At 36.6% G+C, this 372,559-nt stretch carries 342 protein-coding genes, 2 tRNA genes and 1 riboswitch; of the genes, 153 read left to right on the plus strand and 191 right to left on the minus strand.

Features of this window, described 5'->3' with window-relative positions:
• Positions 1 to 263: 263 nt before the first annotated feature.
• The 3 genes from ESU54_RS06415 to ESU54_RS06420 all read right to left on the minus strand — a co-directional run bounded on the left by ESU54_RS06415 (position 264) and on the right by ESU54_RS06420 (position 3,008).
• Positions 264 to 1,367, minus strand: coding sequence for a tyrosine-type recombinase/integrase (locus tag ESU54_RS06415; protein ID WP_249041324.1), 1,104 nt, complete (start codon positions 1,365 to 1,367; stop codon positions 264 to 266).
• Between the two features lie 1,069 nt (positions 1,368 to 2,436).
• Positions 2,437 to 2,583 (minus strand): hypothetical protein, encoded by a 147-nt coding sequence (locus ESU54_RS17800; RefSeq protein WP_160113312.1) that lies wholly within the window; start codon positions 2,581 to 2,583, stop codon positions 2,437 to 2,439.
• A gap of 351 nt (positions 2,584 to 2,934) precedes the next feature.
• Positions 2,935 to 3,008: transfer RNA gene (locus ESU54_RS06420), tRNA-Met, on the minus strand.
• Between the two features lie 205 nt (positions 3,009 to 3,213).
• Between ESU54_RS06420 and ESU54_RS06425 the strand changes: the two genes are divergently transcribed.
• Together ESU54_RS06425 and ESU54_RS06430 are read left to right on the plus strand one after the other, a co-directional pair.
• The gene (locus tag ESU54_RS06425) at positions 3,214 to 3,600 is read left to right on the plus strand and encodes an START-like domain-containing protein (RefSeq protein ID WP_111845848.1); all 387 of its coding nucleotides are present in this window, start codon (positions 3,214 to 3,216) and stop codon (positions 3,598 to 3,600) included.
• 56 nt (positions 3,601 to 3,656) lie between these two features.
• Entirely contained in the window at positions 3,657 to 4,502 is an 846-nt protein-coding gene (locus tag ESU54_RS06430) for an aminotransferase class IV (RefSeq protein WP_111845849.1), read from the plus strand.
• On the opposite strand, the gene ESU54_RS06435 is transcribed toward ESU54_RS06430, so the two are convergent.
• From ESU54_RS06435 to ESU54_RS06455, 5 genes are all read right to left on the minus strand, one after another.
• Positions 4,499 to 5,059, minus strand: a complete 561-nt coding sequence (locus ESU54_RS06435) for a YqgE/AlgH family protein (RefSeq protein WP_111845850.1) — start codon at positions 5,057 to 5,059, stop codon at positions 4,499 to 4,501. The two genes, ESU54_RS06430 and ESU54_RS06435, sit on opposite strands and share 4 nt — an antisense overlap.
• Positions 5,060 to 5,263: 204 nt before the next feature.
• Complete coding sequence (locus ESU54_RS06440) at positions 5,264 to 5,536, minus strand: HU family DNA-binding protein (protein ID WP_111845851.1); 273 nt, start codon at positions 5,534 to 5,536, stop codon at positions 5,264 to 5,266.
• Between the two features lie 181 nt (positions 5,537 to 5,717).
• Complete coding sequence (fmt, locus tag ESU54_RS06445; RefSeq protein WP_111845852.1) at positions 5,718 to 6,668, minus strand: methionyl-tRNA formyltransferase; 951 nt, start codon at positions 6,666 to 6,668, stop codon at positions 5,718 to 5,720.
• A 4-nt stretch (positions 6,669 to 6,672) separates the two neighbouring features.
• Positions 6,673 to 8,571, minus strand: coding sequence for a RecQ family ATP-dependent DNA helicase (locus ESU54_RS06450; protein ID WP_111845853.1), 1,899 nt, complete (start codon positions 8,569 to 8,571; stop codon positions 6,673 to 6,675).
• Entirely contained in the window at positions 8,568 to 9,116 is a 549-nt protein-coding gene (locus ESU54_RS06455; RefSeq protein ID WP_111845874.1) for an AAA family ATPase, read from the minus strand. Before ESU54_RS06455 ends, ESU54_RS06450 begins: the two co-directional genes overlap by 4 nt.
• Before the next feature lie 84 nt (positions 9,117 to 9,200).
• On the opposite strand from ESU54_RS06455, the gene ESU54_RS06460 reads away from it, so the two are divergent.
• From ESU54_RS06460 to murA, 3 genes are all read left to right on the plus strand, one after another.
• Entirely contained in the window at positions 9,201 to 9,491 is a 291-nt protein-coding gene (locus ESU54_RS06460; RefSeq protein WP_111845854.1) for a DUF493 family protein, read from the plus strand.
• Positions 9,492 to 9,565: 74 nt separating this feature from the next.
• Positions 9,566 to 10,240 (plus strand): DUF4290 domain-containing protein, encoded by a 675-nt coding sequence (locus ESU54_RS06465; protein WP_111845855.1) that lies wholly within the window; start codon positions 9,566 to 9,568, stop codon positions 10,238 to 10,240.
• Between the two features lie 17 nt (positions 10,241 to 10,257).
• Positions 10,258 to 11,571 carry a UDP-N-acetylglucosamine 1-carboxyvinyltransferase gene (gene murA / locus ESU54_RS06470; protein ID WP_111845856.1) on the plus strand — a complete coding sequence of 438 codons (1,314 nt, stop codon included), beginning with the start codon at positions 10,258 to 10,260 and terminating at the stop codon, positions 11,569 to 11,571.
• 6 nt (positions 11,572 to 11,577) lie between these two features.
• Here the strand turns inward: murA and ESU54_RS06475 are convergent, their stop codons facing one another.
• The 5 genes from ESU54_RS06475 to ESU54_RS06495 form a co-directional block, all read right to left on the minus strand.
• Positions 11,578 to 12,165 (minus strand): tRNA (guanine-N1)-methyltransferase, encoded by a 588-nt coding sequence (locus ESU54_RS06475; protein ID WP_111845857.1) that lies wholly within the window; start codon positions 12,163 to 12,165, stop codon positions 11,578 to 11,580.
• 77 nt (positions 12,166 to 12,242) lie between these two features.
• A complete protein-coding gene (locus ESU54_RS06480; RefSeq protein WP_111845858.1) occupies positions 12,243 to 12,491 on the minus strand; it encodes a (4Fe-4S)-binding protein in 249 nt (82 codons plus the stop codon).
• A 110-nt stretch (positions 12,492 to 12,601) separates the two neighbouring features.
• Entirely contained in the window at positions 12,602 to 13,906 is a 1,305-nt protein-coding gene (locus ESU54_RS06485) for a cryptochrome/photolyase family protein (protein WP_111845859.1), read from the minus strand.
• Between the two features lie 3 nt (positions 13,907 to 13,909).
• Positions 13,910 to 14,605 (minus strand): SDR family NAD(P)-dependent oxidoreductase, encoded by a 696-nt coding sequence (locus tag ESU54_RS06490; RefSeq protein ID WP_111845860.1) that lies wholly within the window; start codon positions 14,603 to 14,605, stop codon positions 13,910 to 13,912.
• A 14-nt stretch (positions 14,606 to 14,619) separates the two neighbouring features.
• Positions 14,620 to 15,081, minus strand: coding sequence for an SRPBCC family protein (locus ESU54_RS06495; RefSeq protein WP_111845861.1), 462 nt, complete (start codon positions 15,079 to 15,081; stop codon positions 14,620 to 14,622).
• Between the two features lie 324 nt (positions 15,082 to 15,405).
• On the opposite strand from ESU54_RS06495, the gene ESU54_RS06500 reads away from it, so the two are divergent.
• Positions 15,406 to 16,251 (plus strand): DUF2911 domain-containing protein, encoded by an 846-nt coding sequence (locus ESU54_RS06500; RefSeq protein ID WP_111845862.1) that lies wholly within the window; start codon positions 15,406 to 15,408, stop codon positions 16,249 to 16,251.
• A 48-nt stretch (positions 16,252 to 16,299) separates the two neighbouring features.
• Here ESU54_RS06500 and ESU54_RS06505 read toward each other — a convergent pair whose 3' ends face one another.
• The 7 genes from ESU54_RS06505 to ESU54_RS06535 form a co-directional block, all read right to left on the minus strand.
• Positions 16,300 to 16,752 carry a sensor of ECF-type sigma factor gene (locus ESU54_RS06505; RefSeq protein ID WP_111845863.1) on the minus strand — a complete coding sequence of 151 codons (453 nt, stop codon included), beginning with the start codon at positions 16,750 to 16,752 and terminating at the stop codon, positions 16,300 to 16,302.
• Positions 16,749 to 17,249, minus strand: a complete 501-nt coding sequence (locus ESU54_RS06510; RefSeq protein WP_111845864.1) for a hypothetical protein — start codon at positions 17,247 to 17,249, stop codon at positions 16,749 to 16,751. Before ESU54_RS06510 ends, ESU54_RS06505 begins: the two co-directional genes overlap by 4 nt.
• Positions 17,250 to 17,273: 24 nt before the next feature.
• Positions 17,274 to 17,828: an RNA polymerase sigma factor gene (locus ESU54_RS06515; protein ID WP_111845865.1), complete on the minus strand. Its 555-nt coding sequence runs from the start codon at positions 17,826 to 17,828 to the stop codon at positions 17,274 to 17,276.
• 65 nt (positions 17,829 to 17,893) lie between these two features.
• Complete coding sequence (locus ESU54_RS06520) at positions 17,894 to 19,720, minus strand: ABC transporter ATP-binding protein (protein ID WP_111845866.1); 1,827 nt, start codon at positions 19,718 to 19,720, stop codon at positions 17,894 to 17,896.
• Entirely contained in the window at positions 19,720 to 21,435 is a 1,716-nt protein-coding gene (locus ESU54_RS06525; RefSeq protein ID WP_111845867.1) for a phospho-sugar mutase, read from the minus strand. Before ESU54_RS06525 ends, ESU54_RS06520 begins: the two co-directional genes overlap by 1 nt.
• Positions 21,436 to 21,576: 141 nt before the next feature.
• Positions 21,577 to 22,518, minus strand: coding sequence for a glycosyltransferase family 2 protein (locus tag ESU54_RS06530; RefSeq protein WP_111845868.1), 942 nt, complete (start codon positions 22,516 to 22,518; stop codon positions 21,577 to 21,579).
• 8 nt (positions 22,519 to 22,526) lie between these two features.
• Positions 22,527 to 23,057 (minus strand): DUF4199 domain-containing protein, encoded by a 531-nt coding sequence (locus ESU54_RS06535; RefSeq protein ID WP_111845869.1) that lies wholly within the window; start codon positions 23,055 to 23,057, stop codon positions 22,527 to 22,529.
• Positions 23,058 to 23,225: 168 nt separating this feature from the next.
• Here ESU54_RS06535 and ESU54_RS06540 point away from each other — a divergent pair, with 168 nt between their 5' ends.
• From ESU54_RS06540 to ESU54_RS06550, 3 genes are all read left to right on the plus strand, one after another.
• Complete coding sequence (locus tag ESU54_RS06540) at positions 23,226 to 23,507, plus strand: type B 50S ribosomal protein L31 (RefSeq protein ID WP_111845870.1); 282 nt, start codon at positions 23,226 to 23,228, stop codon at positions 23,505 to 23,507.
• A 183-nt stretch (positions 23,508 to 23,690) separates the two neighbouring features.
• A complete protein-coding gene (locus tag ESU54_RS06545; protein ID WP_111845875.1) occupies positions 23,691 to 24,866 on the plus strand; it encodes a GlmU family protein in 1,176 nt (391 codons plus the stop codon).
• Between the two features lie 61 nt (positions 24,867 to 24,927).
• Positions 24,928 to 26,652, plus strand: a complete 1,725-nt coding sequence (locus ESU54_RS06550; RefSeq protein WP_170253264.1) for a T9SS type A sorting domain-containing protein — start codon at positions 24,928 to 24,930, stop codon at positions 26,650 to 26,652.
• Positions 26,653 to 26,710: 58 nt separating this feature from the next.
• Here ESU54_RS06550 and ESU54_RS06555 read toward each other — a convergent pair whose 3' ends face one another.
• Positions 26,711 to 26,992, minus strand: coding sequence for a hypothetical protein (locus ESU54_RS06555; protein ID WP_111845934.1), 282 nt, complete (start codon positions 26,990 to 26,992; stop codon positions 26,711 to 26,713).
• 31 nt (positions 26,993 to 27,023) lie between these two features.
• Entirely contained in the window at positions 27,024 to 28,643 is a 1,620-nt protein-coding gene (locus ESU54_RS06560) for an ABC transporter substrate-binding protein (RefSeq protein WP_111845933.1), read from the minus strand.
• Between the two features lie 152 nt (positions 28,644 to 28,795).
• Here ESU54_RS06560 and mtaB point away from each other — a divergent pair, with 152 nt between their 5' ends.
• A complete protein-coding gene (gene mtaB / locus ESU54_RS06565; RefSeq protein WP_111845936.1) occupies positions 28,796 to 30,142 on the plus strand; it encodes a tRNA (N(6)-L-threonylcarbamoyladenosine(37)-C(2))-methylthiotransferase MtaB in 1,347 nt (448 codons plus the stop codon).
• Here the strand turns inward: mtaB and ESU54_RS06570 are convergent.
• Positions 30,139 to 30,438, minus strand: a complete 300-nt coding sequence (locus ESU54_RS06570; protein WP_111845932.1) for a GNAT family N-acetyltransferase — start codon at positions 30,436 to 30,438, stop codon at positions 30,139 to 30,141. The two genes, mtaB and ESU54_RS06570, sit on opposite strands and share 4 nt — an antisense overlap.
• A gap of 257 nt (positions 30,439 to 30,695) precedes the next feature.
• On the opposite strand from ESU54_RS06570, the gene ESU54_RS06575 reads away from it, so the two are divergent.
• The gene (locus ESU54_RS06575) at positions 30,696 to 31,355 is read left to right on the plus strand and encodes an alpha/beta fold hydrolase (protein ID WP_111845931.1); all 660 of its coding nucleotides are present in this window, start codon (positions 30,696 to 30,698) and stop codon (positions 31,353 to 31,355) included.
• Positions 31,356 to 31,499: 144 nt separating this feature from the next.
• On the plus strand, positions 31,500 to 32,420 hold the full coding sequence (locus tag ESU54_RS06580) for a lytic transglycosylase domain-containing protein (RefSeq protein WP_111845930.1): 921 nt from the start codon (positions 31,500 to 31,502) through the stop codon (positions 32,418 to 32,420).
• A gap of 42 nt (positions 32,421 to 32,462) precedes the next feature.
• Here ESU54_RS06580 and ESU54_RS06585 read toward each other — a convergent pair whose 3' ends face one another.
• Together ESU54_RS06585 and ESU54_RS06590 are read right to left on the minus strand one after the other, a co-directional pair.
• Complete coding sequence (locus ESU54_RS06585) at positions 32,463 to 33,164, minus strand: TlpA family protein disulfide reductase (RefSeq protein WP_111845929.1); 702 nt, start codon at positions 33,162 to 33,164, stop codon at positions 32,463 to 32,465.
• Between the two features lie 121 nt (positions 33,165 to 33,285).
• Positions 33,286 to 33,852, minus strand: a complete 567-nt coding sequence (locus ESU54_RS06590) for a tetratricopeptide repeat protein (RefSeq protein ID WP_111845928.1) — start codon at positions 33,850 to 33,852, stop codon at positions 33,286 to 33,288.
• A 302-nt stretch (positions 33,853 to 34,154) separates the two neighbouring features.
• Here ESU54_RS06590 and rpmH point away from each other — a divergent pair, with 302 nt between their 5' ends.
• The 3 genes from rpmH (at position 34,155) to ESU54_RS06605 (ending at position 37,925) form a co-directional block, all read left to right on the plus strand.
• Positions 34,155 to 34,316 (plus strand): 50S ribosomal protein L34, encoded by a 162-nt coding sequence (gene rpmH / locus ESU54_RS06595; RefSeq protein WP_100803641.1) that lies wholly within the window; start codon positions 34,155 to 34,157, stop codon positions 34,314 to 34,316.
• Between the two features lie 100 nt (positions 34,317 to 34,416).
• Positions 34,417 to 37,269, plus strand: coding sequence for a carbamoyl-phosphate synthase large subunit (gene carB, locus ESU54_RS06600; RefSeq protein WP_111845927.1), 2,853 nt, complete (start codon positions 34,417 to 34,419; stop codon positions 37,267 to 37,269).
• 80 nt (positions 37,270 to 37,349) lie between these two features.
• Positions 37,350 to 37,925, plus strand: a complete 576-nt coding sequence (locus ESU54_RS06605) for a T9SS type A sorting domain-containing protein (protein WP_111845926.1) — start codon at positions 37,350 to 37,352, stop codon at positions 37,923 to 37,925.
• A 19-nt stretch (positions 37,926 to 37,944) separates the two neighbouring features.
• Here ESU54_RS06605 and ESU54_RS06610 read toward each other — a convergent pair whose 3' ends face one another.
• From ESU54_RS06610 to ESU54_RS06640, 7 genes are all read right to left on the minus strand, one after another.
• On the minus strand, positions 37,945 to 38,496 hold the full coding sequence (locus ESU54_RS06610; RefSeq protein ID WP_111845925.1) for an acyl-CoA thioesterase: 552 nt from the start codon (positions 38,494 to 38,496) through the stop codon (positions 37,945 to 37,947).
• On the minus strand, positions 38,497 to 38,865 hold the full coding sequence (locus ESU54_RS06615) for a 6-phosphogluconate dehydrogenase (RefSeq protein WP_111845924.1): 369 nt from the start codon (positions 38,863 to 38,865) through the stop codon (positions 38,497 to 38,499).
• Between the two features lie 34 nt (positions 38,866 to 38,899).
• Positions 38,900 to 40,114: a porin family protein gene (locus ESU54_RS06620; protein ID WP_111845923.1), complete on the minus strand. Its 1,215-nt coding sequence runs from the start codon at positions 40,112 to 40,114 to the stop codon at positions 38,900 to 38,902.
• A gap of 59 nt (positions 40,115 to 40,173) precedes the next feature.
• Positions 40,174 to 41,502 carry a DNA recombination protein RmuC gene (gene rmuC / locus ESU54_RS06625; protein WP_111845922.1) on the minus strand — a complete coding sequence of 443 codons (1,329 nt, stop codon included), beginning with the start codon at positions 41,500 to 41,502 and terminating at the stop codon, positions 40,174 to 40,176.
• A 120-nt stretch (positions 41,503 to 41,622) separates the two neighbouring features.
• A complete protein-coding gene (locus ESU54_RS06630; RefSeq protein ID WP_111845921.1) occupies positions 41,623 to 42,417 on the minus strand; it encodes an ABC transporter ATP-binding protein in 795 nt (264 codons plus the stop codon).
• Entirely contained in the window at positions 42,417 to 43,448 is a 1,032-nt protein-coding gene (locus ESU54_RS06635; RefSeq protein ID WP_111845920.1) for a FecCD family ABC transporter permease, read from the minus strand. Before ESU54_RS06635 ends, ESU54_RS06630 begins: the two co-directional genes overlap by 1 nt.
• Entirely contained in the window at positions 43,448 to 44,593 is a 1,146-nt protein-coding gene (locus tag ESU54_RS06640; RefSeq protein ID WP_111845919.1) for an ABC transporter substrate-binding protein, read from the minus strand. The genes ESU54_RS06635 and ESU54_RS06640 overlap by 1 nt, the downstream gene beginning before the upstream one ends.
• Before the next feature lie 46 nt (positions 44,594 to 44,639).
• Positions 44,640 to 44,852: riboswitch (cobalamin riboswitch) on the plus strand.
• A 30-nt stretch (positions 44,853 to 44,882) separates the two neighbouring features.
• Between ESU54_RS06640 and ESU54_RS06645 the strand changes: the two genes are divergently transcribed.
• Both ESU54_RS06645 and ESU54_RS06650 read left to right on the plus strand, forming a co-directional pair.
• Positions 44,883 to 46,715: a TonB-dependent receptor gene (locus ESU54_RS06645; RefSeq protein ID WP_111845918.1), complete on the plus strand. Its 1,833-nt coding sequence runs from the start codon at positions 44,883 to 44,885 to the stop codon at positions 46,713 to 46,715.
• A gap of 14 nt (positions 46,716 to 46,729) precedes the next feature.
• The gene (locus ESU54_RS06650; RefSeq protein ID WP_146744051.1) at positions 46,730 to 47,779 is read left to right on the plus strand and encodes a DUF5074 domain-containing protein; all 1,050 of its coding nucleotides are present in this window, start codon (positions 46,730 to 46,732) and stop codon (positions 47,777 to 47,779) included.
• A 91-nt stretch (positions 47,780 to 47,870) separates the two neighbouring features.
• On the opposite strand, the gene ESU54_RS06655 is transcribed toward ESU54_RS06650, so the two are convergent.
• The gene (locus tag ESU54_RS06655) at positions 47,871 to 49,265 is read right to left on the minus strand and encodes a S41 family peptidase (protein WP_111845916.1); all 1,395 of its coding nucleotides are present in this window, start codon (positions 49,263 to 49,265) and stop codon (positions 47,871 to 47,873) included.
• Between the two features lie 295 nt (positions 49,266 to 49,560).
• Here ESU54_RS06655 and ESU54_RS06660 point away from each other — a divergent pair, with 295 nt between their 5' ends.
• The 4 genes from ESU54_RS06660 to ESU54_RS06675 are packed head-to-tail and all read left to right on the plus strand — an operon-like array spanning position 49,561 to position 51,621.
• Complete coding sequence (locus ESU54_RS06660; protein WP_111845915.1) at positions 49,561 to 50,067, plus strand: RNA polymerase sigma factor; 507 nt, start codon at positions 49,561 to 49,563, stop codon at positions 50,065 to 50,067.
• On the plus strand, positions 50,054 to 50,491 hold the full coding sequence (locus ESU54_RS06665) for a hypothetical protein (RefSeq protein WP_111845914.1): 438 nt from the start codon (positions 50,054 to 50,056) through the stop codon (positions 50,489 to 50,491). Before ESU54_RS06660 ends, ESU54_RS06665 begins: the two co-directional genes overlap by 14 nt.
• Positions 50,492 to 50,539: 48 nt before the next feature.
• Entirely contained in the window at positions 50,540 to 51,079 is a 540-nt protein-coding gene (locus ESU54_RS06670) for a DUF4252 domain-containing protein (protein WP_111845913.1), read from the plus strand.
• Positions 51,080 to 51,081: 2 nt separating this feature from the next.
• Complete coding sequence (locus ESU54_RS06675; RefSeq protein WP_111845912.1) at positions 51,082 to 51,621, plus strand: DUF4252 domain-containing protein; 540 nt, start codon at positions 51,082 to 51,084, stop codon at positions 51,619 to 51,621.
• Between the two features lie 66 nt (positions 51,622 to 51,687).
• On the opposite strand, the gene purB is transcribed toward ESU54_RS06675, so the two are convergent.
• Positions 51,688 to 53,031 carry an adenylosuccinate lyase gene (gene purB / locus ESU54_RS06680; protein ID WP_111845911.1) on the minus strand — a complete coding sequence of 448 codons (1,344 nt, stop codon included), beginning with the start codon at positions 53,029 to 53,031 and terminating at the stop codon, positions 51,688 to 51,690.
• 591 nt (positions 53,032 to 53,622) lie between these two features.
• Here purB and ESU54_RS06685 point away from each other — a divergent pair.
• Complete coding sequence (locus ESU54_RS06685) at positions 53,623 to 53,937, plus strand: hypothetical protein (RefSeq protein ID WP_111845910.1); 315 nt, start codon at positions 53,623 to 53,625, stop codon at positions 53,935 to 53,937.
• 218 nt (positions 53,938 to 54,155) lie between these two features.
• On the opposite strand, the gene ESU54_RS06690 is transcribed toward ESU54_RS06685, so the two are convergent.
• The 6 genes from ESU54_RS06690 to ESU54_RS06715 form a co-directional block, all read right to left on the minus strand.
• On the minus strand, positions 54,156 to 55,175 hold the full coding sequence (locus ESU54_RS06690; protein WP_111845909.1) for a helix-turn-helix domain-containing protein: 1,020 nt from the start codon (positions 55,173 to 55,175) through the stop codon (positions 54,156 to 54,158).
• Positions 55,176 to 55,365: 190 nt separating this feature from the next.
• Entirely contained in the window at positions 55,366 to 55,542 is a 177-nt protein-coding gene (locus ESU54_RS06695) for a DUF1328 domain-containing protein (RefSeq protein ID WP_200830121.1), read from the minus strand.
• 138 nt (positions 55,543 to 55,680) lie between these two features.
• Positions 55,681 to 56,226, minus strand: coding sequence for a hypothetical protein (locus ESU54_RS06700; protein ID WP_146848089.1), 546 nt, complete (start codon positions 56,224 to 56,226; stop codon positions 55,681 to 55,683).
• 418 nt (positions 56,227 to 56,644) lie between these two features.
• Complete coding sequence (locus ESU54_RS06705) at positions 56,645 to 57,643, minus strand: SAM-dependent methyltransferase (RefSeq protein ID WP_111845352.1); 999 nt, start codon at positions 57,641 to 57,643, stop codon at positions 56,645 to 56,647.
• Between the two features lie 141 nt (positions 57,644 to 57,784).
• Positions 57,785 to 59,746, minus strand: coding sequence for an acetate--CoA ligase (gene acs / locus ESU54_RS06710; RefSeq protein ID WP_262510810.1), 1,962 nt, complete (start codon positions 59,744 to 59,746; stop codon positions 57,785 to 57,787).
• A gap of 84 nt (positions 59,747 to 59,830) precedes the next feature.
• Positions 59,831 to 60,598 (minus strand): patatin-like phospholipase family protein, encoded by a 768-nt coding sequence (locus ESU54_RS06715; protein WP_111845348.1) that lies wholly within the window; start codon positions 60,596 to 60,598, stop codon positions 59,831 to 59,833.
• Between the two features lie 231 nt (positions 60,599 to 60,829).
• On the opposite strand from ESU54_RS06715, the gene ESU54_RS06720 reads away from it, so the two are divergent.
• Positions 60,830 to 61,216, plus strand: coding sequence for a hypothetical protein (locus ESU54_RS06720; RefSeq protein WP_111845347.1), 387 nt, complete (start codon positions 60,830 to 60,832; stop codon positions 61,214 to 61,216).
• A 243-nt stretch (positions 61,217 to 61,459) separates the two neighbouring features.
• On the opposite strand, the gene ESU54_RS06725 is transcribed toward ESU54_RS06720, so the two are convergent.
• The gene (locus tag ESU54_RS06725) at positions 61,460 to 61,894 is read right to left on the minus strand and encodes an Hsp20/alpha crystallin family protein (RefSeq protein ID WP_111845346.1); all 435 of its coding nucleotides are present in this window, start codon (positions 61,892 to 61,894) and stop codon (positions 61,460 to 61,462) included.
• A gap of 101 nt (positions 61,895 to 61,995) precedes the next feature.
• Positions 61,996 to 62,601, minus strand: coding sequence for a WG repeat-containing protein (locus tag ESU54_RS06730; protein ID WP_111845345.1), 606 nt, complete (start codon positions 62,599 to 62,601; stop codon positions 61,996 to 61,998).
• 336 nt (positions 62,602 to 62,937) lie between these two features.
• Between ESU54_RS06730 and ESU54_RS06735 the strand changes: the two genes are divergently transcribed.
• From ESU54_RS06735 to ESU54_RS06755, 5 genes are all read left to right on the plus strand, one after another.
• Complete coding sequence (locus ESU54_RS06735; RefSeq protein ID WP_111845344.1) at positions 62,938 to 63,792, plus strand: universal stress protein; 855 nt, start codon at positions 62,938 to 62,940, stop codon at positions 63,790 to 63,792.
• A 247-nt stretch (positions 63,793 to 64,039) separates the two neighbouring features.
• Positions 64,040 to 64,573 (plus strand): hypothetical protein, encoded by a 534-nt coding sequence (locus ESU54_RS06740; RefSeq protein WP_111845343.1) that lies wholly within the window; start codon positions 64,040 to 64,042, stop codon positions 64,571 to 64,573.
• A gap of 282 nt (positions 64,574 to 64,855) precedes the next feature.
• Positions 64,856 to 65,242, plus strand: a complete 387-nt coding sequence (locus ESU54_RS06745; RefSeq protein ID WP_111845342.1) for a hypothetical protein — start codon at positions 64,856 to 64,858, stop codon at positions 65,240 to 65,242.
• 64 nt (positions 65,243 to 65,306) lie between these two features.
• On the plus strand, positions 65,307 to 65,918 hold the full coding sequence (locus ESU54_RS06750; protein WP_111845341.1) for a CDP-alcohol phosphatidyltransferase family protein: 612 nt from the start codon (positions 65,307 to 65,309) through the stop codon (positions 65,916 to 65,918).
• Complete coding sequence (locus tag ESU54_RS06755) at positions 65,918 to 67,138, plus strand: metallophosphoesterase (protein ID WP_111845340.1); 1,221 nt, start codon at positions 65,918 to 65,920, stop codon at positions 67,136 to 67,138. The genes ESU54_RS06750 and ESU54_RS06755 overlap by 1 nt, the downstream gene beginning before the upstream one ends.
• A 112-nt stretch (positions 67,139 to 67,250) precedes the next feature.
• On the opposite strand, the gene ESU54_RS06760 is transcribed toward ESU54_RS06755, so the two are convergent.
• The 4 genes from ESU54_RS06760 to ESU54_RS06775 form a co-directional block, all read right to left on the minus strand.
• Positions 67,251 to 68,168 (minus strand): DUF6600 domain-containing protein, encoded by a 918-nt coding sequence (locus ESU54_RS06760; RefSeq protein WP_111845339.1) that lies wholly within the window; start codon positions 68,166 to 68,168, stop codon positions 67,251 to 67,253.
• 415 nt (positions 68,169 to 68,583) lie between these two features.
• Entirely contained in the window at positions 68,584 to 68,868 is a 285-nt protein-coding gene (locus ESU54_RS06765) for a TIGR03643 family protein (RefSeq protein WP_111845338.1), read from the minus strand.
• The gene (locus ESU54_RS06770; protein ID WP_111845337.1) at positions 68,865 to 69,275 is read right to left on the minus strand and encodes a DUF2452 domain-containing protein; all 411 of its coding nucleotides are present in this window, start codon (positions 69,273 to 69,275) and stop codon (positions 68,865 to 68,867) included. The genes ESU54_RS06765 and ESU54_RS06770 overlap by 4 nt, the downstream gene beginning before the upstream one ends.
• Positions 69,276 to 69,290: 15 nt before the next feature.
• Entirely contained in the window at positions 69,291 to 69,455 is a 165-nt protein-coding gene (locus ESU54_RS06775; protein ID WP_111845336.1) for a Lacal_2735 family protein, read from the minus strand.
• 241 nt (positions 69,456 to 69,696) lie between these two features.
• Here ESU54_RS06775 and ESU54_RS06780 point away from each other — a divergent pair, with 241 nt between their 5' ends.
• A complete protein-coding gene (locus ESU54_RS06780; protein WP_111845335.1) occupies positions 69,697 to 70,149 on the plus strand; it encodes a phage tail protein in 453 nt (150 codons plus the stop codon).
• Between the two features lie 574 nt (positions 70,150 to 70,723).
• Here the strand turns inward: ESU54_RS06780 and ESU54_RS06785 are convergent.
• The 38 genes from ESU54_RS06785 to ESU54_RS06965 all read right to left on the minus strand — a co-directional run bounded on the left by ESU54_RS06785 (position 70,724) and on the right by ESU54_RS06965 (position 96,900).
• Complete coding sequence (locus tag ESU54_RS06785; RefSeq protein WP_111845333.1) at positions 70,724 to 71,980, minus strand: MFS transporter; 1,257 nt, start codon at positions 71,978 to 71,980, stop codon at positions 70,724 to 70,726.
• A complete protein-coding gene (locus ESU54_RS06790; protein WP_111845332.1) occupies positions 71,981 to 74,074 on the minus strand; it encodes a copper-translocating P-type ATPase in 2,094 nt (697 codons plus the stop codon).
• An 18-nt stretch (positions 74,075 to 74,092) separates the two neighbouring features.
• Positions 74,093 to 74,386 (minus strand): phosphoribosylpyrophosphate synthetase, encoded by a 294-nt coding sequence (locus ESU54_RS06795; RefSeq protein WP_111845331.1) that lies wholly within the window; start codon positions 74,384 to 74,386, stop codon positions 74,093 to 74,095.
• Positions 74,387 to 74,393: 7 nt separating this feature from the next.
• The gene (locus tag ESU54_RS06800) at positions 74,394 to 75,038 is read right to left on the minus strand and encodes a hypothetical protein (RefSeq protein WP_111845330.1); all 645 of its coding nucleotides are present in this window, start codon (positions 75,036 to 75,038) and stop codon (positions 74,394 to 74,396) included.
• Positions 75,035 to 75,928, minus strand: coding sequence for a ribose-phosphate pyrophosphokinase (locus tag ESU54_RS06805; protein ID WP_111845329.1), 894 nt, complete (start codon positions 75,926 to 75,928; stop codon positions 75,035 to 75,037). The genes ESU54_RS06800 and ESU54_RS06805 overlap by 4 nt, the downstream gene beginning before the upstream one ends.
• Before the next feature lie 10 nt (positions 75,929 to 75,938).
• Positions 75,939 to 77,441 (minus strand): thymidine phosphorylase family protein, encoded by a 1,503-nt coding sequence (locus ESU54_RS06810; protein ID WP_111845328.1) that lies wholly within the window; start codon positions 77,439 to 77,441, stop codon positions 75,939 to 75,941.
• A gap of 26 nt (positions 77,442 to 77,467) precedes the next feature.
• Positions 77,468 to 78,844, minus strand: a complete 1,377-nt coding sequence (locus ESU54_RS06815) for an MBL fold metallo-hydrolase RNA specificity domain-containing protein (RefSeq protein ID WP_111845327.1) — start codon at positions 78,842 to 78,844, stop codon at positions 77,468 to 77,470.
• A 15-nt stretch (positions 78,845 to 78,859) separates the two neighbouring features.
• Positions 78,860 to 79,114 carry a hypothetical protein gene (locus ESU54_RS06820; RefSeq protein ID WP_111845326.1) on the minus strand — a complete coding sequence of 85 codons (255 nt, stop codon included), beginning with the start codon at positions 79,112 to 79,114 and terminating at the stop codon, positions 78,860 to 78,862.
• Between the two features lie 43 nt (positions 79,115 to 79,157).
• Positions 79,158 to 80,000 carry a restriction endonuclease gene (locus ESU54_RS06825; RefSeq protein WP_111845325.1) on the minus strand — a complete coding sequence of 281 codons (843 nt, stop codon included), beginning with the start codon at positions 79,998 to 80,000 and terminating at the stop codon, positions 79,158 to 79,160.
• A 2-nt stretch (positions 80,001 to 80,002) separates the two neighbouring features.
• Positions 80,003 to 80,833 (minus strand): universal stress protein, encoded by an 831-nt coding sequence (locus ESU54_RS06830; RefSeq protein ID WP_111845324.1) that lies wholly within the window; start codon positions 80,831 to 80,833, stop codon positions 80,003 to 80,005.
• Positions 80,834 to 80,884: 51 nt separating this feature from the next.
• Positions 80,885 to 81,946: a class I fructose-bisphosphate aldolase gene (locus ESU54_RS06835; RefSeq protein WP_146848090.1), complete on the minus strand. Its 1,062-nt coding sequence runs from the start codon at positions 81,944 to 81,946 to the stop codon at positions 80,885 to 80,887.
• Between the two features lie 11 nt (positions 81,947 to 81,957).
• Positions 81,958 to 82,971 (minus strand): type II glyceraldehyde-3-phosphate dehydrogenase, encoded by a 1,014-nt coding sequence (locus ESU54_RS06840; RefSeq protein WP_111845322.1) that lies wholly within the window; start codon positions 82,969 to 82,971, stop codon positions 81,958 to 81,960.
• Between the two features lie 17 nt (positions 82,972 to 82,988).
• On the minus strand, positions 82,989 to 84,338 hold the full coding sequence (locus ESU54_RS06845; protein ID WP_111845321.1) for an APC family permease: 1,350 nt from the start codon (positions 84,336 to 84,338) through the stop codon (positions 82,989 to 82,991).
• A gap of 2 nt (positions 84,339 to 84,340) precedes the next feature.
• Positions 84,341 to 84,490: a hypothetical protein gene (locus ESU54_RS17805; RefSeq protein WP_170253263.1), complete on the minus strand. Its 150-nt coding sequence runs from the start codon at positions 84,488 to 84,490 to the stop codon at positions 84,341 to 84,343.
• A complete protein-coding gene (locus ESU54_RS06850; RefSeq protein ID WP_235004613.1) occupies positions 84,490 to 84,645 on the minus strand; it encodes a hypothetical protein in 156 nt (51 codons plus the stop codon). The genes ESU54_RS17805 and ESU54_RS06850 overlap by 1 nt, the downstream gene beginning before the upstream one ends.
• A gap of 335 nt (positions 84,646 to 84,980) precedes the next feature.
• Complete coding sequence (locus ESU54_RS06860) at positions 84,981 to 85,181, minus strand: hypothetical protein (RefSeq protein WP_111845320.1); 201 nt, start codon at positions 85,179 to 85,181, stop codon at positions 84,981 to 84,983.
• 179 nt (positions 85,182 to 85,360) lie between these two features.
• Positions 85,361 to 86,896 carry a vitamin K epoxide reductase family protein gene (locus ESU54_RS06865; RefSeq protein WP_111845319.1) on the minus strand — a complete coding sequence of 512 codons (1,536 nt, stop codon included), beginning with the start codon at positions 86,894 to 86,896 and terminating at the stop codon, positions 85,361 to 85,363.
• Between the two features lie 12 nt (positions 86,897 to 86,908).
• The gene (locus tag ESU54_RS06870) at positions 86,909 to 88,003 is read right to left on the minus strand and encodes an NAD-dependent epimerase/dehydratase family protein (RefSeq protein WP_111845318.1); all 1,095 of its coding nucleotides are present in this window, start codon (positions 88,001 to 88,003) and stop codon (positions 86,909 to 86,911) included.
• 71 nt (positions 88,004 to 88,074) lie between these two features.
• Entirely contained in the window at positions 88,075 to 89,562 is a 1,488-nt protein-coding gene (locus ESU54_RS06875) for an NAD-dependent succinate-semialdehyde dehydrogenase (RefSeq protein ID WP_111845317.1), read from the minus strand.
• A gap of 125 nt (positions 89,563 to 89,687) precedes the next feature.
• Positions 89,688 to 89,918, minus strand: a complete 231-nt coding sequence (locus tag ESU54_RS06880; protein WP_317046628.1) for an SHOCT domain-containing protein — start codon at positions 89,916 to 89,918, stop codon at positions 89,688 to 89,690.
• A 95-nt stretch (positions 89,919 to 90,013) separates the two neighbouring features.
• Positions 90,014 to 90,241: a heavy-metal-associated domain-containing protein gene (locus tag ESU54_RS06885; RefSeq protein ID WP_235004612.1), complete on the minus strand. Its 228-nt coding sequence runs from the start codon at positions 90,239 to 90,241 to the stop codon at positions 90,014 to 90,016.
• 100 nt (positions 90,242 to 90,341) lie between these two features.
• Positions 90,342 to 90,467 carry a hypothetical protein gene (locus tag ESU54_RS18160; RefSeq protein ID WP_262712195.1) on the minus strand — a complete coding sequence of 42 codons (126 nt, stop codon included), beginning with the start codon at positions 90,465 to 90,467 and terminating at the stop codon, positions 90,342 to 90,344.
• Between the two features lie 162 nt (positions 90,468 to 90,629).
• A complete protein-coding gene (locus ESU54_RS06890; protein WP_111845315.1) occupies positions 90,630 to 90,905 on the minus strand; it encodes a DUF5676 family membrane protein in 276 nt (91 codons plus the stop codon).
• A 17-nt stretch (positions 90,906 to 90,922) separates the two neighbouring features.
• On the minus strand, positions 90,923 to 91,129 hold the full coding sequence (locus ESU54_RS06895; RefSeq protein WP_111845314.1) for an SHOCT domain-containing protein: 207 nt from the start codon (positions 91,127 to 91,129) through the stop codon (positions 90,923 to 90,925).
• 11 nt (positions 91,130 to 91,140) lie between these two features.
• Positions 91,141 to 91,377: an SHOCT domain-containing protein gene (locus tag ESU54_RS06900; RefSeq protein ID WP_111845313.1), complete on the minus strand. Its 237-nt coding sequence runs from the start codon at positions 91,375 to 91,377 to the stop codon at positions 91,141 to 91,143.
• Positions 91,378 to 91,395: 18 nt separating this feature from the next.
• Positions 91,396 to 91,614, minus strand: coding sequence for a heavy-metal-associated domain-containing protein (locus tag ESU54_RS06905; protein ID WP_111845312.1), 219 nt, complete (start codon positions 91,612 to 91,614; stop codon positions 91,396 to 91,398).
• Positions 91,615 to 91,634: 20 nt separating this feature from the next.
• Positions 91,635 to 91,874, minus strand: coding sequence for a hypothetical protein (locus tag ESU54_RS06910; RefSeq protein WP_111845311.1), 240 nt, complete (start codon positions 91,872 to 91,874; stop codon positions 91,635 to 91,637).
• A gap of 26 nt (positions 91,875 to 91,900) precedes the next feature.
• A complete protein-coding gene (locus ESU54_RS06915) occupies positions 91,901 to 92,380 on the minus strand; it encodes a hypothetical protein (protein WP_146848091.1) in 480 nt (159 codons plus the stop codon).
• A 171-nt stretch (positions 92,381 to 92,551) separates the two neighbouring features.
• A complete protein-coding gene (locus tag ESU54_RS06920) occupies positions 92,552 to 92,791 on the minus strand; it encodes a hypothetical protein (protein ID WP_111845309.1) in 240 nt (79 codons plus the stop codon).
• A 36-nt stretch (positions 92,792 to 92,827) separates the two neighbouring features.
• Complete coding sequence (locus tag ESU54_RS06925) at positions 92,828 to 93,301, minus strand: DUF302 domain-containing protein (protein WP_111845308.1); 474 nt, start codon at positions 93,299 to 93,301, stop codon at positions 92,828 to 92,830.
• Positions 93,302 to 93,312: 11 nt separating this feature from the next.
• Positions 93,313 to 93,699, minus strand: coding sequence for a DUF302 domain-containing protein (locus tag ESU54_RS06930; RefSeq protein ID WP_111845307.1), 387 nt, complete (start codon positions 93,697 to 93,699; stop codon positions 93,313 to 93,315).
• Between the two features lie 4 nt (positions 93,700 to 93,703).
• On the minus strand, positions 93,704 to 93,895 hold the full coding sequence (locus tag ESU54_RS06935) for an SHOCT domain-containing protein (protein ID WP_111845306.1): 192 nt from the start codon (positions 93,893 to 93,895) through the stop codon (positions 93,704 to 93,706).
• Positions 93,896 to 93,966: 71 nt separating this feature from the next.
• Positions 93,967 to 94,524 carry a hypothetical protein gene (locus ESU54_RS06940; protein WP_146848092.1) on the minus strand — a complete coding sequence of 186 codons (558 nt, stop codon included), beginning with the start codon at positions 94,522 to 94,524 and terminating at the stop codon, positions 93,967 to 93,969.
• Positions 94,525 to 94,573: 49 nt separating this feature from the next.
• Positions 94,574 to 94,765: an SHOCT domain-containing protein gene (locus ESU54_RS06945; protein WP_111845304.1), complete on the minus strand. Its 192-nt coding sequence runs from the start codon at positions 94,763 to 94,765 to the stop codon at positions 94,574 to 94,576.
• 69 nt (positions 94,766 to 94,834) lie between these two features.
• Positions 94,835 to 95,515, minus strand: coding sequence for a rhodanese-like domain-containing protein (locus ESU54_RS06950; protein ID WP_111845303.1), 681 nt, complete (start codon positions 95,513 to 95,515; stop codon positions 94,835 to 94,837).
• Positions 95,516 to 95,758: 243 nt separating this feature from the next.
• Positions 95,759 to 95,962 carry a hypothetical protein gene (locus tag ESU54_RS06955; protein ID WP_111845302.1) on the minus strand — a complete coding sequence of 68 codons (204 nt, stop codon included), beginning with the start codon at positions 95,960 to 95,962 and terminating at the stop codon, positions 95,759 to 95,761.
• 199 nt (positions 95,963 to 96,161) lie between these two features.
• Entirely contained in the window at positions 96,162 to 96,419 is a 258-nt protein-coding gene (locus ESU54_RS06960) for a hypothetical protein (RefSeq protein WP_235004611.1), read from the minus strand.
• Between the two features lie 58 nt (positions 96,420 to 96,477).
• Entirely contained in the window at positions 96,478 to 96,900 is a 423-nt protein-coding gene (locus ESU54_RS06965) for an HYC_CC_PP family protein (protein WP_111845301.1), read from the minus strand.
• A gap of 270 nt (positions 96,901 to 97,170) precedes the next feature.
• On the opposite strand from ESU54_RS06965, the gene ESU54_RS06970 reads away from it, so the two are divergent.
• The 36 genes from ESU54_RS06970 (at position 97,171) to ESU54_RS07140 (ending at position 137,364) form a co-directional block, all read left to right on the plus strand.
• Positions 97,171 to 97,587: an HYC_CC_PP family protein gene (locus ESU54_RS06970; protein ID WP_111845300.1), complete on the plus strand. Its 417-nt coding sequence runs from the start codon at positions 97,171 to 97,173 to the stop codon at positions 97,585 to 97,587.
• 135 nt (positions 97,588 to 97,722) lie between these two features.
• Positions 97,723 to 101,463: an efflux RND transporter permease subunit gene (locus ESU54_RS06975; protein WP_111845299.1), complete on the plus strand. Its 3,741-nt coding sequence runs from the start codon at positions 97,723 to 97,725 to the stop codon at positions 101,461 to 101,463.
• On the plus strand, positions 101,460 to 102,677 hold the full coding sequence (locus ESU54_RS06980; RefSeq protein ID WP_111845298.1) for a TolC family protein: 1,218 nt from the start codon (positions 101,460 to 101,462) through the stop codon (positions 102,675 to 102,677). The genes ESU54_RS06975 and ESU54_RS06980 overlap by 4 nt, the downstream gene beginning before the upstream one ends.
• 49 nt (positions 102,678 to 102,726) lie before the next feature.
• Complete coding sequence (locus ESU54_RS06985) at positions 102,727 to 105,093, plus strand: multicopper oxidase domain-containing protein (protein WP_111845297.1); 2,367 nt, start codon at positions 102,727 to 102,729, stop codon at positions 105,091 to 105,093.
• A 17-nt stretch (positions 105,094 to 105,110) separates the two neighbouring features.
• The gene (locus ESU54_RS06990; protein ID WP_111845296.1) at positions 105,111 to 105,305 is read left to right on the plus strand and encodes an SHOCT domain-containing protein; all 195 of its coding nucleotides are present in this window, start codon (positions 105,111 to 105,113) and stop codon (positions 105,303 to 105,305) included.
• A gap of 135 nt (positions 105,306 to 105,440) precedes the next feature.
• On the plus strand, positions 105,441 to 106,073 hold the full coding sequence (locus ESU54_RS06995; protein ID WP_111845350.1) for a DUF3347 domain-containing protein: 633 nt from the start codon (positions 105,441 to 105,443) through the stop codon (positions 106,071 to 106,073).
• Positions 106,074 to 106,526 carry a heme-binding domain-containing protein gene (locus ESU54_RS07000; protein ID WP_111845295.1) on the plus strand — a complete coding sequence of 151 codons (453 nt, stop codon included), beginning with the start codon at positions 106,074 to 106,076 and terminating at the stop codon, positions 106,524 to 106,526.
• Positions 106,527 to 106,549: 23 nt separating this feature from the next.
• Positions 106,550 to 107,110, plus strand: a complete 561-nt coding sequence (locus ESU54_RS07005) for a DUF3347 domain-containing protein (RefSeq protein ID WP_111845294.1) — start codon at positions 106,550 to 106,552, stop codon at positions 107,108 to 107,110.
• Positions 107,111 to 107,659: 549 nt separating this feature from the next.
• Positions 107,660 to 108,217: a potassium channel family protein gene (locus ESU54_RS07010; protein ID WP_111845293.1), complete on the plus strand. Its 558-nt coding sequence runs from the start codon at positions 107,660 to 107,662 to the stop codon at positions 108,215 to 108,217.
• Positions 108,218 to 108,260: 43 nt separating this feature from the next.
• Positions 108,261 to 108,740, plus strand: coding sequence for a DUF305 domain-containing protein (locus ESU54_RS07015; RefSeq protein ID WP_111845292.1), 480 nt, complete (start codon positions 108,261 to 108,263; stop codon positions 108,738 to 108,740).
• Between the two features lie 11 nt (positions 108,741 to 108,751).
• The gene (locus tag ESU54_RS07020) at positions 108,752 to 110,542 is read left to right on the plus strand and encodes an efflux RND transporter periplasmic adaptor subunit (RefSeq protein WP_111845291.1); all 1,791 of its coding nucleotides are present in this window, start codon (positions 108,752 to 108,754) and stop codon (positions 110,540 to 110,542) included.
• Positions 110,543 to 110,616: 74 nt separating this feature from the next.
• Positions 110,617 to 110,781, plus strand: coding sequence for a hypothetical protein (locus tag ESU54_RS17810; protein ID WP_170253265.1), 165 nt, complete (start codon positions 110,617 to 110,619; stop codon positions 110,779 to 110,781).
• Between the two features lie 12 nt (positions 110,782 to 110,793).
• Complete coding sequence (locus ESU54_RS18235) at positions 110,794 to 111,084, plus strand: hypothetical protein (protein ID WP_394348864.1); 291 nt, start codon at positions 110,794 to 110,796, stop codon at positions 111,082 to 111,084.
• A 12-nt stretch (positions 111,085 to 111,096) separates the two neighbouring features.
• Positions 111,097 to 111,267, plus strand: a complete 171-nt coding sequence (locus ESU54_RS18240) for a helix-turn-helix domain-containing protein (RefSeq protein ID WP_394348866.1) — start codon at positions 111,097 to 111,099, stop codon at positions 111,265 to 111,267.
• Between the two features lie 158 nt (positions 111,268 to 111,425).
• On the plus strand, positions 111,426 to 111,794 hold the full coding sequence (locus ESU54_RS07030; RefSeq protein ID WP_146744022.1) for a hypothetical protein: 369 nt from the start codon (positions 111,426 to 111,428) through the stop codon (positions 111,792 to 111,794).
• Between the two features lie 97 nt (positions 111,795 to 111,891).
• Positions 111,892 to 112,776, plus strand: coding sequence for a DUF3347 domain-containing protein (locus ESU54_RS07035; RefSeq protein ID WP_111845290.1), 885 nt, complete (start codon positions 111,892 to 111,894; stop codon positions 112,774 to 112,776).
• Between the two features lie 32 nt (positions 112,777 to 112,808).
• A complete protein-coding gene (locus ESU54_RS07040) occupies positions 112,809 to 115,100 on the plus strand; it encodes a multicopper oxidase domain-containing protein (RefSeq protein WP_111845289.1) in 2,292 nt (763 codons plus the stop codon).
• A 277-nt stretch (positions 115,101 to 115,377) separates the two neighbouring features.
• The gene (locus ESU54_RS07045) at positions 115,378 to 115,815 is read left to right on the plus strand and encodes a hypothetical protein (protein ID WP_111845288.1); all 438 of its coding nucleotides are present in this window, start codon (positions 115,378 to 115,380) and stop codon (positions 115,813 to 115,815) included.
• 73 nt (positions 115,816 to 115,888) lie between these two features.
• Positions 115,889 to 117,073: a TolC family protein gene (locus ESU54_RS07050; RefSeq protein WP_111845287.1), complete on the plus strand. Its 1,185-nt coding sequence runs from the start codon at positions 115,889 to 115,891 to the stop codon at positions 117,071 to 117,073.
• An 18-nt stretch (positions 117,074 to 117,091) separates the two neighbouring features.
• The gene (locus ESU54_RS07055) at positions 117,092 to 117,373 is read left to right on the plus strand and encodes a hypothetical protein (protein ID WP_111845286.1); all 282 of its coding nucleotides are present in this window, start codon (positions 117,092 to 117,094) and stop codon (positions 117,371 to 117,373) included.
• Positions 117,374 to 117,393: 20 nt separating this feature from the next.
• Positions 117,394 to 118,896, plus strand: coding sequence for an efflux RND transporter periplasmic adaptor subunit (locus tag ESU54_RS07060; protein ID WP_111845285.1), 1,503 nt, complete (start codon positions 117,394 to 117,396; stop codon positions 118,894 to 118,896).
• 12 nt (positions 118,897 to 118,908) lie between these two features.
• Positions 118,909 to 122,019: an efflux RND transporter permease subunit gene (locus ESU54_RS07065; protein WP_111845284.1), complete on the plus strand. Its 3,111-nt coding sequence runs from the start codon at positions 118,909 to 118,911 to the stop codon at positions 122,017 to 122,019.
• Between the two features lie 410 nt (positions 122,020 to 122,429).
• The gene (locus tag ESU54_RS07075; RefSeq protein ID WP_111845283.1) at positions 122,430 to 122,678 is read left to right on the plus strand and encodes a (2Fe-2S) ferredoxin domain-containing protein; all 249 of its coding nucleotides are present in this window, start codon (positions 122,430 to 122,432) and stop codon (positions 122,676 to 122,678) included.
• A gap of 965 nt (positions 122,679 to 123,643) precedes the next feature.
• Entirely contained in the window at positions 123,644 to 126,226 is a 2,583-nt protein-coding gene (locus tag ESU54_RS07080) for a T9SS type A sorting domain-containing protein (RefSeq protein ID WP_111845282.1), read from the plus strand.
• Between the two features lie 1,108 nt (positions 126,227 to 127,334).
• Positions 127,335 to 127,493, plus strand: a complete 159-nt coding sequence (locus ESU54_RS07085; RefSeq protein ID WP_249041325.1) for a hypothetical protein — start codon at positions 127,335 to 127,337, stop codon at positions 127,491 to 127,493.
• 4 nt (positions 127,494 to 127,497) lie between these two features.
• On the plus strand, positions 127,498 to 127,851 hold the full coding sequence (locus ESU54_RS07090) for a single-stranded DNA-binding protein (protein WP_146848094.1): 354 nt from the start codon (positions 127,498 to 127,500) through the stop codon (positions 127,849 to 127,851).
• A 78-nt stretch (positions 127,852 to 127,929) separates the two neighbouring features.
• A complete protein-coding gene (locus ESU54_RS07095) occupies positions 127,930 to 128,310 on the plus strand; it encodes a DUF6876 family protein (protein ID WP_146848095.1) in 381 nt (126 codons plus the stop codon).
• Between the two features lie 20 nt (positions 128,311 to 128,330).
• Positions 128,331 to 128,528 carry a hypothetical protein gene (locus tag ESU54_RS07100; RefSeq protein WP_146848096.1) on the plus strand — a complete coding sequence of 66 codons (198 nt, stop codon included), beginning with the start codon at positions 128,331 to 128,333 and terminating at the stop codon, positions 128,526 to 128,528.
• Positions 128,529 to 128,921: 393 nt separating this feature from the next.
• On the plus strand, positions 128,922 to 129,308 hold the full coding sequence (locus ESU54_RS07105; RefSeq protein ID WP_111845905.1) for a BfmA/BtgA family mobilization protein: 387 nt from the start codon (positions 128,922 to 128,924) through the stop codon (positions 129,306 to 129,308).
• 11 nt (positions 129,309 to 129,319) lie between these two features.
• Positions 129,320 to 130,348 carry a MobB family relaxase gene (gene mobB, locus ESU54_RS07110; RefSeq protein WP_111845904.1) on the plus strand — a complete coding sequence of 343 codons (1,029 nt, stop codon included), beginning with the start codon at positions 129,320 to 129,322 and terminating at the stop codon, positions 130,346 to 130,348.
• Positions 130,349 to 130,358: 10 nt separating this feature from the next.
• Positions 130,359 to 131,939 carry a type IV secretory system conjugative DNA transfer family protein gene (locus ESU54_RS07115; protein ID WP_111845903.1) on the plus strand — a complete coding sequence of 527 codons (1,581 nt, stop codon included), beginning with the start codon at positions 130,359 to 130,361 and terminating at the stop codon, positions 131,937 to 131,939.
• A gap of 450 nt (positions 131,940 to 132,389) precedes the next feature.
• Entirely contained in the window at positions 132,390 to 132,947 is a 558-nt protein-coding gene (locus ESU54_RS07120; protein ID WP_111845901.1) for a hypothetical protein, read from the plus strand.
• A gap of 6 nt (positions 132,948 to 132,953) precedes the next feature.
• Positions 132,954 to 134,459, plus strand: a complete 1,506-nt coding sequence (locus ESU54_RS07125; protein WP_111845900.1) for a hypothetical protein — start codon at positions 132,954 to 132,956, stop codon at positions 134,457 to 134,459.
• A 348-nt stretch (positions 134,460 to 134,807) separates the two neighbouring features.
• Positions 134,808 to 135,095 (plus strand): helix-turn-helix domain-containing protein, encoded by a 288-nt coding sequence (locus ESU54_RS07130; RefSeq protein ID WP_111845899.1) that lies wholly within the window; start codon positions 134,808 to 134,810, stop codon positions 135,093 to 135,095.
• Positions 135,096 to 135,100: 5 nt separating this feature from the next.
• Positions 135,101 to 136,351, plus strand: coding sequence for a type II toxin-antitoxin system HipA family toxin (locus tag ESU54_RS07135; RefSeq protein ID WP_111845898.1), 1,251 nt, complete (start codon positions 135,101 to 135,103; stop codon positions 136,349 to 136,351).
• A 224-nt stretch (positions 136,352 to 136,575) separates the two neighbouring features.
• Entirely contained in the window at positions 136,576 to 137,364 is a 789-nt protein-coding gene (locus tag ESU54_RS07140) for a hypothetical protein (protein WP_111845897.1), read from the plus strand.
• A gap of 250 nt (positions 137,365 to 137,614) precedes the next feature.
• Here ESU54_RS07140 and ESU54_RS07145 read toward each other — a convergent pair whose 3' ends face one another.
• Positions 137,615 to 139,060 carry an ApeA N-terminal domain 1-containing protein gene (locus ESU54_RS07145; RefSeq protein WP_111845896.1) on the minus strand — a complete coding sequence of 482 codons (1,446 nt, stop codon included), beginning with the start codon at positions 139,058 to 139,060 and terminating at the stop codon, positions 137,615 to 137,617.
• A gap of 511 nt (positions 139,061 to 139,571) precedes the next feature.
• On the opposite strand from ESU54_RS07145, the gene hsdR reads away from it, so the two are divergent.
• The 8 genes from hsdR (at position 139,572) to ESU54_RS07185 (ending at position 150,143) form a co-directional block, all read left to right on the plus strand.
• Positions 139,572 to 141,950, plus strand: coding sequence for an EcoAI/FtnUII family type I restriction enzme subunit R (hsdR, locus tag ESU54_RS07150; protein ID WP_111845895.1), 2,379 nt, complete (start codon positions 139,572 to 139,574; stop codon positions 141,948 to 141,950).
• Complete coding sequence (locus tag ESU54_RS07155) at positions 141,951 to 143,393, plus strand: class I SAM-dependent DNA methyltransferase (protein ID WP_111845894.1); 1,443 nt, start codon at positions 141,951 to 141,953, stop codon at positions 143,391 to 143,393.
• Positions 143,393 to 145,102: a restriction endonuclease subunit S gene (locus tag ESU54_RS07160; protein ID WP_111845893.1), complete on the plus strand. Its 1,710-nt coding sequence runs from the start codon at positions 143,393 to 143,395 to the stop codon at positions 145,100 to 145,102. The genes ESU54_RS07155 and ESU54_RS07160 overlap by 1 nt, the downstream gene beginning before the upstream one ends.
• Positions 145,103 to 146,010: 908 nt before the next feature.
• On the plus strand, positions 146,011 to 146,301 hold the full coding sequence (locus tag ESU54_RS07165; protein ID WP_111845891.1) for a helix-turn-helix domain-containing protein: 291 nt from the start codon (positions 146,011 to 146,013) through the stop codon (positions 146,299 to 146,301).
• Positions 146,282 to 147,145, plus strand: coding sequence for a reverse transcriptase family protein (locus tag ESU54_RS07170; RefSeq protein ID WP_111845890.1), 864 nt, complete (start codon positions 146,282 to 146,284; stop codon positions 147,143 to 147,145). The genes ESU54_RS07165 and ESU54_RS07170 overlap by 20 nt, the downstream gene beginning before the upstream one ends.
• Before the next feature lie 214 nt (positions 147,146 to 147,359).
• Complete coding sequence (locus tag ESU54_RS07175) at positions 147,360 to 148,073, plus strand: hypothetical protein (protein ID WP_111845889.1); 714 nt, start codon at positions 147,360 to 147,362, stop codon at positions 148,071 to 148,073.
• 360 nt (positions 148,074 to 148,433) lie between these two features.
• Positions 148,434 to 149,318, plus strand: coding sequence for a DUF488 domain-containing protein (locus tag ESU54_RS07180; protein WP_111845888.1), 885 nt, complete (start codon positions 148,434 to 148,436; stop codon positions 149,316 to 149,318).
• Between the two features lie 3 nt (positions 149,319 to 149,321).
• The gene (locus tag ESU54_RS07185; RefSeq protein WP_111845887.1) at positions 149,322 to 150,143 is read left to right on the plus strand and encodes a hypothetical protein; all 822 of its coding nucleotides are present in this window, start codon (positions 149,322 to 149,324) and stop codon (positions 150,141 to 150,143) included.
• A 158-nt stretch (positions 150,144 to 150,301) separates the two neighbouring features.
• Here ESU54_RS07185 and ESU54_RS07190 read toward each other — a convergent pair whose 3' ends face one another.
• The 11 genes from ESU54_RS07190 to ESU54_RS07240 all read right to left on the minus strand — a co-directional run bounded on the left by ESU54_RS07190 (position 150,302) and on the right by ESU54_RS07240 (position 159,419).
• On the minus strand, positions 150,302 to 151,153 hold the full coding sequence (locus ESU54_RS07190) for a nucleotidyl transferase AbiEii/AbiGii toxin family protein (RefSeq protein WP_111845886.1): 852 nt from the start codon (positions 151,151 to 151,153) through the stop codon (positions 150,302 to 150,304).
• Positions 151,134 to 152,135: a type IV toxin-antitoxin system AbiEi family antitoxin gene (locus ESU54_RS07195; RefSeq protein WP_111845885.1), complete on the minus strand. Its 1,002-nt coding sequence runs from the start codon at positions 152,133 to 152,135 to the stop codon at positions 151,134 to 151,136. Before ESU54_RS07195 ends, ESU54_RS07190 begins: the two co-directional genes overlap by 20 nt.
• Positions 152,136 to 152,297: 162 nt before the next feature.
• Positions 152,298 to 152,660 (minus strand): nuclear transport factor 2 family protein, encoded by a 363-nt coding sequence (locus ESU54_RS07200; protein ID WP_146848097.1) that lies wholly within the window; start codon positions 152,658 to 152,660, stop codon positions 152,298 to 152,300.
• Positions 152,661 to 152,667: 7 nt separating this feature from the next.
• Positions 152,668 to 153,501 (minus strand): DUF4138 domain-containing protein, encoded by an 834-nt coding sequence (locus ESU54_RS07205; RefSeq protein ID WP_111845883.1) that lies wholly within the window; start codon positions 153,499 to 153,501, stop codon positions 152,668 to 152,670.
• On the minus strand, positions 153,498 to 154,421 hold the full coding sequence (gene traM / locus ESU54_RS07210; protein WP_111845882.1) for a conjugative transposon protein TraM: 924 nt from the start codon (positions 154,419 to 154,421) through the stop codon (positions 153,498 to 153,500). The genes ESU54_RS07205 and traM overlap by 4 nt, the downstream gene beginning before the upstream one ends.
• Positions 154,411 to 155,025 carry a conjugal transfer protein TraK gene (locus ESU54_RS07215; RefSeq protein ID WP_111845881.1) on the minus strand — a complete coding sequence of 205 codons (615 nt, stop codon included), beginning with the start codon at positions 155,023 to 155,025 and terminating at the stop codon, positions 154,411 to 154,413. The genes traM and ESU54_RS07215 overlap by 11 nt, the downstream gene beginning before the upstream one ends.
• A 15-nt stretch (positions 155,026 to 155,040) precedes the next feature.
• Positions 155,041 to 155,883 (minus strand): hypothetical protein, encoded by an 843-nt coding sequence (locus tag ESU54_RS07220; protein ID WP_111845880.1) that lies wholly within the window; start codon positions 155,881 to 155,883, stop codon positions 155,041 to 155,043.
• A 1-nt stretch (position 155,884) separates the two neighbouring features.
• A complete protein-coding gene (locus ESU54_RS07225; protein WP_111845907.1) occupies positions 155,885 to 156,454 on the minus strand; it encodes a conjugal transfer protein in 570 nt (189 codons plus the stop codon).
• A 10-nt stretch (positions 156,455 to 156,464) separates the two neighbouring features.
• A complete protein-coding gene (locus ESU54_RS07230; protein ID WP_111845879.1) occupies positions 156,465 to 158,861 on the minus strand; it encodes a TraG family conjugative transposon ATPase in 2,397 nt (798 codons plus the stop codon).
• Positions 158,791 to 159,132: a hypothetical protein gene (locus ESU54_RS07235; protein ID WP_111845878.1), complete on the minus strand. Its 342-nt coding sequence runs from the start codon at positions 159,130 to 159,132 to the stop codon at positions 158,791 to 158,793. Before ESU54_RS07235 ends, ESU54_RS07230 begins: the two co-directional genes overlap by 71 nt.
• On the minus strand, positions 159,132 to 159,419 hold the full coding sequence (locus ESU54_RS07240; protein WP_111845877.1) for a hypothetical protein: 288 nt from the start codon (positions 159,417 to 159,419) through the stop codon (positions 159,132 to 159,134). Before ESU54_RS07240 ends, ESU54_RS07235 begins: the two co-directional genes overlap by 1 nt.
• Positions 159,420 to 159,597: 178 nt before the next feature.
• Between ESU54_RS07240 and ESU54_RS07245 the strand changes: the two genes are divergently transcribed.
• Positions 159,598 to 160,239, plus strand: coding sequence for an N-acetylmuramoyl-L-alanine amidase family protein (locus tag ESU54_RS07245; RefSeq protein WP_111845906.1), 642 nt, complete (start codon positions 159,598 to 159,600; stop codon positions 160,237 to 160,239).
• A 95-nt stretch (positions 160,240 to 160,334) separates the two neighbouring features.
• On the opposite strand, the gene ESU54_RS07250 is transcribed toward ESU54_RS07245, so the two are convergent.
• Positions 160,335 to 161,432 carry a helix-turn-helix domain-containing protein gene (locus ESU54_RS07250; protein WP_111845876.1) on the minus strand — a complete coding sequence of 366 codons (1,098 nt, stop codon included), beginning with the start codon at positions 161,430 to 161,432 and terminating at the stop codon, positions 160,335 to 160,337.
• 555 nt (positions 161,433 to 161,987) lie between these two features.
• On the opposite strand from ESU54_RS07250, the gene ESU54_RS07255 reads away from it, so the two are divergent.
• From ESU54_RS07255 to ESU54_RS07265, 3 genes are read left to right on the plus strand one after another with little or no spacing between them, the layout of a single operon-like run.
• Complete coding sequence (locus ESU54_RS07255) at positions 161,988 to 162,653, plus strand: multiubiquitin domain-containing protein (protein WP_111846032.1); 666 nt, start codon at positions 161,988 to 161,990, stop codon at positions 162,651 to 162,653.
• Positions 162,628 to 163,785, plus strand: a complete 1,158-nt coding sequence (locus ESU54_RS07260) for a ThiF family adenylyltransferase (protein ID WP_111846033.1) — start codon at positions 162,628 to 162,630, stop codon at positions 163,783 to 163,785. Before ESU54_RS07255 ends, ESU54_RS07260 begins: the two co-directional genes overlap by 26 nt.
• Positions 163,775 to 164,212 (plus strand): DUF6527 family protein, encoded by a 438-nt coding sequence (locus tag ESU54_RS07265; RefSeq protein ID WP_146848098.1) that lies wholly within the window; start codon positions 163,775 to 163,777, stop codon positions 164,210 to 164,212. Before ESU54_RS07260 ends, ESU54_RS07265 begins: the two co-directional genes overlap by 11 nt.
• A 202-nt stretch (positions 164,213 to 164,414) precedes the next feature.
• Here ESU54_RS07265 and ESU54_RS07270 read toward each other — a convergent pair whose 3' ends face one another.
• From ESU54_RS07270 to ESU54_RS07295, 6 genes are all read right to left on the minus strand, one after another.
• On the minus strand, positions 164,415 to 165,527 hold the full coding sequence (locus tag ESU54_RS07270; RefSeq protein WP_146744056.1) for an exonuclease/endonuclease/phosphatase family protein: 1,113 nt from the start codon (positions 165,525 to 165,527) through the stop codon (positions 164,415 to 164,417).
• Positions 165,528 to 165,538: 11 nt separating this feature from the next.
• Positions 165,539 to 166,195 carry a P-loop NTPase family protein gene (locus ESU54_RS07275; protein ID WP_111846036.1) on the minus strand — a complete coding sequence of 219 codons (657 nt, stop codon included), beginning with the start codon at positions 166,193 to 166,195 and terminating at the stop codon, positions 165,539 to 165,541.
• Positions 166,179 to 166,841 carry a hypothetical protein gene (locus tag ESU54_RS07280; protein WP_111846037.1) on the minus strand — a complete coding sequence of 221 codons (663 nt, stop codon included), beginning with the start codon at positions 166,839 to 166,841 and terminating at the stop codon, positions 166,179 to 166,181. The genes ESU54_RS07275 and ESU54_RS07280 overlap by 17 nt, the downstream gene beginning before the upstream one ends.
• Positions 166,842 to 166,847: 6 nt before the next feature.
• Complete coding sequence (locus ESU54_RS07285; RefSeq protein WP_111846038.1) at positions 166,848 to 167,129, minus strand: helix-turn-helix domain-containing protein; 282 nt, start codon at positions 167,127 to 167,129, stop codon at positions 166,848 to 166,850.
• 272 nt (positions 167,130 to 167,401) lie between these two features.
• Positions 167,402 to 168,241 carry an RteC domain-containing protein gene (locus tag ESU54_RS07290; RefSeq protein WP_111846039.1) on the minus strand — a complete coding sequence of 280 codons (840 nt, stop codon included), beginning with the start codon at positions 168,239 to 168,241 and terminating at the stop codon, positions 167,402 to 167,404.
• Positions 168,242 to 168,266: 25 nt separating this feature from the next.
• Positions 168,267 to 170,681, minus strand: a complete 2,415-nt coding sequence (locus tag ESU54_RS07295; protein ID WP_111846040.1) for an aminotransferase class I/II-fold pyridoxal phosphate-dependent enzyme — start codon at positions 170,679 to 170,681, stop codon at positions 168,267 to 168,269.
• Positions 170,682 to 170,877: 196 nt separating this feature from the next.
• Between ESU54_RS07295 and ESU54_RS07300 the strand changes: the two genes are divergently transcribed.
• From ESU54_RS07300 to ESU54_RS07315, 4 genes are all read left to right on the plus strand, one after another.
• A complete protein-coding gene (locus ESU54_RS07300) occupies positions 170,878 to 171,252 on the plus strand; it encodes a DUF7793 family protein (protein ID WP_111846041.1) in 375 nt (124 codons plus the stop codon).
• A 71-nt stretch (positions 171,253 to 171,323) separates the two neighbouring features.
• Positions 171,324 to 172,307, plus strand: coding sequence for an AraC family transcriptional regulator (locus ESU54_RS07305; protein ID WP_146744057.1), 984 nt, complete (start codon positions 171,324 to 171,326; stop codon positions 172,305 to 172,307).
• A 99-nt stretch (positions 172,308 to 172,406) separates the two neighbouring features.
• Positions 172,407 to 173,927: a MauE/DoxX family redox-associated membrane protein gene (locus ESU54_RS17970; RefSeq protein ID WP_211362137.1), complete on the plus strand. Its 1,521-nt coding sequence runs from the start codon at positions 172,407 to 172,409 to the stop codon at positions 173,925 to 173,927.
• A 55-nt stretch (positions 173,928 to 173,982) separates the two neighbouring features.
• Entirely contained in the window at positions 173,983 to 174,240 is a 258-nt protein-coding gene (locus ESU54_RS07315; RefSeq protein ID WP_111844614.1) for a DUF6520 family protein, read from the plus strand.
• Positions 174,241 to 174,289: 49 nt separating this feature from the next.
• Here the strand turns inward: ESU54_RS07315 and ESU54_RS07320 are convergent, their stop codons facing one another.
• The 3 genes from ESU54_RS07320 to ESU54_RS07330 are packed head-to-tail and all read right to left on the minus strand — an operon-like array spanning position 174,290 to position 181,284.
• Complete coding sequence (locus ESU54_RS07320) at positions 174,290 to 176,881, minus strand: alpha/beta hydrolase family protein (RefSeq protein WP_111844615.1); 2,592 nt, start codon at positions 176,879 to 176,881, stop codon at positions 174,290 to 174,292.
• A gap of 11 nt (positions 176,882 to 176,892) precedes the next feature.
• The gene (locus ESU54_RS07325) at positions 176,893 to 178,284 is read right to left on the minus strand and encodes a RagB/SusD family nutrient uptake outer membrane protein (RefSeq protein ID WP_111844616.1); all 1,392 of its coding nucleotides are present in this window, start codon (positions 178,282 to 178,284) and stop codon (positions 176,893 to 176,895) included.
• A gap of 15 nt (positions 178,285 to 178,299) precedes the next feature.
• Positions 178,300 to 181,284, minus strand: coding sequence for a SusC/RagA family TonB-linked outer membrane protein (locus ESU54_RS07330; protein ID WP_111844617.1), 2,985 nt, complete (start codon positions 181,282 to 181,284; stop codon positions 178,300 to 178,302).
• 565 nt (positions 181,285 to 181,849) lie between these two features.
• Here ESU54_RS07330 and ESU54_RS07335 point away from each other — a divergent pair.
• From ESU54_RS07335 to ESU54_RS07355, 5 genes are all read left to right on the plus strand, one after another.
• Positions 181,850 to 182,110, plus strand: coding sequence for a helix-turn-helix domain-containing protein (locus ESU54_RS07335; RefSeq protein WP_111844717.1), 261 nt, complete (start codon positions 181,850 to 181,852; stop codon positions 182,108 to 182,110).
• A gap of 78 nt (positions 182,111 to 182,188) precedes the next feature.
• Complete coding sequence (locus ESU54_RS07340) at positions 182,189 to 182,839, plus strand: EndoU domain-containing protein (RefSeq protein ID WP_111844618.1); 651 nt, start codon at positions 182,189 to 182,191, stop codon at positions 182,837 to 182,839.
• A 228-nt stretch (positions 182,840 to 183,067) separates the two neighbouring features.
• The gene (locus ESU54_RS07345; RefSeq protein WP_111844619.1) at positions 183,068 to 184,756 is read left to right on the plus strand and encodes a DUF262 domain-containing protein; all 1,689 of its coding nucleotides are present in this window, start codon (positions 183,068 to 183,070) and stop codon (positions 184,754 to 184,756) included.
• A gap of 342 nt (positions 184,757 to 185,098) precedes the next feature.
• Entirely contained in the window at positions 185,099 to 185,713 is a 615-nt protein-coding gene (locus ESU54_RS07350; protein WP_111844620.1) for a hypothetical protein, read from the plus strand.
• Between the two features lie 301 nt (positions 185,714 to 186,014).
• Entirely contained in the window at positions 186,015 to 186,677 is a 663-nt protein-coding gene (locus tag ESU54_RS07355) for a hypothetical protein (protein ID WP_111844621.1), read from the plus strand.
• Between the two features lie 168 nt (positions 186,678 to 186,845).
• Here ESU54_RS07355 and ESU54_RS07360 read toward each other — a convergent pair whose 3' ends face one another.
• The 4 genes from ESU54_RS07360 to ESU54_RS07375 form a co-directional block, all read right to left on the minus strand.
• Positions 186,846 to 188,519 (minus strand): RNA-binding domain-containing protein, encoded by a 1,674-nt coding sequence (locus ESU54_RS07360; protein ID WP_111844622.1) that lies wholly within the window; start codon positions 188,517 to 188,519, stop codon positions 186,846 to 186,848.
• Between the two features lie 261 nt (positions 188,520 to 188,780).
• The gene (locus tag ESU54_RS07365; protein WP_111844623.1) at positions 188,781 to 189,482 is read right to left on the minus strand and encodes a hypothetical protein; all 702 of its coding nucleotides are present in this window, start codon (positions 189,480 to 189,482) and stop codon (positions 188,781 to 188,783) included.
• A 338-nt stretch (positions 189,483 to 189,820) separates the two neighbouring features.
• Positions 189,821 to 191,044, minus strand: coding sequence for a site-specific integrase (locus ESU54_RS07370; RefSeq protein WP_111844624.1), 1,224 nt, complete (start codon positions 191,042 to 191,044; stop codon positions 189,821 to 189,823).
• 240 nt (positions 191,045 to 191,284) lie between these two features.
• Positions 191,285 to 191,369 (minus strand) — tRNA-Ser (locus tag ESU54_RS07375).
• A 257-nt stretch (positions 191,370 to 191,626) separates the two neighbouring features.
• Here ESU54_RS07375 and ESU54_RS07380 point away from each other — a divergent pair.
• From ESU54_RS07380 to ESU54_RS07400, 6 genes are all read left to right on the plus strand, one after another.
• Entirely contained in the window at positions 191,627 to 195,514 is a 3,888-nt protein-coding gene (locus tag ESU54_RS07380; protein WP_111844625.1) for a hybrid sensor histidine kinase/response regulator transcription factor, read from the plus strand.
• 117 nt (positions 195,515 to 195,631) lie between these two features.
• Positions 195,632 to 195,769: a hypothetical protein gene (locus ESU54_RS17815; RefSeq protein WP_170253266.1), complete on the plus strand. Its 138-nt coding sequence runs from the start codon at positions 195,632 to 195,634 to the stop codon at positions 195,767 to 195,769.
• Positions 195,766 to 196,128: a DUF4870 domain-containing protein gene (locus ESU54_RS07385; protein ID WP_111844626.1), complete on the plus strand. Its 363-nt coding sequence runs from the start codon at positions 195,766 to 195,768 to the stop codon at positions 196,126 to 196,128. The genes ESU54_RS17815 and ESU54_RS07385 overlap by 4 nt, the downstream gene beginning before the upstream one ends.
• 109 nt (positions 196,129 to 196,237) lie before the next feature.
• On the plus strand, positions 196,238 to 196,876 hold the full coding sequence (locus ESU54_RS07390) for an NAD(P)H-dependent oxidoreductase (protein WP_111844627.1): 639 nt from the start codon (positions 196,238 to 196,240) through the stop codon (positions 196,874 to 196,876).
• Positions 196,877 to 196,957: 81 nt separating this feature from the next.
• Complete coding sequence (locus ESU54_RS07395) at positions 196,958 to 198,148, plus strand: DegT/DnrJ/EryC1/StrS family aminotransferase (protein WP_111844628.1); 1,191 nt, start codon at positions 196,958 to 196,960, stop codon at positions 198,146 to 198,148.
• 144 nt (positions 198,149 to 198,292) lie between these two features.
• The gene (locus ESU54_RS07400) at positions 198,293 to 199,660 is read left to right on the plus strand and encodes a tail fiber domain-containing protein (RefSeq protein ID WP_111844629.1); all 1,368 of its coding nucleotides are present in this window, start codon (positions 198,293 to 198,295) and stop codon (positions 199,658 to 199,660) included.
• Position 199,661: 1 nt separating this feature from the next.
• On the opposite strand, the gene ribB is transcribed toward ESU54_RS07400, so the two are convergent.
• From ribB to ESU54_RS07455, 11 genes are all read right to left on the minus strand, one after another.
• Positions 199,662 to 200,810 carry a 3,4-dihydroxy-2-butanone-4-phosphate synthase gene (gene ribB, locus ESU54_RS07405; protein ID WP_111844630.1) on the minus strand — a complete coding sequence of 383 codons (1,149 nt, stop codon included), beginning with the start codon at positions 200,808 to 200,810 and terminating at the stop codon, positions 199,662 to 199,664.
• A 78-nt stretch (positions 200,811 to 200,888) separates the two neighbouring features.
• Positions 200,889 to 202,334 (minus strand): LptF/LptG family permease, encoded by a 1,446-nt coding sequence (locus tag ESU54_RS07410; RefSeq protein ID WP_111844631.1) that lies wholly within the window; start codon positions 202,332 to 202,334, stop codon positions 200,889 to 200,891.
• Positions 202,335 to 202,344: 10 nt separating this feature from the next.
• Positions 202,345 to 202,983: a LolA family protein gene (locus ESU54_RS07415; RefSeq protein WP_111844632.1), complete on the minus strand. Its 639-nt coding sequence runs from the start codon at positions 202,981 to 202,983 to the stop codon at positions 202,345 to 202,347.
• 1 nt (position 202,984) lies between these two features.
• Positions 202,985 to 205,333 (minus strand): FtsK/SpoIIIE family DNA translocase, encoded by a 2,349-nt coding sequence (locus ESU54_RS07420; RefSeq protein WP_111844633.1) that lies wholly within the window; start codon positions 205,331 to 205,333, stop codon positions 202,985 to 202,987.
• A 94-nt stretch (positions 205,334 to 205,427) separates the two neighbouring features.
• Positions 205,428 to 205,787 carry a diacylglycerol kinase gene (locus tag ESU54_RS07425; protein WP_111844634.1) on the minus strand — a complete coding sequence of 120 codons (360 nt, stop codon included), beginning with the start codon at positions 205,785 to 205,787 and terminating at the stop codon, positions 205,428 to 205,430.
• Positions 205,787 to 206,287, minus strand: coding sequence for a thiol peroxidase (gene tpx, locus ESU54_RS07430; protein WP_111844635.1), 501 nt, complete (start codon positions 206,285 to 206,287; stop codon positions 205,787 to 205,789). Before tpx ends, ESU54_RS07425 begins: the two co-directional genes overlap by 1 nt.
• Positions 206,288 to 206,428: 141 nt before the next feature.
• A complete protein-coding gene (locus ESU54_RS07435; RefSeq protein ID WP_111844636.1) occupies positions 206,429 to 206,677 on the minus strand; it encodes a DUF6952 family protein in 249 nt (82 codons plus the stop codon).
• Positions 206,658 to 206,972, minus strand: coding sequence for a thioredoxin family protein (locus tag ESU54_RS07440; RefSeq protein ID WP_111844637.1), 315 nt, complete (start codon positions 206,970 to 206,972; stop codon positions 206,658 to 206,660). Before ESU54_RS07440 ends, ESU54_RS07435 begins: the two co-directional genes overlap by 20 nt.
• A gap of 3 nt (positions 206,973 to 206,975) precedes the next feature.
• Positions 206,976 to 207,611, minus strand: a complete 636-nt coding sequence (locus tag ESU54_RS07445) for a peroxiredoxin (protein WP_111844638.1) — start codon at positions 207,609 to 207,611, stop codon at positions 206,976 to 206,978.
• A 153-nt stretch (positions 207,612 to 207,764) separates the two neighbouring features.
• Positions 207,765 to 209,255 carry a Na+/H+ antiporter NhaC gene (gene nhaC / locus ESU54_RS07450; RefSeq protein WP_111844639.1) on the minus strand — a complete coding sequence of 497 codons (1,491 nt, stop codon included), beginning with the start codon at positions 209,253 to 209,255 and terminating at the stop codon, positions 207,765 to 207,767.
• Between the two features lie 112 nt (positions 209,256 to 209,367).
• On the minus strand, positions 209,368 to 210,567 hold the full coding sequence (locus tag ESU54_RS07455; protein ID WP_111844640.1) for an aminotransferase class I/II-fold pyridoxal phosphate-dependent enzyme: 1,200 nt from the start codon (positions 210,565 to 210,567) through the stop codon (positions 209,368 to 209,370).
• A 176-nt stretch (positions 210,568 to 210,743) separates the two neighbouring features.
• Here ESU54_RS07455 and lpdA point away from each other — a divergent pair, with 176 nt between their 5' ends.
• Positions 210,744 to 212,147: a dihydrolipoyl dehydrogenase gene (gene lpdA, locus ESU54_RS07460; protein ID WP_111844641.1), complete on the plus strand. Its 1,404-nt coding sequence runs from the start codon at positions 210,744 to 210,746 to the stop codon at positions 212,145 to 212,147.
• A 71-nt stretch (positions 212,148 to 212,218) separates the two neighbouring features.
• Here lpdA and ESU54_RS07465 read toward each other — a convergent pair whose 3' ends face one another.
• The 3 genes from ESU54_RS07465 to ESU54_RS07475 all read right to left on the minus strand — a co-directional run bounded on the left by ESU54_RS07465 (position 212,219) and on the right by ESU54_RS07475 (position 215,074).
• Entirely contained in the window at positions 212,219 to 212,809 is a 591-nt protein-coding gene (locus ESU54_RS07465; RefSeq protein WP_111844642.1) for a superoxide dismutase family protein, read from the minus strand.
• Positions 212,810 to 212,948: 139 nt separating this feature from the next.
• Positions 212,949 to 214,163, minus strand: coding sequence for a bifunctional alpha/beta hydrolase/OsmC family protein (locus tag ESU54_RS07470; protein WP_111844643.1), 1,215 nt, complete (start codon positions 214,161 to 214,163; stop codon positions 212,949 to 212,951).
• A 5-nt stretch (positions 214,164 to 214,168) separates the two neighbouring features.
• A complete protein-coding gene (locus ESU54_RS07475; protein ID WP_111844644.1) occupies positions 214,169 to 215,074 on the minus strand; it encodes a diacylglycerol/lipid kinase family protein in 906 nt (301 codons plus the stop codon).
• 65 nt (positions 215,075 to 215,139) lie between these two features.
• Between ESU54_RS07475 and ESU54_RS07480 the strand changes: the two genes are divergently transcribed.
• Positions 215,140 to 216,105: an App1 family protein gene (locus ESU54_RS07480; protein WP_111844645.1), complete on the plus strand. Its 966-nt coding sequence runs from the start codon at positions 215,140 to 215,142 to the stop codon at positions 216,103 to 216,105.
• Between the two features lie 8 nt (positions 216,106 to 216,113).
• On the opposite strand, the gene ESU54_RS07485 is transcribed toward ESU54_RS07480, so the two are convergent.
• On the minus strand, positions 216,114 to 218,054 hold the full coding sequence (locus tag ESU54_RS07485) for a S9 family peptidase (RefSeq protein ID WP_111844646.1): 1,941 nt from the start codon (positions 218,052 to 218,054) through the stop codon (positions 216,114 to 216,116).
• A 140-nt stretch (positions 218,055 to 218,194) separates the two neighbouring features.
• Between ESU54_RS07485 and ESU54_RS07490 the strand changes: the two genes are divergently transcribed.
• Both ESU54_RS07490 and ESU54_RS07495 read left to right on the plus strand, forming a co-directional pair.
• Positions 218,195 to 219,316, plus strand: coding sequence for a vWA domain-containing protein (locus ESU54_RS07490; protein WP_111844647.1), 1,122 nt, complete (start codon positions 218,195 to 218,197; stop codon positions 219,314 to 219,316).
• A gap of 3 nt (positions 219,317 to 219,319) precedes the next feature.
• Positions 219,320 to 220,783, plus strand: a complete 1,464-nt coding sequence (locus ESU54_RS07495) for a magnesium chelatase (RefSeq protein WP_111844718.1) — start codon at positions 219,320 to 219,322, stop codon at positions 220,781 to 220,783.
• Between the two features lie 68 nt (positions 220,784 to 220,851).
• Here ESU54_RS07495 and ESU54_RS07500 read toward each other — a convergent pair whose 3' ends face one another.
• The gene (locus tag ESU54_RS07500; protein WP_111844648.1) at positions 220,852 to 221,229 is read right to left on the minus strand and encodes a LysM peptidoglycan-binding domain-containing protein; all 378 of its coding nucleotides are present in this window, start codon (positions 221,227 to 221,229) and stop codon (positions 220,852 to 220,854) included.
• A 209-nt stretch (positions 221,230 to 221,438) separates the two neighbouring features.
• Between ESU54_RS07500 and ESU54_RS07505 the strand changes: the two genes are divergently transcribed.
• Positions 221,439 to 222,071, plus strand: coding sequence for a fasciclin domain-containing protein (locus ESU54_RS07505; protein WP_235004582.1), 633 nt, complete (start codon positions 221,439 to 221,441; stop codon positions 222,069 to 222,071).
• Positions 222,072 to 222,122: 51 nt separating this feature from the next.
• Here the strand turns inward: ESU54_RS07505 and ESU54_RS07510 are convergent, their stop codons facing one another.
• From ESU54_RS07510 to ESU54_RS07605, 20 genes are all read right to left on the minus strand, one after another.
• A complete protein-coding gene (locus ESU54_RS07510; protein ID WP_111844649.1) occupies positions 222,123 to 222,794 on the minus strand; it encodes an ATP-binding cassette domain-containing protein in 672 nt (223 codons plus the stop codon).
• Positions 222,795 to 223,096: 302 nt separating this feature from the next.
• Complete coding sequence (locus tag ESU54_RS07515) at positions 223,097 to 226,390, minus strand: amidohydrolase family protein (RefSeq protein WP_111844651.1); 3,294 nt, start codon at positions 226,388 to 226,390, stop codon at positions 223,097 to 223,099.
• Positions 226,391 to 226,408: 18 nt separating this feature from the next.
• Complete coding sequence (locus ESU54_RS07520; RefSeq protein ID WP_111844652.1) at positions 226,409 to 226,981, minus strand: YdeI/OmpD-associated family protein; 573 nt, start codon at positions 226,979 to 226,981, stop codon at positions 226,409 to 226,411.
• On the minus strand, positions 226,981 to 228,612 hold the full coding sequence (locus tag ESU54_RS07525) for a M1 family metallopeptidase (protein ID WP_111844653.1): 1,632 nt from the start codon (positions 228,610 to 228,612) through the stop codon (positions 226,981 to 226,983). The genes ESU54_RS07520 and ESU54_RS07525 overlap by 1 nt, the downstream gene beginning before the upstream one ends.
• A gap of 62 nt (positions 228,613 to 228,674) precedes the next feature.
• Positions 228,675 to 229,031, minus strand: a complete 357-nt coding sequence (locus ESU54_RS07530; RefSeq protein ID WP_111844654.1) for a four helix bundle protein — start codon at positions 229,029 to 229,031, stop codon at positions 228,675 to 228,677.
• A 59-nt stretch (positions 229,032 to 229,090) separates the two neighbouring features.
• The gene (locus ESU54_RS07535; protein WP_111844655.1) at positions 229,091 to 230,422 is read right to left on the minus strand and encodes a M28 family metallopeptidase; all 1,332 of its coding nucleotides are present in this window, start codon (positions 230,420 to 230,422) and stop codon (positions 229,091 to 229,093) included.
• Positions 230,423 to 230,559: 137 nt separating this feature from the next.
• Entirely contained in the window at positions 230,560 to 231,423 is an 864-nt protein-coding gene (locus ESU54_RS07540) for a TolB family protein (protein ID WP_111844656.1), read from the minus strand.
• Positions 231,424 to 231,527: 104 nt separating this feature from the next.
• On the minus strand, positions 231,528 to 233,339 hold the full coding sequence (locus ESU54_RS07545; RefSeq protein ID WP_111844657.1) for an acyl-CoA dehydrogenase family protein: 1,812 nt from the start codon (positions 233,337 to 233,339) through the stop codon (positions 231,528 to 231,530).
• A gap of 75 nt (positions 233,340 to 233,414) precedes the next feature.
• Positions 233,415 to 234,605, minus strand: a complete 1,191-nt coding sequence (locus ESU54_RS07550; protein ID WP_111844658.1) for an acetyl-CoA C-acyltransferase — start codon at positions 234,603 to 234,605, stop codon at positions 233,415 to 233,417.
• A 43-nt stretch (positions 234,606 to 234,648) separates the two neighbouring features.
• Positions 234,649 to 235,002 (minus strand): four helix bundle protein, encoded by a 354-nt coding sequence (locus tag ESU54_RS07555; RefSeq protein ID WP_111844659.1) that lies wholly within the window; start codon positions 235,000 to 235,002, stop codon positions 234,649 to 234,651.
• Between the two features lie 31 nt (positions 235,003 to 235,033).
• Entirely contained in the window at positions 235,034 to 237,442 is a 2,409-nt protein-coding gene (locus tag ESU54_RS07560) for a 3-hydroxyacyl-CoA dehydrogenase/enoyl-CoA hydratase family protein (protein ID WP_111844660.1), read from the minus strand.
• A 6-nt stretch (positions 237,443 to 237,448) separates the two neighbouring features.
• Positions 237,449 to 237,904, minus strand: coding sequence for a MarR family winged helix-turn-helix transcriptional regulator (locus tag ESU54_RS07565; protein ID WP_111844661.1), 456 nt, complete (start codon positions 237,902 to 237,904; stop codon positions 237,449 to 237,451).
• Between the two features lie 73 nt (positions 237,905 to 237,977).
• Positions 237,978 to 238,505: a DUF488 domain-containing protein gene (locus ESU54_RS07570; protein ID WP_111844662.1), complete on the minus strand. Its 528-nt coding sequence runs from the start codon at positions 238,503 to 238,505 to the stop codon at positions 237,978 to 237,980.
• 77 nt (positions 238,506 to 238,582) lie between these two features.
• On the minus strand, positions 238,583 to 238,909 hold the full coding sequence (locus tag ESU54_RS07575; RefSeq protein WP_111844663.1) for a DMT family transporter: 327 nt from the start codon (positions 238,907 to 238,909) through the stop codon (positions 238,583 to 238,585).
• 11 nt (positions 238,910 to 238,920) lie between these two features.
• On the minus strand, positions 238,921 to 240,702 hold the full coding sequence (locus tag ESU54_RS07580) for an AMP-dependent synthetase/ligase (RefSeq protein ID WP_111844664.1): 1,782 nt from the start codon (positions 240,700 to 240,702) through the stop codon (positions 238,921 to 238,923).
• Between the two features lie 153 nt (positions 240,703 to 240,855).
• Entirely contained in the window at positions 240,856 to 241,380 is a 525-nt protein-coding gene (locus ESU54_RS07585; RefSeq protein WP_111844665.1) for a hypothetical protein, read from the minus strand.
• 121 nt (positions 241,381 to 241,501) lie between these two features.
• Complete coding sequence (locus ESU54_RS07590) at positions 241,502 to 242,866, minus strand: hypothetical protein (protein ID WP_146848099.1); 1,365 nt, start codon at positions 242,864 to 242,866, stop codon at positions 241,502 to 241,504.
• An 83-nt stretch (positions 242,867 to 242,949) separates the two neighbouring features.
• On the minus strand, positions 242,950 to 243,972 hold the full coding sequence (locus tag ESU54_RS07595; protein WP_111844667.1) for a toxin-antitoxin system YwqK family antitoxin: 1,023 nt from the start codon (positions 243,970 to 243,972) through the stop codon (positions 242,950 to 242,952).
• Between the two features lie 3 nt (positions 243,973 to 243,975).
• Positions 243,976 to 244,479, minus strand: coding sequence for a hypothetical protein (locus ESU54_RS07600; RefSeq protein WP_111844668.1), 504 nt, complete (start codon positions 244,477 to 244,479; stop codon positions 243,976 to 243,978).
• Between the two features lie 113 nt (positions 244,480 to 244,592).
• Positions 244,593 to 245,354 (minus strand): LuxR C-terminal-related transcriptional regulator, encoded by a 762-nt coding sequence (locus tag ESU54_RS07605; RefSeq protein WP_111844669.1) that lies wholly within the window; start codon positions 245,352 to 245,354, stop codon positions 244,593 to 244,595.
• 218 nt (positions 245,355 to 245,572) lie between these two features.
• Between ESU54_RS07605 and ESU54_RS07610 the strand changes: the two genes are divergently transcribed.
• Entirely contained in the window at positions 245,573 to 246,487 is a 915-nt protein-coding gene (locus ESU54_RS07610) for a T9SS type A sorting domain-containing protein (protein ID WP_111844670.1), read from the plus strand.
• Positions 246,488 to 246,849: 362 nt separating this feature from the next.
• Here ESU54_RS07610 and purL read toward each other — a convergent pair whose 3' ends face one another.
• The gene (purL, locus tag ESU54_RS07615) at positions 246,850 to 250,527 is read right to left on the minus strand and encodes a phosphoribosylformylglycinamidine synthase (protein ID WP_111844671.1); all 3,678 of its coding nucleotides are present in this window, start codon (positions 250,525 to 250,527) and stop codon (positions 246,850 to 246,852) included.
• A gap of 218 nt (positions 250,528 to 250,745) precedes the next feature.
• Between purL and ESU54_RS07620 the strand changes: the two genes are divergently transcribed.
• Together ESU54_RS07620 and ESU54_RS07625 are read left to right on the plus strand one after the other, a co-directional pair.
• Complete coding sequence (locus ESU54_RS07620; RefSeq protein ID WP_111844672.1) at positions 250,746 to 253,667, plus strand: GEVED domain-containing protein; 2,922 nt, start codon at positions 250,746 to 250,748, stop codon at positions 253,665 to 253,667.
• A 177-nt stretch (positions 253,668 to 253,844) separates the two neighbouring features.
• Positions 253,845 to 256,763: a GEVED domain-containing protein gene (locus tag ESU54_RS07625; RefSeq protein WP_111844673.1), complete on the plus strand. Its 2,919-nt coding sequence runs from the start codon at positions 253,845 to 253,847 to the stop codon at positions 256,761 to 256,763.
• 82 nt (positions 256,764 to 256,845) lie between these two features.
• Here the strand turns inward: ESU54_RS07625 and ESU54_RS07630 are convergent, their stop codons facing one another.
• Complete coding sequence (locus ESU54_RS07630; RefSeq protein WP_111844674.1) at positions 256,846 to 258,054, minus strand: RsmB/NOP family class I SAM-dependent RNA methyltransferase; 1,209 nt, start codon at positions 258,052 to 258,054, stop codon at positions 256,846 to 256,848.
• Between the two features lie 76 nt (positions 258,055 to 258,130).
• Between ESU54_RS07630 and ESU54_RS07635 the strand changes: the two genes are divergently transcribed.
• Positions 258,131 to 259,174, plus strand: a complete 1,044-nt coding sequence (locus ESU54_RS07635; RefSeq protein WP_111844675.1) for a WD40/YVTN/BNR-like repeat-containing protein — start codon at positions 258,131 to 258,133, stop codon at positions 259,172 to 259,174.
• Here ESU54_RS07635 and ESU54_RS07640 read toward each other — a convergent pair whose 3' ends face one another.
• From ESU54_RS07640 to ESU54_RS07680, 9 genes are all read right to left on the minus strand, one after another.
• Positions 259,175 to 260,878, minus strand: coding sequence for a sodium:solute symporter (locus tag ESU54_RS07640; RefSeq protein WP_111844676.1), 1,704 nt, complete (start codon positions 260,876 to 260,878; stop codon positions 259,175 to 259,177). It lies immediately after the preceding gene.
• 121 nt (positions 260,879 to 260,999) lie between these two features.
• Positions 261,000 to 263,492: a PIG-L family deacetylase gene (locus ESU54_RS07645; RefSeq protein WP_111844677.1), complete on the minus strand. Its 2,493-nt coding sequence runs from the start codon at positions 263,490 to 263,492 to the stop codon at positions 261,000 to 261,002.
• 54 nt (positions 263,493 to 263,546) lie between these two features.
• Positions 263,547 to 264,107 carry a mechanosensitive ion channel domain-containing protein gene (locus tag ESU54_RS07650; RefSeq protein WP_111844678.1) on the minus strand — a complete coding sequence of 187 codons (561 nt, stop codon included), beginning with the start codon at positions 264,105 to 264,107 and terminating at the stop codon, positions 263,547 to 263,549.
• A 5-nt stretch (positions 264,108 to 264,112) separates the two neighbouring features.
• Positions 264,113 to 265,048, minus strand: a complete 936-nt coding sequence (locus ESU54_RS07655; RefSeq protein ID WP_111844679.1) for a septum formation inhibitor Maf — start codon at positions 265,046 to 265,048, stop codon at positions 264,113 to 264,115.
• 34 nt (positions 265,049 to 265,082) lie between these two features.
• Positions 265,083 to 265,670, minus strand: a complete 588-nt coding sequence (locus ESU54_RS07660; RefSeq protein WP_111844680.1) for a Maf family nucleotide pyrophosphatase — start codon at positions 265,668 to 265,670, stop codon at positions 265,083 to 265,085.
• Between the two features lie 3 nt (positions 265,671 to 265,673).
• Positions 265,674 to 266,585: a geranylgeranylglycerol-phosphate geranylgeranyltransferase gene (locus ESU54_RS07665; RefSeq protein ID WP_111844681.1), complete on the minus strand. Its 912-nt coding sequence runs from the start codon at positions 266,583 to 266,585 to the stop codon at positions 265,674 to 265,676.
• A 23-nt stretch (positions 266,586 to 266,608) separates the two neighbouring features.
• Positions 266,609 to 267,142 (minus strand): KdsC family phosphatase, encoded by a 534-nt coding sequence (locus tag ESU54_RS07670; RefSeq protein WP_111844682.1) that lies wholly within the window; start codon positions 267,140 to 267,142, stop codon positions 266,609 to 266,611.
• On the minus strand, positions 267,126 to 267,890 hold the full coding sequence (locus tag ESU54_RS07675) for a Rossmann-like and DUF2520 domain-containing protein (RefSeq protein ID WP_111844683.1): 765 nt from the start codon (positions 267,888 to 267,890) through the stop codon (positions 267,126 to 267,128). The genes ESU54_RS07670 and ESU54_RS07675 overlap by 17 nt, the downstream gene beginning before the upstream one ends.
• A 28-nt stretch (positions 267,891 to 267,918) precedes the next feature.
• On the minus strand, positions 267,919 to 268,506 hold the full coding sequence (locus tag ESU54_RS07680) for a Crp/Fnr family transcriptional regulator (RefSeq protein WP_111844684.1): 588 nt from the start codon (positions 268,504 to 268,506) through the stop codon (positions 267,919 to 267,921).
• Between the two features lie 80 nt (positions 268,507 to 268,586).
• Between ESU54_RS07680 and ESU54_RS07685 the strand changes: the two genes are divergently transcribed.
• From ESU54_RS07685 to ccsA, 3 genes are all read left to right on the plus strand, one after another.
• Complete coding sequence (locus tag ESU54_RS07685) at positions 268,587 to 268,874, plus strand: hypothetical protein (protein WP_235004583.1); 288 nt, start codon at positions 268,587 to 268,589, stop codon at positions 268,872 to 268,874.
• A 3-nt stretch (positions 268,875 to 268,877) separates the two neighbouring features.
• Positions 268,878 to 269,279: a group III truncated hemoglobin gene (locus tag ESU54_RS07690; protein ID WP_111844685.1), complete on the plus strand. Its 402-nt coding sequence runs from the start codon at positions 268,878 to 268,880 to the stop codon at positions 269,277 to 269,279.
• A 68-nt stretch (positions 269,280 to 269,347) separates the two neighbouring features.
• Complete coding sequence (gene ccsA, locus ESU54_RS07695; RefSeq protein ID WP_111844686.1) at positions 269,348 to 272,533, plus strand: cytochrome c biogenesis protein CcsA; 3,186 nt, start codon at positions 269,348 to 269,350, stop codon at positions 272,531 to 272,533.
• Positions 272,534 to 272,614: 81 nt separating this feature from the next.
• On the opposite strand, the gene fumC is transcribed toward ccsA, so the two are convergent.
• Entirely contained in the window at positions 272,615 to 274,000 is a 1,386-nt protein-coding gene (gene fumC / locus ESU54_RS07700) for a class II fumarate hydratase (protein WP_111844687.1), read from the minus strand.
• Positions 274,001 to 274,226: 226 nt separating this feature from the next.
• Between fumC and ESU54_RS17820 the strand changes: the two genes are divergently transcribed.
• A complete protein-coding gene (locus tag ESU54_RS17820; protein ID WP_170253267.1) occupies positions 274,227 to 274,397 on the plus strand; it encodes a hypothetical protein in 171 nt (56 codons plus the stop codon).
• 71 nt (positions 274,398 to 274,468) lie between these two features.
• On the opposite strand, the gene ESU54_RS07705 is transcribed toward ESU54_RS17820, so the two are convergent.
• The 3 genes from ESU54_RS07705 to ESU54_RS07715 all read right to left on the minus strand — a co-directional run bounded on the left by ESU54_RS07705 (position 274,469) and on the right by ESU54_RS07715 (position 277,967).
• Positions 274,469 to 276,985 (minus strand): outer membrane beta-barrel family protein, encoded by a 2,517-nt coding sequence (locus ESU54_RS07705; RefSeq protein WP_111844688.1) that lies wholly within the window; start codon positions 276,983 to 276,985, stop codon positions 274,469 to 274,471.
• A gap of 118 nt (positions 276,986 to 277,103) precedes the next feature.
• Entirely contained in the window at positions 277,104 to 277,445 is a 342-nt protein-coding gene (gene arsC, locus ESU54_RS07710) for an arsenate reductase (glutaredoxin) (RefSeq protein WP_111844689.1), read from the minus strand.
• 42 nt (positions 277,446 to 277,487) lie between these two features.
• On the minus strand, positions 277,488 to 277,967 hold the full coding sequence (locus tag ESU54_RS07715) for a hypothetical protein (protein ID WP_111844690.1): 480 nt from the start codon (positions 277,965 to 277,967) through the stop codon (positions 277,488 to 277,490).
• 142 nt (positions 277,968 to 278,109) lie between these two features.
• On the opposite strand from ESU54_RS07715, the gene ESU54_RS07720 reads away from it, so the two are divergent.
• From ESU54_RS07720 to ESU54_RS07740, 5 genes are all read left to right on the plus strand, one after another.
• On the plus strand, positions 278,110 to 278,844 hold the full coding sequence (locus tag ESU54_RS07720; RefSeq protein ID WP_146743995.1) for a hypothetical protein: 735 nt from the start codon (positions 278,110 to 278,112) through the stop codon (positions 278,842 to 278,844).
• Positions 278,845 to 278,861: 17 nt separating this feature from the next.
• Positions 278,862 to 281,624: a carboxypeptidase-like regulatory domain-containing protein gene (locus tag ESU54_RS07725; protein WP_111844692.1), complete on the plus strand. Its 2,763-nt coding sequence runs from the start codon at positions 278,862 to 278,864 to the stop codon at positions 281,622 to 281,624.
• 2 nt (positions 281,625 to 281,626) lie between these two features.
• Complete coding sequence (locus ESU54_RS07730; RefSeq protein ID WP_235004584.1) at positions 281,627 to 282,838, plus strand: DUF4249 domain-containing protein; 1,212 nt, start codon at positions 281,627 to 281,629, stop codon at positions 282,836 to 282,838.
• A gap of 2 nt (positions 282,839 to 282,840) precedes the next feature.
• Positions 282,841 to 284,571 (plus strand): hypothetical protein, encoded by a 1,731-nt coding sequence (locus ESU54_RS07735; protein ID WP_111844693.1) that lies wholly within the window; start codon positions 282,841 to 282,843, stop codon positions 284,569 to 284,571.
• 99 nt (positions 284,572 to 284,670) lie between these two features.
• Positions 284,671 to 284,841 carry a DUF1328 family protein gene (locus ESU54_RS07740; RefSeq protein ID WP_111844694.1) on the plus strand — a complete coding sequence of 57 codons (171 nt, stop codon included), beginning with the start codon at positions 284,671 to 284,673 and terminating at the stop codon, positions 284,839 to 284,841.
• A 230-nt stretch (positions 284,842 to 285,071) separates the two neighbouring features.
• Here ESU54_RS07740 and prfB read toward each other — a convergent pair.
• Positions 285,072 to 286,179 (minus strand): peptide chain release factor 2 gene (gene prfB / locus ESU54_RS07745; protein WP_111844695.1). Its coding sequence is split into 2 segments (ribosomal slippage): positions 285,072 to 286,115 and positions 286,117 to 286,179, totalling 1,107 coding nucleotides; the frame shifts between segments, so codons are not numbered across the junction.
• A gap of 221 nt (positions 286,180 to 286,400) precedes the next feature.
• On the opposite strand from prfB, the gene ESU54_RS07750 reads away from it, so the two are divergent.
• The 4 genes from ESU54_RS07750 to pncA are packed head-to-tail and all read left to right on the plus strand — an operon-like array spanning position 286,401 to position 290,080.
• Complete coding sequence (locus ESU54_RS07750) at positions 286,401 to 287,030, plus strand: hypothetical protein (RefSeq protein WP_111844696.1); 630 nt, start codon at positions 286,401 to 286,403, stop codon at positions 287,028 to 287,030.
• 4 nt (positions 287,031 to 287,034) lie between these two features.
• The gene (locus ESU54_RS07755; protein WP_111844722.1) at positions 287,035 to 288,060 is read left to right on the plus strand and encodes a threonine aldolase family protein; all 1,026 of its coding nucleotides are present in this window, start codon (positions 287,035 to 287,037) and stop codon (positions 288,058 to 288,060) included.
• Between the two features lie 9 nt (positions 288,061 to 288,069).
• Complete coding sequence (locus tag ESU54_RS07760) at positions 288,070 to 289,470, plus strand: nicotinate phosphoribosyltransferase (RefSeq protein WP_111844697.1); 1,401 nt, start codon at positions 288,070 to 288,072, stop codon at positions 289,468 to 289,470.
• Positions 289,471 to 289,474: 4 nt separating this feature from the next.
• A complete protein-coding gene (pncA, locus tag ESU54_RS07765; RefSeq protein WP_111844698.1) occupies positions 289,475 to 290,080 on the plus strand; it encodes a bifunctional nicotinamidase/pyrazinamidase in 606 nt (201 codons plus the stop codon).
• A gap of 75 nt (positions 290,081 to 290,155) precedes the next feature.
• Here the strand turns inward: pncA and ESU54_RS07770 are convergent, their stop codons facing one another.
• From ESU54_RS07770 to ESU54_RS07795, 6 genes are all read right to left on the minus strand, one after another.
• Positions 290,156 to 292,915 carry a metalloprotease gene (locus ESU54_RS07770; RefSeq protein ID WP_235004585.1) on the minus strand — a complete coding sequence of 920 codons (2,760 nt, stop codon included), beginning with the start codon at positions 292,913 to 292,915 and terminating at the stop codon, positions 290,156 to 290,158.
• A 69-nt stretch (positions 292,916 to 292,984) separates the two neighbouring features.
• The gene (locus tag ESU54_RS07775) at positions 292,985 to 293,674 is read right to left on the minus strand and encodes an LOG family protein (RefSeq protein WP_111844700.1); all 690 of its coding nucleotides are present in this window, start codon (positions 293,672 to 293,674) and stop codon (positions 292,985 to 292,987) included.
• A 76-nt stretch (positions 293,675 to 293,750) separates the two neighbouring features.
• Positions 293,751 to 296,582: an excinuclease ABC subunit UvrA gene (gene uvrA / locus ESU54_RS07780; RefSeq protein WP_111844701.1), complete on the minus strand. Its 2,832-nt coding sequence runs from the start codon at positions 296,580 to 296,582 to the stop codon at positions 293,751 to 293,753.
• A gap of 90 nt (positions 296,583 to 296,672) precedes the next feature.
• Complete coding sequence (locus tag ESU54_RS07785; RefSeq protein WP_111844702.1) at positions 296,673 to 297,686, minus strand: hypothetical protein; 1,014 nt, start codon at positions 297,684 to 297,686, stop codon at positions 296,673 to 296,675.
• Between the two features lie 286 nt (positions 297,687 to 297,972).
• Entirely contained in the window at positions 297,973 to 299,685 is a 1,713-nt protein-coding gene (gene ggt / locus ESU54_RS07790; RefSeq protein WP_111844703.1) for a gamma-glutamyltransferase, read from the minus strand.
• Positions 299,682 to 300,266 carry an acyl carrier protein phosphodiesterase gene (locus ESU54_RS07795; RefSeq protein WP_111844704.1) on the minus strand — a complete coding sequence of 195 codons (585 nt, stop codon included), beginning with the start codon at positions 300,264 to 300,266 and terminating at the stop codon, positions 299,682 to 299,684. Before ESU54_RS07795 ends, ggt begins: the two co-directional genes overlap by 4 nt.
• 40 nt (positions 300,267 to 300,306) lie before the next feature.
• On the opposite strand from ESU54_RS07795, the gene ESU54_RS07800 reads away from it, so the two are divergent.
• The gene (locus ESU54_RS07800) at positions 300,307 to 301,377 is read left to right on the plus strand and encodes an acyltransferase family protein (protein ID WP_111844705.1); all 1,071 of its coding nucleotides are present in this window, start codon (positions 300,307 to 300,309) and stop codon (positions 301,375 to 301,377) included.
• A gap of 68 nt (positions 301,378 to 301,445) precedes the next feature.
• Positions 301,446 to 302,867 (plus strand): phosphoglucosamine mutase, encoded by a 1,422-nt coding sequence (gene glmM / locus ESU54_RS07805; protein ID WP_111844706.1) that lies wholly within the window; start codon positions 301,446 to 301,448, stop codon positions 302,865 to 302,867.
• Here glmM and ESU54_RS07810 read toward each other — a convergent pair whose 3' ends face one another.
• Positions 302,868 to 303,743, minus strand: coding sequence for a lysophospholipid acyltransferase family protein (locus tag ESU54_RS07810; protein WP_111844707.1), 876 nt, complete (start codon positions 303,741 to 303,743; stop codon positions 302,868 to 302,870).
• A gap of 93 nt (positions 303,744 to 303,836) precedes the next feature.
• On the opposite strand from ESU54_RS07810, the gene ESU54_RS07815 reads away from it, so the two are divergent.
• Positions 303,837 to 304,487, plus strand: coding sequence for a rhomboid family intramembrane serine protease (locus ESU54_RS07815; protein ID WP_111844708.1), 651 nt, complete (start codon positions 303,837 to 303,839; stop codon positions 304,485 to 304,487).
• Between the two features lie 57 nt (positions 304,488 to 304,544).
• Positions 304,545 to 305,231: an SIMPL domain-containing protein gene (locus ESU54_RS07820; RefSeq protein ID WP_111844709.1), complete on the plus strand. Its 687-nt coding sequence runs from the start codon at positions 304,545 to 304,547 to the stop codon at positions 305,229 to 305,231.
• Positions 305,232 to 305,305: 74 nt separating this feature from the next.
• Here the strand turns inward: ESU54_RS07820 and pruA are convergent, their stop codons facing one another.
• Positions 305,306 to 306,931: an L-glutamate gamma-semialdehyde dehydrogenase gene (pruA, locus tag ESU54_RS07825; RefSeq protein WP_111844710.1), complete on the minus strand. Its 1,626-nt coding sequence runs from the start codon at positions 306,929 to 306,931 to the stop codon at positions 305,306 to 305,308.
• Positions 306,932 to 307,116: 185 nt separating this feature from the next.
• On the opposite strand from pruA, the gene ESU54_RS07830 reads away from it, so the two are divergent.
• Positions 307,117 to 307,839, plus strand: coding sequence for an NRDE family protein (locus ESU54_RS07830; RefSeq protein WP_111844711.1), 723 nt, complete (start codon positions 307,117 to 307,119; stop codon positions 307,837 to 307,839).
• An 11-nt stretch (positions 307,840 to 307,850) separates the two neighbouring features.
• Here ESU54_RS07830 and apaG read toward each other — a convergent pair whose 3' ends face one another.
• The 5 genes from apaG to ESU54_RS07855 all read right to left on the minus strand — a co-directional run bounded on the left by apaG (position 307,851) and on the right by ESU54_RS07855 (position 312,603).
• Complete coding sequence (gene apaG, locus ESU54_RS07835; protein WP_111844712.1) at positions 307,851 to 308,237, minus strand: Co2+/Mg2+ efflux protein ApaG; 387 nt, start codon at positions 308,235 to 308,237, stop codon at positions 307,851 to 307,853.
• Positions 308,238 to 308,243: 6 nt separating this feature from the next.
• Positions 308,244 to 309,338 (minus strand): DUF3667 domain-containing protein, encoded by a 1,095-nt coding sequence (locus ESU54_RS07840; RefSeq protein ID WP_111844713.1) that lies wholly within the window; start codon positions 309,336 to 309,338, stop codon positions 308,244 to 308,246.
• A gap of 48 nt (positions 309,339 to 309,386) precedes the next feature.
• Positions 309,387 to 310,640: a type IX secretion system plug protein gene (locus ESU54_RS07845; protein ID WP_111844714.1), complete on the minus strand. Its 1,254-nt coding sequence runs from the start codon at positions 310,638 to 310,640 to the stop codon at positions 309,387 to 309,389.
• A gap of 85 nt (positions 310,641 to 310,725) precedes the next feature.
• Positions 310,726 to 310,983 carry a hypothetical protein gene (locus tag ESU54_RS07850; RefSeq protein WP_111844715.1) on the minus strand — a complete coding sequence of 86 codons (258 nt, stop codon included), beginning with the start codon at positions 310,981 to 310,983 and terminating at the stop codon, positions 310,726 to 310,728.
• Between the two features lie 42 nt (positions 310,984 to 311,025).
• Positions 311,026 to 312,603, minus strand: coding sequence for a T9SS type A sorting domain-containing protein (locus ESU54_RS07855; protein ID WP_111844716.1), 1,578 nt, complete (start codon positions 312,601 to 312,603; stop codon positions 311,026 to 311,028).
• Between the two features lie 504 nt (positions 312,604 to 313,107).
• Here ESU54_RS07855 and ESU54_RS07860 point away from each other — a divergent pair.
• From ESU54_RS07860 to ESU54_RS07890, 7 genes are all read left to right on the plus strand, one after another.
• Complete coding sequence (locus ESU54_RS07860; RefSeq protein ID WP_111845473.1) at positions 313,108 to 314,460, plus strand: Na(+)-translocating NADH-quinone reductase subunit A; 1,353 nt, start codon at positions 313,108 to 313,110, stop codon at positions 314,458 to 314,460.
• Between the two features lie 5 nt (positions 314,461 to 314,465).
• A complete protein-coding gene (locus tag ESU54_RS07865) occupies positions 314,466 to 315,665 on the plus strand; it encodes an NADH:ubiquinone reductase (Na(+)-transporting) subunit B (protein WP_111845428.1) in 1,200 nt (399 codons plus the stop codon).
• 2 nt (positions 315,666 to 315,667) lie between these two features.
• The gene (locus ESU54_RS07870) at positions 315,668 to 316,471 is read left to right on the plus strand and encodes a Na(+)-translocating NADH-quinone reductase subunit C (RefSeq protein ID WP_111845429.1); all 804 of its coding nucleotides are present in this window, start codon (positions 315,668 to 315,670) and stop codon (positions 316,469 to 316,471) included.
• Positions 316,472 to 316,513: 42 nt separating this feature from the next.
• Positions 316,514 to 317,158 (plus strand): NADH:ubiquinone reductase (Na(+)-transporting) subunit D, encoded by a 645-nt coding sequence (locus tag ESU54_RS07875; RefSeq protein ID WP_111845430.1) that lies wholly within the window; start codon positions 316,514 to 316,516, stop codon positions 317,156 to 317,158.
• A gap of 72 nt (positions 317,159 to 317,230) precedes the next feature.
• The gene (gene nqrE / locus ESU54_RS07880; protein ID WP_111845431.1) at positions 317,231 to 317,977 is read left to right on the plus strand and encodes an NADH:ubiquinone reductase (Na(+)-transporting) subunit E; all 747 of its coding nucleotides are present in this window, start codon (positions 317,231 to 317,233) and stop codon (positions 317,975 to 317,977) included.
• A 1-nt stretch (position 317,978) separates the two neighbouring features.
• Positions 317,979 to 319,289: an NADH:ubiquinone reductase (Na(+)-transporting) subunit F gene (gene nqrF, locus ESU54_RS07885; protein WP_111845432.1), complete on the plus strand. Its 1,311-nt coding sequence runs from the start codon at positions 317,979 to 317,981 to the stop codon at positions 319,287 to 319,289.
• Positions 319,290 to 319,433: 144 nt separating this feature from the next.
• Positions 319,434 to 324,311 carry a M4 family metallopeptidase gene (locus ESU54_RS07890; RefSeq protein WP_111845433.1) on the plus strand — a complete coding sequence of 1,626 codons (4,878 nt, stop codon included), beginning with the start codon at positions 319,434 to 319,436 and terminating at the stop codon, positions 324,309 to 324,311.
• 323 nt (positions 324,312 to 324,634) lie between these two features.
• On the opposite strand, the gene ESU54_RS07895 is transcribed toward ESU54_RS07890, so the two are convergent.
• On the minus strand, positions 324,635 to 325,750 hold the full coding sequence (locus tag ESU54_RS07895) for a TlpA disulfide reductase family protein (protein WP_111845434.1): 1,116 nt from the start codon (positions 325,748 to 325,750) through the stop codon (positions 324,635 to 324,637).
• A gap of 183 nt (positions 325,751 to 325,933) precedes the next feature.
• Positions 325,934 to 326,425: a Dps family protein gene (locus ESU54_RS07900; protein WP_111845435.1), complete on the minus strand. Its 492-nt coding sequence runs from the start codon at positions 326,423 to 326,425 to the stop codon at positions 325,934 to 325,936.
• A gap of 394 nt (positions 326,426 to 326,819) precedes the next feature.
• Here ESU54_RS07900 and cysQ point away from each other — a divergent pair, with 394 nt between their 5' ends.
• The 21 genes from cysQ (at position 326,820) to azu (ending at position 349,021) form a co-directional block, all read left to right on the plus strand.
• On the plus strand, positions 326,820 to 327,629 hold the full coding sequence (cysQ, locus tag ESU54_RS07905) for a 3'(2'),5'-bisphosphate nucleotidase CysQ (protein ID WP_111845436.1): 810 nt from the start codon (positions 326,820 to 326,822) through the stop codon (positions 327,627 to 327,629).
• On the plus strand, positions 327,629 to 328,051 hold the full coding sequence (locus ESU54_RS07910) for a DUF2061 domain-containing protein (RefSeq protein WP_111845437.1): 423 nt from the start codon (positions 327,629 to 327,631) through the stop codon (positions 328,049 to 328,051). Before cysQ ends, ESU54_RS07910 begins: the two co-directional genes overlap by 1 nt.
• Positions 328,052 to 328,057: 6 nt before the next feature.
• Positions 328,058 to 328,657: an adenylyl-sulfate kinase gene (gene cysC / locus ESU54_RS07915; RefSeq protein WP_111845438.1), complete on the plus strand. Its 600-nt coding sequence runs from the start codon at positions 328,058 to 328,060 to the stop codon at positions 328,655 to 328,657.
• Positions 328,658 to 328,707: 50 nt separating this feature from the next.
• The gene (gene cysD / locus ESU54_RS07920; RefSeq protein WP_111845439.1) at positions 328,708 to 329,613 is read left to right on the plus strand and encodes a sulfate adenylyltransferase subunit CysD; all 906 of its coding nucleotides are present in this window, start codon (positions 328,708 to 328,710) and stop codon (positions 329,611 to 329,613) included.
• Positions 329,614 to 329,670: 57 nt separating this feature from the next.
• A complete protein-coding gene (locus tag ESU54_RS07925) occupies positions 329,671 to 330,927 on the plus strand; it encodes a sulfate adenylyltransferase subunit 1 (RefSeq protein WP_111845440.1) in 1,257 nt (418 codons plus the stop codon).
• Positions 330,928 to 331,050: 123 nt separating this feature from the next.
• Positions 331,051 to 332,319: an oligosaccharide flippase family protein gene (locus ESU54_RS07930; protein ID WP_111845441.1), complete on the plus strand. Its 1,269-nt coding sequence runs from the start codon at positions 331,051 to 331,053 to the stop codon at positions 332,317 to 332,319.
• Positions 332,316 to 333,335, plus strand: coding sequence for an ATP-grasp domain-containing protein (locus tag ESU54_RS07935; protein ID WP_111845442.1), 1,020 nt, complete (start codon positions 332,316 to 332,318; stop codon positions 333,333 to 333,335). Before ESU54_RS07930 ends, ESU54_RS07935 begins: the two co-directional genes overlap by 4 nt.
• 56 nt (positions 333,336 to 333,391) lie before the next feature.
• The gene (locus ESU54_RS07940) at positions 333,392 to 334,480 is read left to right on the plus strand and encodes a hypothetical protein (protein ID WP_146744027.1); all 1,089 of its coding nucleotides are present in this window, start codon (positions 333,392 to 333,394) and stop codon (positions 334,478 to 334,480) included.
• 32 nt (positions 334,481 to 334,512) lie between these two features.
• The gene (locus ESU54_RS07945) at positions 334,513 to 335,544 is read left to right on the plus strand and encodes a glycosyltransferase family 4 protein (protein WP_160113299.1); all 1,032 of its coding nucleotides are present in this window, start codon (positions 334,513 to 334,515) and stop codon (positions 335,542 to 335,544) included.
• On the plus strand, positions 335,541 to 336,710 hold the full coding sequence (locus ESU54_RS07950; protein ID WP_200830116.1) for a glycosyltransferase family 4 protein: 1,170 nt from the start codon (positions 335,541 to 335,543) through the stop codon (positions 336,708 to 336,710). Before ESU54_RS07945 ends, ESU54_RS07950 begins: the two co-directional genes overlap by 4 nt.
• A gap of 50 nt (positions 336,711 to 336,760) precedes the next feature.
• Positions 336,761 to 337,402: a sugar transferase gene (locus tag ESU54_RS07955; RefSeq protein ID WP_111845445.1), complete on the plus strand. Its 642-nt coding sequence runs from the start codon at positions 336,761 to 336,763 to the stop codon at positions 337,400 to 337,402.
• A 1-nt stretch (position 337,403) separates the two neighbouring features.
• On the plus strand, positions 337,404 to 337,964 hold the full coding sequence (locus ESU54_RS07960; protein WP_111845446.1) for a GNAT family N-acetyltransferase: 561 nt from the start codon (positions 337,404 to 337,406) through the stop codon (positions 337,962 to 337,964).
• On the plus strand, positions 337,957 to 339,003 hold the full coding sequence (locus ESU54_RS07965; RefSeq protein ID WP_111845447.1) for a hypothetical protein: 1,047 nt from the start codon (positions 337,957 to 337,959) through the stop codon (positions 339,001 to 339,003). The genes ESU54_RS07960 and ESU54_RS07965 overlap by 8 nt, the downstream gene beginning before the upstream one ends.
• Positions 338,996 to 340,021, plus strand: coding sequence for a GNAT family N-acetyltransferase (locus ESU54_RS07970; RefSeq protein WP_111845448.1), 1,026 nt, complete (start codon positions 338,996 to 338,998; stop codon positions 340,019 to 340,021). The genes ESU54_RS07965 and ESU54_RS07970 overlap by 8 nt, the downstream gene beginning before the upstream one ends.
• 30 nt (positions 340,022 to 340,051) lie before the next feature.
• The gene (locus tag ESU54_RS07975; RefSeq protein WP_111845449.1) at positions 340,052 to 340,609 is read left to right on the plus strand and encodes a sugar transferase; all 558 of its coding nucleotides are present in this window, start codon (positions 340,052 to 340,054) and stop codon (positions 340,607 to 340,609) included.
• 11 nt (positions 340,610 to 340,620) lie between these two features.
• Positions 340,621 to 341,760 carry a DegT/DnrJ/EryC1/StrS family aminotransferase gene (locus ESU54_RS07980; RefSeq protein WP_111845450.1) on the plus strand — a complete coding sequence of 380 codons (1,140 nt, stop codon included), beginning with the start codon at positions 340,621 to 340,623 and terminating at the stop codon, positions 341,758 to 341,760.
• Positions 341,761 to 341,843: 83 nt separating this feature from the next.
• Positions 341,844 to 343,784, plus strand: coding sequence for a polysaccharide biosynthesis protein (locus tag ESU54_RS07985; protein ID WP_235004618.1), 1,941 nt, complete (start codon positions 341,844 to 341,846; stop codon positions 343,782 to 343,784).
• A gap of 55 nt (positions 343,785 to 343,839) precedes the next feature.
• Positions 343,840 to 344,595 (plus strand): polysaccharide biosynthesis/export family protein, encoded by a 756-nt coding sequence (locus ESU54_RS07990; protein ID WP_160113300.1) that lies wholly within the window; start codon positions 343,840 to 343,842, stop codon positions 344,593 to 344,595.
• Positions 344,596 to 344,602: 7 nt separating this feature from the next.
• Positions 344,603 to 346,987 (plus strand): GumC family protein, encoded by a 2,385-nt coding sequence (locus ESU54_RS07995; protein ID WP_111845452.1) that lies wholly within the window; start codon positions 344,603 to 344,605, stop codon positions 346,985 to 346,987.
• 46 nt (positions 346,988 to 347,033) lie between these two features.
• On the plus strand, positions 347,034 to 348,371 hold the full coding sequence (locus tag ESU54_RS08000; protein ID WP_111845453.1) for a capsule assembly Wzi family protein: 1,338 nt from the start codon (positions 347,034 to 347,036) through the stop codon (positions 348,369 to 348,371).
• 149 nt (positions 348,372 to 348,520) lie between these two features.
• Positions 348,521 to 349,021, plus strand: coding sequence for an azurin (gene azu, locus ESU54_RS08005; RefSeq protein WP_394348865.1), 501 nt, complete (start codon positions 348,521 to 348,523; stop codon positions 349,019 to 349,021).
• A 219-nt stretch (positions 349,022 to 349,240) separates the two neighbouring features.
• Here azu and ESU54_RS08010 read toward each other — a convergent pair whose 3' ends face one another.
• Both ESU54_RS08010 and ESU54_RS08015 read right to left on the minus strand, forming a co-directional pair.
• On the minus strand, positions 349,241 to 350,245 hold the full coding sequence (locus ESU54_RS08010) for a lipoate--protein ligase (protein WP_111845455.1): 1,005 nt from the start codon (positions 350,243 to 350,245) through the stop codon (positions 349,241 to 349,243).
• Positions 350,246 to 350,401: 156 nt separating this feature from the next.
• Complete coding sequence (locus ESU54_RS08015) at positions 350,402 to 352,714, minus strand: TonB-dependent receptor family protein (RefSeq protein WP_111845456.1); 2,313 nt, start codon at positions 352,712 to 352,714, stop codon at positions 350,402 to 350,404.
• Between the two features lie 127 nt (positions 352,715 to 352,841).
• Between ESU54_RS08015 and ESU54_RS08020 the strand changes: the two genes are divergently transcribed.
• Positions 352,842 to 354,392 carry an NAD(P)/FAD-dependent oxidoreductase gene (locus tag ESU54_RS08020; protein ID WP_111845457.1) on the plus strand — a complete coding sequence of 517 codons (1,551 nt, stop codon included), beginning with the start codon at positions 352,842 to 352,844 and terminating at the stop codon, positions 354,390 to 354,392.
• A gap of 194 nt (positions 354,393 to 354,586) precedes the next feature.
• On the opposite strand, the gene ESU54_RS08025 is transcribed toward ESU54_RS08020, so the two are convergent.
• The 3 genes from ESU54_RS08025 to ESU54_RS08035 form a co-directional block, all read right to left on the minus strand.
• Positions 354,587 to 355,015 (minus strand): FKBP-type peptidyl-prolyl cis-trans isomerase, encoded by a 429-nt coding sequence (locus tag ESU54_RS08025; protein WP_111845458.1) that lies wholly within the window; start codon positions 355,013 to 355,015, stop codon positions 354,587 to 354,589.
• A gap of 146 nt (positions 355,016 to 355,161) precedes the next feature.
• Complete coding sequence (mnmE, locus tag ESU54_RS08030; protein ID WP_111845476.1) at positions 355,162 to 356,550, minus strand: tRNA uridine-5-carboxymethylaminomethyl(34) synthesis GTPase MnmE; 1,389 nt, start codon at positions 356,548 to 356,550, stop codon at positions 355,162 to 355,164.
• Positions 356,551 to 356,671: 121 nt separating this feature from the next.
• Entirely contained in the window at positions 356,672 to 357,184 is a 513-nt protein-coding gene (locus tag ESU54_RS08035; RefSeq protein WP_111845459.1) for a hypothetical protein, read from the minus strand.
• A gap of 351 nt (positions 357,185 to 357,535) precedes the next feature.
• Between ESU54_RS08035 and ESU54_RS08040 the strand changes: the two genes are divergently transcribed.
• On the plus strand, positions 357,536 to 357,979 hold the full coding sequence (locus tag ESU54_RS08040) for a DUF1573 domain-containing protein (RefSeq protein WP_111845460.1): 444 nt from the start codon (positions 357,536 to 357,538) through the stop codon (positions 357,977 to 357,979).
• Between the two features lie 74 nt (positions 357,980 to 358,053).
• Here ESU54_RS08040 and dnaN read toward each other — a convergent pair whose 3' ends face one another.
• From dnaN to ESU54_RS08065, 5 genes are all read right to left on the minus strand, one after another.
• Entirely contained in the window at positions 358,054 to 359,172 is a 1,119-nt protein-coding gene (gene dnaN / locus ESU54_RS08045) for a DNA polymerase III subunit beta (RefSeq protein ID WP_111845461.1), read from the minus strand.
• Positions 359,173 to 359,311: 139 nt separating this feature from the next.
• Complete coding sequence (gene gldG, locus ESU54_RS08050; protein ID WP_170253268.1) at positions 359,312 to 361,006, minus strand: gliding motility-associated ABC transporter substrate-binding protein GldG; 1,695 nt, start codon at positions 361,004 to 361,006, stop codon at positions 359,312 to 359,314.
• Entirely contained in the window at positions 361,006 to 361,713 is a 708-nt protein-coding gene (gene gldF / locus ESU54_RS08055) for a gliding motility-associated ABC transporter permease subunit GldF (RefSeq protein ID WP_111845463.1), read from the minus strand. Before gldF ends, gldG begins: the two co-directional genes overlap by 1 nt.
• Before the next feature lie 6 nt (positions 361,714 to 361,719).
• Positions 361,720 to 362,016 carry a putative quinol monooxygenase gene (locus tag ESU54_RS08060; RefSeq protein WP_111845464.1) on the minus strand — a complete coding sequence of 99 codons (297 nt, stop codon included), beginning with the start codon at positions 362,014 to 362,016 and terminating at the stop codon, positions 361,720 to 361,722.
• Positions 362,017 to 362,085: 69 nt separating this feature from the next.
• The gene (locus tag ESU54_RS08065; RefSeq protein WP_111845465.1) at positions 362,086 to 362,919 is read right to left on the minus strand and encodes an SAM hydrolase/SAM-dependent halogenase family protein; all 834 of its coding nucleotides are present in this window, start codon (positions 362,917 to 362,919) and stop codon (positions 362,086 to 362,088) included.
• Between the two features lie 107 nt (positions 362,920 to 363,026).
• On the opposite strand from ESU54_RS08065, the gene ESU54_RS08070 reads away from it, so the two are divergent.
• Both ESU54_RS08070 and ESU54_RS08075 read left to right on the plus strand, forming a co-directional pair.
• Entirely contained in the window at positions 363,027 to 363,980 is a 954-nt protein-coding gene (locus tag ESU54_RS08070) for a PhoH family protein (protein WP_111845477.1), read from the plus strand.
• A 3-nt stretch (positions 363,981 to 363,983) separates the two neighbouring features.
• Positions 363,984 to 364,937: a phosphoribosylaminoimidazolesuccinocarboxamide synthase gene (locus ESU54_RS08075; protein WP_111845466.1), complete on the plus strand. Its 954-nt coding sequence runs from the start codon at positions 363,984 to 363,986 to the stop codon at positions 364,935 to 364,937.
• On the opposite strand, the gene ESU54_RS08080 is transcribed toward ESU54_RS08075, so the two are convergent.
• Positions 364,934 to 366,202, minus strand: a complete 1,269-nt coding sequence (locus tag ESU54_RS08080; RefSeq protein WP_111845467.1) for an acyloxyacyl hydrolase — start codon at positions 366,200 to 366,202, stop codon at positions 364,934 to 364,936. The genes ESU54_RS08075 and ESU54_RS08080 overlap by 4 nt on opposite strands.
• 80 nt (positions 366,203 to 366,282) lie before the next feature.
• Here ESU54_RS08080 and ESU54_RS08085 point away from each other — a divergent pair, with 80 nt between their 5' ends.
• On the plus strand, positions 366,283 to 367,659 hold the full coding sequence (locus tag ESU54_RS08085) for an alanine/glycine:cation symporter family protein (RefSeq protein ID WP_111845468.1): 1,377 nt from the start codon (positions 366,283 to 366,285) through the stop codon (positions 367,657 to 367,659).
• On the opposite strand, the gene ESU54_RS08090 is transcribed toward ESU54_RS08085, so the two are convergent.
• The 3 genes from ESU54_RS08090 to ESU54_RS08100 all read right to left on the minus strand — a co-directional run bounded on the left by ESU54_RS08090 (position 367,656) and on the right by ESU54_RS08100 (position 371,229).
• Entirely contained in the window at positions 367,656 to 368,636 is a 981-nt protein-coding gene (locus ESU54_RS08090; protein WP_111845469.1) for a hypothetical protein, read from the minus strand. The genes ESU54_RS08085 and ESU54_RS08090 overlap by 4 nt on opposite strands.
• Entirely contained in the window at positions 368,596 to 370,026 is a 1,431-nt protein-coding gene (locus ESU54_RS08095) for an MBOAT family O-acyltransferase (protein ID WP_146744028.1), read from the minus strand. Before ESU54_RS08095 ends, ESU54_RS08090 begins: the two co-directional genes overlap by 41 nt.
• 117 nt (positions 370,027 to 370,143) lie before the next feature.
• Positions 370,144 to 371,229, minus strand: a complete 1,086-nt coding sequence (locus tag ESU54_RS08100; RefSeq protein WP_111845471.1) for a M42 family metallopeptidase — start codon at positions 371,227 to 371,229, stop codon at positions 370,144 to 370,146.
• A 127-nt stretch (positions 371,230 to 371,356) separates the two neighbouring features.
• Between ESU54_RS08100 and ESU54_RS08105 the strand changes: the two genes are divergently transcribed.
• Positions 371,357 to 372,058, plus strand: coding sequence for a DUF4294 domain-containing protein (locus tag ESU54_RS08105; RefSeq protein ID WP_111845472.1), 702 nt, complete (start codon positions 371,357 to 371,359; stop codon positions 372,056 to 372,058).
• Positions 372,059 to 372,559 lie beyond the last annotated feature (501 nt).

The raw sequence follows: 372,559 nt of genomic DNA on the forward strand, positions 1-372,559 counted from the left end.
TAGCATTTTTCTTTCCACGACCTCCTCCATAATCCTCTACTAATTCTCTTAATTCTTTTTTATAGAACATGATTGTCTTTTTTTATAAAACAACTCTCTATACGTGGTCAGTTAAATTTTTGCCAACTTGTTTATACTCCCAACTTTATTGGGTTTATCCCTTCAATTTGTTTGGCTAAACCCAAGTTTTAACAATTTTGTTGTGTTTAGTAAAAACAGCATAATGTAGCTTTTTAAAGAGGTTTACCAAACCTACTTATTTTTTATAAGTCATCAAAGGGGTTCTTTATGTTTTTTAGGCTTTTTTCGCTCACGTGGGTATATATCATCGTGGTATTGGGGCTGTTGTGACCCAAAAGAGATTGTATGTACCGAATGTCCGTTCCGCCTTCAAGCAAATGTGTTGCAAAACTGTGCCTTAGACTGTGCAAGGTAATGCCCTGTTTTAAAATGCTCGCTTTCCGCATTGCCTTTTTTAGTACTTGTTGTGCACTGCTAGCGGAGTATGGGCCGCCATCTTGCCCTTCAAAAAGATATATTTTGGGTTTATACGTTCTGTAATATGTTTCCAGCAATTGCAGGATGTTTGCGGAGAGTAGGGTGTAGCGGTCTTTTTTTCCCTTTGCCATTTTTATATGTATCAACATGCGGTGGCGGTCTATGTCTTGAGGTCTCAGCGCAAGCGCTTCACCAATGCGAAGTCCTGCGGAATAGATAAGCGATAACAAAGCACGGTGCTTTAAGTTATGGATGGCTTCAAAAATTTTTTTTATTTCTTCTTTGCTGAGCACCACGGGCAGGCGTTTCTCTTTCCGGGGACGTTCTATATTCATGCTTTCCACCTCCAAATTTTTGAAGGCGAAGTATTTTTTTATCCCATTGATGCACTGGTTTTGGTAGGAAATACTGTGCCCGCCCTTAAGTATATAGTCGTGGTTAAAACGTTGTAACCATAATACATCAGGATTTGCAGCTTGTTTAAGCTGCAAATATTGGAGGAAGAGCGCGGTAACGGCATGATAGGTGTTTACGGTACTTGCGGCAAGCCGTTTTTCCTGCATCCATCGTGCAAAGCGGGCGAGTTCCTTTTGTGTTGTTTCTGAAAGTTGTGGTAGGCTTAAGGGATTGCTAGTTTTAGCGACCATCGAAGGGCGGACAGGGTTTTTTTGTATTTGGCTATAATCTACATAAAGGTTCAGATCTCGCAGCTGTTTGTAAAGTGCCTTGAATATTATTTCATCATTAAAGGCATAAAAGCATTTTTTGGTAGCGCTCCAGTTCACGTAGGGCAGGGAGTTTATAAGTTCCTTTACAATATTATCATTGTCAAAGTTCAACTGGTAGGCTTGCCTGCCTTCGTGTTTCATTGGTATTATGGCAATAGTTCGCATAGTTACTATTAAAGATTCAAAAGTTACTTTTCAGCACTATCGAAATAAGCTCCTTTCGCTTAGTACCTATCCGTTATTCTACTCTAGACAGCAATCAGCTACTGTAGCCGTAGGTTATAATGGATGAGCGGACTGCTCTCGCTATCAAAAGTGCAGCTAATTATATAAATATAGTTAAAAACAATAATGCGCAATTACGGAAAACCGTAAGAGTGGGCTTATACACTGGGAAGAATACCAAATATAGTTTATAAATGGCAAAAAAGCAAAGTGAATCAAAAACAAAAACCCCAGCCATTAGGCCAGGGTTTATAAATTAAGTAGGAAGGGAGTTATTTCTTCCCTAAAAGCTTTTCCAAATAACTAATTTTTTAGCATCGCCACAATTTTGGATTTGGCGGTTACACTTTTGCCTGATGCACAATTGTTCAGTTATGATGCTTTGGAAGAGCTTTTATTGGAGGAGTAAGAAATTAATTTTCAATCTTATTAAAATGCTTATTACTAAAAAATTCCGTGAAAAATTTGCCTATTAATAGGTTGTTCGAAGGTTTTTCACGGAAAATTACTAAAAAACAAATTTGTAAAGATTGATAAATTGCTAAAAACAAGTGGTTTATAAAACAAAACATCGCGCAGCGTGTTATCCTCTTGCTTTACAAATTTTTTCCGCTCCGCTCCAAAAAAAGTAAACTTTCACTTAGTTAAAACAGGTTTAAATTTATAGCTACCCATTCCAATTTTTTAATATCAATTGCTTATTATCCTTAAAGAATAATCAGAAGAAAGAAGATTATTTATAGTTAAAGCAAAACGATTTACTTATTATATCTTGAGCGTTTTCCTTTCCTTTTTTGATTTATAGCAGAATCTCAAATACAGTAGAATTCGCCGCTTCAAAACCAGACATTATCCTCATCTTATTCTCAATTTACTTCCCATAGCGCCATCGCGTTACCTTTCCGATACTGTTCTATTTTAAAATTTAAAATTAGAAAAGGACTTATAAAAGGGAGCTTGCGACCGGTTATGCAGTGCTCTAATTTTAAATTTTAGATCTTTCTATCTGAAAGGTAACGGGGTGGTTGGATTTATAAATTTGATTTGGAATGTCTTGAAATGTTACTTTGGAAGCCTGAACACTAAACCCAGCAGGATCGGGCGGACTTAATTTCAAAATTTTATATTCCATTAATTTATTATTTAGAAGAATATTTAAATAAAATTTTGGGATTGTGTCCAAGACATTATAGAGAAGCGCATTTCCCGAAATGCAATGTAGCGGGAATGGGCTGGAACGACATTATACTTTAATATTAATTTTTAATTCAGTTGACTAATTTTTTCGGTGTTTGATGATGAGAAAATAATTGATATGATTTTTTTTTCGAATACATTTATCTCAATTATGATTCTATCTAGTCATTTAATATCGTTTAAAATTAAATAAAATGAGAAATCAAAAATGGCCAGATTCTGTACCTATTCTGTACCCACTGAAATAAAAAAGACTTCACATTTCTGTAAAGTCCTTATCTAACTGTAGCGAGAGGGGGGCACGATCCCCCGACCTCCGGGTTATGAATCCGACGCTCTAACCAACTGAGCTACCTCGCCATTTTTTTTCAAACCTATTCTAGCCGAAGCTTTTTGCATAGGCGGGTGCAAAGATAGAAACAAAATTATCTGTCGCAAATATTAGGTTCTGTTTTTATTTAAATTATTTCGCCTTTCTATATGTTTTTTTAAAAGAAAAATTCTCAATCTTTCATTTGAGGTTAAGATTAATATCTATATATTGGGCATCAACTAACAGAAAGCTATGGAAGACAAAATAAAATATGAAATGGAATTCCCCATTCAGGTTTCCCCTTCACTTTTATATCAATATATATCAACGCCTTCGGGACTTTCCGAATGGTATGCAGACAATGTAAATTCAAGAGGTGAATTTTACACTTTTATCTGGTCCCAAAGTGAAGAACGGGCAAAGCTCCTGAGCAAAAAAAGCCCAGAACGCATTAAATTTAGATGGGTTGAAGACGAAGACGAAGAGTTTTATTTTGAACTTCGTATTCAGGTTGATGAAATAACTAAAGACGTTTCCTTAATGGTAACCGATTTTGCTGAAGAAGATGAAGTGGAAGAAGGAAAAATGCTTTGGGAAAACATGGTTTCTAACCTAAAGTCAATTTTAGGTTCCGCCTAAAATCCCTTTAAAATATAATACCTTTGCACCGTCCATTAAAAAAGGACGGTTTTTTTATGGTGAATTTAAACGGAACACTGATAGCGAATGAAAAAGCAACTATTACAATAGATAATAGAGGTCTAAATTATGGCGATGCTGTTTTTGAAACATTGCGATTTTCAGGAGGAAAAATATACTTTTGGGAAGACCATTATTTTCGTCTTATGGCTTCTATGCGAATTCTTCGGATGGAAATTCCAATGAACTTTACAATGGAGTTTTTGGAGGAAGAAATATTGCGAACCATTACTTCACCAGAAAAAGAAGGGGTTTCACTTCGCGTAAAGCTACTTGTTTGGCGGAAAACTGGCGGGAAATACACACCAATTACTAATGATATTGAATATGTAATTTCCTTTGAAAAACTCGACGCGCCATTTTATACTTTAAATGAAGCGGATTATGAAGTTGAACTTTTTAAGGATCATTACATCACTTCGGGATTGCTTTCAACCCTAAAAACCAATAACAGGCTTATAAATATATTGGGTAGCATTTTCGCAAAAGAAAATGATTATCAAAACTGCTTGTTGTTGAATGAAAATAAGCAAGTGGTAGAAGCGCTGAACGGCAATCTGTTTTTGGTGTCTGGAAACACTATAAAAACGCCACCTTTAAAAGATGGTTGCCTCAACGGAATTCTTAGAAAACAACTTATCTCAATTCTTAAATTGATGCAGGACTTTACACTTGAAGAAGCATCAATTTCTCCTTTCGAACTTCAAAAGGCAGATGAAATCTTTATTACCAATATCATTCAAGGCATAGTGCCTATAACAAAATATCGCAAAAAGGAATTTAGGAATGAAGTGGCTAAACAGTTGTTGCCAAAACTGAATTTAAAGGCAAGAATAGGTTAATTGAAACTTGGGTTCTCGGGGGCATTGGACCACAAAACGTAATCGCCTCCAAACTCAATCATCTTTTCCTTCCAAAAGTTGGTATTGGTTTTCCCAATGATGGTATTGTTATAGTTATTTGGAACCACGACCCAGCTATTCACTTCTAGTTCCTGTTCCAACTGTTCGCTTTCCCAACCAGAATAGCCTAAGAAAAAACGAATTTGGTCTTTTTTCAGTTTGTCTTCCTTTAGCAAATCGATAATAGCGCTAAAATCTCCACCCCAATAGATTCCGTTGGAAATTTCAATACTGTCTGGAATAATTTCTGGAATGCAGTGTATAAAATAAAGATTGTCCTGTTCCACAGGTCCGCCATTATATACTGGAAGCTTTGAATTTACTTCTGGAACAAAGTCTCGCAGTTTGTGCTCTAGGGGTTTGTTAAGAATAAAACCAACCGAGCCGTTTTCATTATACTCTGCTAAAAGCACTACGGAACGGTTAAAAGAAACGTCCCCTATAATGGATGGCTCAGCAACCAATAATAATCCCTTGGCTGGTTTTAAGGTGGTCATATTGTTTTTTTTGGTTAAATAAATCTAAGTATTAAATTTAAGATTACCAAAAAAATACTAAATCGATGTTTAAATTATATTTTATTGATTAAAAGCTATAAAACATTACAGTATTCTAAATAACTAACTATCAATAAAATAAAAAAACCTTCTTTCCCAAGTTGTTGGTTAGAAGGTTTTTAAAATTTGTAAAATATTTTACAATTAGTTTACGCTGTTTTGTAAATCTGAACCAGCTTTGAACTTTACTACTTTTTTAGCAGCAATTTTAATGGTTTTACCAGTTTGAGGGTTTCTTCCTTCTCTGGCTGCTCTTTTTGATACTGACCAAGATCCGAAACCTACTAGAGATACTCTGTTACCTTTTTTAAGTGAGCCTTGAACGTTGCCCAAGAAAGACTCTAAAGATTTCTTAGCAGCAGCTTTTGTAATTCCGGCATCAGCTGCCATTGCATCGATTAAATCTGATTTGTTCATAATTTTTTTAAATTAAATTGTTGGTTAAACTTCGATTAATTGCTCTACAAATTTAGCAGGAATATTCGTTCAGGCAAGTAACGACGCAGTAAATCCCTGTTTTTGTTGATAACTTGGACTGTTTGTTAATAAACCCAGCGCTTTTTTTGGGTTTTTTAATGAAATCAGTACTGACAAGGGTTTACGATAGTTTGGAATCTTCATTAAAAGAATACCCATTCAAGAGAGAAAAAACATCCATTTTCCGTTTTCCGGGGAGTTGTATTTCCTTTATTACAATGTATCCGTCCAAACAAACAACTTTTAGTTCCTTTTTCGAAGTTTTAATAGTTCCCGGTTCAAAATTGTGAATGTCTTTTTCAAAATTGCCTGCATAGATTTTTGTTTTTAATTCTTCGTTATTATTATGAAGTATTGACCAAGCCACAGGATAGGGAGAAAGCCCACGTATAAAAGCATCAATATCTTCCCCAGGTTTTGTCCAGTCTATACGTGTGTTTTCTGGAGTAAGTTTTGGCGCGTCTTTTAAAGTGTTGTTTTGGGGTTGCGGTCTTGGGTCTGCATTCCCTTTTTCTATTAGGTTGAGTGTTTCCAAAACTAGCTCGCTTCCTTTCTGCATCAGCTTATCGTGAAGTGTTTCCGCATTTTCACGCTTATCTATAATAACTTCTTTATTTGCTATTATGGAACCAGTATCAATCTTTTCGTCAATAAAAAAAGTGGTGACACCTGTCTTTTCTTCCTTATTAATAAGAGCCCAATTAATAGGTGCAGCACCTCTATATTGCGGTAGGAGTGAAGCGTGTAGGTTGAAAGTCCCCAATTTGGGCATTTTCCAAACCGCTTTTGGAAGCATCCGAAAAGCCACTACAACTTGAAGGTTGGCGTTTAAATCTTTTAATTCTTTCAAAAAAGATTCGTCTTTCAAGTTTGTGGGTTGAAGAATTTTCAAATTTTGAGAAACCGCATACTCCTTTACCGCCGAACCCATTAATTTTCTTCCGCGTCCAGCGGGTTTGTCGGGAGCGGTGATTACCCCTACAATACTTTTACCAGCTTCAATCAGTTCTTTTAGAATTCCCACTGCAAAATCTGGGGTTCCCATAAACACTATTCTCAATTCGTTGTGCATTTCTTCAATTTAAATAATATTGGTTTTTAGGGTTAACTTTTATTTTCTCGGCATCCATTAACAAACGGAGCACCTTCAAAATATCGGTCTCTGCAAAAGTAAGTTTTTCTGAAATCTCCCGCGAACTTAAATCACCGCCTTCAACCAACGCAAGTATCTGTGTTGCGATCTGTTGCATTTCTCTGTTTGATAACTTGGAATTCTGTGTTCTGCAAACTGAGCAAATTCCGCATTTGCTGGCAGTTGTTTCGCCAAAGTATGAAACCAGTTGTACGCTTCGGCAAGTTTTGGTATTCGCAATATAGTTTAGAACAGAATTTACTTGGGCTATTTTTTTTCTATTCAGCGCTTCCACTTCACGCGAAATTACATTTATGGTTTTGTCGTCTTCCCTCGGTACGAGAAAGGTGAGCGTAGCATCGGTTATTTGCAGCATTATTTCTACAACTTGGTCGCGCTCCAATTTTTTTAAAATGGCAATAACAGTTTCAATAGATTGTCCCGTTTTGGAGACAATCAAATCTAAGTTGACTGACGTGGGCATTTCAAATATTCCGCCGTAAATCCTGAGGATGGTTTTCCCGATAACGGAAGCGGTTACGTCTTTTTCAAAATAATGCAGCACTTCTTCCGAAGAAATTAAAAACTGAACAATTGATTTTCGCCCGAATTCCTGTGAAAGCTGAATAATGCCCAAACGATCCAAATTGTTCAACGCATTATATGCTAGCAAGGTGTTGAGATTGTATGTTTTACAGAAATCAGAAAAACCGAAGTTGTGTTGGGTAAATTCCCCTTCTCCGTAAGGAATTTGGAAATAATTGTTCAGCGTGCGATATATTTTTTTTAATTCTGAAGTAGTCGGCAGCGATTCAACAAATTGCTGTTTTACATACATTTTATCGTACTCATTATAAAGGAGTATTGCTGTAGCGTAATCTCCATCGCGTCCAGCCCGTCCAGCTTCTTGAAAATAACTCTCCAGACTTTCGGGAATTTGAAGGTGAATTACGAAACGTACATTTGGATGGTCAATCCCCATTCCAAAAGCATTTGTAGCGACCATTGTTGAAAACGTCCCGTTTCGCCAAGACTGGAGTTTTTGTGCTTTTTCCTTTGTTGATATTCCGCCGTGATAAAAAGTGGCAGAAATTCCCAAACTGTTAAGCTGTTCGCTTATTTCAATGGTGCTTTTTCTGTTTCTTACATAAACAATGGCTGACCCTTTGTTGGTTTTAAGAAGCTGCTCTGCTTTATAGAGTTTATCTTCCTGCTTAAAAACTTGATACGAAAGATTTTCGCGAACAAATGAATTTTTGAAAACCGCGGGAAGCTCCATTTTTAATTCAAAAATGGTATCTTCCAAGACTTCGGGCGTTGCCGTTGCGGTAAGTGCAATTACGGGAATCAAAGGATGTATTTCCCGAAGCAATGTAATGTTTTTGTAAGCTGGCCGAAAATCATTTCCCCATTGAGATATGCAGTGGGCCTCATCAACAGCAATCAAATTTACATTCATTTGTTTGATGTAATTTTGAACTATTTCCTGCTGAAGCCGTTCGGGCGAGAGGTATAGGAATTTGTAGTTTCCGTAAAGCGCATTGTCCAGTAAGGTGTTCAACTCATCAAAAGATATTCCGCCAGTCAGTTTCAAAGCTTTTATGCCGTGTTCTTTCAAAGCATTTACTTGATCGCCCATCAGTGCCACCAAGGGCGAAACTACAATGCAGATGCCCTCCATTGCCATAGCTGGAACTTGAAAACACAATGATTTTCCACCGCCGGTAGGCAAAAGCGCCACAGTATCCTTTCCGTTCAATACCGAATTGATTATTTCTTCCTGCATTGGTTTGAAGGAAGTATAGCCCCAGTATTTGGTCAGGATGTCGCGGACATTTGTCAATTTGTTATTAAGTTAATGGTGGTTATTATAAACTGAACTCGTTCTTTAATAGTACCCACGGGTACTTCATGAATTTTGTAACCGTAATTTTGGTAACCATTTTTTAGGAAATGAAAAATTTTTTCAGCTTGCTCAAAAGATTCATAACGCTCATTGTCCTGTTCATAAATATCTTCCCAAGGTGGGAGCACGAAGATTTCATCGTATTTATATTTTAAGCAGGTATCTGAAAATTTTTCGGGATAATGTGTGTCTACAAAATCCATGTAAGCAGTAACATCAGGCATTCCGCGATCATAGAAAAGTATTTGGCTTGCATTATTTTTTCCTTCGTGAAATTGCTTCAATCGACCTTCCAGTAGTTTTTCACTAAAAAGAATTGGGTTCTCTAGAAATAGTTGTTCAATGCCTTCTTTTTGTGCTTCTAAGATAACATCCCTCGAAATTTCGTGTATAACGGCATGACCTTCTTTTTCCAAATAAGTAATAAGTGCTGTTTTTCCTGAACCAGGTCCGCCAGTGATTACAATTCTTTTCGTTTTCAAAAGTTTCAATTTTATACAAAGTAAGTAAATAAATATTTGTGGTGAAAGTGTATCTTTGTTGCTTACACAGTTACTATTATTTTAATGGATCAAGACAAGAATACCGCAGAATTTTACGAGCGTTTAAAAAAACAACTTGCAGAAGATGCCACTTGGCCATCGCCCTATCTTTTTAAATTTATAGTGCCTGCGAATCTTGAAAAGATTGCTGAAATAAGAGCTATTTACGACGGTACGGATGCCGAAATAACAACCCGCGATTCATCAAAAGGGACCTATTCTAGTGTTTCTATAAAAGTTACGATGGATTCTCCAGATGATGTGGTTAAAAAATATCTTGAAGTTTCCAAGGTTGAAGGTGTTATTTCACTATAATTTTTAGTATTTTGCGTGAGAAATGATTTTCAATCTTTCCGAATACACTAAATTCTTTCCTTAATAAAAACATTTTGATACAAGAAGTAGCACAAATAGAATATAATACAGAGCGCCCAAAATTGATTATTCCAGAATATGGACGTCATATTCAAAAAATGGTAGATCAAGCAATCGCCACAGAAGATAAAGACGAGCGAAATAAAATTGCCAAAAGCATAATTGCGGTAATGGGAAACCTAAACCCGCACCTTCGCGATGTTCCAGATTTTCAGCCAATGCTTTGGGATCAACTTTTTATTATCTCGGACTTTAAACTTGATGTAGATTCTCCTTTTCCAATTCCTTCTCGGGAAGAATTAATGGAGCGTCCCGAACCATTAAGCTATCCGCAAAATTTTCCTAAATATCGTTTTTATGGCAATAACATCAAAAGGATGATTGATGTAGCTAGTAGTTGGGAAGAAGGCGATAAAAAAGAAGGACTTGTACTTACCATTGCGAACCACATGAAAAAATGTTTCCTAAACTGGAACAAAGATACTGTGGAAGATGATGTTATTTTTGCCCATCTTTTTGAACTTTCTGAAGGGAAAATCAATCTTAAAAACAGCGATGAGGATTTAAGTGATGCTTCCAACTTGTTAAAAAACAAAAAACGTTTCAACACGAATACTTCTTCAGGTAAGAAAAATTACAAACCAAGCAATAGCAATAACAATAGCAACCGCAACCGCAAACGTTATTAAAATTTCAACCGTTATTTATGGGAACTTTCCAAATAGAGGGCGGGCATAAACTGAAAGGCGAAATTACGCCGCAGGGTGCCAAAAACGAAGCCTTACAAATTCTTTGTGCAGTATTATTGACTCCGGAAAAAGTTATTATCGAAAACATTCCAGATATTCTTGACGTCAATAAACTGATAAAAATATTAGAAAATCTTGGCGTAAAAATCCAAAAACTTGGAAAAGGCAAATACGCTTTTACGGCTGACGATATCAATTTAAACTACCTGGAATCCGAACTTTTTAAGCAAGAAGGAAGCTCGCTTCGTGGTTCCATTATGATTGTCGGCCCTTTATTGGCAAGATTCGGGAAAGGCTACATTCCAAGACCAGGTGGCGATAAAATTGGAAGAAGAAGACTGGATACACATTTTGAAGGTTTTATAAAACTTGGTGCCAAATTCAGATACAACAAAGAGGAGCGCTTTTATGGTGTTGAAGCTCCCAAAGGTTTAAAAGGAGCGTATATGCTTTTGGACCAAGCTTCTGTTACAGGAACTGCAAACATTATCATGGCAGCGGTTTTGGCTAAGGGCAAAACTACAATTTATAATGCCGCTTGCGAACCATATATCCAGCAACTATGCAAAATGCTGAACGCTATGGGAGCTAAAATAAGCGGTATTAGCTCTAACTTATTAGTAATTGAAGGTGTTGAAAGTCTAGGAGGCTGTAAACACAGGGTTTTGCCAGATATGATTGAAATAGGCAGTTGGATTGGTTTGGCTGCAATGACTCATAGCGAAATCACAATTAAAAATGTAAGCTGGGAAAATTTGGGATTAATTCCTGAAACCTTCAGAAAACTGGGTATTAAACTAAATAAGAAGGGGGATGATATTCATATTCCTTCACAAAAGGAATACGAAATTCAAGGCTATATTGATGGTTCTATTCTTACAGTAGCTGATGCGCCGTGGCCTGGTTTTACACCAGATTTATTGAGTATTGTTCTTGTGGTCTGTACCCAAGCAAAAGGAAGCGTGCTCATTCACCAAAAAATGTTTGAAAGTCGTTTGTTTTTCGTGGATAAGTTAATAGATATGGGTGCGAAAATCATTCTTTGTGATCCGCACAGGGCCACAGTTATTGGCCATAATTTTCAATCAAACCTTAAAGCTACAACAATGGTTTCTCCAGATATTAGAGCTGGTATTTCATTGTTGATTGCAGCACTTTCTGCGGAAGGTATAAGTACAATCCACAATATTGAACAGATAGACAGAGGTTATGAAAATATTGACGAAAGACTTCGGGCAATCGGCGCAAAAATAACGCGCACAGAGCCTTAAAAGGAGTTAACCCTTTCTATTCTTATTAATTTCATCTTGTAGTTTTCTGCGAAGTTTTTGTTCGCGCTCCAAACTGTTTCGACGGTAATCTTCCAGTTCAATTTCCATCTCAGCCATATTTAGTTGTGCGGCGTTGGTGATTTTGTGACTGTTCAAAAATCTGTAGAATAAAAAACCACTTATAAATAGTAAAATCACGATAATACCCCACATTATAGAGTTGTAAGCGGCTTTGGAAGTTAGAATTCCAAAAACAGCTATTCCATCCTCTTTTTCTTTTGAGTTAGCCAGGTTTTGCTGAGTGTTCTTTAAATTTTGGCGAAGCGAATCAACTTCATTTTTTTGTTGTGTCAACTCGATTTGCTGGGTCTTTATTTTTTCCTCCAAAGAAGAAACTGAATCTAAAATATTTCGCTTTAAAGTAGCTAGCTGCGTTTTTTTCACAACCTTATACTCTTGATAACTGTTGCTTTTGTCAAAAGCATCGGTCATTTGTTCGTTTAGGGTGTTTTTTTTTACTTGAATTGAATCCTGTGCAGTAATTGTCAGCGTAAAAAGGAATAGGGGAAATGTCAGTAAGATAATCTTCTTCATGGTTTCAGGTTTGTGTGCAATGCTTTATTTAACAGTGCAAGAGTAGAAAAATTGTGCACAACCACCCAAATTTTACTTCAAATTACAAAATCTTTAACAAACTGTTTAGTTTTTATATTAGAACATGCGAGTGCTCCAGAGGGACATTTTTTTACCTGTGAGATGATTTTCTTTGTACTAGCACCTTCTAAATCAATCCATGGAATCACAGAAGTTTTAAATACTTCCGAAAGCCCTTTTGCACAAGCTTCGGCATGGATGCAACGACTTGGTTCATAGGTGACAATAACTTCACCATTGCTATATACGTTTTTGTAGGTTTCCATAGATTTACAATTTGGGTCTGTATATACAGTTTTAATTTTAATCGATAAAACTACACCTTTTATCGATATAATACATGTAATTAAGAATAATCGTACAGATATTAACAAATTTACGAAACCGCATCTTTGTAAACTTGTAAACATCTTTCACGTGCTTTTTTGTGGTCAACCAATTTTTCGGAATAATTTTCGGTTTCAAATTCTGGAACATATTTTTTTATGTATTTGTAATCTTTGTCAAACTTTTCAATTTGTGTAGTTGGGTTAAAAATTCTAAAATACGGGGCGGCATCAACGCCACTTCCAGCTGCCCATTGCCAATTACCAACGTTGCTAGCCATTTCATAATCTAGTAACTTTACAGCAAAATAAGCTTCGCCCCAACGCCAGTCTATTAAAAGATGTTTGCATAGAAAGCTGGCCACGACCATTCGCACGCGATTGTGCATATATCCTGTTTCATTAAGTTGGCGCATTCCAGCGTCTACTAACGGATAACCAGTTTGTCCGTCTTGCCATTTTTTGAATTCAGTTTCATTGTTGCGCCACTCAATACGGTCATATTTCTTTTTAAAAGCATTTGCTACCGTTTCGGGGAAGTGCCACAGTATTTGCATAAAGAATTCACGCCAAATTAGCTCCTGCCAAAAGACCTCGTTCTTTTCAGCAGTTGCTTTTTTTATCATTTTTCGAATACTTACTGTGCCAAAACGCAAATGTGGGCCTAAATGCGTAGTTGCATCTTCCGAGGGAAAGTTTCTTCGTTGCTCGTATTCTTGAATAGTAGTAGGGGTAACGTCGTAGTCGGGAACTTCAATTTTTGATTTTTTGAAGCCAATATCGCTAAGTGTAAGATTGGGCAATTGAGCGTTTTGATATAGTTTTTTTAGAAATTCACTCGTGTAATAAATCTTTTCATCATTTTCTTCTTTAAATTTCTCCTTCCACTTTTTCATATAAGGAGTGTAAACGATATATGGTTCGCCGTCACTTTTTACAACTTCGTCTTTTTCAAAAATCACTTGGTCTTTAAAAGTATAGAAACCGATGTTTTCTTTGGAAAGTAGTTTTTCTATTTGCTCATCACGTTTTTTCGCGTAAGGCTCATAATCGCGATTTGTTATTACGTGTTGGACGTCAAATTCTGAAATTATTTTCTTGAAAACTTCTTCGGGTTTGCCGTGATACATTGCGAGGCTACTGCCGTGTTCTTGCAGTTCATTCCGCATTTTTTGAAGCGTTTCAAAAATAAAAGTAACACGGGCATCGTCTTTTGGGAGCTCGTTCAATATTTCTGAATCAAATATAAATATTGGAATTACTGGAAACTTTCCGTGTAGTGCTTTGTAAAAACCTAAGTTGTCATCTAATCGCAGATCTCTTCGGAACCAAAATATGTTTACTTTTTCTTTCAAATCTTAATTAATATTTAGAGTAGAAAGCCCACCATCCACACCAAAAATTTGGCCCGTAATCCACTGTGATTCATCATTCAATAGAAATGCTGCCATAGCCGCAATATCTTCCGTAGAGCCAACCTTTTTTAAAGGATGTCGCTTCGCCATTATTTCCTTTTTAGAATCACTATTCAAAAGCCTTGAAGCTAATGGAGTATCCGTTAATGAAGGTGCGATAACATTTACCCTAAACTTTGGTGCATATTCAGCGGCAAGTGCTTTTGCAAAACCCTCAATGGCTCCTTTTGAAGCGGCAACGCTTGTGTGAAAAGGCATGCCTACTTTTACAGCAACCGTGCTAAAAAAAACGAGACTCGCTTGTTCCGAATTTTTTAATTTTGGAAGTAAACCGTGAACAACGCGAATCAGCGAATTAAAATTGAGCTCCATGTCTTCATTAAAATTATCGGGTCTCATCATTTTAAATGGTTTTAGATTGATGCTTCCTGGGCAGTATACCAATCCGTCTATTTTTTTAGGTAAATCCAGGCTTGTTATATCATCTTTTAAAACATCAAAAGTTAGGTGAATAATGTCCTTTGGTATGTTATCATTGCTTCGTGAAGCGATAATTATCTGATGACTATCCTTTAATTTTTCTGCAATAGAAGCTCCAATTCCATAGGAACCACCTATTAGTAATATCGTTTTTTGCATTGTTTTTTTTAAAGTTACATGGTTCCGAAGAGTTCAATCAGTTTGTTTTGTCGGTATTCAAATATTTCGTCAAGCTTCGGTTTTACCAAAAAAGGATGTGCCAATTGGCCCAAAAACCCAAAAGGAAGTTTGTAGTGCAGTAAATCTTCCATTTCCACTCCACCGTCAATCTCCTTTATAAAGTGTTTATGATGCCAAAGGGCATAGGGACCAAAGCGCTGCTCGTCAACAAAATATTTTCTTTCGACACTATGGGTGATTTCGGTTACCCATTTGGTCTTGATTCCTAATATTGGGGTAACGATATATTCTATGATCTGTCCGGCAAACATAGGTCTGTCAGCACCAGATTGAATATGGAAACCCATATAATTTGGCGTAATTACTTTTAGGTTTTTAGGATTTGATAAAAAATTCCAAGCCTCGTCCAAAGAAATAGGGAGGTGCTGTTTAGTGTGTAGCGTATAGATTTTCATTCAATCTTTATTTCGATTGTAATTTCCTGTTCATTCGCAATAATCGATAGGTATTTGTTCTAACCTCACCCTTGCGAATACTCGACCTAAATATTCTCGTTAAAAACTTCAACATTTTTTCAAATTTTCCTTAAATATACTTTGTTTCAGCATATTTAAAAAAGATTAAACAAATAATTAACAATTCCTCCGTACTTAAACAATAGCTTGAATTTTGAAGATTTATTTATTAGTAATTTTTAACTTTTTTAGGCTTTTCTTAACTATTTAAAAATTTCCAAATTGTAACTTCGTAAAAAATATAAACACCTAAAAACCATTACAATGAAAAAGATTATTTTCCTTTTTTCTGCTTTGATACTTACTGCTGGTATTCAGGCACAAATTCAAACACCACAGCCAAGTCCGTTTCAAAAAATTGAACAAAAAGTAGGGCTTACAGATGTAACCCTAGAATATTCAAGACCTTCTATGAAAGGTAGAACCATTATGGGAAATCTGGTTCCTTATGACGCTATGTGGCGCACAGGAGCTAACGCAAACACAAAAATCACTTTTAGCGAAGATGTGGAAGTAGGTGGTAAAACTTTAAAAGCCGGTAGTTATGCAGTTTATACTAAACCAGGTACTTCAAACTGGGATGTATATTTCTATAGCGACACTTCAAATTGGGGAACTCCAGAAAAGTGGGACGACAGTAAGGTAGCTGCTCAGGTTTCTGTTCAAGCCTATCCAATGCCTATGAACATTGAAACATTCACAATGAGTTTTGACGATTTGAAAAATGACTCAGCAATGTTGGGGATGCTTTGGGAAAAAACATACGTGGGCGTGCCTATTAAATTCAATACTGATAAAACAGTTACTGCAAGTATAGAAAGAGCAATGAGTGGTCCAACGGCTAACGATTATTATTCGTCTGCGGTTTACTATCTTGATGCAGGAAAAGATATTAACCAAGCGAAAGTTTGGATTGATAAGGCTATTAATATGAACAAAGAGCCTGCTTTTTGGCAACTTCGTCAAAAATCTTTAATCTATGCAAAAGCCGGTGATAAAAAAGGAGCTATTGAAGCTGCTAAAAAGTCAAAAGAGCTTGCAAAAGCTGCTGGGAATAATGACTATGTGGCTTTAAATGAAAAATCTTTAAAAGAATGGGGCGCAATGTAATAGCTTCTATTCATTATACAAAAAAGCCCCGAACTTTCGGGGCTTTTTTTATTTTGGACCCTTGGGACCTTTTTCACCTTTGCCATGTCGGTATCGGTCTAAAAGCTCTCTTTTAAAATCGTCTTCCGCTTTTTTAAGGATGATTATTTTTTTAGGTGAAATCACAGCTCGAAGTTCAGTAATCATCTGCTTGCGCAGCGCCAACTCCTCACTTTCCAAAGATAAACTTGTGTCAATTAAAGCATTGGCATCAGATTCGCTCATACTATCCAATCCATCGCGCAGTTTTTGGTATATCTCACTTTTTTCTTTCTTTCGAAGGTCATGGAACTTTTCATCATATTTATTATAGACGGGCCAAAATTTCTCCGCCTCAGATGGCGTAAGCGATAATTGTTGAGTAATATAAGCTGTCTTTAACGCTTTAATTTTTTCATGCTTTCCGTCCTGCGCGTGCATTGTTATTGTTGCAAGCAGGAATATAAAAATCAATTTTTTCATTGTTCGTTTATTAAAGTTTCTTCATCCACATTTTCCAAAATATAATTTTCCAGTGTGGTTTCTGAAAATTGATGGTCTTCAAGCTTTAAATCGGTAATGTCTTCATCGTTAATAAAGGTAGTAAGATCATAAATATCTAAATTCAAATTACCATCTTCAATATAGGTGTCAATAGCTGCCAATTGCAGAGAGTCCAAACTTGAATTATCTGAATTAGTGTTGAAAACAGTGAAACCAATAATCACGCTAGCTGCGATTGCTGCTGCGTAACCAAAATATTTCTTCGGAAATAGCTGAATAACTTTCGCAGGTTTTTCTGAAGCAATAACCGTTTTCAAAATCTGTTCTCCCAAATTATCAAAATAACCATCTGGAGCTTTGAATCCAGCTGATTTCGGGAAGTTTTCTTCTGAAAGTTTGCTGTACAAGCGCTCCTCGAAACTCTCGAAATAATTTTCAGGGGTTTTAAAACCAGATATGTTTTTGTTTTCTTTCATCGTTTAATTAGGACTTGAAAAACCTTAAAGAGTTTCATCCTGTGTCTTTATGAATTCGGTAATTTTCTTCACAGCAATGTGATAGCTGCTTTTCAACCCTCCCACAGAGGTTTCCAGTATTTCCGAAAGTTCCTCGAAAGTATGGTCTTCAAAATATTTCATTGTGAAAATCAATTTTTGCCTTTCTGGGAGTGTTGCAATCGCTTTTTGAAATTGTAGCTGAATGTTGTCACCATCAAAATAAACATCGCTTTCTAGGTTGCGCAAGGCATTGTCTTTCACATTTTCAATGGAAACATTATTTCGTTTAGCTTTTTTGTTGAGAAATGTTATAGACTCATTGGCTGCAATTCTATACATCCAAGTGTGTAACTTACTGTCTCCTTTAAAAGAATTGATATTCCTGAAAATCTTAATGAATGTGTTTTGAAGTACGTCATCAGCATCATCGTGGTCCAATACCATATTCCGTATTTGCCAGTAGAGCCGTTCCTTGTACTGCTTAACAAGTTCCCGAAATGCGGCTTCTTTGTCCGTTTCGGTCTGTAATGCCATTACAAGTTCTTGTTCTTCAACCATTTTTAAGTGCGCAACTTATTTATAGGACTAAGTTACAGAACAATGGTTTAATTGAGAGCGTAAAATTACGCAAGCGATTGCATTTCCACCAAGCTGTAGTAAACTCCTTTTTTCTCCAAAAGTTCTTGGTGTTTGCCCTGTTCCACAATTTTTCCTTTAGAAAGAACAACAATATTATCTGCATTTTGAATAGTAGAAAGGCGGTGTGCAATAACGATGGAGGTTCTGTTCTTCATCATTTTCTCCAAGGCATCTTGCACCAAACGTTCGCTTTCGGTATCCAAAGCGGAAGTTGCTTCGTCTAAAATCATAATAGGAGGATTTTTCAGAACGGCTCGTGCAATGCTCAAGCGTTGTTTCTGTCCACCGCTTAGTTTGTTTCCACTATCACCAATGTTGGTTTCAAAACCTTCGGGAAGATCTTTTATGAATTCGTAAGAATTGCTAATTTCAGCGGCTTCCATCAACTCTGCTTCGGTAGCTAAAGGTTTGCCAAGTTTTAGATTGTTGCCCACAGAATCATTAAAAAGAATGGAATCCTGAGAAACAATCCCCATTAAACCGCGTAATGATCTTTTTGAAATATTTTTTATATCTACGCCATCTATTTCGATGCTACCTTTATTTACGTCATAAAAACGTGTCAATAAGTTTGCAATCGTACTTTTTCCACTACCTGATTGGCCAACGAGTGCAACGGTTTTTCCTTTTGGGATTTCCAAAGAAAAGTCTTTCAAAACGTATTGGTCTTCATATTTAAAAGAAATGTTTTTTATTGAAATAACACCATCAAAACCCTCCTTTTGAACAGGATTTTCAATATCGGTAATGGTGTTTTCGGCTTCCAGTAATTCCAATATACGATGTGCAGAACCGTCGGCGCGCTTTATGGAATAGCTTGCTTTTGCAATAGCTTTGGCGGGTGTAAGGATATTATAGGCCAACATAATGTAACCAATGAAGAAACTTGCTTCCAGTGTTCTATCAACAAAAACCAAATAGCCTCCGTACACCAAAAGTACCCCAATAGTAATAATCCCTAAAAGTTCGCTTACTGGAGAAGCAAGGTTTTGCCTATTCATTACTTTATTAGAATGCTTATAAAATCGTTCGTTACTGTCCTCAAATTTATTTTGAAACAATTTTTCAGCGTGAAAAGCTTTAATAATGCGCAATCCGCCCATTGTTTCTTCTAATATTGAAAGGAAAACCCCCTGTTCTTCCTGTACTTTTAGGGAGCCTTTTTTCAATGATTTTCCAATTTTTGAAATCAGAAACCCGGAAATCGGTAAAAATAAAAACACAAAAAGTGTCAATTTAGGACTTATAAAAAGCATCGTTGCCAATGAAAAAATGATGGTCAAGGGTTCGCGTACAATCATTTCCAAAACGGAAAGCACCGAATTTTTCACTTCGTCCACATCGCCGCTCAATCGGGAGATTGTATCACCCTTTCTTTTTTCGGAATAAAAGGCCAACGGAAAACTAATTACCTTACTGTAAAGGTCGTTTCGAAGATCCTTCAATACCCCATTTCGAAGAAAAGTGGAATAAAACATGGCCAAATAATTACTCAAATTTTTCAATAAAAAGAGCGAAATTATAATGCCCACCATATACATGAGCACCTTAAACTCGCCTTGATTATTGATGTTTTCAACGATAAAATAATTAAGGTATTCCTGCGAAAAATCTTTTATATTCGAAATTCCACTATAAACCGGTTTTGGGCCAAGTGTACGTTGATCGCTAAATATTATTTCTAAAACAGGTATCAGTGCCACAAAAGAAAGGGTACTGAACAGTGCATATAATATGTTGAAAAAGATATTAAGAAAAGCATATCTTTTATAGGGGTAGGCGTAGCGCAGTATTTTTCTGAAATAATTCATTAATTCACGTTTAGTTGCGCGGCGATAGCGTCAATTTTTTTCTGAAGAATCTCTTCAAAATTTTTGGTTTCCAAAGTATTCACGCTAATGTAGAACTTTATTTTCGGTTCTGTGCCGCTGGGCCGTGCTGCAATTTTACTGCCGTCTTCGGTATAATAAATCAAAACGTTGGATTTTGGCAGATTAAGTGACAAAGTTTCCTGTTTTAAGAAATTTATGGACTCATTTTTTAAAATATCATCCATCCGTACCACTTTACTTCCGGCGATTTCTTTAAAAGGATTTTCGCGAAGCGCTTTCATCATTGCTGAGATCTCCTCGGCGCCTTGCTTTCCCTTCTTGGTGATTGAAATTAAATGCTCCCGATAGTTGCCGAATTGATTGTAAACGTCATTCAAATACTGAAACATACTGCTTCCGGCATTCTTTTTTTGCGCTGCAATTTCACAAGCGAGTAGAGTAGCAGTAACGGCGTCTTTATCCCTTACAAAATCGCCAACCAAATAGCCGAAACTTTCTTCACCACCACCAATAAAATCAAGCTCGGGAAAGTCTTTGATCATTTTGGCAATCCACTTAAAACCTGTGAGTCCTTCAATATACTTTACGTTGAAATGTTTAGCAATTTTTTCAACCATTGGAGTTGAAACTATTGTGGAAGCAACAAACTGGTTTCCGTTGAGATTTCCAGCTTTTTTCCATTGCTCCAAAAGGAAATGCGTCATCAAAACCATTGTCTGGTTTCCGTTGAGCAAAACCATTTCATTTTTATCATTTCTAACCGCAACACCCAAGCGGTCACAATCTGGATCGGTACCAATTACGATGTCTGCGTTTTCTTTTCCGGCAAGTTCTAAAGCCATTTTTAAAGCGGCTGGCTCTTCCGGATTTGGCGATTTTACAGTGGGAAAATCACCATTTGGCTCTGCTTGCTCTTCAACAATCAACACATTGTTGAAGCCAGCGTGCTCCAAAACCTTTGGAATCATTGTTATTGAAGTGCCGTGAAGCGAAGTGAAGACAATTTTTAAGTTGTCTTTAGCTTCTTTTGAAGTATTAAAAGTTCCGTTTTCAACTGAAGCTTTTGTGAAAGCGTCATCAACTTCGACATCTATATATTGAATCAAACTTTCGTTTGCTTCAAATTTTATGTCTTCGTATTTAAGTGAATTTATTTCAGCGATAATTTCGCCATCCTGCGGTGGAACCAGCTGTCCGCCATCTTCCCAATACACTTTGTAACCGTTGTATTCCGGCGGATTGTGAGAAGCCGTTAAAACAATTCCGGCCTGACAATCTAAATATTTTACAGCAAAGGAAAGCTCTGGTGTGGGGCGTAATTCTGAAAAAAGAAAAACTTTTATTTCGTTTGCAGAAAACACATCCGACACCACTTTTGCAAATTCTTTGCTATTGTGACGGCAATCGTAGGCAATGGCTACCTTAATTTCCTGACTCGGGAATTGCTTTTTTAGATAATTTGAAAGCCCTTGTGTGTTTTTCCCCAAGGTGTATTTGTTGATTCGGTTATCACCAAGCCCCATTATGCCTCGCATTCCCCCGGTACCGAACTCCAGATTTTTATAAAAACTGTCCTCCAATCCATCAGGATCGTAGGCAATCATTTCTTTAATATCGTGCTGGGTTTTTTCGTCGAAAAAAGGGGTGAGCCATTGGTTAACTCGGGCTAAAATTTTCGGATCTACGTAAATCATTCGCTTAAATTAAGGTGCAAAAGTAAGTATTAATAAGGTGCTTTTGAGAATTCCGATTTTATATAAATAAAAAACGCTTTGCTCTCGGTGTTTTTTGTGGAAATAAAGTGTTAGCATAAAAAAACTCCGAGGACACAATGTTTAAACTTGTTCTTTGATTATGTAATTTCGTGAGTCTTTCTTGCTTCTAAGAATCAATTCGCCTAAAAATCCAGCGAGGAAAAGTTGGGTTCCCAGAATCATTGCGGTTAGGGCGATAAAAAACTCAGGCCGTTCTGCAATGAGCCTTCCGGCTGGGTTTAAAAAAAGTTTATCGATACCAAGAAAAAAAGCAAAACAAAACCCTATAAAAAGCATACCCGCTCCCCAAGCGCCAAAAAGATGCATCGGCCGTTTCCCAAATCTTGATAAAAACCAAATAGTTATCAAATCCAAAAAGCCACGAATAAAGCGTTCTGCACCAAATTTTGTGGTCCCATACTTTCGGGCTTGATGTAAAACAGGTTTTTCTGAAATCTTGCTGAAGCCTGCATTTTTCGCTAACACAGGAATATAACGATGCATTTCGCCAGTTACTTCGATGGATTTTACAACATCTTTTTTATAAGCTTTCAGACCGCAATTGAAGTCGTGCAATTTTACACCTGAAGTTTTCCGAGCTGCATAATTGAACAATTTGGAAGGCATGTTTTTACTGATAACTGAATCATACCGTTTCTTTTTCCAGCCTGAAACAAGATCAAAACCTTCCTCAATAATCATTTTGTATAGTTCCGGAATCTCTTCAGGATTGTCCTGCAAATCGGCATCCATCGTAATTATCACATCCCCTTTTGCCATTGCAAAACCTGCATGTAATGCTTGCGATTTTCCGTAGTTTTTCTGAAAGCGTATTCCTTTTACATTTGAATTTTCTTCAGAAAGTTTTTCAATTATTTCCCAAGAATTATCTGTGCTACCATCGTCTATAAAAATTAGCTCGTATAAAAAACCATTGGATTGCATTACGGATGCAATCCAACGGTATAATTCATTAAGCGATTCTTCTTCGTTAAGAAGTGGGATGACAATGGAAATATTCATTCAGATAATTAAATTTGTTGTGGTGGGTTTTTCTTCATTATTAAACCTGCAATTAATGAAATGATAAATCCAAAAAACAAAGTTGCTATTATTGCAAAGGCAGACATTATCCAAGGTGTCATAAATTTGGCAGAAATTTCTAGACTATTTTCTATTTGTTCCTGAGACATGTTTGGATAATTTTCAATCATTTGTTCTCTAGAAAAATCTAAAGTTTTTTGAATAAAATCAGGATCAATAAAATTCATAAAGATATAATTGAAAATAACTGCTATAATCCCTGCAACTAGGCTTATTGCCAAACCTACTTTTAAAGACTGACTCAGGGTAAGAAAGCCTGCATTAATAGTTTTGAATGCTTTAATACCATAAACAATAGCGGTTACTGAAATAAGCAACTGTAAGACGGTTAGCCACCAAGGACGATCTATATGAACATCCAATACATAAGAGATAACTTGTAAGGCAATTGAAAGTAATGCTAATAGAACTCCATAGTTGAGTGCTATTTTTTTTAAAGAAGCTGTTTGAGTTTCCATTTTTTAATCGTTTTTTGGTTCGAGTTGTTAGTAAACAAAGATAGCAAAACGTTACATTTGCGATGGATTTTGAAGAAAATTAAAAAAGTGCACTATTTTGTTGCTAATTTCTAATTAATACTTAAATTTGCAAACTCAAAATCGAGCGCATTTTAAAAATATATAGAGATGAAAAAAGGTATCCACCCAGAAAATTATAGACTAGTTGCTTTTAAGGACATGAGTAATGAAGATGTTTTCCTTACAAAATCAACTGCAGATACTAGAGAGACTATCGAGGTAGATGGTGTTGAGTATCCTTTGGTAAAGATGGAGATTTCACGTTCTTCACACCCTTTTTATACTGGAAAAGCAAAACTTATTGATACTGCAGGACGTATTGACAAATTCAAAAACAAATACGACAAGTTTAAAAAACCTGCTGCTACAGAAGCTAAAACTGAAGAGTAGTCTTCAATTTTGATAAAACATACAAAAGCCTTCGAGAAATCGAGGGCTTTTATATTTTAGATTGCCGATTAACGATTGTCGATTGCTGAATTTTTTAGTAATATTGAATAACTAATAAAGATAAGCTTGTTGATTTTTTTTAATCGAAAATCAGCAATCAAAAATCTGCAATCGTTAATCCCAATGAATTATATCCTCTTCGACGGCAACGTCCGCAACCAGCTTTTACCCTTCACATTTACGCGTCCTGTGGCAGATATTCGTGTGGGGATTTTGACCATTCGCGAAAAGTGGGAACACCTTTTAGGCTTCACCACAACTACAGTAACCGAAGATTACCTTTCGGAAAAATATCCTTTTTTGGAATTGGAGAAGAATATTTTAATCAATGCGTCTTTTCTTCCTTCGGAAAATTTGGTGAACATAATCAAAGGTTTAGAAGAAAACCAAGCTGTATTTTTTGATGAAGAACCTATTGCTTTTTTTACAACAGAAGGGCAGGAAGTAGATTTTGAAACCTTCGATATAATTCAATATGCACACGATGATGTTTTGAGAATTGAACACTCTTGGGATATTTTTTCAAAAAATGGCGAAGCGATAAAGCGCGATTTTGAAATGCTTACTAAAGATCGCAAATCGCAACCTATTCCAAAAGCGGTTTGGACTAAAAATCCTGAGAATATATTCATTGAAGAAGGAGCAATCATTGCGTTCTGCACATTAAATGCTTCCGAAGGTCCCATATATATAGGTAAAGATGCTGAAATAATGGAAGGTGCGTTAGTGCGCGGCCCATTTGCGTTGTGTGAGTATTCTACATTGAAAATGGGAGCCAAGATTTACACAAACACTACAATTGGACCACATAGTAAAGTTGGGGGAGAAGTGAATAATTCTGTGATTTTCGGGTATACTAACAAAGGTCACGATGGGTTTTTGGGAAATTCAGTGTTGGGAGAATGGTGCAATTTGGGAGCGGACACCAACAATTCAAACTTAAAGAATAACTACGCTGAAGTACGTCTCTGGGATTACGAAACCGAAGGTTTTGCCCACACCGGACTTCAATTCTGCGGCTTAATGATGGGCGACCACAGTAAGTGTGGCATCAATACTATGTTTAATACTGGAACTGTGGTGGGCGTGAGTGCCAATATCTTTGGAAGTGGTTTTCCACGAAATTTTGTCCCGAGTTTTAGTTGGGGCGGAAGCGGTGGTTTTACAACTTATAAAACCGACAAAGCCTTTGAGGTTGCAAAGGTTGTTATGAGTCGGAGAAGTATAGAGTTTTCAGAAATGGATGCTAAGATTTTGGAGCACGTTTTTGAAGAGACTTCGAAGTGGCGAAAAGGTTAGAATAAACCGAATGGAATTAAAGTGTCAAAAATTATTCAAGCGTAATTATAAAAATGATTTTATGAAATTATCTCTACTTGCTTTAATTGGTTTATTTTCAATTACAAGTTATTCTCAAATAATATTTGTGAATAAAGATGCCGTGGGTCTTGATGATGGTACAAATTGGGAAAATGCTTACAAAAGTTTGGATTTTGCTACTAAGAATACTATTACTGGAGAAATTTGGGTTGCCCTGGGAACATATTATCCTGAAACTGACAGAATGGGAGAAATACCTTCAAATTCTAGAAGAAAAAGTTTTGTATTGAAACCCAATGTTTCTTTATATGGTGGATTTAATGGCACAGAGACAAGCAGAGAACAGCGAAATTATAATCAGAATATAACAATACTTAGTGGTGAATTAGGTAATCCCAACAGTTTACTTGACAATTCATTTCATGTTATAGAACAAGGAACTTCTCAAACAAATGCAGAAACAATTATAGATGGCTTTACAATTCGTGACGGTTATACCGCAATTAATGGATATGGCGGTGGTGGTCTGGATATTTATGACTTCTTCATTATGCGAAATTGTATCCTTGAAAATAATTATTCTTTAAGTGATGGCGGTGCAATTCGATCCTCTTATTCTAATGCTATAATTGAGGATAACATTTTTAGAAATAATCATGCTTTTCAAGGAGGTGCCATTGCACTAATAGGTTCTGATGCACTTATAAAAAATAATGTTTTTTATAACAATGTATGTGATGATATAAACGGTAATAGTTCTACTAGTAATGCAGGAGGGGCTTTGCATGTAACAGCATATTCCAGCCCAATTATTACTGATAATATTTTTCAAGGAAATTACGCTAAGGTTCAGGGTGGGGCTGTTGATCTTGAAAGTAATTACTCTGTTGTTTTTCAGAATAATATATTATTTGAAAACAGTTCTGAAGATGGAGGAGCTTTATATATTGATGGAGGAGGAAAATATTTGTTTAATAATGTTTTTGCTAAAAACACGGCTAGCCACGATGGTGGAGCAATCTATTTGGATTATGTCAATACTCTTGAATGTATAAATAATACTATTGTCGATAATACTGCTGATCATTATGGAGGAGGTATTATGACGTCTGGTGCAGGAATTAATATGGTTAACACAATTTTGTACGGCAACACTAGTTTTGATAATTACCAAATAGTTTTTTATTTTCAAATAGGAGGCTTTTATAGCAAAATTAGATTTTCGGATATCGAAAATGGTATTGATGGCATTGGCCGCAATGGACCCGAGGACAGATTATTATATGAAGATAATTTTGATATAGAACCAGAATTTGTTGATTCTAATGACAACAATTATAGACTTGAACCAAATTCTCTATTAATAAATAATGGGACGTTTTCAAATGAAATCATACAAACTCCGTGGCAAGGAACACAAGGAGAAGAAATTAATTTTCCTCTTATTGATGTAGATGGAAATCCAAGGATTATTAATACAATAGATTTAGGGGCTTATGAGTATGGTGTTCTAGATATTTCAAATTTCGAAAATGAAAGATTAATTGTTTATCCAAATCCTACAAATGGTCTTTTTTCTATTAAGAATATCGGAAATTTTAATAACGTTACAGTTCATGATGTTTTAGGCAAAAAAATTATAGACTTAAATTTAAAAACTGGTATTAATAAGTTGGATTTATCAATATTTGCTTCAGGGATATATCATCTAAAATTTATTTCGCCGATGGGGAATTTAAACAAAAAAATAATTCTTCTTCATTAAAAATCTTTAATTAGATTTGGGAGCACGTTTTTGAAGAATCCGCGAAGTGGCGCAAAGGTTAATGATAAAACAGAAAGTAGATTAATACACCCAAAATAACAACCATTACGCCGCCAAAAACAATTGTTAACCGTTTTTGTCGGCTTACTTCGTTTTGTTTCAACTTCTGTTTAAAAGCCACAAACTGGGCTGGCGACATTTTTTTGTAATCAACAATCTTTGTTGAAGTTCCATATTTTGAAGCAACATCTTTTTCAAAATAATTATTTCGTTTGGCAAGTTGCTTCGCATTATAGCGAATTGATTGTATCATTGCCGCAGCCGAACCGCCAAATCCCATTTTGTTATATATTTATTGTTTTGGGCATACTTTATTTTTCTTTTTTAACCCTTTTCAATATCAAAAAATTCTGTGGATTAATGCCCAATCCTGAAACTTTTTTGTTTACAAACCGAACAGCCATGTCATAAAACAAAGGCACTACGGGAGCTTCATCCACAACTATGGAATCCATTTTTGTATACAGTAATTTCCGTTCTTCAATATTTGAAATTGATAGCGATTTCACATAAAGACTATCAAAAGTTTCGTTTTTGAAGTGCATATAATTAGGACCGTTCGGCGCAAAATTGGGACTGTAAAAAAGGGAAAGATAATTTTCTGCATCAGGGTAGTCTGCAATCCAGCTGGCTCGGAAAATATCGAGTTCGCCGCTACTTTTCATTTGACGAAGCGTTGAAGGGGGCATCACATCTATGGTTACTGCTATTCCAAGCTTTTCGAGTTCTCGTTGCACATATTCACACAAATCCAAATATTGACTGTTTGTGCCAATAATTATTTCAGGTTGTGTGTCGCCAGTCTCAGTTTTGTATTGTTCAATTAATTGCTTCGCCTTTTCGGGTTGGTAGGTGTAGCCGTCTATTTCGTCATAACCAGGCAATCCTTTTGGAATAAAGCCGTGAGTGGCAGGAATACCCATCCCATTACGAAGATAGGTCACCATCTTTAAACGGTCGAAACCATAATTTATAGCTTGTCGAAAGGTTTTGCTTTGTATTTCGGGCGTATTTGTTCCAAGAAAAAGACCGAGATATTCCGTGTTTAAATAAGGCCCCGTAATCATATATGCCAAGTCCTCATAATTTGACTGGAGTTTTCCGTGAGTGGTCAACAATTCATCTTTATAACTCCCGTCTAAACCTGAAATGAAATCCAATTTTCCCTGTGCGAATTGTAAAAATTCACTCTGTTTGTCTGGTAAAAAAGTTATTGAAACTGCTTCCAGATAAGGAAGCCTGTTTCCGCTTTCATCCTTTTCAAAATAAAGCGGATTTTTTCTAAAAACTAGTTTCACGTTTTCTTCCCACATTTTAAACTGAAAAGGACCAGTTCCCACAGGATTTCTTCGGAATTCATTGCCGTAATAATCCACAGCTTCCTTTGGAACTACAGAACAATAGCGCATAGAAAGCAAGCCTAGAAAAGCTGGAAAGGGTTGTTTCAGCTGAATGACCAATGTGGTGTCGTTTTCAGCTTTATAGCTTTCCACATAATTCATCACCCAACTGCCAGAAGATGCTACTTTTTCATCGGTCAATCGGTCGAAACTGTATACGAAATCCTGGGCTACCACCTTTCGCGTATAACGGGTTGGATTGTAAAGCCCTTTTTGTGCAAACGCTTTGTTTTGATGAAAAAAAACATCGTTTCTCAGAAAGAAGGTGTAGGTGTTTGTGGAATCATTTATAATCCATTTTTTCGCAATGTCGGGTTCAATATTTAAGGAATCGTCCAGTTGTACTAAGCCATTGTATAGTTGATTGTCTGGCCAAATGGCCTGTGGATTTCTAGCAAATGCGGGGTCGAGTGTTGGGATGTTTCCGTGCTCGTTATAGCGGAAAACGAGATGGTCCAAGTCAGTTTCTACGGTGTTTCCGCAAGAAAAGAGGATTAATGTTGTTATGAAAATTAAGAAGAATCTAAACATTTGAATGGTTGACAAACCCGAAATTTCGGGAAACGAATATATGGTTTATTGGTGCTATTTTATCCAAAATATCGAAATTTCAAAACAAAAAACTCGTGTATTCGTGGGTAATAGTTTGTATTTTTGCGGTCTTAATTGCCAAAAATACAACAATGCATCCTTCAAAAAAAGTCGCTTTCTACACGCTTGGTTGCAAGCTCAACTTTAGTGAAACTTCTACCATTGCGCGAAGTTTTGAAGGAGAAGGTTTTGAGCGTGTGGATTTTTCTGAAAAAGCAGACATTTATGTTATAAATACTTGCAGTGTAACCGAAAATGCAGACAAGCGCTTTAAAACAATTGTAAAGCAAGCACAGAAGGGTAATCCTAATGCTTTTGTAGCTGCAGTGGGCTGTTACGCACAGCTAAAACCACACGAACTGGCAGATGTTGACGGGGTGGATTTAGTTTTGGGTGCTACCGAGAAATTTAAACTTACAGGCTATATAAATGACCTTTTGTCGCGCCCCGAGCGCAGTCGAGGGGTTGGAGAAGTGCATTCATGCGAAATAGAGGAAGCTGATTTTTATGTGGGTTCTTATTCCATAGGAGATAGAACACGGGCTTTCTTAAAAGTACAGGACGGTTGTGATTATAAATGTACTTATTGCACTATTCCTTTGGCGCGTGGCATATCGCGTAGCGATACTTTGGAGAATGTTTTGCAGAACGCTGCCGATATTTCGGCACAGGGAATTAAAGAGATTGTGTTAACAGGTGTAAACATTGGCGATTACGGAAAAGGGGAGTTCGGAAACAAAAAGCACGAGCACACTTTTCTAGAACTTGTAAAAGCTTTGGATAAAGTTGAAGGTATTGATAGGCTTCGTATTTCTTCAATTGAACCAAATCTATTAAAAAACGAAACAATTGATTTTGTGTCGAAATCGAGAACTTTTGTGCCGCATTTTCATATTCCTCTACAAAGTGGAAGCAACGCTATTTTGAAAATGATGCGTCGTCGCTATATGAGTGAATTGTATATTGAGCGCGTTGCAAAGATTCGTGAAGTAATGCCAAACGCTTGTATTGGTGTGGATGTAATTGTTGGTTTTCCAGGAGAAACTGACGAACATTTTTTGGAAACCTATCATTTTTTGAATGAGCTAGACATTTCATATTTACACGTTTTTACCTATTCCGAAAGGGACAATACACCAGCAGCTGAAATGGAAGGCGTGGTACCAATGAAGATTCGAAACAAACGCAGCAAAATGCTGCGCGGTCTTTCAGTAAAAAAGAGAAGGGCTTTTTATGAAAGCCAGTTAGGGACTGAAAGAACCGTTCTCTTTGAGGGTGAAAACAAAGAAGGCTACATTCACGGTTTTACTGAAAATTACGTAAAAGTAAAAGCTCCGTGGAACCCAGAATTGGTAAATACCTTAGAAAAAATTACGCTTACTAAAATTGATGAAGATGGGTTGGTGCGTTTTAAAGTTTCTGAAACTGTATTGGATTAAATATTAATGCCCACTGGCAATAAATCTTTATATTTTCTACGGTTTTTTCGCATAAAACCTGCTATTTCTGGGCTCGTGGGAACCAAGCTTATGCCTCGGTTTTTTACTTCTTCAAAAACGGCTTTAATAAAAATGTCACGGAAACCTTGTTCTTCCAGATCTTCTGGCATTTCGTATTTTGTTAGGAAGATTTTACGATCTTGTAGTGCATATTCAATGCGAGCCATATTGTCGCCAATTTCGAGTTCAAACTGTCTTAAAAATTCATTGTCGGTAATTTCTACATCTTCAATCATTGGGAAGTATTTTTTAAATTGAAAAATTATTTAAAATGCAGTGATGGTGATATTGAATCGGTATTTTTAAGATACAGGTTTTGGCACCTTAAAATGATGTTGTTATATATGCTATTACTTTTGGATGTCTGTTTTGTTTTCAAAGCAAATTATTGCGAGAAATTTCAGTTTAGAGGAAACAGTTATATAATTATATCTTTGTATTCGTAAATTTACGAATAATCTTTGGGCTATGCCATTTTCTTCACAAAAGACTTATGAATTCTAAAAAAACACATGTTTATTTCGTTCCTGGATTGGCTGCGGGAACCGAAATTTTTAGGAATATCAAGTTTCCCGAAAAGTATGAAATACATATTTTGGAGTGGTTGATTCCAGACAAGAACGAAAGTTTACAGGCCTATGCAAAGCGTATGGCGCTTTTTGTAAAAGAAAAGGATGCAATACTTATTGGAGTTTCTTTTGGAGGCGTAGTGGTTCAGGAAATGCATGATTTTTTAAAATTGAAAAAACTTATAATCATTTCCAGTGTAAAAACTCAGAGTGAGCTTCCAAGACGAATGAAACTTGCCAGTTTTACAAAAGCTTACAAACTAATTCCAACCAGTTTGGTTTTGAGTGTGGAAGATTTAACCAAATTCTCAATAGGCCCAAAAACAAAAAAAAGATTATCACTTTATCAGCAATACCTTCACGTTCGCGATAAAAAGTACTTGGATTGGGCACTTGAAAAAATGGTGACTTGGAACCAAAAGGAAAAAATTGAGGGGGTTATTCATATTCACGGTGAAAAAGATATGGTTTTCCCCATAAAATATATAGAAGATTGCACAGTTATTAAAGGTGGAACACATATTATGATACTCAATAAAGGCAGGGAAATCTCTGATAAATTACTTGAAATTTTTGAAGAATAGTTTTTCCTTTTCTGTTTAAAAATAGCTTTATTAAGTATCTTTATTGAAAATATGATTCATGAAATGCCCAATAAAAAAACACAAATTGAGTGAAGATGTATATTGGGGCATTCCATCTTCCTGTTTTAAAAATATTATATACAGATGAAAACGATTGGTAAAATAGGTTTGGGATTAGTGGTATTGGCTATCAGTGCCATCAGCATTCATGCAGTCCAGGATGCCCCGACAGATGAAAATTTTGAAAAGAAACTGGTTAATGACTATAATGTGTACGCATTGCCATTACCAGAAAAAATGGATTTTGCAGGTGAGCCCGTACCACTTAAAAATCCAGATATTCGTGAGCGAATGGACAGGGAGTTATTGGTAAATACATACTGGCAATCCAACGGGCTTTTGCTTTTTAAACGTGCAAATAAATATTTCCCGCTCTTAGAACCTTTGTTGAAAAAATATGGCTTGCCAGACGATTTTAAATATCTGGCTGTTGCAGAAAGTGGTTTGGAATATACAAGTTCGCCAGTTGGGGCCTCTGGTATTTGGCACTTTATGAAAGGAACGGGATTAGAATATGGATTGGAAATCAACGATTATGTGGACGAGCGCTACAATCTTGATAAGGCAACAATGGTAGCTGCAGAATATTTAAAAAAATCAAAAGAAAAATTTGGGAGTTGGACTATGGCTGCAGCTTCGTACAATGCTGGAGTAGGAGGAATGAACAAACAGATAAATCGGCAGAAAGAAACCAGCTATTATGACTTGTTACTGAATGATGAAACAAGCCGTTATGTATTCAGAATACTAGCTTTAAAAGAAATAATGACCCACCCGCAGCAATACGGCTTCAATTACAGGGAAAAAGATTTATATACCAACATTCCTACTTTTACGGTAAAAGTTAATACTCCAGTAGAAGATTGGGCAGAGTGGATAAAACCTTATGGTATTAACTATAAAATCCTAAAACTTCACAATCCGTGGCTCAGAGATACGTATTTAAAAAATACAACAGGAAAGGAATATTTCATTGAAATACCTGAAAAAGGATATTATCAATAAAAAATTTAGATTATATAATAAACCCGTAAAAATGCTATTTTTTTACGGGTTTTGTTTTGAAGCGATGTGATCTTTATCTTCGTCGCCTAAGTTTTTAAGGAGTGAAATTCCATTTAAAAAAGAGTTGTAATTCAACTCAAAAGAAATTTCATATTTTTCATTATATGGGTGAAGTACGCCGCGCCTTACATCAACAATTCGTTTGTTTTCATCAATAAAAAAAGAAGTTGGAAAACCAAGGCTGTGCTTCATTATTTCCACTATATGATCGTTTTTATTTTCCTTTTCATCAACGTAAATAATGTTTATTCTTCTGGAATAATCACGAGTTGATTTACGGACACTTTCTTTTGAATCCCAGAAAAGAACAACAAAATCGATGTCTTTATAATATTTTTCCGCAACTTCGTTTAGGGCTGGAACTTCACCAACACCAGGCGTACACCAAGATGCGTAAGTCATTAAAAACATTGGTCTTTCAAACTTGTAGAGTTCAATCTTTCTTCCAGATAGCTTTCTTACTTTAAAGTTATCAAGATAGCTTCCGTTAACTACATTGTTAATCAAAGAATCAAACAGGAATTCTGCACGCTCAAAATCCTGATCTGCGTATGCCTCTTGTGAATTTTTCGTGTATTTCTTAATGTTTTTTCCAATTGCTTCAGAAAACAGAGAACCTTGCTCAATCTGGGATTGTGCTGAAAAAGTTACCAATAAGAAAAGATAAAGTAGTTTTCTACCCATAAGCAAAAGCTTTGAGCAAAGATACGTTACTTGGTTGATTTACAACACGGTATTCGACATAAAGCTAATTTAAATCGACAAACTGCACTAAAAGTAGAAAGACACTATTTAAGAAAACAGTTTAAAATCTTTTCCCGCCACGACCACTGCGACCGAATTGTTGACGGGGTTGGCCCATTTTCTTCATTTGCTGTTTCATCATCTTTATTTGATCGTCCAGCATATTGTGTTTATCAAGGCTTTTAGCTTCGATCATAAGCTGCTCCGCCTCGCGTTTGCGGTTTTTAGTCATTGCTATCCCCGCAAGGTTCAATTTGGTCATAGCCATATCGGCAGACATATTCAAACCTAGTTTTTCAGCTTTTTTAAAATATTTTTCAGCTTCAACCATATTGGTCTGCGAAATCATCAACCCGTTCAAGTAATTGTAGTAGCCCTCTTGTTTTGGCACCAATGAAGCTTTAGGATTGCCTATTTTGTCAAGCCATTTCTTTGCTCCAGGAAAATCCTGTTTTCTAAGGCGTAGAAAAGCAAGCAAAATGATTTCGTTCTTAAAATATAGGAAGACGAATACCAAAGAAAGTAAAATGAGCATAATCCCGTTGCCGATATTTGTTTCGGTGAATTGCCAAACAGCAGTGCCAATAACCAAGGCAGTTAGAACTAATTTTATATTTTTATTGAACATGTTTCATTTTTTAAAATGGCCTGCAAAGGTATAAAAACTAAATGCGTTATGGAAGATTTTCCATTTCGGAAGTAGAAATTATTTCATATAAAAGAAGGCGTAGGTAATAATATTATAGGTTGTATTTTTGCGACAATCGTTATGTCTAAAAAAATTATGGATATTTTTCAAAAAAGGTTTGTCTAAGTGAAAACTTGTTGTATTTTTGCACCCGCCTACGCAAATAAATGCTTTGGCAGACGAGCCCAACTTTGAAGAAGGGGGATTGAACAAAGATATAACGGTAGTTAAAGAATACTATAATGAGCAAAAGAACATTTCAGCCATCAAAAAGAAAAAGAAGAAACAAACACGGTTTTAGAGAGCGTATGGCTTCTGTAAACGGAAGAAAAGTATTGGCTGCCCGTAGAGCGAAAGGCAGAAAGAAAATTTCTGTATCTTCTGAATCACGTCATAAAAAATAATGTTGATAAATTATATATAAAAGGTGTTGTTTAACTAAGCAACACCTTTTTTTTATACCCTAAAGCGTCGTAATTTTGCGGCACCGAAAAAGTTAAAAAAATGCCTAAAAATCCTTCAATTAAATCAGTTCTAATTATTGGCTCAGGTCCCATTGTTATTGGTCAGGCTTGTGAATTCGACTATTCAGGTTCACAATCTTTGCGCTCTTTACGGGAAGATGGTATCGAGACCGTTTTGATAAACAGCAATCCTGCAACCATTATGACCGATCCTTCTATGGCCGATCATATTTACCTTTTGCCACTTACAACAAAATCACTCGTAAAAATTTTGAAAGAACATCCGCAAATTGACGCTGTATTGCCTACAATGGGTGGGCAAACTGCGCTTAACTTGTGTATTGAAGCTGATGAAAAGGGGATTTGGAAAGATTTTGGCGTAAAGCTAATAGGTGTAGATATTGACGCCATAAACATTACAGAAGACCGCGAAAAGTTTAGATTATTGATGGAGAAAATTGGTGTGAAAATGGCGCCTCAAGCCACTGCCAATTCTTATCTGCAAGGAAAGGAAATTGCACAGGAATTTGGTTTTCCACTAGTAATTCGGGCATCATATACTTTGGGAGGTGCTGGTGCATCTATTGTTTATAAAGAAGAAGATTTTGACGAACTTTTGTCATATGGTTTAGAAATTTCGCCCATTCACGAGGTAATGATAGACAAAGCAATGATGGGCTGGAAGGAGTACGAACTTGAATTGCTTCGCGATAATAATGACAACGTTGTAATTATATGTACCATTGAAAATATGGATCCAATGGGAATCCATACGGGAGACTCCATTACTGTGGCTCCAGCAATGACGCTAAATGACCGCACCTTTCAAAAAATGCGCGATATGGCTATTCTTATGATGCGCAGTATTGGTGATTTTGCAGGTGGTTGTAACGTTCAGTTTGCTGTAAGTCCAGATGAGGAAGAAGAAATCATCGCCATTGAAATTAATCCGCGTGTGTCTCGTTCTTCGGCTTTGGCATCAAAAGCAACGGGTTATCCCATTGCAAAAATAGCAACTAAACTAGCTATTGGTTATAGACTTGATGAGTTGAAAAACCAAATTACAAAGTCAACTTCAGCATTGTTTGAACCAACTTTGGATTATGTTATTGTAAAAATTCCACGATGGAATTTTGATAAATTTGAAGGTTCAGATCGAACCTTAGGGCTTCAAATGAAATCTGTTGGAGAAGTGATGGGTATTGGCCGTTCTTTTCAAGAAGCGCTTCACAAAGCCACGCAATCGCTGGAAATAAAACGAAATGGAATTGGTGCCGACGGAAAAAGCTATACCAACTACGAACAGATTCTCGACAAACTGAAAAACGCAAGTTGGGATCGTGTTTTTGTAATTTATGATGCAATCCAGATTGGGATTCCACTAAGTAGAATTCACGAAATCACAAAAATTGATATGTGGTTCCTTCGCCAATACGAAGAACTATATCTTTTGGAAAAGGAAATTTCAAAATATACTTTGGAAACGCTGCCGAGGGAATTGTTGCTGGAGGCTAAACAAAAAGGCTACGGTGACCGTCAGATTGCACATATGCTGAAATGTTTGGAGAGCCAAGTTTACAAAAAACGTGAAGATATGAACATTCAACGCGTTTATAAATTGGTGGATACCTGTGCTGCTGAATTTAAAGCGGAAACACCTTATTACTATTCTACTTTTGAAAACGAAATGCAGCTTGAGGGCCAAAAACCCTTTTCCGAAAACGATAGCATAGTAACAGAAAAGAAAAAAATTATAGTGCTTGGTTCCGGTCCAAACAGAATAGGGCAGGGCATCGAGTTTGATTACTGCTGCGTTCACGGAGTTTTAGCAGCTGCTGAATGTGGGTATGAAACCATAATGATAAATTGCAATCCAGAAACTGTTTCTACAGATTTTGATGTTGCGGATAAACTTTACTTCGAACCTGTTTTTTGGGAACATATCTATGATATAATCCGCCACGAAAAGCCCGAAGGTGTAATTGTACAATTGGGTGGACAAACTGCTTTAAAGCTTGCCGAAAAGCTAGATAGATACGGTATTAAGATTATTGGGACAACTTATAAGTCTTTAGATTTAGCTGAAGACCGAGGAAGCTTTTCAAATATTCTAAAAGAGAACAATATCCCTTACCCAGAGTTTGGTGTGGCAGAAACAACAGAGGAGGCACTAGCGCTTGCCGATGAGCTTGACTTTCCCCTTTTAATTCGTCCTTCATACGTTTTGGGTGGCCAAGGAATGAAGATTGTTATCAATAAAAAGGAATTGGAAGAACACGTGGTAGATTTGCTGCGTAAAATTCCTAATAATAAATTATTGCTGGATCATTATCTTGATGGAGCCATTGAAGCTGAAGCAGACGCAATCTGCGATGGTGAGAATGTATATATCATCGGAATAATGGAACATATTGAACCTTGCGGAATCCATTCGGGAGATTCAAATGCCACCTTACCACCATTCAATATTGGTGAATTTGTGATGCAACAGATAAAAGATCATACTATAAAAATAGCGAAAGCACTAAATACTGTTGGGCTCATAAATGTGCAGTTCGCCATAAAAGATGATATAGTATATATTATTGAAGCCAATCCACGCGCCTCGCGAACAGTACCTTTTATAGCAAAAGCCTATGGCGAGCCTTATGTAAACTATGCAACCAAGGTAATGCTGGGTCATAATAAAGTAACCGATTTCAACTTTAATCCGAAGTTGGAGGGGTATGCAATTAAACAACCGGTTTTTAGTTTCAACAAATTCCCGAACGTAAACAAACAATTGGGACCAGAAATGAAAAGTACAGGAGAAAGTATTTTGTTTATAGATAGTTTGAAGGATGATGCTTTTTACGATTTATACGCAAGAAGAAAAATGTATTTGAGTAAATAAGCTGATGTTTTCCTTTTCAACTGGATTTTTTATTATTATTTTTTGTAAATTAGTGTGTCAACCTACTTAACCTTTCATTTATGAAAAAAATTACTTTGTTCTTATTTTTTATTGCAATAAACATTCTCAGTGCGCAGAATGTTGTTGAAATTGCTTGGGGACAAGGGATTAATGAATCTGTTGCCAGTCCTACAATAGAAGTGGGAGATACTGTTCTGTGGACTTGGGCAGATACTTCACAAAAAAGTGTAACGAGCCTTCAAAATGGTACCGAAGTTTTCGACAGTGGTTCGCTTAAGGGTATAAACAATGATTTTTCATATACTTTCTCTAAAATAGGTATTACCGAATATCAAAATGATCTTGCCCCTTCAATGCATGGCAAAGTTACAGTGGTTGGAAGGCTTTCAACAGAAGAAAAATTTGTAAAAAACTTGAATTTCTACCCTAATCCGGTAAAAAATGACCTGACCATTTCTTCAATTTTTAAAATTGATAGTTATCAAATTTATAACGTTTTGGGAACCCTAGTTTCCGAAGGAAAGGGATCCGGAAATATTGCCCAGGTTGATATGAGCAGATTGAACAGTGGTTTGTATTTTGTGAAAGTTACTTCAAAAAATATGCAGACCACTTTAAAAATTGCTAAAAAATAAACTTTTCGGGTATTATTTTTTATTTATAACCTTTGTAATCTACAATTACGTTATGGTTCTTTAATTCGCTAATATATTTTTCGACTTCAAAGTTGGTTTCTTGGAATTTTGAGTGCTTTTTTGAAGCCAAGCGTGAAGCGCTTTTCAAAAAACGCCTTATTTCAATCTTTGAATCCAATATTAATCCGGGCACTTCCATGCCATTGCCATTATCATCTTTTGCGACCATAGTAAAGTAGGATGAATTGCAATGTTTCTTTACTCCAGTATGTATGTTTTCGGCCTCAACCCGAATCCCGACAATCATCGAGGTTTTTCCCACATAATTTATTGAAGCTTTTAGTGTCACCAATTCTCCCACTTCAATTGGGTTTAAGAAGTTTACAGTATCTACTGAGGCTGTAACACAGTAGTATTTGCTATGCTTTGATGAACAAGCAAATGCAATTTGATCCATGAGAGACAGAATATAGCCACCGTGTATTTTTCCGCCAAAATTTGCGTGGGAGGGTAGCATCAATTCAGAGAGAGTCACTTGCGACTCTTCAATATGTTTATGAATGTCACTCATTTAATTTCTGTTGAAGTGTGGGGAGTTTTCTTTTTCAACCTCCGTAATAAAATACTTGGTATCTCCCCAAATTGCGAAGGAAGCAAATCGTTCAACGTAAGTAACTTTTACGTAGTTACCTTGAAATTCTTTCAGTTTCTCAATTACTTCAGCATCTTGATCTAAGACGGAAAAAGAGAAAATTTGTGCTCCGCTTATACCTTGGCTTATTTCTCCTTCCCAAGTCTTAATAACCACACCGCGATGGCTGAATTTTATAAGCTCACCTGCACGGGTTCCTTCGCTATAGGGAACATAATATACAAAAGCAAAATAGAGTAGGTACAACGCCAACAGACTTCCGAGGATAATGAAGAGGACTTTTTTCATCTTTTAAATTTAGACAAAATATATCATATTGCTCTTATAGAAAATTATAACCCGCAATTAAAGCGAAAGAATTATAGTCAGTGCTAATATCTAGATAATTAGTAATCTTACGGGAAGTGTGGTATCGAGCTTCAAGACTATACCTTTTCTTGTATTTGAAACCCAAACCGAAACCTATAGCAACATCTGTCTTAACATCCATATCATAACTATTTTCATTGCTTGATTCAATTTTTGAATCAAGAATTGAAGCGTCTATTACGAATGCTGCATCAAGAAAGAATGCCGAATCTTGATTCAAAAACATATAATGGCGAGCTCCAATTGGTAGCTCAATTGAATTATATTCAGCTGTTACTAATGTTGTTTTCTGGAACGTTAGGAAATCTACATAGATTACTTCTTTTTCAGCTTTATAATTGCGATAGGCGGGTTCTATAAATATTGACCATTTTCCGTTATTAAAGGGAAAAACATATTCTGCCTCCAAACCAATTCTAATTCCTGTTTGGTTATCAAATTTCAATTTTTCATCACCAGCTTTAAGAATGGATAATGATCCAAAAGTTACTCCCGGACGAATGCTTAAGTTAAATCCTGATTTGACATCTTTTTTGGCATAAACTATGTTTTCACCATTTTGGCAAGTATTATACTTTTTAAAAAGGGTAGTCAAACTGGACTTTTTATACTCAATATTTTCAAGAGCCTTGGCGTCTATACTAGAACATTGAATATCTGTGATAAGTTGCTGTTTATATCTATTATTCTTTGCAATATCCTGGTTTAAAGTAGTGTATCGCTTATAAATGAGTTGTTCAATTTTGCTGTCATTCACTTTGTAGAAAAAACGATTTTCGCCATTTTTTGTTGTGTAATAAAGCGAAGCATTGCCTTCAACCAAAACTTTTAAAAAGAGGGTTTCGTCCTTGAAAATTGGATTCCTGTCTTCGGTTAAGTCGCCAACTTTATCACTGGACTGTTCAACTGGTAAAGTCACTGTCAAATATTTGAAATTTTCAGAGGATCCAAATTCCTTTACAGTTGAAACATTGCCTAGTTTAACCTCGTCATTTTCTCCAATTTTATATTCAAATGTGGCTGGACTTCCTTTCCAATCTTCATTTTTAATCAAACAATTGGTTTTTGTTCCATTGGTTAGAACGATATATCCCGCTTCAAATTTCGTTTGCGAGAAAAGGTTCGGTACTGATAATAAAATGGTTAGAAGGAGTAATTTTGATTTCATGAATATTGGTTTTCTTAAAAGTTAAAGAGTGCAAAATAGAAAATAAATAATGGAAACCCTCATTTTTCTATAGGGCTATTTTCATCACTGCTGTTCAACAGTTTCTGATCGATATTTTTACTGGTAATAGCGCCCAGCTTTCTTAACTTTTCAACCCTTTTTACTAGATTTCCCTTGCCTTCCAGTTTAATTAAAGCATTGTCAAAAGAACCTTGAACCGTTCCTAATTGTTTTTTTATTTTGTTCAGTTCATCTAATAATCCAACAAAGGAATCGTACAATCTGCCAGCTTCTGTGGCAATCTCGAGCGTGTTTTTCTTTTGATTGTCGTTTTCCCATAGATTTTCTACCAATCGCAATGCTGCCAATAGTGTGGATGGGGTTACAATCATCACTTTTCTTTTAAACGCTTCTTGATACAGGTTTTTTTGGTTAGCTACCGCTATTGCAAAAGCAGGCTCTATTGGAACAAACATGAAAATGGTATCTGGACTTTCGTTTACGGCGTGATAATATTTTTTTTCACTTAGGGTAAGTATGTGTTTTTTTATGGAATCTATATGTTTTTTTAGATAAAGGCTTTTCAGATTTTCATCATCTTCAGAAACATACCTTTCAAAGTCGGTAAGTGAAACCTTACTGTCAATTATCATCTTTTTACCGTCTGGCAGATGAATGATGACATCCGTTTGCAGCCTACCGCCATCGGGATTGTCGTGGCTGTCCTGTATGGTATATTCGCGTCCTTTTTCCAGGCCAGATTCTTCCAAAACTCGGGACAGAATCATTTCCCCCCAATTTCCTTGGATTTTGGAATCCCCTTTTAACGCTTTGGTAAGGTTATCAGCCTCTTGGCTTATTTTAATGTTTTGCTCGTTCAAATACTGAAGTTGTTTACCCAATTCGGCGTGGGTACGCACAAAATCTATATTGTTTCTCCCAACTTTTTCTTCAAAATCCTTTATCTTTTCATTCAAAGGTTTTAAAATGTTTTCTATATTTTTTTTATTTGAATCTGTAAATTCCTCAGTTTTGTCTATCAATATTTTATTTGCGAGATTTTCAAATTTATCTTTAAAATCCTTTTCAAAATTTTGGAAACGCTCCTTTTCCTTTTCAAGTTCAGAATACAACGAATTATATTCGGCACTTTGCTTTGAAAGTTGATTGCTTATTTGTTCTTTTTCTGCCCTTACCTGCTCTTTTTCATTTGATAAAATATTGTAACGCTCGTCTAGTTTTTCTATCTGAAACTGTGCGTTTTCAAGCCGTTCTTCCAGTTTACTGGTTTCGGTTTTGTTTTTTAATCTAGCAAAAAGATTACCTATAAATGCCCCGATGAGAAGACAGATAGCAGCTAATAAAAGAAATAAAAAAGTTTCGTTCAATTTTAAGTTATTAGGTTATAAAATTATTGGGTAATAGCGTTAATTGGAAAGGATATTCCAAGGTTTTGATAAAGATAATAAGTTATACGGAATCCATTAAGCCAGTAACGAAATAACTAATTAATTTTTTATCACAAACCGTCCGATTTTTCCATCAAAATCGATGGTTTCTTTCGGGAAAAGCGTATCGAACCTTCCTGCTTCTATCAGTTTGCAGGGTTCACCAAAATAAGTTTCGTCCTTTGCCATCACCAGCAATTTGTCTGTAAGTTGGATTGCCAAATCTATTTCATGTGTTGAAAAGAAAATGGTTTTTTGTGTTTCTGAAGCCAGTTTTTTAAGCAGTTTCAACACATAAGCACGATGATATATATCTAAATGGGTTGTAGGTTCGTCCAATATTATAATCGGCGTGTCCTGTGCCAAAGCGCGTGCAATTGCAACCCGCTGCATCTGACCATCGCTGAGTTCAAAGCATTTTCGTTGGGCGAGGGCAGTGGTTTCGGTAGCCTCCAATGCGAGATTTACAGCTTTTTTATCTTCTTCAGTAAGGGAACCAATCCAATTGGTGTACGGTTGTCTTCCCAAGGAAATCATTTCCAAAACAGACAGGTTTTTAGAAGAGGGCGCTTCGGTTAAAACCACGCTCAACTGTGTTGCGAGTTGAAAGGAAGAATATTCTTTTAAATTTTTCCCATTCAAAAATACTTCACCATTTAAGGCAGTTTGCATTCCCGTCAAAGTTCGTAAAAGTGTGGATTTCCCAATTCCGTTTGCGCCAACGAGTCCCACCAATTCACCTTTTTCAATAGAAAAATTGATTTCTTGCGCAACTACTGAATTGCCCTTTTTATTCGCATAACCAACTGCAAGGTTCTGCGTTTGTAAAATGATATTTTTTTCTTCAGGAGCCATTAAAAGAAGAGTTTTCGTTTTCTAACCAACAACCAAATTACAACAGGAGCACCAATCAATGAAGTAATTGCATTAATAGGCAAAGTAAATTCGCTGAAAGGCAATTGCGCCACAGTATCACAAATTAGCATCAGCAAACTGCCGCAAAGCAGCACGGCGGGCAATAAAACCAAATGGTTTGAGGTTTTGTAAAATTGGCGAACCAAATGTGGCACAGCCAAGCCTACAAAGGCAATTGGCCCCACAAAAGCTGTAATGCTTCCTGCAAGAATACTGGTTGCCAGAATAATTATAAAAGTGGCTCTTTTTATGTGAAGCCCCATACTTTTTGCATAGTTTTCCCCCAAAAGTAATGCGTTTAACGACTTACTGCTGAAAACACTCAAAACTAAACCTATAACAAAGCAGATGCCCAAGATCAAAACGCCTTGCCACGACTGGTTCCCAAGACTACCGAAGGACCAGAAAATGTATTGTTGCAGTTGTTCCGCATTGCTGAAATAAGACAAGACCGAAACCACGGCGGTGGTTACACTACCGAACATCAATCCAATTATCAAGATTGCCATCGTGTCCTTTATTTTAAAAGTTACCGCTAAAACTGCCAGTAAGACTAAAAAACTTCCCAATGCCGAAGCGATTACCAAACTCCATTGGCTCAAAAGTATAGTTCCAAAAAACCCTCCAAAAGCGCTTGCGCCCAAAATTAAGATGGCCACGCCCAAACTGGCGCCACTGCTCAACCCAAGAACGAAAGGGCCGGCCAGAGGATTTCTAAACAGAGTTTGCATCAGCAAGCCTGAAATTGCCAACCCACCGCCGGCTAGCATTGCGGTAATTGCTTTTGGCAGGCGATAATCCATCAAAATGTATTGCCACGTTTCTTTGGATGCGCCTTTTCCTATAAAAGCTGAAAAAATTTCATTTAGGGGAATGGAAACCGAACCAACGCTCAAATTCACCAAAAATACGGCAACCAGCACCAAAAAAAGTACTGTAAAATGAAGACGATATGTTTGTGCAGTTTGCATTATTGCAATTTATCAAAAAAGTAAAGTTCGTGTTTTGGAAACAATTCTGGGTGAAGTATTTTTATGAGGTCTTTTAAAACCAAGTCTGGCCTGTTTGGTGCCAGTTCAAAATAAATTACGCCTCCAGTTTCGCCTTTCTTCAAACTATATGTATAAATATTTCCAGTTTTAAATGCTTTAAATTGAGTGTAAGCTTGGTTTGTGTTTTTCATTTCTTCCAAACTCGTAAATTGTCCAGGCCCAATCCAAACTTCGGCATCGTGCCCTTTTTCCATGACCGATTCCAAATTTAGCGATAGACCTCCTGTGCCTCTTGAATCTTTCCACAAATAATCACCGTTGGCATCGGCTATAAACTGTGCGCCCCAACTTTCGCCCTGGGGCATGAACCAAACGTCTTTATACATTGCACCGCTAATAACGGTAGGTATTCCTGGAGCTGTGGAAGCAAGTTTTTTTGCTGAAAGATATTCTGTTTCAATAGTTTTGAAAATGCTATCGGCTTCTTTTTCTTTATCGAAAAGAACACCGAAAAATTTTATCCATTCGGCTTTCCCCAAGGGTGAGGTTTCCGTCCAGTCTGAATTGTAAAGCACAGGAATCCCTGTTTTTTCAATAGTTGCGAAGGTTGAATTATTTCCGTCAACAGCAAAACCAATCACCGCATCAGGTTTTAAATCGATTAATATTTCAGTGTTTATGTCTTCGTTTCTGCCCAGTTCAGTTATTTTTCCTTCTGAAATTATTTTGCGCATTTTTTCGGAAGAAATATAATTTAGGTTTGGAAAACCTACTAACGTTTTGTTTTCATCCAACATTTCCAAAGAAGGAATATGTGTAGTTGAAGTAACAACCATTCGTTTTACAGGAACCTCAACAACGGCATCATAAATTTCAGGATTTGGAAGCGAACCATTTTTTTCAACCAAAGCATATTTAAATGTTTTGCTGGTTCCAGGCCATGGGTTTTTCAGAGTGATGGTTTTATATCCTTCAAAAGTGTTGATTTCAAATCCTTTTGCATATTTAATTTCCGAAGATTGCTTTTCAATATTGGCGATTTCTTCGGTTTTAGTATTAGGATTATCGTTTTTACAGGAGGCAAAAACACAGAGAAAAATGATTAGTAAAACAATTTTTTGCATCCTCAAAAATAATGGTTTTGTTTGGGCGAACTAGTATTTATACCCTATTTTTGCAATGAATTTTGGTGAGCAAATTTCCATAATGGAAATTGCTCTTAAAAGGGAATTCGGTTAAAAACCGAAGCTGTTCCCGCAACTGTAAGTCGTCCCGAAATATTTTCGGGCGTGCATTCTTCAAAACCACTGTCCTGATGGCTATCGGGATGGGAAGGTGGCACAAAAGACAAGCCAGGAGACCTGCCAAAATTGTAACATAAAATCATCAAACTTTCGGGATAAAGGTTGAATTATGAAACAAAATTGGCTCCATATTGTTTTTATTTTTTTTCTGTGCACGGCTTCTGCGTATGCGCAATTGGACAGCATTCAGCACTTGCCAGAAGTGATGCTGACAGATTCCAAACTCGTCCATTTTTCAAAAGGTTTTAAACTTGAAAAACTGAGCGATTCATTGGTTAAAAGAAACGCTACTTCGTTGACCGAAACGCTTCGTTATAATACTTCAATATATTTTAAGGAAAACGGTTTCGGAATGGTTTCATCGCCATCTTTCCGTGGCACAAATGCCGCGCAAACAGCTGTGGTTTGGAACGGAATAAACATCAATTCGGTGTTTACGGGACAAACGGACTTCAATACAATTTCACCGTTAAACTATAACGAAATTTCCATCAGAAGTGGAGGAGGAGGCGTACAATACGGAAGCGGAGCCGTGGGCGGAAGTATCCACTTGAACAATACATATTCCTTCAAAAAAATTGATACTACTGAGGTTGGATTGCGTTACGGAAGTTTTTCGACCGTAGGCGGAAATGCCAGCACAACCCAAACTTGGGGCGATCATTATTTGAATATAGGTGTGGATTTTATAAGTTCTGAAAATGATTATGACTATGTTGGAAAAGAACAAAGGAATAATCATGGACAATTTGTACGCTTTGCGGCAAAAGTGAACGAAGCCCGAAAACTGAAACGTGGCGTTGCTACTTGGAATTCGGAGTACACCTATAACGACCGTAATTTTTCTGGCAGTTTAAACACTAAAGGGAAAGACGCTTATAAAGATATTACCACCCGAAACCTTTGGCAATTACAGCAGAAAGTCGGCGTTTTCAATACTAAAGGGAGTGTTGCCCACCTTTTTGAACAATACAATTATTTTCCGGAAAGTGAAAACCCATTTAATACTGGTGGGAAAGCAAATACTTTTATTGGGGCGTTTCAGTCCGAGGTTTTACTCCAAAAAAAAATACGGATAAATGGAAAACTTGAATATACCTATGTTAAAGCCGAAGGTGATAATGTTGGAGATAATTCCAGGAAAACATTGGCAGCCGTGTTATTAATGAACTACAAGCTTTCTGAAAAATTTAATTATGGAATTAATTTTCGGCAGGAATTTTTAAATGATTTTGACAATCCGTTCCTTTTTTCTGCGGATGCGAAATATAGCGTTTCAAAAAACTATGCACTCCGTATAAATGGATCAAAAAATTATCGGGTACCAACATTCAACGATTTGTATTGGTACGCTGGTGGAAATATTGATTTGAAACCGGAAACTTCATATCAAGTAGAACTTGGGCAGGAAGTTTCAGTTGGAAAACTGAAAGTTGATGTTGCTGCCTATTATATTTCTTCTGAAGATTTAATAAAGTGGATTCCCGGAAACGGTGGACTTTGGCAACCCGTAAATATCAGCAAAACCAGAAATTATGGCATTGAGGCTGTACTTGGATATTTTTTAAAGCTCAACAATAAACAATCATTGGATTTTAACGCAAACTATTCATATACCAAAGCGGAAGATTTGGAAAAGGAGAAGCAACTTATTTATGTCCCTTTTCATAAAACTTCTAGTACAATTGAGTATAATTTCAAACACTTTTCGTTTTATATTCAAGGATTATTCAATGGTGAAGCATACACAGCCACGGACAATAGTGAAAGTGTAGCTAGTTACACCATCTTCAATCTTGGAGCGCAATACACATTGCCATTTAACCCAAATATAACTTTTGGTGGGCGGCTTAAAAATGTTTTTAATGTGTATTATGAAAACGTTGCATACAGACCAATGCCATCCCGAAGCATTCAAATATTCTTAAATTTTAATATATAACTAAAATGAAAACTATGAAGAAAATAATTTTTATGGCCTTTACGGCTTTGCTATTTGCGGCTTGTAATAGTGATGATGATAACGTTCAATCAGAATATATTCCTGCAGCTTTTGCGAAAGGTATTTTTATTACCAACGAAGGCCCATTTAATAATGGAAGTGGTAACATCACATACATTTCTGAAGATTATAGTACGGTGGCGCAAAACATATACAGAAATGTGAATGGAACGGAACTGGGTAATATAGTACAGTCCATGGGCTTTAACGATGACAACGCATACATTGTGGTAAGCAATTCACAAAAAATTGTAATTGCCAACCGTTATACTTTTCAAAGTGTAGATTCCATAAAAACTGACTTAAACAATCCGCGTTATTTTGTATCTATTGGAGGCAACAAAGGGTATGTGAGCAATTGGGGTGATCCGAATGACAATGCAGATGATTATTTAGCTGTTGTGGACTTACGGACCAATACGGTTTCATCAACTATTCCTGTAGCTTTTGGACCCGAGAGAATGGTTACCTATAACAATAAAATCTATGTAGCCCATCAAGGAGCTTACGGGCAGAACAATTTGATATCCGTGATTTCGGGAACCTCTGTTGAAAATACAATAACTGTGGGCGATGTTCCCAACTCCATGGTAGTTTCTGGAAGCACACTGTATGTGCTTTGCGGTGGAAATCCAAGCTATACTGGTACTGAAACAGCTGGGTCTTTAGTGAAAATTGATCTTTCAATTGGGCAGGTTACACAGACATATTCTTTAGGAACCACACAACACCCATCTAGTTTGACAATGGATGGAACGAATCTATTTTATAACCTTGACGGAAAAGTTTATAAAGTGAATACAGCTTCCATTTCATTACCTGGAACTGATATTATTTCTGGTAATTTTTATACCCTTCAAGCAAAAGATGGAAAATTGTATGCTGCCGATGCAAAAGATTTTGCGAGTAAAGGTTCTTTGGTAATCTATGATTTATCTACCAACCAGCAAATTCAGGATTATCAAACTGGTATCGTTCCAGGCGGAATTTATTTTAATGAATAAACTTCAGAATATTAAAAAATCCATTAAGCTAGAAAGCTTAATGGATTTTTTATTTCTAACTACTAACTACTAACTACTCAGAACTAAATCACTAATTCCCAATCATTTTTCCATCAATTGGAGAATTTGCCTTACTATCTGAAAGCTCTTTCAATACTTTGAAATCCTTTTTTCCGTTGAAAGGTCTTCCAGCAATTTCAAAAAGGGCCGCGGCAAGAAGAGGTTCGTTTTCATTACCCAATTGGCCTAAATCGAAATAATTTTCCTTCAAAGCAATCTGCGGAAATAAACCATCGCCATAATCTGTGTTTCCTGCAACGTTGGAAGTTTTGAACACCAAGGGCAACATTGCGTAGTAATGAGATGCGCTTGCTTCCTGTCTGCTAAATAATGGAGCTGGCGCATCATAAAGTAAAAATGAAGCTTGAAATTTTCCAGTAGTTGTATCACCAACTTGTACAGTATTTATATAAGGGTTGAGCCCGTTTATAACCAACTCGCTGGCAGAAGCTGTTCTTTGTGTAGTTAAAATATAAACATTGCTCAGATTGAGACTGTTTATAGCCGAACCATTGCTAATAGAACTGTCAAAAAGCCCGTCCGATGCGTTTCCTGCTTGGCGATCAGCGTTCCAAAATTCTTTGTAAAAAACCTGCCCGTTAAACTGGCCTGTTATCATACTAGCCAAATCGGTTGCTGTTTCCACTGCTCCGCCACCGTTATAACGAAGATCCAAAACAAGATTGGTAACCCCTTCAGCTTTAAATTGTGCAAATGCATTATTAAGCTGTGTGTCATAATCCTTAATAAACCCGTTGTACATTAAGTAGCCTATTTTTTCGCCATTCACATCTAAGGTTTCTACTTTATATACAGGGTTTTCGTTATATTGGGTTTTGTTCAGCAATGCTGTTTGTCCAGTGGAGGTAAAGTTTGTTCCATCATAGGTAGCGAGGCCAATGGTATAACTGTTTGGAGTCTGTAAGTCTATATAGTTTTGGCTAGTTATTTGTTGCCCATCAATAGTGGTAAACAAATCACCGCGTTTTAAACCTCGTGCTTCGGCATCTGTGTTTGGCAATACGTAACGCACATAGCCAAAAACATTGCCGCTGTTATCGGGATAATACACTAGGCCAAACTCCATGCCGTTGCTTAGGCTGATTCCGCTCAAGGCGTCTTCAATTATTCTAAAATCACTAAAAAGACTGCTGAAACGATCCTGTGGTGATAATAAATAATCGAACAAAGTTTCGGGAGTGTCGTAATTATTCAAAAAACTATCGAGTTCGCCTTGGCTAGCAAAAGCATCATTCGCTAGTTCTGGTGTATCAGCTTTGTATAGATAATAATAGTTTAATCCTCGGTATATAAAATTTTGAATATCAAGTGTTGAAGCTGGTTGAATGTTGTCGTCCATATCTTCAAAACAAGAAACAAAAAGCATAGAAAGAGCCAATAGGGGAATGAAAAATTTTCTTTTCATAGTAAGGTTTGTTAATGTTTGGAATTAAAACAGGTAAATTAGGGATTATATTGCAATGGTAAAAATATGTTTTTTAGTCGAAATTATTTTAGACGATTTAAAATGAATTATTTTGGAATAGAAACAAAACTAAAAGTAATTAAGAAACAGTCCTTAAGAGAAACAGGATTGATTCACAAATTAATAATAAAACCCTCCAGTACCTTGGTTCTTAATTTCTTTTAAAAAGTATTGTAACAAAAATTGACCCCGTTCGTCATTTAAATAGAAGCCGGAAAAACAACAACCACCAAAGATGGACAAAACCGAATTTATTGCTTTAGTAATGCCCTTTAAGGATAGGTTGTACCGTTTGTCCAAAAGAATTTTGGTATCCAAAGATGAAGCTGAAGATGCCGTGCAAGAAGTGTTTTTGAAATTGTGGAGCGGAAAGGAAAACATTGAAAACTATAAAAATCCAGAAGCATTTGCTATCACAATGACCAAAAATTATTGTTTGGACCGGTTGAAATCGAAACAGGCTTCTAATTTGAAGATTGTTCATAGCAACTATCAAACTTCAGAAAATATTGAAAAAAAGATTGAAGCTAACGATGGTGTGGAAATTGTTTTCAAAATAATGGAAACTTTGCCAGAGCAACAGAAAATAGTGCTTCAATTGCGAGATGTGGAACAATTTGAGTTTTCAGAAATCGCAAAAATGCTGGATAGTAATGAAACAGCAATACGAGTGACACTTTCCCGTGCACGAAAAACAGTTAGAGACGCAATGATTAAAAAATACAATTATGGAATCGGTTAACGTAAAAAAAATACTGGATGCCTATTTTGAAGGCACAACAAGCCTTGAAGAAGAAAAAAGGTTGCAGGACTATTTCAACAGCGAAAAGGTTGCGGACGATTTGGTTCAATACCAACCAATTTTCGCAGGATTGAAAGTCGCAAAAGAGGAACGCTCAAGCAAAGCATTCACGCTGCCGGAAAGCAAACCTAAAACTATCAAAACTTGGTGGTATTCAGCAGCGGCAATTTTGGTAGTGGCATTTGGGGTGGGAAGCTTTTACTTTTCACAACCGCACTATTCACAAGAGGAAAAGGAAGCGCTAGCAGCTTTTGAAAAGAGCAAAAACGCAATGATGCTACTTTCAGAAAATTTAAACAGAGGCGCTGAACAGCTCACGTTTGTAGAACAATTTACGATAACGAAGGAAAAAATATTTGAATAAGGATTAAATAATAAAACAATTAAAACAACAAACATTAAATTATAAACGATGAAAAAAATAGCAATAATACTAGCAATGGCAATAGCGCCGATGGTTTCTTGGGCACAGAATGCTTTTGATTCCTTTGAAAATGAAAAAGATGTAACCTCTGTAGTGGTTACCAAAAACATGTTCAAACTTTTGAGCAAAATGGATTTAAATTCTACCGATCCCGAAGCCCAAGCATATCTTAAAATGGTTAATGATCTAGACAACATCAAAATTTTTACAACAGACAATCCTGGTGTGGCAAAAAAAATGGACGATGCTGTTGCAAATTATATTTCTACCTCGAAGAATTTGGGTGAATTGATGCGCGTTAAAGAAGATGGTAAAAACATTAAATTTTACAGTAAAGAAGGTAAAAACGAAAATTTCGTTAGTGAGCTGTTGATGCACCTTGACGGAATGGTGGACGGAAAACCGACCACTATAATTATGAGCATTACGGGAAATATAGATTTGAAACAGATTTCAAAACTGACAGAAGATTTAAAAGTTCCGGGCAGCGAGCAATTGAAAAATATTGACAAAAAGAAAAAGCAATAACTATGGTACTCCTAAAATATTTTATGGCCTTTATATTAGGCGCAATGGCTTTGGTTTCCTGCAGCGATAAATCTTTGCAGAAGTATTTAGTGGAAAAGCAGGATGATGATAAGTTTGTGAAAATGGACGTTGCCGCTAGCTTACTTCAAGGAAGAAACAGCAACTTTACGCAGGAAGAGAAGGATATCCTGAACACCATAAAAAAAGTAAATGTAGTAGCCTATCCTATCGTTGATGGTGATACGACTGATTATGAAAAGGAAAGACAAGAATTGAAATCTATCTTGGATCAAGAGCAATACAAAGAATTGACCCGGATAAAAAGTAATGATTGGGACGCCACTTTAAAATATACAGGTGAAGAGGATGCCATTGATGAGGTAATTGTTTTTGCAAGCGATGACAAACGCGGCTTTGCGGTTTTTAGGCTATTGGGCGAAAATATGCGCCCAGATCAAATGCTAAAATTGATGAAATCTGCCGAACGCGGCGATTTGGATGTCTCTAAACTGGAGGGATTCGGAGAAATATTTAAGGATTAAATTTAGTAGATTAATAGTTTGAAAAGGCTTCTCCCTAATTAGGGTTGAAGCCTTTTTTTATGGAGTTTAAATTCCAGTATAATTTCCAGGTGTAATGTTTCGCATTTCCTGCTTTACACTTTCGGGAATTTCCAAAGTTTCTATAAAATTTGCGATGGAAGTTTGGTTTATGTGTTCGTTGGTACGTGTGAGCCCTTTCAATGCTTCATAAGGGTTTGGGTATCCTTCACGGCGCAGAATGGTTTGAATGGCTTCGGCTACCACTGCCCAATTATTTTCAAGATCTTCCGCAAATTTCGCTTTGTTCAATAACAATTTGTTCAAACCTTTTAAAGTGGAATAGAAAGCAATGAGTGTATGCCCGATGGGAACACCAATGTTTCGTAAAACGGTACTGTCCGTAAGGTCTCGTTGCAACCTGCTGATAGGAAGTTTTCCTGAAAAATGCTCAAAAAGTGCATTCGCAATACCTAAGTTTCCTTCACTATTTTCAAAATCAATAGGGTTTACTTTATGCGGCATGGCGCTGGAGCCAATTTCGCCAGCTTTAATTTTTTGTTTGAAATAATCCATGGATACATACGTCCAAATATCTCTATCCAAATCAATAAAAATATTATTGATCCTTTTCAGGCAATCGAAAAGCGCAGCCATGTGGTCGTAATGCTCAATCTGTGTAGTAGGGAAGGAGTGGTGCAATCCTAAAGTTTCCTGCACAAAGTTTTTCCCGAAAGCGCGCCAATCGATGTTTGGATAGGCTACTTTATGGGCATTAAAGTTCCCGGTTGCGCCACCAAATTTTGCAGCGCTTTTTATGTCGTTCATCAAATCGAATTGTTCTTCAATTCTGACTACAAATACTTCAATTTCTTTTCCCAAACGGGTTGGAGAAGCTGGCTGACCGTGAGTTCGGGCAAGCATGGAAATCTCTGCCCACTCTTCTGAAAGTGCTTTCAGTTTATTTTTTACTTCCAATAAAAGTGGAACATAAACTTGATTGATGGCATCTTTCAATGAAAGTGGAATAGCCGTGTTGTTTATATCTTGGGAAGTCAATCCAAAATGAATAAATTCTTTAAATTTTTGCAGGTTTAAACCGTCAAATTTTTCTTTGATGAAATATTCAACCGCTTTTACATCGTGGTTGGTAACCTTTTCGGTCTCTTTTACTTTTATGGCGTCCTGTACCGAAAAGTCTAAGTAAAGGTCACGCAATTTTTGGAAAAGGTTTCTGTCAAAATCCTTTAATTGTGGCAGGTCCAGTTCTACCAAGGCAATAAAATATTCAATTTCCACCTGCACGCGGTAACGGATGAGCGCTTCTTCAGAAAAAAACGGGATCAAACTTGCGGTTTTTGTGGCGTATCTGCCATCAATGGGTGAAATGGCTTGTAAAGAGTTGGTATACATGGTTCAAAATTTAAAAGCGCAAAGATACGAAACGCGGCCGAGTTATAAAGGAAGGGTTTGGTTATTAAATTTGTTGTGTTTATATGGTTTATATTAATGGAATGCCAATATAATCCGATTTTAAGATAACGGATAGTTAAAAATAAAGTGGTCCAATAAACTTTAAGATTTTGTTATCAATATAAGTTAGGAGCGAGTTGTAATTTTAATTGTGAAAAGAGAAATGAATTATTAATTTAATTAAAAATTGTTATGAACACACAAAATCAAAATCAACAAAGGAGCACTCAAAATCAACAACAAAAACAACAACAGAAGACTCCTCAAAACAAACCCCAAAACCAACGTCATCCTGAAGAGGAAGAAGAATAGTGGTAAGTTTAAAGAATGAGTGCCTAGTTTTTAGGCACAACGAAACCCCTTAATCAACACAATGAGAAAGGGGTTTCTTATTGTGGGGATATAATAAAAAAAGCGGATTGCCAAATATATTGAAAATTATGGGTTTTGAGGGGAGATTTTAATATTATGTGTTAATCCAGCAGGATAATTAATGATAATTTGTAATAATATAAAACAATTTGTTTTAATATGGAAAATAAAAAGGATACAGCGAAACACAGTGTAGGTAAAGGTGCACAAAAAGAAAAATATAATTCCGGTAATGAAGCGAGCTATGTTAAAGATTCTAAAGAGAATGCTGATAACCCTAAAAATCAAGAAAATTATTTAGAGATGAAATGGAAAAAAATATCCTCAGATTTTCGTAAAAAATATAATATGGACGTGAGCGAATCTGAATATAAAGGCAATTCCTTTTCAGAAATTCTAACAAAATTGGAAAAAAAGACTGGAAAACCCAAGGCTACATTGGAACAGGAAATAAAAGACTGGCAAAACAGTTAAATATCTAATGATTTTCAACTTTAAAACCCTTCTGTAGCTCGCTACACGGGAGGGTTTTTATTTTTCTAAATCCTGGTAATATCTTTAAAAAAGTATATTTTGGGTTAAAGATTTGTTTTTTTGAGTTAAGATAAGCCCACAGCTTTTGATATCTTAGCCAAGCAAGAATTGCTATGAAGAAGAAAAAACCTCAGTTAAAATTTATTTTACTGGGGTTTTTATTTGTCTCGCTGTTTCTTCCGAAATTCAGAAGGAGAGATTGCATGTTTTTCCTTAAAAATTTTGGAGAAATAACTTTTACTGGAAAGGCCAATGGCACTCACAATTTCCGAAATACTGAGATCTGTTTTGGTCAATAGGTTATAAGCAGCATCCAGTCTTGCTTTTTGCACGTAATTATTTACTGTTGTACCGTATAATTTTTTAAAACCTTCTTGCAGCTTGTTTACGTTCAGTCCAGCTTCTCTTGCCAAATTTTCCACTGTGGGCACATCTGAAATATTGCTTTCAATAAGGTCGGAAATATGGTTTATCTGTTTCAGTTCCGAAGAACGCAAGAGTGTACGGCTGCCTTCGTCTTTCTTATCATCTTGATATTGCAGAATCTGATGTGTTAAAATCTGGTAAGCCATGCCTTCCAAAAATAGTTTCCGCGTAAAATTTTCCGCGGTAAACTCAAGCATTCCGTTTAATATATCTGAGATTCCTAGGCTGTAGTTTCCACTGTAATAAAAAGTACCACGGGCCTTAATATCTTTAAAAAGTTGTTCCAATTCATTGTCAAGACTTTTAATGTCGCACTCCATTTTAGCTTGAAACCTTTCTCTTTCAATTTCCAGACTGTTCACTTTTATTCTTTGTTTCGCTTTAAATAGCAATACATGGCCGTTGTGCTTGCTACTGGCCACGATGGCGTTTTGGTATTGTTCAATGGTGTGAAGGTCATCCTCATCTTCAAAACGATGGCGTAAAATTCCTTCTACTGTATAAAGAAATTTCAAGGGGTGTATGTTGTTCACCACAAAATGTATTTCCATATCTTCATTGAAAAGACAATCATACTGAACGAGTCCCAGACCGCCTTCAAAGTTGATACCCCGAATGGTTCCTTCACCAACTGAGGGAGGTAGTTTTAGTAAATACTCGCCACAATTCTCTGAAAAAGGGATATCAAAAACCTTAGAAATATCCCTGATTACGTCCTTAAGTGGGAGCGAGTTGACCTGTATTGAATTCATGAAGAGGTTGTTTTGTCGCGCCAAAGTACTATTATGAAACCAAATGCTTTAACACATATGGTGCTATTGTTTAACTCATATACGTTGGCTCCTCTAAGATATTGCTTAATAATTGGTTATACTAATTGTTTTAAAAAAAAACCGCCCAATTAAAATTTGAGCGGTTCCGTTGCGAGTTTCAAGGTAAATTTTACTCATAATATCTTTTGCGTTTTTTGCGTCCTTCCATAAAAAAGGAGATCACTAAAAAAACGCCCAAAACATAAAAAGCAGTTTTGGCAGGTTCAATCGGGCCAAATCCTAAACCTAAAAAGCCAAGGACGGCGACTACCACTGTAAGAAATAGAAGGAGGATTGTCCAAACCATAATGAGGAAATTTAGAGGTTCGTAAATAACTAACTTTCAGTTATCTAAAGGTATTAAATGATTAAAATTTTAATTAATGTAAATCGAATAATTTTTAACGCATTTCGAAGAAGGAAGATTTACGAAGGTATGGATGGATTAGTGCTTTTCATAGGAGCCGTTGTTGGCAGCTGGCATTAGTATATTTCTAATTAACTTCTCGTTTAATTTATTTTCTCCATTTGAAATTCTAATTGCTATATCTGAATCAAAATCATTGACGCTTTTAAAATAAATTAATGGATTATCGATTTTTATATAAATTCTTTCGCAATAATTTTTTTTCAAAATATCATTTCTTTCAAATTTATCGTAACGATTTGTTTTTAAAATATAATAGTTAGAATTGATTTCGTTTATTCCCCATTCATTTTCCTCGGCAGTCTTAAGTAATCTATTTTTAAATTCATCTTTTTCTATCTTAAATTGAGATTTTAAATAATAAAGATTTCTATGAAGGTAAATTAAGTTCAACATTCCAATAGTTATAAATGTAACACCAATCTTTCCTAAAGTACCGATTTCACTTATTTCAAAATTAAAATTTTCGATTTCTGAAGTCAGACACCAAACTCCAATAAATATAAATATCAAAGTGACTTTGTAATATTTTAATTTTTCTTTGAAGTCTAAATTTATTTTCAATTTCTGTGTTTTTTTTGCTTGCTGCCAAAATGGGAATAAACACTATATAGTGTTTATTCCCATTATATATTTTTTCGTTTAACTTCAAATATAACATAAACCGCACTATTTCCATATCACATCCATTATCATTACCAGCGTAGCATTCAGTGATTTATTTTCTTCCTAAACCATAGAAAAGCATTCCCGCAGGGCCGGACACACTGTTGGAAAAACGCTCCTGGTTGTTGTGTAGGTAAGACTCTAGAAAAATTGTGTTTCAGCCTAGAGGAGAGATGCTATAATATAATGAATCTCTACAATGGTTTTTCTAAAACTTCTGGATGCTCAGAATTTTCAGCTTAAATTTCTGGAAAGAGAAGCTTTGGTGATTGGGTGACTTCTTATCTAGTTGGTATTTTATATTCAACTAATTTTTTTACTGAAATTTACATTTCAATTCTATTTCAGGCTCTAGGCAATAAGTGAAAATAATGCTTTTATAAAGAAAAGGCTGTTCCAATATAATTTCGAGAGGAACCGTTAATTGAGATTCATTTCTATCTAGCCATATATCATTATAGATATGAACCTTGGTGTCCAGTAAAATCTTTTCATAACTACTCAGGTTTAGCGCATTCAGGTCAATTTCTTTATCTGGTAAATGTGAAGGGGCAAGCCGAACACCAGCAAAAGTTGTCAAAGATTCACGTACGTTTAAAATAGCTCCAACTTCATATTCCTTATAATCTTGATTTTCTTTAGAGCAAGATATCAACGATAGATTTATCAATACATTTTCAGGAATTAATATGATGTTTTTATTGAATTGTGTAAGCAAATTGAATAAAATAGGAACATAGCACTCTCGATACAATAAAGCATCCAATGTTTCACTAATGAGGATATGGAATACCTCAGGTTTTGGAACTTTAAAAGTCACCGCATCTGCCAAATAATACTCTTGAATATAGTTGCTAAGGCCTAGTGAATTGATTAATTTTTTAGCAGAATCAAGTGATTTTTTATTAATTTCTAATAATGAAAATTGCACCTCTCCCTCTTTAAAGTGGGGGGCCACTAAAGTTATAAATGGAGCATAAGGACCACATCCTGCATAAAACACATTTATTACTACTCCAGGCTTTGCCTTTTGCTCTGCTCTGATCGCTGCAACAATAGCTTTTAAAAATTTTACAGTTCTTTTATAGTCTATTAAGCACTGTGCCGCATGATTCAACCCCAGTGCTTTGCCTTTTGCAGTAGGAATAGCAGCTAGATGCTCAATTTCAAAGTCAAACCCAGTAATCTTAGTGATTTGTTGAAAGTGTGTATGAATTTCATTTAGTCTTTTTTCAGCCTCACCTTGATTTAATGAATTCGCCAGTATTGAAGAAGTAAATTTTTTGATGATACTAACTACTTTCTTTTCAATCATTTGTTGCAATTAGAAATTTTAACGATAAGATTTTTTTTAAAAAAATTACTGCCAACACGTTTATATGCGCTATTTTATTACTATTTATATACCCGTTAGAACTGCTAAAGACTGTTCTTTCAAAAAAATATTTGTTTCAGTTTATAAAGCCTCATCCATAATCTCCTGAACACATTCCGGGTTTAGCAACGTAGAAATATCCCCTAGATTATTGGTGTCTTTCTCCGCAATCTTTCTAAGAATACGGCGCATAATTTTTCCACTTCGGGTTTTGGGAAGGCCCGTTACAAACTGAATTTTATCTAATTTGGCTATTGGGCCTATATGCTCCGTGATTATCTGGTTAATCTCCTTACGCAGGTTGTCGTGTACGCGGCCTTCGCCAGTTTCTTTCAGGATTACAAAACCGTAGAGCGCATTCCCTTTCACATCGTGCGGGAAGCCCACTATGGCGCTTTCCGCCACAGCTGGATGTTCGTTGATGGCATCTTCAATAGGTGCGGTACCCAAATTGTGGCCAGAAACTATAATCACATCATCCACACGACCCGTAATGCGGTAATATCCCGTGCTATCGCGAAGAGCGCCATCACCTGAGAAATAGTAATTTTTAAAAGTTGAAAAATAGGTTTCGCGGTAACGTTCGTGGTTACCCCATATAGTCCGCGCCATTCCTGGCCAGGGGAATTTAATGCATAAACGGCCACTAACTAAGTTTCCTTTCAGCTCATCGCCATTTTCATCCATTAGCGCAGGTTGTATTCCCGGCAGCGGCAAGGTGGCATAAGTAGGAATGGTAGGTGTGGAATAGGGTATAGGCGAAATCATAATGCCACCCGTTTCGGTCTGCCACCACGTATCTACAATGGGACAGTTTTTCTTGCCAATATTGTCATTGTACCAGTGCCAAGCCTCCTCATTTATGGGTTCGCCGACGCTGCCCAAAATTTTAAGTGAGGAAAGGTCATATTTTTCTGAAAAATCTAAACGCTCTTTTGCCAAGGCACGAATAGCAGTTGGTGCGGTATAAAACTGGTTTACTTTGTGTTTTTCAATTACTTGCCAAAAACGTCCAAAATCTGGGTAGGAGGGAACCCCCTCAAACATAACAGTTGTTGCGCCATTTGCCAACGGACCGTAAACTATGTAGCTATGGCCTGTAATCCAGCCAATATCTGCCGTACACCAAAATACATCGTTTTCGCGGTATTGGAACACGTTCTTAAAAGAATATGCCGTATAAACCATATAACCCGCTGTGGTGTGAACCATCCCCTTGGGTTTTCCAGTGGAGCCAGAAGTGTAAAGAATAAATAATGGATCTTCGGCATCCATAATTTCAGGAACACATTTATTGTTTGCGGCATCAAGCAAAGGTTGCAACCACTTATCGCGGTTTGCTTTCATTGGTATTTCACTGTTGATGCGTTTGGCCACCAAAACGGTTTTCACACCTGGGCAGGATTCCAAGGCTTCGTCCACAATACCTTTTAAATCTATCGTTTTCCCACCTCGATAAGAACCATCACTTGTAATTACCATTTTACAATCAGAATCATTAATCCGCGTATGAAGCGCTGTGGAAGAAAATCCAGCAAACACGACAGAATGTATGGCGCCAATACGTGCGCACGCCAACAAGGAAACCGCCAAATCGGGAATCATTGGTAGATAAATACAAACCCGATCGCCCTTTTTCACTCCGTGATCCAGTAAAACGTTTGCAAACCTACAAACGCGGTCGTGGAGCTGTCTATAGGTTATATGCTCCGCAGCTTCAGAAGGATCGTTGGGTTCAAAAATGATGGCGGTTTTGTCGCCACGGGTGTATAAATGACGATCAATACAGTTTTCGGTGATGTTTAGTTTTGCGCCTTTATACCAAGAGACTTCGGGTTTTGAAAGGTCATAATCCAGCACTTTGTCCCAGCGTTTGCGCCACATAAAATTTTCTTCTGCAATTTCTTCCCAAAAACTTTCGGGGTCGCGAACAGATTTTCTATAAACTTGAAAATATTCTTCTAAATTTTTAATGTGGTAATTACTCATTTTTAAATGATTTTGGGAGTATTTCTGAAATGTTTTTTTGAGACAGTAATATATTTAAATATGACGACTCTTAAAACTAAAACATGAGTTTTTATGAGATGCTTTTAAATCAAGAAGGATTCTAAATAAAAGTGCTGATTATTTAAAATCTACTAATCTACGATCTTCCAATAGTTTTTTTGTAGTTGAATATCCTAACTGATAAATAGCATCTATATTATTCATATCAAAGGTTCCATATTTAATAAGTTCTTCAGGATAAATAACTAGATCGCAAGCAGAAAACTTGTTTAATGACTCTGCAGCTACTTTAATTTTATAAGCTCTTTCTACAACGGTATAAGAATGCTTTAAATCCTTGGCGGTTATTTTTTTCAATGGATTTACATAAACACCGATTACTTTATCACAGTTAGCTACTAATGGTTCAACGGGAAAATTGTTAAGCGTTCCTCCATCAACGTAATAGGAACCATTAATTTGCGTAGGAGTAAAAACGCCAGGAAAAGAAGCAGATGCAATTATAGGTTTGATTAATTGCCCCTTATTGAAAATTTTTAAAGTTCCTTTTATTATGTCTGTAGCGGTAATATATAGCGGTTTTTTTAAAGCTGCGAAATCATCATCAGGAAAGTATTTTTTAAGGTCCCCATAAAAATTTTCACTATTGATAAATCCCGGTTTATTGTATGCGTATCTATTGGTGCGAAAAATAGGAATGGTTTTAAAAAAATTCAATATTTCCATCCATGGTACATCATTAGCATACAATGCCCCCACAATAGCTCCTGAACTTGTGCCAGAAATATGGGTAACAATGATGCCGTGTTCTTCTATTGCTCTAATAGCACCAATATGCGCAGCTCCTCTGGCTCCTCCACCCGAAAGTACCAATCCTATTTTCATATATTATTTGCTATTTAGACAGTAAATATATTAAAGGGTATAATTTGAAGTTATGACGTAGATCATTTTAGCTTCAATATTCTACAATTGCAAGTTTTGTTATTATTTTCTCTAATATATAGTTGGCTTTTAACTGATTGGAAATTAACGTATAAATAATAATAGGTATGACCTACGTCATTTTAAAAGAGTAATATTTATAATAGTTTTGATTTATAATAACTTAAGATCATGGCAAAACAACTTATTTTCAACGCAGATTTACATTTTGAACACAATCAATGGAGAAGTGAACTTGCCTTTTGGGAAGATGAATTAAAATCTTTTACTAAGCGCTTAGAAGAATTAGTCGACCGCTGGACTGATAAGGATATGTTGGCACAATTAGAGCATTTTCAAAATTCATTTATTCGCCAAGGAGAGGTTATAGACACATTGCAACACGATATCAATGTCCACGAAACTAATATGAGTGAGCTTGATGCCGAAGGCGAAAATGCACTTAATCAGGCGCTAGTTAAAAACCATAGTGAGTTTAGAAATCGCATGGAAACCCAAAGACATATCTATGCAAGCCTTAAGAAAGATTTCTTTAAATTTCTTTCTAAATATATGTAGCTTAAACAACCCTAATTGTTGAGAAAAGAAAGACTATTTTGAATGCTTTTTGTGCTTAACCTTAGGACTTAAAAAAGTGTCTGAATTTAATTAGAAATTTTGATCAAATGTATAGAGCTTTTATTGATGTGCAAAAATTCAGATTCCAATGAGGGAATATGAAACTATTTGTCAATAATAAGTGAACCTTTAAACAAAAAAGGAAGAAGATTCAATCTCCTTCCTTTTTTTGATTTCTTCTCCTTAAGAAATCGCCACCTTTCTTGGTTTCTTTTGCTTAGCCTCTGCTTTTTTGATAAGGTTAAAACTTAAAACACCATCCTTATAATGGGCTTTTATATCTTCATCCTTAACTGAACCTGGAAGTTGTAATTTTTTATTGAAAGAATTGTAGCTAAACTCCTTACGAGTATAGTTGTCGTCTTTATCTTCCTTAGACTTTGAGCTTTCTGCAGAAATATTTAGGCAGCCATTGTCGATGGTTACATCAAAATCTTTCTTGGTAAACCCAGGTGCCGCCAATTCAACTTCAAAGGTATCATTGGTTTCCTTAATGTTCAATGCTGGTTCATACTGTTTTTTGTTCCATAAACGCTTGTCAAAGAAATTGTCATCATCAAAAAAATCTGATGTAACTAAATTTCCCCACGGTTTTCTGTTAAATTTTACTAGTGACATAATTTTATGATTTTAAGTTAAACAATATTTTATAAATCTAAATCACAAATAGTTAGTTAATTAGAAAATAACATTAATCAAATAACTATATATCTTTCGCTTTATTTGCTTAATTTATAAACCGTATAAGTATTGTCCTTTTCACGCACAGCAATAAGATTATCATTGATAAAGGTGGAGCGAATGATTGGTGGATTTTGCTTTAATTTTAGCTCGTCGAACAGTAAATTGTTAGGTCCCCTTAGGAGTTGTATTGTTGCATTCTTCGTGTCTATTACCAATTCATTGTAGCTATAGTTTACAATATGCTTTCCCAGTACATTGGTGGTGCCTGTATCTTCTTTATAGTATTTAATAACTCTGGCATAACCGTTTTCAAAAGGGGTAGCAGCAAGATAATCTGCAGGAATCACTTTTTCCCCCTTAGTGTTAATATAACCATAGAAGGTAATGCCGTCTCTCACTTCTTGAACTAAACAGTATCCCTCACTAAAAACAGGGGCTCCATTAGGTGAAACAACTATATCTTTTCTGTAAGCTATAGTAAGTGTTCCAGTATCATTAACAAATCCCCAAGAATTACCTTTTTTAACTCCTGCTAGCCCTTCTTGAAAAGGGGCTATTTCATCAACCTCTGTAAGTACCTGTGCGGTTGAAAGAAAGGATAAACTTGTTAGCAGCAGCGTAATTAATATTGCAAGTTTCATAATAAATCTATTTAACTTCCTTATTACCAATGATATTCATAAAATTAACTGTTGTTTTAGCATTTTAAAATGATATTTATCAGTTTAGCTAAAAATTATTAAATGACAAATGTCATTGTATTGATAAAGTTTGAAGTTTAACTTAGTTACTTAAAATGATAGTAGTGGTAAAAGCCGTATTATAAAAATGTGAAATGAACAATTTGTATGTGTTCCAAGCTATAGGGGTTCTACTTTGAAAATATTATGCCTTGCACCACTATAGAAAAATAGGGCAAAAGATGTAGCCTTTATTAGATCTTTTAAAAGAATGGTATTAATTAAAATTCTTCAAAAATGAAAAATATTTTACTTCCCACAGATTTTTCCTTAAACGCTTTAAATGCCATAGAATACGCAATACAGCTTTTTAAAGATGAAGATTGTACATTCCATTTGCTCAATACATTTACACCGATGGCATATAATGTTGCAACATTGGCAGATAGCTATTCAACCATGATGATTGAGGAAATTAACAGACAAAATTCCGAAACCGGACTATTGGAAATTGAAAAACAGCTAAAAAAGAAATTTAATAACCCCAAACACGCTTTTCAAACATTAGCCTCTTTTAACTTGCTGGTCAGCGAAATTAAAGCGGTGGTCAAAGAACGCAATATTGATTTAATAGTAATGGGCACTAAAGGAGCAACAGGGGCACAAGAAGTTTTCCTGGGCACAAATACCATGTATACAATTAAAAAGGTGAAATGTGCTGTAATCGCAGTTCCTGCGAATATGAAATATGAAAAACCAAAGGAGATTTTATTCCCAACAGACTTTAAGTTTTCTATGGAAAATAAATATCTGAAACTTCTTAAATCTATTTGTACAAAACATATATCCCGACTAAATATCTTAAATATATACTTCGGCGTACCTCTAGACTCCTCCCAAGAAAAAGTAAAAGACCAATTTGAAGTTTTTTTTAAAGATAACGCCCACCTTTTTCATACAGCTGAATATGAGGATATAACCGAGGCCGTGGCGCAATTTCAGATAAAATACAAAGCCAATTTCTTAGTGATGATTAATAATAAACATTCCTTTTTTGAAAACCTATTTTTTAAACAAGTCATTAAAGAAATGGTATATCATACCAATGTGCCTTTTATGGTAATCCCTTCCACAAAATTAATGAAATCTTAAACTCTCTAAGTGACCTTTGTTTTTTTTTTGATTTTTTAGACAACTTGTTTTTAAATCATTGACATAAATATTTACAATCAATTTTGAAAATGTGCATGGGGTGTATATAGAATTCAATTGCATAATTTGCCTGTAAGGCAATATTGTAAACCAAATTGTGGAGGAAAATTTTAGGGATAACATTATTCCTATCAACAACATTTTTGTTTACCCGGTTTATACATTTAAATAACCAAAATAGAGCATTATGAAAAAACTTAAAAGAATATCTCTTGCCATAATTTCCCTAATGCTGGTATTGTTTGCTCTTGGCTTTTGGTACAAAGCGACTTATTCAATGGAAGATACGGCTCCAAAGCAAGTAAATTTGGCAGATCTCGACACCAAGATTTTGATTGCTACCCAAGGAAGTGATTTTAAAAGGGCTATTGTAACCAACATTGTTAACCACTTTAAATTGGATTCTACCTTCCTTAATATCATTGATGTTAAAGAACTCAACACTAAAAATATCAATGATTACAAAGCCATTGTGATACTACATACCTGGGAATACGGAAATCCACCTCCATCGGTCATGGTTTTTATTGCCAAAAATCTAAAATATAAAAGTAAATTAATTGTCATGGCAACTTCAGGGAAAGGTACCAATAAAATTGGCGGAATCGATGCGCTCTCTGGAGAATCACTTATTGAAGATGCCAGTGATTATTCCGATGAGATAATTGAGCGGATCAATAGAATATTAAAGACTAACACCATTTTAAATCAACCGGAATGATAAAGTTTTATATCCAATCCCCTTTTAAGTTGTTCCAGTATACATGTTGTGGATATTGTATTGAAACCTTTGTCATTAAAATTAATGAACAATTGGTAGCGATAGTTTTTCAACCTTTAAAAACAAGCGACCGAACTTAAAAAATAAAGAGCTGAAAAATCAAAAAAGAGTATGTCAATATTTTTTTAGTTTCACTTAAAATAGCCCTTTCAGTAATGATATAAATCATATTTAATTTAAGGGGTATAATGTAAATTTGAATTATCCAATATTCTAGAAACTATGGAAACATCTATTGTCTTAGCTAAGTTTTGGGGCTGGTACCTTCTTATTTTCTTTTTTATTTTAAGCTATAATCCAACCCGTATAAAGCAGATTTTTGATGATCTTAAAGATCGAAAATTTTCAGTTTTGGTAGCATTTATATCAATTATAATAGGGTTGCTAAATGTCATATTCCATAATATATGGGATTCAAACTGGACAATTATCATTACCCTAATCGGCTGGATAGCTCTAGTTATGGGCTTGCTGTTATTTATTCTACCAAATCAAACAGCTAAATGGATTGAATATATAAATGTTAAACTGATACAAGTTATATACGTATTGCTTTTCTTGGTCGGATTTTATTTGCTAAATGCAGGTTATCAATTGCTAGATTATTGAATCGCTACTATCAATGTTTTTGATTTAACCCTATTTTAAAGATTTTCAATTGTTTAAATAAATTATGCTGACCTTCAAGAATTTTAATATTGCCGACTGGTTTTCGTTTTATCGGGTGGCAGTCGCGCCTTTTCTTTTCTTATTGATATTTCTCGATTTTCGCATACTTTTTACTTGGTTTCTTCTAGTCAGCTATTTAACCGATGCAATTGATGGCTATTTAGCGAGAAAATTAAAAATAACCAGCGCTAGGGGTTCTCAATTGGATTCATTTGGTGACCAAGTTACACTCATAATTGGAATCATTGGATTGTTTTTCTTTGAGCCTGATTTTATTCAACAAAATCTAACGTTACTGCTAATTGTATTTGTTCCTTATGGAATACAAATGTTCATTGCTTATAAGAAATATGGAAAAGCGACGGCTTTTCATACATACTTGGCAAAGCTATCAGCAATAACACAGGCTGTCTTTATATTGTGGCTTTTATTTTTTGGCCCTGTTTACTGGTTGTTCTATTTTATGGTAGTGCTTGGTTTAATAGAAACCGCCGAAGAAATAACACTTATTTTCCTATACGATAAATGGGTGGCAGGAGTAAAAGGTTTGTATTGGGCATTAAGAGATAAACGGAGGCTTGAAAAAAGTGATAACACCAGTAATAAAAAGCAATAATGCGATCCTATTCACTTTTTGCGGTTTTTTTACTCTGTATCGCTATTGTTTTGGTTGACGTACTTGCCTTTTATTGGTTGCAATCAATCACACAACTTTTTGTTTCTTCAGCAGTAAAAACAATCATTGATATCTTGTTTTGGTCTTTTACTATTGGCCTGGTATCCGTTATTTTAATCCTGAAAATCCGAATGGAAACTGTACCAATAACCCAAAGGCAGTCCTTGATATCCTCTTTGTATGGATTGACGATTTCTTCTATTATACCTAAATTAATATTTACCGTCGTTATCAGTATATTGTATTTTACAAATTATGTTTTTTCTGAAACAGATTCCTTCTTTATTGTTCCTATAGTGGGTTTAATCGCTGGTTTTCTTCCCTTTTTTATTATTCTATATGCAATTTCTAAGGCAGTCTATAACTTTAAGATCCATCGTGTTATCATTAAACACGAAAATTTACCCGATTCTTTTGAAGATTTAAAGATTGTACATATATCCGACCTTCACCTCGGAAGCTTCGGTTATCGATATCGTATTTTGGAAAGAGCGGTTGCCAAAATTAATAAACTTGATGCCGACCTTATTTTATTTACAGGCGATCTAGTAAATAACTTTGCATGGGAATTGAATGGATGGGATGCTGTATTAAAAAATTTATCAGCCAAAAAGGGGAAATATGCAGTTCTGGGAAATCATGATTATGGCGATTATAGCAAATGGGATTCCCCAGTAGCCAAAAGAGAAAATTTTGAAAAAATAAAAAACTTTTACCAACAGATTGGTTTCACATTACTTCTTAATGAAGCAGAACTGCTTATAGAAAACAACCAAAGCATTGCAATTGTAGGCGTTGAAAACTGGGGGCTTCCACCTTTTAGACAAGATGGCGATCTATTTAAAGCATTGAAAGAAGTAAAGGATATTCCATTTAAAATCTTACTATCCCACGATCCTTCCCATTGGGATGCAGAAGTTGCAAATCATACTAATATCGCTCTTACACTTTCGGGTCATACCCACGGAATGCAAGCAGGTATAAACTTTATGGGAAAAAAATGGAGTCCCATTAAATATAAATACAAACGTTGGGCCGGATTGTATAACTGTAAAAAACAATTCTTATACGTTACTAGGGGACTGGGCTGGCTGGGATTTCCTGGAAGGCTGGGTATGCGACCAGAAATCACTTTTATAACTTTAAAAAAGCCAGCCTAAACAAAATTTCATCTTTCCATTTCATTAATGGATAAAATCGGAATGATACTTAAATCTAAAACAAACCGCCCAATCAATATCTAATTAAATATTGCTTGAGCGGTATAAACTTTTAGTTGCCCCTCTTACTGCTAGTGGTTTTGTCTCTTGCAGGCGATTGTCTTACTGGTAATCGCTGAACATTTTGTTTCTGTTGAACTCTATTCGTATTAAATTTATCAGAATTTACACGCACAGGATTTGGACTAACCTTATCAATACTTCTATAAGTGCTCGGTTCTGGATTGTTTATCCTAGGACGGTAAACCTGTAGCTCATCTTGATTTCGAGCTACCGAGGGTATTTTTTTCACCTCCCTAAGAGGAACTGACTCAATTTTCCTATCGGTATATTTTTCTACCTCATTAACATCAGGCCCTTTCGCATAATATTGGTTGTGATACCGAGTTGTACCATAGTTGTTATTTATTCTAATCCGACTTGTAAAACGATCATCCAGATTGCTTCGGCCTCTATTGCTAAGGTCTCTGTCGTAAATATAAATATGATCTACCACGTTCCAGTAAATTATTGGCGGTCTCCAGGTACCATACCAAACAACCACATTCACTGAAGGCATTAAAGGAGCCCAGGCGTAATAATCATCTATATCTCCCCAAAGTACCCATGCGGGCGACCACTCATATCCAGGAATCCATAACCATCCGTATAAATCATCATATAACCAACGCCCGTAGTGAAAAGGAGCCCAACCCCAACTGTAATTCGAAATCCAAATCCATCCATCAACAGAATAATTCCAATGCCCATTTGTCAAATAAGGCCTAAAATCACCCTCAACAGAAGGCTGCCAAACATGTCCATATCCAGGATAATCAATCCATATGCCATAAGGAGAGAGCCCGTCATAGAAACTTTGATAAGTTATTGTAGTTACAACTCTTTGAGCCGCCACCTTATCTATTGTTATACTGCCAATGAATAAAAATAAACAAGTCAACAGCACTTTATAATTGTGATTCTTTTTCATTTTTTATATCATTTAAGTTAGTAATCAAGTTATTTCAACACTGAAACATCCAAGGATTTAACTATCTAGGATATTGCAGCTGTCTATTTGCTTTTAGTAGTTAGGAAAATAGTAGATAGTAATGAAAGATAAAAAAGGATGAAAATAAATACTATGATATATATCAGTTAGTTGGGAGTTTGAGAAAGTAGAATTATGGCTGAAAGCTTTGTCGAATTTTGATAAAACATGAAATAGACAAATTGGTTTATGAGTTGTATGGGTTAACGGAGGAGGAGATTGCTATTGTGGGAGCATCTTAAGCTTTTATTTTTGATGATATTATTTTAGAATTGAAGAAAATAAAAAACCCGAAAAACATAATATTTATCGGGTTTTGGTGAAATTTGATAATCTCTAAGAGGAAAAAGTGGGACTATCTTTTACTTATTTTATTTCCTGAAATTGCTTTTTGTCGTGAGCATTTAAAACGGCTAATTTCAGAACTTCTCATTTTGAGGTGTTTCTTGCTTACGCCACTATTTACGCGTTTTCGCCAAAGTTTGAAACTACTTTCCTTTAGGTTACCCCGCATTATTTTAATTACTTCCTTCTCCGGAAACCCAAATTGAAATTCAATTGCTTCAAACGGGGTACGATCTTCCCAGGCCATTTCTATTATTCGGTCTAATTGTCTTTCTGTTAAATCGCTTCCAATCATATTTCATTTACTTTTTCCCAGGTTTGGTCTACATTTAGATAGAAGCTGCCAATATGCTTAAAATTGCATTGCTCTGGAGCGATTAGGGATAGAAAACTGTTGCCCTCTTTTCTTTTGTACAGATGATAGACTTCGCCAATTACAGGTTCAAAACTAAATTCGGAGCTAAAAATGAGTCTGTTGTACTCAAACTCACTTATCATTTTTTCATATTCGGCTTTCAGCTCTAAATATTTGGCATTTATTTTATGATTGGTTTTATTGATGCTCCTATTTTTCCAAGCCGTAGTGTCAGTTATTGAAATTACTGGAGCTCCCACAGAAGTTGCATACGGTTTTAGAGAAGCATCGTAACGTTTAGTTTTAGTATTGAAAACTACATTGTCTGGTTTTTTTTCTTCGGTCATTATGATTTATTCGGGTCAGTTCAACTTTTCGAGTTGTTTCATAATTTCTTCAGCTTCAAAAGCTTTTTGATCGCTTAGTTTTCTGTTGGTGGTAGAGAGGTTAAATGATTCTTTCTGTAGTTTCTGATATTTTTCCTGCAATTTTTCTTTTTGTGTTTTCTTTTTGAAGATTCCAAACATGGTATTTTTTTATAGGGTTATGTAGCAATTTTTTTTTGGAAAGATACAAAATGTTTAATAAATATATAAATAAGTTAAACAAAATGTTTTAATTAGATATATACTTCGCATTAGCTTCTAATCTTAAATTAAAGGACTTAAACTATGTAAAACTATAAAGATATGTTGTCTATAGTTTGTTTCTGAATTTATAATTACTTTTAAACATGGCTTAACTATTACAAACAGTTAAATAATCTCTATGTCAGTTGTCTCCCAAGAAAACTATATCCCGCCCACAGCGTTTTACTTTCGTGTCCAGTTTAATGGAAGCCCAGAAATGGACAGCAGTTTTCAAGAAGTGTCTGGTCTTAAGCTCAAACCTAGCAACATACAAAGATCAGAAGGCGGAGAGAACAGCTTTGTTCATGAATTACCTGCACCGCACACATATTCAAATCTGATTTTAAAACGGTGTTTAATACTGAATTCCAATTTCGACAAGTGGTGTAAAAATGCAATAGAAAATTTTGAATTTGATCCAAAGAATATTAGGCTATCATTATTAGGAGCAAATGGAAGTGTTCTTGCATCCTGGAATATTGAAAAAGCATATCCGGTATCTTGGGAGCTTTCTTCAATAAATAGTACGTCAAATAAGTTGGCGATTGAAACCCTTGAACTTAAGTACCGCCTTTTTAGAAAAGAACAATAAACTTTCCCTTATAAAATTACCCTGGGCAGAAACCATTACAAATGGAGTGGTTGTAAAAAATGTAACCTTCATATGCCTTAGAATTTTAGTAGATAAAGATTATAATATTAGTAGAATTGCCAATGATTCTGACACCCCAAAAAAACAAAGCCCCGTCATCATTACGATAACGGGGCTTTTTGCGGAGAAAGAGGAACTATCCATTTTTCGTGAAATATAGGGTTTATAGTACTTGCCAATAGAGCAATATTTTATACGCACCGAATTACGCACCTCAATAAGAATTTTAACATATTGCATCTAGTCAATGTTGGGTTTTCTTCAATCCTCCTTGTACCTCTTTAAAGAATAAAGACTCAATGCGTATGGAAAAATTGGTAATCACATTTCCGTAAGTTATCCTCGTCACTCTAATATAGGAATTTTAAATATTATTCTAGTGTTTGACCAAACAGCGCTTTTATGCTTATTTAACATCGGTTGTTTCTAACCATACAGTATCGGGTCGGCCTCCTTCAACTTTCATCACTCATTGTAATTATCTTATACGGAATATTTCAGCTTTAAATCTGGGTTAGTTATCAATAAGTGCAACACTTGATCGGTCTTTTTTATGTTTGTAGGGGTACTTAATAAAGAACACAAGGCCAATAGCAACCAAGGTTATGCTTCCAGAAATTATGAATGGATAGTAAAAACCACCAGCAAGAAGCCAAGTTCCTAAAACGGGACCTAAAATCTGACCAATACTATTGGTCGAGCTTTGTATGGATATATTTCGACCCGTATTTTTTTTAGAAGTTAATGAAACTGCTGATAATAAATTAGGTATTACCATAGCAATACCAGCAGCAAAAATAACGATTAGTCCATATACGAAAAATTCATTCTTAAAAAATGGAAAGATGATCAAGGAAATTCCAGATATGAATAATCCTAGAGTGATTTGTTTCTTTGTGGATAAAACTTTCTCTCCATAAGTAGCAAAAACGGGCTGTAAAACAGCCATTATAGCGCCGCATAACATAAAGCCAATACCCACTTGATTACTGTTAAAACCTAAGTCATCTTTTCCGTAAATTGAAAAAACCGTTTCAAATAGGGTCAATATAAATTGGATTACAAAGGATAGTATCAGTAATACGATAAAGTATTTGGAAAATATGAATCGCAACCCCACTTTACGTGCCGTGAACTTATTTACACGAGCGGTGTTTTTAAGCCATTTCAACACAATGGATAGAACAATAAATCCGAGTAGGGCAGCGAATAAAAATGGTATTGAAAATCGGTCTAAATGTAGCAGACCTATAGAATATTGTAAATGAAAATCCGTTTGGGAAAGAAAGCTTCCAATAACAGGGCCGAAAATAACTCCTGAACTAATGGCTACACCAGACCAAGCCATCATTTTTGTTCTTCGTTTTTCTGAAGTAATGTCGCTTAAATATGCGTTGCTGACAGGAATAACCGAAGAAGTGAAAATACCGCCAAAAATTCGAGCTACATATAGCATTGTCAGAGATGTGGCTAGACCCGTAAGTAATTGCATAACTACAAAACCAATGAGTCCACAGATGATAATAGGTTTTCGACCATATTTGTCTGAAAGCTTTCCCCAAACTACTACAAAGAGAAGTTGAAAAAAAGGATAAATACTAGTGAGCAATCCTATATGAAAATTGATACGGTCCGGATCGAGATTATCTGCTAATGCTAATCTTTCGGTATAGTAGGGCAGGGTTGGCAACAATATGCCATAGCCCAACATCACTACAAATAAACTCAACAGGATTAAAAATATTCTGTTGAGTTTTTCTTTTCTATTCATTTATTTTTTACCGATTTTTCGCTTTAATAATTGGGCATTAATAGCAACAATTATGGTGCTCAAACTCATTAACACAGCTCCTACCGCTGGGCCTAAAACAAAGCCTGAAGAATATAGTACACCAGCAGCTAGTGGAATGGCTACAACATTATATCCTGTTGCCCATATCAAGTTTTGAATCATTTTATTGTAGGTTGCTTTACCAAATAATATTAGGTTGGCAATATCCTGTGGATTGCTATTTACCAAAATAATATCGGCAGTTTCAGCAGCTACATCTGTACCAGAGCCAACTGCAATACCAACGTTTGCTTGTGCCAAGGCAGGCGCATCGTTTACACCATCTCCCGTCATAGCCACAAACTCGCCTTTTCCTTGTAATTCTTTAACTAGCTCAACTTTCTGATGAGGTAAAACTTCGGCATAATAACCGTCCAAGCCAAGTTTATCACTAACAGCTTTTGCCGTAATTTCATTATCTCCAGTTGCCATCAAAACTTTGATATTGTTCTTTTTGAATATTTTTATAGCTTCAGCAGATTCTGGTCTTATTTCATCAGCAAGAGCTATATATCCAACTAGTTGCCCATCAATTAATACAAATACAACCGTTTCAGCAGCATTACTAAAAGCATCTTTTGGAATTTCTATTTTTTCGTCTCTTAAGAAGCCTGGACTAACCACTTTTACTTGCTTCCCTTCTACATCTGCCTCAACACCTTTACCAGTAATCGCATTAAAGTTTTCAAGTTTTGGGATGTCAATTTTGTCTTCTCTAACTTTTTTAATAATTCCTACGGCAATGGGATGTTCTGAACTTTGTTCCAAGGCACTGGACAGTCGCAAAATTTCTTCGGTTGAATAGGATTCATTTACAGATTCAATTCTGGTAACGCCAAAATCTCCTTTGGTCAATGTTCCTGTTTTGTCAAATAACAAAACGGATATTTTACGTGATTCCTCAAAAGCCGTTCTATTACGAATCAATAATCCATTTTGTGCGGATACTGAGGTAGAAATAGCAACTACTAAAGGAATTGCAAGACCAAGTGCGTGTGGACAAGCAATGACCATAACAGTAACCATTCGTTCCAATGCATATACAAATGGGAAGCCTAAAAGCAACCAAACTGCCAATGTTCCAAAACCGATACCCAAAGCAATATATGTCAACCATTTTGCAGCCCTATCGGAAAGGTTTTGCATTTTGGACTTGGTTTTTTGAGCTTCCTCAACCATTGTGATTACTTTGTTGAGATAGCTGTCTTTACCTGTATGCTCTACTTTTACCTTTATGCTGCCATTACCGTTAACTGACCCTCCAATTACTTTATCTTTTTCCTCTTTTTTTACTGGTTTCGATTCTCCAGTAAGCATAGATTCGTTTAAATAGCTTGAGCCTTCTACAATAATCCCATCTGCAGGAACTTTCTCTCCGGGCTTAACCAAAATGATATCGTCTATTAATAAATCTTCCAATGAAATATCTTCAATAGTATCGCCTTTTACGCGATGTGCTTCGGCTGGCATCATACTTACGAGAAGCTGTAGGGCTTTTGAAGCACCCAAAACACTCTTCATTTCTATCCAATGCCCAATGAGCATAATTGCGATTAGGGTAGCAAGTTCCCAGAAAAAGTCGACACCTTCTAAACCAAATACCGTGGCGGAACTATATACATAAGCTACGGTAATTGCCATAGATATAAGCGTCATCATTCCTGGTGCACCACTCTTTATTTCTGAAACAATACCTTTAAGAAAAGGCCATCCACCATAGAAATACACAATAGTAGAAAGAGCAAAAAGTATATATGGATTACCCGGAAGTAAAAATTCATATCCGAAAAATCCTTGGATCATTGGCGAGAATATCAATATGGGAATTGTAAGTACAAGCGTTACCCAAAAGCGTTTCTTGAAGTCGGCAATCATCATTTTATGATGGTCGTGTCCAGCCATTCCCATGGGCGCATTACCGTCATGATTGGAATGATCCATTTTTGAATGGTTCTCCTTTTTGTTTTTCATCTTTGAATGGTCCATCTTTGAGTGATCCATTTTTTTGTTTTTGTGATGTTCGTGATTTTCCATTATAGTGTTGTTTAAGTGTTATCGTAATTTTTTTCGCATTGCTTCTGAAATGTTTTCTGCATACACTCCGTAGGCATCTACCAAAAGTCCTTTAACTCCGTCTTTGGAAGATATAACATAAAGAATGCTATTGTCATCTGTGCTGCTCATGCCTTCAAAGCGATAGGTTTTATCTACTTTAAAATCTTCAGGATGAATCTCAATTTTCAGCGAAGCACATTTCAAACATTCAGGCGTTAAATTGAAGTCATAGGGATATTCGTTTGCCTGTAAATCGTTAATAGCTTCTGAAAGTGTATCGTAGTTTTTCATTTTGTATTTATTTATAGTTCATAGTAAAATAACTACCATCGGCTTCGGTAAATTTCTGAGAGGTCAATAAACCTTTTTCATTTAATTTCTCGTTAACGATATAGTTGAGTTGCTTAATGCGAATACCCAAAGTATAGGCTTTTATATTGATTTTTGATTTGATATTATCTTTGTTATAGTTCAATTTTCTCTCGTAAATTTTGATACTGCTTTTTGAACCAAAAAAATTTAATAAGCCTGAATCAAAACTCATTTCTAGTTCTATATCCTCTAGATTATCTAAATCGTACAATACTTTAAAATTTGTGGAAGTGGTGTTAATTTCAGTCTCTAGTGATTTTGGATCTGAAAACGGAAATGCCATTACCATTATACTGGCTTCATCTGGTTTACAGCGATAGGTTGTTGTGTATTTGTCGGTAGATTTTTTGTTTTTGTCAAACAGCTCTGTGATTACTTCAATTTCATAATATCCATTTATAGCGATAACTTTTCCAGATTCAAAAGTTTGTTTGTTGAGAAAAGCACCTTTTTCATCAAAATTCTCGCGAACCACAAACCTCCCTGAAATCTGCCCAATGAGCATTTCGGTCTGGCTAGTCATTGTGATACTGAATAAGATAATTATTAGTATGAAGCCTTGTTTTCTCATATATGATGCATCAATTTCTTTACTTCTTTTGCCATTATATCACTCAAATCAATAGCATTTGAAGGATGGGGAATGGTGTTGCAGGTTACTATTTTTTCTACAACGGAATCCAACAAATCCTGATAGGCATTGCCCGAAAAAACTGCGTGAATACCAACACAAATTGGTGGTTTCATCCCTGCTTTTTTTAGGTGTTTCACAGTTTCAATCATTGTTCGTGCAGTCGAGATAATATCATCTACCAAAATAGGTGTGGCATCTTTGTATTTATCTACATCTGGAACCGAGACTTCCACATCACGGTCGCCGTGACGCACTTTCTGTAATACCGTAAATGGTACTCCAGCATTTTTGGCAACTTCCGATACCCATTGCTCACTTTCAGAATCGGGACCGATAAGAACAGGATTTTCAACATTTTCCTTTATCCATTCTGAAATAGCATTGGCTGCGTGAATGACTTTGTTTGGAATTTGATAGACTTCGCCCAAAGAGCTTATTCTATGCAAGTGCGGGTCAACCGTGGTAATGCTATCGGCAAAACCAGAAATCAATTTCCCGAAGAAGCCTGAAGTAACGCCTTCGCCTTCATTAAATACTTTGTCCTGACGCATATAGGCGAGATATGGTGCTACCAGACAGGTACACATCGCTCCGAGCGATTTTGCAGTATGGCTTAAAAAATAGAGCGGTAACAGTTTTTCGTCTGGTTCGTGCAGGGTGCAGACCAGTACTACACATTTATCTTTAACATCAGATAGAATACGTGTGTAAGATTCTCCATCAGGGAAGTTGCGCAAAGTAGCTTTGCCCACTTCAGCATCCATTTTCGCTGCCAAAAGTTCTGTGAGTTCTTCATTTCCGGGAAGGCTGAATAATATCGTTTGCATAGTATATTTTTTAAATTATGGTTATAATATCGTTGTGGTTATTTTTATAGTCCATAGCATAATTAAGTTCGCCTATGGATTCTGCATAAAGCGTGTACAGTAATTGGTTTTTTTCAATTTTGTCGTTTAAATGGACATTCAATGAAATCCCTGCTGATTTAGATTGAGGTGCACCTGAAAGTTTGGCGAGTTTTGCAATTTTTCTGTTATCGATTCTTTCTAAAATTCCTGAATTTTCTGCTCTAATCTCAATTTTATAGGGTGCTAAAACAGGTTTTGAAAAGCGACCTTGGGCTTTACAAATGGCGATAAATTTTTTATAAGCTTTTCCAGATTGGAGTACTTTTTGTGCAGTCTTATATCCTTTCCCTTTTTCAACTTTCCCAGAAAGTTCCAATAGTTCCCCTGCCAAAAACAACGCTCTTTCCAATAGGTCTTTGGGTGCATCAGCTTCATTTTTTAAGACCTTTAATATATCGATCGCTTCTAATGTAGGACCAATACCTCTCCCAACGGGCTGCGTACCATCTGTAATAACAACTTTCACTTTTAGACCAACAGCTTTGCCCACGGTTTCCAAATGTTCTTTTAATTGCTGTGCCATTTCCGTACTGCGTACCTTGGCGGTTTCTCCTACAGGAATATCAATAATAACGTGTGTGGATCCTGCCGCAGCTTTTTTTGAAAGTACAGAAGCAATCAATTGTCCTTCGCTATCAATATCCAAAGCTTTTTCAATTTTAATGAGCACATCATCCGCAGGACTTAATTGCGCCGTTCCTCCCCACACGATGCAACCACCTTCATTTTCCACCACATTTTTTATTTCTTCGGAAGAAAGTGTAACATTGGTCAATACTTCCATTGTATCTGCTGTACCTGCTGGCGAAGTGATGGCACGGGAAGACGTTTTGGGCATTGTAAGCCCATAAGCGGCAACGATGGCAACTATCAATGGCGTTGTTCTATTGCCAGGTAATCCACCAATACAATGCTTATCGACCACGATTTCTTTGTTCCAATTCAATTGCTTACCGGAAGCAATCATAGCTTTCGTGAGGTCGGATATTTCGTTAATATCCATCCTGCCACCTGCACAGGCTGTAATGAATGCCGAGAGGTGGATGTTGGAATAATCTCCCTGAACAATATCTGTGATGATTTCTTTATAAGCGTTATAATCCAATTTTTGATTATAGATTTTTGCCCTTACGTGGCTTAAGGATTCAATAGGTTCCAAATGTGAAACATATAAGGTTTCATTTGGGGAAACATTCAGTTTTTCGGCAGCTGAATCTGAAAGTCCAATTTCATCGGGCAACAGCATATCTGAATTTATCACATTGAGGCTTGCCACAATGGAAATGTTGAGATTTGAAACCCGAATTCGGGTAAGTGCCTCAAAACCTTCTGAAACACACACATGGCAATCTTCGTGCATATACACCACATTCTCGTTTTGGGTATAGATGCCAAGATGCTTGTATTTAAGGATATTTGATTGCTGTGCCATAGTGTTTATATTAAAAATTTCGAAGCTTATTCTATTTCTTCAATGTTGTAGAGTTGTGGGATTTCAGAATCCCATCCATAGGTTTCTTTGATGCCTTTTTGAAGTGCTTCCGCACTTTCTTTTTCTCCGTGTACAATGAAAATCCGTTCGGGCCTATTTTTTATCTTACTCATCCAATCCATAAGTTCTGCGTGGTCAGCGTGTGCCGAGAGACCTTCAACTTCAGCTACCTGCATTTTAAAAGGCACCCATTTTCCGTACACTTTTAGTTCCTTTTCGCCTTCCAACAATTTTCTTCCACGAGTTCCTTCAGCTTGATAACCCACAAAAAGCAACGTATTATTTGGGTTTTGCGCCTGTGTTTCAAGATAGTTGAGAATTCTCCCACCTGTTAGCATTCCACTCCCTGCAATCACGATTTTTGGTTTGTTGTCGGTTCGCAATTCCATTGTTTCACGATAACTGCTTACGACCGTGAAGTGGGAACACATTTCATCACATTCATTGTCTTCTAATCTGTGCCAATCCCTTGTGCGGTGGAACAGTTCCAATACACTAGCGCCCATTGGGCTGTCCATTATCATTTGTACTTTGGGTATTTTGTTCTCCTTGAGTAATTTCCAAAAAATCAACATCATAAGTTGGGCACGTTCTACCGAAAAGCTTGGAACAAATAGGCTACCGCCTCTATCAAAAGTGTCTTTGACTAATTTTTCAATCTGCGGAATAGCTTCCACTTCATCAGGATGAAACCTTCCGCCATAAGTAGATTCTATGAATAGTACATCTGCCTTTTTTGGTTTTAGAGGTGGATACAATAGTAAGTCGTTCGTTCTTCCTATATCGCCTGAAAAAACAAAGCGTTTGCCGTTTAAATCCAATTCAATATAAGTAGCGCCGAGAATATGTCCGTTGTATTGAAATCGAGCTCTTATGCCATCAAATAATGGAATCCATTGTGCCTGCGGAACGCCCTTAAAATGTGGAATGGTTTTTTCTACATCTTTTAAATCGTAGAGTGGTTCTGCTGGGCTATGCTTGGAATAACCTTCCTTGTTGGCACGTTCGGCTTCCTGTTCCTGTATTTTACCACTATCATTAAGTATGATTTCTGCGATGTCCAACGTTGGATTGGTGCCATATATAGGTCCCTTAAATCCTTGTTTTACCAACCTTGGCAGATATCCAGTATGGTCCAAATGGCCGTGTGTTAGCAAAACCATATCAATTTCTGAAACTTCCACAGGTGGATGTTCCCAGTTTTTAAGGCGTAATTCCTTTAGCCCTTGAAAAAGCCCGCAGTCTATGAGTATCTTTCTCTCTCCTGTGTCCACTAAATATTTTGAGCCGGTTACTGTACCTGCTGCGCCCAAAAAGTGGATGTTTATTTTATTGTTTTTCATTTTTATAGAATTTATTTAGTGTCCACTACAACAAGATGACGTGTTTCCTTTGTCTTGGCTAGATTCGTTCATTTCCGCTATTTCATTGTATAGCTCGCGGGAATCCTCTTTGATAAGAAGCGCCAACTTCTTTACTGATTTGGGTTCAAAATTTACCATCCCCAATAATATTTCAAGGGCCTCTTCAAGTAATTTTGGGTCATCTTCCAAGGCTTGATAAAATGGTTCGAAATTTATGCTGTTCTGTTGTTTCAATTCTTCAGTTTTCATAAGATTTGTTTTTAAGTATTGTTAAACCTTTTATTATTAGAGGTTAAGTGCTTTTGCATAACGCCTTAGAATCTTCTAAAATCTTTTTGTGTCTTTTTTTACTAATTCCTATTTGGTTTAATAGCACTGGGTTTTCGTGAAGCTCTTTGCAGAGCACAATGTTTTTATCTAATAACTTTGTTTTCTCGGCTTTGGTGAGAGTTGTTAAGGCGGTTAGTGGGTGAAAGCCAGATTTATCTATTCGTTCTTTTAAACCGTTTCCTATTGGGTAATCCCAACTTGTCAATAATAAACCTACACATTTACCATATTGAATCGCGTCAGTTGTGAATCGCGTATTGGTGTACACACCTCCTTTATGAAGTTTAGTTTCGTGGCCTTTTTGATGTTCCCATTGTTTCTCAACATCCAAAAATCTTGAGTGGATATATAATGGAGTTTTCACACTGCAAAACCGTCCTTGGTGACTATGATATTTACATTCAATCATATAATGTTTATTATCTTTTTGCGCTATTACATCTATTTCATGCTGCACACAACTACCTTGTACAATCACACCAACTTTTGTTGTATACCCTTCGTGCGCAAATAGTTTGCCCACTAGATTTTCAAAAGGAAAACCCGTTGGGCCCAGTTCCATCAAGGCTTTTTTGAGTTTGTATTTTGAAGCACTTACTCTCGATTTGCTCTTTAGCATCTTGAATGCCAATTGATAGATTTTTTTAGTAGTCATTCCTTCTTCGAGTTGCTCTTGTACCTTACGGGCTATATCCTGAACAATGTCTTCCTCTGCTTTTGAACGGCGTAAGGAGTTGATGAGTTTGTTAACATCAAAGGCCTGAAGCTCACCGGAATATTTTGTTATTAAGACTGATTTATTCATCGTTATACTTTAATGGTCATCACGGGCAATTCGGAATGATTGGTTACACCTTCAGCTATACTCTTGGAGAACAGGCTTAAAAAACCTGTGCGTCCGTTGGTACACATAGCGATCAAATCGGCATTTTTATACTTTAAAAAGTTGTTTATACCGGTTTCTACGTCCGGCTCATTATATACATTCATTGAATACTTATTTAAATCGGGAAATTTTTTCAGGAATTCCTTGATGGGGTTTAAACCTTGTTCAATACTATTAAAGTCTGTGTCAGTATTGATTCTCAATAAATGGACATTTGCTCCTGATTTTTCGGCAATTGAAATAACCTTCTTAAATGCTTCGTTCACATCTTGAAGGAAATCTGAAACAAATACGATATCCTTGAAAGGAAAGGATACTTCTTGGTCCTTAACAACAATTACTGGGACATCGACTTTTCTTACAATTTTCTCTACGTTGCTTCCAAGTAACTCACGTACTCCGCCTCTGGCACCACTACTTCCGGTAACAATAAAATCGTGATGGAAGTGACCAGAATGTTTAAGGATATTTTCCTGTCCGACATCAAATGTCAAAAAAGTTCTGCATTCAAGTCCTTCACGTTCCGCTGCTTTTTCCAGTTCGCGTAAAGCTGCTTTAGCGCTCCCAATTTGCTTCACTGTTTCGGGATACTGCATTTCTTTTTGTTTATCCAACTTTACCCAGTCAACAGGGGTTTTCATCAAATGAAAAAAATGGATTTCGGAATTATAAAGCTTAGCTAATTTAATTCCGAGTTCTGCAGCTTTATTGCAGTTTTCTGAAAAGTCTGTAGGTACGAGTATGTTTTTCATAGTTTATTGATTTTTAGGTGTAATGCGATACTTAATTTTTTTAGATTATTATTAGGCTACTGTGATGCTATTTTCCAGGTATACCTGTTGCACCGTTTGCAATAATTCAATTCCTTTGCTAAAAGGTTTTTGAAATGCTTTTCTTCCCATAATTAACCCAGAACCACCAGCTCTTTTATTGATGACAGCCGTTGTCACCGCTTCGGTGAAATCTGATTCACCTTTAGAACCTCCACCCGAATTTATTAATCCTATTTTACCCATATAACAATTGGCTACTTGCAATCTGCATAGGTCAATGGGATGATCTGTTGTGAGCGTTTTGTACATTTCATCATCATATTTTCCAAACCCAATTTCCTTAAATCCGAAATTATTGGTTGGTAATTTTTGTTTGATGATATCTGCCTGAATGGTAACGCCCAAATGGTTGGCCTGCCCTGTAATATCCGCAGCCGCGTGATAATCTTCTTTTTCAGTTTTAAAAGCTTCGTTTCGGGTATAGCACCATAAGATGGTGGCCATTCCTAAATTATGTGCTTCTTCGAAGGCTTCAGCTATTTCTTTAAGCTGTCTGTTACTTTCCTCCGAACCGAAATAAATGGTAGCTCCAACTGCAATCGCTCCCATATCCCACGCTGCCTTTACCTTGCCAAATAATGTTTGGTTATATTTATTGGGATAGGTAAGTAGTTCATTATGATTAATCTTGACGATGAAGGGAATTTTATGGGCGTATTTTCTGGCGTTCAATCCCAAAACACCAAATGTGGAAGCCACACCATTGCAACCAGCTTCAATTGCGAGTTTTATAATGTTTTCTGGGTCGAAATAGTCCGGATTTTTATAGAATGAATAAGCTGCGCTATGCTCAATGCCTTGGTCTACAGGTAGGATACTTAAATATCCAGTACCTCCCAGATTTCCGTGCTTGTATAATTGGGCAAGACTTCGCAGTACCTGTGGATTTCTGTTACTATTGCCAAATACCGTTTCAAGACTATTCTTGCTTGGAGTTTGCAATTCATCCTTTGTTATTTTTTCACAAACGTGATCCAAATAGAAGGATGCTTTTTTTCCTAAAAGTTCTGTGATATTCTTTTCTGTTTTCATTTCAATAAAGATTAATTTATTCCTAGACTTTCATTGGTTTTGGAAATTGACTTTGCTCCATCCGTTTCAATTCCAGTAAGTGCGCGAATGGCATCGATAGTTTCAGGTATAACAATAGCTTGGTTATCGACTACATAGGCATAGAATAGTTCATCGCCAACTACTTTCAGCATATCTTCCCAAAGGGCAACTTCATACATATCGCCCCAAGGCCTTCCCATATCCAAGAACATTTCCTTAATCGTATTGTTGGAAACCAAACCTTGGTCATATTGAATTAGTTTAATACGGCTGGACGTTTTAAAAGCATTAAGCACTTCATCCTTCGTGGCATGCTTTTTCAATTTTACATTCCAGTAATGCATATGGCTTAGGGTTTCTGGAACTTTTACTGCGGCAGTGATGACATCCAAATCGGGATCGACACTTTGAGCATCAGGACCTTGATGGCTTGGAATATCTCTTTCGGGAACCATTGTGTTCATAATACCGCCTAAATGGCTTTCCCAGGGATCTGTAGCTCTTCTTAAAAGTGTACCTCTGGCATAATCCAATAAACCGGCGCTTTTTAATGCAGTCAGCGTTCTTAAAATAGAGGTGGTGTTACAGGAAACTACTCTAGTAGAATTTAGATTTATAGCTGATTTGTAATTGTTTTCGGCACTAAAAGAATGGCCGGTAGTTTCATGCTTTTCGCCTCCCTGCACAATGAACTTTATTCCCTTTTGCTTGTAGTATTCAACATTTTTTGTCGATATTTTTTTAGGGGTGCAATCCACTACAATGTCCGCTTTAGCCAATAGATCTTGCACATTTCCCTTTACCGAAATGCCCACAGCCTTCATTTCATTTCCGGCCTCGGGTGTGGCTGCATAGATGCTGTACCCTTTTCTTACCGCGTTTTGAATGCGCCAATCGCTGACAACATCACAAACCCCCGCAAGGTTCATATCATCTTGTACTTTAACTGCGTCGGCCACTCTTTTGCCAATGACTCCGTATCCTATAACCGCTATATTTTTCATATAAATTTCTTTTTTAATTAATTATTTTCATTACTTGTAGTTTCCATTCCCATTGGCATTTTACCTTCATCGTCTGTATGGGAAATCATAAATAGTCGTTCCGCAACAATTATTAAAATAATTCCAATAGCTGCAACGATAAGCACCAAAGGGTCATTTAAGTATTTTAAATAAAGAAAGGCAGTGAGCACCGCGATATCCATTACAATGGCTATTAAGGGAATGAGAGGTTGAAATTTCACTTCTTTTTTTAGGTGGCGGAAAAGCCCCCAGTGAATTGCAATGTCCATAATGAGATAGAATATAGCTCCTATGGACGCAATCCTTGTTAAATCAAGTAGCGCAGTGAGTAAAATGGCAAGTGAAACCGTGAATATGAGGGCGGGATTTTTAAAGTTCCCCATTCTTTTTAGAGATGGAATCTGCTTCATATTACTCAACATAGCCAGTAAGCGTGATGCCGAAAATACACTTGCGATAACGCCTGAAACTGTTGCTACAATGGCTATAGCTATGGTAATCCAAGAACCCCATTCCCCAAAAACAGGTTGTGCAGCAGCCGCCAATGCATAATCTTTTGCTTCGATTATTTCAGGAATGCTTAAACCTCCTGCAACAGCCAATGCCAAAGCGACATATATGACCGTACAGATAAGAATGGAAAACACAATGGATTTCCCGAGGTTCTTGTGTGGATTTTTAATATCTCCACCCTGATTTGTAATAGTAGTGAACCCTTTATAAGCAAGAATCGCCAATGCCAATGCAGCAACAAACCCGAATCCTTGTGGCAATGCTTCGGTATTTTTTGGGATATAGTTTCCAGTAATATCTGCAAATCCAGAAACTATTAGACCAGCAATGGCAAGTATTGCTATACCCGCAACTTTAATAATTGCCGTAAAGGTGGCGGTTGTGCCAATTACTTTATTACCTAGAATATTCACGATATAAGCTGTTACCAAAAGTAGAATACCAAGAACGGATGCGTAACCAGCAAAACTATCTGGGAACAAGCGAAGTGTATAGGCGCCGAAAGTGCCTGCTACCAAACTTTCTGAAACTACCATTGAGACATACATCAATAAAGAAAAGACACCTGTTGTAGTTCCTGGGCCATAGGATTTATTTAAAAATTTAACGACACCTCCAGAAGAAGGAAAAGCGTTTGAGAACTTTACATAGGAATAAGAACTGAAACCCACCACAATGGCACCTGCAATAAAGGCAATCGGGAATAAATCGCCTACCAACTCTGCTATTTGCCCCATAAGCACGAATATGCCAGCGCCAATCATTACGCCTGTACCAAGAGATATGGAACCTATTAGGGATAGCTTATTATTTTCGCCTTTGCTTTTTTTCATAGTTAAATTATTTCGAATGAAAAGATTAAGCTCTCAACATCAAAACCTATTTTATCTGCCAAACTGAATTGCAACATTGGCAACCGATATTCTGGCACAAACAACGATTCTGTTAAACCAAAGAGCATCGTAATAAGGCTCATTTTGAGCATTATCTGCACTTTTTAAGAATATCCAGTGGGCTTTCTTTCTTTGATTTTTGATATGGGATATCTGCTGGGATAAAGAATATCCAAGCGATTAATATGACCCAGATAATCCACCATATTAGGTGCATTCCTCCAAAACTTCCATTGTAATAGTGCATAATTTTTAGTTCTAAATTGTTATTAATTTATTTTCCTTAATTGTATAGCCCAAGCCCATTGAGTTGTTTTTGTAACTCGTCAACTGAAATAGGTTTTTTATAGTAATAAATGCCGCGCCTTTTGGATTAAAAAAAAACTTCTGTTTTTTCTATGGAAGAATGGGCTTTCAAATTTTTTTTAACCCTGAAAACAAGACCTCCACAACCCATAGAGTCTATTTGAAATTTTCTTTTCACAACTCTTTTACTATAAACCTATATAGCATCAGCCTTAAAACCAGCATTTTTCCCTTCTATCTTTTCATTTTCAATAATTACTTGTCTTCACTATTTCTTTAGATGATGTAACGGTCAAAAGTTCCATAGCTTTCGCTGATTTTACCTTTACTAAAACTTAAACCTATCAGCAGAATACCGGAAGCTATTGCTATCCATAGCTCATTGCCGGATGGGTCTTTTAATATAATGCTTGCTGCAATGAGCCAAATTGCAAATGCTATATTTAAAAACCATAGGGAGCGACCTACCTCAGCCATGGCAATTACTGTAAATGTTACAATCAGTGGAGTTGTTGAGGCTTGTAATCATTCTGATGCATCCTTTTTAAGACCTTGTTTTCGTGTAAGCATTGATTAATTTTTAATAATACCAGAAACGCTTTTAAACTTTATTGGTCCTTGCAAATGCGCTACCGTATTAACAATACAAATCTTTTTTAAAACACATATTTATCCCAAAGGCCATATTTTTCCTTGATTTTCCCTTTTGAAAAGGAAAGGGCTACTACGAAAAGCCCGGCCAGGCTACTGCTAATAGTTAGCGACATATTGCTATCTTTTATTATCCAGGGCATCACAGCCAGTGCCAGACCTAACAATACGTTGAAATAACGAAAACTTCTCAGTACTTCAGCCATGGCCACTACGGCAAAAACGATCACGAGTGCTCCTCCCAAATGGTTCAAATTGGCTGCGGATGTTTCTATTCCCATCCGGAAAACGAACGGAGAAATCATCAACCAAAAGCCAATAATTACAGAAACTGTTAATTGCCAAGGGGCAGTCATTCCCCATATTGATGATTTGAAAACCTTCCATGGGTTTTCAACAAATGTTACCAATTCAGGGGAACGTTGATCGTTTTCAGTGGAAATTGCATCTCCACCTTTCCAAAACACTTTCCATAACGAATCCCCTTTTTGTTTTCGTTGCACCATGTGTTGCCACATGGCAATAACTTCATCAATTTGCAAGGGAATCATAGGAAGCATAATAATGGCAGAAAACAGGCAAAGGGCACACCAAGCGCCAACAGTAAGTGGCTGGGAAATCACTAAGAATATACTCACCAAACCTAGTGGAATGACCAAAATACCAAAAAAAGTAACCATCCAGGGCATAGTACGCCATCGGGAAGTGCCTCCCATAAATCCCATCAGAAATTCCAGAGTATAGGCGAGCGTGCCAAGTGCAGCATCTGAAATGGGCCAGCTATGCGACATTTTGGAGTTCAAAACGTTTAAGGTTCCTTCCCCAAAAAATGGATCCCACGCAATATCTTTATAGCCCAATTGAAATGCTCCCAAATAGCGGGAAGCCAGCCACCCTATAAATGCCAGACCAATCATAATAGAGCGCTGTGGCCAGCTAGAGGGGTTGTAACTCCAACCAGTAGGCACATTTCCTCCCATTTTCATAAACAGGATCATATTTGGCATGCCGGGTATGAGGATGGATAAAGCAATAATTAAGACCCCAACCATGGTGCCGTTATAATAGGCTACAGCAGTTGGTGCCCAAAATATGAGCGGGGCCATGCTAATCCATATCCCGATAAAACAAGTGATCCAAACACTATAAGGACGGTTAGGCTTAAGGGATCGCCAACCAAAAATAATCAGTAACAATCCACTGATGATATCACTCCAATACATGGCGGCGATACGATCACTAAGCGACAACCAGACAGGTCTTCCTCCGGCAGGTGCTACTACATTCTTTCCATAATCAAAAGTGAGTGGTGAAGCGATCATCCAAAAACCTAACAATACAATCACCCAGTAGACCCAGAGTGTTTGATTGTGGTGATCCTTCAGCATTTTCATGCGATCATCTGCACTCATTTTCATGGCACCCATGTCCATATCCATGTGCTCATGCCCTTTTTTGTGTTCGTGGCTTTCCATGTCCATCATTGGACGGGTGACGCCTCGTGATCCCATGCCTTCCATTTTGTGTGGTTTATCTGTCATAATTTTCAGGGTTTAGCCTAGTTTATTGTCTTTGTAAAATTTCTCTGGATTGGCCTTTAAGTTGTCAATCATTTTTGGCAAGGTATCTCGCAAACCGTGTTTAGGTTGCCAGCCCAACAACTTTTTAGCCTTGGAACTATCCATTTCAAAATGGTCATCGGCCAGATCTATCATCCAGGGTTTTATAAAGGCTTTGCCAAACAGGTTCTGCATAAATGCCCCAGCTTTGGCAAACCACTTTGGTATGGCGATGATGGGCATTTTTTTGCCATGAATTTCTGTGCTGATAATGTCTTGGAGTTCCTGATAGGTAAGCGTCTCATCATCACCAATATTAATAACCACTTCTGCTTGTAGGTCTTTCCGTTTGTCTATGGTCAATGCTATCGCATTGATGAGATCATCCCGGTGTACATAGGTGCTGCCATGGGCGGTGTTGGCAGGATAGAGTCGTGCTGAAAGTTGTTTTTCATAGATGCGCTGAACCTGATTGGTGATGGGGATTGAACTGCCTACTTCACTGTACACGCCCGCTATACGCATCATCACTACGGGAATTTTGCCCCGTTTTTCATGCATTACTTTTTCGGTCGTGACTTTAGATTTAGGATAATCCCATTTGGGTTCCAAAGGTGATTCTTCCGTAATCAGCACCCCAGGTGAAGAAGGTTTGTACACCAGCATACTGCTTGAAAAAATGAATTGCTCCACTTCAAAATCCTGCAAGTATTTCAGCATCCGCTCTGTGCCTTTCACTGTGACTTTATCATACAGATCAGAGGGTTCCCCCAGAAAATCATAATAAGCCGCCAGGTGCACTACCGAAGCTATTTTGTTGCCGTAGGCGTAGCGGATTCTTTTAAAGGCAAAGTCCATTCGTGCGTCACTGGTGAGGTCTACACATACACATTCTGCCTCTACCGGTGGAAAAGGATAGCCATCTTGGTCAAATCCAACCACATGGTATTTTTCAGAAAGCTTATGAATTAAGGCTGAGCCTATCATTCCGCTGCTTCCCGTAATAATTATTACTTCCTTATTGGGTTTTTGGGCTCCAATATCCGTTTGTGAATTCTGATTCTGTATATTTTTGTTGCTTGTTTCCATTGCTTTATTTTTTTAATTTAAAATATGACAATAGCCGACACTTTGTAATCGGCTACTGTCATATCATTCTTTTAAAATGGATCTGATATTCCACTTACACGGATGAGTTTTTTATTTACAAATTCCTGTATCCCTAATTCAGAAAGTTCACGACCGATGCCTGAACGCTTTGTTCCACCAAAAGGAAGATCGGCTTGTGTCCAGGTAGGATGATTGATAAAGACCATTCCGGTAACTATCTGATCGGCAACTTTTTTTCCACGTTCAATATCATTGGTGAATACGGAACCACCTAATCCAAATGGGGAATCGTTTGCAAGTTCAATCGCTGCCGCTTCATCTTTTACGCGATAAAAAGAGGCAACTGGTCCAAACAATTCTTCATAGTAAGCTGGCACATCTGGTGTTATGTCTGTAAGAATGGTGGCTTCCATATAAGCGCCTTTGCGGTCGATCCGTTTTCCTCCCAATAAAATTTTTGCCCCCGCTGCAACAGAACGTTTCACCTGGTCATCTAAATGAACTGCCGCTTCCTCGCTTGATACAGGTCCGAGCTGCGTATCTTTGTCCATTGGGTCGCCAGCTTTTAATGCGCTTAGTTTTTCTTTGAATTTTTCCAGAAATTCATCGGCCACAGTTTCCACTACAATAAAGCGTTTGGCAGCCACACAACTTTGACCAGTATTGTTCATCCTGCCAATCACGGCCCATTCAACTGTTTTATCCATATCGGCATCTTCCAAAACAATAAACGCATCACTGCCCCCTAATTCTAGAACAACTTTTTTAAGATTTTTTCCTGCAGCTTCGGCAAGGCTTGCACCTGCTTTTTCACTTCCTGTTAAGGAAACACCTTTTATTCTTTTGTCAGAAGCTAATGCTGATGCATGTTTGCCTGTGATGAATAAATTGGTATATAGTCCTTCAGGAGCTTCAGCCTCTTTGAACAGTTTTTCAATAGCAGCAGCACATTGTGGTACATTAGAGGCATGTTTAAGCAATATAGTATTGCCCACCATAATGTTGGGAGCTGCAAAACGAGCTACCTGATAAAAGGGGAAATTCCAGGGCATCACACCAAACAATACACCAATGGGACTATTTCGTATTATAGCCTCTCCATATTCAGGTTCAAGGACTTTATCGGCAAGAAAAGTTTCTCCGTGATCGGCATAGTAATCTAAGATATCGGCACTCAAGTCAATTTCACCTTCGCTTTGTTTGAGCAGTTTGCCCATCTCCAAAGTAATTAGTTTGGCCAGAGAGTCTTTTTTCTTACGCATCAACGAGGCGACTTTATGTAAAAGATTTGCCCGCTCCTTATAAGAAGTTTTTTTCCAATCCTTATAGGCATTGTCTGCACCAGATATTGCTGATTCAATTTCATGTTCTGTCATTTCTTCAAACGACTTCACCACTTCGTTAGTGGCGGGATTTACTGTTTTGATAGAAGCTTTTTTTTGTTTGTCGCTTCCGTTTTCTTTTTTATCAGCACTGTTTTTTCCCTGTTCTGATTTATTTTCTAAACCTGTTGGTTCATTTTCGATTGTTGTTGACATTTTATTTGAATTTTAATTATTAGTGAGATTTTTTAAATCTTAAATTATAAATAGCCGCCACACAAGCACCGATTTACAACCCAGAATTAATGTTTGTTCATTCGTTTAATTTATCTGTTTATTTATTAATCATTCTCTTTTGACAAATCTTTTTCAAGAAGTGCTTTATGTTCCTGATAATTTTCTTTTGTTATTTGTCCGGCAGCAAAACGCTTTTGCAAAATATCAAGAGGAGAATCTTTCTTTTTTCTTTGTCCGGGAATGTCGAAGGGTGTTGCGAAAATCCAGAATATAAAAATCATCCAAATAAACCACCATATAAGGTGCATCCCTCCGATGTGATAACCGTCATACATATACATAATTTTTGCAATTTAAATTGGCCCTTCAGTTCCGCTGTTACCCGATTTTTTACTAACCAAAATTTTTAAACGGGACATAATAAGTTTAATTAAGCTGTCCTAAATTCCGTAATGGTGTAATGCGTATTCTTTAATGCATCTTGAAGTGTATCGGCTTTAATTACTGCGGAAGAAGTAATTTCTGCTTCCTTCTTTGCCAAGTCAACTTGCACGGATGTTACACCAGGAGTAGCAGACAATTTATTTTTAACTGTTGTAACGCACCCGCCACAACTCATACCACCAATGTGGTAAGTATGCTTGATTGAATTCTCCATGATTTTTAATTTGTTTATTTATTCAGATACACTGTTTCCCGTTCTTCAGTCTCGCTGTTGCCCGGTATAATTAATTTTTCTTTACTAAAGTCATTCCACACTAATGGTATTTGCCCAGCTTATCTGAGATTGCTTTGGGATGCATTGGGCAGGTAAATGTTCCTGCACTCATGTTTTCTTGTGAGCCTTGATTTGAGCTATGAAGCAATAAATCATTTCGACTCATTTTTAGTTTTGAGGCTTTTCATTTTTAAAGGCTTATGAACTTTCAGTATAGCGATTTTCTCAATCCAAAAGTTTTATTTCCAAACCGTTTGTTACATGCCCCCACAGAGAGATATAGATTAAAATGAATTGGATAAAATCAATATTCTGGGGAAATTATAGCTTATCGTCTTTTGATTTGAGCATTGTAAAATGCTCCAATACAAGCACCAATCAACCAGCCCAGAATGAAGGTTTGAACGATACCAAAAAATGCTTCCAATAAGGGCACGTCCATTCTAATGAGACTAGTAGTGTCCAAGCCGTGCAATAGACTGTTGAAAAAGATGATTGAACCTTCCTGTCCTGCTGTTGCCATTACTATCATACAGCCTAAATAAATTATAGCACCTGTTAGCCCGAAGGCAAAACCGAGCTTTTTTATGTTTAATCGATACATAGTTTTATATTTTTGAGTTAGTTTTCTGATTTTAAAATCGTTTTTGATTCTTCAAATTCTTCCTTGGATATTTTGCCTTGCACAAATCTTTTTTTTAAAATATCCAATGGGCTTTCCTTCTTTGTTTTTTGATAAGGTATGTCTGTGGGAATAAAAAATATCCAGGCCAAGAAAATGAACCAGACAATCCACCATATAAAATGCATACCGCCGTAGTGATCCATAATATTAGTTTTTAAGAATTAATGTTTTTAGTACTGTCTGAAGTCAAAATCTTTTTTGACACTTCAAAATCTTCCTTGGATATTTCGCCCTTGGCAAAACGCATTTTCAAAATATCCAGTGGGCTGTCTTTCTTTGATTTTTGATAAGGGATGTCTGCTGGAATAAAGAATATCCAAGCGATTAATATGACCCATATAATCCACCATATTAGGTGCATTCCCCAAAAACTTCCGTCGTAATAGTGCATAATTTTAGTTTTAAATTGTTAAAGATTTATTTCAGTTATTGTATATCCCTCCAATGCATTGAGCTGCTTTTGTAGCTCGTCCACTGAAAGGGTTTCCTTCATTGTGATAAGTGTAGCTCCTTTAGGTGCTAGGAAAATTTCTGCTTTTTCAATATCAGGATGCGCTTCCAAGGTCTTTTTGACCATTGCCACACAACCGCTACAACTGATTCCGTCTATTTGATATTTTTGTTTCATCTGTATATAATATTTGTTTTTTAATGGTGATGACCTTTGTGTTCTGAGTCACCTTCCTTTCTTTTTCTGTTCAAATTTTCATCAGACAGCCCGTGGGTATGGCCGCCGTGCTTCATAGGCATCAGTAAGTGAAAGGCAAACATTACTATAAAAAAAGTAAATAGTGCCGTACCCCCTCCAATACCCAAGGATGGTGCAAAGAATATAAATAGGAGTGGTAACCCACAACCAAGAACCATCCATAACCAATGATTTTTCATAATTTTAATTTTTAAGTTGTTATGAATTAGTGATGTTCTTTATAGTCATCTTTAGTTGGAGTATCCATATTGCCCAACTTATTCATTCCCTGCATATCCATTCCTTTATCGCCCATCATCTTTGAGCAGGATTCCATACAGTCCTCACTCATCATCCCTTTTTGGTGCATCATTTTCATCATTGTTCCCATCATTTTTCCGTCATTCATCATTCCGTTCATCATTGAGCGCATCATTGTACTGTCTTTCATCATCATTTGCATGTTTTCTCCCTTTATCATGGAGCCCATCATCTTGTTGTTGCCCTGCATCATTTCCATGGCATTTTCGTCGTTTTGCAAATTTGCCATAAACTCTGTCATATAACCCTCATTCTGGGCAATGGCATTATAAACCTCTGTGCGGGATTCATGAGTTTCCATTAATGCTTGAGGATTTGTTTCTTGCATGCAACTGTTCAGGCTTAAAAGCCCAATTGTAGATAAAATAATTACTAGTGTTTTCATAATATTTAATTTTTAGATTACTATTTATTTAATTTAAGTTTGTGATTATTTTTAGTTGTATGTTCATACTATTGTTTCGTTTAAGTTCTCGATACAAAGAGCATGAATTGAAGTTTTCAGGATCACGACGAAAACCTCAGTTCTTTATAGCTCTTTTAGACCGAAAAACTATTAAACCCGTACTAACTCAAGTTTTAAAGGGAAGCCTAGTTCAATTAAGAGAAGTTTAAAAGAATCTAAATTGAAAAGTATTGGGTTAAATTCAACATATAGTTCCTTAGCTTCAAGGCATAGTGCCATAATTCCGGATAATTCTAATAAAGGTTTAAATTTTTGACGAAAAGTTTCTTGTTCTTCTGCTGTGAGATTTTTATTTATTTTCAATATCTCAAGGTTAAATGAATTTTTCATGACTATCTATTTTTAAGATTTATTAAATATTTTCAATTATAGTTTTACGTTAAGTTGCTCGATATTATCAAGTACTTTTTTTAATGTTTCCTTCGTGTTTTTTGCCACCTCCATTACATCTTTTTTCATGGAGGACGACCAAGTAGTTTCGGTATCCTCTATGGACACTTCTATAATGGAATTATCTCCCACATCTTTGATGGTTAAATTGCACGGAAAAAGAATGCTCATTTGAATGTCGCTAGAGATCAGTTTTGATGCCATTTCTGTTTCACACACCATTAGAATGAGGTGCCGTGGCATCTTGTTAAACCTAGAGTTCAGATACTGTTTTACGTCAAATTCACCAACAAGGTCAATGCCGAATTTCGCAAGGCTATTTTTTACGTTTTGCACTGTTTCTTCAAAAGTCATGCTACCAAACCTCCTCGTAATACAGTAAGGGGTGTTTTGACTTTCTGAATAATTTTGTTGCGAAACCTGTTTGTTTTTTTCATTGTCATTTTCCATCGTTTCCTTTTCTAAAGTTTCTCGATTACATGTTCCAATTTGTCCGAAATATCACTTGCGATTTCTGCCAGAATATTATTTTCGACCGCCTGCATGGATGCCATTGGATTTACCGCTGCAACTTCTATGACCCCTTTTGATACTTCCTGGACAATAACGTTACAGGGCAACATGGTGCCTATCTTATCTTCGGCTTCCAATGCCTTATGGGCATAGGGTGGGTTACAAGCTCCAAGTATCCTATACTTTTTAAAGTCTACATCCAGTTTTTGCTTTAGGGTTTCAGTTACATCAATCTCTGTGAGTATCCCAAAGCCTTCTTCTTTCAATCCTATTGTGACCTTATCGATAACCTCTTCAAAAGTGCCTTTGATTGTTTTATTAAAATAATACTTCATTGTTTTAATTTTTAGTGTTCAACGTTTGTTTTTGTTCTTCATATTCTTCTTTGGATATTTCGCCCTTGGCGAATCGGTTGTCCAGAATATTCTCAGGATTTTCTCTCTTCTCGTTATTTTGTCTATTTCTTCCATTGTACAGAAATACGCCCAATACAAGTACAACCGGTATCAATATCCACCACCACATCATCATAATTTTATAGATTTAATAGTTAACTAATTGTTTTATTTGTAGTTATCCCAATCTTAAGAGCAGGAATTTTATTATTCTTCATTTTTCATTTTCCCTTTCATCTTCTTCATCATTTCAGGATTTTTTTCTATCATTTTCTGCATCATTTCTTCCATCATTTCAGGGTTGTCATTCATCATTTCCATCATCTTTGGTTTCATCTCCTTTTTCATCATTTCGTTATTATGGATTTCATCCATAAGCATTTTACGACCCTTTTCACTCTCCATCATTTTATCGAGCATTTTGGATTGCATCTTTTGCATCATTTCCGGATTTTTTTCCATCATCATCTGCATATGGGATTGCATTTTTTCTTTCATTTCAGGGTTTTTTTCCATCATCATTTTCATATTTCCAGTTTCCATCATTTGCATATGGTTCTGCATTATTATCTTTCTTGCTCCTGCATCTTGTTGTGCTAGGTCGATAAATTCGCTAAGTTGGCTTGGGTTCGCAATTATTTCCTGGTACACAGCATTTCGATTAGCTTGAGCTCCCATTGTTTCAGTAGCGTTAAATGCTGATTTACAGCTAAATAATGTACCCACTGCACCGATAATCATTAAGGTTTTTACTATTGTTTTCATTTTGATTTGAATTTAGATTAATACTCGTTTATATAAAATTGTTGTTTATTCATTTTTTTGAATCAATGTCCCGTTTTATTTCTTCGTATTCTTTTTTGGATATTTCGCCCTTGGCGAATCGGTTGTCCAGAATATTCACAGGATTTTCTCTCTTCTCTGTATTTTGTTTATTTCTTCCATTGTACAGAAATACGCCCAATACAAGTACAACCGGTATCAATATCCACCACCACATCATCATAATCGTATAGTTTTAATAGTTAATAATCCCTAAAATTCATTACCCAACTGGGAATAGTCATTACTACTTTCATAATTTTTGTACCGGAAGACCTAATGTAATCCAGTCATGCATTCCTCCCCTGTAATATAAAATTCTATCAGCAGGATAACCTGCACCCAAGAGATTCTTTATAGCTGTTGATGACTGTGGGCATTGTGGGCCATTGCAAAAAAATATGCTGGGGTTGCTCTCGTCCAATTCCTCCATTCTTCCTACCAACTCGTCATAAGGAATATTTTTTGAGCCTGGAATAGTTACTCCATCAGAGGTATCGGGTTTTCGCGCATCGATAATGGGCAAACCCTTCATGTGGTGCTGATATACTTCTACCTCACCAACCGTATGCACGGATTGTGCTGCCTTTATTGATTGAATACTGCCCCATGTTACATCAACTTCCACTAAGCCAAGTTCTGTTCCTATATTTTTGGGAATCATATGGTTCTTATCTCTTTTAGGGATTCTAATCTCTGATATATCCGTATTTCTTGCCTTTAGATCATTTATTATATCTATTTCGGGCATACCAACAGATGCTACTTTTTCATCTACAATCAATAACGGTGAGTGTTTCAATTGATATTTTTCAAATATTTCGGGATGTTCTTCAAAATAATTTACTTTGTAGGGCAACCAAGCTTTTTGAAGCACTTTCTCTAGCGAAGGCCTATGTTGACAACTTTTGGTTGCCGCTATTATAATTTCCATAAGAATTTTCTTTAATTATTTTTAGTGTTAAAAACTGTTTTAAATTTTATATCTCTAGTATTTCGATGAATAGTGTATTTTGGCTTTCAAGAATTATACATTTATAAGAATTGATACCGCCTATTTTCTTTAATTGGTGTTTGTATGATAATTCCTTTCGTAACGTCATTATTTCAAATTTTCAGCCATCATATGATTTTTGAGGCCATTCTATCCATGGAATGTCTTTTTCAATATCAAAAGCTATTTGTTGTTTTTTCTGGAATTAAAAAATATTACCATCAATATTATTAAAATTAGAGGTATGGCAATCCACCAGCCCGTATGCATTCCCCAATAATAGTAATCTCCGTTATTGTGCATCATTGTGTTTACACCTGAATCTTGTTTGCAACTGTTTAAGCTTAAAAGCCCGATTGCGGATAAAATAATTAGTAGTGTTTTCATAATTTTCTATTTTTATTGATTTAAACATTTATTTATATTTTATAAATCCATTCCCAACAATCCATAAACCGTAGTTGAGGGAATGGCTTATTAGCTATTAACTATCAGATTTAAAAAGGTTTTCAATCTTTTTTAATTTCTTATTTGTTGAGTACGTTTTCATTATCATTCAATTTTTTTAATACGCCATTTCTTGTTATTACCTTCTAACTCCTGCCAAATTCTCCGAAATCAATTTGGATGTTATGGTAGGTGGATTTTTGCTGTCGTTTGCTGAAGGAGGGATATGAATGGCCAATTGTGTTAATTGGTCCATGGTATTTCCATCCTGATCTACTACTACCTCAAAATAGTGATAGTTCACTACGTCCTTGTTAAAGATATCGTTATGACCAATCGTTTCTTTTTCAACTTTTAGTACCAATGCCTTAACAGATTCAAAGTTGGTGGCATTCAAGAATTGAGGCGTAATGACGAAGTTGTGCAGATTAATTTTAACCTGCGATGTAGAAATTTTAAATTAAGAAGGTCTCGTTGAGAATAATTATATCTGTAGATAGGAGAGGAGGCCTATAGGTTTGAAAAGAAATTACATTTTCCTCTAGTCCCTCAAAAAGATTAATATAGGTATAAAAGAAAGTATTGATGAAAACAAGATTCTCATTTTCTAATATGATATTGGATTTTTTGAAGGTATCATCTCCTTCTTTGACAATGGTTTGGTTGCTACAGCAATCTTTCTCTTGTAGGGTAGTGCATTGTTTGGAAGTATTATCTTTTTTATGAACTATGTCCTTACAAGATTCTGTTTTACCAAAAAAAGCTATATCCACCAATTCATTACAACAAAAGTGCATATCTACCGAAAAAGAAGAGGTAGAAAACAGTATGAAAACTGCTAAAAAGAAGGATAATATTCTAGTAAATAAAGGTTTCACGTTTTAAAGGTATGGAATTATATTAAACATTCAGTGTTTTTAAGTTTCCGAGTAATTTTCCAATTAATTAATTGTCAATAGTTTATGGTTTTTTTATAATTTAAGTGCTTGCTAAGATAATTTTAAAGTTTCTTCAAGAATATGACTTTTGTCATATTAATTTTATTTATCAAAAGTATAGAAGTGCTCCGAGAGAATTCTTATATTTCAAATCCAAAAAAATATTAAACGTTCACTGTGTTGTTTTTTTTATATATATTTGTGGCATTAATGAAAAAGGTTCTCCATAAAATATTATCTTTTTGTATGGCACTTATAGTGCTATTATCAACTGTGTCTTTTACTGTTGCTAGCCATTATTGTGGCGATATTTTAGTGGATTCTTCCTTATTTGGACACGTTGAGACCTGCGGCATGGAGAAACAACAATCCAAGAATGATTGTAAAAGTGAAGTTCAGGATGATTCTTGCTGTTCAGATAAGCAAGTAGTTGTTGAAGGTCAGGATGACTTAAAAATATCTTTTAACACCTTAATTTTTGAGCAACAAGTCTTTGTTGCAAGTTTTTTCCATTCTTATATTAATCTCTTTGACACTCTAGATACGAACATCGTTTCTTTTAGAGATTATGCAGCTCCCTTTCTCATACGGGATATACAAAAGCTACACGAGACGTATTTAATTTGATTTTAAACAGTTTCCGATAAATATCGGGAAGATTTGCCCTATGGATACAACCATTTTGGGCTCATTTTGTTGTGTTTAATTTTCTGAGTTGATCAGAATGTTGCACCAAGTATAACTGTTTAAAAATCAATACCAATGCTAAATAAAAGCATAAAATTTCTCATAGAGAATAAACTTGTAGCTGTTTTACTACTTGTTTTATTTGTGGGTTGGGGTGTTATAAATGCCCCGTTTGAATGGAATACTGGCTCGTTTCCACGTAACCCTGTAGCTGTTGATGCCATCCCTGATATAGGCGAAAATCAACAAATTGTATTTACAAAATGGGATGGTCGTTCCCCACAAGATATTGAGGACCAAATTACCTATCCGTTGACTACATCGCTTCTAGGTATTCCGGGAGTTAAGACTATACGTAGTTCTTCTATGTTTGGCTTTTCTAGTATCTACATCATTTTTGAAGAAGATATTGAATTTTACTGGAGCCGAAGCCGTATTCTCGAAAAATTGAATTCATTGCCATCCGGTTTACTTCCTGAAGGTGTTAACCCAGCTCTGGGACCAGATGCGACTGGTTTGGGACAAATTTATTGGTACACCCTTGAAGGTCGTGATAAAGACGGAAATGTAACTGGTGGATGGGATTTACAGGAATTGCGAAGTATCCAAGATTTCTATGTGAAATACGCATTGTCTTCAGCAAGCGGTGTTTCTGAAGTAGCTTCTATTGGTGGCTATGTTTTGGAATACCAAGTAGATGTCAACCCAGAGTTGATGAAACAGTATAAGATTGGTTTAAACGAAGTAGTTAAAGCAGTTAAACAAAGTAATAAAGATGTAGGGGCGCAAACCCTAGAAATCAATCAAGCGGAATATCTTATACGGGGCTTGGGATATATTAAATCCATAGCTGATCTTGAAAACGCTGTGGTTTCATCAGAAAATTTTACCTCAATACGGTTAAAGGACATTGCCAAAGTTTCTCATGGGCCTGCAACTAGAAGAGGGATTTTAGATAAAGAAGGAGCAGAAGTGGTTGGTGGTGTTGTGGTAGCACGCTATGGTGCAAACCCGATGGAGGTTATTAATAACGTCAAGGAGAAAATAAATGAATTAAGTTCTGGTTTACCTTCTAAAACATTGAGTGATGGTAGAACGTCGCAGCTTACAGTTGTCCCCTTTTATGACAGAACAGAACTTATTCAAGAAACATTGGGAACGCTGGACGAGGCGCTATCATTAGAGATCTTAATTACCATTTTCGTAATTGTCATAATGGTATTTAATTTAAGAGCTTCGGTTTTAATATCTGGTCTCTTGCCAGTAGCGGTATTAATGGTTTTTATTTCGATGAAGCTATTTAATGTAGATGCCAATATAGTTGCCTTATCTGGTATTGCAATTGCTATTGGTACCATGGTAGATGTTGGTGTTATTCTCACTGAAAATATACTGCGGCATATCGATGAAAATGATGAGGACGTGCCAATGAACACCGTCGTTTATAATGCGACTTCCGAGGTCTCTGGGGCTATATTGACGGCGGTAATGACTACAATTATAAGTTTCATTCCTGTATTCACAATGATTGGTGCTGAAGGTAAATTGTTTAGGCCATTGGCATTTACCAAAACTTCAGCCTTAACAGCATCCTTAATTGTGGCTTTATTTTTAATTCCACCGTTTGCAGCTTATTTGTTTAAAAAGCGCAACATAAAAACTTCCTTTAGTTATATGTTAAATGGGGCATTGGTCATTCTAGGTATTTTGGCAGTTGTTTTTGGATACCCCCTGGGATTAATATTAGTGGCATTTGGTGTAGTAGGTATCCTCTCGCTAAAAGAAAAGATTACCCCTAAACGTGCTAATATCATTAACATATTTGTGTCTGCCTTTGCTATTATATTTTTATTGGCAGAATATTGGAGGCCATTGGGAGTAGACCGAAGCATCTTTATAAATTTTATTTTTGTCGGTCTTATTTGTTTTGGTCTTCTTGGAGTGTTTACACTTTTTAGAAATTATTATGTGCGAATTTTAAATTGGGCATTACGCAATAAACTGTTATTTCTTTCCGTACCTACTGTCATTATAATTTTAGGGGTGTTGATTATGCGCGATACTGGTGAGGAATTTATGCCATCTCTTAATGAAGGTTCCTTTCTGTTGATGCCCACGTCTATGCCTCACGCTGGTGTTGAAGAGAATAAACGGGTATTGCAACAATTGGATATGGCGGTAGCTAGCCTCCCAGAGATTGAAACAGTCGTTGGTAAAGCCGGTCGTACAGAATCGGCATTAGATCCAGCACCTTTATCAATGTATGAAAACATAATTCAATACAAATCAGAATACAAACTAAACGACAAAAGGAAAAGACAGCGCTTTAAAGTAAATGAAGATGGATTATTTGTTCTCAAGGATGGAAGTTTGGTTACAAATCCAAATAACGAAATAGAGGATAACAATTCTAATTACGAAGCATCCAAAATTAAAAACCCGTTCTCTGTGACTAATTCACAACTTATTCCAGATGATGATGGGGAATACTTTAGAAACTGGAGGCCAGAAATTAAATCCCCAGATGATATTTGGAAGGAAATTGTTAGGGTTACAAAGCTTCCCGGAGTTACTTCAGCACCTAAGTTACAACCTATTGAAACACGATTAGTGATGTTGCAAACAGGAATGCGAGCACCAATGGGAATTAAGGTAAAAGGGCAGGATCTAAAAGAGATTGAAGCCTTTGGATTGCAATTGGAAGGCTTGTTGAAACAATCAGAAGGGGTTAAGAATGAAGCCGTATTTGCTGATCGTATTGTAGGTAAACCCTATCTATTATTGGATATAGATAGAGACCGACTTGCCCGATATGGAATTACCGTAGAACAGGTGCAGCAAGTTATACAGGTGTCCGTGGGAGGGATGGTACTAACACAAACCGTGGAAGGAAGAGAGCGCTATGGTATCCGAGTGCGCTATCCAAGGGAGTTACGTGCCAATCCAAATGATCTGAATGACATTTATGTTCCTGTGGAAAATGGAAGTCCGGTTCCACTAAGTGAGCTTGTTACTATTAGATATGAGAAAGGGCCGCAAGTAATAAAGAGTGAGGACACTTTCCTAGTTGGGTACGTTCTTTTTGATAAAATTGATGGTTTTGCTGAAGTGGATGTAGTGGAAAATGCACAAGCTCTTATCCAAGGAAAAATCGATTCTGGAGAATTGATTGTGCCTAAAGGTATCAATTATAAGTTCACGGGGACGTATGAAAACCAGTTACGAGCAGAGAAAACCTTATCAGTTGTTGTGCCTTTAGCGTTGGCGATTATCTTCTTGATTTTGTATTTCCAATTCCGTTCGGTAGCTACATCCTTGATGGTTTTTACTGGAATTGCTGTTGCCTTTGCAGGTGGATTTTTAATGATTTGGTTTTATGGTCAGGATTGGTTCTTAAATTTTAACTTCTTTGGAGAAAATTTACGAGACCTGTTTCAAATGCACACCATCAATTTAAGTGTTGCTGTTTGGGTTGGGTTTATTGCTCTGTTTGGTATTGCTACCGATGATGGTGTGGTAATGGCAACATACCTCACACAAACCTTTGATAGAAATACACCAGAAACAAAACAGGAAATTAGAGCTTCTGTAGTGGAAGCAGGAGAAAAACGTATTCGCCCGTGTTTAATGACAACTGCAACTACAATTCTTGCTTTACTGCCTGTACTAACATCAACTGGTCGTGGTAGTGATATAATGATTCCAATGGCAATCCCTTCATTTGGTGGGATGTTAATTGCACTTGTAACCCTATTTGTTGTACCAGTCTTATTTAGCTGGAAACAAGAATTTCAATTAAAAAGAGCTACAAAATGAGATATATAATTTTAATAGCACTTGGTTTTTTCGCTTTCGCGGAAGTAAATGCACAAGATTTAGCATCCTATATTCAGGAAGCTGAAAAGAACAATCCCGAAATTCAGGCTTTTGAACTTCGCTACAATATAGCGGAAGAAAAGGTAAATGAAGCTGATTGGATACCGAATACAGAAATTGGCGCAGGCTACTTTGTAAGTGAACCTGAAACCCGAACAGGAGCGCAACGTGCACGTTTTTCGGTAAAACAAATGTTGCCGTGGTTTGGAACCATATCAGCAAGGGAAAATTATGCCTCGTCAATGGCCGAAGCCCAATTTGTGGAAGTGACCATCGCAAAACGAAAGCTCGCGCTTTCTGTTTCCCAATTCTATTACCAGCTCTATGAAATTAGGGCAAAGCAGGAAGTACTTGATGAAAATATAGCACTCTTGCAAACCTATGAACGCCTTGCACTCACTTCCTTGGAAGTAGGAAAGGCATCAGCTGTAGACGTGTTGCGTTTACAGATTAGGCAGAACGAATTACAACAGGAGAAAGACGTTTTGATTCAGCAAGACAAGGGCATACAAGCAGCCATAAACGGTTTGCTGAACAGGGAATACGATAAAGATGCGTTAGTGGTTTCTTCTTTGGAAATTCCAGAAGAGGACAATTTTTATAGTTACGAAGCCTTGTCTGTAAACCCAGAATTGCTCAAATATGATAAGCTTTACGAATCAGTCGTTCAATCGGAACTTTTGAATCAACGGGAGGCCTTGCCAATGCTCGGTTTTGGATTGGATTATATACCCGTTTCTGAAAGAACGGATATGAGTCTAATTGACAATGGGAAAGACATCGTGATGCCAATGGTTTCAATTACTATTCCCATTTTCAATAATCGGTATAAGTCAATTTCAAAACAAAATGAACTGCGTAAACAGGAAATAGAATTCCAAAAAGATGAGAGGTTGAATGTGCTAGTGGCTGAATTATCAAAGGCAATTTCTCAACGCAATCAGTCGCGAATTAAATTTAACACACAAGAGAAAAACCTAAAACAAGCTGAAAATGCCGAAGAAATTCTCATTAAGAATTATGAAACAGGAACTATTAATTTCAACGACGTCCTAGACATTCAGGAATTGCAATTGAAGTTTCAAATGGGACAGATTGAGACAACAAAGCTTTATTATGTTCAAACCGCTCTTATTAATTATTTAACTAATTAATTATGAGTATAGTATAATAAATGAAACATAAATAAATAAAATTTTTAAAATGAAAAATATACAGCTTATTATAATTCTTATCGTAACCAGTAGTCAGACACTTTTCGCACAGTCTGTGGAAGGCAACGTTGATAATTTACCGGTAAAGGAATATACCATTACTCTTCGTGAAGAAATGGTTAATAAAGCTGGTAAGGAAGTAAAGGGTATGACTGTAAATGGAACAATTCCTGGCCCAATACTCGAATTTACTGAAGGCGAGTATGCGGTCATTTATGTGAAAAACGAAATGAGCGTTGAAACTTCGGTGCATTGGCACGGAATTCTTTTACCGAATTTTAACGATGGCGTTCCTTATTTAACTACGCCACCCATAAAGGCAGGAACTACTTTTAAATATGAGTTTGCAATCAATCAAAATGGAACATATTGGTATCACTCGCACACAATGCTACAGGAACAAAGCGGTGTTTTTGGCTCAATTGTCATCCATCCAAAAGAAGAAAACTTGGATTACGATAAAGAATTGGTGTTGATGCTGTCTGACTGGACAAATGAAAAACCAATGAATGTGCTACGAAACCTTAAGCGAGGCAATGAGTGGTACCAAATGAAGAAAGGCACATCTACACCTTTAAATCAAGTAATAGCAAGAGGTGCTTTTGGCGCACAATTAGATTTCTGGCGCCAACGTATGGAAGGTGCGGATATAGCAGATATTTATTATCCTGCGTTTTTAGTGAATGGAAAAGAAGTAGCGGAATATCCTGAATTTCAACCGGGCGAAAAAATACGGTTACGGATTATCAACGGTGCTGCCTCTTCACAGTTTTGGATGACTTTTGGTGGGCAATCACCAACAATGGTTTCGGCTGACGGAAAGGACATTGTTCCTGTAAAACGAAGCAAAACCTTTATAGCCATTGCAGAAACCTACGATTTTATTATTACAGTTCCCGAAAATGGCAAAATTGAGTTTCGATCAATGGCACAAGACGGTTCTGGTACTGCGTTGGCATACATTGGTAATGGTAAAATTCTTCCTGCGGAAATTGTACCGAAACCTGACAAAATCCAAATGATGCAGAAAATGGCGAAAATGAAAATGAAAATGGGTGCGCACGCTCTTAAATTTCAACCAGGTAAAGACGAACGTTTTGAAATGAAAGAGGAATATGGAATGCAGATGGATGATATGAAAAGGATGGAAATGGATGGTACTATGAAAATGGATCATTCCAATATGAAAAAAGATAAGATGTCTGACGGTATGAAGATGGATTCTACAATGACACATATGGATCATAATAAAATGGAAAATAGTGATATGAAAATGGAAGAACCTGCAAAGTCTAAAACAATGGATATGAATGGTAAGGACTCAAACACTATGCAGGGAATGGATATGTTTTCAGAATATAATTATGATTATTTGAAGTCCCCTGAAAAAACAACCTATGCGCCAGATATACCTGTAAATGAAATTTTATTGAACCTCACAGGGAATATGAGCCGATATATATGGAGTATGAATGGGGTCCCGCTAGCCGAAACTGATAAGATAAAGATAAAAGGAAATCAAGTTACCCGAATCAAATTGAATAACCTAACAATGATGCACCATCCAATGCATTTACACGGTCATTTTTTTAGAGTCATTAATAAAAATGGGGAATACTCGCCTTTGAAACATACCGTGAATGTTCCGCCAATGCAAGAAGTAACTATTGAGTTTTATGGAGATGAATACGGAGACTGGTTTTTCCATTGTCATATTTTATATCATTTGGTGGGTGGTATGGCTAGGGTAATGAGCTACGATACGCCTAGAGATACTAGAATGGAAGCATATCCTGTTTCAAAATTAATTCACGAAACAAATCAATGGTATTCGTGGGGAATGGTTGATGCTGCTTCTCATATGACCGGTGCGACTTTAATGACGTCCAATATTAGAAACCAGTTTACGCTATCGGCGGAATACGGATGGAATGAAAACATTGAGGCGGAATTTACATACGAACGCTATCTGCACGATTATTTCCGTGTTTTTGGTGGTGTGAATGTCGAAAATGAAGGAGAAAATAGTCTTGATGAGATTAGTACAACTGCAATAGCGGGAATACGATACTTAACACCCTACCTGTTTAATCTGGATGTTCGTATGGATAGTAAGTTACGTCCACAAATTAGTTTGAGTCGTGCGATAACTATTTTTCCGAGAACTGTTGTTTTTGGAGTGTACGAGTATCAAGCAGACTTTGGATGGGTGGACGACTTACCACAAGATATTAATTTTAAAAAAGAAGTAGTCTGGAGTGCTGGAATTGAGTATTTCCTGTCGATTAATTTATCAATTATGGGTAGCTATGACAACCGTTTTGGTGCAGGTGGAGGACTATCGGCAAGATTTTAATAACTAAAAATAGAACTATGGACTACAAATGGGATTTTATAATCGTTTTCGGTGTAATAATATTAGGCATTTTCATCTATGCAGGAAGAAAGAAAATAAAGAGTGCCAAGAGTTCAAAGGCTATGGATGTATTGAATAAAAGGTACGCACAAGGAGAAATAACCAAAGAGGAATATGATGAAATCAAGCAAAATATAAACTCAAATAAATAAGAATAAGAGACAATGCAGTAGTTTGAAAGACATATAACTAGAGTATAAGTAGATAATTAAGCGGTATAAACAGTTATTTCAATAGAGTAAACAATGAATTTAAATCAAATATCAACAATTAAAATCAAAAACAAAATGAGCAAATTAAAATCAACATTAGGTATAGTTGCAATTGCATTTATAACCTTAACCGCAGTGTCTTGTAAAGACAACAAAAAGGAACAAAATAATACTGAAGGAAACCATTCTGAAATGAATGCAGATGAAGATCATTCAAAAATGGATCACGACAATAGTGATGGTCATCACGATAGTGATAAAAAAGAAATGGCAATGAGTGGAGACGGCGATTCAGAATTGATATTGAAAGATTACTTCAATCTTAAAGATGCCTTGGTTGCAGATAATAACGCTAAAGCCAAAGACCTGGGGGCAAATCTTGTGACGAGTTTAGGAAATCTTGATATTTCATCAAATTTTTCGGATACCCAAAAAATCGAATTAAAGGATATCATAGAAGACGCTGTAGAGCACGCAGAACATATTTCTGAAAGTGACATAGACCATCAGCGAGAGCATTTCAAAATATTGAGCAAGGACGTAACCGATATGGTTGCCATTACGGGAACTGAAAACACTCTGTACCAGCTGTTTTGCCCAATGTACGATGGGGGTAGTGCTTGGTTGAGTATGAGCAAGGAAATTAAGAATCCTTATTACGGAAGTAAAATGCTGGATTGTGGCGAGGTACAAAAGGAGATTAAATAAATGAGGATTGTTAAGATCATAGTATTAGTATTACTGGTAGCATTTGTGGGAATTCAATTTATTCCGGCTGAACGCAATCAAAGTGACACTGAACCGTCAACTGATTTTATGCTGGTCAATAATGTACCAGAAAAAATTCAAAAAAAGTTACAGGTATCCTGCTATGATTGCCACAGTAATAATACTCAATACCCTTGGTATAATAAGATTCAACCAGCTGCTTGGTTTTTGGAGGATCATATCAAAGAAGGGAAGGCTGAACTTAATTTCAATGAATGGGATTCATTATCAAGCCGAAGAAAAGCAAGTAAATTAAGGTCTATTATCAAGCAGATTGAAAGTGGCGAAATGCCTTTGGATTCTTACACTTTGATTCATACAGATGCAACCTTTTCAGAAGCTGAAGCAGCAGAAATGATCAATTTTATCACACAATTAAAAGACAGTTTATAAATAATAATTAAATATAATAAAAAATGAAAAATCTAAAAATGAGTATAGCAGCAGTGCTATTGTTAGCAGTTTCTTTTACCAACGCACAGGAAAAGGAAAAAATGAACCACGATCACGGAGATATGAAAATGGACCATAGTAAAATGACAAATATGAAAAGTGATGCAAAAGCAGAAGCAATTTTAAGCGATTACTTCAATTTGAAAGATGCTTTAGTAGGAGATGACACCAAAAAAGCAGCCCAAGAAGGGTCAAAATTGGTAGCTTCTCTTAAAGCTTTTGATGCCAGTAGTTATTCAAAAGAAAATCAAGAAGAATTGGCAGATATTATAGAAGATGCGACCGAGCACGCCGAGCATATTTCTGAAAGTGCAATAGACCATCAACGCGAACATTTTAAAACCTTAAGTAAGGATATAACAGATTTGGTTGCCATTACGGGAACAAAAAGCACGCTTTACGAACAGTTTTGCCCAATGTATGATAAAGGTAGTGCGTGGTTGAGTACAAGTAAAGAAGTGAAAAATCCATATTACGGCAGTAGAATGCTTAAATGCGGAAAAGTTCAAAAAACTATTCAATAGACAATCCCTTGTAAAAAAATCTTTTCGATGTTTTGGTTATGAGTTAACAGAAAGATGGAAGATGATAAGGATCTCTGAATAGTTATTAAGTCCTGTCCTGGGAAGGAAAACAAGTTTAATAGTTAGTGAAATCCTTCCCGTGTCAGGCACAATGAAATTTGAAAAAGAAAAGTTGATTTGATTAATAGCAGTCTGAACAAGGGGGATAGATTAAATCCCTAAAATATTAACGTATCTCTTCCTATGTTAGGCAATAACAAACTTATGATGAAGAGAAGTTTAGTGAAGAGTACTTGATTTTGAGGGGTGAATATTTTAGTTAAACGGTTAGTTTACCTCTCATTTTCAAGTGTTATTGATAGAGTTTTGCACATAAAAAAAGAAATATGAATTTAGACCAATGAAAGAATGTTGCAAAAACGGTTACCAAAACACAACAGAAAAATCAGTTGTTAAAAAATGGCTCAATTATGTAGTATATACAATCCTCATCTTAATAGTTGGCGGTGCATTGGCGCTTCAATTATTTAGTTAAGAGAATAAATTAAAATGGATAAAGAAAACAAAAAAGAAAAATCTAAAAGCACAGGCTTTTACAAGCGACTGTTTAAAAAGGTATTGCTTACTGCGAGTGTAGTGATTGCGCTATCCTTAAGCTATATACTATGGGCAGATGTAGATTCAGATGACCTATTTCTATCTCTTTTAATTGTTGGTTTAGCCTTGGTCAAAACCGTTTTTATCGTCAGGCTCACTTTTATACAGTTGAGTAAAATAATAGGGGAAAGTCATCAGCTTACACACGTTCTCACTTTATTTAGTGTATTAATTATTCTAATTATCCTTTCGTTTTCAGCAGATTATCAGGCATTATATATTTTAAGTTCAGAAAATTTTAAATCCACAGCATTACTCAATAGTTCATTTTCATTGCAGTTTTTTGAGTTTCTATATTTCAGCTTAATCACTTTTTCATCAGTTGGCTTTGGAGATGTAGTACCATTAACTGTCGCAGGTAAACTTTTGGTAATGATGGAAGTTTTCTTGAGCTTTTTAGTATTGGTATTTGGTATTGCCAATATTAATAGAATTCACGTTAATAATTGAAATGGTTAAAACAAAAAATAAGTAACTCTAAAAACAACATAAAATGGAAAAATCAAGTCAACACAAGAAAAATAGTTATACAAAATTCGTAGGAATGCTAGCGGCATCCTTCGTGGCAATGTACATTACAATGTACCTAAACACCTATGAAATAGATCACGTCTATTTTAGCCTTACACGATTTTATATGACCTGCTTGGGTATCGCTGCGATGGCCATTATAATGTTTGTGGTTATGCGCAATATGTACCAAAACAAAAAGAAGAATATAGCAATTGTTTTGGGCAGTATTATTCTTTTTGCTGGTGCGCTAGGTCTTGTGAGAGCCCAAGCACCAATTATTGGCGATGTACTGTGGATGAAGGCTATGATTCCGCATCATTCTATCGCCATTTTGACCAGTAAGCGCGCTGATATAGAGGATCCAGAAGTTAAGAAATTAGCAGAAGATATAATTAAAGCGCAAGAAAAGGAAATTGCAGAAATGAAAACAATGATAAAACGATTAGAAAATAATAAATAAAAATATACACGATGAAAAAGAATATCATTTACATAGGTATTGCCTTAATTATTGGTCTGTTAGGAGGTTTTCTGCTATTCAGTAGTGTGACTACAAATAATGCCAAAGACAACCACGATCATTCAGAAGAAATTGCATCTAACCAAATATGGACTTGTTCAATGCATCCACAAATTATGCAACCAGAACCAGGGGATTGTCCTATTTGTGGAATGGACTTGATTCCAGCCGAAACTGGTGCCGATGGTCTCAATGCTAACGAAATAAAAATGACAGATAATGCAATGGCTCTGGCCAATATCCAAACTTCGGTCGTAGGACAAGGACAAATGGGAAATAATACCTTAAAATTGTCTGGTAAGATAAAAGCTAATGAAGAGTCAAATGCTGTACAGGTCACGTATTTTGGTGGAAGAATAGAAAAACTATATGTTAATTCTACAGGAGAGCGCGTAGGCGCAGGTCAACGATTGGCAACTATTTATTCGCCAGAATTGGTTGCGGCACAGCAAGAACTACTTACCGCTTCATCCTTAAAAGAATCGCAACCTGAATTATACAAGGCAGTAAGAAATAAGCTAAAACTTTGGAAGCTTTCAGAAAAGCAGATTAACGCTATAGAATCTGCTGGAAAGATCCAAGAAAACTTTCCAGTATACGCAACAGTATCGGGAACTGTAACAGAGAAAATGGTAGAGGAGGGGGACTATTTAAAGCAAGGACAACCCTTGTACAAAATTGCCAATCTCAATACTGTATGGGCAGAATTTGATGCCTACGAAAATCAAATCGCTTCCTTAAAAAAAGGACAGACCATCAAAGTGACGACCAATGCTTATCGCAATAAAGTTTTTGATGCAAAAGTTTCATTTGTTGACCCCATATTAAATTCAGCAACTCGAACTATCATTGTTCGGGCGGTTCTGGATAATAAGAATGACCTCTTTAAACCGGGAATGTTTGTAGAAGGTATTATCGAAGGCACCCAAACGAGAACCGAGAATACAGTTTCTGTACCGGCAACGGCTGTTATGTGGACTGGTGAACGCTCTGTAGTATATGTAAAAACAAATCCTAACGAGGCTATTTTTGAAATGAGGGAAGTTCTATTGGGCAACGCTAATGGAGACTCCTATGTTATACTAGGAGGTCTGGAAAATGGTGACGTAGTAGTAACTAACGGAACCTTTACAGTAGATGCCGCAGCACAGTTGCAGGGCAAAAAATCAATGATGAACAAAGAAGGAGGAAAATCAACGACAGGTCACGAAGGTCATTTGGGAATGCAGGAAGATAGCGCGGGAGAAAATGCTGGTAAAACAGATCATTCAGAAATGAAAGAAAGGATAGATGTTTCCAACAAATTTAAAAACCAGTTAAAGCAGGTTTTTGATGGCTATATCCTTTTAAAAAATGCTTTGGTAAATGATGATGCCAAAACTGCACAACAAGCAGGAAAGCAAATAAGCGAATCGTTGAAAAAAGTAGATATGAAGTTGTTGTCTGACGAAGAAGCCCATAATCATTGGATGACTATACAGAAGGAATTAAAGAACTCTGCTAATGCCATTGGGAACAGAGCGGATATTGCAACGCAAAGGGGACATTTCAAGCATCTTTCTGCCCACTTAATTAGTAGTGTTCAGCTTTTTGGGATTAACCAAAAGGTGTACATCGCGTTTTGCCCTATGGCTGATGGTAACAAAGGTGCTTACTGGCTAAGTTTAGAAACTGAAATTCGCAACCCCTATTATGGAGAAGCAATGCTAACCTGTGGGGAAGTAAAGGCAACCTTGCAATAAAATGCATTATGGATTAATCGAGTAAGCTTATTTAAGCCATAAAGTACTCTTGGTTTTATAAAGTAGGAACGAGCATGAGTGAAAGCAGAAGAAAGAGAAGGAAAAAGCATCAATCTAAAAATGATATTTCAAAAAAAGATAAAATTATAGCTGTGATTGTGATGATACTAATTTTTATAGTTACGGCTTTAGCTGCTATTTATTACTCACTATATAAAGCAGGGCTAAAATTGTTTTAAAGAAAAAAAAATATGACTAGAACCATCTACATAAAAAATATGGTCTGTCCGAGATGTATATCAGCAGTAACTCAGATTTTGGCAGAATTAAACGTTGCGTACAAAGCCGTCAAGTTAGGAGAAGTAGATATGGTTTCAATACTCAATGAATCGGATAAAGAGAAAATATCCAATAAGCTACAAGATGCAGGTTTTAGTTTGATCGATGACCGTAAAAGTCAGTTTATTGAACAAATAAAAACATTAGTTGTAGATAAAATCCATCACTCATCCGAAGAATTGCATATTAAATGGGCAGATTAAATAGGCGACAATATTCATCTTGATTATAAATATTTAAGTTCTCTATTCTCGTCAGTAGAAAGTATTACGTTTGAGCAATACATAATCAACCAAAAAATTGAACACGCAAAAGAACTTATGGTTTATGACGAATTTTCCTTGAGTGAAATAGCCTTTAAGATGAATTATAGGAGTGTGGCATAGTTGAGCAATCAGTTCAAAAAGATAACTGGGATGGCACCGACACAGTTTAAAAATAGTATGGTTAAAAACAGAAAGTCTTTACATGATATTTAAGCTACTTTCTTGTGTAATTGTAAAAACAAATCTGAAATAATATTAGTATCTTTAAATTGGAAAAGATGAAAATCAAAATCTATCTAATTGCCCTATTTAGCCTGTTATTGGTATTTTCTACCAGTACAGTTCTGGCATTTGGAAATTCATCTAAAACATATTATACAGTAAGTCACTTTTGTTCAAACCAAGGTACACATCCTGAAAAAGAATCGTGCTGTGACAATGACCGAAATAACGATAATGGTTGTAGTGGTTTGTGTAATAACAACTATTGCTATTTCTCAAGTTGGATAGTTATTCCTTCCTATATAAAAGATACTGACCAGGTAAATACTACGTATGTGTATGTTTTGAAAGTTAATCATAACTACGTTCAGAACACACTAAAAAAAGTATATCTCTCCATCTGGCAACCGCCTGAATTCTACTAAACTGTTTTTTTTCAACAGTGTTTATACAGTCGTTTTTTGAATACAAGTTATTGGTCTTGTATTCGCTCCTTTCATTAATAATCTAAAATTTGTAAAAATGAAATCATTAAAAAATATAGTGATTGCACTTATGGTGCTATCATCAACCGCCTTTACCGCTCAAATAAAAAACGCACAAACAGAAACCGTAAAAATTTTCGGTAATTGCGATATGTGCAAAACTGCCATTGAAAACGCAGGAAATATTAAAAACACGGCCAGCGTTCATTGGAACAAAGACACCAGAATGGCTGAAATAACCTTCGATTCCAAAAAAACAAATCGAGACGAAATATTAAAGCGAATTGCCCTGGCAGGTTATGACAATGACCAATATTTGGCTCCGGACAATGCGTATGCAAAGCTTGCGGAATGTTGCAAATATGAAAGGCAGAAAAAAGAGCCTGCAATGGCAATGGTAGAATCCAAATCGGAAATGGTTATGCCCGAATCAAAAAAAGATATGCCATCTTCTGAAAACCATACAGATGTGGTTATGCCTGAAACGATGGAATCAAACCCATTGGATGCAGTTTTCGATAATTATTTTGCGATCAATGATGCCTTGGTAAAAACCAATGCCACAACGGTAAAGGCCAAAGCCGTAGAATTGTTGAATGTCCTAAAAGCTCTGAAAATAGAAATACTTAACGCGGAAGAGCAAACCGCTGTAACCAAAGTTTTGCCCTCTATAATGGATGCCGCAAAAAGCATTTCAGAAACCAAGGATATCGTTAAGCAACGGGAAAAACACAAAGTTTTGTCAAAAAATATGCACGAAATTATAACTTTTTACAGTTCCACCGATACCCTTTATTATCAATACTGTCCAATGCAGGATGCCAATTGGTTGAGCAAGGACAAGGCCATTAAAAATCCCTATTACGGTTCACAGATGTTAAGCTGTGGCTCAGCTGTGGAAACCATTGACAATAAAAACTGAAGTACTTCTAAAATCTAATTTTCGATAACGAAATGAAAAAAATAATCTTGGTGCTTTTATTTCTTGGGACACTTTCCCTACAGGCACAAAACATAGTGCGTTACGACCTATTTGTACGCGATACCATTGTCAATTTTACCGGTAAAGAAAAACGCGCCATTGCCGTAAACGGACAAATACCAATGCCAACGCTCACTTTTACGGAAGGCGACATCGCCGAAATTTATGTTCACAATGAATTGGATGAAGAAACTTCCCTGCACTGGCACGGCCTGTTTTTGCCCAATAAGGAAGATGGCGTTCCCTACCTCACCCAAATGCCCATACCGCCGCACACCGTCCATAAATACACTTTCCCCATCATACAACACGGAACCCATTGGTACCACAGCCATTTTGGGCTTCAGGAACAGATAGGGATGTATGGTTCTATGATTTTGAATAAAAGACTGGATGATAAAACATTCAGGAAAGGCATAGACGACTTGCCCACCATTCCGATAGTTTTGAGTGAATGGACAGATTACAAACCCGAAAATGTACACAGAATGCTTCACAATGCCTCGGATTGGTTTGCCATAAAAAAAGGGACTACACAAAGTTATGCAGAAGCCATAAAATCAGGACATCTCAAAACAAAACTTCACAATGAATGGAAACGAATGCTTGCAATGGATGTAAGTGATGTTTATTATGACAAATTTTTCATCAATGGCAAAAGTGAAAATGAAGATACATCTCTGAAAGGCTTGAAAGCCGGAGATAAAGTACGGCTTCGAATTTCAAACGGAGGTGCCTCAAGCTATTTTTGGCTTACATACGCCGGCGGAAAAATAACCGTGGTCGCCAATGATGGTAATGATGTGGAACCCGTGGAGGTAGATAGAATGCTTATTGCCGTGTCAGAAACCTACGATGTAGTGGTCACCATACCTGCTGATAATATGGCCTTTGAATTTTTGGCAACCCCGGAAGACCGCACAAAGTCGGCTTCCATCTATTTGGGCGATGGAATTAAACAGCTCACGTCGCCACTACCAAAATTGAAATACTTTGAAGGAATGGAAATGATGAACGGAATGATGAAAATGAACGGCGACCTGGACCAAATGGGTATGAATATGAGTATGCAGCAAATGGATATGAACGTGGTAATGTATCCTGAAATTACAGGTCCCGCAGATAACGGAAAGGATAAGAAAATGGAAATAGATACTGAAAAACCATCAGGCGATAAAATGAAGGAAATGGATGGGATGGAAGGAATGAATATGAGTGTAAATATGTACAAAAGCAATGAGCTTTCAGAAATCACAACGCTCAACTACGCTATGCTGAAGTCACCTACCGTAACTACACTTCCTGATGATGCACCTGTCAAGGAACTGCATTTTACGCTTACGGGCAATATGAACCGATATGTTTGGAGTTTGGACAATAAGGTTATTTCCGAAAGCGATAAAATCTTGATTAAAAAGGGCGAAAAAGTGAGGATTACTATGTACAACAATTCGATGATGCGCCACCCAATGCACTTGCACGGTCACGATTTTAGGTTGCTAAACGGCCAAGGCGAATACGCTCCTTTAAAAAACGTGGTGGATATTATGCCCATGGAAACCGATGTCATCGAGTTTGAGGCGAATGTTGAAGGTGATTGGTTTTTTCACTGCCACATTCTGTACCATATGATGAGCGGTATGGGTAGGGTGTTCAGTTATGAAAACCAAGAACCTAATCCTTTGATTCCGAACCCGGCACTTGCATTGAGAAAACTAAAAGGTGATGATAGGGAATTCCACTTAATGGCAGAAAACGATTTTGCGACCAATGGAAATGATGGACAACTGATGATTCAAAGTACGCGATGGAGTTTTGGCACCGAATGGCGGTTGGGGTATAATGATATGCACGGTTATGAAACAGAAACCCACATAGGCCGATATATTGGAAAAATGCAATGGTTGATGCCATTTGTAGGTTTTGATTGGCGGTATCGAAAATTGGGTCACAATGAGGTCGAGGAAAACCTTTTCGGTCAAAAAAACACCAAGGATGAGCGCTCATTATTCAGTGTAGGAGTCAATTATACCTTGCCAATGCTAGTAATGGCTCAGGCCGAAATATACACGAATGGTAATGTCAGGTTACAATTTGAGCGTAATGACATTCCAATCACACAAAGGATACGTATGAATATTATGTGGAATACGGACAAGGAGTATATGGGAGGATTACGATATATAGTAACACGCAATGTTGGAATTACCACACATTACGACAGCGATATGGGTTTTGGTATTGGTGCAATGCTAAACTATTGATTGATGACAAGACAAGCTAAATAGGTAATATGAGATGAATTAAAATTAATATTAATTCTATAAAATGATAACAGTTTAGAAATTTCATTCTGTTAAATAGAGTATTTATAAAATGCTGTCGGCATATTCGCATTTTTAATCATATTGCTGATGTAGTCAAAAAAGTAGATGTGCAGCCCTAATTCTAGAGACGTGATGGAAGCAATAGTATTATTTACTGATGAATTTCAATAAAAAGCTTCTTATTAGTCTAAATATTATTTAAATTCGTCGGATAATGCAAAAGCACAATCACATAAAAGCACTTTTCTTTTTAGGCGTATTTAGCCTATTGCTATTGCATAACATAATTCCTCATACACATCATCAGCACAAAGCTGAACACTCACACAAAGCTGTTGCACATAGCGATAGTAATGGTCATCATCACGGTATTTCAGAAAACGAAAATGCTCAAGAAGGCTTTTTAGGATTGCTTTTGGAGGTGCACGAACACTCTGTATCGTCTAATGAAACAGTAGTAGCTCACGAAAGTAGTGTCAAACAAATCAATGTTAAAAAGGATGTAAAAACATCTATTTTTCTTAATCGTTATAGTATTTCTATAAATTATGATGATGAAGACGAAAAGATTACGGGGTATCATCCACCCAATAATTATTTTAATTCTTATCTCTCTTCCCTCGACTCAAGAGGTCCACCATCTTTAGGTTAATCGTCTAGGAATACTTTACCTCTGCGTGAAAATTCCATCTTAAAAATTTAGATTAAACCTAAAATTTCAAACAATGAATAAACACATCGTGTTCGCAATTTGCGGATGCCTGTTCTTTGTTAATGCTTTCTCCCAAACTAAAAATGTGGCGGAACTGCTAAACGAAATAGAACAGAATAATACAGAGTTAAAAGGCTATCAAGCGTTTATTGAAAGCCAGCAACTCGAAAACAAGAGCACTAATAATTTGCCAGATCCACAGCTATCTGGGTATTATATGCCTTTTGGCGATAATTTAACCGGAGATTATACTGAATATGAAATTTCACAATCCTTCGAATTTCCTACGGTATATGCATCGCGTAACAAATGGAACGAATCTAAATCGCAACAGTTAGCATCAGCCTATTCAGCAAAGAGACAAGACGTCTTATTGCGAGCAAAGGGAATTTTTATAGAACTCGCTTCTTTACAAAAACAAAAGGAGATTATTACCGAAAGAAGAACCCAGAGTAAGCAGGTTTTCGACCAGATTCAAGAACTTTTTGATAAAGAACAAGTAGGGATTTTAGATTTGAATAAGGCGAAAATTGCGTGGATTCAAGAGCAATTTGTTGTTCAACAAATTGATAGCGATATCCAAGTTCAACTAATAAAACTTAAAACATTGAACGGTGGAATTCCTATTGACGGTGTTTCAAGTCAATTAATTTTGCCTATTGAAATTGGGACTGTCGAAAATCTCTGGCAGAAAAAATTAACAAGCGACCCTGCATTGCAAGAGCTAAAAGCGAATGAGGCTGCATCTTTTCAAAAAATAAAATTGGAGAAAAATAAGGTGTTGCCCAATTTGGCACTTGGCTATAATTATCAAGGAGTAAGCGGAAGTAACTATTCAGGATTTTACGGTGGTGTTTCAATTCCGTTATGGAGTAGCAAAAACAAAGTGAAAGCTGCCGAGGCAAATTATGAGTATCAGCAAAGCAATACCCAAGTAATCACTACCTCGGTTTACGCACAGTTTCAAGAAACCTATTATCAATATGAATTGATGCTCGAAAAATTCAATGAATATCAAACCACAATGGGCAATTTAGATAGTGAGCAATTACTGTTTAAGGCATATCAATTGGGCGAATATTCGTTTATGGTGTATTATCTGGAACTTCAGTTTTATCGAAATGCTTCAGATAAAATGCTGCAAATGGAAAAGGAATTACAACTGCTTCAAGCACAATTATTAAAACATCAATTATAAAATTTAAAACATACAATTATGAAATCGAAGATTCACGAATTCCAAAACAAATATTTAGCAATGAGTAAAATTTCTAAAATAATATTCGCAATAGCAATCGCATCAACCGTTTTCTTAACCTCTTGTAGAGATACAAAAACCGAAGCAACTGATGACCACGGCCACGAACACGGTGCAGATGGAAGCCATATGAACGAGGATACTGTTGAACAAGAAGAATTTGAAGTAACAACAGATTCTATGCAAATGAAGGAGGATTCACACTCGCATGATAATGGTTCAGAACATCACGACCACTAGATAACAATAAATATAAATACATGAAATATATAATCATAGTGCTTGCATTTTTGGCAATGTCTTGTAACAACAAGGCAGAAGACGCACACGCACACAACGAAGATGGAACTCACGCTGGAGAAGAAATTCCTCGCTTGAGCCACACCATTTGGACAGATAAAACCGAATTATTTGTAGAATTTCCTGCATTAATTGTTGGTAATTCAAGCAGGTTTGCTGCCCACTTTACGGTATTGAATAAACACCAACCCGTGCGTGAAGGTTCTGTTACAGTGAGTTTAATTAAAGGCGACAAGGGATTGCGCAATACGGTTGATGCACCTTCATCACCAGGCATATTTGCGCCAACCATACAACCAAAAGAAGCGGGAACATACCAACTTGTTTTTGAATTGAAAACCCCTGAATATTCAGATAAGATTACGATTGATAACGTTACCGTTTACGCAAGTACTGATGAAGCAATAAAAGCATTAGGAACTGCCGAAGAAGATGGAAGCATATCGTTTTTGAAAGAACAGGCTTGGAAACTCGACTTTCAAACTGCAGCTGTAGTTTCGGGTAAAATCTACGATGTCATCAATACTTCTGGGGTTTGGATGCCATCATCAGGATCCGTAAAGTCTTTGGCAGCAAAATCTAATGGCGTGGTCGATTTTAAAGTGAACAATCTCACCGAAGGTACAGCGGTAAAAAAAGGTCAGCTATTGATGAGTTTAAACAGTCAAGGATTGGCGTCTAACAATTTGAGTACTGAAATAGCCAATGCACGTTCCAATTTCGAACAAGCAAAATCTGAATACGAACGCAAAAAGGAATTATACAATTCTAAAATTATTCCGAAGTCAGAATTTGAAAAAGTAGAAAGCAATTTTTCAATAGCGAAGTCTAATTATCAATCCTTAACATCAGGAGTTTCAGGCGGTAGCAAACAAATTGTTGCACCTTTTGATGGGTTCGTACAATCTATTGCGGTATCAAATGGCGACTATGTAGAACAAGGTGTGGCATTGGTTTCCATCGGCACACAACAATCCAAAGTACTAAAAACCCAATTAGCACCAAGTTATGGTCTAACAATGGAAAATGTACAAGGTATTTGGTATCAAACTAAAGACGGAGAGTGGAAAAACGTAAGTGATGCCGAAGGTTCGATTCTTTCTATCGGAAAAGTTGTGGAATTTGAAAAACCATTGATTTCAGTTTTTGCACAGGTAAATGCAGATGTAGATATGCCTGAAGGAAGCTTAACACCAGTTCAAATTGCGATGGGAACTGCCACTCAAAACACAATGATTCCTGTAAATGCTTTATTGGAAGACTACGGAAGTTATTCGGTTATCGTACAACTTTCAGGTGAAAGCTTTGAAAGACGACCTGTGAAAATTGGAAAACGCAATGGCGAAAATGTAGAAATTCTTCAAGGTTTAGAAGTAGGCGAAGTGGTTGTTACTACAGGTGCTTACCAAGTTAAAATGGCTTCAATGTCGGGTTCAACACCTGCTCACGGTCACGAACATTAAAAACGAAGCGGAATGTTAAACAAAATATTATCAATTTCACTTCACAATAGACTTCTAATTTTATTGGGAGCGGTTGCATTGAGTGTGTTGGGCATTTATTATGCGCGCACAATGAATGTAGATGTATTCCCCGACCTTACAGCGCCAACGGTAACAATACTTACCGAAGCGCACGGAATGGAATCTGAAGAAGTAGAAAAATTAGTAACCTATCAACTGGAAACAGCCTTAAATGGTTCGCCGAATGTAAGACGTATTCGTTCTTCATCGGCAGCGGGTGTTTCTATTGTTTGGATAGAATTTGAATGGGGAACAGATATTTATCTGGCACGTCAAATTGTTAGTGAACGCATCCCGATGGTTCGTGAAAACTTACCTGAAGGTATCGGAGCACCAACAATGGCGCCTATTTCATCTATTATGGGCGAAATAATGCTCTTGGGCGTAACGTCTGATAGTTTATCGCCAATGGAGTTAAGAACCCTTTCGGATTGGACAATCAGACCACGTATAAAAGCGATTGGCGGTATTGCAAATGTGGTGGTAATTGGCGGCGATTTCAAACAATACCAAGTGTTTGCCAACCCTGAAAAGATGAAGCATTACAACGTAAGTCTTTTAGAATTGGTAGAAAAGGTTAAAGAATCGAACGTTAATGCGCCGGGAGGCGTTATCAATCAATATGGTAATCAATATATCATAAAGGGAAGTGGTAGAGCTTATGCGTTGGAAGATTTGCAAGAAGCAGTTTTAAAACAAGTCAACGGGCAAACCATTAAGATAAAAGATGTAGCAACCGTGCAAATTGGTGCTGCAGATAAAATTGGTGAAGGTTCTTTAAATGCGAAACCAGCAGTTATTTTGACTATTTCAAAACAACCCGATGTCAACACATTGGAACTGACAGACCGATTGGACGAAGCCATTGCTGATTTAGAAAAAACTTTGCCAAAAGGGGTTCAGATCAAAAATCACATCTTTAGGCAAGCTGATTTCATTAATGCTTCCATCAGTAATTTGAATCAGACCTTATTGGAAGGTGCATTTTTTGTAATGATTATCCTGTTCATCTTTTTAATGAATTGGAGAACGACCTTAATATCCTTATTGGCAATTCCTATTTCATTGTTAGTATCCATCATCATTTTAAAATGGTTGGGCTATACTATTAATACAATGAGTTTGGGAGGTATGGCAATCGCAATTGGCGCTTTGGTAGATGATGCCATTATTGATGTGGAAAATGTTTATAAACGCTTACGTGAAAACATAAGAAAACCAAAAGAGGAACGTGCTTCCACATTAACTGTTGTTCGTGATGCTTCAGTGGAAATACGAAGCTCAATCATTATTGCTACGTTGATTATTATTGTTTCATTTATCCCTTTATTCTTTTTAAGTGGAATGGAAGGGCGTCTGCTACAACCGTTAGGTATTGCTTTTGTAACTTCTGTTTTAACGTCTTTGGTTGTTGCCGTAACTGTAACACCTATTCTGTGCTCCTATTTATTGAACAACGAAAAGTTGTTGAACAAACAGGCAGATGGTACAAAAGTGGAACGATGGTTACAAAAACATTATGGCAACCTCTTGGAGCGTGCTACTAGAATTCCAAAAACCATTATCGGCACAACTATTATCGCCTTTATCATAAGTCTTTTGGTTTTAACACAATTGGGAAGAAGTTTTCTCCCAGAATTTAATGAAGGCTCTTTGGTAATTAGCGTAGTTGGCCCACCATCAATGTCTTTGGAAGAAAGCAACAAAACAGGAAAATTAATAGAGACCATCTTATTGGATTTACCAGAAGTAGAAGTTGTAACACGAAGACAAGGTCGTGCCGAATTAGACGAACACGCACAAGGTGTAAATGCTTCGGAAATTGATGTGCCTTTTATTTTAAAAGACAAAACCAAAGAAGAATTTTTTGAGGAAGTCCGAAATAAATTGAGTATCGCACCGGGTGTCAATATTACTTTAGGCCAGCCTATTGCGCACCGTATTGACCATATGCTTTCTGGTACACGAGCGAATATTGCTATCAAAATATTTGGTTCAGATTTGCAACGTTTGTTTGAAGTTGGTAAAAGCGTGGAGCAGAATATAAAGGAAATAGACGGATTGGCAGATGTTGCGGTTGACCAACAAATTGAAGTGCCACAGATTCGGATTCAACCAAAACGCCAAATTCTTTCAGCGTATGGAATGACGGTTGGAAACCTAATGGAGCAGGTAGATATCGCTTTTGCAGGTGAAGAAGCTGGCGAAATTTACGAAGGACAGCAGTATTTTGATTTGGTGGTTCGGTATGAAAAGCCTTTTAGGGATAATATTGAAAACATCGGCAATACCTTGATCAGTTTACCAAATGGTGCACAAACCACTTTGGGCGAATTGGCAACGGTAGCTTCTGTGAGCAGTCCGAACACCATTAATCGCGAAGATGTTCAACGTAAAATTGTAGTGGCTGCCAATGTACAAGGCAGAGATTTACGAAGTGCGGTAAACGAAATAAAAGAAGTTGTTGCGAACAATGTGAATATACCTGAAGGCTACCGTGTAGAATATGGTGGCCAGTTTGAGAGTGAATCGAAAGCATCACAATTGCTTTTGGCAACAGCAATCATAGCCATAGCCATCATATTTCTATTGCTTTATTACGAATTTAAAGATGTGAAGCTGGCGTTTGTCGTGTTAATTAATTTGCCTTTGGCTTTAATTGGTGGAATCTTGATTGTTTATTTTACATCGGGTATTATCAGTATTGCAGCAACAATCGGTTTTATTAGTTTGTTTGGTATCGCCACCCGTAACGGAATTTTATTGGTGTCACGATATGAAGATTTGAGAAAAGAAGGAGTGCAAGGATTTCAGTTGATTAAAACGGGCGCATTGGATAGATTGAATCCAATCCTTATGACAGCCTTTACAACAGGATTGGCGCTTATTCCTTTAGCATTAAAAGGTGGAGAACCAGGAAGTGAAATTCAAAGTCCGATGGCTGTAGTTATTTTGGGAGGTTTGCTTTCGGCTACAATTTTAAATTTGGTAGTTATTCCTTGCGTGTATCAATTGGTGATTCGTAAGAAACGCGATTCAAATGAAGAAAACCTTATTTCTTAAAAGAAGATGAACCTGTCAAAACTATTAGAGCCGTTCAAGCCCTTCGCAATATATTATTTGTGAAACTATATTTGGCACAGACCACAAGTTTATTGGGAGAAGCCTTTACGTGGGTCGGTTTGGCTTTATTAGCATATCAGTTTTAAAGATAGGGCTGCGGTTATATTGGCCACAGCCCTTACTTTACGAGTTACGGCTTTTATTATTTTTTCACCTTTTGCTGGCGTATTGGCAGATAGAGGAGTATCCCGAAAGATTCCCAAATCAAAGTTTTTTGTACGGAGGTATTATTTCAATAGGACTACTGTTTGTGGTTTTTTTTTAAAAGACCTAAAAATAAACAACTAACACCTTATTTCAAAAATTAAACCTTGAACTCATAAAAATGATTAACGGTAAACAATAACATTATGGAAGATTCTAAAAATAATAAACCTGTCATTTATCAGTGTAACGGTGCAAACTGCCGAAAGAAAAAAGGAAAGCTTTTAGATTATTATATAAAAAAATATAAACTGAAAAACAAAATTGACGTTGAACAAATGGATTGTAATAATAAATGCGAACAAGCGCCAGTTCTTCATCTTCATCCAGAGGACATCTGGTTCTCGGAAAAAGATTTAGGTACAATAGTTAAGAAGCATATTTTAAATAAATAGGTATTCAATTCTTGTAGATTTCATAATTACACTTCAGAATTTCATTACAATACTACCATAATTGTAAAAGAAAAACAGGATTAGCCAAATCAACAATATCCAAATTATAATCGAATTAAAGTATGTTTTATCTCGTATCGATTCTCGTATTGAATGGGAGAATATCATCTTGACATTTGAGGAAAAGCCGTTCTGTTAGTGTTGAGTGCAGACGGTTCTGCCACAATATGGTAAGCGATTTTTGCTGATGTTGGAGTGGCTTTGTTAGCAATTGGCTCTAGTTTCAGATGGCTACCACTTCGGTAACATATCGCTTTTACCCTGACCCTTCCCCGTGCCGCCGAAGTTTTATCGGAGGAGCAAAGGGAATACTCGGATTTTCTAGGTTCAGACCAATTTTAAACCGTTGTAATTTTGAATTGAACTAAAATATCAACGCTAGATAAAACTAGAGCCTAGCGATTTTAAATGCTATGAGGTTACATAAAATGGATTGGAAGAAATAGATATAGAAATAAAACTATAATGTATGTCAGAAAATCGACGAAATAGACGGAGAAATATTAAAATACGACCCAAAGAGCATAGTACTTTTATAAATAAAATAATAATTTAGATTATTTTTATAATAGTTTTTATTCTAATAATTTCCTTTGTTCTGTTTTTAAAATTCCTAATCTACTTTGTTTCTGTTGAATGATAGATAATATATTATTATTAAGTGCCATTTGCTTTTTGTTTTAGATTTCTGAAGATTAATGGTAAATAAACAACTTCTTAAGGTTCAGTGTGTCTCAAAATAATATATCTTTGTTTAGAACTGTTCTAAATAATAAATGATTTAGCAATGCAGATGTTGTTACAATCATATGAATTAAGAGTAATTGTTGTCCGATAGAAAAGAAGCCAAGCTTCTTAAAAAATCGTGATTTGATTAAAACAGTATATATCCTAAAATATTCGTTATGAAAAGATACACACTTCCCTTTTTCTTGATGGTGCTTTTGCTTGTGCTTTCTACGTTTTTTATTTCAAGTTATAAAAATAATTCAGAAGCAGGGTCTGCTGTGGGACAGGATAAAATTTTCGAAGAAGAAAATGGAAAAATGGAATATCCTGCAGAATGGATGTACAATCAGCGTGCCTACCCTAAAAATTATATCAATAAGGAAGCCTATAAAAAAGCCATCATTCAAACAAAACAAATTCTTGCCAACAGATCGCCTGAAGTTGCCGGCGAGTGGGATTTCGTAGGGCCATTAAACACTGGCGGAAGAATTACAGATGTTGCAATAGCTCCTGACAACGATGACCATCTTTACGTTGCCACCGCCACAGGTGGAATTTTTAGAAGTTATGACCGCGGCGCAAACTGGACTCCTATTTTTGACGATGAAGCAAAGCTGTCCATTGGAGATATTGCCATCGCATCTTCTAACTCGCAACGGATCTATGCAGGAACGGGTGAAGCAAATGGAAGTGCGACCGACGGTGCTTTTTTTGGCGATGGAATTTACAGAAGTGACAACGCAGGCGATACGTGGACAAACATAGGTTTACCTGAAAGCAACCATATTGGTCGAATTGTAGTGGATCCCATAAACCCAGACCGTGTTTTTGTGGCAGCCACAGGTCAATTATACGGTAAAAATAGCAATCGAGGAATTTATAGAACTCTAAACGGAGGTGGAAGTTGGGAACAGGTTTTGTTCGTAACTGATTCTACATCCGCAATAGATGTTGCTATGAACGTGGCAAATACAAACATTATTTATGCTGCAATGTGGGAACGCACCCGTAAACCTTGGGAACGTGATTACGGCGGGTTAAGCTCCGCGATCCATCGTTCAATGGATGGAGGATCTACTTGGACACAGTTGGGCGCGGTGAATGGACTGCCTGCCCCAAATGTGGATACAGGAAGAATAGGAATTGCTGTTTCGGAATCCGATCCTTCCACAGTTTATGCGCGTTACACTACCAATAAAGTTACAAACGAATTCAATGGCTTGTACAAAAGCACCGACAATGGGAATAATTGGACACTGGTAACGCTAGCAGCTTCTTTAAGTGGCATTGATGCCAATTTTGGTTGGTATTTTGGAAATATTCGTGTAAACCCAACCAACTCATCAGAAGTATATATTGTAGGTTTTGAGATTGCAAAGTCTGTTGATAGCGGTGACTCTTGGCAGATGTTGCAAGGCATGCACGTAGATCATCACGCGCTGGAATTTTCAAAGACGAACAGTGATTTTATGCTCTCTGGTAACGATGGCGGTGCTTATATTTCAAATAATGGAGGTAGCAATTGGACTAAGTTCTTAAATCTTCCCCTAACGCAGTTTTACAATATTGAAGTTGACAAAACCCAACCGGAAAGACTTTATGGCGGAACACAGGACAACAATACTATAAGGACAATTACTGGTGGAGCAAGTGACTGGAGCTCAATATGGGGTGGTGATGGTTTTCATGTAAACGTTGACCCTTTAGACAATAGCTACATTTACGTGGAATCCCAATATGGAAACTTGGGCCGCAGTACAAATGGTGGAAACAGTTTTAATTACGCTACCAACGGAATTAGTGCAAGCGACAGGAATAACTGGAACACACCGGTAATCATTTCTCCTTTTGACCACGAAATTCTTTATTATGGAACGAATAGATTATATACTTCCAACAAGGCTTCAAACTGGTCTGTGATTAGTCCTGACTTGACGGATGGCGTTCATCCCAGCGGTTCTCTGGCATTCGGAACACTTACTGCAATAGCTTCTTCCTATAACAATATTGACGTAATTTATACAGGAAGCGATGATGGAAACGTAAACGTAACGTTTGATGGCGGTGCCACTTGGGCAAACGTAAGCACTGGCCTGCCAGATCAATATGTCACTTCCATTGCGATGAGTCCAGATGATGATATGATTGCTTATGTAACGGTTTCAGGTTTTAAAAATTTAGAGTATACTCCGCACGTTTTCAAAACCACGGATGGAGGAGAAAATTGGACGGACATTTCCTCGAATTTACCAAGTATTCCTGTTAACGATATTATTACATATTCAGAAGAAAATATACTTTTTGTAGCGACAGATTTGAACGTATGGTTTTCCATTAATGAGGGTGCAAGTTGGGATATTCTTGGCAATGGCCTACCTCTAACCGTTATTATGGACTTAAAATTGCACGAACCAACGCAAACACTCTACGCGGGAACTTTTGGACGGGGGATGTTTAGTATTGACAATGTGGTTAACATTTGTCTGGGCGTTGACGACAACGAACTTTCGGCTAGTTCAATCAAACTGTATCCTAATCCGGCAACCTCGGAATTTACAATTTCGCAAACTTTATCCTCGGAAGGAAGTATTCAGCTTTTTAATATTTCGGGAAAAATGATAAAGGATTTGTTTCATGGAGATTTTGGAATACACAAAAGCATTAAAATAAAAACTGACGGAATTGCCGCAGGAACCTATTTTATAATGGTAAGGAGCGGGAAGCAATCTGTTGCGAAGAAGCTTTTGATAAATAATTAACTGATGTGAGCAGAGTTAATGTGCTGTTTTTCAATTTCCACAGGATAATAAGTGTTTTCATGTCCTGCAGCCCATTCCCCTATATTCCCCAGAAAAAGCTTTATTACGGGAAATGCGCCTCATTACAAAAGTCTTGGACATAACTCCAAAGCTTCCAATTTCCATTCCACCTTTCCGCTCATTCCTGGGAAAAAACAGGAAGCGATCAAACTCCATTTCAATCTACATCTTAGAAATTAAGCAGGCTTTAAATCCTGCTAAGAATCAGGTACAGTACTGATAACTCGTTCAGCTCTTTTCTCTGCCTTCCACGAAAAGAGCTTCATTAAATAAATCTTGGACACAACTCCAAAGCTTCCGATTTCCATTCCACTTGCTCGCTTATTCCCGAAAAAGTCGGGAACCGGCCAAACTCCATTCCATCTACGTCTTTAAAGTTACGTCCGCCTTAAATCCCGCTATGAATCAAGTTCGGTTCTTATAACCTATTCAGCACTTTACCCTGCTTTACGCGAAAAGCTTCATTCCGAGAAAAGAGCTTCTCTACAGAGATCTTGGACACCATCCCCAATTTCTGCTTTCCATTAAACTAACCCGATCCGCTGGGCTGGACCGGGACGCTACATTCCAAACTGAAATTGTGAACGGAGTCCGCTTTAAATCCTGCTGAGAATCAAGTTCAGCACATTCCCCTGCATTCCGCGAAATGCTACATTCCGGGCAATGAGCTTCTCTACAAACCTCTTGGACACCATCCGCAATTTCTACTTTCCATTCCACTAACCCGATCCGCTTCGCTGGAACGGTACACTTCATTCCAATCCGAAATCGTGAACGAAGTCCGCCTATTCGAAATTAACAATTCTGCATTTGTTCCACTTCCCTTGATTTAGTATTTCACATAAGTTTTTAGACATACTCCCGCACCGGCGCTGTCCCTACCATTTTTTTGTAGGCAAAATACCAACATTCGGAAGTTAAACGGACTGCATAACCGGTCGTAAACTCCCTTTTATAAGTCCTTATTAATTCCAAATATTGAAATGTATCAGCAACAAAAAAAGGTAACAGCGAAGGCACTATGGGAAGTAAATCTAAAACGAAAATTATGAAATCTTACGAAATCAATAAAAGGGAAGTGGAAACAAAGTTAAAAAAACAAAAAAAGGAAAACGCTTTGGATATAATAAGTAAATCACTTCAAAAAAATATAAACGTAAACTATCTGAATGGTTCAGATAGCATTTTAATTAATCTTAAATCTTAACATCATGAGTACATTAAAAAACAAAGTACAGTTAATCGGGAACGTAGGAAATGAACCCGAAATCAAGACCCTTGAAAGTGGTAAAAAAGTTGCCAATTTTTCATTAGCTACCAATGAATTTTATAAAAATTCAAATGGCGAGAAAGTGCAGAATACCCAATGGCATAATATAGTAGCCTGGGGTAAAACTGCTGAAATTGTTGAGAATTATGTAGGCAAAGGAAAAGAGATTGCTATTGAGGGCAAATTGACCTCCCGTTCCTATGAAACCGAAGCAGGAGAGAAACGATATGTTACCGAAGTGGTGGCAGATGAAATTCTTTTGTTAGGAACGAAAACAGATGATAAAACTGAATAGTTTCAGTAAAAATTAAGAGGGCGTTTCAGTCGAAAGTAGCGCCCTCTTATCATTTAATAACTTCAAAATAGAAATAAAATGAAAGCACAAGTTAATGAAATAAAAGAAGGATTACAACATTTTCACGGAACGGAAATGTTCTATCAAATCCCATTATTAAGAACACGATTTACAGACGGACTAAAATATCTAGCCAATGTGGCGGATTGCTTTTGGCTAATTACAGATACTTCAGTAATTGCTAAAAGTCTGATGAACCGAAGTGAATTTATAACTATAGACTTTAAAAGATTGTCCGAGGAAAAACAGGATTATACAGGTTATGAAGCCGAAATTACGTATACAGATGGAAACGATAACATTTTGGAAAAGCACGGCTATCGCGCAACCGATTTTCCATTGGATGAACTGCGATTATTTTTTGTAAATGACACGCTGATGTTACCAAGCGAATATTAAGAAATCTAAATCCAAATGTTATGATTTATCTTAATTATTCAAACTTGAACGAGGAAACCCAAACACAACTTTTGAAAAATTCCAAAGAGGAAATACAAGAACGGTTTGGAGATGATATCCGAAACTATGCAGACGAACATCATATTGATTTTAATACGATGCTCGAAGAGGAAGCACAGCGAAATCTTTACAGTTATGATTTTGTATTTGTTATTTGAATCTTAGAACAGTAACCAAAAGACCTTTGAAAATCTCAAGGGTCTTTTCTTTTTGTGAATAATTCATTGAACAATCCGCAACCGAATGAATGCTTTGTTGAAGAAAATTTTGATTGTTAAAATTGAATTTCATAAAAATTGATAATCAATTCTAAATTTCAAATAGGACACTTAATTTTCTATAAAAGGTTCTAAAATTTTGTCCGTGCGCGGACAAATTGGAGAAGCAAGAGGGTAACACGCTGCGCGGTGTTAATGTTCCAATTAATTTTACAAATCGCTGATTTATAGAACTTTGTATTTTTAAAATAGTTTGAAAGAGTGAAGTTTAAGAATGTTTTTCACGAAAAAACTTTTCCGAAGTAGCAAAATCAACAAATATTTCACGAAAAAATGGATAAAGGATATGAAAAGGAACGATTTGAAAGCTTAAGCATAAAGCGATCTGTAGCCAAAAAATTCAGAAGCTATTGTAAGTCGATTTCCAAATCGCAGTCAATAACGCTATTGTTGATGTTAGAGTTTTTTCGTGACCACGGCATTTCTCCTATGGATTCGTTAGGCCCACATCTGATGGCATCGGAAGTACGGATTCTAAAAAGGATCAATGCTGTGATAGCTATAATGAGAGATATGGAAAAAACACAAACAAAACCAACGGCAGCTATGATACTTTCTCTGTTTGAGGAGTCAGCCCCGAATGAAAAGCCACTCATTTTGGAAAAGAAATTGACGGAAGAAAAACCATTGAAATACAGGGAAGGACAGGATGAAAATTAAAATTAGTAGTAATGTATATAACAATCACGCCCCAAAAGTTGGGAGATAACTATTCACAAAGTGCGGCTGATTTTGTGGAATATCTTGAAAAGGAAAATCTAATTCTGGAAGGTGAAAATGAGGAATTCTTTTTCAATCAATATGAGGATAAAATATCGGCAAAGGAAGTGGTGCGGGATATTGATGGCAATACGGGCAAACTTAAAAAGATAGAACCTAAATTTTACTCAATTACCGTTAGCCCGTCGAAATATGAACTGAAGCGTCTGCAAAATAGTAGCGAAGATTTAAAAAGATATACCAGGGAATTGATGAAGGATTATGTGGCCTGTTTCAACCGTGAAATAAACGGCAAGCCCATAAGTATTGATGATATAAAATATTATGCAAAAATTGAACACCAACGTACTTTTAAAGGGTCGGATATTCAGATTCGGGAGAATCAACCTTTTGCTACTAAAATAATGGAACTTCAAAAAGAAATAAGGACTATTCAATCTGGAGAAAAGGAGGGAGGTATCAAAGATTTAGAAAAACAAATAGTGAAATTGGAACGGGAAGCTCCTCATCAGCAAAATGGAAAGCGGATTGTCAGAGGAATGCAAAAAGAAGGTAATCAAAGCCACATCCATATTATAGTGAGCCGGAAGGATGCATCAAATTCTTTAAGTCTTTCTCCAGGGAGCAAATACAAATCGTCTGAGGTAATGATGAAAGGTAAGTTAGTAAAACGAGGATTTGACCGGGACCAGTTTTTTACGAAATCAGAGAAAACTTTTGATGGGACATTTGGCTATAAACGAAATTATGTGGAAATATACCGAGCTAGAAAGGAATTTATAAAAAATCCCAATTTCTATTTTTCGGCTTTATTGCAATTACCGACCAATGAAAAAGCTATAGCGTTTAAATTGATGCGGGAATCTGGAATGCCAATCCAAAGCATTCCAACAAGCTCGGCACAATTGGCACTAAAAGTATTCAATAGACTGAGGCGGGGAGTGGAAGTCGCTATCAAATCCAGTTCAATAGGAATCTAATTTTAAAAATATGGACTTTAATAATCCGATAATAATTATTTCTGTCATCGCTACCGCCAGCTTCATTTTTTATCTCTTATTCCGGTTGATAAGATTGGCATTTTGGATAAACCTGATTTTGATTGTTTGGATGCTGTATTATATTTCGGATTCGTTTGGTTTGTCAAATTCATTACTTTATTTTGGATGTCCCATTTTGTTAATAAACACTATTCTGTATGTCTTCTTTCAAAAAGAGGATAATACGAATGAAGCTGGTTCCAAATACGAAGTCCATTTTAAATTAAATCGAGGTGATTTCAAAATTCAAAATATCAGGAGAGGTGCGTCAATAATTGGAGCAGCAGGTAGCGGAAAGACTGAAAGCGTAGTTTATGGGTTTCTGAAACATTTCAAAAAGCATTCTTTTTGTGGAGTGATCCACGACTATAAGGATTTCGAGATTACTGAAATGGCTTATCCACTTTTTAAAGATTCGGAAATTCCTTTTTATATAATTTCATTCGATAAAATAATACATCGGGTAAATCCCATTGCTCCGAGGTATCTTGAAAATGAAGAAAGCGTAAATGAAGTTTCCCGAGTTCTTATTGAAAATCTTCTGGAACAACGGGAATCGGGCGCCACAGGAAGCAATAAATTCTTCAATGATGCTGCTGAGGGGTTGATCGGTGGGCTTATTTGGAAACTTCGAACCTCCTATCCACAATTCTGTACACTGCCGCATCTTATTGCAATTTATCAATATCTCGATACAGAAAGCTTGGTTACTTTTTTAAGCTCAAACACTACTTCCCGCGCAATGGCTGATGCCTTTATTAGTGGAAAGGATTCCGAGAGACAAACGGCAGCGGTAAAGAGTACCTTGGCCAATGCCTTAAAGCGCCTCAGCACCCAACGGATATTTATGGCACTCTCAGCGGATGAGGTCCCTCTGAATATAAACAACAGAAATAACCCGGCGGTGATCTCTGTGGTGAACAACCCGAAATTTGAAACCGCATATTCTCCCGTAATTGCTACAATAATTCATACCATTACCAAACAGATGAGCGTTCGTAATTCATTGCCTTCATTTTTGATGATGGAGGAAGCCCCAACAATACGGTTATTAAATATGCATCGCATTCCAGCCACCTTGCGGAGTTATGATATTGCGACTATTTATGTAATGCAGGATAAGATACAGAACGATATGATGTATGGAGATAAGGCGAGCAAGGCTATTTTGAGCAATCTATCCTATCAATTCTTTGGAAAAGTGAATGACCCCGACACGGCTAAATACTACGAACGGTTTTTTGAAATAGTAAAAGATCCCACCAAGAGTATAAGCCGTGGCCACAACCTAGATTTTGATACCCGAATTACAACAGGGGAGAAGGAGATTCCAAAAATTCGGGCAGATGTATTTTTTCGTTTAAAGCAAGGGGAGTTTATTACCTATGCTGATGGGAAGGATAAGAAGGTGCAATTTAAACTTTCGAAAATTGAAAGATATTTTTCCAATAAAATCCGCAATTATACAGAAGCTGATTTGGAAGAAAATTTTGAGAGGATATATCGAGAGGTCAGGTCTATCTTTAAATAGATTAATTTTTTTTAATGATTGGGCGCAATTTAAAATAATTGATTAAAATAAATCATTTGGATCTGGTTCCTATGACTTCTCCTTTTTTATGCTTTTATTTAACTGCTGGGACAAAGCCGGAAAACCCGAATTCAGAAACTTTTTGTTATCCCGACATTTATAGTTACAGTTATTCAGGAATGCTCGTTGGCGAAAACCAGTTGACAAAAGCAAGGATTATAAATATTGGAAAGAGTTTTGGAACGAAAATAAAAACTCGCTAACTTGGGATAATAAAAAAGGACATTTCGTAGCTGACTGAAAAAAGTAGCGTTTTCCAACAACGCATCCTATGAAAAGTACTAATCCCGTTTCTAAAATAATATTCTTATTTTATTTATCTTATTCAAATGAATCTGCTGCTACTATTATTATAATTTCGGTAATTTTGCGCTTCAAAATTACTGAATTATGAAATATACAATTTTAGTTATCTTTTTAACAATAAGCGCCTTTGCACAAGGACAGGACTACAAAATTTCCCAATATTATGAAGGTTATATCATCAAAAAGGACGGCACCAAGGAACGAGGCTACATTTTATATGACGATGAATCTGTTAGGTATGAAAGCGTAACCTTTAAGAAAGAACAAAAAGGCAAAAAAGAGCGATTTAAACCAAAGGATATCGCTGGTTATAAAGTTTCCGACAAGGTGTATCACACAGTGCAATTTCAGGATATTCCTTTTAAAAATACTAAATTTTTGATGTTGGAAAAAGAGGGTTGCTTAAATATGTATTCTTACAGAACGCTTTCTGAGGGAGCATGGTCTACTGTAATGATTTTGAAAAATGACGAAAAGGCCATAAATACACAGAACTTTATTATGGGTTATGCAGATAAAATGGCAGACCTCGTAAAAGACGATCAGGAATTAGCCGCTAAAATTAAGAATAAGGAAAAAGGCTATTCGTTGTTAAATATAGAGGCAATTGTAGATGAATATAACAGCAATTGTAAAAAATAGAACCAGATGAAAGTATTTACTTTTTTTACTTTAGTTTTTATTTCACTCAATGCCACTGCACAAAGTTTTTCTTGGGGTTTTCCCTTTGGGAGAGCCGATGAAACAGAAAAAGACATAACTCATGTAGTGACCGAGGACAAGATTTATAGGATTTCTTCAAAATATGATTTAGGCACTTTTAACCAAAAAATAACGGTGGATCAGTTTTCATTGAATGATTTGGAAAAAAGCGGAAGCATTGATTTATCTGTAGAGCAGCCTATGATGGGCGTGGCAAGTTTGACCTTTAACAGTATGTTTCAAAAAGAAGGTTCAGCATTTATCTTTTTCTACACAGATTATGACCGAAAAACCAAAAAGAACAACTTGCTTTTTCGGGAAGTGGACATCAATTCTGGAAAGTTGGGCGAGCTACAGACAGTAATGGAAATGGATACGAACGATGGTAGGTTCGTGATCTCCCAAAGTGATAATAAACAATATTTTGCCGTTTTAAAAGAGCTTCCGTATGCCAAAAAATCCAATGAAAAAGTGGAGTTATTTCTATTGGATGACAAAGCAGGAATTCTAAAGGAAACAACCCAGGAATTTGAATTTGAGGACAAACGCGACAAACAGCACTCACTCTATGTTTCCAATGAAGGGCAGGTAATTTTGGTGAAAAAAGTTGATGAGAAAAAGGAAAAGCCTTACCTCAATTTATATACTTGGAACACAGCCGAAAACACGGTTTCCTCTATTTCCCTAAAACAGCAGGACGATTATCAAATCCCACAATTTGAAGGGAAATTTCACGAAAGCAATTTTTACTTTTTAGCAATTTTGACATATGAAAAATCAAGCAACTTCGGTCTGAAGATAGATATGAATGGTAGAAACTCCGGCGTTGGTGCTAATGGTATCTTGGCCTTAAAAATAGATAGTATGGGAAAGGTGGTCTTTAATCAAAGAAATGATTTTGAGAAAATAATTGCCAACTTAAATCTAAAGGATTTTCTTTTTGATAGTACTGGAATATGGGCTATTTATGATCGTATGTATGTTGAAAAAAAATCAAAATCCAGCAATTTGACCGATGGTGATTTCAGTTATGATTACAGTTATTTGAATAATGGATTTGTAATAAACAAACTTGATATAAATACTGGGAAATTGGAGTGGTCAAAAACTATTGATACTGCAGAGCCCAATACAACAAATGACAATGGCGATTTTCTCTCCACGCTATTTTATCTTGATGGCTCCAATTTGGTTTTGCTTTACAACGAAACAATGGATTTGAACAAGGCAAAAGTTCATGTTATTTTCAATCGTCGCTTTCCCATTAAAGAAGTCATTTCCGCTTCAGGCGAAACAGTGTCCCGCGAGGCATTGCTTTCAGCAGGTATTGGTGTTACTAAAGAGGAAGAATTTGAACTTAACACACAATTCCTCATTCCAGTTTCAAAAAACACTTTTATTCTTCGCGCCAGTAATAGAGCGGAATATAAATATGGAAAGATGAAGTTTTAAGGAAGATGAGATTCTTCTCGTTTATTGCTTTAATTATCAGGTATTATGACGAGGACTACATAATTTAAAGATATAGCCAAAGCTTGCCAAAGCTCGTTCAGGAGCTATCAAGTCCTCTAAGAAATGAATATTTTGACGAATTAGAAAACTGGATATTATCTATTGAATCTATGGTGATTTTTAAAACAAGACCTGAGGTTAGAATCTTGAGGTAATGATTTTTTTTCGTTTGCAATTCTGTGGACGAAACAAAAATAATTTTCACCTATGTTTTCGATTGAGTAGCAAGACTATAGATGTTGCTTATTAAATACAAAATAACTATATTTGTTGTAAATAAGCATCATTATGAGTTCTAAAAAAGCAATAGTCCTTCCAAAGTATCGAAAAATATTCGCACAAATAGGAGAAAATATAAAGCTTGCACGTAAAAGAAGGAAACTCACCGCCGAACAGGTTTCGGAACGAGCAGGGATTCACAGGACTACTTTATACCGAATCGAGAAAGGCGATCCAGCAGTTGCCCTTGGATTATATTTTAATGTTTTTAGAGTACTTAACCTACAGGATGATTTTCTTAAATTGGCGGTAGATGATACGTTTGGTAGAAAATTGCAAGATCTTGATCTATTATAAATATTATGGCGAAAGGAAAATTTGACATATACGTGTTTGCAGATTGGGCGGCACTTGAGAATCCAACTTTGGTCGGAATCCTTTCCGCTCATTTTGCCAAGGGCAAAAAAGCTTTTAGTTTTGAGTATGATAAAGATTGGTTGAAAACTGATGCGCAACGATTACTAGATCCAGATATTGAATTCTATCCAGGGCCCCAATACCCAACCAACAAAGAGAATTTCGGAATCTTTTTGGACAGTATGCCCGATACTTGGGGGAAAACTTTAATGAAACGTCGAGCGGCACAAGACGCTAGGACTAGGGGAGAGAAGGCAAAGAAGCTGTATGAAATAGATTACCTTCTTGGGGTCTATGATGAGAGTAGGATGGGGGCTTTACGCTTTAAAACAACACTGAACGGTCCCTTTTTGGACAATGACGATCAAAGTCCGACACCGCCTTGGTCCTCGCTAGGGGAGCTTCAGGAAGCGGTTAATCAATTGGAAGGTGATGATCAAAGTGATGCTATTAGAAAATGGCTGGCTGTCTTGATTGCGCCTGGTTCCTCTTTAGGTGGGGCCCGACCCAAAGCAAATATTCTGGACGCCAATAAAAATCTATGGATTGCGAAGTTTCCATCAAAAGCGGATACGATAGACAAAGCTGCTTGGGAATTTCTGGCTTATAAACTTGCCATAGCCGCAGGGATTGAAATGGCGGAATCTTGTATAGAGCAGGTGAGTGGCCAATACCACACTTTTATGACCAAACGTTTTGATAGGGACAACGGAAAACGCGTTCATTTTGCCTCGGCAATGACAATGACAGGGAAGACTGAAGATTCTATCAAGGATAGCGCGCCCAGTTATTTGGAAATTGTTGAGTTTATAGAGAATTACGGAGTTGATGTAAAAGCCAATCTACATCAACTATGGCGCCGTATAGTATTTAATATTGCTATTTCTAATACGGATGATCATTTAGGGAATCACGGGTTTATCCTTAAAGAAAAGGGTTGGGTATTATCACCTGCTTATGATTTAAATCCGTCTGTAGAGAAGGATGGCTTATCCCTGAATATTGATATGGAAGATAATGCCTTAGATTTTGAACTGGCGAAAAGTGTGGGGGCGTATTTTCGATTGAATGAAGCTGAAATGGAAAATATTTTGAATGAGATGAGGACTGTGGTTAAGGATTGGGAACAAGTTGCTATTGGAATTGGTATTAAAAGACGGGAGATTGAGATAATGGAGGGGGCTTTTAGGGGGTGAGAGCTCAAAGTCGGGAGACTTTATTCAGCAGGGTCTTTGACGGTCCAAGCATGACAGTTTCGGTTTCAAAGGATCGCCGCCAAAGGAGAGTGAAATAATAAAACGCTCTTTCTAAATAGTCTTTTACGGATGAATTGAGAAAAACATTAAGATTTTCTAGAGGGGTTTTATCTTTAAAGATAAAATGTAAAGCCAACTCAACATTAAGAAATACTATAATAAAAATGGATAAAAAAAATGAAATACCGAATTGGGAATTAGAACCATATCAAGAATTTGGTACGGATATACGTAACCTTTATAATTACTTTAATCAGTTTAAGAATTGTATCACTTTTAATTCAAATTTACCACAGCTTTTTGATGTTTTAAATGAAGCCGCGAGTTTAATCGATACAGAAGTTGATAGTTTAGATAGGGATTCAGCACAAACTACCGCAGACTTTGCCCAAATTGAATTAGAGAATGACTTTTCATTTATTCATGGGCAGTGGTCCATTTTATTATACACGAATTTAGAGGCTTTAGTAAAGAAATTGGTAATAAATAATATCATTCACACAGATTTTGAGGAATTAGATGTTTTTAAGAAAATTAAATTAGGAAAATTTTCAGACCTCAGTTTGCCAATGAGATATGATTCAATTTATCGTCATTACGAATTTAAAGTTTCAAGTGGCAAAGGTTATGGAATAAAAAGGTTCGAAGCCATATTAAGACCGTTTGGGTATGATTGGGAATCAAGAGATATAACTTGTGAAAAAATTAATGAGTTGGCACAAGTTAGAAATCTTTTATTACATCGAAATGGAGTTGTCGATAGTTCTTTCATCGAGAAATGTCCCTGGCTTAAATTTTCACAAAGAGAAAAGATCAATGTTAGCTATGAAATGTATTTATCTTATTTTAGGGCAATAACAGATTTTGCAGTTTGTTTACGTCATAGGATAAGAGAGCGAAATGGTGAGAACATAGAACTTATCAAGAATGAATACGAAAAAAACTTTATCTAAAATCTTTTGAAAATCATTTGAGATTAAAGAACTCTGTAGCACAAGAAATTTACAAAATAGACAATTTCAATTATTACAGGTTTTCTATGGAAAACATCTTTTAAAAAGATTGAAACTAAAATTTGCCTGTTGCGTATTGTTATAGGAGGCTTATATGTAGTGCTTACTTTCTTACTAATATTGTTTGCATTGTATGCAGCTGATAATATTCAGTGGATTGATTTATCATCTTGGATAACTTGGATATATTTTATCTAGGAATTTGTCTATTAATATCTGGATTAGAGTCGATTCTGTCTGCGATTTGGGTATGTTCCATACCAATAGAATCCAAGATGCATATACAAAGTAGCGCCTGCGAAAATCCATATAATGAGTTCAAGTCTTCTCCTTGAAAGGTCTTGTTTATTTTACCGTGAGAAAGTTTATGTCTGTACTCTTTTGCCTTATAAGGGTATGATTTAATTAAAGCCTTGTTTGCTCTAAGACTTATTAAAATATCTAAATATTTATCACATAGAAATTTAAGTTTATATGACAAATTTGCCTGTTTCGGGAATCTTAAGTGATTGCCTACCCATTGTTTTAATTCCTTTGATTCTATGGCATTATAAACCTTTTGTCTTTCTGCTATGAAAGTCTCGTTTATATATTTGTATTCTGGATTCAAGTAATCATAATAGGCCTCTAAACCTTGTATCAAGTTCAAATAACGGTTATTAAAATTAACATTAGAAATAGCACCATCCTTGCCCCAGTCTATTGTATCAAGATAAAAATCATATATAGGTTGTAAATTTTGGTTTTGAAACCAATTTTTCATAAAATTATTTAAAGAATCTTCAGACTCTGTCCAACCACTAAAAAGTAACCAGTTTTGATTTAATTTACGTCGATTTTCAAATGGCTTTTGATTTAAGGTAAGACGACTGTAAATATAAGTGTGCCCCATATTTTTCTCTACGTCATCTGATTTTTGAAGTATTAAATTTGTGTGTTGATGATGATTCTTGATGTTCTCAAAATCAATTTTCGCACTTTTAATGATGAAGGCTAATTTCCTACGTGAAGAAAACTCCATCATTTTTTGAAGTGTGACACAATCTTGATATATCCTATCAATATCAACAGTTTTATTATAGTTGAACTTAAGGTGGTTGCTGTGCTTGACTTCATAATTTTTGCTCATTGAAAATGTATGTCTTTTTGAGTCAACAATATCAATGCTCAGTTCATCATCAATTCTAAACGTATTTGAAATTTTCACATATTCATTTCTTGGATTCTCCTCTTCATAATTCCTACTATTCCATCCGTTGTAGAAATTATCAGAATTTGGATATAAAACTTCAATATGATTAAACTTCAAATGAGTTCTTTGTAAGATATGAACATAATTAAAAACAAATTGAACACTGTAATGCAACTGGTATAAATCCCCACCTATGGGTGCTAATTTTGAAAATGAGCAAGCAAAAAGAGTTATGTCGCCTAAGGGACTATTACTTGTATCGCCCAAGATAAGCTCAACATTATTATCTTCTCGTTTTGTATTTGCAAACTCAAATTTGTTACCACTCAAATAGGAAGTAGTAAATAATTGTAGGGTTATCGTACTTTTATTGTCCTCCAGAAATAATTTACCGGGTATCTTATTTTCTGAATTTGGTAAATACCAGAGACCCGATTCTTTCATATTTGTAACTTTTATAGCTGAAGCATTATTCAGAGATTAGTATTATTCAAATATGCCGAAATAAAATTTAACGTTATTGAGGAATCCCTCAAAAGAATGACTTTTTCTTTTTGTAATATTAGACTTTGTTAAGTTTTTTGGATTGACCCATTCCGTCAGCCAGCGGTGTTTTTATGCCGATTAAGATTTCTTTCTGCGACCATTTTCCTCTTAATTATTAATTGGCGGTTTGATTTAAAATTGTTGCTAGGGGAAAGGGCTCTTGATTCTTTAAAATATCCTTATTATTATATAGTTAATTATGTTTTCATTTATTTCCCGTTAATCTCTTAATGTTGCATAATACAGACAAGTTTTCATTTCTCTTAATTCCAGATTTAGGAAAACTGTTAAAATCCCCTTAAAATAAACTGTATATTTGAGGGAATTTACAAGGCTTTCACCCGTTTACGGAATCCCTCAAAGAAGTGAAGTGGCATTAATATATATTTGAAGGTTAATCAAATTGTCTATGAAGAAAAAAGACTTATCAGAATCCGACATAAAAGCAAAGTTTATCACTCCTGCCATCTTGAAGGCTGGATGGGATGAGCATACGCAGCTAGGTCGCGAGATTTTCTTCACTGACGGTCGGATCTATGTGAAAGGTAAACTGACCGCAAGAGGAAAGCGAAAGTTTGCAGATTACATTCTGTTTTATAAACCCAATGTTCCTATTGCGGTAATTGAGGCAAAAGACAATAAACACTCTGTTAGAGGTGGCATTCAACAAGCACTTGGATATGGAAATACTTTAGATATTCCCTTTGTCTTCAGTAGTAATGGAGATGGGTTTTATTTTCACGACAAAACAGCCACCGATGGCGAAATAGAAAGAGAGATTACTTTAGATGAATTTCCGAGTCCCGAAGAATTATGGACCAAGTACAAAAGATATAAGGGAATAGAAGCTGAGGAAGTTCAAGAAATAATTTCCCAAGATTATTTTCAAGATGGTTCTGGCTGTTCGCCACGATACTATCAACAAAATGCAGTAAACAGAACTATTGAGGCAGTTGCGAAGAAACAGCAACGAATCATTCTAGTGATGGCAACTGGAACAGGAAAAACATATACTGCGTTTCAGATCATTTATAGATTGTGGAAAAGTGGCGCAAAAAAGCGCATTTTGTTTTTAGCAGATCGTACGGCATTAATCGACCAAACCGCAAGAGGAGATTTTAGGCACTTTAAGGATGCTATGACCATCATCAAACACAAGCAGATTGATACTGCCTACAATGTTTATTTAGCACTCTATCAAGGTCTGTCGGACAGTTATGGTACTGATGCTTATAAACAATTTAGTCGTGAGTTTTTCGACTTGGTGATTATTGACGAATGCCACAGAGGAAGTGCGAAAGAAGATAGCAAATGGAGAGAAATATTAGAATACTTTAATACTGCAACACATATTGGTTTAACCGCCACTCCAAAGGAAACAACAGAAGTTTCTAGTACAGAATACTTTGGAGAACCGATTTACACCTATTCCTTAAAACAGGGAATTGACGACGGGTTTTTAGCGCCTTACAAAGTGGTTAAAGTAACATTGGACATAGATGCCGAAGGATGGCGACCACCGAAAGGATTTTTAGATAAGGAAGGCAATCCTGTGGAAGATAGGATTTACAATAGAACAGATTTTGATAAAAATATTGTTGTAGAAGAAAGACGAAAAGTAGTCGCTGCGAAAATCACCGAATTTCTAAAAGGCTATGATCGTTTTGCAAAAAGTATTGTTTTCTGTATTGACATAGAGCACGCGGAAGGAATGCGAACCGCTCTGGTGAATGCAAACGCTGATTTATTTGCGGAAAACAACAAATACATAATGCAAATCACTGGCGACAATCAAGAAGGAAAACGAGAGCTGGACAACTTTATCAATCCAAGTGAAACGTATCCTGTTATCGCCACAACCTCGAAATTAATGACCACTGGTATTGATGCCCAAACCTGTAAATTAATTGTTTTGGATAGCAATATTGGTTCAATGACCGAATTCAAACAGATTATTGGCCGAGGTACTAGAATCAATGAAGAATATGGCAAGACCTATTTTACAATAATAGATTTTAGAAATGTCACCAATCTTTTTGCCGACCCTGATTTTGATGGAGATCCAGTAATGATAAAAGTTGTAAGTGAAGATGAAGATCTATCAGGAACAGAAGATGAAACAGATGACAATCCAATTATTGACATAGATGGAGAAGAGGTTGAATTTCCTGAAACACCTGATTATCCTGAAATTCAAGGTGGCGGTGATATTGCAGAAGAGCCAAGAGCTAAAATACGTGTTGATGGTGTACTAGTGAAGATTGTAAATGAAAGAGTTCAGTATTTAGGCTCGGATGGAAAAATCATTACAGAATCATTAAAAGATTACACCAAAAAGAGCATTACCAAACAATACAAAACCTTAGAGTCTTTCTTAAACACGTGGAACAATGCGGATAAGAAGAAAGTCATTGTAAGAGAATTGGAAGAACAAGGCATCTTCTTTGAAGCGTTACAAGAAGAGGTAGGGAAAGAGTTTGATCCGTTCGATTTGATATGTCATGTAGCTTTTGAATCAAAACCCTTGACAAGAAAGGAAAGGGCTGAAAATGTGAAAAAACGCAACTATTTTACCAAATATGGCGATCAAGCCCAATTGGTGTTAAACAGCCTATTGGATAAATATGCCCAAGATGGTTTAATTACGATAGGTAGCACAGAGGTATTAAAACTCGATCCATTAAATAAATTAGGCACTGCAATGGAGTTAGTAAAAGCCTTCGGTGGTAAAACACAGTATATGGAAGCATTAAAAGAATTAGAACAAGAACTATACAAATTAGCATAAATGGCAAACGTAGGCGCTGTAATAAGCAGCATCAGAAATATAATGAGGCAAGACAGAGGAATCTCTGGCGATGCCCAACGATTGGAGCAACTGGGATGGATGTTGTTTCTGAAAATTATTGACGATAAAGATCAAGAATTAGAAATACTAAAAGACAATTATGTTTCTGTAATTCCGGAGAGATTTCAATGGAGATCCTGGGCTACAGATATCGAAGGGATTACAGGCGATGAACTCTTAGAGTTTATAGATAGCAACGCACACGACAACAAAGGCTTGTTTGCTACACTTCGTGATTTGACAAGTATAACCAACCCAAAAAGGGCTGCTATTGTAAAAGAGGTTTTTGAAGGTTCAAACAACTATATGAAGTCAGGTTATGAAATGCGGAAAGTTATTAATAAACTAAATGAAGTTGACTTTAATAATTCCGAAGACAAACATGTTTTTGGAGATATCTACGAAAGTATTTTGGTGGAACTGCGTGATGCAGGAAACAAAGGCGAATACTATACGCCAAGAGCTGTTACGCAGTTAATGACCCAAGTGATTGACCCAAAACTAGGTGAAAAGGTTTTAGACCCAGCAGCAGGTACGGGAGGGTTTTTAACCGCAGCAATTGATCACGTAAGAGAAAACTATGTTCATACAGTAGCTGACGAACGTATATTACAGCAAAGCATTACCGGTTGGGAATTTAAACCTGTGGCTTATGTATTGGGATTGACAAATTTGATATTGCACGAAATGGATGTTCCCGACTATCATTATACGGATAGTTTAAAAAAGGAATACAACAGCATTGGCGCAAAAGACCGCGTAGATGTTATTTTGGCAAATCCACCTTTTGGCGCAAGCATTGCCGATGGCGTAGAAACCAACTTTCCAGCCACCTACCGATGCAAGGAATCTGCCGATTTGTTTGTTATATTGATGTTGCAACTATTAAAACCAAGAGGACGTTGGGCTATTGTTTTGCCCGATGGGTCCATTACAGGCGATGGCGTAAAAGCAAGAATAAGAGAAAAACTATTGACCGATGCTAATTTACATACCATTATACGTTTACCACAAAGCACCTTCTTTCCTGCTACGGTAAGTACCAACTTATTGTTTTTTGAAAAAGGAAGTAAAACCAAGGATATATGGTATTACGAACACAAACTACCCGAAGGACAAAAATCGTATTCTAAAACTAAGCCTATTCAGTTTAATGAGTTTAAACCTATTATTGAATGGTGGAATGATAGAAAGGAAAGTGATGTTGCTTGGAAGGTGAATGTAAAGGATTTAAAAGATTGGGATTTGGATATTAAGAATCCTATCGTTGAGGTTGAAGAAGAGATGAAATCTTCTGAAGAAATTATACAGCTAATGAATAAGTCTTTGATAGATGAAGAAAAGATAATTAGAGGAATTGAAAAAATACTAAAATCATTTTAATGAGAGCTTCGAAAAAACAAAACACTGAAGCTAATTTGAAAAAAGGTCAATATTTTCAATTTATAGTTTCTAAGCTTTCAAAAAACAAACCATTGTCAGATGAAAGTGCACAGATCAATTTTGATAATTTAAATAACGTTCGTTCTGAAAAATATAAGGGATCAAAAAAATTAAAACCCATAACAACATTACCGAAAAATCAAATACCATTTGACATTCCTAAAAATTGGATTTGGTTGACTATTAAAGATGTAACCAAGTTAACAGACAATCTAAATATTCAAAAAGAGTTAAGACCAAATGACTTAGTTAACTATGTGGATATTTCCTGTATTGATAACAACAACCTAAAAATAAAGGAAGTTAAAACTAGTCAGGTAGATGAATTATCTTCAAGAGCGAGAAGAATTTTAAAAAAGGATTTTTTTCTTTATTCGCTTGTTAGACCATATCTAAATAATATGGCTATTGTTGAAAAGGAAAAAGAATTGATGATTGGTTCAACTGGTTTTGCTGTTTTCGAAAGTTTCTATTTGCAGAATGAATTTTTAAAATCTTGGCTTCTTTCTCCATTTATCAAAGATTATTTTCTTGAAATGATTTCTGGATTTAATTCTCCAAGTATTTCAATGAATCAGTTTTTGGATACTCCAATTCCTGTTGCACCGATTGAAGAACAAAAAGCAATAGTTTCTTTTTTTAACTCGTTAGAATCAAATAATAACGAAGAATTTAATACTCTGCCAAATGACCTTATTGATGGAATAGTTAAATTAGATAAACTGGAAGAATTTTCAAGTGTTTTATTTGAAAATATAGAAAATCGTAAATTATTAATACCACAACTCAAACAATCCATACTTCAAGAAGCGATTCAAGGAAGGTTAACGGCAGATTGGCGAGCATCCCGAAAGCTTTCGGGACCAGATACAGAAGCTGCAATCGAATTGCTAAAAAGAATAAAGGCAGAGAAAGAACAATTAGTTAAAGACAAGAAAATTAAAAAGGAAAAAACTCTTCCACCTATTGGCGAAGAAGAAATTCCTTTTGAATTACCTGATGGTTGGGTTTGGTGTAGGTTGGGGGATTTATGTTCAAAAACGGGAGCAGGAAGTACTCCAAAAGGAGGTAGAGCTGCTTATCCTAATTATGGCATTAAGTTTTTAAGGTCACAAAATATTTATGATGAAGGTATAAGGTATGATGGAATAGTTTTCATTTCTAAAACAACTCATGAAAAAATGAAAGGTACAAAAGTCCAAGCAGAAGATTTATTACTAAATATTACTGGCGGTTCAATTGGAAGATGTTGTATCGTTCCGAAGGATTTTGACACTGCAAATATTAATCAGCACGTAACAATAATTAGATCTGTTATTTTAGAAACTGGCTATTATCTGCATAAAATAATTGGCTCTCCATATTTTCAAAATATGATTCTTGAAGTCCAAACTGGGGCAGGGAGAGAAGGACTTGCTAAAAATAAAATGGATAATATTTTAATAGCCTTTCCTCCTCTCGAAGAACAAAAAGCAATCGTAGAAAAAGTGGAAAGCTTAATCCAAAAATGCCAAGTTTTAGGGCAAGAAATAGAACGCAGTGAGGCCAATGCTCAAATGCTTATGCAGGCTGTTTTGAAGGAGGCTTTCCTGCCAGCCGAAGCGTCAGCGCAGGCAGGTGAGGGTGAGGTGGAAGTTGTTGAAGTTTGAAAACACGCTAAAATTATTAATAAGGTTTCCTAGTTGTAGCTCTCCAAGAACAATGGAATAAACACTTTATATAAGTTGTGTATACTCAATAACGGTAAAGTGAAAAGCTGAATTATTTTATAAATTTAGCGTCCATGCCATATCAAACTTCAGTGCTTGTAGCTCTCACCAAACTGGGCATACAGGAAGTAGTTATCAGTAACTTAAACACAACTTCATCAAAAAACATAACTGATTTTCAGAGTTTTTAAATAATTCCCTATATTCAAAAAAATATAATCTGTTTTTTTATTAACTGTCTGCTATATTTTATGTATATTTGTATCAATAAATAGTTCTTTGAAAAGATGTTTCGAAGTCGAATTGCTAAATGGAGTTCACTTGACAGCCTGAAAAGGCAACCCAATTGGGTATTTTAACGGCACACATACCTCGCCCTAGATATCAACAGATACGTTAGGAGAGATTTTAACTGCGGTTAACTATTGCTACTTTATTTTAAGGAGCAGGGAATTTTAAGTGAGTGTAAGAGAACATTGTTTACACATTTAGTAACAGGCAAGATTTAGGCGAAGGAGCAGGGCCAACAATAATGTTGACCTGTAACTAAATTTTTTTATATGTCTAGATTAAAACAATATCGAAACATTGATAGTTTGATACAAAGTATTAAGACTATTAGAAAGAGCCAGTGTTCTCTTTCGGAGGAAGACTTAAATGTCTTGAATGAAGCATTAGAAATTCTATCTGTGCTTAAAAGGAAAAAGGGTAGAACGAATGAGCAAGTCCTAACGGAAATTGTGAAAGTCGTCGAATTATTATCTAAATTTTTCCTTTAAAACAGATGCTATGAACGTACAATGTAAATTAACAATCCGAACACTCCTTAATTTTTCACACTAAACAAAATGGATTTAGGTATAACTATAAAAAATATCAGAAAGCAAAAAAAGCAAACTCAAACCGAGTTTGCTTTAGCTTGTGGTATTACTCAAACTTATCTTTCCCAAATAGAAAGTAATCAAAGAGAACCTAATCTTTCAACTTTGAAATTAATAAGTATTGAACTGAATGTTCCATTGCCTATTTTATTTTTTTTATCACTCGACAAAGAAGATGTGGAAGAGAATAAGAGAGAGGCTTTTGAAATTATTGATCCTTCAATAAAATCTCTTGTGAATGAATTCTTTGCAGTTTAAAAAAAATGAATTCAAAAAACTATGTGCTACAATAGGATTTAAGCCTACAATAGTCTCAGATGTAATTTCTAATGTTGATAAATTCTATTACGAAAAGGTTGAAATCAAAAAAGACAAAAAAACTGGAGAAGTCAAAAAGTATAAGGATGGAACGGTCAAGAAAAGAACGCTTCATCCTTCTACAAAGGAATTAAAGGCAATACAAAAATCTCTAAAAAAGAATATTCTCGCTCCAATCTCATTACCAATTGAAGTACACGGGGGAGTGAAAAAGAGAAGCAATATTACCAACGCTAAACCTCACAAAGGCAATAAATTCATTTTCACTACAGACTTACAAGACTTTTATCCGAATATTAGCAATAGCCATGTCAATGAAACATTTTTGAGTTTAGGCTTTTCAAATCACTTTTCAAATTCTTTAACAAAGTTAACTACTTGGAAATATGCTCTTCCCCAAGGAACACCAACTAGTACACATATATCAAATTTGGTTTTCCTCAAAACAGATTTTGAATTAATCCAATTGTGTAACGCTAATAATATAACATACACAAGATATGTAGATGACTTAACTTTTTCATCTCCTATTGACTTTAGACATCTTCTAAATATAATTCTTGAAATAATTAAAAAAAACAACTTCAAAATAAGTTATCGAAAAACGAAGTACAAAGGAAATCAAACAGTAACAGGAATTAATATTTTCCTAAACAAAATAGAAGCACCAGAACATATTAAGGAAAAATCCAAAATAGAAATAGAGAATAATACTGAAATGAAACCATACTCTATCTATTTGGAAAATATACAAAAGGAAAACAAACGAAAGGGTAGCCGCTAAAGTGCTACATGAAATATATCTAGTAAAGAAAACATAGCTATTAAAGATTTACCGAGAAGTTTGTGTTTATTTGGGAAGACTTTCAACTTTGATTTTTGATATATTTATAAAATGAAAATACATAGAAATTAAAAATTCGTTTCTGTTTTACTTTATAAATGTAGTGTCTTTTTATACGCTACGTTCCTTATAACAACTAGCTAAAATTACAACAATGACTAAATATAAAAGGAGACTACCTTCAGAAGTACTTAACTCTCGACCTGAGATTAGAGAAACTGAAACGGCCATTTTAAAAGGTTTGATAGGAAGTATTCCAGCGGTAGGAACCTTGATAAATGAAATTTTATTTGAAAGTGCGAACAGAGTATATCAATCAAGAGTAAATGAAACAGTAGAAATCTTGAAGGAGAAAATTTCAAATATTGAAACAACACAAGTAAATAGAGAATATTTGAATAGTCCAGATTTTTTTGATTATACTAATGAGCTTTTCAAAAATATACTAAAAGCTAGATCAAGAGAAAAGAAGGAAGCTCTATCAAAAATGTATATTGAATCATTTGTGAAAGAATCTCAATTTGAAACAGATACTATTCGTTTATTTATGAATTTTGTAACAGAATTAAATTTAGTTCAAATCAATATTTTAAAATTTGTAAAAGAAAATCAGGACGAATTAATGGGTGTTGCTTCCTTTTTAAATTTTCACGGAAAATATTCATCCTTTCAAGGCGCATATAAATTAAGCAGATTTGAATTTAAATATTATTCCTCTGATTTAGAAAGCAAATCTCTTTTAAGCTTTGGGGCTGGATTGTCTGACTATTTCGATACTTCAAAAACTCTGGCTTTAGAGGATCACCACGATCCTTCTGCAATTCTAACTGAATTAGGAAGAGAATTTATAACTTATTTAACCAACTAACTTTGAGTAACCCAAAACTGAGATAAAAAAGTACTCTTTTCTTCATCAATACCCTCTTCCAATATCAACCACTTCTATCAGTTCCTCGCCATCCTTCATCGCTTAATAATTCCGCAAGATTTTTTGCACAGGCGATTCTGGATGAACGTTTCCAGCAGTATGTGGCGTAATCATAATCTCCTCGCCTTACCAAAAAGAATGATCCTTGGTCAGAGGTTCATAGCGGATTGTGAGCACACGTTTCAGATATGCGAGGGCAATAGTTTTATATCTACTAATAATCAGAATGGTTATAACAGATAGTGATGGATAGTCCAATAAAAATTATTAGATGGCACTTTTAATTGATAATTTTGTAAAATGTTTTATAGAAGAAAATTGGTGTTTGCTTTATTAGAGAATTTTGAAAACGGTCTTGAAAAGACTCGTCTTCAAAAATTAATTTTTTTATTAACTAAAAAGCAAAAAAATCCTAATTACGATTTTGTTCCTTACCGCTTTGGGTGTTACTCTTACTCTTTAAAAGCAGATTTACAAGCAATGGTAAAAAGAGATTGGATTACAATTTCTGAAAGAGGTTATGAATTAAAAACTGAAAAGAAGTATTACAATGAGTTACGTACAGACGATAAAAAAATTGTTGATGATACTATCTCACTTTATGGGAAAATGAATACTGAACAAATAACTAAGCATACTTATTTAAATTTCCCTTATCACGCCATTAATAGTACAATTGCAAAAAATATTCTGCCTGAAAAATATTATCTGCGCGTTGAAGAAGCTAAACCTAAAACTGATGAAACTATATTGTTTACTATTGGGTATGAAGGTATATCCTTAGAAGAGTATCTTAATAGGCTAATAAAAAATGATGTGAAGCTCTTGGTAGATGTTAGAAGAAATCCACTAAGTCAAAAGTTTGGTTTTAGTAAAAAACTATTAAGCGGTTTCTGTGATAATTTAGGAATTGATTATTTACATATTCCAGAAGTTGGCATTGACTCGAGTAAAAGAAGAGAATTGAATACTCAAAAAGATTACGATATCTTATTCGATGAGTACAATAATACAGTACTTGAAGAAACAATAGAGAGTCAAGATCATATACTCCTACTGTTGAAAAAACATAAAAGAATAGCACTCACTTGTTTTGAAGCGGAAACTTGTCAGTGTCATAGAACGCATTTAGCTGAGAAAATAGAAAAATCGCCTACATTTAAATATAAATTACAACACATTTAATGAATGGCGATTACAAAAGTTCTTATAACCGTAAAGACCTATCCTTCTCTTTCGGCTAGATATGGAGAGCTAGTCTGTACTGCTGGATTTCTTGAAGATGGATCTTGGATAAGACTCTACCCAATTCCTTTTAGAAAACTCAAGTACGATGAAAAGTATAAGAAGTATCAATGGATTGAACTAGATATAGTTAAAAACAATAAAGATTTTAGACCGGAAAGTTTTAGACCTGCTACCATCGATACACCTATAACTTTATTAGATACTATTGACACCAAAGGAAACTGGTATAAGCGGAAGCAAGTTGCCCTCAATAATATTTATACAGATATAAAATCACTTATTGCCGAAGCACATAATAAAGAAATCTGCACCTCGCTCGCAGTTTTTAAGCCAACAAAAGTTTTGGACTTCAAAATTGAAAAAGTTTCCTCTGAATGGGATAAAAAAAAGATTGATCAACAAAAAGCTCTTAATGACCAGGGCAATCTTTTTGAAATGGAAGAATTGCCGTTTGAAGTTGTAGAAAAACTACCTTATAAGTTTTCTTATGTGATTGAAGATGAAAATGGTGTTTCTAGTACTATGATGATTGAAGATTGGGAGATTGGACAATTATATAGAAACACATTGGCAGCTGCAGAAGGTAATGAAGCTATTGCTGTTCAAAAAGTAAAAGAAAAATACTTTGATTCTTTTGCTCTTAAAAAAGATTTACATCTGTATTTAGGAACTACAAAAGCTTTTCATTATCGATCTAAAAACCCTTTTATGATTATAGGCACATTTACGCCAAATATAGAAATTCAGATCTCTCTCTTTTAATTATGCTTTGTATTTTTCTGTAAGCAAGACTATAGTGATTCATTATCTGAATTGAAATTAAATTGTGTTTGTTGATGAAATACTCCAGACCGAAGGTCAGTTTGGGATTGAAGTAGTTAGGAAAGAGAATTGAAATTAAAGGAGTGAATAGGAACCTGCTATTTTTCATTTAACCCGTTAACTATGTTTTGAATACTCTGCAGCACCTCTTCATAGTAGATGGTTTTATGTGTTTCAATAATTTGATTGATGAGTATGCTTTCTGCTTTTTTGTTTAGTTCTTCATTTAAAATCTCTAAAATTGATACTATGGTTTCGGGGTGATTTTTTAGGAGTTCTTTGATATCTATTCCTAGTAGAACTGCTGCTGCAGTAGTATTCTTAAACGGTTCGATTCCATATACCTGGTCGTAATAATTGGTGGCAGCTCTTTCTTCGTGAATGGATAAATAATTTCCAAGAATAAACCCTATATCATCTGCATCCTTATTGTTAGTCTGGTTTCGGTCTTTCCAAGCAATTATTTTTAATATGAAAATACCGGTGAGAGAGGCGATTTTTATTTCGGTTTCATTGTCGATTTTCACTTTTAGCGCGGATTCATCGGCAGCGGAAAATCCTAGAACAGACATTGCTAGTTCTTCATTTGGTGGCCAAAATATCTTGTAATTACTTTTCATTATATCACCAAATGGCACAATATCTAATGGGAAGTTTCCACGATAGAGAAAGCGTTGTTTTTGATTTGGATCTTTGTTGAAGTTTTCAAGATTGATGATGTCGTCTTCCACTTTTTTCCATTGTTCCCAATCATTTACTGTGATGGCGATATCGAGATCGTAGGTTAATCGACCAGAAGTCTCATTATGCAATTCCATTATAATGTCTCTGGCTGTTGCACCTATTACAAAAAAGGAAATGCCTGCTTCTTTGAAGTAGGCGGTAAGCTCCAAAAGAATTGGCTTTAATAACGGATGTGAAAAATTTGCACTAGATATGTTGTAACTCATTCTCTAGTATTTTTTTAGCGGTTTCGATATTTCTTCCATACCCACTATTCATTAAATCGGCATATATTAAAAGTGGTGGTGCTGTTTGGCTACCATTTGTATCATTTCTCCAGAATTTTTGGAGGATTTCAATGTTCCCATCTTCACTAGGAATCAGGTGTAATTTGCTGGCAACTTCTGATAGTTCTAGATTAGTAAAGACAGTAAACTCTTCAGGTCTTAGACTTTCCGTGAGAATTGCTGCTCCGGGTTCGCCTCCCCAAAGAATAAAGCCATTTTGGGAATGAATATCTATGTTACGCCAATTTTTTAATTGTTCTGGATCTATGAAACGCATTCGTTTTCTTAAGATTCGAGGCCTGAGCACCGCATTAAAATCTACCACCCAACGTTCTAAGAGATCTGAGGTATTCTTAAGAATTCGTTCATTATTTATTTTTAGTAGATAGTGCAGTTCTTCTAGTTCTGCCATAACATTACTTACTGAACCAATAGATACGTTGGCCTGTTCTGCTATTACTCTGTAAGAATCTTGAAGATGCTCGGGATTATTCAATAAGTGAAATAGAATTTTTAATCCGGTTTCTTGAAAAGCGCGAGATTGATTGGTTTTATCCTTTTTTGTGGTTTTTTGACCTTCGACGAAAATTGCTAAATCTTTATATTTTATATACGCATTGCCCGCAACATCTATATAATTAATTCCTCGTTCTTTAAGTTCTTGAGTTGCTTTTTTAGAAATATATTCCGCTATTAAAACAATAGGCCTATTGCTATCGTTTTTGATTTCCTCCAATTGAGCTAAAACAAAACCTTGGTTAGATGTTCTAACAGTAGATTTGGTCTCTACAATAAATTGTAAATCATTTATAGTTAAGAGTGCATCATAATTGTTCCGATTGCTATCTACTTGTATAGGGATATCGATAAGTTGTTCTAACTTTGAAGTAGCTTCGTAAATAAAGTCATTGTTACGATACATAACTTTTTATGTTCATTATTTTACACTGTTCAGTGACAATGAACATTCAAATATAATGAACATATTGAAATTGACAAGACTTAAATCAAAAAAATCGATGAAAAGAGTAATCTTTTAAATATTTGGGTCTATGAAGATCAAAAAGGGATTATAGCTTCTTTATCAAAAAGGTGATTTCTCTCTCAGTCCCTTTAAAGCAACCTTCCATTGCCCATTTTCCTTTATAAGCTTAAAAGTCTCTGGCTTCTCATCATAGGAAGTAGTAAATTTTACCCAGGCAACATCTCCATCCACTTTTTCCTGTAAAACCTTAAAGTTGGATTTACCATAATTCTTCGTGGCTATCATATTTTGAATTAATAAATAAGATTCATAATTCTCAGGAGTCGTGTATTCTTTTAATTTTTCATTGTCTTTACTATAAAAGCTTTCTACAACAACTTTGGCAGTTTCCGTAGAAGATAGGTTTTGTTGTGAGCAAGCAGCACCAACAAGAAGTAGGAGTATTAATGCTAAATTTTTCATATCAGTTTCAATTTGGGTTATTGATATATTTATTTGATACTTTCAATTTTAAGTTTCGCTCTCCATTTTTTTCATTCAGTTCCAAGACGACCATTTTGTCATTGCTTAATGAAAACTTGGGAAGAACATAAACCATTCTTTTAATCTCTTTCTCGGCAACTTTTCTTGGAACATCATATTTAAAATTTGGAAGCTGTGAAATGCGCTGTATTGACTTCTTTTTTCCTTGTTTTCTTGTCTGTGTCGAAATATCCAAGAAATTTAGATCGTAATCTAATGAAGACTTGTTTTCAATTTTGATTACGAAATAAAGTTCCTCCTTATCAAAAACTATGTTTTCCAAACTCAGAACAATACCATTCTTACGTTTTTGGATGCTCCCGATTTTTTGTTTCCTTGTTAACAGATATGAGCAAAACCTTTCGTAGTAAAAAGTTTTATCTGTGAAAAGATTGGCAACATTAGTAGAATCGGAACTCTCTGTGAATTTTGGTTGTTCAAAGCCAATGCTTTCCGATTGGGGAACAAAATAATTCAGCTTTTCCAGTTGCTCTTTATAACTTACAATATACGAAAAAATTGAGCCATTTGCATTGATTATGAGTAAATTACTTGGCTTTCCTGGCTTTGCCTGTAGCAGTCCAAAGTATTGTTCTTTTTCCCGATTATAGGTAAAAACAAAATTCTGAGAACCTACTATCCCTTGACGAATTGGACTGGGAAAAAACAACGACACGTTCTTTTGATCGTTTGCAAAAATAGTATCCAGCGAGGAGCTGGTTTGAGCTTCTAAGATAAAGCTGGCAAGAATTAAACTGGCAAATAGAATTGAAGTTTTCATAACGTTGGTTTTAGAATAAGTTTGTAATTATTGGTAACGGTTACTTTGACCGTTCTATAGTTTTTTCGAAATATTTTTTGGACTCCGCTCACTTGCGGTACTCCCGCAATATTGATGTCCCCAACAATATCATCCACTACCTCTCGGGTTGCATCCGCTCGAAAACTGTTCTCCACATAGATTCCTTCACTTCCGTCCTGAAGATCGAATGCCTTTAATTTGACGGGACGGTGATTAATATTTTCGATTTCAATCAAGGCCCGATTTGGCTTGAAGCTTATAAATCCAAAGACGGGTGTGTTTTTGGGGACTTTTACTCCATTTATTACAGCTTCCTTGAGTAAGCGCATTCGCAGGCGATAATTGATTTTTACCAATTGGTTTCCATCAACTTCCACATAAATTTCAGCATCTGTATTTGCAATGCCCAACTTGGGGTTAGCAACTGGATCGGATGCAAAAAACAACTGCTGTTCCAGACCCAGTTCCTTGAGTTCGATAGTTTCTTCTTTTTTCGTTGGAAGGGAATCCTCTTCAACCTTTTGTTTTCTTCGATAACGTTCGGGAACGACGTACTTGCTTTCCGTGTAATTGATCTTATTGTGCTTGTAGATACTATCTACAATTCTTACTTTCTCTTTGTCCATAAAATCAGGATCATAAAAACCGAGGGAATCGATGTTCTTTTCATCATAAATACTTGGCGCATTGGTTTCCCTTACTTCTTTTAGGGCATCGATCGCTTCCAGTTTGCTTTTGTACTCTTTCTGGTTTTCGTCCAGTTCTGGCACGGCAGTCTGTGTCAGGTTTTCGCTATCGGTTTCGTCGTTGGACATAACCATAATTGAGTATGTGATTATAAAAATCAGCACTACTAAAAGGACAGAACCGAATACTATTTTGTTCTTTTCAATTTTCATTTGTCAGTTTTTTAAGGGATTTTTCAAAATAATTGGTAATCAAGAGACCGTGTGTGTTCTTGGGAAAGTTTCGGTCCACAACAATCAAGTTTCCCGTGGAGATCATTTCATATCTGTCCACTACGGTTCCACGATTGATTTCAAATATTGTCCTGGATTGGAATGTATATGGATTGCTTTGAAGATCCAGTTGTGATTCAATGTTTATTACTTTCTGGACAAGGGAATACTGGAGCAATCTGTTATATACTCCATCCGCTTTCTTTTGTCGGTAAAGATTATCGACAGAGCTATTTCCCAACCACAAAGCCTTCTCCAAATTCTTCTCATAATTGCTAGCGTCTATATTGTAGAAATAAGAGTGAAATAAGTCAAGGTGCGCCAATGCCTCTACTTTTAGGTTTTCCTTTTGCGCCACCCACTTTAAGGGAATAACAGACCCATCAGTATTAACAGCGAAGGCATTGTTCAATGCTTTGTTATTAATGCTAAAAACTGACCATACAGCAATACCACTCGAAAGAAAGGAAAAAGCCAACACCGCAATTACAATGAAGCGATTCGTCTTAAGGACGGCGTATATATTTTTATAAGGTGTTTTCATAATTTAAAATCCGCATTAAGCGGTAAAAAGTCTTAGAGTAAATGAAGTTGCACGTTTGTATAATCTGAATTTTAGAAAGACGATAAATCCTATAGAACCTAATTCCACAACCGGTGCAAAGAATCGACTTCCAACATCAGTCCCGAAAAGGTTTACCCAGAAGTTGGTGTTGATTTCCGTATAGATAGCATTGATAAAAACATTGACCAGAAAGAAGGCAGGTACCAACATATAAACAGCGGCATAGAGCTTAAAAAAGGTATAGGCGAGCGTGCGGAATTTTTCAAAAACAGCCAGACTGATTACAAGTGGAAAGAATGCCCGCATAATTCCCAAAAGGAAAAACCGTTCAGCCAAGAAAAGGGGATAGATGAACAAATCCAAAATCCATAAAATTAGGCTTCCTATAAATGCAAATATTTTAAAGCCGTACAGAGGTGTAACTAATGCGTCATATAACAATGCCATTGCTTTTTTGGCGGCTTCCAATGCGCCCACATCCTCTTCCAATGGAATATCTTGCATTTGTAGCGGGAGGAGCGCAGGAGCCGTATTACGATATTGAGATTCAATGGCAACCAATATGCTATCAAAAACACCCAATACCTGTGTTGAGAAAATGACTAAGATTACTACAACAAAGTTTTTAATTAGCTCTCCAGGACTGAGTCCCCAAGTATAGCCGTCTTTATCCACCGCGCCCTCATTGTACTTTTTTAGAATATTGATCAAAAAGAACAGTACGGCAAGCGTTTTCATTCCACCAATAGTGTATTGTGAAAAGTCGCTGTTCTGTATGGTCTGGTAGATGGTGTCAATATATTCCAGACCAATTCCCAATGAGATTGCGGCGGTCATTTTAATATCCTGTTTCTCGATTATTTACTTTATCCTGCATTTTTCTGAAGGAAATAATATCCCGATAGCGCTCGGTCTTTTTTGTTATTTCGGCCACCATTTCCTTAGTTTGAAGTTCTTTGTCCTTTAAAATCGAAGCTCTTTCTGCGTCAGACATTTTCATATAATCGCTGGATAGAATCTGATCTATAAAATCAAGATTGTCCAAAGAGGTATCGATGATAGAATTGAAGGAATCGGAAATGCGAGTGATCTCATCTGGTTTGATAAATGGGGAATTCAGAATATCCCTTAAATCCTCATTTACAATGTCAATCAACCGTTGATTGTTTCGATTGATTTCCTGTACCGCTTTTAACTGTTTGATTACATCGTTTACCTTTTCCAGATTTTCTTTCTGTGTTTTTAAAAACTTGACCGTTTTCATAAGATTGGAGGTCTGTTTTCCGGCTTCCAAAAGTTGCTTAATCAAACTGATAAAGTTTGTGTTGTCATAAACTGGCATTCCTTGAGCTCTAATATTGAGGCTAAACAATAATGCCATTGCTAGAATTAAAATTTTTGTTTTCATAATTTTTGTTTTAAGATGTATATTCAGTGATTGCTTTTTCCATATTTTGATGCTTTTCATAAAGCTTCATTATTTCTTCATTTTCCGCTCCGTCAGTTAGATATGCGGCATAAACTTTCTTGGGGACTTCAAGTCGGAAGATGTTGCTTTCCTTTCCTATTTTGATAAACATTTCGGTGTACTTTCTTGGTCCGGATAGATTGTTTTTGATTGATTTCAGTTGGTTTAGATCGTGGCTGGAGAGGTTCAGTCGTTTCTGAAGCTCATCATATCCTTTTTCATTATGAAGGCTGTAAATGACCTGTGTGTTCTCCAAAATACTTGCAGAAGTTGAATTATTTGGAAGCTGATTGATGGACTGAAGAATGATTCCAATAGCGCCATTCTGTTTTCTAATAGCTTGGTAGTAAAATTCAACACTTTCCAGAACGTTTTCGAATTTCAGCTGTTTTGCAAACTCATCAAATAAAATGATTCCTTTTTCAGCTCGGTTCTTCCAAATGGTTCGTTGGATGGCTGATTTTATGAGCTTCAACATTACGGAAAGGATTTCTTTATTATCCTTCACTTCATCCAGTTCAAAAACAATCAGCCTTTTATCCTCAATTTTATAGGTCTGATCTTCGCAAACCTCAAAAAGGAAACTGTACAGGCCATCTCCAACATATTCCGACATAATGTGTAGGAAGTTAGTAATGTTGAAATAATCAGAATGGATTTTTAGTTTCTTTAGAAGTGAATCCTGATTGGTTTCTATGAAGTCATAGAAACTGCTAAGCGAATGATCGGTCTTGATTTGCCTATAATAGTATCGCAATATTTTCTTGACCGAAACCGATTGCGCTTTTGTCACTTTTAAATCGGAAGCGAACAGTTCAAAAAGGAATACAGAAAGATCTTCTAAGCGTTCAGGAGTCAAATCTTTAAGATCACTTATATAAAAAGGATTAATACCAAGGTTCTTTCCACTTTCATAGCGGAGCACTGTATATTGCTCTGGATAAAGTTTTGCGAATTTGGTATAGGAGCCTCCCAAATCAATAATGACAAGACGAACACCGCTTTCAAAATATTGACGAAGGATATTATTGGCCAAAAAGGATTTTCCCTCCCCAGTAGGAGCGAATATGGCGAAGTTTCTTGCCTTGATACGTTTCTTTTTATCGTCCCATACGTCTTTAAGAACAGGAATGTTATGTTCCCTGTCATTAAAAATTACCCCCGTAGCATCCGATTTATAATTGGTATTGTTGACCAATAGGCACAAAGCGTGTTTTAAATCCGTTACGTACAGATCATCATTTGAAAAATTGGAAGAAAAGCAGCAATAGCTATTGAGTATATAATTCTTGCGTTCCTCGCCACGTGGATAGTATGGGATGATATCCAGATCCTTGAATTCAGTCTTTATTTTGGAGCTGATTTTCTCAAGATTTTTCACTTCTTTGTCCCAATAAATAATATTGAGATGTCCTCGAATTACACGGGCATTGTCATCGGAATTTATCTGGTCTTGGATATATTGAATTTTCTTTAGGACTACTTTATTTTGTGACCCAAAATTGGAGCTTTTGTTCAACTCTTCAATTTTCTTGTCGAGGATCTTGCGCCACTTCTGTTTGTCATCCAAATAGATTATTTGATTGACAATGTGGTTCTCATTTAGAGTAAGTCCCAGTCCATCAATAAAACCTTGGTGGAACACAAAGTCGTCTGAAGTGAAGTGTTCATTGGTTTTACTGCTCTGTACGTTTTCGCCAAAACACAACTCGCTATTGATTGATAGTACATCAAAATAGTTTTCTCCAATATTTAATTCCTTTTTTTCGAGAATTATATCCGTGTCAAACCCTTCATTAAAGCCATTGAAATAACCGTTTGTTAAACTTTGTATTTCCTTTGAATCCAAAGCAGTGAATTCCATTTTTCTACTGTTGTTTATAAATGAAACCGAATCGCTAACTGCCCCTATAAAACTGTGGATAGTATCATCTATTTCTGGTATAATTGTTTTGGTTACCTTTTTGAATGGATTGATATATTTTGCGTTGTTGAGTGCTTTGTTTTTTGTTAGAATAAAAAAGAGATAGCAGGTGTGCTCCATATATTCCCGTCCCTTGAAATGCGTGTGAGTAGCTTTTTCAAGAAAAGTTTTGTTCGGTAGATTTTCAGAAGTAAAACTTCTTTTTAGATAAACATCCTGTTTGTGGACTACACATCCAGTCGGTAAAGATTTAATAGCCTGAAACCAAGCTCCGTGAATATCCTCGAAATCTTTTTCTGATAGGGAATATATCTCGGGAAGATTGCCGGAATAGCAAATAACCACGTTGCCATTATTGGCAAAGACGACATTCTCTTGAATATCCACGATTGGGTGATATGCGGCCACGTTTATCTTTTTCATAATTGAAAAGGGTTGGTTTTTTATTACTGATTATCTGTGGAAAGGGTTTTGAGAAATGAAACAATTGCGGATTGTTTGTAATTCTGATAAGTACTATAAACAAGCTCACATTCAAACTAATAACCCCTATGATAATTCCAAAGCTGAAAGAGAAAATGATTACCAAGAGTGATGCGATTATTGAAATCATCATTACAGCAAACAGGGAGATGGGCAGTCCAAATATGACTGCCCGTTTCCTGATGTTTTTATAGGTTTCGTACTGTTTCATTACACCACGATTCCAATTAAATAAGTAAAGATTCCGACCACGGCTCCCGCAATCAATACGAAAATCAAAACTCTTGTAATTCCTTTTTTTAGATCTGCATTCTCGCCGAAGAAATGCCCAGCGTTGAAAAGGAACCCAACTAGAAAGATTACCCCAAGAATTATGGGGAAGACGGTTCGAATGGTATCGGAAACATCCTGTACGGAATCCTCAATACCGCCAATCTGTGCGAAGCTTTGTGAGACTGAAAACAAAAGAGTTGTTAAAATGAAAATTGATCTTTTCATAACTGTGCGTTTTTATAAACCTGAAATAGGTTAGTTATTGAAATTTTACGAAATCTATTATGAAAAGAAGGGAGGGGAAGAAATTTCTTAAACTTTAACGTGAACCAATGTTAAACTTTGGAGGATTGTTAGAAATGGAAATGAATCTTTGAATTTTGTTCAAAAGCAAGAAATTATTATGGTTCAGTTCAAGATTTTATTTACCATCATTTTGGCCTTAAAAATAGCTGGCTTTCAAAATTCTTTGTTGGCACAAACAGACCAGAATACAAAACTGATAATTATAATCGATCCAGGACATGGCGGAAAGGATTCTGGGGCGGTGGGTATAAATGGTATTCAGGAAAAGGATGTAGTTCTGAAAATCGCGAAGCAAATCGTAGAATTAAATGGCATCGTCTTTAAGAATCAGTACGAAATATTTCTCACTCGGTATAAGGACACGCTTATTTCATTAAGTGATAGAACTAAGATAGCCCAGGCGTTGCAAGCAGATATTTTTCTTTCGTTGCATTGTAATCATTCAGACAACCCAAATGCGCGGGGTGTAGAAGTTTATGTTTCTAAGAAACAAGGTAAATACTCCCGAGAATCAATATTGCTCGCTTACGAACTTCAAAAGGAGTTAAAGAATAATTTAGGATTTGAGAGTAGGGGAGTGAAGTTTGCTAATTTTCAGGTGTTAAGGGAAAACATTGAATTATTCCCTTCAATACTTATTGAAATAGGCTTTGTTAGCAATACCAATGAAGCTCGTTATTTTGTAGCACCTAAAAATATAAGAGCAATGGCTTTTGCTATTTTTAATGGAATTATGTAACTATTTAAATGGATGATTATGAAAGAATTATATGTAAAAACATTTAAAATTCTAAAAAAAATTCTAACATTGATTATAGCAAATAGAATTGTTGATTAACTAGCTTCAAGTTTATTCATATCTGTTATGGTTGATCTTTTTCTATAGTATTCATTATATTCAAAACATACACGACCTCTAACAATACCTGGATGTATTTTATGTTTTCTTGAAAATTCTAAAATTATATCGTCTGTGAAATCTTCATTTAATGTTATGAAATCACTCCATATACTTTGTTCAATTAAATTGTTTCTTGCATAATTATCAGCTTGAAACTCTACAATCTCCGTATTTGAACTATTTATAAAAAACTCCTCATTTCTATATTCTGGTCTATCAGGATGGGTAAGGTGCTCAAAAACATGACCTAATTCATGGAATAGTGTAAAAGCAAAATTATCGAGTCTTTTATATTTCAAAGAAAGAACAATAGTTGGATTATTTTCAGACATAAAAGATTTTCCATCCGCAGGGGTTTGAGGTGGACGATTTAATGTAAAAAATTTGATGCCATACTTATTCAATATATTCTTTGTTTTGTTAATTACATTTTCATTTATATAAAAACATTTCTTTAATTCTTTTAATAAAAAAGCCTCGTTTGAGCGTTTGAAAATAGTTACGTTTTCTTGGTTCGCTTGATATTTAGCCATTAAGGACCAAGCGACTACATTATTTTTATTTTCGGAGAATTTAGATGACTTCCTAAAATATGTTGGATTAAATTCGTTTACCCTGTTTTTTAGGCTATTGTAATCTTTTACGTCATAAATGTCGTAAATTCTATCAATATCGTCTGATGTGTTAATTCCGATATTTTGTTTCTTAAAAAAGGACAAAGGAACTATTCCTTCTTCCTCGATGTCATTCCATTCCTTTATTGACTTTGTCTTTTTAATAACATCTTTATCATTATGGGCTTGATATAAATTAAACTTCATTTGTTCCATTAACCAATAATTAGCATCCTTAAATCCTGCTGATTCAAGCGCTATAGCTATATGAACATTAATATTTCTGTTACCTTTTAATATATTGTTGAGTAAAGAATGAGCTACGTCAATTCTTGAGGCTAGATCTCGTTGGCTTAAACTTCTTTCATTCAACATATTATCAAGTATAACACCTGGGTGAATGATTTTGTTTTGCATAAAAGAGTTTGATTTTTAAAAGTGTACAAATATAGTTATTAACTCCTTATAATAAATAAAATGTTAATAACTTTCCTGAAATTAGCTATAAAAGGATAATAATTTTTGATAATCAGATACTTCGTTTATATAAAATATATATAATCTTGTTTAAGAATTTTCAATATCATTAAATTGTTAATAATGTTTAACAAATTTGTTATCAATTAAAAATAGACCAACAATAATTTATAGTATCTTTGTAATGTGTAATTTTAAATAAGTGCCGACATGAAATAAAAAAAATCCAATTTGTTGTTAGAGCAACAAATTGGATTAAGAATTTTTAGGAATATTTTTTAGTATGGTAAACTAATCTTCAAAAGGCTTGTCACCTAATTTGAAGGACTTCCTATTATTGTTTTGTTACTACAAATGTATAGATATATAAATTCTTAAGCAAGAGTATTAGCATAATGTTTTACCTGAATAGTGCTTGACCCAAACTGTTTTAAAGAGAAGCGTGTCAAGGTAAATCCTAACCTACAATAGGGTGTTAATATTAAATAAATAAAGATGAATTATACATTCAAAATAAATAACAAGAGATTTGAGTCCAGCGAATCGAAAATAACTGGACGTGAATTATTAACTATAGCAGGATTATCTCCTGTTGAGGATTTTGAGTTGCTGTACAAAATCAATGAGAAGGGCTTTACCCCAATACAACTTGAAGAGATAGTGGACCTTAGAACAGCAGGTATCGAAGGCTTTAAGGCTAAACCTTATAAAAGGCTAATAATAAAAGTTGATCGTAAACAATACGAAGTTGGAGAGTGCTTTATGACACCTATAGAGATTATGACTTTGGTTGGCATTAACATTGACCGATACTACTTGAAAGAGATTCGGAAAGGTAATATTGAAGTTACTTATAAAGATGATGTAGAGCACAAAATCGCGATTACTAAAAATTCTTGCTTTGTTTCTTGTGAAATTGAGGAAGTTATTGAATTTGTAATTGTTAACAGTAAACCAAAAGATTGGACGAAAGTTACAATATCTTTTGAAGAGGTTGTAATACTTGCCTATGGAAAGATTTCGACTGATCCTAATGTGATTTATACCGTAAATTACATTAATGGTGTACCGAGTAAGCCTGAAGGTAGTATGCTTAAAGGTGATGTTATTTCAGTAAAAAATAAAATGATATTCAATGTTACTGAAACAAACAAATCATAGTCTTGGTATTAATGAACTTTGTAATGATAATTATGAAGTTGAGATAGTTGGAAACTTTCTCTTAATACACAGCATTCCATATTTAAATGCTAAAAAGGAATTGGTTTATGGCACGTTGGTTTCCAACGTGTCAACTCCAAGACCTAATACTCATGTTGTTTATTTTATTGGAGAAACACCATGTGGTATTGACGGTAACCCAATGAGTCAATTAATTAACAATAGTAAAAGACAAGATTTGGGAAATGGAATTATAATAGACCATTTATTTTCCCATAAACCAAACCCAATGTATCCTACATATTATGAGAAGATGACAACGTATGTGAATATTGTCTGTGGACAAGCTCAACATTATTTTCCAGAGGCAACGGCGAGAACTGGAAGAGTGGTTGAGTCAAATCCAGAAGATTCTGTATTGCGTTATAGTGATACCAACTCTTCCAGAGCCGAAATTGACGCTGTCAATGAAAAGCTATCAGGTCTAAAAATAGGAATTATTGGTTTGGGAGGTACAGGTTCTTACATTCTAGATAAAGTGGCAAAAACTTTAGTTGGAGAAATTCATCTTTTTGACGGGGATAAGTTTAAGCAACATAATGCTTTTAGGGCACCTGGGGCAACAACCAAGGAAAGAATCGACTTAAATGTTTTTAAGGTTGAGTATTTTACGGAAGTTTACTTACAGATGCATAAGAACATTATTTCTCATTCGATTTACATAAATGAGACTAATTTAGGTTTATTAAATAAGTTGGATTTTGTTTTTATTGCTATTGACGTTGGGGAAGTTAAAAAGAAGATATTTAAAAAACTAGAAAACTTAAACATTCCATTTATTGATTGTGGACTCGGTATTGAAAGAGAAGGTAATGAGTTGATGGGAATAGTGAGAACAACATTGAGCACTCCTGATAAAAGAGAGCACGTATACAATGGATTGGTAAGCTTCTCTAATGGTGAAGGTGATGATTATAAAACGAATATTCAGATAGCTGATTTGAATGATTTAAATGCCATTTTTGCTGTGATTAAGTGGAAGAAGTACTACGGTTTTTTCAATGATCAGAGATTGGAATATGATAGTAATTATTCAGTCAATGTAAATACTATTTTCAATAATGAAATTTAAACATCAATTTGTTGAGTTCATGCCGGATGATATTCAAGAGGGGATAATTTATATTTCTCTAGAATATAAGTCGGTCATCCATAAATGTGCATGTGGGTGTGGAAAAGAGGTCAATACACCACTGCATTCCACAGGATGGAAAATGATTTATAATGGAGAAACTATCAGTTTAAAACCATCTGTAGGTAATTGGAGTTTTGATTGTAAATCACATTATTGGATTATTAATAATGATGTTCAATGGTCATCAAAGTGGTCTGACGAGAAGATTCGTAAGGTCAGGAAGATGGAAAACTCCGAAAGGCAAGAGTATTATAAAAATAAAAACTTTGAAAATATAGATAATGATTCTAGTGATTTAATAGATATACCAGTTTCAAAACCTATAAAGAAGAGTTGGTTTCAAAAACTAGTCTTTTGGAAGTAGATTTAAACCCTAGTTGAAAGACTGGGGTTATTTTTTCATAGAGCTATGAATTATTCAGTCATCCAAATCTGAACATCGTTTACATAATATTCTTCCAGTTATTCAGCATCAGAGTTGTGGTAGCGGTGATATAAATAATATCTAATAACTGTTATGTTTATGCTAGGAGATAGCATAATTTAAATTAATCAAAGACACTTCGTTAAAAATTCAATTTGAACCAAACCCCAGGATGCCCACTAGCCGCCTGATTCTTATTTTGAATAGTCGAATATATACCCCAATTAGGCCGCTTCTCCGGCCAAACGCCTTTCCGATTTAGTCCACTACTCTTTACATTAGAAAAAAGCTCAGGAGATAATAACAAATAATCTTGTTGTTTAATATTCACCCCCATTCTATAAGCGCCCAAACGAAAATAAGTGGCATCTATCCCCTCATCAAAATCGACATTAAAAGTTTGGTTTTTGCTGATGTCTTTTAGGTCTGTTTCCTGTAATAATGGAAATAAGGAATTGCAGTAGGAGGGAGCGTTCAAAGTTCCAACAACTATAATATTTGTTTTGCCTTGCATCTGTAACATTTTATAAATTATCGAAACTTGATAAGCCTGGTTCTTTCTTATCTCAAAAGCTATGTCTTTATCGATAATATTTCCATAAAAATAGGCAGAGAGTAAATGAATATTTTTTCCTTTTGGAGTTTGAATTTCGTATTCCAATAATTCTTGAGTTGCATTTTCAGAATCATCGATTTTATGAACTTTAATGGATTCCAGTTGATATCCATTCTTCAATAACAATGCTTGATTACGGCCTTTCCCTTCAGAGTTTGGGATCAAAAAACTGTCCGAAAAAGACTCGCAATGAAATTTTGGCAAGATGAAATTATTAAACTCATCTAAGGACATTCTATCCTCAACCTCTTGCAGTACCAAGATATCAGGGTCAATCTCTGAAATCACCATAGCTTTATGGTTTGTGGCTTCTGGATCAATGGGTACCGTTTGAACTTTAATCCAACCATTCCAATCAGTCAGCTCTCCAGATTTGAGCTCTTTGGAACAGTTCATTCCCTTCAAGTAAAGTTCTCCCGCTTTTTTTCGCATTGCAACGTATGGGTTTTGATAAGTTTTATCAAAATCCAACAAAAATGACAATTCCTTTAACCGCTCGGTATTGGAGGCACATTTATCTTTTTTGAGCAGGGTGTCAAATTCAACGATCCAATCGGAGACACATTTGCCGCGGGTTTGTTGAATCAAACTTCTATCCCTGTGAAATAGGTTTTGAACATTAAAGGTTGCTATTTTCATAATTCCAGTTTTTATTTTCGTTTGTCCTTGGCATTTGTATCAAAAGCAATGAGGTTGAACATCTCACGCATTCTGCTCCGAACCCTGTTTCCATATCTTTCTTCCAATTCCTCTGCATTAAGATTTGTTGTTGCGTGTGTTTTCAACTTGCTTTTCAGAGAAAGCTCATAACGGGAAAGTAGAATCTCACCCATCACATTACAGTCCTGTCCGTAGTGTCTTCCAATAGGCTCCACACCCAGATCATCAAAACAGAAGAAACTCCCATTTCCATAATCCTCAATGACTTTAAATCCAAGATGGTTGAACCCAAAAACAATGTTCCGGCAGGGAATTACGGAATATGGGCGCTGAAGGGGAACAATGAATTGCAATAATTTCATCAATGAAGTTTTTCCGCATCCCACTGGGCCAGTTATTAAGAGCCCCTTATCAGGATCTATTTCTGCTTTTTCACACTTTTCAGTATCCTTTATAAAATAGTTGCTTAGTTTATAGATGATATCCCTGTCATCATCATAGATTTTGAACTGTTTGCCAAACATCAATTTACCTTTGGCATCCAGATAAGTCAATATTTTTGGAAAATCATAGAACATTTCAATTCCATTGAATCTGCCAATTGAATACTCAATGCCACCTTCGGTTATTTTAGAGGGGTTGACCATAATTTTTGATTTTACTGGTTTTAAGGTTGTCCCGTTTTTGGGATACTGCTTTTGATGTTTCAATTTCTTTGGATTTTAACATCCAGTTTTCGGCTGTGGAATGCCAATCCGTAATTTCTATTTTTCCACCAATCTTCCAACCGATGCCATTGTAATGGTTAAAGAATTTTTCTCCTTCCAGAGAAGACCATTTTTGTTTTTCAAAAAAAATTAAAACTTCATTTTTATCTTTTGGTAGCTTAGCTTTATTAATGTTTGTTATATGTTTATTAATGTTTGTATTAGATACCAATGCTTGTTCCTGTAGTTGTTCAAAGGTTGTCTTGGTAGTTGTCCCGTCACTTGTTTCAGTACTTGTATCTAATTTGGGTAACCTAATTTTGCTTCCTTTGTACGGATTGTGGGAAGGGAGATAACAGATATATTTCCAACCGTGCAGGTTCTTTAAGCAACGATGATAGGTTGCCTTTGAACCTATTTTAGACATCTTCATAATATCTTCGCGGTTAATATAAAATTCATCTGGAAACCTATTAATGTTCCAGTATTGAAACAAAGCCATATACAGACTTATATGCGTAGGATTCAATCGGGAATCCATCGAAAATTTCTGGAACACAGCATTGAGATGTTTTATATAGTTCATACATAATTATTCTTCAATATGGTGAACACGATTGTTACGCATTACTTTTTGAATATCATCAGAATCGTAATAAATGATCCCGCCCATCTTGCTATACGGCAAGGTTCCATTTATACGTAAATTTTGAAGGGTACCAGGACTTATCTGAAGCACTTCCATTACCTCTGAGGATTTCAGATATTTTTTTAGAGTGCCAGAAGATTGTTTGGAAAGAATTTTTTTAATGTCATCGAGTAATTCCATTTTGAATTCCCGAAGATCGTCGGTGGTAATAATACTTGTTGGCATAATAGAACGGTTTTAAAGAAAGGGACTATCATACACTTATCATCTAATTTGATAGTCTCTAACTAGATTTGACTTTCGTTCTACAAATTTGGTAGTCTTTGTTGAGATATATTCAATAGTCAATCCATAGGTGGGAAAGATTTTTAGAAATAAATTTTGGTGGATTTTGAGATAAAACGAAATTTATAAAGTCAAGAATTGTTGTCAATTCGACCTAAATTTAATGGGAAATTTTGAGAAAGTCGATTTCCCAACTTGGGGATAGGTTGGGATTATACATCAGATTCCTCAAACCGTCTTGTTAGAGCTTCCTCTAATTTGTCTATAAACTTTGTTCTACTACCTTTTCTTGCTCTAATCTCTATAAAAGTGTGGTAATAATTGCCGAGATCTATATTGAAAATTTGTTCAAATAAAGATGCCATTTCTTTAATATCGGCTGTTCCACTATTAATAGCTCCACTGCTCTGTAGCGCATAAATTAATTCTATCAGTTCCGTTTTGTTGCCTGTCCAAAAAAGTTTTGATGATTCCTTCATTAAGTTTGTGTTTTGGTTGTCGGTGTTGTTTTCAAGTTTTTCAATTTCCTGTTGCAAATAGACAATCAACATATCATAAGCCATAATTGTGGCTACGGTACCGTCCTGGCATGTCGAAAAGTTTTCATCAACGTAAAAGTGAAAAAAATCGGTAGAGGAGCGAAGGTCAGATTTTCCCCGAACAAAATATTGTTCGTCAAGAGTTGTTGCTCCTCTGCGGTAATAATGGTAGAACTCCAAATTATCATTGAAGAAGATCTGTAATTTGTTAATTTGACTATTTAGATATTTGATCTGAAATTTGGAGCTGCTTCTTGGTCTTTTGCTCTCAATGTTAAAAAGTTTTACATAATAGATTAGCTTACTGAAAAGTTGTGGCTTGATATGTTTGAAAAAGAATATCTCTTCCTGTATGGAATTAAAACCGTTTTCATCTACTTCATTTCTAAGAATTTTGATCCATCTTTCACTATAGCCTATACCAGTTTCTGCCCTGTATAAAATATCTTCCGTACAAGATTCGAGAGACTCCAATTTGGCCTCAAATTCTGATATCAAGTTCTGATATGTCATACATCTGTAAACCTTTACTTTGTGGTTAACTGGATTCCATTACACCCATTAGCTCTAAAGTATAATTATCTGCTGTTTGAATGTAGGCATATTTTTCATGGACACTTGCACCCAATTTTCGTTTTTCAAATGCGGCGGTTAGACCCATTGCAATGTGCAACGAGTTAATTTCAATTGCTCGTTTAATTGTTTGATATAATAATTGTCTATAAATATGAAATTCGTTGAGGTAACTATAATCTATACCCACGTAGGCTGGAACGTAGGTTCTATGGATATTTTTAAAGCACAGCATGACACCAATCATTTTATCGGGGTCTGTAAGTGGATAAATAGTAATAAACTCCCAATTGGGATGTAATGACATATTTTCAAACAATTTTACTGGAAAAGAAAAAGTGTTCAGGCCTAGATTATTTTGATGGACGTTGGAATAAAGCTCGTGAATCTGTATCAATTGGTCTTTGGAGCAACTATTTAGAATAGCTATTTTGAGCAATGGCTCCGTCCCTAAAATTTCTTTTCGTAAATGTCTCCTGTTTCTTGAAGAAAGCTGAGATATATATGCTTCGATGTCTCCTGTTTCCTTTAGATCAATTCCGCAGGATTCTGGCATTTTGATTCTAACAAAACCTTGTCCCTGAAAATAAGAATGCAAATCAATTTCTTCTGAAAAATCGCGCAGGACGATCATTTTTGCTTTTAATGTTTGCTCCCAGTTTTCTAAGGTTTGCAGCATAATACCCAAGGCCTCTTTTTTTGAGGGGTGCTCAATATCAAGATATAAATGGTCTCCTTCGGTAAAAAGAGAACCAATACTCAAAACTTTGGACGTTAAATAATAGGGATCAGATTGTCGATCCGCTTCGATAGTTTGAGATGCACCAACATTTGCTAACATATCGTCCTTCCACAGTGAATTGGTCAAGAAAGTTGCCAGGATAGGAGTTTTCTGCTTGTCAAATATGATAAGATATTTAAACTTCCAATTGTGTTCCTTTAAAGGATTATCGCTAAACGTCTGTTCCAAAAACTTTAGCCCATCCCAATCAAATACACCATTTCTGCCCAATAGGCCATTCCAAAGCCCTTTTTCAATGTTTAAAATGGAATCTTCAGTTCGAATGATTAAATCAGAATTTACAATTTCCTTTTTAAGCGGTCTTGTGGTTAATTTAGAATCTAACTTAAACGCCTGAAAGACCCGGCTTGGATTTGTGTGTGTATCTTCAAGCGCCTTGGGGAAATGATATTCCATGGCCTCTACTAATCCTTTAATTTCCTCTTTTTGGTTGTGCCTAGAAATAGTAATTCGAACTCCGGTATTCTTAACAGGAACGGCGGGAAAGATTCCTAGATTCACGTAAAAACCCTCTTTCATAAGTCGGTTCACAAAATTATAGCCAGTTTTTGGCATTCCCGTTCCTATATAGAAAACTGGGGAGATGTTGTGGTCTATCAAGGGGAGCTCTGTTTGTTGTAGCAACTCATTGAAATATTCAATACGTTCCCTCAGTTCCTGTTGCAGGGTATATATTTCTGGTGAAAGATGTATTTTGGCTGAGGCAGTTGCGGCGGCCACAGAAGCGGGCTCCAATTGTGCCGAGAAGGTCAATGGCCCTCCAAAGGTCTTTAGCTCGTGGTACATTTTTTTATTGGAACACACCAACACGGCTCCACTTGCTCCGAATGTTTTGCTCAATGTACCGAACAACAATATGTTTTCTGAGAGTTCCTTGAGTACGCTTAGCACATAACCTGTCCCGTTTTTACCGATCCAGCTCATTCCGTGCACGTCATCATAATAAAAGTTCAATTGGGGATATTTTTGGCTCAAGGTCTTGAGGTCGGCAACAGGTGCAAGATCTCCATACATGGAATAAATACCATCGGCCATATACCATATCTTTTTTCGTTTGTCGGAATAGGATTTTATTTTATCCTCCAACATATTCAGGTCATTGTGTCGGATCATATCAATAGGTACACTTCTATTTTTTAATACTTTGGCGGCACTTTGCACGCTCCAATGTACTTGGTGATCTAATATTATAGCATCCTGATCCTTTACCGCGCTGGGAATTACCCCCATATGCCCCAAAGTACTGTTCTTGGTGATGATAACTGGGTTTCCATACATCTCGGTAACCTTTTCCTCCAACTCTCTATATAAAGGATTGGATATATAGGATTTGGATAGCGGAAATTGAGTGCCGTATTTCCTTATTGCATCGATCGCTGCTTCCTTCAACCTGTTGTCTTGTTCAAGTCCCAAATATCCAGTAGTTCCAAAATGAAACAGCTTTCGGTTTTTAATTCCAATGGTCCTTCCGGAAAAATCTTCGCCTTCCGCATATAAATGTAAAACGCCTTCATTTTTGGCATCGGTGAAAACCTCATTTACTGTGTCCAAAAAATTGTTGTGCTTTATTTTTGCCATGATCTTAAGTTTTAGAACATAAAATTTAGTGGCAATTGGTGGAATATAAAAATACAAAGATGTTATAATACCTTACGGATAAGGATTATTACCTGATAGGCAAGAAAAACTACGAGGTTTTGGATTCCCTAATGTTAATAAATGAATAGTCCTTGATTATTTCGTAAATTTAAATAGAATTACCAGTTTTCTAATTATGTTAAACTATATCGAAAATAGTTACGCGTCTTATAAATTTATGGATGACATTGTTTATATCCGATATCATATCGGAATAACAATAGACCGTAAAGCAGCAGTGAAAATTGTGGAGGATCGACTTATTCTTCAAGAAGGGCAAACTTTTCCTGTATTATGTGATATTCGTGGTGTAAAAGACATCAATAAATCTGCAAGGGATTATTTAGCCATAGAAGGTTCAATGCTTATAAAGGCTGTCGCATTTATTGTAGAACCACCCCTTTCGGAAATAATGTCCAAATTTTATCTCAAGGCAAGTAAACCTCCTATTCCCTCTAGGGCTTTTCAGACCATGGAGGAAGCAAAAGAGTTTTTAAACGAATATATTTAAGCAGTATAAAATCCTACTGTTTTATATATTTTTTGCAATATCAGAATCAAATTATATTAAGCAAGCAAATTATGTCCCAATCAAAAAAGAAGCGGCTTAAGCAAATAAGGAATATGCTATTGGAAATAGGCTCCGGAAATTTTTTTTATCGGGTTGAACGTTCTGTGAAAAATGATAATATGGAAGCATTGGTGATGGCCATTAATATGATGTCTGAGGAAATCGAGGCAGCTATGGTTCATCAAGGGTATGCCAATGCAAACGAAACTATAAAGCATATAGTCATAATGAGTTTTATTCTTGATTTTAAGGGTTACGTGGAAATGGTAAATCAACAAACCTGTATTATTTTATCATATCTATGTGAAGATATTATTGGACAACCATTAGAAAGCTTTTTGGATGAAATTTCGTCTAAAAAATGGCGAAAATCCTTAAAAACGCTTCAGAGGAAAGAGTTTTACGATACTTCCGAGGAACTTACGTTTAAAACAAAAGAAGGACTTTTAGTTCCAAGTGCATGTTATATAACGACCTACATGGAGCATAAAGGAGCAAAAGGAAAGACTCTCTTGACAGTAGTAAAACATTCCAAAAATAATGTTGAAGCAGAATCAGATCCAAAACAAAGTTTTGTTCAATTTAAGAATTCATCTGAGGAAAGTCTGTATCAGTCTTCCCAGCATCCTACAAAACAAAAAGTTCGACTGAGTTATGAAGATATAAGTAAAATAAGGGAAGCCCGCGATATTTTGATTAACAATCTCGAAAAGGATTTTCCATCTATTAAGGATTTCGCGCTTCAAATTGGAACCAATACTTTTAAATTAAAGTATGGCTTCAAGGAACTTTATGGAATAAGTGTTTATCGCTTTTTAAAAAATGAACGACTAAGGAAAGCGAAAATGCTTGTTCAGTATGGTGATAGATCTTTCAAATCTATCGCCCATATGACGGGTTTTAAAAGCGTACCCCATTTTACTAGAACTTTTAAAAAACAGTTTGGATATACTCCTACCGAACTTAGAAAAAGGTCCTCTAAAGATGATAAATAGTATTTTTTTTTGAATCTTTAAAGTAATACCTCTGGGGCAAGAACTACTCCCGAATGCACAAATTTTAATGTCGAATTTTATCATATCAAACTAAATGGTATGATTCAAAATATTAAATATACCCATCTAACAATCAAATCTATAAGTTTGCTATATGTGCTATTATTTGTGTATGCAGCAGTCAGTAAGCTTTTGGATTTTGAAACATTCACACTACAATTGGCGCAATCCCCATTACTGAGTACTTATGCAGGATTTATATCTTGGGGAGTGCCAGCTACGGAAATTGTGATTGCCATTTTCTTAATAATTCCACAGTTTAGGATATTCGCATTATATGCTTCTTTTCTATTGATGATTATGTTTACGGCCTATATTTATATCATTCTTAATTTCTCTGATTTTATTCCTTGTTCCTGCGGTGGGGTACTCGAAAAACTTAACTGGACACAGCACTTAATTTTTAATATCGTTTTCATTGTATTGGCGGGAACTGCAATCCTTTTATCAGGAAATTGGACTAATAAAATGAAACTTCTGCTCCTTGCAATACTAACAATCATTGGAGTTGGCCTTCTCACCATGGTTTTTGCCTTTTCGGAGAAAAAAATATTTCGGAATGAAGCTTTTCAGAGAAAGTACATTCCCAATGCCTTGGAATACATTGGTAACTATGAGTTGGGTTCAAAAAATTTCTATATAGCGGGCTTTAAAAAGAATATAATATACTTCGGTAATTACCAAAATCCTCTTTATTTAAAAACACTTACCACACAACTTGGCGCTCAGGAAGATTTTCCGGTTTCAATAAGTGATATGGAACTTCCTTACAGGCGTGTGCGAATACTGGTGGAGCCACCATATTTTTTTGTTGGCGATGGTACTGTACCTGTAATTTTTAGAGGTAACCTTAAAGATTGGGATGCTTCAGTATTTAGCTACGATAAAGCACATTTTAAGCAATTTGAAATATCAGATTCCAACAGAGTCGGACTTACAACTATTTCGAGTACTACCTCAAGCACTACCTTAGGGCTATTAACCAAATCATCCTTAGAAGACAGTTTAATTTATAATGATGGCATTCTAATAAAACAACTGGATGGAATTTTTGATACTGATGGTTTACTGCTTTGGAATGGAGAACATAGACTGTTTCTCTATATCTATTTTTATCGCAATAGCTACGAGGTAACAGATGAAAACCTTAATTATTGGTTCTCAGGAAAAACAATTGACACCATAAGCAAGGCCGTTTTGGATATCGCCCATTACAGCAGGCTTGATAAATTTAAAAAGGGAGGGAATTCTATTTTAGTCAATAGGTATTCCGCAACCTTTGGCGACTATTTATATATAAACAGCGATCGATTGGGTCGCTACGAAGATAAGACGGCACTCGATTCCGCCGCAATTATCGATGTTTACAATATTATTGATAACACCTATAAATTCAGTTTTTATCTTGGTCATCAGCCCCATAAAAAATTAGATGGCATGCGTATTGACAAGAATTATTTCGTCGCTCTTGTTGATGGAAGAATATGGATTTACAAGTTAAAGCCAGAGTATTTTAACTCTGGCTCTAACACAACACATACTGGCCAGTATCAGGAATAAGACCGAACACCTGTAGAAAAAAGTAGGTCGCTAATTAAATTTAAATTTTATTAAAATGAAAACAAAAATTTTAAAATTCGGTATGCCCTTGATGGCATTTTTACTGGCAATAGTGTTTGCTTTTGCTACTGAAAAAAGTGGCCCAATAGAGGAGGACACTTTAATTACAGGCTATATTCAAGGCACTTGCCAACCTGTATCCGTAAACTGTGACATCACTGGTAGTGTTGTTTGCCAATATGGCACCAAAAACGTGACCCGGTTTAAAAACGGTAGTAATTGCCATACATTTTTGTATGAGTTGATGCCCTGACAGACAGGGGAGGTTTCCCGGTTTTTAATCGGGAAACCTTTTTGTTTTTTCATTCTTTTAAATATGTTTCCATCCACTGATAGATTGTACTGGTTAAATGTATTTGGTTTTCCTTTTTTAATAGTGTATGAGCCTCGTCCTCATATAACAGTAACTCTGCTTCCTTTCCCAATCTCTTTAAAGCTAAAAACATGTTCACACTTTGGTTCCAATTAATATTTGTATCCATCTTCCCGGTCCAAAGCAATAGGGGTGTGGTTATTCGCTCTACATTGGTAAGAGGGGAATTCGCATAATAATTCTCTTTCATCCTATAAAAGGAATCTCCCATTCGAAATTGTTGGTTTTCAATTCGCCACATTTGCGTAAGGCTCCATTCCCAATTAACATCATGATAATAGTTGACAAAATCTGTAACAGGAGCTCCTGTTACGGCAGCCGCAAACAAATCGGTCTGGGTTACAATGAATGCTGTTTCATATCCACCAAAAGAGTGCCCTATCAGTCCAATCCTCCTTTTATCAATCTTTTCCTTTTTAAGAACCTCCGTAACGGCGGCGGTAACAGAATTGAATGCTGAAATTCCCGGATTTCCAATAGCGTACGAAATATCGGGTAATAGCACAAAGTAATCATTCAAAATAAAATTCATTAAATTAAAGCCAACATCCATAAAATCCGATGGGGGCTCGAACTTGTTTATATTACGGGACTCCCTTTCATATATTTTGACAATCAATGGATATTTTTTCTGGGGATTGTAGTTGGCGGGGTATATTAAACAACCACGCAATCCGGTTCCATCGCTTAGTGTGTAATCTATAAATTCTGAATTGCCCAAATCATATTGCAGTAATTCTTTGTTTGTTTGATATATGAGGTGTGATTTCTTTTTCTTTAAATCAAAACTATTTATGGTAATTGGCTGATCAAAGCGTTGTTGTCTATAAAATATTTTTCCTGCGGAGGCGTCGATAAATGTTTGGTCCATTTTTCCTTCAACCCAAAAAAGGGGCTTAACTTCCTGATTATCCTTCCATATTGCAATGCCGCTTTTATAGGTTTCATTATCAAAAACGGTTAATGCTATTCCATTAGTCAAACTGTAAACTTGAGTTGGAAATATAGGATTTATCTCGAGGGAATTTTTAAAATCCTGTGCCTGATTTTTTAGTATTCTGTATGTCTTATTTGTTTCCCGACCTTTGGTTATTCTTTTTTTACTTTTTCCGTCCGAACTCATTAACCAAATGTCAAATTCGTCGTAAAAAATCATTCTTTCGCTATTTTTCAACCATCCAGGATTCCCCCATGGAGAATTGTTTTCCGTATTTTCAAAGTGTTCCTCTAAGTCACTGGTGAGGTTGAGAGTGCGCCCATTGAAGCTGGTATAAAGCCACCAATCATTATTTTTAAAATAAGATATATATTGTCCATTTGGGGAGATAACCACGAAATTATTATTCATATATTGGTCTTTGGAGACCAAAGTCGTATCGCCTGTTTGAATATTTTTCCAGAACAAATCCACATTCGAATAAAACTTATATAAGGGTTCATACTTCAATTGATCGTAAACCAGAGCAAACTCATGGTCTTTATCCAAAGCAGATGAGGGAAGTTTTTCTGTTTCAATAGGCGAGACTTTTCCGTTAACGGGAAACCATGCGCTCAATAAATAATTTGCCTCATTTTCACGATACATTTGCATTCTGGGTTCGATCCATGGATCAGTCGACTTCCATTTTTGGACGTTCGCATCCAATTCTTTGTATGGCGGGTCGGTTTTTTTTATATAAAAAAGAACTTTACTATCATTATCTGTAATGTAGCATTTTCTTGTACTGAGGGTATAACCAGGATAATTTTCTAAAATGGTTTTTTCACTTAATACTTTCAAGTTATCTTCAACCAAGTTGTAGTGATATAAATTAATAATACCTTCCTGGGTACTTTGAAATATTAGGGAATTTCCGGAAGCGCTTATATCTAAATTTTCAATAGATCCAGAACTTTCAATAAGTAACTTCTCATTGTGGAGGTTAATAGCATCGTGTTGAATCAATTGAGTGTTTTCTGGTTTTTTTATCACCATAAAAAGTTGATTTTTTATGGGATGCCATCTAAAGGTTTCAAGATTGGAAAAATGCTCTATTCCTTCGTTGCTTAGGTTTAATAACAGTAATTCCTTGTCCTGTGCTCCAGTTTGTTGGATCATTGCCAAATAAGTTCCGTCACTGGAAAAATTATAGGATAGTATATTGGAATATCTTTTTTCCTGAATTTTTTTTAAATTGATAAGTAGTAATTTATTCCTCTTGGTTATACCGGCAAACCACTCATTATTCAAGGAAAAATTTAAATAATCACTATCTGGAAGCTTAAACTTTTTGGATCCATTAGAAGCCATTACCCATAAACATTGTTCGTTTTCAGAAAAGAATTCTGAAAAGGCGACCCATTCCCCATTATTGGATATACTTTGAATACTGGTCCCCTTGCTCCACTGTGAATTAAGTTCAGGCGAATATTGAAGTCTTTGGGATACCTGTGCTCCTACAGCTTCAATAAACATTATTGAAAGGAACGTTGGTATTAAAAGGACCATTTCAATTTTATAGCCTAGTCTGTTTAAATTCATAATTATTGATTTTAATACCCGGGGTTTTGTACAAGATTTGGGTTCATTAACAGCTCATTCTCTGGAATCGGCAATAATAAATCCGTTGGCTTCCAACCCGGTTTTATGGGCGAGAGGACTTCATTGGTAAGGTCAAATCTTTTAAGATCAAACCATCTGTGACCGAACTCAGAAAAGAGTTCATGGTAACGTTCTAAAATAATGGAATCCATAATTCCATTTTCGGTGGTCCCTTCAAAATCCATTAAACCGGCCCTGTTGCGAACGTGGTTGAGGTCTTCCAATGCGCCGGAAAAGTTACCAAGTTTCAACCGTGCCTCGGCGCGTATTAAATATTGTTCCGCTAGTCGTAAAACCACAGAATATTCAATGCTTGTGCCTGTATTGGCTTCAATCTTATACTTGTTTGGGTAATACCATGTCTGGTTTCCGTCTGTAACAATACCAATCCAATTTTCCTTTCTTAGATCATTAGGTTCCATGCTCTCATATATTTTTGGGTTTAACGATACCAAAGGAGGAGGGCCGGACTCAAAAAGGAATATGGAAGCTTCCTGGCTATTTTCCCCTTCCGATTTTGGCTTAAACTGAAGTATGGCAGAGGTGCTTTCCCTTAAAAATACATTCGCAACTTCTATATCCAAATCGAATAATGTGGTATTGCTGATTAATGATGTTGCTTCCAAAGCTGCCAATTCCCATTGTTCTCTATATAAATGAATTCTTGCGAGTAGGGCGGCCACAACAAATTCGTTGGCACGGACACGTTCGCCTGAAATATAATTTGTAGGTAATATCGCTTTGGCCTCTATTAAATCGTTGACTATGCTGTCATAAACTTTTGAAGCGGACATTCGGGAAAGAATACTGTTTGTCTTATAGTCCGTGGTCGTGGCATACGGTATATCGCCAAAAAGCTGTACCAGATAAAAATAGGTCAATCCCCTGATAAAAAGTGTCTCCCCGCGTAGTTGCTCCTTGGTTTCAAGGCTAAGCTTATCAGATTTATCCAGACTTTCCAGAATGGCATTTCCCGAATGAATCAGCGAATATGAACCATTCCATATTCCTTCAATTATTGGATCATCAGAAAAGACATAATGCTGATATAAACTGTTCATTGGCTCCACTCCCAATCCATAGAAGTCCAATTCGTCTGAATAAACACCCATTAGGGCGCCGAGACCTTGGGTATTGCCTGTTAGTAATACTTCATCCCTCAATTTTGCATAAAGGGAGGTAACAGCGGCAGTAGCCGTAATTTCATCCTCAAAAACTTCGGGAGTGTTTATTTGGCCGAAGGGTTCATTTACTTCTAAAAAATCCTCACATCCCAGTAAAAAGAGCGGGAAAATAAGCAGGTAAATAAATTTCTTGTTAACTTGTTTGAATATAGTTTTCATTGGTCTCTTTTTTAATTATAAATAAAATTGTGCCCCAAAAGTGATTCTCCGAAGGGGCGGAATAAAACTCTTAAGCTGTTCGGGATCCCCACCTTCAAAATTGGTAAAGGTTAGCAGATTGAGACCCTGCAGGAAAATGCGACAGGCAGCTCCGCTGTTCTTATTGACCGTCAATTTATAGGCAAGTTCCAAGGAGCGTAGCCTAAGGAAGGAAGCATCAGATATCACTCCGTTACTTTGTATAAACTGTGAATATGCCAAATATGCCTCAGGGTTTTCTCCCGTGGTAAATCGCTGCATGGCCGCTTGGTCTCCTGGCTTTTGCCACCGATCCAAAACGCTTACGCTTTGATTTGATAAGGTGCCTGGAGGGGAAGTGAAACGGTATTGGTTGTACCCTTTTTTCTTGGCGAACTGGAAGAGAAAATTCAATGACCATTCTTTATATTGCAAGGTATTCGAAAGCCCGCCATAGAATTTTGGGGTCAGATCTACAGCGTACTGTTTGTCCTTATCACTACTTATAACCCCATCGCCATCAAAATCTGTAAATTCGAAAATTCCAGTTTCTGGGTCAACTCCTTGTAATTCATAGAGCTTCACCATATTTAATGGTTCTCCGATAACATACCTATTAACGTAGGTTGAGTTTTCTAGGCCCGGAAATTTGAGTAGTTTGTTGCGTGGCAATGAAAAATTGATGGAACTGGACCATGAAAAATTGTCCCTATGCCCAATTATTGCATTCAGTTCAAATTCAAATCCTGAGTTTTCAACCACGGCATCCAGGTTGGATTGAATACTAGTGAAACCTGTGGTGCCCGGTAAGGAATAATTTACCAATTGATTGGACGAACGGTTATTGTAATAGGCTGCAGAAAAATTGATTTTGCCTTCCCACAAGCCCATCTCTATGGCTACCTCGCGTTTTAGAATCTTTTCCCATTTAAAGTTTGGATTGTAAAGGCGTGCAGGTAACAACCCTATATTGCCATCATACGGATAATCTTGAAGGCTGTAGGTCTGGAGATATTGATAATCACCTATTTGGTCGTTTCCCGCAATACCGTAACTGCCCCTCAGTTTTCCAAAGTTTATCCATTGTATTTCCTTTCCTTCAGTAAAAATCCACGCGGCGCCAAAAGCACCAAAATTGCCATATTTATTATTGGGGCCGAATCGGCTGGAACCATCACGTCTGCCTGTGGCATTTAGATACAGTCTTTTATTATAATTGTAATTGATTCTCCCAAAAATGGAATGGTACTTATAATTGGTTTTATTTTCATCCAACACTATCAAAGTACCGGCGGCGCTCATATTATTTATGAATTGATTGGTCGGAAAACCTATTCCAATAATGCTGCCCTGCTCAGTGTTGCTTTCCTGAAAAGTCGTCCCAATTAAAATATCCCATTCACTCATAATACCAGATTTATTCCACCTCAGTTGGGGTTCGCTTATCCAGTAAGTTCGTGTCCCGTCACTCGTGGTTAGCATGGATGCACCACTGTCCAGTCCATAGGCGGGATCAAAAGTAGTATGGGGGGTTGTGGTTACTCCGTTTAAATGGGATAATCCATAGCCCACATTCACTTTAAATTCTAAATTTTTTAAGAATGCATAGGAGGCGACCGTATTTGATATGAGATTATTGGAACTCTCAGTGTATATACTTTCTGCACTTGCCAATGGATTGGTCCATGTGCTGCTCTCCCAATTAAGATTTCCTTCGTCGTCATAAAGGGTAGGAGCATTGGGGGAAAGACTCAGGGCATCAGAAGAAAAGTCCCTGTTCGGTAAAAAATTCTTTTCCAAGGCATATGCGGCCGTGAACACTATATTAAACCGCTCATTTTTGCTTTGATGGTTTAAATTAGTGTTTACTGTAATTCGATCATAATTATAATCTGCGGGAAATATGGTGGTCTCTTCCTGGTATTGACCACTGAGTAGGAACTGGGTATTGGAAGATCCTCCGGAAACCTGTGCCATTAGTTTACGGGTATTGGCTGTGCCGCCTATAAGTTCCTCTTGCCAGTCGGTATAGCGATCCATATCCCATGTGCCGTTTACATCGTAAGCCGTAGCGGGATATTCCGTGATTTCGTCATTGGCAAAAGCTTCCCGCCGCATTTCTAAATATTGCTCGGTATTCAGAAGTTTTGCTTTTCTATTGATATGGGCTATACCCGTGCTGCTGCTCACTATCATTTTGGTTTTTCCCTCCTTACCTTTTTTGGTAGTGATAAGTACAACACCATTTGCTCCACGGGAGCCATAAATAGCGGTAGCATCTGCATCCTTGAGAATTTCAATGGACTCAATGCTCTCTGGATTAATGGCATTTAAGGGACTCACATCAGCACCAGGGATAACTCCTCCCGAGGTATTGCGAGAACCCAGACTTTGGGTATCATAAGGCACCCCATCAATAATATAGAGCGGTTCATTCCCGGCCATCAAACTGTTTTGGCCACGAATGCGCACTTTAAATCCTCCTCCCGGCACCCCGGAATTTTGGACTATATCTACTCCTGTAACCCTTCCCTGTAAGGCCTCAAGAGGATTATTGATAGGCTGTTTGTCGATTTCAGCAGCGGTTACACGCCCTATACTTCCTGTGCGTTCTTTGTCTGTCGTGGCATAATACCCGGCATTAATAACCACCGCGTCCAAAGCAGTTGCATCAGGTAGCATAGTAACATTCAAAATACTGCCACTGCCCACGGCAACTTCCTGTACCTTATACCCCAAATAGCTGAAAACAAGCGTATCTGTACTCTTGGCGGTTAAGGCATACTGCCCATCCATATCGCTTTGGGTGCCGTGGGAGGTGTTTTTTACCATAATATTTACCCCGGCCAAAGGCCCGTTGGCATCTGTAACAATGCCTGAGATAGGAGGGGAGCCGTTTTGTGAGGTTAGTGTAGTGCTTAATGCCCAAAGAAGGGCAAAAGATAAGGGTAGGACATAGTAGCCCCTGTACTTATTTTTCATAATTTTGCATCAGTTAAGTTTGAATTTATTTTAACTTCTGGCCTGCTCCAACGGTCTGCAAAAACTAGGAGCGGGTCATTTTTTTTGTACTGAGACGAATGTCAGGTCGAACACTGTTCCAGTGTCCGGTCGAGTGCAGTCGAGACCTCCTTAGAAGTTCAAACCACTCAATACCAACTACTCAATTCTCAATACTAAATACAATTGCAAAAATTCATAAACAAAACCGAAAAAACGCTTTAAAAGAAAGTTGAGGAGAAAAAACCGACCAAGCCCCATACAAAAGGGCGCGGAACTCAACTTACCGACTTGGGGTACTGGTATACCTGACAACGATAAGAGAGCCCACGCCCGGGTCGTGAGCAATCTGCTTATCATCTCGTTGTCTAAAAATTACCAGTTTTCAAGTCGAGATTCAAAGCGAAAGCTTCTAATGTTTTGCTCTTAGAAGAATCGCAAATTTATATTATAAAAACAAATATAGTAAAAATAATTTAATCATGGTGATATATCACCATGATATTATTCATTGGATTTGCAAAATTGTTTTCCAAAGTTAAAAGTTATGGATAGTAAAGAGGTTTTGGAAATTTACATGAAAGAGTTTGCTCAGCATTTAAGCAGATTAAGAGAGCAGAAATTTAAAACGATGGATAATATAGCTACTAATTCTTCATATGACGCTAGTAACTATAATAAATATGAAAAAGGTAAAGGGAATCCAACTTTAGAAACCATATTAAAGATTGCTAGTCTACTTGAAATACCACCGAAGGAACTTTTTAATTTTGATTTTGATATAAGAAAACACAGGATAAAAATGTGATACAGAGTGTTCCGATTTTCCTTAGAGGATGGGTTTAGGTTACCTTTATATAAAACCCTAAGATTTTTTAATTAAAACATGGAATACAAATATTTTATTGGCAAAAATCGAAATTTTGGTTCCCAAGATTTACAAACAGATAAACATATCTTTAAAACTGCTGGCGAATATCCACCCATAGGTGTGGGTGGTGATTTTGAAGGGCCTTTTAAAAGTGTCCATGAATTAACCGAAAAATCAAACTTTTATTCTGACCTTAAAAAACAAAATCCGCGGACTGCAAGTAAACTACTTTACCCAAAGCATATTAGAGATGTTGAAAACTTCCTTTTAATACCTAAGGGAAAATCCTACAATAAGGAATTGTTTAAAACAATACAACACGCCTTAAAACCAGACTTCAAAAATGGACAAGTGCTAGGACTCCATTTTTATAATCTAAAAGACACTAAAATTCTAGAAATTTACCAAACAAATAGTAAAGGTGTAGTTCGGGCTAAAATACTAAAGCAAGATTTTAAAACTAAAGAGTGGTATCAAAAAGAAACCACATTATTTCCTCTCCACTGGCATATTGGTAATTTGTTTGATGAATTGGATATAGCGTTTCTATATCGATTTTTAATTGCAGAAACAAAAAATAAATATGGGTCAGTAACCCCTAGTGGAATAAAAGTTATTTTCGTTATTGTAAATGGAATAGGTAAAACGGTATATCCGATAATTTAAGAGCTAAATTTCATTGTCTTATCGAAAGATTTAATTGATTATATTTGATAATCTCCCCAGTTAATTAAGCCCCCTTTACGGTTTTCCGTAATGTGTGGGTTTGAGTTTGTTTTATATTTGGTAAAATTATACAAAGATATTTTTAATAACTTGGGCATTGCCAAAGCTGTTGAAGGGATAAACCCAATAAAGGAAGAAGTATAAATAAGTTGGCAATAATTAAAAAAAATGGAGAGAACTGAAAATCTTTTAAATGCTAATACAATTTCATTCGGAGATATAATATCTGGAGATAATGTTTACCAAGTGCCTTTATTTCAAAGAGATTATTCTTGGAAAGAAGATAACTGGGATGACCTATGGTTAGATATTAATAATGCAATATCCTCAAACACACGGCATTACATGGGCTCTATAGTCCTAATTAGAAAGAGCAAAAAAAATCTAGAGATTATTGATGGACAGCAAAGATTAACAACACTCAGTATATTGGCACTTAGTTGTATTCGTTTTATAAATGAGTTAATTGAATCAGGAATAGATAAGGAAGAAAACGAAGAACGTAAAGACATTTTAATGCGCAAATTTGTGGGGTTTAAATCTGCAAAATCTTTAATGTTTTCGCCCAAACTACAGCTTAATAAATTAAACAATCCAATTTATACTTCCTATTTAATTCAATTTCATAGGGTTCCCAATGTTTCAAAATTAGTCAAAACCAATAAAGCTTTAGTTGAGGCCTATGAATATTTTTATAAACTAATAAAAGAAGATATATATAAGCAAGGTTCAACTGATGAGCTGATTGATTTTATTGAATTTGTTGGAGATAATTTACAGTTTATCCAAATAACAGTTGTTGACGAATTAAATGCATACTTGGTCTTTGAAACTCTTAACGACAGGGGAATACCACTTACAGTTACTGACTTATTTAAAAACTATCTATTTTCACGGGTTGATGAAAATGACCACCATCACATAAAGAATAAATGGGATAGCATTTTAAAGTTTATAAATTACAAAGACTTTTCTAATTTTTTAAGATATTATTGGATTTCGAGAAATAAATTAATTACAGAAAAAGAGCTTTTTAAAGCAATTAAACGATCGGTAACCAATCAGCAAGAAGTTATAAATATTATTTCAGATTTAGAATTACACGCTGAAGTATTCAACGCATTATCTGAACCAACCGATGATTTATGGAAAGGTAATCAAGATGTAATTAAATATTTAACAGAACTTCAAATATTTGGTATAAAACAACCATTTGCATTGTTATTAGCTGCGTATGAAAAATTTGAAATTAACGATTTTGCGAAAGTCGTTAAAATATGCTCTATTATTTCATTTAGATATTCTGTTATTTCGGGTTTAAGAACAAATGTTTTGGAACAAGTTTATAGTAGAGCCGCAAATAATATCATAAGTGGCAAAAGCGCCAACCCTACAAGTGTTTTTAAAGACGTTAGTCAATTATATGTAAATGATGAAATTTTTACAAATCAATTTACACTTAAATCAATTAAAACAAGTTCCAAAAATAGATTAGCAAGATACATCGTTTATGCAATAGAAAATAAAATGGGAAATAGTTCATATCAATTTGATAATGATTCTGGAACTGTTGAACATATTCTACCCGAAAATCCATCTGATGATTGGAATAATGCTTTTGTAAAGGATACACAATTAGAATTTATATTTAGAATTGGGAATTACGCAATTCTAGAAAAAAAGCTTAATAAAGAATGTGAGAATAAATCTATAGAACATAAAATACCTTTTTTCAAAAAATCAAAATACTTACTATCTAATGAATTTGAATATGAAGAATGGAACCCAAATAGGCTGAAACAAAGACAGGCGAAAATGGCCAAAATAGCAAAGCAGGTATGGAGACTTGATTACTGAAAACTATGGGCAATACCTAAACATTCGTGTGGTCGGAACGATCCAACATGAATTCAGTGATGACTGAACCGTTGTTTGTCGGTCAGCCTTATGAGGAATGGTCTGGTTTAAATATTTAGGTGTTGGTTTTCCCTCTAAGGCGCTTTTGGAAAATGTGTCTATTTATTGCGTTTGCAATTTAATAAGCTGGCGTTAACTCAATTAAATTTTATATACTCGCCAATTTAAAAGTCAATCATGCCATAAGTTTTTTTGTGGTTTTGTGGGTAGCTTTACGTTAATATTATAAAATTGCAAAGCATACACGGTTTGAATACCATCAATATAGCAAAATAGCACCAGATGAAAACAAATTTAGAGATTGTTTTTTTCCATGAAGTTGGGCATTTAGTAGCACAGCAATTAAACTCAAAATTGTTTGGAACTGGGGAGGTTGAAGAAATTTTATTAATTGAATATAATATTTCAGGTGTTCAAAATTTCTTAGGAAAAACAATTTCTAAAGTGCCGCAGGGTAAATCTCAGAATACTCCTTTAATTAATTTACCAGAAAAAATAGCTGAACTAATATATGGCTGTTATTTTCAATCATTGTATTTAAATCAGGAGTTAAATAAGTGCTTTGACTGTTATAATCAATTTGTGAAAGGTAAACAAGATTGTGATGATTTAGTCGCTGCTTTAACAATGTTTAAAGTACCAATAGAAACTCGGAAGAGATTATATCCATATTTGCTAGTTGAATATTTCGAGTTTCTCCAATCGCATAAAAACGACTTTAAAGAAGTATTACAAGAAAACCCAAAGAATTTTTTGTTTTTCACTACTGATGGTTATAGAGTTGATATTGGTGAACTACAGATTAAGCTACAGAAATTCTTTATTGATCATGAGAAAACATATAAGAACTTTGTACAGGAAATTAAAAGAATTTTAGATTGGAAGAATATTTATTGACTTCTTGCTTATAATACACTTTTTTAATGAATTGGAAAATTTTTTTGTTTTATTTATTGGCCTTACGTTCTCAAATTAGAATTATTATATTTGGTATTCTCCCCCGATTTAAAAGCCCATCCTTATGGTTTTCCGTAATGGGTGGGTTTGTTTTATTTTTGTAAACTTTGTGAAGGAAAATTTTATAAACTTTTCCTTCGCCAAACATATAATGTATATATGCTGGTAAAGTTGGGAATATAAAACAGTTAGTGGCAAGGCTGCCAAACCTAACTACAGACGAAATAAAATTGACAAGAATATGAAATTTACCGACAAAAAAAATCCAGAAACCATATTGACTGAACTTGAAAATTTTCATCCTCAATTTATTCAAAGCTCTCAACGAATTATGGAAGCAGGAAACTCTAAACTTTTTACTCTTGATTTTTTGGCATTGTCTGTTAACAATAGAGCAATTTCTTTAATAAATAGCTACGTCACATTAGTCAAATCTAAAAACTATTTGACAGCAGTTTCTCTTATTAGACTTCAACTTGATAATGCACTAAGATTTTTTGCTTCAACTCTTGTGGAAAATTCAAATGAATTTGCTATGCACTTTATTGACGGAAAACCAATTAAAGATTACGAGGATATAAATGGTAAAAAATTAAGTGATAATTATTTAGCAAAAAAGTTAGATGTCTATTTTAATGGAACTCAAAAATTGTATAATGACACTTGTGGCTACATACATTTAAGCGATAAGCATTTCTTCCCGACAGTTTCAAAAAAGAAAAGAGAAGATTTAAAATTTGGAATACAAATAGGAAGTTCAGATAATTTTAGAATGGATGATAAATTTAAATTTACAAATACAATGCTAGAAGTTTCAAAACTTGTTTTAATAGTAGTCGAACAATGGAAGCACGAAAAAATTAAGTTAAGTGAAATTCACGACAAACAAAATGTACTAAAATGAAAAAATAACCTAAAGAAAAACAAAAAGAAATTTTTAAGAAACAATACAAAATTGCCCCTTTCTGGCGCGGGCGTCTCACCAGTGCCTTCCGCGCTGTCTCGTCCAATATAAGGTTGTATTATAGCCTATCCAAAACCTAGGATCGCATAAATAGCTCAATAGTGCCGATTACTTATCATTGCCAATAATCGCAAGAAGTATTTGGCCTTTGAGGGTTAGTATGTATTGTTGGTCTTGGTGGGTAGGGGTGTTAGGGATAGTCATTGTTATCCATCCTAACTTTAATAGTGGGTCTAAATATTTTGCTCTATTGGTACTGTGGTTTGAGAGTCCTAGCTTCTCCATTAATTCCACCCTTTTAATAGGCCGTTGTACAGCTTTAAGTGTAGCAATGACTTTTTCGTGAACTTCAGTATTAACTACAGCAAGAGCTTGGTCATTAGCTTGGTCACTAAGTTGGGATATTTGTATTGTTATATCTTGTGGTATACTATTATCATTAGGTTTAGCTTGGTCATTAGCTTGGTCATTAAGTTGATCTATAAAGTGACTAAGCTCACTAATATTATTAAAAGAAATCTTTGTATTACTAGTTACAAACAATGGATTAATGTGTAGCACTGTGAGGAAATAAGTACTTTGTTCATCCGTTTCAAATATAGGCTCAGGAGAACCATTTAACTGCATTGCGTTACGAATGGTAGGAAAACCTGTTCCTCTTCCTTCTGTGAGATGAAGTTCCTTTAAAAAGTCGCCGATACGCCTATTGCGATAATCTCTAGCCACTATATTTTTATTCTCCTTAAGAATCTGTGCGTTCACTGGAGGCACTGGTCCAGGAAAGCTAAGTATTTCAATTCTATCAACATGGACTTGGATTTCTATGGGTTTGGCGAGCTCGTAGCCTTTATGGTAAATAGCATTTGCCAATGCTTCCTCTATTGCATCAAAAGGATAATTATAGACTCTTTGTGCTTCTGCTTTCCCTTTAATCTTTGTAACAGATTCTTTTATAACATAGGTATTTAAATAGGCCAAAGCATTCGTTAATTGTCTATTTAAAGAGCCTTTAAAATACTTTTCTTGAAATTGCTTTCCATCTTCATCTTCTCTTATTACAAGTTCGATCCAAGAACGATTCATAAAGTTCTCTGGATTTTTTGAAAAAAACAATAGACCGACATTAGTAGGCCTTAAGAATTCCTCAGGACCTTTAGCTATTTGCATGCGTAAGCATAATTCACTAAAGGATAATGAAGTAGATTCGTTGAACAGCTCACTTCCTATTTCATTTAAATAGGCTTGGATGAGACCCAAGTTTAAATCTGTAAGTTTAGCTGTATGATGGATGCGGTCATCAAAAGGAATACGGGCAGTGAGCTCCTGCAATTGTCTTAATTGGTCACCTTTGGCAATGATACTATTTGAAGTTTGACGAACGTAGTAATGTCTTTGTGCACCTTTTCCCTGCGTACTAGGCGCTGTATAGGGTCTATTGTCACCCGCTGGGCACCAAATAACTAAAATATGTTTTTCTTGAAATTTATAAGGCTGTACAAGCGGAAAATAATTGGGCTGAAGTTGATGGGCCAATTGTACTATTTCCTTTTGAATTTTATCTAGGCTAGCTATGGATAATCCTTGTGGGGGTAAAACTGCTATTCCATCCTTTTCCTCAACTCCAACAATAATATAGCCTCCACCCCAATTATGAAGGTCATTTGCAAAGGCGCAAATGGTATGGACTATTTCTTCCGGATTCCATCCTTTTTTAAATTCCAATCGCTCCCATTCAATAGAATGCCCATGGAGAAGTACATCTAGATTAATTGGTAATGCCATAACGCTAGTATTTTGAATAGATAAAAATAGTCCAATTATGAACCGAAACAAATATAGATAAACTAGTTCTAGAGAAGTTCATTTGAAATTTTTTTCCAGTACTAAAAAAAATATGAAACATCTAAATTTTAAATTTTAGGAAACCTGAAATTATTATATTTGAAATTCTCCCCAGTTAAAATGCACGCTGTTACGGTTTTCCGTAATTGGTGGGTTTGAGTTTGATTTATATTCTGAGGAAACTTGAGTGCATAGTACGAATTAAAGGTTAGAATGCGCGACATTGGCTCTTATAGGGTTTAAATAATCCTCCGATTCATAATCCTCAATGAGTTCATCTGCCTTATTGAGTTCATTCTTTAGTTCATAAACCTCTTGCATCATCGCACCATCTTTTTCGTTATCAGGGTAAACAGCATGCTCGGGATGTAGTGAAATTATTTCTTTGACTGGTTTTGGTTTTTCGAGAATATTTACATCGAATGGAGGTTTTGGGGCTGTAAAGGAAAAATAAAGCGTGATTATTATGGATGCAAAAGCCAAAAAAGCGGAAATGCCCAATGACCAATAGGCAATTTTGATAGCTTGGGTTGAAGAATGTTGAGCCTTTTGAGCCTGTTCTCTTGATTCCTTCAGTTCTAAATAATCGAGATAATGTTTTACGGTTTTGCCCTTTAAAAAGTAAGTTTTATTCGAAAAATCCCTATAGGCTTGTAAATTTTCTTTATCTGGAAGATCCTTTATTAATACATTATAATATCTTTTCATTACTACAGACCCTTGAATAGGCATTAAGGGGGCATCAAAATTTTCAATAAACCATTTTATAAAAGTATATTCTCTTCGACCTTCTATGGGGGCTAATGTTTTTGACTGTAATAACTTTTTTAATTCTTTATAAGTAATACCTTCATTGTGGGAATAACCTATCTCCATTGCCTGAATGTAGATATTTGTTTCCATCTCAAATTTATTTAGCTAGTCTAAAATAATCAAAATTTAGGAGAGCGTTGTTTGATTACATTCCTATAAATCTCTACCCCCTGAATATCCTTATGAGGCAATTCGGCATATCCTTTTCAACGCAATTAGCCTCCGTAATTAAACTCTCTTGAAGCTATATGCTAACGCGAAGTTATTTATCGAAGAAGAGAGTTTAATTACGGAAGGTATTGATAAAAAGACAAAAAAAAATGTCGCTAGTGTAAATTGTGCGTTTTTCTCAATGAAAAGTCAGATATGGATACCAAATTGATTACAACAATCTTTTTATAAAATATATGGTTCTCCACGATATTGAACTATGTGAAAGCATTAGACAGTTTATCCTTTAACACCAACATATCATCACTAACTTTTCTATCAAGAATTTTTGCGTAATGTTGCGTAGTCTTGAGAGACTTATGTCCTAGCATTTTACTCACCGATTCAATAGGAACTCCATTAGAAAGTGTAACCGTGGTGGCAAATGTATGTCGCGCCAAATGAAAGGTTAGATTTTTATTGATTTTACACAAATCTGCAATTTCTTTTAAGTAAGCATTCATCTTTTGATTACTTAACACTGGCAATAGAAGATGATCTTTTTGAAGTTCTGAATTTTCAGCGTATTTTTCTAATATAGCCTCAGCCGTTGGGAGAATTGGAATATTACTTCGTGTATCAGTTTTAGAGCGGTTTATTTTTATCCATTTACCTCCGTCAATTCCAATTACGACATTATTTGCAGAAAGCTTTTTTACATCTGAATAGGCTAGGCCTGTAAAACAACAAAAAATAAAAATATCCTTAACCTGATCCAACCTTTCTGTATGCAGATCCTTTTCGACCATTGTCTGAATTTCTCCCACGGTAAGAAATTCTCTATCAACTATTTTTAGCCTCGGCTTCCAATTAGTAAAAGGATCTTTAGTGATCCAATCGTTAGCATATGCAATACGGATTATTTTTTTAAAATTAGTAATGTATTTTATTGCCGTATTATGTGCACAATTTCGCGTTGTTTTGAGATAATACTCCAAGCCTGATATAAACTTGTGGTCAACGTCGCTAACTGGAATGTCCTTGACATTATATTCCATTAAGATATAATCTTTAACGTGCTTTCTGGCGGTTTTATATCGCTCTGCGGTACCCGCAGCAAAATCCTTACCGATTAGGTTATCTACTTTATCATTATGTTCTTGAAAGATTTCCAATAGCATTTTGTGATTTTTATTTTTTCCCAAATAAGTGTATTTAATTTTATCTGCAGTAACCAAAACTTCGTTGTTAGATAATTGCTCCTGAATCTTATTGATTCTGGCTCGTATTGAAGTCATATATCTATTTAACTCACGCGCTTCGGTTAAAGTACCTCTAATTTTACCTGCACCAGGATTCCATTTGGTTAATAATACTTTGCGTTTGATACTAAATTCACTTCGTTTTGTATCGACGGTGATTCGTGCGTATAGCGGAGCGTATCCGTTTTTATCTACAGCGCTTCCTTTAGGGTAGAATAGGATGGAAAATGTTGATTGCATAGGTGCCTACTTTTTTTCTTTGAATAAAGATACAAAAAATAATAATTAAAAAGTCAGGTAAAGTATTGTGCAGTAGCATTTAACAAGGTTCGCGGTGCCTATTTTTAGGTTATAAAAACAGGCACCTAATCAGACACTTTTTATTTGATATTGGATGCTATTATTTGATATTGAAGAAAATAAAAAAACCCGCTAAACGTAGTGTTTAGCGGGTTTTAGTGAGATTTGATAATCTCTAAGCGGAGAAAGAGGGATTCGAACCCCCGGAGGTGTGACCCTCAACAGTTTTCAAGACTGCCGCATTCGACCACTCTGCCATTTCTCCAGTGGTATGCGTGCCTAAGTTTTCTAAAAATCTTAGCGGGCCTTCGCCCGCCGAAGCAAATGATAGTTTGCGTAGGCGGGTGCAAATATAAAAAGCTTTTTCAAATATTCCATTTCTTTTTTGATGTTTTTTCAATCAAATGCAAGCATTAGTAAATATGCTCAAAAGCCCTATAAAAATTAGAGCAAACTCATAGAATCAAACAATAGTTTTAACCATTATATTTTTAGTAACTTTAATTGCCCAACCAATTACTGATGAAACGCTTAAACCTACTTTTTCTATTATTTCTCTCTGGTCTCGCTTTTTCACAAAATAATAAGCAGGTAGCTTTTCGTGAACTTACTGTGGCGCAAGGCTTATCCCAAAACAGTGTAGTGAACATTGCTCAAGATAGTACCGGATATATGTGGTTTGCTACTCAGGATGGTTTAAACAAATATGACGGACGTGATTTTACACACTATGATATTCAATTTGAAGATGTAACACGCCCAACATACAGTAAGCTGGGGAAAATTTACGTGGGTAAAACAGGCCAATTGTGGATTGTCTCCAACTCAGGAAAGTTGGAAAAATATAATCAAGAGGATAATAGTTTCAAACCCATTTTGAATATTGGCGCTATAAGTACGGTTATTCAAGATAAAGCCTTGGACTATTATTTGGGTACCTATGAAGAAGGTATTTATAAAATCATCAATCAGACCAATGACACTGTTCAGTTTTTAAATTCAGAAGATGTAAACCGCACGTTATACGACTTTCTAGAAACTAATAATAATTCCATTTTAGCTACCACGAACAATGGTTTCTTCGAAATTGAAAATGGCACTTATGAATTTAAAGAAATTCTTCAAGAAACAAACTTTAGTGCCATTTCACAAGCAAAAAATAATACCCTCTATCTGGGAAGCTTTGGTAAAGGTCTTTTTATAAAGAATCAAAATAACACCAATTTTTCCAGATTTAATGGCTTTGCATCGGTATCGTTGCCCGAAAATTTAATCATTCAGGACCTTTTGGTTGATAGACGAAACCAACTTTGGGTTGCAACCTATGGTCAGGGTGTTTATTTGATAAATTTTGAAAAAGAAACTATTCAGCATTTTACCGAAAACAAAAACAATCCTTATGCTTTGCACTATAACGATGTGCTGTCCTTGTTTGAAGACAATACAGGAACCATTTGGTTGGGCACAGATGGTACGGGGCTGAGCTATTTTGATGAATATCTGGTAAAGTTTAATGTGCTTACCAATGATCAGGTGCCGCTCAACGTAAATGTGGACGTTATTAGAGCGATTACAAAAGATTCTGAAAACAATATCTGGGTGGGAACCTCTGGAAAAGGATTGACGCGTTTTAATATTGACAAACAGGATTTTTATGCTTACACTACTCAAAATTCTAAGCTTTTGGGCGACAGAATTATGAGCTTGCTTTTTGATGAAGGCCTGCTATGGATAGGGCACCAAACCCAAGGCCTGCAGCTAATGGATGCCAAAGGAAAAATCACTTCTTTTAGAGAAACTGCTTCCTTCACAATTTGGAAAATTTATAAAGATGAAAATGGCATACTCTGGCTTTGCACAAGAGATCACGGACTTATTCAATTTGATAAAAGACTTGGAATTATTCAACAATTCACAAACGAAAATTCAAATCTTACCACAAATAATATTAGAACTATTGAAGAGGGAAGAGATAACGAACTTTGGATTGGAACGGAAACCGACGGACTCTTTAAGTTTGACTTCAAAACTAAAACGATTGAAAAAGTGGTAAGTATAAATAGTAATGTGAAATCATTATACTTTAATGGCTCAGTTCTTTTAATAGGAACCAACGGAGAGGGCCTACAAATTTTTAACCCCACAGAAAAAACTGTTGAAAAATTCACAACCAAAGAAGGGTTGCCAAACAATGTTATTTATGGAATTCTTCCTGATGAAAAGGGCTATCTATGGATGAGCAGTAACAAAGGAATTACGAAACTAAAAATTGAAAACAATACGATTTCTGAAATCAAAAATTACAGTAATTATGACGGACTTCAAGCCTATGAGTTCAATACTGGGGCTTATTATAAAGACAAGGAAGGAACCTTATATTTTGGAGGCTTGGAAGGCCTAAATTGGTTTAACCCCAGCCAGTTATTAACGAATCCAATAAAACCAAAAACTGTAATTTCGGGTTTTGAAGTATTTAATAAAGAGAGAGCTCTTATAGAAAATCAAAAACTAGAGTATAATGAAAACACCGTAACCTTTACATTTTCATCTTTACATTTTTCCCAACCCGAGCGCAATCAATACAAATATAAACTCATAAATAACGATGACGATTGGATTGAAGCAGGAAACAACAACGAGGCACATTATACTAATTTACCTCCTAATGACTATGAATTTCAAGTCATTTCCAGCAATTATGACGGTGTTTGGAATACAAACCCAGCAACCTATTCTTTTACAATTTTAAAACCTTGGTATGCTACCAATTTCGCAAAAGTGATGTATGCACTGTTGATTCTTTTGCTTGCCTTCTACCTTTACCGATATTTAAAATGGCGCTGGCAAATAAAAAATCAATTGCGGTTGGAGCACGAAGAAACTGAGCGTCTTAAAAAACTGGATGAACTCAAGACCAAACTCTACACAAATATTTCGCATGAATTCCGGACTCCTTTAACGCTTATTTCAGGACCCATTGAGAGCCAACTAGCAAAATCTAAAATTTCCAAAGACGATAAAAAAGAACTATCGCTGGTAAAACAAAATGCAGATAGATTGCTCAGTTTGGTCGATCAAATGCTCGATTTGTCTATGATAGATTCTGGGCAACGGAAATTAACGATAATACAAGGGGATCTTTCAATATTGTTCAAACAACTTATAAGTGCATTTCAATATAAGGCAGCTGAAAAAAAAATAACAATTACCAGCAAAATCTACGATTTAAAAAGTGTTTGGTTTGATAAGGATATTGTAGAGAAAGTGACATCAAATCTTCTGTCAAATGCCATAAAATATGCACCGCGCAATAGCAAAATTGTTTTTGAGGCCAGCAGGCAAGAAGAAATATTGGTCTTGTCCATTATAAACAAAACGGAGCATGTTGGGAAGAAAGATTTAAGTAAATTATTTCAACGTTTTTATCAAGACAATAAACTTTCTGAGGGCGTGGGTGTTGGCCTAGCATTGGTCAGGGAGTTGGTAACACTGGCAAAAGGAACTATTATTGCCAATAACATTGATGATGATAAAATTCAGTTTACTGTTTCACTTCCCATAAATAATGCTTCTTTTGAGGCTGATATCACTAATGAGGTAGGTGTTTCAGTCGCAGAACCTTATATAAACCAAACAGTTAATAATCAAAACAAAGAAAAACCGTTGCTTTTGGTTGTTGAAGACGAAGCCGATATACGCGCGTTTATTATTTCAATATTGAAGAATGACTATCAAATCATTGAAGCCAAAAACGGAAAAATAGGTATAGAAATAGCATTAAAAGAATTACCTGACTTGATTATTAGTGATATTATGATGCCTGAGGTTGATGGTATTGATTTGTGCAATACCCTTAAAACAAATGAACTTACCAGCCACATTCCCATTGTGCTATTGACAGCAAAAGTAGGCGAAGAAAATGAAATTGTAGGCATAAAAACTGGTGCCGATGCTTATGTAACCAAACCTTTCAACAATGAAAAATTGAAAATATGGGTCGAAAAACTTATTGAAAACAGAAGGCAACTGCAAAAGCATTTTAGTAAAACCTTAAGCATCAATCCAGAACTTGCAATAACTTCTACCGAAAGTGAATTTTTAAAACGTTTGCAAACAGTTTTAGATAAACACATAACAGATTCTGAATTTACGAGTGATGGTTTTGGCAAGTTCATGCACATGAGCCGAACACAACTTCACCGAAAACTGAAAGCTATAACCGGAATGTCTGCCAGTGAATTTATACGTTCACAACGATTAAAATTGGCCATCAACCTTTTCAAGGAATCTGACGCTTCCATATCTGAAATTGCCTATCAAGTTGGGTTTAATACGCCTTCTTATTTTAGTAAATGCTTTAAAGAAGTATATAATTGCACGCCCAACGAATACCTTTCAAAGAATCTATAAACACTTAAAAAAAGCCAAATTTTTACCACTGAAACATATCTTCTACGTTTTGGAACATTTGTAATATTCTTCATTATACTTTCCTTATAAATTTGTTGATATTAAAAGGCCTAATCAATGAAAAACCCCCTTGATAGCAATAAAAAAGACGATGTAATTTATATGAGCATCGACCACCTGAAACAGGGTAAATATGAATTGAAAATCCTTTTAGATAATAAAGTTATGAAATCCATAAAAATTTTAAAAAAATGAAAACAGCAGAAACAGAAACTATTACAACCGAAGCAAACATTTCGACATCAGAAGGTAAAACTACAGCAATCATTGCTTATATAACTGTAATAGGTTTAATCATTGCTTTTGTTACAAACAACGAAAAGAAAAACGAATTTACGCAATATCACATTCGTCAATCACTGGGGCTTGCGATTACGGGATTGGTTTTGGGAGCGATAGGAATGATACCCATTTTGGGATGGATTATTAACATTCTTGGTTTTTTTGTAATAGTCTATATGTGGGTAATGGGCCTTATGAACGCCATTAATGAAAAGCGAAGCCCAATACCAATTTTGGGTAAAAAATATGAAGAATGGTTTAAGAATATTTAAAACATATCTCCATACATTTTAAATTGTTTAATTAGTAGCAAAATAATAGCGATAAAAGGTCAAAGTTTTTATCGCTATTTTTGCATTTAATACTAATTCTTTTTTCTAAATGTCTTCAAATACTATTGAAAAGCTACAATGGCGCTACGCAACAAAAAGATTTGATTCTTCAAAAACTCTTTCAGAGGAAAAGCTGGATATTTTAAAGGAAACTTTTAATCTTACTGCAACTTCGTATGGTTTACAACCTCTTAAAATGGTAGTTGTAAGTAATACAGATTTAAAAGAACAATTAATGCCGCTAACATATCATCAAACGCAAGTTCGTGATGCTTCTCATGTTTTAATATTGTGTGTTGAAAAAAGAATTAATGAAAACTTTATTGTGGATCATTTCAAAAGGGTAGAGGGAAAGCGGAATACACCACGCACAATTTTAGAACCTTTTGAAAAAGCATTGATAGAAAACTTTTCTAAAAAACAAGCTCCCGAAATCCGTCAATGGATGGCAAATCAATTATACTTGACCTTGGGTGCCTTGCTCACCGTTTGCGCTGTCGAAAATATTGACGCCTGCCCTATAGAAGGTTTTGAGCCAAAAAAATATGATCAGTTGCTAGGTTTGGATGAAAAAGGGCTTGAGTCTTTAATAGTACTACCTGTAGGCTATCGCGACGAATCAGACCTCTTTATAAACTTTAAAAAAGTACGTCGTGGTGTAGAAGAGCTTATAATTGAAATGAATTGAGGTTTTAGAATTTCAATTTCACAAGACAACCATTACCTTTGGAATACATCTATTATTCATTGTACATTAATCATTTAAAAAATGCCCGGATTTGAAATTTTTGGCGCCGAAGAGCGCAAACAAGTAAACGATGTCTTGGAAACAGGTGTTTTGATGCGTTATGGTTTTGACGGTATGCGCAACAACCATTGGAAGGCCAAAGAATTTGAAACCACCTTTGCCAAAAGAATGGACGTTGATTATTGCCAGTTGGTTTCCAGTGGAACGGCTGCTTTAACAGTTGCTTTGGCTTCAGCGGGAATAGGAGCAGGTGATGAGGTTATAATGCCAACGTTCACTTTTGTAGCCAGTTTTGAATCTATTTTGGCTTTGGGTGCGGTACCAATTTTGGTAGATATTGACGATACTTTAACGCTAGATCCAAAGGCTGTAGAAGCAGCAATTACTGAAAAAACCAAATGCGTAATGCCCGTTCATATGTGCGGTTCTATGGCCGACTTAAAGGCATTAAAGTCAATTTGTGATAAACATAATTTAATTCTTTTAGAAGATGCCTGCCAAGCCCTCGGCGGAACTTACGAAGGAAAGCCATTGGGAAGCTACGGCGATCTGGGCTGTTTTTCTTTTGACTACGTAAAAACAATCACTTGTGGAGAAGGCGGGGCAATTATAACCAATAATAAAAAGTTCGCTCTAAATGCAGATCATTACCAAGACCATGGTCACGATCACGTGGGCAATGATCGCGGAGCGGAAACCCATCCTTTTTTGGGGTATAATTTCAGAATATCTGAATTGAATGCGGCAGTTGGTTTGGCACAATTGGACAAATTGGACGGAATTTTAAAAATGCAAAAACAAAATTATACGATACTTCGCGAAGCATTGGAAACTATTGAAGGCGTTACTTTTAGAAGAGTTCCTAAAGGCGGCGAGGAAAATTATTCCTTCTTAAATTTCTTCCTTCCTACGGAGGAACTGACCAAAAAAGCACATAAGGCTTTATCTGAAGCTGGCTTAGACGCTTGTTTTTATTGGTTTACCAACAACTGGCACTATGTAAATGGTTGGGAACATTTGCGAAATTTGAAATCTTTGGGGAATATCTCTTCGGAAGTGAAAGACCAAATGCAAGATTTAAACAATACCAATTTCTCAAAAAGTGATGCCGTTATAGGCCGAACTATTTCTTCATTAATAAAAATTGGTTGGACGGAAAAACAAGTGAATGATCGAGCGGCTAAAATGAAACATATTCTTTCTTCAATTTAACATACGATACCTTTAATTATTTAGCGACTAACCTTTTATCCTATTTTATCTGCCCCATAACGAATAAACGTAATTACTATATTTATTAAGCAGCGAAGTGATTATTTTTACTGCAATCTTGTTTGCAATTTTAATAATGTGGCTATGAAATATGTACTGTTTCTTCATGTACTTTTATTTACTATCTCTTCATTTTCACAAGTGGGTATTGGCACCGCAAACCCCAGTGCACAATTGGATATTCGTTCCAGTTCACAAACAGCCCCCTCAAATATTGATGGTATCCTCATTCCGAAGATCAATAATTTTCCAGGAACTCCACCCACAGCTGCACAGGATGGGATGGTTGTGTATGCCACAGGTAGTGGTTCTCCCTCCAAAGGATTTTATTATTGGGATAACAATTCCACAAGTTGGAAAGCCGTAGGCTCAAAAAAAACTGATGATCTATCTGATGGAAAATCAGACAGCAACGGTTCTTCAATTTTTATGGGAATTGATTCCGGTTTAATGGATGATGGAACAAATAACCGAAACGTGGGAATGGGATTTAATTCTTTGTACAGCAATGTTGATGGCAGCCGCAATACTGCTACAGGGTTCAATACCCTATACAGTAATACTAGCGGAACAAACAATACGGCATTTGGTTATTCTGCATTAAAAAATAGTACTGATTCAAATTCCAATACCGCAATTGGTTCGGGAAGTCTATTAACAAACACAACGGGAGATTATAATACAGCAACGGGGACTTTTGCATTGAATTCAAATACCTTGGGAAGCTTTAATACTGCAAGTGGTTTTCAATCACTTTTTAGCAATACGGATGGACAATTCAATACCGCTTTAGGAAATGATGCACTATACAGCAATACAGGCGGAGATTACAATACTGCAATTGGGAAAGAAACTCTTTATAATCTTTCAGGAGGTGATAACAATACCGCTGTGGGTGTAAGGGCGCTTTATAACCATACGAATGGTGTAAATAATACTGCAATAGGATTTAACGCCCAAGTGCCAAATAGTATTGGATCCAATCAAGTTCGCTTCGGGAATTCCGATGTTTCACTAGCAGAAATACAAGTAGCATGGACTATAACATCAGATAAGCGATGGAAAAATCAAATCCGCCCATTACCTTATGGACTCAATATGGTTTCACAGTTAAAGCCTGTGGATTATATTCGAAAAAATAACGAAAATGGCACTCGTGAGATTGGTTTTATAGCACAGGACGTTAAGGCGGTGTTGGAAAAATTGGGCTATACCGACCAAGGAATACTAAGCACTGACGATAATGGATTTATGAGTCTACGCTATAATGATTTCATCCCAGTTTTGGTAAAAGCGGTTCAAGAACAACAAAAATTAATTGAAGATCTTCAAAAAGAAAGAGATGCTTTTGAGGAAGATTATGCCAAAAACAATGAAAAAACCAATGAATTGGAAAACCGGCTTAAGAAACTTGAAACTTTATTGCTAAATAAAACAATTTCAAAAGACTGATTTAATAATTTACGTATTCCTTGATTTCCAATCCATAACCAATCATTCCCACTCGTTTGGTCTGTTCACTATTTGAAAGCAGACGTATTTTATGGATTCCCAAATCGTGAAGAATTTGAGCGCCAATACCAAAATCTTTGCTGTCCATCTCAATTCGAGGTGCTTTGGCAATTTCGTTTGGTCTTTGGGCTTCTTTCAAGTCCTTTAAACGGTTTAAAAGATTTAGTGACTGGCTCTGTTGGTTTATGAAAACAATAGCGCCTTTTCCTTCATTATTGATTACGTTGAACATATCGTCCAACTTTTGTTCGGCGTTGTTGGTGAGGGTTCCCAAAATATCGCCATTAACCAAAGTTGCGTTAACGCGAACCAATACAGCTTCGTTTTCACTCCAATTTCCTTTAGTAAGCGCAATGTGTATTTGATCGTTTGTGGTTTGCTTGTAGGCACGAAGTCTGAAATCTCCAAACTTTGTACTTATTTTGAAATCTTCTTTTTTTTCTATCAAGGAATCGTGTTCCATTCGGTATTTCACCAAATCTTCGATGGAAATAAGCTTTAGATCAAACTTTTTGGCAACTTTCAACAACTGTGGAAGCCTTGCCATTGTACCGTCTTCATTTAAAATTTCAACTAAAATCCCAGCGGGTTTCAATCCAGCAAGTCTCGCTAAATCAATTGCAGCTTCGGTATGGCCAGTTCTTCTTAAAACGCCACCCTGCTTCGCGCGCAAAGGAAAAATATGTCCTGGTCTTCCTAAATCGTTTGCTTTTGTATTTTCATCAACTAACGCTTTGATGGTTTTTGAACGGTCGTGAACAGAAATTCCAGTAGTACAACCGTGGCCAATCAAATCTACCGAAACGGTAAACTGTGTATGATGCAGTACGGTGTTGTTTTCCACCATCATATTCAAATCAAGAGCGTTACAACGTTCTTCAGTTAAAGGTGCACAAATAAGGCCTCTGCCGTGTGTAGCCATAAAATTTATCATTTCTGGCGTTACCATTTCTGCCGCGGCAATAAAGTCTCCTTCGTTTTCCCGGTTTTCATCATCTACAACAATGATTATTTTTCCATTGCGAATGTCTTCAATGGCTTCTTCAATAGTGTTAAGTTGAACGGAAGTATCTTTTTCTGTGGAAATCATAGCTCTTTATAAAGGTTTTGCAAAGATATAAAATGTACAACTGTAATTGGCCAAAAGAAGTTTTGGATTATGGGTGTTCTATTCGGATTTTTTTTTCTTCTTTATTCCTAATAGCCGCTTAATGCGTTGCATAAATGAATCAAAATCGAAAATTCCTTGATCGGTAGTTGCGCGGTAGGTAAGCCAGATGCTCAACGGAAACATAATCCCCGTACTGATCCAAGATGCTATAAATGGATGCATAGTGCCATCTTCGGCACTGTTTTTTGCGAAAATGCCAATAAAATGGTAAGTTAAAAACAGCGTAATTGCGACTACCATTGGTAGTCCCATTCCGCCTTTACGGATAATAGCTCCGAGTGGTGCTCCTACAAAAAACAGAATGATGCAGGCAAATCCCAAAGCATATTTTTCATGAAGTGCTATCTCAGTTTTGTTTAACCGTTTTGTTTTGGATTTGAATTCAACCTTTTTTGCATCTACAGTTTGCAGGGTTCCTTTGGCATTGTTCAAAGCGAGCTTAACTATTTGTAATTGCTGTGTGGGATTATAAATTTCCAAAATTGAACTGATGGCTGGCGGTTGTGCAGATTCCGCGATTTGATTTTCCTGTAATTTCTCTACACCACTTCGGTAATACATATTTTTGGTGTACGCTTCAATATCCTTGGAATAACTGTCAGAAAGTGAATCTATCTCAACCCGGAGCTCACTTATGTTATACATGTTCTGGTTGTTCAGATCGTTCTCTTTATCAACATCTTTATTGTTCAGTTCGGTGAGGTCAATATTGATGGCATATTCGTCAAAATAACTTTTTGCAAAGGGTTCGCCTTTTTGTTTCGTTGCATTATTCGTCTGAATATCTTCGTAATAATTTCCTTGTTTTAGGATTAACGATAGCGTATTACTGCCTTCTTCACTTGCAAGTTCCCCATTGTCTGCAATGATTACCGTAAAATTTCCATTGGGCCTTGTTTCATTTTTTTTGTGAATTACCACATCTTTCAAAAACTGGTCGCGATCGCCACTTTTCTCTTCAACCTTTATATTGAACATATCGCCAATTTGGCTGAACTGTCCTTCAGAAATAACCATAGATGGTTGAAATTGTGAAATATTCCGCCGCAGGTTCTGCCATTTATATTCGGAATAGGGGATAACGTTGTTTGCGAAAAAGAAAGCCGTTATTGCCAAAATAACAATAAAGCCAATAACACTTCCCATTGCTCGTTGCAGCGATATACCTGTTGACTTCATTGCAGCAAATTCATACTTTTCAGCAAAACTCCCAAAAACCATCAATGAGGTAACCAAAATGGTCAACGGTAGTACCAAAGGAATCAAGCGTGGGGAAACATACCAAAGAAATTTAAGTACAATCCAAACGTCCAAGTCTTTTCCGGCCAATTCAGAAATGTAGAGCCAAATGGTCTGAAGGACAAATATGAGCATTAAAATAATGAAGACGCTTACAAACGTCTTCAAAAAGGTTACCAATATATACCTGTCCAGTATTTTCACTTCCGCGCGGTTATAGTTTATTTATGTAATAACCGTCTTTTTTGTATTTAGCTTCGTCAAAAGTAAACAAGGTTTTGGAAACAGGTTGGTTTGTTTTAAAGGAATTTACGGTAAGCGTATATTTAGTGCCTTTGGCATCTGTCTGAATCAACTTGTAAATATGTTTTGTCTGCACGTCGACGCCCAAAAGAATATCTTTAATCTCTGCTTTTGAATCGATAGGGATAAGCTTCACATACTGAATTTTTCTACCCTTCACGTTCTGCTCAATATCCATTTTATAGGTGTAACCTTTTTCATAAAAAGTCAACATTTTTGAAGGGGTAATTTCTTTGTCGTCCTTTGGGTTGTGCAACGAAATGGTAACTTCTTCATCTTCGGGAACGATGGTGTAAATGTTTTTTCCGTCGAAAATACGGGTGGTTCCAAGCATATTTAAAACATATTTATCCCCCTGAAGCGTTACATCGCCACGGGTTTCTTGGTTTACGTTTTCCTTGGAATTGTTCAAGTTATATTTGAAATCGATGGTAATGTTATCGTAACTTTTCGCTTTGGCTGAAACCTCTTTTAGTAAAGATTTTGCGTCCTGTGCCTGCGAAAATGTAGTTATAAAAAGTGCTATTAAAATAATACTTAGCTTCTTCATTTTAATTAGTGTTAGTTTCGTTATTTAAAAACTGGTTTAACGCATCAATGGTTGGAACCAGAACCTGTCGAGCTTTGCTACCTTCAAAAGGGCCAACAATTCCAGCTGCTTCTAATTGGTCTATTATTCTTCCTGCACGATTGTACCCCAGTTTAAGCTTTCGCTGTAACAATGAGGCGGAACCTTGCTGTGCAATTACCAATACTTCTGCAGCTTCACGGAACATAGCATCGCGTTCGTCGATGTTAATATCAAGATTTGTGCCACCTTCCTCGCCCACATATTCCGGAAGCAAATATGCGTCTGGAAATGCTTTTTGCGAACCTATAAATTCCGTAATATCTGCAACTTCTGGAGTGTCCACAAAAGCACATTGAATACGTGTAAGCTCATTGCCTTGTGTATAGAGCATATCGCCACGACCAATAAGCTGGTCGGCTCCAGAATTGTCCAAAATGGTTCGTGAATCTATTTTACTGGTAACCCTAAAAGCAATACGTGCTGGGAAGTTTGCTTTTATAATCCCCGTAATCACATTTACAGAAGGTCTTTGTGTTGCAATAATCAAATGGATTCCGATGGCACGTGCAAGTTGTGCCAAACGCGCAATTGGCGTTTCTACTTCTTTACCAGCAGTCATAATTAAATCGGCAAATTCGTCAATCACTAAAATAATGTACGGTAAATATCGGTGCCCTTCGTTAGGGTTCAGTTTGCGATTTTTAAATTTGGTATTGTACTCTTTTATGTTGCGAACCATTGCATCTTTTAGCAAGTCATAGCGCGCATCCATTTCAATACAAAGCGAATTCAGGGTATTGATAACCTTTGTAACGTCTGTAATTATTGCTTCTTCAGTATCGGGTAGTTTTGCCAAATAATGACGTTCAATTTTGTTGAAAAGCGTAAGCTCCACTTTTTTGGGATCTACCAAAACGAATTTAACTTCGGCGGGATGCTTTTTATAAAGAAGTGAAGTGAGTACCGCGTTTAAACCAACCGACTTCCCTTGGCCTGTTGCCCCGGCCATAAGCATGTGAGGCATTTTTGCGAGATCTACCACAAAAGTTTCGTTGCTGATGGTTTTCCCAAACGCAATAGGAAGCTCCATCTCAGCATTTTGAAATTTTGCTGAAGCAATCACCGAACGCATAGAAACAACCTTTGGGTTTTTATTTGGAACCTCAATACCAATTGTTCCGCGACCGGGAATTGGCGCTATAATACGTATCCCTAAAGCAGAAAGCGAAAGGGCAATATCATCTTCAAGGTTTTTTATTTTTGAAATACGTACACCGGCGTCTGGTACAATTTCGTATAGTGTAACCGTTGGCCCAACCGTGGCTTTAATGTTTGCAATCCCTATTTTATAATTGTTGAGGGTTTCAACAATTCGGTTTTTGTTTTCTTCAAGTTCTTCTTGGTTTATCGTTATTCCACTTCCAGCTGTATGGTCTCGTAGCAATTCTATACTGGGAAATTTATATTTGCTCAGTTCCAATCTCGGGTCGAATTCACCAAAATCCTTTACTAGTCTATCACTTATATTTTCAATTTCCTCTTCTTCGGCAGCCTGTTCTACTTCCATCTCCACATCGCCTTCAATATCTGACTTTAGGATTATTTTTTCTGGTGGGGGTGGAGTTACTTTTTCTTCAATATAAGGTTGGGGAACGTCTTTTTCATCTTCAACATTTTCTTCCTCAGAAATAGTTTTGGAAACGGTAATTTCCTGTTTATCTGCAACAAATTCTGAAGCAATTTGTTTTTTTGAACTTTTGAATGCGCCTATTGCCATTTCAGGAGTTAGCTTTAAGCGGACAACCAAATAAACAATAAGCACAAAAATCATAATGAGCATGGCTCCAACCAATCCTAGGTAATCCTGAATTAGGTCATTCGTTTCATATCCAATAATTCCACTGAAAATGGTAGTTTTTTCTCCAAAGAATCCAAAAAACACCGAAATCCAAAGCATCAATAACAATCCCCAAAACCAAAACTTTGTGAGTTGTTTTTTGGCATAATCGAAAAAGTAATAAACGCCAGTGAGTGTAACAAGAAACGCAAAAATAAATGCGGAAATCCCGAAACCATTAAAAATGAAGAAATGGGCCACATTGGCGCCAAACTTATTGAGCCAGTTTTTTGTTTGCAATTCGCGTTCGGCAAGATTCCCGATTTCGCTCTGGTCGGCCTGCCAGGTGAAAAAGTAGGAAATAAATGAAAACAGCAAAGCCAATCCCAACAAAAACAAAAAGCTACCCAAAAGTATCTTTTGCTGTTTGGATAGCGAAAAACTTATTTTTTTACGCGGGGTTGTGGTTGTTGATTTCTTCTTTTTAGCCATTAATGGAACGGTTGTCTTTTTAGCAAAAATACAAATATCAACGATGAAAATTTCAAATTACAAAAAACAAATTCCAAATAAGTTTTAATCCTAATTAAAACTTAGGAATGTAAATGATGCACCCAATAATAACAGCGGTAACAGCGGCAAAAAATACTGCACCAGCAGCAACATCCTTTATAAACCCAATTTTATTGTGAAAGTCAGGATGAACAAAGTCAGCAATTTCCTCGACTGCTGTGTTTAGGCCTTCGATGCTCATTACCAGACCGATTGCGAGAATTTGAAACATCCATTCAACAGTTGATATTTCAAAATAAAAGCCTGCAATCGTCATCAAAATTGCAATGCTGGCCTGCACCTGGATACTGGCCTCATGGCGGAGCATAAGTAAAGCGCCCTTGAACGCGTAGCCAAAACCTTTAAGACGCTTTCCTAAATACGAATCCCACATTAACTTAACGAGTTTAATGCCGAGGTGTAATCTGGTTCTTCGCCAATACTCGGAACCTGCTCGCTATAGATTACTTTTCCATCTTTGTCCAAAACCACTACCGCGCGCGATAGTAACCCTTGCAAAGCACCACCGGTCATTTCCACGCCGTAATTTTTTCCGAAGTTGCCATCGCGAAAATCTGAGAGCATGTCCAAATTTTTTATCCCTTCGGCAGCGCAAAATCGTTTCTGCGCAAAGGGTAGGTCTTTTGAAACACAAAGTATTTGGGTGTTACTAAGTTTTGAAGCTTCTTCGTTAAATCTCCGTGCCGAGGTGGCACAAACCCCCGTGTCGATACTCGGAAAAATGTTCAGTATTACTCGTGAGCCTTTATAATCGGAAAGTTTTTTTGAACTTAAATCCTCTGCTGTTAAAGTAAAATTGGGGGCAGTGTCGCCTATTTGTGGAAGGGTTCCAATTGTTTCAATATTGTTTTCGCCAAGTTTTATAGTTGCCATTGTTTAGGTTTTTTTAAATTGAAGTTTAAAGATAAGCATTCGTTTTTGGTTAAATCACTTACAATTTCTTAAAGAAATTTCATTGCAAAAAATAAAAAAGTCCCCTCACAATAAATTGTAAAAGGATTTTTTCAAAATTAGCTATCGGTCTATGGAGCCTATCACTTTTTGTGCAAATGCATTTGCTGCATCACGCTCCGGCATACCGTCTTCAATCATTTTGTGAACTTCTACTGCACCGCAAAGGTTGGTGATAAGTTCGCCAATGATGTCCATTTCTTCTTCTGTTATTCGGTTGTATTCGCTGTAAGATTCCAGAACCTCAATACAGTTTTCAATTTGCGCAGCGGAGTTGCTACGTTGAATATGTCTAATTACTGGTAACTTCATTTACAAGATCTTTTAAAAGTTCAAACTTGTTGGTCTGTATTTGATTTACCAATTCGCCATTTCTGAATGTCGCGAAGGTTGGCAGATTGTCCACATTAGCCATTTTTCGACTTTCAGGGAATTTTTCGGCATCTACCAAAACAAATTTATAATCTTCAGTTTCCGAAGCCAACTTTTTAAATTTTGGTTTCATCACCCTGCAATTGCCACACCATCCAGCTGAAAATTGAACAATTACGTTCTTTTCTTCAGAAATTAGCTGTTGCAGGCTATCATCTTTTAACTCAATTACCATAATCTAGTTTCTCAAATAAGTTGCTACAGCTTCGCGGGTTGCCAGCATTGCTTCTTTCCCTTCTTCCCAGTTTGCTGGGCAAACTTCTCCTTTTTCTTGTACGTGTGTGTATGCATCAACCAATCTAAGGAATTCGTTTACGTTTCTGCCCAATGGCATATCGTTTACGCCTTCGTGGAAAATTTTTCCTTCCTCGTCAATCAAATATGTTGCACGGTAAGTAACGTTGTCACCATCTACCATAAGTAGTCCGGTTTCTTCATCGTATCGCTCGTTGGTAATATCAAGAATCCCCAGTGCATTGGAAAGGTTACGATTGGTATCAGCCAATAGAGGGTAAGTAACACCTTCAATTCCGCCGTTATTTTTTGGAGTGTTTAACCATGCAAAATGTACTTCGGGAGAATCGCAAGATGCACCAATAACCATTGTGTTTCTATCTTCAAATTTTGAAAGCGCCTCTTGAAAAGAGTGGATTTCGGTTGGGCAAACAAAAGTGAAATCTTTTGGATACCAGAAAAGTAATACTTTTTTATTGTTTTTTTTTGCTTCTTCAAGCACGTTTAGTTTAAAAGTATCCCCCATTTCATTCATTGCATCTACTGAAATGTTTGGGAATTTTTTTCCTACTAATGACATAATTTTATTTATTTTTTGGATTAATAATTTTCTACTGCAAAGATAGAAACTCCTTATGGATAAAGGAAAGTTGCCGAATGGATTAATCTATAAACCAATAGATTTATGCAATAGGTTAAATTTTTAACAATAAATAAAAACTATAGAATTAGATTATGCTTTTTCTGGGGAAGCCAACTGTCTGATTTTGATTCTGAAAGCAGCAAAAAGAAGAGTCATAAATGGGCTGAGCCAGTTGAAAACCGCATACCCTGCATAATGCAAAGTATCAACGCCAAGAACTCCACTTTGGTAAGCTCCACAAGTATTCCAAGGTACCAATACAGAAGTTACCGTACCGGAATCTTCCAGAGTTCTTGACAGATTTTCAGGAGCAAGCCCTTTATCTTTAAAAGCTTTGGCATACATTTTTCCAGGAATTACAATGGCAAGGTATTGATCGCTGGCAGTTACGTTAAGTGCCAAACAGCTTATTACCGTGCTTGCAAAGAGTCCAAAAACTGTATGGAACATTTTTAACAACGCCTTACTAATTGTTGCCAAAGCACCGATAGCATCCATAATTCCACCAAAGGTCATGGCGCAAAGTATAAGCCAGATAGTACCCATCATTTTGCTCATTCCGCCTGCGGTGAAAAGACCTTTCAACGCTTCATTTTCGGTTGGGATGGAAGTTTCAACCGTAATTGCATTCATGATTCCCTTGTAAGCCGTTTGGAAATCCAAGTGGGTCCCACCTCCAATGGCTGTTACAATATCAGGTTGAAAAATCAACGCGGCTATTCCACCTAAAAGTGTTCCAATTAATAATGCTATTAAAGGTGAAGTTTTCATAATTATAAGACCAATTACAATAACTGGCACAGCAAATAGCCACGGACTTACGTTTAGGGCGTCATCTACGGCTGCCAAAATTAAGTGGGTATCTGCTTTTCCTGTAGTATCTAGATTGAGCCCAATAATAATAAAAACAATTAGCGTAATAATAATAGTTGGAGTAGTTGTATATAGCATATACCGAATGTGGGTAAACAAATCGGTTCCAGCCATAGCAGGTGCAAGGTTTGTGGTGTCACTCATCGGCGAAATTTTATCCCCGAAATAGGCTCCAGAAAGTACCGCACCAGCAGTCATTCCCAAAGGAACGTGAAGCGCATCTGCAATACCTATTAAGGCAATACCAACTGTTGCAGAAGTAGTCCAACTACTTCCTGTGGCAACGGAGATTATTGCACAAATGATAACACAGGCTGCAAGAAAAATTGTTGGATTTAAAACTTGTAAACCATAATAAATCATTGTTGGGATAATGCCGCTAATAAGCCAAGTTCCCGCCAAAGCACCTACCATCAATAGAATCAAAATGGCGCTTGCAGTTGATTTTATGTTTACCGCTACCTCTTCCAGCATTTGGTCAAAACTCACTTTATTGAAAAAGCCAACAATAGCCGCAACCGCACCACCAAGCAAAAGTACAAATTGATTGGAACCACTCAAAGCGTCGCTGCCATAAGTATAAACGTTATAGGCTAGCATTCCAATGAGCGCAAAGACAGGGATTAGTGCTTCCCAAATATTCAGTTCTACGTTTTCTACAACCTGATCGTCTTTGGGATCTGTGGGCTTGATTTCTTGACTTTGCATAGGGAAATTTTAAAATGGAATGTAATGTTACGATTTTGTAAAAACCTATGCAAATTAAAAAAGGGAACAGATTATCTGTTCCCCTTTAAAATTTATTTTAGAAATAAGTTAATTACAGAATATTAACTTCAACCATACATTCACGCATCATTTGGTAGGTGCGCTTAATATCGTTGTCCAGCCCAATACTGAAACGTATCAACCCATCACTAAGTCCCATTTCTTTTTGTTCTTCTTCAGGAATTTCGGAAGAAGTAGAAGAGCCTGGTGCACTGAAAAGTGTTTTGTAAAAGCCAAGACTTACTGCCAAATACCCAAGATTTCGTTTCTGCATTAACTCCATTAATTCGTTGGCTTTGTCAATTCCGCCTACATCAACAGTCATCATACCACCGAATCCGTATTCTTCATTCATCATTTTTTTGAAAAGCTGATGACCAGAATGTGACTTCAATCCTGGATAAACAGTTTTTAAACCATCGGCCTCAAATTTTTCAGCTAAATACAATGCATTTTCACTGTGTTGTTTTATACGAATGTGAAGGGTTCTAAGATTTTTCAAAATAGAAGCCGCGCGCAAACTGTCCATTGCAGGGCCTAATAACATATTGGCGCCATCGTTTACATTTCGAAGGGCATCAATAAATTCTTGTGTACCACAAGTTACACCGCCCATGGTGTCGCTACTTCCGTTGATGAATTTTGTTAGACTGTGCAAAACTACGTCGGCACCCAATTCTGCTGGCGAAATGCTCAAAGGCGAAAATGTGTTGTCAACCAATAATTGTAGTCCGTGTTTCTTCGCAATTTTTGAAAGCGCTTCAATATCGGCAATTTCCAAAAGTGGATTGCTCACGGTTTCGCAGTAAATTATTTTTGTGTTTTCAGTAATGGAATTTTCAACTTCATCTAGTTTGGTAATATCAACAAACGTAGTTTCAATATTTAATCGTGGTGCAAAGTTTTTCAGAAAAGCATAAGTTCCACCGTAAATAGTACGACTAGAAATAATATGGTCTCCCGCTTTGCAAAGTTGTAAAATAGCTGGTGTTATGGCGCCCATTCCGCTTGCAGCAACGTTTGCGGTCTCAGTTCCTTCCATCGCCGCTAAAGCTTGACCTAAATATAGATTAGAAGGGGTAGAGTGGCGGGAATAGAGATAACATCCTTCGGCATTTCCTTCAAAAGTATCGAACATCGTTTTTGCTGAAAGAAATGTATAAGTTGAAGAATCTGAAATAGAAGGATTAACCCCTCCAAATTCACCGAAGTATTGTAAATCCTGAATTTTGTCTGCTGGTTTAAAGGCCATGATAGTGTTTTTCTGATTGTTTGGCAAAATTGCGAAAATTTAAAAGAGTGGTCAAACTATAAACCAATTCGTTTTAAAAATTTCATTTTCATATTTGACTAAATTTTATTGATTATAACTTATACTATCTAAGCTATAACTGTTAAATTTGCACTTCAATTTAAAAGAAATACTTTATGAGCACTTATGATGTAGCAATAATAGGTTCAGGTCCGGGTGGATACGTAGCGGCAATCCGTTGCGCACAATTGGGAATGAAAACCGCAATCATTGAAAAATATGACGTTTTGGGTGGAACTTGCCTAAACGTTGGCTGTATTCCCAGCAAGGCATTGTTGGATTCGTCACATCATTACGAAGATGCCATGAAGCATTTTGAAGAGCATGGAATTGAAATTTCTGGCGATATAAAATTGAATTTGAAAAAAATGATTGAACGCAAAGCTTCGGTTGTTGACCAAACCACCAAAGGAATTGCGTTTTTGATGGATAAAAATAAAATTGACGTTTTCACAGGAATGGGTGCTTTTAAAGATGCAACCCATATTGAAATTACTAACGGCAAAAAGAAGGAAACCATTGAAGCGAAAAATACAATTATTGCTACAGGAAGTAAGCCTGCAACGCTTCCTTTTATAAAATTGGACAAAGACAGAATTATCACTTCAACCGAAGCTTTAAATATGAAAGAAGTTCCAAAACACCTTGTGGTTATTGGTGGTGGAGTGATTGGTTTGGAACTTGGACAAGTATATCATCGATTGGGCTCAGAAGTTTCCGTAGTGGAATATATGGATCGAATTATACCAACAATGGATTCCGCACAAAGCAAGGAATTGATTAAAGTAATGAAGAAACAAGGCATTAAATTCTTCATTTCACATAAAGTTTCCGCAGTTTCTAAAAAAGGAAAAGAAGTTACGGTTACGGCTACCGATAAAAATGATAAAGAAGTAACGTTCAAAGGAGATTACTGCTTAGTTTCAGTGGGAAGAAAACCTTATACTGATGGTTTGAAAGCTGAAAACGCAGGTGTAAAAATCACCGAACGCGGAATGGTTGACGTTAACGATCATCTTCAAACAAACATTAAAAATATTTACGCCATTGGCGATGTGGTTCGCGGCGCGATGCTTGCGCACAAAGCTTCGGAAGAAGGTGTTATGGTAGCAGAAATAATTGCAGGGCAGAAACCACATATTGATTATAACCTAATTCCGGGCGTAGTTTACACTTGGCCAGAAGTTGCATCAGTGGGAAAAACTGAGGAACAACTAAAAGATGCCAATGTTGAATATAAAGTAGGTCAATTTCCGATGCGCGCTTTGGGAAGAAGCCGAGCTAGTGGTGATACCGATGGTTTCGTTAAAATTCTTTCCGACAAAAAAACCGATGAAGTTTTGGGAGTTCATATGGTCGGCGCACGTGTAGCCGATGTAATCGCTGAGGCAGTTACAGCTATGGAATTCCGTGCGAGTGCTGAAGATATTGCTAGAATGAGCCACGCACATCCAACCTATGCAGAGGCAGTGAAAGAAGCTGCACTTGCCGCTACTGATGGTAGGGCGCTTCATATTTAAGTAAAGATTAATTGAATAAAAAAATGTCGGCAAATTCTGCCGACATTTTTTTATGAAATAAGATCAAAAAATTATTTTATAATTCCACCACAACTTATTCTTCCTCCAGCATCGCCAGTAGGTTGAGTGGTAAAGTCGTCTTTTCCTTCGTGTACTATTATGGCTTTGCCAAGAATGTCTTTATTTTCATCCCCACAGCCTATACACCATTCGTCGGTTTGCATAGAAACTTTTCCTATTCCTTGGGAATCCGCTTCAAAGTTACCAATATCACCTTTGTGATATCCTTCTGCATCTCCCCATTTACCGTGCTTGGCGTGCGTTGGGTTCCAGTGACCGCCAGAAGAAGTTCCGTCTGCTGCGCTACAATCTGCTTTTTCGTGAATATGGATTGCATGGGTTCCCGGTTTAAGACCTGAAAACTTGGCTTCAAATGTCACCATTCCGTTTTCTTCGGAAAAATAAGCTTCACCTTGTGCGGTACTTCCGCTTTTAGACTCCATTGTAACAGAAACTGTTTTGGGCTGATCTTGTTGTGTAGCAGAATCCATTTGGATAGAATCATTCATTCCATCCGTATTGTCCATATCTTTTTTTTCGTTTTTACAGCCTACAAATACGGTAATCGCAAGGGCTGCAAATAATATTCCTAATTTTTTCATTTGGAAATTTTTTAATAGTTAATGTTATGTTGGTTAAATTTTAAGATTATTAAAGGTATGATTTCAATTCGCCGTGCGCAAAATTTTAGATAAATCTTAGCATTTAATTTTTGCAATACTTAAAACTGTATTATTAAAATTAGTCAACAAGTTTTGTAATAACTTGGGTTTTGCTGTGTAAAGTTTTGTGAACGGGACATTTATCAGCAATTTGGAGTAGTCTTTTCTTTTGTTCTTCAGAAAGAATCCCCATTATTTTTATTTCGCGAGTAAAGGTATCTATTTTGGTAGAATCTTCTTCACAGTGAATACAATCCACAGCGTGGTCTTTGGAATAATTGATGTGGCAGATAACATTTTCTACTTCCCACTTTTTTCTTTTAGCGTACATTTGAATGGTCATCACAGTGCAAGCGGCAAGTCCTCCGGAAAGAAACTCATAGGGCGAAGGGCCAAAATTGTTTCCGCCAAATTCAGTTGGTTCATCAGCTATAAAATAATGATCTCCCAATTTTAAATTTGTTGAAAATTTATCATCACTATTTAAACTTGCCGCAACTTTGCTCTTGCTTTTTATTTCCTTAGGGGGTGGTATTTCAACATAGCGCGTGGCCCAACCAGCAATAACTTGTCCAACATAACGCGAATCTTTTTTTTCCGAAAGCATATGATCCACACCATCCAAGGAAACAAAGCTCTTTGGGTGTTGTGCTGCTTTGTAAATTTCTTCTGCGTTATTTATACCTACTACAGTATCTTGGGGTGAATGTAAAATTAAAAGTGCTTTACCAAAACTACTAACAATATCTATTAGCGAATTGTTTTTAAGATCTTCCAAAAACTGTTTTTTAATAGTAAAATCTACTCCTCCTAAATTCACTTTTGCTTTTCCATTTTTATTAATTTCCTGAGTGCTATCTTTTAAAAGATGCATCACGTGCAAAGGATGGCTGGGCGAATTAATTACTGCTACTGCTTTTATAGATGGAATTTTTGAAGCTGCAAATATAGCTGCAGCGCCGCCCAACGAGTGGCCAATCAATATAGTCGGAGCCATATAGTTTTTTTTCAAAAAGTTAGCGGCTTCTACAAGATCATCAACATTTCCCGAGAAATTGGTGTTTTCAAAATCTCCTTCGCTTTCACCCAAACCTGTAAAATCAAAACGGAGTACTCCAAAACCGGCAGCGGTTAAAGCACGTCCAATATTTTTTACGGCTGTCAAGTTTTTTGTACACGTAAAGCAATGTGCAAAAATGACAAAGTTGTGTGGCTTTTGGTCCAAGGGAAGTTCCAACCTGCCTGCCAGTTGTTCTTCATCTTTGTTAGTAAAAGATACTTTTTGAATGTTCATAAAAGTTATTTTTGTAATTGTAATTTACAGAATGAATCGGGCACAGCCATCAAAATCTTTTCCTTTCCTATTGATGCTGTGACTTCGTCAATTTTACCCAAAAACTCACCATCTATTTGGAAAGGAACTTTTCTTTTTGAGTTAATCTTTGCTTTGTTGGTTGAAATAATACGAACAAAATCTGGTGACATTTTTTGTTGGTCGTTAATTGTTTTAAAAATTTCAATGAAGTCAAGGTTTTTGAAAATAAGGATTTCAAACTTACCGTCGTCCATTTTTCCGTGGGGGTTAATGTTGGCGCCTGTTCCAAATTTGTTCCCATTTGCAATAGCGAGCAGAATTCCAGTTTCTTCAAATGTTTCCTCTTCTGTCTCAACTTTAAATTGAAAAGGTGATTCTGAATGTAAAAGTGTGGGAATGGACTGTAGAAAATAGCCCAGTTTTCCTCGGATACCAGAATTTTCGTAGTTGTTTATGAGTTCCGCATTCAGACCCAAATCGGCAATATGTAAGCAAATCCGGCCATTGATAGTGACTGCATCCAGTTTTATGGTGCAGTCAGAAAGCGCAATTTCAATTTGTTCCAGAAGGGTTTCCGGTAAATTGAAATTTACAGCTATTCCGTTTGCCGAACCTGCAGGAATTATTCCCAAACAGATATCGGTTCCTAAAACACATTGTGCGACCAACGAAATTGTTCCATCGCCGCCCGCTACAACAATCCGTGATGGGTTTATTTCTTTTATCAGGGAATTAATAGCTTCTTTGTCCTTTTTTCCGCTAGTTTCATAAAGTTTGAAATTGTAATTTCTGTTTTTAGCTTCTTCTTTAACTGAAGCTATTATCGTGGATTTGTTGCAATCGCCTGAGATTGGGTTGACTACAAGTAAAATGTAATTTTCTGAATTCATTAGTATAGATTGTTTTTAAATTTAAGTAATTTGGAAATGCTAAACCGTTAACGAAATCTCAATAAGTGAAGCTTGATTTAAAACTCTACCGAGGCTATGTAAATGACGAGGAACTCGTTGTTTTTGGGCACGTTTTTAAATCTTGGGCGCCAGATAAATACAGAATGGACCGCAAAGGCATTCGTCATGCAGTTTCGGTCATCCATATGTTCCGAATAAAACCATTGGAAAATGTTGAGATTAAACTGAAGTTTAAGAATACTGAAGTAACTACCAAAACTTTGGCAGATGGTTATTTTCGGTTTACAATTCCTTATTCTGAAAAGATTGAAAGTGGGTGGCATCCCTATGAAGTGAGTTGTAAAATCTACGATTACGGTATTGTTGAAAATTCTGAATTATTAAAACCTTTTGAAAGTAAAGTTGGGGTTATTTCAGATATTGATGATACCTTTTTAGTTTCGCACAGCGGAAATTTTCTAAAAAAATTATATGTACTTCTTCTAAAAAACATCAACAAGCGCAAGGTTTTTGAAGATGTAGTACCATATTACCAAGCCTTGAGCAGGGCAGGGCAGGAGAATAAGATGGCTTCAAATTCATTTTTCTATGTTTCCAGCAGTGAATGGAATTTATATGAATTTATTGATTCCTTTGCACGACTGCATAAATTTCCAAAAGCCGTTATAAAGCTAAAAAAAATTAAAACGGGAATCTCTGATTTTCTTTTTACCGGAAGGGGAAGCCACGACCATAAGTTCGAAAAGATTAAGGATATAATTATGTTCTACCCAAAACTTGAATACGTTTTATTAGGCGATGATTCGCAGAAGGATCCGCATTTATACGAAAGGATAGTAAAGATTTTTCCGCAAAATATTAAAGCTATTTACATTAGGCAAACTTCCCGAAGGAAGAAACAACAAACCACAGCGATTCTTAAAAATATTGAATCCATGAATGTTTCAACTTGCTATTTCAGCAAAAGTGAAGAAGCGATTGCACATTCTGAAAGCATCAGAATTCTGTAAAATTGCTACTATTTTACTTCTTTTGATTCCATTTTGTTATTATCTAAAGTGGTCTGCCCTTCACCTTTTAAGTATTGGTCTAAAAACTTCAGGATTTTTCCGTAAGCTACAATTTCATTTTCCTTTTTTACGAAGCCGTGACCTTCATCTTCAAAAACAACATATTCCACAGGAACACCATTCTTTTTAACACCTTCAACAATTTCGTCTGATTCAATTTTAAGAACTCTGGGATCTTGTGCACCTTGCAAAACCATTAAGGGTTTGGTTACATTTTCGGTATGAAACAATGGTGAAATCTGCTTTAAGCGAACAGAATCCGCGGTATTTGGATTACCCATTTCTGTGTAAAGTGCGTCTTTAAAAGATTCCCACCATGGTGGAATACTTTTTAAAGTCCGCATCCAGTTGGTAACACCAAAAATATTAACTCCAACCTTAAATTCTTCTGGAGCAGATGTCAAGGCGGCCATTGTCATAAATCCACCATAGGAACCACCTAAAATTCCAATCTTATCTTTATCAATGATGTCTTGACTTGCCAACCAATCTTTCCCAGCAATACAATCTTTCAAATCTTTATCTCCGTGATTTTGATCATCCATCTTATAGAAACTCTTACCATACCCACTACTTCCGCGGTTATTGACAGCCAGAATTGCATAACCGTGATTTACCAAATATTGAATCAAAGAACTAAAACCTTGCCTTGACTGGCCGCCTGGACCACCGTGAACCCAAACCAGTGCTGGAGCCTTATTTTCCAAATTGGCTTGCTTTGGTTGGTAATATATTGCAGGAATTTCCAAACCGTCAAATGATTTGAACCTAACAACTGTTGCTTCTACCAAATCGGTTGGATTTATTTCTTTGTTCAAAACATCAGTAAGTTTGTGATATTTTCCAGATGCAATATTATAGGAGTAAGTGTTTGTGGGAAGTTGTGAACTACCAACGGTCAACAACGCCATTGTTTCATCTTTTGAAAAACTGGCGGCATCAATTGCTTGTCCATCAATTTCAGGAAAATTCAATTCTTTTCCTGTGGCAACCTCTGTTACGTACATCTTTGTTTTGGCGTCTTCATTTGAAAAAAGAACCTGGTACTTTCCGTTGTGGGTAAAATAGAAAGCATTAATGTCCCAATTTTTTTCCATAACCTTCTCTTTTGAGCCATCTTCAATGTTGTATTTCATTAAATAGCTAAACTCAGAATTATCATCGGTAGTGTAATAGAATGATTTTCCATCTGGCGAAAAATCCTGAGGAGTATTTTTGCACACTGACTCATTTATTTTCGTTTTTACATTCGTTTTTCTGTTTAATAAATACATATCATTGTCATTCGTATTTATGTCTTTCGATAATAGCAAATAGTTTTTATCTGCTGAAATTCCTCCAAAATCCATATTATCTTCATTCTTTAATATAAGTTTCGGTTTGAAAGTCGCAATGTCCATTTCGTAAACATCCATCATTTGTGGACTGCGTTCATTGCTGTTGTAATAGAAACTTTTACCATCTTTTGCCCAACCTTGAAATAATGCCCTAACATTTTTTTCAGGAGTCAATCTTTTTATTCCATTACTGTCTTTCACAAAAATTTTAAAAATCTCATCTCCATTCCCGTCCATTCTAAAGAGAATTCTATCGTCATCAGGAAAATAGGAAATACCATAAATTGAAGCACTGTCAGACTGAGTGATAGGCATAAATTCACCACCTTCCGCAGAAACGTTGTACATATTGTAAACCCCGGAGCGATTGCTGGTTATCAAAACCTTGGACTTGTCTGAAGAAAAACCATTTGCCGAAGCCTTTTCATTATCCATAAATTGCTCTATAGAGTAGGTTTTTAATTCAGCGACTTCTTTAGTCTCGGTTTTTGGCTTGTCTTTGCAGGCAACGAAAAGTAATAATGCGAAACCGAATAAACTAAGATTTTTCATAAAGGTGTATTTTTGCAGTTATCTTGTTGATTTTCAAAACAAATCTATGAAATTTTGTTTTATTTGAATGGATTATTTTTTTGGTAGTAGTTTAACGTTTCGGTTTTTTTTTTAAACAAGGAATGTTTTAATTTTAGATTATGAATAAGAAAGATGCCAAAAGCGGATTTATCTTCACCAAACACACTCCCAAAGACCAATCGCCATTCGAGAAACTTTTTGATGTTTTTCAAGAATTGATTACCCATACTTCTGGAGATTTTGACGAAGCGATGGACTGGTTGAAACAGATAGATGAAGAATATAAGCTTACAACAGAAGATTATACGCTGGATGACTTTGTTGAAGACCTTAAAAAGAAAGGGTACCTCCGTGAAGAAATAAAGATGGATGGTACAAACGGATTGGCCATCACTGAAAAAACAGAAAGAGCACTTCGGAAGCGAGCTTTAGAACAGATCTTCGGAAAACTCAGGAAAAGTGGTGCTGGCAATCACCGAACCAAACAAACGGGGAGGGGAGATGAACAAGCAGGAGAATTTCGCGATTATCGTTTTGGCGATTCGCTAGAACAAATCTCGATGACTGAGAGTTTCAAAAATGCCCAGATAAATCACGGTATGGGAGATTTTACGCTCTCTGAAAACGATTTGGTGGTTGAGGAAACCATGTACAAAACCCAGATGAGCACTGTGCTAATGATTGATATTAGCCATAGTATGATTCTCTATGGTGAAGACCGAATTACTCCCGCGAAAAAAGTAGCCATGGCCCTTTCAGAATTTATTACAACCCGTTATCCAAAGGATACATTAGATATATTGGTCTTCGGAAATGATGCTTGGCCCATTAAAATTAAAGATTTACCATATTTAAATGTTGGACCTTACCACACCAACACAGTTGCGGGACTTCAATTAGCAATGGATTTATTGCGAAGAAAACGAAACACCAACAAACAGATTTTTATGATTACCGATGGAAAACCTAGCTGCGTGCGGCTTCCGGATGGACGTTATTATAAAAACAGTAACGGTCTTGACAGTTATATTGTAAATAAATGTTACGCAATGGCTTCGCAAGCAAGGAAACTTCATATCCCGATTACAACTTTTATGATTGCTGAAGATCCTTATTTAATGCAATTTATTGAGGAATTTACAGCAGCCAATAAAGGCAAGGCATTTTACACAGGTTTAAAAGGTTTGGGCGAAATGATATTTAGCGATTACGAAACAAATAGAAAGAAAAGAATTAGATAAATGATGAATATAGAAAAAATCAAAACCTTTGGCGAACTTAAAAAAGCGGGTTACGAACCAAAATCAATAAAAGAAGAATTACGCCGCAATTTACTTCAAAAAATAATGAAGAAGGAAACGCCTTTTGTGGGTATTCACGGCTATGAACTTACCGTGATTCCAGAATTGGAACGCGCTATTCTTTCAAAACACAACATTAACCTTTTAGGACTTCGCGGCCAGGCCAAGACCCGATTGGCACGCCAAATGGTGGGACTTTTGGATGAATATATTCCCGTTGTTGAAGGTAGCGAGGTAAACGACGATCCTTTCAAGCCAATTTCCCGATTCGCAATAAACTTGATGCACGAAATGGGAGATGACACGCCTATAACTTGGTTGCATCGGAACGATCGCTTTTCAGAAAAATTGGCAACGCCAGACGTTACGGTTGCAGATATCATTGGTGATGTTGACCCAATAAAAGCTGCAAACCTAAAATTGACATATGCGGACGATCGCGTAATTCACTTCGGGATGATTCCCCGAAGTAACCGGTGTATTTTCGTGATTAACGAATTACCTGATTTACAGCCGCGTATTCAAGTTGCACTTTTTAATATTTTGCAGGAAGGCGATATCCAGATTCGTGGTTTTGCCGTTCGCTTGCCTTTGGATATACAATTTGTTTTCACGGCGAACCCAGAGGATTACACAAACCGCGGAAGTATTGTAACTCCGTTAAAAGATAGAATTGGCTCTCAAATATTAACGCATTATCCCGAAGACATCAAAACCGCTCGCACAATTACCGAGCAAGAAACAGCAGAAGCCATCAAAACAAAATCTAATATATACGTACCCGAATTGGCAAAGGATGTTTTGGAACAAATAAGTTTTGAAGCTCGTGAAAATGATTTTATTGATGCCAAAAGTGGCGTGAGTGCACGTTTAAGTATTACCGCTTTTGAAAATCTTTTGAGTACCGCAGAAAGACGCGCATTACACAGTGGAGATGAAAAAACCAGTGTGCGCTTGGGGGATTTTATAGGTATTATCCCGTCTATTACTGGGAAAGTAGAATTGGTTTATGAAGGTGAGCAGGAAGGTGTTTCCCAAGTTGCTCAGCAACTGATTGTGGATGCCGTAAATACAACTTTTAAGGAACGATTTCCAAAAATAGAAAAACTCACCAAAGATGGTGATGCAGATCCATATGCTGAAATAGTAGCTTGGTTCTTTGAGGAAAATGACTTTGAATTACTTGATTCCTATACTGATGAGGAATATAAAAATGAATTGGATCGAATTATCCCATTGCAACAGTTGGTTGAAAAATACCAGCCGGAAACTTCTAAAACGGACAGTTATTTTTTAAAAGAAGTAATTCTTTGGGCTTTAGCTGAAAACAAAAAACTGAGCAAATTCAGTTTGGGGAATGGCTTGCATTTTAAAGATTTGTACGGAAGCTACATCAGCGGACTTTAAGTTTTCATCAAAACAAAATCCTGCCAGATTTATAAAAACTGGCAGGATTTTTCTTTTTTTACAGAAAATTAAATATTTGGAATTACCAATTCATCACCAGGATGAATAAGATCTGCAGATTTCAACTTTCCTTTGTTAGCTTCAAAAATAGCGTTGTATTTGTTTGCGTTGCCATAATAATGTTTCGCAATTTTACTTAAAGATTCACCGCTTTTTACGGTGTGGTGCGCAAAAACAGAGGCATCAGCAACCTTTATATCAGCCATTATATCTGAAGGGTTCTCACCTCCAACACGTTTTATTTCGTCCCAAAGAAGGTTTTTTTCATAAGGCGTCTTTGCAGTTCCCCAAACTTTTAGTTGGCCGTTTTCTTCTTTTACATCACCGTTTTGAATATTTAGTTTTTCACCTAAATCCAGAACACTTTGGTATTTTGACTTTATCATTTTAATTATTTTATAAGTTAATACCTTAAAGATAATACTTCTGTAAACTTTAACTTTCAGATTTACAAAATTTTAGGAATTATTAAGACTATTTAAGATTCATTATAAAAAATAGTTGAAAGTTTAACTAAAAATTAAAGAGAATATTAAAAAAAATCATTCCACTTAGAATATCTTTGACGCAAATATTTAAATCAACGATAACTATTATGAAACTAAAAACAATTGTAATGTCTCTGGCTGTAGTAGCAATGCTTTTCGCAAGCTGTGAAGACACAAAAAAGAAAGAAGCTGAGGCTCAAGCTCAGGCTGAACAAATGCGTATGGAGCGCGAAAAAGATTCTTTGATGAAAGTTGAGGCAGACACTCAGGCTAAGATGGCTGAAATGGAAGCTAATTCAATTGCTGCAAAAGCAATGGGTAACTCTGATCTTTCTACATTGGTAAGTGCTCTTCAAGCTGCTGATATGTCTCAAACTTTGAAAGGTGAAGGCGACTATACAGTTTTCGCTCCAACTAATGAAGCTTTCAGCAAAGTGCCTAAAGCAACTATGGAGAATTTAATGAAGCCTGAGAACAAAACTCAACTTCAAAAATTACTTCAATATCACGTGCTTCAAGGTAAAATGAATGCTGCTGATGTTTTAGCAAAAATTAAAGCTGCCAACAATAAGCTTGATGTAACAACAATGAATGGAGAAACTTTAACCTTATCTGAAAAAGGTGGTAAAGTAATGATTAAAGATGCAAAAGGAAATACAGCTACTGTAACTAGTGCTGATATGGACGCATCAAATGGTGTGGTACACGTTGTAGATAAAGTGTTGATGCCAAAAATGTAATTCATTTTAAAATGAATTTTGAAAGAAAAGCTCCAGCAATGGGGCTTTTTTTTATGTGGAATTTCTACCTAGATATTCAAGTTTCTTTAAATCTTCTTTGCTTTCAATATGAATACCGGTTCCATTTTTAATAAGTAGATTTTGCGTTGTTATATCAAGAACATCTTCATAATAATGATCGGTAATAATTATTCCTTTTTCAAGCTTTAGTTTGTTGAGGAGATTTTTTATTTCAATTTTAAACAATGGCTCAATCATAGAAAAAGGCTCATCGAGCATCATAAAAGGATGGTCCAGGTTTCCCACTAATAAAACTTCCAAATAACGAATTTGGCCTAGTGATAATTCTCCAACTTTTTTAGCTGTCAATTTTGCAATTTGTAAATCGTAAAAGATAGTATCTTGCTTTTTTTCTTCTGAAAAATATATAGGAATTAAATCCCGAACCTTAATGTCTTTCGGTAAAAAGGAATGTTGAGGTAGGTAAGCGATACATTCTGAGGAAATATTGCTAGAAGGATTGAATTTTACCCCATCAATTGAAATACTGATTGAAACTTTTTTTAATGATCCGAATATCATTTTCAACAAAGTAGATTTTCCGCAGCCATTTCTGCCGAAAATTCCCAAAACTTCTCCTGTTTTCAACGAGAAAGAAACTTCTTTGAGAACTTCTTTTTTTCCAAAACTTATTGCAGCATTATGTAATTTGAAGATTGCCAAATATGAAAATTAGGAATATAATTAGAACTGAAAAAACAGGAATACCGACCAAAATATTCATAACAAATGAAACTTTAAAAAGCTTCCATTTAGTAAGCCCAAGGTTAAAGTAGAAATAGAATTGGTTATTATAAAACGTTCTAAATCCTATAAAGCCAAAAAGTAAACCTATGGATACGAAAAGCACAAAGCCCCAAAATAAGCCTACATAGAGCATGCTTAAAATAGAAAAAGACACGATAAAAGGAAAAATGGTTTTATAGAATTGCCAATAGGCTCGGTACATTTTTTAAAGCTTAGAATTAATGACAGCTACAACCTCCATCCATAAAACCTTGGGTTTCCTGATGCCAAGGGAAAGCTTGGTTGTATTTATCCATCTCCCAGAAAAAAGGAAGACGTTCTTTAGGGTTGTTGCCAATTTCATTCATAGTTTCGGTATCATACAATCTGCCGTTAATCATTACCATCTTTATCGATTCTGTGTTTTCAATATCTTCCAATGGGTTTTTATCCATCACGATTAAATCAGCAAGTTTTCCAACTTTCAAAGAGCCAATATCTTCACCGGCACCAATATATTCCGCAGAATTAATTGTTGCAGCTTTCAAAGCTTCCAAATTACTCATTCCGCCTTGTTGGAGCATCCACGTTTCCCAATGTGCGCCCAAACCTTGTAACTGTCCGTGCGCGCCCATATTCACCTTTACGCCAGCATCGCTCAAACTTTTTACGGTTTCTGAAACCAAAATATGACCATTTTTATATTCTTCCTGTGGAGTTTTCATTCGGTGACGGGAGCGACTGTCCACAATACTTCTAGGCGTGAATGTGAGCAGTTTTTTGTTTTCCCAAACATTATCGCGTTCATAATAATAGAATTCACCGTTCATTCCGCCGTAATTAACAATTAAGGTTGGTGTGTAGCCAGAACCGCTTTCTCCCCAAACTTCAAGCACATCTTTATAAACTGGCGCCACGGGAATGTTGTGTTCAATACCCGTATGGCCGTCAATAACCTGAGTTATATTATGATAAAAAGTAGATCCGCCTTCTGGAACCACATTAATTCCCATTTCTCTGGCGGCCTGAAGCACTTGTTGACGTTGGTCACGGCGTGGTTGGTTATAGCTTTTCACACTTTTTGCTCCAAAGGCTTTCGTGCGGCGAATACTGCTTCTGGCGTCTTCCAAATTATTAATAACGGCTTTGAAATCGCCATCGGCGCCATAAAGGATAAAACCTGTTGAAAACAATCGCGGCCCCACCAATTGTCCACTTTTTTGAAGCTCAGAAAGCGTAAAAACAGTTTCGGTATTTGCCGAAGGATCGTGCGATGTAGTTACACCAAAAGCCAAGTTTGCCATAAAAGGCCAGTATTGTTGCGAGGGAAGTCCATCACGGAAAGCTCCTACGTGAGCGTGTGCATCTACCATTCCTGGCATTATAGTTTTTCCTTCTGCGGAATAAATTTTTGTCCCTACAGGAACAGAAACCTTATCGGCTTCGCCAATAGCTTCTATTTTATTGCCGTTAATGACGATGGTTCCGTTTTCAATTACGTTTTCATTTTCCATTGTGATGATTCGCGCATTAGTGAAAGCAATCCTTCCACTAGGCTTATCAACAGCTGCTTGTAGGCCAATCTTTGTACCAGTTAATGTTATTTCAGGTACTTTTTCTGGGGAACCTGATAAAAAAGTAAACCTGTTTTTTAATTCATTGCTAAAATACTCATCGCCTAGAGTCCACATTATTTTTTGGCTGTTTGGCGACCAATGTATATTTATCCCAGCATCCTTGGCGAGTTGGGAAACAGGCACGGCCTTGGTTTTGTCATCCAAGTCAATGGTTTGGCCATTAAGCACTAAGGGAGCCACAAATAATTTGTGAAGGTTTGTAAAAGCAATCCATTCGTTATCTGGACTTGGTATTAATCTATTGGCATATTTGGAAGTGATATGAGTTTTTTCATCATTTCCATCAAGATTTACACTGATGAGTTTCTTTTCAATTTCTCCAAAATAGGTTCCACCGGTTTGAAGAAAAATTCGTTTTCCGTCTTTGCTAAACATCGGGTATTCGCCTTTATCAACAACGAACTTTTCATTGTTTCCATTGGAATCCATCACATAAATTCCGTCATTTTTTGTAAAAGTGAAACCTTGATCGGTGTTTCCGTTTTCTTTTCTAAAGGTTATTTGGGATGCGTTGGGAGAAAAGGAAGGAGTTCTATAAATACCTTTTTTTGATGTTAATTTCAAGGGGTTTCCTCCCTTGGTTGAAACTTTATAAATACCACCTTTTTCGACGTCGTTCCATGTTACATAAATTATTTCGGAACCATTGGGTGAAAAGCTTGGTTCAAATTCAAAATCTTTACTATTTGTGAGGCGTTGCGGTTTGCCATTGGGCAATTCTTTTTTATATAAATGGCCCAATGCACTAAAAACAATATATTTCCCATCTGGTGAAGTTACAGTGTGGCGAATCATTTTTGGCGTAAAAGTTTCAGTTTCAATTTTATTATTGAAATGAACCGTTTCCGCCAAATCTATATTTACGTTTACTGTAAAAGGGATGTTGACAACTGCCAAAGAGGTCACGTCTATTTTGTTGATTTTTCCACCGCTCCAAAAAACAATTTCGTTATTGTTGGGCATCCAGCTAAAATTGGGATAAACTCCAAAAAGAGCCCACGCTTCTTGCTGGTCTTTATTCAATTGGTCATAAATGGGCCATTCTTCCCCAGTTTCTAAATTTTGAATAAACAGCACACTCTTGGTACGAACTCTTTTTACAAAAGCAAGTTTTTTACCATCTCTTGAAATTGTAGGCCTTGCTGCACCGCCAGGTCCGCCCGTTATTGTTTCGGTTTTTCCGGTTGCAAATTCATATCGTTTTATTACATAAATTTGGTCATTAGGATCTTTATTGTATTGAAAATAACCACCTGGGTACATATCTTCACTATAATAAAGATATTTTCCATCTGGGGAAACAAACGGTTCGTTTACATCCTGTTGATCGTTTTTACGCTTTGTTAATTGTAAACCAGTTCCTCCAGATTTATGATACTGCCACATCTCTCCGGCGCCCAAACTTCTTTCAGAAGAAAAATGTTTACGGGCAATTAAATAATTTCCGTCTGAGCTCCAAACAGCATTATTTAACAAGCGGAAATCTTCTTTGGTGACTTCTTTTGCATCGCTGCCATCAGCATTCATAACCCAAATATTATCGCCACCACCAGCATCACTTGTAAAGGAAATTTTGGTGCCGTCTGGACTGAATCTGGGTTGTATTTCAAACGGAATTCCCGCTCTGATTACTTTAGCGGTTCCGCCCGAAATAGGCATTGTATATATATCGCCCAGCATATCAAAAGCAATGGTTTTACCATCTGGACTCACATCGAGATTCATCCAAGTACCTTCATTTGTTGAGAAGGAGTGGGTTTTATAGTTGAAATCTTTTCCGGGATTAGCAACTTCCCATTTTGGTTCTTCTTTTTCCTTATCCTTCTTTTCTTCTTTTTCCTGAGCATAAAAAGATGTTGAGATAACTAGACATAATAAGAATGGAAAAATTTTCATGTTTAAAATATTAGGCGGTTAATTTCTTGATTTAATATTGTTTTCGCAGAGCGTTAGTATTTCTGAAACTCTTTTGTTTCGGGTTTCTTCCCGCTTGGCTTGGTTCAACCAATAAAGATAGCTTTTTCTATAACTACGGCTAAAATTTTCAAAATTTGTTAAGGCTTGTTTGTTCTGCTTAAATGCTTTTTGAAGATCTTCTGGAATTATTAAATTTTCCACATCGTCCAAAGCAGTCCAGCTACCATTTTTCTTGGCTTCAGCAATTACTTTTTTTCCGTTTATATGAAGAAGACCTTCTTTTTCTAATTCTTTCAAATGAGATTTATTGAGGGCGCTCCAAACGCTTTTCGGGTTTCGAGGACAAAAGTATTGCTGCCGCCTTCCATTGCCAAGGCTTTTCACCGTACTGTCTATCCAACCGAAGCAAAGAGCTATTTTAACGGCTTCTTCCCAACGCATAGATGGGATATCCATTTCTACTTTGTAAAAAATTAGGTAAACGCCTTGCACGTGCGTTTTGTGGTTTTCATGCAGCCATTCCCGCCATTCAGTATCATCTTTAAAATAAAGTGTAGGCTTAGAACTCATTATTTTATTTTTTCGGAATTCACATAGAAATCTTCTTTAATCTGAAAATTTAAAATAGGGGAAGAGTGCATTTTCGTTTTCCATTCCGAAGAAGGGTAAATCCATTCTTCTTTACCGTTTATTTTAGAAATAACCGGCATATCAAAATTTTCAATAATGTCTACATATCGATATTTCAGATTTTTTCCATCAATGGAATATTCAATTTTTGGAACAATTATGCCTCTTAAATATTGATCAAAAAACACAGTGAGGTCTATTCCGCTTTTTTGGCTAATGTAATCTTCAATCTGTTTGGTGGTAACGGTTTGGTGATAAAATTCTTGGTTCAGTCCACGTAGAATACTTCGCCATTTTTCGTCATCTTCAATAAGTTGCCGAATCATATGAAGTATGTTTCCACCTTTGTAATACATATCGCTACTTCCAGAATTGTCAACGTTGTATTGCCCAATAATTGGACTTTCGTTCATAATCTTTTTTCGGGTGCCGATAACGTATTCCGAAGAAGCCTTTTTTCCATAGTAATAGTCTAAATACAAATTTTCAGAATAGTTGGTAAATCCTTCATGAACCCACATATCTGCCACATCTTTATTGGTGATGTTGTTGGCGAACCATTCGTGGCCGCTTTCATGGATAATTATAAAATCGAACTTTAATCCCCAGCCAGTTCCCGAAAGGTCACGGCCTAAATAACCGTTTTTAAATTTATTTCCGTAAGTCACGCTGCTTTGGTGTTCCATTCCCAAATAGGGTGTTTCAATCAGCTTGTAGCCATCTTCATAAAAGGGGTAGGGGCCAAACCAATGTTCAAAGGCTTTCATCATCATTGGCGCCTGTTTGAATTGTTCTTTTGCCTTTGCTTCATTTTCGCGAAGCACATAATAATCCATATCCAGTATTCCTTTTTCACCTTCATATTTTTCACTCCAATGCACATAATCCCCAATGTTTATGTCTACACCGTAAGCGTTTATAGGGTTTACCACTTGCCACACCCAGGTTTTTGTAATGTCGGTTTCAATTACTTCTATTAATTTTCCGTTGCTCACGTCCATCAAATCTTTTGGTGCGGTTACTGAAATTGTAATGCCATTGTCCGGTTCATCGGAAGGGTGGTCCTTCAATGGCCACCAAACGCTGGAGCCAATGCCTTCGTTGGAAGTTGCTATAAAATCTTTTCCGTTACTGTCCTTTTCCCATGTAAAACCACCATCCCAGGGCGGACGTCTCGCGATAATAGGTTTTCCAGAAAAGTAAATTGTGATTTTTTCTTCCTTGCCTTTTTCCTGCTTTTTTTGAAGTTTTAAAAAATGTGCATTTTCTTCGGAAGTGTATGAGATTTCTTTTCCTTCTTGAAGGATTCTATCAATCTTCATTGGATTTTGCAAGTCAATTTGCATGACCTCATTAGGTTCTAAAATTTTATAGGAAATCGTGTTACTGCCTATAATGGATTTTTCGGAAGGATTTACGATAACTTTCAAGTCGTAATATGTAACATCAAACCAAGCTCTTTCTGGAGTTATGCTGCCGCGAAGGGTGTCGGCACGGGTGAATTCCTGTTGGGAAAAAATTGAACTTACTGAGAAAACACAAAATGAAATAAACAATAATTTTTTCAACATAATAATTTTATTAAATCACAAATCACAAATCACAAATCACAAATCACAAATCCCATATTTCTTTACTTCGATTTTCTTTTTTCTACAATTGCGGAAAAAATCTTTCTTAGTTCATCCGCCTCATTAATTAATTCAACCAATTTAATATCATATTGGTTATTAAAGTCATTTTGGAGTAATTTTAACCAAAGAAGCGATTCTTTTGCTTCCTTCCTGCATATTTTAATTCTGAAGTCAAAATCTTTATCACTTACATGCTCATTTGATTCTATATAGTTAGCTGCTACAGAGCCTGAAGATCTAATTAGTTGTTTCCCATCTTCAATATTTGCAATACTTTTTTGAAATGAATAAACTAACTTCCGAACAGATTTTGCAAACAAGTAAGTTCTAATTTCCAAATCATAAGGTTTTTCCATAAACGAATTTTTCTTATATTTTTCTTTTGTTATTTGTGATTTGTATTTTTTGAGATTTATTATTTAAACACCGAATTCGGAAAAACAACCACACTTTCAAACCCATCTTTTCCAACGGAGACCAGTCCGAAGAATGAATTATCAATCACAATTCCTTTCAATGTAAATTCTGAAACATCACCCACGTAGCGACTGTGGTCCCAATTGGGCGAGGTGGTGTCGCGCCAATATATTTTATAGCCCACTGCGCCGTCCACTTTTTCCCATTTCAGTTTTGCAGAGGGTTCCACAACACCGCCAATGGCAACATTTTTTGGTTCGGGTGGTGCAGAGGCTATACTCGCCAAATTTATTGCGTTCACCGCTGTGAGTTTTGCTGCATAATCAAAGTTTACAAATTCCAGTTTATCGCCGTATTCAATTCCGTTTTCGGTTCTTAAATCTTGATGTTGGTGGTTGTAATCTTCGTGCGCTTCCATTATTCTAATTCCGGCCCAACCCAAATCATTGAAGGGGCGGTGATGTCCGCCGCGGCCAAAACGATCCAAACGGTAAACCATCATTGGGTTCATTTCTGGCATGTAAGTTTGTGTGGTTTTAAAAACGTAACGGGCAAGTTGACGGGAAATTCCATCCACTTCACCACCGTAAAACCGTCGCATTTCACGTTCGCGCTCTGTTTCTGTTGGCGGAACTGGCTCAGAAAAAATCCTAAAATCACGATTGCTTATTACACCACCAACACCTTGAATGTTGCCAATCATATCATTATTTAAAACTCCGATAATTTCCCATCCATTCGCTTTAGCGTATGCAGCAAAACCTTTTCCGCCGAAAAGTCCTTGTTCTTCACCACTCAAACCTAAATAAATGATGCTGTTTTCAAATTTGTATTTCGAAAGAACTCTTGCCGCTTCAATAGTTCCCGCCATTCCGCTGGCATTATCGTTTGCGCCTGGCGCATCTTTGGTGAAATCACTACCATCACTATTTCTGGAATCGATATCGCCGCTCATAATGATGTAACGATTTGGGTATTTTGCTCCTTTTTGAACTGCTGCAACATTAACAATCCAAGTATCTTGGGGAACCCGGTCATTGCCTTCTGCTTTTACAAAATCTTTTTGGTAAAAAACATTTAGGCAGTCTTTACAATCTTTCGAAATGGTTTCAAATTCACTTTTGATCCATCTCCGCGCTGCGCCAATGCCGCGTGTACTGCTAATAGTGTCGCTAAAAGTGTTACGCGTACCGAAATTTGCTAGCGTGCTTATATCTGCTTCAATCCTTTCTGAAGAAACGGAATTGATAATATCATATATTCTTTGATCGGTTTGGGAAAACAAGGAAAACGATATGCTTAAAATAAAACAGGAGAGTAGGCTTTTCATTGGCGGAATTTTGTTTAAAAATAGCAAAAAGAAAGACGAAGACCTACTAGGTAATAAAAAACCTAACAGATTAGATTGCTTCGTGTTCCGCAATGACTCTGTTAGGTTTGAGAAGACAATCTCTTAAATTAAGTTAACTAATTTTCTCCAACGATGGCAAGTTTTCTTCCATCAGGGCTTATCGCCATTCGGGAAATATTTTTAACTCCATATTCTTCAAGGGAAGCAACACGGTTCCATTCTGTTTCGCCCAGCGTGTCGTACATATAGAGTTTGTTGCCGCTACCAACAAGGATTTGCGTATCATTGATCCAAACGCAGTCCTGAATGCCGATCGGCAATTCGCAAATAAAGAAACTTTCATAAGAATTCATATCCAGTAGATATAAATCTAAATTGCCTTCTTCGTTGACCAAAGAATAGCTCATGGAAGTAACTTTTGGGACTTTTTGAAGCGAGCGTCCAGCATTGTAAAATAAGGTGTCGGCAGTTTTTGTCCGTAAATCTATCATTGCCAAATCCATTTTATCACCATCCAAAACTGTAGCGAGCATTTTTTTATCGTTGTAGAAAGCGAAGTACGCAACTTGTAAATCTTTAATTATTTCAGAAGAATTACCCGTTTCCGAACTGTACCGATACAATCGCTGTAATCCGTCTTTGTCCAGTCTAACTGCTGCCACATCGTTATTTGAAGTAAATTTTTGAGGAGAATATTCGCCCCCTTCAGTTTTTTTATTGACCCACTTTTGAAGTTTTGAAGTCAAGTTATATTCTGAAATGTCTGTTTGCCCGTCATTGTTTCCCGCGAAAACAATCGTTTCGTTTGAAATAAAGGATGGTTGATTGTCATAGCCTTTATTGTTTGAAATATTTCGGACGTTCAACAATTCCAAACCTTCGTATGCTGGAGCGATATCAAAAACATACACATCGGTGTTTTGTTGTGCAAAGCTGAAAACGGAGGTCGTGATTGTGAAAAGGAAAAGGAGTTTTTTCATTTAAAATATTTTTGTTTTTAAATAACAAACTTAGAACCAAATTTTCAATAAAAATAAAACCGCCACATTTCTGAAGCGGTTTTAAGAATAATTTATCAATTCAGCTAAAACGGATACGTATTTTCCGAAATAACTTTATGTGCAATTGTACGTCTCAACTCACCAATATTCGGCATGTTTTGATATTTGGTGAAACGTTTAAGCCCCATCAACATCGCGCGTTGTTCATCTCCTTCAGAGAAGGAAAGAATTGCTTCTTTTGCTTTTACGGTTATAATATCTACTGCATGGTAAAGATACAATTGCGACATTGCTACTTGTTCTTTTTGTGTTTCTTCCCCAAAGCGTTTTGCGTTCTTTTCAGTTCGTAAAATTCCGCTTTCAGCCATGTAGATTTCAATCAAGATATCTGCTGCAGCCAATAGTGTCTGCTGGTGTTCTTCCAAATCGTTACCGTATTTTTGAACGGCGCTTCCGGCAACCATTAAGAATACCTTTTTCAGTTTAGCGATCATCGCTTTTTCTTCGGAAAGCAATTCGGAGAAATCTGGTTTTTCAAAAGAAGGAATTCCCATCAATTCTGCGGCAACTGCTTGTGCAGGATTCAAAAGATCTACGTGTCCTTTCATTGCTTTTTTCACTAGCATACCAACGGCCAACATTCGGTTGATTTCGTTGGTACCTTCATAAATACGGGCAATTCTAGCATCACGCCAAGCAGATTCCATTGGTGTATCTGCACTGTAGCCCATACCACCATAAATCTGAATTCCTTCGTCAGCACAATTTTGAACATCTTCGGAAACGGCTACTTTTAAGATAGAACACTCAATAGCATATTCTTCAACTCCTTTTAATTCGGCTTCTTGATGGCTGTTGCCAGCTTTTATGCGAAGCGCAATTCGATCTTCAATATTTTTTCCAGCGCGGTAACTAGCACTTTCGCTAACATAAGCGTTGGTTGCCATTTCAGCAAGTTTCAATTTTATTGCTCCAAATGAAGAAATTGGAACATTAAACTGAATCCGCTCATTCGCATATTGAACCGCGTTTGCAATTACACGTCGTTGCGCATCAAGACTCGCCGCCGCAAGTTTTATTCTACCAACGTTAAGAGCGTTCATTGCAATTTTGAAACCTTCGCCGCGCTCGCCTAACATATTTTCTACTGGAACTTTGGTATCACTAAAGAAAACCTGACGAGTAGAGGAGGAGTGAATACCTAATTTCTTTTCTTCCTCGCCCATTGAAATTCCATTTTCAGGGTCGTTTTCAACAATAAATCCTGTGATGTATTTATCGTCTTCAATTCGGGCAAAAACAATCATGGTATGACAAAAACCTGAATTTGAAATCCACATTTTTTGTCCGCTGATGGAGTAATGTTTTCCATCTTCAGAAAGTACGGCTTTTGTTTTTCCGCTGTTGGCATCGCTTCCCGCACCTGGTTCAGTTAACGCATAAGCTCCAAACCATTCGCCAGTAGCGAGTTTTGGGACGTATTTTTTCTTCTGTTCTTCTGTTCCGTATAGAGTAATTGGAAGCGTTCCAATACCTGTATGTGCGCCAAATGCTGTAGCTACAGAACCTGTTGCACCAGAGATGTAATCACAAACCAACATAGTGGTAACGAAACCCATTCCTAGTCCGCCATATTCCTCTGGCACAGCAACACCAAGAAGACCTAACTCTCCAGCTTTGCGCATAACTTCTTCAGTTAACGCGTAATCTTTATGCTCAAAACGTTCCTTAAGTGGCCAAATTTCACGGTCAACAAATTCCTTAACGGAATCGCGCATCATTTTTTGTTCTTCGGAAAAGTCTTCTGGGGTGAAAACGTCTTCAGCTTTTGTTTCTTTTACTAGAAATTGGCCTCCGCGAAGCAATTCATTTTTTGTTGTTTCTGTTGTATTCATTTTTTTTTAGATTTTAGTAGTTAGTACTGAGTATTGAGAAAATCTCACTACCCAATACTCACATCTCAATACTTTTTATTTCAAAAATTCATATACACCTGCAGCACCTTGTCCGGTTCCCACGCACATTGTCACCATTCCGTATTTTCCTTGTAGGTTTCGTTTGCGCATTTCATCAAAAAGTTGCGTGGAGAGTTTTGCTCCTGTACAACCCAATGGGTGGCCCATAGCGATTGCACCTCCGTTTACGTTTACAATTTCTTTGTCTAAACCAAGTCCGCGGATTACAGCTAATGATTGTGAAGCGAATGCCTCGTTCAATTCTATAAGCTCAATTTGGTCTTGCTTTAATCCAGCTTGTTTCAATGCTTTTGGGATTGCGTATAATGGACCGATACCCATTATGCTTGGTTCAACACCAACTGGTGCATAACTTACAAGCCTAGCAATGGGTTCAATATTTAGTTCTTTCACCATTTCTTCACTCATAATTACGGTGAAGGAAGCACCATCACTCATTTGTGAGGAGTTTCCAGCTGTAACACTTCCACCAGCGGCAAAAACAGGGCGAAGTTTTGAAAGGGCTTCAATATTGGTTCCTTTTCTTGGGCCTTCGTCTTTGGTTACGGTATATGTTTCTGTTACTTTTTTTCCAGCATCGTTTACAAAAGTGTGTTCCACATCAATAGGAACTATTTGATCATCAAAGCGACCTTCGTCTTGAGCTTTAAGCGCTCTCATTTGACTAGTATAAGCGAACTCATCTTGATCTTCACGGGAAACGTTGTATTTTTTGGCAACTGCTTCAGCAGTTAAACCCATATTCCAGTAATAATCTTCGTGGCCTTCTTTCGCCATTTTATAATCTGGAACAGGCTTGTAACCTCCCATTGGAATGTAGCTCATGCTTTCAGCTCCACCGGCTATGATGCAATCTGCCATTCCACTTTGGATTTTTGCTGTTGCAATGGCGATAGTTTCTAATCCTGAAGCGCAATAACGGTTCACCGTCATACCAGGAATTTCAACGATATCCAATGCCATTAACGAAATCAGGCGCCCCATGTTTAGTCCTTGCTCTGCTTCAGGCATCGCGTTACCAACTATTACGTCATCAATTCGTTTTTTATCGAGTTGTGGCAATTCGTTTAATATATATTTAATGGTTTCCGCTGCGAGTTCGTCTGGACGTTTGAAGCGAAAAACTCCACGAGGTGCTTTTCCTACTGCGGTTCTGTATGCTTTTACTATATATGCTGTTTTCATTTTTGTTTAGTATTTAGATGTTAGTATTGAGTATTGAGATAGCTCATTTTTCTAACGATTTTATTAATGCATAATTCATTTTTTGAAGTTCAACAACCTTGGATAAAATAGGATTTACAATGTCTTCCGAACAAATTGAAAGTTTATTTGATAGTAATAATTGAGTAAAAAGTTCATATGAAGAACCGTTTGCAATTCCGAGAAAATTTTTAAACTCACCGTTGGTATTTCTTCCTGCTCCCTCCGCTATATTCGAAGGAATTGAGACAGCGCTTCTTCGCAGCTGACTTATCAAGCCAAACTTCTCTTCTTTTGGGAAATTTGTGGTTAATAAATAGACTTCTTCAGCAACTTCCATTGCCTTATTCCAAATCTTTAAATCTTCTAATTTGTGCATTTTCTCAATACTCAATTCTAACTACTCAATTCTAATTTCTAAGAGGTTTCCCTTTTTGAATCATATGTTGAAGTCTTTCCAAAGTCTTTCTTTCTCCAGTTAAACTTAAGAAAGCTTCCCTTTCAAGATCGAGTAGGTATTGCTCACTCACATAGCTTGCTTCGCTTAAATCGCCACCTGCCATAACATAGGCTAGTTTGTTGGCTATTTTCTTGTCGTGCTCGCTGATGTAATTTCCAGCAAACATTTGGTCGGTTCCAACGAGGAACATTCCCAAGGCTTGTTTTCCAAGTACCTTAATATCTGTTCTTGGAATTGGTTTCGTATAACCTTGATCTGCCATAAATCGCGCTACTTCTTTAGCTGCAGCAATTTGTCTGTTTTGGTTAACGATTACAATATCTTTTCCTTTCTGAAGAATTCCGGTATCATAAGCTTCATATGCAGAAGTGGAAACCTTTGCCATGGCGATAGTCAAGAAATATTCTTGAAGTGTGTTGAGTTCAACATCATCTTTTCTAAATAGATCACTTGCGCGCATTGCCATTTCTTTGGAACCACCACCACCAGGAATAACCCCTACGCCGAATTCTACCAAACCAATGTAACTTTCAGCGGCTGCAACTACTCTGTCTGCGTGAAGGGTGAACTCGCAACCACCGCCCAAGGTCATTCCGTGTGGTGCAACCACAACTGGAATAGAGGAGTAGCGAAGGCGCATGCTCGTATCTTGAAAATATTTTATAGCGGCGTTCAATTCTTCGTATTCCTGCTCTACAGCCATCATAAATATCATCCCGATATTGGCGCCTACTGAGAAGTTTTTGCCGTTGTTGGCAATTACCAAACCGTCGTAATCTTTTTCGGCCATGTCAATGGCTTTGTTGATTCCTGCCAAAACATCACCGCCAACAGAATTCATTTTACTAATAAATTCTACATTTAAAATCCCATCGCCAAGATCTTCAACTACAACTCCGTTATTTCTAAAAACTTCAGAGGTTTTACGGATGTTGTCTAAAATAATAAACGAATCCTGTCCGGGAACTTTTACGTGCTTTTTCTGTGGAATATCGTAGTAATAGGTATTTCCGTCTTTTATAGTGTAGAAAGAATCAACGCCAGCTTCAAGCATTTCATTTACCCAAGCGGCTGGTTCTTTTCCTAATTCTTTTATTAATTCAATGCCTTTTTTAACGCCAACGGCATCCCAAATTTCGAAGGGACCATTATCCCAGCCGAAACCTGCTTTCATAGCATCGTCAATTTTATAAAGCTCGTCGGTTATTTCAGGAATTCTTTTGGAAACGTAAGCGAACATCGCCCCGAAATTCTTTCGGTAAAACTCTCCTGCTTTATCCTCTCCTTTTATAAGAATTGGAAAACGGTCAGTAACTTTATCAACCGATTTCGTTTTTTCCAAAGTGCCGAAAGCTGCTTTTTTGCTTTTTCGGTAGTCTAAAGAATCTAGGTCGAGGGTGAGGATTTCACTACTGCCATCATCATTTTTCACTTTTTTGTAAAAACCTTGGCCGCTTTTACTTCCCAGCCATTTGTTTTCCATCATGGTGTCAATGAAGCCTGGAATTTGGAAAATTCCGTGTTCTTCATCATCGGGAACATTGTCGTAAATTCCTTTTGAAACGTGTACTAATGTGTCCAATCCAACAACGTCAACGGTTCTAAAGGTTGCAGATTTGGGTCGGCCAATAACTGGACCGGTCAATTTATCAACTTCTTCAACAGTTAGACCCATTTCCTTCACTTGGTGAAAAAGGCTTTGGATGCCGAAGATTCCAATTCTGTTTCCTATAAAGGCTGGTGTGTCTTTTGCAACTACGGAAGTTTTTCCAAGGAATTTTTCACCATAACCATTTAAAAAGTCTAAAACTTCAGTTGAAGTTTTAGGTCCAGGAATAATTTCAAAAAGTTTTAAGTATCGCGGTGGATTGAAGAAGTGTGTTCCGCAGAAGTGTTTTTGAAAATCTTCACTGCGGCCTTCGCTCATAAATTTTATAGGAATACCAGAAGTATTCGAGGTAATAAGTGTACCAGGCGTTCTGTGTTTATCAAGGTTTTCAAAAACCTGTTTTTTAATGTCCAACCGTTCAACAACCACTTCAATTATCCAGTCGGCAGTTTTTACTTTTGAAATATCGTCTTCCAAATTTCCGGTGGAAATGCGTTTTGCAAAATCTTTGTGATAGAGTGGGGCAGGGTTGCTTTTAATGGCTTTCTGAAGATCGCCATCCACAATTCTATTTCGAACCACTTTGTCTTCAAGGGTAAGCCCTTTTTTCTTTTCGTCGTCGTTCAGCTCGCGGGGAACAATGTCCAGCAAAAGCACTTCCACGCCAATGTTTGCGAAATGGCAGGCAATGCCACTTCCCATAATTCCGGAACCAATTACCGCTACTTTGTTAATTCTTCTTTTTGACATATTATATTATTTTTCTGAATCGTATATTTTCTTTGAATTTACCAACTCGTTTATTGTATTTGCTACTTTTCTAAATGTTTGCAATTCTTCTACCGATACATTTTTTTGAACGGCTTCATCAAAACCTAATACTACTCCTTTTGAGAAATCGCGCATTTCTTTTCCGAAATGAGTTAAATGTATCAACACACCGCGACCATCATCTGGGTTTGGTTTTCGCTCTATCAATCCTTTTTGCTCCATAGCTTTCAAGGTACGTGAAAGGCTAGTGGCTTCCATTCCCATTTTGGGTCCCAGCGCAGTGGAAGGTGTTCCTTCTTCAGGATCGATGCTGATTAAAGCAAAGCCTGTGGCCATTGTACTTCCTTTTTTTCCTGCTTCTTCATTGTACATTTTTGTGACGCTCATCCAAGTGGATCTCAGAATATAATCTATAGTTTTCTCTTTATGTTTTTCTTTCATTGAAGATTTTGAAAAAGTGGAAAACCAAAGATACAAAAATTTATTATGCACGCATAGTAAATAAAGAACAAATTTATGCTTTCTCCACTACAGAATAATTCAGTTTTCCATCAACAACATTTGCTGGGGCGGTGTAAGGGTGCTCTGTGGCAGTATATTCGCCCATAATGTGCATTACGACCCAACCTTCAACTTTTAAAATATCTGCAATTAAAGAGCGATGGCAGCTCCACCATACTGCTTCGGCACACATTATGGCTGTATTTTTTTCGCAAGCAATTTCCTTAAGAATTTTTAAAGCTTCTTGAAATTGTTCTGTTTCCATATAGTCAGCATATCCTTTAAAGGAATCGAGCCGCCATGCATTGTTTTTTGAATTTGTTTCGGGTTTTCTACGACCTCCCAAATCGACTAGATGTGTATATGCAATTCCGTTCTCGGGAAGGGAAATTTTCAAACTGTCTTTGTTATACTGTGGAAATTTTCGCGAACCGGGATAATGGCGCACATCGACGAGCATTTTTATGTTGAAGGAATCCAACAATTTTAAAAATTCGTCGAGAGAGCGGGTAGAGTGGCCGATGGTCCAAATAGTCTCCATTTCTAATGGATAATTTTCCCTTAAAGATAAGAAATCAGGAAGGTACTTAGAAGAATTGTTACTTGTTTAACGGAACTTTAATTGGTTACAAATTTTAGCCCCACGATGGAAGCGATAAGCGTAGAAAGAAAAAACACACGCCATAAAGTAGCTGGTTCGTTAAAATAGAGAATACCAACCAGAACGGTGCCCACAGCACCAATTCCAGTCCATACGGCATAAGCCGTGCCGATAGGAAGTGTTTTTGAGGCTTTTATAAGTAAAAACATACTAATAAAAAGGCAGAGCAAGAACCCGCCGAACCACAGTTTAGACTCCCAACCATTGGTTTCTTTTACTTTTCCCAGACAGGCAGCAAAACCCACCTCAAAGAGGCCGGCAATTATTAGGAGGATCCAGTTCATTTTGTATGTTTTTATGAAGTATGCCCATAAATTTCATTGTACAAATCTATATACTGCGCTTTTATAATCTTACGTTTCATTTTCATAGTAGGCGTTAGTTGTCCGCCTTCAATGCTCCAAACATCTGGTGTTAACTCAAACCTTTTAACTTTTTCCCAATGGCCGAAATTTTCGTTGTAAAGGTCCACTTCTTTTTGGATGCGGTCTATCACTGCTTGGTTTTTAATGATTTCTTTGGGATCGGAAGGGAGATCTCTTCCTTTTTTACTTCCCCATTCTTTAAGGAATTCAAAATCAGGCTGGATTAGGGCGGCTGGCATCTTTTCGCCTTCGCCAATAACCATAATCTGCTCTATAAAGCGCGACTGCTTCATTATGTTCTCAATTACTTGAGGTGCTACATATTTGCCGCCGCTAGTCTTGAACATTTCTTTTTTACGGTCGGTTATCTTTAAAAACCCTTCGCTGTCAATCTCACCAATATCACCTGTGTGGAAATATCCATCTTTTATTACTTCGTCAGTCTGTTCTTGGTTTTTGTAATAGCCAATCATCACTTGTGGGCCTTTCACCAAAATTTCCCCGTCCTCCGCAATTTTAACTTCGGTTTCTTTAAGGGGTTTTCCCACGGTTCCAATCTTAAATCCGTGGTTGCGCATATCGTTCACGGAAACTACTGGAGAGGTCTCAGTAAGACCATAACCCTCCATTACTGGAATTTGGGCAGCATTGAAAACACGTGCCAAACGGGGTTGTAGCGGTGCGCTACCAGAGGCAATAGCTTTTAAATTTCCACCAAGAGCTTCGCGCCATTTGCTGAAAATAAGTTTGTTTGCCAATTTAAGCTGGCTTTCATACCACCAGCCGTTTTCGCCGTAGGGTTCGTATTTTAGACCTAAATCTATTGCCCAAAAGAACAGCTTCTTCTTTATGCCAGAAAGTTCTCCTCCCTTGGCATATATTTTATCGTATACTTTTTCGAGTACGCGCGGTACTGCGGTCATCACTTCGGGTTTTACTTCTTTTAAGTTATCGCTGATGGTCTCGAGAGATTCTGCGAAATAGAGTTCCACTCCGCAATACTGATACATATAATGCAACATGCGTTCGTAAACATGGCACACAGGCAAAAAGCTCAAAGCCGACGATTTTCCAAGTTCAATGGGCAATCTTTCAGCACTGAATTTAGCGTTGCTGGCAATGTTTTTATGCGAAAGCATTACTCCTTTAGGTTTTCCGGTGGTTCCAGAGGTATATATTAACGTTGCCACATCATCTTCGTGAATGGCTTCTTTTCTTTTATCTAATTCGTTTTGGTTGCTTTCGTCCTTTCCTTTTTCCAAAACTTCGCTCCAGTTTTTTGCGCCTTTAACTTCATCAAAAGTGTAAACCTCTTTTAGCGAGGGCACGTTCGCTTTAATGGCCATCACTTTATCGTAAACTTCTTTGTCGGAAACAAAGCAATACAAGGATTCACTGTGGTTGAGAACATATTCGTACTCACTCTCTGAAATTGTTGGATACACTGGCACATCCTGCGCGCCAGTTTGCATAATGCCTATATCGCATATATTCCATTCGGTGCGATTGGTGGTAGAAATTAATGCTACTTTATCGTTGGGTTTTACCCCCATATTAATTAAAGCTCTACTTATTGCATTGGCCTTAGCTATATATTCCTGAGTAGAAGTTGCCTTCCATTCGCCACTGTATTTGGTAACTAGGGCTTTTTCTTGTGGATATTTTTCTAGTTGATAGTATGGGAAGTCGAAGAGTCTTTTTGGATCTGTCATGATAGTATTGTTGAGGAAGTGAAAATAGCAATTTTTTTTAAGTTTCTCTTTGAAACAAAAAAGGAATGAAAAATTTTGCCATTCCTATAAAAATATGGAAAGTTTTTATCTTTCTATTTTAAAAACCGCGATTCTTTTTTTGAATGAAAGATTTTAAAATATGGGTTTTTCAGGATTGCCAAAGGCATCTGTAGTAAAACATGTATCTAAATAAATATTACAATTTGGCATACGCTCCTTTAACTGAATTGCCTTTTGATCAATATCTTCTTCATTCTCCTCCGAATCCAAAAAAATCTCTCTCAAACTTTGGTTGTTCAAGCTTTCGCATAAATGGGTAAGGGTGATTGCTGTTTTGGTAAGGTTTAGATTTTCCAAAGATTCCATTTTGTTGAAATACGGAATGCTTTTTTCGGTAATACTACTGTGGTTTCTTAAATACAGGATTTTCAAATCCTTAAACTTGCTTATATACTTAACACCTTCATCAGTAACAAGCGTTTCTTTTAGATGAATCTCCAATATGGAAGTAACCCGTAAACTAAGAAAATAGAAGAAATCATCGTCTTCTTCGGAATCTATTCTTTTCAGCGCACCCCATTCTTTGGGGATGTCTTCCAGTTTTTCAATGCGAAAATGGCGTTTCCAGAATTTTTTTTCTTCTTTTGAAAGGTTCATTTTAACGAGTTATAATTCAGTTTCAGCGAAAATTACAAAGCTTTCTGTGTTCATTCTTTTTACTATCACATTGGTAGTTTTATAAAATCTCTCCCAGTAAAATTAAGGTAAATAGTTTGCTTTATTCATTAACATTGGCATTAGTTAAAATCTCTTTAAAAGCATATAAATCTGAATATGTATTATATCTAAATGGTATATGTAGCCATCCAGCTCCGTACGTTGCATCTTCTATTTTAGTATGGTCATTTCCAGGTCCGTGTGGGATGTAGCCATTTATTTGATAAAACCGTATAGCATTTACATTTTCAAAGTAACCTAGGTTTGAACCATATTGATTCAAGTTGATTTTGTCAAAAGCCAAATAAAACCATTCATTTGTTGAACCATAGACATTTGTGGGGTTTGAAATGTTATGAACGTATATAATTATTCCCTCGTCAATTATTTTATAGTCATATGTTTTCTCTTTACCTTTTTCTTTTACAATCGATTTCACAAAGTTTGTTTCAAAAAAGTCTTTAATATAATTATGGGCTGTGTTATTTATTTTTGCGCTATTAATGTCAGGTTCTGTTGCTGTATTTAAATTTGTTTTATTGCAATAACTGGCTAAATGTTTCATTGCAAATTCAATGTTTGAAATTAAATCTTCATCACTTGAATCAATATTTAAAAATGAATGATCTGTATAAGTGAATTCATCCTCCGGTCGAATTATTCCAGCAGCGAAGGTTTTTCTAATACAGATATCCTTATTGTACGTAAACTGGTTGTATTTATTAATGGACGCTATTGAAGTAGGGATGGTTTCGCTATATTTTACCCCAAACATATTTGAATAGTCAAAAACTAAATTACAATCGTCAATACTTACAAGTTTTAGATTGTAGGTATAACTATCTACTGTCGAATTATTCTTTAATTTTTCCCTTAACCACGATATTGTTTGCTCTTTGGTAAATTTTTGAATCTCCTTGTTAAATGGGGATTCAGCCTTCTTTTCTTTCAATTCATACAATCGGGTAAGCAGTTGTTCAAGTGCCTCTTTATCGATGGTTAGAATATAGAACTTAAATTTTGCTGAAGATGATGGATATTCATCTGCCGTTTTTGTACTTGTAAAGTGTTCATCTTTAAAATTTTGCTTAAAATTTAGCTCTACAACCTGAAGATCGTTATTGGCGAATTCAGTATAGATAAAATAATCGAAAAAATGATTCCAAGAAATCTCGGTGGCACGGCTAATCCATTCATAATCACTTTTACCACCAGGTATTGTGTTAACGGTTATCTCTTTTTCTGTAAAAACCTGTTTACCCAACTTGTCATCTTTTTTTGAAAACACATCGTTTGTTTGCACTTTTTCGACCTGGGTCTTAGCTACTAATTTTTGAATGCTGGTAAAAACTTCTTGTTTGGTTTGGGCAGTTATCAGTACGCAATAAAAGAGGGCAATAATTACAAATGTTAGTTTAGTTTTCATAATTGTAATTCTAATTGTTTTTAATTGATTATTACAGTATTCATTAACTTAGATTTGTTCAATATTTTTAAAATTGTTCTGTTTTAATATCCTCGAAGATCCTTCCAATCTTCTAAAATTTTCAGAACCGCTGCTTTATCTTCCGGCAAAAATTTACATTTAAAATTATCACTTTCTTCCTTCGTAATCCCGAATTCATCATCATCCATTTCATATGCTATATCGTCATAAAAATAGAATTCGACCACGAAAAAGTCTTTATATTCATTATATCTATACTTGTCAAAATCACTCCAATCAATGCCAGAATAGGTTTCTTGCCATCTCATACTCTTAGATTCTAAAGTAATAATGAAGGTATTGGCGGAGAGTTTTTGCGAAACTTTTGTGGGATCTGTGTATGTGTCCACACGGGAAATTTTATCTAAATATTTTTGTATTGGCGGGATGTTATCTGATTGTTTACCATCAAAATATTTAATGGTATCTTCTAGTTTTCCGTTTTTATCGTAATAGTTCCAATCTCCGGCTTCTACCCCTTCAATGTATTTTCCAACAGATTCCAAATTTCCGTTGTCATAATAAGATTTCCATATTCCTGTTGCATCTCCATTCTCAATTTCTCCAATTTCCTTTAGTTTGCCATTTTCGTGATAGATTTTATTTTCGCCATATTTTTTTCCATTTATGAAATTTGCAACTTCGCTTAACTGCCCGTTTTCATAATAGGTAATTGTTTCTCCATTTCTGATTTCATCAATAACATTTCCAATTTTATGCAATTGCCCATTTGGGTAATACATTTTAGTTTGTCCCGTTAGTTTACCATTAACAAAATTTCCGGTCATCGCTATTTTTCCATTTTCAGAATAGCTTTTCGATTCCCCCACTTGTATATCATTTATAAAATTTGCAACTCCTTTTAAATTCCCATTTTCATAGTAGCTTTTCCATTCCCCAGTCATTTTATCACCAATTTTATTTCCAATTGATTTTAGGTTTCCGTTTTCGTAATACTTTTTCACTTCGCTTTCTTCGGTTTGACAAACAGCAATTGTTGAAATGAGCATACAAAAAATGATCAGTATGGTTTTATTTGTTTTCATTATTTAGGGGGTGTTGGTTTTTAAATAATAATAGGAAACCTTCAAATCGGGATCTTTAAAAATAAGCTCGTCTGTAGTGTTTTTCAATACTTTAAACTCATTTTTATCTCCCGTTTCCCATTCCAAAAGCAGCATTTTTTTGTCTAAAAGATATTCTCCAGAAAGGGAATTGCCTGCAAGTTGTGCACTATTGTAAAAAGCGCCATTCGGTTGGAAATCAATTGTAGTTTGATGGTATTTGTTGAGCAGCAGTGCCGCTTCCGCGTTCATAGCCTCTAAATCATCAACATTTAATCGTTGTTCCGCTGAAAGTTCTTCATACAGGGCTGCTTTAAAAACAGCAAGTAATAATTCGTTGTTATTTGCATCGCCACTAAGTGTTTTTTTGAAACTCACTTTTTGCAATTGCCACTTCCCAATCATGTTGTTTCCAACTTGCGCAGCTACTGATGTGCTTATTAAAGTGAGTGCAATAAATGTGAAAAGTGAATTCTTAAAGGCTTTCATAGCAGAGGCAGTGTTAAATTACAGGCAAACAGTTATAATTTTTATAGTATTTACCCAAATAAATTCAATTAATAAATCTTAGACAATACTCCAAATGGAGTATTTTTTGAATATCAAATCAATCCCTGCAAAATACTTTGTTTAATTAATTGTGATGTGTTTTTGCAAGCTGTTTTCCCAAGTATATTGTTGCGGTGCTTTTTTACGGTTAACGGGCTTATAAACAATTGTTCTGCAATTTCACTCGTACTTAGCCCGTCAGAAATTAACTTTAGAATATCAATTTCCCTTTTGGAATATTTTACCGAAGAGTCAGTGACATTATCAACATCTATGTTCATAAAGGAAGGATTGCCATTTAACCCAATCAATGAGATTTGGTTGGTATTCGTTTTAGTCAAATGGTCTATCCGGGTGTGGATGTTGAGCGATTTGCCAAACTTTCCATGTTCATCCAAAGTCAATAAAAGAGCTTGGTGATTGAGCATTGCGTATTCACCGTTTTTCATTCTGCTTCTAAATGAAAAACAGGATTTGTAGTTTAAAACCTTGTCTATGCCCAATGTTCCAAATAAAAACTCAATATTCCTTTGTTCAGCTTTGGCAACAAACTCCATATCGTCCGGGTGGATGGTTTCCAAAATATCCTTAAAGCTTACGGTTTGGGAATCAAATCCGTGAATATCCATAATAGATGGACTTACATTGGAAAGCGACATATCAAAAAAGTCTACGATATAATAGTAAAAAGGCCCCGTACTTATAACGGAGCTAATTACATCTTCAAAATTTATTTCAGGAAGTAAGGTGTTTTGTGTTGTGGTTTGTTGCGAATTTGTCCATACTGAATTAAGTTTTTCAATTTCTAAATTCATAAACTTGCTAGTTGTTTTGTAGTAAATATATACTTTTTTAATTAACAGATATTAGTTGTCCCACCTTCGTAGAAAAAGTTTAGGGGGGCAAAGATTTTTACTTCTTAGTTATCTGTTAAATATTGTCTATGGCGGGACGCTCCCACTAGCATTGGTGATTCTTCAAAAAAGTTTCGTATTTTTAAGAACAATAACCACCGCTAACAACCACCGTAACCATGAAAAAGCTGCTATTTCTTTTAATTTTAATACTGGTGGCGCCATGCTGTATTGCGCAGTCCACAGATTGCTCCCAGGGCAATGGCACCTACAAGTACCGCACAGTACTAATGGAGAGCATCCCCGTTGACTTTAACAAGGATGATTTTCTGGATTTTATAGTGGCGCGCGACAATATTTCTAGCCAGGACTTGACCACGCTTACTGATGGCATAACCGCTGTATATAGAACCATTCCCTCCTTAGATCCGCATAAGTTGATTACCATAGATGCCACTGTGGATATATATTCCATCCTGGATAGTTTGGAAAACTCCCTTGATATATTTTTTTGTGTGATTAGGGATTGCGTCCAGCAGGACGGAACCTATAGTTATTTTGCCACCCTTGTGGAAGGGCCCATTGCAATTGATTTTGACAAGGAAGACTTTATAGCTTACATTACCGCCCGCGATGTAATTTCCGGTGCTGACCTGGCCCTGCTCAACGAACATATAACCACTGTGGAAAAAGCGTTTCCCTTTTTCCAATCAGATTTTCTGAAGAGAACTGTTCTCATTAATGCTACAGCAGAAATATATGGAATATTGGAAAGCCTTACCAATTCTCTTGAGTTTTTTGAGTGCATTGATGATAACATCATATTAGCGTTGGGGGAAGTGCCGACCGCGCAAAGTGCAATACTATTTCCAAACCCGGTAACGGAACAGTCGGTACTTCAACTGAACCACCCATCCCATACCCTGCGGTTAGAGCTCATCAATACTCTTGGTCAGTTGGTTTACAGTAGCTTGCATTCGGGAGCGGAAAGTATAGCGTTAAAAAACCTACCCGTGCCCCCGGGAATTTCGTTTCTTAAAATATACCATATGATGGATGGGAGGGTTGAAATATTAAAGGTGGTAAAGGAGTAATAAACCATTCATTATTTGTTAAGTACCTCACGCTCGCGCGCCGCAGGCAGGTTTGCAACGCGTGACAACCTCATAACAATTTTAACAGACCAATAGTTATTATAAAGTAAACATCGCGATAAGACCTATCAGGAGATTGCTTCTCCCGATAATTATCGGGATCGCAATGATACCTGTTAGGTCTTTTTCTGGTAGCATCCCCACCGTGTCCTTTGTGCCTTCTTTGTGTCCATTGTGGTAACCCTTAATCCGACCCTCGGCTGCTGCGGGCGTCCCTGAGTAAACTAAACTTAGCTCACATAAAACAAAAAAAACCGTTTACAAAATACTTGCAAACGGTTTTTATTAAATATAGAATATTCCTAGATTTTTTCAATCCATTCACGAGCATTAACCAAGGCTTGAACCCAAGGAGAAACTTCGTCATTCATCCTGTCTTTTGGATAATACGCCCAGTTCCATGGAAACGTAGAACGCTCCAAATGCGGCATCATTACTAAGTGACGACCCGTTTTATCGGTCATCATTGCGGTATTGAAATCGCTGCCGTTTGGGTTTGCAGGCAATGCATCATAACCATATTTCGCTACAATATTATAATGCGATTCTTTATTCGGAAAACTGAATTTTCCTTCCCCGTGTGCAGACCAAATTCCTAAAGTACTACCCGTCATTGAAGACAGCATCACAGAATTGTTCTCTTGAATTTTTACAGAAGTAAAAGTACATTCAAACTTTCCAGTATCGTTATGAAGCATTTTGGGCTTTTCTTCATCTTCTGGATTCAATAGTCCGAGTTCCACAAAAAGTTGGCAACCATTACAAACGCCAAGTGAAAGAGTGTCTTCCTTTGCAAAGAAATTCTTTAAAGCTGTATTTGCTTTTTCGTTATACAAAAATGCACCGGCCCAACCTTTTGCACTTCCCAGCACATCACTATTACTGAAGCCACCAACGGCAACCAATAGTTTAATTTCTTCCAAATCCTCACGTCCTTCAATCAGATCGGTCATATGCACATCTTTTACATCAAACCCTGCAAGGTGCATCATGTATGCCATTTCACGCTCGCTATTACTTCCTTTTTCACGGATAACGGCGGCTTTTATTTTCGGTGTTTCAGAATTAAGTTGCGGAAGTTTTCCATTGAAATTCTTCGGAAACTCAAACTTTAACGGTTGATTTTTATAATTACTGAAACGTTCTTTAGCAAGTCTTTCCCCGCTTTGGTTTCTGTCTAACAAATAAGAAGTTTTATACCAAGCATCACGCATTTCAGGAATACTGAAGGTAAGTTCTTCGGAATTGTTTTTTATTTGAAGTGTTTCATTTTCTGAAACCGTTCCAATTTTTTTGAAATCGATATTCTTTTCAGTAAGCATCTTTTCAACTGAAACATTTTCGGAAGCTTGAATCACAACGCCGGCATTTTCAGCAAATAGCAATTTCACCATATCACTTTCCCCTAAACCTGAAAGATCCAGATTTGCACCTAAGTTAACATCAGCAAAACACATTTCTAGTAAGGTAGTTATCAATCCACCAGAAGCAACATCGTGTCCAGCTAGGATTTTTCCTTCTTTAATCAGTGCCTGTAAAGTGTTGAAAACAGTTTTCACATAGTCCGCACTTTTTACATCTGGAGCTGCATTTCCGATTGAATTCAAAACCTGTCCAAAAGAAGAACCGCCTAATTTAAACTTATCCTGAGAAATATTGATGTAATAGATACTTCCACCGTTTTTCTGAAGAACGGGTTCCACAACTTTCTTAATGTCATTACAATTTCCAGCGGCAGAAATAATTACGGTTCCAGGAGAGATCACTTCCCCGTCTTTGTATTTCTGCTTCATTGAAAGTGAATCTTTTCCAGTTGGAACGTTGATTCCCAAATCAATTGAAAACTCTGAAACGGCTTTCACTGCTTCATATAATCTTGCATCTTCGCCTTCATTGTTACAAGGCCACATCCAGTTTGCGGAAAGAGAAACGCTTTTCAATCCATCTTTCAATGGCGCCCAAACTATATTGGTCAAAGATTCAGTAATAGCATTTCGCGAACCTGCAGCAGGATCAATCAAGGCCGTTAATGGCGAATGACCTATAGAAGTGGCAACGCCTTCCTTTCCGTGGTAATCCAGCGCCATTACCCCGCAATTATTCAACGGAAGTTGCAACGGCCCTGCGGTTTGTTGCTTTGCAACGCGACCCGTTACACAACGGTCTACTTTATTGGTAAGCCAATCTTTACAAGCCACGGCTTCCAATTGAAGCACTTGCTCTAAATATTCTTTTATTTTTGAAACTTCATAATCAGGATTTTTGTAATTCCTGTTTACGGTTTTGTCTTTCATTATGGTTTTTGGGGAGCTGCCAAACATATCCTCCAAAGCGAAATCCATTGGTTTTTCACCTTTTTTATTTTCAAAGCAAAAGCGTTGATCGCCGGTAACCACGCCAACTTCATACATTGGGGAGCGTTCGCGATCGGCAACTTTTTTCAGCTTTTGGATATTTTCTTCATTAATAATCAATCCCATTCGTTCTTGGCTCTCATTGCCCATAATTTCCTTTGCGGATAGGGTAGGGTCGCCAATGGGAAGTTTATCGAGTTCAATTCTCCCGCCAGAATCTTCAACCAATTCGCTCAAACAGTTTAAATGTCCACCCGCACCGTGATCGTGGATGGAAACTATTGGGTTTTCATCACTTTCAACCATTGCGCGAATAGCGTTTGCAGCACGTTTTTGCATTTCGGGGTTGCTTCGCTGGATTGCATTCAGCTCAATTCCGCTGTGGAATTCACCTGTATCTGCTGAAGACACTGCAGCACCACCCATCCCAATTCGGTAATTATCGCCACCTAGGACTACTATTTTATCACCTACTTGCGGTTTGCCTTTAATGGCTTGGGTCGCTTTTCCGTAGCCAATTCCGCCTGCTAACATTATAACTTTATCAAAACCCAATCGTCGTGCTTCCTCTTCATGTTCAAATGTTAAAACGGAACCAGCAATTAATGGTTGCCCAAATTTATTCCCAAAATCTGAAGCGCCATTACTAGCTTTAATCAAAATATCGAGCGGCGTTTGGTATAGCCAATCGCGTTCTTTCATTCCTTTTTCCCATGGTCTTTCATCATTCAACCGTGAATAGGAAGTCATATAAACCGCTGTTCCGGCTAATGGCAACGAACCTTTTCCGCCAGCCAAACGGTCGCGAATTTCACCACCGCTACCAGTTGCTGCACCATTGAATGGCTCAACGGTTGTTGGGAAATTGTGGGTTTCAGCTTTTATTGAAATCACACTCTCAAAATCCTTTTCTTCGTACCAATCAGGTTTGTCACCACTTTTTGGTGCCCATTGTTTCACTTTTGGGCCTTTTACGAAAGCCACGTTGTCTTTATATGCCGAAACAATATCGTTTGGATTTTCGGCAGAAGTCTTTTTAATAAGTTTGAATAGGGAAGAGGGCATTTCCTTGCCGTCAATTTCAAATACCCCGTTGAAAATTTTGTGGCGGCAGTGCTCGCTATTCACTTGGCTAAAGCCGAAAACTTCACTGTCGGTAAGTTTTCTTCCAAGTTTTTCAGATAGATTTTCCAGATATTCAACTTCTTCAGCGTTTAAGGCTAAACCTTCTTTTTGGTTGTATTCTGAAATATTTTCAATCTCCAAAATGGCTTCCGGCTGCACGTGAATATCAAAAATATCTTGATTCAATTCTTTGAATTTCTGCGAAAGCATCGGGTCAAAAGTTCCTTTTTCAAAAGTGCTATTATGAAATTCCTCAATACGGACTATTCCTTCCACAGCCATATTTTGAGTGATTTCAACAGCATTTGTGCTCCAGGGCGTAACCATTGCAGCACGTGGGCCAATAAAAAAATCCGTCGGGTTTATGGACAGGACGGATTGCTTTATTTTAGGTTGGTTGCCAAAAAGCCACTCCAACTTTTTAATGTTTTCTTCTGAAATATTTCCGTGGGTTTGGACTGCAAAAACGGTGTTTTCAACATTCCCAAAAAAGTGAATCATCCTTTTGAATATTAGTTCATTTTTGAAGTTTCACCTTCGCTAATAGCTTCGGTGAACAAAGGTGCAAAGGTAACTAAATTTGAAGATAATTTAAATTTCAATAGCGCCATTAAGTAAAAAGTGTTCACATTTATTAAGTATTTGACTCATAGTAGTTAGATAAAATTTAATTGTTATCTTGTCGAACTTTATTCACTAAACGCTAAACCCTAAAACAGATGAAGCAAAAAAAATTACTTTCCACAATTTTATTTTTTCTAAGTATTGGCCTATTTGCCCAAACAAAATTTCCACCAGAACAGATTATCGTTGGAACTTTTGTTGGACAGACAATCCCTTTACGAGATTATCCGACTATGCCAGACAATCTCAATTTAGATCCACAAACATTGACGGTAGTGCCAAACGAATCTACCACCCAAATTGAAATCAATGAGGTGCCACCCACTGTTATTGATAACCTTCAGAAAACACTTGGTCAAATTAACACAAGGGGTTTAGAGCAGAATTTTATTGGTGCTTCTTCTTCAGAGTCTGGTTTTTATCCACCTGATCCAACAGGAGCGGTTGGACCTAATCATTATGTTCATTCGGTAAATTCACTGGTAAAGATTTTTAGTAAAACTGGGACTCTATTAGTAGGGCCAGTTTCTTTAGGTACTTTTTTAGGATTTGGCGGCAACAGTGGAGACCCTATTGTTTTGTATGATCAATTGGCGGACAGATGGCTTGTGAGCGAGTTTGGAAATATAAACGGAGGTAATTCTTTGGCAATTGGAGTATCGGCAACGAATGATCCTGCAGGTGCTTATAATGTATATCAATTTTCCTTTAATGGTTTTCCAGATTACCCACATTATGCCGTATGGCCTGATGCTTATTATGGAACGGTAAATCTAGGCGGAGCTACAACACGTGCTTTTGCAATGAACCGTGATAAAATATTAAACGGAAGTCCCAATCCTGAAATCGTAATATTTACACTTCCAGGAATTGTGGTGAATCCAAACCAGGTGAAGAGTCCTGAGGCAGCGAACCTTTTGGGTAGTAATATTGCCCCGAACACCCCAGGATATGTTACTTATCTTCAAGATGATGCTTGGAGTGGAATTTCTAATGACCATTTAAAAATTTGGGAAATGGATATGGATTGGACAAATACAGCAAACTCTACTATCTCCGCTCCACTTGAAATTCCTACTGATCCTTTTGATGCGGGAGAAATATTTGGACAGGGTGCAATAGCGCAGCCTGGAACCAATCAAAAACTTGCCGGACACGGCGGAATAATTTCTTTTGGCGCAAACTATAGAAGTTTTCCAGGCCATAATTCTTGGCTTATAACTTTCAATACTTTTATTGATGCGAATGAAACAGGCGGTATTAGATGGATTGAACTGAGAAATGATAGTTCAAATCCTTGGTCTATATATCAAGAAGGTACATACGCACCAGCTGACGGCCATAGTAGATTTATGAGTAGTTCTGCAATGGATATTTATGGAAATATTGGGCTAGCATATAGTATTGGAAGCGCTACTTTACCAGTAGGTATTCGATATACAGGACGATTTGACGGTGATCCCTTAGGAACCATGACAGTAGCAGAAACTACTATTAAAAATGGTGTAGGTGTGCGAACCAATACCTACAGATACGGAGATTACGGACATACCACAATGGATCCCGATAATTTAACTTTTTGGCACACGGCAGATTTCTTTTCAAACAATAATGCTTGGAGAACCCAAATTGCTTCTTTTAAGATTTCAACTGGATTTACGGCAGATGTAGGTGTGAATGCAATTATTCAACCCGAAAATGGTCAATTAACAAATGCTGAAACCGTTGAAGTTAGCATAAGAAATTATGGGTCAGCATCTCAAGCAAATATTCCTTTGGAACTTCGTGTTGATGGTAATTTAATAGCCAGCGAAACTTATTCAGGAACAATTACTTCAGGAAGTACTGCCACCTATACTTTTTCACAAACGGCAAACTTATCAACTCCGGGACAAACCTATACCATTGAAGTAAGAACAAATTTATCTGGAGACCAGTTTCCCGCCAACGATCCATTAACCAAAGAAGTTACTAATCTTTTGTCAAACGATGTAGGTGCTCTTGAAATTACAGCACCAGTTTCTGGCCCAGGTCTGGATAATACAGAAACGATCACTGCAACTATTAAAAACTTTGGAGCTTCTTCTCAATCTAACTTTAATGTGCAATATGTACTTGATGGTGGAGCACCTGTGGTGGAAACATTTGCGGGATCTATTGCATCTGAACAAGAAGCGAGCTATAGCTTTACACAAACTGCAGATTTTTCTACATTGGGAACGCATAGTCTTACTGTTTCTACTTCCTTAACAGGTGATGGAAATCCTTCAAACGATGCGGTTACTTCTGAAATTGAAAATTTAATTTGTCAGCCTAGTGGGAACTGTTCTGCTGGTCACGGTTTCCGATTGTTTTCGGTAGCTGAAATCAACAATCCTTCTGATTGTGAAGGATATGGCGATTTTACGAATTTAATCGCAAATTTAGCACCAAATACCACGACCCCATTGACCATAACGACAAACTTTGGAGGTCAATTTATTAAAGTTTGGATTGATTATAACGATGACTCCATTTTTACAGCAGATGAGGTAGTGGTTGACAATTACCAAATTGCCCCCGGCCAAGGACCTGGAACTTATACCGAAACTATAGATTTGGTTGTTCCAGCAGTAAATGCTGTAGGTGAACACAGAATGAGAGCCAAAGCCAATTGGAACGGACCTGTACCAGCGAATGCTTGTGATGATACAGCTTTTGGGGAAACAGAAGACTATACTGCAAATATAGGTACTCTAGGTGTAGAAGATATGGCCATCAGAAATGGTGAATTGTTAATAACCAGTACTGACAACAAGCATTTTGATGTATCCTTGATCTCTGATTATGACGGTATGGGCTATATTTCAGTTTATAACACACTTGGTCAGGAATTGGGCATCAAGCCTATTGGTAAAGTGGATGGCGCTTATCATTTAAAATTAGATATGTCCTTCGTTGCAAGCGGAGTGTATATAATCAAGGCAGGTGGTCAAACTACAAAAGCAGTCAAAACCGCAAGAATTATTGTGAAATAATTTTCAAAAAAAGTAATTTTTATAATGAAACCGTCTCAAATTAAGTTTGCGGCGGTTTTTTTATGAATTGAAAAGTTTCTTCAATTTTAAAGCTATTGTTAACTAAAATAATGACCTACAGTTAAATGATTTAAAATATATGCTGTATCTTTCCTCTCCTAAAATAAAAATTAAACCATGAAATTCAAAAAACTACTATTTGCAACCTTTCTACTATTTGGGATTGGGGTTTATGCCCAACAAACTTTTCCGCCAGATGAGGTTATCGTCGGTACTTTTATAGGAAAAACCATTCCTTTAAGAGATTACGCAATTCAAGAAGAAAATCACGATCAGAGTATTAAAGAAATCAAGTTAGTCTCCAATAGATCCCGATACAATCCGCAGGTAAATTCGAACGCATTGCCAAATGGAATTGAACAAAACGTTCAAAAAGGTTTTGGCGAAATCCAAACGCGCGCCATTGAACAGAATTTTATTGGCGCTTCTTCCTCTGAATCTGGCTTTGTACCGCCAGATCCAACAGGGGCTGCAGGACCAAATCATTATGTTCATTCTGTAAATTCCATTGTGAAAATTTTCAGTAAAACAGGCACGCTGTTAGTTGGTCCTGTTGCTTTGGGAACTTTCTTGGGAATCAGTTCAAATTCAGGAGACCCGATAGTTATGTATGACCAACTTGCAGACCGCTGGTTTGTAAGTGAGTTTGGTTCTTTGAACAATTCGTTGGCTATTGGCGTTTCTGAAACCAACGACCCAACAGGGGCTTATAATGTATATCAATATAGTTTTGGAAGTTTCCCAGATTATCCACATTACAGTGTTTGGCATGATGCTTATTATCTCACCGCAAACATAGGAACTACCAATAAAGTTTATGCGGTGGAAAGAGATGTAATGCTCGCTGGAGGTGCAAGCCCAAAAATTGTTGGATTTCCTCTTCCTGGAAGCACTCAAAACACAAACACCGTTTTGAGCCCTGAGCCCGCAAATCTTTTGGGAACAAACTTTCCAGCAAATGCACCGGGTTATGTAACCTATCTTCAAGACGATGGATGGTCGGGCGTAAGCTTTGACCATTTGAAAGTTTGGGAAATAGACTTGGATTGGACTAATACGGGCAATTCAACCATTTCTGCACCTTTGGAAATTCCAACAGATCCGTTTAACTCTGTGTTTGCCCCATTTGGCTCTGGTGATGTTCAACAACCGGGAACTGGTCAAAAAATTGATATGATTGGGGGTGTAATTTCCTATGCCGCAAACTACCGCAGTTTTGCAGGACACAACAGTTGGGTCATTACATTTAATACAGATATAGACAATAACGATACCTCAGGTATTAGATGGATTGAATTGCGAAATGATGCTTCCAATCCATGGTCCATATTTCAGGAAGGAACGTACGCTCCCGCTGATGGAAATAGCCGTTTTATGGGAAGTGCTGGAATGGATGCCGCAGGAAACATAGGCTTGGCTTTTAACGTTGCCAGCGGAACGCTCCAAGCGGCCATTCGCTATACAGGCAGATTTGATGGAGATCCTTTGGGACAAATGACCGTTGCTGAAACCGAGATTGTTCCAGGTGCCGGAGTGCAAACATTTACAAATAGATTTGGAGATTATTCACACCTTACTATGGATCCTGATAACTTCACTTTCTGGCATACTGCAGAATATTTTTCTTCAAATAACAACTGGAGAACACAGATTGCAGCTTTCACACTTTCAGGAGGTTTTGCAAAAGATGTTGGGGTTAATGCCTTAATCCAACCCGTGAATGGTCTGTTGACCAATGCTGAAACAGTTGAGGTAAGCATCCGAAACTTTGGAACCGCCTCTCAGAGCAATATTCCTTTAGAACTTCGCGTGGACGGAAATTTAATGGCTTCTGAAACTTTTTCAGGTACTGTTACAGCTGGTTCAACTGCGACTTATACATTCGCACAAACTGTTGATTTATCTACTTCTGGACAAACGTATTCTATTGAAGTTAGAACAAATTTATCTGGAGATGAATTTCCAGCAAACGATCCTTTTACAAAGGATATTACCAACCTTTTGGCAAACGACGTAGGTGCAATAGAAATTACGGCGCCTATTTCTGGCTCTGGCTTGGGCAACGAAACTATTATTGCGACAATTAAAAATTTCGGTGCTGCTTCACAATCAAACTTTAATGTACAATATGTAATTGATGGTGGTACGGCTGTGGTTGAAACATTTACTGGACCTATTGCTTCTGAACAGGAAATGACCTATAGTTTTACCCAAACCGCAGATTTTTCTACTTTGGGAACTTACAATGTTACTGTATCAACTTCTTTAGGAGGAGATGGCAATTCATCTAACGATGCAGTTTCAACCGTAATTGAAAATATTTTGTGCCAACCTAGTATGGATTGCTCTTTTGGAGATGGTTTCCAATTAGTTTCAATAGCAGAAATCAATAATCCATCCGGTTGCGAAGGATACGGCGATTTTACAAACCTTATAGCCAATTTGGCTCCGGATAGCACTAACGACCTTACTGTGACTACCGGCTATGGAGATCAATTTGTAAAAGTTTGGATTGATTTCAATGACGACTCCATCTTCACAGCAAATGAGGTTGTTGTAAATAACGTAGTGATTGCACCTGGTCAAGGTTCAGGAACCTACACTGTGACTATGGATTTAGTGGTACCAGCAGGCGCAGCAATAGGGCCACACCGTATGCGCGCCAAAACCAATTGGGATGGCCCAGTGCCAAATGATGCATGTGAAGAAACCAATTTTGGAGAAACTGAAGATTACACTGCAAACATTGGCACACTCGGCGTAGATGATTTTTCCGTGCGGAATGGTAATTTGATTATCACTTCAGAAGGAAACAAACAGTACGAAGTTTCACTTACAACAGCTTATGACGGTGCCGCCTATTTAGCGATTTACAATATGTTAGGTCAACAGCTTAAAGTGAAAATGATCGATAAATTAGGCGATTCTTATAAAGCCAGACTCGATATGAGTGAAGCGGCAAGCGGAGTTTATATTGTGAGAGTAGGTGGAAAAGATACAAAATCATTTAAAACGGGAAGAATTATTGTTGAATAAATTCTTTAGTTGAAATTAATAAGTTAAATTAAAAAAGAGCGGGCAAACACCCGCTCTTTTCTATTTTCCAATAAACTGATTCTTATTTTTTCTGAAGCAAAGAAATATAAAAACCATCAAATCCGCTTTTGCTTGGCATTATTTTTTCTTCACTCAACAGTGTGAAATCTTTTCCTTCTTCTCTACTTAAAAAACCTTTTACTTGCAATTCGTTTTCCGAAGGAAGTATAGAGCAAGTAGCATAAACCAATTGTCCACCCGGCTTTACCATTCGTGAATAACTATCTAGCAGCTCTTTTTGTGTGGCGCGAATTTTATCAAGAAACTCAGGTTGTAATTTCCATTTTGCATCAGGATTTCGTCTTAAAACCCCTAAACCAGAGCAAGGCGCGTCAATTAAAACTTTATCTGCTTTATCGATTAATTTTTTTATCACTTTCGTGGAATCAATCACACGGGTTTCAATATTAAAAATATCGTTTCTGCGGGCACGACGTTTTAGCTCGTTCAGCTTGTTTTCGTAGATATCCATTGCAATTAGTTGGCCCTTATTTTCCATCATTGTAGCAATATGAAGACTTTTTCCTCCTGCTCCAGCGCAAGCATCAATTACGCGCATTCCAGGTTTTGCATCGAGTATTTCTGCAACTTTCTGTGAAGAGGCGTCTTGTACCTCAAACAAACCATTCTTAAAGGCATCGGTCGTGAAAACGTTGCCGCGTTCTTTTAGTTTCAAGGCATCGGGGTATCCTTTTAAAATCTCTGTTTCAATTTCTAAATCTGCCAATTCATTTTGAAGTTTTTCAACGGTAGTTTTTAAAGTATTTACACGTAAAACTACATCGGCCTGCTGGTTTAGGGCAGCAATTTCCTTATCCCATTTTTTACCCAATTCTTTTTGGCCCAATTCATCCAACCAATCAGGAATGGATTCTCGATACTTTCGGATTTTTGAAAGCTCGTCAAATTTTCCTTTAATTCTGCGAGTTGGTGTATCCTCAAATTGTTTCCATTCTGGGATTGCAATTCCGTTCAAAGTTGCCCAAACAGTAAATAATCTAAAAAGATTTGGACGGTCAAAGGGTTCACGCACTTCGGCGATTTCAGAATACAAGCGCTTCCAACGCACAATATCATAAGTTGTTTCTGCAATAAAACCACGGTCGCGAGCGCCCCATCGCTTGTCGCGTTTCAAGGTGTTTTTTAATACTTTGTCTGCTTGCTTATTTTCATTGAAAATTAAGTCAAGTGAATCTATTGTGGCGAATACTAAGTTTCGGTGTAATTTCATTATTAAATTTAATTGACTGCAAAGGTATCACAATACCTATAAATACTTTTGATTACTTTTGGCAAAAATAAACTCTATGCGCTTTGTCCTCATCTTTCTAGCTGTTTTTGTATTTATTTCCTGCGAAAATAAAACTGAAATTGAATTTAATTCAGTTGAAATCACTCCCGTTTTTATAGATAGTTTAAGCATCCGCGCGATGCAGCCTTTGGATGAAAACAGAGTGTGGTTTGCTGCAGATAAAGGAAAAGTGGGTTTGATTGATGGTGATACTCCAAAACTTGCAATTATAAAATACGGCGATTCACTACTTCATTTTCGTTCCATTGCGAGCACGAAAGAAGCTGTATTTGTGTTGAGCATCTCCAATCCAGCGGTTTTGTATAAAATAGGTTTCAACGGAAGTGAAGCCACTAACATTGAAGAGGTTTATAACGAAAAAGGTGATAATGTTTTCTACGATTCAATGAAATTTTGGAACGAAAACGAAGGCATCGCCATTGGCGACCCTGTTGAAAACTGCATGTCGATAATCATAACTCGCGATGGGGGAAATACGTGGGAAAAATTACCGTGCGAAAACCTTCCGAAAGTTGAAAAAGGCGAAGCAGCCTTTGCAGCAAGTAATTCTAACATTGCTATTTTCGGCGATAATGCTTGGGTAGCGACTGGTGGAAGAAAATCGCGTGTAATGCACACTGCTGATAAAGGAAAAACTTGGAAGATTTTTGATACACCAATCATTCAAGGTAAAGCGATGACGGGCATTTTCAGTATTGATTTTAGAGATGAAAACAACGGAATCATCTTCGGTGGAAACTGGGAAGACAAACCTTTTAACGAGGGAAACAAAGCTATAACCCAAAACGGAGGTAAAACATGGAAATTGATTGCAAATGGCAAAAAACCAGGTTATTGCTCTTCGGCAAAATATGTTCCGGGAACTGAAGGGCAGGGGATTGTAGCCGTTAGTTTACTGGGGATTTCTTTTAGCGGTGACGGCGGTAAAAACTGGAAAGAACTCTCAAAAGAAGGCTTTTTCGCTATTGAATTTGTGAATGACAGTGTTGCTTTTGCCTCGGGAAATAATAGGATTTCGAAATTGATTTTTAGAAAGTGATTATTCTTCAGAAAGTATTATTTCCGGATTATCGTTCTTCGGCAATAAAACTTGCAATAAAATTGCAATTCCCATAACAATAGCACAACCCACTAAATTCAGCCACAGATAAGGCATTAGGTCAATATACCAAAAATAAATAATGATTATCTGCGTGATTAGTGCAGCGATAAAAACAGCTTTACTATGAACGTACTTTATAAAAAACGCAAGCAGAAAAATTCCCAGAACATTTCCGTAGAAAATGGAACCGATAATGTTTACGAGCTGAATAAGATTATCGAATAAATGTGCAGTACAAGCTACAAAAATTGCTATGATTCCCCATAAAAGCGTAAACCCTCGCGAAGCTGCCACGTAATGTTTGTCCCTTTTCCCTGGTACGTTTCGTTTGTAAAGGTCAATAGTTGTTGTGCTGCCCAAAGCATTCAATTCTGAAGCGGTTGAGGACATTGCCGCACTTAAAATTACCGCCAAAAGCAAACCTATCAATCCGCGTGGAAGGTTGGTTAATATGAAATGTATAAAAACATAATCTTTATCGTTGGTTTCGGCGCTGGGATTTGCCTTTTTTATTAACGCAACAGATTGTTCGCGCAATTTATTTTCAGAAGTGTTCAGCTGTTTTATTTCTTGAACATAATTTTGTTTTTCCAATTCACTTTCAGCCTTGGAATAGCTTATTTGTGTTGCGGCCAGTTGTTTATCAATGGCTTCTTTCTTTACTTCCAAAGCCTTGTATTCACCAGCATATACGGATTTCTTGACGTCTTTTACGGCAGAAGGGTTAAAGTGAAGCGGGGAGCTGTTAAACTGATAAAAAACAAAAACCATAATTCCCACTAGCAGGATGAAGAACTGCATCGGTACTTTCAGCAGACCATTCATTATTAAACCCATTTGGCTCTGTTTCACACTTCTTCCAGAAAGATAGCGTTGCACTTGGCTTTGGTCTGTTCCAAAGTAGGAGAGGGCTAAAAATGTTCCACCTATAATTCCACTCCAAAAGGTATAACGGTTATCAAAATCGAAGGAAAAATCGAGTATATCCATTTTACCGTTGGCACCAGCGATTTCAAGTGCTTTGGAAAATGTTATGTCTAATGGCAGATAATTCAGAATTAAAAGAAAAGCAATCAGCATTCCGAAGAAAATAACCGCCATTTGTTGTTTTTGGGTAACGCTCACAGCCTTTGTGCCACCACTTACGGTATAAATAATTACGAGTACGCCGATGATGATATTCAAATAAATTAAATTCCAACCAAGTACTGCTGAAAGTATGATGGAAGGTGCAAAAATTGTAATCCCGCAAGCTAGCCCGCGTTGGATTAAAAATAAAATAGCAGTAAGTGTTCGTGTTTTTTTATCGAAACGACTTTCTAGATATTCGTATGCCGTATAAACATTGAGTTTATGATAAATTGGAATAAATACCAAGCAAATTATTACCATTGCAATCGGCAACCCAAAATAGAACTGTACAAAGCCCATCCCGTCGTGAAAGGCCTGCCCGGGCGTGGAAAGAAATGTAATAGCACTGGCTTGAGTCGCCATAACGCTCACCCCAATAGTCCACCAATGCGCCGTATTGCCGCCTTTTAAGTAATCGCCCACATCTTTTTGTTGACGCGATTTCCACGTGCCATAAAGCACAATAAAAAGAAGCGTCCCAATTAAAACAATCCAGTCAATCTGTTGCATCTAGGCGTAATTTTGCATTAGTAAATAAAACAGATAGATATAGACGGCATTGAGCAGGAGCACTATGGTGTAGCTCCATTTCCAGACGAATTTTTGTTTTTCTTTGGTCACGTTTTGAGAATTATTTTCCGATTGAAAGCATATTTGCAAACAATCTGTAAGCTCCGGGAACGCCTGCTGGAAGTTCACGGAAAAAGCTCAATCCAGTATAAATATAATACCCTTTTCCGTATTTGGCTACAAGAAGCGAGCCTTTTGTTGGAGCTTCCCCTTTGTCGTGCATTCCGAGTATTGGAGTGAACTCCTTTGCCCATTCATCGGGAAAATATAAACCGCGTTCCTGTACCCAACCTTCGAAGTCTTTTTGAGTGATTTTATTGGGCGTATTTAGTAGTGGGTTTTCAGGCGAAAGTATTTTTACTTCTGAAAACTCATCAGTCACTCGGTCGCGTGAAAGTTTTAGATTGTAAGGTGCAAGATTTTCAGTGATTAAACCACGGTTAGTATTGTACTGCACAATCATTGTTCCACCGTTTTCAATATATTTATTTAGGATAGGTTGTGTAAAAGCAAGTTCGGATACTGTATTGTAAGCCCGAATTCCAACCACAATTGCATCAAAATTTTGAAGATTTTCTTCTGAAATTGTTGCTGGGTCAATCGTTGAAACCGAATAGCCAATCTGTTTCAAACTTTCAGGAATGGCATCACCCGCACCGTTTATGTACCCAATATTCTGACCTTTTTTCTGAATATCAATTTTAGCAACTTTCGCTTCCGAAGGCAATAAAACACTTTGATACGGAATGTGTTCGTAATCGATGGTAACCAATTCTTTATTAAAAATCTTTCCGTCAGCGCTTACTATTGTTTTTAAATAGCCTTCGCTTTGTCCCTTTGGTGGCGTTACCGTGAAGCTGAAGGTTTTAGTTTCACCGTTTCTTTCAAGTTGAAAGGCTTGCTGCGCTGGCTCCACTTTCCAGCCATCCGGATGTTGGAGGCTTACATTTCCTGATATGCTATCTTTTCCAGCACGGACGATTACCGAAACAATTTCAGCTTCTTCACTTGCAAAAATCAAAACTTTTTCAGGAATGGAAGCGGTAACTTCGGGCAGTACTTCCAGAGGACGATATACTTCACCTTTTACGGGATCATTGAATTTGTAAACTATGGTTTTTGTGAAAGGAATTATAGTATTGCCAAATCGTAGTTCAAAGATCAATTGCTCCAACGGCGGAGTTTCGGGTAAACCAATAAGTTCCTCGGGCGCAGCGTACATTCCAACGGTCCCTTTCTCATTTAACCAATACGGAGAAGAGTAGGGTGGGTTGCTATTTCCAGCATCAACAGTTATTTCAATGTTTTTCTTGTCATTAAAAGGAAGTATTGCTGATGTATTCCAAAGAACTTTTCCTTCAGAATTTTTTACGGATTGTAAAACAACATCACTTTCCCCGCGGTTGATGGCTTCAATATTTACTTTAAAATTTTCGTTCGGATTAATCGAATTTGCTTCGGATGCGACTTCAATAAAGATACCGCCGCAATCTAAAATGAGTTGATTAAGTTGTTCAAGTTTAATTTTTCGCCAGTGTGTATCTTTCAAACTTGAAACAAGTGGATACGCTTTCAGCAACTGCGGAAGCATTTTTGAGGGGTTTTTAAAGTTGAAATTTTCTTCCAATGGATTCAGAATCGCTCCTATATCATTTCCACCTTCAAGTCGGGACCAATTGGTATTTATGCCTTCAAAAAGATTGTTTTCTGAAGGTTTGCTTCCTTTCAACAATTCCAAATATTCAGTTTCAGTTCCGCGGGAACCAGTACTGCCAAACCCTTGTGATTTATGCATACTACGGCTTAAGGAAGCTATTTCGCCATTTGATAATCCGAGGTCAGAGAAGTAGTTTCCAGTTTCGACGGAAACCAGCTTAGATTTGTCAGCTTTTTCAAACTTTTCTTGGCTACCATAAAACCACCACGAAGTATTAAAAAACAAACGCTGCGGCTTCCAAACACCAAATTTTTTGGCAGATTTCGGGAATTTTGAAGCATTGTCAACCATATCAAAAGCCTCAACGCTTAGCATAGCTGAAGCGGTGTGATGGCCGTGTGTGCTACCTGGGCTACGATGGTCAAAACGGTTAACAATAATATCGGGCTTAAATTTTCGGATTGTCATCACCACATCGCTAAGCACATCATCTTTTGTCCAAAACTCAAAGGTTTCATCTGGGTTTTTACTGTAACCGAAATCGTTAGCGCGGGTAAAAAATTGTTGCCCGCCATCGGTTTTTCGGGCAGCCACCAGTTCCTGTGTTCGGATTACTCCCAAAAGCTCGCGGAGTTCAGGACCAATTAAGTTTTGTCCGCCGTCTCCCCGCGTAACGGAAAGATAGGCAGTATTTGCATGCACATCGTTCACCAAATATGAAATGAGTCGCGTATTTTCATCATCGGGATGTGCGGCTATAAAAAGTACTGAACCCACAAAATTCAATTTTTGAAGATCGTGATAAATTTCGGAAGCAGCAGGTTTTTTGGGAGCTTGTGCGGTGGCAACTATAGTAAAAAATAAAAATAGAAGTCGGAAGAAAAATGGTTTATGCATAAAATTATGGTGCTGATTTATTCGAAACCCTTCAAAGATACTTATTTGTAAAAATTAATCGTGGGGCAGTTCTTCCTTATTTTTATCAAGTTCGTGTTGGTGCTCATAAAATTCTTCTGTTTTAATGATACTCACGCCTTTTTGCATCATCATACTATTAGGGTAGGTAACAATTTCATTGTTTGCGGTGTGAAGAATAATATGAAAGGTTTTAATGTCTTCAATAATACCTTCGCAAGGCATTTCTTTATCGTGAATTTTTATATAATCACCAATTTTATACGGAAAAGTGAAAAACATAATCACGCCACTTGTAATGTTGCTGAGTATGGACCATTGTGCAAAAAAAGCGATGCCTATTACCGCAAAAACGGAAGACATTACAAGCCCCAGGTTTCTAAAATCTACTCCCCAAATAAGTATCAAGCCAAAAACAATCAAGAAGAAAGTTGCGAAATCTACATGTTTCATAATAAGTCCTGTGCGGTGTTCAAGCCTTTCTATTTTTTTCGCAAAGTTGCGCACAGTTTTCTTAAGCATCATTCTTATTAGAAGCAATACCAAAATCAATACGCCAGATTCGATGAGTTGTAGGGAGTATTCTTGTATATTCATGTTTTTTAATTCAATTGAAGTGAATCGCGCAAGTATAGGTGCTCATTTCCATTTTTGGACCAATAATCGCTTTTTATTCTTTTTAATTTTGTAGCTGTAGTTTTCAATCGCAGGGTGTCGTTCTGGCCTGCGGCGTTTACTTCTTCCCATTTTTCAATTTCATATGGAAAAGTACTATGAAAAAAGAGCATCAATTGACGCTGCAAATCGGGATAATTTAAGGTGTAAATGGTTATGGAATCGCCCTGTTTCAAACTTGCGAAAGCATTGTGTTCCTTAATTTCTTTGTGTTTAAGACGTAAATATTCAAAAGAAGGGATAATCATAACATCACCCGTGGGTAACTCTTCAGGATTGATTCTGATAAGATTCCAAAGTTCATTTTCCAAATAGGTTTTGGGCAAGGAGAGTTTTTGATCTGCTTCGCCTTGAAAATAGGAGTGGGACTCTATTTCGAAATTCTCACGATTGTTCAATTGCATATACACTTGACCGCACCATTCCTGTACACTGTTTGTAAGTTTTAACGCATGCTCTTTTTCAGAAATTGGACTGAAAGTGCTCGTCATTATGGAATAGGGGTAAATACCAGTGTTGAAATTCTTCATTTGGTTCAACTTCAAAACTGAAATATTTTCTTTGGAAGCACTGTTCGCTTTTACCTGTGCGTCCGGTAGAAAATCTTCTGACACAAAGATGTTAACGGCTGTTCCTTCACGGATTTCGCCGTAACGTTCCTGCATTAAACTATAGGAAGTGATTTCGGCAGTTCCGTTGTACCAATACTCTTTAAATTCTTTTGAAACAACTCTCGGAGTGATGTTTTTAGCCCCTTCTTTTATAGTCGGATCCTTTTGTGTATCACTTTTTTCTTCGGAAGAATTACATCCGTTTAGCACAATTAAAAAAGCAAGAAGTGGAAAAAGTCTGAAAAAGTTCATTATTCGAGGAATTTTATTCAAAAATACCACAAATTCAACGGTTGGCAATCTGGCTTAACGTTTTATAAACAAGTCGCGTGGGTAGCCCCATTACATTAAAATAACAGCCCTCAATTTTTTCGATGCCGATGTAACCGATCCATTCCTGAATGCCATAACCTCCGGCTTTGTCAAAAGGTCTATAGTTTTTTATGTAGAAATCAATTTCTTCTTCAGAAAGTGGTTTGAACCAAACTTTTGTTACATCGTGGACTATTTTTTGAAACCCTTTTGAAGTAAAACAAACAGAAGTAATAACCTCGTGCATTTCTCCGCTCAAGAGCTGAAGCATTTTTCTTGCTTCGTCATAATTTTTTGGTTTTCCGAGGGCTTTTTCATCTTTCCAAACAATTGTATCGCTGGTAATTAGGATATCATTTTCGCTTAGATCAACAAAAACTGATGCCTTAAGTTGAGAGAGGTAATCGGTGATTTCTGAATGGTTTAATTCAATAGAATAAGTTTCTTCAATTTCTTTTACCTGAATAGTAAAGTCTAAATTTAATTCCCTAAAAAAGTCTTGCCTCCTCGGCGAACCTGAAGCTAAGATGATGTTGTAGTCAATTAGTTTTTTGCGAAGCATATATTAAGAAATTGTAAGTGAAAATAGCGGAATGGAACATATACCTAAAAACATAATGATTTTTAAGAGTTTCGAAAGAAATCCATATTCTTTCATTGTAGCAGCGTCCCAAGATTTTATGCAGAAATAAAGTAGGGGCGCAACAATTGCAAAAAGGAAATACAACATTAAAATTTGCTGGTTGTACAAATGCTCATACATATAAAACACAACGCCCAAAACCATAAAGCCTCCTAAAGAAAATACTATTGCCGTTGTTCTCTTTCTGCCTAAAGCGATAGCCAAGGTGTTCATTCCTCCTTTTTTGTCGCCGTTTATGTCTTGCAGATCTTTCACTATTTCACGGATTAAATTAATGCAAAAGGCAAACAAAGCATAAAACAAAACAATTTTAAAAACTGCTGATTGTGTAGTTTGGTTTTGTAGCGTAATCGCCGGAAGTAAATCGAAAAGTGGCACTATTATCAAACTCATAGCCACCAAAGTTGAAATCAGTAAATTTCCAATAAGCGGCATGCCTTTTAAATAGGAGGCATACAAATAGAGTAAGGCGGAAAATATGATGAATAGAGCAGCAAACCCTGGTTTTCCTATGCTGTTGGCAAGATAAAAACCTATTCCAACACCAATTACATTTAGAAAAATAAAAAGCAGATTGGCATTTGATTCAGAAATCTTTTTGCCGATTAATACTTTATTCGGTTTGTTGATTTTGTCAATTTCCACATCGTAAATATCATTGATAATATTTCCCGCGGCCGCAATACAAAGTGTTGCTATAACAAGCAATGAGAAGCTGAAGGTATTTAAAACCGTTTCAGCACTAAAAGGTTGGAATAGTCCGTATTTAATAAAAACCTGTGTCAAAGCTATGAAGAGCAGGTTTTGATAGCGGATGAGGTTTAGGTAGTTCAAGTTTTTTTGGTAGGAATTAAGATTTAATCATATTTGGCACTCAGGCCTTTGGTTGTCATCCACTTTCCCTGTACTTTCAGCACTTGTTCAATCACATCGCGAACGCAGCCTTTGCCACCATTTTTGTGTGAAACGTATTTTGAAATAGCCTTAATTTCCTGCACGGCATCTTGCGGACAGGTGGGAAGGCCAACTTCCTGCATAATTTCAAAATCGGGCAAATCGTCGCCCATATAAAGTGTGTTTTCGCATTTTAAGTTATTTGTTTTTAAATAATCTTCCAAGATTTTGGTTTTATGGTGGGCACCCAAAAAGATGTCTTTTATTCCCAAATTTTGAAGTCGCACTCGCACCCCTTCGTTTGTTCCCCCAGAAATAATACAAACGTGAAAACCCTGTTCTACAGCAGTTTTAAGACCGTAGCCGTCTTTTATATTCATGGTTCGGTACATTTCGCCCTGGGTATTAACTTGAATTGTTCCATCTGTTAGTACACCGTCAACATCAAAGATGAATGTGGTAATCTGGTTTAGATATTCTTTATAGCTTTTTTCCATAATTTTGCTTTAGTTCTTCCGTAAACAATTCATAAAGTTTCAAATACGGACTATCGACCAACAAATGTAAATGTTTTTCAATGGTTTTTTTATCGTTTCGTTTTGCGGGACCAGTTTGCGCTTGTTGTGGTGAAAGGCTTTCTATTTTTGAAGCGGTTTCCGCAATTAGTGGTTTAAGCAAGTCAAACGGCAAATTTTCATCTTTTAAAATCTCACTGCCAATTTCATATAAATGATTGACAAAATTATTAACAAATACTGCTGCCAGATGTAGTTTCGCTCTTTTTTCCGAAGAAATTTCAACCACTTTTCCTGAAATAGTTTCACCCAGTTTACGAAGTACTTCCAAATCGTTTGGGTTTTCGGCTTCTATGCAAATAGGAATATCTTTAAAATCCACTTCGCGATGTTTTGAAAAAGTTTGCAATGGATAAAAAATACCACGCCGGTTTTTTGAAGAAAGTACGTCCATTGCAGCACCGCCAGAAGTATGAACCACTAATTTATCTTGAAAGTACAAGGTTTCAGAAAAACTAGAAATAGCATCATCTGGAATTCCGATAATGTAAACGTCGGCATCTTTAATTTTTGAAATATCATCTGTAAAAGGAATGTTATCAAAAGGCGAAATCATCTTAATATAATTTCTATTAAAAACCTGATTTACAGTAACTTTTGGCGTGTTGTGTAAGACAGTAAACAAATTACTGTTAACGTTTCCGAATCCTAAAAAAACCACATTTATCATTGTGCGAAGTTAGCATTTATTAATTTTTTCAACGGAACACTTTGTGTTTAATGAGTTTTAATTCACCGTCCTGCTCCAGTTGCTTTATAGCACGGATCACTGTTTCAACACGCTGTCCGGTTAAATCTGCAATTTGCTGACGGGTCAGTTCCACTTGAAAAAGTTCTTCGGAGCCATATTTGCTTTTTAAAAAATCGATCAATGTAAGAATACGGTGTTCTGGCGGATGTACGGAGATTTCTTTTAGAATCGTAGCTTTATAATAGAGCCGTTTTGCGAGGGCTTTGGTGAACTTTAAATTTACTTCGGGATTTTTGGTAAGCAGTTCAAACAATTTAGTTTTGCTTAACTTGTAAAGCGCTGTTGGTTTTACAGCAGATGCAGAGGCGGGGTATTTAAAATCGCCGAGCAAAGGTGGCTCTCCAAAACTTTCACCATCATAAAAAATTCCTTGTACAAATTCCTTTCCCTGTTCATTCAAATTGAACATTTTTACTTCCCCAGTTTTAATCTGAAAATAGAAACCCGCACGTTTTCCTTCAGAGAGAATTACTTCAGAAGCTTCCCTGTTTTCAAGGGTTGCGCCGTACTCCAACAATAAATTTTCTGGAATCATTGGTTTATGATTTGCCTCATAAAATAAGACATGGTTCGGATTGTAAATTTACACCTTCTAAAAAACAAAACAATATTATTATGAAGTCATTATCTATAAAATCATTGCAGCAAGAATTTGAATACGATTATTATATGTACGTTCCATTATCTATCGTTTTGAACAGTTGTATCGGCTCTATTGCCGCTATGACCATTTTGGCACAAGGAACCTCATTGATTTCTGGGATTGAACTGACGCTTTGTGTTTCGCTTTGTATGGGCTATAATGCGGTTTTGCTTGCTGGTTCAAACAGAAAGTTTGCGTTCTGGTTATTGACAGTAAGTTTAGTAGTTAATATCTTATTGATTTTGATAACTTTGCTATAAAAAATGATCAAAATGAAAATTGAATCCCGTGAAGAAGTGTCTTTGCTGGTTAGAACGTTCTATTCAAAAGTGAGAAAAGACGAACTTCTTGGGCCTATTTTCAATGGAATTATCACCGATTGGGAGATTCACTTGGAATTGCTTACCGATTTCTGGGAAACCAACCTTTTCTTTAAGCGAAAATACATCGGAAACCCTATGCACACCCACATTGAAGTAGATAAAAAAGTTGGCGGCACTATTAACGAACTTCACTTTGGCACTTGGATTAATCTATGGCATGAAACCATTGACGAACTTTTTGAAGGCGAAACGGCCAATGTTGCAAAAAACCGTGCCCGAAATATGGGAACCTTCATTCATCTGAATATTTTCAACGCCCGAAATCAAGACGCGGAAAAGTGAGAATAGTTATCAGATTTCAGTAGTCTAAATGGGCGCAATTCATTATTTTTACGCCAAAATTTCCTGTAATGCAAAAAAAGATTGCTTCCGTTCTTTTCTCTACCCGTTTAACAGCCGTTTTATTTATCGTTTTTGCAGTCGCTATGGCAGCAGGAACCTTTTTGGACGCAGATTCACAAAGTCCGCCAACGCCCTACACAAGAGAGCTTATATACAATGCTTGGTGGTTTGAAGCCATTATGTTGCTTTTCGTCATCAATTTTGTGGGGAACATTTTCCGCTACAATCTTCACAAACGCGAAATGTGGGCATCGTTAACGCTCCATTTGGCCTTTATTTTGGTTATTATTGGTGCTTTTGTTACCCGTTATATTGGTTTTGAAGGTATAATGCATATTCGCGAAGGACAGACTGAAAATTCTATCCTCTCAGACCAAACCTATTTGGATGTTTTTATTGATGGCGATTATATAGTGGATGGCGTAGCGCAGCGCAGAAAACTGAAGCCAAAAAAACTTAGGCTTTCCGAAAAGCTAAATAACAACTTCACTATCAACACAGATTACAACGGCCAAGCTGTTAGCATTAAATTCAAAAACTTTATCAAAGGGGCCAAAGAAGGGTTAACGAAATCTGAAAATGGCGAGGACTACCTTAAAATAGTGGAATCTGGTGATGGCGAGCGACATGATCACTGGGTGAAAGTTGGTGAGGTTTCCGATATTCACAACATACTTTTCGCAATAAACAAACCTACTGATGGCGCAATAAACATTACCTATTCCGAAGATGGAAACTATACTATTTCCAGTCCTTTTGAAGGAAACTTTATGCGAATGGCAGACCAAGTTCAAGGTGATGTAGCTGCAGATAGTGTTCAACCATTTAATTTGCGTTCGCTTTACCGAATGGCCGGCATTTCTTTCGTAGTCCCAGACCCGATTACCAATGGGAAATTTGGCATTGTTAAAGCAGAGGCTGGCGAACCCGCCAACCAAGACGCTTTGATTTTGGAAGTCTCTTCAAAGGAAGAAACCCAAATAGTAGAACTCCTTGGTGGAAAAGGTACGGCAATCAGTCCCACCGAAGCCGAAATAGCAGGTTTGAAGGTTTATTTGGGCTATGGTTCTGAAAGTATGGATCTGCCTTTCAGCATCACATTGAATGATTTTATTGCTGAAAAATATCCTGGAACCGAAAAAGGCTACTCTTCCTTTAAAAGTAAAGTAACAGTTATACAGCCTGACAAAACTCATTTTGATGCAGATATTTTTATGAACAACGTCTTAGATCATCAAGGTTATCGTTTTTTCCAGTCGGGCTTTGACCCAGACGAAGGTGGAACAATTCTTTCAGTAAACCACGACTGGTGGGGAACTTGGATAACCTACATTGGTTATTTTCTGCTATATATTGGATTGATGGGAATTCTATTTTTTAAAGGTAGCCGTTTTAAAAATCTAGAAAAAATTCTCAACCGTATCAAGAAAAAGAAAGCTAAGATGACATTGTTGCTGATGTTCTTCCTTTCCCTTTCGGGAATGGCCCAACAGGCCAAAGAACCAGCGCATACTACGGTTCCAAAACAACAGATAGATTCGTTGATAAAAGCGAATGCTGTTAGCAAAGAACACGCAGCAAAGTTTGGGCATTTGATAATTCAGGACAATGGCCGGATGAAGCCTATCAACACTTTTGCAAGCGAGCTTTTGCGAAAAATAAGTCGCAGCGATAATTACGAAGGCTTGGATGCGAATCAGGTTTTTATTTCGATGACTGAATTTCCAAGACTCTGGGTTGAAGTTCCTTTAATATACCTAAAACGAGGCAATGATAGTATCCGACACGTTGCTGGTGTGCCTGAAGGACAGAAAGACATCGCACTATTAGATCTTTTTGACGAAAAAGGAAACTATAAGCTGGAGCCTTATTTGGAAGCAGCTACCCGTACTACAAACCCTAACCAGTTTCAAAAGGATTTTATTAAGGCACACGAAAATTTTTCACTTTTGAATGCCGCCTTAAGTGGAAGTATTTTAAAAATATTTCCGATCCCAGAAGATTTAGGCAACAAGTGGGTTTCGTTCCCAGAGTTGGGCGATGCGAATTTGAAGGGAATGGATTCGCTCTATGCCAAAAACATTCTTCCGCTATACTTTGACAGCTTGAAGAAAGCACGCGAGACTGATGATTATACACAGGCTAATGAGTTTTTGGAAAGCATTACTAACTTTCAGAAAAAGTATGGTAGTGAAGTGATGCCTTCGGAAAACAAACTTCGGGCCGAAACCATTTACAACAAAGTCGACATCTTTAACCGACTTTACAAATATTTCGCTGTATTTGGCATTTTGATGTTTGTCTTTATCATAGCACAACTCTTCAAGGATCGAAAGATATTGAGAGTTCTCATAAAAAGTTCAAAAGTTTTAATGTGGGTTTTCTTTGCATTAATGACGCTTGGTTTGGCACTGCGTTGGTATGTAAGCGGTCACGCGCCTTGGAGTGATGCATATGAATCGGTGGTTTATGTGGCCTGGGCAACGGTTTTCTTTGGCCTCTCTTTTGGGCGTAAAAGTGATTTGACCACGGCCTCAACAGCTTTTGTGGGCGCAATTATCCTATGGGTGGCGCATGAAAATTGGTTGGATCCATCCATTGCGAACCTACAGCCTGTTTTAGATAGCTATTGGTTGATGATCCACGTAGCGGTAATCGTTATGAGCTACGGACCTTTTACCCTCGGAATGATTTTGGCTGTAACCTCACTTTTCCTGATGATTTTCACTACCAAGGACAATTATAAAAACATGGAAATTAACATCAGTGAACTGACTGTTGTTACTGAAATGGCTTTGACCGCTGGTTTGGTATTGCTCACCATCGGAAACTTTTTGGGCGGACAATGGGCCAACGAGAGTTGGGGCCGTTACTGGGGCTGGGACCCAAAGGAAACCTGGGCACTTATAAGCATTATGGTTTATGCTTTTGTAATTCACGCACGATTAGTTCCAGGATTACGCGGACGTTGGACATTTAACGTTTTTGCGCTTTTTGCCTATGCTTCTATTATGATGACCTATTTTGGAGTTAATTTCTATTTAAGCGGCCTACATTCATATGCCAGCGGTGATGCTCCTGCTACTCCAACTTTTGTTTGGTGGATAACTTTGTTTGCAGTGATTCTTAGTATTGTATCGTATTTCAGGTATAAGAAGTTTTATGGGAAGAAAAAGAAGAAATTGAAAACATAAAATTAAAAACCACGAATTCACGAATATTTTAAATTTATATTCGTGAATTCGGGGTCAAATAAATCGACAATCTAAAATCTTTTAGACCATATCCTCCGGCTTAACCCATTCATCAAACTCTTCCGCAGTTACATAACCAAGGTTTACAGCTTCTTCTTTTAGAGTAGTTCCGTTTTTGTGTGCGGTGTTTGCTATTTCAGCAGCTTTGTAATACCCAATTTTTGGGTTCAAGGCGGTAACGAGCATCAAACTGTTGTTCAATTGTTTTTTGATTACTTCGTAATTTGGTTCAATGCCTTGGGCGCAGTGAACATCGAAAGAAACACAAGCGTCACCAATCAATTGTGCAGACTGAAGGAAGTTTGCAGCCATCACAGGCTTGAAAACGTTCAATTCAAACTGGCCTTGCATTCCACCAACAGTAATGGCCATATCGTTCCCAATAACTTGCGCACTAACCATTGTTAATGCTTCACACTGTGTTGGGTTTACTTTCCCAGGCATAATTGAGGAGCCTGGCTCGTTTGCTGGAATATTGATCTCGCCAATTCCACTTCTTGGACCGCTGGAAAGCATTCGAACGTCGTTCGCAATTTTATTCAGTGAAACAGCTAACTGTTTTAAAGCACCGTGCGATTCTACAAAAGCATCGTGAGCGGCAAGTGCTTCGAATTTATTTTTTGCGGTTACAAAGGGTAATTGGGTAAACTTTGCAATGTATTCTGCAACTTTAACATCGTAGCCTTTTGGGGTGTTTAAACCAGTTCCAACTGCGGTTCCGCCCAAAGCGAGTTCCGCCAAATGTGGAAGTGTATTTTTTAATGCGTTGATACCATATTCCAATTGTGCAGCATAACCGCTAAATTCCTGCCCAAGGGTTAGGGGAGTGGCGTCCATAAAATGGGTGCGGCCTATTTTTACAACACCTTTAAAATCTTTAGCTTTTTTGGAAAGCGTTTTCTGAAGTTGTTCAACGCCGGGAAGGGTAGTTTCAATCAGTTTTTTATATGCTGCAATGTGCATTCCCGTTGGGAAAGTATCGTTAGATGACTGCGATTTGTTTACATCATCATTCGGTTGAAGTGTTTTATCGCCTTCGCCAATGGTCTTTCCAGACATTTGATGGGCGCGGTTTGCTATCACTTCGTTTACGTTCATATTACTTTGGGTGCCACTTCCGGTTTGCCAAATTACCAATGGAAACTGATCATCATGTTTTCCTTCTAAAATTTCATCACACACTTTTGCAATCAGATCTCTTTTTTCTTCGGCAAGAACGCCGAGTTCACAGTTGGTGTATGCCGCAGCTTTCTTCAAATAGGCAAAACCATAAATTATTTCCAAAGGCATGGAAGCTTTCGGTCCAATTTTAAAATTTTCAAACGAACGCTCTGTTTGTGCGCCCCAAAGTTTATCGGCGGGTACTTTTACCTCGCCCATGGTGTCTTTTTCAATTCTGTATTGCATTTTGAATGAATTTATTGTGAATTATATTGAATTCCTTAGCCAAGGTTTAGGAAATTTTTGAAACTCCTTCGCTAAAGCTTCGGAGCTCGAGGGCAAAGGTAAGGAAAAGCCAAAAGTTGTTCAACCCGCTCAGCTGTTTATTTGTTGTGAATAAATCAGATCGTTTTGTTGTCGTTTTTCAAAAAAACCTTTTATCTTTGGGGCATCAATTTAAAAACGTTACACCATGTTTACATTTGAACAATATTTAGGATTTCTTGCTTTTTTAACCATACTTACTATGGGCTTTTGGTTAATGATATTCTTGGTGAGCATTCTTCCATACTGGATAGGCGGTTCACTTTATGAGAACTGGAAAATGAAACGTGCGGAAAAGAAAAACAAAGAATTGAAATAATTTTTTTTTTTAAAAGATATAAAAAAAGGGAGCCAATTTGGTTCCCTTTTTTATTTGCAATCAATCACAGTTTAGCCTTCAAAACCACCATCGTCAACACCTCCGCCTCTGTCTGGACGTTGACGCTGTTTCTTTTGGTTAAAACGATAGGTGAAGGTGAGTGTTACTTGGCGCTGTCTCCATTGGAATTCGCTTTCACTGGTAAAATAATCTGTCGTGGTTAGGCTATTCCTTTTTCGTGTGTTGAACAAATCACTTACGTTCAACCCCAAGGTACCGTTATCGTCCATTATATCTTTGCTCATGGCCATATCTACCGAAAGAATTCCATCAGATTCAGTTTGAGAATTGTTTGAAGGTCCTCTGTAAAAAGCATTGGTCTGCCATTCAATTTTTGCAGGAAGTTTTACTTTGCTGCTAAAACGACCAAAATAGCTTGTATTCTCTGCTCCGTAATCTATATCGTTATAAAATCCTTCAGTTTTAAACAGGAAATAGTTAAAGCTGCCATTAAGATTAAGCCATTTGGTAGGATTGTAAAGCAAACCTAACTCAAAACCATAACGTTCGTTAGTAGAAAGATTAATAGGTAACGTACGAATAACTGGAATACCGTTGCTGGTTAATTCGCCGGTTTCTTGTTGTACTCTTTCAAATGCATCGGTTTCATGCTGGTAGTAAATAGAAGTGGTCAAGGTGAGTTTTTTCCAACGTTTTAAATAACCCAAATCAAATGCGCTGGCATATGCTGGATCCAAACCAGGGTTACCCTGAAATACGTTTGCTTCACTTGAACGTGAAGGGAAAGGGTTTATAAACCAGTGACGGGGTCTGTTGATTCGTCTGTTGTAGCCTAATGTAATGTTTTCGTTTTCTTTTAATTCAAAAGTAAGATTCACCGTTGGAAATAAGCCAGTGTAGTTTTTATCGAAATTTAAATTTAAAGGAGTGTCTTCTGAAACATTTTCGGCATCTACTTTGCCTTTTAATTGGGTGTTTTCAACGCGAAGTCCAAGTAGGAAAGAGAAGTCTCCAAATTTATTTCCGTATTGTGAATAAAAGGCGTGGACGTTTTCATCATATGTGAAAATATTGGAAAGACTATCATTTTTCACAAAATTACCAGTGGTTCCCATTTCCTGAAGTAAAGTATAATCTGTTTTGGTCTCTTCAAGATTACCGCGATAACCTGCCTCAAACTGTGCGTTTTCACCAATGGGCAACACATAATCTACTTGTGCTAAATATTCCTTTTGGTTTTCTTTACTTATGATATCTTCCGCAGGAAGAACTTCAAAATTTGGCAGTGTTCTTTGTTGGATAATTAACGATCGCTCTCTGTCTTTACCGCGATCATATTGAAGATCGGCAGTTAATTTATGACCCTTTTCATTAAAGTTGTTTACATAGTTTAATGAAAACTGATAGTTGGAATCATCCTCATCCTGATTCTCGACTCTTGTAATTTGCTCTTCAACAGTATTGTTGTTATAGTTTGAAGTATTGTTGGTTGTTTCGTCATTACCATCGCCTTTGCGATAAAAACCACTTGCGGTAATTGAAGATTCATCACTTAAGAAATATTCAATACCCAAATTTGTATTGAAACCTTTCCCCATTCTGTTATATTTTCTATTTTCAATAACTTGATCAAATTGTGGATCTATCATTATAGGATCTCCATTATCGTCCAATACAGGGTCGCCATTATCGTCCAAGAGGGGACGTGAAAAATATTTGTTGTTAAAATAGGCTTTACCTGGACTATTTCTATAATATACGCCCGTGGTATTGAAAATGTTGAATTTGTCCGTGCGCAAGTTTATATTTCCTGAAGCACTGCTGTTTAGCGGTACGCCTATACTCGTGCTAATAGAGCCGTTGAGACCGAGCGTTTTTTCTTTTTTAAGAATAATATTCAAAATACCGGCAGTTCCTTCGGCGTCGTAACGGGCGGAAGGTGATGTAATTACTTCAACTCTTTCAATGGCTTCGGCTGGAAGCTGTCGCAGTGCATCGGTTGAACCAAAACCTGCAATTGCAGAAGGTTTTCCGTTAATAAGTATTTTAACGTTATCATTTCCGCGAAGCGCAATTGTGCCATCCACATCAACCGTTACGGATGGAACGTTATTCAATGCGTCGCTCACTGTTGCGCCACCCGCAGTAAGATCTTTACCAATATTATATATCTTTTTATCGAGTCTAATTTGGACTTCGGTATTTTCAGCACGCACCACAACTTCATCCAAACTAGCGGCATCCAAAGCCAATCTCACATCTGGAAGGGTTGTATTCTTTGTCAAATTTTGGTTTGGAACCTCTTTGGATTTATAGGAAATAAACTCATATTTCACGGTGTAAACCCCGGCAGGTATATCAATGCTGTATTTACCTTCAATATCGGTTATCCCGCCAGTAACGGTCTTTCCTTGTTTGTTAATAAAAGAAACCGTAGAGTATTCCAACGGATAGTTGGTGCCCACTTCAAGTATGGTTCCTTTTACGGTAATTTGTTTTTTTTCAGGGTTTTGCGCTAACAGAATTGTTGTTGCAAATAAGAACAGGAGCGAGAGTGATAACTTCATTAAATATTTTAATCAATTTGACCAGCGAAAATAGCCGTGGTTTAATTGGAAATTGCTAATTTCTTGTTAAATCTATTCTCGTGCAGATGGGAATCTGTTAATCTTTGAAAATCGAAGTTTATAAAATATCAAGGACCTTTTCAGGTGGCCTGCCAACAACTGCGTGAGTGCCCTTTATTGCAATGGGACGCTCAATAAGTTTGGGGTTTTCAACCATTGCATCTATGATTTCCTCATCTGTAAGTTTTTTGTCTTTGTAGTTCTTTTTCCACTCAATTTCCTGTGTTCTAACAAGTTCAATGGGCTTAATGCCAAGAAGTTCAATAACCTGTCTCAGTTCTTGGTGCGTTGGCGGATTTTCAAGATATCTTACAATTTCTATGGTTTCACCTTCTTCTTCTAAAAGGTGGAGGGCTTCGCGTGATTTGCTGCAGCGTGGGTTGTGGTATAATGTTGTCATATTTCTAATTCAATATTCAAAGATTGCATTGCGATTAATGGGCTACTTTTTTAATAATTCTTCCAATTCCAACTCATAATCATACTGCAAATCTTCGTGAAGTGTTTTCACTTTTTTTGAAATGTAATCAATTTGCCTGTTGTATAGATTCGTAAGCGTTGTATTCCGTTTTATGGAAGGTGTGAAATCTTTTAGTTTATGGCAAAAATAGAGCAAAAGTTCCACTTCGGTTTCTTTGTTTTGCGAATACCGGATGAATTTTTTCAGCTCCCGCAAAATCTTCCGAATGCTCTTTTTTATGTAGAAAAAAGTCTTGATGTTGATAGTTTCAAAATCGGCATCTACTTTGGTTTTTATGCTTTGGATGAAGGCTTCTTCATCTTCAGATTCAAACAATAAATAGGTGAGCAGTTCCTTGTTTTCTTTTTTAAATTTTGAAAGACGAAGACAAAGTTCTAGCAGTTCCTGTGTGGAACGTTGGTTGAGTTCGGTTTTTATTTCTTTTAAGGATGCGGCTTTCATAAAATTTCGTTGGAAGTAAAAATACTATTGATATTTAATAATCGATTAAGAATTATTGATAAAAATTTATTTGAAGATTTTACACTTAAATTTTCCAAGTGAGAATCATTTTTATGTACTTTTAAAATCGCAAAAAATAAAAATGGTATTTAAAAAAACTCTACTCCCTTTTTCGCTCTTTCTTCTAATTGGAGTTGTTGCGTTTTCCCAAACCACTTCGCAAAGCAAAATATACGAAACCTATGACAATATAGTTGGCTTGGATAATACGGGCCTCTATAACGGGACAGAGTTTAATGATCTGTTTTTGAACACGGACGGAACATACAGATATCTCAACGGTTACGATTACGCCCAGGGTTCCATAACTTACAACGGTCAATATTATGTAAATGTATTTCTGAAATACGACCTTTTGGAAGATAATTTACTAACGCATTCCAATGATAACCTGAGTATTTTCAATGTGAAATTGATTCCTGAATTTGTTGAATCGTTCTCCATTTTCAACCACAACTTCGTGAGGTTAGCAAATACCAATTTGGGGCTTCCGGGCAACGGATATTTTGAAGCAGCCTACATTGGTAATGAACAGGATCTTTACATAAAGCACATTAAAAGGAAAAAGGACAAACCATTGAAAAGTGGGATCCAATATAAGTTTTCTGAAGATAATTTTTATGTATTAAAGAATAGAGGGAAGTATATAATTATTAGTTCGGAAAGAGAGCTTCGGAAATTGCTTCCCGAAAAAGAAGAAGAAATTCGTAATTTTTATAAAAGCTACAAAGCCCTCTATAAATCAGATACTGAAAGTTTTATGATAAAACTGGTTAAATATCTCGACGGTTCTAAATCAGAAGAATTCAAACAATAATTTCAAGTATTTTTTTTATGCAAAATAGATTTTTTGCCATTATTATGTTTTTATTAGCCACTGCGGGATTGTTTGGGCAAACCGAGCAAAACTTTACAGTGTCATTCAATAACACCCCTTTGAAGGAAGCGGTTTTAAAGGTAGAAACCCTTTCAAACAAAAAAATCTATTTTGATGAATCTTGGTTGAAAGGACATTTTGTAACCAAAACTTTCGAAAATGAATCACTTCGTGATGTTTTGAACGGTCTTTTCAGCAATACAAACATCAATTTCGTTTTAAAAGATGGAAATGTTTTTCTGTTGAATAATACCTATGTTTATTCAGAATTACCCTCAGATTATTTTAACGAAGCAAAGCCTGACGAAAAGGTTATAGAAGATAACAATAACGCCCCAATTTTTCAGGAGGAATATGCCGAACGGCAAACGGTCCAAACTAGAAAAATGATAACCATTGGAAAGCAGCGGCCCAATGCTGCTAACAAAACTTACATACTTTCAGGTGTTTTTAAAAATTCAAAAACTGGTGAGCCATTGCAAAATCTTTCCATTTCAACGATTGATAGAACAAAATATACCGTAACCGATTCTGAAGGTCGCTTTAGTATTCGTCTTCCGTATGGCTTGAATAAACTGGAAACGAATCTTTTGGGTTTTGAAAAGATCCGGCAAGACGTTATTATGTATGGAGACGGTACGATAAATATTGAATTGCGTGAAAACACTGAATCTTTGGAAGAAGTAGTGGTTAAATCCAAAAAGGACGCCAATGTACGTGATGCAGTAGTAGGCGTAACAAATATTGACATTGAATCCATAAAAACAATCCCTTTGGTTTTAGGCGAACGCGACATTTTAAAAGTTGCCACAACATTGCCTGGAATAAAAACAACTGGCGAAGGTTCAAGTGGTTTCAACGTGCGTGGTGGAAGGGCAGACCAAAACCTTATTTTGTTGGATGACGCTGTACTTTACAATCCATCGCACTTTTTAGGTTTCTTTTCGGCAGTAAACCCTTTTACCACTGGAAGTTTGGAAATCTATAAAGCCAGTATTCCTGCTGAATACGGCGGACGGCTTTCCTCGGTTTTTGATATAGAAACCAAATCGGGCGATATGGAAAAGTTTAAAGGTGAAGGTTCCGTCGGCCCAATAACTGCGAACTTGGCTGTAGAAGTTCCGGTAGTAAAGGAAAAAGCATCGTTGATTGTAGGTTTCCGTGCTACTTATTCTGATTGGATTTTAAGAAGTCTTGATGAAGAGGAATTGAAAAACAGTGAAGCTTCGTTTTATGATGGCATCGTAAAATACAAGCACAATATAGATAACAACAATTCCATTCAAGGTACTTTTTATTACAGCAAAGACCGTTTTAGCATAACTTCCGACTCTATTTTTGATTACAACAACCGCTTAATTTCACTTAAATACGGTCATAGTTTTAATGAAAAGAGTAGGGCAGAGCTCATTTTGGTTAACAGTCAATATAAATATGGAATCAATTATGAAGCCGATGCCAACGAGGATTTCGATTTTGGATATGAATTAAACGAATATCAGGCAAAACTCAATTTCAATTATAAACTGAGCGACAAACACAAGCTGAGTTACGGACTCAGTAGCAAGTTGTACTCCATAGACCCTGGAAATATTGAGCCAATTGGAACAAATTCTGATGTGCAAGCAAAGACTATTGATCGCGAAAAAGGATTGGAATCTGCCGTTTATCTCGCAGATTTATTTGAAGTGACGGATAAATTACTGCTTGATTTAGGCTTGCGTTACTCTTTTTATTCGGCGCTTGGGCCTGCAACTCAAAACGTTTATGAAGAAGGTGTTCCTAAGAATGAAAGCTCAATAATTGAAGTGAAAGAGTATGGTAATAACGAATCTATCAAAACCTATGGAGGCCCAGAATACAGAATTTCCGGACGTTATTTGTTGGGGAACGATTTTTCGGTAAAAGCCGGTTTCAACAGAACCATTCAATATTTGCATCTGCTATCGACTAACACTACACAATCGCCAACGGATATTTGGAAGCTTTCAGATTTAAACATTGCGCCACAACGCGCCAATCAATACAGTTTGGGGTTCTTCAAAAATCTTTCTGGAAAAGATGTGGAATTCAGTATTGAAGGGTATTACAAAACAATGGACGACCTTCTGGATTATAAAATTGGTGCTCAGTTAGTTTTAAATAATGACCTTGAAACTGAGCTACTTCAAGGTGAAGGAAAAGCCTATGGTGTGGAATTTCTTGTGAAAAAGAATTCTGGTCGTTTTAACGGATATCTGGGTTACAGTTATTCGCGTTCCTTAGTGAAATTAGACAGCCAAATTAGGCAGGAACGCGTGAACAATGGCGAATTTTTCTCAGCAAATTATGACAAGCCACACGATTTTTCGGTGGTTGCAAACTATAAGCTTACTAAGCGTTTCAGCTTTTCAGGGAATTTCACCTATCAAACTGGACGCCCAATTACATACCCAATCGGGCGTTATGTAATTGCTGGCGAAGAGCAGGTGCTTTACAGTGATCGCAACCAATTCCGTATTCCAGACTATTACAGGCTTGATTTGGGCGTAAATATTGAAGGTAACCACAAATTGAATAAACTCGCGCACAGTTTTATCAATATTTCTGTATATAATGTTTTGGGAAGAAACAACCCGTACTCTGTATTTTTTGTGAACGAGGAAGGACAGATAAAAGCATACCAAACCTCTATATTTTCTGTGCCTGTGCCAACCATTACGTATAACTTTAAGTTTTAAGGATGATGAAGACAATGATATTATTTACTGTTCTTTTTGGAACACTTCTTTTTCAAATGGGTTGCACCGAACCTTATCAAATAGAAACAGTTGACTATGAGAACGTTTTGGTGGTAGAAAGCACCATTACCGACCAAGTGAAGCCACAAATTGTAAAACTAAGCAGAACTTCTTCTCTTGATAACACTGATGTTTTAACAGAAAACAACGCAACTGTAACCGTTGTGGGCAATAATGGTGACAATTTTAGTTTTTTTCAGGATAATGAAACAGGCTTCTATATTTCAAATCAATCATTCCGTGCCCAGCCAAATGCTTCCTATACTTTGAATATTATTACCCAAGATGGAAAACGCTATACTTCGTCTACAGTAACCCTGCCTCCCTCAGTGGAAATGGACGAAGTGTATACCGAACGTATTGTTAGTCCCACTGATGATAAAGACGGCGTTCAGGTTCTAGTTAATACTCAAGACCCAACAGGCAACTCAAAATATTATAGGTACGAATATGAGGAAACTTATAAAATTACAGCGCCAAATCCATCGCGTTTCATTACTGAAATTACAAACTATAACCTAAATACGGGTACTTATGACGTGGAGCTTATAGAAAGAGAACCAGAAGAAATTTGTTATTCCACAGAAATTTCCACGGGTATAACGCAAACTACAACCACAGAGCTGAATGAAAACAGAGTTTTTCGTTTTCCTGTTCGCTACCTTTCAAAATTAGATGCAAAAATACAAACGCGTTACAGTATTTTAGTGAAACAATATGTGCAGAGTGTTGAAGCTTATACCTTTTATAAAATAGTGAAAGATTTAGGAAGTATAGAAAGCTTACTGTCCCAAGGCCAACCGGGCTATGTGGCAGGAAATATGAATGCTGAAGCAAATCCCAACGAAAAGGTGCTCGGCTTCTTTGAAGCTTCTTCCATGACATCAAAGAGGATTTATTTCAACTATGAGGATTTCGGGTTGGGAAAACCACCCTATTTTGTGGATTGCGAGGTTTTATTATTGGATTATAACGATAACACCACTTTAGATAATGATCCGGATGAACGTGAAGCTCTTTATTATTACGTTACTTCTAAAAATTATCAAGTTATACGATTGGCACAAGGAACTATTTATACGGTTGTACCGCCAGAATGTGGCTTATGCACTTCGTTTTCATCAAATGTAAGACCCGATTTTTGGGAAGATTGATTATGACAAAAAAACTATTTTTCATATTGTTTATTTTTTTTGGTACTGTAGTGAAAGCACAAGTTCCGAAGCAGGATGTATCGGTAGATACCAATGTTTTTCCTAAAGAAAAAGTTGCGCTTTCCATTAACTCCAACCTGCTGTTGGCAGGGGAATTGCTTCAGTACAAAACATTCATTCTTGATGCTTCCAATAAAGAAAGCAAACTCAGCAAAGTAATGTATGTTTCAATGAGGAATGAAAACGATTCCGTGGTTTTCAATAATAAACTGAAAGTTGAAAACGGAACAGCGAATGGAGACTTCTTTATCCCTTCCACATTAAAAACAGGAGCTTACAGGCTTATTGGCTACACCAATTTCTCAAGAAATAACGCACAGGATGCCTATTTTCAAAAGAATATTTACATCATAAATACCTTTATAAAAGCGACTGACACAAAAAAAACGGTCGATACCGTTAAAGTGAACTTCGCGGTAAAAATTGATGCAGATTTTTCTGAAGCAGAGAGCAATAATACTAATACTATCCAAATCACTTCAAACAAGCAATCTTATGGCTTTCGTGAAAAAGTAACCTTGAGTCTTGAAAACAACTTGGGCAACATTGGCGGAAACTATGTTCTTTCGGTCAGAAAGATAAATCCGATTGAAATTTCAGGTAATGTATCAAGAAACATTAAAAATATGTCCTCGGAAATATTTTATATCCCAGAACTACGCGGAGAGTTAATTTCCGGCGTTGTGCTTTCCAATGGAAGCGGTCTACCCTTTGCAAACAAAGTAGTTTCACTTACAATTCCTGGGAAGGATTTCGTATTCAAAATGGCGAAAACTGATGCCAACGGGAGGTTTTTCTTTTCTGTATCCGAAGGATATGATGCTGAAAAGAGTATTGTTCAATTAATTGATTCCGAAAAGGAAGCAACCAATTATACACTAGTTTTGGAAAAAAAAGATTTTGACTTGGGTAAAAGCGAAGCAAAAGTATTGCTGTTGGACTCAAATTTAAAAGATTGGTTGCAAGAGCGAAGTGTACAAGTTCAGATAGAAAACGCATATTTTGAATTTAAAAAAGACAGTATTCTAAGTAACAAAGTTAATCCCGCATTTTATGATAACTTGGGTAAGGTCTTTTTGTTGGACGATTATACGCGTTTCTCAACAGTTAGGGAAACTTTTGTAGAAGTAGTTACGTTGGCTGCCGTTCGTGGTGTGGGTGAGAACAGTAAGTTTTCTATAAATAATGCATACAATCCAAACGGAGTTGCAAAATTTAATGAAATTGCACCTTTGGTACTTATGGATGGGATGCAAATTCTGAACAACGAAGATCTTATAAATTACAATGCACGCGAAATAAAGAGCATTCAAGTTATTACCCAACCCTATCGTTATGGTCCTAAAATATATAGTGGTATTATCTCTGTTGAAACCAAAAAAGGAGATTTTGTTCCTACAATTTCAAACTATACTAAAGAACTGAATTTACCGCCCGCAGTTAAGAAAAAGGCACAGTACCGTACAGACTATAACAATAAAGGTACACTTTCAAGAATCCCAGATTTTAGGTCGCAACTGCTTTGGCAAGCCAATGTGCCTCTTAAAGGAGAATATTCAACTTCATTTTATACTTCTGATGTTTCTGGGAGTTTTGAAATAACCCTAGAAGGATATACCAATGAAGGAGTATTTATTTCTGCTAAAAATTATTTCAAAGTAGCTGAAAATTAAAACTTTGTGTTAAAATTGTTCGCTCTTTTGTTAAAATACAGAGAAAAATGTTTTAACTTTAGTTCAATATATTCAACAACCTAAACCAATTTTCTTCTCATGCTTCATTGGAAAGCAATATATATTATCTTGGCCATAGTTTTCGGAGTTATTGGCTTCATTGGTATTGGCGATGGTGGGCTGGAGCCCGCAAAATATATTTGCGGAATATTTGTAATATTATTGTTGACTTTCTGGGCTGCAGAAGTTATTTCTAGAAAACGCGGATAAAACTTTATCTGTTAAAGTTTTGATATAGAAGTAGTTTGTGTAAATTATTTTTGTACATTTATGAAACTATCATATCGGGGTGCTTAAGTTTAAACAGCTGAGAATAAACCCGTAAAACTTCTAAAAGGATAATGCCAACAGAAGGAATATGATTTGCAAAGGGAACTTAGATTTATTCAAATCTTGTTCCCTTTGTTTTTTTACCATTGTTTAGTTCTGCTTATCATTGACTATAGCTCATCACTCTTCTCCTTCTGCCCAGTCATCATTAAATAAGCCTTTAAAAACGAATCAATCTCACCATCAAGCATAGCATCAGTATTGCCCGTTTCATGACCTGTGCGCACGTCTTTTACCAATTTGTAGGGGTGTAAAACATAGTTGCGTATTTGTGAGCCCCATTCTATTGCAAGTTTGCTATCCTCAATTTCCGCACGTTGGGCGAGTTGTTTACGGAGTTCAATTTCGTAAAGCTGCGATTTAAGCATTTGCATTGCCTTTTCGCGGTTGTCCAACTGACTTCTAGTTTCGCTGTTGTGGATAATGATTCCGGTAGGGTGGTGGGTAAGAATGGCCTTGGTTTCTACTTTGTTTACGTTTTGTCCTCCTGCGCCGCTGCTTCGGGCAAAATCCCACGAGATATCGGCAGGGTTTATTTCAATCTCAATGGTGTCATCTACTAAAGGATAGACATAAACACTCGCAAAACTCGTGTGCCGCTTCGCATTACTATCAAAAGGAGAAATACGTACCAAGCGGTGAACGCCATTTTCACTCTTTAACCAGCCGAAGGCATATTCACCGTCAATTTCTAGTGTTACGGTTTTCACTCCAGCAACATCACCTGCTTGAAAGTTGAGTTCTTTTACTTTATAACCGTTTTTTTGCGCCCACATTAGGTACATCCGCATCAGCATTTCGGCCCAATCGCAACTTTCGGTGCCACCGGCACCAGCAGTAATTTGAAGCACGGCACTCATATCGTCGCCCTCTTCACCAAGCATATTGCGGAATTCAAGTGCTTCAATTGCACTTTCTGCCTTTTCATAAGCTGTATCCACATTTTCTGCTTTGCCTTCGCCTTCTTTGTAAAAATCGAGCAGGATTTCAGCTTCTTCGGTAAGGTTTGTAGCGGTTTCGTAGTCGGTGACCCATTTCTTTTTGGTTCGCAGCACTTTCATAAAAGCTTCTGCTTCGCGCGGGTTGTTCCAAAAATTGGGGTCAAATGTTTTTTCTTCGTCGTTGGTAATCTCTATGCTTTTGCCAGCAATGTCAAAGATAGCGCCTCAAGGCATCTAGCCGCGCCTTAAGGTCTTTGATTTGGTCTGTTGTTGTCATATATACTAATTGGCCCGCCCTTCGGCTCCGCTTAGGATAAACTGCGGCGGGTATTGTTTAATTGGAAGTTCAATTTAATAATTTTGAAAACGATATTTTAAATCATATTCGAATGTAAAAATACTATTAACTTCGTGAGCTAAAAGTATTTTTCGGCTAATTTTATACTTTCTTAGAAATACATATTTCAGAATTAATTAAACCTCTCGAAATTTTCAATTATGAAAAAAATATTTTTCTTTCTTGCATTAATTACAACAAGCATCGGTTTTGCCCAAAACGATGAAGCCTTTGTAAATTCGCTGGTTGCCCAAAAAATGGCGGAGCTTGAGATGCAGGAAAATCCCGAATATTTTTTAAGAAAAGATTATTGTGATGGAAACATCCAAATGTTTGTAATGCCTGATGGAAAAAACTGCAGCTCGAAATCAACTTATTATGCTGTGTATGTTTTTTGGAAAGAAGGCGAAGATATAATGAAGATTCAGAAATTTGACAATTGTGGAAGTTTTATGTCTTTTTCTATCAGCATCAGCAAAAATATCAAGAAAGCGCTAAAGGAAAAGCAAGCTCTAAAAACAGAAAACGTGAAGCCTTATAAGGGCGAGAAGGTTGACAACAGCGCCTTTGAGAATATGTCTGTGCAATCCTGCCATAAAGAGTATAAATTTATTTTTGATGGTAAGGTTTTTGAAAAAAGTTTTAAAGAATTTGATTTGACCAACAATTCCAAATACAAAAATGTAAATTCAGATCACAACAAATCATTGATGCTCATAAAGCTAGATGAAGAAATTTCTGAAATGATAAAGAATTTTGATGAAAGCGGAAAATTTTTCCGAGAAAAATAAAAGTATGATTATAGATTTAAGAAGTGATACCGTAACCCGCCTCACGCCGGGAATGATGAATGCAATTATAAACGCTGAAGTGGGCGACGATGTTTATAAGGAAGACCCCACAGTCAACAAACTGGAACAGAAACTTTCAGAAATGTTTGGGATGGATGCTGCACTTTTTTTTCCCACCGGAAGTATGGCCAACCAAGCCGCAATTAAAATGCACACCCAACCGGGCGAACAGTTGATCGCTGATAAATGGGCACACGTGTATAATTATGAAGGCGGAGGCGTTTCTTTCAATAGCGGGGTTTCCTGTAAATTAATTGACGGCAACCGTGGAATGATAACCGCCGCACAAGTTGAGGAAAGTATTAATCCGCCCGATTTTTACCACAGCCCGCTTACCAGTCTTGTTTGTTTGGAAAATACCACCAATAAAGGTGGCGGTGCCTGTTATGATTTTTCTGAAATTGTAAAAATTCGTAAAGTATGCGATAGCCACGGTTTGGGGCTTCATCTGGACGGCGCGCGGATATGGAACGCCTTAGTTGCAAGAAAGGAAACTCCAAAAGACTACGGAAAGATTTTCGATACTATTTCAGTTTGCCTTAGCAAAGGTTTGGGCACACCAATGGGGAGTGTTTTATTGGGCAAAAGAGAAATAATGAAAAAAGCCATGCGGGTGCGTAAAGTGCTAGGTGGCGGGATGCGACAAATAGGCTTTATGGCTGCTGCAGGTATTTATGCTTTAGATAATCATATGGAACGCTTGGCAGAAGATCATAAAAAAGCTTCGGAGATTTCGGCAACGCTTGCAAAGCAATCTTACATTAAAAAAGTGGAGCCAACCGAAACGAATATTGTGATTTTCTATCTCTCTGAAGCTGTGTCCGAAGAAAAATTTATGGATGATTTGCTTCAAAAAAACATAAAGATAAGCGGAATGGGGCAGGGGAAACTTCGCATTGTGACTCATTTGGACTATACTGATGAAATGCACGAAAGGTTTCTACAAATTCTTAACAATTATAAAAAATAGAGTTTTCTTATGTTCAATATATCAGCTTCCTATACCGATTTGTATCAATTGACAATGGCTCAGGTTTACTTTAAAACCAAACCAAACAGTACAGCGGTATTTGATTATTATTTTAGGAACAATCCTTTCAAAGGGGGATATACCATTTTTGCAGGACTTGAGAATATCCTCAATATTATTGAAAGTTTGCGATTTACAGATGCGGATGTTGAATATCTAAAAACACACGATTTTGAACCTGAATTTTTGGAATATCTTCGGGATTTCAGGTTTAACGGTTCTATTTTCTCAACTTTCGAAGGCGATATTGTTTTCCCAAACCGTCCTATATTACAAGTGGAAGGCTCCATTATGGAAGTGCAAATCGTTGAAACTGTTTTGTTGAACATGCTGAATTTTCAAACCTTGATTGCCACCAAAGCAAACCGAATCCGCCACAGTGCTGGCGATAAGGTTTTGCTCGATATGGGTTTACGCCGCGCTCACGCCACGGGCGGTTATTATGCCAGCCGTGCTGCTGCCATCGGTGGTTTTGACAGTACGAGCAATGTAAAATCTGCTGAAGATTTCAACATTCCATCATCGGGAACTATGGCACATTCCTTTATTCAAAGCTATGTGGACGAGTTGGAGGCGTTTCGAGATTTTGCTAAAATTCGTTCAAAAAATTGTGTTCTGTTGGTGGATACTTATAATACTTTAAAAAGTGGAATGCCCAACGCAATTAAAGTTGCCAAGGAAATGGAAGATAGGGGAGCGCGCTTGTTTGGAGTGCGTTTGGACAGTGGTGATTTGGCTTATTTGGCAAAAAGAACCCGTAAAATGTTGGACGATAATGGGCTGCATTATGTGAAAATTGTAGCTTCCAATCAATTGGATGAATACGTTATAAAAAGTTTGAACGAACAAAATGCACCAATTGATGTTTTTGGCGTGGGCACCAATTTGGTAACCGGCAAGCCCGATGCCGCTCTGGATGGAGTTTATAAACTTTCGGAATATAACGGGGAACCGAGAATAAAACTTTCAGAAAACATCATTAAAATTTCGCTTCCCTCCAAAAAGCAAGTGTATAGAATGATTGACCAGAATGGAATGTTTTATGGTGCTGATGTAATAGGCCTTGCTTCAGAAGAAAAAATAGCTCAGATGTTTCATCCGTTTGATGCCAATAAAAGTCTGGATTTGCAACCGTTTAAACACGAACCTTTGTTAAATGAAGTGATGGCAAGTGGAAAAAGAACAATTCAGAAAAGAACGGTTGCTGAAATAGCAGAATATGCCAAAAATCGTTTGGCGCTTTTGCCCGATGAATATAAACGTTTTCAAAATCCGCATATTTATAAAATTAGTTTGAGCGCAGCCTTAAAGTCAAAACGCGACGAGTTGATCAAAGAACATAAGTTTTAGAAAAATGAAAACCTTAATTATTGTAGATGCGCAAAACGATTTTATGCCCGGTGGATCTCTTCCCGTTCCGGATGGCGATAAAATAGTTCCAGTAATAAATAGAATTCAGGACAAATTTAATTTGGTGGTTGCAACCCAAGATTGGCATCCACAGAATCATATTAGTTTTGCTTCAAACCATCCAGGGAAGTCAATATTTGAAGAGATTGAGGTTGCGGGAAAACCACAAACCTTATGGCCGGACCATTGTGTTCAAAATACCGACGGGGCGCTTTTTCACCCAGATCTCCAAACTGAAAGATGGGAAGCGATTTTTCGAAAAGGAACGGATTCAAAAATAGATAGCTACAGTGCTTTTTATGATAACGGACATTTAAAATCTACTGGTCTTGCTGGATATCTGAAAGAGAAAGGTGCCAGCCAGCTTTTTTTCTGTGGCTTGGCTGCAGATATTTGTGTTTATTACTCCATTTATGACGCTTTTAAAGAAGGTTTTGCCTGCTTTTTTATAGAAGATGCTACCCAAGCTTTGGATTTAGAGGGTTTTAAAGAAATCAAAAAAGAATTGATCCATTTAGGAATTCAGTTTATTACTTCGGAGGAAATTTAGGTTTTTTTATTTTAGGCTATTCAAGAGTTCGCGATGGTTTTCTCAAATTTTTAATACACAATCGTGAGACTCTCATCAATACCATCTTCGCGTAAACAGTCCCAATAGAGTTTTCGGGCTTAAGGTTACGATAAACCGAACTTTTTCATCATAATGCGGCAAGTTTGGCTCAAAGCCCAAACTAGAATATACAGGGAAATAAAGCTCAAAATAGTCGGCAACCAAACTGAGTCGGATTCCACTGTCAAAAACGGTGTTAGTGCCGCGAGCCTTATTGTGAATGAGTCCTACGTCGCCATAAGCGTAGATCCATTTCCAAATATTGGTGCTTGCATTAACGGTCGTTATCCAACTGTTAGCAAACGCTGGCTCTAGTTGAGATTTAAACCCTCCTTCAGCAATTATTAACTGTTGGCTGAAAAGTCCTGAGTCTTCACTTCGTCCATAATAATTATAATCGAAAAGATAATCGTTGGGACGATCCAAAGCGAAACTGAAGAAATCTTCATTTTCGCGCGTATCATTAAAAAGAAAGGCACCGGCAAAAAACCGTAGATTCAATTGGCGATTGCTCAAAAAGAGTTTTCTATATTCAAGATTCACAGAAACCTTACTGAACTTAGATGAGATTTCATAATCTACTACACTCCTAAAATAATTGATTAGGTTGGGATTGGAATACACATATTGCAAGTTAAAAACGCTGTAGTTTGGTTCTTGCTCTGGATTGTTTGGGTCCTCATCTTGATATACGTTTACATTACGGATATTGATGAATTGTTTTTCATTATTCCGCAAATCACCATTCCTGAAGGCAAAAGTGATATAGGGTGTAAAACGTTTGTAGAACAATCCGCGATCGTAAGAATAGTAATTCCCCGAAAAACCATAACGCATAGCGTAAAGAGTGCCTTCATCTATTCTTTGGGTATAACTTACGGATGCTCGACCCACAAGTGTTTTGGAGCGAAAACCGAATTGTGGCTCCAAACTATAATGAACCGCTTTTGGCAGAACTGTTTTGTTGTAAAGTCGAAGTCCTGCCGAAACACCATCATAAAGATTGTACTCAAAAATTGGCATAAAGAAAAACTGTGTGTAGTTCGGGTCTTCTACATCTTGAAAAAGCCGGAATTGTAAAGGTTTGTTCAACAAGCCATCTACGGACTTAAAATTATTTCTGCGATTGAATTCTGGAATTTCTCCTTCGTAATTCAGCGCCAACTTCCTGATGTTTGCTGAAGGTATGGTAATGGAGAAAACACTATCTATGGGTTTTGTCCAAGTTTTAAAAACAACTTCATCTTTGTTGAGTCCATACAATGAAACGGGAAGTTCTGTCTTTCGGTTGTTTTTGATGAAAACTTCTAAAGAATCTCCCTTCTTTTTAACCTTTTTTATTTTAAAATCTATCGTGGTTCGAGTGTCTGCAAAATCTTCAAAAAACCAATTAATTGGAAGGTCAGTTTGTTCCGATAAAAATGCTTCAAAATCTGAAGATTTAATGGGTTTCAGTCTTTTTTCAGCATAAAAATCTTTTATACTTCTATTCAAAATGTCATCGCCCAAATAATTATCCAAATACCTTAAGCCACTTGCTCCGTAGTATCCTGTAGCAATATTCATATTAAACTTCAATAAAGAATCCTTGGGAGTGGTCAGAGACTGGTGAATATTTGCACGGGCCATGTTAAAATAAAGCATCGGGTATTGGTCATTGAACTCAAGGTCTGCAAGGTGCGCCCAACGGATGACCCACCAGTTACTCAAATTTCCTATCATCTTCATTTTAGGATAATAGGTGTCCACATATTCCATCATCAAATAAATCTGCAACGCATCCTGCAACCAATAATCGTCTCTGGAGTTGAGCACCAAAGTATTGTCTATATAATGGCGGGTTATGGTTTTCAGCTGTTCCATATCATACTCAAAACCATCTGGAAAAGGACTGATGAAGCTAGGCAACTGGTTAAGCCCATAAACGGGATTGGTTTTGTAGTCATTCTCGCTTATAACTATTTTATCAAAAGGATAAGGGCCAAGTTTAGTGTCTAAAAAACGAACAACCCGATCTATCATTAGCGCTTGCACTGGCGGATTTACTTTGCTATTTTGAAGATTGGTTATTATTTTTAGTTTATCGGTTTCAATGGTTTCAAAATCTGGATTTTTCTCAAAGTATAAAACCGCTTTTGTACGATCTTTCCCATATAACTCCGTGGTTTTTATATTTCCTAAAATGTTTTCAGAAACCACATCAAAATCTGAAGTAACGATATAATGCTTCGGCAGATGGAGTAAAACTGAAAACTCCGAAGGTGTCAAAAATAAATCGTCTGTGTTTTTATTGCTATAAACCTGCCATTCGCCATCGTAAACGGCCGGTGCAATATACCAATAGCGCAATATGTAATCATTGATTTTATTTACCCCATAGCGCGTGTACCGATCGTCGGAAACTTTTACAGTGTATTCCAAATTGAAGGTGTAGCTATCTCCTGGTTTTATTGGAATTTCTGGGATAATTCTTAAAATATCAACAGCTTCGCCCCGTTGCCACTGCAATGGAACAGAGGAGTTGTTATAAATTTTTTCGATATCAGTTCTTCCTCGGTCTTCATTTTTTTCAAAGTGAAATGCACTTTCATAATTTTCGGCAAAACGTTTGCCCAGAGGTGTGGTTTTGGACGAAAAACTGTTTGCCCAGTCGAAAAGATAGATTTCCTTTAAAGTATCTTCCGAATTGTTTTTATAAGTAATTTGCTGTTTAACGCTAAGCGTTTTTTGCGAAGGGTTCAGGGTGGCATCAATTTTCAGAGTGTGCTGTGCCATTGCTTGAATAGTCAAACAAAAAAAGATGCTATATAAAAGGGTTCGGATTATCAAGAAGTTTTGAGGAATTTAAAAGTTTGGGCTTAGGTTGTATTCGTTGTAAAAATCATTCAATATTTGGAGCACCTGATCTTCTGTATCAACTAGATGAACTAGTTCTAAATCTTCTGCTCCCACATTATTATGCGCTTCCAAAAGCGTTGTTTTTATCCATTCAAAAAGTCCTCCCCAAAATTCGGTTCCTACAAGTATCAGGGGGAATTTATCAATTTTATGAGTTTGAATCAGTGTTAATGCCTCGAATAATTCATCAAGCGTTCCAAAGCCTCCCGGCATCACCACAAATCCTTGTGAGTATTTTACGAACATTACTTTTCGCACAAAAAAGTAATCAAAATCAATGCTTTTATCGCTGTCAATGTATGGATTGTCGTGTTGTTCAAAAGGAAGTGTAATATTCAAACCCACGGAAGTCCCACCAGCTAGGTGTGCGCCTTTGTTTCCAGCCTCCATAATTCCAGGACCACCACCCGTAATTACTCCATACCCATTTTCGGTTATTTTTTTGGCAATACTTTCTGCCAATTTATAATATTTATTATCGGGTTTTGTACGGGCAGAGCCAAATATGGACACACAGGGACCAATCCGACTCATTTTTTCATAACCACCGACAAACTCTCCCATTATTTTGAAAATGGCCCAGGAGTCATTTGTTTTTACTTGATTCCAGTTTTTCGGTATTTGTTCGTCTCTCATTTTTTTTATTCAAAGTTCTAAATTTAAAATTCAAGGTTTTTTAATGTTGAACCTTGAATTTTAATATCGATAATTGCTAATGTAATTCTTTTTTAAGGAACCGGGCGGTATAGCTTTTTTTGTCGTCGGCAATTTGTTCGGGTGTGCCCAAAGCCATTATTTTCCCACCTTGTTTTCCACCTTCAGGGCCAATATCTATTATATAATCAACGGTTTTTATAACGTCCAAATTGTGCTCAATAATAAGTACAGTATTGCCTTTTTCTACCAATTTGTTCAATACAACCATCAATACGCGAATATCCTCAAAATGAAGTCCTGTTGTGGGTTCGTCCAGAATATAAAAAGTATTTCCAGTATCTCGCTTGGAAAGTTCTGTTGCCAGTTTAATACGTTGTGCTTCGCCACCGGAAAGCGTTGTGGACTGTTGGCCCAGCGTAATGTAACCGAGCCCAACGTCTTTTATGGTTTTAACTTTTCGGTGGATTTTCGGGATGTTTTCAAAAAAATCGTCGGCTTCGTTGATGGTCATATCCAAAACATCAAAAATTGATTTTCCCTTATAACGAATTTCCAAAGTTTCTCTGTTGAAACGTTTGCCTTGGCAGGTTTCACATTCCACATAAACGTCGGGAAGGAAATTCATCTCAATTACTCTTAAACCAGCACCTTTGCAAGTTTCACAGCGACCGCCTGCAACGTTGAAGCTAAAACGACCGGGTTTGTAACCGCGAATCATCGCTTCAGAGGTTTTGGCGAAAAGATTCCGTATTTCGGAAAAGACGCCCGTATAAGTAGCTGGATTACTCCGCGGTGTTCTACCGATGGGTGATTGATTAATGTCTATTACTTTGTCAATGTTCTCAAGCCCTTCAATTTTTTTGTAAGGCATCGGTTTTTTTACACCGTTGAAAAAATGCGCATTCAAAATAGGGTAGAGGGTTTCGTTGATGAGCGTACTTTTTCCGCTCCCCGAAACACCTGTAACACCAATCATTTTTCCCAAAGGAAATTGAACAGAAATGTTTTTCAAATTGTTTCCTGAAGCACCTTTCAGCGTTAGCGTTTTACCGTTTCCTTTTCGGCGATTCTTCGGAATTTCTATTTCTTTTTTTCCGTTTAGGTAATCCGCTGTAAGGGTATCGTGCTTCTTTATTTCCTCGGGAGTTCCTTCTGAAACAATTTCGCCACCATGCCTTCCTGCAGCAGGCCCAATGTCAATAACATGGTCGGCACTTTCAATCATTTCTTTATCGTGTTCCACCACAATTACCGAATTGCCGATTTCTCTTAATTGCTTCAGTGAATAAATTAATCGTTCATTGTCGCGTTGATGTAGACCAATACTGGGCTCGTCTAAAATATAAAGCACGCCAACCAATTGCGAACCGATTTGTGTTGCTAAGCGAATTCGCTGCGCTTCGCCACCAGAAAGTGATTTTGAACTGCGGTCCAAAGCCAAATAGGTTAGGCCAACATCCACCAAAAACTGAAGTCGTGAGCGGACTTCTTTTATGATTTCCGAAGCAATTTTTAACTGTGTTTCGGAAAGATTTTTTTCGAGATTCTTAAACCATTCTGCCAGTTCCACAACGTCCATATGGGCGAGTTCGGCAATGTTTTTTTTATTCACTTTAAAGTAAAGTGATTCTTTTCGAAGGCGTGTTCCGTTACATTCAGGACAAGGAATCTTGTCCATGTATTCCTTGGCCCAACGTTTTAGGGAAGTGGATTCGTTGGCATCAAATGTATTTTGGATAAAGGTAGCAACGCCTTCAAAATCAATTTTATAGTTTCGAGTGATGCCCAAAGTTTTAGACTCGATTTCGAATTTTTCATTTCCGCCGAAAAAGATAACGTCTTTTGCTTGCTGAGGAATACTTTCAAAGGAGTCGCTCATTTTAAAATTGAAGCGTTCCGCAATAAGCTCCAACTGTTTAAAAACCCAGTTATTTTTTTGCGTCCCATGTGGAACCAAAGCCCCTTGTTTTATGGAAAGTTTCGGGTTTGAAACTAGTTTGTTTAGATTGACTTCATAAAGTTTACCAAGCCCTTTGCAATTAGGGCACATCCCTTTTGGGGAATTGAACGAAAAATTGTTTGGCTCTGGATTTGGATATGAAATCCCTGACGATGGACACATCAGAGAACGGCTAAAATAGCGGGCTGCATCGGTGTCATTGTCAAGCACCATCAACACATCATCGCCGTGGTACATTGCGGTGTTTATGGTTTCGGAAAGCCGTTTGTCGTTATCATTTCCTTCTGAAACTTTCAGTCTATCAATTACTATTTCAATTTCGTGGGTTTTGTAACGATCCACTTTCATTCCCTTTACAATATCGCGCACTTCGCCGTCCACACGAACTTTCAGAAAACCTTGTTTTGCAATCTGCTCGAAAAGCTCGCGATAATGCCCCTTTCGGGAGCGTACAACAGGAGCTAGGATGCTCACTTTTTTATCAGCGAAATCTTCTAGAATGAGCTGCTTAATTTGCTCATCGCTGTAGCTGACCATTTTTTCGCCTGTGTTGTAGCTATATGCATCACTTGCTCGGGCGTAGAATAGGCGAAGAAAATCATAAATTTCGGTAATGGTACCCACGGTGGAACGCGGACTCTTACTTGTAGTCTTTTGTTCAATCGCAATTACAGGCGAAAGCCCTTCAATTTTATCGACATCGGGACGTTCCAAGCTTCCGAGAAATTGACGTGCATAAGCCGAAAAAGTTTCAATATAACGGCGTTGTCCTTCGGCATAAATAGTATCAAACGCCAAAGAGGATTTCCCACTGCCCGAAAGGCCTGTGATTACTACTAATTTTTCTCGTGGAATACGAACGTCAATGTTCTTTAAGTTATGGACGCGCGCACCCAAAACTTCAATATAATCCTCATTTTTTGACATAGCTTGCAAAGGTACTCAATAGAATGGAAAATAAAGAATGCATGGCATCCCGTAGGTGTTAATTTTTAATGAAAAATCAGACTTAAAACTTTAGCGATTTACTTCCTTAGAAAGAAAAATATGAAATGTAATAGCAACATAGAAAATTGTGCTTATTACGATGGAATAGCTTACAATGACAGCTAGGACTGAAAAATTGAGCATCAAATAAGTAATTGGAACCAATACGCCAAAAACTATTAGCAGTAAGAAAACAATGTACAAGTAATAAATCAATCGCGGTGTTTTCCTGTCTATGTGGCTTTGAAATTGGGAGAGTTTAGGGATTACATCTTTTGTTAGATACTCCCACAGTTTTGAGAAAAAAACTTCATTAAACGAGGATTTTTCAAACACATCATTGTCTATTGTGTTGGCAAGGGTTAGAATTTTTTCTCTGTGGCGTTCAAAAACGGCATCCAAATTTAGCGATTCTTTGTAATTTCCAAATTTATAGCCAAAAACATACCACAAGCCAGACCCACATTTGTGTTCCACCCATTTCTCTATAATATTGTTGTTATAAAAAACTGGATAATTTATAGTTTCTGGAATTTGCTTTTCTTTTGGATCTGTCATCAATAGCGATTTCAATTCCATATAAAGATTTTCGGTTTCGCCAAAATGATGTGTTTCCTGGAGAAATTCAATAGCCAATTTTGACTTGCCTTTATAAAACTCCTTTACATCAAAATAGCTGAGATTTGAGTAATCTTTCTCCATGTAATCCTTTAGACCCGGAAGCCAAATATCTGAGTTGAACAAGATTTCCGAAATTGTTCGGAAATTGTGCATTTTTTGTGTTGTCTTGCTTATTTTGTGAATTATTTTGGCTTTATAGGATTTTTGGTTCATTGCAGAAGTAGCCAAAAAAACCATTAAAATCGCTGATAAAAAACCACTGACCCCAATATAAATACCGGTAAGTTTCTTTAAATTTTCTTCAAAACCAAGGGTGTTTAGGTATTTGTCGTAGAGTAGAAAAATAAGCCCTACACAGATTGCACCACTTATCACAAAAGTGATAATGGAATACAAATCCTTGAACACAAATTTACTTCTCATAGGCTAAACAACGCCATATTGGCGAAAAGGCAATAAAACGGGGATTTTTTGAAATAGAAATTTATTACAGAAAAATGAAATAATTAATTTCTGCAACAAGAGATAAAGAAAAGATTATATATGTTTCTGCAATAGAAGAAATAAATAGTTTTTTCAAAAGGTCTCAATCTAAATTTTGTAAAAATCCTTGGTTAATTCCCTCAAATCTAACCTTTTTAATTGCCCAAATATACACCTTTCGACGTAATGCACAACATTTCGATTAAGCGTGCATTAAAGTTTTAATTTAATAACCTACTGCTGTATCATCACCACGATTATCGGCACCCCCTTCAAGTTTACCACTTGGCAAGATCAAAATAGCATCCACATTACCAATTTCCGGTAATATTTCGCTATTTGAAAGATATCCTTTTGTCTCAAGATCTTTTAAAACTTCTGTAGGAAAACCTTTTTGTTCCAGTAAGATCACATCAGGCATCCATTGGTGGTGGAAACGCGGGGCATTTACAGCTTCTTGCATATTCATTTTAAATTCATAAACATTCAAAAATGTCTGCAGTACCGAAGTAATTATTGTGGAGCCACCCGGTGTTCCCAAAATCATTAATAACTTTCCGTCTTTTTCAACAATTGTGGGTGTCATAGAGCTTAGCATTCTTTTTTGGGGTTCAATAGCGTTTGCCTCTCCGCCAATCAAACCGAACATATTTGGCGTTCCAGGTTTGGCGCTAAAGTCGTCCATTTCATTGTTTAGGAAAAAACCCAATTCCGAAATATAAAGTTTTGAACCATAGGAAGCGTTAAGGGTTGTAGTAACTGAAACTGCATTTCCGAATTTATCAACGATGGAATAATGGGTGGTTTCCATACTTTCATAACCACTTATTTTCCCAGGTTTTATTTCTTCGGAGGGTGTTGCCTTTTCTAATGAAAAATTCTTCATACGCTGTGAAAGATAAGTTTCGGAAAGCAATGAGTCTACTGGAATATCAATAAAATCAGGATCGCCTAAATATTCGCTTCGGTCTGCATAAGCACGTTTTTCTGCTTCTACCAAAACTTGAATATATTTTTGTGAGTTATGGCCGTATTCAGAAAGTGGAAATGGTTCTACCATTTTTAAAATCTGCCCCAAACAGATTCCGCCACTAGAGGGCGGTGCCATGGAAATTAATTTTACATCTTTATATTTAAAAATCAGTGGTTCGCGCCAAATGGCTTCATAAGCATCCAAGTCTTTTTGAGTAATAATTCCTCCTTTTTTCTTTAAGAAATCAATCATTATCTTTCCCGTTTCACCAGAATAAAATTCCGCACGACCATTTTTTGCAATTTTAGAGAGGGTATTGGCTAGTGCTACATTTTTTAAAGTATCACCTTCTTGATAAACTTCAGTAAAAATGGAAGACTTGCCGTTTGTTTTTTCAAATTGCTCCTTGTACTCATCAAAACGAGCTTTCTGTTTTTGAGTAATTATAAAACCTTTTTTGGCAAGCTCTATCACAGGTTTTAGGAGAATTTCCATAGGAAGTGATCCAAATTTTTCGTGAACTGCGAAAATGCCTGCAATGCTTCCGGGAACACCCACAGCCAGACCGCCATCAGTGCTTTTTTCTGGAATGAAATTGCCTTCTTTGTCTAAATACATATCTCTTGAGGCAGCTATGGGCGCTTTTTCTCGAAAATCCAAGGAACCGATTTCTCCATATTCGGTTCTGTAAACCATAAATCCGCCACCGCCAATATTGCCAGCATTTGGGTGCGTTAGAGCCAAAGCCATTTGTGTGGCAATCATCGCATCAAAAGCATTGCCGCCTATCTTTAAAATTTCCGTACCGATTTTTGAGGCTTCCGCACGCGCAGAAACAACCATGGCACTATCGGCAATCACACCTTTTTCTTCAATTTTTGGAGGTTCTACTTGGGTTTGGGCCTGTGGCTTTTCTTTACAGGAAATCAACACAAGTATTAAAAGCAAAAAAGAAACATATCTCATAATTCTATAAGTTTTTGTTTGGAAAAAGTCCTAAGTTCTTCGAAAAAAGAAGTGAATTCGGCTTCAAATTCATCGTAATATTCTTCGAGTTCTGCCACGGCTAAATTCATTTTTGAAACACCTTTTGTACGGACGTTCATTTGCGCCAAAATCTTACTGATTCCTTCAACGGTGGCATAGCTTAGCAGCCAATTATCAGCAATCATATAAGGCATCATTCGTTGGATTCGCGCCGGGAGTATTGTGAAATTTTTCCGAAGCAATTCATAAAAATCCTGAACATATTCATCCAAAGGTTGGTCTGAATACTTGCTCCAGTTTTTTGCCAAAAAGTGGTCGTATAATATATCTACAATCACGCCGCTGTAATGACTGTAATTTTTGTGAAGTCGCGCCGTACTTTGGTGCACGGTGGGATGAGCGTCAGTAAAGGTGTCTATGCCGCGGTGTAGTAAAATTCCCTTTGCAATGGACGGAGGAAACTTTTCATAGCGTTTTCCTTTAATGCCATCGGCTATAAAGTTGCCAATGATTATGCTTTCATTTTCACCAGAGAGATAGATGTGGGCTAAAAAATTCATTCAATAAATATATGTATTTTTGAACTGTAAAAACTGAAAATTGAATAGGTTACCCAATTTGGACCCACTGCGGTTTTTTCTCGCTTCCTTCGTGTTGCTATTTCACTTACCCCAACTTTCCGCAAATCAGGGCCTACCTTATTTTGATGGACTTCCTATCTATCACCGTGGGTTGGAGGCAGTTTATATGTTTTTTGTATTGAGCGGATTTTTGATAATTCGACTTATTTATCGTGCCAAAAAGCGGGATGCTTTCTCCATAAAAGATTTTTATATTCGAAGAATTCTGCGAATTTTTCCGCTTTATTATCTTGTTTTGGGCTTCGGACTGCTCTTTTACAATGTGATTTTACCCTTTTTGAATATTCCTTTTGAAATAAACTACACTTGGAAAGAAGCCTTTTTATACAACGTTTTCTTTCTTCCGAATGTCTTTGCGAAAATATACGAACCTGGCGGGATACTTGAAATTCTTTGGTCCATCGGGATTGAGGAGCAATTTTATCTCGTGATTGCACCTTTGCTTTTTTTCATAAATGTGAAATGGATTTTGCGGGTTTTAAGCGTATTGTTAATTGGTTATTTCATCCTTTATTGGTCCGATGTTTTTGAAATGCTTCGGAAATATACTTTTGTGTTTTTCTACCTTTTTTCAGGCGGGGTTATTGCTATTCTTGAAGAAAAGAAAAAGTTGGAATTTTTGAAGCGTTCGGCAGTTTTTCCATTACTGATTTGCATTGCGACTTTGCTCTATTTTGTAACAGATTGGTTTCTATTTGAACCTATGTGGTTTCGGGCTTTATTCACTTGTTTGCTATTCGCATTTTTTATCCATTCACTGGCATTTAATAGTAGAGGAGTTGAAGTGAACAATAAAATATTGAATCATTTCGGAAGTATTTCCTACGGAATTTATATGTTTCACGCTATAGTTTTAAATGCTGTTGTATTTTTGTTTTTGAAATTGGAAGTGCTCCAAAACCTTAATGAAACTTTAACCATAATTTTAATGCACCTGCTTACCTTCGCAGGCACACTTTTAATTGCTCATTTGTCTTACACCTACTTTGAGCTTTACTTTTTAAAATTGAAAAATAAATTTAGAAAATGACTTTTGAAGTACGAAATACGAAATGTGAAGTACGAAGTACAATTAACATTAAACATTAACAATAGGAAATGACACTAATTAAATCTATATCAGGAATCCGCGGTACTATTGGCGGGACGCAAGGCGAAAACTTAACTCCAATTGATGCTGTAAAATATGCCGCAGCATACGGAAGCTGGGTAAAACAACAACGCAATAAAGAAACTTATAAAGTGGTCGTGGGCCGTGACGCGAGGATTTCAGGTGAAATGATGCAGCAATTGGTAATGAACACGCTCATCGGGATGGGGATTAGCGTGATAGACCTTAATCTTTCCACAACGCCAACGGTTGAAGTAGCCGTTGCATTGGAGCACGCCGATGGCGGAATTATACTTACCGCAAGTCACAACCCAAAACAGTGGAACGCTCTGAAATTGTTGAACAATAAAGGTGAATTTTTAAATTCAGAAGCAGGGCAGCAAATCCTCGACATTGCCGAAAACGGAACGATTGAATTTGCTGAAGTTGATAATCTGGGCGAAATCCATAAAAATGATGCATATATCGATTTGCATATTGACGAAATACTGAACCTGCCTTTGGTGAAAGCTGATGCAATAAAACGATGCAAGTTTAAAGTGATTGTGGATGCTGTTAATTCCACTGGCGGAATTGCCGTGCCTTTACTTTTAGAAGCTTTGGGCGTGGAACCTGTAAAATTGCACTGCACCCCAAACGGGGAGTTTCCGCATAATCCTGAGCCTTTAAAAGAACACTTGGGCGATCTGATGGAAAGTGTTGTAAAAAACCGAGCCGACTTCGGAATAGCTGTTGATCCTGATGTTGACCGACTTGCCTTTATAGATGAGAAAGGTGAAATGTTTGGTGAAGAATATACGCTGGTTGCCGTTGCCGATTATGTTTTACAGAATACTCCAGGAAATACGGTGAGCAATATGTCATCTTCTCGAGCTTTACGCGATGTTACCGAAAAGCACGGCGGAACTTATACTGCTAGCGCCGTTGGGGAAGTAAATGTGGTAGAAAAAATGAAGGAAACCAACGCCGTAATAGGAGGTGAGGGCAACGGTGGTATTATTTATCCTGAGCTTCACTACGGTCGCGACAGTTTGGTGGGAATTGCTTTGTTCTTAAGCTTTTTAGCTGAAGAAAAAATTGCCGTGAGCGAACTTCGGAAAAGATATACCGCTTATTTTATGAGCAAAAAGAAGATTGAATTAACACCACAGTTGGATGTTGATGCCATTTTGAAAGCTATGGAGGCAAAATATGCTTCTGACCTGCGTGCCACCGAAGCTTCAGCGAAGGTGCAAGACATAAACACGATTGATGGTGTAAAAATTGATTTTGCAGAAAACTGGGTACATCTTCGGAAATCAAACACGGAGCCAATTATCAGGATTTATACTGAAGCAAAAAGCCAGGAAGAGGCAGATGTTTTGGCGGATAGGATTATTGGGGAAATAAAAGCAGTTGCTGGATTGTAATTAATCCCTTTTCCGAAGCTTCCACCGTTTATGCGACCATAAATAATACTCAGGCTTTTCGCGAATCTGGTTTTCCAAAGCATCAAAGAACATTCGGGTTACTTGAAAATCAGGGTATTCTTTTGGGTTGTCTGCCAATGGAACAAAAGTTGCCATGTAATAGCCTCGTTTTACTTTTTCAACTTTTAAATAAAGTACAGCGAAATCGAGCTTTTTGGCCAATTCTTCAGTTCCGGTAAACATTGGAACATCTATTCCCATAAACGTGTCGCGGTGTTTGAAAGCGCCTAGTTTTGGGGTTTGATCTGAAAGTATGTAAGTTAGCGTTTTGACTCCTTTTTTCCACTTTCTAAAAAGCACGCCGACAATCTTTTTGTTGCTCACAATGATGCCGCCAAAGTGCTCCCGAGTCTTTTTTACCAAAGCATCAAATTGTTTGCTGTCTAAAGGTTTGTAAACAGCGTGGGCTTGATGTTGCATTAACTTGTTTAAAATACCGCTCCATTCCCAATTACCGTAATGTCCTGCCATTAGTAGGATGCTTCGGTTTTCTTGGTAATATTTATCAAGTATTTCAACATTTGTAACCACAAAACGCTTACGGATTTCTTTTTCAGAAATAGTGAATGACTTTATGGTTTCAAAAATAATATCGCACAAATGTTTAAAGAATTGTCGTGCTATTCGGTTTCTTTCTTCCTGTGTTTTTTCAGGAAAAACCAAAGCCAGATTGTCCTTCACGACTTTCTTGCGATAGCCAACAACATAATATACCAGAAAATACAGCGCACTAGATTTAAAGTACAAAATACCCATTGGCAGTTTAGAAAGTAACCAAAGAATTGGATAAACCAGTATATAAAGCAATCTTTGCATAGGAATTGTTACCGCAAAACTAATTAAATTTATTGCAAGAATTAGAATTCAAAATTCATTAAAAATTAATAATCCAATAACTCCTTTATCACAATGCAAAATCTACATATTGCAACTATAATAATCATCGCCGCAAATGTTATAATTTCCCTGAAAGGCTTTAATGATTTTTCTTTTTTTGAGAAATATAAATTCAATATCGCGGGAATCCGTCGAGGTGAACATATTAGAATGTTTAGTTCTGCTTTTTTACATGCAGACTTTTCACATTTACTGTTTAATATGCTTACATTATATTTTTTCGCAAATGTTGTAATTATGAGCGTGGGCGTAACCTATTTTGTAATCATTTATGTTGCTAGCCTTTTGGTGGGAAACCTTCTCTCATTCTATTTTCACAAAGATGAATACCACTACAGTGCTATTGGTGCCAGTGGTGCGGTGATGGGCATTTTGTATTCGGCCATACTTTTCTTCCCAAATATGGGGCTGTATCTTTTCTTTATTCCAATAGCCATTCCAGCGTGGCTTTTTGGAATGGCATATTTGTTGTATTCTATCTATGGAATGAAAAAGAGATTGGGGAATATTGGTCACGATGCCCACATTGGAGGAGCATTAGGCGGATATGTTTTAACACTTTTGTTTGCTCCTTATTTGTTTGAAACCAGCTTGTGGATTGTTGTTTTACTGGCTATTCCATTAATTATTTTATTCATTATGCATAAACTAGGAAAAATATAAAGAAGAGAAAAGAAAATAGAATAGAGAAAAAAGAAGAATAATTAATAATAGAAAACTATGAAAACCTTACAAACACTTTTAATTTTAGCACTAACAACCACTACCATTATGGCACAAAACACTTTACCACCACCTACAATAGACGTTACTGGAGAAGGCATTGTTCGTGTTGTACCAGATGAGGTTACAATCAACATTCGCGTTGAAAATACAGGTGAAAATACCAAAACTCTCAAAGAACAGAACGATGCAACTATTAGTGAAGTTTTAAAGTTTCTGAAGAAAATGAACATCGAGGATAAAGATGTGAAAACAGAATATATGAACCTCAGTAAAAACTACGATTACAACAGCAAAACATACACTTTCGCTGCCAATCAATCGCTTTCAATAAAGCTAAGGGATTTAAAAAAATACGAACCAGTAATGAAAGGACTTATAGATACTGGCATCAACAGAATTGACGGGGTGTCATTTTCATCCTCAAACAAAGAAGCTCTGCAAAGTCAAGCCCGTAAAAAAGCGGTAGAAAACGCTAAGATGAAAGCTGAGGAATATACCTCAGTTTTAAACCAAACTGTGGGGAAGGCAGTTTCTATAAGTGAGTTTAATAATTCTGGAGGACCGCAGCCTATGTATAAATCGGCGATGATGGATTCTTCTTCAGGAAGTGGAGATCAAACTATTGCAGTGGGTGAAATGGAAATAAAAACCACTGTTAACGTTAGCTTCCTACTTAATTAAATAAATAAGTTTTCCGAATAAAAAAGCCTCGACTTCCATTTGGAATCGAGGCTTTTTCTTTTTTTTTAAAAAATTTATCCCATGAAAGGATATCTATAATCCGTAGGTGAAACAAATGTTTCCTTCACCATTCTTGGCGAAATCCATCGGTATAGGTTTTGCTTGCTTCCAGCTTTGTCGTTTGTTCCACTGTTACGAGCACCACCGAAAGGTTGTTGACCAACAACAGCTCCCGTAGGCTTGTCGTTAATGTAGAAGTTACCTGCTGCGTTTTCAAGTATTTTTACAGCTTCTTCCAAAGCATATCTGTCTTCACTGAAAACAGCACCCGTTAAAGCATATTCACTGGTTTCATCAACCAAGTGCAAGGTTTCTTCCCATTTCTTGTCATCATAAACGTATACAGTAAGTACAGGTCCGAATAGCTCAGTACACATTGTTGTGTATTTTGGATCTTTTACTACAATTACAGTAGGTTCAATGAAGTAACCCTTGCTCTTGTCATAATTTCCACCTGCAATGATTTCAGCGTTTTTGTCTTTTTTGGCAGCATCTATATAGCTAGCAAGTTTATCAAAAGACCCTTCGTGAATTACTGCGGTTATGAAATTGCCCATATCATCGGGACTTCCCATTTTAAAGGACTTGATATCTGCAACCAAATATTTTTTAACATCTTTCCAGATACTTTCAGATATATAGCAGCGGCTTGCGGCGCTACATTTTTGTCCTTGAAATTCAAATGCGCCACGAGCCATAGCTGTTGCAACTTGTTTTGGGTCTGAAGTTTTATGAGCGACGATAAAATCTTTTCCACCTGTTTCACCAACAATTCGAGGATAGGTTTTATAGTTGTGGATATTGGTTCCAACTTTTTGCCAAATATCTTTAAAAACATGAGTTGAACCTGTAAAGTGGATTCCACTGAAATCTGGACTTGCAAGTATAGTATCAGTAATCATAACAGGATCTCCCATTACCATATTTATTACCCCGGCAGGAACGCCAGCTTCTCTGAAAACATCCAGAATTACTTTTGCTGAATATACTTGGCTGTCACTTGGCTTCCAAACAACTACGTTACCCATTAATGCAGCACTAGCGGGAAGATTTCCAGCAATAGCGGTAAAGTTGAAAGGAGTAATTGCATACACAAAACCTTCTAGGGGACGGTACTCAATACGGTTCCAAGCAGCGGAAGTAGATTCTGGTTGCTCAGCAAATATTTCAGTCATATACTGAACATTGAATCGTAAGAAATCGATAAGCTCGCAAGCTGCATCAATTTCAGCTTGGTATATATTTTTTGATTGCGCAAGCATTGTAGCTGCATTGATCTTAGCTCTGTAAGGTCCAGCAATTAACTCTGCTGCGCGAAGAAAAATTGCTGCACGTTGCTCCCAAGGCATTGCCGCCCATTTTTTTCTAGCATCCAATGATGTAGAAATAGCTTCTTCCACATTTTTTTTAGTGGCTTTATGATAAGTTCCCAACAAGTGTTTGTGATCGTGTGGGGGAGACATAGTAGCGGTTTCTTTTGTTTTTACCTCTTTTCCATTGATATATAAAGGTACTTCCACTTCTGAATCGTACATTTCTTTGTAGGTTTCAAGTACTTCCTTACGCTCTGGTGAACCTGGCACATAGCTTTTTATAGGTTCATTTACGGCGATTGGTACTTCAAAAAATCCATTTCCCATATTATTTTATTTTTTCTGTTTATGAAGAGTGCAAAGGTACGAAATTTTTAGTGTACAGTGTTCAGTAGCAGTAGGCAGTTTTTCTCTTGCATATGAATAAATATCCTCATTTTATAAGGACAAGATTTACTTAATTTATTAGTTTTACTGATCACCGCCACTGAACACTGAACACTTTTTAAAATATGTGTACCGTAACTTTTATTCCGAAATCTAACAACGATTTTATACTGACTTCTAACCGTGATGAAGCTCCGGGACGCGAAACTTTTCCGCCAAAAATATATGAAGAGGATGGCGTTAAACTGCTTTACCCGAAAGATGCTGTTGCTGGTGGAACTTGGATTGGTGTAAGCGAAAAGAAAAGAGCTATAACTTTAATGAACGGCGGTTTTGTTACTCATGAGCGCAAACCTTTTTACCGAAAGAGCAGGGGGTTGGTTGTAAAAGATTTGATGAAATGCGACGTTTTGAAAAATGAAATTGAAAACTATGATTTCAATGGAATAGAACCATTTACGGCAATTTTAGTTGAATGGAAGACCCAAGTGCAATTATTCCAACTAGTTTGGGATGGCTTGGGGTATCATTTTTTCGAGGAACCTTTAGCACCAAAAATATGGTCTTCTTCGCCATTATATCCAGAAAATTTAAGGAAAAAAAGGGAGCAATGGTTTTCAGAATTTTTGTTTGAAACAGTAAAATCTTCGGAAGAAGAAATCCTTCAGTTTCACAAGACTGCAGGGGAAGGAGATTCAAACAGTAACCTAATTATGGATCGTGGTTTCATTAAAACGAAAAGCATCACTCAAATTGTTAGAAATAAAGTGGGTATTGAGATGCGTTATGAAGATTTACAAACGAATAAAATCAGTAATTCCGTGTTCAGTAATGAAGGTTCGACGTAGCGGGTAAGAGGTTAATTCATCGAAAAGGGCGCGCTCAAATTGAAAAGTGGAATGGAGACTCTAAACTTTCGGGTAGTTGTAAAGTTAACCATATTGTAATGCCCCTTCATTGCTCCAAAAGGTGACAAAAGAAGACAGCCACTAGTGTAAGAGTGCTTCTCTCCAGGCAAGAGTATTGGTTTCTGACCTATTACACCTTCACCTTCCACAATTTCTGTATTGTTTAGTGAATCCTTGATTTTCCAGCTGCGTGAAGTTAGCTGAACTGTGTCTTTGCTTTGGTTCTCAATGGTCACGTTATAGGCAAAGGCATATTGCATTTTACGGTTTTTGTAAAACGTGCCGTCGAACTCGGTCTTTACCGAAATTTTAATTCCGTGGGTTACTTGTTGTACCATGTTTTTTTAATAAATCGCTGCGCTTGCTGCCACGAAAATTAGTGCGGCAAAAGTCAATCCTATTACAAATACAGTGTTTAAAAATACAAATTTTATTAAAGTTAGCACCCTGCTTTGATGGTAAAAATTACGCAATGCTTTATAGAAGTAAAATGGCCCAATAAACATGAACAGGCATCCCAAGAAAAATTTTGATCCAATTATAAAGTCTGGAATAATAAAAAGGAGCATTGCCAAAAAGATAAAACTGAAAATGTGGAATATGAAAACCATATGTTCCATATAGGTATATTTTTTCCGAGAATAAATAAGCCAGAAAAACAAAGCGAAAAAGGGTGTAAAGAAAAAGAGGAAAAAAGGTATTTTGGAAATAACATAATTTATAAAGTCATTAGGATTTTCTTTTATCTTCTCTACAGTCATGTTTTTTGAATAGACCCATCTGTTAAACGATGTATTTCTGTGATGCATACTGTCTAGTGCAGTTGCAGCATTTTTCACTTTGTTTTTTTCGTAAAAACTATTGTATAAAGAAAATCTTTCTGTATAACTTTTTATAAAGTTCATTGTGTCCAACTCTTTTTCTGAAAGATATTTTAAAGGTTTCTTTGGCTCTTGCTTTTCTACAGAATCGGCAAATCTAATTGCATCTGCGCTGGTCATTTTAATATTCTGCTCTAAGGAATCCAAGTCAGCGTTATCCATTATTTTGGAACTCAAGTTTAAATTTTTGTCAATACTTGGGTTTATAACATCAATTAAACTATTCAACAAAAAGTAGACTATAGATACACTTAAAAAGAAACGAAAGGGGTTAGCATATTTTAATCTTTGACCTTTGGCATAATTTCGGGTAATGATTCCTGGCCTGAAGAGAAGATCTTTCAGAGTGTTTCGGAATCGAGAATCGAAAACTACAATGCTATTAAGGAATTCTCCGAAAAAGTCTTTTGCAGAAAGCTGCTTATTGCTGTTCAGTTGGGAACAATGTGGGCAATAAACATCGCTAAGGTCAAGTGGGTGGCCACAGTTTAAACATTTTTCGCCACGGAATTGCATGGACTTTCTCCCTGTGGAAATTTCATCTTTTTTGTGTTTCATTACCCTCTGAAAAAAAGAAATTGTCGCATTAACTTATATTTTAGCCAATCAATTGTTGTTGATATTTGTGGAGTTTGCATAGCCTATCCCAATAATACGGTCATAGCGTGCACCCAAATCGCGGAAATAAACTACTACGGTATAATTGTTTTCAGTTTGCCAAAAATCACCACTCACTGCACCTTGTTCTATGCTTCCGTCACGGTTTACCACTACATATTTATAGCTGTAGTACCCTTGTTTAAAAAGACGTGTGTTTGTGTAGCTGTCTGTTTTTGGTTCGTATTTCATATAAGTGGTTCCGTCAATGGTCCAATTGTTGAAATTGCCGTAAATGTGAAGTTCCTTATCGCCCAGATCGTCGTAATACTGTAGGTTGAAGTGCATTCGCACATATTCGGCTTCTAAATCTTGGTTACGGGCATCTACATTGCGAACTACAAAATTTCCGTTTAAGTCGGGGTTGTAGGTATAAGGCCTGTCGTATCGAGGAATGTTTGTGTATAGGTAGTTTTCATAAACGTCCGTCAATTCTATAGAGCGTATACCATTTGTGGCAGAGCGTTCGTCTTTATTATCAAAAGAAAGGAATTCATTACCACCACCGAAGGAGGCTTCTGTGTCGTATCTATAGATCAACTCGTTGCCCATAGTGTATTGCGGCACCAAATCTGTAATGGCGGTATTAAGGTTGTTGTTTTGTAGCACAAGGGTTTTAACCGTTTGCTTCGGATTTATCAATAATAGGTCTGGTGAATTTATAGTAAACTGAACTACTTGCTTTTCATTGATAACTTTCAAATTACGGGCGCGTTTTATTTCTACCCCCACTTTTGCGATGTTTTCCATCACCAAAAATTTTCGGGTGAAAACAAGTTCGCCATCGCTATTGAAGATGCTGAGTAGATAGTTACCGCTTTTTTTTATTTCCCGAGTGTCGCGGTTGGGAATAGTGAGTTCGTAGTGCGAAAATATTTGCAGCGTGTTCAGCGAGTTTTGATAAGTATCTATGCGCACATCGTCAAAACCATCTAGGTATTCACTTTTGGAAAGATCGGTGGGCGACCAGTCAAAATTGTAATGTGTAATGGTGTAATAATAATCTTCTTCATCGCCATTGAGTGCGTCAAATGAAAGTTGTAGTCGGCTTCCCAAGTTTATGATGGGCAGTTGACTTTGATCTGTACCACCACTGAACTGGATGGTACTGATGTATGATGGTTCAACTTTTTCCACGATTTGGGAGAAAGTTGGGAATACCGTAAGCAATAAAAGAAGCGTTGAAGAAAGTGTTTTTAACATGATGTTGATTTAAAAAGCTAAGATAACAAATTTTGTGCCTCTTACATTAACGGTTTTTGGAAAGCAATTGATGTTTTCATCTCTTTCATATTTTCAATTCGGCAATTTTCTTTTTTTCTTTGAAATTTCTCCCATGTTGAAAGTTGGAATTTTGGGCTCCGAGGTTGGAAAGGAAAAGTTTGTAGTATTTGACTGCTTCTCTGATATCTCCTTTCAAATCGTAGGTTTCTGCTAAATACAATTCATTTTCGTAGCCTTTTGATAATGATGAAGCTTTTTGAAATTGAACAATTGCTTCGTCATGTTTTTTAAGATTGGACAATGCGAAATCTATGTATTGCAAGGCTTATTTTATTAACTTCTTGCACATTTTAACTGTTTGGCATTAATTTTTGATCAGTTTTATTGTTTGCAAATTTTCGTTCGATTTTATTTTACAAAAATACAAACCGCTATTTAGCTCCGTTAAATCAAGCTCAATTTTACTACTTCCAGGTTGTAATTCTTTAGTATGTATATCAATCACCTTTTTTCCTAAGACATCAAAAACTGTAATTTGAATAATTTGGGATTCGTTTACATCAAATTCCAGAGTTGTGAATTCAACGACTGGATTTGGATAAACCTTAATAGACGCAGGATTTTGTATATAACCGGTTACTCCTAACGGCCCGGGATTATAGTGGTAAACAGTCATATCACTCGAACTAATTGCATATAGACTCGCATCACTTGCGAACATACTTGCCAATCCCCAACCCCCAAACTTATTGGGAGTGTCTAGCCAGATCTGACTTCCGGTATTGTTATATTCCACTATGGGCATTTGAATGAAAGAAGGATTATTGGGATCCGGGGAAGGACCGCCCTTTCCGGTTACAATTACTTCTCCCGTTGACTTTGCTAAAATATGGTAGGGTTCTTCATCATTAAAGGTGGTCCCGTCATAAATGGCATACCAAAGCAAAGTGCCTTCGGTATCAGTTTGCAGGGTCTTCCAATCAAAATAAGCAGAAGATGGGGTAGATCCGCCATAGCCAATTGCGCTAATCCGGTTGTTCAGATAAACAAATTTTCTAGAAATTTCAGTACCACCAAAATCATAATCATGATCCCATAAAAAGGTTCCAGCCGAATTGTACTTTGTAATTCTCATATCTATTCCACTGGAAGGCGATACGGCATTTTCCAAGCTGCTCAATACATACACATTATAGTTTTCATCAATATCAATATCTGAAGCAATAAACCCTTCTGCTGCTGCTGTCCATAGCAAAGCTCCCGATGTGTCATAGACAAAAACAGGTGCGACATTTGCAGTGGGGCTACCCGTTGCCATTACGATTCTATCGTCTTTAATTCGCATGGAACTAAAGTTTCGGGGTAAGTTTTCAAGGCTGGTAGTAGTAGAAAGTAGATTGCCGTTTGGATCGATTTTGTAAAGAACTGCTCCCTCCGGGGCGTTTATTGCGGTGCCAATATACAAATTGCCTGAACTGTCCACGACACTTCGGCTGTTAAACCTGTTTAAGGCAGTAATGGTAATGGAGATAGGAATGACTGTTTTCCAAAGAAGTGTGCCCGAAGGGCTATACTTTATGGCTACAATAGCATTAGGATAGTCCCAGCCTGTTGATGAACTATAAGAATATATGTTACCAACAACTAGAATATTGTTGTTTACATCGCTATTTATCCAATTTGGTTTTTCGTACAAACCGGACATCCCCGAGGCATCAGCCATTTCCCAAAGCAGGCTTCCAGAAATATCATACTTCCGGGTGTAGGTTTCAAAATTCTGCCAGTAGCCTGTAACAATTAAATTGTCCTCAGAATCAACTGTGCTCATAACCGAATTTTTAGAATAATTTCCGGCACCTTGCATCCAGTCAAAAGTGTATTGAGCATGTAAATTTATTGCAAAAAACAGAATGAATATGGTACGTGTGATTAGTTTTTTCATGGCATATCATGTTTAAATGAATTTAATAAAATTATTATGGAAAAAACCAATAAAAAATGATTTTTATCATATAACCATGTAAACAACTTTGAGGTGCTATACCCTAATCTAATTTAAATATTTTCAATTTTTCTTATTGAATTTCATATTACATTTAATTGGCAAGTAAGATTTTAACCCTATATATAATTCAATTTTCTTTAAATAATATGGAAAATATTATAGTACTGGATAATTTTAGAAATTTGGTTAAAATCTGTGGTAACGTATTTATTTAAATATTACCACTTTTTCCAAATTCAAAAAAAGCATTTTCCTCCTAAAATCCTTTCACTAATTTAAAAACATTTTAAAAAAGACCCCCACTTCTTTTTAACACAGAAAATTATACCCTTTTATTGTGCAATGGTGTATTTAATTTATAAATTTGCACGCCCTTGGTCCCCGGCAATAAAACTTGAGGGATTAGAGGGTGTTAAAAAGGCATTATTAATATCCATATTCATGTCCAAAGACATTAAGATTAAAAAAGGTCTTACCATTAAATTAAAGGGTGAAGCAGAAAAAACGCTATCCAGCGCCCCGCGATCCAGAACATTCGCAATAAGACCTTCCGATTTTCATCTCATCACCCCAAAAATGGTGGTTCGGGAAGGTGGAAAAGTTCAAGCTGGTGATACCATTTTCTACTCGAAAAGCAACGAACTGCTAAAGTTTGTTTCACCTGTTAGCGGAACTCTTACCAAAATAGAACGCGGTGCGAAACGCGTCATTAAAGAAATTACTATTGAAGCAGATCCGCAGGATACCTTTAAGAATTTTGGCATTTTGAGCCCAGATTCTTCAAGTGCTGAGGCTATTAAAGCCCGTTTGCTTGAGTCTGGTTGTTGGCCGTTTATTATGCAACGCCCATATGCGGTGATTGCTGACACGGAACAGGAGCCTAGAGATATCTTTGTTTCGGCATTCAGTTCGGCACCTTTGGCAAACGACTGTGATTTTTCTTTAAAAGGAAAAGAAAAAGAACTTCAGGCTGCTTTAACTGCGTTGAGCAAACTTACCAAAGGCCAAGTGCATGTGGGTGTCGATAAAAGTGGAAGTTCGCCTTTTAAAGGTTTGAGAGATATTACCCTTCATACTATTTCTGGGCCGCATCCTGCTGGAAATGTGGGTACACAGATAAACAAACTTGGACCCGTTAACAAGGGAGAGATTGTTTGGACCGTTGCGCCACAGGATCTTGTGATTATGGGGGAATTGTTACTTACTGGAAAATTTAATCCAGAACGCATTATCGCGCTTTCTGGCTCCGAAGTAAAGACTCCAAAATATTATAGAACAAGAATTGGTTCAGAAGCCGCGACCTTTTTGTACGACTCTGGATTGAAAGACGAGAACGTACGTGTTATAAGTGGTGATGTGCTTACAGGAAAAAAGATTTCTCCTAAAGGACATTTGGGCTATTACAACATCACTGTAACGGTTATCCCAGAAGGCGACGATTATGAGTTTTTTGGCTGGACCAAGCCAGTTTTTGATAAAATTTCAACTTCAAGAGCGCTTACCTTTTCTTGGTTAACGCCGAATAAAAAATACGATCTTAATACCAATACCAACGGAGAGCACCGTGCTTTTGTGGTAACGGGTAATTATGAAGAAGTTTTCCCGTTGGATATGTTTCCTATGCAAATGCTAAAAGCGTGTATGGTTCAAGATTTGGATGAAATGGAAGCTTTGGGAATGTATGAAGTGGCTCCGGAAGATTTCGCGCTTACCGAATTTGTTTGCGTGAGCAAGCAGCCACACCAACAAATCATCAGGAACGGTCTTGATTTAATGTATAAAGAAATAGGATAATCGCTATGGGATTGAAACAGAATTTACATAAGCTAAAGGAAAAGTATGCGGGAACCAAAATGGCCCCTGCTTTCAATGCATTGCATACCTTTTTGTATACGCCAAATGAAACTACCCACTCTGGCTCTCATGTGCGTGTGGTGGATGATTTGAAGCGTACAATGAACACGGTGATAATGGCACTTATTCCTTGTTTGATTTTTGGAATATTCAATGCCGGGTATCAGCATTATGCAGCTATAGACAATACATTAAGGTTGGATCCATTAGGCAATTTCTTCACTTGGGATAACTTTATGTTGGGGGCATGGAAGGTTTTACCTTTAGTTATTGTTTCCTATGTAGTTGGTCTTGGTGTAGAGTTTATTTTCGCCATCATTAAAAAACACGAAGTAGAGGAAGGGTACTTGGTTACGGGAATGCTCGTGCCACTTATTGTTCCTATTGATATTCCACTTTGGATGCTTACTGTTGCAGTAATCTTTGGAGTTGTAATCGGGAAAGAAGTTTTTGGTGGTACAGGGATGAATATTTTAAATCCTGCACTTACTATCCGTGCCTTTTTGTTCTTCGCCTATCCAACGTGGATGAGTGGTGATAAAGTTTGGGTAGAAGGAGCACAGGCTATGGCGGGTCAGCCTGATGCAATATCAGGAGAAACCATTTTAGGAACTTTGGCTGCCAACGGACATCCAGTTTACAGTCTTTGGGATATGTTCTGGGGCTTTATACCGGGCTCTGTAGGGGAAACTTCTACATTCCTTATCCTTCTAGGTGCGTTATTTTTAATTTTCACCAAAATAGGAAGTTGGCGAATTATGCTTTCGGCCGTTATTGGTGCCATTGCAATGGGATTGATATTCAATGGAGTTGTAAATGCCGGGTGGATTGAAAACGGAAGTAAATTCTACGGATTAATGAACGAAACTTGGTGGCATCACCTAATTATTGGTGGTTTGGCATTTGGTATTGTGTATATGGCTACCGATCCTGTTACGGCTTCACAAACCAACAAGGGAAAATGGATTTACGGTTTCTTTATAGGTTTTATATCCATAATGATCAGGGTCTTCAACCCAGCCTATCCGGAAGGTGTTATGCTTGCAATATTGTTAATGAATGTATTTGCACCCACCATTGACCACTATGTGGTACAGGGCAATGTAAGAAAGAGATTGAAACGTTTAAAAGTTAAAACAGCGTAATAATGGCAAAGTTTACTGATAAAAACTCATATACAATACTGTTTGCAATAATAATGGTATTGGTCGTTGGAAGCCTTTTGGCCGGAGTGGCACAAGGACTGCGCGGTAAGATTTCTGAGAATGAGCGCTTCGAGAAGCAACAGAACATCCTTTACGCTATGGGCGTTGATGATAATGAAGGAACGGGTAGCGTTAACTTTATCTCTACTAAAGAAGTAGAGGCTACTTTTCATAAATACATAAAAAAGCAACTTGTAATTCAAGGCGACGAAGCCACTGAAGACGACAATGCTTATTTGATTGATATAAAAAAGGAAGAAACCCACGCAAACGATGATTCAAATTACAAAAGGAAACTTCCTTTATTCATTGGAGAAAAAGACGGCGTGACCTACTACATTATTCCGATGCGCGGAAAAGGGCTATGGGATGCTATATGGGGCTTTGTTTCGCTTGATAAAGATTTAGTCGTTGAAGGGGTATTTTTTGATCACAAAGGTGAAACTCCTGGTCTTGGAGCCAATATTAAGGAGCGTTTCTTTATGGACGACTTTAAAGGTGAGCAGATTATGAACGGAGATGCTTTTGTGGGGATAAATGTAGCCAAAGGAAATAACGACCCTTTGAACGAAAGAAAAGACGATCAAAAAGTAGATGCCCTTGCAGGTGCTACTATAACGGGGAATGGTGTAACAGCAATGATTAAAAAAGACGTTGCGCGGTATATTCCTTATTTAGAAAAATTAAAAGGAGCTGAAATGAAAGAAACTACCGAGACGGTCCAAGTTTCTGATTCACTTCAGTAAAATAAGACAGTTGTTTTTATAACTAACAAAATTTAAAAAAAAATGGCTTTACTTTCAAAAAAAGACAGCAGGTTAATCCTAGACCCCTTAGCAGATAATAACCCTATAACCATTCAGGTATTGGGTATCTGTTCGGCATTGGCAATTACAGCGCAGCTAAAAGCTTCTATAGTAATGGCACTTTCCGTAATGGTCGTATTAGCGGTTGGGAATGTGGTTATTTCGCTTTTGCGGAATGTTATTCCAGGAAAAATTCGAATTATTGCACAGCTTATTATTGTTGCGGCTTTGGTAATTATTGTTGACCAGGTGTTAAAGGCTTTTGCTTATGAATTGAGCAAACAGCTTTCAGTTTTCATAGGTTTGATTATTACAAACTGTATCATTATGGGGCGTTTTGAAGCTTTCGCTTTGGCAAATAAACCTTGGCGCTCTTTTCTTGACGGAATTGGGAATGCCGCTGGTTACGGACTTATCTTGATAATTGTAGGTTTCTTCCGTGAGCTTTTAGGCTCTGGAACACTTTTGGGCTTCAAAGTTTTGGGAGATCCAATAGCAAAAACTGGACTTTATGCATTTGGTTATGAAAACAACGGGTTTATGTTGCTTTCTCCAATGGCATTGATAGTTATAGGAATTATTATCTGGGTACAACGTTCAAGAAACAAAACTTTAATAGAGGAATAACAAACTTGGCAGTAGCTTCAGGCAGCGGGCAATCCTACTGCAAACTGTAACTGCATACTGAATACTAAAAACATGGAACACGTAGAGTTATTTTTTAAATCGATTTTCATAGACAATATGATATTTGCCACCTTCCTTGGAATGTGCTCTTATCTTGCTGTTTCCAAAAAAGTTACAACCGCCGTTGGTCTTGGTGCCGCCGTAATCTTTGTACTGACGGTAACAGTGCCCATCAACTGGCTTTTAGATCAATACCTTTTGAAGGATGGGGCTTTGGTTTGGCTAGGACCCGAATATGCCGATTATAATTTAGGATTTCTTTCCTTTATTCTCTTCATAGCAACCATTGCGACAATGGTGCAGTTGGTAGAAATAGTGGTTGAAAAATTTTCACCTTCTCTTTATAACTCTTTGGGAATCTTTCTTCCGTTAATTGCAGTAAACTGTGCAATTTTAGGAGGATCATTATTCATGCAATCTAGAGATATTCCAACATTGGGCTTGGCATTAAACTATGGTTTCAGCTCAGGAATTGGATGGTTCTTGGCAATTTTGGCAATCGCTGCCATTCGTGAAAAAATACGCTATTCCAATGTTCCGGCTCCACTGCGCGGTCTTGGTATCACCTTTATTATTACTGGGTTAATGGCTATTGGTTTTATGAGTTTTGGAGGAATGTTGACTGGAGGGGATGAAAAGAAACCAGCTCAGGAAACAAGTGCAGCTACCATAAAAACCGAACAAATTCAAAAAGAAAATACAGAAGAGACTGCCACTGTGGTTTCAGTGTCAGAAGTTTCAACACTAACGAAGCAATAATATGTTTTTAGAAATAAGCACTCTTGGAGTTATAACAGTAACGGTAATTGCCCTTTTGATTTTGACCTTGGCATTGGTTGCCTTATTGTTGTTCACAAAAGAAAAATTGTCTCCATCTGGTCCCGTAAAAATTACAATTAATGACGAGAAAGTAATAGAAGTGCCTTCTGGGGGCTCGTTACTTTCTACTCTGAGCGCCGAAAAAATCTTTTTGCCATCTGCCTGTGGTGGTGGTGGTACATGTATTCAATGTGAGTGCCACGTACTTTCGGGTGGTGGTGAAGCTTTGCCTACCGAAACGCCTCATTTTACCCGTAAAGAATTAAAAGAGGGTGCACGCCTTTCCTGCCAAGTGAAAGTGAAGCAGGACATGAACATTCACATTCCCGAAGAAGTTTTCGGCATTAAAAAATGGGATGCCACGGTTGTTCGTAATTATAACGTTGCTTCCTTCATTAAAGAATTTGTAGTTGAAATTCCTGAGGATATGAACTACAAAGCTGGGGGTTATATTCAAATTGAAATTCCACCTTGCGAAGTAAAGTTTGAAGATATGGACATTACTGCGCACCCAGAAGAGCATGAAAGACCAGATAAGTTCCAAGATGAGTGGGACAAATTCAAACTTTGGCCTTTGGTGATGAAAAATAATGAAACGGTTGAAAGAGCCTATTCTATGGCTTCTTATCCTGCCGAAGGACGTGAAATTATGCTTAACGTACGTATTGCAACGCCACCGTTTGATCGTGCAAAAGGTGGATGGATGACGGTTAACCCTGGAATTGCCTCTTCTTATATATTCAATTGTAAAAAAGGAGATAAAGTTGTTATCTCTGGACCTTATGGTGAATTCTTTATCAATCCTTCTGAATCAGAAATGCTATATGTAGGAGGTGGAGCTGGGATGGCGCCGATGCGTTCACACTTATACCATCTTTTCAAAACCCTAAAAACTGGGAGGAAAGTAACTTATTGGTACGGAGGTCGTTCAAAAAGAGAACTATTCTATCTAGAACACTTTAATGAATTGGAGCGCGAATTTCCGAACTTTAAATTCTATTTGGCCTTAAGTGAACCTGCTGAGGAGGACAATTGGAAAGTGAAAAAAGATATTAATGATGAGGCTGGTGATGGCTTTGTAGGCTTTATTCACCAAGTGGTTATTGATAACTATTTGAACCATCACGATACGCCTGAAGATATAGAACTATATTTCTGTGGACCACCTTTGATGAACCAAGCCGTTCAAAAGATGGGGGAGGACTTTGGAATCCCAGATGAAAACATTCGTTTTGATGATTTTGGAGGATAATTAGATATATTTAAACCTATTCAAAAACCGTTTCAATTTATTTTGAAACGGTTTTTTTTATGTTATTAAATTTCGTAAAGAGCTGTTAACTATATATTATGTATTATTTTTGAAGTATTAAAATGAAATTTAAAGCCTCAGAAAATGAAAAATTTTACACTTTTACTTGTCTTTTTATTGACCCTTACCCTGGGTTATGGCCAATCCAATCAAACCCCTTTTAAGAAAAATAATAATTCAGAAATAGCAGCTGGCTCCACAGGTCTTTTGGTTTTTGATGATGCCAAAAAATATTCTCCCGAAAGCCCAGAAGCAGTTCTTAAAGAAGTTTATAATTTACCTCCAGCAATAACTTTCCGACTAATTAAGGAGGAGCTTGACAATTTGGGTTTTCTTCATCAGAAATATCAAGAATACCACAATGGTATTAAAGTGGAATTTGGAACTGTAACTTTTCATAGTAAAGAAGGGAATGTAATATCATTAAGCTCTGAATACTATCCAGTTTCTGAGATGTCTGCGGCTCCAAGTTTGAGTAAAGAGATGGCTTTTCAAAAAGCTGTTTCGTATGTAGGGGCGGAACATTATTTGTGGGAAAATAGCAGTCTTGCCAAAGTAATGGATAATTATAAAAAACCTGAAGGGGAATTGGTTGTATTTCCAGTTTTTTCAAACACCATAAATTCCCAAAATATAGTTGAAAAGTACACATTCGCATATAAATATGATATTTATGCAACGTATCCAATAAGCAGGGGAAATGTATATATAGATGCAAATACTGGTGAGACAATTTTATACAATGCTATAATAAAGCATGCCGATAATAATGGATTTGAAGGCAAAGCTTTGGTAACTGCTGAAACTGAAGAATTGTTTTGCGAACGCCTAGAAAACCAAAAATCACCTATGCTTGCTACGGGTACGGCCGCAACAAGATATAGCGGTGCACAGACTATTACAACAAGAAACATTTCTGGTTCCTTTAAATTAAGAGACAATACAAGAGGAGATGGCATCAATACATTTAATAGTGGGAAACAGCCATTATATTATTATACAGATTTTTCAGATGCTGATAATAACTGGACGGCTGGAGAATTCAATAACGCAAATAAGGATAACGCTGCTCTTGATGCTCATTGGGGAGCAGAACAAACTTATGACTATTGGTTAAATGTACAAGGAAGAAATAGCTATGATAATGCAGGAGCATCTATAAATAGTTGGGTGCATTTTGATGATGTTGCTGGTGGAGCGGGTTACAACAATGCCTTTTGGAACGGTAGTGTAATGACCTATGGCGATGGCTCTTGCGGCGCAAGCGAAGGTTGTAGTGGTTTTGATGCACTTACCTCCATTGATGTTGCGGCACATGAAATAGGTCATGCTGTAATGACACACACAGCAGACATGGTATATGAAAAAGAATCTGGAGCAATGAATGAAGGTTTCTCAGATATTTGGGGAGCATCTGTAGAGCATTATGCAAAAGGTAATGGAAGCGACACTAGTCCTGACGCTAAAATTTGGTTGATTGGAGATGAAATTGATAGACGTTCAGGCTCGGCTGCATTACGCTCCATGAGCAATCCACAATCTTTGGGTCAACCTGATACTTACGGAACCAATGATCCATATTGGGTTAATGTAACAGGTTGCACCCCATCAAACGGTAATGATCATTGTGGAGTACATACCAACAGTGGGGTGCTCAACTATTGGTTTTACCTTACAGTAGTAGGGGGGAATGGTACAAATTCAAATGGAGATGCTTATAACGTTTCTGGTATTGGAATGAGTAAAACGCAGACTATTGCATATAGAGCAGAAAAAAATTATTTATCCTCAAACTCAACCTATGCAAATGCAAGGACAGCTACTATTCAAGCTTCAACAGATCTTTATGGATCTTGTTCTATAGAAACCCAAGCAGTTACAAATGCATGGCGTGCTGTTGGTGTGGGAGCAGCATTTTCAGGTAGTTGTACACCAGCAATTGGATTTTTAAGTGTCACTGGAAATACTTTAGAAGCTACAGATTGTAGCTATCAAGATGTCAATGTTCCATTAATAATTGGTTTGGGTGCATCGCAAAGCGCAACAGTTACTTTCTTGGTAGCAGGTGGAACAGCAACTAATAATGTGGATTATGAAATAATGACTCCAACAGTTACTTTTCCAGCAGGTTCAACAGCACAAAAGAATATGATACTGAGAGTATACAATGATGGGTTTGCCGAAACAAATGAAACTGTTATCATTGACTTTACCGTGAATCCTAACGGAGGTAATGCAACTGCAAATCTAGCTTCAGACACCTTGACTTTTACAATTACTAATGACGACAACGCACCAGTACTTTCACAAAATATAACTTTACTTGATGAAGATTTTGAACTAGGCGGTTGGGGAGGTCTTTTGGATGGTGATGGTGATGGCCATGTTTGGATTTCGGGTATAAGCGGTCCTGTCTATACAGGCATTACAGGAAGTTATCCAGCATCAGAAACAAATTTAACAATATTAGGAAGTGGCGCGGGAAAGGCTAATGCAAATAATTATTTTATAGGCCCTAAAATTACTATTCCGGTAGGAACTACTAATACCCAATTTTCTTTTGGTATTGCGGGATACAGTACCCTAGAACATTATGCGGTTTATTGGACAACCAATATTGATACGGCTGCAGGTATTAATGCTGGAATAAATTTAGAAGACAGGAATACACTTGCTGGTTCAGGTCAGATTAGAACAATAAACAATACTACCCTTGCAGGACAAACAGGCTATTTCGTTGTGAGGCACTATAATTCATTTGCAAATAATGGATTGTTGTTTTTTGATAATGTTACAATTACAGCATCGGTTGAAACTTCAGTTCAAACTGCTGTTAATACAGGAACTACTAATGACCAAATAGACCTGGTTGGTGCTGGAACAATCTACACTTCTGATGCCTCAACAGGAAATGTAATGCTGGATATTACCAATAACAACTCGTTTGACTACGGCTGTACTGATACATCGGTTTCACGCGCTGGTACAGGTGCCCAATCCCATAACGGAAGTACTTTGCCAAACTTAGTTATGGATAAAAACTTCAGAGTAGGTGTTGACAACACTGCAAGCCCTGGGAGCACAACAGTGAAATTTTATTTCACATCTGCTGAAATAGCAGGATGGGAATCTGTAACAGGATTATCTAGAACTCAATTGGTAGCCTATAGAACCTCTGGCGATGAAACATCGGCACTTACTATTGGCTCTTTTGGAACAAATATTACATTGACAGGAAACTTCACAGGACTTGATGGTGATTATCTTTTTGGTCCTGCAGCTGCTTTTGCAGACTGCCCAGGAGTTACAACCTATAGTTCTTCCAGTTGGAGCAATGGTGTGCCTACTAGCAATATGAAGGCAATCATTGATCAAAATTACAGTACTTCAATAGCAAATATAGATGCCTGTACCTTGGTTATAAACGCAGGAAAAACTTTGACCGTTCCAGATGGAACCTATACAAAAGTAGAGGGTAATATAACGGTGAATGGAACCCTTTTTGTTGCTAACGAAGGAAGCTTAGTACAAGTTGACGACGCTGCAACTGTAACAAACAACGGAAGTATCACCGTACGGAAGATTACTCCTTTCCTAGAGCCAAGATATTTTATGGTAATGGGTAGCCCAATGACAGCTGAAACACGTACAGGGGTCTATGGTAGCTCGGTATTGGTCAGAAACCATATTACCGCCAACTTTGTTCCTAACCCAGATGTGGAGAGTGGTGATCCTGGAGCGGAGAACTTTGCCGATGACGATGGTGATGACTGGCAAAATTATTCCGGTATCGTAAACGCTGGGGAAGGCTATTTGGTGCTTCCACAACCGGACCTTGCTTCCAGTGGATCCTATACCCTTGATTACACCTTAGGAACCTTAAACAATGGACAGGTTGATTATAACGTAACCTATAACGGAACACAAAACGCGAGCCCAAATATTGTTGGTAATCCTTACGCTTCTGCCATAGATGCAAACGTTTTCTTGAGTGAGAACAGTATGGTGGATGCTGTTTATTTCTGGGAACATTTAACCACTGCCAGCTCTAGTTATCCAGGCTATAAAGTGAATAATTACGACATGGGTGATATCTCTATGTTCAATAGTTCTGGTGGTGTGAAAGCAGCGAACGACATGGAGCCGGGAGAACCTACCAAACCTAACGGATACATATCCTCCGGACAAGGTTTTGGGTTCAAGGCAACAGCTGCGGGAACCGCAAGTTTTAAGAACTATATGCGCGTTACTGATAACAATGACACCTACAGAAGACCTTCTACAACAAAAAACCGTATCTGGCTTCAGGTTTCTAATGAAACCTATGGTCTGAGCAGTGGTATGTTAATTAGTTTTTCAGACCAATCTATTGATGGTTATGATGCCAAATTTGACGCAAAACGACTGGCTACACCTTTAAGTATTTATTCCAAATTGCCTACAGGTGAAGAGCTTGCAATCCAAGGAAGAAGCGCTTTTAATACAGACCAAGAAGTTCGCTTAGGTTTCGTTAGTCAAATAGAGGAAAATCAGGAATTCAAAATTTCAATAAGTGCTCAGGATGGTATTGTTTGGCCGGATGTACAGGTTTTTTTAGTAGACAAGGCTGAAAATGTGGTTCATAACCTTACCGATGCTGATTATATTTTCAAGAGCAAGGAAGGTGCACAAAACGAGCGATTTGTAATTCTTTTCAAGACTACTGTTTTGGGCACACAGGAAAATCAGCTACAGAGCATCAGTATCGTGCCAAACCCAACCACAGGCAACGTAACAATCGTTTCGCCAAAAACAACGATTAACTCTGTAGAGGTGTTTGACATTCGTGGTAGAAGATTGATGGCCGTGGATTATAATAATGCCCAATATTCAATCGATCTATCAAGCCTGCAATCAGCCACTTATTTTGTGAAGATAAACACTACGGAAGGAAGCCTTATTAAACGTGTAGTGAAGCAATAATAAATATTAATACAATCAATTTCAAAGCCGCCTTTGTTTATGCAAAGGCGGTTTTTTTATGTTCCATTGTCCTGTCCAAAAAATAGCGATACCATAAAAACCTTAGTGTAATAAAACAACACAACGAATAATACTTGATCTGGAAGCGGGGAGTATGGCAACTGAAAGATTAAAAGGTGATCAGTGCATTAAAAGGTTTAATTAATACTATAACACAAAAAAACTGAGCAATGTAGACATTGCTCAGTTTTATACAGTAATCTTTATTTTTTAATAATTTGTTTCAGTTATTCCAGAATTGACAAGAGTCTATCATCAAATAATTATTCCCCGCCTAAAAGCGTTGCAATTTTCGCTTCCAAAGCTGCGCCACGAAGGTCTTTGTCGATAATCATTCCGTTTTCATCAAGAAGGAAGGTTGCAGGAATGGAGCGCACATTATATTGTTTTGCAATTGGATCTTGCCAAAACTGAAGGTTTGAAACGTGGTACCAATCCATTTTGTCGTCTTTTATTGCTTGTATCCATTTGTCTTTTTGTTCTGCTTTGTCTAAGGAAACACTAATAATGTTTAAGCCTTTGTCGTGATACTTGTTGTATACATTCACCACATTTGGATTCTCCATTCTGCAAGGTTTGCACCAAGATGCCCAAAAATCAATAATAGTGTATTTACCCATTGCGTCTTTTAGAGACATTGTTTCCCCAGTTGGAGTTGGTGCACTAAAATCTGGAGCTGCACTGCCTACATCGGCCTTTTTCAAAGAGTCGAGATTGTTTTTCAAATCTTGGGCCAATTGTGATGAGGCTACCTTTGGATCTAGTTTTTCAACATATGCTGAAGCTTCGGCTGCAGTGATTTCTTTTCTGCCTGCCATATCAGATATAAGCATTACTGAGAAAATCGTGTTATTGTGCTCGTTTAGAAACTGTTTTTTGTATTCGATTTCTTCACCTATCAAGTTTAAATTATCACTTTGAATTTTAGCGATTTCGACAGTATCATTAGCCTCATTTGCAGCGCGGAATTGATCCATGCGTTCTTGTTTCTTTTCGTTGAATGAATCCATTTTATCAACAAAACCGTTGTATGCCGCATTTTGCTTTCCTCCTGTTATACGAGATGCTTTTATACTATCCTTATAAATCTTGGCCTGCATATTTTCATTTTCAGGAAAAAACAAAATGGAAGCATTTGTTTCATTTATTCTTAAAAAATTTAGAGGTGTAGTTTCGCTTTTTGGATAGGTTGCAGAAAATTTCCCTTGGGTAATCTTTAAAGTGTCAATTGGTTTTGGTTGGTTGTTTTCAAAAGTGAAAACATAAATTTCAGTTCCATCAGCAAACCCAACAGCGTCTCCTTCAAGTGTGTAAGTGTTGGTTTCTTTATTGCAGGATATTAGTGAAATCGTGAGTAGTAAAGCAAAAATAAGTCTCATAAATTTTGATTTTTAAAATTTGAGCAAAAGTAGCGGTTTATTCCTTGAATGTACATTTTGACGGCTGGTTTTTATTTTTTATTAACATTTTTTTGAATAAAGAATAAAGAATAAAGAAAACTGGAATCTATTGAAATGGTTTTCAAAAGTTTCCAGTTACTATTCTTTGTTTTGGTTTTCAAATTATGCCTCAGGATGATTATCTCCAGCTTTCATCATCCAAGCATCTAGCATCCAGCTTATTTTTTCAATGTGTCCAATGAAACCGCCTATCATATCGATGGTTCCTTCATCGTCTGCATCATCAGCATTTTCAACTACCTTCCGCATTTGTTTTAATAGCTTTCCATGATCGTCGAGTAGTATTTTCACCATTTCTAAATCTTTGGTTTCTTCAGACGATTCTTTAATGTTACTAATTTTCAGGTAATCGGTAAAATTACCGCTGGGCTGAAAGCGAAGTGTCAGAATTCGTTCAGCAATTTCGTCCACTTTCAGTTTAGCGTCCTCATACATTTCCTCAAACTTTACATGAAGTTCGAAGAAATTGTTGCCCACTACGTTCCAGTGGAAATTTCGAAGTTTTTGGTAGTATAAATGATAATCTGCCAACAGCACATTAAGTTCTTTTGCTGTGGTTGTAGTTTTCTTTTTATCTAGGTTTAAATAGCCCATAATAGTCTGTTTTTAAAAGTTTCCCAAAGATAGCCAATGCCTTGTTGAACGACAATTTAAAGGGAGGGTTTAGCCTTTTTTTAACTTGATAGGGACCATTAAATATTGAAAATAATGTATGATAATAGTAGAAAATAAATTTTGTAGGAAAAAAGAGATGTTTTCTTACATTTTAATGGCTTTGCTATGGAGTATCTATGGATGGGGATTTAAGGTGACCCATCCTAAAATAACTATACAGGTTAAAGAATAAATCCTGATATAGTTATACAATGGTTTTTTTAGCTAAACTAGCTAGTAAAGTTTTTTGACCCATTTTAAATTTTTATAAAAGCCATTTTTTAATATATATTTACTCAAAATTGTACCTTTCCGCCTGAAACAAAACCTACCTATGAAAACTCTTTTAGCTATTGCAATAAAAGCCGCTTTGGAAGGCGGAACAGAAATTCTGAAAGTTTATGAAACAAATTTCAATGTTGAAATTAAGGATGACAATTCGCCATTGACCCAAGCCGATAAAAATGCCAATACTATTATAAACAGTTATTTAAAAACTACTGGAATTCCAATTATCAGCGAAGAAAATCGACAAATTGATTATTTGGAAAGAAAAAAATGGAGTCAGTGTTGGATCGTGGATCCGCTGGACGGTACTAAAGAATTTATAAAACGCAATGGTGAATTTACAGTGAATATTGCGCTCATTGATAATGGCGATCCTATTCTTGGTGTGATTTACGTTCCTGTTTCAAAAGAACTCTATTTTACTTCAGAAGACGGAAAAACTTCAAAAAAGATAATTGTTTTTTCGGAAGAAATTTCGGTTGAAGAAATATTCGAAAAGGCCGAAATAATCAAACCATCCAAAATTACTTCCGGAGTAAAAATTGTGGGTAGTCGTTCACATTTGAATGAGGATACAAAGAAATTTATTTCAGAAATTGAAAATAACCTGTCCGCAGAAGGAGGAAAAAACAAAGTAGAAATAGTTTCAAAAGGAAGTTCCTTAAAATTCTGTTTGGTGGCCGAAGGTTTGGCGCACATTTATCCGCGATTTGCCCCTACAATGGAGTGGGACACCGCCGCTGGGCATGCTATCTGTAAAGCCGTTGGTGTTTCAGTGATTGACCAAATCACTGGAAAATCGATGCAGTACAACAAGCCAAATTTACTTAATAACTATTTTTTGGTAAAAGCCTAATGAAAGATCAATCCCGAAAACGTCACATTGCCAAAACCATAACTTGGCGAATGGTTGGAACTCTTGATACCATTTTGCTATCGTGGTTAATTACGGGTAATCCTTGGACGGGACTTAAAATTGGTTTGGCAGAAGTGGTTACCAAAATGGTTTTGTATTATTTTCACGAGCGGGTTTGGTTTAAGATTAATCTTTCAGAAAAAGGTGTTATTCGTGAAAGCCGAAAACGCCACATTGCAAAAACTTTTACTTGGCGCGGGGTTGGAACATTAGACACTATGTTGCTTTCTTGGCTGATAACCGGAAACCCATTGACGGGGCTCAAGATTGGACTGTCAGAACTTTTAACCAAAATGATTTTATATTATCTTCACGAACGGGTTTGGTATCGAACCAATTATGGATTGCCAAACAGAAAATAGCTATTTATGAATGATAACATAATTCCTCATAATTTCAGTATCACACAAGAGCAACGAAGTGATTTAAAAAAACATCAACCTTTGTTGGTTTGGTTTACTGGGCTTTCTGGCTCAGGAAAGTCTACGATTGCAAATGCACTAGAAATAAAGTTATTTGAACAAGGAATACACACGTATTTATTGGATGGAGACAACGTTCGAAAAGGTTTGAACAATAACCTTTCCTTCTCCGTGGAGGACAGAACTGAAAACATCCGCCGTATTGCCGAAGTTGCCAATTTGATGATAGATGCGGGATTAGTAGTTTTGGCCTCCTTTGTTTCGCCTTATAGGGAAGACCGTGAAAATGTGAAGCGGATTGTTGGGTATGAAAATTTTCTAGAAGTTTTTGTAAATACGCCCATTGAAGAATGTGAGCGGAGAGATGTAAAAGGATTATACGAAAAAGCAAGAGCAGGGGAAATCAAAAATTTCACAGGAGTAAATGCACCCTATGAAGCACCAATGGCGCCAGATGTTGAGATTGATACTACGATGGTTTCTGTGGAAGAAGCGGTGGCTTTAATTATGACCCAAATAGAACAAAGAATAAAGAATAAAGAATAAAGAAAGGGGAGAGCCTAAAACCTCAACACCCACGAAAAACACATATAGCAATGAGTAAGTACTATTTAAATTATTTGGATGAATTAGAATCCGAAGCTATCTATATCCTTCGGGAAGTGTATGCGCAGTTTCAAAATCCAGTGATACTGTTTTCAGGAGGAAAAGATTCCATTCTGGTTACGCATTTGGCAAAGAAAGCATTTTATCCCTCAAAGATTCCTTTCCCCTTAATGCATGTTGATACAGGGCATAATTTTCCCGAAACAATTCAGTTTCGCGATGATTTAATTAAGGAATTAGGGGCTCAGCTTATAGTGGGTTCTGTTCAAGAGTCTATAGATACAGGAAGGGTTGCTGAAGAAAAAGGAAAGAATGCAACACGTAACGCCCTTCAAATTACAACTTTGTTGGATGCCATAGAAAGTAATAAAATAGACTGTGCCATTGGCGGAGGAAGACGCGATGAAGAAAAAGCCCGTGCCAAGGAACGCTTCTTTTCACATAGAGATGACTTTGGGCAATGGGACCCAAAAAACCAACGCCCCGAACTTTGGAATTTGCTGAACGGAAAACATTTTGAAGGGGAACATTTCCGTGCTTTCCCAATTAGTAATTGGACTGAAATGGATGTTTGGAATTATATTAAACGTGAAGATATCAAAATTCCGTCATTGTATTTGGCTCACCAACGCGAAGTGGTTTGGCGAAGCGATACCTGGATTCCTGTTTCAGAACATTTAAAGCTGGAAGAAAACGAAAAAATAGAAACTAAGAGAATCCGTTTTAGAACGTTGGGAGATATTACCATTACTGGTGGAATTGAATCTGAAGCTGATACTTTGGAAAAGATTGCGGTAGAAGTTGCCGCCATGCGAATGACGGAAAGAGGGAATCGTTCAGACGATAAGCGTTCTGAAACCGCGATGGAAGACAGAAAAAAACAAGGTTATTTCTAAGTTTTTAATTCAAAGCTAAATATTAAAGCACAAAAACAAATTTATAATTTAGGATAAATGATGGTAGATAATAATCAATTATTACGATTTACAACAGCTGGAAGCGTTGATGACGGTAAGAGTACTTTAATTGGAAGATTGCTTTACGATTCAAAGTCAATTTTTGAGGACCAATTGGCAGCTGTTGAAAGTACAAGTAAGAAAAAAGGCCATGACAATATTGATCTTGCCATGTTTACTGACGGCTTAAAAGAGGAGCGGGAACAAGGAATTACTATTGATGTTGCGTATCGATATTTTACGACACCTAAAAGAAAATTTATAATTGCCGATACCCCAGGCCATATTCAATATACTCGAAATATGATTACGGGAGCTTCCACCGCAAATGCAGCCATTATCTTGGTGGATGCCAGGCACGGAGTTATAGAACAGACCAAGAGACACTCTTTTATTGCTTCGCTTTTGCAAATACCACATTTAATTGTGTGTATTAATAAAATGGATCTCGTGAACTATGACGAGTCGGTATATGACAATATTGTAGATCAATATGAAAATTTGTCATCTAAACTTGTTATTCAAGATATTACCTATATACCAATTAGTGCACTACATGGCGACAACGTGGTAAATCGTTCTGAAAATATGGAATGGTACAAGGGCGCAGCTTTGTTATATACTCTTGAAACATTGCATATTAGTAATGACCTTAATAAAATTGACGCGCGTTTTCCAGTACAAACGGTGCTTCGTCCACAAAGAGAAGGATTCATAGACTATCGCGGTTATGCTGGTAGAATAGCTAGTGGCGTATTCAGAAAAGGGGATTCAGTGGTTGCGCTTCCTTCTGGTTTTACCTCAAAGATAAAAAGCATAAACACATATGATCAAGAGTTTGATGAGGCTTATGTACCAATGTCTGTTTCCATAACCTTGGAAGATGATATAGATATTAGTAGGGGCGATATGATTGTCAGAACCAATAATAGACCTGAAACTTCACAAGAATTTGACGTAATGCTTTGTTGGATGAGTAGTAAGGCATCACAGCCGAGAGCAAAATATACCGTATGCCATACGGAAAATTCGCAAAAAGCGATGATAAAGAATGTTTTGTATAAAGTGGATATCAATACTTACGATCGTATTAAGGACCAAGAAACTTTTGAGATGAATGACATTGGGCGCGTAACTATCAGAACTACTAAACCTTTGATGATTGATTCTTATGGAACCAACCGTACTACGGGAAGTATCATATTGATTGACGACAATACCAATGAAACTGTTGCAGCTGGGATGATAGTGTAAAAACCATCTATTTCATCGATGAAAGAACAAAAAATCCCCGCAAAATACCTTTATTGGGGATTTTTTGTATTCTTTAATTGCGAAATACCAAAATGAGCGTAGTATCTTTGCGAACTTTAAAAGATGGCCGTTTTTTTTCGGTTTAAGAAATTCAGATTGAAAAAATATTTCAACATATTAAAAGGAAAAGATGCAAAGGTATTGTTGGAAAATTTTTTTTCCCTTTCCGCTTTGCAATTAGTAGGTATGCTTTTGCCTCTTATAACCTTACCATATTTGTTGCGTGTTTTGGGATTTTCAAATTATGGAATTGTAATCTTAGCTGGTTCGTTGATTGCCTATTTTCAATCGATTACCGATTACAGTTTTAAAATTACTGCTACTCGCGATGTGGCTGTATTCCGAAACAGCCCAGAAAAGATGAACATTATTTACAGCAAAGTATTAATGATAAAGGGAATGTTTCTATGCCTTTCTTTTTTGGCACTTTTTGCCATTGTGATGCTCTACCCACCATTTTATGAAGAAAGAAAGGTCTTTTTCTTGACTATGCCACTTTTGTTGGGTTACAGTCTGTTTCCTGAATGGTTTTTTCAGGGAATTGAAAAGATGAAGTACATCTCACTTTTGAACATTGGTATCAAACTTTTCTTTACCATTTGTGTCTTCATTTTTATAACGAAAAAGGAAGATTACTGGATTTATCCACTCCTCCAAAGTGCAGGCTTTATTGGAGCGGGATTGGTTGGACAGTATATTTTAATTAAGAAGTATAAATTGAAATTTCGCTGGCTTCGTTTTAAAATGATAAAAAACACCATCAAGGATAATTTCCCCATATTTATAAACCAATTTTTACCAAATCTCTATAATAATACCAATACGTTACTGCTCGGAATATTTACAACCACCTATTTGGTGGGGATTTACGATGCACTTAAAAAAATAATAGACCTTTGCGTGGCTTTGCTAAATGTAGTTTCAAGAGTATTCTTTCCATTTCTTAATAGAAGAAAAGACGCTTTCCCGAAGTATCGCAATATGATGTTGGTTTTGGGGCTAGTCTTGGCTATGATGCCTATTATAGTAAACCCTTTAGTTTTTTGGTATTTGGATATGGTATATGAAAATGCACTTTTAATTTTAACGTTGCTATCCTTAAGCATTATTGGTTATACAGCGTATGATATTTTTGGATTGAATTATTTTATAATACGCAGAAAAGATAAATTGGTGATGAAGAATACCATTGTATCATCTTTAATTGGGTTTGTTTTGGCATTCCCGCTGATATACTTTTTTAATATTTTGGGAGCAGCTATAAACCTAATGTTCGCAAGATTTATGATGGGCGGCGGATTAACTTGGAATTATTTTAAATCAAAAAAATGAAAATAGCTATACAGCATAGGGAAGGAGGTTTTACGGAACGATGGATTGCTTACTGCCAAAAAAACAGTCTAGACTTCTTATTGGTGGACTGTTTTAAAACCGATATTCTTAATATCTTAAGAAAAGAGAAAGTAACCCATTTAATGTGGCATTTAAACCACGCATCCTCAAAAGATTTGATGGTCTATCCTTACGTTATGAATGCTGCGAAAAACATGTGCATCAAAACTTTTCCTAATTTCAACACTCGCTGGCATTTTGACGATAAAATTGCTCAAAAATATTTGTTTGAAAGTATTGGCGCCCCATTGGTAAAAAGCGATGTTTTTTATGAAAGAGAAGATGCATTGTCTTTTTTGAATACATCCCAGCTGCCTTTGGTTGCCAAGCTTAAACGAGGTGCGGGTTCTACGAACGTAAAATTGATTAAATCAAAAGCGGAAGGAGAGGAATACATAAAAAGGTTATTTTCAGAAGGCATCGTCTCAACAGCTAAGGCACTTGGTAATTTTGACCAAAAACTACGTGTAGCAAAACAAATAAAAGATCCTGTTAAACTAATAAAGAAAACCATCGGGTTTTTTAAAAAAAATAGGAGGGAGCGCACCTTGGCCAATGTTGAAAAAGGATATGTCTATTTTCAAGAATTCATGCCAAATAACGAGTTTGACATACGTATAATAGTTGTGGGTGAGATTGCTTTCGGTATTCGAAGATTTAACAAAGAAAATGATTTCCGCGCTTCGGGTAGTGGAAAGATTGATTTTGAAGTAGCAAAAATTGATTTGGAAACTGTGAAAATAGCTTTTGATGTTACACAGAAGATTGGAGGTCAGTGTTTGGCTTTTGATTTTGTCTATAATTTAAATAAAGAACCTAAGATTGTTGAAGTCTGTTTTGGGTTTTCAATGAAAGCATATGATGCCTGTCCAGGTTATTGGAAAAAGGACTTGAGTTTTGTTGAGGGCACCTTCATCCCACAGGAGTTTATGATGGAAAACTTTCTTAACGAGTAATGGAAATTTCTCGCGAAATATTGACTAGGGTTACCATTTTGGATATATCCTTGATATTGATGTATATTGTTGGGATAGTTGCACTTGCGAGAAAATTTAGGAGTGTATCGATTAAGTTTGTGAGGCTCTTCACTTTAATTGGTGCTTTACATCTTCTATTTACATTTCTTTATTATTACCTAACGTTAGACAACGTAGCAGATGCCATTGGTTACTATAGAAGAGTTATTTATTTATACGATAGTTGGAATGAAACATTTGGACAGGGAACAACCTTCATCTATTTTACGTTATATCCTCTCGTAAAATTTTTCGGTTTGTCATATTTCGGGGCTTACTTTATCTACTCTTTTTTAGGGCTTTTAGGGTTTTATTATTTGCTAAATGTTCTAATCAATATTACGGACAAAAATTGGAGTAATTGGTTTTACATACTATTGCTACCCAATGCCCACTATTGGACCGTTGGGATTGGTAAGGATTCTTTAATGTTTTTTGGAATTAGCTTTCTTGTTTATTTGTATTTTTTTAGAAAGAAATGGTTTTTATATATTTTTCCTTTGCTACTTGTTGCTTTTATTAGGTTGCATACACTTTTCTTTATACTGACTGCCTTTGGTGCTACTCAAATTCTTTTAAATAAGAAGATTAAGATTTCGACAAAAATTTTGGTATTTGTCTTCCTTGGAGGAATTTTATTTATGTTGTTTCCATTTTTAATGGCAAGGGTCGGTTTTGTGGATACCGAAAGTATTTTATCTCAGTTTGAGGATTTGGCAGGTCAAAAAATTGAAGGCGGATCGTCAATTTATATGGGTGACAAAACATTAATAGTCAAGTGGCTGAGTTATATGTTTAGACCTCTTTTTTATGACGTTTTTAATATATTGAGCTTAATCGTTTCCTTTGAAAATGCCCTTTGGTTAATCTTTTTCTTTAAAATTTTTAAAAATTTACGAAAAAAAATACAATTGAAATATCAAGAAGTTTACTGGTTTACTTTTTCAGCAGTTTTTTTTATTACAATCCCAGCAGCTTATTTGTTATATAATTTGGGAATCGCGGTTCGACAAAAGACGATGATTATACCTTTTCTTTTTATTCTTGTGTTTTTGTCGATTTTTAGATTAAAGAAAAATATATAATGGAGCAGAGAAAAAAAATATATTTTTTTACAATGTCACTAGCAAAAGGTGGGGCAGAAAACCAGCTAGTGAGGTTAGCACTCTATTATAAAAAAAAGGGATATGAAGTAACTATTATCCAGACGTTCCCTGAAAATGATTTTGTGGATGAACTCACAAAAAATCAAATAGATAACTTAGAATTTAGATATAATTCTCCAAATGGAATTAGGGGACTATTTTCATTTATAAAAAAAAATAGACCTGATGTAATCATATCTTTTATGTTTGCTGCAAATCTCGTTGCTAGAGCCGTGAAATTTAGATTTAAAACTCCAATAATTACATCAGTTCGAAGTGAGAAAATTTCTAAACTATACAATTTTTTATATAGAATTTCATACAAAATTGATGATTTCACTGTGTTTAACTCAGCAGTTTCTCTATCAGTTTTTAGAGAAAAACATTTAACCTTACAAAAAAAATCAATTTATATTCCCAATGCAATTATAATCGATGCGCTCCCAGTGTTAGAATCTAAAAACAGTGTATTTACATTAATAAGTATAGCACACTTTAGACCAGCAAAGGATTACAAAACACTGTTTGAAGCTATAAAAATTTTAAATGATCAAAACGTGCCAATAAAACTTATTGTTTTGGGTAAAACTCTTGGTCAAGAATGGCCAGACATTTTTTTAGAAAAATTGGGAATAAAAGATTTGGTTGAAATTAAAGGATATGTGCCTTATCCAAAAGAATATTTTTCTAAGGTTGATGCTTTAGTTCTTTCTACTTTTTGGGAAGGTACTCCAAATGCAATTTTGGAGGCTATGGCAAATAAGCTTCCAATTATTTCTACCGACATTACAGTTTGTAATAAACTTATTACAAATGCAAAATGTGGCTTTTTGTCTGCTCCACAAGATGCACTAGATTTAAGTTTGAAGATTCAAGAACTCATGGCTTTACCTGAAACTGAAAGAGAAATGCTTGGAACTAATGGCTATAACTATACTGTAGAACATTATTCAGAAAATATTGTTTATGAGCAATGGGAGAAATTGATTGATAATTTACTATGATTTTGAATAAAACAAAAATAGTACGGATAACCACTATCCCTGTCTCTCTTGAAAAATTACTTGAGGGTCAACTGGCGTTTATGTCAAAAGAATTTGAGGTTATTGCTATTTCTTCAGAGGAAGATCGTTTGAAAGAATACGGTTTTAATGAAGGAGTGCGAGTATTTCCATTGGAACTTACACGGAAAATTACTCCTATTACAGATATTAAATCAGTTTATAAATTATATCGGTTCTTAAAAAAAGAGAAACCACTAATTGTTCACACCCACACCCCAAAAGCTGGAATTGTAGGAATGATGGCTGGCTGGTTGGCAAATGTTCCTATACGATTACATACAGTTGCTGGACTGCCGTTGATGGAAGCTATCGGTTTTAAAAGAAAGGTTTTGAATCTTGTTGAAAAATTAACCTACGGTTTTGCTACTAAAGTTTATCCCAACTCTAAAGGTTTGTATGATTTTATTGTTTCTGAAAAGTTTGCAAAACCTGCAAAGCTTTCAATAATAGGTAAGGGAAGCAGCAATGGAATTGACACCGCATATTTTGACCCATCATTATTTAATGAGCAGCAAGAGCTAACTTTGAAAGAACAAATAGCTATTCCTTTTGACGATTTCGTTTTTGTATATGTGGGGCGTATGGTAGGTGATAAAGGTATTAATGAATTAATTGAAGCCTTTAAAGAAGTTTCTTCAAATAAAAGCAATGTTTCTTTATTGCTCGTAGGGCCATTTGAAAATGACTTGGATCCTTTGCATTCAGAAACACTTCAAGCTTTAAAGTCTCATAAAAAGATTTTTGCTGTAGGACTTCAAAATGATGTACGTCCTTATCTTTCCATAGCAGATGTTTTGACATTTCCTAGCTATAGAGAGGGTTTTCCAAACGTGGTAATGCAGGCCGGCGCAATGGGACTGCCATCAATAGTTTCAAACATTAATGGGTGCAACGAGATTATAGAAAACGGCAAGAATGGAATAATCATTTCTCCAAAAAATATAGTTGAACTTAAAAACACTATGCAACAGTTAATAGAAAATGTGGACTTATTTAAAAACTTGAAGAACAATTCGAGAAGAATGATTGTTGAGCGCTACCAAAGGGAAGAAATCTGGTCAGCGTTAATGAACGAATACCAAGTACTTAAGAGTAGTATTCAATAAACAGAAACACTTGTAGATTAATATCATATTTATATTTAAGAGAATAGTTTATGTATCGTAACTTTTTTAAACTTTTTTTTGATTTCCTATTTTCATTAGTGGGGCTGGTTGTTTTAAGCCCAATTTTTATAATAGTTACTATATGTTTATATATTGTAAATGATAGGAAACCACTTTTTTATCAACTCCGTCCTGGAAAAAATGAAAAGATTTTTAAGATTATAAAGTTCAAGACGATGAACGATAAAACCGGCATTGATGGAGATCTCCTGAAAGATGCAGAAAGACTAACAAAAGTTGGAAAAATAGTTAGAAAAACCAGTCTCGATGAGCTTCCCCAATTAATAAATGTATTAAAAGGAGATATGAGTTTTATAGGTCCAAGACCTTTATTGCCAGAATATCTACCTTTGTACACCGAAGTTCAAAAAAGAAGGCACTTGGTAAAACCAGGCATTACTGGTTTGGCCCAAGCAAAAGGAAGAAACCACATGAAGTTTAGTGAAAGACTTAAAAATGATGTTTACTATGTCGAAAATCTGAGCTTTGCATTGGATATCAAAATCATTTTTCTTACTATTCGGTCTATACTTTTTAAACCTTCAAGCGTGGTAATTGGACAAACGGTAGATGACGTTGATGATATTGGCCTAAGTGAAAATTTAAGTTCTAATCATTTCAAAAAAAGATAAAATGAATATAAAGGGTAAAAAGGTTATTTTAAAAGCTATAGAAAGAGAGGATTTATCACTATTGAATAAATGGTCCAATGATCCTGAAATAAATTATATGCTGGGTGGCTGGCATTTTCCCAGTAGTTCACAGGATCAGGAAAAATGGTACAACAATTTATCTTTCAACAATAATAATCAACGCTTGGCCATATATACCGAGGATTTAGGTTTGATTGGAATGGTAAACCTTGTTGACATAAACTGGAAAGACCGAAGAGCGTTTACTGGAATGCTTTTAGGTGATAAGGATATGCGCGGAAAAGGCTATGGCAAAGACACTATTATGGCAGTCAACAGATATGCTTTTGAGGAATTGGGTTTAATGCGATTGGACGGTTCTATGATTTCTTATAATGAAGCCTCTCTAAAAGTTTATATTGATAAGTGTGGATGGATTAAGGAAGGAGTTAAAAAAAATGCTTATTTCAGAAAAAATGAATGGTGGGATGAAATTATTGTAGGAATTACTAGGGATGACTATTTCAATTTTTTAAGCCAAAATAATTATTGGCATGATTAGAGAAGAATTTGGATCTGATTTTCATTATGTCCTTTCGGAAAAATGGCGCAATTTAGATGCCATTAATTCCTATTTTAATGAAAATGATTATTCTCTTCATTTTTCTGGACGTTCCGCTCTGTACTCAATTTTAAAATCAGGTATCGAACAATTCGGTTGGAAAACTATTGCTGTGCCATCCTATTATTGCCACGAAGTTTACAGTTTTATAGAGAAACTTCCAATTAGGATACATTACTATGAAATTACTCCTTTTTTTGATAGGGTTGTTTCTTTAAAAAATTGGGAGGACACAGACCAAGCAGTAATTTTGATTGTAGACTATTTTGGATTGGGAAAACCAAATATTGAAAATATTGAAGAATCTGTAATTATAGAAGATCTTACCCATAATCTTGGGGAAATAAAGAATTCAAATGCTCACTACTGTTTTGGCTCTTTAAGAAAAGTACTACCACTGCCAGTTGGTGGTTTCTGCTATTCACCTAAGAAATTAAATTTTGAAGTACCACTTCAAAATTTGAAAGCTGAAGATATAGCCGTTAAAAAAATAGCGGCTATGTATTTAAAAAAACTGTACTTAGAGCAAATATTTCACGAAAAGGATACTTTTAGAATTTTTTTTGCAGAAAGTGAGAATGATTTTGAAGAATCTTTTACTTATGCGGCACTACCTAAAATTGTTGATGAACTCTTGCGAACTCTTCGTGTGAATGAAATTATTTTAAAGAAAGGGGATAATCTTCGATTTGCAAAACAGCTTCTTAAACCAACCGAAGTTTTTCAAGTAATTTCAAACAACAATAATTCTGAATTTGCCTTAATACTTAAATTCAACGATTGTGAAAAAAGAGATTTAATGAAACATTTTTTGATTGAAGAAAGAATATATCCCATTGTTCTATGGCCTGATCAAAAATCTGAAGCCAATAAGAACTTTCAGGATTCAATTTTATTTATTCATGTTGACTTTCGTTACAACAATAACCAGATAGAACATATTATATCAAAAATCAACCAATATACAAAGAATGCATAGTTTTGAAATAATAAATGTAAACTCACAAAAGTGGAATGAAATTGTGAGGTCTAGCTTCACCCATGATTTTCATCACACCGCATTTTATAATACCTTAGAGAATAATAATAAAGCGGTAATGCTCTATCTTGAAGAAAGTAATGATTTTATTGCGCTCCCTTTGATAATTCGTGAAATAGAAGGAACCGAATGGTTTGATGCAACTTCTGTTTATGGATATTGTGGACCAATTTCAAATAAGAAGTTTACAGACTTGAACCTATCTATTATTAAACAATTTGTTGACGAAACCAAAACATATTTCCACAATAATAATATTATAGCGGCTTTTTCAAGGCTTCACCCTCTAATTGATCAACATACGTTATTTAATAACTTCGGAATTATTGAAGAATTGAATAAAACCGTTTCAATAGACTTAACAATTAGTCCAGAGGCACAAAGAAAACAATATCGAAAATCCAATAAATCTGAGCTAAACCAATTAAGGCGTAAAGGTTTTATAATTGAAGAAGCAAAAAGTCAGGCTGAGGTTGATGCTTTTATAGCAATATATACCGAAACTATGGATAAAGTTGGGGCAGGAGCAGAATATTATTTCAGTAATTCATATTTTCATTTGTTTTTAAAGAATTCAGACTTTGAAAGTAAATTGTTATTAGCAAAATTTGAAGGTAAAATTGTTGCAGGAGCCATCTTCACCATCAGCAATAAAATAATGCAATACCATCTAGCAGGAACTTCGGAAGAATTTATGAAAGATACGCCAATGAAATTAATATTGGATGAGGCACGTTTGCTGGGAAATACATTAAATTTGCAGGCTTTGCATCTTGGGGGTGGAGTGGGCGGACAAGACAGTGACTCCTTATTTAGGTTTAAATCTGGTTTTTCCAAAAATTTCTGCCAATTCTCTGTTTGGAAACAAATAAATGATCAAGAAAAATATGACTTCCTTGTTAGCCAAAAATCATTGGATAATTCGAATAACAATTATTTTCCTCTTTATAGAGGTTAGTAAAGATTTATAGGTTTAAGTTTACGAGAAATGTTGAAGCGACTTATAAATATTTTTTTTTCAATAATTATGCTCGTGTTGTTTTCATGGGTAATCATCCTGAGCATTTTTTTGGCAAGCATTGACACTTCTTCTTTTGGGCTATTTTTACAAGAGCGGGTAGGTCAATATGGAAAAACATTTAATATATTTAAAATCAGAACAATAAATGACAAAACATCCAAAATATCAAAATTCGGATTGTTTTTAAGAAAATCGAAATTAGACGAACTACCACAGTTACTAAACATTCTTTTAGGACAAATGAGTTTTGTTGGCCCCAGACCTGATATTCCAGGTTACTATGATTTATTAAAGGGAGAAGACAGAAAAATTTTGGAGTTGAAACCAGGCTTAACGAGCGAAGCTTCCTTAAAATATTACAATGAAGAATCAGTCTTACAAAATGAACCAAACCCAACAGTTTATAATGACACTGTCATTTTTCCTGATAAAGTTAGAATGAATTTGGAATATTATTATAATCACTCAATTTACGAAGACCTGAGGATAATTTTTAAAACGATATCAAAATTCTTTAGAAAATAGATTTTAAAAAAATGAGTAATTCAAAAATATATCTTTCCTCCCCACATATGGGTGGTACAGAACAGTCTTTTGTTAACGAGGCATTTGAAACCAACTGGATTGCGCCATTGGGCCCTAATGTAGAAGGTTTCGAAAAAGACTTGGAAAACTATCTTGGAGTCGAAAACCACGTTGCCGCCTTAAGCTCTGGTACCGCAGCGCTTCATTTGGCTTTGATTTTATTGGGTGTTGAGAGAGGGGATGAGGTTATTTGCCAAAGCATGACTTTTTCTGCTTCTGCAAACCCGATAGTCTATCAAGGGGCAATCCCAATATTTGTTGACAGTGAACCGGATACTTGGAACATCTGCCCAAACCATTTGGAAGAAGCAATCAAGGACCGAATTGCCAAAGGGAAGAAACCAAAAGCAATCATTGCCGTACATCTATATGGAATGCCCTATAAAGTTGATGAAATAAAAAAGATTTCTGAAAAATATGAAATTCCTATTGTTGAGGACAGTGCAGAAGCATTGGGAAGTAGCTATAAAGGCCAAAAATGCGGAACATTCGGAGACATTTCAATCCTTTCCTTCAACGGGAACAAAATCATTACCACATCTGGTGGTGGTGCCTTAGTCTCAAAGAATTTAAAGCTTAAAGATAAAGCCATATTTTTGGCAACCCAAGCCCGGGACGCGGCTCCACATTACCAGCATTCAGAAATTGGCTATAACTATAGACTAAGCAATATTTCTGCGGGTATTGGTCGTGGACAAATGGAAGTTTTGGACAAACATGTTGGTTTGAGACAAAAGATGAACCAATTTTATCGTGATATTTTTCGGAATACAATGGGAGTAAAGGTTTTTTCTGAGCCCAATTCCGATTATTTCTCCAATCATTGGTTATCTTGTGTTTTAATTGATAAAGCGCTGTGTTGTTTTTCACCCGAAGAAATTAGATTGGCAATGGCCGAAAATAATATAGAATCGCGGCCTTTATGGAAACCGATGCATTTACAGCCAGTTTTTAAAAATGCACCGTATTATGGAGCCGATATTTCAGAAAAACTTTTTGAATTTGGTCTCTGTTTACCTTCGGGCTCAAATTTAAAAGAACAAGAAAAGGTTAAGATTAACGATGTTTTAATACATTTCATCGATATTTGAGATATATTTGCAATCCCAAATGTTATGAAATGGTGTTGAGAAAATATTCCCTATTAGCGAGAATAAAAATGCGTAGTAAAAAAATGACTTTTTTAAATCAACGGTATTTGCCACGTTGGGCAGTTTTTTTATTGGATATATTTATCTGTATCGTTTCATTCGCAACGATGTTTTTAATACTTGACGGCACTCCACTAAAGCCCCATACAGCATGGCCAACACTTTTGCGGGGAACATTTCTAATTGCGGTCAACGTTATTTTCTTTTATTCGTTTAAAACGTATGCAGGAATTGTACGCCATTCCACATTTACCGATGTTTTTAAAGTAGCATCTTCTTCATTTTTAACGGCTTTTGCCGCTATTGCATTTAACTATATCTATTTCGTTTTCACAGGCCAAAAAATATTTTTGACCACGGGTATTTTGCTGTATATGTTCTTTTCTTTCACGTTAATGTTGTTTTTCAGAATAGCGGTAAAAGAAACATATCAATATATAAAGACAGTAACCACTGGAAAACTAAAAAAAAGAGTGGTGATTCTAGGGATGGACGACCAAACCATTTCTTTGGGAAAAGCCCTAACCACAGAATCCAATCTTCCCTATAAACTTGTTGGTTTTATTACCGAAAACCAAATCAATAAAAATTTAAAAATACTGAACAAGCCGGTTTTTTCTGTATCAATAACAAGTACTTCCAACGAGTTTACAGAGCTTTTAGCGCAACACAACCTTGACGGTGTTTTGATTGTAAGCGAATCGCTTAACATTAAAGAAAAAAACCAAATTGTTGAAGCTTGTCTGGCCAATAAAGTTGAAATTTTCAATGTGCCGCTTGTGGAACATTGGAACCGAAAGGAAGACATTCAAACACAAATAAAACCTATTCAGATTGAAGATTTGCTAGAGCGTACTCCCATAGCAATGGATATTCAACTCATAAAAAACGACTTGCGCGGTAAAACTATACTGGTAACTGGTGGAGCAGGCTCTATTGGTAGTGAAATTGTAAAACAGTTAGCTGCTTTCAGGCCTAAAAAAATTGTAATACTGGACAATGCTGAATCTGCTTTGCACGATATGGAACTTTATATGAACCAAAATCACTGCGGGCTGAACTTTGCAATAATGTTAGCAGACATCAGAAACCGTGAACGCATGGAAATGCTCTTTGCGAAGTATAAATTTGATATGGTCTATCACGCTGCGGCATACAAACATGTTCCATTGATTGAAAAGAACCCACACGAAGCGATTTATGTAAATATTGGTGGAACCATAAACTTGGCAAATCTTTCTGTAAAATATAATATTGAAAAATTTGTAATGGTTTCTACTGACAAAGCCGTGAACCCAACCAATGTGATGGGAGCATCAAAACGTGCTGCAGAAATTTATGTTCAATCCTTACAAGAACATATAAATACGGATACGCGTTTTATAACTACTCGTTTCGGAAATGTGTTAGGCTCAAATGGCTCGGTAATTCCTTATTTCAGAAAACAAATTGCTGCTGGTGGTCCGGTAACAGTTACCCATAAAGATATTATCAGGTATTTTATGACCATTAGCGAGGCATGCCAATTGGTTTTGCAAGCAGGCACTATGGGCAATGGAGGCGAAATATATGTTTTCGATATGGGGAAACCTATAAAAATCCTCGATATGGCAGAACGAATGATTCGGCTGTCTGGTCTAAAACCTTATGAAGATATTGATATAGAAATTACAGGACTTAGACCTGGCGAAAAATTATACGAAGAATTGTTGAATGATACTTGCACCTCTTTACCGACCTATCATCCAAAAATTATGGTGTCAAAAGTGCCGACACTGGATTATGGTGAAATAACTATTAAAATACAGGAAATAATTGCTCTTTCGGAATACGGAAAAGGAAAAGAAATTGTGAAAAAACTAAAAGAACTTATCCCCGAATTTTTGAGTAATAATTCAGAATATGAAATCTTGGATGTTCAGAAACATCTTCAGGTTGTATCAGCCCCCACAGATACTCATTAAAAACAACCCCTATTTTTCACGAAGGCATTATATTTGTAGCCTTAAAAAATCCGTAATGAATAAAATTATTATACTTCTTTTAATCTGTATTAGTCTGTTTTCCTGTGCTACCAAAAAGGAAATAGTATATTTTCAGGATGCTGAGAACCTCAATTTAAAGGAAATTGAAACCTCTTTTGAACCGATCATTGAACCTAACGATATTCTTTATATTACCGTTTCTTCCATGGATGAGGAAGTTACCAAGCCATTTAAACGGACCATTGGTTCTGAAGGCTCACCAATAACAAACAATATACAATTGCAAGGGTATCTTGTGGATTCTGAAGGGAATATCCGTTTTCCCGTGTTGGGCACGCTTCCGGTAATGGGCAAAACAAGAGGCACTGTTGAAAAGGAATTAAAAACTAAACTTTCAGAATACATTACAGACGTGGTGGTTGATGTACGGATTATAAACTTTAAAGTTACCGTCATTGGCGAAGTGAAAGCACCCGGTGTTTTCAGAATTCAAGACGAGCGGGTTACATTGCCTGAAGCTATTGCCTTGGCAGGTGATTTTACCTTGGACGGAAATAGAAAAGAAGTAACGGTTATTAGAGAGGAAAACGGGGTTCGCAAAGTTTCAAAAATTGATTATACGAGTTCGGAATTATTCACTTCATCGTATTATTTTTTAAAGCAGAATGATATTGTATACGTTGAACCTTCCCTTAAAGGTGTCAGGAAATCTGGTTTTATTCCAGATGTACCTGCTTTACTATCTTTAGTTACTGTAATATTAAGTACTGTTATTATTTTAACCCGTTAATATTATTATGGAGGAAAATCGATACAAACAAGAAACTAAGGAACTACCATTGCGCGAAATAATTGAACAATACACTCGCTATTGGTATCTTTTTATTTTGGGTGTTATTGTGGCTCTTGTGCTTGCATTCATTTATTTGCGATACACTACTGCCCTTTATCAAACCCGTGCGACTATAATAATCAAAGACGAAAAAAGTGCCAGTAGCCCGATGGAAATGGCTGCTTTTTCACAATTTGGAAGTTTACTTTCTCGTTTCAACACAAGTAAGATAGACAACGAATTGGCAATCTTCAATTCCAAACGGATCATTTCAAAAACCGTTGAAGAGCTCGGACTAAATATAAAGTATGAATCCGTTGGAGCCATTAAAACCTCAGAGATCTATTCATACATCCCCTTTAAAGTTCAATATCAATCCTTTAATGAATTAGGGAAGAAGGTAAGCATTCCAAAATTATTTATCGAGGTACTTTCAAATACCGAATACAAACTGGAAGCTGAAACCCAACCCATTGATGGAAAATACAAATTTGGGGAACAGGTATCCTTACCGTTTGGGCAGATAACCGTCCTTCCTAATCTGGAAAACAAAGAGAACTTTGAATCTTTTTTTGAAAGAACCGTTCTTGTTACCTATCGCCCCATAGAAAACGTTGCGTTAGACTATCAGGGCAAAGTTGTTATAGAGAACGAAATTAAATCTAGCAACGTACTCGAGATGAGCATGCTGACGCCCGTAACCGAAAAGGCTGAAGACTTTCTAGATGAACTTGTTTCCCAATACAATCAAGATGCAATTGCCGATAGAAACGAAATTGCGAAAAACACCTCAAAATTTATAGATTCACGTTTGCAGATTATTACCCGAGAACTGGATTCAGTGGAAAGAAACAAGGAGGTTTTCAAAACCGACAACCGTCTTACCGATATTCAGGCCGAAGCCCAGATAATCCTTGAAAACGCAAGCGAATTTAACAAAAAGCAGTTTGATGTTGGCACCCAGTTGGAACTTTCAAAAACCATGATTGACTATATGGAAAAAAGTTCCAATGCCGAGCTCTTACCTTCCAATATTGGCATTCAAAGTGAAGAAGTTGCAACGTCGGTAAACAATTACAACCAGTTGATCCTTTACAGGAATAAATTGATGCAGAATTCTACCGCAAAAAACCCTGTGGTATTAAATGTGAACAATCAAATAGAGCAGATGCGGGCCAGTATTCTCGGAAGTTTGCAAAATTCGAGCAATGCTTTAAAAATAGCAATGAAAGATCTTAACATTCAGGAATCTACAATTAATTCAAAAATAGCACAAGTTCCTGCAAAAGAGAAAATATTCAGGGGTATAGAAAGACAACAGTCCATAAAGGAACAACTTTATCTTTTCCTTTTGCAACAGCGGGAAGAGGCTTCCATTACTTTGGCTGCAACCTCCCCAAAAGCAAAAGTTGTTGACAATGCATACAGCACAAAGAGCCCCGTTTCTCCAAAAAGACCACTCATATATCTGGGGTCCTTAATAGCTGGATTATTGATTCCTTTTATGGGAATTTATGGTGCAAATCTTTTAAATACAAAAGTATCGTCCCGTAGGGATGTGGAACGCCATCTTACCAAAACACCTATTATTGGCGAGATTCCAAAAATAAAACGCAGCGATTCAGATCTTATTCAACACAATGACCGCAGCATAATGGCGGAAGCCTATAGAATTTTGAGAACTAATCTGCAGTATTTGTTCATTAACAAGCTGGAAGAAAATGATAAAGGCAAAACTCTGATAGTGACTTCAACCATTAAAGGAGAAGGAAAAACATTCGTTGCATTTAACCTTGCGTTGACTCTGGCTCTCACTGGAAAAAAAGTAGTTTTGGTAGGAGCGGACATTCGTAATCCACAGTTGCAGCGCTATTTACCAGAGCATTTAAAAAACAATAAAGGACTTACAGAATACATCGTTTATGGTGATATGAAGGTGGAAGACGTTATCTTACAAAGCGAATCTAACGAAAACCTGAGCATCGTTCTTTCAGGTGCAATCCCGCCAAACCCTGCGGAATTGCTTATGCAAAAACGAACCACCACCTTTGTGGATGAGCTTAAAAAACAGTTTGATTACATTATTATGGACACTGCACCGTCCATGCTTGTTACAGATACTATTTTGATAAACAAATTGGCAGATATTACACTATATGTGGTTCGTGCGGGATTTACGGATAAGCGCTTATTAGATTTTCCACAAGACGCTATTGACGACGGTCGATTGGCGAATGTTGCTATGGTACTAAACAATGTAAACCTTAATAATTTTGGTTACGGAAATAAGTACGGCTATGCATACTCACGTGAAGAACGCTCTTTGTTAAAGCGAATTCTGAATAAATAGAAAGATCGATCTAATGAGAAAAACACTGTAGAATAAGTTTTTTTAAATGAAAACACTAACCATACTTTTCTTTCTTTTCCCTTTATTAATTTTTTCACAGGAATTTGATATTGCCGGAAGTGTTGATGCAAAAGCGATGCTTTCCAATGAGGATGAAAACCCTTTTGGGTTTCACACTAATACTAACTATACGGTTGGAGAGCGCACCAATCTTTCTGTTACTGCAGAATTGAAGGCAAGCTTGCTGTTTTCTTCATTTAAAATTAATGGAGGCGTAGCTCTATATGGAAGAGACGGGGTTGATGATGCTGTACAGCGAAGAGATTTATACCTGCAGTTTGAAAATTCCTGGCTTTATGCAACAGTGGGGGCTAAAAGACAAAAAGAAGTGTTGGACGGTCTTTCCGCTACCAATCAAAACTTTTTATGGTCTGGAAATGCAAGGCCGCTGCCTGGTGTACTTTTGGAAGCCAATAACCCTTTTAAAATTTCAAAAACCTTTGGCATAGATTGGGGAATTGCCCATTATGAATTGAATGACAATCGGTTTGTGGACGGTACACACGTTCACTACAAACGGCTAGCATTAATTACCACTTTTAATGAAAACCATAAGCTTACAGCAAAAATTCAGCATTATGCACAGTGGGGTGGAACCTCTCCTGTTTATGGTAAATTAAAGGATGGTTTTAAAGATTTCTTCAAGGTATTTTTTGCTGCCAATTCTACAGAAATTGGTTTGGTAGATGAAACCAAAAATGCAATTGGCAATCATTTAGGATCCTATATGCTCAATTACGAATTTAAAAATGGATTAGGTGAATTCTCAGTATATCACGAGCATCCATTTGAGGATGGCTCTGGAACGAGATTCGCAAATATCCCAGACGGTGTTTGGGGAATTTATTTTAAACCGAAAAACCAAAAGCTAATTTCTTCGGTTCTATATGAATTTATTGATTCTTCTGATCAAAGTGGAAATACATCAGTAAGTGGATTTGATGGTTATTTTGGAAATAATATATACAGAAGCGGTTGGACTTACGAAGAAAATATTATGGGCGCTCCGTTTATACTTTTTGACAAGAATTTGGAAATCAATGGCGACAATACTCCCTATATCAGTAATCGTGCGAAGGTTCACCATTTTGGTGTTTCAGGCCAATTCAACAAATTTCAGTGGAAACTCAAAAGCACTGTTGCCAAATATTTAGGAACATACCGTAAGCCATTTACTCCCGAGTGGAAGTATTGGTACAATTACGGCTCTCTTTCCTATAAAAATGAAAAACTTGGAACCTTTACGGTAATGGGGGGGGCAGATTTTTCAAACGTAGCAAATACGCTTGTTGGCGGTGGAATTGAATATTCCTATACTTTCTAGTTTAGCAGGAAGTTGCTTTTTATAGCTTCGTAAATGTTAGCACTTTCTTAATGTTTACAAAATGGTTGCCATAAGGTTTGGTCATGCTAAAAATAGCGGTTAATTTTGTCTTAATTATAATTAATCTAAATTACAACATCATGAATAAAATGATTTTAGTATTAGCTACTGCTTTAGCAATAAGTTGTGGCGACAACAAAAAAGAAGAAAAAACTGAGGTAAAAATTGGAACTCAAATAGAAGAAGCTGCACCAGCTCAAACTACGGACGACAAAGTTGCCGAAATAACCATTACAGGAAATGACCAAATGAAATTCGACAAGAGCGAGATTCGAGTAAAAGCTGGTCAAAAAGTGAAGCTTACCCTAAAGCACGTGGGCAAAATGGATAAAAGTGTTATGGGGCATAACTGGTCCTTGCTTACCCAAAATGCAGATATGGCTACTGTGGGACAAGCTTCGGCACTTGCAGCAGATACTGATTACATCCCAGCAGATATGAAGGACAAATTTATTGCTCACACAAAAATGCTTGGGGGTGGCGAAAGTGACACCATAGAATTTGATGCACCAGCTCCTGGTACTTACACTTTTATGTGTACATTCCCAGGACACTATGCTTTGATGCAAGGCAAATTTATTGTAGAATAGAAGCGAGGGATAAAATACAAAGTACGAAATACGAAGTACGAAAAGCCACAATTAAAGATTGTGGCTTTTTTATTGTTATTTATTCTTCCTCTTGAAAAGAAAGCCAAGCGGCAATGCCAAAAAAATAAAAAGATACCTTCCAGTTACCAACCCTATGATTGTAATTATAGCCGCAGCAATCATTACATAAAACTGAGTGCTTTTTTTCATGACGAATCTCTAAACCTCATCAGCACCATAAACCAATTCAATAAAATCTACTTTCAGGAGGTCGCCGAAATATTCTTTTATCTCAATATCTTTCAATAGTTCTGAAATGTCTTCCTTTTCGTAGCGTGCACCTTGCAATAGTTTTTCTAGATTTTCCACAGGTTCTTTGCCAAAGAAATCTCCGAAAATCTTAAAATCTTTAATATGACCCTTTTCAACAAAAATCCGCAGATCTATTTCGCCAATAGGGAAGCGTTTGTTTCGTTGAATATTGAACTTTGGCGAACGGCCATAATTCCAGTCCCAAGTGTCATATTTTTCTTCTTTTAACTCGTGCACAGCTTTCCATTCTTCAGGTGTTAAATAATAGCTTTCAAAAGGTTCGCTTTCCTCATAAAGTCCTTCCAATAAAAGTTTACGAAATTCTTCAATCTTCAAAGGTTTATTTAAGAATTCTGAAATATTCGCAACGCGACTGCGTACTGATTTGTGGCCTTTAGATTCAATTTTGCTCATTTTTACGTTTAGGGCATTCACCACTTCGCCCAAATCTGTATCCAATAAAAGTGTACCATGGCTCACCATTCTTTTTCCTGTTGAAAACTGGGCGGTGCCGGATATTTTCTTTTCTTCAACTTGTATGTCGTTGCGACCTTTTAGTTCGGCATCCAACCCTAAATTTTTCAAAACTTTAATAACGGGAGCTGTAAATTTTTTGAAGTTGTTTAAGCTCTTACCATCGTGATTGGTAATGAAACTGAAATTTAGGTTACCATGATCGTGATATACAGCACCACCGCCTGAAACTCTTCGTACAATGTGAATGTTGTTTTCTTTTACATATTCGTGGTTAATCTCTTCCAAGGTGTTTTGGTTTCGACCAATGATGATGGAAGGTTCATTTATGTAGAACAATAAATAGTCGTTCGCTGTACTAAAATTTCGCAGTGCATATTCCTCTAAAGCTAGGTTTAGTTGTGGGTTGGTATTGCCTTCGTTTTCTATAAAAATCATTTGTTTTTATTTGGTTTGTAAAGATAAGAGTTATTGTAGCGAAAAGCGAAAAGCAAAAAGGGATAAGATAAGGGAAGTTCAGAGCGAAGAACGACGAGGCAATAGCGAAGAACCAAGAAACAAGATTTTATTTCTTTATAGACAATAGCCTAAAACTTACAGCCTATAGCTAACCTTAAATCCACCGTACCAATTTCGCGGAATTCCGGGATAGTAAAATCGAGGTTCTGTATTACCAAAACCTGTGGCATTTATTAATACTGACGATGCGTATTTTTCATCCGTAAGATTGTTTACCCCACCGTTTATTTCAAGTTTAATATTTTTTGAAACTGCTTTCTTGTACGAAGCCTTTAAGTTGAAAATATTGTACGGATCACTAAAAAGTAAATTAGAATCATTTAATGGAATTTCACTGATGTATAGATAATTAGTATTTAGTGAGAAACCGTAATTGCTGAAAAAATTGATACCTGCGTTTATTTTTTTGTTGGGAACGCCGGTAAGTTGGTTTCCCGAGAAGTTATCTTCCCCATCTACAAAATCAACAAATTTATGATTGTTGAATTCGGCGTTCATAAAGAGAGAAACGTAAAAATTTTCATTGACTGGAATCGTGTATTCTGTATTAATTTCAATGCCCTTATGCTCTGTTTTTCCTGCATTACGACCAATATATTGATCGTCGCCCACGCGCTCCGCCACTAATAAATCATCAATATATAAAAGGTAAGCGACTACTTGCAAATGAAATTTTCTTTCGAAAAGGAATAGCTCGCTTCCCAATTCATAATTAAAACCTTTTTCGGGCCCCAGCTCTGGATTTATTAAACCTTCCGGGGTAAGCGTTTCTTCAATTGATGGATAATTAAATCCTTTGCTAAAGTTGAAATACGCACCGATATCTGGAGTAAATTGATATAAAAGGTTGAAATTCGGAGCTAGGATTGGATCGAAATTTCGTGTGGCGCTTTTATCTATTTCATCAAAGTTGAATTGATCCTTAAAATTATAATGAGTTAAATTGAAATTCAGACCAATTTGAACTTTTAGCTTTTGAGTAAAAGGCAGAGTAGCCATTGCAAAAACATTCAGGTTGTCACGAATTTCTAAATTATCACTTAACTGGTTACCTTCCAAACTTCCATTGCCATTGTTTACTTCGTAAAGATTTTCAATGGTTTTCCAGTGATATTCGTCTTTATAAAACTCCCCACCAAAACTGAAATTCGCTTTATTTTTAAGAAATATAAAATCTTTGGCAAACACGGTTCTAGCACCATAGCCGTTTATAAATTCATCGAGAATATTGAAAGGTCTCGGTTCATAATGGTCTAAATAGGTATAAAAAACACTGCTGGCATTGCTAAAATTTTTAGAAAAATGATGCGTGAAGCTTAGGCCTGTCAGAATTTGCTTATTGTCCTCAAAACCTTGTGCCTGTGCCCACGTAAAAGCTGCTTGACTGGGGTTTTCTTCGAAAGCGGTCTTTCCGATTGAACTTGGTATTTGTGCAAAATAATCTATATAATTTACCAAGATAGAGAGCTCGTTTTTTGAATTTAAAATATATTTTGAAGTAAGCAGCACTGTTTTTCTATCATAATCGCTATTCTCCCGAAAACCTTTCGTTTCCAAATGGTCATAATTGAGATTCAGTGAAAACTTTTCAGTGGATATTCCTACCGAAACTGAGTTTTTTATCATTCCGAAGGAGCCAACCGTTAAATTGCTTCTCAAAAAAGATTCGCCTACTGCGGCTTGTTTTGAATTTAGTAGCAATGTCCCACCTAGGTTGGAGCCATATCCCGTGGTTTTTGGCCCTTTTATAATTTCCAAAGATTGTATGTCCTCGGGATCAAAAACGTCTATTGCCGTTTCACCAACTCCATTTGTTATTGGGATGCCATTAAAATACGCACGAATTTTATTGGTACCGTAAAGGGTTCGTGAACCCACTCCGCGAATTACAATTCTATTGGTATTAATGGCTCCGCTTTGAATAAATACACCGGGCGTTTCATTAATTGTTGAAACCAAATCAATGGGACTGTATTCCTCAAATTTTTCTGAAGTAATTTTTTCTGTGGGTATTATTAGTTCAGCTGCTGGGTTTGTGGAAGATTTTTTTTGATAGCCTGATGAAATAATAATCTCTTGCAAGTTTTCAGTTTTTGAAAGAAGAGAAAGGTTGAAAACCATATTATTTTCTGTGACTTCAGCATTCTTTATAAAATAATCTGGATGCTCAAACCGAAGCGAAAGTGGTAATTTGAATTTTTCGGGTATAGCAAATAAGCCATTTTTGTCTGTTTTGGCTATAATTTGATTTTTAAAAAAAACGAAAACATTTTCAATAGGAAGGTTTTCTTCAGTGAGAACGGATCCTTTAATATTTTGCCCAAAGGAAAAATTAAAAAAGGCGGTCAAAAAAATAACCGCCATTGTATTTTGAAGAGGGAACTTCATTTTATTATAGTTTTTATTAGCCAAGAGCCCAGACTTATTTATTTACACATTCACTGATTCACAAATTTACTGATTCACAAATTCACAATTCTACAAATCCACCATTTAAAAAATTATCTTTGTGCCTATGAGTAGATTGATTCAAATAGCTGTATTACCACGTCAACAGGAAGATTTAGATTATATCCTGGAGCTTGCTTTGGAAAAAGAAAAACTTCGAAAAGAAAACATTAGCGACTGGCGAATACGCAAACGTTCCATTGATGCACGCCGGAAACCCATAAAAATAAATTTGCAGGTTGAATTGTGGCTGAAGGGGGAAAAGAGAGAAAAAATCCCCCCGTTTATGCCACAAAATGTTTCTGAGGCAAAGCAGATAGCAATCATTGGCTCTGGACCTGCTGGACTTTATGCTGCACTGCGAGCTTTAGAAGCTGGATTAAAACCTATTGTTTTTGAACGCGGAAAAGATGTTCGCGAACGCAGAAGAGATTTGGCCATAATAAATAAAGACCAAATAGTAAACCCCGAAAGTAACTACTGTTTTGGCGAAGGTGGCGCGGGAACCTATTCCGACGGAAAACTTTATACGCGCAGCAAAAAACGCGGGAATGTGTTGAAAGCGCTGGAATGGTTTGTTCATTTTGGGGCAGATGAAGATATTTTGGTGGATGCCCATCCACATATTGGCACCAATAAACTCCCGAAGATAATTACCGCTATGCGTGAAGCTATTATTGAAAATGGGGGCGAAGTACACTTTAATTCAAAATTGACGGATCTAAAATTGAAGGATAATTCTATAGAAGCTATTCAAATCAATGATGAAAACTGGTTGGAGTTTGATAACGTGATTCTCGCAACAGGCCATTCGGCTAGGGATATTTTTTATTTGCTTCACGATAAAAATATAAAGATTGAAGCCAAAGCTTTTGCAATTGGCGTTCGTGTAGAACATCAACAGGAGCTTATCGATTTTATTCAATATCACGGCGAAGATGACAATCCATATCTGCCACCAGCTAGTTATTCGTTGGTGGAGCAGGTGGATGGATTGGGCGTATATTCGTTTTGCATGTGTCCGGGCGGGATTATCGCACCCTGCGCCACAGAGCAGGAGGAAGTGGTTACTAACGGCTGGAGCCCAAGCAAACGCAATAATCCATATGCAAACAGTGGAATTGTTGTGAGCGTGGAGCCAAAAGATTTACCAAATTATAAAGAAGGTGATCCATTTGTATGTCTCGACTTTCAAAAATTTGTGGAACAACGTTGCTGGGAAGCAGGAGGGAAGACGCAAAAAGTGCCTGCCCAACGGATGATTGATTTTGTGGAAGGAAAGGTTTCAGAAGATTTTCCGAAGACTTCGTATCAACCAGGAATAGTTTCCGCAGATTTAAATAAAGTGCTTCCTGCTATGCTTTCAAAGCGTTTGAAGAAAGCCTTTGTGGCTTTCGGAAAAAAAATGAATGGTTATTACACCAACCAAGCTGTTTTGCACGCACCAGAAAGTAGGACTTCTTCGCCTATAAGTATTCCACGAAATTCTGAAACACTTGAGCATATTGAAGTAAAAGGATTGTACCCTTGCGGGGAAGGCGCTGGTTATGCTGGCGGTATTATCTCTGCAGCTATTGATGGAATTAATTGTGTGGATGCGATTGTTGGGAAGCTTTAGGCTTTAGGCTGTATGCTATATACTTTGCAAATTACATTAAGTGTAGCGCTAGATAAAAGAAGAAAGAGGAAAGAAAAAAGAGATGTGAATAATTAATAATGAGTTTTTCTTACAGCCTACAGCTTACAGCCTTCAGCAAAACAAAAAAGGCCACCAAAAATGGCAGCCTTCTTCTGTAAATATATTCTAAAAAATTACTTTATCTCAAGCAATTCTAGTTCAAAGGTCAAATCTTGTCCGGCCAATGGATGGTTTGCATCAACGATTATAAAACCGTCTTTTACATCTGCAATACGCAGTTGGCGTTCAGAACCATCAGGATTTTTGGATACTAGACCCATACCAACTTCTGGCTTAATGTCCTGTGGTAGGTTTTCACTTGGTATTTTTTGGAAAAGCTCTTTTTGAACTTCGCCGTAAGCTTCCTCTTTCGGGATGGTGATAGTTTTTTTGTCATTCACTTTCATATCTACCAAACCTTTTTCAAAACCTGGGATCAAACGGCCTTCACCAAGTGTTACCTCTAGCGGTTCGCGTTGCGCAGAACTGTCGAACACTTGTCCGTCATTCAGTTTTCCAGTGTAGTGAAGTTTTACGGTTTCATTTCCTTGTACTTGACTCATAATGTGTGTGTTTTTTTCGATTATTTAATCAATATGTGGCAAAACTATGGGTTTGAGTTGCCAATTCCACAGGAATAGGACAGTAATCCCTTGATTTAAGGAAACATTAACGGAATAAACTAAATGGGCTTTGAAATGAAATTGAACTACTTTCCGATACAGAAGTTTGCAAAAATGTTTCCAAGCAGCTCGTCATTAGATATTTCACCAGTAATTTCACCAAAGTAGTAGAGTGCTTGGCGAATGTCTATAGCCAGTAAATCTCCACTCAAACCACTGTCAATACCTTGCTGCACTTTGATTATTTCCTTCAAAGCTTTCAGCATCGCATCATAATGGCGGCTGTTGGTAACGATGGTTTCATTGTTTCGGAGCGCACCGGTGTTTACGAATTCGAGTAATTTATTTTGAAGTTCTTCCACGCCCTGGTTGGTTTTGGCTGATAACAATTGAAGATTGCTGATTGCAGATTGCAGATTTTTGATTTCTTTTTCTGAAAGTTTATCAACCTTGTTGGCTACAATAACAAGATTTTTTAACGGATATTTATTTTTGATAGTTTCAATTTCATCTTGAAACTTGGAACCTGAAACCTGAAACTTTTCAGCATCAAAAAGATAGATAACAACTTGTGCAGCCTCAATTTTTTCAAAAGTTTTCTTTATTCCCAAACCTTCAATAACATCCACTGTTTCACGGATTCCCGCAGTGTCGATAAAGCGGAAGCTGATGCCGCCAATGGTTATTTCGTCTTCAATAGTATCGCGGGTAGTTCCTGCGATGTCGCTTACAATGGCGCGTTCCTCGTTTAGTAGTACGTTCAGCAAAGTAGATTTCCCAACATTAGGTTCGCCCACAATGGCAACGGGGATGCCGTTTTTCAACACATTTCCTATGGCGAAGGAGTCTATCAAGCGCTTAAGAACGTGTGTTATTTTTGAGATAAGTTTTTGGAACTCTTCTCTGTTGGCGAATTCCACATCTTCTTCGGCAAAATCGAGTTCCAGTTCAATGAGTGAAGCAAAATTTAAAAGTTCCTCACGAAGTTTTTTTATTTCTGAAGAAAAGCCGCCTCGCATTTGTTGTATTGCCAATTGATGGCTGGCAGCACTGTCGCTGGCAATTAGGTCTGCAACTGCCTCTGCTTGGCTTAAATCCATCTTTCCGTTGAGGAAAGCACGTAAGGTAAACTCACCCGCTTGTGCCATTCTGCAACCTTTTCGAAGGCATAATTGCATGATTTCCTGTTGTATGTAATTGCTTCCGTGACAGGAAATTTCAACAACATCTTCACCTGTGTAGCTATTTGGATTTTTAAAAATAGTGATGAGCGCTTCATCAATAACCCGTTCGCCATCTTTTATATTCCCTAAATGTACCGTATGGGTTTTCTGTTTTGCGAGTTCCTTTCCAGAAACGGAAGTAAAAATAGTGGAGGCAATGTTGATAGCATCTGACCCTGAAAGTCTTAAAACTGCTATAGCCCCCGCACCTGCAGGGGTTGCCATTGCAACTATGGTGTCTGTGTGTGTCATTGGCTGCAAAGGTAACATTACTTTGGAGAAGTTTTAAAAGTTTGTGGAAGTTGAAATTATTGCATAAAAAAAAGGGTTGCACGAATGCTACCCTTTTTTCATTGTTGCATATTATTTTCAATTAATATGCAAAATTCTTAAAGCTTCCAGTCATAGTGATTGTTGGTCCAGCGCCTGATGTAGCCGTAATGGTAAAATTTCCAGATATCAAACGCCCACTCTCGCTTTCAGGATTTTCTTTGTTTTCCGTGATATTTATCTCTCCATCGGAAGAGTTGTAAGTTACTTGATTGGTTTGATCCCTAATAATAACGTTTGTTACTAAGCCGTTCGGACCAACATCTCCAATAACTTTGGTGATTCCACTTCCAAAACCTCCTGTTTGATTTAAAAAAATACGTACAATGTTCGTGTTGGCATCTGTTATCGCAAGGGTTAATCCACTGTCGTTGCTATAATCACCTGAATAGAAGCCCAAACGAGACGCGTAGTTGTTGCCAAAGCCTCCGCCATTGATTGTGGCATTAAATTCTGCTTCGGGTGCGCTTCCGCCACCATCGCCATCATCTTTTTTAGAACAGGAAATAATTAATACTGAAAGTAAAAGAATGCAAAGTGTTTTTAAGTTTTTCATGTGTGTAGTTTTAAATTATTATTGATTTTAAGGATTAAACTAACTACACATCGAAATGAAAGAGAATATGTCATCACTATTTTTTATTTAAAAGTAAACTTGTAGTTATATAGCCTTAGAATATTCTGAATTTTGAAAATTTTACATAAATAAAACTGTTATAAATTAGTTCTTCGTGTTTATAGTTATACCATTTGGCAACGAACTAATTTTGATGGTTTAAATCATCAATTAACATTAAAAAGAGGGGACTAGTACCACATTCAACCCTCTATTTTATTGATTATATTAATTTTTATTCGAAGTTTGTAGTATAACTAATTTGTTAAACTAAATTAAACTCTAAGTAACATGGTAACAACAACATTAAAAGGAAATAGTTTTTTCCGTAACGTATTTTTTATTGCAAGTTTTCTTTTTTGTACTGCTTTATTTGCACAAGATGCAACACAAGTAGAAAAAGGTGTTTTTAAATTTGAATCTTCAGAAATTGATTATGGAACCATAGCACATAATGCAGATGGGGTTCGTGCTTTTAAATTTAAAAATGTTGGAAATGCACCAATCGTAATTTCAAATGTAAAAGGAAGTTGTGGTTGTACGGTACCTACAAAACCAGATCATGCTATTATGCCAGGTGAAAGTGCTGAGATTGGTGTTAAATACGCTACCGATAGAATTGGCGCTTTTTCAAAAACAGTAACGGTTACTTCAAATGCAAGTGAAGGTACTGTTGTTCTTAAAATTAAAGGGACAATTTTGCCAGATGCACCAGCTTCGCCAAGCGGTAAGTAATACAGTATTATTAAAACATAAAAAACCTCTTACAATTTTGTAAGAGGTTTTTTATGTTTTAAAAGTATGTTGGTTTAATTGTTCAACATAACTGGCATAACAAGCATAGTAACGGTTTCACCTTCATCTAGTCCATCAACCGGAGTAAGGATTCCTGCGCGGTTGGGCAGGCTCATTTCTAAGGAAACTTCGTCGCTAGTAAGATTATTCAGCATTTCGGTTAGAAAACGGCTGTTGAAACCAATCTGCATATCATCACCTTGGTAATCGCAAGTTAAACGTTCTTCGGCTTTGTTGCTGTAATCAATATCTTCTGCAGAAATGTTCAATTCGGCACCCGCAATTTTCAAACGGATTTGATGGGTAGTCTTACTTGAAAAAATAGAAACCCTGCGCACAGAATTCAAAAACTGATTTCTGTTAATAACCAGTTTATTAGGGTTTTCCTTTGGAATAACGGCTTCATAATTTGGATATTTTCCGTCGATCAAGCGGCAGACCATTTCAGTATTTTCAAAAATGAACTTGGCGTTGCTTTCGTTATATTCAATAACCACATCGTCTTCGCTTCCAGAAAGGATGCTTTTTAAAAGGGTCAGCGGTTTTTTCGGCATGATGAATTCTGCAGTTTGCGAAGCGCTGATGTCATCACGGGTATATTTTACCAACTTGTGTGCGTCAGTAGCGACAAAAACCAAATTGTCCGTTGAAAACTGGAAGAACACACCGCTCATCACGGGTCTTAGATCATCATTTCCAGAAGCAAAAATCGTTTTGCTGATTGCCGTAGCAAGTACATCGCCTTGCACAACAGTTGAAGAAGGATCCTTCAATTCCACCGCGTTGGGAAATTCTTCGCCACTAGCGTAGGCCAAAGCGTATTTACCATGGTTGGAACTAATTTCTACAGTATTGTTATCTTCAATAGTAAACGTCAAAGGCTGTTCGGGAAAAGTTTTAAGAGTTTCAAGTAACAATCTTGCAGGAATGCAAACCATTCCTTTTTCGGTGCTTTCCACTTCCAATTTTGAGGAGATTGCGGTTTCCAAATCAGAAGCAGAAACGGTAAGCTCTTTTTTGTCTAAGCTGAAAAGGAAATTATCTAAAATGGGCAAGGTATTGTTGTTGTTAATAATCCCGCCCAAAACTTGCAGTTGCTTTAATAAATACGAACTCGATACGATGAATTTCATTATATGTTTTTTTTATGAAATAATTCTCAATAATGTTCTTCCGAAACTTTTAGTTTTTAGTGAAATAAAAGCTTGTTGAACCTGTCGAACCACAAATATATTTCAAATGAAGTGTTTGTTAAAACAAACTTATCAACATTCAACGGGTGTATTTGCGTTTGCGATAGAAGGTGAAAGCAATTCCGAAAAGCGCCAGTAACCCCAACGGTAACAATATATTAAGTATTTGCCACTTGCTTCTTTGTTCTACAGTTTTTTGTGGATCGAGAAATGGCACTGCAATTTGCTGTGTTCGAATGTTTATAAGTCCGCTGTCGTCAAGTAGGTAATTGACGGTATTCAGCAGAAATTCCTTATTTCCGTAGAAAGAATTGGTCATTTTGTCGAAGCCAAGTTCCAATGGACGGTTGCCCTGCATTTGGTTTTTTATGATGTCGCCATCGCTAATAACCACCATTTTGGAAGGCTTTCCATCATCAATATTTTTCAGTTCACCGTTTAATTTTATTGGCTTCACACGATTTTTAAACACCGAAGTGAAATTTCCTTCCAGCAAAACCGCCAATGGAATTTCGCCTGCGTTGTATTCGTTTGGATTTGGCCCTTCGTTTACCACTTGCAGGTTTTTTGGGATCTCCACATCAAACTCAATAGGGAATGGGAGTCCCACAATTTTTGATATAGGTGAAGTGGAAAGCAAAACGGTCTTTTTGATGTTATTAGGAAGCGTATCTATTGCACTTGCATAATCAAACTTCACGGCTTCAATATTGGAAACAATCGGGTGATTGTTCGCGCTGCTGCTCAACGGACTGAAAAACCATGGATAACGGCTGTACTGTGCTTCCCGTTCGTCGCCATTGGCCAAAACTATAGGTGCAGCATACACATCTTTCACTAAATTTGGGTTGATGCGGATGCCGTATTTAAAGAAGAAATCGTTCAAATTTAAATCCATACCGAAGGCGAAAGTTTTTCCTGTAATTGTATCGGTATGCATCTGCGTCGCATCTAGCAACCAAAGCGATTTGCCACCGTTCATAATATATTGATCCAGCACATATTTTTCAGCATCGCTAAAGGCTTCTGTGGGTTGCGCGGCTACAATTAAATCAAAACCTTCCAAAGTTTTTAATGTTTTCTTCGGATTTACGGCAACAGAATCCAATGTGAATGGAGCGATGAAATAATAATCTCTTAAAGTTGAAAAGAAGTCAGCAATGTAACGGTCATCGTATTCACCGTTTCCTTTCAACACGGCTATTTTTTTCGACTTTTCAGAAGCCAATTTTTTAAAACCATCGGCGAAGGCGTATTGCAAATTTTGAAGCGAACTATTCACCCGCTCTTCCGAAGTGGCGCCCAGTTGGTTTTTCAGCAAAGCAATTTTAACTGTCTTGCCGTCGTGATGCGCCAAGGCCCAAGGATAAACAAGTTCGGTACTTTGTTTTCCACTTTCGGTAACGGAAACCTGAGCGGGCGTCAATCCAAATTTTTCGAATTGTGATTGAAATGCTTCGTTGCCTTTTTCGGTAGGATCTATAAATTCAAATTTTATATTGGAATTGTAGGCTGAAAATTCATCCAAAAGTTGTTCTGTTTCACTTTGAAGCCTTTTAAATTCCGGAGGGAATTCGCCTTTCAGAAAAACATCTACAATTATAGGAGAATTTATGGGTTCAATAATTTCCTTTGCTTCTTCAGAAAGAGTGAAACGTTTGTCCTGTGTAAGATCGAAGCGTTTGTAGAAATAGTTTCCGAATAGGTTCAAAAGAATCAATCCTCCAATCAGGACTGCGAAAGAAACGATATTTTTTCGAATTGAAGTCTTCATTATAATTTCTTCAATTTTAAAACTGTTAACACTATAAAAAATATGGTAATGCTCAAAAAGTAAATCAAATCCCGCGTGTCCAAAACCCCACGTGCCACACTGTCAAAATGGGCTTTCATTCCAAACTGAAAAATATTAAAAGTTGAGGTAGAAACCCCTTCAAAGCCATAATACAGCGCAAAACACAAAAAGACAGCAATTATAAAAGCCACTATCTGATTTTGTGAAAGGGTTGAAGAAAAGATACCAATAGCAGTATATGCAAATACTAAAAACAACAAGCCTATATAGGAGCCAATGGTACTGCCAACATCCCAATTTCCTGGCGGATTGCCCAATTCAGAGATTGTGAAAACATAAAGTATTGTTGGAATAAGCGCAATAACAATTAGGATTACCGCACCAAAGTATTTCGCTAGTACTATCTGCCTCAATGAAACAGGTTTCGTAAGTAAAAGTTCCAGTGTGCCCATTTTCATTTCATCACTAAAAGCTCGCATACATACGGCGGGAATCAAGAAAAGCAAGACCCAGGGCGCAAGTTCAAAGTAAGGGGAAAGATCAGCAAACCCTGAATCGGGAATGTTGTAATTACCGCTAAAAACCCAAAGAAACAAACCGTTTATCACCAAAAAAACGGCAATCACCAAATACCCAATGGTACTGGAAAAGAAGGAATTTATTTCGCGTTTTATTATTGTGAGCATTCGGTTTTATTTTAAAGAATGAAGTGTGTCAACACTCCACGCTTCAGCTTTTTTTTGGAACATAGGTTTTGTTACGCTCCAAACTTCTTTGAAAAGTTCACTTGTTCTATAGATTTCTAAATCAATTTCATCATTCCAAAGGCTGTAAGTGAAAAAGATTGTTTCGTCATTTTTATCTTTGTAAAGTTCCAAAAATGTGCAACCCGGAAAATTGCGGATTTTTTCTTTTACCGTTTCAAAATTAGATAGAAAAGCAGGGATATTCTCTTTTTCAAATTGCATTTTAACTATTCGTGTAAACATATTGCTAAATTAAGGTTGCTGAGCGAAGCCGAAGCACATTTTTACAATTCTTGTGAACATGTTTATTTTTTATGAAATAAAATTAACCAATATAGCATCCCTATAATCTAGGCCGAATAGAGAGGACGCGCTGCCCACCGTTTTGGAACTGCTTTTATAAATGGCCAGTTCGAGATAATTCGATGAATTCCAAAGCGCCAATTTTTTGCCGTCTTCCTCTCGTTTTTCAGGAGCAAAGTCAAAGTTAATAGCATTGCTGTAATGTGAATGTATTTTGGAAAACTTTACCGTTCTGGCGTTTATAACGAATTCCCTTCCGCGGCCAACTTCCTCGAACAATTTTTTGGTAATATTACTTATCACGTTTCCGTAATTGTCAATATAAATAACGGTACCGCTTATCTGGCTTTCCTGATTGCTAACTGCCGGACGTATGCCCGTCAACTCCTTTATTTCCGTAATATTTTTACCAATAACCTCCAATGTTCCGCCGCGTGCTATGTGGCTGGCAACCTTCACAAAAACATCCAAAACTGGAAAATTGCTAATTATGCGGTCGTGAATATTTATTTCAACAATTTTTTCTGGCCTTATTTCTGAAGTGAGCATCGAGATAATACCATTGTTTGCACACACAAAATAATGCCCATCCATCAAAACTGCAATGTGTTTATTTTCAGGATTTAACTCAGAATCTACCCCAATAACGTGGATGCTTCCCTGTGGAAAACTTTTGTAGGCATTTTGAATTATATAGGCAGCCTCGTGAAGGTGAAATGGCGAAATGGAGTGCGAGATATCAACAATTTTTGCATCCTCCATTTCGGTGTAGATAGCTCCTTTTACTGCGCCAACAAAGTGATCTTTCTCTCCAAAGTCAGTGGTAAGGGTGATTATTGGCATAAATGAATTGTTGATATTTTCTTAAAAGAGTTACCACAAAAATAGGTTACTTTTGTTAGTAGCAAAACTATTTTTTGCATATTCTAAATAATAAAAAAGCACGCCTTTTGAACGAACTTATCATTGAACTCACAGAGATTAGCCCAAGGGATTTCTTCGGACTTGAAAACGCTAATGTTGACCTTCTTAAAAAATATTTTCCAAAGCTAAAATTAGTTGCGCGCGGAAACAAAATCAAAGCCTATGGCGATGAAGAGGAACTAGAGGAATTTGACCGTCGCATTTCAATGTTGTTGGAACAATATGTGAAATACAACAAGCTTGATGAAAACGTAATTGAGCGCGTGCTATTAAGTAGAAATAAAGAAGAATATGAGACGCCAGCAAGCAGTGGCGAAACAATTGTACACGGCCTGAACGGGAAACCTGTGAAAGCCCAAACCGCAAACCAACGGAAACTTGTGGCTTTGATGAGCAAAAACGATATGGTTTTCGCTGTTGGTCCAGCTGGAACTGGAAAAACTTATACAGGTGTTGCGCTCGCCGTTAAAGCACTGAAAGAAAAGGAGGTAAAACGAATTATTTTAACAAGACCTGCGGTGGAAGCTGGAGAGAATCTGGGTTTTCTTCCTGGGGATTTAAAAGAAAAACTCGACCCCTATATGCAGCCTTTGTATGATGCTTTGCGCGATATGATTCCTGCAGAAAAGTTGGCGTCGCACATTGAAACTGGGATTATTCAAATTGCGCCTTTGGCATTTATGCGTGGACGGACTTTGGATAACGCTTTCGTGATTTTGGATGAAGCTCAAAATACCACCCATGCCCAAATGAAGATGTTCTTGACCCGTATGGGTAGAAACGCCAAGTTTATGATTACCGGCGATCCTGGGCAAATTGACCTTCCGCGTCGTGTAACTTCAGGTTTGAAGGAGGCCTTGCTAGTCCTGAAAGACGTTAAAGGCGTTGGAATGATTTATCTTGATGACAAGGATGTTCTCCGACACCGTTTGGTAAAAGAAGTTATTTCAGCTTATAAGAATATTGAAAACATAGATTAAAGAATGAGTAATACTATAATATCAACTGATTTCAACTTTCCAGGACAGAAAAGTATTTATCATGGGAAAGTCCGAGAGGTTTATACTTTGGAAAACAACCTGCTTTTAATGGTAGCCACAGACCGATTGAGCGCTTTTGATGTGGTAATGCCAAAAGGAATTCCGTACAAGGGCCAAATTCTGAACCAGATTGCAACTAAAATGATGCGAGATACTGAAGATTTGGTCCCGAATTGGTTGATAGCTACCCCTGACCCAAACGTAGCTGTTGGCGAAGCCTGCGAACCTTTCAAGGTTGAAATGGTAATCCGCGGTTATATGAGCGGTCATGCAGCGAGGGAATACAAAGCAGGAAAACGAATGCTCTGTGGCGTTGCGATGCCTGAAGGGATGAAGGAAAACGATAGATTTCCGCAACCAATAATAACGCCTGCAACCAAAGCCGAAATGGGCGATCACGACGAGGATATTTCAAGAGAAGATATTTTGAAGCGTGGCATCGTTTCAGAAGAAGATTATCTGCAACTGGAAGATTACACCCGAAAACTCTTTCAAAGGGGAAGTGAGATTGCTGCCAAACGCGGATTGATTTTGGTGGATACCAAATATGAATTTGGAAAAACGAAAGATGGAAAAGTTGTTTTGATAGATGAAATCCACACTCCTGATTCTTCGCGTTATTTTTATGTAGAGGGTTATGAAGAACGACAAAAAAACAATGAGCCACAGAAACAACTATCAAAAGAGTTTGTGCGCCAATGGCTAATTCAGAATGGCTTTCAAGGTTTGGAAGGCCAAAAAGTTCCTTTTATGAGTGATGAATATATTGAAACTGTTTCTGAAAGATATATTGAGCTTTATGAAAATATTACTGGTGAAAAATTTGTAAAAGCTGATGTTTCAAATATTCACGAACGTATAGAGAACAACGTACTAGACTACCTCTCTAAGGACTAACGACTTACTTTGTTACGAAAATTAAAACTGTGAACATATCCTAAACTAAGTTCCGTAAAATCTGCTTGACCAAGATTGGCGTTGAGGTGAGCACCTATGTAGAAATTATTTTTAGGAGCTTGCTCCATTCCAATTAAATAATATTTAAGCCCCAATCTTGAGGAAATGCGGTGTTTTTTCTTATAACTCCCATCCAGTTCCCCTAAAGTCCAATACTCTGGAATCTCTCGTGGTGTGTTATCCCATCCTTCATTAATGCGCCACTCTAGTTTGTAAGCAGGTTTATGAAAATTATAACCTAATTGTAGGTCAATGCCCAGGTGGTTCAAGAAAATTTCGCCGTGAAGACTTACGCCAAAATTGGTAGAATAACTCCACGGATCACTTTTAAAATATTCAAACTCCCTTCCATCCTGCACTAAGGATTCGTTTCCTTCAATGTAATCGTAATAATTTTGATAGAAACGATAATAAAAGCCTATTCCAACTTTATAAGTATTGTTGTACACGCGGCCATATTCCCCAGCAATTGTGTAAACATTTTTCTTGTCGTTGAAAGCCAATGCTAAAACATTTTGGCCCAGTCCACCTCGTATTGCAAAATAATCATAAACAGTTTTTTTATACTCTGGAATTATTGTTTGATCATTTTCATCACGTTTCAAGGGATTTTTAATATCCGCGGAAAGACTTACCAAAAACGAATTATATCCTTGGTTAAGTAATCGGGTATGGCCATTTGAATGATGCGAATAACCTAAACCCATTTTCCAATCTATGTTTTTTGTAGAAAGAAATTGGTAGTAGAGATACATTCGAAAAGCCCAAGTAATATCTGTTGTTACTGCTTGATTTTGTGGATTTGTTTCTGCATTGAATTTTTTAGTGAAATAGGAAGCGCCCATTCCAGTCAATATTTTCCATCGATTACTTCCGAAAGCTTTAAATTCAATAAAAGGCATTGCTGTGAGTGCCAGCCCCAAACTGTCCAAATTTCCAAAATCAGTTATACCAATGGACAGGCCAGTTTTTGGTCTTTTCAACCGTTGAGCCCATTGCTGTAGATTGTTAGTGTGATAACGCCCAATACTGAAAACGGCCTGCTTCTGCAATTTCGTTTCGGGGAAGCCTCCGTTAGCTTCCATCGTTTTTCCGAAAAGAATTTCAGGGGTAAAGGTGAGTGCGCTTTTTTTCCAATTTCCCTCAGTTTGGGCGAAAGTAAAAAATGACACAAAAAGAAAGAAAATGGTTAGTTGATTTTTCATTTGGCGCTGCAAGTAACAATTTCCCTGTTAATTTTAAAAATTTTAATCCTACATTCGTTATAAATTTTTAAAAACCACACTTGGAAAAGATAGACAATTTTATTTCTGAAATGGCCTCCTTAGTATGGGGTTTGCCGCTATTGATGCTTTTGATTGGTGGTGGATTGTATCTTATAATACGAATTAAGTTTCTGCCTTTTCGTTATTTGGGCCACGCTATAGCTGTACTTCGCGGAAAATATGACAATGAAAGTGATGCTGGCGAAATAACACATTTTCAAGCGCTAATGACAGCTCTATCCTCAACAGTAGGGATGGGTAATATTGCAGGGGTGGCAGTTGCAATTGCAATTGGGGGCCCGGGAGCAGTTTTTTGGATGTGGGTGAGTGCTGTAATAGGGATGTCAACCAAATTTTTTACTGCAACTTTGGCAATTCTTTATCGCGGAAAAGATAGTGAAGGAAAAATTCAGGGTGGCCCCATGTATTTTATTACTGAAGGTCTGGGAAAAAAATGGATGCCTTTAGCTGTTTTCTTTAGTATTGCGGGATTGGTTGGGGCATTGCCAGTTTTTAACGTAAACCAACTCACACAAGCTATAAATGATATACTTTTAAAACCAGCTGGGCTATACAATGGGTTTCAAACCGATTTAATAATTGGTTTGGTCTTGGCGGCAATTACTGCAATTGTAATTTTAGGCGGGCTTTCGCGAATCAGTAAAACGGCTTCAAGGATGGTTCCAGGAATGGTTATACTGTATTTTATATTGGTTTTGGTCATTTTAGTGATTCATATAGACGTCGTTCCAAAATATTTGGGAATGATTTTCACAGATGCTTTTTCAGCAAATTTTTATAAAGGGGATACATTTTTGGGTGGTGTTGTTGGTGGAATTATTCTTTTAGGAATTCGGCGTGGCGCATTTTCAAATGAAGCGGGGATAGGTACCGCGCCAATGGCCCATGGTGCAGCAAAAACCAACGAGCCTATTCGCGAAGGATTGGTGGCAATGCTGGGGCCCGCAATTGATACATTGATTATCTGTACACTAACTGCGCTGGCGATTTTGGTAACGGGCGTTTGGCAAAGTAGCGATGCTAACGGAGTGAGCTTAACGGCATCGGCTTTTGAGGAAAGTATTCCTTACTACGGAAAATATGGTTTACTGCTTTGTATTATCACCTTTAGTATTTCTTCGCTTTTTTCGTATTCCTATTATGGAAGTAAGTGTATGTCTTTTCTTTTTGGAGCGAAAAATAAAGGAATTTATAACTATTTCTACATTATAAGTATTCTTATCGGGGCTACAACTTCGCTTAGTATGATGATTAATTTGATTGACACTTTTTTCGCGATGATGGCAATTCCCACTATGACGGCTACCATAATCCTTGCTCCGAAAGTAATAAAGGAAGCAAAAATTTATTTTAAGAAATTAAAACGATTGAATTAATTTAAACTGTCAATAGTACGATTTACCATTGCAGTGAATTTCTTTGCACCATCAGGATTTAAGTGATTTTCATTTAAAAAATCTTTTACTGTAAAATTTAGAGTGTCGGTTTCTTTGTTTAGTAGAACCACATTGCCGTATTTGCTTTTAATTATACCAAGTACACTATCACGACGGCGAACGACGTTTGGATTCCTTTCATTTAAATAGGTTTTATAGAGCGGAAGTGTGCAGACAATCACCTTTAAATTTTCGGCTTGCATATAATCCAACATTTCAAAAAGATAGGCTGTGTTCTTTTTGAAAACATCCAAGTCTTCCCGATTGATTATACTGAATTTGTGCGCTGCAATCTTTGTTTCGTCATGGTTTAATTTTTTGAACGCCCCATCATATTTATTGGTGTCGAAACCGTATTCGTTGAGCTTTTCAGTACTGGATTTGTGCACGTAATATTCCATTAATTTATAGGAAAAAAAGCGTGTGTTTGAGAGGTAAACCAATCGGTCTTTATACCAAGTGGGCCTTTCAAAAGCATTCACACCATAATACTTCAGATAGATTGTGTTTTTCCAGTAATCATTGGGATGGTGGGGTAATTCCAAATGATTATACGATACCTCAAGTAACACATATTTCAACTTTGGAAGCCTATTTATTGTTCCTTTCAGGATATGAAAATCTTCGTTGTGATGCTGTGAAGTGGAGCTCAGGTTAATAGCCCTTTTATCGATGAATGCAGGGTTAAAGCCACATTTCATTTGTGAAGACCCCAAGCCCATAATCTCAATTTCTTGGGAATGAGTTTTTAGATAATTGCCAAATACTTTGTAATTGATTGGAATGTTCAAAACCAGTAGTTCTAATACAAAATAGGCGATGACCACCGGAGTGAAGAAGACCAGGCAGTATTTTAAAAAACGAAGTTGTGCTTCGCTAAAACTGAAAATAGATAAAGTCTTCTTTGGGTCCGGCATATCGGAAAATTATAAAAATGAAAATATAATAAATAATCCAGCGTGTAGGTCTGTTGATATATTTGTCGATTTGGATTAAAGGAAAATCTTTAGTGCGTGTTATTATTTCGGAGGCCATCATAATAAAAACAAAAACCAAAAATCGTTTGTCTATCAACGACCCGATAGTTTCACTGGGAATAAAGGAAAAAATTCTTTTTAAAATGAGTCTTAATTCGTCAATATTTTGGCTTCTAAAAAGTATGCTGGATGCTGTAATAAACAATAAGCTGAAAATAGGCAATAAAAATCTTGGAATAAGAGATTTATGATAAAGACTGGATTTCCGGTCTTTCGTCAACGGTGTACGTTCCGAAATCATCAAAACCCCCTGAAAAACCCCGAAGATAATAAAAGTCCAATCTGCTCCGTGCCAAAGCCCGATCAAGCCCATAGTTACAAAGATGGCAACATTACGACGTGTGGTGTTGCGCAGATTTTTTTGGATTATGGGGAAATAGACATAATCATTGAACCATCTCGTGAGTGTGATGTGCCAACGTTGCCAAAAATCGGTAACACTTTTTGCCAAATACGGAATGTTGAAATTTTTACTGAGTTTGAAGCCAAAGAGCTTTGCTGTTCCAATGGCAATATCTGAATAGCCAGAAAAGTCTCCATAAATCTGAAAAAAGAAAAGTATGGAGGCATAGACCAGTGCAAGGCTGCCATAATTTTCAGGACTTGCATAGACTGTATTTACAATGCGAGCAGCATTGTCTGCAATTACCATTTTTTTGAAAAGACCCCATAAAATTTGCCGTAGTCCTTCTTTTACCTCTTCAGTGTTAAAAGCACGTTTTTTATTGAATTGCGGCAACAAATCGGAAGCTTTTTCAATAGGGCCCGCGACAAGTTGCGGAAAGAAGCCGACAAAGCAGAGAAAATTGAGCAAGTTTCGGGTGGGGGCAATGCGGTTCTTATATACATCAATAGTGTAGCTCATTGTTTGGAAGGTATAAAAACTGAGCCCTACCGGAAGTATAAGGTTTAGCGTACTAAAGGCGTATTCGTCCTGTTGCATATTAAACAGCATCGCAAATTCATCAATAAAAAAGTTGTAATATTTAAAAAGAAATAGAACTCCTAAATTCCATACAATACTGCTATAGAGGTAAAGCTTTTGCTTGCTATTGTTACCCGAGCTTTTAATAGCGAGTGCTGCAAAATAATCTATCAGTGAACTTGCGACAATAAGGAAAAGAAAGCGCCAATCCCACAACCCATAAAAATAATAGCTTGCAAGAAGCAGGATGGCATTTTGGGCTTTTATTCTTTTAAAACCAACCGCCCAGTAGAGCAAGAGCGTAATGGGGAGAAACAATCCAAATGAAAAGGAGCTGAATAACAAAAGTTGCCAGAATTTGGTGTAAATATAACAAAAAACAGACCGCTGTAAATTTTCATTTACAACGGTTTATTTTTATTTGACATTGTTTTTTAGAATATTGAAATTTTCATGAAAGATCTATTCAAAATAACTAAAAGTTTCCCCGTCTTTTATATTTAGAAGTGTTTCATAAATAAGTTTGATGACGTTCTCAACATCGTTTCGGTGAACCATTTCTACAGTAGTATGCATATAGCGTAAAGGTAGTGATATCAATGCACTAGCCACACCGCCGTTGCTGTATGCAAAAGCATCAGTGTCTGTTCCCGTAGCTCTGGATAGCGCTGCGCGTTGAAAGGGAATCATGTTTTTTTCGGCAGTATCAACGATCAAATCTCGAAGTTTTTGTTGCACTGCGGGAGCATATGCTATTACTGGTCCACAGCCAATTTCTGCCATTCCCTGTTTCTTTTTGTCGATCATTGGGGTAGTGGTGTCGTGGGTGACGTCTGTTACAATTGCAATATTGGGCTTAATGCGTTCTGCAATCATTTCAGCACCGCGGAGGCCAATTTCTTCCTGAACGGAATTAGTTATATAAAGACCGAAAGGAAGTTTATTTTTGTTTTCGTGAAGTAACCTTGCAACTTCGGCTATCATAAAACCGCCCATTCTATTATCTAAAGCACGGCACACAAATTTATCCCCGTTCAAAATATGGAATTGATCGGGATAGGTAATCACACAGCCCACATGAATACCCATATTCTCTACTTCTTCTTTGTCTTTTGCGCCAACGTCTATAAAAATGTTTTCGGGTTTTGGAGTTTCTTCTTTTGCTTTGTCGCGCGTATGGATTGCAGGCCAACCAAAAACGCCCTTAATAATGCCTTTTTTTGTGTGAATATTCACAATTTTTGAAGGGGCAATTTGGTGGTCACTTCCTCCATTTCTTATTACATACAGCAGTCCGCTGTCACATATATAGTTTACGTACCAGGAAATTTCATCGGCGTGGCCTTCAATTACAACCTTAAATTTGGCTTTGGGGTTTATAACGCCCACCGCAGTTCCGTAGGTATCGGTGAAAAATTCATCTACGTAGGGTTTCAGATAGTTCATCCACAATTTTTGGCCGTCCCATTCATAGCCAGTTGGGGCAGCATTGTTTAAATATTCCTCTAAAAATTTTAGCGATTTGTCATTCAATATTGAAGTAGTCATAAATTAATTTTTCTGAAAAGTGTCTGTTCGGTAAAATTAGCAATTTCTTATTAAGACCGACCGTGCAATTTGCTTATTTTTGGAACGTTTTTGGATAATGCATAGCTTTCTATAAAAAACTATTTAAATGAAAAGTAGAGTACCTATATATATATGTATCATAATATTCAGTTTGACCGCCACTTATGGCCAGGTAGATACTGAATCTCTAGAAAAGCAAAAAGACTCCACCGAGATTATGTACTATATAGTTGAAGGTGATACCATCGCTCATGAAATGATTAATCTTGATGAAGTATATCTGCTGAAAAAGGTAAAGTTCATGTCAGAGAAGGATAGGCGTCGTTATTTAATACTTCGCAGAAAGACCAGAAAAGTTTATCCATATGCAAAACTTGCTGCCGAGCGGTTGACAACGATGACAGAAAGATTAAAAACAATTGAAAAAAAGAGCGACAGAAAAAGATACACCAAACTGGTACAAGACTATATTGAAGGAGAGTTTTCTGATAAGCTGAAGAAATTGACCCACACCGAGGGTCAGATATTAGTAAAACTCATTCACAGGCAAACAGGTCGCACGGCTTATGAACTTGTAAAAGAACTGCGCACGGGTTGGCGTGCCTTTTGGTATAATACCACTGCTAGTCTTTTTGAGATTTCCCTTAAAGAAGAATACAAACCTTTTGAAGTAAAAGAAGACTATTTAATAGAAGATATTCTCGAACGATCCTTTCGGGAGAACATACTTGAGCGCCAAGCTCCTTCATCTCCAATTGATTATTTGGATTTGACCGCTCATTGGAACAAAAAGGCTGTTAATAACTAATAGGCAATACAAGTTGCACAGAAGTTTTAAAGGAAGTATTTTTGCAGTTCGCTCTTTTAATTTTTGAATGTTTTCTATTTTGTGGAAAAACCTGTCTTCACAGGCTTGTTTGTGATTGCCTTTGATTTTTTTCATATCTTGAATAGCTCATATAAACTTTTTTGTTTTATAATTTAGTAGCTTTCAGTCGCTTAAAACCTGCTGAAAAAAACATTCAAAATAAATCAAATTAAGTTTGGTTTATTAAATAAAGACGTTGTATATTTGCACCCGCTTAGAGAGATAGGCACGGTCTTAAAAATGGTGAAAAGGAAATGATAGCAACGGTTCAACTCCGTTCCACCAACAATTGAATCTTTGTTTTTAACAAAGAAAAGTTCATTGAGATATTGAAATTGACAGCGTAGATTAATTACCGAAAGGTAGTTAGTCAACAAAGAAACTAAACTAAGTGAGATTTTCTGAGATTTTTTTGAGGGAGTCGAGCTCTTACTGGAGTAT

This window comes from Aequorivita antarctica (genome assembly GCF_007997155.1).
Taxonomy (GTDB): Bacteria; Bacteroidota; Bacteroidia; order Flavobacteriales; family Flavobacteriaceae; genus Aequorivita; species Aequorivita antarctica.

Coding starts and splice junctions, on each gene's coding strand:
- ESU54_RS06745 (WP_111845342.1), top strand. CDS start 64,856: ATGGAAACATCTATTGTCTTAGCTAAGTTTTGGGGCTGGTACCTTCTT.
- ESU54_RS06560 (WP_111845933.1), bottom strand. CDS start 28,643: ATGTTTAGATTCTTCTTAATTTTCATAACAACATTAATCCTCTTTTCT.
- ESU54_RS07395 (WP_111844628.1), top strand. CDS start 196,958: ATGCCCGGATTTGAAATTTTTGGCGCCGAAGAGCGCAAACAAGTAAAC.
- ESU54_RS06430 (WP_111845849.1), top strand. CDS start 3,657: ATGGTGAATTTAAACGGAACACTGATAGCGAATGAAAAAGCAACTATT.
- ESU54_RS06605 (WP_111845926.1), top strand. CDS start 37,350: ATGAAAAAAATTACTTTGTTCTTATTTTTTATTGCAATAAACATTCTC.
- ESU54_RS07645 (WP_111844677.1), bottom strand. CDS start 263,492: ATGCATAAACCATTTTTCTTCCGACTTCTATTTTTATTTTTTACTATA.
- ESU54_RS06740 (WP_111845343.1), top strand. CDS start 64,040: ATGAAAAAACTTAAAAGAATATCTCTTGCCATAATTTCCCTAATGCTG.
- ESU54_RS06990 (WP_111845296.1), top strand. CDS start 105,111: ATGGACTACAAATGGGATTTTATAATCGTTTTCGGTGTAATAATATTA.
- ESU54_RS07635 (WP_111844675.1), top strand. CDS start 258,131: ATGCGCTTTGTCCTCATCTTTCTAGCTGTTTTTGTATTTATTTCCTGC.
- ESU54_RS07990 (WP_160113300.1), top strand. CDS start 343,840: ATGAATAAAATTATTATACTTCTTTTAATCTGTATTAGTCTGTTTTCC.
- ESU54_RS07050 (WP_111845287.1), top strand. CDS start 115,889: ATGAATAAACACATCGTGTTCGCAATTTGCGGATGCCTGTTCTTTGTT.
- ESU54_RS06910 (WP_111845311.1), bottom strand. CDS start 91,874: ATGAAAAATCATTGGTTATGGATGGTTCTTGGTTGTGGGTTACCACTC.
- ESU54_RS08090 (WP_111845469.1), bottom strand. CDS start 368,636: ATGCCGGACCCAAAGAAGACTTTATCTATTTTCAGTTTTAGCGAAGCA.
- ESU54_RS06830 (WP_111845324.1), bottom strand. CDS start 80,833: ATGAAAAACATACTCGTACCTACAGACTTTTCAGAAAACTGCAATAAA.
- ESU54_RS08040 (WP_111845460.1), top strand. CDS start 357,536: ATGGTAACAACAACATTAAAAGGAAATAGTTTTTTCCGTAACGTATTT.
- ESU54_RS06890 (WP_111845315.1), bottom strand. CDS start 90,905: ATGTATCGATTAAACATAAAAAAGCTCGGTTTTGCCTTCGGGCTAACA.
- ESU54_RS06705 (WP_111845352.1), bottom strand. CDS start 57,643: ATGATTGAAAAGAAAGTAGTTAGTATCATCAAAAAATTTACTTCTTCA.
- ESU54_RS07540 (WP_111844656.1), bottom strand. CDS start 231,423: ATGAAAAAACTCCTTTTCCTTTTCACAATCACGACCTCCGTTTTCAGC.
- gldG (WP_170253268.1), bottom strand. CDS start 361,006: ATGAAGACTTCAATTCGAAAAAATATCGTTTCTTTCGCAGTCCTGATT.
- ESU54_RS06490 (WP_111845860.1), bottom strand. CDS start 14,605: ATGCAAAAAACGATATTACTAATAGGTGGTTCCTATGGAATTGGAGCT.
- ESU54_RS08000 (WP_111845453.1), top strand. CDS start 347,034: ATGAAAACACTAACCATACTTTTCTTTCTTTTCCCTTTATTAATTTTT.
- ESU54_RS06535 (WP_111845869.1), bottom strand. CDS start 23,057: ATGGAAACTCAAACAGCTTCTTTAAAAAAAATAGCACTCAACTATGGA.
- ESU54_RS06935 (WP_111845306.1), bottom strand. CDS start 93,895: ATGATGATGTGGTGGTGGATATTGATACCGGTTGTACTTGTATTGGGC.
- ESU54_RS06795 (WP_111845331.1), bottom strand. CDS start 74,386: ATGAAAAACTACGATACACTTTCAGAAGCTATTAACGATTTACAGGCA.
- ESU54_RS06915 (WP_146848091.1), bottom strand. CDS start 92,380: ATGAAAACACTAGTAATTATTTTATCTACAATTGGGCTTTTAAGCCTG.
- ESU54_RS07295 (WP_111846040.1), bottom strand. CDS start 170,681: ATGGCAAAAATAAAGCACAACAATTTTTTGGACACAGTAAATGAGGTT.
- ESU54_RS07530 (WP_111844654.1), bottom strand. CDS start 229,031: ATGGAAAAACCTTATGATTTGGAAATTAGAACTTACTTGTTTGCAAAA.
- ESU54_RS06775 (WP_111845336.1), bottom strand. CDS start 69,455: ATGTTTGGAATCTTCAAAAAGAAAACACAAAAAGAAAAATTGCAGGAA.
- ESU54_RS06950 (WP_111845303.1), bottom strand. CDS start 95,515: ATGGAAATTATAATAGCGGCAACCAAAAGTTGTCAACATAGGCCTTCG.
- nqrE (WP_111845431.1), top strand. CDS start 317,231: ATGGAACACGTAGAGTTATTTTTTAAATCGATTTTCATAGACAATATG.
- ESU54_RS07105 (WP_111845905.1), top strand. CDS start 128,922: ATGGATAAAGGATATGAAAAGGAACGATTTGAAAGCTTAAGCATAAAG.
- ESU54_RS07180 (WP_111845888.1), top strand. CDS start 148,434: ATGTTTTATAGAAGAAAATTGGTGTTTGCTTTATTAGAGAATTTTGAA.
- ESU54_RS06675 (WP_111845912.1), top strand. CDS start 51,082: ATGGTACTCCTAAAATATTTTATGGCCTTTATATTAGGCGCAATGGCT.
- ESU54_RS07810 (WP_111844707.1), bottom strand. CDS start 303,743: ATGCAAAGATTGCTTTATATACTGGTTTATCCAATTCTTTGGTTACTT.
- ESU54_RS06480 (WP_111845858.1), bottom strand. CDS start 12,491: ATGGAAACCTACAAAAACGTATATAGCAATGGTGAAGTTATTGTCACC.
- uvrA (WP_111844701.1), bottom strand. CDS start 296,582: ATGTCAAAAAATGAGGATTATATTGAAGTTTTGGGTGCGCGCGTCCAT.
- ESU54_RS07680 (WP_111844684.1), bottom strand. CDS start 268,506: ATGATTCCAGAAAATTTATTGTTGGAGTACGGCGCAACCCTTGAAAAC.
- ESU54_RS07225 (WP_111845907.1), bottom strand. CDS start 156,454: ATGAAAACAAAAATTTTAATTCTAGCAATGGCATTATTGTTTAGCCTC.
- gldF (WP_111845463.1), bottom strand. CDS start 361,713: ATGCTCACAATAATAAAACGCGAAATAAATTCCTTCTTTTCCAGTACC.
- pruA (WP_111844710.1), bottom strand. CDS start 306,931: ATGGGAAATGGATTTTTTGAAGTACCAATCGCCGTAAATGAACCTATA.
- ESU54_RS07120 (WP_111845901.1), top strand. CDS start 132,390: ATGAAATATACAATTTTAGTTATCTTTTTAACAATAAGCGCCTTTGCA.
- ESU54_RS06505 (WP_111845863.1), bottom strand. CDS start 16,752: ATGAAAAAATTGATTTTTATATTCCTGCTTGCAACAATAACAATGCAC.
- ESU54_RS07895 (WP_111845434.1), bottom strand. CDS start 325,750: ATGAGACTTATTTTTGCTTTACTACTCACGATTTCACTAATATCCTGC.
- ESU54_RS07495 (WP_111844718.1), top strand. CDS start 219,320: ATGAATATAGAAAAAATCAAAACCTTTGGCGAACTTAAAAAAGCGGGT.
- ESU54_RS07910 (WP_111845437.1), top strand. CDS start 327,629: ATGAAAGATCAATCCCGAAAACGTCACATTGCCAAAACCATAACTTGG.
- ESU54_RS07440 (WP_111844637.1), bottom strand. CDS start 206,972: ATGGTAATTGAGTTAAAAGATGATAGCCTGCAACAGCTAATTTCTGAA.
- ESU54_RS06695 (WP_200830121.1), bottom strand. CDS start 55,542: ATGGTTTGGACAATCCTCCTTCTATTTCTTACAGTGGTAGTCGCCGTC.
- ESU54_RS07655 (WP_111844679.1), bottom strand. CDS start 265,048: ATGAACTTTTTCAGACTTTTTCCACTTCTTGCTTTTTTAATTGTGCTA.
- ESU54_RS07075 (WP_111845283.1), top strand. CDS start 122,430: ATGGAAGATTCTAAAAATAATAAACCTGTCATTTATCAGTGTAACGGT.
- ESU54_RS07160 (WP_111845893.1), top strand. CDS start 143,393: ATGAGAGCTTCGAAAAAACAAAACACTGAAGCTAATTTGAAAAAAGGT.
- ESU54_RS07100 (WP_146848096.1), top strand. CDS start 128,331: ATGATTTATCTTAATTATTCAAACTTGAACGAGGAAACCCAAACACAA.
- ESU54_RS06655 (WP_111845916.1), bottom strand. CDS start 49,265: ATGAAAAGAAAATTTTTCATTCCCCTATTGGCTCTTTCTATGCTTTTT.
- ESU54_RS07735 (WP_111844693.1), top strand. CDS start 282,841: ATGACAAAAAAACTATTTTTCATATTGTTTATTTTTTTTGGTACTGTA.
- ESU54_RS07490 (WP_111844647.1), top strand. CDS start 218,195: ATGAATAAGAAAGATGCCAAAAGCGGATTTATCTTCACCAAACACACT.
- ESU54_RS07555 (WP_111844659.1), bottom strand. CDS start 235,002: ATGCACAAATTAGAAGATTTAAAGATTTGGAATAAGGCAATGGAAGTT.
- ESU54_RS06815 (WP_111845327.1), bottom strand. CDS start 78,844: ATGAAAAACAATAAAATAAACATCCACTTTTTGGGCGCAGCAGGTACA.
- ESU54_RS17815 (WP_170253266.1), top strand. CDS start 195,632: ATGAAAAACCCCCTTGATAGCAATAAAAAAGACGATGTAATTTATATG.
- ESU54_RS08010 (WP_111845455.1), bottom strand. CDS start 350,245: ATGATTTTTATAGAAAACGAAGGCAATACCAACCCACAACTAAACCTA.
- ESU54_RS07740 (WP_111844694.1), top strand. CDS start 284,671: ATGCTTCATTGGAAAGCAATATATATTATCTTGGCCATAGTTTTCGGA.
- ESU54_RS07580 (WP_111844664.1), bottom strand. CDS start 240,702: ATGACAGATCCAAAAAGACTCTTCGACTTCCCATACTATCAACTAGAA.
- ESU54_RS07005 (WP_111845294.1), top strand. CDS start 106,550: ATGAAAAATCTAAAAATGAGTATAGCAGCAGTGCTATTGTTAGCAGTT.
- mtaB (WP_111845936.1), top strand. CDS start 28,796: ATGCATCCTTCAAAAAAAGTCGCTTTCTACACGCTTGGTTGCAAGCTC.
- ESU54_RS06905 (WP_111845312.1), bottom strand. CDS start 91,614: ATGAAACAAAAATATCAAATAGACGGAATCAGTTGTAGCGGTTGTGTG.
- ESU54_RS07400 (WP_111844629.1), top strand. CDS start 198,293: ATGAAATATGTACTGTTTCTTCATGTACTTTTATTTACTATCTCTTCA.
- ESU54_RS06530 (WP_111845868.1), bottom strand. CDS start 22,518: ATGAATATTTCCATTGTCATCCCACTTCTTAACGAAGAAGAATCGCTT.
- ESU54_RS06920 (WP_111845309.1), bottom strand. CDS start 92,791: ATGAAAAATTCATTTAACCTTGAGATATTGAAAATAAATAAAAATCTC.
- ESU54_RS07875 (WP_111845430.1), top strand. CDS start 316,514: ATGGCTTTACTTTCAAAAAAAGACAGCAGGTTAATCCTAGACCCCTTA.
- ESU54_RS06520 (WP_111845866.1), bottom strand. CDS start 19,720: ATGAATTATTTCAGAAAAATACTGCGCTACGCCTACCCCTATAAAAGA.
- ESU54_RS06415 (WP_249041324.1), bottom strand. CDS start 1,367: ATGAAACACGAAGGCAGGCAAGCCTACCAGTTGAACTTTGACAATGAT.
- ESU54_RS06860 (WP_111845320.1), bottom strand. CDS start 85,181: ATGGCTGAGGTAGGTCGCTCCCTATGGTTTTTAAATATAGCATTTGCA.
- ESU54_RS07125 (WP_111845900.1), top strand. CDS start 132,954: ATGAAAGTATTTACTTTTTTTACTTTAGTTTTTATTTCACTCAATGCC.
- ESU54_RS07140 (WP_111845897.1), top strand. CDS start 136,576: ATGGATAAAAAAAATGAAATACCGAATTGGGAATTAGAACCATATCAA.
- ESU54_RS06895 (WP_111845314.1), bottom strand. CDS start 91,129: ATGGATCACTACGGCGGTATGCATTTTATATGGTGGATTGTCTGGTTC.
- ESU54_RS06715 (WP_111845348.1), bottom strand. CDS start 60,598: ATGAAAATAGGATTGGTACTTTCGGGTGGAGGAGCCAGAGGAGCTGCG.
- ESU54_RS07305 (WP_146744057.1), top strand. CDS start 171,324: ATGTCCCAATCAAAAAAGAAGCGGCTTAAGCAAATAAGGAATATGCTA.
- ESU54_RS07155 (WP_111845894.1), top strand. CDS start 141,951: ATGGCAAACGTAGGCGCTGTAATAAGCAGCATCAGAAATATAATGAGG.
- ESU54_RS06840 (WP_111845322.1), bottom strand. CDS start 82,971: ATGAAAAATATAGCGGTTATAGGATACGGAGTCATTGGCAAAAGAGTG.
- ESU54_RS06720 (WP_111845347.1), top strand. CDS start 60,830: ATGGCAAAACAACTTATTTTCAACGCAGATTTACATTTTGAACACAAT.
- ESU54_RS07040 (WP_111845289.1), top strand. CDS start 112,809: ATGAAAAAAATAATCTTGGTGCTTTTATTTCTTGGGACACTTTCCCTA.
- ESU54_RS07280 (WP_111846037.1), bottom strand. CDS start 166,841: ATGAACTATATAAAACATCTCAATGCTGTGTTCCAGAAATTTTCGATG.
- ESU54_RS07185 (WP_111845887.1), top strand. CDS start 149,322: ATGGCGATTACAAAAGTTCTTATAACCGTAAAGACCTATCCTTCTCTT.
- ESU54_RS07285 (WP_111846038.1), bottom strand. CDS start 167,129: ATGCCAACAAGTATTATTACCACCGACGATCTTCGGGAATTCAAAATG.
- ESU54_RS06495 (WP_111845861.1), bottom strand. CDS start 15,081: ATGAAAATCTATACGCTACACACTAAACAGCACCTCCCTATTTCTTTG.
- ESU54_RS06670 (WP_111845913.1), top strand. CDS start 50,540: ATGAAAAAAATAGCAATAATACTAGCAATGGCAATAGCGCCGATGGTT.
- ESU54_RS07455 (WP_111844640.1), bottom strand. CDS start 210,567: ATGGCCTTTAAACCAGCAGACAAAATTCAGGATTTACAATACTTCGGT.
- ESU54_RS07205 (WP_111845883.1), bottom strand. CDS start 153,501: ATGAAAACTTCAATTCTATTTGCCAGTTTAATTCTTGCCAGCTTTATC.
- ESU54_RS07170 (WP_111845890.1), top strand. CDS start 146,282: ATGAATTCTTTGCAGTTTAAAAAAAATGAATTCAAAAAACTATGTGCT.
- ESU54_RS06550 (WP_170253264.1), top strand. CDS start 24,928: ATGAAATTATCTCTACTTGCTTTAATTGGTTTATTTTCAATTACAAGT.
- ESU54_RS06780 (WP_111845335.1), top strand. CDS start 69,697: ATGTCAGTTGTCTCCCAAGAAAACTATATCCCGCCCACAGCGTTTTAC.
- ESU54_RS07065 (WP_111845284.1), top strand. CDS start 118,909: ATGTTAAACAAAATATTATCAATTTCACTTCACAATAGACTTCTAATT.
- ESU54_RS07330 (WP_111844617.1), bottom strand. CDS start 181,284: ATGAAAAATAAGTACAGGGGCTACTATGTCCTACCCTTATCTTTTGCC.
- ESU54_RS06805 (WP_111845329.1), bottom strand. CDS start 75,928: ATGCAAACGATATTATTCAGCCTTCCCGGAAATGAAGAACTCACAGAA.
- ESU54_RS07130 (WP_111845899.1), top strand. CDS start 134,808: ATGAGTTCTAAAAAAGCAATAGTCCTTCCAAAGTATCGAAAAATATTC.
- lpdA (WP_111844641.1), top strand. CDS start 210,744: ATGAGCACTTATGATGTAGCAATAATAGGTTCAGGTCCGGGTGGATAC.
- ESU54_RS07245 (WP_111845906.1), top strand. CDS start 159,598: ATGGTTCAGTTCAAGATTTTATTTACCATCATTTTGGCCTTAAAAATA.
- ribB (WP_111844630.1), bottom strand. CDS start 200,810: ATGATTTCCACAGAAAAAGATACTTCCGTTCAACTTAACACTATTGAA.
- ESU54_RS07650 (WP_111844678.1), bottom strand. CDS start 264,107: ATGAATATACAAGAATACTCCCTACAACTCATCGAATCTGGCGTATTG.
- ESU54_RS07630 (WP_111844674.1), bottom strand. CDS start 258,054: ATGAAATTACACCGAAACTTAGTATTCGCCACAATAGATTCACTTGAC.
- ESU54_RS07670 (WP_111844682.1), bottom strand. CDS start 267,142: ATGGAAAAAAGCTATAAAGAATATCTAAACCAGATTACCACATTCATC.
- ESU54_RS06845 (WP_111845321.1), bottom strand. CDS start 84,338: ATGAAAAAAAGCAAAGGCGAAAATAATAAGCTATCCCTAATAGGTTCC.
- ESU54_RS06650 (WP_146744051.1), top strand. CDS start 46,730: ATGAAGAAAATAATTTTTATGGCCTTTACGGCTTTGCTATTTGCGGCT.
- ESU54_RS07080 (WP_111845282.1), top strand. CDS start 123,644: ATGAAAAGATACACACTTCCCTTTTTCTTGATGGTGCTTTTGCTTGTG.
- fmt (WP_111845852.1), bottom strand. CDS start 6,668: ATGCACAACGAATTGAGAATAGTGTTTATGGGAACCCCAGATTTTGCA.
- glmM (WP_111844706.1), top strand. CDS start 301,446: ATGACACTAATTAAATCTATATCAGGAATCCGCGGTACTATTGGCGGG.
- ESU54_RS07520 (WP_111844652.1), bottom strand. CDS start 226,981: ATGAGTTCTAAGCCTACACTTTATTTTAAAGATGATACTGAATGGCGG.
- ESU54_RS06515 (WP_111845865.1), bottom strand. CDS start 17,828: ATGGTTGAAGAACAAGAACTTGTAATGGCATTACAGACCGAAACGGAC.
- ESU54_RS06610 (WP_111845925.1), bottom strand. CDS start 38,496: ATGAGTGACATTCATAAACATATTGAAGAGTCGCAAGTGACTCTCTCT.
- ESU54_RS07485 (WP_111844646.1), bottom strand. CDS start 218,054: ATGAAAAATCTTAGTTTATTCGGTTTCGCATTATTACTTTTCGTTGCC.
- ESU54_RS06800 (WP_111845330.1), bottom strand. CDS start 75,038: ATGAGAAAACAAGGCTTCATACTAATAATTATCTTATTCAGTATCACA.
- ESU54_RS07145 (WP_111845896.1), bottom strand. CDS start 139,060: ATGAAAGAATCGGGTCTCTGGTATTTACCAAATTCAGAAAATAAGATA.
- ESU54_RS07190 (WP_111845886.1), bottom strand. CDS start 151,153: ATGAGTTACAACATATCTAGTGCAAATTTTTCACATCCGTTATTAAAG.
- ESU54_RS07955 (WP_111845445.1), top strand. CDS start 336,761: ATGTATCGTAACTTTTTTAAACTTTTTTTTGATTTCCTATTTTCATTA.
- ESU54_RS07340 (WP_111844618.1), top strand. CDS start 182,189: ATGGAATACAAATATTTTATTGGCAAAAATCGAAATTTTGGTTCCCAA.
- ESU54_RS07970 (WP_111845448.1), top strand. CDS start 338,996: ATGCATAGTTTTGAAATAATAAATGTAAACTCACAAAAGTGGAATGAA.
- ESU54_RS06755 (WP_111845340.1), top strand. CDS start 65,918: ATGCGATCCTATTCACTTTTTGCGGTTTTTTTACTCTGTATCGCTATT.
- ESU54_RS06820 (WP_111845326.1), bottom strand. CDS start 79,114: ATGAAAACTGAAGAATTGAAACAACAGAACAGCATAAATTTCGAACCA.
- ESU54_RS07660 (WP_111844680.1), bottom strand. CDS start 265,670: ATGCTTCGCAAAAAACTAATTGACTACAACATCATCTTAGCTTCAGGT.
- dnaN (WP_111845461.1), bottom strand. CDS start 359,172: ATGAAATTCATCGTATCGAGTTCGTATTTATTAAAGCAACTGCAAGTT.
- ESU54_RS07605 (WP_111844669.1), bottom strand. CDS start 245,354: ATGAATTTAGAAATTGAAAAACTTAATTCAGTATGGACAAATTCGCAA.
- ESU54_RS08015 (WP_111845456.1), bottom strand. CDS start 352,714: ATGAAGTTCCCTCTTCAAAATACAATGGCGGTTATTTTTTTGACCGCC.
- ESU54_RS07425 (WP_111844634.1), bottom strand. CDS start 205,787: ATGTGGGATTCGTATTTAGGAAAGCGTCTTAAAGGTTTTGGCTACGCG.
- ESU54_RS06615 (WP_111845924.1), bottom strand. CDS start 38,865: ATGAAAAAAGTCCTCTTCATTATCCTCGGAAGTCTGTTGGCGTTGTAC.
- azu (WP_394348865.1), top strand. CDS start 348,521: ATGATTTTAGTATTAGCTACTGCTTTAGCAATAAGTTGTGGCGACAAC.
- ESU54_RS06790 (WP_111845332.1), bottom strand. CDS start 74,074: ATGGAAAATCACGAACATCACAAAAACAAAAAAATGGATCACTCAAAG.
- ESU54_RS06880 (WP_317046628.1), bottom strand. CDS start 89,918: ATGTATGACGGTTATCACATCGGAGGGATGCACCTTATATGGTGGTTT.
- ESU54_RS07570 (WP_111844662.1), bottom strand. CDS start 238,505: ATGGAGACTATTTGGACCATCGGCCACTCTACCCGCTCTCTCGACGAA.
- mnmE (WP_111845476.1), bottom strand. CDS start 356,550: ATGACACACACAGACACCATAGTTGCAATGGCAACCCCTGCAGGTGCG.
- ESU54_RS06835 (WP_146848090.1), bottom strand. CDS start 81,946: ATGAAAACAGAAAAGAATATCACAGAACTTTTAGGAAAAAAAGCATCC.
- ESU54_RS06900 (WP_111845313.1), bottom strand. CDS start 91,377: ATGCACTATTACGACGGAAGTTTTTGGGGAATGCACCTAATATGGTGG.
- ESU54_RS07900 (WP_111845435.1), bottom strand. CDS start 326,425: ATGGGCTATTTAAACCTAGATAAAAAGAAAACTACAACCACAGCAAAA.
- ESU54_RS06635 (WP_111845920.1), bottom strand. CDS start 43,448: ATGCAAACTGCACAAACATATCGTCTTCATTTTACAGTACTTTTTTTG.
- ESU54_RS06460 (WP_111845854.1), top strand. CDS start 9,201: ATGGATCAAGACAAGAATACCGCAGAATTTTACGAGCGTTTAAAAAAA.
- nhaC (WP_111844639.1), bottom strand. CDS start 209,255: ATGCAAAGTCAAGAAATCAAGCCCACAGATCCCAAAGACGATCAGGTT.
- ESU54_RS07020 (WP_111845291.1), top strand. CDS start 108,752: ATGAAAAAGAATATCATTTACATAGGTATTGCCTTAATTATTGGTCTG.
- ESU54_RS18235 (WP_394348864.1), top strand. CDS start 110,794: ATGACTAGAACCATCTACATAAAAAATATGGTCTGTCCGAGATGTATA.
- ESU54_RS06750 (WP_111845341.1), top strand. CDS start 65,307: ATGCTGACCTTCAAGAATTTTAATATTGCCGACTGGTTTTCGTTTTAT.
- ESU54_RS06785 (WP_111845333.1), bottom strand. CDS start 71,980: ATGAATAGAAAAGAAAAACTCAACAGAATATTTTTAATCCTGTTGAGT.
- ESU54_RS07215 (WP_111845881.1), bottom strand. CDS start 155,025: ATGAAAACACCTTATAAAAATATATACGCCGTCCTTAAGACGAATCGC.
- ESU54_RS07325 (WP_111844616.1), bottom strand. CDS start 178,284: ATGAAAACTATATTCAAACAAGTTAACAAGAAATTTATTTACCTGCTT.
- ESU54_RS06765 (WP_111845338.1), bottom strand. CDS start 68,868: ATGATTGGAAGCGATTTAACAGAAAGACAATTAGACCGAATAATAGAA.
- ESU54_RS07675 (WP_111844683.1), bottom strand. CDS start 267,890: ATGATAAATGTGGTTTTTTTAGGATTCGGAAACGTTAACAGTAATTTG.
- ESU54_RS07505 (WP_235004582.1), top strand. CDS start 221,439: ATGAAACTAAAAACAATTGTAATGTCTCTGGCTGTAGTAGCAATGCTT.
- ESU54_RS06810 (WP_111845328.1), bottom strand. CDS start 77,441: ATGGCACAGCAATCAAATATCCTTAAATACAAGCATCTTGGCATCTAT.
- ESU54_RS07980 (WP_111845450.1), top strand. CDS start 340,621: ATGAGTAATTCAAAAATATATCTTTCCTCCCCACATATGGGTGGTACA.
- ESU54_RS07515 (WP_111844651.1), bottom strand. CDS start 226,390: ATGAAAATTTTTCCATTCTTATTATGTCTAGTTATCTCAACATCTTTT.
- ESU54_RS07195 (WP_111845885.1), bottom strand. CDS start 152,135: ATGTATCGTAACAATGACTTTATTTACGAAGCTACTTCAAAGTTAGAA.
- ESU54_RS07095 (WP_146848095.1), top strand. CDS start 127,930: ATGAAAGCACAAGTTAATGAAATAAAAGAAGGATTACAACATTTTCAC.
- ESU54_RS07620 (WP_111844672.1), top strand. CDS start 250,746: ATGAAGCAAAAAAAATTACTTTCCACAATTTTATTTTTTCTAAGTATT.
- ESU54_RS17970 (WP_211362137.1), top strand. CDS start 172,407: ATGATTCAAAATATTAAATATACCCATCTAACAATCAAATCTATAAGT.
- ESU54_RS07590 (WP_146848099.1), bottom strand. CDS start 242,866: ATGAAAACTAAACTAACATTTGTAATTATTGCCCTCTTTTATTGCGTA.
- ESU54_RS07115 (WP_111845903.1), top strand. CDS start 130,359: ATGGACTTTAATAATCCGATAATAATTATTTCTGTCATCGCTACCGCC.
- ESU54_RS06660 (WP_111845915.1), top strand. CDS start 49,561: ATGGACAAAACCGAATTTATTGCTTTAGTAATGCCCTTTAAGGATAGG.
- ESU54_RS07250 (WP_111845876.1), bottom strand. CDS start 161,432: ATGCAAAACAAAATCATTCACCCAGGTGTTATACTTGATAATATGTTG.
- ESU54_RS07860 (WP_111845473.1), top strand. CDS start 313,108: ATGTCCAAAGACATTAAGATTAAAAAAGGTCTTACCATTAAATTAAAG.
- ESU54_RS07845 (WP_111844714.1), bottom strand. CDS start 310,640: ATGTTAAAAACACTTTCTTCAACGCTTCTTTTATTGCTTACGGTATTC.
- ESU54_RS06970 (WP_111845300.1), top strand. CDS start 97,171: ATGAAAAAGGTTCTCCATAAAATATTATCTTTTTGTATGGCACTTATA.
- ESU54_RS06975 (WP_111845299.1), top strand. CDS start 97,723: ATGCTAAATAAAAGCATAAAATTTCTCATAGAGAATAAACTTGTAGCT.
- ESU54_RS06435 (WP_111845850.1), bottom strand. CDS start 5,059: ATGACCACCTTAAAACCAGCCAAGGGATTATTATTGGTTGCTGAGCCA.
- ggt (WP_111844703.1), bottom strand. CDS start 299,685: ATGAGATATGTTTCTTTTTTGCTTTTAATACTTGTGTTGATTTCCTGT.
- ESU54_RS07975 (WP_111845449.1), top strand. CDS start 340,052: ATGTTGAAGCGACTTATAAATATTTTTTTTTCAATAATTATGCTCGTG.
- ESU54_RS07935 (WP_111845442.1), top strand. CDS start 332,316: ATGAAAATAGCTATACAGCATAGGGAAGGAGGTTTTACGGAACGATGG.
- ESU54_RS08075 (WP_111845466.1), top strand. CDS start 363,984: ATGAGTAATACTATAATATCAACTGATTTCAACTTTCCAGGACAGAAA.
- rpmH (WP_100803641.1), top strand. CDS start 34,155: ATGAGCAAAAGAACATTTCAGCCATCAAAAAGAAAAAGAAGAAACAAA.
- ESU54_RS06885 (WP_235004612.1), bottom strand. CDS start 90,241: ATGGAGAATTCAATCAAGCATACTTACCACATTGGTGGTATGAGTTGT.
- ESU54_RS17810 (WP_170253265.1), top strand. CDS start 110,617: ATGAGTGAAAGCAGAAGAAAGAGAAGGAAAAAGCATCAATCTAAAAAT.
- ESU54_RS07585 (WP_111844665.1), bottom strand. CDS start 241,380: ATGAACCTTTCAAAAGAAGAAAAAAAATTCTGGAAACGCCATTTTCGC.
- murA (WP_111845856.1), top strand. CDS start 10,258: ATGGGAACTTTCCAAATAGAGGGCGGGCATAAACTGAAAGGCGAAATT.
- ESU54_RS07770 (WP_235004585.1), bottom strand. CDS start 292,915: ATGGCACAGCACACTCTGAAAATTGATGCCACCCTGAACCCTTCGCAA.
- ESU54_RS07165 (WP_111845891.1), top strand. CDS start 146,011: ATGGATTTAGGTATAACTATAAAAAATATCAGAAAGCAAAAAAAGCAA.
- ESU54_RS08035 (WP_111845459.1), bottom strand. CDS start 357,184: ATGAAAAACTTAAAAACACTTTGCATTCTTTTACTTTCAGTATTAATT.
- ESU54_RS08080 (WP_111845467.1), bottom strand. CDS start 366,202: ATGAAAAATCAACTAACCATTTTCTTTCTTTTTGTGTCATTTTTTACT.
- ESU54_RS07315 (WP_111844614.1), top strand. CDS start 173,983: ATGAAAACAAAAATTTTAAAATTCGGTATGCCCTTGATGGCATTTTTA.
- ESU54_RS07995 (WP_111845452.1), top strand. CDS start 344,603: ATGGAGGAAAATCGATACAAACAAGAAACTAAGGAACTACCATTGCGC.
- ESU54_RS07230 (WP_111845879.1), bottom strand. CDS start 158,861: ATGAAAAAGATAAACGTGGCCGCATATCACCCAATCGTGGATATTCAA.
- ESU54_RS07525 (WP_111844653.1), bottom strand. CDS start 228,612: ATGTTGAAAAAATTATTGTTTATTTCATTTTGTGTTTTCTCAGTAAGT.
- ESU54_RS07965 (WP_111845447.1), top strand. CDS start 337,957: ATGATTAGAGAAGAATTTGGATCTGATTTTCATTATGTCCTTTCGGAA.
- ESU54_RS06440 (WP_111845851.1), bottom strand. CDS start 5,536: ATGAACAAATCAGATTTAATCGATGCAATGGCAGCTGATGCCGGAATT.
- ESU54_RS06690 (WP_111845909.1), bottom strand. CDS start 55,175: ATGAATTCAATACAGGTCAACTCGCTCCCACTTAAGGACGTAATCAGG.
- ESU54_RS06575 (WP_111845931.1), top strand. CDS start 30,696: ATGAATTCTAAAAAAACACATGTTTATTTCGTTCCTGGATTGGCTGCG.
- hsdR (WP_111845895.1), top strand. CDS start 139,572: ATGAAGAAAAAAGACTTATCAGAATCCGACATAAAAGCAAAGTTTATC.
- ESU54_RS06730 (WP_111845345.1), bottom strand. CDS start 62,601: ATGAAACTTGCAATATTAATTACGCTGCTGCTAACAAGTTTATCCTTT.
- ESU54_RS07815 (WP_111844708.1), top strand. CDS start 303,837: ATGCAAAATCTACATATTGCAACTATAATAATCATCGCCGCAAATGTT.
- ESU54_RS07795 (WP_111844704.1), bottom strand. CDS start 300,266: ATGAATTTTTTAGCCCACATCTATCTCTCTGGTGAAAATGAAAGCATA.
- ESU54_RS07465 (WP_111844642.1), bottom strand. CDS start 212,809: ATGAAAAAATTAGGAATATTATTTGCAGCCCTTGCGATTACCGTATTT.
- ESU54_RS07715 (WP_111844690.1), bottom strand. CDS start 277,967: ATGAAAGCCGCATCCTTAAAAGAAATAAAAACCGAACTCAACCAACGT.
- ESU54_RS17820 (WP_170253267.1), top strand. CDS start 274,227: ATGTTTACATTTGAACAATATTTAGGATTTCTTGCTTTTTTAACCATA.
- purL (WP_111844671.1), bottom strand. CDS start 250,527: ATGATTCACTTTTTTGGGAATGTTGAAAACACCGTTTTTGCAGTCCAA.
- ESU54_RS06685 (WP_111845910.1), top strand. CDS start 53,623: ATGGAAAATAAAAAGGATACAGCGAAACACAGTGTAGGTAAAGGTGCA.
- ESU54_RS07045 (WP_111845288.1), top strand. CDS start 115,378: ATGCAAAAGCACAATCACATAAAAGCACTTTTCTTTTTAGGCGTATTT.
- ESU54_RS06735 (WP_111845344.1), top strand. CDS start 62,938: ATGAAAAATATTTTACTTCCCACAGATTTTTCCTTAAACGCTTTAAAT.
- ESU54_RS17800 (WP_160113312.1), bottom strand. CDS start 2,583: ATGGAATATAAAATTTTGAAATTAAGTCCGCCCGATCCTGCTGGGTTT.
- cysC (WP_111845438.1), top strand. CDS start 328,058: ATGAATGATAACATAATTCCTCATAATTTCAGTATCACACAAGAGCAA.
- ESU54_RS07625 (WP_111844673.1), top strand. CDS start 253,845: ATGAAATTCAAAAAACTACTATTTGCAACCTTTCTACTATTTGGGATT.
- ESU54_RS07435 (WP_111844636.1), bottom strand. CDS start 206,677: ATGAAGTTACCAGTAATTAGACATATTCAACGTAGCAACTCCGCTGCG.
- ESU54_RS07015 (WP_111845292.1), top strand. CDS start 108,261: ATGGAAAAATCAAGTCAACACAAGAAAAATAGTTATACAAAATTCGTA.
- ESU54_RS06645 (WP_111845918.1), top strand. CDS start 44,883: ATGAAACAAAATTGGCTCCATATTGTTTTTATTTTTTTTCTGTGCACG.
- ESU54_RS07500 (WP_111844648.1), bottom strand. CDS start 221,229: ATGATAAAGTCAAAATACCAAAGTGTTCTGGATTTAGGTGAAAAACTA.
- ESU54_RS07335 (WP_111844717.1), top strand. CDS start 181,850: ATGGATAGTAAAGAGGTTTTGGAAATTTACATGAAAGAGTTTGCTCAG.
- ESU54_RS06425 (WP_111845848.1), top strand. CDS start 3,214: ATGGAAGACAAAATAAAATATGAAATGGAATTCCCCATTCAGGTTTCC.
- ESU54_RS07370 (WP_111844624.1), bottom strand. CDS start 191,044: ATGCAATCAACATTTTCCATCCTATTCTACCCTAAAGGAAGCGCTGTA.
- ESU54_RS17805 (WP_170253263.1), bottom strand. CDS start 84,490: ATGCTCAAAATGAGCCTTATTACGATGCTCTTTGGTTTAACAGAATCG.
- arsC (WP_111844689.1), bottom strand. CDS start 277,445: ATGACAACATTATACCACAACCCACGCTGCAGCAAATCACGCGAAGCC.
- ESU54_RS07445 (WP_111844638.1), bottom strand. CDS start 207,611: ATGTCATTAGTAGGAAAAAAATTCCCAAACATTTCAGTAGATGCAATG.
- traM (WP_111845882.1), bottom strand. CDS start 154,421: ATGAAAATTGAAAAGAACAAAATAGTATTCGGTTCTGTCCTTTTAGTA.
- ESU54_RS07290 (WP_111846039.1), bottom strand. CDS start 168,241: ATGACATATCAGAACTTGATATCAGAATTTGAGGCCAAATTGGAGTCT.
- ESU54_RS07830 (WP_111844711.1), top strand. CDS start 307,117: ATGTGTACCGTAACTTTTATTCCGAAATCTAACAACGATTTTATACTG.
- ESU54_RS06590 (WP_111845928.1), bottom strand. CDS start 33,852: ATGTTCAATAAAAATATAAAATTAGTTCTAACTGCCTTGGTTATTGGC.
- ESU54_RS07220 (WP_111845880.1), bottom strand. CDS start 155,883: ATGACCGCCGCAATCTCATTGGGAATTGGTCTGGAATATATTGACACC.
- ESU54_RS07240 (WP_111845877.1), bottom strand. CDS start 159,419: ATGAAAAGATCAATTTTCATTTTAACAACTCTTTTGTTTTCAGTCTCA.
- ESU54_RS07560 (WP_111844660.1), bottom strand. CDS start 237,442: ATGTCAAAAAGAAGAATTAACAAAGTAGCGGTAATTGGTTCCGGAATT.
- ESU54_RS08020 (WP_111845457.1), top strand. CDS start 352,842: ATGAGTAGATTGATTCAAATAGCTGTATTACCACGTCAACAGGAAGAT.
- ESU54_RS08100 (WP_111845471.1), bottom strand. CDS start 371,229: ATGACTACTTCAATATTGAATGACAAATCGCTAAAATTTTTAGAGGAA.
- ESU54_RS06545 (WP_111845875.1), top strand. CDS start 23,691: ATGAATTATATCCTCTTCGACGGCAACGTCCGCAACCAGCTTTTACCC.
- ESU54_RS07730 (WP_235004584.1), top strand. CDS start 281,627: ATGATGAAGACAATGATATTATTTACTGTTCTTTTTGGAACACTTCTT.
- ESU54_RS07760 (WP_111844697.1), top strand. CDS start 288,070: ATGTTCAATATATCAGCTTCCTATACCGATTTGTATCAATTGACAATG.
- pncA (WP_111844698.1), top strand. CDS start 289,475: ATGAAAACCTTAATTATTGTAGATGCGCAAAACGATTTTATGCCCGGT.
- ESU54_RS06955 (WP_111845302.1), bottom strand. CDS start 95,962: ATGAAAACACTACTAATTATTTTATCCGCAATCGGGCTTTTAAGCTTA.
- cysQ (WP_111845436.1), top strand. CDS start 326,820: ATGAAAACTCTTTTAGCTATTGCAATAAAAGCCGCTTTGGAAGGCGGA.
- ESU54_RS07415 (WP_111844632.1), bottom strand. CDS start 202,983: ATGAAGAAGCTAAGTATTATTTTAATAGCACTTTTTATAACTACATTT.
- ESU54_RS07300 (WP_111846041.1), top strand. CDS start 170,878: ATGTTAAACTATATCGAAAATAGTTACGCGTCTTATAAATTTATGGAT.
- ESU54_RS07565 (WP_111844661.1), bottom strand. CDS start 237,904: ATGAAAGAAAAACATAAAGAGAAAACTATAGATTATATTCTGAGATCC.
- ESU54_RS07035 (WP_111845290.1), top strand. CDS start 111,892: ATGAAATCATTAAAAAATATAGTGATTGCACTTATGGTGCTATCATCA.
- ESU54_RS07060 (WP_111845285.1), top strand. CDS start 117,394: ATGAAATATATAATCATAGTGCTTGCATTTTTGGCAATGTCTTGTAAC.
- ESU54_RS07345 (WP_111844619.1), top strand. CDS start 183,068: ATGGAGAGAACTGAAAATCTTTTAAATGCTAATACAATTTCATTCGGA.
- ESU54_RS07550 (WP_111844658.1), bottom strand. CDS start 234,605: ATGAAAACAGCATATATAGTAAAAGCATACAGAACCGCAGTAGGAAAA.
- ESU54_RS07420 (WP_111844633.1), bottom strand. CDS start 205,333: ATGGCTAAAAAGAAGAAATCAACAACCACAACCCCGCGTAAAAAAATA.
- ESU54_RS07010 (WP_111845293.1), top strand. CDS start 107,660: ATGGATAAAGAAAACAAAAAAGAAAAATCTAAAAGCACAGGCTTTTAC.
- ESU54_RS07840 (WP_111844713.1), bottom strand. CDS start 309,338: ATGAAACACAAAAAAGATGAAATTTCCACAGGGAGAAAGTCCATGCAA.
- ESU54_RS07270 (WP_146744056.1), bottom strand. CDS start 165,527: ATGAAAATAGCAACCTTTAATGTTCAAAACCTATTTCACAGGGATAGA.
- ESU54_RS07260 (WP_111846033.1), top strand. CDS start 162,628: ATGTTACTGAAACAAACAAATCATAGTCTTGGTATTAATGAACTTTGT.
- ESU54_RS06555 (WP_111845934.1), bottom strand. CDS start 26,992: ATGGGATTTGGCGGTTCGGCTGCGGCAATGATACAATCAATTCGCTAT.
- ESU54_RS07960 (WP_111845446.1), top strand. CDS start 337,404: ATGAATATAAAGGGTAAAAAGGTTATTTTAAAAGCTATAGAAAGAGAG.
- ESU54_RS07720 (WP_146743995.1), top strand. CDS start 278,110: ATGGTATTTAAAAAAACTCTACTCCCTTTTTCGCTCTTTCTTCTAATT.
- ESU54_RS06945 (WP_111845304.1), bottom strand. CDS start 94,765: ATGATGATGTGGTGGTGGATATTGATACCGGTTGTACTTGTATTGGGC.
- ESU54_RS07320 (WP_111844615.1), bottom strand. CDS start 176,881: ATGAATTTAAACAGACTAGGCTATAAAATTGAAATGGTCCTTTTAATA.
- ESU54_RS07750 (WP_111844696.1), top strand. CDS start 286,401: ATGAAAAAAATATTTTTCTTTCTTGCATTAATTACAACAAGCATCGGT.
- ESU54_RS07690 (WP_111844685.1), top strand. CDS start 268,878: ATGATCAAAATGAAAATTGAATCCCGTGAAGAAGTGTCTTTGCTGGTT.
- ESU54_RS07725 (WP_111844692.1), top strand. CDS start 278,862: ATGCAAAATAGATTTTTTGCCATTATTATGTTTTTATTAGCCACTGCG.
- fumC (WP_111844687.1), bottom strand. CDS start 274,000: ATGCAATACAGAATTGAAAAAGACACCATGGGCGAGGTAAAAGTACCC.
- ESU54_RS07135 (WP_111845898.1), top strand. CDS start 135,101: ATGGCGAAAGGAAAATTTGACATATACGTGTTTGCAGATTGGGCGGCA.
- ESU54_RS07255 (WP_111846032.1), top strand. CDS start 161,988: ATGAATTATACATTCAAAATAAATAACAAGAGATTTGAGTCCAGCGAA.
- ESU54_RS07950 (WP_200830116.1), top strand. CDS start 335,541: ATGATTTTGAATAAAACAAAAATAGTACGGATAACCACTATCCCTGTC.
- ESU54_RS07235 (WP_111845878.1), bottom strand. CDS start 159,132: ATGAAACAGTACGAAACCTATAAAAACATCAGGAAACGGGCAGTCATA.
- ESU54_RS18160 (WP_262712195.1), bottom strand. CDS start 90,467: ATGAGTCGAAATGATTTATTGCTTCATAGCTCAAATCAAGGCTCACAA.
- ESU54_RS08060 (WP_111845464.1), bottom strand. CDS start 362,016: ATGTTTACACGAATAGTTAAAATGCAATTTGAAAAAGAGAATATCCCT.
- ESU54_RS07600 (WP_111844668.1), bottom strand. CDS start 244,479: ATGAAAGCCTTTAAGAATTCACTTTTCACATTTATTGCACTCACTTTA.
- ESU54_RS07200 (WP_146848097.1), bottom strand. CDS start 152,660: ATGAAAAATTTAGCATTAATACTCCTACTTCTTGTTGGTGCTGCTTGC.
- ESU54_RS06770 (WP_111845337.1), bottom strand. CDS start 69,275: ATGACCGAAGAAAAAAAACCAGACAATGTAGTTTTCAATACTAAAACT.
- ESU54_RS07855 (WP_111844716.1), bottom strand. CDS start 312,603: ATGAAAAAACTAATCACACGTACCATATTCATTCTGTTTTTTGCAATA.
- ESU54_RS07945 (WP_160113299.1), top strand. CDS start 334,513: ATGTCACTAGCAAAAGGTGGGGCAGAAAACCAGCTAGTGAGGTTAGCA.
- ESU54_RS07870 (WP_111845429.1), top strand. CDS start 315,668: ATGGCAAAGTTTACTGATAAAAACTCATATACAATACTGTTTGCAATA.
- ESU54_RS07705 (WP_111844688.1), bottom strand. CDS start 276,985: ATGAAGTTATCACTCTCGCTCCTGTTCTTATTTGCAACAACAATTCTG.
- ESU54_RS07090 (WP_146848094.1), top strand. CDS start 127,498: ATGAGTACATTAAAAAACAAAGTACAGTTAATCGGGAACGTAGGAAAT.
- ESU54_RS06985 (WP_111845297.1), top strand. CDS start 102,727: ATGAAAAATATACAGCTTATTATAATTCTTATCGTAACCAGTAGTCAG.
- ESU54_RS06980 (WP_111845298.1), top strand. CDS start 101,460: ATGAGATATATAATTTTAATAGCACTTGGTTTTTTCGCTTTCGCGGAA.
- mobB (WP_111845904.1), top strand. CDS start 129,320: ATGTATATAACAATCACGCCCCAAAAGTTGGGAGATAACTATTCACAA.
- ESU54_RS07000 (WP_111845295.1), top strand. CDS start 106,074: ATGAGGATTGTTAAGATCATAGTATTAGTATTACTGGTAGCATTTGTG.
- ESU54_RS07640 (WP_111844676.1), bottom strand. CDS start 260,878: ATGCAACAGATTGACTGGATTGTTTTAATTGGGACGCTTCTTTTTATT.
- ESU54_RS07865 (WP_111845428.1), top strand. CDS start 314,466: ATGGGATTGAAACAGAATTTACATAAGCTAAAGGAAAAGTATGCGGGA.
- ESU54_RS06540 (WP_111845870.1), top strand. CDS start 23,226: ATGAAAAAAGGTATCCACCCAGAAAATTATAGACTAGTTGCTTTTAAG.
- purB (WP_111845911.1), bottom strand. CDS start 53,031: ATGTATACCAACTCTTTACAAGCCATTTCACCCATTGATGGCAGATAC.
- ESU54_RS07085 (WP_249041325.1), top strand. CDS start 127,335: ATGAAATCTTACGAAATCAATAAAAGGGAAGTGGAAACAAAGTTAAAA.
- ESU54_RS06510 (WP_111845864.1), bottom strand. CDS start 17,249: ATGAAAGAAAACAAAAACATATCTGGTTTTAAAACCCCTGAAAATTAT.
- ESU54_RS07390 (WP_111844627.1), top strand. CDS start 196,238: ATGTCTTCAAATACTATTGAAAAGCTACAATGGCGCTACGCAACAAAA.
- apaG (WP_111844712.1), bottom strand. CDS start 308,237: ATGGTACAACAAGTAACCCACGGAATTAAAATTTCGGTAAAGACCGAG.
- ESU54_RS06725 (WP_111845346.1), bottom strand. CDS start 61,894: ATGTCACTAGTAAAATTTAACAGAAAACCGTGGGGAAATTTAGTTACA.
- ESU54_RS07755 (WP_111844722.1), top strand. CDS start 287,035: ATGATTATAGATTTAAGAAGTGATACCGTAACCCGCCTCACGCCGGGA.
- ESU54_RS06570 (WP_111845932.1), bottom strand. CDS start 30,438: ATGATTGAAGATGTAGAAATTACCGACAATGAATTTTTAAGACAGTTT.
- ESU54_RS06850 (WP_235004613.1), bottom strand. CDS start 84,645: ATGCACTATTACAATGGAAGTTTTGGAGGAATGCACCTAATATGGTGG.
- ESU54_RS07380 (WP_111844625.1), top strand. CDS start 191,627: ATGAAACGCTTAAACCTACTTTTTCTATTATTTCTCTCTGGTCTCGCT.
- ESU54_RS06475 (WP_111845857.1), bottom strand. CDS start 12,165: ATGAAGAAGATTATCTTACTGACATTTCCCCTATTCCTTTTTACGCTG.
- ESU54_RS06760 (WP_111845339.1), bottom strand. CDS start 68,168: ATGAAAAAGAATCACAATTATAAAGTGCTGTTGACTTGTTTATTTTTA.
- nqrF (WP_111845432.1), top strand. CDS start 317,979: ATGTTTTTAGAAATAAGCACTCTTGGAGTTATAACAGTAACGGTAATT.
- ESU54_RS07930 (WP_111845441.1), top strand. CDS start 331,051: ATGGCCGTTTTTTTTCGGTTTAAGAAATTCAGATTGAAAAAATATTTC.
- cysD (WP_111845439.1), top strand. CDS start 328,708: ATGAGTAAGTACTATTTAAATTATTTGGATGAATTAGAATCCGAAGCT.
- ESU54_RS07265 (WP_146848098.1), top strand. CDS start 163,775: ATGAAATTTAAACATCAATTTGTTGAGTTCATGCCGGATGATATTCAA.
- ESU54_RS06580 (WP_111845930.1), top strand. CDS start 31,500: ATGAAAACGATTGGTAAAATAGGTTTGGGATTAGTGGTATTGGCTATC.
- ESU54_RS08105 (WP_111845472.1), top strand. CDS start 371,357: ATGAAAAGTAGAGTACCTATATATATATGTATCATAATATTCAGTTTG.
- ESU54_RS08025 (WP_111845458.1), bottom strand. CDS start 355,015: ATGAGTCAAGTACAAGGAAATGAAACCGTAAAACTTCACTACACTGGA.
- ESU54_RS07535 (WP_111844655.1), bottom strand. CDS start 230,422: ATGAAAAGCCTACTCTCCTGTTTTATTTTAAGCATATCGTTTTCCTTG.
- ESU54_RS06665 (WP_111845914.1), top strand. CDS start 50,054: ATGGAATCGGTTAACGTAAAAAAAATACTGGATGCCTATTTTGAAGGC.
- ESU54_RS07030 (WP_146744022.1), top strand. CDS start 111,426: ATGAAAATCAAAATCTATCTAATTGCCCTATTTAGCCTGTTATTGGTA.
- ESU54_RS07545 (WP_111844657.1), bottom strand. CDS start 233,339: ATGAATACAACAGAAACAACAAAAAATGAATTGCTTCGCGGAGGCCAA.
- ESU54_RS06585 (WP_111845929.1), bottom strand. CDS start 33,164: ATGGGTAGAAAACTACTTTATCTTTTCTTATTGGTAACTTTTTCAGCA.
- ESU54_RS06630 (WP_111845921.1), bottom strand. CDS start 42,417: ATGGCTCCTGAAGAAAAAAATATCATTTTACAAACGCAGAACCTTGCA.
- tpx (WP_111844635.1), bottom strand. CDS start 206,287: ATGGCAACTATAAAACTTGGCGAAAACAATATTGAAACAATTGGAACC.
- ESU54_RS07055 (WP_111845286.1), top strand. CDS start 117,092: ATGAAATCGAAGATTCACGAATTCCAAAACAAATATTTAGCAATGAGT.
- ESU54_RS07355 (WP_111844621.1), top strand. CDS start 186,015: ATGAAATTTACCGACAAAAAAAATCCAGAAACCATATTGACTGAACTT.
- ESU54_RS07575 (WP_111844663.1), bottom strand. CDS start 238,909: ATGAACTGGATCCTCCTAATAATTGCCGGCCTCTTTGAGGTGGGTTTT.
- ESU54_RS06930 (WP_111845307.1), bottom strand. CDS start 93,699: ATGAAGTATTATTTTAATAAAACAATCAAAGGCACTTTTGAAGAGGTT.
- ESU54_RS06940 (WP_146848092.1), bottom strand. CDS start 94,524: ATGAAAACAATAGTAAAAACCTTAATGATTATCGGTGCAGTGGGTACA.
- ESU54_RS07925 (WP_111845440.1), top strand. CDS start 329,671: ATGATGGTAGATAATAATCAATTATTACGATTTACAACAGCTGGAAGC.
- ESU54_RS07610 (WP_111844670.1), top strand. CDS start 245,573: ATGAAAAAGCTGCTATTTCTTTTAATTTTAATACTGGTGGCGCCATGC.
- ESU54_RS06925 (WP_111845308.1), bottom strand. CDS start 93,301: ATGGAAAATGACAATGAAAAAAACAAACAGGTTTCGCAACAAAATTAT.
- ESU54_RS07820 (WP_111844709.1), top strand. CDS start 304,545: ATGAAAACCTTACAAACACTTTTAATTTTAGCACTAACAACCACTACC.
- ccsA (WP_111844686.1), top strand. CDS start 269,348: ATGCAAAAAAAGATTGCTTCCGTTCTTTTCTCTACCCGTTTAACAGCC.
- ESU54_RS07475 (WP_111844644.1), bottom strand. CDS start 215,074: ATGAATTCAGAAAATTACATTTTACTTGTAGTCAACCCAATCTCAGGC.
- ESU54_RS06825 (WP_111845325.1), bottom strand. CDS start 80,000: ATGAATAAATCAGTCTTAATAACAAAATATTCCGGTGAGCTTCAGGCC.
- ESU54_RS07385 (WP_111844626.1), top strand. CDS start 195,766: ATGAAAACAGCAGAAACAGAAACTATTACAACCGAAGCAAACATTTCG.
- ESU54_RS06640 (WP_111845919.1), bottom strand. CDS start 44,593: ATGCAAAAAATTGTTTTACTAATCATTTTTCTCTGTGTTTTTGCCTCC.
- ESU54_RS06620 (WP_111845923.1), bottom strand. CDS start 40,114: ATGAAATCAAAATTACTCCTTCTAACCATTTTATTATCAGTACCGAAC.
- ESU54_RS07985 (WP_235004618.1), top strand. CDS start 341,844: ATGACTTTTTTAAATCAACGGTATTTGCCACGTTGGGCAGTTTTTTTA.
- ESU54_RS07685 (WP_235004583.1), top strand. CDS start 268,587: ATGAAGTCATTATCTATAAAATCATTGCAGCAAGAATTTGAATACGAT.
- ESU54_RS07360 (WP_111844622.1), bottom strand. CDS start 188,519: ATGGCATTACCAATTAATCTAGATGTACTTCTCCATGGGCATTCTATT.
- ESU54_RS07595 (WP_111844667.1), bottom strand. CDS start 243,972: ATGAAAACAAATAAAACCATACTGATCATTTTTTGTATGCTCATTTCA.
- ESU54_RS07785 (WP_111844702.1), bottom strand. CDS start 297,686: ATGAGAAGTAAATTTGTGTTCAAGGATTTGTATTCCATTATCACTTTT.
- ESU54_RS07365 (WP_111844623.1), bottom strand. CDS start 189,482: ATGGAAACAAATATCTACATTCAGGCAATGGAGATAGGTTATTCCCAC.
- ESU54_RS06865 (WP_111845319.1), bottom strand. CDS start 86,896: ATGACAGATAAACCACACAAAATGGAAGGCATGGGATCACGAGGCGTC.
- ESU54_RS07890 (WP_111845433.1), top strand. CDS start 319,434: ATGAAAAATTTTACACTTTTACTTGTCTTTTTATTGACCCTTACCCTG.
- ESU54_RS06995 (WP_111845350.1), top strand. CDS start 105,441: ATGAGCAAATTAAAATCAACATTAGGTATAGTTGCAATTGCATTTATA.
- ESU54_RS07775 (WP_111844700.1), bottom strand. CDS start 293,674: ATGAGAGACGAACAAATACCGAAAAACTGGAATCAAGTAAAAACAAAT.
- ESU54_RS07350 (WP_111844620.1), top strand. CDS start 185,099: ATGAAAACAAATTTAGAGATTGTTTTTTTCCATGAAGTTGGGCATTTA.
- ESU54_RS08065 (WP_111845465.1), bottom strand. CDS start 362,919: ATGCCAATAATCACCCTTACCACTGACTTTGGAGAGAAAGATCACTTT.
- ESU54_RS07470 (WP_111844643.1), bottom strand. CDS start 214,163: ATGAACATTCAAAAAGTATCTTTTACTAACAAAGATGAAGAACAACTG.
- ESU54_RS06525 (WP_111845867.1), bottom strand. CDS start 21,435: ATGATTTACGTAGATCCGAAAATTTTAGCCCGAGTTAACCAATGGCTC.
- carB (WP_111845927.1), top strand. CDS start 34,417: ATGCCTAAAAATCCTTCAATTAAATCAGTTCTAATTATTGGCTCAGGT.
- ESU54_RS06875 (WP_111845317.1), bottom strand. CDS start 89,562: ATGTCAACAACAATCGAAAATGAACCAACAGGTTTAGAAAATAAATCA.
- ESU54_RS07175 (WP_111845889.1), top strand. CDS start 147,360: ATGACTAAATATAAAAGGAGACTACCTTCAGAAGTACTTAACTCTCGA.
- ESU54_RS06870 (WP_111845318.1), bottom strand. CDS start 88,003: ATGGAAACAAGCAACAAAAATATACAGAATCAGAATTCACAAACGGAT.
- ESU54_RS07275 (WP_111846036.1), bottom strand. CDS start 166,195: ATGGTCAACCCCTCTAAAATAACCGAAGGTGGCATTGAGTATTCAATT.
- ESU54_RS06500 (WP_111845862.1), top strand. CDS start 15,406: ATGAAAAAGATTATTTTCCTTTTTTCTGCTTTGATACTTACTGCTGGT.